This window comes from Paenibacillus sp. J22P169 (assembly GCF_059691995.1).
In genome coordinates, this window is the sequence record NZ_JCAUAO010000001.1 from 1,326,443 (window position 1) to 1,787,815 (window position 461,373).

The following is a 461,373-nucleotide window of genomic DNA, read 5'->3' on the forward strand; positions in this document are numbered from 1 at the left end:
CCACAATAGGCCGAGTCCTACAGGAATAACCCCAACATAGAACCCAATCAACGCATATTGCCAAAATAACTTCCCGTTGGGTTCAGGAGTTGCTGCCGCAGCTGCGACTTCACCCACGAAGATCAGACCATTGGAGGTGATAAATTTCACTTCATGCGGATCACCTTGAACCCAAGGATAAGGAATATGAACCATACCTCGTTCGAATCTTTTTAGCGTGTCGCTTGGTGTAAATGTGGCATTCCAAAAGGCGCCATCAACAACAACTTGCGCAATGGTGATCTCTTCTGGACCCGAGTTTAATACTTTTACTTGTATACCCTCATCATTTAAAGTGATCTTCTCAACATTTAAAACTTCGATTGGAGCAGCGGGCTCATTCTCAACTCCTGTACCTACTTTAACTATAGTTGTAATGATGGCTAATAACAAGATGAGTGGAAGAAGGCCCCACAGAACAGCTTTCCATTTCGATGATGAAGATTTCATATTGGTTTGATCATTGATGCTCATTATTTACGCCGCCTCCCTTCTCATTCAGCAATGAAGAATCCCATCCAACCCAGTTCTGCGAATTCGCTTTGATGTGCATGAAACATGTATCGTCCTGGTGAAGGAAAAACAATTTCTAGAATCCCGCGTTCGCCTTGACACTGCATTATGGTATCGGTATACGCAGGTCGAGCTTCAGGATCTGCTCCCGTTGCGTAATAATTGAAGAAATTCGCGTGCAAATGAAATGAATTAATTAAATCGAATTCCGTCAAATTGCTTAAATATATACGAACAAGCTCCCCAGCTTTCACTTTAATCGGTTCTTGCTGATAAGCAAACGCATAACCATTCACAGTGTAAATCTCGTTTTCCCCGTCGAGGTCCAGATCATAACCATTCATGAGCATGTTGAACTCTTTGGCTGCTGCTCTTGGCTTTTTCGGATCAATGATGAAATTCCCATAAAGCCCTTTGTGAATATGCCTTGCAAGTGGCGCAACATGGCAATGATAAACATGCATGCCAGCTGGTTTGGCTTCAAATTCATAAATAAATGAATCTCCTGAGAGAACAGCTTCCAGTCCGTCCATATTGGTCGGATGCATGCCATGGAAATGAATGGAGTGCGGATGCATCGTTCCATTCGTAAACTTCACACGGAGTACGTCCCCTTCTGTACAACGGATGGTTGGACCAGGGATCGTTCCATTGAATGTCCATCCGGGAAACTTGATTCCTTTGGCAATCTCGACATTGGCTTCAAAAGCTGAGATCTCATATTCTCTAAGCGTTCTACCGTCAGGCAGCTTACTTACTTTGCCGTAATCAAAAGCAGTAAGGGCATGCTGCGCTGCTTTAAACCCTTCCGTCACTTCTGTGCCTGGGACATAGCCATGCTTCATTCCTTCATGTAATTGTTCTTTCATGGCATGGTGAATATCATGCTTATCTTGTGCTAGTGCAACTGGTGGCTTGCCGAATAATGAGGAAGGATTTAACAACGCACTCCCTATAACAGCAAAGGCTCCTGTCGTTCCAAGCTTCAAGAGATTACGCCTAGATAGCTTTTTATCTGATTTCTGAAACATCGCTTTGACCTCCTATTTTAAATTGCTTGTTTACAATAGTTTTTACCTAGGGAAACTTTTTGGGTGAAAATAAAGTTTCCAGTGGGACAAAAAGTTTACCAAAGGAAACACCGTGTTTTAACTATATGCTGAAAGTTGGAGAATGTAAACCTATTTGTTAAAAAATTCTTTTCTTTTAATGAAGAACCTTTTCAAACAGCTGAATTGAACGACATTCAATAAAAAAAAGATGCTGTTCAGCATCTCTTTTTTGTTAATTCATAAGATTCAGTAAGCTTGTTTTTGGCCAATCAATGTACTCATCGCATGTTGATGTGGAATGCCTGACGAATGACAGTCAAATACGATTTCGGAACTTTCCTTAATCAGCCAATCCTGATAATGCGTCAATAATTCACCTGAATGCCACTTAAATGCATTGGGTTCATTTTCCGGAGGTGGCGCTATGAATGGTTTATGAACAAAAACGTTAAACACATGAAGTCCGTTGGTATTCGTGTATTTTTTGTAATTCTTAAAAATGTCATTGCGATATTCAGGCTTTATATAGTGCAACACACCGCTTGAAAATAGAATGTCATAGTGTGTATCCAACCGATAATCCTGAATATCGGCTTTCGTAGCTTTCACGGATACACCGACCTGATCCGCAAGCCTTTTCGTTTTTTCAATACCCGCATCCGAAATATCAATAGCTGTCACATCATACCCATTTCGCGCGAAGAAGACGGCATCTTTCCCCTCGCCGCAGCCCAAATCTAACAACTTCAAATGTTGAGTTGGGGGCATTAGACGTAGAACCTCATAGCACGCCGAGTTGGGCTCAAATCCCCAGTAATAGTCTGGCGTTCGGTACTCTTCCTCATAAATCGAAATAGGTTTATCTTGCGAAACGTAGCCTAACAGCTTGTCGATATTTATCCCTAATGCGGAAGACAAGCTAGGTAATATAGAGATGTCGGGCATCGTCTGCGCATTTTCCCATTTGGAAACCGCTTGGAAAGTAAGCCCGAGCCGTTGTGCAAGTTCTTCTTGCGTGAGCCCCTTTTCTTTGCGATATCTATTTATATTTCTTGCTAACGTGTCCTTCATCTGGATAACCCCCTCCTTCGTTACTCTTATTTTATGGATATCCGGAGTAACAAACAATAACCTGTCATTTGAACTTCAAGTTGGATTCAACCCACAGTTGAATAGAAAAAGCCGCTAAGCAGCGGATCCTGACGTGACAAGTGCTTCGACAAAACTAGCGTGAAACGCAACGACGTTTTGACAAATATTTTCACCAAAAGAATCTATAATAGAATTAGCCTTACAGAGTAAGTTCTCGCACATATGTGTAAACACTTAGGAGGATGATCGACATGGACGAGCAGTTTATTAAACGATTACACACGCTTAATCGCCGCGATTCATTAAGGTCTTTGCTGCTGATCGAAGGTGTTCGACTGACTCTCCGTCGCAAAAAGCAAGTCAGCTTATTTAAAAGGCTTTTTCAGCGCAAAAAACAAACCATCGTCGCAAAAGGTTGGAAATAGCATAATGAATGAAAATCATAGGGTCACTTCTCGCATAACGCAGCCTTTTATAGTAGAATGATGTCTCAGCTACATGAAATGGATACGGGGTGTTAGAATGGCCATTAGTTTTACGAAAACAATTGTTAGTCAGTTAAAGAAAGACATAGCTGATCTTGAAATCAGAAGTGTCAACGAGAAGAAAAAGAAAGAAAGAGCCCAAGCGAAGATAAAACAGGTTCAACGTGATATGAAATTAAGCCAGTCACACAATGATTTGAGCAGCAAAATGTCACGTGTGAATAAGCTAAACGAAGAAATCAAAACAAGCGAACGGCTACAAAAAGATTTAGCTAAGGAATTAGCTGCGAAGAATGCTTCGTTGAAGCTGAATCTCGCTAAAGAATCGAAACTAGATGAAGTCTAATCGGGCTCAACCATAAAACAAACACCGCCCTGTTGATCAGGTGCGGTGTTTTTGGGTATTCATTCTGATGAAATAATGTGAAGCTCGGGCATATACATTTTCATATGTTTGGTTATCATTTGGTAGTTAGAACCAGCTCTCGTGAGCTGATCATCTGTTAATTTATCCATTGAAATAATTTGAAATTGTTTACCTTTTTGACTATACGTGTACGTGGGGAGAAAGCTGGGATTGGTTAGCTCGATCTTCTTGACGTTATTTTTTGTTGTTTTCACGACTTCGATGGTCGCCATGCCACCTACTTGCTTATACAAATTGACTTGAGCAGATAGGAAGTTGCCCAGCGAATAGACCACAAAGGTTCGATGTCCATTCTTCCCTTCTACCCAGGCAGGTGGCTGCAGGACATGAGGATGATTCCCAATGATGATATCAACACCCATATCCGCTAGCTTATGCGCAAGATTGGTTTGATTCCTATCTGGCAGCCGCTGATATTCGTTCCCCCAATGTAGAGCTACGACAATGACATCTGACACTGGTTTCGCATGCTCCACATCATAACGAATTTGCAAATCATCGATCCGATTAACCAGAAAGGGTTTACCTATTGGCGTTGAAATCCCATTCGTCCCATAGGTGTAACTTAAGAAGGAGAACGTAATCTCATTTTTCGTAAGCGTCCTTAGGTTGTCGCGGTCATTTTGAGATTTAAATGCACCTGTATAAGGAATCCCAAGGGTGTCCCAGTAGGTGAGCGCACTTTGAATCACCTTTTCGCCTCGGTCCAGGGCATGATTATTGGCAATCGTAACAACGTCTACGCCTGCAAATTTCAGCGCATCACCTATTTCATGAGGGCTGTTAAAGGTGGGATAACTGGAAAGCCTCAGTTCCTTGCCGCCTATCATCGTTTCTTGATTAGCAACAAGGATATCCGGCGCTTGTAGCAGCTTCTTCACCTTTTCAAAAATAGGTTTAAAGTTATACGTCCCGTCCTTCTGCTTGGCGTCTAGATAAACCTTATCATGGATGAGGATATCTCCGACTGCACCTAGCGTAACTTTAGAGATGTGAGATTGTGTCTCTTTCTTCGCAGTAGAATGAAATTGCGGAATCGGAGGTGAGGCAGTCTGAACAAGAGGTGGATTCTGCTTGTCTTCCATACCTGTATCTTTTGGCGTCAACGAGCTGCCTACGCATCCGCTAGCCAATAATAGTGTTGAAACCATCGCTGCCATGCGCTTCGTCACGACAAACCAGCTCCTTAAGCGTCAAACCTTGTATTGCCCGTAGTATTCCCCCTTAGAAAATCTCTCATGAATGAGGATTTTTACCAATTGCTAACCTGATTAGATTTCATTTGGCGCTTGCAGCCCAATCAGCTTTAATCCATTTCGCAAAGTAGTTTGTACGCTAGTGACTAGTGCCAGACGTGCTTCGCGCAATTGTTTGTCCTCCACAAGAATGTAACTCGTGTGATAAAAGCGGTTGAACGCTTGCGCGAGATCAATGAGATAACGGGAGATGATCGAAGGCTCCAGCTTTACCATGGCTTGCTCAATTCGTTCTGTGAATAGATAGAGCATTTTAATAACCGCAACGGCTTCTTTATCTTGCAAAAACGTACCATCCAACTCAGAAGTTTGTATGCCATGACTATTCCCTTGTTGCGCTTTTTTCAACACACTGCATGTTCTTGCATACGTGTACTGGACATATGGCCCCGTTTCACCATCAAAGTTAAGTGCTTCTTCCCACGAAAAATCTATATCTTTGATTCGATTGGCGCTCAAATCGTTGAAAATGACGGCCCCAATCCCCACTTGCTCAGCAACAGCTTCTTTGTTCGGCAAACCTGGATTTCTCGCTTCGATGACATCCTTTATTTTCTGGACGGCTTGCTCCAACACTTTTTCTAATTTAATCACATTACCTTTACGTGTCGACAAGCCTCCCCCTTCAATACTCACACGACCAAATGCCACATGTTCCAGCTTGGAAGCCCACGCATAACCCATTAATTCAACGACCTTAAACCATTGCTGAAAATGAAGATTTTGAGCATAATCCGTCACATAAATTAATTTAGCAAAGTCATATTTCTCCGCTCTGTAAATGGCAGCTGTTAGATCGCGCGTGTGATACAGGGAGCTGCCATCCTTTTTCAGCATCAATGCTGGCGCCATGCCAAAGTCATCCAACCTGACTAACAAGGCACCCTCATCTTCTTCCAAAAGTTGCTTCTCTTTTAACGCCTGAATGACCGGTTCCATCTTATCATTGTAGAAACTTTCACCTTGATATGCGTCAAATTGAACGCCTAATAACTTATAGATCTTTTGAAATTCAGCGATGCTGATGTCAATGAACCACTGCCACAACGTAAGTGCTTCTTGATCACCTTGCTCCATTTTCGTAAACCAAGCACGTGCCTGATCTTCTAAAGTAGGATCCTTTTCAACTTCCTTATGGAATTTCACATAAAGATGGAGAAGCTCATCGATTGCTCCGTTATCTACTGCCTCCTTACTTCCCCATAGCTGGTAGGCGACAATCAGTTTCCCGAACTGTGTCCCCCAATCGCCTAAATGATTGATGCCTACACATGTGTAGCCAAGAAAGGAATGAATCTGATATAACGCATTTCCGATCACGGTGGATCTCAAATGACCAACATGAAATGGTTTCGCGATATTCGGAGAGGAGTAGTCAATCACAACCGTCTTGCCCTGCCCCAAATTCTGAGTCCCATATTGATTCCCAGCTTGACTAATGTGATAAATAAGGGATTCTGCCCAACGGTGCTTCTTCAGAAAAATATTCAAATACCCCGAAACGGCTTCCATATAGTCAATTTCCTCATCTTGCAGCAGCATCTTCAACTCATTAGCAATGTCTTTCGGTGGTTTGCTAAGCCCTTTGCTCAGTCGAAAACAGGGTAAAGATAGATCGCCTTTATCGGGATTCGTTGGGTACTCCATCAGCGCAGCAAGCTCCTGTGGTTCGAAACGACCAAGTAACGATGATATTTTTTCAGCAAAATGAAGCTTATAATTCAACATGTTTTCCACTCCTATCTTTTTCTGAACATATAAAAAGCCCCCGTCTCTATAAAAGAGACGAGAGCTGAAGATTCCCGCGGTACCACTCTAAGTGTTAAACCTATGATTTAACCCCTCTATTTCGTAACGGTCGACAGACCGGATTTGCCTACTAACGTTCAGCAAACCATTTCCTGGGTCCGTTTCACTCGTAACATCCGTACCGGCTTACACTGACCCGGCTCGCTGTGACTGTCTGTTAGGAATTACTGTCCCATTCATCAATATTTCGTTATGAATTTTTCAATATCTTACAAGGGATTTCGGGGAATGTCAAGCCCATCTTTCCTTTACAAGTCATTGCTTAAAGCTTGCACTCGTGGCTGTGAACGATTCGCTGACCACTCGCGATGGATGCTGCAGGCAGTATCTTCGGTGGCTCCTCCCCTGTTTCGACCATCCGTTCAATCAATCGTTTCCTTAAAACGGAGGATACTTCTTTGTGTGATTCATACCCTGCTAGATTAGTAAGCTCATGCGGATCTGCTAGCAAATCATACAGGAATTGTTCCACATAGACATCAGAGCCCGTATCACTTACAGGGTTTTTATCCGGTGCGTAGACACTATATTTCCACCGCTTCGTGCGAATAGCTCTTCCCACTTGAGTCTCACTGATTTGCACGAATACTTCCGTCGGCCAATTCGGTTTACCACCGTGCAACAATGGCAGGATAGATCTACCCTGCATATGCGCAGGGATAGGAATTCCCGCAGCATCCAACAAGGTTGGCGGAAGATCAATCAAGCTAACCATGGCTTGAATACGACCGCCTCCATCAAATCCAGGTCCGCTGAAAGCTGTCGGTACGCGAATAGAACTCTCATGACAGGAACGCTTATACTCATTGTTCCGTGTCTTGAAATGACAGGCATGGTCCGAGCTAAAAAGGATAACCGTATTCTCGCTTAAATCGAGACTCTTCAAGCTGTCTTGAAGCCTGCCAAGCGCTTCATCCAACCGGCGTACCATTCCGAAGTAGCCGCCTAAATGCTGAGCAGCTGAGCCCCCGAGCGCAGCTAAATCCGGAGGAATCCACCTTCCTGCATAGCGTTCTCGATATCCATCCGGTGCTGGATAGTCGTCGATATGATTTTGATGATGCGGCTCAATATAGGAAAGGAACATAAAGAACGGGTCTTCCTGATGACGATCAATGAATCGAATCGCAGCATCTGTTTGAGCATCTACACGATAGCCAGGAAGCTTAACAGCCTGATTATCATTGTCATACAAGACTGTATGATAGGAGTCCGAAGAAAACTCGAGCAGTTCAGCAGCAAGCCAGTGCGTATATCCGCCCCTCTTCGCCTCTGGTACAGGCTCCTCACCTGCCAAATGCCACTTTCCGATATAGGCAGTTTCATAGCCCGCATCTTTAAAATAATGGCCTAAAGTTCTAGCATCCTCTGGCAATGGATTGAAATTCGTGACGCAGCCCGTTGTGGTAGCATATTTCCCCGTCTGCAAACAAGAACGCGCTGGTCCGCATACTGGCTGGCAAGTAAATGAGTTATAGATATGTGTACCGAAGCTTGCCATTCTATCGAAGTTAGGCGTTAAATCTAATGGATTACCATGAACGCCTGTCGTATCCCAGCGCTGTTGATCTGTGAAAAAAACGATAACATTGGGCTGACCATTTCTCTTTTTGCTCATGACTACAATTTCACTCCCAACACAACATCATTTCAAAGGTTTGATTGAAATCGCCAGCACTATTTTCCTGACTTTTCTGCCTTCCACGTCTTATTTACTTCATCTTCAATGGCTTTTCCGCCTTGCTCGTAATACTTCTTCACGAATTCATCCCATGCTTCAACTGGCAATTGTCCAAGTATGATTTTCAACGCATATTCCGGCCAAAGCTTTGATTCCAAATCTGGATAATCAAACATGGTTGGCGTTGTTTTCCAGTACGCATTCTTCGTAATATATTGATTACTCACACTAATAGCCTTGCGCGCATCTTCAGATGGCACCCATCGACGGTCAACCACTTGAACAAATCGAACGGGATTACCTAATCCAAGCTTATATAAATCAAGAATGTTAGCCTTCTGTGTCAGAATGTTCGTTGCCTTGTCATACGTGTAATGCTCGCCTTCCTTCCCGTATGTGACGAGCGCAAAGCCACCATTATCACTTTGATCAGCTGACCAATCAATTAGTTTGACTAACCGATCCGGATCCTTCGCTTTCGCTGAGATCGAGCGTAAATCACCATAACCAGGAGCAGTCTCAGCCCCTCCGCGCAGACCTTTCGGCCCAGCAGGTGGTGGTAAAAAGCCAATTTTCCCCGCCGGATTTGTCTTTGCGAGAGCTGAGGCACGCGGCGTAGTAGGGTTAACATCTAATGCGCTGCCTAACCACACACCAACCTTGGAGTTGGCCACCTTTTCGTCCACTTGTTTCGCTTCATTTACAGGGAAATCCGGATCAATAATACCTTCTTTATACCAATCGCGCAGCACCTTCAAAGCTTCCTTGGTTTCAGGTAAAGTAAATCCCTTCTGCAGTTTGCCGTTCTTCTCCAACCAGAAGGTTGGTTGAATCCCGAAAGCGCCAAAGATATTGCTGAATATCTCCTGCCGGCCTGAAGTGTCTGTTTTCGCAATCGTGAGACCGACTGTATCCTTTTTGCCATTTTTATCGGGATCTCCATCCGTAAACGCTTTCAGGACAGTATGAAGCTCATCCAAATTATCCGGCATTTTCAAACCAACCGCATCTAGCCAATCCGTTCTGATATTGTATCCAACTACAGATGGCCCATTGAATGCCTCCGGACGATACCCCGGAAATATCGCCCAAATTTTCCCTTTATATCTGAGTGCCTCGAGTTCGCTTTGATTCTGAAGCTTTGTCAAATTAGGTGCGTTCTTCTTCAGCAGATCATCCAACGGAAGGATAAGCCCCTCATCTGCATATTTAATCATCGTTGGGATATCCACGGAGAAGTAATCTGGAAGATTATCGGATGCTGAGAGTACATTCAACTTCGTGAAATATTCGGCTCCACCAGAAATACTGATCTTATAATCAATATCCGTATTCCCTGCTTTTGCTGCAGCATCTAGAATCGTCTGTTTGTAGGGTCCTCCATCATCTGGATAACCCACAATATATGCCGCATTTCGGAACATATTGTAAGTAACAGGTCCTCCACTGGACTTCTTCCCTTCGGCGTCGTTCCCCGTTCCTGTGCAACCAGCGGCAATGAACACCATGCTTAGCGCGCAGGAACAACAGAGAACGGTACGTCCTATTTTTTTCGGTGACATAGAAACCCTCCTTTTTTATGATAAAGCTTATAACAACATGCTTCTTTCAAGCATGACATTATCCTTTGATAGAACCGATCATGACGCCTTGCACAAAGTACTTCTGTAGGAATGGATATACACACAATATAGGTAGAATCGTCGCCACAATTGTTGCACCAATGACAGATTCTGTTGATGTATTGGATATTTCACCTGTGAAACGCGCATAGTCCTGACCGCTTATCAAATCTCTCAGCAATAGTGATAAGGTGTAGCTTGCCCTCTCGTTGATATACAGCAGCGCCGTAAAAAACTCGTTCCACTGCGCCACGGCAATCCATAGTGATATCGTTGCGATAACTGGCATGGACAGTGGCAGAATGAGTCTCACAAAAATGTGCAACGGATTTGCACCATCCATCTCTGCTGATTCTTCAATCTCCAGCGGAATGGTCTGAAAGAAGCTCATCATGACGAGCGTATTATATGCAGAAATCATGCCTGGCAAGATCAACGACCATAGTGAATTTAATAACCCGAGCTGCTTAACAACCAGATAAGTAGGAATAACGCCTCCGCTAAACAGCATGGTAAATAAAATACCAAAAATCAGCCATTTCCTACCTGGTACAATAGACTTCGTTAACGGGTAAGCGGTTGAAGCAGTAAGCAATACACTTAGAATTGTACCGACAATTGTAACGAATGCTGTATTCAAATACGTGCGCCAAATCATGTTTGTACTCACAAGTGTTCGGTAAGAATCCAGCGTGAATTCCTGGGGCCAAAGAAATGCTCCCCCCTTCGTAACCTCATCCGCAGACGAAAAGGATAACGAGATTTCATACCATAACGGATACAAGGTGGCTAATGAAAACAGGAGTAATAATAAGCCGTTTAGAAGTTGAAAAGTCCCACCTTTTTTTATAAGCGAATGCATATTAATCCTCCTTTAGCCCGTTGTAGAATAGGTTAGTTAATTCCACGATTACCATAACCCCTCTTTTCCCAGTCGCTTCACAACCCAATTGGTAAAGATGATCATGAGGAGTCCTACTAGGGACTGGAACAGGCCAGCAGCGGCTGCCAAGGAGTAGCGTCCGTTACTGAAAGCGATCCGGTACACATAGGTGTCCAGAATATCGCCAACTCCAATGACCAGAGGTGTGAGTAAGATGTATACTTGGTCGAACCCCGCGCTTAAGATGAATCCCATTCTTAAGATCAACAGTAAAACGATCGTCTGAGAAATACCCGGAAGCGTTATATGTACGATTTGCTTGAAACGATTAGCACCGTCAATTTTGGCTGATTCATACAGTCCTGGATCAATGCCGATGATAGCCGCTAAATAAATCACAGTTCCCCAACCTGTTTCCTTCCACATTTGTGAAAGTACAAGCATGCTGCGGAAATGCTCGGGAACGACTAATGGCGATTGTTCAAATCCAAGTGCCGAAATCAGACCGCTTGAAGGAGATAGTACCGTAACAAGGATCCCGCCGATGACAATCCAAGAAACAAAATGAGGGAAATAGATGATTGTCTGAACACTTCTTTTAAATACAAGGTTTCTTACTTCATTGATCAGAATGGCTAGTACGATTGGCGCAGGAAAATTAAACGTAATTTTATAAAAGGAAATCAGAATGGTGTTTCTTAAAACTTGCCAGAAATCGGCCCGTTGAAACAGCATGTCGAACCATTTTAGACCTATCCATTCACTTCCCCAAATGCCTGTGGAAACCTTATAATCCTTGAATGCCATGATGACGCCGCCCATGGGAATGTACTTAAAAATAATGAAATACAAGATCCCCGGCATAAGAAGCAAATAATAATATTTGGTTTTATGAAATGTTTTTTTCCAAGATCTTCTTGTTGGTGTGGATGCCATTCTCCAGCCCTCGCTTCCCTGTATACGCTTCCATTATTAGCACGATGAACAAAAAAAAGAAACGGTCATCTTTTGCCGTTTCTGTATGATGTTTGAACCATCTATTCATTTGGTTCAGATAATAAACATGAAGTTCATAAACGTTTCATCATTTGATTCCGGTAGTCACCTGGTGTGGTTCCTGCATATTTTTTGAAATAACGAATAAAGCTGTGTGCATCATTATAGCCGATTAGTGTACTAATCTCCTGAAGGGATAATTTATTGTCTGCCAAATAAACTTTCCCTCTTTCCATGCGATATTCCGTTAAATATTCTAATGGAGACTTCCCTTTCTCGCTTTTAAAAATCCTGCTTAAATAACTGGGACTAATCTGTAAGTAATCAGCAATATCACTTATTGAGATGTTGTTCTGATAATTCACTTTGATATAATCAAGCGCACGTACGATATGAACGTTTCTATTCTCATCCATTCCTGTTTGTTGACTTTCAGCCAGTCTGCTAATGAAACTAATGAATAGTGTCTCTAACTCCTGTTTACTGTGAGCGTCATCTAATTGAAGCAAGGTTCCTTCTGGAGATTCATGAAAGTGCTCATCTTCTTGTCTTAATTCATGGACAATGACGCTTAACAGCATAATTAACATTTCCACTAGCTTATCGTGGGATGATTTAGTCGGATACACATAGGATTGGAATAGCTGCGCAACCACCTCACGTGCTTTCTTCTGATCTCCTGATCGTATACTTATCAATAGGAGATGTACGTACTGGGAAGGGTAGCCAACCGCATCTGTTTGCTTGAGATCTTCCATTATCACGACATCCACCTCATTAATAAGGGCATTGTAGCGTAAATTCTTGGCTGAAGTTCGTTTCAGACTCAATTCTTTCAATGAACTATGTAGAGAACCATATATAAATTGCAAATTAATATGAAGTTCTGATTGCGCAAGATCTATTAACGGGAAGCTGATCTGTTTGAGAACTTGACGGAATTCATTATCTATAATGGCATGGTTGGTATTCATAATAAAGCCAAAACTGTCACCATCCAGTATGGTCCCCGCAATGCCAAAATCAAGTGAGAACGCATTTTCAATCATCGAAAAAATAACTAACCTGATCTTATTTCTTTCCATCTCTGAATGTGAGCGCAAATCCATAATCACAGTCAAGTCCATGAAATGAGATCTACTGAAATCAATCCCTGTTTCTCTCATATATTCGGCCGACAAATCGTGATCCGTATGTATTAAACTGTTTAAAATCGCATTCACCCATCGCTCTCTAATGATCGGCTGATTCTGTTGCACGGCAGCACTAATCTGAGCATGTTCCGTTAGTATTTGATGGAGTGCGTTTTCCACATCATCGAAATCATTGCTTCTATCCGAAGATTCGATTGTTTTCAACCGATCCTTGATCGCAGAAACAATGCGTTTGTAGGGGATATACATCATTAAAGAAAGTAAGTAGGAGATGACTGTGAACACCAATGTTACGGTTACAATGACAAGCAGCACAGTTAGCAGTTTCTTGTTCATCAGCTTATTGTAATCTTCCATGGGGACCAGGCGAATAAAAGTCCAACCTAGCATGGGGGATTTCATTGAGCTCCATATATACTGGCTGCCATTTAATTGAACTTCTCTCCACGCTTGTGAATCAAGGTCACCATTTGCAACGTAGCTTTCTAGTTTCTTTGTCATCGAATTCGTACGAGGGTACACAATCCTTTGGGAACCATCCATAACGAGAATCGGTAGCTTCTCATTCTTTTGAATCATTTGTACTGTCTCAAAAAAAACATCTTTACGAATATTAAAAATGAAAATGCCTAGAGACTCTTTGGAGGCAGTTGGCACTCGTCTACTAAAGGTAATTACTTCTTCTCCTGATCGCAGAGAACGAATGGCATGCCACTGTGCTACATTCTCATTCGCTGAGGCCGCGTCTATAATGGCTTTATCATAGAAATCATTGATCGGATAAATACCTTCACCCGTCGTTAGGACTCTGCTATTAATCTTGGTATATAAATACACCGAGTGAAACAGCGTGTTAGACGAAATCGAAGTTTGCATCGTGTTCTGTAACAAAAGGTAATCGTAAGCATTGTAATGTGGATCTTTTAAGATTTGAGAAAGCTGAGGAATGAAAGAAAACTGAAGCGATGCGCGATCCATCTCCGAAGTTATGGCTTGAATCAGACTTGAATATGACTGCAAATTAGTCTGAGATTCTGACTTCAGACCTTCCTTGACTTGATCTGAGTAATAGTAAAAATACACACCACTTAAAATCACTGTAGGCACCAAAATAACAGCAATATAAGAAAACAGCAGCTTTTTGAAGTAAGACATTTGTCTGAAAAAGTTCAACTTACACTCCACCCCACCCTGTAAGCGGTTGCTATCATTCTCTTAGTTTACAATACTCGAGGTCATATTAGTGTCGGATTGTGGATGAAATGATATGGGAGCAGCTAATTAAATACGTATTCGCAACTTTCCATTTTTTGTATACGTCTAATCTTGAGGAATGAAACTAGTTCATGTAGGAGTGAAATTACATTGAAGAAAGTCACTTATCGTCTTATGGTTTGTCAATTAACAATTTTCACTTTATTAATAGGCTGTGATGGCAATGAATCGAATATGGCAAGTCCCACTGTTCCACCAACGGCAACAAGTGAAATCACACTTAAAGCAACTCCCCGCATCACCGAGTTACCCATTCCCACACAAGTACCATCCACACCACCATCAGCAATTGTAGGATTAGATGTAACCCCCTACCAAAATGATGTAGAAAAAAAGCACATGATAGCAACCATTCATCGTAATGTTCAAGCGATTAATGAACAAAATCGTGAACACTATTATGATACATTTGATGCCAACTCCCTAAAGAATGCAAAAGCAGGCTATGATTATTGGGTAGACATTCTGTCAGCAACCATTTTGAAATTAGAAAAGGTCGTGTTCGAATCGTTATATGAGAATCAAACGGAGGTATATGTGAATATCACCTATCAAAATAAAATGAATGGAACCCTAGTAACCACGACTTCTACGCAGATGTTTCATTTTATACGTACTTCAGGAGAGTGGAAGTTGGGCGCTCTAGATTGAAACGGCCCAATCATCTAATCGTTGACTGTTAACTGGCATCTCACCAGTCTTAAACCAATCCATCGCTTGTAAAACCAAGGGTGATGCATTATCCAGTGTAAAATCGCAAAGTGACATCCAACATGCCCCTAGCGAATCTTGTCCCTCAAATACATCAGGATTCGCAGATATGTCCCCCTCCATATACGTAACGGAAAAGAATATAGCTACATGATGGATGTGTGAAGTTCCCTTTTTAGGAAGATCAAATGGAACTACATAATCACAGACACCTAAATTCTTTTTAACAAGAACATCGATGCCAGCTTCTTCCTTGATTTCCCTACTTAGTGCCTCTAGGATCGTTTCATTAGGTTCGATTGTCCCTCCTGGAAGGTCAAATCTACCTGTATATGGACCGCCGGTTTTCTTAATCACGAGCAGATTGCCTTCTTGTATACAGATACCATAAACACCCAAGTGGCGATGCCACTTCTCATTCTTCTCCATATACCTCACACCCCTCTCAAGGAATCTCGTGATTACTTCTTCATATTTATTCCATTTCCTTTATACATGCAGAGCATAGCTCAGGTTCAAATTGCTCATACTATCGCGTAGGTGATGGTTAATGTTGGATAGCGAAAGAAATACACCACGATATCAAGTCATGGAGAAGCTGGGGGTCTGTCAGGACCTTCATCATCAAAACATTCAAATCTGCGGGTTACATCTAGAGATGTTCGCACTTTCCAGTTTGGTAGACATTGCGGGAACTCTTCGTCGTCTCATTCAAGTAGACCAAGAAGGGTTGTGTACATGGGAAGCTCTGCAGTTAAAGCTTGGCTCAGAGGAGGTTCTCCCGCATGAGGACACTGCCCAAGGTATTCTAGAAGGACGTACCCTTATTATGCTAAATGGGTCGGGAGCAGCTTGGATTCAATCGGAGCCACAGAAGCTTACTCGCTCGGTGAATACGCCGCAAAACCAGAATATTCTGGGATCCTCTCTTACAGGCTTTATCGAAGATCTCATGACCAATCTTGGTTTGATTCGCAATGAATTTCGATCTTCTTATCTGCAGCAAGCACATGTGACTGTTGGAACCATTCACAAGAAAAAAATGATTCTACTTTCCCTAGAAGGAACGGTGGATTCGGATACCTTCTTGGATGCTGAATCAGCAATTCGCGCTCATAGTAGCGATGAATTCACTTCCCTTAGACAAATTTCGAAGTGGCTTTGCAAACAGCCAGTATGGAGCCCTATCCCGTCATATATAAAAACGGAATCACCACATGAAACGGTTCACTACCTAAAGCAAGGAAGAGTTGTGCTTCTTATTGAAGGATATGCCGAAGCGATTGTTGTTCCCGTCCACCTCCCCGACTTATTTATGTCGGATACGGATCGAGATTATCCAATTGCAATCACCACTATGCTCGCTTTTTTTAGAATCCTTGGCGCGATTATTGCCATAATCGCCCCTGCCGCCTATGTTGCCTTGTTGTCTGTGAATCCAGATGTTATGAAACTTGAATTAATATACTCGCTTGCAAAAAGTCGTGTTGGCGTTCCTTATCCAACCATCACAGAAGCGCTGATTCTATTGTTCATTATTGATATGCTGCTCGAAGCCATTATCCGATTACCTAAGAGCATCGGGCCAGCAATGACGATGGTTGGTGGTATTATTCTCGGACAAGCGGTTGTCGAAGCAAACCTAGTAAGCAATTTGCTGATCATAGTGCTTGCAGCATCTACGATCGCTAATTTCACCATTATCGGCTATCCTTTCGCGTTAGCAGTTCGATTATGGCGATATCTCATGCTGTTTTTCGCCGCCTTATTTGGTCCCATGGGTATCGTATGTGGTTTATTTTTACTCCTCTCTCTGGTTGGCTCCTCGACTGTGTTGAGAAAGCCGTTCGTTTCCATGTCGCAAACGGAAGGTAGGAAGAGCACAGAATGAATCAAGGAATCAGTATCGCCGTGTTATACATCGTTCTTCAATACGGATTGCTTATGTTTATTTACCCCCAGAGCGTTATACAGTCCCAGGTATCCGGCCACTGGGTCATCGTTTTGCTCGGTTGGTTGCTTCAAGGCGGCTTGCTGCGCTTACTTATTGGTGGATTCCACAAGGGGAAAGAGAATCTTTTAACTCACTTCGTTCAAGCTGGGAAATGGTTCCGCTTCTTACTTGTTTGGCCACTTATCGCCGGTAATATTTGTGCCATTACGATCATTATTCGCGGGCAATCCCAAATCGTCAGCACGCTTTTCTTACCGGAGACTCCTCGATTGATCTTAATGGCATTACTTGTTGTTACAGCCATAAGCATTTCATATGCAGGACGTGATTCTCTCTTAAGACTCGCCTTACTTCTCGGGCTTTTCGGACTGCCGCTGCTTCTGTTATCACTTGCGGCTACATTTTCAAATGTAACCTTTCATTTGCTTTTACCTCTTCAACCTAAATTTACGTTTCTTTCTGATCCTGGAATCTTGCCCTTATTGTTTGTCTTCTCGCACGTGGTCGGTCTAATCGGTTTTTTTGGACCGCTTTCATTAGACGGAAGACGCTGGCTCTGGGGAGCATGGGCTTTCTCTTTACTTTTTTTTCTGCTTTACGTGTACCTCCCCCTTGGCGTCTTCGGTCGTGAGGTAGCGGTTCATCTGCGATTCCCTTTAATTACTGTCATGGATTCGGTAAGAGTTAATTGGTTTTTCTTCGATCGGATATCACTGCTATATATCATGGCTACCATGTTCAGCACCCTACTGAACATAAGCGGGCTTCTCTGGCTCTCCAGACAGCTTACAACTGGCTCATCGGTGGTCTCCAAAGTATTTACCAACCCTTTAATGACAGGATTGATTACGATCAGTATAGCTTTTTTCATTACGGATTGGGGGAAGCTGGAGAAGCTATTAGATTGGGGAGGCGTATACCGTCTTATCTTGATTACTGCTATTGCTCTGGTTGGAGCATTTTTGCGAGGTCGAATGAAGCTTGGGAGATGAATAGATTGCTTACGTTGCGTTGTAGGATATGGTTGGTTGCGGTTTGGATAGGCTGTGGATTGCTCCTTAGCGGTTGTTGGGACAGCCATGATATCAATCTTAGAGCAATGCCAGTTATTATGGGAGTTGCCAAAGGCCAAACCCATCGGTATGAAGTTACCCTTCAAATACCGATACCAGTTGAGAAAAATTTATCAATGAAAATCATCTCCCAAGAAGCTAATACGATTAGCGAAGCCGTTGACAACTTAAAAATAAGCATTGAGAACTTCGTTGATTTGTTGAACGTTGAAATGTTGGTATTCCAGCAATCACTAGCTGAAGAAGGCTTGGAAGCGGAACTGAATTACGCGATCCGTTCCAGAGACTTGTCTCCAAAAGCATTAATAGCGATCACTGATACCGATATGAAAGAGCTTTTGAGCAATACCAAAAACGCTGTAGTGAATGATGTTACAACGTTTTTTAAGTATTCCGATCGAAGAGCTGGCTGGAATCCCAAAACATCCATGACAAGTCTTTGGGAGACCTTTGCATCCACGAAGTCATATACGAAGGACGTCATCATACCCATTATTCGTCCTGGGGAAGAAACGGTGCTTTCCTTTAATGGATCTGCCCTGCTGCGTAAAGGAAAGATGATAGCACGGTTGAGTAAAGAAGATACACTGCTAATTAATATAGAGTCAAATAATTACCATGGAGCAGCAGTTGAGGTGTTAGATAATGCGAATATGATCTTGGAATCAGCTAGAATGCGATGGGATTCCAAGGTTACAAAGGACGGTCCTGTCCTTGAGGGCAAGCTATTTATTCAATCCTCACTGACAGAAACTAAGGGAAAGACCACAAAGAACGAGTTAATCTCGAAACTTCAATCTCATCTCACAGATCACCTTGATCAGTTAACGAAAAAACTGCAAAAGAACAACAGTGACCCCATTGGTTTAGGCAATTTTTTTAGAGGAAAGCTTCCCTATGACAATCTCGAACAGTGGCGCAGCGACTATTATCCAAATTTGAAGGTTAACTATCACGTGACCGTCATCGTAGACAGCATCGGGAATTTGGAATTAGAGGAATAAAGCTGAACTAAAGATCACCAATATAATAGGCAAACAATGTCTCAATCGGTTTAAAATACAAATGCCCATCCTCTTCCCACGGCTGAAAATGCAGATCCATTCGTGAATCGTTCCAATTCTCAGGTGTCCCCTTCGTTTTCAGTCGACCCGCTACCACAGGTTCCTCTATGACCTTTGGAAATTCCTGATATCCGAATAAAAGATTCTCATGCATCGCAATGATCTCATATTTGTCCCCGTGGAAAGCACGTTCTTCTTGGAGCTGATAATGATAATAAATGTAGCTGCTCATCATCTCAGGCTTCAAATGTGCGACTCTCCCCACCCGAGACACGACAGATTCTTTCCTCAGCCAGTGTTCATAGCTCGCAGGTTCGTTAAAGTGGAACACGTCGATCATGAATACCCACTTCCGAGGCTCCTCTTGTCCAGGCCAATCTATTAAAAAGGGGGCTGCGGCCCCTGCAATCTCTTCAGGTAAGACCTCTCGATTCACACACTCATAATACAGAAACACATGATTTCGCCAACTGAAGGCTGCGCAAGTCATGAGTTCTCCTTGCTTTACCAGCATCTCTGCTTGTTGGTTTAACATCAGAGCCTTCAGGCCCATTGCCTCTTGTCCTGCCTGCCATTCTGCCCGATACATCTTTCTTTTTATCAACTATGGCTCGCCTCTGCTTTCAGAAATAAGTGCTATAAATAAACAATTATATACAGATTAGCTTATGCCTTATAACCCTGCAACATCTGAAATGAAAATCGAGACGTATTTGAACGCAAAAAATAACTGTGCTAAAATTAGTACAGTTCTTACAAGGAGGTGAATGCACGTATCGGTACAAATATGATTACCTTCAATACATCTCTTAGGCTAATCGTTGCCCTAATAACTGCCCTTATAGGTGGATACATATTCAAACTCTTGCATATCCCCATCCCTTGGCTGCTCGGACCGATGATCGCTGTATTGATAGGTTCAAATGTGTTCAAAGATCGTTATGCATGGCCTACCCCAATTAGAAACGCAGGACTCATCATCGTGGGGTACACGATAGGTCTTTCAATGACGGCAACGGCTTTGCATGAAATGGCAATCCAGCTACCGTCCATGCTGTTCATGACACTTCTCCTCATGCTGCTTTGCGCCTTACTTGCCTACCTTGTATCGAAGATGTCCAGCATCAACTACAAAACAGCCCTTCTTGGAAGCATTCCTGGCGGACTTACCCAGATGGTCATCTTAGCTGAAGAGACTGAGGGCATTAATCTAACCATAGTGACCGTTTTACAAGTCATTCGTCTCATGATGATTGTGGTATGTGTACCTTTGCTAGTGTTTAGTCCGATCATGGGCAATCACAAAATAGTTGAAACCGTGATCCATAGCGTCACTACTTCAACTGCCAGCTGGGGGGCGCTGATGCCGAGTATCTTTATTTTCGCCGCGGTCAGTATCTTCTGTGCACTTCTAGGAAATAAAATTAATTTCCCAACCGCGTTCTTGCTTGGACCCGCTTTCAGTACAGCGATCCTTCAACTTATCGGACTTCATGGACCGGCACTGCCAACCAGTATCATCAATGCAGCCCAAATCATGATAGGCATCCATGTTGGGTTAATGTTAAAGCCAGCTCAATTAAATCATAAACTTCAAGTTATTTCGCTAGCTATTGGCAGCAGTGTAGTTCTTTTACTCGGATCATTTGGACTTAGTTATATCTTTATGAAGCTGCACGCCGTTTCCAAATCGACGGCCCTGCTTAGCCTAGCTCCAGGTGGCATGGATCAGATGGGAATCATCGCTCATGAAATTAATGCTAATTTATCTGTCGTTGTGGGCTATCAGTTATTTCGTACCTTTTTCATTTTCTTCGCTGTGCCACCGCTCTTGCGCATGATTTTCAAATACAGCGCGGCTAAAAGAGTGATCAGAAATAGCCCCTCCTAATGAAGGAGTGGGCTATTTTCATCCTTTTACACGATAGGCTTGCTCATGATACTCAGTTATGTACGTGAACAACTGCCTTCCATCTTGCTGTTGGAACTCCCCAAAGCTCAAGTACATAGCGCGATATGTCTCAGGAACCCAAATGTAGGTATGTACGTAATCAGTCAAAAGAAATCCAGCCTTTTGCCAGAATCGAATTCGCTCTGCATTCTCTGTGCTAGGTTCAGCCTCCACCTCAATGACGATGCCTCTACAGCCTGCGTTTTCTGCCCAATTTCGCACGTCACGCATACAGGCCAAACCTACACCTTGCCCACGCTGAGATTGGCTAACTGCGATATAGTCGATGATTAGCACTTGTGCCGCTTGATTCAAAGCAGTCAACGCCATGGCAATCACATTTGAACCCTCACGCCATGTGTGCAGCGTACAGATACCTCTTTCGAACATGCTGCGGATGAGAGCTCGATTTTTTCTGCCGTGTGCTGGAAAGGCTTCATTGTAAACATGCTCCGCTTTAAGCCATAGGTCTTCATTCCAAGAAGTCGTTATTTCATAAACCATCCTATTCGTACTCCCCTAAAGCAAAGTCCACAGCATTTTCAGCATGAATTTTCGTTGTATCAAATAAAGGAACCGATGCATCCTGTTGGGATATTAATAGCGTAATTTCTGTGCAGCCCAAAATAACGGCTTCTGCTCCATTGCGGACCAATTGATTGATGATGGCGATGTAGGATTGCTTTGAATCTTCCTTTAATAGACCAAGACACAATTCTTCATAAATGATATCGTGCACAATTTTCCTTGACGCCTCGTCTGGGACAATGACATCAAGTCCGTATTTTTCGATGAGTCTGCCTTTGTAAAAATCATGTTCCATTGTAAAAGCCGTGCCGAGTAAAGCGACTTTTTTAATCCCTGAAGCTACAATTTCATTGGCTGTTGCATCTGCGATATGCAGTAATGGGATTGAAACTGCCTCTTCCACTTCTCTGGCCATCTTGTGCATGGTATTCGTACAAATGACGATGCAATCCGAGCCGGCAGACTCTAGTTTCCGAGCAGAATCAACCATTATTTGCGTCGCTTCATCCCATTTCCCTTCATGTTGAAGCGTTTTGATCTCATGAAAATCAACCGAGTACATGAGACTTTTGGCGGAGTGATGTCCGCCTAATTTGTTCTTTACACATTGATTAATGATTTGGTAATAAAGCAAGGAAGATTCCCAGCTCATACCACCGATTAATCCAATTGTTTTCATACATAACCCCTCACTAATAACTATTTACTCTATAATAACAGAAACTTGATCTTGTGATAAATTCTCACGCTACATGCTTGATTATGCAACTTTTTCCTTTTTTTGGCGTTTAATTGAATGATCCTACTTTCCAAATGAAGGAGAATAATCCTCAATGAGACGCAAATCAATTGCAGGTCTAGCAGTGATTCTATGTGCAGCAATGTCTATCACTTCTCTCCCCCTTGCCAAAGTACACGCTAACGAACTACCTGTTGGAACGGTTGTCGGAAAAGTGCTCACAACAGATATTCGCGCATTCGTAAATGGTGGTGCCATCCGATCGATGAATATTGATGGCAAAACGGCTATTTACGTGGAAGATTTGCGCAGTCATGGCTTCCATATCGCTTGGGAGCCGAACAAGCGACAAGTCTCTATTTTCCCAGACAACAACGAATTGGAAACTACGAAGGACTATCCTGACCTCGGCTTTACTGGAGGATGGGTTGGTTCCAAAATTGCTGACGTGCTCTCAACCAATATTCATACTTTTGCTCTAGGAAAAGAGATTCCTTCCTACAATGTAGAAGGCAAAACAGCCGTGTTCCTGCAAGATCTTGCACCGCTGCTTGGCGGACTCGAATGGAACGAACAATTACACACCGCTTCCTTCCTAGCGGATACCAGCTTGATTACTGATCCGCAGGCCGCTCAAAGTGTCGAATACCCCTTACAGGTAGAACAAACATCTAGCATTCGTTTGTCCATTCAGTTTCAGGATGATGGACTTTTCGTAGGGGATAACCTCATTGGGTTCGCTCAAGACGGAAGAGCAATGCTCTCATTAACGAAAATGGCACAATTACTTAACTATCAGACGGAAACCAAAGATAATGGACATTATTTGTATGACAAAACTTACGGATTTCACATTTCTCCAAACCTCGATACAGTCAGTTTGTACTGGTTTAATGGCAAAACCAGCGAGGTAAAATTAACATTTCCAACCATAGAGCGTAATGGAGACCTCTTCGTGTCCGAGTATGATTTGAAGCAATTATTCGGATATTCTGGTATTTGGCATTCGGATACTAGACAACTGGACATTGATTATGCCCAATTCGATGTGAAGGATTTCGGCGTTTCCGCGCATTCGAACAATTATTGGTACGCGTTAAAGGGGCTGTTTTATGGATCAAGCACGATGGAAATGCCTAATCTTTCGATGTTCGTTACTAGGAACGGCACAAAGTTCGGTGGTAACTCTTCTACATCCTTAATGGATCAAACATCAGCAACAGGTTCACCGGTATACCAATTTTCATCCGCGGTGCAGCTTGACTTAGGTGACAATGACATCCAGATCGTGTATCACATCGGCAACCGAATTCTGTACAGTAACACGTTCGTCAATACCCTTACACCGATTCTGCTGAACCCCGTTATCAATTACAGTGATTTGTCGACTGGAATGGGCAGCTTCAGTTCGATCACCTTGGAGTCGCCAGAATCCGGCTTGGTTCGGACAGATAACGGCAAGGTAGAGCTAAGGGGGACTGTACTCAAAGCACAAGGAAACGGTCTACACGCCGTGATCGAAAAAGATGACAGTGGCAGCTGGATTGAACCGGAGACTGCGTCAATCCCTTTTGACGATGCGCAATTTACTGCCTCTCTACCTCTTCTTCATGGAACTGGGCGATATCGGGTTACACTTCGATCTGACTTGTCGATCCCTGCTCCACGTCAATTCAATCCTTACATCGATGTTGCCCGTTTTTATGTTGATTACAGAGAGAGCCTCCCTGGCATTCTCGGCATGCAAGACTCTGATGGCATTAGCTGGCGAGATGGGAAGATGCTGCAAACCTCGGATAAGGGTCTCTCCTGGGATGTCGTCATACCTGATGGCGTGGCTGAGAAGGATCGTTTGATCGCTGCTAATTTTGAAGTTCCTGCCTGGGGATATGCGGTCTATCTCACAGATGACCAACAACCAAGGCTCATTGCAACCCATCAATTGTATGACGGAGGTTGGGAAGCAGCAGCACTGCCAACGCTAGAGGCTTGGGAAACTTCTCCAGAAGTAGCGCCGTATGTGGCAAAGCTCTACTCTGACCCCGCTTATATTATGCTGACCTCTTCACCAGCAGCAGGTAAAAACTATAAATCACTGTACCGCACCGATGACCGTGGTAAAACTTGGATACGCGTAGGAAATCTGAACTCGGATATCGCGGGTTCCCCGACTGGTATCAGCTACCGTAAGGCGAAGGAGGGCTGGATGACCACAATAAATCATGGACAACAAGATATTCCGCTTTACCGCACACAGGATGGCGGCCAAACCTGGTCTCTTCAACATGTCGACATCCCGGCAGATCTGCAGAGCGGATATGTCAACGCCTATCCTCCCGCTTTCGATCAAGAAAGTGATTATCACGGCATTTTCATCGCCGAGTTCATACAGGGCAGTAAGAAGACGTATGTCTTCTATGAAACGAGAGATGCTGGCGAGACATGGACACCTCTCACTTATCGGTTAGATCATGTGCAAGACATTCCAGTGCTGCACTTCGATAACTTGCTGATGGGCAGAGCGATTTCTGAGGACGGCAAAACCATCTACACCATGGATACCTATAACCGTACAAACTGGCAAACGATCAAGCCTAATATTTCATTGCAAAATGCTACGCAATTTTACCTTCGCACGAATGGTTATGGTTGGGTACTTCTGAACGGAAGCGTCTTGATCACGAATGACGGTGGAAGAACATGGGATGAACCAGTACGCAAATAGTCAACTCGTTGAAACGACAAAGCTGCCGCTCTATAGTACTCTCCGCCATCCCCTTATCTAAATAAAAACAAGGAGCATCTGCAGCCGCAGATCAGCTCCTTCCTGTGGATGACACTAAAAAACAAACGTTGACCGCATTTTCTTCTCCATCATGGCTTTAATCTCATGTACCAGCTCAATTGAAGCTTCGATCTCAACTTTTCGCGTGGAGACACTCTCGACACTGCACCCGATGGGAATCCCTTTTTCCAGTCCAAATTCGAATAATTCCTCAAATATTTGCTTCGATACAGCTACCGATTTATCCAGGACATCATTGGAGTATTTCAAATCATTTTCCAACCATTTCGGAATGCTGATCCCTAGCCATTTCATAAATTCCAATGTTTTTGTGGATCCGCAAGGCGCAATATTCATCAATATCGGCACCATGTCTAGCTTGTTTTCTTTACAGTGATAATAATAATCGGATAAAAAGTTTTTAGACGCTTCGACATTATAGGTTGCCTGAGAAATGAAGAAGCGACTTCCGCTCGCTATTTTGCTGACCATTCTAAGATGCTCATCATCTTTTTTCATGTGTCTTTCTGGAATGACGACTGCACCTAAAGTAAGATTATTGTTCAGCTTCTGGCTTAACGCATAGGCTTCTGGCAGCCCCATAAGAACTTCTTGGTTACTAGAAGATGCCCCGACAAACACGGAAAACCGATCTTCTTCTTGGTCAGCCTTAAGCCAATCGGACAATTGTTCCTCTGTATATTTACCAACACATCGATAAATAATTTTCGGGACATTTAACTCTGATAAATATTCCTTACTGTACGTAGTCGGGTCAACCGTTTGCAAATAAGGAAAAGGCCGATCTTGATCAATCCGATCACTTTCTTCCTGCACATCATAAAGAATTAAACCATCTATTTGAAGCTTCTGAAGCCGCTCACATTGTTTTTGTGAAATTTCAGCCATTTTCTCTAGCGATTGTGTTTCTTTAGGCGGCGTCATCCCATAGGTAAGGATACCTGTTTCTCTTCTAATTATTTTGTCTTTTAACATATGTGTCACAACCTTATCTACCTAATTCCCGAAAAATGAAATCACAGTTAACTACTCGGTATTCTATAGTTCGACTCCAATTTGCGAATTCCTCTTCAAATCAAAATGATCATGAAAGGAACTTCCCTCTCATAAATGCCAAACTTGCCGCTAACTCCTTCTCTGGATCATGAACGGTACACTCTGCCGAAATCATTCCTCGATAGCCGGCTGCCTGCAAGGCTGTTACGAATTGATCATAAGGATACTGTCCTGTCCCAGGCGACAATCGTCCCGTATCAGCTAGATGGATATGTTGCAGCCAATCTTTATTTTCGATAAGGGTATGCAGGTGATCCTGTTCTTCATCCATATGGTAGAAATCTGCCAAAACCCGAATAGACGGATGATTAACCTGTTTGGCAAACATCACTGCCTCCGAAACCGTGTTTATGATGTTAGATTCCTTGCGATTCAAAGGCTCAATGGCCAACGAAACACCTGTATCTTGGAACTCATCTCCGATGAATGATAGCAGTTGTAGAAGCTGTTCCTCTGCGCGATTGCGATCCCAACCATCTGGAATATGCCGTGCCTTCCCACTTCCGAGGACTGCGGTCTTGGCTCCGATCTTATTTAAAGCGCTTGCAGCTTTATGAACATAACGTCGGATTCGTTCTTCATCTGCTTCCGGACCTACCACTTTCAGGTCTCCTGGAAAAAATATGCTAAAAGCTTGCACCGGCAGCGGCGTGTTCAGATACAAAGGAAGCTTAGCGGCGAAATCCGCCTCATCCTCTATATTTAATGATACGAGAGCACACTCTATATAGTCGAAGCCAATTCGTTGAAGTCTTTCCGCCTCTTGAATTCCACTGCACCATCCAAATGAGTACATGTCCATTCCTCCTATCGTTACTTACTACTCTACTATAACAAAAAATACTATCAATTGGATCATAAATATATCCAATTTGATAGCTATAATATGTGAATAGACATATTTGGACGAACAAAAATAAAGCTGCCTCGCGGCAGCCCGTTCGAAATACTAGAGATTTTGTATAGCTTATCGTGCATTCGAATCCGCTTGAGAAATACCCACAATGGTTCCACTCGGATCAGTAAAATAGGCAAGGTAGCCCATTCCAGGCATGCTCATTTTCGGAACGACAATGGTTCCTCCATTCGTAGTAACAGATGCTAGATAATCATCGATCGAAGTTACCTCGATAGAATTAATGGTTCGGTTCAAGCCATCAGGTGACTTCAATAATCCTCCATCAATACCTGGTACATCACTGTTTCCCGTCTTAATAAACCAATAATCTTGTGGCCCTGGAAACTTCATGAATTCCCAATTAAATGTTCGTGTATAGAACTCGATGAGTTGATTAGGATCTGCTGCTTGCATTTCGAATCGTAATATCCTGCTCATAACGGCACCTCCCTTTTTCTCATTTTAACAATTAGGTCGCTGCTGCGCAAAACCCATCCTGCACATGGAATAATTGAAGCTCGTCTGCTGAATTTTATCGCATAAATCCCACAGATTATCTAAGAGTCGCACTTCTATATTTCTCCTGATAAGCTCTCCGAATAGATCCTTTATTTCAAAACGATGGATAGGAACTTGTGATGTTTCACTCACATAGTACCCCGCACTAGCATCATGCATATAAAAATGGGACGAATCAAATTCATATAGATATAACGTGGTATGCTTCATAATTTCAAACCATTTGTGTTCAATCGCTACAACATGTTTCATTGAACTCGAGGAGACGTAATTCCTTTTATCTGCCTCCGTGGTTGCTTCATTACAATGATACGTCACTCTCGGACAATTTCGAGGCGTTAGGAAATTAGGCAAACATCTTTCGTTGATTGCCCAAACTAGTCCTCTTTCTTGATCCAGTTCTTTTCTAGTAGGAATTCTGGGGTGAAAAATAGCAATGTCTTTCTCTTCGCTCACATGAAATAGTTTCACTTTTGCTCCCTCCCCCATTTCATCATTCAATAAGTTGCTTTTCAGCCGCTTCGACTGTATGTTTCAGCAGGGTAGCTATTGTGACAGGACCGACCCCTGCAGGCACTGGTGTAATTGCAGAAGCATTTTCCATACAAGCCTCATAATCAACATCCCCGATATTACCTTCATTGTATCCTGCATCCAAAACGATGGCACCAGGTTTAATCCATTCCCCTTGCACAAATTTCGGTTTACCAACCGCCGCTACGACAATGTCACCTAATCGAACCATCTCTGCTACATTCGTCGTCTTCGAATGGCAGATGGTTACCGTTGCGTTCCGATTTAATAGCATCATGGAAACTGGCTTTCCGAGGATAGGACTTCTGCCTATTACCACAGCGTGTTTGCCCTCTATGGCGATGTGGTAATAGTCCATAATAGCGATTATAGCCGCTGGGGTACAGGAAGGAAATTCAGCAAAACCGAAGGCATTTTGAGCAAATCCTAACGTAGTTACACCATCCACATCTTTCTCAACATGAATGGCTTCAAATGCAGCCCTTTCATCTATGTGATGAGGGACAGGATGTTGTAACAAAATCCCATGGACATGCGGGTCTGCATTCAGTTTAAGAATCTCAGCAACCAAATCTTCTGTCGTTGTATGCGCGGGAAGCTCGATACGAATGGACTGAATACCCAGTCGCTTGCACGCATTCCCTTTCATCCTCACATAGGTAGCTGATGAGGGATCATCTCCAACTAAAATCGTCGCCAAGCAGGGGATGATCCCTTTCATGGATAATTTCTTTATTCTACTTCGCAGAGCCTCTTTCATGTCTGTTGCCACTCGATTACCATCCAAGATTAATGTTTCCGCGGTCATCTCATCATCCCTCTCAAGTTAAGAGCAAACATAAAGAGGTAAGGGGATTTCCCCTTACCTCTGCCCAGGCGTACGGCCATTATCGATGTACTCCCTCATGGTTACCCATGCTCCGCCAGTTACACATCGTTTAATTATAGTTGTATCATAGCAACGAATTCCATTATTTTCAATATCTTGGCCTGAGAAAATAACTATAAAGTTGCCGGCGACATGAAGAACGAATACCACATATTCGTCATGAATACATCAAGTACAACGAAATAGAACATTTCCAAACCAACATTCCGTTCGGACAGTCCTTTTCGCCATAAGCACGTCATCCCATAAGAAATCAAAGCAAAAATAACAAGTAGTAACAAGCAAGCCCATACCGATTGCAAGAAATCAGGCATCACTTGTAAAGCAATTGTCTTCCGATAATCTCCGATAAATATGGCTTTTACGATGAGATACATCGCGAGTGATATCCCAAAATGCCTCCTGGCGTGCTCATCGTAATGATATTGCCAGAATACACTGATCACGACTAAATATAGGCCAGGCAATAAGATCCATTTTAAACTTATTAGTGCCGTGAGAACGCCAATCCCCCAAAAAAGTGGTAGATTGCCTGCAGCCTCTTGTAAGTCCTCTACACGAATCTTGTTCATACTCTGCTGATAAGGAAGTTGATCAGTGGCGTAAAACACTCGAAATGATTCCGCATTCACAGCATCCAGCCAAACAGCTAATGAATTTCCTTTGATTGTCGCGAAGTTCGGATAGGAAGCGAAACCACCGAATTGGCTAATCCGAGTGGAGTCCACCATTTTACCATCCTTAAAGCCAACCTTGTACACCTCTTGACTCGTTTGGCGCCTATTCTTCTCATAAACAGACGATACCACTAGCGTTACTTCGCCAGAAGAAGCATGCGTGAACGAAGGATGCAGAATTGTATCCGAATCACTCTTTTTCGAGACGGGAAGATTGATGATGTCGTCTTGCACCTTATCCGGTTGATTCGAAGAGAATGTAAGTACGTGCAGCGTACTCTTCCCTGATTTACGTGAACTGGTCGTATACACCGTTATCAATGAAGAACCATCTACAGCCAGCGCTATATCATCTAAACTACTCGTTGCAAAATCGACATCCTTTATTTTGTTCTGCACAAGCGGCTTCCAAGTTCCGGCTGCAAGATTGGCATAATGAAAGGATTCATTGCCATCTTTACTGATTGCGTAGACTAGTGAAAGACTGCCAGACGCATCCAGATGACCTTGGATATGTTTAATATTCGCGATATCAAGCTGTGACCAACTTAGCTTTTCATTCGGATGAAATGCACTCACATAAAGCGTTGAATCATTGTAAGCCAGCAGGATGCTTTCCCCTTTTGAGCCAACAACCGCTTGCACGTCATTCAAATCGTTTACAAGCAGATTACTCTTTGGTGACCATGAACCATTCTTCCACTCACTCCCGAAAAGTTTATTACCATCGCCGATCCAGATGACATGATCTCTGTCAATCATCCTATAAGCATGGAGAGAACCTGTATCGGGTAAGGGACGAGTCTCTGAGCTATGTTGCCCCTCCTGATCAATCGTGACCATTTCGAGCGTTTTCCCTGCTAGATACGTAAAGCTGCTATCGCCAACCATTTGCACGGGTTCACCATACGTTGCTACCTGCGTTAATTCCGTTGCACGGCCGAAAGGCGCCGGATATGGCTTTACATTTTCATTCGCTAACATGAACGTTTGAATCAAACCGATGACGAGGATCGCCACTAGAAATGGCACATACGTAAATAGCTTCCATCTTGATTTCTTCACTTCTTACTTACCTCCAAAACTTTCCTACTACCCTATCGGAAATGATTTCTGGCGTTTAATTTTCCAATGTTCAATAAACGCGCAACCCAATCATAACATTGATTCAATTGCTCTTCACTAATAAAATCAGAACGGTGCTCAAACATGATCTTCACTTGATCATTCTGCTCGGCAATCAACTCGAGATATTCCTCAATCGGTGCCCAGCCGTCACGAGGATCCAGATCAGGCAGTACGGGATGACGAGAATTGGCAATCGTTTCATTCACTTGTACATTACTTAGATGGATCGAATAGGCAAAACGCGCGAATTTACGAATGACTTTTTTGGCATCAAAAAAAGGATCTATTTTTTCCTGCAAATACAGTCTCGCCGTGTCCAGACAGACTTTTATATGGGGATACTTCACCAATAGCTCCTCAAGAAAATCCGTCTCATAAATATATCGATTCAATGCATCAAATTCCAGGACCGGAATGAAGGCATACTCCTCGCATTTCTTTGTCAACCATTGAAAAAGCAGCTCTGTCCTATCCTTCAGTGTCTCAAAGTTAATCTCAATTTCATACATATACTCAGATTCATCTGAAAATCTCCAATTACGCCAATCCACCCTTTCGTCCAATATAACTGGCTTGGGATAGTGAAATAGGATATAAGCTGGACGCACGGATTTAAGATATTCTAGCTCGCTCTGAATCCAAGCATAGGCTGAATCGCTCATTTCAGGATTTGTAGCTAAGAACAAAGCATCTCTAGTTTTAGATAAATGAGGCCGTAAAGGAAAATGAATACCAATCTGGAAATTGTTTTGTTGCGAAGCTAGAATAAGCTTTTGCGTATCTTCCATAGCATCAAACAAGCAGGCTTCTATCCCGAAAAATCCATCACGGAAATCCCTTTTAAATTTATTCTCATCAAAACTCCCGTATTGACCAATCATGAATCGATTCATCCTAGACAGCTCCCTCGATTAATTGAGATCCCTCCCTCCTATTCTTCTATTTCAAAGATAGAATCCACAATGATCGGCAGGTTATCTCTAAGCGATACCGCTCCAAAGACCGATCTCGCATGTACGCCCTTTTCGCCAAATACGTCCAGCATCACATCCGAACATCCATTCAACACTTTGTGATGCTCCTCAAATTCGGGGACTGCATTTACAAAGCCTTGCAGTTTAACAACTTGTTTAATACGATCCAGAGAACCTACAGCAGACTGCAGAACAGCTAGGATTTCTATGCCTGTTAATCTAGCAAATTGATAACCTTCTTGGGTCGTATAGTCTTTCCCTAGTTTTCCATTCGGACTGCCAGTCGGACCTTTGCCCGAGACGAACAATAGACCGTTCACTTTCACATAATTGGCATATTTCGCTGCGGGTTCACTTGCCACCGGTAACACAATTCCTAAAGTAACTAATCTTTGAGCTATGGTTGATTCTGGCATATTGGATCCTCCTATGATGATCTAGAATCTATCAAACGTTTTACCGCTTCAACGATAAGTTCTGGTTCATGCTCTTGAATATAATGAGCACTTTCGTGGGCAATAATTAACTCACTTTGATGTGAGAGGGACAACATTTCTCCTTGTAATTCATGCCAAAGCCTTTGGGTGCTCGGGGTATAATGCACTTTTTTACCTGCTGATAGAATGGTTAAAGGAATTTCTCCGAGATGCTCGCTGTGTTTTATTTGAGCCAAACTTTCATTAAACTCTTCATATGTAGACTCTTTAGTAAACTGTTTCACATATACCTCTTGGAACTCTGTTGGCATGGTAGGAAGAAATCGCTGCCTATAATCCGCAGGCGTCGAATCTACCAAAATTAAACCCGTAACGTCACTAGGATTCAGGCTTGCAAATAGACGCATATTTACACCACCAAAAGAGTGCCCTACCAAAAGATAAGGAGGCTGCAAATTTGCATGATCCAAAAGTTGTTTAAGTTCAATAACCATTTGTCTGCTCGTCCTTGGATGAGGACTTTTCTCACTATTTCCTAGTCCAGCTCTGTCATATGTGATAACTTTCGTTATTGCAGCGATATCTAAAACTATATTACTCCAAACCTTGGAATCATCACCATACCCTGATTCTAGAATGACGCTAGCATAGGCGCTACTACTCCCAAGAGTTTGAAGGAATAATTTAAATCCACCGATATCTACAAGTGATTTTTCTTCGTTCATTTTAGAATTAGACATCATTCGTTTCCCCGATCACTTCAAAATCAAAACCCCATTGAATCTTTTGTAGTCCTCAAACACTTCAGTATGATGTCTTGCAAAGAATTCATTGGATGCTTCAGGTAACGCATGGATCGGGTAAAATTGTGCGTTTGTACTTTCATCTGTTTCTTTTTCAAGATTACCTGACCATTCATCAACACGAAATAAAAATTCAACCACTTGATAGTCATTTCCATATCTATCGGTATATCTTTGCTTCTCGGGGTTCGAATAAATGGCGATCATCGTAGCTCTTATAACATCCAGACCTGTCTCCTCTTTAACTTCTCGTACTAAACAATCATAGACAGACTCGTTAAGTTCCATGGCGCCAGCTGGCATTCCCCATTTGCCATCCCCTCTGCGCTTGATAAACAGTGCGTCCCCTTTTGCATCACATAGAATCGCTCGAATCGAGTTTGTAAGTAACATTTGTGTTCCGATTAGCTTCCTAATCTTACCCGTATAAGAATCCGCCCAACTCATGACGTTCGCCACCTCTCCTGGATGGGCCTCATGGCCCAGAACTCAAACTCTTTATTTGGTATTCGCCATTTGACTTTTGAAGCGTGACATACAGACCACGATTTATAATCCAACCATCCTCTGTCCGTTCGCCACCTCCAGCAAGGATGAATTCGATGGAAGCCGGTAGTATGTCGTAGGAGACAATAAAGTAGGTGTCTTCATCATTTTGCAAAATCTGAATGTCATCATGAATCCTATAGTTTAATATTCTTTTGGCCGCGGATACCGAACCATTCTTTTCTTGTTCTAATTTAGCTGCAAATAGCTTCTTTACGATCGGTTTCATTTCATTCTGTTGTTGGATACTCATCTCAAAACTTGGCGCATTTACAGCATAGGCAGAGCAACCTGACACACAACTTACACTCAGAAGTAAGATAAAAGTTTTCAACCACTTCATAGCATCACCTCTTCTAATGTATGGATCGTAGCATTCATACAACTAATTTATCCTTACGTACAATCCAGAATTTAACATTTCACATCATTAGACGACACCCAACTCAGATAAGTTTCATCAAAAACTCACTTATTTACAAGCATTCATCGGACTGGTTAGAATTACTGGCCCCAGCTTTCCGGTTTTCCCATTCGAAAGTCGAACTTCCATCGTACTTTTCGTTAGATCAGCTGTAATATCATCAATTCTTCCCGCCCAAGTCGGACCACCTTCCTGAGACGTAGGATAGAGCTTGAAGCGCCAACTAATCTCATTCAGAATAAAAGTAAATCCTTCATACCCATCATAATCTCCTAATGTAGATGGCACAGGTAAGTGATTCGCATGCATGCTGATACTGGTACGAGGAAAACTTGGCGTGAGTTTCACCTTGTAAACTAACGCCGCTCCTCTGGCATTTCCATTGTCTACAACGACAGGTTCAAGCACAGCGCTGCAAGGCATGAGTACTTCGGCTTTACTTTGTGCTGGACGAATCATTACGCTCCCTACAAGCAATACAACCACCATTAATTTCTTCACATGAATTCCTCCACAACTGTATTGTGGTTATTTTTCCCACTTCCCTGATTCCTATAACATTTGTTAAAAAAGCCACCTATAGGTGGCCATAATCTTTCTATTCGTAGCTATCTTTGAATAATTTGCTCGCGTCTTGGACCAACGGAAACGGTTGAAATCTTCACACCGATCGCGGATTCTACGAAAAGGATGTACTCAAGGGCTGCTGCTGGAAGATCCTCCATACGTTTAACCTGAGAGATATCGCTTTTCCAACCTGGTAACCGAGTCAAAACTGGTTTTGCTGACTCCATCACCGCGGTAACTGGAAACCGATCGACAATCGAACCATCTGCCAACTCGTATCCGACACAGACAGGAATTTCATCCAAGTAGCCTAATACGTCCAAATTAGTTAATGCAACACTCGTTGCTCCCTGTATCATACAGCCGTACCTCGTGGCCACCGCATCAAACCACCCCATTCGTCTAGGACGCTTGGTATTGACACCATATTCACCAGCATCGCCTCCACGACGACGTAATTCTTCAGCCTCGCTGCCTTCTAGCTCCGAGACGAAAGGTCCCGCTCCAACACAGCTAGAGTAGGCTTTCACAACCGCGAGAACATTCGAAATCGAACTGGCGGGTAGTCCTGCACCGACAGGAGCAAAGCCAGCAAGCGTGGAAGATGACGTCGAATAAGGATATATGCCATGATCTGGATCACGTAATGCGCCGAGCTGCCCCTCCACTAAGATCGATTCTCCATTTGCATTCGCATGCTGAAGTAGTGTTGTTGTATCACATACGTAAGGAGCAATTCGTTCAGCCTGCAACAAGAGCTGCTCCATAAGTTCGTCCGTCTGGATGGCTGGACGTCCATATAGATGCTTGAGTAACACATTTTTCGTTGTAAGCAAATGTTCCAATCGTGCTTGTAACCGAGTTTGATTGTATAAATCCGCAACCTGAATGCCGAGCTTCGCATATTTGTCCGCGTAAAATGGCGCGATCCCACGCTTGGTTGAACCATAACTACGCGCACCAAGCCGCTCCTCTTCGAGTTCATCTAAGTGTTGATGAACCGACAGTACTAATTGTGCTCGTTCAGAAATGGCCAATTTCGGGCGAGGTACATTTCTAGCTGCAAGCGTCTCTAATTCACCTAACAATATATCTGCATCAAGTGCCGTTCCTGGCCCAATCACGTTAGTTACATGCGAATAAAACACGCCAGAAGGAAGCATTCGCAAAGCGAATTTGCCGTAATCATTAATGATGGTATGCCCTGCATTGCTTCCCCCTTGGTACCGGACAACGAAGGATGATTGTGCAGCTAGAACATCCGTCATCTTCCCCTTTCCTTCGTCTCCCCAATTCGCACCAACAATCGCTGTTACTGTCAAATTCAACGCCTCCAATACTTGTTTTGCCTTACAAAGCTTATTATAATTGCCCTAACGGCATTAGAATAATTGATATAAGTTATATCAGATATAAGGTGAGGTAATATGCATGGATGTTAATCTAGAGTGGTATCGTGTCTTTTATTGGACCACCAAGACAGGCAGCTTATCGAAAGCAGCTGAAGAGCTTCACATCACCCAACCCGCGGTGAGTCACACAATTAAACAGCTTGAGAATGTGCTCGGTGGGCAGCTCTTTTTCCGTACGGCAAAGGGAGTCACGTTAACCGTTGAAGGTGAAGTGTTATTTCGATATGTCGAACAGGCTTTTAGCTTTATGAAAATCGGTGAAAAAGCCATCGCTGACATGCACAGCTTGCATAGCGGGGAAATCAACATTGGCGCAAGTGATACGCTTTGTAAATATTATCTCTTACCTTATCTCGAGGCTTTTCACGATCAGCATCCAGGGGTGAGAATCCGAGTTACGAACCGAACGACGCCTGAAACGTTGGCCTTGCTCAAAGAAGGCAAAATCGATTTTGGAATCGTCAGCCTACCAGCCTCGGACAAACAGATTGAGTTCCGGGAAAGCTCTCTGATTCAAGATTGTCTTGTTGGTGGCAAGGCTTTTGCACACCTTGCACGAGCTCCGTTATCGCTAGATGATTTACAGGCATACCCCCTGCTTTTATTGGAAAATGGCGCGAGTACCAGGCGCTATATCGATGACTTCGCTGCTTCTAAGGGAGTAACACTCGCGCCTGAGTTCGAGTTAGGCAGCATCGATCTTCTAGTTCAGTTTGCCAAACGAGGCTTCGGACTTGCTTTTGTAATCGGCAATTATGTCGCTGAGGAGCTCGCTTCAGGCGACTTAATCGAGATCCCTCTAACCCAGCCCATTCCTGCGCGCAAAATAGGGCTTGCAACACTCCGAAGAGTCCCACTCTCGGCGGCCTCAAAGTCATTCATGGCATTGTTGCCCTGAACGAAATAGTAAAAAGAGGCTATCCAGCTCAAGCAGATCATTCTACTTGTCGGATGCCTCTTTTTGATACCATGATGTTTAGAAAAATAACTGGATTTCATGTAGCTAAATTTACTCAATCCTTGCGAAAATCACAATTAACTGGATTTCATGCAGGTAATTTCAGCAGATTATCTCGATATCATCGATTCCAGCAAAATTAACTGTAGTAAATCCATCTAATGTACGTCTCAAGCAAATTTTCGTGAAATTAGCTGTAGTTTTTCCATTTAGTTGGTAATGTGCGTACTGACTGATTCCCGATTCTTTGAATGCTGTTTTTGGACCGCGCTTTCACGACTTATTGAACACTAAGTGCTTCAGTTTTTAATAACCAATTATCAACAGACTTTAATGGATAATACACGTTATTTCCAATTTTCACAAAAGGAAGTTGACTTGAAGATACGCCATTCACGAAGGGCTGAAATCCTATTTTATCTACTTCTGCCTCACTGATCCCTAAATATTTGGCAAGTTCAGAGCGGCTTAACAGTTGAGCCTGTGGTTTCGTTAGTGGAGCAGGTGTTGAAATAACAACGGGGTTGGAATTGTTAGGATTTGCTATCATCCAACATCCCGCCAAGATACAAACACCTAGAAAGGCAACAGAAAGTGCCATCAAATAGTTTTTCATAGAATCCTCCTTTCACCCATTTTCCAAATTTGGTCACGGTTAAGGGTCTCTTTAGTCATAAAACACCATATGCGATTTGTCCTCTTTGTAATAGGCTAGACGGTCCTCTAACGTCCCCGTATGGAATTCGAATTTATGCCCGTCTGGGTCCGTAAAATAAATAGATTTTTTATCTCGCTCATCTCTTGTTCGACCAGGAAGCAGGGATACCTTCAACTTGATAAGTTTTTCTTCTAAAGCATCCAAATCATGCTCATCTACCGTGAACGCAATATGCGTATACGAATACTGAATCTCCTCACGTGGGATATCCTTCTCTTGATTCAAAGCTAACCAGTTCCCGTTCAAGTCAAAGTAGGCTAAATTTCTTCCTTTTACCAAGAGCTTTGCATCAAAGACTTGTTGATAGAATTCAATCGATTTCTCTAAATCCGAGACTGAAAACAGCAAATGATTAATCGCTCCTATTTTCATGAAACGTTCTCCCTTCGCTTATTGATGACATCTCCTATCTTCTGTACCGGGACACTGAACAGGATGAGAACGGCCGCTAGACCATCCATCCAAGTCAACCGCTCTCCTAACAACAGCATAATAAACACAAGTGTGACAACCGGAGCAAAGAAGGTGAAGCTCGCGATTAGTGATGCTGACGAATACTTCAAAGCCCTGAAATACAGGAAGAATCCAAAAACAATATTGCTAAGACATAACCACAAAACGCCATAGAAATCCATCATTTGGAGCAGCTTTCCCTGTGAATAAACCAGCATTCCTCCAATGGCCAATAGCCAAGCTACTGATGTGATCACAAAGGTACTGATTAACATGTCTTTCTTATTTTTCTTCACAAGATTCGTAAACAATCCCCAGCTCACCGCTGCCATTATCGCCAGTAGATCGCCCTCTAGGTTTGTAAAACTGAAATTCGCGAAATCCCCCTTCGTTATCAATACGATAGTCCCCATAAACCCCATGAGGATAGAGAGGATTTTGTACCGATTTAGCTTCTCTTTATGGATCGGAATGGCAAATAGGACGATAAAAATGGGAAATAAATAGTTTAACATAGAGGCCTCAATCGCCGGTATGAGTTCTAGTGATTTTAGATAGAGAAAATCATATAAGAACGTAAATACGCCACAGGCAAGCACCAGCATCCACTCTGAAAACCTCCATGACTTGAAGATCCTCCCCCGCGCTTTGACGAATACAATACCTGCAAATATGACAACACCAATGCCGTACATATAAAATAAAACCTGATAACTGTCCATTCGATTTAAAACCAACCTACTAACGGCTGCAACCGAGCCCCAAATCAGCAATAAAAGAGGCATGAGCACAAAGGGATTCTGGGTGGCAGTTAATTTCTTATCATCTCTTAACAAAATAACTTACTCCTTAAGATCAACTATTTTCATGGGAAACTCTAATCTTACCTGATTTGAAAAAGGGAATACAAGTAAATATTAGGAGTCTCTCCTCATCTACTGTTGGTTCGTAAAAAAGAAGCTGCAGAGCAGCCTCTTAACAAATCATTTTTTTTATACGCCATCCGATATTAAGAACGGCAAATTCAACCGAGAAGGTACATCTTCAGGAAATGACGTGGCAATCAGTTGAATACAGTACGCATCCAGCTTAAAGATAAGTTCACCATTTGGCTTTCGTTCATATAGCGTACCATCTGCTTCCAGCCTATCTTGCACTTGCTTGATGTAAGCATCGTTGCTTACCCCAAAAGTGACAACCATCTCAGTAGGTTGCAAAGCTTTCATCGCAATTGGAATCCATTTGCGTTTCGTTGACGGAATCACAGCATGTGCGGTTCCACCAATCGCAAAGCTAAAGTTATCCATCACTTTATCCAACTTAAAATCAAAGAGACGTACGAACCTCTCCCTATATGCCTTAACCTCATCCACAGGAAAACCGATCTCGCGCAAGTATATGATTTTCAGATCTCCATAGGCCTGTAAGATACCTTCCTTGACATAGGAATGCGCAATAATTTCTAGTAAATTACCGTCCCCATCGCGAAAATATACATTCTTTCCCGTTTCAAAATGATCAATGATTCGGCCATCTGACCATTTTAAAAGAGTAACGCCCGATGCTCGAAGCTCGCTAACTACATCATCAAATTCCGAATACGGCACTTCGAAGGCGAAATGAACTGGATGCAAAGCAGATTCTATTTCTTTAAATGTTAATGTGAAAAAGTCGGTAGGCTGGAAACATATTCCATTCTCGGATTCCGAAATTACAGGGAATTTCAACTGGTCCTGATAAAATTGTTTCACGCCCTGCAGGGATACCGTAGGTAATTGGAGCCCAGCAAAATGAGTTATCATGGCTTGCCACTCCCTCTCTGGAGACTTTAACAAATGCCCTTACACTTAGTATACATTTATGTTTAGAAAGTACAAATCAGATATTTTTATACTCCCTTCATATTCCAATGATATTCCCCGAATACTCTCCTGCTACGCTAAAGTTATATTGGAACTACAGGAGGGATTCATATGCGTCTCGCGTTGTTTACCGACACTTTTGTTCCTCAAATGAACGGCGTTGCACTCACGCTTGGGAGGTTTACAGACTATTTGAATCGCCGTGGCGTCGAGCATCTTGTTTTTTCACCGAAGAGTACGGCTGACATGGTGTACTCGGATCCCATTCGACCCATTACAAGCATCCCTTTTTTTCTATATCCCGAATGCCGTTTGGCTTTACCCAGACTTGTTACTATACGCACAGAACTCGATCGTTTTCGCCCTGATTTACTTCATTTAGCAACCCCTTTTAACCTAGGATTATGCGGGCTGCACTATGCGCGCAAGCACCAAGTACCACACGTAGCTTCCTACCATACTCATTTTGATCGCTATCTTGCTTATTATCGAATGAAACCTGCTGTTCCCTTCTATTGGAGCTATATCAATTGGTTTCATCATTCGTGTGATGCGACCTTCGCCCCATCTCAGGATACGATCTCTACCTTGCAAGAACATGGCCTGGACCGCCTGTTGCTCTGGTCTCGCGGTGTAGACTGCTCGTTATATACGCCTGACAAGAAAAGTAATGACGTCCGTGAACGGTACGGTATTACAGCTCCTTATCTCTTTCTTTATGTTGGGCGCATTGCGCCAGAGAAAGACATCGACACCTTATCTGCCATCATGAAAGGCTTGCCCGATTCCATGAAAGCGCGTGTACACTGGCTCATCGTTGGAGACGGTCCTCAGCTTCAAGAGCTGCGTGAGCAAGCGCCTGCGAATGTGACGTTCGCTGGTTATAAGAATGGCGAAGAGCTTGCACAGATTTATGCATCTGCAGACCTTTTCGTCTTCCCTTCCAGTACCGAAACGTTTGGAAATGTTGTTCAAGAAGCCATGGCGTCTGGACTCCCTGTTGTTACTGCCAATAGCGGCGGTGTGCGAGAAATGGTGCTCCCTGGCGAAACTGGTGTATTATGTACACCCCGTCAGCCGCAATCTTTTATAAGAGAAATCTGTTCATTAGTGGATGACGAGGAACGCATGGGTAGATTCCGTCTTGAAGCCCGACAATTTGCTCTTGGTCGATCGTGGGACGCCATCTTCGACCAATTGCTTCATGATTATGAACAGATCATTGATTTTCGTCGTATCGGGAAGAAATCGGGATTTTACTCGGCATAAAAGGAGGACTTCACATGCGATTAACGATTGTCGGAACGGGTTACGTCGGTTTGGTTGCTGCGGTTTGCTTTGCGAAATTAGGTCATATTGTTACAGCGGTAGATCGGGAACAGGTGATCCAAGACTTACAAGTCAATAAGTTGAACATTTGGGAGACTGACTTACAAGAAATGCTTGTAACATGTCGCAACGAAGGCTATTTGTTCTTCGACACCAACCTTGCAAGAGCCACTAATGGAGCTGACGCTCTGATGATCGCTGTTGGAACCCCTGCTCGCGTCGATGGTCAGACTGATCTTAGTCAAGTGGAAGATGTGGTTGCACAATTGATACTATCTGGCGTATGCCCTCCTCTTGTGATTATGAAAAGTACGGTTCCTGTAGGCACCTGTGATGCGATTGAACAAATCTTAGTGGCTGCGGGTATCCAAACGGAAGTAGCATTTAACCCAGAATTTTTACGTCAAGGCAGTTCGATTCACGACTTTATGAATCCCGATCGAATCGTATTCGGTTGTCAATCACCTCAAGCAGAAGCGGCTCTCCGCCAACTATACAAAGCAGTTGATGCTCCTATTCAAATCTGTGATCGACGCAGCGCGGAGCTAATCAAATATGCATCCAATGCATTCCTTGCCATGAAAATTTCATTTGCCAATATGATTTCTGATGTATGTGAAGGATATAGCGCGGATATTCGCCAAGTTATGCAAGGCGTAGGTACGGATCGACGGATCGGTCCTCATTTTTTGCAAGCAGGTATTGGGTATGGCGGCTCTTGCTTCTCAAAAGATTTACAATCCCTGCTGACTTCCGGAAAAGCCATTGGGTGTTCGCTCCCCTTACTAGAAGCAACAGCACAAATCAATGCAGACCGAATTCCACAAATGCTTGATAGGCTCATTTCACTATGGGGTAATCCACGTGGGATGCGGTTAGGTGTGCTTGGTATCTCTTTCAAACCGAATACCAATGATGTGCGAGATGCGCCATTTCTTACATTGGTCCAGCTATGTCACCTCTACGGTATTGATATTCAGGCTTATGATCCAGTCGTTCAGCATGTTGCGATGCAAGGCGTTAAGGTGATGGATTCTGCTTATGAGGTATCGGCTGGTGCTGATGCCCTTATCATCCTGACAGAATGGCCGCAATTCTCGGAACTGGATTGGGTTCATATGGCTCAATTGATGCACCAGCGTATTATACTTGACGGCCGAAATGTCTTATCGGATCAGGTGATTGCTAGGTTGATGACGATAGATGATATTTGTTATGTGCCTGTTGGAAGATCTGTGGAACGAGTTAAGAAGGCTATTTCGACTAGCATGTAATAGATTAAATGTTCATGAAAAAACGGCAACCTTAGACGGAAATGACGTCCTTGGTTGCCGTTTTATCTTACAAATGTCAAAATCGCCGCCAAATTCGCCACTTCAGGAACTCGTTCTACAACCTAACTTTAAAGACAGCGATTTCCGGTGAACAAGCCACGCGAATTGGAAGCCGTGAAGTTCCTAGTCCGCGATGGATATAGAAGTGCTTGCGCTCATCCAGCTGTCTATGTCCAACATGATAGTCTTTATAAGCGCCAATCGTACGTCCAAGCAACCTGACTTGCCCCCCATGTGTGTGCCCGACGAGCAGTAAATCATATGGAACTTGGTTATCCAAAGCTGTTTTTATAATACTCGGAGAGTGTGCAAGCATGATAACAAAATCATATTTTTGTAATTCCTCATCACTTATGGTTAGGCGTTCCTTCCCGTTAATCGAGTTATCGAATCCGTAAACCAGCCACTTCTTTTCGCCCATGTCGATCGGGACTCCATCATTAGATAAAACAGCTATATGAGACTCTTGAATCATTCGAATAATATCCTCATACTCTTGATCCGAATAACGCTCATGATTACCCGGGACAAAAAATAATCGAGGGCACTCAATTCGACGAATGTCCAATAAGACCTTATTCAATTGCTCTTTCGTTGAAGCCAAATCCCCTGTGATCATCACAAGATCAGGTTTGACGTTATTCACCATTTCACTCAATGAGCCATTGATAAAATGGGTTTGCCCGTGCAGATCAGATATCTGAACAACGGTAAAGCTTTGCTCGGATTGATCGCCGATCTGTACGTGCGAGTATTTGACCCAGAAGGTGCTATATGCAATAAATAGTGCTCCAAGCACTACTAATACGACTATACCTGTCATCACCATAATCCAAAACAACCTCCATCCTGATGAATTCAGTTATGTGCTACACGTGCCAATATACATCTTTTTCTGCTCAAATGCCACTTTCACGAAATCGAAAAAGCAGCTTCAAGGAGCTGCTGCAAAAATAAAAGACCGCGCTATGCGCGATCCTCATTCATTTTCACTGTCTTCATCCAGCTTCGCTTGTAATAGTTGCTGCAACCATGACACATTATCACTCCAAAATTTCCCGTAGAAGTCAACAAAGTCTTGGATCTCCCTTAACGGAGCAGCATGCAGTCGGTAGCGCGTTTCCCGTCCTACTTTGCGATCGGTAACGAGTCCCGCCTCTCTAAGTATCGTCAAATGCTTGGAAACCGCCGTTCGCCCCATTTCAAAATGCAGCGTGATTTCGTGGAGAGGTAATTCCTCTGCCTCAGCTAATAGATGGATAAGCTTTCGCCGAGTTGGATCTGCTACCGCATCATACACATCTCGTATTGGATTCTTCTCGTTCAAAATCACCGCTCCAGACTCTTCACATGATAATAGGACACCTAATGATGTCTTATCATTGTGCGATGCAAGGCGGTGCCATGTCAAGTTTCTGCAGAAGTAAAAAGCCAGCCGCTCATGCAACTGGCTTCCTTCTATGATTTTATAAATACCGTCTTCACATCTGTGTAGAACTCAATAGCCGCCTGCCCTTGCTCCCGCGATCCAGAACTCGACATTTTCATACCGCCAAATGGGGCTTGCAGCTCTACGCCAGCACTCTCGGCATTGACACGAACAAGTCCTGCGTCGATATCATGCATGAAGGTTAGCATACGCGAGATATCTCTCGTGAAAATCGAAGCGCTAAGGCCGAACTTTACGTCGTTAGCAATTTGAATTGCTTCCTCGAAAGTATCCACTTTCATTAAGGCGAGAACAGGTCCGAATATTTCTTCCTGCGCGATGGTCATCGAGCTTGAAATATGTTCAAAGACCGTAGGCTCAATGTAGAAGCCTGCATCTAAGCCCTCACCTTCCACTTTACCTCCGCCACAGAGCAAGGTACCGCCATCTTCGATCCCTTTCGCGATATAGGATAGCACCGTATGATACTGCTTCTCGCTCGCACACGGCCCCATCCACGTGGATGGAACCATGCCTGGGCCTACCCGTATCTGCTGAATACGCTCCAACAACTTCAATTTAAATGCTTCATAAATCTCGCTTTGTACGATAACACGGCTAGTGGCCGTGCATTTCTGTCCGGTTGAGCGTAAGCCACCGCTAACTGTCGCCTCGACAGCGAGGTCTAGATCCGCATCTTTGACCACGATGATGGGGTTTTTACCTCCCATTTCTAGCTGATACTTCGCCCCTTTTGCAAGTGCGCTCTGGCCTACAAGCTTCCCGATACGATCGGATCCTGTAAAGGTAATACCGTGTATATCCGGATGATCTGCTATCGCTTGACCAATCACATCCCCTTGACCCGTCACCATATTAACAACTCCCGCTGGGACTCCTGCCTCTTGGAAGCATTCCATAATCAACGCAGCTGTGATGGCAGTTTCCTGAGCAGGCTTAAACACAACGGTATTGCCGAAGATTAAAGCAGGCGCAATTTTCCAGATTGGAATGGCTACAGGGAAATTCCATGGTGTAATCACGCCGACCACGCCCAACGGCACACGTGTTGTAAACATCAATGCAGCGCTGTCTGTAGATGGAATCACGTCACCGCTCTTCCGCATGCCTTCGCCTGCATAGTAGCGCAGAATAGCGACACCCCTTGCTGTTTCACCTTTGGCCTCAGGGAACGTTTTCCCCATTTCGCGGGTCATCATCTCCGCGATTTCATCCAATCGGCGTTCTAGCTTATCTGCAACCTTGTACAAGTAATCGCCACGAGCTGATCCCGATAATTTGCGCCAGCTCAGCTTCGCTGCTTTCGCCGCTTCCACAGCTTCATTCAAATCTGCGATAGATGATTTTTGCACATAACCCACGATTTCATGCCGGTTCGCTGGGTTGATACTCTCCTCCACCTCGCCGCTGCTTGCTCTTTGCCACTCACCATTGATCAAGTTCAGATACGTTTTAATTTCACTCATGTTAGTCTCTCCCGCCTCTAAACTCCGTTAATGCGGCCAATAGCGCCTTTACGTAGCCAATTGCATAGGCCCAACCGACCCAATTCATCTTCGATTCTGCACTTCGATGTGGTGCGCGATCCATTTCGAGCGAGGTAATATGGTCTGGATTAATACAGCCGTTATAGCCGACTTTATGAAGCTCCAGCAATATTTTGGCCATATTCATGTGTCCATCGTCTAGCATGGCCTCTTCAAATGCTCCTGCTGTCGCCAAACTCGCCCGCACATTGCGGAAATGAACAAGAAAGATTTTATCTTTACGGCCATACTGATAAATTTCATCAAGAACAAGCGGTGTTCCCCCAGCCTCTCCACGCGTACCTACGCAATAGACAAGACCTACATTTCTGCTAGGGAAGCTATCGATTACCCGATTCAAACCGAGCCCGCCAAAAGGCGTGTTATGATAAGGCGTGTCAGAAGGATGAACAGCCAACTTCATATCATACTCTTCAGCTAGCGGAACCAGCTTACTAAATACGAGATCAAAGCGCTTCCACCATGCGTTCAGCTGTTCTACCGTTGGAGGTTGTTTCTCCAAATGACGTTTCAACGATTCTCCGCGAACTAGTGCGCCACCGCGGTGAACAGCTGTGTATTCCTCCGCCATATAGGGAAACACATCGCCGGCAAAACGCTGGCGAACTAACGTTATCCCCGCCTCACCGAAGGTTTTAATCGCATTGCTGACGTTGTCTAATTGAATCTCAGAACCAGGCTCCTCCAGCATGAAGCTCGTTGACATGTCAGGCAGCGTCACCCGATTAATTTCCATCCCATGAGAGCGAACTCTGCGCTTTAATTGCAAAAGTTTGTCCAGATCCGGAAAGCCCTGCTCACGAACACCTGGAAAGGAACCTCCTTGCGTAAAATCGATACAATCAACGCCTAGCTGACACATTTGTCTCAAATCGCTATCGGATAATTCACATGTGGGAACTTGAATGGATACCTTCATCATGACATTTTCCTCCTATCCGTTATTGGCGATCGCGACCAGGTCTAAACTTCGTTTAATAATGGATTCCAATCTTACATAATGCTCACGCTCCACTTGAACTAGCGGTGTTCGAACTTCTAACCCGATTGGCAACCCTACAATGTTCATACCTGCTTTAATCAGCGAAACCGCATACCCTTTCCGCAATTGACGAATCCGATGGATCGGTAAAATCACTTCTTGATAGATGGAACTGACCATCGCCTTGTCTCCAGCAAGCAAACTGGTATAAAAAGCTCTCGATACCTGCGGAATATAATTCGAGATGGCGGAAGAGTACGATAGATAACCTAGTGCTGAGTAGGCTGGCATGGTTAATTCAGCCAACGGCATTCCATTCATCCATTGTAACCTTGAGCCGAGGGATTGTACGAATTCAATATTTAGCTCAAAATTGCCTAAACCATCCTTAAATCCAATGACATTAGGTAAGTTGGTTAACTTTTCTAACGTACTTAAGTTAAAAATCGCGTTATCACGCTGATAAATAATGACAGGTAATCCTGTGCTCTGAGCAAGCGTCTTATAATAGTTGTACAAGCCCTCCTGCTCGGGAATGATTAGATAAGGCGGAAGCAGCAATAACCCGTCTGCGCCAAGCTTTTCTGCCAGCTGGGCACGTTCCACCGCTTCTCTAATATTGCCTCCAGCACCTGCGAATACAGGGACTTTGCCAGCAGAAGTTGCTACACCAACAGTAACTAATTGGGCATATTCGCTGATATTCAATGACTGGTATTCTCCTGATCCCGCGCAAACGAACACAGAATCCAAACCATTGTCCACTAAAAATCGGACGTTCGCTTGAAAAGCTTTCTCATCTAGCTGCTCATTATTATCAAACGGTGTCACCGGAAAGCCCATAATTCCTGCGAGTGAAATATTCAAATCTTTCGCCATTGTTCACAGCCCCTTTGCAAATTCTTCCACGCCTATGAAAGTAATTATAAAAAATGAATGCGTTTCCGTCTTTATAAAAACAGGCCGCTTTTTTTCAAAAATTCCATGCTATAATAGTTTTCAGTCTACTTGAGAGGAGTCCCCATGCGTGCTAAGTCCATCCATTTATTCGCGCAGCAACCTGTACCTCAACCAAAATCTGGTTCAGCTGCAAGGTGCCTCCGCCTCCATCTTTGTTCATTATTGGGGAGCTAAGCCGCAGCATAAGGGCAATCGTCCGCATACGCATTCCTTTTTTGAAATTTGCTACGTCGTCGAAGGAGAAGGACATTACTTCCACGATGGGATTACCTATCCACTTCGACCTGGAACACTCTATTGCTCGAAGCCCGAGAGTCGTCATTCCATCCAAAGCGATGAAGGCATGTTGCTCTTATTTTTTGCACTCGAGCCGGTCGCATCCGAATCTAGCGAGGCATTTATGCAGGATTTCCGCCAGTTATGTGCATATCCGCATCTCTTCATCCCAAATGCTGAGGGCACAGCCCCCATGCTCATTTGGCAAGCCCTGCTCATCCAAGCTTCGGAGACAGGTGATCGCTATAAAGAAACGATTGAGCAATTAGCCTACACGTTGGTTATTAGTTGTATCTCCTTATTTCTGCAGCATTGCCGCTCAGGTGAAACTTCGTCGTCTACTGCTAATCTGGAGCTGCAAGGTACGCTTAAGAAGGTCAAAGCCTATATTCAGGATCATCTCTCTCATAAAATAGCGCTTAGTGACGTAGCACAGAGCCTCCATCTCTCAGAACGGCAGCTATCCCGTCTGATATCGGATGAATTGGGACAATCCTTCCCGTCTATCGTCAAAACGGAGAGAATCAAGCGAGCCGCCTATTTACTAGGCTACACGGATATCCCGTTGAAACAAATCGCTGAAGATACCGGATTCGAAAGCATCCACTATTTCACTCAGGTATTTACCCGAGAAATGGGAACGCCGCCCAGTCATTTCCGCAAAAATTGTTTAAACGCCGAAACCGTCGATGCCTGGATTCATACGTATTTGGCACAGGTTGCGACGCGGTATCAGAAGAAGACTGATCTCAGATATGAAACAGCGGCAGAAAAGACTTGAAAATAAAAGTCTTCGTCTGCCGCTGCTTTTCATTCTGCTATTTTGTTTTGATTAGATCCAAAAAGCTGCCCATCCTGATGCCGGATCCTTGGAGTGCAACTTTCACGTTGACTTCGATTTCCGCTTCGGAAAACTCATCATCCCAATGATCTTGGACTTTTTTAAAGCTCTTGTAATCCGTCTGCCGGAGAATTTCACCAAACCCGTAAATGTCGCTTTTGTATTGGCTCTGTACTTTCTTAATCGTTTTGAGGACTCTCCGTTGAATCTCTTGTTCGGAAAGCTTTTCTATTTTATTAAAATCCTCCGTATTGCCTGAAAATAAACCCTTGCATTGAATTGCGTCAAGCCTGCCAATCAAATCCAGATTTACAGATATCTCGGGTTTGTTTATATATTTGACATTGATTTCTTTCACTCGTTGCTGCACATACACATTAAAATACTGATTATTGCCACAGGAAATATCATAAGAGCTGCGGCGAAATTTCTTTTGCGTTAATAAATAATCTCTTGTTTCTTCTACACTCAAATGACCAGCTAATTTGGGCCCCTTAAAAATAGCAGTTCCCTTGAGATGAATATAGGTATTCAAGTCAAGTTTTTTGGCATAGTCCATCGACTTGCTTTCTTCGGAGGGATTTTTCACTTCCAATAAAGGAATGACAGGCTGATGGCCCGTTTCCGTGAGCAAACGGATTAATTCCTGCATTTGCAGCGGTTGAATACCTCCCCACTCATCCGAATACTGATCCATCTGGTCCCTGATTTTATAGGTGGGAATAGTCAGATCTGAAAACTCGGTCGTTAAGATTTCCTTCACAGTTCCTGTTTTCGCCGCGTAAATGTAAATAATATTCCGTATATCCTTATACCGCTCCAAAAAATCTAAGAAAACAAGATCACCTTTTTGAAGCAATGCCTCGTCAATGACGAGAAGCTGCATATGCTTAAAGTCCACATGTCTCGGCAGCCCCCGATTAATGCGCGTACTAACATCAGCAAGAGTGTTGAAATCCGTCTCGTAAAGAAAAGATTTAGATATGTTCATCCGTTTATTCTGGACAAATTCCGAGGTATTCGCGGCTTCAATATCCACGATGTAATTCTCTCCGGTTCCAGGAGAAATCCCCATACCTGTAACGATCAACTCATTCCCAAGCTCGATATAGTCCCAACAGCCGCTTAGGAGAACGCATGCCAGGATAACCAAGAGGCATTTAGAGCCTAGCCGTACCATCATGCTTATCCTCCTTTTCCCACATATAGGGTACGGAACGACCGCAGACTGGTCACATAACAAACCAAAGCAGCAATTCCTAAAAAGAGTCCGTAGACACCAAAGGCAGAAGCAAGAATAATAAACCCGTATCTAAGAACTCGGACAACAACCACCATTTCATCATAAGGGACCAGGTAGCTCGTGACGGCTGAAGTCGCCACGACGATGATAACAATGTTCGTAATCACACCAGCCTCGACAGCCGCTTGTCCAATAACGAGGGCACCAACGATCGTCAGCGCACTGCCGACGGCCCTTGGCATTCGTGTAGCCGCTTCCCTGATTAGCTCGAAAATAATTTCGACCATGATGAGTTCAAACACGGAGGGAAACGGAGCATCCGTCCGCTGTCCTGATAATGCCAAGGCGAGACTAATCGGCATAATTTCTGCATTGTAACTGGTTACTCCGATAAATGCCCCCGGCAGCAAAACAGATAACAGGAACGCAAAATAACGAAGCCCCAGAATGAAGTTGGCATAGATTGAAATCATGTACCTGTCTTCAGGAAAATGAAAAAAATCAACCAGCTTCGCAGGAACGACTATGGCATATGGTGAACCGTCCATTAACAGAACAATCCTGCCTTTAATTAAAAAGGCTGCGGCGGTATCAGGACGTTCCGAATTCAACGCCAACGGAAAAATTTGTAGTTTATTTTGTGGGTGCAGCTGCAGCATGAGCTGACTAATATCGAATGTGGAGTCAATTGCTATTCGATGTATTCTGTCCAAAACTTCCTTTAAGGCGAGCTCATTCGCTTTGCCATCCAAATAAGCAATTGAAACCCTTGGTTGATTTTCCGTGTCTAAGCGAATAGGAAGAAATTGTAAGCGCGGATCTCTGATTCTTCTCCTGATGAGACTGATATTCGTGTCTAACGACTCGACAAAGCCCTCTTTTGGACCAAATATGGTCGTCTGCGTTTTCGGTTCACTGATTTGCCTGATTTCCATTCCGCCAATTTGAATAGCAAGCGCTTGTGGTTCTCCTTCCACCAAGATGACGGCATTCCCGAGCAAAGCTTCTTTCACGATTTCGGTTACATTTTGTACGTATTTATAGGGCAAGCCTCCTACAGCAACTAAGCGAAAGGATTCCAAAATCTGATTTTCATCGTTTTCAAAATCCGTTTCGTTCATCGGCTGAATCAGCTCGGAGGTGATCTTGTCTGACGCTGCGAGGCTGCTGAAATAGACCAGCAACCCTTGCTTGGAGCCGAGTCTAATCGTATTGACCACGACATCTTCGGTTTTCCCTATATAAGCATTTATAATTTGCTCGGTTTGATGCCATTCAAGAGGCAACGGAATCTCGGCGCCATTCGGCAGCGAATCGTTCATGAAGTTTTCAACCTCCTTTGTCTTGCAAGCAGCGCTACATATAAGATTGCGGGTACCACGAACTGCAACGGGATATGCATGAAGATCGGAACTACCACGATGCCAATTTGCAAATGATCGGCTATATTTCTCGACATCAGTAGAGACATCGTATAGATGATGACAGCGAATGGCAGCGCCATTTGTTGAATCGAAAATTTAAATATGGTTTCGACTCCTCTTAAGGCTGCGTATAAAAAAATACTAACTTTCACTGTAATAGCAAGCAGCATAATAAATACAATCAAGATATCCACTCGCTCGAGAAACGTACTGATGGAAACGTTTCTAGCCGCACTGACCATTGGGAAATTCGTGCGCTGTTTGGTTGCAAGACCTAATGAAATAAGCTGGATAATGGAGGAGATAGCCAAGATGGCGCCACTCAAAATCGTGGCAGTGATACCGGCCTTTTTAGGGGATTTCATACTCGTGAGATAGGTACCGATTATTGCGATGAACACAATGGTTTCCCCAAAGGGAAATTCCAACGTTTGAAAGAAGACAGTATGAAGCACCGGCTTGACACCATCTCCCAAGATGGGTCTGAGGTGCCCCCATTCGTATTGGCCGGTAATAAAGATTAGGGCGATTACCAAAACGTATAAAACCATAAATGCCCAAATATAAACAGTGGTCAATCTAAAAATATTGACCACTCCAGTAACAGCTACATACAGCACAAGGAGCATGAAGGCAGCAGCTATGATTTCTTTCGGCGTTTCCAGCATGACCGCGTTAGAAATCAGCTCCGTAATGTCTCTGACATCGCGTGAAGAAATATAAACGAAGTAGATAATATACAGAAATACAAAGATTGACCCCATCCACTTGCCAAACCCTTGAATTAACAAATCAAACAGTCCTAATTGCGGAAATCGTTTTAATACATACAGATAGACCGTAAATATAATGGCCCCCAGGCATCCTGACAACAGTAAGGAAATCCAAGCATCCCGGCCTGATGATGTAGCTAGATTTAGCAAGATGGCACTACCTTGAAGGAACATAAATAAAGCTGCAAACAGCTGCTTTGAGGTCAGGTTCTCCATTCTCCGAAGTTCATCTCCTTGCCCGGAGGAATCAGTTGATTCACGATCGCTTTCTATATTTCCAATCAGCTCTCAATGCTGCAGCGAAGCCAATTAGGATTACGCATATAAGTTCTGGCCTATTATTTGCTGCGGGTACAAAATCGTTAAAGGCGAGTCCCAGCTTTTCTCCATATGAAATCATATTGAAACCTATTTGGAGAGCGATGCTGCATACGAAGACCAATACGAACAGCAAAGTTCTCATGTTAAGTCCCCTTTTTAGCAAAAATTTACTTCTATTATGCCACGAATTGGAAAATGTACTCTTCCCAGAGAAAAACAAAAAAGAGCAGCTATCTAACGCTGCTCATTCCATCGCCGCATTCCGAAGCACCATATGAATATGGTCCTCCCATTCGCCATGAATTTTCAAGTATTTGATTGCCAAGCCTTCCTCATAGAAGCCAAGCTTCTGAACGACCTTCATCGATGCCTGATTGCGTGGCATGATATTCGCTTCGATCCGATGAAGCTGCAGCTCTTCGAATGCATATGCAATTACGACTTCGAGCCCCTCCGTCATCAGTCCCTGATTGAGCAGCTCGCCATCCATCCGGTAGCCCAAATGACACGATTGGAAGGCGCCTCGTACAATATTACTAAGTGCTATGGAACCAATGATTCGTTGATCGAGCAGCATCCATACTTTGAATAGCTGCCCGTCCTCGAACAGCTTCTTTTCTCTCTCCAGCAATTCTGCGTGAAAGTCCGATGTGAAAAATAACTCATCCCGCACCATTTCCCATGGTTCTAAAAAGTCTCGATTACGACGAAAGTAATCGACGACTAACTCACATGATGCTGAGTCTAGCTGGACTAAGGACATGCGTTTCGTTCTGTGCATGACTTTCATATCTGTACTCCTCAAGCTATAAAGTCTAGTAATCTTAATGAATATGTGCGTATGGAGCCTTGTCCGATACAAGATTCAAACGGATGCCATGCTCTAGATACGCCTTCAATCCACACAAAACAATCGTAAATCCTTCAGATGCATCCAACGCTGCTTTAACCATGTCATCACCACTGCCCGTGAAACCTGTGTTCGTGATTGTCACGAAAGTTTCGTTATCGGCTTGTGAAGTAAACGTCCATTCGACCAAGGTGCCCCAATCAAGTAGAATTCGCTTGTTTACTTCGATTTCTTTGACCTCAACCTCGGCGCTTGCCCCATACATAGCCCAATCCCATTGCACACGAGTTCCTGCTTCTAATCTTCCACTACCTTGGGTAAACCAAAATTTCGATGTTATCTCAGGATCAATAAAAGCTTCAAACACCTCATGTGCTGGTTTTCGAATCAACATTTCTACTTTAACTACAGGAGCTTGAACTAACTCTACCATTACAATTCCTCCAATAACTTAGTTATATTTTAATTATCATAGCATAGGTTACGGTTCAACCAAAAACATAAACAAAACAAAAATAAAAGCAGTTCCCATAGAATCATTCTCTACGGAATCTGCTCCATAACGCCATATCCAATTAGCTATACAAAATGATGACCGCAGGACGAACAGAATTTCGTGTCTGCAACAACCACTTTGCCGCAAACGCATTCTTTTTCATTCCGTACCTCTGTAATCTTCTGTTCAATCTCGCTGATTTCTTGGTTAATCTGGGCGATGCCTTGGCAATAATCCTTCACATTCGCTTCCACCTGTGTGTAGTCACCAGATAGATACGACGTATAAACCGATTCGCCAATTAATTTATAAATTTTATCAATTTCTCTTTCTTTCAATGAAATGTGTGTTTTGAATTTCGTTATCTCAACTGTTTGCTGCGCTTTCCTAGCTGCTTCTGATGCCCCTTGCTTCACTTTATCAAAAAATGACATGCGACTCCCACTCCCCGGCGTTCTTAAATTCACGTACTAACGAATCATATGCGAAAATGTCGGAAAGTAATACAGATCAAGTCGTCCAGTCAGAGAGATATTCTTCACATAAAAAACCAGCAACCCACAGGCCGCTGGTTTTCACTATTGGTCTTCCCGTGGTTTTATTGAATGACTAACTGAGGCTTGTTAGAAGCATTCTCACTTGTATTTAACGTGGTATACTTCCCTGCGCTCTCTTGCAACTCGATGGATACAACTTTATCCCCTGCTACTTGAGTTTGCACATAGGACGTGATGTCGATTTCATAATAAGCATTGGTCGCATTCATCGCGATGCTTCCTGCTGCACTTCCGATCGCAGGCTTGTTGTTCCATATAAGCGTGCCTTCCGCCCAGCTATCCGTTGTTTGATAAGCTGTCACTGTCGTTGCGGCCGATGCACTGCCGTAAATTCGCAACTTTGCATTAGTAACGTTGGAGATGCTGCTCAGATCAAACTTCAAATATACATAACGGTTAGCACCTGAAGATGTTTTGAGGAACATCGTCGTATCATTGCCATAGTTCGTTGTGGCATTGCTTTCGTGCACATACGCATCGTCCGAGGGATTCAACGTAGCGGATGAGCTTCCGCTCAGCGTCGTCGCACTCGCCGTGTTACTTGCCGCAGATGCGTTGCCTGCTGCATCCTTCGCTCGAACATAGTAGCTATACGCCGTGCTAGCCGTTAAGCCTGTGTCCGTAGTTGACGTACCTGTCACCGTCTTCAAGAACGTCCCGCCCCGGTACACATCGTATCCAGTTACCCCGACGTTATCTGTAGATGCCGTCCAGCTTAAATTGATTTGCGAGCTGGATGCTGCCGTTGCCGTCATCCCTGCTGGCACCATTGGTGCTTGCGTATCTGTTGCTGCAAGTGTTGTCGCGCTAGCTGTGTTACTCGCTGCAGATGCGTTGCCCGCTGCATCCTTCGCCCTCACATAGTAGCTATACGCCGTGCTCGCTGTTAATCCTGTGTCCGTTGTTGATGTTCCCGTTACCGTCTTCAAGAACGTACCGCCCCGGTACACATCGTATCCGGTAACGCCGACGTTATCCGTGGATGCCGTCCAGCTCAAATTAATTTGCGTGCTGGATGCAGCCGTTGCTGTCATTCCTGTCGGCACCGTTGGCACTTGCGTATCGGACCCTCCGGTACACGAATTCGTTGCCGTGCCGCTTCCTAATAAGGAGCTGCCTGTAAAGCTTAAGCAAGCATATACCCCTTTATTGGGTGCTTGGGAGAAATCAACGGTCTCATTTTGCCCCCATGTAGGAATAAAAGTCCCTGTAGGCTTCTGCAAATGTGTCCACTGCGTGCCATCCCAACCTATTTGGTAAATCGTGTTCGCATTATTGTAAGGGGCAAATGGGACATAAGCGCCACCTTTGGTCGTCTGCTTTGACATCGTATTGTTGAAAAATACGTTCTGCTCACCCGTACCACCAGACCATTTGGATGCATGTGGTCCTGCACCATACCATATCGGATACCAAGTGCCCTCCAGCACATCCTGACCGCCCTCACCTTCACCCCATGAGCTATGCTCAAAAGGGATACTGATTGTATTTTGCTCGATCAGATTATGGCGCTCCCAGCCCCCGTGCAGGTTCATGTCAGCACTCAGTGCATTCCCTTGAATCACGTTGCCCGTCGCTGACCACTGCAAGGTTAAATGACGAACACGATCAATCGTGTTATTGGTGATTTTGGAATCGTACAATTTAGAACCGCGCACGTAACCATGCCCACCTTTTCCTTTGTTCCACGCACCAAAAATGATGTTATTCGTAATCTCCATATTTTTGGCGAATTCCGTCACAATCGGATGGGAACCGGTCATGTATGTTTGAATACCTTTGACCCAGCCATCTTGCGCAAATTTGAACAAAATGCCATGAACCGCATATTCCAGCGCCTCATTCTTATATTTGAGTCCCACTCCGCCTGGGTTGGTTACAGCGTCATAGTCATTGGCATTAATGAGTCCATTGTAAGGCGTATATGAAATATCTTGTGTAAAATAAAAGTCTTCGAAGCCCACGCCTTTCACAGCTGTGACCTTCATAACTTTACTGTAATACGTCGAATTGGAACCGCCAGGATCCGCAGGAAGCTGCCCGCTGTTACTGAAAGGAATATCAAACTCAAGCGGCTTATCAATGGTGATATTGTCACCACTGACACTTACGACCTTGAACATTTGCGTACGCATATGACCGTTGTAGCGATAAGCTTGTGGAGCCTGCATCTGATCATAAAAGGCAACCGTATTGGCGGCGCCGACATAAATCGTATCGCAGGCAGCGAATTGTGAGCCTTTGCCTGAGGCTACTTTCACAAGTGTAGTTCCTTTGGTACCGCCGCCTGCTGAAGCAACTCTCTCCCCAGTTAACCAGTGGAAGTTAATGCTTCCCTCGTAGGTCGTGTCTCCCGAGTCCTTGGCGCGATCTTCCACGCGGAAGGCTGCATATCCAGGCCACATTTTGCCATCGATGAGTGGAGCTCCTGGATTATCCGGATCTTCCGAGTACGTTGCAGCCGGCTTGAACACGATCTTCGTTCCCGTCGTCGGATTATTCCCTGCACCACGAATCGTGATAAAGCTGGCATCCACACGAATTTGCTTGTTGAGGTCAATTTGACCTGCAGGAAACTTCAGAATCGCCCGGTTGGTATCGCTTACAACACTGCCATTCACTTTTAATGTACCGCTGCGAATATCATCTATAACTTGCTGCAAAGCATTCGAATCGTCAATGCCATCGTTGGATGTAATGCCTTTCGTCGTTAAATCAATCAGTGTGCCACCTGTCGGCAGTGCCTGACCTCCTTTATACCCCGCTGTGGACCAGTTCGGTAAAGTCGGATCGACTGCGGCTATTGCTGGCGTGATTCCGATGGTTGCTGAGACTAGTAAAGAGGCTAGCGTTGAATGGAAGAGCAGCTTGCTTGACTTGGGTTTTCGCATGCTTGATTTCCTCCTATATGGACCGTTTCTTTAAAAGCGCAAAGTTGCATTCATCGTGACACCTGTTTACCTATGTAACCTTTCAATTTCCCTCCTTTACATGGATAAGCATCTATACTTTAAATGATTTTAGCCTACATCAAGCGTAGCATGTTTGTAAGCGCTGTTATAGGCGGTTATTGCTTATTTGTTGCACGCTATTGCTATTTTTATTGAGCGTTGGCGTCTCCGCGCTCGAGTTAGTCGGTTTCTTCGACTAACTCCTCTCACTTTGGGGCCTTGGCACTCGAGTTAGTCGATTTACTCGACTAACTCCTATCACTTTGGCGCCTTGGCACTCGAGTTAGTCGATTTACTCGACTAACTCCTTTCACTTTGGCGCCTTGGCACTCGAGTTAGTCGATTTATTCGACTAACTCCTTTCACTTTGGCGCCTTGGCACTCGAGTTAGTCGATTTACTCGACTAACTCCTTTCACTTTGGCGCCTTGGCGCTCGAGTTAGTCGATTTATTCGACTAACTCCCCTCACTTTGGCGCCTTGGTACTCGAGTTAGTCGATTTATTCGACTAACTCCTTTCCTTTTGCCCCGCGCATGCCACCGAAGCCCACAAAATCAAAAAAAGCGCACAAGGCGCGATTTCAAGTATTTTCGCTTTTTCTATTATTCCTAGTTAATTCAAATCCTTCGCCCTATGCGGTTTACTATAATGACTTACCCCGCCAGAGCCTACAAGAACTTTGCCGCCTTTATTGAAAATAATCAACTTTCGCAAGCCAGTAGTGAGCAAAACAATAATCTTTGCGTTATTTCTAGTTGCTGTATAGACCACATACCCACTGCTCGACACACTTGTTTTCCAATTGTTATCGAATTCCGAACGTGCAACACGATTCGAATACACTTGATTTTCCAACCTTGCCACTTGTGCTATTTTCATCACCATATCTCACCCTCTCTCTTTCTAGTATCCCTACTAGTTTATTCAATCGAGCTGAATTGGTATGGATACATTTCGAAGAAACAAGAAAAACCGCTCAAGGTTCATTCACCTTGAACGGTTCGGATATGGCGGTACTTTTCCCCTCGCGGAACTCGGAGGGGGTCCGATTCGTGATCGTTTTGAACACACGATTGAAGTGCCTAATATTCGTAAATCCAGTAGAATCCGAGATAACTTGAATCTTTTCATCGGAATAGAGCAGAAGTGATTTAGCTTTCTCAATCCGCTTCTCCGTCAGGAAGTCAATGAAGGACTGACCTTGCTTGCTTTTGAACAAGCTGCTGAGATAGGACGGGCTGAGATAGACGATTTCGGCCATCGTATTTAATGTGATCGATTCTGCATAATGCTCCTCCACGTAACGCACCACGATTTCGACGGGGCTGGTCACGATCTTTTTCTGACGATTCCTAATGCATACACTTAGATCGCCTAGCAGCTTCTGACAGCGCTCAATCAATTCTTTACTGGACGAATACGAGTAAATGTCCACCAATACCTGCTTCACATCCGTGTTCTGCAACCACATCTTCACAACGGCCAAATTCACCGCCAACTCGTAGAAATGCAGCAGCATTTTGCAAATTTGTTGGTGAATCATTTCTGGATCCTTCCACTCCTGACATAACTTCGTCACGTAGAGACTAGCTTGCTGTTGAACATTCGCTAAGTCCCCTTCTTGCACGAATTGATTCAAGGAATGCCAATCGGCGGCGTGCCAATCGTGCTTTTCCATCGTGATCTCCGCAACACTCTCGTTGGACAGCAACCGATCCCCGCCAATAACTAAACGGTATAACAGCGCTAAGCCAGCCTCTTTATAGGATTTGGAAACCGCTTCCAAGTCTTTGGCAGGACTGCCTAATCCGAAGGTAAGTGTAAAATTAGACTGCACCCGAATATCCTTCCGGATTCGATTTGTCAGCTTTTCTATATCTGAATTGATGGATGCAGCGCCATCATGATTAATCAGTGCGACAACTTCAGTGTCGTGGTGAATAAACACATATCCATTGAAGCTCTCATTGAGGCTCTCTTGAATAAACTGCTGAATGTATATCGAGAAAAGGGAAGGATTCAACTGATAATACCGCTCATCCGTCACTGAATCCCGATCCAATTTGGCAATTAAACAACTAATGTACATGTGTGGGAAATGAATACCTACATTCTCAAGCAGCTCAGCTTCACCATGATGAACATTCCCTGTCAGAAGTCCCGCAAGCACATGCTGCCGCATCTGATTCTGAACTTGTTGATCCATGCCGTGTGATTTATTAGGCCGTTTCTCTGTCAGCCACTCTTCCTGCAGCTTCTCGAGCAAAGCATATAACTCTTCCCGTTGAAAAGGTTTCATTAAATAATCTTTGGCACCTAATCGTAAGGATTCACGTGCATATTGAAAATCGTTATAACCACTCATCACCACACAAGAAATATGAGGATATCGCTCTTTCACAATATATTGAAGTTGAATGCCATCGATCCTTGGCATTTTGATATCAGTAATGATCAGGTCAGGCTGCAGCTCTTCGATCTTCTCCAAAGCCTCTGCACCATCCGTTGCCTCGTCAATTACATTCCACTCACTTTTCATGTCGGTAATCATCAACCGTATCCCTTTGCGGAAAATGGTTTCGTCGTCCACGATTAAGATACTAGGCATCCGTCTTCCTCCCTTCGTGATCAGCTTCGATGAGCGGTAAGGTTAATGAGATCTTCGTCCCCTGCTTGAGATCGCTCTCAATCGTCACGCCGTACTGATTCCCATAACGCAAGGCGATTCTTCGATGTACATTCATTAAACCTGTACCGCCTGTTCCTTCTTCCGTTGTCGTCATTTGAAACTTCCGATCCTTTAAGTTCTGCAATTGCACGGCACTCATCCCTGCGCCATCATCTTGAATTTGGATCAGCATCTGGTTATCCTGTTTCTTCCCAATCAAGCTAATGGTTCCGTAGCCATTGCCTTTATCAATGCCATGAACAATACTATTCTCAACGATCGGTTGTAAAATAAACCGAATCACCGAATAGCTCAACAACTCAGGTTCTATGCGAACGTGGAACTTGATTTTATCCTCAAAGCGAATTTGTTGAATCGCCATATAACCCGTCACATGCTCTAACTCTAGATGTAAAGGAACTTGGCTCTGATGACTATTAATGCTATAACGGAGCAGCTTGCTTAGATGGTTTGTCATTTTCACAACTTCTTTATTTCCTTGAATTTCCGCATACATACTAATTGAACCTAGCGTATTGTACAAAAAATGAGGGTTAATTTGACTCTGTAACGCTGAAATTTGTGCATTCTTCTCTCGTATCTCCGACTCGTACAGACGATACCCCAGATCACTGAGCTTCGATACCATGATATTAAAAGATTGACTTAACTGGCCAATTTCATCGCGACTATGAATCGGAATGGATACTGCAAGATCCCCTAATACAACCTTTTTCATGAGATTTCGTAATTCACTGATCGGATTGGTAATCCGAAGGGCAAATAAGGTGAAAATAATGATCGCCAGCAACAAACATACCGCACCAATTAAAATAATATAATTCCGCACATAAACCGTGTCCTGCAGCAAAATAGCCAGGGGTACCATTTCGATCATGGTCCAACCCGTTAATGGTGACGTATAGTACGAAACCAGCTCTGAATTATTATTTTGTTTATAGACTACAGTCCCCATACCTTTGAACTGCTTGATTTGATCCGCATCGGGGCCAGTCAACATGCTTTTATAAATCAGTGAACCTTCATTATCCACGATCATGATATTTTTCTTATCATTCGAAATGGCTTCAATTTTATTGCGAATAATATTTTTATCCACATCGAGAACGAGATAAGCAAGAACGGCTCCTGTATCCACACTCCGAATTTTCCTCGCAAAAGAATACACTTGATTCGTTGTTCCTAACCCCGTTTTGTCAAATGTCCCGAGATAAACGACTTTGCCTGTTTGGGAAACCTTGTCATACCAGATTTCATTCTTCACATCACGCATCGAATAATTAGCCTGCTCTTCCGACATGGCTGTATAAACGTTCCCACCTCTGGTGCGATATAAGGTCAATCCAGAAATGTCCACACGTCCATTGGCAAATACACGTTTCGCAAAATCCTCAATCGTTACACGATCGTTAAAAGAAAGATTCTGATTGGACTGCTCGCCAACCTCCAAATACTTCATGATCTGAGGCGATTGATAAGGCAAAAGAGTCAATAAATTGAGCTCATTCAAGTACGTATCAATATTGGCTGTTAGCTCCTTCACTACGTCCATCTGGTATTTCCCCGTATTTTTCTGAATCGAGGCCGAATAGCTCGTAAAGGTTAAATAGCTAGCAATCCCTAACGGTACCGCAATAAAAATTGCACTCATCACAATTAACTTCATAGCGATAGGCAAATCTTTCATCCCTTGCATCCTATTGCTGAGGCGTATTTTGCTGGATCTGAAGATTGGTATTAATGATCTTTTGCGCATTTTGCAGCACCTCTTGTGGCGTGATTTGTCCCGCCATCATCTTCTCGAACTCACGCACAAGCTCATCGTTGATCGAACCCTGCCGCGGTTGATTTGGGAAATATTTCACATCATCCGCTGCACTAGCATAATCCGGACGGTATTTCAGCTTTTGAAACTCTTCCGAAGCGACCGCTTTCTTCACCGCAGGGATATGCCCTGCCTTCGCCCAACTTGCGCCGTGAGCAGCTACCCAATTCGCAAATTTTATCGCCGCTACTTGCTTTTGCTTATCAGGCTTTTCATGAAACGGAAGTGAAAAAGTGTGAGAATCCCCCCACGCTGCCGGATGATCGTAGATTTGTGGGATTTTGGTCACCCCGAAGTGTAAATCTGCTGCTTTCTCAAACGTTCCCGTCCCCCATACCCCAGAAATCAACGTCGCTGCATTGCCCTTCGCGAAGCTTTGAATCTGATCATTAATATTGGGCAATATGAGCTTCTTCGTGTAGAGGGAATTGACGAATTCTAACGATTTCAGAGCAGAAGGATTGTCAATCGCAGCCGCTTTCCCATCATCTGTGTAGAACCTTCCGCCATCTTGTTTCATTTGATTATAAAAGGAGAACCATATCCAAAACGAGTCAATCCGTACATTGGGTTCGGCTAATGGTGTAATATTCGACGGTACACTAGCGCGTATTTTCTCCAAAAATGCTAAGTAACCCGCCTCGCCTTCCGCCATAATCGGTTTTTCTTTCTCGTCCAAGAGGCCCGCGAGCCTTAGCCAATCTTTGTTGTAGTACATGACTTCCAGGTGCGTATCTAGCGGGATACCCAGATGCTTATTGTCAGCTACGGTGCTTTGTAGAATCGTAGGGTTAAAATCGTCCCAATGGACGCCAGCTTCGATCGCCAGCGAATTCAAATCCGTCAGAAATCCCGCTGGCGCATACTGCGAATACTTCGCAGAGTGAACGATCGCGATATCTGGAGCCTCTTCTGTCACGATCGCCGTGGACAGCTTGGTATAGTAATCACCTGAGTTATTATTAATTTGCTCTATTTTCACATGATCTGTATTTTCATTGTTATATTGCTGAATCAACTCTGCCATAAACTGCCCATCCCCACCGCTAAACGGCGTCCAAAAGGTAATTCGCAGTTTACTTGTGGCAGGCTCATCGGTTGTCGTGTTCGTCTGCGAATCATCACAGCCTACCGTGCACAGACTCAACATGAGAAGAAAACATATCGATTTCGTAGCTTTCGTAACTGGTTGTTGTCTTCCGCTCAGATGAATCGCCTCCATGCCTTCAAACTATGCCTTCATTATACAAACATAAGTGGAGCCAAGCCAATGACCTATTTCTTTTAGTCATGGACATATTTTTGGATTTGTACACAAAAGAAGCCGAAACACCCGGAAAGGGTGGTTCAGCTTCTTGGTACACGTGGCGATTGCCGCCTCCTGCGTTCTGTAAGTCGATAAATTCGACTTACACGTGGCAATTGCGGCCTCTCGCGTTCTGTAAGTCGATAAAATCGACTTACACGTGGCAATTGCCGCCTCCCGCGTTCTGTAATTCTGTAAGTCGATAAAATCGACTTACACGTGGCAATTGCCGCCTCCCGCGTTCTGTAAGTCGATAGAATCGACTTACACGTGGCAATTGCCGCCTCTCGCGTTCTGTAAGTCGATAGAATCGACTTACACGTGGCGATTGCCGCCTCTCGCGTCTTGTAAGTCGATAGAATCGACTTACAAGACGCGGTTGCAGCCTACTCCCCGCCAGGCACCTGCACTGGCACACCCTCGGCAATCGGGCTGCCAAAATTCGGCGTACCATCCTTATTCCACTGGAATGGCTGCATACGTACATTCCGATTCCAGCCGGATCCCTGTGTTTTCGCCGCATGGTACACAATCCAGTCTTCTTTGCCATCCACTGACTTCGCAAATGAGTTATGACCGGGTCCAAAAACTTGATCTGTCTTGGAAAACACAGCCTTCTCACCTTTCTTCCAAGCGGCAGGATTGAGCACATCACTGCTCATTGTCGTACTCAGCATGCCTAGACAATAGTCATCGGTCCAGCTCCCGCTAGCCGAATAAATCACATGAATGCGATCCTCATGCAGCAAGACCTGCGGTCCTTCATTAATCGTAGGATGACCGACCAGCTCCCAATCGAAGGTTGGACGTGAGATTTCAACTGGCTTTCCACTAATCGTGAACGGATTGCTCATGGGCGCAATATAGAGATTCTGACTTACATTCACAGCTCCCTCCCATCCCGACCAAATGAAATAGAGCGATCCATCCTTCTTCTGCAGCGTAGTCCCGTCAATCGCCCAGCGGCCAGCTGTGTCCATCATCCCTTTATCAACGTAAGCACCGAGCGGATCATCCGTCACAGATTCTAACACAAACATACGATGATTCTCATTCTGGCCATCATCTGCGGCATAGTAGATGTACCATTTTCCAGCAATAAAATGTAATTCAGGCGCCCAATTATTGGACGTATTCGCACCTGTTACTGGCGGAAACCAGACGTCTTTGTACTCAGCATCTGCTAATCCCGTCAACGTCTTTGATTTCCACACGCGGATGGAATTTCCCGTTGTATGTGTGTAATAGTAGATTCCATCTTTGCTCGTCACCCAAGGATCCGCCCCATTATCAATAATTGGGTTGGTAAATGTTCTCGCTTCCTTCGCCTTAGAAACAGCGACTTCGGTTTCTTTCACGTTTGTCTCCACAGCTCCCTTCGTGCACCCTGCAAGTATCAAAAAACTCAAACATATAATGCTTAATTTCCGCATGGGAAAGCCTCACCTCTGCCTATTCGCATCTCATATCTGCCACTATTGCTTGACTCCTGTCGCGGTTATCGATTGAATGAATTGTCTTTGACCAATGAGGAAGATAATCAATGTCGGGATCGTAGATAACGTCGCAAGTGCCATTAATTTGCCATACGATTGTACGAAGCTGCCCGTCGCCATAACCGCCACGCCTGCAGTTAATGTGCGCATTTCAAGATCTGTTACCGTAAAGAATGGCCACACGTAATCATTGAATACACCCATAAAGGTGAAAATAGCTAACGTTGTTACAATAGAGATGGATGATGGCATCAAAACAGACGTAAATACCTGCCATTTATTGGCCCCGTCAATCCGGGCTGCTTCTATGATTTCATTTGGAAATGATTGGAAAAATTGAATTAACATAAACACGCCGAGCGCCCCACCTGAGTATGGCAAAATGAGAACATAATACGTATTAATCAGATTAAAATTACTGAAATTCAAGTATTGGGGAAGAAAGGAAATAATGCCCGGCACCATCATTGAACCAACAAATATGGCGAAAAGCGTTCTTTTAAAAGGAATATCTAACTTCGCTAACGCGTATGCAGCCATCGCATCCAGTAGAATTACAAGGAGTGTCGCAGCAAAACCCACGAAAAAGGAGTTAAACATCCAACGGAAAATCGGTACCTCCACATCACCGCCAACAAAAATGGTATGGAAATTATCCCACGTAAACTCTTGTGGAAATAAATGAAATACGGGTGCCATAACCTCTACATCGGTCTTGAACGAATTGGAAAACATCCATAACATCGGCAGAATGAAAATGATCCCCAGTATGGAAGCAAGCAGCACATAAAAGATTTTCAGTGATTTCAACGTCCTCTACTCCTTCCTGCTCGTGACTTTGAATTGAATAACAGACACAATCATGATCGTTAATCCCATCAGAATCGCCATCGCTGATGCGGATCCGATTTCTCTAGCTGTGTAGGCTGTTTGCAAAATCCCCATCAATAACACCTTCGTCTCATCCCCTGCATTACTCATCAGATTAGGCTGCGCGAAGATATTGTAAGAGGCAATTGTCGAGGTGATCAGCACAAAAATAAGGACCGGTCTAATGAATGGCAGTGTAATACTTTTCAGTCTATCCCAACCGTTGGCACCATCAATTTTGGCTGCTTCATAGAGATCCTCAGGTACACCATTGAGTGCATTCACGAAAATGATCATGTTGAAGCCGATCGTCCACCATAGTGTTGCGATAACTAGAGCAAACCACACGAAAGGCGTATCCAACAGCCATGGGACAGGATCGAACTCACGAATGCCTACTTTTGCAAGAAGAAGATTGATGAATCCGCCTGTGACGTCGAACATCCGCTTCCAAATTACCGCCATAACAGTTGCAGAAACGGCATAAGGAATGAAATAGATCGAACGGAAGAAGGATCGTAATTTCGCTGGAAGTGCATTCAGTAGTAAAGCAAATCCAAGTCCTACGATGACTAGAAAAGGAACAGAAAACACGACGAATTTCAAGGTAGCTTTCATTCCGATGAAAAATAAATCATTCTCTTGGGTGCCGTTCGTAAATATTTTCCGATAATTGTCGATGCCTACGAACGGATGCACAGGATCTAACAGGTTGTATTGCTTCAAGCTAATGATGAACCCATAAATGATGGGGATCAGCGTAAAGGCTAAGAAGGCAATAAGATAAGGTAATATGAATAAGCTTGATGTCAGCTTTGATTTCCAATGTGATGGGGTAGGCACCTGATTCCCTCCTCTTCTTTAAAAGGGAAGACGGGTACTGGGTACCCGCCTTTCCATGATGATGTGCTATGGTTACTTCTTCATGGCTGCTGTTGATTTGGCTGCTGCATCATCAAGCGCAGCTTTTGGATCTTTTTTGCCTTGAAGGGCGTTGGCAAGCTCGCTCCAGATACTGTCGGAAATTGGACCCCAATTTAATACTTTTGGTGCAAATTTCACATACTCAAATTCTTTCGCTACTTCGGTTTGTTGTTGTGTCATCGCTTGGAAAGCAGCACTGTCGCGAACTACTTTGGAAGCAACGGCTTGACCGGACTCTGCCCAGTCAATGGAGTTCGCATTTACATATTTCAAGAAATCACCAACACCTGCAAGAATTGCTGCATCTGTTGTTCCTTTTGGAATAACGAAGTTATGGGATCCGCCGAATACGGCTTGTTTGACTGTACCAAGCTGTGGAACCGGAGCTACACCATAGTTAATTTTCGCTTTATCGAAGGCATCCTTCGACCAAGGACCATTAAAGTGCATCGCACTTTTCCCTTGTTGGAACAGATTGAAATCGCCATCTGCCGCAACGGTTGGAGGTGAAACCTTCATCGTTGTTAGGCTTCTCATAAAAGTAACCGCTTCTACACCTGCAGGTGAGTTGTAGGCGATGTTGCCTTTATCGTCTAAGAAATCCCCGCCATTTTGGAATAAAATAGTTGGGAACAAGAAATTTTGGATCCAGAAGGTTGGCATTGCTGCCCCCCAAATTCCTTTGGATGGATCCGTCAGCTTTTGCGCAGCATCAACAAACTCTTGACGATTCGTTGGTACCTTCGTAATACCAGCAGCTTTAAACAAATCTTTGTTGTAGTACATGACTAGCGGATGAATATCAAGTGGAATGCTGTACCAGTTATTGTCCTTCGTCGAGTAATCCACGGTTGCTGGAGGAAAGTTACTTTTCTCAACGCCAACAGCTTTGGCAATGGCATCCAGAGGTTGCAACTGATCCTTTGCAATGTAGGTAGGTGTTTGATCAAGATGCATGATCGCCACATCAGGAACACCTTTCTTCGTCGCAATTGCTGTATCAAGCAGCTTGTAATAGTCACCATTGGGTTGAATCGTCATTTTTACCGTATATTTATCTTGCGATTTATTATAGTTATCCACGATTTTCTTCATAAATGGACCATCATTGCCTGAGAAAGGGTTCCAGAAGTTAACGGTTACTTTCTCTCCGCTCTTCGCTGGCTCAGGCGCTTTCGTTGCCGCTGCCGCTTGTGAAGCTGCTGGAGAAACCGCAGCCGGTGAAGTCTCTGCTGTTTTCGTTGAGGAACATCCCGCTAAAACCAAAGCCATTGACAAACTTGCTGCACCCATCATTTGTAAGCTTTTCATTTTTCCCATTGTTGTGATCTCCCTTCAATTTTAAACACACAATTTGTACTTGCTTAACTCGTTGAATTTGTGTCAAAATTGTAGTGAGCTGTGAATTTCTTCGAAATTCATTCTCACTACCGAGAGCGATTCTAAGGAGTTCCCACGCCAATGGACCTTAGATCGCTCTTTCCTTTGCTTTCCATCCCCGTACCTGTATCAATTGGATTTTACAATTGCCAACTCGAATGCTGCGCGCCTCCTTCACTCGCCTAAGTTAACCACAATTTAACTATAAAGTTTTCTAGAAAACGTTACCATGACGATATTCATGAACCATTGGACATATTTTCAGGTTTAAAGTAAGGAGTACTGATAACAAAAAACAGCGACCGACTAAGACTTGAACTTAAGTCTTTGTCGGTCGCTGTTTTATATCCAAGGCCAAGGTTATCTGTATAAATTATCCGTGGGACCTTGGAACGGTTACGGAAAAATTACTGCGATATATTTTATTTTCTAAAATATAGGGTACATAACATCTTTGACAGAATGGGCAATTGAGTAAACCAACATCAAAGTTATCGACTTGCTTTTCCGTATTAGTAATTGCCTTCCCTTGCTTGTTTATCGTAATAAGACGCACATCCTCGAATTTTAAATGATAGTATAAAAAACATTCATCAGATATATCCTGGCAAAATGTGCAGTCAGCATCTGTTAATTGATCAATATCTACTTCTCTCGGTAGATTAAAATCTACAAATATCTTTTCGAGTCCAAATGGAGCGGTTAATTCATTGTGTAAGTCCCCTTTACTCAGCTTTGAGGAGGATTGCTCCGTTACCAAATAAGAGTTGTAGCACGAAACACAAAGCAAATAAGAAACTTCTTCCTCTATATCTTCTATAATACATAATTCGTCTGACAGATTTAATTGATCATCTTCAATCGTATATACATTCATACTTTGCTTGGCCTTAAATAAGACTAAGTTTGTACCACACGCACACTTAGGTCTATTATCCTTCGATCCCTTTAACATGCCAACAAAGGCTTCAACAGTACCTTCAGCAGCTCTTTCAATTACTTTTTCTGCTACTTCAGTTATATATTTTGATAGTAATATTTCTAATAGGCTCAAATCAACAACCCCCTTTCTTGTTGAAATCCACCGATACATTTATCCTCAAATATCGTATTCAGGTTGCTATTAAGAAGTTCTATAGATTGAAACCATTAAAATCCCGAATATTGCACACGAAACATCATCCAGTATAAAATTATGTCTAGTAAAGGATGACAATTTGCAAATATCGGAGTATCGTTCAAAGGGAGTACTTGACTGCGGAAAGAGGAGTGTGCACGATGGGTTTTATGAAGAAATATGTCAGAAAGCACTGGAAACTATTTCTAGTCGCTGTTTTTTTCGTCATGCTGGAAGCGCTTGCGGATTTGCTTCAACCGACAATCATGTCCCATATTTTGGATGTAGGCGTTGCGGAGAAACGGCTTGATTATGTTCTTAAAATGGGTGGTGTCATGCTGATCATCACAGCATTCGGAGCCGTCGCAGCATCGATGCGAAATATTGTCGCCAGTCATGTTTCACAGAAATTCGGCACAGAGCTTAGAGCGGATTTATTTGAAAAAATCCAATCACTCTCTTTTACCAATATCGAGCGATTCGAACGCGCGTCCTTGATTACGCGACTAACGAATGATGTAACTCAAGTACAAAATTTTGTAAATGGTCTCATGCGTATCTTTGTAAAAGCTCCGCTACTCTGTATTGGAAGTCTAATCATGGCCGTGAGGCTCAATATGCATTTGGCTGTTGTCCTTCTTATCGTAGTCCCCATCGTTGGCCTGCTCGTCGCATTGAACTTGAAAGTGGGTTTCGCCCGTTTTGTCAACGTTCAGAAAGCGCTGGACGGCGTGAATCGCGTCATTAGGGAATATTTGTCCGGTGTTCGGGTGGTCAAAGCTTTTAATCGTTTCGACCACGAGGCCGATAAGTTTCAGAAGACCAATACCGAGTATCAGGACAAATCCATTCAAGTGACGAGACTGTTGGCCATCTTTAACCCCTCCATCCTGCTGACTGTTAATTTCGGAATTGTAGCAGTCCTTTGGCTAGGAGCCTGGCGAGTTAATCAACACCAGATGCAGGTTGGGCATATCGTGGCGTTCGTCAATTACATGACGCAAATTTTGTTTTCCCTGCTGACCATTTCAATGGTATTTAATATGTTCGTTCGGGCGAAAGCATCAGCCACTCGGATCGGTGAAATTTTCAGTCAGTTGAATGAAATGACTTGGGATGACAAAACAGAGCTTCCTGCTCATCGTCCAGGAGGCCGAATTGACTTTAAGAACGTTTCGTTTGCCTATGAAGGAGCTGCTGGAGAACCTATATTGAAAAATATCAACTTGACCTGCCTTCCGGGTGAAACGATCGGAATTATCGGCTCCACGGGATCAGGAAAAAGCAGCCTTGTGAGTCTCGTTCCCCGCTTCTATGATACAAGTTCGGGTTCGATCAGCGTGGATGGTGTAGACATCCGTCAGTTGGACCCTGCCAAGCTGCGAGATCGTATTGCCATTGTGCCGCAGAACACGATTCTATTCAGCGGCAGTATTGAAGACAATCTACGTTGGGGCCACGAGCATGCGTCTCGCGAAGAGATTGAACAAGCCGCAGCAATGGCACAAGCACATAGCTTCATTACTACGTTCCCAGAAGGCTATGAAACCCGGCTTGGCCAAAGAGGTGTGAATTTGTCTGGAGGCCAAAAACAACGACTATCGATTGCCCGTGCCCTCATTCGGAAGCCTGACATACTTATTCTCGATGATTGTACTAGCGCTCTAGACACTGCGACTGAAACAGAAATCAAAAAATCACTCAAGGCATTTGCCTCTGGTGTTACTTGTTTGATCATTGCACAGCGCATTACCTCCGTCATGGATGCGGATAAAATCGTCGTGATGGACGATGGTGAAATTGTAGGCATCGGCACACACGAGATGTTAATGGGAAGTTGCAGTGTCTATGTGGAAATATGTCAATCCCAATTCGGAAAGGAGCTGCCTCATCATGTCAAAGCCGAATGAAGGATCTCGTCAACAAGCACCTGACGTTCCGATGATCACCGGTCCCATTGGTCGCGGTGGGCGAGCTCCGGCTGTAAAGCCCAAAAATTTTAAAGGCACCCTGCTTCGGCTCTGGTCCTACTTAGGGGCAGAACGTAAATGGTTGACCATTGTCTTTCTTTTTATTTTAGCTGACTCTGTTTTGACCTTGGCAGGCCCTTATCTCATTGGTGTAGCCATTGATGCCATGGCTGGGGGGCAAGTAGATTACAGCGTCTTCGATGTGGTCATCATTGTTCTGATTAGCACTTACATTGCTGATGGCGGGCTTACTTTCTTGCAGAGCTGGGTCATGGCTGGTCTAGCACAACGTGTTGTAAAGAGACTCCGACAAACGATGTTTGCCAAGCTACAGAAGCTGCCCCTTTCATTTTTCGACGGACGCACACATGGAGATATCATGAGCCGACTGTCGAATGATATAGACAACGTAAGCAACTCGATCTCGCAATCAACCACACAGCTGATGACAGGCTCTATCGCTATTGTCGGTTCCTTAGTCATGATGCTGGTGCTAAGTCCCACTCTAACTCTTGCAAGTCTCATTACCGTTCCGCTCGTATTCGTATTGGCCAAAACCATAACGAAACGAACCAGCGTGCTATTCAAAGAGCAGCAGGCACAGCTTGGCAAGCTGAATGGTCATATTGAGGAAACGATTTCTGGACTTCTCGTTGTGAAAGCTTTCAATCGTGAGAAGAAAGCTGTCCATGAGTTCAATCATGTAAACGGCCGCTTATATGAGGTTGGCTTGAAAGCGCAAATCTGGTCCGGTTTTCTGATGCCTCTCCTTAGTGTCATCAATAATATCGGTTTCTCCTCCGTAGCAATCGTCGGTGGCGTGTTGGCCGTCAAAGGCCACATCACAGTCGGTGTTATTGCAAGCTTTTTGAGTTATTCGCGCCAATTCGTGAGGCCCCTTAATGAAATTGCGAACACCTATAACGTGCTGCAATCCGGTGTAGCAGGGGCTGAGCGTGCTTTTGAAGTGTTGGATGAAGTGGAAGAAGTGGAGGATGAACCAGGAGCGGTTGAGCTGGAGAAGCCCATTGGTCAAGTCACCTTTCAGGACGTGACCTTTGGATATAGACCGGATGTGCCGATTCTTAAACAGGTTAGCTTCGAAACCCCTGCAGGCAGCAGCCTAGCACTTGTCGGTCCCACTGGTGCTGGTAAGACGACAATCGTCAATCTGGTGACCCGTTTCTATGATGCGACTAGCGGCACGATCTTGATTGACGGAAGAGATATCAAATCATATACGCGCAACAGTCTTCGCCGCAGTTTCGGAATCGTGCTGCAGGATACGTACTTGTTCTCCGGTACGATTAAAGAGAACATCAAATACGGCAAGCCTGAAGCGACAGATGCGGAAGTGATGGCAGCGGCTAAACTCGCTAATGCTGATGCTTTCATCAGCCGGCTGCCCAAGCGTTACGAAACGCAGCTCTCCGAGAACGGTGGGAATTTAAGTCAGGGACAGCGCCAATTGCTTGCGATCGCACGAGTCATTCTAGCTGATCCCTCCATTCTCATTCTTGATGAGGCCACTAGCAGTATCGATACCCGGACAGAGCTACATATTCAAGAAGCCCTGCTCTCCATCATGAAGGGGCGAACAAGCTTCATCATTGCTCATCGTTTGAATACCATACGCAATGCAGATACAATCATGGTTATTCAGCGCGGTGAGATTGCCGAGCAAGGCGATCACAGTGAATTAATGAGTCAGCAGGGTACGTATCATCGGATGTTTTCCAATCAATTTGTAACTCATAGCAATGGCAATAATTCGGAATAAACGTACAGAGAACCCCGGCTTGCTTGGCAAGCCGGGGTTCTTATTTAATATATTTTTAGAACCATAAAATCCTCATCAAAATACTTCCCGTCATACTTCAATGCGTTATATTCCACACCATAAACCTCAAAACCAAGTGACTTGTACAGCTTCTTCGCTAAGTCATTATCAGACATAACAGCTAAATTTATTTGCTCGATGCCATCGCATGCTTTCGCCCTACGAATAAGTTCAAGCATTAGCAATTTCCCCAAACCTTGCCCTCGGTTTTCTGATGCCACGTACATCCCAAACACATTACCTTTGTGCGCAGTTTTTAGACCGCTCTCCCGTACAAAGGTTACGATTCCAACTAGTAAACCACTATCCTCAAAAGCCCCAAGAACAAATTTCTCCATCGTTGGTTTTATACGCTCGACTACCGTTTCCAACGAAAATTGAACTTCACGTTCATACGTCGATCCAAATGCCTCTGGGTTGTTTCGCAAGGCACGTAATCGTAATTCTTGATACAATTTAGCATCCTGTTCATCCAAAACTCGAATATGCAATGACTTCCCCTCCCACTCTGCCATTGTTACTAACTACACCATTTCGTTTACTACTTCTTCTCGTTCTGCATGGCACATCCATCCGCCAAAAAGTCCAGTCGTATAAAATCTAGTTATATTCGTAAATCCTGATTCTGTCAATAAATTTTCTATTTGATCTTCAGATAAGAATGAAAGTGTCATACGTACTTTATTCACCATTTCATTGACTGTGGTGGTTAGCCTTCCAGCATCTAACCAGAAGCTTTTCCAGACGTTTAATCTGTCTTGCAGCTCCGTACTATCAAGATCACCGAAAGCACTCACAAGAACAAATGGGGCTCCCGGCTTCAAGTGCTCTTTGATGGTTCTAAGCAGCTTCAGCTTCTCTTGAACATTATCAATAAAATGAAGAACCAAGATACAACTTGCTGCATCGAACTTCGAATCTGTATGTGGCAATTCATCAATCGTTCCATGTATCAAATTGACGCGGTTTTCCAATCCGAGTTCTAAACTTTTATGTTTTGCGATCTTAAGCATGTCTTCCGAAGTATCGACTCCGGTGAATGTCCATGTCGGGTTAGTCGGACCCCATGCGGTAAGTTCATTTCCTCCACCTGCACCGATCACTAGCAAGGATGCCTCTTTTCCGCCAAATTGAACTCGGTAATAGGATTGAATCAACCCGAACAACGCGTCATACGTAGGTATCGAGATTCTAGCGTTCGTATCGTAGACAAGCGCCTTTTCGGCGTTGTATGTAACTTCTTCTTTCATGTATACCCATCTCCGTTCTTCGATTACATATTCACTGCTAATTGGCTTTATGCCAATTCTCCATAAGGAGCTCATTGTTGATGCCCACACCAGCTAACGCACCTAAGGAAGCCGCAGTAATGACTTGATACATCTCCGACGCAGCATCTCCAGCACTATATACACCGGGAACACTCGTTTTGCCAAAATGATCAACAACGACACTTTCCGCTTCATTCATCTCACAACCTAAGGATTGAGGTAGATCTGATCCGATCACAAGTTTCGGACCAAAGAATATCCCCGTACAAGAAATTTGAGTCCCATCTTCTAACTCGACATGATGAACGATCCCTTCCTTCGATGCAATCGTTCGAATAGGTGAGTCAAATATAGAAACGTTATGTTGAGTGAGCTCCTCTTTATCGGCAGGTGTCATTTCATCAGGTCCATTGGTGCAAATGGTAAAATGGCTCGTCCAACCGGATATCATTTTGGCTAAGTGTAGCGCTTTCGCTCCATTCACAATTAACACTAATGACTGATCTCTTAGTTCCCATCCATCACAATACGGACAGACAAAGGCGCTCTTACCGTATACCTCGGTCAACCCGTTAATATCCAACGGCACGTCTTTTTTACCTATTGCAAAAAGCACCTTCTTGCTTTGATAACTCAAACCATGAGCAGTTTTAATGTGAAAATCCCCATCGCTGCCTTTAATCGTTATCGCCGTATCGGCAACAAAAGAGACAGATGGATAAACACTGATCTGGTCTTTCGCGATCTGACGGAACTCTTTTGGAGAAATACCATCTCGTGTAAGAAAACCGTGGGTTTCACGAGTTATCTGGTTACGCGGACGACCTTCATCTATAACAACCACATTTTTTCTTGCCCTGCCTAATACTAGAGCTGCATTGAGACCTGCTGGTCCTCCGCCGATAATCACACAATCGTACTTCATAACATGTTCCTCTCCCTCGTTTTTTATTAGAGACTTAATAGACTCTTAATATCTTTAATTAACTTAAAAAAAGGACGGATCCTACTCCGTCTTATGTGCATTCGCCAAGTCTGCTATTTTCTTACTAGCCAGATATTGCTCCAACTGTCGCTCAGCGTCCATCACAACCTGTTGAATCTGACATTCGCTTCCATGATTAAAGCTGCATTCGAACAAAGAAGCGGTACCTTCGATCGCACGTATAATATCGAGAAATGAAATGTCCTCTTGCTTATGCTTGAGCCGATATCCACCATTTGCACCTGGTGAAGACTGGATCAATCCAGCTTTGACAAGCTTCGTCATTAACTTAGATAGATAGGTCTGTGAAACACCTAACTTATCAGCGAGCAGTTGCACACCAACAGGTTTGTCAGGCGCTGAAGTTACCAGATAAAGCATGCCATGGAGGGCATAGTCGGTCGCCTGTGAATATTTCATCTCACACCTCCATTAGAGACTTTATGAGTCTATAATAGCGTTAATTCAATTGAATATCAAGTTTTTATTCTCGCTCGGTAGGCTATTGAACCTCTATAACAAAAAAATAAATGGAACTTCCTTGCCTCCAATTTGCGTAAATCCCGTAAATATACACACCTTTTTCTTTGGGTACTGTCAACAATTGACCCTTTAATTGGACAACATCAGATGTTCCTTTAGTACTAGTCCAGATATTTGCACCCAATGTATTCTTTTTAGGACTTTTTCTGAATTTGATAGTTATTTGGGATTCTGGTGGGACAACAACTGGTTTAAGGCCGGCATATTTAATAAGATCTTGTGGAGAAACCATATCCGCACACTTACCGCCAAAAAGTCCACTCCAACAGTAAGAACCTTGTGCGAATGCAATTTTTTTATCGCCTGCCGTAATGGTAGGTTTAGGTGGTTCGGATCTAAAGAGTTCAGAAAAAAAATAAGCTCCGATCAATAAAACAGCTGCCACGAAAATCAAGGTTAATCGTTTCTTCATACAACTTCCACCGAGAAAGTCTGCTTCCAGACGATCCGTTCACCGACACGAAGCACTGCGTTTAGCCGGTGAAGTCCAGGAAGCAAAGCACGAGAAGCATAAAGCCGGTACCACACAGTGACTACTTGCTCTTCAGATCCAACTCTCTCTTGCAGTGAATTCAAGCTATCGGAAGGCTCTTGGTCTACCTCTTCGATTGATAAAAGTGCAGGCATGCGCAAATTCCCTTTGGATATGCTCCATTGCTCGTATAGCCAAGCCTGCATTTCGAATTTCCTATCTGCAGTGACTTTAGTCGGGAACTTACCGAGTTCTACCGTGTAGTCTTTTTCTATGAGTGAGTAATAATCGGGATTTCGCCAACTCTCTTGCGATAATCCAAACAAGCTGCTCATATCTTGAAGGGTCAAGTACCACTCACCATCGGAATCTATAGGGGATTGCAATAGTTGTACGCTTCTTTCAAGGACATTATGCCAGTAGATCTTCGCTTCAGGCTGACCTGCCAGAAGTTCAAACTTATAGTCCCCTTTAGTGATGGAAAGCGAATGTATGATGTCATCTTGTTTCGACTGATAACGGAACGCATTTGCAAGCTGGATTGCTGAAAGAAAATCGGTGCCTTCATCTGTCCGGTAGCCGATTTTTTGCTGTCCGAACAACGTCAGATCCTGACCTTGAGGAATGATCGTCGCAAAGCCAAGATTCCGCTCATTATATGCGATTTGAAGAGTTGCTTCCGGGTCTAGAATCCTGTCGCCTTGCGAAATTGTGACCCAGACGTCACCATCCGCTGTATGAATTTTAACCCATTTATTACCTGACGGTTCATCCCAATAGGCAATAGCCGTTACAGACTGAGACTGCAGGTTGGGCTTTGGCTCAGAAAAATTCACTCCAGGATAGCGGAATGGCCCTTTTTCTTCATTCAGCCTGATTTTCCATTGCACTGGAACGGCGTTCTCGGGCTCCGCTCTGCGTTTATTTACCCAGCCCGTCGTTCCATCTGAAGTTCGGACATGATACCAAGTCCCGTTGAACGGATCCTGTATCGTTTCAAATGCGGTAACTGTAACGTCTTTCAATACGGCCACTTCTTGGTTATCCGTCGACCACACATCTGACAAGAGCGGGGTTTCCACCTTCAGATCGACCTTCTCGTTCGTATCCGAGATAATGGTCCCTACGCCCCGCACCCATCTGTCTCCGTCTGTCGTTCGCACAAGATAGCTGCGATCATAAACGGTCGTTAACTCGGCAATGACCTCGTAGTCACCATTCCTTAATCTACCTGCGGCAAGTTGATTGCTGCCTGTATGATCATTATCTTGGAGTGCCGTACCGACCTCAAGGTAGTAAGGCTCATCGTTATAGTGTGTACGTTGGGATTTCGGATGTACTGTGCTGATTCTATTGATTGGTATGTGGGCCCACAGATCGCCAAGCCATGTCGTGTGAATCTGTACCCAAGCTTTCCCGCTCCGGCTATCGCCAACGAACCATTTATCTTCCATGTTAACTACTTCCACTATTTGAGGAGACAATGAAGCAACTGATTCTACTTTATCATTTTGCCTTTGGAAGAGCGGCGTCTCCTCCGTTAGCATAATCGTTTCCGGCTGCGTAATGGCAATGTCCCACATGTAAGGACGCACCCAACGCGGTCCGTACATCGTATCGATTTGCCACTGGACGGCACTGCTAACCGACCAAGAAGCCTCTCCTTTTATTACATGTACTGTTTGAGGAGCAAAGACACCCTCATCTTTCTTTTGGGGATCATCCGGGTTCGCGTAATACGGCGTGTTTTTCAGAAGTTCGATAGAATCAGGGATTCTGAGACCTTCTGGGGATTGCAGCCCCGAGTATACAGTCCAATTAGCCATATTACTTAACGAGATTTCGGCTGCCTCAGACTTTTGTGTTATGGCTCCCCCCCACAATGCAGCAGCAAATGTAACTGTAGCTAATATGGTGATGGGGAGCTTTCTCTTATGCTTCATATCCAACACATCCTTAATGATAATCATGTTATAGTTACCTGAATTTTACAGCAAACTTCATCCTATAGTCCATAAAATAAAAAGGAGCAATATGCCGCGGCATATTGCTCCTTTTTTCTCTTCCTTCAAATTCCTCTGAACTGCGCTTCCGCATATGTATAGAAGGCCAATGCTTCTTCTCCACTGGAGAATCCGGCTTGCGCCATTTTATCGCTGCCTCCACCTTTGCCATTGAAACTTCCCAAATGGGCTTTGAAAAATGCTCCACAAGCTAACGAGTAATTCCCATTATGTGCAAATACAACTTTGTTCTCGGAAGTCGTCACAAACAAGATTGGCAAATCCGTTTTCGAAGCTAGTTTCGTTGCTAAACTTTGCATATCCTTTAAGGATTTATCTTCGAACTTGTGAGCAATAACTTCCTTACCTTCAGCTAAAAGCTCTTGAGCCACAAATTCATCAAGCTTCTCTTTAAGCTCATTTAGTTCCGTCTGAACCTGTTTGTTCTCTTGCTCCCACTTCTCGATACGGGCGATAATTTCATCTTTACCCGTGTTGAATTTGGCGGACAAGCTGCCTAGAATTCGGACATTCTCGTTAAATTCAGCCAACGCGCGGAAACCACATAGAAAATAAATACGTGTATTTCCCTTTTGTTTCTCTGTTTTTAACAGCTTGATCAACCCAATTGCCCCCGTTGAAGACACGTGAGTACCACCGCAAGCATTATACTCCACACCAGCCATCTCAACGATACGGATGTTCTTCGTCACCTTCGGCTGTTTGACAAGCGGCAGCTGCGCTAGCTCGTCAGGGCTAACGAAATAACTGGTAATCGCACGATTCTCGTAAATTTTACGGTTCACTTCCGTTTCAATCGCTGCCAACTTCATCGGCTCAAGGTCAAGCGTCTCCACATCGATCGTGCAGTAATCCGTCCCGAGATGAAAACTTACCGTATTGGCTTCATATAGCTCTCGACATACAGCCGAAAGCAGATGCTGTCCGCTATGCTGCTGCATATGGTCGAATCTGAGTTGCCAGTCTATTTTGCAATTCGCACTAGTTCCTTCTGGCATCCGATCTAGCTTATGTAGAACTTCGTCCTCTTCCAGAAGTACGTCCAAGACGGGAATCCCGTTAATTTCACCGGTATCACAGGGCTGTCCACCCCCATGCGGATAAAATCCAGTCTCCTCCAAGAGGACATAGAAGCCATCCTCCCGTTCGATCTTTGCGCTGATTGTTGTTTGCCATTCCTGCTGATAGGCAGACTCATAATATAGCTTTTTTGTCATGATGTTCGTTTTCCTCTCCGTCATTAAGCTTAAACGCATGGAACCATCGTTCCATAACGATATAGGTTTTGCCGCCTTTAGTAAAATTCGTATCGGTTTCAATAAGTCCAAACTTCTTATAATATGGCGCCTTTTCGACTCTCGCATTGCAAAAGATCCGTCTCACGCCGGCTTTCATCGCGTCTCCAAGCATAACATTCAGTAATAGCGTGCCATAGCCCTTCTTCTGCTGAGATAGCAAAGTAGCAAATTTACGAAACTGCGCTTCTTCGCCTTCTATAAAAAGAGATACCACCGAGACCAACTGATCCCCTACCATTAGTCCATAATGGATTCCCATATCATCGTCTTTAAGCTTGACGTAATCCAAGTCCTTGTCAGGCCACATGACCTGATGCCGGAGCTGCCAGGCGTCTTCTTTCGGTATTACTTTGATTTCCATTTTGTTCAACTCCATGCCTACTTTTAAATCTCAATATGCTCCGATACTCTCGCTTCCAGAATATCAATTAATTCTTCATCCATGAATTGATAATCATCGGGTATATCCAAATTAATAATCTGCTTATTCGCGATTTCCGTTTGAAATTTATCTTTTAATCTTCTCAAATGCTTTTTTTCCATCACAAATATTAAATCTGCCCAACCAATATGGCCTTCCGTCACTCGAATTCTTGCGCCTTCTTCTGTACCCGCGGATTTAACTACGTAATCATTACGCTTATCAAAAATGTTCTCAGCTGTTAAGCTTCTCCATTTGTTTTTACTACAAATAAATAAAATCTTCGTTTCAACCACTCCCGATTGGAAATCCGTTCTATTCTAAGGATAAATCTTCTCCCCATTTTCCAGCATCAAAATAAATTCCTTAATACGCTTCACACGTGTTTCTTGCTTCTTCGCTGTATGAATTCGGAACGTGATGGCATATTTGTTTTGCCGATCCAGTGTATCATAGAAAGCTTTCGCGTCGCTATTTCTCTCTAATTCCAAAGCAAAATCCTCTGGAATGGATGCATGACTTTGCGGTTCATAGGCTTTCTCCCACTGCCCATTCTTCTTGGCAACTTCAATTGCCTTCAAGCCAGACGGCTTCATTCTCCCGTTTGCAATCAGAAGCTCAGCCTTGTCTTTATTCACTTTGGACCAAATGCTTCTAACACCACGAGGCGTAAACCGTTGGAGCCATGACTGCTCGTCCGCTTTTTCTTTCTGACTATCAATCCAACCATAGCACAATGCACTCTCAAGCGCCTGATCGTAAGAAACAGATTTACTTCGAGCGCCCTTCTTCGCAATTTGCAATCGAATGCCAGATGAAGTGTTATGATGAAGCGCAAGCCAATTTTCAAAAGCAAGTTGATCCTCAAAGTGCATCTGCGGCAATTCGTTTTTAGTGTTCAATGTTTCGCCTCCGAATGACTGTGTCTAAATATTAAGCTTTCAATCTACAAATCTATACGCTTTCATTATACATTCGACTCGCTATAATCGCCTAGACATCCTAAGCTTTCTAACGCCATTTTCAAAATAACACGATTATTCTCATACCCATTCAGATAGTGTAAGTCCCAAGCTTCAGCTGCGTTATGCCACTGGACACCTCGGATTTCCTCAGTTTGAGCTTTAAGTTCTCCGCTAATCGCCTCAACCAGAAAGTAATGTGTTTCCTTCGCAACATGGCCGTGCTCCGAATGTTCGAACTGATAATAATTGATTGTCAGAGGCTGAATGATCTTCCCGACAATGTTGGTTTCTTCTCTTATTTCTCTAAGCGCAGCCTGCTCAATCGTCTCGCCAGCTTCCATTCTTCCCTTTGCAAAAGCCAGCTTGCGATACCGATCCACAATTAGCAAAATGTGAACCTCTTGTCCTATTTTACGGTAAACGACACCGCCTGCTGAAATTTCTTTCTTCGTCATTCGTTCCATCTACCCCCAGTCGAACAAACTCATCCCTTCCATTTTACAAATAGTACCAACAAAAAAGCAACCAAAGCGGTTAGCTTCGGTTGCTCGCAGTCGTTTATTTCGTTTCCTGCAGCCATAAAATGCTCGTCACACCGCGTGGATAATACTTGCTGCCCGTAATTTCACCGGAAATAATTTGATCACTCCAACTCCAAATGGACAAGGTCGGGTGCGTCAACCAAGCAACATGGGCTGCATCCGCTGCAGCACCTGTCTCCTCCCAAGCCAGATCAAGGATTTCACGTGCTACGAATTGGCACAAATATATTTTACTTAACCAGGAGTTATTACTCGTGGAGGAAAGCTTCCAGCCGCCATCAGCGAATAAGCAGGTTCCCTCTACAAGGACAACATCCAGATGCTTCTTCAAAGCTTCGATATAAAAGCCGTAACGACCCTTCACGTCAAGCGCTTCCTTATTGCCTGTGGAGTATGGGAATACCAAGCCTTCAATCGCAGGAATGATTTTGGAGTCATTGCCTTCGCCCACAACTGCTGGAATATATCCTTCTTCGGTGACGAATGACGTTACCGTTTGTGCGCATTTCAAAGCCTGCTCACTTGCGATAAGAGCCAGATCTTCTCGGCCATTTTGAGCAAAAATAGTTTCCATGGCCACGTAAGCTGCCCAACATTTGCCTGCCATATAAATATTGTTCCGCGATTGTCCCAAAGAGACGTCTAGGCTGTCGTAGGTCGTAATTTCGGCTCCACCCATGGTACGCGTGCTGTCTAATGACATAATACCATTTCGCAGCTCCGGATTCGGATGATCGCGATTGATCATGCTCGTCAAACATTTATCAAAAATCGCGAGATTCGCTTGCAGCCACGCCTGATCATCCGTATGCGCCACATAGGTTGCTCCGCATAATATCCAATTCACCAATTGCTCATGTGTCATATGAGAGAAACAGTCGTCCAAACCATATAGCTCATAAGAAGAGAAACTTGGACGTGACAGCGTGTTGGCTACTCCCATATCATGCGTAAACGAGATTCCACCCGGGTATTCCGTAGGGTCGCCTGGGAAGCAAACCTTATCTTCATAGCTATACCGTTTCACGAACATATCCAGCTCATTACGAACCGTCCAAGGATTCACAGCCAGCTCATAAAATAACTGATCAACTGTCAAATCGAACGTGTTCATCATCCGATATTCGCCTTCATTGACGATCCAGAATGGCTGATCATCCATATCCAGCAGCTGCGTGTTTCCATAGTAGCTGCGAATGGCATGCGCAAGCATAAATTTCTGATCCGCTGACAAACGAGAGTTTTCAATATTTGCATCTGCACTTTGAGCAAGTGCTGCTAGCTTGTCGAAATGGCCCAAAGCATAATCAGCAACGGCTTCAATATTCTGGAATAAACGTGCATACGTATACGATGCATCACGACCCGCTGTAACAATGCCAGAGCGATGGAAGCAAATTGCAAATTGGTAAGTACGCTTCTCACCAGCAGGCGTATCTGCGAACAAAGCACCTACCGTACCGAGGCCGAAGGTCAAGTTTTCTACAATTTTCATCCTCAAAATATCTTCGATACTAAAGTAGAGGCCTGAACGAACATCAGGATCTTTGGAAACTATCGCCGTAATTCGGCCCTGACCAACGCCTGCGGCGCCCTCCATCGTATCATCCAACCTGCGCATAGCACTGTATGGATCTGTCCCTTGATACCCAAAGAAAACTCTTCTAGATGACGTACCTTTGGTATTATCCACGGTAATTTTAGCTAGAACCGCAGGTACGAGAGATAAACGAAGCTCCTCATCACTTGCTGTTGTTGGATCAGGAACCGACTGTGTCGGGGAAATAAGGCTAAATTCCAAATCGCCGGCTTTCCACGTATCGGTACTAACATTGAAATCTCGGTGAATCTTCTCTTGTGCAAAGGGGAATACCGTTTTCTTTTTTTTCGGCTTCGGATCCGGATTCTCGATATCATAGCGTTGGGCTTCATCTTCAACCGAATATTCGAAGAAAGGCAATGCATCATACTTGCCGCCTTCAGCGGATTCAAGACCAATATATATATTTTGCTTAGGAGGACGCGCTTGTTCTAGATCGAAGCCTCCGCTTTTGCCCGGAAATCCAAGTGTAAAGCTTGCAAATGCGCCAACTGGCGAATGGTGTGCGTTGAAAAATTGATTCTTCATATCAGGATGATGCTCCTCTCAGTCATTTGCCCTTATTATACAATGATCAAAACCCTGAACCCATGGGCATTACGATCTTTCATTTGGACAAAAGAAACATTTGATTTCTACCCTAGTAAGATGAGATAGTTATTGTAACGAATGGACCATAACCTTTTCAAAGGAGCCTTATATATGGAAGTCTTGCAACAAGAGTCATTACCCAATGGTCTCGAAAATGTCGTACATGGCGGTATGCTGCCTGATGTGCAGGCATCTTTCCGGATTTTTGCCGCGCATATTCGCAAGGTTAACGCGCAATGGTCATTTCCTGAGCATCAACATCCGATGTTTGAGCTAAATCTCGTCGTAGACGGCTCTCAACGTATGCGAGTTGGAGACAAGCATTTTGTACAGAAGCAAGGTGACCTAGTTTGGATTCTTCCGAATGAAGTGCATGCAAGCTTAGGTGCTGTCGAGGGCAGTATGATGGAGTATGTGTGCGTGCATCTAGAGGTGACCGATCCTTGGTTTCGTCAGCAATTAAGTCAAATCGGACAAATTATTCACCCATCTGGCAGCAAAATGGAGAGCTTACTCCGCCCTATTCTTATGGATCTCGCACAAATAGCCAGAGAAAATACCTCCAGCGGACTGAGTCTAAAGCTTCAGACGATGCATGCTTCATTTCGTATTTTCACTGCGTTAAGCGAGGTGTTACTCGGCGAGGCAGTGATGTCTAACCAACACACGGGAGATGCTGGCTTAGCCTCACAGCTTGCAGCGTTAATCGAGCATCATGCTTCAACGACAATGAAAGGGCAGGAACCTTTCCGTATTACGCTCATTGCCAAGCAGCTCGGATATAGTCCCGCTCACTGCAATCGTGTTTTTCACAAAGCTTATGGTGTCTCGCCACGCCATTATTTAAGTACAGTCAAGCTCCGTCAAGCCAAGCTGATGCTCATGGACCCGACTCTTTCTATCGAGCATATAGCGGAACAGCTGGGTTACAAGGATTTGTCGCAATTTAGCAAACAATTCAAACGATGGACGAATTTATCCCCAACCGCCTACAGACATCTATCTTGGTGAAAATAGGTTGAGTAATTCTGAAGATACCATAAGCTTTTTACCGTTCTCCTGACCTATACTCATAGATATTTCTATGGAACTATCAGATAAGGAGCAATAGATATGCAATTAAACGGTTATAAATCCTTGTGGGAATGGAACGGGATCTGGGAGGGGAAATTAGCCCAAGTCGTTGAGGCAGGATATTGCGGTGTTGAATACACGCCTCCTTCAGACAGTAAGCATGATAAGCAGTTTCGAAAAGACTTAGATGACATGAACTTATCGTTTATAGCACAGGTGGTGACTCGAGGACCGAATCACCTGCAATCTTTCCGTGAACAGGCGCTTCGCGCAGCAGAATTGCGACCTGTTCTGATCAATTCGCACAGCGCAGCTGATCGAATGCCTGCCGACGAGCAGCTTCGCTTCTTCGAAGAAGCGCTGCGCGTGGAGGAAGAGATCGGGATTCCGATCGCGCACGAAACGCATCGGGGGCGGGCTTTTTTCACGCCGTGGCAAACGGCGGCCGTGTTGAAGCAGCTGCCAGAGCTCACAATCGGCGCCGATTTTAGCCATTGGTGCGCAGCCTGCGAGAGCATGCCGAGTCCGGAGGACGAGGACGTCAAGCTAAGCCTAGCGCGGGCGATCCACATTCATGGGCGCGTCGGGTACCCGGAAGGCCCGCAGGTGGCGGACCCCAGGGCACCTGAATTTGCCTGGCATGTGGAAGCCTTCATCAAATTATGGTTAACCATCTGTCAACACAGATTCGATGCCGGAGCGGATACTATGACCTTCACACCGGAATTCGGGCCTCCGCCGTATATGCAGGTGCTGCCTTTCACTAGACAACCGGTGACTGACTTGTGGGATGTGAATTTGTGGATGTTTCAGACATTTAAGAAGCGATTTGAAGCGATGTTTCAATAAGAAAAAGAAGCCTGGAACGTGGGAACACGTTGGGGCTTCCTTTTTTTGTTGTTTCAAGGGTTTGATGGGAACTATTTTAGATTGGCCTAGCCTCTAGGAAAATAAGAAACCAAATCGTCTACGGTTCCAATGATTTTATGCACCTCTGGCAACTGATAAAACGTACTCGTTTTTTCAGTATCATTTATCTCATCATTAGCTGAATACAAAACTATTGTCTTCATAGCGCCTAAAGCAAGTCCCAACTCGACATGGCTCCCTTTCCCTGCTGGCAGCATGATGATGAATAAGTCTGCATGCAACACAGCTTCTTTCTCTTTTTGACCGATATCCGCGAGTACTTGAAGGGTAGCGGTTCCTGAATGAACCGTCCAATCGTACGTTTGTATGAATCCCCGTGACTTCAACTGCTGTGCGACGTTTCGAACATTGTCGATGTTCTTGAAACTAGATGCGATGTAGAATTTCAATTGGATACCCTTCCTTCTTGTTAGGTAAACACCCCTAAATCACTCTAATTTGCGAATGAACCCTGTTTTCAAACCTTTGCTAAATCCGCTCTTTTCATAAAAATTGTGTATTTCTTCTCTCTTTGATCCTGTCATCAGCATAACCTTATAACAGTTATAGTCCGTAGCAATTTCAATAGCTTTATCCAATGCCATTCTGGCAAATCCATTATTTCTGTGTTGAGCATGTGTAACTACGTTCTCTATAAGTCCATATGGTCTTGCATTTCTAGTTAAATTTTTAATAATCGTCAACACGACCGAAGATACGATCACTCCATCTTTGGCTACAACAATGATTTTCATATAGTTGTCATTCAAGATTTCATGCCATAACTCTTCAAGTTGATTATCAAGAATGAGATCAGGATCATGTTCATGTAAATGCTTGTACAATTGTAAAAGCTCACTTAATTCATCACTGTGAATCAAACGGGTAATCACACTAGTCATATCAATTTGCTCCTTTTATTTACTTGTTCAGCTACGATCTTTAATTGCTTATTCCGAAATCTCAAAAATCTCATCATATAATTCTTTAAGACAACTCTTTCAACTACCCAACCGAGCCAACCCAAAGGGGCCTCAAAACTTAACGTATCCTTCATTAAAGTGCTATTTCCTAAATCAATAAACTCGTGTTCATGTCTCATACTTTTGAAAGTACCCTGCACCATTTCATCAACAAAATGATAGGGCCGAACGTAATTCGATATGAGTGAAGTGTGCTTTTGCCTAATAAGAAAGTGCCTCGCCTCAAAAGTGACCGTTTCCCCTCCGCCTATCATGCCTGAAGTAGTTCCAGCAATCGCTCGCTCCTTGGTGTGAGGCCAGACAGTCTGCGTATGTATCTCTATATTTCTAGCTAAATCAAAGACTATGTCAATCGTTGCTTCGATTTGGATTTCTGTGATCACTTTAATCACTGGATGCACCTCTGGATTCATTGGATTAGATATTTGCTGACATAATTCTTATTGGGTTTGGATCTGTGACTATGCTAAATAATTTATATAAATAATAAGAGTCAATAACCAGAAAACCATACGTTTCTTACGATAAGCCCACACATTTAATATACAAAATGCTATCGTGAGTAAAGATCCAATTACGAAGTAGATAACTATGAATGATTTTGTTGACTCAGCCATTTATTAATTCTGTTCACATCAATCTATTAGATGATTTCCAATTCGACATTCACAACCTATCTCCTTCGACAGATATAAAAAAACAGCCTCTCAAAACGGAGTCTGCCGCGATTCGCTATTGCATATTTTTAAAATTCTCCTCCCAAATAACTACTCCAGTAAGTTGCATTGTAGATAAAACTTGATGCACTCTTATATCTAGCATATTTCTTCCTCCCACTTTTTGATGGAACAGCCATTTTAATCGAATTATGTAGAAAGATATATGGTTCTATTGACACTACCACAATTATCCATTTTACTATAAACTTTACAATAGGACGACTTGTACAAGGCGGACACCTCTTATTGGAAAGGTGGAGCTGCGAACATGGATATATTTCAATCTCTTTCAATCATGTTTGCTTTTGGGTTATTTATACTCACATTGTTAACCTACATTGACAAGAGGAAATGATCTAGATTGGCACTAGGTTTGGTTTGAAACCATTCTGAATAATCCGCCAATTACAAGCCGCCGTCCAAGTCGGATCATCTCAATTGATCTGACTTTTTCTTTGCAGTAAAACAGTCATTTTATTGTCTTAATTAAAATTACAAACTGTATTATTCATACAACTTTATGCATGCAAAAAAGACACACATATCGTGTGCCTTGAATGTTTAGACGCATGTCCTAGTTACTTATAAACTCCTGAACCCACTCACCGTTATAATAGGCAACACCTATTTGTGTGAAGTTAGGGCTTAGAATATTTTGACGATGACCTGAACTGTTCATCCATGCTGTCATGACGGCTTCAGGCGTTTGTTGTCCCTTCGCGATGTTTTCACCCGCATAGGAATAGCTAATGCCGTAGGCGCGCATCATATCAAAAGGTGACCCGTAGGTTGGTGATGTATGATCGAAATAAGCGTTGTTGTACATATCCTTCGCTTTATCCAAAGCCATCGCGGTAAGTGCAGTATTACTTGCCAAAGGCTTCAGTCCAGCCTTCGTACGCTCCTGGTTAACTATGTTAACCACTTGATTAGCAAAGGTTGATTGCGTTGGCGCAGGCGTAACCGCTGGTTTGGCAGCAACATTGGTACTCGTTTTTCCAGGAATATTAAGCTTCATCCCAGACCAAATGATATTGGGACTGGCAACTTGCGGATTTGCCTTGATCAGCGAAGTTAGGCTAACGCCGTACTTCTTGGAGATTAACCACATGGTATCGTTGCCCGCTACCGTATGAGTTCCCGTTGCAGCAAATGCCGCATTCGCCCCCATAAGGACGCTCAAACCTAGTGCACCAGTAATTACTAGCTTTTTGTAACGTTTCAAAATAAACCTCTCCTTTTTGCGGCCTGCGAGGTTAGCTGTCGGATTCGGATCAAAGAGTAATCACCCGGCCGCGCGATCGCGGCTTCACCCCAAAGATTGGGTCCCCCGTGCTTCAAAAAAGCTTCGGCCTTCTAAGTTTTTGATCCAAAATGGATCTTTAAGATTGTATCATGTGAAATCAGTGAAAACATGACTCAAAATTTTCCATTTCGAAACTCATGAATCTCCATTATCCCATTTTTCCCATAATCTACTCGTATTTGGCTCCAGTTGTAGAACCGTCTGGATAGATAAAATAAGTATAAATTTGTCTATCGTTCCCTTGTGAATACCAAAGTTCAACCTTCTCAACTTTCCCTTCATCTGACCATGTTAAAACTAACTGTCCACCTATTTCCCCTTGCTCCATCCCTTTAATATCGATGTTTAGTCCTAAGTAGTGATAGTCCGCGATTGGTGAGATATCATAACGCCATACTGCTTGCTGCTTATCATCATTTGTTCGTTCCGCAGCAGGATTACCTAGCAGTTCTCTTACGTATTTTTGTTCATTCCCAACGTTTAATCGATATTGGATTTGCCATACTTTTTTAGCCGTATCGTCTGCAAAGCTTGCTGGTTCATTCATCAATGAAATAACATGATCACGTGAGTTATAAGAGACGCCTAAACCTAACTCCTCACCGATAAAGCGAATAGGAACGTACGCATGACCATCTACATTTAGGACGTTGTAGTCAGATGGTATTTCCTTGGTTTGCCCATTGAACTCAATTGTAGCGGGAAATAAGTAAGCTCGGATGCTATCCGAAGCAAACGCAGTTGTAGTTGCAGTTAAAGCAATTCCACAGGTCAGACCAAGCAAAAACTTTTTCATTCCGTCTCACTCCTCGTATTGCATGTTTTCTTTGCTCAAAATATCAGTTTAACTTCCAAATACAAATAACACGAATAGCAAACATTGGGAGAGAGGTTGGATATCGTTAATTCTCACAATCCCCCACTATCCGCTACCACAAAGCTAAAAGTCTCCCCAATCGCTGCATCCTTACAACCATCCAGCTTATATGCAACACCTCGTTCTACTTTCTCAGAAATAATACGGGTACATTCCGTTTTCAGTCGTTGTTTGCTGCCATGTTTGTCCTCTGAATTATCATAGCTATAAGAAATCTTATCTTTTTTATAAGCAAAATCATAATAAATCGGATCACCCTCAATGGTCATTTGCATGATTCGAATCTGACTCTCAGCATGCCCCTCCACGTTTTTTAAGAATTGACTGAAACGATCAAGATTAATGATTCTGCCATGGATATTAATGACGTCTCCTTTGGCGGTCCCTTTATCAATATCGTACTTCGAATCCGAGCATGAACTAAGCAACAAACAACTCCATACGAGCAACAATCGAACGCTCTTTACTTTCATATTTGTGTTCCCCCTAATCGCTCCATCTACATGTTTGACGCGAACGATACTGGAAATGTTTTGAAACAAAAAAAATAAGCTTGAAGTCTCAAGCTTGTCATATTTCAACTATGAACTTTGCCTACCGATAAAGCTTGATACTCCCAGAGCACATGCTGTACCTCCTGAAATCGACCCTCATGGCATTGGATAATGACGGCCAACTCGGGCAATCTTTCCTTTTTTCGAATAACGTGTTTCATTACCTTCACTTGTATCACGCGTGTCATACTATACCCAACAATGAACCCGCTTATAGCGGAAATAAGTCCCCAAATAATAGGCCCCCAATAGAGTGTGAAGCCAAAACTGATTCCCAAAACTGTGAAACAGGTGGACATGGCCATACCAACCTCGAATGCCAGCATTTTTTTATTCGGATTCGAATTGTAATTATGATCAGAGATCTCCCGATAGTTGTCCATCATCACGGTCATGATCTCTTGACGCGCTAGCCCCATTTTCTCCAGAACAGCCAGTGCTTCCTCTACCTCAATAGAATGCTCAAATGTACTAATGATCAACATGTGGGTCATTCTCCTTTTCAAACAGGGGTAATGGGAATGGTGGATACGTCTCTGTCAGAAATTGCTTCTGCTCGATTCGGAAAAGTCGATTATGATCATGTGCAGTCATATAGGCATCATACATGGCACCACAGATGACTGATGGCATAAATAAAAGCCAATGGGGGTTTAAAATGGCTGTCGATCGAGACAATTTACCTAATATCAAATAAAGCGTGGCTTCGTGTGATCGTGACATCGTCATATAAATAAACCACCAGAAGACCCCATAGAAGCCCAGCGCTAAACGGTTATTGTAAAGCTGTCCAAGCCCAGGAAAAATTAATGAACTAAATAGAGCTGCGCCAGGTCTCTTGAAACTTATATTCGAAATAGTCCATGGCTTCATCACATTGGAAGTAAGCCTTGCTCCTTCCAGCCTCGCTAGGTGATACTGCTTATTCGCATCAATAGCCTTGAGATAACTATCCCATATCGCAAATAAATAAACGATCGCATAAGCGAATGCCCATCTTGGTTCGATGACTTGAGTGGCCAACTCGAATTGTCCACTGAACGAATAGTAAATAGCTTCATTAATACGTGCAAGCGTATTGATAGCAACCTCCCAAGCTGACAGCACAAAGCCACGAAAAAACTGATGAAGTAAGAAATGACCGAAGCCTGGAAAAGAGGCAGACCACCATGCAATTATCTTTGGATCCTGCCAACGCAGGCTGCTTAAGCCATCCGGACTTAATAAGGCTTGCTGTCTACGTGGCGAATGTGCGTGTAGCGAGCTCAACTTCGATTCATTCTCCTTATCGATTGACGTTTTTGTTCGATCCAATGTTTTTTCAGTCTTGTAAATAAGAGAACAAACAGGGTCTGCACGACAAGGTAGATACAGAAAGAGTAGCTTAATTTCCAATGTCGATACTGGAACACATCGAAATAAACATTTAATGCCTCAAACGCCATTCCGATGAATGAACATAGCAGAATATAAATCGGAATCATGATACCACTGATACGGAATTTGTTGTAGTAATAGGCAAACAAATAGCCAGAAACTGGATATAGACACCATGTTAATACATCTGCGAAATCAAAATACGAGTAGATATTCGTATTATAGAAATCGAATGGTTTTACACCAATGCTTGTGTCTAACCCTTTTGCTGCATCAAGGCTGAACAGCATCATAATGAGACTAACGGATCTAGGCATTGTTCTTGGCAATATCCACATGAAACCGTAGATCAGTACAAGGCAAATCATCGTAAACATTGTATTCCTTTGAAACAATACATCAAGATGGTTCATAGGATATGCCATCTTTCCGCATGATACAACGATAAATAATGAGCGCAATTCCGGTAAAACCAAGCAACATCAGGCTTTCCAAGTAGGACCACTCCATTTTCCACGATGCTGAATATTGAACAATTCTCAAAGATTCTAAGTACATCTTCAACAGAATAAGCACGATTGAAAAAAAGAGAAATGAACTTAACTTATACCAGACTCCGCGCTTCGTCACCCACTGATCCATGGCCCAAACAACAATCATCGGTGTGATGATCTGGTGGTGTACGATACGCAAGAATACATCCGATAATAGAAGTGAAGGAATGATATACGGATAATTTATTGTGAAGATCATAAAGTAGACATCATGCATTAACACCACAATTAACCAGCTGAAAATGATTTCAAACAGGTGCATGCGTTTCTTCGTTACGAAGAATGTGATAATGGTCAGCATATAAAATGTAATTAATACAATATCCCCCATGGATGCAGCACCTTGGTTCCCTTCAACAACTGATGTTTTTAACAAATATGCCCAATTCAGGTCACATTTAATACCGATTTCCAAAAGCTTATCTTTAGCTCCCATTCTCGAAATAGTTTCCTATGCCCGAAATAAAAATAAGCATACCGCTAGGTATGCTTATTCAAGCCAAATGAGCTGCCACTCCGCGTTCGTGCTTAGCGATATCCCTCTGCATTCGCAGGTTTCCCTGCCTCCTGCACCTCGACTAGGTACCGCCAGCAGTCTGGCTGTGAGCCATCCACATCTTTAAATCCATACACTTGTGAGATGCTACCGCTAGACATCGAGTGGCCATTCCATCGGGCAACTTCCGGATCTGTAGCTAGTGCGGCCACAGCACGCCCTACAAAACGCGGCGATTCCGAGATGATGAAATGAGGTTCCTTCTCCGTCGCGTCACGCCAGTTTTCTTCCTTAACCTCGAAGTGCTCCAGCATGATTTCAGAACGCATCCAACCCGGTGTCACTGCAATTGCCGTGCAGCCATGTGGTGCAAGTTCATGAGATAATGACTTCGCCATTCGAATGACGGATGACTTGGCTAGATCATAGAAGAGTGATAAACGGTAGTTGGTATCGTTGTATTCTGCTGTGCCGTCTGTTATCTCAATGACGAGTCCATTCTTGTTCTGGATTAACAGGGATAGTGCAAAGTGACTCGTAATGATATGCGTGTCAATGGCAAGCCGAAGCATGCGAAACCCTTTGTCCAAAGAATGCTCCCACACAGGTACGTTCCACTCCGTCAAATATTCAGATCCCCACACATCATTAACCAGGATGTCCAGCCGTCCTTGTTCGCTCTCGATGCGTGCTATAAGTGCCTGAACCTGATCTCGATCTAGATGATCTACTTGAACCGCGATGCCTACACCACCCGCATTATTTACCAGTTCAGCCGTTTCTTCAATTGTTTCAGGTCGATTGTATTCAGAACGTTGCGTACGTGTCGTGCGTCCAGTCACATACACAGTGGCTCCAGCCGCTCCTAATTCGATCGCGATTCCTCTTCCTGCACCGCGTGTGGCACCTGCCACCAAAGCTACTTTTCCATGTAGAGATTTCATCATCAAGAATACTCCTTTTTATAATCTAACGACTACGATTAGTCATCATTATATTTCCAATTTGTCCTCTTACTGTTATACCATATTTACTCCGTTGCTTTCCCGTCTCATCCTACAAATCAAAACATGGTATACTAATCCACAATGATCAACTTCATTCGCAATCGGATGACTAGGAGTGATTAGCTATGTTGGTAAAAGAAATAAGAATTGCTTTAGGTACACAAAATCAAGCGAAAAGAGCTGCAGTTGTGCTAGCTTCTGGGATAGAACCGATCTGTCACTCGGTCCCTTCTGCTGTATCCGACCAGCCCCTGACAGAAAACGAAACCATCATCGGTGCCATTAATCGCGCGAAAAATGTGCTTGCAGCTGAGCCCGAAGCTGATATTGGTCTTGGTCTAGAAGGTGGACTTACTTTTGATGAGATTCATACAAAACAATGGTATCTCTTCTCTGTTTGTGCCGCTTGGGATGGGACGCAGCTTTTTGTCGGCAAAGGCCTATATTTCCCGATCCCCAATGAAATTGGAGAGAAATTAAAACAAGGCGGTACTGAGCTGCGGCACATTATCGATGAATTGAGCAGCACAGTCGGCAGCAATCACAAAGAAGGCGCTTATGGTTTATTTACGGAAGGACGAATAACTCGGAGTGAGGTTTTTCGGGATGCGGTTATCGCAGCGCTGACGCCATTCCAATCGCCTTTCTATAAGTAAATGATTGCATAATAGCCGCCATCAGACAAAAAGGGCACCACTGAAGTAGAAACTTCTGCTCGAGTGTGCCCTCTTTGGTTAGTGCTATTTCCCCTTATACATTGGTGCAATTCGATCAATGCGATTCGTCCAAATCCCGCCGGAATACAAAGCTGGAAGCCGCTCCAAATCAGCTGGCGTATCAAATCCCGTTGAGAACTCCGTCCCATTGCCTCCCACCACAATGACTCTAGTATCCACGTTATCCATTCGATTTAAAAATTTGTTCGGCCATCCCCATAATAGCGGAGCCAACTTTTCAGGTATATGAATCTGGATATGTTCACATGCAGATGGGGTAATACCTGTCCAGCCATAGGCAAGGTACGGGAGTAAGCAGCTTTTCATCGTATCTACCGAAATTACGCGCATCTCAGGCAGCTTTTCTTTCACAATAGCCACAGGTAAATTCCCGCCATAAATCGTCAATTGCTCTCTGCGTTCAGGTGATAAATTCGTCAACGTTTCAACCAATAAATCGCCTTCATGAGGATCATTCGTTTTAATATGGATGAGGAACATTTTGTCTGGAAACTGCGAGAATACCTCGGGTAGAGAAGGCATTAGTCCAACACCTTTGCCTCGAAAAGGGAACGTTTTCCCATTATCGGCCGTATAGCCGTATCCAATATCCACCTTTTTGAGCTCAGCCATTGTATAGTCCTTAGACTGTCCTTTGACGTTCGTCCGACAATCGAGCGTCCAATCATGGAAAACGGCGAATTGTTCATCTTTGGTCATATGGATATCAAATTCAACCTCATCGGCTCCAGCATCAAAAGCGGCTTGCATCGAAGGAATCGTATTCTCCAGATAGGGATGCTCAGGTTCAAAGATTCGTTCTGCTGTACAGGTATCGTTCTTCAGGTTCTCCGTGTGGAAGGTTTGTGACATCCCGCGATGCGCCATTAGAAATGGATCACCTTTTCGCTCTTTAGCAAGGAGTGAGGTGTTGTTTATATAGATGAATACAATCAAAATGAGTACCGTCCACATTATTTTACTTTTATAAAGTTTTCTCAATCGTTTCATAGGACCTCCGTTGTGATCGATGCAGAGTTGCGTGCACTCACTCCAGTTGTTCTGGCTGATTACCCAGACTATGGATCGTAAGCAGAGCACTTGTACGTTTCGCAATAAGCAATTCGACAGATTGTTCAAGATAAAATTGTTCATATTCTTTTGCTTTTACGCGCACTTTCAATAACTTCCCATTTGGTTTCCGAATATGTAGACGATATTCTTCCAGGAATTCCACTTTCGCTGTCATTTTCTCCGCGTCATCTTGTATCAAATCTATACAAATAATAACTGCTAGAATGAGGAACACACCAAGTCCAATACTGAAAAGAGAAACAATCATAACAGGAGCTTTAGCAGCAATATTGATAATTAGTTGCACAACAGACAAGAAGATCATCAAACTAATTACAATAACCTGTGATTTTAAAGATCTTTCGTAGAGCAACATCATCGCAATCCTCCCATGTCATTATAAAATTGGATGTCAATTATAGGGAACCATTACATTGTATTCGTGAAAGAGGCAACATTCCCTTGTTATGGGAATGCAAAAAAGAGCATCCACAGGGATGCTCCTTACTTTTTACAGATGATGACGAAATTTAACGGGCCTTTCTCTTCCGCTTATGAAAGACAAACCATGCCATTCCGATCGTTCCTGCCGCGAGTAATACACTAAACAACACAATGTAGCTCAAATGAAATAATGCCAAGTCATTTCCTCCTTTGTGAAATACACCCCATACTTTGTTTATTTAGTAAGATGGGTCATCCGAAGCTAAAATATGTAGATGGGCATATCATAGTTGTAGGAGGTGCTGCTACGTGGACAATACGCGTACATGTCGACTTATCCGTTCATCTCGAACCTATCATGGGAAACAAGGCTTTGATTATGCGGAGGCGATTTCCAAAGAAAGTGCTGATTCGCAAGGTATTTGTATGATGCTGCTAACCATTCTACCTGGGCAACGAGCAACAGCTCATCTTCATCAAAACCATGAAACCACCATTTACATGCTGGAAGGGAAATCCAATATGTGGTATGGCGAGAATTTGGAGCAGCATATGGAACTGGAACAAGGCGATTTCCTCTACATTCCAGCTGGAATGCCACATCTCCCCTATAATCCGAGTACTTCGGATTCTTGTACTTGTGTTCTTGCCCGCACCGACCCCAACGAACAAGAGAGCGTGCTTCTGCTGCCTGAGCTTGATGCGCTTTGGGACTCCAAGAAGAGCTAACAAAAAGAAAAACAGAGAATCCACTTAGGGTTCTCTGCTTCCATGCTTATATCTTTTTAACAAACTCCGATTTTAATTTCATCGCGCCGAAATCATCGATTTTACAATCAATATCGTGATCGCCTTCGACCAAGCGAATATTTTTCACTTTCGTACCCATTTTGATAACGGATGAAGTCCCTTTTACTTTTAAATCTTTGATCACCGTAACGGAATCACCATCATTCAGCACATTGCCGTTCGCGTCTTTCACTACTTTCTGATCTTCCCCGTTCACTTCCTCACCAGCTTGTGACCACTCATGCGCACACTCCGGACACACAAGAAGACTTCCATCTTCGTACGTATAAGCCGATTGGCACTTGGGGCAGTTAGGCAACTCTTCCATGCTGTCAATCCTCCATTCAATAGAGCTAATAGTGCCACATACGAGGCGAAATGACAAGCTGTGAAAGACTCGCTAATCGATTTGCCACCCCTTCTAAGACCACTATCTTCACCTAATATCCACCAATGGAAGAGTCTTTCTTCTTGCCTTCAGTGCCAAGTAACAAGCCGTCAAGATTGCACCCGCTGTTCCACAAATGATATCCGTCATCGTATCGAGCAAGCTGCCATTTTGCGAATTGAGTCCAAAAAGGTGATCCGTCGCGAACTCATAAATTTCCCATACGCCAGCCATCGCCACGGAGAAGAAGAAACAGAGCCACACTGCGACATGGGAGGAGAGCTCAGTCCCCTCTTGGTGATCGGCCGCTTTGCTATATACGAGTAAACCGATGAAACAGAGAATAACTCCCGAGAAGAGATGCTCCATTTTATCCAAATAGGGAATGACACCATAAAACCCGAATTCGTTGGCCACAAACATCGTGACGAAAATAAATAGTAGCACACAAAAACGCAACGAAGTAAACATCGTTGTTTTCGTCCATTTGACGACAAGCCGAATGAGCTGAAGTACAGCAACAATGAGCACCGCTTGGAACATTTTGGCCCCATTACCTCTTACCAGAAAATAAACAAAACAGCCGGCCGCGAGAACATACATCCCCAGTTCAAAGAGATCGTTCCACCGATCCTTGCCCTTCATCTGCTTCATCTCCCTATTCCATCATGATAAAAAGGAAGCACCTTTATCGGTAAATTTCAAATTACTTATTTATCCTATGCCTATATTGGAACGAAATGAATGTTGCTCGCTGAAAAAGAAAAATCCCGCCTGACCGCTTTACAGCGAGGGGCGGGTTCATTTCAGACTATTTTTTGTCTGCTAGCCACGTGGACAATGAACTGACTTCATCATCGGATAGCTTTCCTTTAAAAGCAGGCATGGCGCCCTTCCCGTTCCCAATAATCGCGGTGAGCTGTTCCTTCGAGTGCTTTCCGCCAACCTTCTGAAGATTCGGCCCGACTAAGCCCTCCAAATTCGCGCCATGACAGCTGACACAATTGGCCTTAAAGACCGTCTGTGCATCAGCTTTCGTTGTCGTTCCTGTACTTGCGGATGCTGTTGGCGCTGTTGTGCCTGCACTAGGGCTAGGTGTCGTTTCACTCTTTCCACAAGCCGATAAAGCCCCAGCTAGCAAGAGAGTCAGGACTACGATCTTTTTGTTCATGCGTATGCTTCTCCTCACATTCATTAGGTTCACATGCCGTGTTTTGAAATTGGATACCTACCTCTACATTGCCCCCGTTTCCATATTTTCATGCAAATCATGAATAGGAAATGCCTATACAGCTCAACATATCCATAACTACCCAGATGTACATAAAATTCCATGGAGGTATGACAAATTGGCTGACAAAAACACGCATACGCCGGATCATTCTCGTCGCCGTTTTCTCAAGTACACCGGTACTGCCATTGGTGGCGTCGTTGTTGGTGGCGTCATTGGAAGCGCAGTGTCAGGAGGCTTTAAGAAGGATGCTACCCAGACCTCTCCATCACCTACAGTAAGTCCTAAACCACAAGTCACGGCTGATTATAATCAAGCACCGATGTTCTTCAATCAAACCCAACTGCAAATTACCGAAGCGGCAGCTGAACGGATCTTTCCCAAAGACGACACTGGCCCAGGAGCAGCTGAGCTCGGCGTTGCCTTCTATATTGACCATCAGTTAGCCAGTCCATGGGGTGTAAATGCCCGTACCTATCGGATGGGACCGTTTGTTAAGGGTGAAGCTACCCAGGGAGATTACCTGAGTATTCAACGGCATGAGCTCATCACGATGGGTCTGAACAGTCTAGAAGAGACTGCAAAAACTAAACATACGAAGGGCTTCGTAGATATTAAGCCAGAGGAACAGGATGCCATTCTAACCTCCATGGAAAAAGGTGAAATCAGTGTTGTGAACGGGATTACGGGTAAAACCTTTTTTAACTTATTTCGCATACTCGTCATGGAAGGTGTCTATTCCGATCCGTTGTATGGCGGAAATAAGAATATGGCTGGTTGGAAAATGCGTAAATATCCAGGCAACCAGATGAGTTATACGAACATGATCGATAAAGATCAATTCGTTGCCATGGAGCCTCGCAGCTTACACGATCATTTCGTTCATTAAAGGGACAATTCTCACGAAGGAAGGAATACATGGATGGCTACTAAAATGCCGAAAGTCCCCGTTGTCATTGTAGGTATGGGATGGGTCGGGGGAATTATCGCCGCTGAATTAACGAAGCAAGGTGTTAAAGTTGTAGGCTTGGAGCGTGGGAAGCCGCGCAGTACCGCTGATTACTACATGGTGCATGATGAGCTGCGTTACGCCTCGCGCTATGATCTCATGCAGGATTTGTCCAAAGAAACGGTGACATTCCGAAATACGGAGAAAATGGCTGCTGTGCCTATGCGTGAGTATGGCTCCTTCCTGCTTGGGGAAGGTCTTGGCGGGGCGAGTGTGCATTGGAATGGACAAACGTTACGTTTTCTCCCGTACGACTTCGAGATTTACAGCAAAACAGTAGAACGCTACGGTAAGCAGAAAATCCCTGAAGGCATGACTATACAGGATTGGGGCATCACGTATGACACGCTTGAGCCCTATTTCGATAAATTCGAGAAATTAGCCGGTATTTCTGGTGAAGCTGAGCAAAATCCGTTGGTGGGCAAGCGTTCCGCTCCTTTCCCAACTAAACCGATGGTGAAAACACCGGTCCTGAAATTGTTCGAGGATGCGACTAAAAAGCTTGGGTATCACCCGTATATGATGCCTTCGGCTAACCTCTCGGAGCAGTATACGAACCCGGATGGCATTACCCGAGCCGCCTGTCAATATTGTGGCTATTGTGAGCGTTTTGGTTGTGAATACGGCGCAAAAGCAGATGTCATTGTGACAGCACTCCCCGTTGCGCAGAAATCTGGCAATTTCGAATTGCGCTCCTACTCCAATGTGATTCAAGTGCTAAATGACGGCAAAAAAGCAAGCGGCGTTGTTTACGTGAACACCGTTACGGGAGAGCAGTTCGAGCAACCCGCGGATGTCGTTATCATGGCCAGCTATGTATTTAATAACATCAAGCTGCTTCTCACATCCAAATTAGGTAAACCTTATGACCCGGCATCAGGTAAAGGTGTCATCGGTAAAAATTACTGTTACCAAACGAACGGCGGGAATGCGACAGGCTTCTTCGATGAAAAACAGTTCAATTTGTATGCGGGTGCAGGCTCCCTTGGTATGGAGATTCCAGATTTCAATGGTGATAATTTTGACCATACGAATCTGAATTTCATCCATGGCGCTGGCATTCGGATCTCACAAACCGGCCAACGACCAATTGCAACGAACTCGGTTCCCAAAGGTACACCAGCCTGGGGCAAAGACTTTAAGCAAAAATCGCTGAAATATGCGAACAGTGTCTTGTCCGTCTCCCCACAGGGCAGCAGTTTACCATGGAAACATCATTATGTGGATTTGGATCCGACCTATAAGGATGCCTACGGCCTCCCGCTACCTCGGATCACCTTCGATTTTGAAGAGCAGGATCGGCAAATGATCAAATTCGTTGCTGGTAAAGCGGCAGAGATTATGAAAGAGATGAACCCAACAACCATTGGTTCCTCGGATCAACTGGCTGCCTATAATATCGTTCCCTATCAATCAACCCACAACACAGGTGGTGTCATTATGGGAGCAGACCCGTCAACCTCAGCGGTAAACTCGTATTTGCAAATGTGGGATGCCGAAAATGTATTCGTGGTAGGTGCATCAGCGTTTGCACATAACAGTGGCTACAATCCAACAGGAACCGTCGGCGCCTTGGCTTACCGCGCTGTTGAAGGAATTGCGAAATACTTGAAACAAGGCGGAAGTGTCGTTTAATGTGAGTCGTCCATATATTCATGAAGGAGGTGGAATAGCATGGAGCAAGAAGATTGGATCTTACATTTGACGGAAGTTCGCAAGCGATTGCTCATCGTGTTCGCTTGGTTCATCGTCACTCTATGTGTCGGCTTATACCTCTCTTCCGACATTCTCTTGTACTTGAAATCACAGCCATTAATCGGAGAAATCAAGTGGAATGTGTTTTCGTTTACAGATGGGCTGATGATTTATATGAAATGTGCGTTTCTGTTCGCGGCTTTATTCACAGTCCCGGTCATTCTCTACCAGGCATGGGTTTTCGTGAAGCCAGGGCTTACCGAGAGTGAATCCAGGAACGCACTTCCCTACATACCTGTCGCCTTTGCGTTGTTTATCATTGGCGTTTCGTTCAGCTATTGGGTCGTATTCCCGATGATGATGCGTTTCATGATTCGGATGAACCAATCCATAGGCGCCGTCGAGACATATGGCATAGATCGATATTTTGCCTTCCTATTTCAAATTGTCATTCCGATGGCAATCGCATTCGAGCTGCCAGTAGTCCTCCTTTTCTTAACGAAGATCGGGCTGCTTACCCCTCAAATTTTGAAAATGTCCAGGAAATACGCCTATATCGCGCTTACCATCACAGGCTCCTGCATCTCACCACCGGATATGATTTCACACTTGTCCGTTACAATCCCGTTAATACTCTTATTTGAAATCAGTGTCTTGGTTTCCGGCTGGCAATGGCGAGCTATGCAACGCGTTGTGAAATTAAATCTAATCGAAGAATGACATGAAAAGAGGATGAACGCTATGTTCAACAATATTGGAGTTTCAGGATTAATCTTGATTCTGGCTATCGCTTTAATCGTCTTCGGACCTTCCAAGCTGCCACAGCTTGGACGCGCCTTTGGGGACACCCTGCGTGAATTTCGCAACTCAACTCGTAATATTATGGAAGATGGCGAACATGACCATTTGATCGAAAATGAGGGCAAGAAGCCGCCTCTATAAGTACTAGCAGGGCACAGAAAAAGGAGCCATTCACCAAAATGAATGTGCTCCTTTTTTCTTAACGTTCCTTATTCAAACTACAATAACTCCAACCATACTGCCGTTACATATTCCTTTACTTCCTGTGGAGCAATGCCACTAGCCCCCGTCTGCTCAGGTGGATACGGGAGATTAAACGCATCTGTCACATACGTGTAAGGTTCGATGGAGAAAGCATCTGTCCAATTCGGTTTAAAAAGAATCGTGAACGGAAACTTTGGATCCATTTGGTACGCGATCCGATATCCTGCTTCCTTCATAATGAAGTGGCACGTTCGATCATCCGCCAGCGTTACTAGGGAGCAACCGAGCTCAGGATAGTCAGCAAGAGCAATGCCGTCTGATAAGCTTTTACAGAAATCCGTCTCCGCAGGCGGTCCCTTAACGAAAGCCAAATTCGTAACCGGCCATTCCGCAATCGCAGGTACGGTTAAGACCGCTTCCTCCCCAGCGAACGTTGAGGCAAAATACGGATGCAGCCCGAGTGCAAACGGTGCGGTGTCATTCCCACTATTTTCAACAGTGATCTGCATGGTCAAACGTCCTTCAAATAACCGATGTGTAACTCGAAATCGTAAGGGATGTGGGAAATATTCCATGATTTCCGGTTGCTCAGCAAAGTCAAACTGACAAGTTACATAAGCACCTTGCTGATCTGCTGCACCCACCTCTACGATGTTCCACGCTTTATGCGAGATTTCGCCGTGCAAATGATGATGTGGCGGCTCATTCAGCGGGAGACTATAGGCCGTGCCTTGGAAAATAAATGTGCCATTCTTAATCCGGTTTGGAGGAAATAAGATTGGTGTACCGTACATCGTATGATTGCTTGAATGATCGATGAATGCCTGTAAGCTGCTCGGCGGCACAATGATCGGGATATCTTTGCACGTATACGAAAGAAGATTAGCGCCAAAATCAGGTGTTAATGTAGCTCTCTCATCTCTTTCAGAATCTATAAGCTCTAACAACGTGTAGCCCAACTCCTGAACTTGGTTCACAGCATAACGACTCATTGTGCAGCATCCCTTCATGCCAAATTAGAGGCTCTCCGCTATCAATATACTAGTTTCCGTATACTGATATTCACTGTCCGGCTTCTTTCCCGTAAAAATCAAATCGTACAAAATTCGTAGAGAACGATAGCCTTGCTGAATTGGATTTTGCATAATCGTAAAATCGATGATCCCTTCTCGCAGTCCCTGCTCGACTTCAGGCAATAAATCATTACACACGATGCGAAGTTGACCTTCTTTACCTGCTAGCTTAATCGCATCGATACAAGCTCCAGCATGACCAGTCGCCATGTAGATGCCATCCAAATCCGGATACATCTTCAGCGCATCATTCAACTTGAGAAATGTATCTTCGTAGCGATCGTAGCCTTCAATCACACCAACAACTTCGATTTGATTTTGGACTAATTTGTCCTTAAAGTGATGAACCCTTAGACGATGCGCATGGAATTTCATGTTGGCTACGACAACTAGCACCTTAGCTTTGCCCTTGAACATACGTGACATGAGACCAGCAGCTATCTCACCACTTTTCCCAAGATCCTGACCAACAAAACAGCTCCGTTTCGAGTTTTCAATATCTGAATTAAAAGTTACAACTGGAATGCCTTGCTCAACCGCCCTATCAATGCTTGCACGGTTCGCTTCAACATCGATATCCGAGAATAAAATGCCACTTGCGCCATTGGCAATCAGTGTTTGAATGGCCGTCGCACCGTCATCTGGCTGTTCATTATTAATATAGGCGTATTCTAAGCATACACCTAGCCCTTTTAATTCATCTTCAGCAGCATGAATGCCTTTGCGAATGTCATCAAAGAATGTGATTTCCTTGGGGGGCATCACAATACCAATTTGGATCGGTTTTCTATTAAAAGCAAGCGCTTTCGCTGCCACATTGGGTACATACTTCAGCTCATCTGCGATGGCAAGTACACGTTCCCTAATGGCTGGCTTAACGCCAGACCTACCGTTCAGCACGCGGTCTACAGTACCTCTGGAAACACCAGCTTGCTGTGCAATTTCCCTAATCGTAACGCTCATACTGATCTCCATTCGAAATGATTTGTGTGCGGGCACGTTATTAGTATGAGTGAAAATTTGACTGTGATCAAGTCCGCGGCGTTGTTTTTCAAAATGGCGAACTCAACTCACTTAGTTGATCTGGATGAACACCTTACCTGCTTCTACTTTGGTTGCGTACGTTTTCAGCTTAATACAGACGGGAACTCGCTTGGCTTCCCCCGTCGTGATATCGAAGCGTCCATTATGCTTCGGACATTCAATGAGATTCCCCATCACTAAACCTTTGGAAAGATGAATTTTCTCATGCGTGCAATAGCCGTCCGAAGCGTAAAATTGACCCTGTGCATTTCGATACATGGCGAATGTAGCATCACCGTGGTCAAAGCGTATTACATCCTCCACATCTAGTTCATCAATCGCACATACCTCAATCCATTCGCTCATCATGATGGTTGTCTCCTTACTTCTGCGTATTTTTCTTCCATGCCATTGCCAAAATAATAAGGTCTGGCGTTAACGGGCAGCGGCTTTACGACTACATAAGAAGGATCTTGCTTTTGTAAACGAAGCGCAATGACAACCTCTTTCAAAGCAGCCCATAAGCTCGAGCGAGGTGCAGGGCAATCATCCTTCATCTCTTGATGCAGCTTTGGCAACGCATGGTAGGGCACCATCGGAAACATGTGATGCTCTGTGTGATAATTCATGTTCCAATACAAAAAGCGAAAAATCGGATTCATCCGAACCGTACGTGTGTTCAATCGATGATCCAGTACATCCTCATATAATCCAAGATGCTGCGTCATCCCGAATAGAAGTACCATCAGATTGCCATAAAAAGAGGGCAAGAAAACAAACATCGCTGGGAGCAGGCTCCCCATGTACAGGCATGCACCCGCAACGGCAAGGATGATAAGCATGTAGATGCGTGCTTCGCGAAATACTTTTGAATACTCCGAAGCTGGAATATAGTCCATCTCAGCCGTTTCCAATTTGCCAATTGTATGCAGGGCAAATCGTTTGATTTCGATCGGTCCACCATACAAATGAAAAATTTGCATCAAGATGATTTTCCAAATGGGGGGGCGCTCCGTTAAAATCTCTGGATCCCGGCCAACAATAATCGTATCGGTATGATGCCGTGCATGGCTCCAACGCCAAGGTGTTGCCGAACGTAATACGAAGAACGAAGCGATCTGATAAACAACATCGTTCATCCAAGGGGTTTTAAATGCCGTCCCGTGACCACACTCGTGCCACCTTGAATCGCCAGGTGAAGCATAGTATACGCCATAAATGAAAAACGCCGGTACTGCCCACCACGTCCCCCAAGAATGGTAGGCCAAGTAACCAAAACCGAGTAACGCACCAAACCAAATAAGTGTGTCCCGGATCGCTGGCCCATCCTTTCTTTTCATGAGCTCTTTCATTTTCGCGCGCGGAATGGGACTAGCATACCACTCTGCACCAGCTAATCCGCGTTCTTGAGCTCTTTTGCTTTCTTGTCCAGTGATACTATAATCTCTCTTCTGAATAACAATTGCCATGGTAACTCCTCCTTTTTTCTTAATAAAATTATGAGGGCTACACTTCCGTGCTCGGGCACGGAAGTGGATAAAAAATAAAGACAATCTTCTTTCTTCGAATCGCCTTTTGTCATTTCATTATTTTTCGTGCTCGGGCACACTTTAATTCTAAAGCATCTTCCTAGCCATTTCAAGAAGAAAAAAGCCATGGATAGGAAAATTCCTCATCCACGGCTTAATCAAACGGATTTCTATTGTAAAAAGAATGCTATGCTATTACATACATCCAGGAAACATGCCCGTTGAAATCGCGATACGGTTCCAAGAATTAATCGTATTGATCGCCATAATTAACGTGACAAACTCACGCTCGTCGAAATGCTTACGTACGCGATCGAACAATTCTTGTGGTACACCAGAAGCAGAAATTGTGGTTACGGCTTCGGTTAGTTCCAAGACCGCTCTCTCCTTCTCGGTATAAAATGGCGCTTCACGCCATGCACTCAACAAGTAGATGCGCTGCTCTGTCTCCCCCATTTTACGAAGGTCACGCGTATGCATATCTAGGCAAAAAGCACAGCCATTAATTTGAGATGCTCTAATTTTAATAAACTCATACAGGACCTCATCTAATCCGCTTTCTTTCACAAATCCTTCAAGCTTCATCATCGTTTGATAAGCCGCAGGATTTACCTTACCGTGTTGAATTCGAACTTCCATTTGAAATCTCCTCCACATACTCTATTTGGTTTTCGCTTACTAAGACAAATGAGTATGTAGTTTTGTGACATTACAGCAGTGAATTTATTTGAGTTAATTTATCCGGATTACGAATCAGGTACATCTGGCTTGATTGATGTTGATTTCCAGCTAGCTCAAACAAAATAACCATCAGGATAGATTGATGCTTCATAAGCATCAACCCCATTTGACCATTAAAGGTCGTGGACAACCATTGTCCCGCCAATGATCCTTTGGCATGGATACCTTCGAAGAACGCGGCAATCCGCTGCTTCCCAAAGATCGGGTGAATAGCAGCACGAACTTTCCCTCCACCGTCTGAGATCATAACGGCATCTTCCATTAACAGTGTGACAAAATCCTGGAAGTCCCCCGTATCCACCGCGTGTAAGAACTTCTTAACCAATGGCTCTGTCTCACCTAACGAGATCTCATTTTCGTGGGTTGCCTCATTGATTTTACTCCTCGCGCGGCTGTATATTTTGCGACAGTTCGCTTCCGTTTTCTGGAGCATTTCAGCAACCTCATCATATTCGTAGCCGAGCACTTCTCTAAGCACGAATACTGCACGCTCTATCGCGGACAATTGTTGCAACAAGACTAGAAATGCATACGAAATCGTCTCATCTTGAACAAGACTTCCCATCGGATCTTCGCGAAATGAAGTCACTTGGGGCTCAGGAAGCCATGGGCCTATGTAAGTTTCCCTTTGCTTGCTTGCTGAGTTCAAGTAATTCAAGCAACGGTTCGTCACCATTTTAACCAAATATGCTTTCAAATTCGTTACATGCGAAGTGTCTGTTTTCTGCAGCGTGATAAACATGTCTTGCAGCATATCTTCCGCATCGGAAACCGTGCCTAACATACGATATGCGATAGAAAATAATAGCTTTTTATAGGTAACATAGACCGTTTCTAACTCCATCGGAGGAATCTCCTTTCCGTGTTTAGTGTAACGCTGGGTGCCTAGCACATACATACCACGAGCATATTCCCATCGAGGCCGAAACCACCTATTATTTTTTTCTTACGACATACGTAAGACAATCTGTCTTCAGTTGGATCTGTCTATCATTGCGCTCAATGTCAAAGGTTAAACTCTTTAATGTCGTTATTAACATGTCCCAACCTTCATACTGTTTGTCCAATAAATTATGTAAGTGTTCTGTCGAAAGATTGAGTTCGACAAGAGGAGTGAGTTCCTCTCCAGTTATTCTATCAATCTCTTGTATATTCGAGTTCACAATCAAACAATGAATCCCATTTACTTTCGTCCCATGGGCCATTCGCTCCAGAACACGTTCGAAGGATTTTACCGAATCAACATGCTCAAGCGACGATACAGCGACGATATAATCAAAGCTATCCGGCGCAATTACATATTCACCAATGTCGGAGAGTTGAGGTTCGATTTGACCATTTACACCGAATTGTTCACTATAAGCCACCAACTTGGTAAGCGCGGATTGCATGATGTCCACACAAACCACTTTACCTCCTCTAGGTTTTAACACTTCCGCTAATGGTATGCTATTACGTCCAACTCCGCAACCAAGATCCAAAACAGTTACTTCGTCATAAGTATCGAAATAAGTTAACGTATCCATAACCGTTTTTACAGGCTTCGATAGCCAGGATCCTTTTTCAAATAACTTATAATTCTCATAACATGCTTCATGATATTTTCTTTCTTCTTCCCGAATCTTCGCAATCCGCGAGTACTCAATCAACCAACAATCTCGCAGCTCTCCCTCGTGCATCTCATGTGCAATTAGTTCCTTCACTTTCTTAAACCCGCAACGTTCATAGCACCTGATTGCTCGGACATTCCATTGCTGTGGATCCATCACAACACGATCTGCCTGACGAACATCTATTAAATACGCCAGCATCAAAGTCACAAGCAGTTGCCCTATTCCTTGATTCCAAAACGCCGTTTCCCCAATAAATTGATCCGTTCCATAAATGATCTCCGTAGGCTCATCATCGTACCCGTATAGAATGCGCTCGTCCTCATCAATTTCATAAAATTGAATATAACCAATAGGCTTATTATGATACTCGATGAGACATCTGGTCGCCGAGTCTTCTTTATAGAAATGCGCATCTACCGCATCCCTATCATGGGGGCGATCTCGGCCTTCATAATAAGTTAATACCAAGGGATCATTCAGCCAGGCAACTAGTAGATTCTTGTCACTGGGTTCGATTTTTCGTACTGTCAGTGCATCTGTTTCGTAGATTATCATAGGATACCTTCTTTCCAATTCTTGCTATAGGCTTCTTCGACATCCTCACACACTAATCTTTTTTATTATCAAAAGGAACCTTGTTTTTTTGCACGATCGTGAGTTTTTGCAAACTATTGCGATACGAATAACAGGCGCCTATACTAAATGTGAACACAAGATGAATTGGAGGCCGTTATGAAAATTTATATCATTCGACATGCGGAACCGGACTACCCCAATAATACCATCACCCCGCCCGGACATCTCGAAGCCCAAGCCTTAGCTGCACGACTTCGTGGAACAAAAATTGATCGGATCTACCATTCCCCCTTAGGCAGAGCCATACATACGATGCAGTATACCGCGGATGCGATGGGTATTCAGCCCAACTTACTTCCTTGGACAGCTGAGCTCGATGGTTGGAATATTCAGCAGCCCACTGGCAAAGAGGTAGTCGCTTGGAACTCAGATAACTCGTGGATTCGTGAGCATCGCCCATATCCCTCCAGTGAGAATTGGCATCAGCTGCCACCGTTCGATACCCCAGCTTTTCATGACAAATATCAGGAAATACGTAACAATTCCGATCGTTTCTTTGAGGAAAATGGATATCAGCGCGAAGGAGGCCGCTATCGTATTGTTGAACCCAACAGGGACACAATCGCGGTGTTCTGCCATCTCGGCTTCGGCTTAGCTTGGTTATCTCATCTACTTGAACTACCTTTACCCATGGTCTGGGCAGGCTTCTGGATCGCACCAAGTTCGGTAACGACTGTTGTTATGGAAGAACGCGCACATGGCTGGGCTGTACCGCGATGCTATGGCGTAGGCGATGTAGGACATATCTATCAAGCAGGACTCCCTCTCAGCCGTGCTGGGCTGTTTGCTGACAACATTGACTGAAAACCACAAAGAGGCTGTTCTACAAGTAGATTTGTTGTGTCTACTTGTAGAATAGCCTCTTCATTGACAAGCACGCAAGCTCACCGAAGCAGAGATAGAAACAGAAGTAATTCGTTGCTGTTGCTTGCAGCTCATCGACGCCAAACAATCTCAATGTCCAACTCGTGCAGGAACTGACCACATGCGATCTCATATAAGTTATTCCCTAACAGTACTACCGACTGCTCATCCCCATTGACCAAGACACGCGTCGGTATAGTCTCCGAATGAAAAGCAAATCTCCCGCCTTCTCGGAGTCGAATGATGTCACTGTCTGCCTTCCTCCTCTGCTCGATAATCGCATGTGAGGAGGCATACTTATTGATTAGGCCCAATGGAGTTGCCTCACCTATAATTTCTACGAGTAGAAATAGCTTACACGCTTCTGGCTGGAGAACAAAAGTGAAACAATCGCCTGGTTCCAGTATCCTGCATTCTTGAGAGAAATGTTCAAAGAGAATAACTCGCTTATCTGAGAACGAAGGAATATCAGATGAGGATATCGTACCTTCTATCTCGATACCTTCTTCCCCAATATGAAAAGCTGCGACGATCCCGCCTTCTCCTGCATAATTCCATACCTTGAGCGGAATTGGCTCACATGTTGGATCCTTGGTCAAGCAATCTAACGTGGGAACTGCTGTTCGACCACAACGAATCAGCTTGCCATCGTTATAAATTAACGGTAATAGCTTCGTAGGATCAGTTTGCCCTAGTGGATCGCTGATATAAACAGGCCCGCCGTTAATAGCTCGAAGCACGGCATTCTGTTGATCGTCATGATTGATCGTCCAAAACATATCCCAATCTCCCCAATAAAAGGAACCATGATAATAGGAATTGTAGGCATTCTGTATCGCATGCTCCCGAAATCCATTTCGGCTTTTCGGCATAAAATCATCACTGTTGCGCGACACCGAAGATTTAGGACGATGCCAGATGTTCTCCGGTGCCATACCCATACAGTTAATCATCGTGCTATTGAAATGCAGTGCAACTGAGGCTTCTATGGCTTGATGAGCAGCCGAAGCGGAAGCGCCGACAGAACGTTCGAATTGCAGGAAGTTATTGATGGCCGCTTGGCTGTCAACTTTAACGAAATCAACGCCTTGGCGGCGGAGGTGTCCGTGCCAGGCATGCCAGAAGCCGAAACCCAGAGCCGGATCAGGATATGGAATAAGACTTCCATCTGCGGTCTTGTATAAGTATTTATCAAGTGACCTCGCTAGGTTACTTTCCGGATGGATTCCTCCCCAATACCCGACGATCGTATGCCAGACGCCAACCCATTTAACACCATGCTTCTCTTTTAACAGGGATACCGTATGTGCGAGTCCCTCAGGAAATTTGTCTTGATTGGCATCAAATGCCTGCAGCTTGCCATCCATTATTGTCGACCAGCCATCATCAATCATCATCCAACGAACAGGCAGACCTAGATCGTTGAACTCCTCCGCTTTTGCCAATACCCCTTGCTCATCCACTTTCTGATAAAAAGCATCCCAACTGCACCAGCCCAAATAATCCAGCACTTCTGGATATGTTTTGTGCTCACGCGGGAGGGACGGGTAGTCGAGCTCCTTTAGTGCTGCATCTGTCGTTCGATCTGCCAGCATGTACGGCTCACTGCCAACGCCTAACACGAACGCAAGGGCTTCCTCGCGCTGCAAGCCTCCTTGATAGGAAGACAGAATCATAGAGATGCCCTCTCCTTGGGTGCCTCCTCCTCCTTGAAGATCAGTTCGGTACACAGGTCCACACACTGGAAGTAATCGATAGTAAGCTAAATCAGACTGCCAAAGCAACGAAATCGTTTGAGCTGGCAGCTTAGCCAGATCGGAGTCAAAGTGAGGCCGCGTCCACCAGTCATTATGCTGGTAATTCGCCATTAAACTGGTAATCCCCGCAATCTCATCCACCATGATCTGGATACTCTCTTTAGATGAGAACGATTTCCTTCGCATAAATGAATGCTCACTATGAATCTGTCCCGTAACAAATCCTAGGACAACATCCTCGTAACACCGCAACGTTAATGACACATAAACTTCACTGCCATCTTCGAATTTCAATGTATATTCGTCATATGCCCCAAGCTTGTTAACACCACTGGTTGTATCACAGGCTTGATACGCAAGCCTCTTGGGCGCTTCACCTTCCAAAGACACCGTTATTCCAAAGCCTCTTAGTACTGGCTGGCCTGAATTCTCATCCAAACTTAGCGATGATGCGAGTAAAGTCGAATCCATATAGGTAAACATCGTTGTCCACTTCCCGATCGTTTAATTTACATAATTTACTAATTTTAATGCCCTGGTCTTGCTGTAAGAGCACCGTACGTTGTCAGTTCTCTCTACTGCCCTTCCTCCCATAGATCGTGAAATTAAATGGAGAGGCCGGCTCTCCGCCCGGTCCTGTATCTGAACCGGTGCCAGGTCCCGACCTCTCCAAAGTATCCCTTATTGCAAAATCGCTAAATCCGTTAATGCCATCATATCAGTGAGATTATCCCAAATAAAAGCTTTGAGTGAATACCCTTCTACCGATTCCGGCGTCGTGATCGACACCGTTAACGTATTATTGTCGTATTTGTTCAATACAAGCTCTTGAATCTTGGTTTCCACGATACCGGATGGAGCGATCAATGCGACAATTAACGTTGCATTCAGATGCTTCTCAGTCGAATTAATGATTCTGGATGATACCGTAATCGTGCCGGTCGTCATAGAGGTTAATACCTGACCATTGGCATCCGTGAACACCGGTGTCTCCACTGTCATCTTCGGTCCGACGATCAACTCAATCGAATTACTCTCGACGATGCGACCGTTATAGCTGAATTTGGCATGGAAATGAGTCACGCCATCGGAAATCCCGCTCACGACTCCACCGTTGATAGTTGCAATAGTCGGATCGTCAACGATATAAGACAGCTCCGTGGAATCCGTAGGTAATTCTACCATCTGCCCCTCGCTATCGGTGCCTGACACGGAAAATCTCGTGGTTTCACCTACGCGCAGCTGCAGCTTCGTAGTGAACAGCTGAATGCGAGCGATATCCTCCAAGCCGAAACCTTCCAGATAAACAAGCTTAATCGCATCCGCCACGACCTCGCCACTTGCTGCATCGCTCAGTTGAACATAGCCTGAAGTACCTGCACTGAAGCTATGGATGCCGAGCTGATTCCAGGTTCCGCCTCTTACCGGTCTTTGATCGGCCGTATAGGTTTTCGATCCTGTTGAAGAGGTGACCGTGTACTTTGCATTCCCTGCTCTCGATGAACCGCCGTCCGGCAGGTAGTAATACACCGCGTAAAAACCAGGGATCGTAACCTGCGGTGTCCATTTGACCGAGTTCGTTCCTGAGCCTGCTGCAATCTTCACAAAGTTGTTATTATAGGAATTGGTTCCTGTTGAAGCCGTCCATGTGCCGACCTTAACAGCCTGCGTATCGTCGACGATGATGGACTTCCGCGTTTTTACAGCAACACTTGCGCTTGGCTCGGACGGATTCCAATTCCTGTCTTTAGCTACCACGTAGAGATTGTAATCTGTATCTGGCGTGAGTCCTGTTACCGTAGCTTCATTGCTGGCGATCACGGAGGCAAGCAGCTGATTGTTCGCTGCGTTATAAATATCCGCATCCAATTCCACACCATTTTCGGAAGCTGCCCATGTCAAGGTAACAGTCGAGTCCTGGTAATCTTTCACAGCCAACGTAGTCGGTTTCACCGGAGCAATCGTGTCATTAATTGCGGTAGAAGAATCTTCGAACGCTCCTATATCCGGCAATCCTCTGTAAATCGGATTGTTCCAGAAGTCTCTTCCTCCGTTGTTAGCGACGACAGCGCCTGCGCCAATCAACGGTGAATCCGGCTTCAGTTTATAACCATCTACCGTGTTGTAACCGTCTACGCCTTTACCCGGATCTACGAAGCCAGGATCGCCGACGACGTTATTCTTTCCTTGTGTCGGTGCGGCTTTGCCATAGAAAGCGTTGGACAGGAATTTGGGTCCTGTCGGATACGTTTCTGTGACGGGAGACGGCCCAGTTACATAGAAAACGTTGTTCATATAGGTGGCATTCGGATTATTTTTCATTTGGAACCCTATGCCTAGATCATTATAGAAGACGTTGTTATAGTAGATTCCTGGGTCATTGATGTTCATCGTGTAGCTATGCCATCCGTCACGCTTATCGTTCTGACTGATGTTATAGCGTAGGATGTTGATACCGCCTTTCAACTGTCCCATATCCATGAAGAATCCGCCCGCATTGTCATGGGTGTAGTTGTATTGGAAAATATGATCGCCTCGCGTAGCCAGATCCGTGTCAAAAGCTGCGGAATCCGAGTCGGCCTTGATCTCCGCACGTGTACGCCCTACTTCGTTAAATTGCACGAGCGCCCGGTCGGTTCTCCAAACCCAAATACCAGCAATCCATTTAATACCAGGGGCATAGGCACCAGCATCCAAACTGATATTATGTTCGATCAACGGATTAACCGATACCCCTACAATGATGCCGTCTGCACCCGTATTTGATACTGTGTTACCTCTAATCGTGACATTTTTGTTAAAATACGCGACATCATTTGAGAATGCTGTAATATTAACCCCTATGACCGCTAGATCATGAATATAATTGTTTTCAAGCGTCAAACCGTCAATATACGCTTTGGGCTTACCCGTTTCAAATTCCCAAGCTTCGATTTGAATACCGGCGTTCGCATTTTTGTTAACTCCTTTATCCTTACCATCTGTGGTCGTGGTCGTCGCTTCGCCTGTCAAATTCATCCCTGTGACATCATGGATATCCATATTACGAATGGTAATATCATTCATAGGTCCATTATGAAATGACTTAATCCAGATCCCGCTTCTTCTGTAAAAACCCGTTTTGTAATCATCTGGGGCCGCTGGATTAAAGTTCGTTAACTCCAGATCCTGCAGCGTGATATACTGAATGTTTTCCAGATCAATTGCTGCATAAGCGGCATTAGCATTGATGATCGGCGTAGGACCATCCCCATATTTGCCTACAACAATCGGATTGCCCTCTGCCCCGGAGCTTTTCAGCTTCAAAGAGCCCGACCAGGAACCGCCAGATTTGAACAAAATATGATCGCCAGGTTGAAAATTGGTCTTGTTGTTCACTTTCGTTAAGCTTTTCCAAGCTGTCGCTTCACTCGTTCCGTTACTACTGTCATTTCCGTTTACGGCATCAATATAGTAGGTAACTCCGTCAGCATAGGCACGATTAACAGGACCGACAGCTCCCCATACGCTTAGCAGCATAATTGCAGCCAAGGCGATGGAAATCATCTGTACAACTTGACGTTTAAAATTCATGGTTACCCTCCTCATTGGCCGCCGATGTAAGACAATAAGCCATATTCCAAAATGTAGTCAATAGCCGCTCGCTTCGCCGCCGCATTGCCATCGAGATCCAGACGAAGCGTGATCGGCTCATCAAATGGAGTCACGCTAAGGTTCTGGCCAGATGGACTAGTCACGGTCAAAACGAAATTGTGATTTTCACTGCTTACTTTAGCAATACCTTGAAACTCAGGTGCAGCAAGTGGCGTGATGTTGAATGTCGCCACAGCATTCTTCCATTCTGATCCTGTTGTGAGTGCAGCTACTTGTTTGAACACTTCCGATGGGATGCTCACGTTTAGCTCATTCGACTTGATATCGATCTTTTTCTTTCCTTTGGCGCTAAAGTCTTCCGCTGGAATGCTAACCTGGAGCGCATTGGAAATAACGACGATACTCACATTTTCTTCTGAATATATCGTGTTAATAACCTGCAAGGTCAACGCAGATACAGCTCCTGCACTGAATTCGAAAGAGAACGTCGCGTTGCCTATAGGCAACGTCGCGAGGTACGTCTTTGATAATAAAACTCGGGTACCGTTCACTGTATAATCCGTTCCCGCAGCAAGCAGATAAGCTCCATTCTTGATCGCCGTCAGCGTATTCCCATTCAAGGTCATGTCAACGTTTACATCAGCTCGCTTGGAAACGTTCTTGTCAAACGAAGCCGTTATTGGCGAGATGGTCGAAATCCCATCACCAACCGTAAAGGCCGCTGTTTGCGGAACTTGGATACCTTGGCCGCCAACCTTAACCGTGTACGATCCTTTTTTATTCGCCAAACGGCTTAAATCGAACTGGAACGTAAAGTTACCCTCTTCATCGCTAACGGTTTGATCCAACGCAATCGTAGTTCCGGTTGCATTTTGCATCGCCAACGTCACAAATTTGTCCTGGAGATTAAACGTTTGTCCGCTCACTGTTACGAATTGCGCGCTCGGATCAACGATCGCCGCCAAATTCATCTCTGATGCTGGTGGTGACGATGGCTCAAAGGCAATCTTGCCAAAGTTTCCTCTTACCTTTTTGGCTTGCTCACCGTTAATCGTCCAGCCCCATTGTCCACGGCTTGCAAAGCCTCCATCGCTTAGGAAAGCGTTTAGAATGAACGGTTTGCCCGTCCACGGCTGAGACAAACCTAGTGCGTGCAGAGGTATGGCCGCTTCCATCGTATAACCTTTTCCATCTGTATCCTTCTTGAGCTCCATGAAGACAGACGGCTTGGAGTTTACACCATTAATGGCCATGTAGGATTGATAACCAAAATCGATACCACTTCCGAGTACCAGCTGAATATCTGTAGGCAGCATTGTACCCTTTTTGTCCGGATACAGGGAATAATCAAGATCCTCAGCGCCCATAAACAATTCCAGCACATCACCGTTCCAAATGCCGGTTCCAGTTTTGGTGTTGATCATCGGTGTTGGATCTTTGATTTTGGCTCCGAGATACAGCTTCCTCTCATCATATTTGAAATAAATATCCGCACTGTGCTTATCCCCGTTATTATCGGTTACGCCTGCAATGCGCAGCAGCTCGCTGCCAGCCCATTCACCAGTCGGATTTCCGTTCGTATCGGTGTCAACCACACCATCTAAGACGATTTCTCCTGAAGCCTGTTTAATCACAATATCGGTATCAATCGGAGCTACAGTAACTTCCGCCCCATAGCCGAAAGCCATCTTCGTCAAGTAAGGGAACCCATTTGCTATATTTCCGATAAGCTTCACTCTTACGAATTTCACTCCTGGCGGTAAATAATTCGCCTGCAGAACATCCGGAATGCTGTTATTGGCTAACGATCCGAAAGCAGGATGTTTATAAACACCGGCGATATTGTAAACCGTGAAATCGGTGCCATTGGTCGAAGTCCAGATCTCCATGGCTTGGCTGCTCGGCAGATTGCCGAAATAATAGCCTTCGACGTAAGCATTTTTGAAATCCTTACCAGCTGGGGCTGCATACGTCATCATCGAGGCAACCGTCGGATCCCTACGTTTAATATAAGAAGTTGTGCCGAAGGTTCGAATATCCGCTATATTCGTTGGATTGACCACTTGCAGATTGCTCGTATCACTCCCCGCTGTGTACATGGCGAAACTGGATGCATCATCAATCAGATAACCACCCAATGGCGCTGTCGTTGATAGGGAACTTTCGATGGTGATTTGATCAATTCTGAAGTCATTTGCTGTAGCTGTATCTCCATAAAATCCAGATTGTGGTAAAATGACGCGGAGATATTTGGTTCCTGGTGTAATTGGTTCAGCCGTCGAGTATGTCGCTTTCACATACTGAACACCGGATGTCATGAGTTCCGGACGAAGCTTGCGAAGTAGGGTCACTTTCTTACCGTTCTGGAAAGTACCTGTCTGGCTGTTGTACACCGCTTCATACACAGACAGTTCATTTTGAACCGTAAAGTTCAGCGTCCATTTGTTATAAGTGACTTCCATATCCAAGGACTTAAAGTCATTCGTACCGGCATAATATGAGAAATCGCCAGCCACGCCAACCGCACCGCCACTGTTAATGGTCGTTCCTTTGTAACTGAACACTTTTGAGAAATTAGTCAAATCATCAATAAACCGATTACTGCTGTCAAAAGTGATTGTATTGCCGATCACGGTTCCAGCCTGTGGGGATGTAGGCGGCTGCGATACATATACGCCAGTGCTTACGATATGCGAGCCTGTTGTCGTCCCCTGTTGCGCAACAGGTGTCACACCAAAAAATAAGAATTTGCCGATATCTTCCGCCACAATTGTATAGTCGGTATTCACTGCATTCGCTATAGCTGTTCTATCCGAACCATTCGCTTGTGTGCCTCGGTACCACTTGTAGATCGACGTTCCTTCAGGATCCGATTCAACATCGCTGAAGATATAATCGCCTGTTAACGTATTCCCAAGTGTAGGCGTGCCATACACATTTAATGTCACCACAGAGGGAGCTTGGTTTGTTGGAACCCCTCCAGTTTCTTTAACAATGACGATATCGTCCACGGCGGTTGTGCCTGCTCGATACCGGTACGAAGAGAACGCATACTGGGATACTTCAGTCGCAGTCGGCGTGTAAATTGAAATATTTGCAGCCGAAGTAATCGGTACACCATCAATCGCTACACTATATTTCTTGGCCACCATATCAACATCCACGTGAATGTTGTACCACTGATTCGCCACAATGCCGGACTTGACTGTGGTCTTATCAGTTGCACCTGTTGTTCTGCGCGAAATCGTGTTGTTGTAAAATAATAGCTCGACTACTTTCGCGCCACTCCCATCCTTCAGAGCAAAGAAGTAACCTTCGAAGTCTCCGTTAATTGTACTCGTCTTCGCACGCAAATCTGCGCTAATCGAAGTAGTTATGGGTGTAGCAAAGTTATATGTAGCTGTATTTGCAGTACCATTATTATTCTCTGTCGTAGACAAAGAGCGGTTTCCATAAGTATCTGAAATAACACTGACTACATTGGGACTTGCTGAGGCAACCCATCCCGCAGGAACTTGGCCAACAGTTGTACTTTCAAAGTTTTCCGATAAAACAGTTACAGTTGCGGCCTCGGCCTCTTGAGTTGATAAAGGAATCATGCTGAATAAGAGAGCTGCCAATGTAAGAATTGTTACTAGTTTTCTCATTCTGCCACCTCGTCATTATCTCGAATTTCCTTACTTATCGAGCAATACTTTAGCTGCAACGGACTTTACATTCTCGTCATTTACAATCAGCTCAGCATGACTTGCTTGATCTTGAAGGAACCGATCGAACGCCTGATCGCCTAGTTTTTGTGCAATCCCCTTCTTCACCTCATCCAGTGGAAGTAATGTATCAGCTTGTTTTTCCACACATTTTAGTAGGTTAAGTGTCTGCTTCTCCTCAATAACGCCGCTAATTTCATCCTTTTGCAGACCTTTCGCTGCTAAAGCGATGGCAGGACCTGACATTGCATCCAATCTGGCCGTGGTGGCGTCGAAAAATTGTTCCTTGCAGGTGTAGATAGCGGGCTGATTTTTACAATAAGAATCGGTTACTGCCGTGAAATCTTCCCCTGCTTCCAATTTCTTGTTGATACCCTTCATCAGAAGCTCAGCACTCGATTTGGATGTTCCTTCGTTCGTTAAAGTATAAGATATGGAAAGCATTTTCACCTTGCTCGAACCTGCTTTCACAAAATCCCGTTTGTTCTCATTATAATAAGCACTAATCTCTTCATCCTTGATTGCCGCACTGTTGTTCAGCTTACGCTTAAGGTCTTGAAGCAATTGTGACTGTCTCATCTCGTAATAAGCTTTTTCCTCAAGTCGTTTTGGACCATAGATTGGCTTGCCGCTTCCTGCATCCTTTGTTCTTCTTTCATTTTCGCTCCGCAGTTCTTCAAGAAAAGCCGTATAACTGGCATCTCGAAGCAGACCATGCTGAATGCCTAGCGATTGCTGAACCTTCAACATCGTCACTTTCTGTAGCACGTCTTTTGTTATTTTGTCCAAAGGAACTTCACCTTGAAAACTTGTTGTCCAAAACTTCGGACCATCTTCTGCGCCATATTTATGTTGAAAATAGGCAAGGAGCTTAGCGCGCTCCGCCAATAAAAAGACGGAAAATTCTTTGGCTTCAACAACCTCGCCGCCCACGGAAGCAACACTTGCAGCATCAGAACTGTCATCTCGATTAAGCGTGATGCTTCCAGATAGCAAAATGCCTGCCAGAACCAAGATAAAACACCATAAACCGATAGTCAGCTTGCTGTTCCTCGCCTTTTTCATATGTAATTTCTCACCTCCAAGTGAAATCGTTTTCAGATCACCCACATATTAACAGTTACGAATTAGCTCCGACTATATGGTTACATGACATTAACATCGAATTTGTAACCTATTCTACAAAGTCAGCAACGAACTACTTTAATTCAAAGTAAAACTCGAAGTGGTAACGATGCGAATGATTCTCATCATTTTGTTTAAGATTAAAATCTAACGCATAGAACATCACTTCCTTGCCAAAATGGTTCATAAAGTTCAACTGCTCCACCGACGGATCCAGGAAAGCTTCATCAAACTGAATGACTAACCTGTAACGACTGCCCTCCAGCTCAACACGCCCTTGCCCATTAATCTTAGGCTGCATGGCACAAATAAACCGTTCCTTCACCGAGTTCATGCCTTCTGCAAACTCGAATTGATCCTCCAATTGAAGTCTAGGAGGACTGCAATCCTTTTGCCACGTCCAACTGCGTTCAAATGCGTGTAAATTCGCTTGCCCATAGGTATCCTTCAGATCCAATTTAAAACGGTCACAAACGGGACCGATTTCCGCCTCAAGCACCTTGGCCTTGATCTCCTTGCCCGTGAGCTGAAGTTCATTATTGATCAGTGGAATGGAATGCCCTTGCGCGCCATTGCCGATAAACGTGTATCGAGCTGGACTAAAATACTGTTTGGTATAGAGACCGGCGCCCATATCGGCAAGAAACGTTTCATCCCCAGCAGTCAAAATAAAATGACCAATGTCATTATGATTATGCGGCTCATCATTGTAACCGCCTTTAGCAGCGAAACAGAAGCTGCCATTCTGTTGATGAACACGCGAAATGACCCACTGCGCATCCGGCAAATAATAAGAAGCTTCTTCCCAGTCCGTTCCTTTGAGGTTTGCGTCAAACCAAATCAATTTACGAAGTGCTGGTGCGAAGCGTCCGCAATGATCGTAAATCTGCTTGCCCTCGAAGCTGTATTCAGGGATATGCAGCTCAGGTACTCTTCTAGCCCATTCGTGTGTCAGCCCGATATTCACATCTGCTTCATCTTGCGAATCAGAGAAATTAACCGTCTTTTTCCCTGTCAGAAAACACTTTTGCTGAAATAAGGCAATTGCTTTCACTTTTGGGTGATTGAAAAGGTTGATGCCTCCAGCCGTCCTGCGTTCTATCAGATGTGCAGCATACGTATAGTATCCAAAGCCATAACTCCAATACATATAGCCTTCCAAACATGCGCCGTCATCTCCATAGCCTTCCAGGAAGAGATCAAGAATCGGGAGCGCTTTCTCCAATACCAAGGCAAGCTCCTGTGAATCTTCAATCAGATAAATCGCAGCTGCGGCAATCGAGCCAGCGCATACAGCCGCCCAATTATTGCGCACAGCTTCCCAAAAATAAGCGTTATGCAGATAGGGAATAAATACTCGGCGATACGTTTCTCTATAAATACGACCACGCACAGCCTCCGGCCACCACTCTCCCGTAAGTTGTAAAATTTCAGCTAACGTAAACGCTGTTTCCGCTGCGAAGAGATCGATTCCTAACGCGGGATCATGGTTACCAATATTGGGATCATGGACGGACTGCCGCATCGCTACGTTTCCAGGCAAGTTCTCAAAATGTGCGGGAACACACCAAGAAAACTCATTGCAGATGGCCCAAACGATGTCTAGCAACCCATCCCGATAATCTTCACGTTCTGGCCATAGCCAACTCAACAACCCTAAGGCGGCTAATCGTTGCCTCCGATGGAAATATACCGCCTCATACGATTTGCGGTTTCCATCCTCCCATATTCTACGGAAAAGCGACCAAGGCAGATCGGGGATCGGTGTCTGCAAAAATCGATCCCCTTCTGCGACTAATTGTTCCAGATATGGCAAATATGCAGCATCGGTAAGGATTCGCATGTGTACTTGTTCGCTGTCTTCATCGAACAACCATGAGCCCGAGCCCGTTCTGATAATACCCAAATGCTCGCGAATTTCATCAACATTCATGCAGATAACCTCTCTTCTTCCGGAAGCCGGATATTTCTCCCTGCGCCAAGCCCTGCCCATAAGAAAACGATGATAGCTACGAATAGCACACTTAGCGGCATACGCCAGCCTCCACTCAAATCATGCAGCCAGCCGAATAAAGCTGGTCCTGTACAAGCAAGCGTATACCCGATGGATTGCGCCATGCCGGATATTTCGGCTGCTTGACGCGTGCTGTTCGTTCGCAAATTAAAGAACATCATCGTAAGGCTAAAGGCGAATCCAGCCGCACTGCCGATTAGAGCGCCACCTAAGGCAAGCAGCACCGCATGATTCATAAATAAACAAATAACCCCGCCAATGGACATAGCCGCACTCGTCAACGCTAATACGCGTTGATTCTTTACCTTAACTGCGATCAAGGGTACAACGAAATTAAAAGGTAGCCCGGCAAATTGCATCAAGGCGACCATGACACCAGAGGTGCCTGCCCCGACTCCGCGTTCCGCTGCAATATCGGGCAGCCAAGCCATAACCACGTAGAAAAAGAATGATTGCAGACCCAAATACAACGTAATTTGCCAGGACAGTTTATATCGCCATAAGGATATACCTTTACCTTTTGAACTTTGATTAACGGCTTGCGTTGCATGCCGACGAGCTCGAATGCAATACATCCAATACAATGCGGTTATGATGGCAAGGAATCCCCACAAGGCCAACGTTTTCTCCCATCCCCAGCCTAAAGATCTGGCAATTGGGATACTTGTGGCCGAAGCAATGGATCCTGTTAGATTCATCGAGACTGTGTAAATGCCGGTCATAAATCCAAGTCGGTCTGGAAAATATCGATTAAGCAAGGATGGCAGCAAGACGTTGCCCACAGCGATGCCCATGCCAGCCATTGTTGTACCAACAAGCAATAGACTCACACCTGACCATGGTCGCAGCAAAAGGCCGGACGCCAGCAAGAATAATGCGGCCAAGACCACGCGTTCCAACCCAAAGCGATTGGCCAGTCGTGGCGACAAGATAGAGAAAGCTGCAAAAGCCATTAGAGGCAGCGTCGTTAGTGTGCCTGCCACAAGATGTGACAAGCTTAACTTTTGACTAATCGATTCCAGCAGCGGACTAATGGACGTTAATGGCGCCCGCAGATTAGATGCAATGAGTACAATGGCAATGACCATGGCTAGTTTATTTTTCTCAATTTTCCACATGCAGCTCACCCTTACTTAAATGGGAACGGCCCCGATTATCGGAGCCGTCCATGTATTCATTATTTTTTGTTAGCAGCAGCCCATGCTTCCAGCTGTGTTTGAACTTCTTTATTAATTTTGTCCATACCCGCTGCTTTCAGCTTCTCAACCATCTTAGGCAGGTATTCTACTGGGTCTAATGTACCTGTAATCAAACCAGGGTAGAACTCAGCTAAAGCATTGGTGTACGCACTGATTTCGTTTTTCACATTTTCATTGTTGAAAATAAAGCCAATGCCCTTCGCTTCTTCCGCGTCCGTATTAAACTTATTGTATTTATCCCATTTCTGCGGATCTTCGTTCGTCCAGAGGTAATCATTGAATTGATTGCCGAACATGTAAGGCGCTCCAAGAGAATAGCCGGAAGTTTGCGCTGTTATACCCTGTGGGAAGTCGATCGTATTCGCGTCTTTCTTCACAAAGTGCTTGCCTTCAATCCCGAATGCAATCATATTGAGCAGCGCTTTATCCGAATACAGCAGATTCAGGAACATCATGACACGCTCTGGATTTTTGGACGTGCGGGAAATCGACAACATATTTCCGAGTACACTGCCCGTCGTAATCAACGGCTTCGTAAACTCGACCTGCACCCATTTTTGACCACTCGCTTGTGACACTTCCAAATCTTTCCCCGGTTTCAATGTTTCAGGGAAAGCAAATACTTTACCTGAACGGTACGTACCTGCGAAATCGGTCAACGTAGCAGCGTCTTTGTTGATGTAGCCAGCTTTATACCATTTATTCGCCAGCTTCAGCATATCCATGTAGCGTGGATCGCTGTAAAGGTCAACTAGCTTCAGGTCTTTCGTGGAACGGTCCAGGACGCCAAGATTCGTTGCGCTGGAGCTTGCTCCGTAAAACATACCATCTTGCAAGGCGATGAATAGCGCATTGCCCTTGCTGCTTAAGAACGGAATCATCCCCGGCTCATTCTTCTTAATGACCTCGAAGAACGGCTCCATATCTTCTGGTTTTTTCACTGAAGCGAGATCGAACTTATACTTATCTACTAAATCTTTGCGCACCAGGAACCCTTTATTGGCGGCAAATTCTTTGTTGGTCGGCATTCCGTACGTGACGCCGTTGTACTTGATCCCGTTCATCACCTTAGGATTTACAATTTTCACTGCATCTTGCCCATATTTGGCTATCAAGTCATCAAGCGGAATGATCGATTTGTTTTGGATTTTGCCAACCCAGTTGTCCCATGACGTCGTCCACGTAATATCAAACACTTCGTTGGACGCGTATTTTAAATTCATTTTGTCCGCCCAACTGCCCCAATCAATGACCTGCATATCGAGCGTTACATTAATCTTGTCTTTCAAATACTTGCTGATCTCAGCGTTCACAAGCTCTTGATCTTTCTGTGGAACACCAGGCACGAACATCTTGATCGTGTACGGATCTAGCTTTGGTTGTGCTGCGGCCGAAGCCGTTGGAGTTGCGCTTGTAGCGGGTGCTGGGCTGTTGGTGCTTGACGGGTTTGAGGAGCAGGCGCTGAGCACAAGGCTTGCAGTTAGGGTGATCCCTACTGCAGCCCCAATTCTACTGCGAATCGATTTCATTTTTTAACCCTCCATTTAGTTCGTATTTATAAATTTGCTCTATGCTCGACCGGTGTGATAACCGGATGAAGCCTACCCTTTTACAGCGCCAACCGTTAAACCTTTTACGAAATATTTCTGGAAAAATGGATACGCCAGTACAATTGGCCCCATTCCGATTATTGCCATCGCCATCCGAGCCGTTTCACTCGGAAGTTTGGCAGTCTGATCGCCTACTCCGCTGTCCACAGCAATGGTAGTTAAATATTGCAAGTTTCGCAGCGCTTTATACATCAAATATTGAATGGAAACCAACTTATCCGAATTCAAAAACACCAAGGAGTTAAACCAATCGTTCCAGTAGCCTAACGTATAGAACAGACCGATGGTCGCCAGCACTGGCAGCGATAACGGCAGAACGATTTGTGTAAAAATCCGGATCTCGCCAGCTCCGTCAATCTTGGCTGACTCCAGGATGGATGGATGAATGCTGGTCGTAAAAAACGTCCTCATAATAATCACGTAGAAGGCACCTAGCAAATGATTCGGAACAATCAATGCCCAAATCGTGTCCCGCAAATCGATGAAGTTGGTGTACACGAGATACCAAGGTACCAACCCTCCGCCGAAAATCATCGTGAAGAAGACGAAAAAAGAGAAGAAATTTCGAAAAGCAAAATCTTGCCGGGATAACGGATACGCGACCAAAGCTGTTATCGTGAGCGCTATGATCGTTCCGAATACCGTCACGAAGATCGTAATCATGTACGAATTAAGGATCGGACCGATATCACGCATGAGATACTCATAGGCAGCCCAGCTGAATACGCGCGGGATGACATTATAGCCATACAGGTAAATCGTATCCTGATCCGTCAGCGAAACGCCCAACACAACGAGCACCGGAAAAATACAGGCAGCTGAGAACAGCAGGAAGAACAGATGCAAAATAATTTCAGTCGGTTTTTTAATGGAATTGATTTCGCGCTTCCGCCTTGTCAGCGAAAGTTTGCTACCCTGCGGGGGAGCTTGCGAGGCTACAGTCAACTTCTGAACAGATTCTTTCATTCCGGCTCCTCCTAGAACAATGCATTTTCTTTATCAATTTTACGCACCACGTAATTCGTGGTTAGCACTAGCACAAATCCTACGGAAGCTTGATATAAACCAGCTGCCGAGGACATCCCGATGTCTCCCAGCGTGAGAAGCGCGCGATACACATACGTATCAATAACCTGTGTGGCTGAGTAGAGCGCCCCCGAATCAAGAGGTACCTGATAGAATAAACCAAAATCCGCATTGAAAATTTTACCGACCTGCAATAGCATCAAGATAATGAGCACGGGACGAATGAGCGGAATCGTAATGCGTGTAATCTGCTGCCATTTGCTTGCACCATCGATATGCGCTGCTTCGTAGTACTCGTTATCGATACCGATGATCGCCGCCAAGTATACGATGCTGTAGTAGCCGACAGACTTCCATATATTCACAAGCGGGAGAATATACGGCCAGTACTTAACCTCGCTGTACCACGATACCGCAGGAAAACCGAGCGGTTCCAGCAGTATTTTGTTAACAAAGCCGTACTCACTGTTTAGCAAAGAATACACCAGATAGCTAACGACGATCATGGACAAGAAGTAAGGAAGAAACATGACGCTTTGATAAAATCGTACTGCGAGCCGCACTCTCATTTCATTCAGCGCAATGGCAAACCCAACCGGAATGACGAGATGGAGCAAAATAAACAACGCATTATACAGCACTGTGTTTCGCGTAATGATCCAAACTTCCTTCGTACTGAACAAAAACTTGAAGTTATCGAACCCAACCCAGTCGCTGCCGAGAATCCCTTTGGAGTAGTCGATGTGTTTAAAAGCAATTACGACACCGAACATGGGTATGTAGTTGTTTAAGATTAGATACAGGACGCCAGGCAGAAGCAACATAAGCAGCGCCTTGTCTTTCCTCACATTTCGCAAGAATCGTACGAACATGTTCTGTGACTTTAAATTAATGTTAGAGCCTTTCATCGGATGTCACACCTTTCACTTAATTCCTATACTCATAGTATACTGTCGTTTTACAACTCTCTCTATCGGGTAGCGTGACTCTAGTCTCGATTTTATGACTGCTTTGAACCAAACACATCTCACGAAAGCAAAAAAAGTCTGGCATCGTGCCAAACTTTCTATTAGATCTTACCTTATTTCATTTCGAGATTTTGGAATCGCTTACGGAATTCCACCGGCGAGATCCCTACCTTTTTCTTAAAAGCTTGCCCGAAGTGCGAGTAATTCTCATAGCCGATATCCTCGCAAATATCTAAAATTTTCATATTCGATTCGGTTAGAAGAATTTTCGCCCGATCCATCTTGGCGTTGATAATGAAATCAATTAAGGATTGACCCGTCTCCCGTTTAAATATGCGTGACAGATACGCTGAATTCAAGTAAATGTAAGCGGCAGCCTTCTCCCGAGTCACATCTTTCAGGTTGGATTTGATGAATTGCTTCGTCTTCTCAATGATCTGGGAGCTTTCATTTCGTTGCGAATCCAAATAACGTGAACCTGTATCAATTAATTTTTCCGCCCAAACTCTCAACTGGGAAATCGAGCGAATGGCCATCAGCTCCCCGCTTCGTTCACGAATTCCTGACCACTCTTTCACTGAAAACCCGTTCTTATGGGCGACGTGATAGATCATATAGACCAAAGCATGATATAGCGCACTCGCCGATTCGGTATCTGCTTGAGCTTCCTGCATCCCAGCAAATAATTGATCTAGTCGCTTTAAGAGCTCTGTTTTATTGCCTGTTTCAAAAAGAATGACCCAATCCGACCACGGAATAACAAACGGATGCTTGACTTTATTGCTCGCCCGTAACGACTGATTCAGCTGTTGAACAGACAGCGGGTTGGATAAATTCTCCTGCTCCATTTCGATTAAGCGGTGATACACCTCCGTAAGCTCTGGGAACGGTACGGAGTGACCGATATAACAGGATACCGTGCAATAAAAGTAACGACTACACGCGTCGGCAAACGTGCGGCATGCCTCAGCCAGCAGCTCCGGATTCGATGGCCGTTCGGGTGACTCGTATACAAGCGCAAAGAGAATCCCATTCTCATCTTTGATAATATCCCCAGCGAAGCCTCCAAGAAGGATCTCGGACGCTGCGTTGCGAATCGCATACTCCAACGTATCCTCATCACGTAAGCTGAATTCCTTATGCCATTGCTCAATACTGATGTGAATCGGCAAGATTTGCGAGTCTGTCGTTAAGGGTAAATTGACCGCTTGCAAATTGTTCGCCTCAGGAATCATTCTTCCTGACAACAGGTTCTGCCAATAGCGTTCAACGACAACCGACTTCTGGCGTTCCCACAAGGTACGATATTTCTTGCTCGTTTCCACCATTTGTGCAGCATTCTTATTTTCATTAATTTTGTCAAGTGCGCTATTCACTGTTGTGACCAGCTCTTCCGTTTTGACGGGCTTAAGCAAATATTCGAAGCTGCCTAATTGTACGGCTTTTTTGGCATAGGAGAATTCTGCATGTCCAGTTAGAAAAATCGTTTCCACCTCGGGGTAATGATCATTCACCCACGCAATAAGCTCCAATCCGCTCATACCTGGCATTTCAATATCGCAAATAATAAGATCGATGGAATGCGCTTTCAATATTTCCATAGCTTCTTTGCCGCCCATAGCCTGATAAACTTCTTCAAAACCAAGTGCAGCAAAATCGACAGACCTCATCATGGCACGCAGCACGTACACCTCATCATCGACGATCATCAACTTTGCCATTTTCCTCATCCTCCATTTCGTGAAATGCGCCAATTGCCGGAATAATCAGACGAACAATGGCGCCATTCGGCTCACCTAGCAAGAAGGTTACCTCCGCCTGATTGCCAAAAGCCATACGCATCCTCCGGTACACATTCCAAATGCCCATATGGGTTCCTGTTCCATCTCCAAACTTTTTCTGATTAAACGTTGACAAGACTTCAGGTGTGAAGCCTACTCCGTTATCGCGAATGAGAATTTCCAGACAGTTCGGATCTTCTTGGCAACTACCTGCGGAGATATCGATATGGAAAGGCTTGCTCCCCTCTTCCATCCCGTGAATAACCGCGTTCTCGACAAAGGGTTGGATCATCAAGGGAAGAATCATCGTACGAGAAAGCTGTTCGGGTAGATCAATGCTATACGTAATTTTCTCCGGAAAACGAAGCATTTGAATCTCCAGATAATTGCGGATATGCCGTACTTCTTCATCCATAGTGATCGTATCCCGATGCGATCTTGTTATAAATCGGAAATAATCAGCTAGATGCTCCGTCATCTTTTTGATCAGATCGTTCTCCCCCAGCGTAGAAAGACTGTTAATAATATTCAGGGAGTTTAGATAAAAGTGTGGATTGATCTGGGCTTGCAAATGTTTGAACTCAGATTGCTGGGCTTTCAACATTTCTTCGTACACGTTAATTTTGAGATGGCTAATTTGAGATACCATGTGATTAAAGGTTGTGATCAGAAAATTCAGTTCCTCTGTCTCCGCTTCCTTTAACCCGATTTCCATATCCCCTTTTACGACACGCCGCATGCCCATAATTAGTGAATTCATAGGACCGAACAGCATTTTACGCAAATAATGCGAGTAAAAGTAAAAGATAACAATAACACCAAGCGGAAAGAGATAGATAACCCCTTGAAAAAATGGCAGACGCTGCAGCAGCGATTTCTCTGGAATCATGGCCGCCATGCTAAGTGGTGCCTGTTGAAAGGGAGTACTGACAAGCAGGTAATCCTTGTGATCAGCTGGATTTTCAAAAACCTGAAAGGCACGCGGATTGCTTATCAGCTTTCGGTTAACCGCTGTCATCGTTTCTGGTGACATCACGGATTTGGTCAAAGGTTGTCCGGTCGGATCCAGCAGAATCGCCTCCCAGCGATCGCCATAATCCAATCCGCGAAGAGGTCGAATCAGATCCTCCAACAGGATGACAGCCCCGATATATACCCCATTACTCGCTTGCGCAACACGAACCAGATACCTTTTTTCCCAATACTGAAGGACAATCCAATTACTGAATGTTTGTCCGTTCACCTTCTCTTGCAAGTACGCGCCCAACATTTCTTTCAGATCGTTCGTGTCCGTGAACGAGGAACGAGAGAATATAAAATCCTCTTTTTCTACGGAATAAGCGAAGAATGAATGGAAATTCTCGAAAGCAGTGCTTCCCGAGGTAAGTTCATTATGGATTTTGATTTTAGCTAGCGTATAATTTCCGTTGGTTTCTGGCAGTGATGCCATATCCAGATAGGCAGATTTGGTATCGGATGTGACAATCTGTTGTAACAGATAGTGCGTGATTTCCTCTAGCGTGCGATCAATCTGTGTAATATGAACCGCGAGTACATTGCTGGTAGATTGCGACACTTCCTCTCGAACAATTTTGATGGCATAGTAGTTTTCATAATACAGAAACAGGACCAAAGGTGTAATAATGACTAAGAAGCTGCGAAGTAAACGGATACGAAGCGTCGGTTTTTTCATTTATTTTCCACCCATCATGAAAAATATGGATATAAAAATAAGGTACTCTGTCATGAGCACCTTATTACTTCGATATGATCATACCACGCACTTTGGGTTCATCGTCAAGTACTATTCCGCTATGCGCCAACGCATTCTTTAGCGAGCTTATCAGCACGTCTTTGACATACCACTTTTTTAAATCAAAAGGATTCTCCACGTCTACTACGATTCAAGCCCGTCTAAATGCGCAATACAATTGTATTGCAAGCATTCCCATTGGCTCTCATTGTGACGTATTTTCGTTACTGAAGTGTTATGCAAATGTTCCTCGATGTCCTCGTGTGGAATCAAATCCATTAAAGTCAGACTAAGTAAGGCACCATGACTGACGATTAACACCTTCTGATTCGGATGTCTCTCGATCACTTCTTGGATGAAACTCACGCCGCGAGCAGCAATTTCTTGCTCTGTTTCGACCCCTAAATCCAATTGGGACCAATCTTCCCCCCATTTTGCCACACGTTCTTCAAGTGTTGTTCCTTCGATCTGTCCACAATACATTTCCCGTAATCGCTGATCCGTTTTCACTTCCATTTGCTTCACATTACCAATATACGCCGCCGTTTCTCTAGCTCGACCCAAATCACTCGCGTAGATGTAATCCCATGCCTCATCCTTCATTCGTTGGGATAATAATTCGGCTTGCTTTCGCCCATATTCATTGAGTGGCACATCCGTTTGTCCCTGTATGCGTCGTTCCGTGTTCCAATCCGTTAAACCATGTCGTATGAGTCCAATCACCGTCATCCAATTTCATCCTCCAAATAGTAGATCTAATATTGTGCCTAATGAACCTGCTTTTTTATTATGTAACACATTCGGATCGTAAATTTCAACGAAGCCACAATGTAAACATGAGACAAATAAGAAATGATGATGCTGAATATCGAACATCTTGCTTAAGCCAGTCCCCGTCATTGCTACTTCTTGGATGCCACACGCCGTATGCTTACATTTGCTGCACTTGAACTGATGGGAGATCCGCTCTTCCAAACTCAGATCTGGCAGCCCCTCATGCTCGGAAATCTCCTGGACATCACTTAAATCCCCACTTATATCCCCAATATGATTCAAATGGTTCATCAAAACCTCCTGCTTGCAAGCAGGACATATGTCATCAACCAACTGCACATGTTCATGGCACCAAGGACATTCGATCATGATAAGTCTCCTTTCCAGTTCCTCTTCTTATATTCCATGCACAGCCAAATTTCCCTGCCACCTTGGAACATTGTCCTAACACATCCAACATTAACATGAAAAAGTACAGTTAATTCCACGATTTATCGGCTAAATTTCTAATTAGCTGGAAAAAATCCATCTAATTTCGTCCATCCTCGCCGATTCGACGAGAATCACCGAAAACAACTGGATTTTTTCCAGTTGTTTTCCAATCTATGCCGAAATGACAAAAAATAGCTGGATGTTTTCCAGCTATTTCTCATTTCGACCTATAGAAATTGTTCCACGCCCGTCTCCGCAGACCGGTAAACGGCTTCAAGCGCGGCGATCACACTTCGCGCATATCCGGGCGGACAGCTCGTTTCACTCTTCGCCTCAATCGCGAACAACAGATCCTTATACTGCAACTCGAATGGTTTATCCATGGGGGGCACGTCGACTTTTTCATAAGCGCCGCCGCGACTAATCCATAAGCTGTCACCGGTTACCAGTTTCAGCATCCCTGCCGTACCAATAATCTCCGTCTCATTCCGCGTTGCTCCCGGATAACCCGACTGAGCAATCGACGCTGGAAGCCCCGACTCTAACTCCAGATAGATCATGCCGCTTCCTTCTACATTGCCTCTTTTGCCATGATGACTTACCGAGGCACTCACTTTACGGACTGAACTCTCCATTAGCCATTGGATTTTATCGATGGAATGCGTACCCAAATTGGCAAGAATTCCGCCGCCTGATTTGTCTTTTTCCAGAAACCACTGTGGTCTCGTGTCTCGGAAATAATTCAAATGCCTGACATCATTAATCATGACAATCTCTCCGAGTTCGCCACTCTCAACGATCTGCTTTGCATAAATATTCTCCGCCATATAATGCTGCGTATGCCCAATTAAAATACGTATATCCGCCTTCGCTGCAGCTTCAATGATCTCATCACATTCGGCAACGGACAAAGCCATCGGCTTCTCCAGCATCAAGTGACAACCGTGTCCAGCTGCAAAAATAGCTGTTTCTCTATGTAGAAAATGCGGCAAAGCAATGACCACGACATCCGGTCGTTCCTGTCGAATAAGCTCTTGATAATCACTATACGCATGAATGCCATAGTTATCAGCAATGGCTTCTGCTTTCTCGAGTTGAATATCCGCGACAGCGCAAGCAATGAACCCATCTGTACTTCGAATCGCATCAAAATGCTGACCAGCAATGGCTCCTGCGCCTAGGACTGCTACCTTTAATTGAACTCTTTCCATCGTTGTATTCCTCTCCTTCAACTTCTACGCATACACATATGTTCTATAAGTTCACCGTAAGACCTGTTTCTCGACTCTCATTGGCAGCTTCCATAAATCGAATAATTTGTAATGTTTCTTCTCCGTTAATATCCGGAGCTCCCGTCACAAACATCGTCATAATCTTCTCCAAAAGACTCGCGTAATACGGTTTGGGATGTTTATTTACATCAATAAACTGCGTATGTGATTCATGATGGAGCAGTGCTCCAAATTGTGCGTTACCCTTTCGATTCCCACGAATCGTACCAATAACGCCATTATCCCATACGCCAGTAATCAGATCATGATCTTCTGTTGTTGCTGCTGTTACATGAAGGCAACCCTTGCCCAATGCTCGAAAGAGCATCTCAACCGTATGCACACCATACCAAAACAGCCCTGGCTGTGTTGGTTGTAAGGCCATTGGACCATAACAGTCCATGCCAATAATCGAGCTATTGTCCGATACATTCAAAGCATTCGTCAATTCCTCTGCGTATCTTAATGAGGAGCAGCTCATAAGTGGAATGTTATTTTGCTGAGCAATGGCTAAGATTTCACGCGCTTCATCTGAAGAAACGGTCATTGGCTTATCAATAAAAATAGGTTTACGATATGACGCAATACGACGAAACTGCTCCAAATGAATGCGGCCATCAACAGACGTCATCAATATGCCATCGCAATTCGCGGCTACTTCCTCTGGCGAGTCAACGATGTTCACACCTTTGTCGCGAAGCTGTGCCGTAAACCCCTCGATGCGGGAATAGCTCATCTCGAAATCTGGTGAACCACCTGGATAAGCAATCGTTACCTTTCCTCCTGCAACATGGAAAGGGTGATCGCTATCATTTAGCAACTGAGTAAATGTGGGTGCATGTGAGGAATCAATGCCAATTATACCGATGCGAAAAGTAGTATGATCCATAAATGAAACAACCTCCAAGCTAATTTAAATGATTTTGAATACGAATGTCCGATCCACTTGATTGAGAACCCTTCACTCTCATCATAATGATCCAACACCTAAGAGACAAGTCTTTTAATAGTCTATTTATATGTAAAGAAAAGCCCCACAATTGAAATAAGCCTCCTAATGAGGAGGCTACTCGTAAAGGTTGCTCTCTTGCTTCCGTCAACCTATAAACTGCGTGAGGACATAGTTAAATCGGTCCCTTTCCTCCCAGAAACCACCATGGCCACTGTAATGCAATGGAACTAGCTGAGAGTTCGGAATACGTTTATTCATCTCTACCGCTTGTGGATACGGGATTACCTTGTCGTGAATACCGTGAACGATCAACGTAGATACTTCAATTCGACTTAGGTCGGCTGCCACATTCTCATCTCTCAGCAATCGAATCACTGCCGCGGTTGACCAGCTAGCTGCTTCTAAGCCCATTTGAACAAACCAGTCCGAGAATCGCTCTGTTATATACTGAAAGAAGAACGTATCCGTTACAGTTTGCATCATATTTGCGCGATCATTGGCATTCTCATGCAAAAATTTTGCCGCAGTTTCGTTTGTAAACCCCGTAGGAGCAGCCGCATCGATCAACACAAGCTTCGCTACACCATGTCCCTGATGTCTGGTCATATATCGGATTGCGATTGCGCCGCCTGTCGAATGACCGGCTAGCGTGATCCCTTCTAGCTTCAAAGCTAGAATCACAGCATGCAAGTCATCAGCTAGTTGATCGAACGTATACCCATCCATCGGTCTATCCGATTTCCCGAAGCCTCTCCAATCCATACCAATACAGCGATACCCCAAACCAGGAAGTACATTAAATTGATACTCAAATTGTGTATGTGACAAAGGCCACCCATGAATAAATAGGATGGTCTTCGTCCCTTTTGGATTTATATCTTCGATAAACAATTTCACACCATTTGCCACTTGAACATAGTATCCCACGTTTGACGCCTCCGTTATGGAAATCACATCTGTCCAATACGATATTCATCTAGGCAAGTATCGGTGTCAATGAGTTCTTACGTCTTGGAATTACTCTTCTTTTTGATGGTTCGTATAGACACCAATTACAGAAAGAAGCGCAGCAACACCATTGGCAATGGCATTCGCTGTATCATCCGTAATCAAATCCATGCCAAATGCATCCAAAATTAATTTGGCCGCACCCAATAAACCTAATGCTAACGTGTAATAGTTGATTGTTTTCATATATCTCTCACCACCCATCTGATAGAGGATGCTATATGCTATGCGAGAGAGTACGAGCTTGCACTGTTCGAATTGAGGGTGCTAAAAGCACAAAAAAATGCCGCCATCCTCATCGGATGACAGCATTTCTTCCTCTTATTTCAGACCGCTAACTTCAGCTTTCACTTCATATTTCGAAGACACATAGGTCTCAGCCTTAGCTTCCGTCATGACTTGTGCATACATCACATCAGGTTTTGGCTCTAGTAACGAATACTTCACGATCGCTTGACCACCTGACTGGAACTCGATGCTGTCAATACTAACCCCATAACCAGGATTCGGTTTCATACCTCTGGAGAGTGTCACTTTGTTCACATCATCGTTCACTTTTTCAACGGATACTTTGACTTCTTCTACGATTGGTGGTTTCTGCACATGCGCCTCTAGCACACGAATGGCATTGTACAGCCAATTCGCGGCTTCTCCTCTTGTTAGCTCACTTTTGGGTTTGAAGTTGCCATTCCCATCCAGAGCTGTGATTTTGTAGAGCAGCAATCTTTGGATCGTACCCTGGTAATCCACGGAAAGCTGATCCTCGTCTTTGATTGGGATATACATTTTCACCAGTGGAAATTGTCCCTTGGTCTCAAGCGCTTTAACCAATAGATTCCCGAATTGTTCGCGTGTTATCGTGGCATTCGGATTCACATCCTTCGGGATGTCCAGATTGTGGTAATGCGCAATGATGAATGCATCGGCATACCAAGAATCATTCGGGATATTGGAATAACTATCGGAAGCCAAAGGTTTCTTAATGAATTTCATATTATCCAAGTTGAGGTTCAGACCTTTGACGATCATTTGGACACTTTGTGCATAACTTATTTTACCCCTTGGCACAAAATGCAGGTTATCAAAGCCACTGACGATACCTCTGTCTTTTAATGCCAGTACCGCGGTTGCTTGTCCCTCTTCTAAGTCTGTAAACGCATAGGCGGAACCGAAGGTCAACGTGCTGCCCAATAGGACAGATAAACTCAATGCTGCTATTTTTTTCATGCTCGTACTCCTCTCGTTATGTGGTTGGTATTTAGCACCATTTGATATGCTTACCTTCCTAACGCAGAGAGCAAATAGATTGTTGCAGCTACCTGCCAACTTTTATCACAAAGCGATTAGCAGATCACGTAAGGCAATAGCTTCCTCATGCTCAGGATGTAACGCAATTGTTCGCTCCGCGAATTGTTTTGCTGCGTCATCTTGTCCCAACTCGTAGTAACACACCGCCATCTCATAGAGAACTGTAGCATCATTTTCCAGCTTAGGCTGCGTACGTTCGAAGTAAGGGATCGCTTCCTGATACATATCCATTTGATATAACAGGATCGCACAGGCCAACGCAACATCCGTATTGCTATCCATTGGATAATAATGTGCCCACATACGTTCAATTCCTTGCTGAAGAGCTATCCATTCATGTTCTCCACATTCTGGAATTAAATCGATGAGGTGCTTAGTACTCGGCAGTAGAAACTGGGTATCATAGCCACTCAACCGCCACAGAGCCAAGAGTTGAGGCATTGATTTCTGCTCCAGCTGGTTATCGAAGGCTTCTTTTAGATTAAAAAAATCATCCGGCCCGAATCGTTCCACACATCTCTCATACGCTAATCGCGTTAAGCCATATTGAACGGGATTCGAAAGCTGAAGAATACAGCCAATGTTGAGATAGGTATACGGATGCTTCGTGAACAGTGACAAAGCTCCCTGAGCTTCACATACATAGCTGATCGCGTGGTAATTCGCTGTTAATGAAATACTGCCATGATGAATAAGCTTCGGCGGCTCATTATATTCCCAGCTTTCTAAGCGATGATCTCCTTTATCAGCCGTGAGCAGCAGGAAACCGTTGCGAGATAAGTCTTGTAATCGTGCTAAACACTGCAGGCCAACTTCAGGCATAAGAATGTGTGAATCCGATACGTGCCCACGATACACATCAAGCAGCTCACGGTAAGGATAAGCATCGTCATCATAAGCTTGCTCCCGTTGATAATGATAGCTCCCTACGACCTCTTTCAACTGCTCGGAAGCGCTCAGTTCATGAGCCCCCTCTGGAAATTGCAGCGATATCCGACAATCATACACCTGCTGATCTTCGATATAAATTAACTCTTGTGGCAGGCTATCGAAAAAGTAATTCGCCACAATCACAAGCGGTTGCTCCAAATCACCTGGACCCACCTGTTCACCCCTATGCTGAAGATGAATCTCCCTATCCTGAACTGCATCAAATTTAGCAAAATCAAGTAAACCTTGTTCCACAAACGGTGCTAAACCAGCATGTTGTCGCCAGAATGCAATATTCTTCTGTGCCAAATCGCTCATCACATATCGAAACGGTGGCAGTTGAATGCCTGCGGTTTGAATAAACTTCGTTAGCTCTTGAAGCACATAAAAAGCAAATTGACCCGAACCCGCTCCGAGCTCTAGTATCATCACACGCTCTGTAAGTTGTCCACTTCTAGCTCGATCCTGCAAGAACGCAAATATCATCTCGGCATACGAAATAGCCATGACCCGGTTGCTTGTTATGTATTGTGGCACATCGCCACTCTGCCATGCTGTTATGCCCTGTTCCTCATAGTAGGAACGCTGAAGCTCCCAGATGGGCGCTTCACTAAATCGGTACACTTTTGGCTCCATATACGTCATCCTTAGACCCAATTCCCTTCTCATTCAAATTCCAATCGCACATACGTCATCTGGGCATATAGTAATATATCACTACGCGAGAGGAAGACCACAATGACAAACCTGAACGAGTATTACCCCAATCCTGAGCTATCATGGCCAAACCCATATCAACCACCTTATGTTCCATCGAATTGGCCTTATATGCCTTCCCCATGGATTCAAGAAGAGGATTCCTACCGTGCCAAAGAGCAGCCACTAACGTTCGTACTTGTCCATGGCTCTTGGGCGGATACCAGCTTCTGGGCCGGCATTGCTTCTGAGTTAAGCAAAAAAGGTCATACCGTCTACGTCCCTGAATATCCAGGACATGGCGCTGACCCCAATAAAAATGTCACACATGCGATGATGTCCAAATCGATCGCCGATTTCATCATATCTCATAACTTGCATAATGTTATCTTAGTCGCACACAGCTTTGGAGGTACTTTGATTCAAAAAGTAGCGGAACTCGTTCCGGATCGCTTGAAGCGACTGGTTTTTCTGAATGCTTTCGTCCTCAAAGACGGCGGTATGGCCGCCGATGAGTTCCCTCCTCAGGTCACGGGGCAGTTTAAACAGCTCGTCGCAAGCTCCAAGAACAACACGCTCATGCTGCCATTTGAACTGTTTAGAGAAACATTTACAAATTTGGCTACCCTGGAGCAAGCCAAACGCATTTATAGTAAGGCATCACCAGAGCCCGCTGGACCCTTATTCGAGAAGTTAGATCTGAAGAAATTTTATAGCCTTCCTATTCCCAAAAGCTATGTTCACATTACGGAAGATAATGTGATTCCATTTGGCGATCCCAACTATGGTTGGCATCCACACATGTCAAGCAGACTCGGCATATTCCGCTTCCTACAAGTCCATGGTGACCATATGACGACTCCGCAATACGAGCCCAAGCTCATCGCACGTAAGCTATACGAAGCCGCCCGTGACTAGCTCGATTGTATTAGGAAGCGCAAGATGATGTACCTACCTTCGGATTGGCCTTCAGCCAATTCAACATATCATCGAGATTTCGCACAGGCACGATAGGAAGATCGCCTGCACCTTTTCTCGCATCTGCTTCATTGGAGATCGGGACAAAAAATACATCCGCATTCGTTCGACTTACCGTATAAGCTTTCTGAACGAGTCCACCGACTGGCCCGATGGAGCCGTCAGGTTCGATCGTCCCCGTCCCTGCAACGTGATGACCATAAGTAACACCGCACGGTGTCAGCTGGTCAATGAGTGTTAACGCAAGCATGGCCCCGTGGGACGGTCCACCCTCGTGCAGCAAGTAATTGTGATAGGTCACGAGATCAGGGATATCGTATCTGAGCTCGTTCGCGATCATGATTCCGATCGATGCCCGAGTCGGATCGTCAGCACTCGCACGAGTTGGAACCGTCAACGCGAGCTTTGCTTTATTACGTACCACAGACAGTTTGATAGATTCACCTGGTTTGATTCCACGCATCCGGTCTGTAAGCTCCTGGATCATCGTAATTGGATATCCATTCAATTCCGTAATCACATCGCTTGGTTGCAGCAATTCTGAGGCTTGTGAATTTTGCAAAACAGCCGTAATCCGTACTCCCTCCGAAATGATCCCCTTGCCTAAACCCACTTTCTGGAAAGCAATCGCACTACCCGCGGCGTTCGCATCTTCCTTCATGGTTCGTACTTCCTGATTATATTGACCTATCGACATCCCTAACGACTCAATCTTATCAAAGGTGTAGTCTTTAAAAAGCTTCGCATAGACCCAATCCATCGGGAAGGCCGGCCGCTCGAAAATAAGAACTCCCGAAATATCGCCATGCTTGGAGCCGCCTTCGGCATGCGCATATCGATTCATGTTAAGGGTGATGCCCGGATAGGTCACTAAGTATTGTGTTGGCCACAGCATCAGCAGCAAGAGACCAAGTGTCACACCAAGAACGATTATACTCTGGCGTGGCACCTTGCGTTTCTTCCTCTCATGCAGGATCATATCCGTTGTGACAAGCAGCAAGCTAAGAATCATGGCGGAAGCAGAAAATTCCAATTTTTTGGGCATAGTGATCACAATAACGATACTTATTAAACAAACCAAACTGATAAGGCCGCGAAATACCTTTAACCTCCGCGAATGTGACGCCTTTAAGTGCATGAGAGCAGCTATCATCCATAACAAAGGAACAAGTGCAATCGCATAGATCAGCAGATCGATGAGATCTATCCAATACAAGCGTGTCCCCCATCTGAGAGGATCTGGCAGCCAAACTAACTCCCCTAACAGAATTAACAGGAGGATTATCGCAATCCCCCAATAATACAGCTTGTGCCAAAGTGCCATTGCACACATCCTTTTTGCTATCAAAACTCGCGTTACAAGGCGATGCTTAACTGTTGGACAACCTCATCATACGAGAGCTTTCCGCCGAAAATATCAAGCGCACTACCAATCGTAATATCAAGCTTCCCTTGGGAAAGCTGTCTAAATAAGTCCAAATCCTCAAATGATCGCGCTCCGCCAGCATATGTTGTCGGAATGGTGACCCACTCGGCCAAGGAGCTTACGAGACTTTGTTGAATACCACTCTGCTTGCCTTCGACATCTACCGCATGAATGAGAAATTCATCACAATACTGCTCGAAGAACTGAATCGTCTCCTGATTCAATTCCACATCACTTAACTGTTTCCATTGATTGGTGGCCACATACCATTTCCCATCTTTTTCCTTGCAGCTCAAATCAATGACTAATTTCTCTTTACCGATAGCCGCTACAATGCGTTCCAAATTCTCCATATTCAGCTGTCCATCGCGGAAAATATAAGACGTCACGATCACGTGTGAGGCCCCTTGCTCCAGATAAAAGCTCGCATTCTCCGCCTGTATGCCTCCCCCGACTTGCAGGCCGCCAGGATAGGCTCCAAGCGCTCTCAGCGCTTCTTCCTTGTTCCCTTCGCCAAGCATGATAACATGCCCACCGGTTAACCGATCTTTTTTGAACATTTCCGCATAATACACGGCGTCATAGGATGACACGAAATTCTCAACAACAGGCTGCCCCTCGCCACCCAAGGTTTCACCGACAATTTGCTTAACTTTCCCATTATGTAGATCGATACATGGTCTAAATTTCATGACGTATGTTTCCCCTTTGATAGTCGTAGTACTTGAACGATTTTCCATCAGTATACAAAATAAACGGCTACTCCGTCCATCTTGGACGGGAGCGTTTATCTAGAAATATAGCCGAATTATGGTGTGAAACATATCTTGACTATTATTTACACAAAAAAAGCCCTCCAAGGAGGGCTCTCATGCACGGTTACTTCTTATCGAAGCCTTCTTCTTCCAAGTACTCTTGTACCTCTTCATACGTTTCAAAGGCACAATCGAGGTTTTCTCCCGCGTAGATATACCATAAATCTTCCACGAAAGTAACACTCAACGTGTTGCCATCTTCATCCACCCAAATCTCTTCTTGAGGGTCTTGAACTTCCTCGACCTTCGAAATCTTAGGACTACCGCTACGAGTTAAAGACTGAATCGACTTCGCGATGATCTCACGAAGCTCGTCTTCACTATAATCCCGAATATTAATTAATCCTTTGGCATCCACCGTACAACCTGGGATGTATTCGGCATACACAAATCCATTTCCATTCGGGTGAAGATGATAAAGAACAGTTGTCTTCTCATAGTCACTTTCTAGATAATGAAAATTAATTCGTCCCAGTGAAACATCCTTGCGCTGCAGCTCAGGGAAGGATGTTGCAATTGCTAACTTTTCGTCTAAACTAAGCATACTTGCCCCCGTAACTTAATCGATCACTTGAATTTTGAACACATTCTCCAACTTACCGTCCGCTCTCTTCTTCAGGGGCACTTTAATATCTCTCCCAAGCTCTTTGAAAAAAGTCTCAACATCACATTGTACATTGGAAAGAACTACTTTAAATGAACCATCTTGGACGATATTCTGATTTGCTTCAGCTGGCACCGTAATATCAACTGCGTACTTCTTCGTTAACGTGTTAATATAACGACTAAAAATTTCAATGAGCTCCTCATTATTGAAATTTTCGATTACCACTTTGCCCTTGTTTGTAAAATTTAAATGAACGTTCACCTTTAAATGTCCCCTTTTCCTGTACACCCTGTATTTGCTTGTGGGTAAAAGCCTACATCGAACGAATAATGCTTCACATCTATTTTACTTGTTTATAGGGGTATGAAGCAACACTAATGCCAAATTCATTTTCTGTACACAAAAAGAAGCAGGTATTTCCCTGCCTCTACGGGTATTGCTTCTATACTAATTATGCCACATTTACCTAATTTCTACGCATCATTGGCATTAAGCTTTTGAGGAATTCGTCTTATCCGCGTCTGAAGACGATTAATTGAGATGATTCGAAATTCGCCGAAGGTCAGGATACGCTGACGCACAGCTTCGGGAAAGGTTGGATGAAAAACTTCCAAACGATCGTCAAGCTCGTTATACCATGGTAATAAATTCATTTTGATGACGAGAACTCGCTCACTCACATCCCCACTCCACCTTTTCCGCGCAGGTCTACTACTTTATTCACGTCTAATTGGATTCACTTGCTCAATAAATATTTAGCATATAGCATCGGTGTCTCATAGGTGCGATAAAATGTCTTGTTCAATTTCAAATGCTTATATTGATATCGCTGATCTCGGCCATTGACTTCGATAAGCCAAATCGCACCTTCATGATCGATGCCGATATCCATACCCACATCCGAGATCGAGGGAATTTGCTGACCTAGGCTTTCTGCGATCTGCAAGGCTGCTTCTTCCACCTGCGCCCTTTTTAATTCGGGGTCAAAGCCATTACCATGAAACAACTTCTCACAAATCACAGCTTCGCCGCCCCTTGCCAAATTCGTGACATGGCGGCCATCCGCAGCAACCTTTCCAGCTATTCCTGTAACGATCCATTGTCCTTTATCACCACGTTGAACCGATACTCGTAAGTCATAAGGGCGCCCCTCATACATAGCAAGCGGAATCGCTTTTTGAATCAAATAGGATTGGCCGTTGACTTTCTCATGTATAAAAGCAATGGCTTGTAGTCCATCTAACTGTCTAGGCACTTGTTTCCCCCACCATACCTGCCATAGTTGATTATCAATCGTTGATATCTTAAGTACACCTTTCCCGACAGAACTATTCGTAGGTTTCACGAAAAAGGATTCATAGCGGTTCAAAGCTTTTTCCAGATTTTCTAGTGTATAACGCATCGCAGGAGGAAGAAATGCAGAGCTATGCGAACTCGCACGCAACATGCGATGAATCTGAAGCTTATCATGTCTATTTTGACCATTGAAAACTTGGCTGATCTTGGCTAATACCTTTAATTTCTTGAGTGATATCGGGGAGAGTGTCATCGCACGGTTATGAATGACCTTAGGGATGGGCAGGCGCTTCAACGTATACTTCTTATTTTCATAGCTCAAGCCCAGGGCTGACTTAGTATTTACGTGTTTTAAACACATGTAAAAAGGTGTCATTCCGAGTTCAACAGCAGCTTGATTATAATGTTCGATATGCTCATATCCCGTTTGCTTCCGAAGAATGCCGAGATAGGTTTTACGATCTAGAAGAATACCGATCACACTGCTCACAATTTCACCTCTCCCACTTAGGTTCATCCTACTAATGTATGCAGGATAGGCCTAAAGGGTCCAAATTCACTTATTGAAATCGTGACATTCCGCTTCATACATATGCAAGTTTGACTCATCGGAAGTGAAGTGCTACAATTCAAGCAAATTTGGAATCACATTGTCTTGTCTGGAGGGGATGTACTTGAACCCATTTACTCGCAGATGCTGTTGGACAATCCTGATCTGGCTGATTCTCGCACTATTCGTATTTCCATTAACACCTCCTATTTCCAACCATGCTACAGCCGATACCGATGTTCTAATTTCTGCCAATTCCACTCAGGTCTTGACGACTCAACAGCAACCGCCTTCTAAGGAAATTATCCATGTTTATGAGAATAAAATTCACCTGTTTGATCAGTTTAATAAGCACTATGAGATGACGGTTTTCGTCGTTTTCATCGTATTTCTCGCTAATCTAGTCTGGAAAAAGCTGAAAGTGATCCTACTTGCTTTCCTCAAGTTCACCTCACGTTATGCGGGCCTCATTCCTTCTTACTCATTAAAGTAACGAAATTGAATGATGAGGAAAAGAGGAAACTTTCATGGCTAATTCATTAACAGGAACTGAACAGGCACAAGCACAAGCACAATCGCAACACCGGAAGTTAACGAGAGTGAAATTCGCTCGCAGAATCCTTTTTATGATTATTGGGACGATCCTGGTCTCCATCGGATTAGAGATCTTCTTAGTACCTAATCATATTATTGATGGCGGAATCGTAGGTATTTCCATTATCCTATCTCATTTATCCGGTTTTCCCATTGGTATATTTCTTGTTGTTCTCAATCTCCCATTCGTCTTACTCGGGTATAAGCAAATCGGTAAAACGTTTGCCATTTCAACGACGTTCTCCGTCATACTGATGTCCATAGGCACCACGTTGCTGCATCCCGTCCAAGCGATCACGATTGATCCTTTGTTAGCCGCTGTTTTCGGCGGAATTATCCTCGGGGTTGGCGTGGGACTCGTGATTCGATCAGGAGGCTCACTGGACGGCACCGAAATTGTAGCCATTTTATTTAGTAAAAAAATGCCCTTCTCGGTAGGCGAAATTGTCATGTTCTTCAACTTTTTCATCCTTGCTAGTGCAGGCTTCGTCTTTGGTTGGGATCGTGCGATGTATTCACTGATTGCTTATTTTATTGCTTTTAAAATGATTGATATTACGATCGAGGGGCTTGATCAGTCCAAATCCGTTTGGATTATCAGCGATGAATACGAGAAAATCGGGGATTCGATTACGAATCGACTGGGTCGGGGAGTTACGTACCTCAAGGGCGAAGGAGCCTTCACAGGCGATGATAAAAAAGTCATCTTCAGCGTCATTACACGACTGGAAGAAGCAAAGCTTAAATCCATTGTCGACGATTTGGATCCGAAAGCGTTCCTTGCCATCGGGAATATCCACGATGTTAAGGGTGGACGGTTTAAGAAGAAGGATATTCATTAATCGGATCGGAACCCGAGAGCACTTACCTTCTATATCACATTCGGGCGCAGCTAGGCGTTTCGAATAACTGGATTCCTTACAGCTAATTCCACTCCAAACTTGCGCAAATGACAAATAACTGGATTTCATGCAGCTAATCCGTTCTGATTCGGTCGAAAACGTCGATTATGCAAAATTAGCTGTAGGATATCCATCTAAGTTGGATTTTCAGCAGAATGTAGTGAAATTAGCTGTAGGTTTTACAGTTAGTTGATTGTTGAGAGCATGAAGTAAGCTGCCTTCGAGGTTGTGCTCGACTGTACGCTTAGCTACTTTAACTGTCCTGCCACTTCAACTGACTGATCCTTTTACTTTAGACTGACCTGTTACACACAGAAAGCCTACAATCCTACACATGGTGTGGAATGTAGGCTTTTTACTTTGTATGCAGCTTACTCTGCTTAGCTCCAATAAGCGCGCAAATCAACCTTTTGGCCCAGCTTAGCGCTGTCCAATGCGCCCAATACCATCGCCATGCTCTTGATATTGTCGCGGCAATCGGTCTCCGCGCGGCGGCCTTCGGCCAGCGCCGCGAACATCTCGTCCAAGCAGCCGGCATGGCCGCTGCGTCCAGACCAGTTCACGTTCGCGTCCACGCGCGTGAACTCGCGAAGGAACTTGCCGTCTTGATCGCCGGCAGCCACAACCTCTGCGTACGGCGCACCCGCACCGTCCCACAGAGCGGTGCCCTGCTCGCCCGTCACGCGCCAATCCGCCTCCCAAGAGGTCGGCGCACCTTCCGCGCACCAGGAGCCGCGGTAGCAGAACACAGAGCCGTCTGACATCTCATAGATGCAGATCGCAGAGGCATTCCCGGCATACCAGGAGCCGGGCGGGTTAAATTCTTGGCAATACACCGAAACGGGGTCTGCCCCCGAAATAAACCGAGCCTGATCAAACGTATGGATCGCCATGTCTAGAATGAGCGGACTTTCCATCGCATCGCGAAAGCCGCCAAAATGCGGCCCAAGAAAGAAGTCCGCACCTATATAGCCAACACGACCAATCGTGCCGGATTGAATCAACTCGCGAAAGGCGCGAATATTCGCGTCATATCGACGATTTTGCATAACAGCAAGCGACTTCCCTGCTTCATCAGCAATTTGAATGAGCTCCCGAGCTTCATCCATGGTAGCCGCCATCGGTTTCTCTCCGAGCACATCACACCCCTGGCGAAGCGCTGTACTTCCGACTTGGAAGTGACTTGCTGGAATCGTAATATCCAGCACCAGATTGGCCCCATTGTCACGGATAGCTGCTTCAAGATCTGTATACACGCCGCAAGTCAGCCCATGACGTTCAGCCATTGCCTGCGCGAACTCCGCTTTAATATCAACAAGCGCGACGATCTCGCAAGTTTCTCTTTGCTTCATATTTTCAACCCACACATTCGCCATTCCGCCACAACCAACAACAACTACGCGATAGTTAATCTTACTCATGGTTCAGTGACCTCCAGCTGCCATTATTAAGCGTATCTCAACACCGATACTGCCTGCCATTCTTTTTCTTTTATCCATTTCTCACTTGATCCAATCATATCTTAAAAACGGTCCTAGATCTAAACTTGTAAGCGCATACGAACAAGCCGTTAACAAAACATTTGAAATAACCCATAAATAAAGTGCATGGCCTCTTCTTCATCCTTCCCTCTCGTAAGCAAACGCAGCGTAGTGCCTGCTTTGATCGGAACTAGCAGCATACCTAATACACTTTTCACATCAACCTTATGATGCTTATCATCAAACTGAAAGTCGAGTGTGATATCCGAAATAAAATGAGACGATTTCGTGGAAATACTAGATAAATCGCTTCGCTCTAAATCTTTTGCAACCATAAATTCATGTACACGCATGCCGCTCGACTTCCTTTCCAAGACATTTGGAGGTTTGTGATTTCTCATTATGTGTGGTATTATACAAAGATATTTCTGAAAAGTGAAGTGTTGAATATGCCATTTATTGATAGTTTACTAGATTCCCATAAAAAAACCAGCCCAATCCCCCGACCTTAGGTCGAGGGATTTTTTTTCCTTCGGGAAACACTTCTGTAGGAGGTCATCATTCATGCATAGTAACAACAAGTCATCGGTTTGGGCCATTTGGCTCTCACTCATCAGTAACATTTTATTAACAATTATCAAAATTATTATTGGTCTCATCTTTCACAGCGAGGTCCTACTGGCAGACGGTGTTCATAATGCTGGGGACATCATCGCAACCGTAGCCGCACTAAGTGCTATGCGGATTTCCAAGCTCCCCGCAGATGAAGATCATCCATACGGCCACGGTAAAGCCGAAGTACTTGGCTCGGGTTTCGTTGCTTTTATCCTCGTAACTGCAGCCCTATATATTGGGTACCACGCGGTTGCGGCGCTATTCCATGAACCGAGTGCGCCAAGTCTAATTGCCCTGATCGCTTCAGCTGTTTCCGTGGTATGGAAATATCTTCTTTATGTATACACAATGCGGATCGGACGCAATACGAACAGCAAGAGCTTGATTGCGACTGCACATGATCATATAGCTGATGTATATGCTTCGATTGCCGCAGTAGTCGGTATTGGCTTGGCGTTTGTCGGCAAAGCCTATGATATTCACTGGCTTGCGTACGGCGATGCAGCAGCCGGGGTTATTGTTTCCCTCTTGGTATTAAAGCTAGGTATTGAAATGGCCAAAGAATCCTTCGATATTCTCATGGAAAAAACCGTCGATCAACACATGCTTTCGCAATTTACTGCGTTGATCGAAGCGGTTCCTCAGGTTAAGCGTATTGATCGTGTTAGAGCGAGAGAGCATGGACACTATATTTTGGTCGATGCGCGTATCTCTGTTCCTGGCGAGCTAACGATTCAAGAAGGACACGACATCTCGCGTGCGATTAAGAAATCCATCATGGATCAACACAGCGACGTGGACGAAGTACTGATTCATTTGAATCCGTGGTACGAAAAATGATCCCGTTATTGCTTCGCTTCAATCTCTAAAGCGATTTGATCCCTAATCTCCTCCAGCGATCTTACACCAAGATCACCTTCTCCCCTTTTTCTAACGGAGACGCTGCTGGAGATTTTCTCATTTTCACCAAGGATCAGCATGTACATGACTTTTTCAAGCTGAGCTTCGCGGATTTTATATCCTAATTTTTCAACCCGCGCATCTATTTCCACCCGTATTCCCGCTTCCTCAAGTGATGCTTTCACTTGGAACGCATAGTCTAGATAGTGATCTGAAACCGGCAATAGTTTCACTTGAACGGGTGCTAACCACAACGGGAACGCTCCTGCAAAATGCTCTATCAAAATCCCAATAAAACGATCAATCGACCCATAAACAGCCCGATGTATGACTACTGGCCGGTGTTTGAGATTATCATCCCCGATGTACGTTAAATCGAATTTTTCAGGCATTTGGAAATCCAATTGGATCGTTCCGCACTGCCAGCTCCGTTTCAATGCATCTAGGATGTGAAAGTCGATTTTCGGCCCATAAAAAGCGCCATCCCCTTCATTAATGCGGTACTCAATCCCTCTATTATCCAATACATGCTGTAAAGATTTCTCCGCTTGATCCCAGAGTTCGCTCGACCCCATATAATCCTCCGGCCGTGTGGACAGCTCAATCCTATACGAGAAGCCAAACACGTGATATACGTGTGAGATGAGCTCAATGACACGCCCGATTTCATCCTCGATTTGTTCTGGCAAAACGAAGAGATGGGCATCATCTTGACAAAATGTACGCACTCTCATCATCCCGTTCAATGCCCCAGAAAATTCATGTCGGTGGACTTGACCAAATTCCGAAAGGCGAATCGGCAATTCCCGGTAGGAGTGCAAGCTATTTTTATAAATAAGCATGTGTCCTGGGCAATTCATCGGTTTAAGCGCGAACTTCGTCTCGTCTACATTCGTGAAATACATATTGTCTTTATAATGATCCCAGTGACCTGATTCTTCCCAAATGCGATTATTCATCATCAGAGGGGTACGTACTTCGTTATAATCTCTTCGACGCTGCAGCTCACGAGCGAAATTCTCAAGTTCATTCCGGAGGATCATCCCCTTCGGCAAATAGAACGGCATACCTGGCGCTTCTTCCGAGAACATAAAGAGTTCAAGCTCTTTCCCAAGTTTCCGATGGTCACGCTTCTTGGCTTCTTCGAGCATATGCAAATGGTCATCTAGCTGCGCCTTCTTTAGAAATGCTGTGCCATAGATCCGTTGCAGCATTTTGTTCTTGGCATCGCCACGCCAATACGCCCCTGCCACGTGGAGTAATTTGAAAGCCTTGATCCGTCCTGTTGAAGGGAGATGAGGGCCTCGGCATAGGTCGAAGAATTCCCCTTGATCGTAGATCGAAATCAAAACATCTTCAGGCAGATCACGGATCAGTTCCAGCTTATAGGATTCATCTGACTTCTCAAAAGTGTCCAGCGCTTCTTCCCGGCTTACCACTCGACGGACAATGGGGATGTTTTCCTGAATGATTGATTGCATCTCATCTTCGATGGCCCTTAGATCATCACTCGATAACGGTTTATCAATATCGATGTCATAATAAAAACCATCTTCAATGACGGGGCCAATTCCAAGCTTAATGTCCTGCATGCCATAGATACGTTTGAGCGCTTGCGCAAGTATATGAGCTGTGCTGTGTCGATAAACGGATAATCCTTCTTTACTTTCTAAAGTGACGATTTCAATGTGGCTATCCGCTGTAATCTGCTCTTGCAGATCGACCAATGTACCGTTCATTAAGCCAGCGATGGCCTGCTTCTTCAGACCCGCACTAATTGACTCAGCTACTTGTTCAATCGTCGTGCCTTGTACGTACCTCCTATTTGTGCCATCGGGTAAAATAACTTCAATTTCCATGCCTTCCATTCCTCCCTTTCCCTTTATTTGTGAACCAAGGATAAACGACTCCGTCGTCACTTAGTGACTAGCGAGTTAGTATAGGTTGATGCGAAGCAAAAGTATAAAACCTCATACTTCCAAATCAACGCAAAAAAACGCCTCTATCCCAGAAAGGGACGAGTGCGTTCAGCTCGTGGTTCCACCCTAATTCGACTTGCTTGTGCAAGTCCTTATTAGTATCCGGTATCGGGGATAAGACGGTGGCGCATACTTCCTTGGGGTTAACTCCATGGGTTCAACGTCACAGCTACAAAGGGGTAATTTTCAACCGGCAACAGGAGAAGATTTCAGCTAATACTTCTCTCTCTGGGCAGTTCGTGAAGAAAATCATGTCTTTGATCATAACTTTTTATGTGATTATGAAGTTCATAATACCTACACAGACAGGTCAAAGTCAAGGGGCATCTGTGGATAAAATAACTATAGCCATTCTCGCCTATACATACTTAACAACCGTAAACATACCGCCAGTAGGCTTCGTCATGTTGTTGATTCATTTGAATCCATGGTATGAGTAATAACTGTATTTTCTACAGCTAAACCTCGAAAAAATCCTCAGAAATTTCAAATAAATGGATTTCCTGACGTTAATTTGCCTCGATGATCTCGAAATCGTCGATTATGGCAAAATTAACTGTAGAAAATCCATCTAAATTATGTTTTCAGTCAAATATGGTGAAAATAACTGTACTTTTTCCAGTTAGCTGCCGTCGCCTATACATACTTAACAACCGTAAACATACCGCCAGTAGGCTTCGTCATGTTGTTTGACGTATGATGCGGCATATGACAATGAAGCGGCCAAACGCCAGGATTTTGCGCTGAAAATTCAATATCAATGGTGACACCGCTAGGCACAAGTATCGTATTCCGCAGCTCTCGATTGTAATGAGGTATGGTGTTCCCATCTGCTGCTGCGACCCAGAACTGATGACCGTGGAAATGAATAGGATGCGCGTTCATCCCGATATTGCCAAACCGAACGCGCATTTCCTCCCCATATCGAACGGGTAACGGGGTTGTATGTGGGAAGCATCGACCATTCATCGTAAAAAAATTAAAGGCATCCGACATGGTCTCCAATTCATAATGACCTGCCTTCACCACACCTTTTTCCATGCCTTTTAAGTGAAACTCCTGCAGCATAATGAAATAATCCCGCTGGGCACTGCATTCGTAGGGATCCTCAATGATAAAGCCTCCGCCTAAGCCCATCAATTCTTGAAACGCCGTGTCTACATGCGTGTGATACATATGCGTTCCAGGCGGATTCACAATTTGAAAATGATAATCATAATATTGGCCTTGCTCTATATAAGGTGAGGGCTCAACGGCTGGCACGCCGTCCATGCGATTCGGCACATCAAGCCCATGCCAGTGCACACTTGTGGCTTCCGGCAGCCGATTGTGTACGCGAATGGTTACCCAATCACCGGGAAACACGCGTATCGTCGGCCCCGGGATGCTGCCGTTGTATCCCCACCCTTTGAAGAAAACGCCTGGTAGAATTTCTTGTACAACCGGCTCAGCGACCAACTCAAAAAACTTCACACCTTGCAGTACGACATAGCTAAGATCTTGCAGATCCGGTGATACGACCATGGCATATCCCCCCGCTTCAACGCTCTATACTTCAATGTATGCGTCAAAGCTCGGGACTTACCTGCTACGTATTACTTTCCTTCGAAGTATCGAAGAAATGCGCCGTAGCCTTCCTTCTCCATATCTGCCAATGGAATAAAACGCAGGGATGCGGAATTGATGCAATACCGAAGACCATTCGGGCCAGGACCATCATTAAACACATGACCCAAATGTGAATCCGCTTCTGTGCTTCTTACTTCTGTACGGATCATGAAATGACTCGTGTCTGTTACTTCTTTCACATGACCCTCGAATAATGGCTTGGTGAAACTAGGCCAGCCGCAGCCAGAGTCGAATTTGTCGTAAGAGGTGAACAAAGGCTCGCCTGAAACGATATCGACATATAGACCTACCTCATGTGAATCGTGGAATTCATTTTCGAAAGGACGTTCTGTTGCATTATTTTGTGTAACCTCAAATTGCAAAGGTGTGAGTGCTTTCTTGCGTTCCTCTTTATCCTTCGCAGTGTTCCAGAACTTCGAAATATACGCATCGCGTCCAGAGCCTTTGCGGTACGCTTTGTATCGCAGCGGATTTTTATGGTGATAGTCCTGATGATACTCTTCCCCAGGGTAAAAGGCTTCGGCATCGATGCGCACGATTTCCGTTACGATTGGACGATCGAATCGGCCACTATCCTGTAGCGCTTGCTTGGACGCCTCAGCTTTGGCTAGCTGCTCATCGCTATGAGCAAAAATCGATGTCCGATAGGATGATCCACGATCATGGAATTGTCCTCCCGCATCCGTTGGATCAATTTGGCGCCAGTACGTATCTAATAGCTTTTCGTAGGGATATAGCGCAGGGTCAAAAGTAATTTGCACAGCTTCTGCATGACCCGTCGTCTCTGAGCACACTTCTTCATACGTCGGGTTGCTCGTGTGCCCACCTATATAACCGGAAACAACGGAAATAATACCTGGCAGTGACTCGAATGGTGTTACCATACACCAGAAGCATCCTCCCGCAAATGTCGCTTTATCTGAATGAACGCCTTGAATGTTATCTGTCATGTTTCAAACACCTCTTTCTCAAAGTATCCTCTTATCATACCAAATGTTTGTGGTAACACCAAAAACACCGTCCATCGAAATGAACGGTGCTCGTCTAAGTACTAGCGCTATGTATCCTACAAGTTGTTGAAAATGTCTGTAAGTACAGGCACGATTTGTGATTTACGGGAAACAACGCCTTTAAGTACCGCTTTGTTGTCAACAAGAGATACGTTGTAAGCTTTCTCAACAGCATCAGCTTTGCGTCCAAGAGCAAGACCTACGGAATCATTGTTCAAAATGTCTGTTACGACAAACAAGAACAAGTCTAGGTTTTTCTCAGCGATAATCGCTTGAAGTGCTGTTTCGATTTCAGCTTGTTGGGATAGTACATCGTTTACGTCAACCGCATTGACTTGTGCGATTTCGACTTTGTAGCTGCCCATTTGGAATTCTTTGGCATCCAAAGAAATTAATTGTGCAACGCTTTTGTCGCTTAGATCCGCTCCTGCTTTAAGCATGTTCAGACCATAAACTTCAGCGTCTACACCAGCGATTGCAGCTAGCTCACGCGCAGCAGCAACGTCTTGCTCTGTGCAAGTTGGGGATTTGAAAAGCAAGGAATCAGAAATGATAGCAGAAAGCATCAAACCAGCGATGTTAGCATCGATGGAAACACCGTTTTCTTTGTACAATTTATTTAGAATCGTTGCTGTGCAACCAACCGGCTCTGCACGGTAGTAAAGCGGATGGCTTGTTTCGAAGTTAGCAATACGGTGGTGGTCAATGACTTCCACTACGCGAACTTGATCGATATCGCTAGCACTTTGTTGGCGCTCAACATGGTCAACCAAGATTACATTTGCTGCTTCGTTCGCAACGGTTTGAACTTCACGTGGAGCTGCTACTTTGAAAGTATCAAGCGCGAACTGTGTTTCGCCGTTAATGGAACCAAGACGAACTGCTTCTACTTCTTGACCTAATTTAGTTTTCAGTGCAGCGTATGCAATTGCGGATGTGATTGAATCAGTGTCCGGATTTTTATGTCCGAAAATAAGTGTTTTTGACATTGTACGACTCCTTAAACGACATTTTTTGTGAGAGGTTATCATCTCTATATACGATTATACTCAAAATTCTGGGTCAATCCACTATTAAACTCGGAACCTGCCAAAATCCACTCAAAATGATTGGTAAATTGTCAAACTTAGTAGACTAACACAACTATCACAAGGCTAAAATGCATCTCGCCTACTGTGGCGTCGGCTCGGACAATTCCTGTACCCAATCTTCGAAAGGTTTTTGGCTGTCTACGACAATGCGATGCAGCTCCAACGGATGTTGCTCCGATGAGGCCCAGCCTGGGAGCGTCGTAAAGGCGTAGCGAAAGTGGGCCTTTCGCAGAATCCGTAATGTCGTGCGATTGTAATCGCCATACGGATAAGCAAACGTATCCGCTGGTTTACCCAGCTCTTGCTCTATAAGAGCGCGCGCTTGGAGAATCTCTTCGCGCTGTTCTTTCTTGCTGAGCTTAGGCAGATGAGGGTGCGTCACGGTGTGCGACGCAATATCCCACCCTGCCGCGCTCAGCTGTTTGACTTGTGGCCAGGTCAGGTAACCTGGCGTATCGATAAGGCCCGTCGACAAGTACAGCGTCGCCGGAAAGCCGTGCTTCTGGAGGATGGGCAACGCCACCTCCGCATTATTGGCATAGCCGTCATCGAACGTGAGCAGCACGGGGTGAGCCGGTGGCGGCAGCTTGTATGTGAGGACGCTGGCAAATTCATTCAGCGTCAACGGGGTGTAGTGATGCGCGGCCAAATAGTCCATTTGGCGCGCGAACGCATCGGGGTGGAGCACGTACGTGTTCCCCGGGGCCACCCCGATGCTGTGGTAGTTCAGCACGGGGATAGCGACCCCGTGCTTAGCCATCGCTGGCGAGGCCTGGGCTTGTGCTGGTGCTGCGGAGCTCGCCAGCACAAGGCACGCGAGCAGCATGGCTTGCATTGTGGAAACCGCGTGAGTGTAATTCCTCGCAGTCGTTGCTCGAATAGCACTCACTGTTTTCAGAGTGCACACTAACTTTTGCAATCGTGTTCGCATAGATCGCCTGCCTCTTATTGAACATACACGTCCAATGGTTGATCTCCTAAGGCTCCCCTATTCCCGCACCTCATATGCAAAAAATCCCAACTAATAGTTGTCTTAGTGAAACTAAAAAATCCTCCTTCTGAAACACATTTTAAGATTCGTCCTCACCAATCTACCATTTTTTTCATTAACTAGTAGTAGAGTTAGGAGGTGTTGAAAATGAAAGAGATGATTCAAAAAATTGTTTCCTATGAACCCTATTTCGAAGAATTGGTTACGGCTATGCAAGAATTATTTCATGAAGGCAATCTTGATTTAGAGGCTCAGGCGCGTCTACAACAACTTCTCCAAGGCGTACACCTTTAATAGGAATCGTGAAGAAATTATATGCCAATAGCATAAGGGGGTTATGATAATGAGTTTGATTGTAAGTCCACCAGTGGGACAGCGACTGAATCTTACTGATGATAGTTTCATTTCCGTACCGTTTGGTGGAGGCTTTACCTTCACCTTTTACGGTGTTGTTTATAACAGTGTTTTTGTTAATTCCAACGGTAACTTAACCTTTGGCGCAGGTGATATCGCATTCAATGAATCAGTTCCGGCTTTTATTGGAGGCAGGCCAAGAATTGCACCGCTCTGGGACGATCTTGACCCTGATCCATTCCCACCACTTAATCCATTTGCCGGTGGAGGCGCAGTTTTCGTGAGACAGGAACCCGACCGATTCGTTGTAACATGGTATAGTGTCCCTGAATTCGCAGCTGATAATACAAATACGATGCAAATCGTACTGTTTAACACCGGTGTAATCGGTTTCGCTTATGATCGCCTAGATTCCAATGATGGCTTAGTTGGTGTTGCAAGCGGAGCTGGAGGCCCCTCTAGTATCTTTCAATATAATGGTACGACAAACCCACCTGTATCGATTTTCAACGGTCCACAAGGTCAACTGGATTACACTCAGTTGTATTGGGAATTCGATGGAACTAATTATATTCTTGCTATCTTCGATAAAATGAAGGTGGAGGACGGGGAGCTGAAATTCGATAGTCCCAAGATCAAATTCGGAATTGAAGGTAAAATTAAACTTAATAGTAACAGCAATGGAATAGACCCTGTGAATGAGCATGTTGTCGTACAGGTCAATAGACAAACATTAGCCCTAATTCCACCCGGATCCTTTATCCAAAACGGAAATAAGTACGAGTACTCAAATGCGGAAACGAAGATTAAATTTAAAGTTTACGGTGATACTGTCAAATTTGAGATCAAGTTCCATCAGTTAGCAGTCATTGGTATTGATAATCCACTCCGAGTCGGACTTGCTATCGGTGGCGATTTCGGGTCAACCCTGATCCCTCTCTTCGGAGAAATTGATCTAGATAAATAAATCTAACTACCAGGGGTGTGACTACATAGATACACCCCTTCACCCCTTTACTTATTGGAACTACTTCCCGCTAGCTGAATCAACTTATTCACCGTTTCCCAATTTCGAGTGGTGGCAGCTACACCCAACTTCTTCTCAATAAAGTTGTTACTGAATTTGGAATCCCCATAGTTTTTACGAATGAGCAGATACACAGTTAAACCCTTAAGATGGTACTCGTCCACTTCACTCTGCGCGGCATCTAGCTTGGCAAGAGCTGCCTCTGTCGGGGCTGCAGCTAGAAATGTGACATACCTTTGCTCATTTTCATCCACATTAACAGTCGGGTATGGCGTGTCTTCAACGACCTCTTGCAGCTCAGCCGGGGTCCGAATAATGACAGGGATGTCGAACGTTAACTGTACTTTTAGCTCATGTACAATTCGATCACGAAGGGTGGCCGGGTCCACCTCTTCACTATCAAAAATCACATTCCCACTCTGGATATACGTACTTACATTCGTGAAATCCATTGATTCGAACAGCTGTCTAAGCCTGTCCATTTTAATAATTTTCTGACCACTTACATTAATTCCACGCAACATAGCGACGAACCGAGCCATTGCATACCCTCCTTTTCACTCGTTCTACTCACCAATTCCCCACAGCTTACCCTACTTCATTTACATGCAACCCACTCGTACGAGAAGCGATATACACAGCTACGCCATCCTCATCATTACTAACGACAATCTCATCCGCCATTAGCAAAATATCAGGATGTGCATTGGCCACAGCAACTTTATGGCCTGCTTCAAGGAACATGCCGGTGTCGTTCAGATTATCACCGAAAACCGTGACTTCCTCAGACGTACAGCCAACTAACGCTGCCCATAAACGCAAGCCCATCTGCTTATTGGCTTCTGGATGACTAAATTCAAGGAAGTAATGCCCCTCTATGTAGTTATCCTTCATCAAATGGATGTGAACCTCAGAACCCAACATTTCCTGAACAGCAGCCCTCAGAGGAAGCAGTTCTTCTAACAAACCGATATAAGTCAGAATAAGCGTACGCAAAGCTTCCGAACAGTGGAGCTCTTCCACCTCTTGAAATCTAGGATCATTCGGCCGACTAGCCAAGAATTGAAGATCCCCCTTGCGTTCCAACCGCTCATGTAGAACTCGCTCGTTATCCTGCTCATCTAGTGCGAACAGCAGTGGCGTGATGCCCAACGATTTACCCATTTTAATAATCGTATTACATCGCTCACTGTCCAACCAGCGTCCATCTAGCACTCGCTTCTGGATGGGATCAAACAACATCGCGCCATTATATAAAACGAGTGGATACCGCCACGGTATGTCCGAAACGACAGCTTGTGAGCTCTGATAGCTTCGTGCAGTCGCGTAACTAACAACAGCTCCCTGCTCAAGTGCTTGCGCAAGTACACTAACCGTATAGTCAGATGGCTTGGCATGAGATCGCAACAAGGTTCCGTCCAAATCCGTCAAAAAATAGTTTGTTTTCATGCGATTTTCTTCTCAAAGCATAGACTGCTCTTGCTTCCGATATACTCTCCAAAACAGGGAATCGAATAATATCCACATTTGGTATAAAACGCAACGGCTTCTGGCTGCGCTTCGCCAGCTTCTAGACGAATTGTATGATGCCCCAGTCGCAGCGCTTCATTTTCTAGAAAAGCAAGCAGTTTCGTCGCTATTCCTTGTTTGCGATAGGTCGCGTCAACGAAGAAACGCTTTAGCTCTGTACATTCCTGATTAATCGGACGTAAAGCACCACAACCGACCGGAATGTCATCCAATAGCGCAACAGCGAACGTAATCCGCTCAACAGAAGGATCATTAAAATCTACGAAATAAATATCCTCTATCGGGTATCTTGCCATTAAATCTTGATCCAACTTCGCTATTAAAGCATGTAAAATAGGGTCCGTATGTTGAACGAATTTGATCTCCAAGCTCATTCGGTGTCTCCTCCAAGTCCTTGTTTGTGTCAGTAGTCATTTTTATCCAAGCATTATAGCACAAACGAACAAAAATTTGCTCAATCCTCTCTTCCCCCTCATTTTCAATATCTTCCATTATGATTTATACTTAGGTCAATTACTTCAAAAGAGAAAGGATACGGATCACATGGCGCAGCAGCCTGCAGCGACGAATTATGAAATCGCACAAGTGTGTTTACTCGCTGGTAAAATCATGCTGGAAAACGGCGGCGAAACCTATCGGGTGGAAGATACGATGACCCATGTTGCCGAAGCCTTTGGTATTCCGAATTCCCATAGCTTTGTCACGCCTACGGGGATTATTTTCTCAATCGACGGGCCTGAACAGACGACTCGATTGATTCGCATCTCTTCGCGGTCAACCGACTTAAGGAAAGTAACTGTGGTCAACGCGATTTCTCGCCGGATCAGTCAAGGAGAGCTATCACCTTCAGCAGCGTATCAGGAGCTTGAAAACCTCAATTCGGATAAGCGAAGATACCCCACTTGGTTCCAAGCGTTAGCCGCAGCAATTGCTAGCGGTTGTTTTCTCATCATGTTTCAAGGCGAGTGGTCCGACTTCTTCCCTGCCTTCTTAGCGGGCGGAGCTGGTACGATAGGCTTAACTTATTTCCATCGTTTAGTTCCGATCAAATTCTTCGCTGAATTTCTCGCGTCCTTAATCATTGGACTTATTGCCTACTTAACGGTTAAGACCGGGCTTGGGCATAATATTGATAAAATTATTATTGGCTCCGTCATGCCGCTGGTGCCTGGACTCCTGATTACGAATGCCGTGCGCGATTTGATGGCAGGTCATTTCGTATCTGGCGTTTCGAAAGGTGCCGAAGCCTTCTTAACCGCCTTCGCCATTGGAGCAGGTATTGCCTTTGTATTAACATTTTATCCAGGGAAGGGGTACTAACATGGACATGTTAGAGCAGCTTGTCACAAGCTTCATATCGACTTCCGCTTTCGGCATCATTTTCAACGTACCTCGAAGAACGTTAGTACAGTGTGGTTTTGTGGGAATGATCGGTTGGATGCTCTATATCTCTTTTCAAAAAGCATTGTTAGATCCGATCCTAGCCACGCTTATTGCGTCCTTTGTTGTCACGATTATTAGTCAATTTTTCGCGAAAATATATAAAACACCTGTGATCGTTTTTAGTGTGTCGGGTATCATCCCACTTGTCCCAGGAGGACTAGCTTATGACGCGATGCGCAATGTTGTTCAAAATCACTATGATGTGGCTGTACAGCTGGCTGCGAAAGCTTTTCTGCTCTCTGGCGCAATCGCCATAGGTCTGGTATTTTCGGAAGTTATTAACGTACTTTTCAGACGTTCAAGAGCCTAACCTAGTCATACAACCAATAACACCTTGTTAGTCAATAGGTTTTACCTATAACTCTATGCCTTTTAACTCTTGGATTTTTTTCCAACTCCCCTTTACACTAGGGGTATAGAACAAATAAACCAAGGATAAGTAATGGAGTTGATGACAAATGAACGACAATGCCAACCATCACATTTTAACGAAATTCGATGAAATTGCCCAAAAGTACGACAGTCAGCGGAGAAAGTTGATTCCTTGCTTTGATGATTTTTACAATACGGCTGCTTCCTTAGTCCAATTGAGCCATGAAACGCCACGCATTCTTGATTTAGGCGCTGGCACAGGACTTTTCTCATCCTATATACAGCGAATGTATCCGCAAACGAGGTTAACCTTGATTGACCTGTCGACGGGTATGCTCGACATTGCCAAAGAAAGATTCGCAGACGCGGGAGTTGCTGAAGTGACTTACCTTGTCGGAGATTATTCGACCTTTGAGGATCCAGAGCCTTATGATGCGATCATCTCCTCCCTTTCGATTCATCATTTGGAGGACGATGCTAAACAAGCGCTATTTTCACGCATTTTCCAACTATTAAAGCCAAATGGCGTATTTGTTAATGCAGACCAAGTATTAGGCCAAACCCCATGCCTCGATAGCTTATACCGTTCAGATTGGGTGGCCAAGATTGAAGCAACAGATCTATCCCAAGAAGCGCTGCAAGCAGCCTACGAGAGGACCAAACTGGATCGAATGGCTCCGTTAGACACGCAGCTTGGTTGGCTTCGGGACTCCGGCTTCAAAGATGTGGATTGTGTCTACAAGTCCTATAATTTCGTCGTGATGTATGCGAGAAAGCCGTAACCCGCTTTAGGAGCGCATGTGCTTTTCTCGCTCTGTTTTACCAGATCATCGGTTTGGACACCATGAACCACATCATTGCAAGCGTAATGATCACATACAAGATTAAAGCTTTCCGGAGCTTATTGACGAGAAGATCACGATCTTCGTGAGGAGCTTTCAGCTGTCGTAGAAGTGGCGAAAATGCACGTGCGATGAAATAAAGCGAAGCTACCATGATCAATACCGTAGCGACAATCCAGGAGGTTTTCCAGCTCCAAGCCGTTATCCAAGTCAGCAGAATGCCTGTAGCAACCAGCACATGTCCTGCATGCTTCGTTAGACGTACTGTAATCCGAAACGGCTCTAGGTAATCAGGAAGCTGATCAAACGGGGCTCTACGGATAAGTGCAAGTAAAGGAAAAAGGACGAAATAAGGGCCGATGCTTAATACAACGCTAAAAATATGAATATATAGCATGACAATATACCAAGACAAATTAATCATCCATTCTATCGATAATGTGAATAAACCGTGTGAATCCTAGGATCCACACGGTTCTTTGTGTTATTCTGCTTTTTGAAATTCGTGTACCCATACTTTCATCTGTGGCAGCCAAGGCATACCAGGATGCATAGCAAGAATACTGTCGCGATACTCATCAACGGTCTCGTGACCTTCTTGTTTCGCATGCTCAGGTGTCAGATCGCCAAGCGCTTGTTGATACACGTTGGTTACCGTAAAAGCTGTGCCTTGCAAATCCATCGTTTCACCAATATCCGCATAACGTCCATTACGACGACAAGCTGTTTTTTGACCAGCAAGCACTTTGCTTACTTCTGCTTCTTTCGTTACAAGTCGATCGATGGAGCAGGTTTTTGGTGGTAAAGTTTCATTTACGTTCGTTTCACTCATGTTAGTTCCCTCCTTTTGCCAGTTTTTATTATAGCGAATCCCACCCACTTTGTCGAACTGAGACGTTTCTTGGTATCCATAAGCCGCTATTACTCACGCAAAGCCTCTTTAAGTTTCGTTGACATGCTCTCCATTGAACCCGACGCAGGCGGTTTAACGCCGCGAAGTCGCGCGATTTCCGCTTTCAATCGCTCATTTTCAAGCGTTAACGCCTCTACTTTTGCAATGATCTGCTCGCGATCCAAGTGATCCCACTTTCCCATTATCCATACACCTCCGACTATAAAAATACCCCCTCCTCGCAAGTCGATCATCCCATCGGATTCTCTCCATGCATCAAAGGGGGTGGTTCCTATCGCTTATTTCGTGATTTTGATCGTATATAATCGAGCTGTTTCTTCCCAAACTTCTCCTGGCTCTAAGGTAACAAGTCCGATTTGATCCGCAGGCAGATCCACATTCGGCGCATTGACCAAATTCATTTGCGGCTCTGGGCAGAAGAAGCCTTCTGTTTTGCCGTTGTTCCAGATCATCCACTGCTTATAAGAAGTCCCTACATCATAGACTAGTTTGATGCCTTCACGTGCATCTGTCAATGCCATGAAGTTTCGGCTATTTTGCGGAACACTTGTATAATGATTATCCATGCCTTCAAAGAATGGCGACAGACCGCCAACTTTCATCTTCTCTTCATCCGCGGTTAGCGCTTGATACTCGCCTGTTGGCAGCATACGCTCATTCAACGCCCAACGCTCGCCGATTGTCATTTGGAACGTATAATCGGAAGGCTGACTGTTGACAGCAAAAGGCGCATTAATCGTCGTATGGAAGGCTAACAAACACGGCATGGCTTCATTGCCTTCATTATGTACAGAAATAACTTGGTGCAAACCTTGCTCATTTAAGGTGTAAATCAAGCGGATTGTGAAATCAAAAGGTAAATACTTATATACGGAATGTCCTTCTCTAACTTGTAGAGCGAGCGAAACACGACTTTCATGACCGTCAGCACTGAAATTCTCTACAGCCCAAGGAATATCATGAACAAAGCCATGCAGATGATTGCCTGTTTTAGGTTCATTGACTGGGAATTGAAACACTTTCCCTTTCCAAGGAAATTTACCATCCTCATAACGATTGGGTGGGAACAAAACAGGGATCCCATGAATGATCGGGCGTTCTTTAAACGAGGCCATTTCATCCAAACTAGGCTCGCGCAAGAAGCGATACTCTTTTTCTATATCACGAAAAGCGACTAGATTTGCACCCACATCTGGCAAAACAACTGCTTCATAACGTCCAGCCTGCAGCCAAATCGCTTGTTCTCCGTTGTACGTTCCTTCATACGCTTTAGTAGACATCCTAATCGTTCTCCTCCTAAGTAACTAGCTACTTCTATCCAAAATGTGGACAGGCTTATTTGATTTTACTTTAGCCGATATTTCTTAAAGAAGTCAATGGACATAAAAAGCTTTTATATAGACAAATATGACATTCGGAATTCGATAGAAAAACCCGAGGCTGAGAGCCCCAGGTCCTAAAGACTTCCTGTTTATTAGCGTTTCCAAACCGCGTCATTCCAGCGAAGTTCATTGCGGAATTGCAACGGTGAAGTGTTTTTATTAATGATCACAACTTCAATACCAGCAAGCTCTGCCCAATCCACAAGCTGCTCTGTGCTCACCGTGTAAGAGAACACCGTGTGATGAGCGCCGCCAGCATAAATCCAAGCTTCTGCAGAATCGTTCAAGGAAGGCTGCGGCTTCCACAATACACGTGCAACTGGCAGTTTCGGCATCGATTGAACCGGTTGAACAGCATCCACTTCGTTAATCAACAAGCGGAAACGGTTCCCCATATCGATCAGTGAAGCATTCAATGCTGAGCCTGAAGCACCGTCGAAAACAAGACGCGCTGGATCCGCTTTGCCACCGATACCAAGCGGGTGAACTTCGATTTTCGGCCGAGTCGCCGCAATCGTTGGACAAATTTCAAGCATATGCGCGCCGAGCACAAGCTCGTTGCCTGGTTCCATATGATACGTGTAGTCCTCCATGAAGGACGTCCCTTTGTTGTTCGCGATGATTTTCATTACACGCAGCAATGCCGCTGTTTTCCAATCGCCTTCGCCGCCAAAGCCGTAGCCTTGCTCCATCAGACGTTGAACCGCAAGTCCTGGCAATTGTTTAAGGCCATGCAAATCCTCGAACGTCGTTGTAAATGCACCGAAGCCGCCTTCTTGCAGGAAGCCTTTCATCCCAAGCTCTATACGCGCTTGTTCGCGAATGGCTTCACGAATTGGACCTGCTGTACGCCCTTCAGGCGTTATATCGTAAACTTCATTGTATTCATCCATGAGTTGATCTACTTCAGCTTCAGAGATGTCCCCAACACGTTGTACAAGGTCACCTACACCGTACCCATTGATGGACCAGCCGAATTTAATTTGCGCTTCAACTTTATCACCTTCGGTTACGGCAACATGACGCATATTGTCACCAAAACGAGCAACCTTCAAGCTGCGCCCTTCAATGAAGGCCACCGATGTACGCATCCAACCTGCGATACGCTCAAGAACAGCTGGATCTTCCCAGTAACCAACAACCACTTTACGAGAAATCCCCATACGAGCTCCGATGAAACCATACTCACGGTCACCGTGAGCAGCTTGGTTCAAGTTCATGAAATCCATATCAATGGTTTCCCATGGGATATCACGGTTGAATTGTGTATGTAAATGAAGCAACGGCTTGCGGTACTCCGAAAGACCTGCAATCCACATTTTTGCTGGTGAGAACGTATGCATCCACGTGATAATTCCCGCACAGGAGTCATCGGCATTCGCATCTAGGCACAATCTACGAATCGCATCAGGCGTAGTTAGAACAGGTTTAAATACGAGTTTGCTTGGAATGCCTTCTGCACGATCAATACCAGCTGTGATCTGTTTGGAGTGTTCATCTACTTGAAGTAGAGTTTCAGGTCCGTACAAATGTTGACTACCCGTGACAAACCAAAATACTTTTTCAGAAAAAGGGTTCATGAGCTTAATGCCTCCTAGGATAATGAGATGATGAATAATATCAATTTACGTTCGTTGATTAACTAATAATTAATGACGTGCTTCCTCGCGAATCGAGCGAAGTCGTTTCATGACATCATTGTCACCGCGACCAAAATAGTCATGCAGCTTGCTATACTCTTGATATAGCTTCTCGTATACAGCCACATTCTCAGCAATCGGCTTGAACGTTTCTTTACGAACACGAGCCATTTGCTTCGCGGCATCCACGATGCTGTCATAACCACCTTTGTCTGCACCTGCTGCCACTGCTCCGAACATCGCAGCACCTAGCGCTGGGGTTTGTTTGGAATCGGCGATTTTAATTTCACGATTCGTTACATCTGCGTAAATTTGCATCAAGAGATGATTCTTCTGCGGCAATCCGCCACAAGCGTACAGCTCTTCAACTTCAACCCCGTTGCTGTGGAAAGCATCGACAATTTTACGTGTTCCGAAAGCGGTAGCTTCCAGCAGCGTGCGATAAATTTCTTCTGGCTTCGTAAGCAAGGAATAACCAAGAATAAGTCCATTTAACTCTGTATCTACAAGCACAGAGCGGTTACCGTTCCACCAATCCAAAGCGAGCAATCCTGTTTCGCCTGGTTTGTAAGCGGATGCACGACGCTCCAGCCATTCATGTACATGGATGCCTTCATCTGCAGCAGCTTTTTCCACATACGCAGGAACACCTTGCTCCACATACCATGCGAAAATATCGCCAACCGCTGATTGCCCTGCTTCATAACCTAAGTAGCCAGGAATGATGCCGTCTTCAACAACGCCGCACATGCCTTCTACTTCTTTCTCCTCTGTGCCAAGCAGCATGTGACAAATGGACGTCCCCATCGCCATCACTAGCTTGCCTGGTGTAACCACGCCAACGCCTGGTACCGCTGCATGCGCATCTACGTTACCAACAGCAATTGCTGTTCCAGCTACTAGACCCATGCGTTCTGCCATGTCAGCTGTCAGTTCTCCAGCTTTCGTGCCCAAGGCAACAACATCACCGCGAAGCTTCGTTTCTGTTACATTGACAAGACGCGGATCCAATGCTTTGAAGAAATCTTGGCTTGGATAACCATCTTGTTTATGCCAAATGGATTTGTAGCCAGCTGTACAGCTATTGCGTACGATCTCGGATTGACCTGTCATTTGGGAGACAACCCAATCTGTCGCTTCTAAGAAACGATCAGCTTGCTCATAAATGTCAGGCGCTTCATTCAAAATCTGCCATACCTTAGCGATCATCCATTCGGAAGATATTTTACCGCCATAACGAGGTAAGAAAGCTTCCCCTCTGCTCGCTGCAATCTCATTGATGAGCGTAGCTTCATCCTGTGCGGCATGATGCTTCCAGAGCTTTACCCAGCTATGTGGGTTCGAGGAAAGCGCTGGTTGGAAGCAAAGCGGTTGACCTTCTTTATCAATAGGAAGCATTGTGCATGCTGTGAAATCAATTCCCAAGCCGATGATGTCAGCTGGATCTACACCAGATGCACGTACAACTGCAGGAACAGATTGTGTTAGTACATCAAGATAATCTTGTGGATGTTGTAAGGCCCAATCGTACTCTAACTTCACACCGGACACCGGCAGTTTTTCATCAATAACATTGTGCGGATACGGCGTAACGTGATCTGCCACCTCTGTGCCATCACTCAAATCAACCAGAACCGCACGTCCTGATTCCGTACCATAGTCAACACCTATCGCATATTTCTTAGACATCGGGAACCTCCTTCAAAATTGTACCTTTTGCTTGTTACTAGTATAACACTTGTACGTACAAGTTGACTACCCCCCATTTTTCAGATTAAGAAATGCGAATTGTTGATTCCCGGATGATTAATTCTGGCTTGTACACTTTTCCTGTTTCACTGCCGCTAACACGCTTATTCTCGATCATATCAATAAGAATACCCGCTGCATCACTGCCTAGTTCGGTTTTGGGATGCGAAAGGGACGTCAACTTCACCTCTGTTGCCGTAGCCAGATTCGAGTCATCGAACCCGATCATCGAGATGTCTTGTGGCACCTGCAAGCCAAATGTACGTACAGCTTCAAGAAGGTGAATCGCAAGCTCATCATTGTAGCAAACGAAAGCAGTTGGACGATCTTCTACAGCACCGTGTTCAAGCATGGCAATCGCACTCTGATAAGGCTTTGTCCGCTTTTCTTCCGTCGTATAATGAATAACGAATTCTGGAAGCAGTGGGATCTGGTAATGTTGATGCGCTCGTATAAAACCTTTTAATCGATTCACCCCTTGTAAATCATCCGTTTTGAAAAAGCCCGCCAACCGCCGATGCCCAAGCTCAATCAAATGCTGTGCCGCCTTGAAGCCACCCTCTTCATCATCCACAATCAAAGAGGGACAGTTCATCTCAGGGTATCGCTCGTTGATCATAAGATAAGGGATATGCTGGTAATCCAAGGACAAATAATAACTAAGATTCGGATTGCCCTCTGCGCTCTTCGTTGGCTCAATAATAAGTCCACTCAGCGGCTGACTCATCATCATATTCAAACTCTCGCGTTCCTTCGCCTTGTCATTATCCGTTGAAGAAAGCAGCAATCTATAGCCTCTCGCCCGCAGTGCAGCCTCTGCCCCCCTAACAATATGGGGAAAAATATAATCTGAAATATAGGTCGTCAGGATACCTATGGTTTGTACGTCACGTGATTTTTGAGTTAGAGGCGTAGAGACGAAGGTCCCTTTGCCTTGCATCCGATAAAGCCAACCTTCCTTCTCCAGTTCTCCAAACGTCTGCCTTACCGTCTGCCGACTCATTTGAAACTGCTCGGCAATTTCATTTTCGGAAGGCATTTGATCATTAGGCTTGAGCCTTCCCGTATGTAACCAGGACAAAATTTCCTGTTTTAATTGTTGATATTTCGGTAATTGCTTTTCTTTCATACTTCACCTCAAGGCTTTGATTGTGAACGTATTATACCACCCGTTCAACTTGTATGTACATATTTGTATGTGAGGATGTTGATGCACGAAATGGCTGCTATTCGCCTAATTTGCTCATTAGCAGTCTAATTTTCGTATCTGTATCGGACCCAATCGACGGGGTATACACGCTGCATCTCAGATCCGTTCGCCCTTGCACCTGCAAAGTTGTTAGATCGAACAACATTTTCCCCACCTTAGCATGTCGAAATTCAATGAATACTTCAGGCGCGGTACTGACATCACTCTCATTCCAAAAAGCACGAAAATCCTTGCTCCGCTCACTCAATTCCTCAATAAATTCACTATACCAATTATCCCCCACGTATTGTCCATAATAGGAACGAAACATCGACAAGAAGCCTTTTGCAAAGTCGCTCCAGTTGACCGCCAGTGCTTTCAATTCTTTTCGTGTAAAAAGCAGCCAAATCATATTGCGCTCCCCCTCCGGAAGCTTAGCAAAATCGAGAAACACAGCCGCAGCCGCTTGATTCCAGCCAACGATATGGCATCTGCGATCGGACACAATGGTAGGACAATCATGAAGCTCCTTCAAAATCCGATTTAAAGCCGGACTGATCGTCGGTATTTGATTAACAAAGCTCGTTGGCGCTGGTTGCTCAAGGGCTAACATGAACAAATACTGCCGTTCATCCTCATTAAGTTGCAATGCTAATGCAATGCGATCCAGTACTTGTACGGACATTTTGATGTCTCGTCCCTGTTCCAGCCAGGTATACCAAGTCGTACTCACTCCCGCTAGCGTTGCGACCTCTTCTCGGCGCAAACCTGGCGTACGCCGCCTGCTTCCGCCTAGTAATCCAACTTCATGCGGCTGAATGCGTGACCGATGTGCCATTAGAAAGTTGGATAATTCCTGAAGCCTCTCCTTCGTGTTCATGCCAAGATTCCTCCTCAGCCTAGTATCATAGAAGCCATTATACCAGTATAAACGGTAACTTGTAATAGGATACATAGTATGACATTCTAAATAAAAAAGGAGGACGACGATATGAAACGTGTGGTTATTACAGGGATGGGAGTCATTACACCAATAGGAAATCAGGTAGAGACGTTTTGGGGGAATTTGACCAAGGGGCAATCTGGCATTTCTAAAATAGATCAGTTCGACACCTCGGATTACAAAACGAACTTTGCAGGCATTGTTCGGGATTTCGATGCCGAGGCTGCAGTTGGACGGCGTGAGGTACGCCGCATGGATCGGTACTGCCAGTTCGCGGTTGCTGCGGCCAAACAAGCCATTGATGATGCGGGGCTTGTCATTGATGCCTCCAACGAGGAGCGCGTTGGCGTCTATATCGGCTCTGGTATTGGCGGGATCCAAACGATCTTGGACAACTATCGAACGCTGTTGTCCAGAGGGCCAAGCCGTGTCAGTCCAACTGTTGTTCCGATGATGATTGCTAATATGGCGGCAGCACAAGTTAGCATCCTGTATGGTGCGAAAGGGCCTTCCTTGGCTCCTGTAACTGCCTGCGCTACGGGCAATAATGCGATTGGCGAGGCATTCAAGCTCATCCAGCGCGGAGGCGCAGATGCCGTTATTGCCGGAGGCGCCGAAGCGACGGTCACCGACCTCGCGCTCGCAGGCTTCGGCAATGCAACCGCGTTGTCGACGCGCTGTGACGCGCCGGAGCAGGCGAGCCGCCCGTTCGACGCGCAGCGCGACGGATTCGTCGCCGCCGAAGGCGCCGGCGTGCTTGTTCTAGAGTCGCTGGAGCATGCGGAGCGACGTGGGGCTCACATCCATGCCGAGATCGTCGGCTATGGATCAACCTCGGACGCCTACCACATCGTGGCGACCGATCCAGAAGGCTCGGGCGCCTACCGAGCCATGCGCGAAGCGCTGGTTGATGCGGGGATCGACGCGTCGGAGATCAGCACGATCAACGCACACGCGACGAGCACTGTCGCGGGTGATCTCTCCGAGACGCTGGCGATCAAACGTCTTCTTGGCCGCGGCGCATACGATGTGCCGATTAGCGCGAACAAGTCGATGATCGGTCATATGCTAGGCGCCGCCGGCGGTGTTGAAGCTGTCGCGCTGATCAAAACCTTGCAGGACGGCCTCATCCCTCCGACCATCAATTTGGACAATCCTGATCCACAGTGTGATCTTGATTATGTACCGCATGTGGCGAGGCGTGCGGTTCTACAGTACGGGTTATCAAGTTCATTTGGGTTTGGTGGGCATAATGCGGTGTTGATTTTGAAGCGGTTTGGATGAGACAACTCCCAATTATATACAAAAAAGCTGGCACCACTATACTCCTCACAAATTTAGCTTACTAACAAATTTCAAATAATGTCAGTTGTAAAATGATTCTATGAAATAGTATCGATCAATGATAGTTTCATCCACACAGGAAGCAGGTCAAAACTAACAAGAATTTGGCGAGTTTACAGCATGTAACTACTGTTTTGTCAGAACAGCAGCTTGAAAATAAAAAAACCGCGCTTGGATCGAGAGAACTCATCGATGTCGGTATCCGACTGTATCCGCGCGCGAACTGGAGTACGAGTTTTCGAGCTCGTTTGGGTTTGGCGGGCATAATGCGGTTTTGATTTTGAAGCGGTTTGGATGAGGGCACTTTCAATTCTTACCTAAATTGCTGGCACCACTATACTCCTCACGAATTTAGCTTACTAACAATTTTCAAATAATGTCAGTTGTAAAATGATTTTATGAAATAGTAACAATCAATGATAGTTCATCCTCATGGGAAGCTCGTTAAAACTAAGAAGAATTTGGCGAGTTTAGGCATGTAACTACTGTTTTGGCAGAATAGCAGCTTAATATTAAACAAAAAACCGTGCTAGGAAGCACGGTTTTTTAAGGTCGGCACTTCTCAAGCAAGGTTCTCTGCATAGATATGACGTAGGATATCACCACGACTAATAATGCCAACGAGAACTCCGTCACGTTCAACAGGCACTTTTTTTATCTGCTTATGAGCTAGGATCTCAGAGACTTCTTCGATGTCGGTATCCGACTGCACCTTAATCACTTTACGCTTGGCAATTTTCATGATGTTCACATGTCTTATGTGATCACAACGAAATCCAAAGGGTTCGCCATTTTCAAAATAATGTGTCATAAAGAAACCAGTATCGATTACTTTAAGTTTATGTTTGCCAATCATTCTGAGAATATCCCCATCACTTATAAAACCAATGATTTCATTGTAGTCGTTAACGATTGGCAAACCACTAATCCGATATTTGATTAACTTGTCAATAGCATCTCCAACCGAATCACTTTCCTTTAACTTATGAACAAGGCAAGTCATGATCGCTATTGCAGTTGATGCGATGTCCCCACATTTTTCGAGTCTATTTGAAAGAAGCATACCCGTCATCTACTTTAATGGTACTTCCATTGATCCCGCTTGCCGCGTCAGACGCGAGGAATAATACGGTATCGGCGATTTGATCTGCATTCAAAAATTCGCCGTGCATATGTTTTTGTGCGATCGGATCTTCCATACCTCGATCTTTTAAACCTTTAACAATATTCGTGTGGACAAATCCAGGAGCAACGCCAACAACTCGAATATTGTAAGGAGCTAGCTCGAGTGCTGCTACTTGGGACATCATAACAACGGCAGCTTTTGCAACGTTATACCCGAATGCATTCGTCGTAGCAAGAAACCCCATAACCGATGCTGTGTTGATAATGGTACCTCCATGACCAAGTTCTTGCATTTTCCGACCTGCTGCCAAAATCCCATAATAAACACCGTCTTGATTGATTCGAGTTACTTTATGATACAAGTCGGGCGTGTGCTGCAATAGTGGCGCAGCGGCTCCAATCCCTGCGTTATTAAACATCACATCAAGTCTTCCATACGTGGTTACGGCAAAATCGACCAGAGCTTCAACTTGTTCGAATTCGCCAACATCAGCCTTTTTAAAGGAAGCTGCTGCTCCCAAAGCCTTAATCATCTCAACCGTTTCTAAACCTGTTGTTTCGTTGTAGTCGGCTACCACAACTTTGGCACCCTCTTGTGCAAATTTCAGACAAGTTTCTCTGCCAATCCCGCTGCCACCACCAGTAATAATGGCTACTTTATTTTCGAGTCTCATTTGACATTACCTCCACATCAGATATTTTTTCATTCCAATCTATTAAGCGGTCATACCGCCGTCGATGACCATCTCTGTACCGGTGATAAAGCTGGATTCGTCGGAAGCAAGAAACACAACCAAATCAGCGACTTCTTCTGGTGTTCCGACTCTATTCAGTGGAATGCCTGCTGCCAGTTGCGTTGTTGTTACTTGTTTCCCAGAAGCGACCGCATCGCCCATTTGCGTTTGAATGACGCCAGGATGAATGGAGTTGACGCGTACTTGGTGCGTTGCAACTTCTTTTGCCAAGTCCTTTGACATAATACGAACTGCGCCTTTGCTCGCACCGTATAGGGTAGTATCCGCGCCTCCTTTAATGCCTGCAACCGATGAAGTGTTAATAATCGAGCCGGTCATTTGAGCAACCATCGTTGGCACCACATGCTTCATACCTAAAAACACGCCGATGACGTTAATTCCTAGTACGGTTTGCCATTCTTCTACCGCATAGTCAGTAACAGGTTTCGTGCTATAAATGCCGGCATTATTGAACAAAATATCAACAGTTCCGAATTTTCCAATTGTTGTGTTAACGACTACACTCCAGTCCGCTTCCTTTTGAACATCATGCTTTATAAAAACAACCTCTTCCGAGATCGCTTTGAATTCATCTAACGTCTGATTGCCGAGTTGCTCGTTGATATCGGTAAAGACGACTTTTGCGCCTTGTTCTAAAAACTTTTTGACGGTTGCCTTGCCAATTCCACTTGCTCCACCTGTCACGATTGCTGTTTTTCCTAGTAGTCTCATGATTCAAATCTCCTTTTAGTAATCATGTAGCAAGCCACAATATATGAACTAGAGAGTCATACATGCGCTGCAAAACTAGTATAACTTACGCATTAAAATAAATAAAATTAATGTTATTTACTTTATGATTAGTTATACTAATGTTATGAAGGAGCGAATTTATGAAATTAGAACAGATGCACTACATAATTGAAGTCGCAAAAACGAAATCCCTTACGATGGCTGCAAGCAATCTAAACGTAACACAATCTGCCGTTAGTCAGTCGATTGCTAGTTTGGAGTCGGAGCTTGGACTTCCGATTTTTAATCGTTCGCGTTCAGGTGTTGTGCCTACGAAAGAGGGCATGAGCATCATTCAAACTGCGTTGGAAGTCGTAACTAAACTGCAGGAAATGAAGGAAAGAGTATTGCGATTATCACAAATGATGCAAGCAGAATTGCGAGTAGCGTCCCTACCAGGGGTAATGAGCTCACTTGTGAGAACTGTTTCCAGCTTTAAAAATGATTACCCCGATGTGTCTTTCCGCATTATTGAGGGTTCTTCCGATATTATCTTGCAAGAAATTAGACAAAACAACATTGATTTAGGATTGGTCGGGCTAAGAGGTGAGTCATCAATTGAGGCAGGATTGAGCTTCGATTGTATTTGGAAGGGGAAAATCGTTGTCGGGGTTTGGAAGAACTCCCCGCTCGCTGCCAAAAAGAGAATCACGCCTGCTGACATGCAGAAATGCTCTTTCGCTTTGTATGATGAAGCCTATCTTCATGATTTTCTGCATGACTTTTCTGAACATTATGGTGCACTACCGATTTTATTTAGGAGCAATAATCCAAATGCGATAGCTACGGCTTTGAAAGAAAACCTAGCAGCAACAATTGGTTATGATTTTTCTTTTTTTGATAGTCCCTATGCCTTGAGTGGAAATCTGGTTATGCTCGAGATCGAGGATGTGGAGCAAGTGCCGATTCAACTAGGATGGGTACGTTCAGGGGTGGATAAAAATGCTCAAGTATCCAACCTATTTATTCAACGATTTTTACAGCATTTTCAAATTAAACGATAACGACAATAAGCCGCGCATACCAGCGCGGCGATGACTTAGCTAACCTTGGTGAGGTTCGTTTGAATTTACTTCGCCACAGCTTCCCGCGCCGCGTTTACAAGCAGATCAAACCACTCATCTTCCTCTAATAATTCCTCGACCGCCTCGATATCCTCTTCTTTGCCGGATTCGCGCAGAAAGTGAAGAGCATAGCTCCAGTCGTTTTTGCCTTTAGGGCTTTGAAGGGTGATTTCATACGGATGCTCATGGCCTTCGACTTTAAACTCAACATGTCCGAGGTAACCATCTTCTTTGCTGTGTTCCATACTTGCTTTCAAAATTTCAATCATGTTCAACATCCTTTTCAATTGTTTGCAGCCATGTCCAAATGGTGTGCATGGTTGTTTGTAAATTCGTTGCCTCTTGCCATATGTACGGAGGATGGTCTCGAAAATAATCCGCATGCCCGCCAATGATGGGGAGCATATGAAAATGGACAGGAGCATGTTTCATGCGATTCCATTTGCGCAGACCTAAGCCTATCCGACTCCACCCTCCCCAGGTGCCAAGACGTGGAACCAGATCTCGCGTTTGATTAAGCTGATTTGTCGCATGCACATACAGCACTTTGTGCTTTAATGATAACGGAATCGCACACTTCGGGGATCCAATTTGGATCACACCAAGGATGTCGCAGCCGCGACGTTCAAGCTCATTGGCTGCCAAGATAGAGGCTATGGCTCCAGCGCTATGGCCGATGAAAAGCAGCTTTTTTCCCTGCTCCATTGTAGATAAGACGAATTGCAGCAAGCTTTTACCGCCATGAACCGATTTCTTCCTATGGGCATTGTGCCACATATCACGTATGATTTCCTGCAACTGGCCTCGCTTCGAGCGATCCCAATCGCCATATGGAAAGTGAACATGAACACGCACATGTTTGCCAACTTGCTCATATCGCGAAGCAAGCTTAGCCGCAAAGTCATCTAGAAAATTAGACGCCGTTGCAAATCCAGCTGAAACATATATAACGATGCCTGCAGTATCAGCGTGAATACTCATGACTTGCTCCGTTCCCTTCTCGGATGAATGTGATTAGGTTCTAGGCTTCGCTCGATTCGTCGGAATCGCCGCCATGGGATCATCAGGCCAGTAATGCTTGGGATAGCGGCCTTTGAGATCTTTTTTTACTTCGAAGTATGCCTCTCGCCAAAAGCTCGCCAAATCCTTCGTCACCTGCATCGGCCGGTGTGCCGGCGATAACAAATGCAAGGTTAGAGGCACCCTTCCCTTGGCTATTCGTGGGGTATCTGCCAATCCAAACATCTCTTGCAAACGCACTGATAACGTTGGTGACTCCATATTACTATAGTCAACGGGGATGCGCGACCCACTCGGCACTTGAATGTGTGTAGGCGCCCATTCATCTAACGAACGGCGCTGCTCCCATGTTAGCATTTCCTCTAATAGGCTTGTCAAGTTAAGCCGGCTCAAGGCGCCTTTGCTTTTCACGCCATACAGATGTGGGCCAGCCCACTCTTCAAGGGTTTCAAGTAGTGTTTCGTCGCGAAGATCAGGCCAATTTTCCGTAAAACGGTGTAAAAAAATGCTGCGTTCCTGAAGCTGACGCGCTGATCGTGTCCAAGGCAGTACATCTAAGGATTCCGAACGTATCCCAGCAATCAAAGCTTGCAAGACCAGATCAGGATTAGGCTCCTGAAGCGGTTTATCTTTGAGTGTAAGCGCACCGAGCTGCCAGCGTTCTCTTGCTCTCACGGAACCAACTTCACTATCCCACTCTACAACCTGTTCCTTGCGGATGTGAGCTTCAAAAGCGGTGATCAGCTGCTCCTCCTCCAGAGGAGCAGCGAGATAGATCCGGCTCTCGATGCCGCTATCGTCCAGCTCCGCTGCGACGAGATACCGCTCATTCGAGAGCGGCTGCAGCTCCGGCAGCACGGCCCCGCGGCCGTTCGCTAGCGTAAACCGCCCCGCCGACCGCCGCTGTGCGACGCGGTCGGGGTAGGCGAAGGCGAGCAGTAACCCGCTCGCCTCTGCACGGCCCTCGCTCGGCTGCACGCCGAGCGACTGCATCAAGACCTTGGCCTCCGCCGCGATGCGGCGGCAAAGGCCAAGGTCCACACCCTCGCGCGCGTCGCCTCGCAGCGCGCGCCAGAGCACTTCGATGCGGCTGCGTACATCCGCATCTCTCTCTGCAGCGCGCATGAAATCGCGCTCGCTCAGCATGACCGCGAGCTCGCACGCCAGCGCGCCGAGCTCAAGCGGGATGGCTTGCAGCACCATGTGCGCAAGCCGCGGGTGCAAGCCTAACGCCGCGACACGCTTGCCGTGCGGCGTTAGGCTCCCGTTCTCGTGCAGCGCGCCTAGCTGCACGAGCAGTTCCCTCGCCTGCTGATACGCAGCAGCAGGCGGTGGGTCTAGCCAGACCAGCGCAGCGGGGTCTGGCGCGCCCCAGGCGGCAAGCTCCAGCGCCAGCGGGGCGAGATCAGCTTCGCGGATCTCGGGCGTAGAGCTCGGCGGGAGCTGCCGATGCTCGGTCTCGGTCCACAGGCGGTAACACACGCCTGGACCGAGACGCCCTGCCCGGCCTCTGCGCTGATCCGCAGAGGCGATCGACACCGGCACCGTCGTCAGACGGGTCATGCCGGTGCGGGTAGAGAAACGCGGCACACGCATGAGGCCGCAGTCAATCACAACCGTGATCCCTTCGACCGTCAAGCTGGTCTCCGCGATCGAGGTGGCGAGCACGACTTTGCGATGGCCTGGCGTACGGACGGCTGATAGCGCTTGGTCTTGTGCTTCTATAGAAAGATTCGCATACAAAGGTGCGATTTCTACTTCTTGACCTAATCGCAATCCGGCAAGTCCATTCGCAACACGATGAATTTCTGCTGCTCCTGGAAGGAAAACAAGCAAGCTTCCAGCATGCTCACGCAGCGCCTGCCCCACACTTGCTATTACCGCATTCTCTATTCTCCCTGAAACTTTTTGTTGAAGATAATACGTCTCAACTGGATAGGTTCGGCCTTCACTCTCAATAATCGGCGCATCATCCAATAATGCAGAAATCTCCTTTGCTTCCAAGGTTGCGGACATCAGTAGTATTCTTAAATCATCACGAATCAGCATTTGTGATTGACGAGACAACGCAAGTCCGATGTCTGCATGCAAGCTTCGCTCATGAAATTCATCAAATATGACGATGCCCACCCCATCCAGCGCAGGATCTTGCTGCAGCATGCGAGTCAGAACACCTTCAGTGATCACTTCAATCCGAGTCTTGGGTCCAACGCGAGTATCATTTTTCACACGATATCCTATTGTCTGACCGACTTCCTCACCTAACAGCCTCGACATGTAACGTGCTGCGGCGCGAGCTGCCAGTCTTCTAGGCTCCAACATGAGAATTTTTTGGCCTTGCAGCCATGCGGCCTCCAGAAGCGCTAATGGCACCTGCGTCGTTTTGCCCGCGCCAGGCTGAGCAACAACAATGGCGCAAGTTCGTTCTTGCAAAGTATTTATTAATTGCGGAATTACTGCGGTAATTGGTAACACATTCATGGGGTTCACTCCGAGCCTACCTTCTAATTAATGCGATGACATATTCATCCAATGATGGAATGATCACGATTTGTTCATCTGTTTTCTGTTTGGAAACCTGTTCCTTCGCTTTTCAATCGTGTATACTAGAAGACAATCTAGTCACTAAAGGAGAAGTTTAACATGAATGTACATGAAGCGATTTCCAAACATTCGAATGCACAGCATCTGCATCTCGTTCGATTTGCTGAGCTTGATGCGCAGCGAGAGCACGCCATTGACGCGGCTGTCGATTTGTGCAAACGCGGGCTGCCTTTTAACGTTGATGCGATCAACGCCATTACGGCCCAAATTATCGCCCATGCCCAAAAAGGTATTTCTCCACTCCGTTCCCTTGTAACTGAGGATATGGTCCGTGATTACGTAAACAAAGGGTAAGGAGATACATTTCCATGGGTGTACTAACTTTTATTTCAATGCTTATCATGGGATCCGCCTTCAGTGCTGGATTCTTGCTATTGTTTAAGCAAAAAATCGCATGGGGAATCACCTGCATTGGTCTCTCCATCGTGTGTTACATCGCATATGTGTACATTGCGAATGCTTATTTCGTTTAAAAAAGCTTCGCACTGCAAGAACCGAACAGTTCATCTGATTCGGTTCTTTTTCATTTACACGTCCTCATTTCCAACCTTGTTCCTCCAACTTCTGAAAAAGAAGTTCGAAATATGCCGCAGGATGAGGAACCACTGCGTTCAGCGAAATCGGCCATTCTAGATCTACGTATTCGCCGTTCACTCCCCTTTTAAAACCACTTGCTGCAATTTCTAACCGTTCACCGCTAATAAGTAGTTTAAAATCAGAAATGGTCACCGCAAATAGTCCGCTCACCTCATCTGGTTGCAGTACGTAGCTTTTCAACGCTTGATCGCAGCGATAGATGAATACATGGCAGAACTCACGATCCATAAGCTTGTCCGAAATCAGATCATCCTCCGCAAATACACCACAGGGGATTAAGTTCTCAAATGCGACGGTGAGTCCTAACTCTTCCTCCAGCTCCCGGGTCCCCTCTTCGACGGTTTCACCAGCAGCAAGATGTCCTGCACAAGAGATATCCAATAGATCTGGGAACAAATCTTTGTCAGGATGCCTTAACTGAAGCAGAAGCTTCGGCTCGTTCTCTTCCAAGCTGACAATCCAGCATTGGAAGGTCTGATGCCATAGCCCCTTGGCATGAACCTCAGAGCGAGGCGCCACGCCAAGCCAATTCTTTTTCGAATCAAACACATCAAAAAGCTCTTCCGACTTCTTCATTACACGTTCCCACTCCAATCAGGTTGTAACACTAAGGTGCCTATCTACGCGTTAGCTTCGTAACTTTCATCGCGTAAAGATCATCCTCTAGCACGGCCATCCGGTCTCTTACACCTTTTAGTGCGTCCTCGATGGCTTGATTATAAATCGGTGCCGCTAGCTGCTGAAGCATATAATCAATCAATTGCTCTGCTGCAATTTGACCAACCGTCACACCCAGCTCTATATCCAAGTGCTCCTGCAAATCGCTGATAAGCGCGTCTTTTTCTTCTTTGGGTAATTTTAAAACTTTCATAGGTACGCTCTCCTATTTCTCGAATACTTGAAAATCGATTTCTTGGAAAGAGCTCACTTCTTTTAACCAACGCTCAGCTACATATTGGGTATGTACAGGGTGAATATTATAGGCGTCATAAGCAGCTTGATTGGCAAAAACCATCGAAAACCCGTAGTCATAATCCGCTTTCGGGCTCACTTGACGGAGTACTTCAAATTGCTCAACACCAGGTATTGTCATCAACTCATCTGCACTGATCTTCAGGAAGTGCTCCGCGTTCAAGTTATCTTTACCAGTATGAAGCTTGAAAACCACCATATGTTTAATACTTGTCGCATTCATCTGAATTTCTCTCCTCTCCATGTCATCTTCGCTTATTATAGCGGATTTTGTTGTCAGGAACTATAAGGTCTCATCTTACTACCTCTTCATGCCTAAAAAGGGAATAAAATCCTTCTCGAAAGCGCATATTAACGAAGTACTGTAAATCAGAAGAGAAGGAAGTGCTCCAATGGAAAACAAGAAACATGAAGGCAACTATACGGGAACAGCGAATATGAATGCGGAGAATCAAGATATGGCTTTCGTTAATGATACGTTGGAAAACGCGCCAAGCACGAGTTCCATCAACCTGGCCAAGGACGATATTAGTGAAGACAATGAAGAAAATCAGCTGAACCAAAAATAGTCGGTTTCATACATATAGAGCAGTCATCTCGTTCCTTCCTAGGAGCCGGTGGCTGCTCTATTTTCGTTATTTTGACTTATTTACTGAGGTAATCGAACTTGGCATCTCCTACCGTGTGCGCTACTATAGACTAAGGAAAATGGATATGAGGAGGTTGTTACTTTGGAACAAGTGATCGTTATTGGTGCAGGACCTTGCGGGTTATCGGCAGCCGTTGCCTTAGAGCGCGCAGGTTTGTCACCTTTACTTATAGAGAAAAGCTGTATTGTGAATGCCATTTATTTATATCCTACATATTTGCAATTTTTCAGCACACCAGAGCTGCTTGAGATTGGCGGCTACTCATTTACAACTCCGCATGAGAAACCTTACCGTCAAGAGGCCTTGGTTTACTATCGTGAAGTCGCTCGCCGAGAAAAGCTGCGTATTCGTTCTTATGAGGAAGCGGTTCAAATTGAACAGGTTGAAGCTGGATTTAGGGTTCATACTTCCGATCAATTTGGCAACAAAGCCACTTACGATACGCTTAAGGTCGTTGTTGCTACAGGCTACTTCGATCATCCGAATATGCTGGGTATTCCTGGAGAGGAGCTTCCGAAAACGACTCACTATTACAAGGAAGCACATCCTTATGCTGGAGCCAAAGTCGCGATCATCGGCGGCAACAACTCAGCTGTCGATGCTGCCATGGATTTACTCCGAGTTGGTGCTGACGTGACTGTAGTCTATCGAGGGAAAGATTTCTCCGCCAATATTAAACCGTGGGTTCGTCCGTTATTTGAAAGTATGGTGAAAAAAGGGCGCATCCAAATGTGGTTCGACGCTCAGGTAGAACGAATTGACGAACAAGCTGTTCTCGTGCGAAAAGGAAGCGAACACGTCACTCTGGAGAATGACTTCGTTCTTGCCTTAACCGGCTTTCGGCCGGATCGGTTCCTGCTTACGGATATTGGTGTCCAGTTTCATGAAGAAACGAACGCCCCTTTGGTCAATCCTGATACGATGGAAACGAACATTCCCGGCTTATATGTGGCAGGTGTAGTCGCTTCTTCCAAATATGATGCAAACGAGATCTTCATCGAAACAGGCCGATTGCACGGACTTTCCATTACCAAACATATTGTTTCTGGCCAGAGCCACTAATCCTAGCGATTGGTGGTTCTTTCTTTTGTTAAATCTATGAAAATATTTCCTTTTTTCAAAGATTCCTCTTCCATTACGAACACTTGTTTGCTATAATGAAAACAAGAACAAATGTTCCAATTAGATGAGGAGGTTGTTAACATGATGAACCACAGTCACAATTTCCGTTTTATCGAGAGAGATTATTGGTACCAGAAGGCATTGTGTGACACTGACCATCTTCTGCCTGAACAGATCGATGCCTTGCTTGACGAAGCTCACTCCTATTATGCCGACTACACATTCAAGTTCTATGACGATGGGTCGGTGACAATCATAGATAACGACACGAACAACCGCATTAAACCTAAAGAACTTACAGGTGCTGTCTATGATTTCTACATCCGCAAGCGGATTTATATGATCAAAGCCAATTTAATTGAGAAACAACTCCAACATGCCAATTGAAGCACAATAAGGCCATCTGATTCGGACAATTCGTCCTTCAGATGGCCTTATGTTTACCTACACGCTATTCGTTATGATAACGGAAACAAGTTTGTGTGTGATCATTCACCATACCGACAGCCTGCATATAGGCATAACAAATCGTTGATCCCACGAATTTGAATCCACGCTTCTTTAAATCCTTACTCATACGATCAGAAATGACCGTTTTGGCAGGTAATTGACGACTGTCTTCCCATTGATTCTTAATCGGTTCTCCGCCTACGAAGCTCCAGATGTACGAATCGAACGTACCAAACTCTTGTTGTACCTTCAGAAAAGCCTTAGCATTTTGAACAACGGAAGCAATTTTCAAGCGATTGCGCACAATGCCAGGATTTTGGAGTAAATCCTGCAGCTGCGCTTCATCGTAGTTCACGATGACATGCGGATCAAACCCATCGAACGCTTCCCTGTAGTTGTCTCGCTTCTTCAAAATCGTATACCAGCTTAAACCAGCTTGAGCGCCTTCCAAATTCAGCATCTCAAACAAGACGCGATCATCATGTACGGGAACTCCCCACTCATGGTCATGGTAATCTTGATATAAAGGGTCTTCGTTGACCCAACCGCATCGGTTTGTCATGTTATTCTTTCACCTCATCCGAATATCGAACATGTGTTCTATTTCATTATAAAGCGAAGGCGAACACTTGTCCAGTTGGATTTCGTGAAGACCTCAAGACAACTGATAGAAACGGTGAGTGTTTTGAAATAGAACCTCTGCTGTTTCTGGCACAGCTTTTCCCTTTAACTCAGCAATTTGCTCAATGACGGCGTGAATCATACGGGGATGCGTTTCTGCACCTGCGAATGGCCCCTCAAACGGCCATGGCCCATCTGTTTCAACCATCATAAGCTCTAAAGGATAATCGCGAACAAGCTTGCGAATTTCTTCCTCATAGAGAACATCAGGTGTAATCGAAATCGAATAACCAGCCTCAATCATACGTTCAACCGTTTCTTCTGATCCCTTGAACCAATGGAAATGCGCCCTCTTAAGCTCATATTTCGCTAGCAGGTCACATGCGATCTCGGCATCTTCATATACCGCATGAAGCACAACAGGCTTGTCCCACTCGGCAGCAAGCCGCAAGAAACGCTCCAGCAGTTGAATATAGGGCGCTAAGTCAAACGCTTGGCCCGCTGCTTCCACTTCTTGTCGCGTGTAATAAGGCAGCCCAATTTCGCCAACCGCGATCATTTCACTTGCGTGCTCATTCATCCAACCAATTAATGCCTCCAACTGCGTTTCTGTGGGCAATTCCTGCTCTGGATGAAACCCATAAGCCGCAAATATGCGATCCTGGGCTAGTCGTTGCAATTGCTTCGTCGCTTTGCAGGAATCCAGATGTCTGGATACCGCGATCAATGCCTGCACCTGTGAAGCTTCCAAATCCGCAATAATCGCCTTTGCCGACGCTTCCGAATACAGATCAAGATGAATATGCGCATCAATGGCCAGCATAACTAGTTTTCTCCCGTCGCAATAGTCCTTGAATATGTTGTCTTAATGCTAGAAACGTTGGATCCTGTTGCACATCTTCACGTCGAGGTCTTGCAAATGGCACCTTCAGCTCTTCCAAGATCACAGCTGGCTTATTAGACAATACATAGATACGATCGGAAAGGAAGAGCGCTTCCTCAATACTATGTGTGACAAATAAGATGGATCGTTTGTTTTGCTCCCATATGTTAATCAACCACGCCTGCATATCCAGCCGCGTTAAGGCATCTAACGAGCCGAAAGGCTCATCTAAGCACATAAGCTCTTGTGGACTTAATAAGGCTCGTAGAAATGAAACCCGCTGCTGCATCCCGCCCGAAAGCACATGTGGGAGCTCTCTTTCATAACCGCCTAAGCCGACTTTGGGCAGCCATTCTCTCGCTTTGGCGATTGCCGTGTTGCGTGTCGCTCCTGCCACTTCGTTCCCAAGCGCCACATTTTCCTCAATGGAGCGCCACGGAAATAGAGCAGGTTGCTGCGGCATGTAGGAAATTAGCCCCTTTTTTCCTGTCACCTTCTCGCCATCCAGCCATACATCTCCAGCTGTCGGCTGAACGAGTCCGCCAATGATATGGAATAAGGTACTCTTACCACTGCCAGAGGGTCCGATAATGGAAACAAACTCCCCTTGCTCGACATGTAGATGAATATCTGCAAGTACGGAAACATTGCTTTTTTTACCTGTGAACGCATGGTGGATTCCTGTAAGCTTCAATTTACTCATAATGACTGCCCCTCCTCTCCTACGAACGTTTGACGTTCCAACGAATGACGAGCTTCTCAAGCCCTGCAATCAGCCAGAAAAAGAGTAAACTCAGGATCACAATGATCCCGATGGCAACAAACTCGCGATCTGCTCGAAATGCTGATTTTTGTAAGATCATATAATAGCCTAACCCTACATTTCCGCCTAGCCATTCAGCGATTACAGCGCCCATGACACTGTAGGTGGCTGATATTTTGAGTCCTGTAAACAGAAATGGCAGTGCATGAGGCAACTCTAATTTATAGAAAATTTGGCGTTTCGATGCACCAATCATTTGCATGTAGTTGTACATGCTGCGATCCGTCTGCATAAAGCCATCTAACGTGGACATCGTCACAGGGAAGAAACAAACAAGTGAAATCAGTATAAGTTTAGGTAAAAGGCCAAATCCAAATAAAATAATTAATAGCGGACCCAGTGCAATGACCGGGATATTTTGAGATAGGATAAGCAGCGGATAGAAACCCGCTTTAACGAATGGCAGCCTATGTAATACGCTAGCTACAAGCACACCCCCAAGAGCTCCCACACTAAAGCCAATGCACATCAAACGAACGGTAGCCCACATATGCATCCACACACGCGGCATATCTGTGGTACCGTCTCGCCATATTTTGAGCGGACTAGGAAGCAGCCAATCTGCAGTGCCTCCCCAGGTAACGGCAACCTGCCAAATAAACAACAGAAGGATGACTACCACAAGTGGCGGCCATCCTGCTTTGATCCAGCGATGGATGTTCATTATCTGTATTTCTCCGTTAGCTTGTCCATCGAGGCTCCCGACGGATTAAAGTAAATTTTCACCTGAGAAATGACGTTCGGGCTGCCCATGTCAATCATGGCCGTATTCATATCTTGGATAATCAACAAGAGTTGATCAAGTTCGCCTTCCATCGTCGTCTCCAGTGGGGATACGAAATATTTAACACCTGACTTCGCGATCACTTCAATCGCTCGGTCAACATAAGGAATGACGTCTTCGCCATTCACCGTTTTCGGAATAATTTGAATGCTGACAAGTGCATTAGCCATTATGAAATCCTCCTCTTTTCGAGCACGGAATTATTTCTTACTGTCAGGTAAAAATGTATTCGTAAATGCCGCGTCCACATCTAGCTTTTTCTCCAAAAGCTTGTGGTCCAGCATCCATGCAGCGTAATTTTCCCACACGGATTTCTTTTGCTCACCCCAACGTGCAGCATCGTCCTGATAGCGAGGGCTTAACCATTTTTGACTGGCAACAACTAGCTTAGGATCTAGATCAGGAACAGCTTTTAGCAAGATATTAGCCGCATCTTCCGGCTTCGATATGGCGAATTGATACCCTTTGGACGCTGCGGCAACGAAAGCTTTCACGATTTCCGGCTTCGATGAGATCATCTTCTCATTTGTCGCCAAAACCGGCGTATAGTAATCCAGTTTATCCGAATATTTGTTCAAATAAATCATGTTGAGCGGCTCACCACGTAGTTCTGCATCTACGCCCGTCCAAGCGTAATAAATCCAAGCAAAATCGATATCGCGTTTGACCGCTGTAAAATAGTCGGCATCACCGATATTGAGCATTTTCACCTTCGACGGATCTGCTTTCTCTGCTTGCATTAATGAATCAATCATCGCACTTTCAGCAGGGGCTCCCCAACCGCCGTACGATTTGTTCTCGAAATCTTTCGGTGTTTTGATATTCTTCGCAACCGGTGAAGCAAAGCCAGATGTATTATGTTGAATAACTGCTGCAATCGAGACTAACGGCACACCTTGAATACGGCCTTGCGTAATGCTTTCTTGATAGCTCACACCAAACTCTGCAGCGCCAGAAGCGATCATCGTATCTGCTCCGCCTTCACCTGGTGAAATAATCTGAACGTTCAGACCCTCTTGTTCAAAAAAACCTTGATCCTTTGCAACATACAAGCCTGTGTGATTTGTGTTCGGCGTCCAGTCTAGGACAACTTTCACATCGGTTAACTTTTTGGCTCCCTCTGTCGGTTGTCCCGATTTTCCTGTGTCGTTGCCGCAGCCTGCCATTAAGACTGTAAAACTAACGAGTACAAGCGGTGCTATTTTGTTCCATTTCATACTCTTCTTTCCCCTCTCCGCGTCTCTTGTTGCAACCATAAGAAAAAGCCCCCGATATTATCCGGGAGCGCCACGTGTAGAAAATGATATGTCCAAACGATATGACCGATGGATGTGCATTTATATGAGTTCTCTACGCTGGCATTACCCAGATCAGATAAACGGTTAGTGACAAAGACGGTCACAATCTCAGCCTGACTTCTCAAGCTCCCGTGGGTTCTTATTTGGTTAGTTTCTACCATACCGCATGTTTCGACAAAATGCAAACCTATACCTCACAAATGATCTCGAAGCTATCTGACAAGACTTAACTGCCAAGTTACGCCGAAGCGATCGCCTACCCAACCGAATCTTTCGCTAAAAGGGTAAGCATCTAAGCCCATATAGACTTTGCCGTCTTGCGATAACGATTCAAAGACACGATTAATTTCCTCGACCGTATCGCAAGTTACAAACAAGGATATCGAAGGTGTAAAGGTAAAAGCGTGCTTAACCGGACTGTCACTACACATAATTTGTTGCCCATGAATAGAGAAGGTCGCTTTCACAACACTTCCTTCAGGTCCAGGTCCTTCGGGACCATAGCGCTGAATACTAACGATCTCCGATTGATCAAATAGCGAGGTATAGAAATTCATTGCTTCCTCGGCCTTACCTTCAAACATTAAAAATGGCTTAACCTTTTGCTTCCCTTCGCTCACTACTTACAACCTCCTAGTGGATTAACCAATCTTTTAACTGCTGCCCTAGCTTCTTCGCATCTTCATAGCCAAGCTCATGTAATTTCTCCAGCTTGCGCGGGTCCTTCTCCATCCTTCCAACTTCCACTTTGGTTGATGGTCGTATGATGAACGCACTTCCATCTGCTTCCATGCGTTCAATCGTTTCTAACGTATTATTGTAAATCTCGCTTCGATTCACAAGCACATCCACTAAACCGTTATATTTGGGATAGAAGCTCTTCGCCAACCAGCGCTGCTTGAACGGACGTTTGCGGTAACCAAGCTCCTTAGTCAATACAATAATATGTTTTTTATTGCCGTCGGCAACCGATTTCTGAACGGGGATCGGATCGACCAATCCGCCATCAAATAAGGTTCTGCCTTCATAATGAATGGGTGTAGCTACAAATGGCAACGAACTAGAAGCTTGCACGATTGGCATCGTTTGCTGCTGCAGCTCATGCTTCGTGAAATAAATCGGCTCCCCTGTATGCGCATCTGTTGTGCCAATCGCAAACTGCTGTGAAGAGGCATAAAACGTGTCATAATCAAATGGCACTAGCCGGTTCGGCAGCTCATTAAAGATAAAATCCATACCAAATATGCTTTTGCTGCGCAATAAATTGCGATAGCTTAAATAACGGTGATCCGCGATATAGCCAATCGTTACTTTCTTATTACGACCAGGTTGTTTAGAAATATATGAAACGGCATTGCATGCCCCTGCTGAAACACCCACCACATAGGGGAAATATAAATCCTGCTCCATAAAGTATTCCAAGACTCCTGCGGTGTATACCCCTCGCATACCTCCGCCTTCCAGTACGAGTCCAATTCCTTCCATGGTGACACCTTCTTTCTGTCTGTCTCAAGCCCCTTTCTAGCATACAGGAATTGTAAATTAAAAGAAACGGGCTTCTTTCTTCGAAAATGAGACAAAGATGAAGATTTCCTTCTACTTTCTAAGACAAATTAGGGGAAATCCCAGTTCAACCGTATTTTTGCCGAAATTTAACGTGTACGTCAACTTTCCAGACCTTAATTCCTTGTATGTTCCTATAATTGCCAAAAACCCCTGTTCCTAAGAACAAGGGTTAGCCCGCATGAAAGAATTAAGATTTGTTCTTACTAATGTTATTTAAGCTTGGCGGAAATTCAGCCGCTTTTTGACTCTTTAGTGTCTGCGCCTCTTCCGTGAAATGCGCGGCATTTTGTTGATTATTTTTCTTATCAGGTCGATTACCTTTTGGCATTCCTTTCACCTCCATCATCTCAACCGTAGTATGAGAAGGTGATCCTTATCTTATGCCAGTCAGCTGAATTTCTTAAGGTGATTAACGATTTTCTTTATACATTTCTTTAATGGCGATAAATTCGTCCAGGTTACTTAGAAATAGATCAACAATAACAGGGTCAAAATGCTTTCCTCGTTCTAACTTCAATAAATCCAACACGCGATCTAATTCCCAAGCCTTCTTATATACACGATCGCTGCATAGTGCATCAAAAACATCAGCTAAAGCTGTAATGCGACCATACAGATGAATGTTTTCCCCACTTAATCCTTGTGGATAACCTGACCCATCGAATCGTTCATGATGCTGATGTGCAATAATCGCCGCGGCATGCAGCACTTTCTTATTCGAATGCTTGAGCATTTCATAGCCTAAATGAGAATGAGTTTTCATGATTTCAAATTCTTCGGTAGTTAATGAGCCCGGTTTATTAAGAATGGCATCTGGTATTCCCACTTTGCCTACATCATGCATAGGCGTTGCTAATCGAATGATTTCGGCTTCTTGCTCAGACAAGCCATACTTCAGTGCTAGTAAGCGCGAATATTCAGCGACTCTTTTCACATGATGACCGGTTTCCTGAGAGCGCGTCTCCGTGATCTCACCCATCGTATATATGATTTCCTGCTGCGTGCTCTCAAGCTCGTTATTCAGATAAATATTCTCGAAAGCAACTGACACGTTCGCGCAATAAATATCAACGAGGTAATGCTCCCATTCGCTAAGGGCATTAAACCCATTCATATAAATCACGTTTTCCATTCCCATCTTGCTCTGGAAATAGATGACGAATCGATCCGCAGCAAAGCTGCTCTTGCGGGTTTGAAAGGCCAGCTCAATTTCTTCAAGAACCTCCACAGGAACCACATCACGGGCTCTAGCATCTTGGTTCGCTGCATAATCTCCACTGGCTGCGAGAATATAAATATCCTCAATACCCTTCGTCACGGCGAAGCTGCAATGTATGGCATTCTTATGTAAATTAACAATGGAGGTCATTTGAGTCAGCACGCCAGATGCAAACTTCTTCATGGATTGTAACTCAAATAAAGTGGCCGATGACTTAATGATTTCCTCCAAGCCGATTCTGCTTTTCTCAATCGTTTTGATATCACGAAAAGAGCGAAGCGCTGTGACTACTGTGGTAAACAACTTCTGCGATGTCAGCTCTGTCTTTTCTTTATAATCATTGATGTCATAATCCATAATGACCGTTCGCTCTGGCGCTTGACCCGGCTGGCCTGTCCGCAAAATAATGCGTACGGCTTGATTGTTTAATTCTTCACGAATATATTTAACAATCTGCAAACCAGCGTCCTCGTATTCCATAACAACGTCTAACAATACAAGGGCCGTTTGCGGATGCTCTCTCAATAGTCGTTTGGCTTCCAACGCTGAGAATGCGCTATGAAACTCCAACTTCCTGCCTGCAAATTCAAAATCATGCAAGACCATTTTCGTTACTTGATGTATTTGCTTCTCGTCATCCACAATAAGTACAATCCACGGGTCTTGTTCCACAGTTCTTAGATGCGCTATTTCACCGTCTTCCTCTGCAGCAAAAAGAAGCTCATCCTGATCGACAGACTCCACTTCCTTTGTCATATCTCAGCTTCCTCCTCTTTGGGGATTGTAATCGTAAATAAGCTGCCTCGCCCCCGTACGCTTGAACAATGAATCGTTCCTTTTAAGGATTCTTTTACGAGATTATAAACGATATTCATTCCTAAACCTGTCCCACCTTGTCCGCGGCTTGTGGTGAAGAAAGGATCAAAAATATGATCCAGCACGTCCTCCGTCATTCCTTTGCCATCATCGGAGTAGGCAAGCAGAATATGATCGGGATAATCGAAAACACGGATACACAAGTTACCTTCATCCTCTGCATCGTAAGCATGATTCAGGGAATTCATGACTAAATTCGTAATGATTTGAGAAAGTGCACCTGGATACGTGTACAACTGAAGTCGATCATCGCAGATGACATCCAAATGAATATGTGTTTTCTTAAGTACTGGCTTCAAGCTTGCACTAATACCCTCTACATATTCTTTGAAAAGGAAGGTTCGCTTCATTTCCACACTTTGATCTACAGAAATTTGCTTAAAGCTTTTCACTAAAGAAGAAGCACGCTCCAAATTGGACTGCACCATCACATTCGTCTCATGGGCTATGGAAAGAAATTGCTCTAAATCGGATTTCTTCATCTTCCCTGATTCATACAACGATTGAAATTGCTTCGTTTTCTGATCCAAGTAACTTATGGCTGTTACACCAATGCCGATCGGCGTGTTGATTTCATGCGACACACCGGCAACTAAATTGCCTAGGGCTCCCATTTTCTCCGAATGAACCAGCTGATCTTGTGTAACCTGCAAGGTAGTCAGCGCCTGCTGCAGCTCCTGATAACGTTCGTCCAAATTACTTACCATATCATTGAAAGCTTCTGAAACCTCGGCAATTTCCGGTGATGCCTTGAATTGCAATTTGGGCAGTTCTCCACCCTGTTTAACGATGACAGCTGCCTCGCGTAACAAGCTTAATGGTCGAATAACAATGACACGAAGAATGAGCCACAATAACGCTGAGAGAATAACTGCGATGCAAAGTCCTACGATCAATATGAGCTTCGTTCTTTGTTTGAGCAGCAACTCTTCTTCCGAGGAGTCGAAAATAACCTCTACCGCTCCGACAACAGCGCCATCCTCCTGCAGAGGTGCGGTTAATCGTACGATTGGTTTATCACTCTCCGCCATCGGGATACGGTCTACGATCGTTCTGTCTTGGTTCGGAATCACGACTTTCGTTGCATTCAGAATCGTTCCTACTTCGCTTCGATCCGATGCGGCTAAGACTTTCCCTTGTTTATCATATAGCTTCATATCCAAGACTCGATTATTCTTGTACTGAATGTAATCGAAAATCTGCTGGATATCTGTAATGGACCTCGATTCTTCATACCGTCCGTTAATCGCAATCGTCATGCCGCTAATTTGGCTTACATACGCTTCACGGATCGATTGATTTAGACTGATGGTGTCAAACACCATCATCGTTGAAATCATGCCCGCCGTAACAGCTGTGACGAGGAAAACAATACGTTTCTGCAAGCTAAGTTTCTTTTGACGAGAAGACATCGACACACCTACTTCACATCGAACGTGACTGTTTTACTAACGTCGTATGGCGTGTGGTCGTTATTATGTAAAGAGACCTTCACTTCATGCGGCCCTTTGCTTAAATGATCCAATACCTTTTGCTTCGTTGTGACAACGATCTTCTCACCTTTGTCTAACGATATATGAACATGACCTTCACCTTGCACACGTTGTTGATCATAATGTTCCTTCGATAACTTCAGATCAGTTGTCAGATCCAAGGTTACGGTATCGTCTTTAACAACATATGAGACCTCTAACGTAGGTGTAAAAGTACTCGTTTTAGACGTTGTCGCTTTGGTTGTACTACAACCGGAAATTACGATTGTTAATGCCGCTAACATATAAAAGCTCTTTATTTTATTCATTTGTCATCCCCCATGAAGATGTTTTTTTGTCTAAACATGCCAAAAAAACTATCCTCTCTAGCTTAAGAATAATCAGTTAATTTGTCCACTTTTATTTTGGAAACATGTGTAAGATTGAGCAACATTCAGCTAATAGTTATTTTATTCAAAATTGTCTGACAATTAATGTCGAATCTTCATAATAACGCTCACATTTTGCGCTTACCCAGGAAATAATTTCATTTCCCGAATCCGAATTATTTCCCCAGTTTTGGTGCAATGTAGTAAAGTCGCTTTTCATAGCTTCTCCCTTGTCAATATGAACCCTAAGGAGGTCTCCCCCAATGACAGGAACCAATCAACATCAACAGCCGGTTCAGCACGCCATTGACGCCGCTGATCATGCTATTCTGCAAGCGCAAGACGCCCAGCATAAGCTGCAAGTCGCCATAACTGAAGCTAATCCTCACGCTATCCAATCCGCTCAAGCTGCACTTGTTCAAGCAGACCAACAGGTTTCGCAAGCACAAAGACAATTAGCGGAGTTTGCGAACGATCAGTTCGGACAGCAAATCAAGCAAACCTTCGAGCAATTGAATCAAGCCGCTCAGGATATCGAAGCGAATCAAGAAAAGTTTCATACACCTAAGCAGGTTCGATAACTGCTTTGCCTCCCAAAAGTGATCGATATTCGATCGCTTTTTCTTTTTAGGTACACATTATGTTAAACTACGTAGGAAGGTTTTCAAGTTATTTGGGGAGGCACTACATACATGCTCGTGATTGGAATTGCCGGAGGTACCGGTTCAGGTAAAACAACAGTAGCAAGATCGATTATTACAAAACTCGGATCCACGAATGTGACTCTAATTTCACAAGATAATTATTATCTTCATCATAGCGGTCTGACATTTGAAGAGCGGGAACGCATTAATTATGATCATCCTCGTGCTTTTGAAAATGCATTGCTCCTTCAGCATTTGAATATGTTGAAAAGCGGGCAGCCCGTCGACATTCCTGTCTACGATTTTTCTCAGCATGCTCGCTCGCAAGAAACGATCCGGATTGACGTTAAGCCGATTGTGTTGCTTGAAGGCATTCACGTTCTAACTGATGAAGAGCTGCGCGGCGCATTGAATATTAAGGTTTTTGTGGATACAGATCCAGACGTCCGCATCCTCCGTCGTTTATCTCGTGATATTAATGAACGAGGCCGTTCCTTACAATCCGTTTTTGACCAATATTTAACGACAGTTAAGCCAATGCATGATGCATTTATCGAGCCTTCGAAGAAGTACGCGGACATTATCATTCCTGAAGGCGGAGAAAATCAAATCGGGATTTCACTGCTAACCATTCTGACAGAACGCTATATGACCGATCAAGCCGCCAATTACGAAATTGGCTAGCATCTAAAAATACGAAGAGCCACCTTCCTCAACGAGGAAAGTGGCTCTTTCTCATTCCGTACGAGCTCGAAAAATGAAGCCCGAGATTCCAAACAACAAATAAACAAGGCCCAGAAAGTAGAAAATACTGTATACGCTCAAATAGTGAAGTGCCATCCCTCCTACTAAGGGGCCGATGATACTTCCTACACTATATTGAATCGAGGCAATGATATTGGCAGTTGGCAGCAAGTGCCGCGGTAGAATATCAGCCGCGTAAGCCAGTCCAAGCGAAAAAAAGGACCCTACCATACCACCTGCTACACCTAAACAAAGCCCAAGACCCCAAAGGTTTGTCCCAACGAAGGGCACGCAACTGAACGCCAAGGCCCCTACGATGGCTGTGCCCATCAGAATTGGCTTTCGCCCCACCCTATCACTCCATATCCCGAGGGGCAGCTGCATGATGAGACCACCGATACCCGTGACGGGGAGTAAAAGTCCAATGGTAGACTCCGAAATCCCTATTCGAAGACCATAGAGAGGGAAATTACTATTCATTGCTGCTTCCATATAGCCAAAGAGCAAGGAGGTAATAAGCGGAAACCATGCATATGAAATGACCGTTGTTGCTCGTTTATGGGCGGCTTCCGCTCTCTCTGCTCGCTCAGGCTTTTCATTCTTAAGCCTAGTTAGTAATAATAAGATAAGAAGAAAGAAGCAGCTTGTCACCATAAAAGGCACCCAAATGCCTGCTTTTAATAACGTGATGCCTAATGGCCCTAGACTAAAGCCAACCCCATAGGCCATTCCGTAAAGGGAGATATTGCGTCCGCGCTTTTCTTTGGGGCTGGAAGCAACGATCCAGAGTTGAGTGGCAAAATGTAAGGCACTATCGCCAATTCCTACTATAAGCCGCAGCACGAACCAAAAACCAACCTGCTGCCACACTGGGAATAAACAATTAGCAATAATAATCAAGCTCATTCCGATCATAATAACAGGCTTATAGCCATATCGTCGAACCGGCTTCTCGATGACGAACATCGTCGCGAATATCCCAATATATAAAGCTGCGGCATTTAAGCCGTTCGTATCCGTTGAAACACCGGAACGATCGAGTAGAATCGTGAGAAGTGGCAGGAGCATGCCTTGACTCATTCCCGCCACGATGATCACCATAATTAATGTCGTTAATTGATAATTAGACCGCAATAATTTAAGAGCCATTCCCGAAATCCACCGTTTCCCATCTCTCGGCATAGTCATTTAGCTTGCCATGAAGGGGCACACGGAACTGCGTAAATATGACGAGTCTTGCTTTTTTAATCCACTCCTTGAAGGACGGGTAGGTAACGAAGAGATTCGCATAACGATCACTCATACAAATAAAGTGAGGTCCAGGAGACTTCTCAGTCAGAAAACTTAACGATGTATCAAGCGGCGTGTACTTCTTACGCTTTCCTTCCCATTTGTCCAATTCCATTTGCAGGGTTGTATCTACATCCTCCATCAATTGTTCCAAATGCTTCACACGGGCATAGTAAGGCATTTCTGTTCGAATATCCATTCTGCGAAGCGTTTCCTCATGCTGTGGATAAAAGATTGCACGTACGAATTTTCTTTCTTCTGCCCAAGCGATACAATCGCTCATCTCGTGTGTTGTCCAGTCTTCGAACGTTTCGAAGACCAAGACTGTTCCCTTCTGAGATTCAGCCGGGGGTTCATACCCGAAGGGTACTTTGATCTGATCTCGTGCCATAGCTACCTCCTCTAGTTGTTCTTACATCTAGTTGATTTATCGAAATTCATACTCCTATAAGTAGTATACCCCTTCCATCTCCCTGAAGCCATGATCCCGATTGGATTACAGGAACGTGTTGCGTTATAATTTGGAGGTACGTATTTTTTATTAAGGGAGACCTACAGAATGAGAGATCCGAGACTTCAAACTTTTGCCCGAAACATTATTCGATATTCCGTGAGCCTGCAGCCCGGTGAGAACATATTGATTGAAATGATTGGTGTTAAAGATCCAGAACTTGCGAAATGCTTAATAGAGGAAGTTTATGCCGCTGGCGGAAATCCATTCATCGAATTGCGTGATCCTGCCATTACGCGTAGCTTGCAAATGAAAGGCACGCAAGCACAATTCAGCGCCTGGTCTGATATTGAGCTTGCTCGCATGAAACAAATGGATGCTTATGTGGCTGTTCGCAGCGGGGATAACATTACGGAATCCTCCGATGTGCCTGATGAGCAAATGAAGCTATTCCTGAAGTACTTCCAACGTCCAATCTTCGATGAGCGTATTAATAACACCAAATGGGTCGTTATGCGCTACCCGAATCCGTCTATGGCACAGCTAGCTGGTAAAAGCACAGAAGCATTTGAAGATTTCTACTTTAATGTTTGTAACCTGGATTACAGCAAAATGGCAAAAGCGATGGAATCGCTTGTTGATCTGATGAACAAGACGGATCGTGTCCGTTTGGTCGCGAAAGACACGGATCTCAGCTTCTCGATCAAAGGGATCGGAGCAGTTCCTTGTTCCGGACTTCGAAACATTCCAGATGGCGAGGTTTACACGGCCCCTGTGAAAGATACCGTAAATGGTGTTATCAGTTACAATACACCAACGATTTATTCCGGAACTTCCTTTGAGAACATTGTGCTGACCTTCGAAAATGGCCGTATCATTAAGGCAACTAGTAACGATACCAAGAAGTTGAATGAGATCCTGGATACGGATGACGGAGCTCGCTTTATCGGCGAATTCGCGATTGGTGTGAACCCCTACATTCAACATCCGATGAAAGATATCTTATTTGATGAGAAAATTGACGGCAGTATCCATTTCACGCCTGGTCAAGCTTATGAAACGGCAGACAACACCAACCGGTCCTCTGTTCACTGGGACATGGTTCTGATTCAACGTCCTGAGTACGGCGGCGGTGAAATTTATTTCGACGATGTGCTCATTCGTAAGGATGGCCGTTTCGTCATTCCTGAACTCGAAAAATTAAATCCAGAGAATTTAATGTAGTTAACTATACGTAGAACCTAAAAAAGCAGTTGAGACTTCCGAGAACATTATCTCGGTAAGCTTCAGCTGCTTTTTATCCTAACCAATGGAAAATAACGTCTTCTGCGGATTCGGAATGGTGAGGCATGCTTAGCGGAATAAGGCGTGAGGTTTGATTCACTTTACCAAGTAAATTGGGCGAATCTTCGTTTGATAGTATACGCACTTCGGCGCCTTTGGGTACGAATGGAAATACCTGCTGGATGTCCTCATTCGTTAATCGAATGCAACCCAAAGATTTATTTCCTCCTATTGAGCTCTCATCGTACGTGCCGTGTAAAGCGATTGCACCTAGCCCTAGGCCCGCTTCACCGTAGCTTTGACTTGTCTTCCCTTTAGGCTGCTGCACGCGGTCTACGACCCGAAAATCGCCATCTGGCGTGCTTCCATTTGAACCGAGTCCAATTTCTTTATCCCATAGTAAATAGGGGCCGCTAACGAGCTTCAAGTGATACTCCGCCTTATTCACTTCGAGATGGACGGGATCATAAGGAACTCCTGCTCCTTTTGCTGCATTCGCATAAAACATATGTGCAATATCTGCTGCCGTGGGGTCATATACCCATCCCCCATCCCCATCGTAACCTGCTTTGACCACATTCGAACCCGAAACCGCTTCAATTGGAATGAAGCTTAAATAATTATAGGGATAAGCCTGCAGAAGTTCATCTATTTGTACAGGAGCTTGTCCAGTATCCTTGCGATACGATTCCAAAGCAGTTCGAACTAAATTAGCACCAATCGCGCTAAGCGGTTGGTGCTCTTCAAATTCAGCGTTCAGAAACCGGATGTGAACCGTGTCGTCTGCCTCTGGTTGATAGGTTGCAATGACACTCGCACGCTTCATATCACCCTCATTGGTCAGCAGCATGGTTTTGCCTTTATCCCTGTTATCTTCAGTCACAATGCCATAAATCATAATCGTAGCATTCGGTATTTCCTTCGCTAAGACCAAGGCCTGAGCATGAAGCTTCTTCTCGATTTCAGCATGCGTTGCCTCTGGCGAGAGATAGAGGATAAAAGGCTTGTCCACCGTTTCGTAGGTCACTTGCGTACCTGCTCCCCAAATCTTCATTTTGCTAATCGTCCGAGAGATTGCCTGATTGCCTGCAAAAAATGAGACTAATATGACATTAAGAATCAGAAGTACAAGCAACAGCATTTTCATAAATGGCGGTAATAAGGGCTTTGGCTTCTCGGGCAAAGTCTGCTCTAGATTCGCAAGGTGAGATGCTTGCTGCTCATCAAGGAGGTGAATCGCACGATTCGCAGCAGAATAGAAAGGCGAGGGATAGGTTTTGAGCACTTCTTTATAATGAAATCTTGCTCTCTTCCAATTCCCTTTCTCACGAAATTTCTGCCCCAGATTGAAATGTGACTCCGGCGAATTCGCATCCAAATAACGAATAACCTTCTCATGATAAAGCGGATCAGCATGACTAATGAACAAATTCTTGTGCAAATGAACGAGGTGTTCATCGAGTTGATTACGGAATCGTTGGTTTCGTCGGATCATTTGGCTCCTCTCCGTTCATAAATTTAGCTTGTCTCACTTGATGACTGATACAATAAGTATCTCTGATACATAATGTATCATGCGTCAATTGGAAAGACAACCCTTTTTCCCACTGTATACTCAACATACGCCAACAAATCAAAAAGAACGCCCTCAGCCCCAATAGAGATGGCTGAGAACGTCCTATAATTCATGCTATTAACTACTTAATGCGCTACTGTATTATACGTCATAATCCATATCGAACCTGCTACGATGGTCACTAGAATTACAAGACCAAAGATAAGCGCCATAACATTCCACCGTGCATTCTCGCCTTCTTTGACATGCATGAAGAAGAACAACTGCACACCAAATTGCAAAACTGCCATTAGTAGAATTAAAACCAATGTGCCCGTTTTCCCAAGCATATGGTTCATTACAACAACAAGTGGAATGATGGTCAAGAGGATCGATAACGCAAAACCGATGATATACGATTTCAATGATCCATGAGACTCATGATTGTTATGAGATTCTGTATGTGGTTGGCTCACTTACATCACCCCCATGAGATAGACGACCGTAAATACGAAGATCCAAACGACGTCCAGAAAATGCCAATACAAGGAAATTACCGCTACTTTACGTTTCGTAACTGCTGTGATCCCGCGGCGCTTCAATTGAAGAATCAAACCAATCATCCAAATTAGACCAACGGATACGTGCAAACCGTGTGTTCCAACTAAGGTGAAGAAAGCAGATAGAAAAGCACTCGTGCTGATGGTTGCTCCTTCATGGTTAACCATGTTAATGAATTCCGCGAGCTCTAGACCAACAAAGGAAGCTCCTAATAACACGGTCACAATCAACCAACCGATCAATTGCTTCATATTACCTTTATGCATGCCAAGTACGGCTAAACCGCTTGTAAAACTGCTCGTAAGCAAGATGAAGGTTTCCGCAATGATTCCCGGCATTTTGAATAACTCTTCCGGTGTTGGTCCTCCATTCGTATTTTGGTGAAGGACCATATACGTCGCAAATAACGAGCCGAATAAAATACAGTCGGTGATTAGAAATATCCAAAACCCGAACGTTTTGAGAGATTCGTGATCATGCTCATGATCGTGTTCATGGTCATGACCAGCATGTGCAGCTGTGTGTGCCATTACACCTTCACTCCTTTCCAAGCGTCTTCCGTCTTCTTCACTTCATCCGCTGGAATATAGTAATCCGTATCATAGCTGAAGGAACGAGCAATCATACAGATGGCAACACCAATCATGGATGGAATTGCAAGCCACATCCAATCCCAGACGAATCCGAAGCCCGCAAAGAACCATAAAGCCGAAAAAATAAACGGAATTGCTGAGTTCTTAGGCATATGAATAGGCTCATAGGTGGTTGGCTTCACTTGTTTGGTAACTGTCCCTTGCTTCGCTTCCCACCAAGCATCAGCGACATCTGCTTTAGGCAGTACAGCAAAGTTGTAGAGTGGCGCTGGTGAAGCAATTGACCATTCAAGTGTACGTGCATCCCACGGATCGCCGGTAACATCCTGTTCTCTGAACTTAATGGAGTGAGCAATTTGCCACACTTGGAAAATGAACCCGAGACCCATTAAGAAACCGCCGACGGTCGAAACCATGTTAAGCGGGCCCCAGCCCATATCCCAGCTATACGTATAGGTCCGACGTGTCATTCCGTCTAAACCAAGGAAGTATTGCGGCATGAAACAAACATAGAAACCGATGTTCCACACCCAAAACGCCCATTTGCCCAGATGCTCATTAAGCTTAAATCCGAACATCTTCGGCCACCAGTAGTAGAGTCCTGCGAAATATCCGAACGCTACACCACCAATTAATACTTGATGGAAATGCGCAATTAGGAAGTAACTATTGTGGAACTGAAAATCTGCAGGTGCCACGGATAGTAAGACACCGGTCATACCCCCGACAACAAAACATGGAATAAAGGCAATCGTCCATAGCATCGGTGTCGTAAATCGAATTTTCCCCCGGAACATCGTGAAGAGCCAGTTAAATACTTTTGCCCCCGTTGGAATCGCAATTAGCATCGTACTTATCGCGAAGAAAGCATTCACATCCGCGCCGGAACCCATCGTGAAGAAATGATGCGCCCAGGTAAAGAAGGACAATAAGCTAATGATCAGCATCGCAAATACCATCGATTTATAGCCGAAAAGCTTTTTCTTGGAGAAGGTGGATACGATTTCGGAGAAAATTCCGAAGGCTGGAATCACCACAATGTAAACCTCAGGGTGTCCCCACATCCAAATTAAGTTGATATACATCATTGGATTCCCGCCGCCGTCCAATGTGAAGAAGTGCGCACCTAAGAAGCGGTCTAGGAATAGTAACGCTAGTGTAACCGTCAAGATCGGAAATGCAAAGATAATCATAATACAGCTTGAAAATACGGACCACGTGAACATCGGCATTTTCATCAGTTTCATACCTGGTGTACGCATCTTCAAGATGGTCACAATGAAGTTAATCCCTGTTGCTAAACTCCCGATACCTGAAATTTGAATGCCCCAAATATAGAAGTTCTCCCCCACACCTGGGCTATGCGACATCTCGGATAATGGTGGATAGCTTAACCAACCTGCGTCAGGTGACCCCCCAATTACGAAGGAAACGTTGAACAGCATGGCACCCCAGAAGAACATCCAGAAACTAAGTGAGTTCAAGAATGGGTATGCGACATCGCGTGCTCCGATCTGCAAAGGAACGACAATGTTAAATAAGCCAAACATGAGCGGCATCGCCATAAACAAAATCATAATAACGCCATGCGTTGTGAAAATCTGATTATAGTGATCTGGCTGTAGGAACTGGCTATCCGGAACTGCTAGCTGCAGCCTCATCAGAAGCGCGTCTACCCCTCCGCGGAATAACATCAATAACGAACAGATAATATACATGATCCCGATTCGCTTATGATCGACACTTGTCAACCATTCACGCCAAAGCCAACCCCATTTTCGGAAAAAGGTGAGTACGAATACCATGGCTACTAACGAGAGCCCGATACTAACCTGAGCTCCCAGAATCATTGGATCGCCCGTTACGAAAAACTCGGATGCAAAATCTTTTATTTTATCCAGCATGAGCAGATCTCCCTTTCATGAAACTTTGATCTATATCCAACTACTTCGACATATTCATCTGACTATGATCCATTTGCGTATGGTCCATGGAACTTTCTTTCTTGGTGTCCTTCGTATCCTTCGTCTCATGACCAGCCCCGTGTCCATTGTGTACGGACTGACCATTCGTATATTTGTTTACGATTTGTTCGAAAAGCCCATCCGGAATCGATGAGAAATATCTCACACCAGATTTACCCGGCATTGCTAATTCATCGTAACCTTCTTTGGTTAATTTCGTAGGCACTTTCTTCGTCTTCGCTATAAACGATTCAAAGTCTTCTTGCGAGGTTGCATTTACATCAAAGGTCATATCCGCGAAATGCTCCCCACTGAAATTCGCTCCCGTACCGAAGTAATGTCCGATCTCATCCGCTTGCAAATAGAGCGTCATCGCCATTCCTGACATTGTATAAATTTGCCCTCCCAGCTGTGGAATCCAGAAGGAATTCATTGGCGCGTCTGATGTGAGTTCAAACTTGATCGGTGTATCTTCGGGAATTTGTAAATAATTCACAGTGGCAATCCCTTGCTCTGGATAGGTAAACAGCCACTTCCAGTCGAGTGATGTCACTTGAATGGTTATAGGTGCTTTATCCGACTTCAATGGCTTTGAAGGCTCTAAAGCATACGTATACTTCAGAGTAACAACAGCCAACGTGACAATAATGATAATCGGCACAGCCCACCATACGATTTCGAGTGAAGTGCTGTGAGACCAATTGGGTTTATACGAGGCTTTATTACTTTTGCTATCGCGATATCGCCATACAATCCAAGCTGTTAGAGCAAGAACTGGAACGAGGATTACCCCGCATAATATGGTTGCAATCACAATTAAATCTCTTTGCTCAGCACCTACGGGTCCTTTAGGATCCAACACCATAGCTTGGCTGCAGCCAGAAAGTACTACGATGATGGCGACCATCATGAAGAGCATCCCTGCTTGTACAAGCTTTCTCTTCTTCATCCACTTAACCTCCCAATCAACAAATCCTATCTGTTATCAACATATCATCTTGTTCATCAAAGTTCACCATCGCAAAGTCAACTTAACAAATACGTCAACGGTTCGACGTAGTAATGTAAAACAAATGTCACAGAACGTTTGTTGACTCCGCTGGAAAAATATGAACAGCAAAAAGCCTTCCAAGTATTAGACTTGAAAGGCTTGCCTAGTATTCCACCGAACCCTCGTTCTCATTCACCTTTGGCAACATTGCGAGAATGAACCAAATGAATAGCTGTACGAATTACATAAATGTGGACACTACCCACCATGAACCCAATTCCCACCATTAATGTTGTATTGCGATCACTGAAGCTTTCTAAACTAAACAAGCTAAGTACTAAACCTATAGCAAGCAACGCCCACGCGGCAAAAGTCATCAATTTCACTAATGGCATTACATCTCGTTCAACACGCTCAACGGGATTAACGGATACGGCTCTATTTGACATTGTCATCACAACTCCTGACTTAAATGTAAGTGCTTTATAAATAGTATAACACAAAAATCTGATTTTGTTCATATTTTATTCACACGATGATCAAAATTTGGACAAAATTCCATCTGGAAATAACAGGACTAAACTTAATGTTGACATTAACTGTATTTTGTGATATAATAAAATATTTATTTGACACAATCGAATCCGATGGATATGATATTTCTATTCCTGTTCACACTTATCATTCCAAATCGGAGGGTTTTGCATGCAAATTTCAGAAGGACTTTATTCACTTGAATTGTCAGTTCCCGTCATGGGCCGAGTCAATGTCATACACCCAGCTTTATTCGTTGATGAGCAAGGAGCTATTCTCGTCGACACCGGCTACCCAGGCACAGTTCCACTCCTACATAAATCGATGGAAAACTTAGGTGTTGCTCCATCCACTTTGGACTCTATTATCATTACGCATCAGGATATTGATCATATCGGGGGCCTGCCCTCACTTCTCCAAGCCTCCACTCATCCCATAGAAGTATTCGCTTCTGAACTGGAGAAGCCTTATATACAAGGTGATAAAATGTTAATTAAAGTGACCCCAGCATCCATTGAACGTGCTTTGGCCAATTTACCCACGGACACAACACCAGAGAATCGTGATGCATTTCGACGTAACCTTGAGAACCCACCGAAGGCACAGGTTAACACCATTTTGGAAGATGGACAAGAGATCGACAGATGTGGCGGGATTGTTGTTATTATTACCCCTGGGCATACACCAGGTCATCTAAGTCTTTATCATAAAAAGAGCAAAACGTTGCTTGCCGCGGATTCCATGGTTGTGGTCGATGGCGTTCTTCAAGGCCCGATACCTGCCTATTGCTCTGATTATTCCTTGGCTCTTCAGTCTCTAAAAAAATATGCGCAATTCGACATCGCCAATGTACTTTGCTACCACGGTGGTCTCTACTCTGATAATGTGAACCAACGAATCGCTGAAATCGCAAGCTCCACAGAAGCTTAGTATACGAAAAAGGGCTGACCATCCGTAGAATATCTACAGATAGTCAGCCCTTGCTATTATGTAGGAACTACTTAAGAAGTGTATAGCTGCCGATAATGGGAAGAGGTTTGACTTGACCTTGCGCTGCCGCGACAATGCCCAGAACAGCCAAAATCACCAAAGCCAAGTTAGCAATCGGCTGAAGAAGCCAACCAATGAACGGGATTATGCCTAGCACGACGTTCACAATGACCCATGCCAAAAACAAAGTAAGTCCTTGATTGGCATGGTACCCTGCATACTTGGATTCCTTCGCCGCGATTAACGGGATGAAAAACAAAATGTACGCAAGAATAGCCATTCCCTTGTTACTTTGAATATCTGTGGAATCGTACATGGACAGCACCTCATCTTCTCAGAGTTTACTCTTCCATTATATTCAGAAACCAGCAGCTATTCGCCCGCCTCTTGGACAAAACTCAAATTATTTTCGGCCACACTATCTGTGTTTGGACAACTTTCAGTTTGGTGCGCCTTTGACAGCCTCCCAGTCCCGCAGCAATTGCTCTTCGCGCTCTGGCTTCAATCCTGCAAGTCTAGCCGCCTCTGGGTCACGACTTTGGTCCCAAGCTAGTGTATCTCTAGCTGTTTCTGCAAGAGGCCTTGTTTTTAAGCCCGATTGGAATGCTTTCGAGTTATTAAGCTGCAGCATACCGATCAAGCTGTCGCTAGGCAGCCAGAGCGGCAACTCCATCCACGGGCCCACTTCTTGTTCGACCAGGAACTCTTCCGTCACCCATGAAATCGTCGACTCGTTGTCATTAGTCCTACAAGCCTCCACGACCTCTTCCATCGTGTACTCATTTCCACTGGCGTGAAAAGTACCTGTTACTCCTTGTTCAATCAACTCCAATGTCCATACGGCAAGGTCACGCACATCTATGAACTGAAGCTTCCGTTCTTTCGGCAGCGGTACCAAGACATTACCGCCTCTCTGTATGCGAGCTGGCCAATATGTGAATCGATCTGATGCGTCATGTGGCCCAACGATGAGACCTGGCCGAATAATGAGTGCATCTTTAGGAAAAGCCCCTTGGACAACCTGTTCACATTCCGCTTTTAACGCCCCATAACGCTGCCCTGGATCTGCAGCATCCTCTACGCGCAACACAGCTGCGGATTCATCCAATTGAACCTGCTTTAAATTCGCATAAGCAGAAACGGTGGAAATAAACGTATAGTGCTTCGCATGATGTTTCAATATTTCGGTGGAGGCTGCTACTGATTCGGTCTGATAACCACTCGTATCAATTACCGCATCCCACACACCGTCACTCAGTTTTGCTAAATCGGTATTCCGATCTCCTAGAATGTTCCGAGCTTGTGGAAAGGCATCCGCATCATGAAGACCGCGGTGGAACAACGTCACTTCGTGTCCTTTCGCAAGCGCCGCTTCCGTCAGTGCTCTTCCTAGAAATTTGGTACCGCCAAGGATTAGAATCTTCATGTGAGTCCTCCCGTAGGATTAGAATGGTCGATCCCATCTAACAATTTTCTCGCCTTCTGTACCTTATTTTCCTCAACTGAACCCTTCACACTGCTATTTTCTCTTACAGCTGTACCTAGGTGAACACTTCGCACGCCACTAGCTAGAACGAATGAAGAAAGACTTTCAAGCGTAAGTCCACCGCCTGGCAAGATGTTCAAGTGGCTTCCAGTAGTCACGTCTATTAGCAGGCGAATCCGTTCGACAGCTTGGAGCGCGCTTGTGGCCCCTCCGGATGTGAGAACGGAATGAATTTGTTTATAAGACAGCAGCAATTGCAATGCTTCTTCTTGTTTCTTAATTTCATCAAAGGCACGATGAAAAGTAACAGGCAAGGAGGTAGCCGCCAAAAGCAATTCAAGATTATGGCGATCAATTTTCGATTCCGGCGTTAGTACGCCGAATACTAAAGCGCTGGCACCTGCTTGCTCGGCGCGTTGGATCGAGTCAAGCATGGATGCTATGTCATCCTCAGACATATGAAACGAGCGGGCATGCGGCCGAATCATGACATGTACAGGGATAGACACAGCGGAAGTTATCTGCTTCATAAGTTCTATCTCAGGTGTTAAACCGCCTTGCTGCAAATCCGCAACGAGTTCAATCCGATCTGCGCCGCCCGCTTCAGCTCGCAGGGCATCTTGCAGCGAAGTCGCAATAACTTCTAATAACATGGTTCGAACACCTTCCACTCAATTTAAAAATTGTATACTCTCACTCTATCATAGATTGTACAACACAAAAAACCCCATTAATCTATGCGATTAAGGAGTTGTGATTATCGTTAATGAAATGTGTGTAATCCTAGATATTCGAAGCTGTCTGCCATTGTTGTTGCTGCACTTCAACGAGCTCCAAATTGGCAAATGATCGACTAAGCTTCAACATTTTTTCCGTTGCTGCTAATTTCGGCAGTGGTGCACTCATAGGCTTGCCTTTGTAACATACGATAAACAACAATTTCATCACCTTCGCTTTCTTGGATTACAACGTTTAATTGGCTTTGCTACTATAATATTCGAAAGACCCCCTCAGATTTGAGGGGGTCTTTCGACATTTCGACAAATTTCGCTTAATGCACTTAGACTATTGCCAATTCAGATAACTTTGCTCGAACTTCTTCAACTAGTTGAACAGCATCTGCCTTGCGATTCACGACATCGACGCGATCCATTTCAACGATAAGAACTTCAGATGCATGATAATGATTCATGACCCAGTCATCATAACCTGACCAAAGTTGACGATAATAATCAACCAACGATTGATCCTGTTCAAAGCTGCGGCCGCGAAGTCCGATACGATGCATAACCGTTTCGAAGGAAGCTTTCAAATAAACCATCAGATCTGGCGCTTTCTTCGGAAGTTCTGCCAACTCTGACATCATGTTATCTGCCAAACCTTCGTATACATCGAATTCCAGTTGTGAAATACGCCCAAGTTCGCGATTCACCTTGGCAAAGTACCAATCCTCATAAATACTTCTATCCAGTACATTGCGATTATGTACTAATGCCTGTTTAATGGCCTTAAATCTCGTATTTAAAAAATGCAATTGCAGGAGAAAAGGATAACGATGTTTTTCGATTTCTTCCGGTGATGCTGTGTAAAAAAGCGGCAATATCGGATTATCATCGACACTCTCATAAAATACATTCGAATTTAGTTCTTGTCCAAGCAAAGTGGATACAGATGTCTTACCAAGACCGATCATTCCCCCAACCACAATCACTGCCATTGACCCCTTTCTCCTTCTACCCAATCATAATTTACCTACTGTCAATTCAGCAAAGCTTACCTATTATACAAGGAATTCAAACGGGAGGGAACCCTCTTTTTTTTCCTTTACCGTTCTTCCTCTTCTTCACGGGTAATTCGCTCAATGACGGCATATAAATCATCAGGTCGCAGCCCTTTTCAAACTGTTCACGCTCTTCCGGATTGTGTTCATAATCCCTCTCCAGCTGCTGTAGAACGAGACCGAGTACCTGGCTATGCAGAATTTCTGGCATCGACTGCTTATATTCTACCTATTTTAGGAAATCCTCTAAATAACGGGCATGTGAAGCCAGATGAATTTTGAGCTCTGAAGGTTGGTCTTAGAATAAAATCGAAACGCTTCAAAAAAATTAAATTCACAGTGTGATGATTTCATTTGCCATACTGTCCCTATTAATAAGTGACTTACAATCCTATCCATAAGACAGAGGTGTATCGATGATTTACGGAACCAAGCTACTAGATACGGATTCAGAATTATTTACTGCTGCCCTAACGAAAACGCCTGTTTATGTATGGTCACTCGATCAGCTAGGCGTTTATTACCCAGTAACTACAGGGATTATCGTCAAATACACGCCTGATCATGTGCAAGTTTACAATGAAAATAACACCACTGTTTCCACTTGGTATTCAAGAGAAACATCGGAATTTAGTATTGCTTATTAAACATGCGAAAACCGCCGTACCCGGATCCTACCGTCGGCGGTTTTCTGCATCAATGATTGTTAGGCTCAAGTCACCACATGATTATGCTCATTCGTAACCGTAGGCAAATAGACATCAATCGTTGTCCCATACCCCACTTGGCTCTGTATATCCATAGTTCCCTTGTGTGCTTCCACAATCTTGAAGCACATCATTAACCCTAAGCCAGTCCCCTTTTCCTTCGTCGTATAGAAGGGCTCTCCTAGCTGTTTCATTCGTTCCTCTGGTATCCCGCATCCATTATCTTGTGTCCGAACTCTGATCAGATCTTCCCCATGTAACGAAACAATCATTTTGATTTGTCCATCTTTTGGGATGGCCTCCATTGCATTTTTGATCAAATTAATGAATAGCTGCTTCAAATGCATCTCCGAACATATAATCTCAGGAATGTCTGATTGGAATTCCAACAACAGCTGTACGTTGCATAGGACTGCTTGCGTTTCCAGCAACGCAATGACGGATTGTAAAATAGTTCCTAGATTGCTTTTCTTATAGGTAATGGCTTCCGGCTTTGCGATAACAAGGAATTCACTTACAATGAAATTGATGCGATCCAATTCAGATAACATAATATCAAAATAATGCTTTTTGCCTTTCAAATCATGCTGAAGCAATTGTAAGAAGCCGCGGAGCGAGGTAAGCGGATTACGAATTTCATGCGCGAGTCCTGCCGCGAGCTGGCCAGCAACGGAAAGCTTGTCTGATTTCCGAAGAAATTCTTCTGTTTGTTTACGTTCAGTGATATCTCGAGTAATTCCAGCGAATCCGAAAATCTCACCTTTTTCGTTCTTGATCGGCGTTTTCGTAACGCTCACATGAATCAGTTGACCGTCTTTGCGAAGACGAACCGACTCTTTCCCTGATATCTGCTTCCCTAATCGAAGTTGGTCATACATTTCTTTGCGCTCATTTTCTAAATAAGCAGGATAAATTGGTAAAGTGCGATTCCTTAACTCCTCTTGACTCCAGCCAAAAATATGTTCATGCGCCGCATTGACAGAAATAACTCTCGCATTCAAATCCAGCACACAAATCGCGTCAGAAGTGTTATTAATAACAGACTCGAACAGCTCTTTCGTCTCTCGGAGTTCTATCTCCATCCGTTTACGTTCCGTTATATCCACACACGAGCCTATGACTTCAATCATGCGCTCATTCTCCATGATAGGTCGCAAGGAAGTGAGATACGTAATTCCCCGGAAGGTCGCCTCAAATATCACATTTTCTTCGCCGTTCCATGCACGATGGTAATAAGCCTCAATGGATGTAGCCAACATTGTTGGCCAAATATCATATAACGTGTTTCCCAAGATGTGAGATGGCTTATAGCCTAAACGATAGAGAAGCTCTCCATCACATAACGTATGGATGTAATTCCCATTTATTTTCCTGAACTTCAACGTCATTCCCTGTTGTCTTCTCACCGTGTCATGCAGATCTTGTTGTGCGATTCGCAGTGATTCTCGGTCACGGTTGAATTGTGTGATATCCTTTGCAATTAAATACACGCCATCCAATTTACCATTGACAATAATGGGTACATTTTTCACACCTAACTCAATTCTATCCCCATTCACTTGTTGAAACTTCAACATATAATTATCATTTTGCAAAAGGATACCTTCTGCCGTTACAATGTTTGTGTTATTTTGTTGAAACAAATGATGGATAAATTGGGACATCAGTTCATCTTTGGTGTAGCCTAGAATCCGCTCCATAGCTGGATTGACACCTTGAATGCGCCCATATATGTCACAGGTAAGAATACCTGCAGGATTATGTTCAATCAACGATTTATAACGTTGTTCGCTTTCAGCCAGCTTTCGTTCCATATCCGATTGTTGCGAGGAATCCTTAACTTGTACAATGAATGCTTCAGGACCGTTGTCTGAATCTCTTAAGACAGACATCCGCCAGTCCACACATAGTAATGTTAAATCCTTTTGTTTCACGCGGACACTCACTTGATACGCAGGGAACTCCCCACGCTGTAATTTCTCCATACTGTAATCTATGCGACCCTGTTGATCGGGTTCAAAGAATGTCTGTATATTCGTTGCAAGAAGCTCCGTCTCCGAATATCCAAGAATATCGCACAGGCTGCGGTTCACTCTCAACCACTGACCTTCACGCGAAATCAGAGCCATTCCCATTGTTGTGAATTCAAAAATCGCATCGAACGAAGGCTCCATTTCCGATCGCATATTCATATATATTCCCCCATGGTACATGCTTTGATGATGCCCATCACCGTTTGATAGATTCGACAAACCCCTTACTAATCCTGCCTTTAGACCCCTTTGCAATGAAATTGTTCACGAAATATGCCCTTACGTTTCATCCTTATGTTAGAATATAAGGGTTGTTAATCTGCATCTCATGTTATAGGAGGTTGCTCCCTTGCCAAATATTTGGACACATTTAATTTTCGGTCAAAAAGTTATGAACCAATTGGGTCATACATCGGTTCTGAACGATAAACAACAGCGGCATATTTTTTCTCTAGGCTGCCAGGGACCCGATTTTCTTTTCTACCACAACTTCCTACCTTGGAAAAGAGACAAGAAATTAAATGAACTCGGAAGTCTTATGCATAAGGAATCCTGCGGTCCCTTTTTACTCGATCTTATTCAACAAGTGCAAGGTAGAGGCCTATACAATCCTGCCGTTCTTTACGTTCTCGGATTTTTAACACACCATGTTTTAGATCGTAATTTACATCCATATGTATTCTATAAGTCAGGCTTCAAGAAATGGGACCACCAGCGCTTTGAAATCATCATGGATACCATCTACGCTAAGCATGAGCGGGATATTCTAACTTGGAAAACTCCGGTCTGGAAAGAAATATATGTAGGTGAAACGTTCCCACTTGGCGTTGTTCCTGCATTATCCGCTGCATCTGCAATTCATTACCCTGAAATTGCCTCTCAGATGGGCGAATCCGATTGGAATGAGGCTTATTATGATATGATTCGTGCACAACGATTATTTCATGATCCAAGCGGTATCAAGCGTATACTGACATTCGGTCAAATATCGCCTTTGGTATTTACGAAGAACCCAGCTCCGCTCGATTATTTTAATGATGCTAAGACGACTTGGAACTGTCCAACAGATCTTCATGAGACCTACACCTATAGTGTATGGGAGCTATTGGACATGGCAATGAACGACGCTATCGTAGTGCTGCAAGCAGCCATTCAAGTTTTGCAACGAGGTACGGAAGCAGATTATGACGCATTACGCGAAGTTCTCGGAAACCGCTCCTATGAAACGGGTAAGAATTGCGAGTTACGCTTGCCGATTACACATGTACAGCCCATTTTGTAGACAGACCTCTCATAATTTACAGAACTTAAACATAGTATTCGTTTCTGAACATTGGTTTGGGTCTATACAATGAAAAAAACCATGAATTTTGTCATTCATGGTCTTTATTATACTCATTATTAGGGATTTTCCAGTCGATTTCTGTCATTTCAAGTCGTTTCAAGGCAGTATTCACTTTGGAAAAAGGCTTGCTGCCGAAGAATCCGCGATACGCTGATAGCGGGCTTGGATGGGCAGACGTTATGACCACATGTCTCGTTGCGTCGATCAAAGCCGTCTTAGCCTGTGCATGGCTTCCCCATAATAGGAAAATGACTGGCTCCTCACGCGCACTTAACGCTCGAATGATCTGATCGGTGAACCGTTCCCACCCCTTACCCTTGTGGGAATTAGGCAGCGCCTCACGGACAGTTAAAACTGTATTTAACATAAGAACGCCTTGTTCTGCCCACGCCTTTAAATAACCATGATCCGGTATGGGGCATTCCAGATCTGACGCTAATTCTTTATACATATTTCGAAGCGAAGGCGGGATCACCGTCCCGGGTTTCACAGAAAAACTAAGACCATGCGCTTGCCCGCTGCCATGATAAGGATCTTGTCCAAGAATAATTACCTTGGTCTCCGCAAAGGAAGTCCACTCCAACGCACTAAACACCTCAGCCTCTGGCGGATAAATCGTGTGCTGAGCATACTCTTCCTCCAGAAACTGCTGTAATTCCTTATAGTAGGCAGCTTGAAACTCCTCTGCCAAAACCGTCAACCAATCATTCGATAACGCACTCACTTCGCAGTTCCCCTATCCGCTTATTCCGTGCCTAACGCACCTGTGGCGACATCCTTCAGCACGATCTTCCCGTCCGTCTCTGTGCCATCAGCCAGGACTAGCTTCAGTTTTGTCGTTTTGCCTTTTTGGACGAGCGCTTGCACCTGTGTATCCGTTAAGCTTCGTCCGAAGCTTTCCTTCCAGATCACGAAGCCGCAGCCTTCCTTATAATGCGAGCATCCATAGCCTTTGCGTCCCATAAAGAGAGAGCCTCCACAGCCTGGTCGCGGACAAGTGGCGATGAACGTACTCGATCCGTCGCCTGTCGATTTCGCAGCTGGCGCTTTCTTCTTGGCCGGAGCTTTTGCCGCCCCTTCCCCACGAGAAGACGACTTCGTTGAAGCTGCGCCTCGTTTACCAGTCGCCTCCGGAGCATTCTCTCCTTCGAAATCCGTTTTCGAAGCTCTAGCTTGCTTGCGTACCTTATCGACGATCAGTGTCGCGAACCTTTTCACGTTATGCATAAACTGCTCATCCGACGCCGTACCACGGGATATCTCATTCAATCTGCGCTCCCATTGCCCGGTCATCTCAGGGGATGTCAGCAGCTCGATGCCCGCTCCGCGAATCAATTCAACAACCATTCGGCCCTTCTGGGTTAGAATGATTTTCTTCCCTTGCATGTCGATGTAGCCAACCTTCTTCAATCGTTCGATGGTTGCTGCACGTGTTGCCGGAGTGCCCAGACCGGAGTCTTTCATCGCATCGCGAAGCTCTTCATCTTCAATCTGTTTCCCCGCACTCTCCATCGCCTTCAGTAAAGTACCTTCGTTAAAATGTTTAGGCGGCTGCGTGTCCTTTTCCTTCACAATCGCATCTGTACAAGTGACTTCACCGTTGGCATTTATCGAGAATGGCTCGTTGACTTCGACCTCTTCGTCTTCTTCCTCTTCCTTCTCTTTCCCTTTCGTCGCCTTCGCTTTTTCCTTCTTCTGATCGGCATAAATTACCTTCCAGCCTAACGACAATAGTTCTTTCACCGTCGTTTTGAAAAGCTCTTGCTCCACTTCTGTCATGACGGTATGAACCTTGTAGGCTGCAGGCGGGTAAAATTGAGATAGGAATCGTCTGACGATGAGATCGTATAATTTCTGCTCGTCTGGGCTTAGTCCGGATGCCTTCTTATTCGTAGGTAAAATAGCATGGTGATCCTCTACCTTGGTTGGATTACAAATAAATTTGTTATTAATATGAACCAGATTGCGATTAGCGCCTTGCACGAGTTCGTGATAAGCCGTTCCTTGTAACGCATTTAACGCCTTATGCATGTCTGGAATATTTTGCTCCGTGACATAGTTGGAATTCGTTCTTGGGTAAGAAATAACTTTATGCTTCTCATATAAGGCTTGCGCTGTATCCAAGGTTTTCTTGGCGGAGAAGGCATACTTCCCGTTCGCTTCACGTTGCAGCAAGGTCAAATCATACAATTTGAATGGGAATTCTTTCGTTTCTTTTACTTCATAGGATTGTATACGGGCTGGCTTCCCTTTCACTTTCGCAGCTAGTGCCTGCGCTTTCTCGCCATCCGTGAAGCGATCACCTTGCCACATACCACGATAAGCCGTTTCCTCCTGGGCAAAGTGACCCTCCAGCTCATAAAATTTAAGAGAAGAGAACGCCTCAATTTGCTTTTGCCGATCATAAATAAGTGCAAGAACCGGCGTTTGAACGCGTCCCACGGACAGCAACACATTATGCTTGGTCGTAAACGCGCGTGAACCATTCATACCGATCAACCAATCGGCTTCGCTGCGAGAGCGCGCGGCACGCGTCAAATTCTCGTATTCCGCGCCATCCTTTAAAGTGGCAAAGCCATTCCGAATGGTTTCCGAGGTAAGATCGGAAATCCACAGCCGCTTAACAGGCTGATTCAGCCCCAAATGACGTTGAATAAGAGAGAAAATGTGCTGTCCTTCTCGCCCTGCATCGCAGGCATTGACCAACTGATTACATTTCTTCGCTAACTCAGCGATCACTTTAAGTTGATCATAAGTACGCGGGTTAGGAATCAATTTGAACTCGGAAGGAATAATCGGAAGATGATTGATATTCCATTTTTTATATTTGTCATCATACTGATCAGGTTCAGCCAACTCAATCAAATGTCCGATTGCCCATGTGATGATATACTGCTCACCTTCAAGATGAGACCTCATATTTTTGGCTTTTGGTTCTATTGCGGCAGCTATGTTTCGCCCCATATCGGGTTTTTCCGCAATAATTAATGTCTTCAACCACAAATCGCTCCTAACCTAAGATTCCCGAAGCAGTGCTGGAAATCAGATTCTGTCGATTCAGTGTATCCCACTTTATAAACGCCTGCAATATCGATCGCGTGAAATATGACTTTTGGCACAAAAAAAAAAACCAAAAACCTCCAACACCACTTAAAGTGGAATTGAAGGTAAATTCAGATTTTCCAGTTAGACTAACTTGCCATTCCAATAATAACTATCTTCTCGGTATACCTTAAAAGCAATTTCTACCTCAGGTATCCCAAGTGACAAGATATGCTTCGTCAGGACCTCTGCATAGGCATCACGAATTTCTTGCCCGCGTTCGAACCAGCCTACCTCGATAAAGGGATAGGTTTCACAAATCTCGCCTTGAAAGATGGAGACGGTTGGCAGACATTCCAACATGAAGTTGTCTATTCCACAGGAACAGACATCAGCTAACTCCGCAATAAGCGCTGTGCTTATAGCTTGGATTTGCGGAACGCTGATCCCCCTTATAATCATATGCGGCATACGGGAAAGCTCCTTTTTCTGCTCATGCGGTTATGCTCTCATTAATTCCTTTATTGTCTGCAAGGAGACCCCTGTTTGATGGTAAATTTCAATAAGTGTCGCACGTGGATGCTTTCGAACAAAATCCTTCACTTTATTCGAATCGCTTAGAACTAGCAGCGAACAGCTTGTACATCTCGTTTCCCTTGTCGCGAGGAACACTTGCCCACATTTATCACAATTGCAAAGAGACATTCTTACACTCCCCTAGAAACGTTGAATGACCTGCTCTATATGCTCATTCGTAATGGCTGTTCAGTTTCTGGGGGTACATCAGAAATTAATTCTGAATTTCTACAATGTCGCCCACCCTGAGCTCACCTGGATGCTCGACATAGGCAACAATCCCTCTAGCTTGCTGTGCTCGTTGAATAAAAAGCTTCGTAAGCAGGGGATCGCCATAATGTTCCGCAATGACACGCCCCGGACCCGAACATGGCTCATTCTCCCCTTCACATACAAGCCCTCCGCCACTAGGGAGCATCATCCGGATTCCCATTGGCAGCTTAGTTAACTCAGGTACACCGCTAACGACGATATTCGCACCTAACCAGGCTGGTTGGATCTCCTTCACGCCAATCCGCTCAGCAATTCCCTGCAGTTCCTCTACCGAAACGATGCTAAGCTGACGGCGATTCATAATCTCTCGGCCACGCTTGTACATGGGTTGACGTACATCCGCTTTGGCAAAAATTCCGAAATGACGATCACCTTCTATGCCGCCAAATCGCAGCTCCACCTGCTCAATTTCTCTCGTTACGAATGTCGCAGGATCGTCTGCGATAAGAATCGCTTCAATTCGTGCATGAAGAGGCATCCCTATCACCTTCCTTTCATTTATAACCTGAAACGATTATGATTCCGACTTTGGCCAGTTAACGCCATCCTGCCAACCGAGCACAAAGGCTTCCCACCGTCTCTCCTCTGGAAAATCAATGAGATTGCCAAAGTGTCTCCCAATAGTAACATGCTGTGTTTGATGAGCTTTAAGCGCTGCAGCCTTCACAGTCCACAACGTCTCCGTATCAACAAGAATAGAAGGTTGATGTCCTTGGGTGCGCAGTAATGGAGAATAAGCATAATACAATTTCCTTACACTTGGACATGCTCCACTATGTACCGCTGCCGTTGTCGCCTTGGAAATAGCAATATGGTCACGATGACCATTACCGCCATCTTCGGCAAACGTATAAACAATCTCCACTTCATGACGCTGAATAAACGTGATAATCTGTTGCACTAATGTTTGAAAATCAACTTCATCTAACTGACCGTCTGGCCAGCCTAAGTGCTCAACCTTTGAAATCCCTAGGATTTCCGCTGCTACCTGCATCTCTTGCTCTCGTAATTCGGCTAATTCTTGCCGATTCTGCGCACGCTCTAACCCTTGTCTACCTGCATCACCACGCGTGGCAAGAAGCAAGAGAACCTCTTCTCCTTCGTCAGCTAGACGGCGAATGAGACATCCACTTAAGAATGTTTCATCATCGGGATGGGCATAAATAAACCCGTTTCGGGACCCCATTGCTCGTCCACCTCTCTTCTCCAATTATGCTAAAACAGCTTCAATATCTGTACCAATGTCCGCTGGTTCTGTACGCGCACTGTATTGTTTAACCACATTACCATTCGCGTCAACTAAGAATTTCACGAAATTCCATTCAATTTCGCCCGTACGGTAAGGTTCTGGGGTATGGCTAAGCAAGTACGTGTACAACGGATGCGCATGTTCACCTTTTACATCGATTTTATCAAATAACGGGAACGTCACTTTGTAGTTCAGCTCGCAAAACGCTTGGATCTCTTCATTCGTCCCAGGCTCTTGACCAGCGAATTGATTACAAGGAAAACCGAGTACGACCAAACCTTGATCTTGGTATTGCTCATAAAGCGCTTGAAGTCCCTTATAGTGCGGAGTAAGCCCGCAAGCACTTGCAACATTCACAATGAGAAGCGCCTTCCCTTTATATGCTGAAAGTGTTTGTGTTTCGCCTGTAATCGTTTTGACCTCGATATCATAAATCGACATGAATCTCTTCGCCTCCATCAATTAAAATGCATACCATCTGAGTATACCATTCCTTTCCACAGAAGCCCAAATGATACGACGAAGATTTTCCAGAATCGCTTTCTATCTCCAGTCAGGTGTGTTATAGTGTTTACCTGTTTATGATATATCCATAGACAACATCTGATCTTAGGAGGTAACTGATCTTGGACACAAAGACTCAAAGTGCCTATCAAGAAGAACTGCAAAGGCTCGAACAGACGAATAAGGAAATCGATAAACAACTGGAGCGCCTTAGAGCAACTCCGGTCTATTACGGTCCCGATTTAACTGAGCAGGCCCTTGAAGTTTTGCGTGAGAACGGCAGGCACAATTTATCCAAAGCCATTGATGAGCCCTATTTCGGCCGCCTGGACTTCGAAGAAACAGGCACTGGTTCACCTCTACCGCTCTACATCGGCAAAGCCGGCGTTGAAGACGAGCGAACAGGCCGACTTCTGGTCATTGATTGGCGCGCTCCAGTTGCAAGCCTATTCTATTCCTTCACAGGCGGCTTGGACGCCGCTTCATATGATTCGCCGGACGGTCTAATCAACGGCTTAGTCTATTTGAAGCGAAACCTAGTTGTGCGCAAGCAAATTCTCCAACGTGTTGTCGATACATACGATCGCAATGAAGACTCCCTCTCTGTCGGTGATGAGTTCTTGCTCTACCGATTAGGCGAAAATAAAGATAACAAGCTGCGCGATATCGTCTCCACAATTCAAGCGGAGCAAGATCGAATTATCCGTGCCGCAAAGAACACAGCACTCATTATTCAAGGGGTCGCAGGAAGCGGTAAAACAACCGTAGCTCTGCACCGCCTCGCATTCCTTCTCTATCAATACCGCGAACAGGTTCGGGCGGAACGTATGATTATTTTCGCGCCCAACTCGATGTTCTTGGACTATATTTCAGGCGTATTGCCTGAGCTCGGGGTCGGCAATATTCAACAGAGCACCTTTACAGATTGGGCACTTGATGTGCTCGATCATGAAGTGCAAATCGCAGACCAAGAACTTACGCTGCAGCGTTGGTTTGCTCTCGGAAGCAAGCGTCCTCCGGTTGATGACCAGGCACCAGGGCGTTTCAAGGGTGCCATCGCATTCAAACATTACTTGGATGATTGTCTGAACCGCCTTGAGACAACTTATGTTCCTACTGCGGATTTTTCGCCTTGGGATGGCGTCAAGCTGCCAATCTCCACCATTCGCGAATGGTTTTTCGTGGAGAACAAGCATTACCCCATGATCAAACGTCGTGAGCGCGTCGTTGCGCGGATCAAGAGGTGGATGGAGATCCAGCTTGAGAAGGTTTGGGAGCAAAGCTTGAAAAAAGAACTGAAGAAGAAGTCAGCTCAAAAGCTGCGCACTTATCTAACGGCTTGGCCTGAATATACGGCATTCACGTTCTATAAAATGCTGTTCACCGACAAAGGTCGACCAGACAGCTTACCCGCAGATCTGCTTCAGGACATACCGGAGTCCATCGTGACGGCATCTGCGAAGCTTTTCAAAAAGAAAGAAGTACAGCTCGAGGACCTCGCTCCTCTCCTTTACATTCATACACGACTTCATGGCATTTCATCGGATCGATTGTTCGATCATGTCGTTATTGATGAAGCGCAAGACTTCTCACCGTTCCAAGTCGCGGTGTTAGATGCGTACACACGTAATAGCTCATTCACGATTCTTGGTGACTTATCACAAGGCATTCATGCCTATCAAGGTATACAGGAATGGAAAGAATTTTCCAGCCTATTCCAAGAGGAAGAAACAGGGTATTTCGAACTGGAGCGAAGCTATCGTTCCACAATGGAAATCATCCAATTTGCGAATTCCGTCCTTCAGCGCGGCGTAAGTAACCCTCTGTTGGCTGTTCCCGTCTTCCGCAGCGGAAATAAAGTTCGTGTGCTGCAAACGTCTCTGAAAGAGCGACTGCCGTTGCTGCGGCAAGCCATCCAAATCTTGCAATCTGGCACCTCCAGCACCATCGCAGTCGTTGCCCGAACCGAGAAGCAAGCTCAAGAGCTGCATGAAGCTTTAACGCTTGATGGGATCGAGACGAATCTAATCACCTCCAAGCAACGTGTCTATCGCGGCGGAATTTCTGTGCTGCCCGTTTATTTGACCAAAGGTTTAGAGTTTGACGCAGTTCTCCTGATGGATGTTACAGCGGAACACTATGAATCGACGCTTATGGATGCCAAATTACTTTATGTCGGTTGCACACGTGCCCTTCATGAGCTCTGGCTACTAGTGACGGGGGATATGTCGCCGCTTGTAACCTTAGATCAAACGGAGATCATAACGACGCAGTTTCCGCAGTAAATACCAAAAAGACACCTACTTACCGATCCATTTCGATCGGGAAATAGGTGTCTTCTTCAATTCATTAATAGGCGACCAATACTCCGCCTTCACCTGCATAGGTGCCAATTACTGTCCCCATATTGGAGAACAGCACATTACGAAACGGATGCTTCTCCAAGAGCTGAGCCATGAACTCACGCGCCCTTGCTTCGCAGTTACTATGTGCGATCGCAATAACGTCCTTCTCGTAATCATGCTCTTTATCACCAAGAAATGAGATTAAGCGCTTCAAGGCTTGCTGTGAGCCGCGAATTTTCTCAACAACTTCAATCGCGCCCTCTTCACTAGCTTTCATGAGAAGCTTAATATTCAAGACCGAAGCCACTGCGCCTCGCACTCTATCGAGTCTCCCGCCTTTAATTACATTCTCTAGTGTATCTAAGAAAAAGAACGTCCCAGAGCTCGTTACGGATTGCTGAATGGCAGCTACAACATCTTCATAAGACATGCCATTGGCTACCAGCTGAGCTGCTTGATAGACAAGCACACCCAATCCAAGCGAAGTTGTTTTCGAATCGATCACTTCGATGCGGCCTGTAAAACCTTCTTCCTGCAGCATCTCTTTCGCCATAACCGCGTGATGGTACGTAGAGCTTAAAGCCGATGATAGACAAATCACAAGAATATCTTGATCCGGACCACCCTTCTGATACTCACTTAGGAAGTGCCCAGGTGATGGGCTTGAGGTCTTAGGCAACGCGCTCTCCCGCTTCATCCTTGCATAGAAATCGGCAAGATCCATATCTGTCGGCATGCATTCCTCGCCAAATTGAACAGATAGGGGAACGATCCCTACTCCTATTTCGTCTACAGTACTTCTAGGAAGGTCGCAGCTGCTGTCCGTGATAATCTTGATTGTCGTCATGGGTGTCCACTCATTTCTTATTTTTTGGCGAAAACAATACCTACCGTATGTGGTCCGCAGTGGCTCGAAACGACGCAACCGGTTTCCGTCAAAAATACGTTTTTCATCTTTGTGTGCATGAGTATTTGTTCTTTGACATAAGCAGCTTCTTCATGAGCCTGCGCATGCGTGATAAACATAAAATCCGTATCCATCTCATCTTTAAAAGCCAGCGCATTGTCCAAAAGTTGTTTAAGCGCTTTCTCGCGTCTACCTCTAACTTTGTCCGTTAATTGCATAGCACCATTGATGACTTGGACAATAGGTCTAATTTTCAAAAGACTACCGATAAAAGCCTGCACGCTCGAACATCTGCCACCTTTATGTAAATATTCCAAGGTATCAATAATGAAGGATACTTCCACTTTACCAATATACGATTCAACGATCGTTTGAATCTCAGATAGACTTCGCCCGTCTAGCGCAGCTTGTGCAGCCTTAACTACTAGTACGCCAATACCTGTCGATAGGTTTCGAGAATCGATCACCCTAATTCTACCATCCGGATAATTCGCTGCGGCAATCATTGCATTCTGGATCGTAGACGACAATTCAGAGGATAAGCCAATATAAACAATATCCTCACCTGCTTCAATAACTGGCGCAAAGGCGCGCTCAAAATCACCTGGCGAAGGTGCGGCAGTTTTGGGAAGCTTCCCTGTTTGCGTAACCAAGTCAAAGAGTTGATTGGCATTTATATGAACGCGATCTTTAAACGATTGTTCTTCAAAAATGACATATAAGGGAACTACCTCGATTTGGTAGCGTTGCAGAAGTTCATCATTTAAATCACACGTACTATCTGTAAAAATACGAACACGGGACATCCGATCCTACCACCTATCTACATGATACTTCTAAATTGATACAAACTATCTTTTGTCCATGTTTGTGAATAGTATAATAGAACTATACGGAAAGCTCAATCCTACAATTTTAGACATCTTTCGTCAAAATCCGTAAATCGTCATGCCGCCATCCACGAACAGCGTTTGTCCCGTGACGTAGTTAGCCGCATCGGAAGCCAAGAATACCGCAGGTCCGACTAGCTCCTCTAACTCACCAACACGACGCAGCGGCGTGCGCGCAATAATCTCCGCTAAATAATCCGGCTGATTCAAAATTTTCTCTGTCAGCGGCGTTTTGAAATACCAAGGTCCAATGCCATTTACTAGAATGCCATATTTCCCCCACTCGAGTGCAAGCACTTTGGTCATCTGGATCATCGCCGCTTTCGTTGCCGCATATACGACACCTGTTCGAAGCGCTACCTGACCTGCAACTGATGCAATATTGATGATTCGCCCGTATTCACGCTGCTGCATGTGGCGACCGACAATTTGTGAGCACAAAAACGCGGATTTCAAGTTCGTCTGCATGATTGTATCCCACTCTTCATCCGTCACAGCCAAAGCTTGACTACGAATGTTCATACCCGCATTATTGATGAGAATATCGATGCGATCTGTCTGGTTTATGATAGCCGCGACCGCCTCTTCAATTTGTTCACGATTCGTAACGTCCACGGTATACGGATAGGCCTGTCTACCTAAAGCGCGAATTTCCTTCGCGACGTTTTCAAGATCTGCAGCCGTTCTAGCGAAGAGAGCGACATCAGCACCCGCCTCTGCCAAGCCAATCGCAAGAGCTCGTCCAATACCTCTCCCGGCTCCGGTCACTAAGGCAACTTTATTATTCAGTTGAAATGAAGGTAAATACATCGTTTCATCGTCCAATCTATATAGGGAGTCTCCATTCGTACAAAGAAGGAAGTGTTCATTATGCAATATTCCATCAAGGAAGAGAAAGCGAATGCGTTCACGCATGGGATTGGCGTTATCCTTAGCATCGCAGCACTCGTTCTGCTCATCGTACAAGCTTGCGCGCACGGAAATGCCTGGCATATCGTAAGCTTCAGCATTTTCGGTGCAGCGCTAGTACTTCTGTATACGTGTTCCACACTGCTGCACAGTGTGACACAGACGAAAATAAAAGATATTTTCGAAGTCCTGGATCACTCCGCCATTTATGTATTAATCGCCGGAAGCTACACCCCCTATCTGCTCGTTACGTTACGAGGAACATTAGGGTGGTCATTTTTTGGCGTCATATGGGGCTTAGCCCTCATTGGCATCGTGTTGAAGTTATTTTTCGTAAAAAGATTCGTCCTTGTTTCAACCTTATGTTATATCATTATGGGTTGGTTGATCGCGATCGCGTTCAAGCCGCTCTACACGCAATTGCCGCTAGGCGGTATCGTATGGCTTGTTGTAGGCGGACTCTTTTACACACTGGGTTCGATATTCTATGTATGGAGGCGCATTCCCTATCACCATGCCATATGGCACCTATTCGTGCTGGCTGGCAGCGCCTGTCATTTCATTTCCGTTTTCGGGTATGTGAGATAGCTTCATTTAGATAAACAACTGCTGGAGTTGCTGCAAAGTTACGGTTACCTCTAGCTGGTTCGCTAGCTTCTCATAACCTAATTCATTAGGATGAATGGCATCCTCAGATAAAAAACGTGCCGCTTGACCGACAAAAGCATCATACACTTGCACGATTTGTATATGCGGCTGCTCTAGTTTCCGCAGAAATAGATTAAAACGCTGCACCCAATAGGCAGCATCCGGTATTTGCGGTAATGGATTATATAAACCAATTAAGGCCAGTAAGTACGGGGTTTGTATGCCTTGCCGCAGCTTTTCAATTTGCGTAATGAGTTTACGATAGTTGGACTCATACGTTTGTAACGCCGTTTTGAGTACCGTATTATCTCCGTCATAAAAGAAAGGAATTGCGGCTTGAATGAGATCGTTTCCGCCTGCAGTAATTGTAATGAGAGTCGCTTCTTTAATATCCTTCTGAAGCTGTAGATCAGACTCGATAGTCTCTAGCAACTGCGCTGTCGTGGCACCATTGGTGCCAGCATGACGTAAGGTAACAGGCACATTCAGCAGACATTCCAACCTTTGTCGATACACCGAAACGAAGCCTTGACCTTCCTCAGCACCATAACCAACGGTTAAAGAATCACCAAACGCCAAATATTGAATTCTTTTTTCCATCGCTATCCTCTCCCCTAAAGCATGACGTATATTACTATATGCGCCTCCGCCCAGTTTGGGAAGGGATACCTACAGGGGATCATTCGTCGTTTTTTTGGCGCTTACATGCTCATTCACATAATTTTCGATTTGCGCTTTCTCTGCATACGTGAATTGGAATTCACTATCACAGCCTTCATCATGCAGGACAATTTGTACAATTTCTCCATTGGTATTGCAAATCACAAGGATAGACGGAGCAATCAGCCCCTCAGGAAGCTCTTCCCCTTCTTCCAATTGGATACCTAAATAAACATCCTGCCACTGACCACGGCTCTCAGCTTCAAGAAAGCATAAGCTAAATCGGTGTTCCTCATGCTCTGCCCCATATTTCATCATTGTCGATCCCTCCACTTTCTCATCTACATAAATGATCCTGCTCGCAGCCATATGACGTTGCATTTGGTAGTTCTTGCTTCTATATACTACAATGGACTGAAGAACCATTCAACAAAGGAGCCAACTTCTCATGAAATCAACGATCGCTCAAACAATAGAAAGCAATGCAGCAAGATTCAAAGATATTTCCCGTTTTATCGGGGCAAACCCGGAACTTGGGCATGAAGAATTCCTTGCGTGTGCTCGTTTAACGGAGGAACTCGCCTACCATGGCTTTGCGGTCGAACGTGGTGTTCTAGATATTCCTACCGCTTTCATTGCAACGTACGACTCAGGCAAACCAGGACCCGTTGTTGCCTTCATGGCCGAGTACGACGCGCTCCCTGAACTCGGTCACGCTTGTGGACATCATCTCATCTGCATGATGAGCATCGGGGCTGCAATCGGCCTCAAAGCGGCCTTAGCAGAAACAGGCGGCAGCATCCGCGTCTACGGCACGCCTGCTGAAGAAACCAAAGGCGCCAAAGTTCCTATGGCAGCAGCGGGGCTTTTCCACGACGTCGATATCGCGCTCATGGCACATCCTTATTATGCTTATGAGAAATCAGGCGAATCACTGGCGATGGATGCCATCGAATATGAATTCTTCGGCCGCTCCGCACACGCCGCGGCACAACCATACGAAGGCATCAATGCGCTTGACGCAGTCTTGCAGCTATTCAACAGCATTAATGCGCTGCGCCAGCAGCTCAAGACAGATGCGCGCATTCACGGCATCATCAGTGAAGGCGGTAAAGCGCCTAACATCATTCCAGATTATGCTGTTGCTAGATTTTACGTCCGCTCAGCTACACGCACGTACACGAACGAGCTAGTCCAAAAAGTGCTTCACTGTGCTGAAGGTGCTGCTCTGCAAACCGGCTGTACGTTGAAAACTTCGTTCTACGAGTACTCGTATGATGAGCTGCGCACGAATGAAGCCTTGTCGGGCGTGTTCACTGATCAGTTGTTCGAGCTTGGAATCAACCCGAAGGAAATTGAAATCGGTAAAGATCACGGGTCCCTTGATCTCGGCAATGTCTCGACGCAATGCCCAACCATTCACCCTTTTGTGAAGGTAGTCAACGAGCGGCATTTGCTCCACACGAAAGAGTTCCGCGATCTTGCCATGACGGAGCCTGCACTAGACAGCATGCTATTCACGGCTAAAGCGCTAGCCTACACCGCTTATGAAGTACTTTCTAAGCCTGCCTTATTAGCTTCCATAAAAGAAGAATTTGCGGCAGCAAAATGACCGTGTTTCCGATCTTCCAGCTGTGCAAGAATGGTATAAAACATCACCATACCGATCACACCACTGAGTGCGATCAATGAAGCCATCAGCCAGGAAGACAGCATGCCGCCAAGGATAACCCCAAGACCGCCTAGAAACGTAGCTCCTCTATATACCATGCCGTATAGGGCCATATAGGAGCTGCGCGCATGGTCGGGTGCCAGGTTGCCGAGGTAGGCTTGCTTAATCGGGACATACATCAATTCACCTACAGTAGCAATCAACATGGAGAGCAAGAGTAAACCAGGTTGATTACTGTAGGCCAGATAACTATAGCCCGCAATATAGCAGGTATATCCAATAAAGAGTACTCTACGATCCGAGAATCTACGCATCAGTACCCCCATAAACACCGAGAGAACAACCACGAGCACGGTATTCTCCGTACGCATAAACCCTAGCATCTTGAAGCCATCAATCCGCCAAGCGTCGGTGAGCCAAGGTAGCAAAGGCGTATCTACCATCTCTTTCCCCAAGCGAACAGCCACGTAGTTACCCAGATGAAACTCCACCGAAACCAACAATAAAGAAGCAATTGTGAAAATCAGAAACGTCTTGTCACGAAGCACCATGCGGTAATTGGTCCAAATGGAAGGACGATTCCCCTTCGATTTATCGCTTTTCCCTATCATTTGTGGCTTATAATCATCCTGAATAAACAGATATGTAATGATACCGGTAATCAACCCTATCACGGACAAGGCAATAAACAATTCAAACAAATACGATTTAAATAAAAATGCACCAGCCATACCTGCGATAGCAAAGGATAAATTATTCATCCAGTACATAATGGCATACATGAATTTACGTTCCTCAGGTAGCGTTGCATCAAGTAGCATGGCCTCATTGGCGGGTCCATGAATCCCCCAGAATACGCTGACTATTATCATCAATATGAAAGTTGTGACAGGTGACTCAAACCACGGCGAATTCGCTGCTGCCATGAGTAGGAAACAGACCATCCAGCCAATTTCTGCGGCGAGCATAAGCTTCTTCCTGCCAAATCGATCCGAATAGTACCCGCCGATGATACCGGCAACGACGCCAGCGAGAATGCCAAGAATAACAACCAATCCGGCCAGTGTATCTCCTAATTTCCCAGAGAAGTAAATCGACATAAATGGCAGCACCATATTATTTGCCGTGCCAGATAGGAAAGATAGGCCAATTCTTAATTTTACATTGCGATGAAAATCTCGAAACCTCATGTGTCCCCTGCCTCCATCTCAAATTCACTTATTTACCTTTGTTCAATAAAAGGACGCAAGTCATGCTTATGGTTTCTCATTACTTCGCAAGAACAAGGCTACACCAACTAACAGCAAACAACCAGCCAACAGCTGCATCGTCGTGATCGTTTCACCTAACAAGAAATAGGCCAATATCGACGCACCCAGCGGCTCTCCTAGCACCGTCATCGATACGGAAGAAGCTTTCATATATTTCAGCAGCCAGTTAAACACATAGTGTCCGAATATCGTGGAAACGAAGGCTAAAAGAAAAAAGATCCCCCATTCCTTCATCGGATAGCCTGTGAATGCTTCACCCGAATAAACATTCGTTACGGTGAGTGTTAGCCCGGCAAATAAGAATACGAGAAAGCTATACACAAACGCAGAAATTCGCTCTCTCAAGCTTTTGCCAAGTAACATATGAAACGCAACAGCGATCGTTCCAATGAATGACAGCACATCGCCTTTCAATGCTTCTCCCGAGAATTGAAAATCGCCCCACCCGATGCAAATGGCTCCGACAATCGCGATACACATCGATATGATTGCAGTACGGTTTGTCCGAACGCCATAAAGCAGAAATGCTCCTACAAGTACAAAAATCGGTTCCAGGGTCAAAATCGCTGTCGAGCTAGCTACCGTTGTGAATCGCAGCGAATCCATCCAAAATAAAAAATGCAAACCAAGCGCAATACCAGATATGGCGGTGCGGAGCCAATCTCTCATCTTAATTCTCTGAAACTCTTTGCGAAACGTCCATAAAAAAGGCAGCATTAATACATTCGTCATAAATAGTCTGTACATGGCAATGACGGAGGCTGATGCGTCTGACCATTTTACAAATATAGAGGAAAAAGATATGGCAATAATACCGATTAAGAGAAAGATCGGGATGGGAATTTTCGTTTTATTCATCGCATTCATGTTATGTAACTCCTTAATTTAAAGTTTCCTTCTTGTTGTCGCCAAATAAGTATATAGGAGGATGTTCGGCTTGCCAATCTTTTTTAAACGACGTTCAATTAATCAATCGCATGAAAAAACCCTCCGATTCACCTACATCACGTAGATAAAACGAAGGGCTATATGCGTTACAGAATTAGTCCAATACCGCGGACATATGTTTGTTCGTCACGGACCAGTGGGATGTATTCCATATGGATTCTTTATTTTTGAAATAAAGAATTTGCGGGGATGCATGCTTGATACCGAGGTCCTCTGCGATTTGATTCGAAACCGGACGTGACTCAATCACCTTCACCAAGAAATAATCCACAGCCTCATTGTGTGTGCCAGATAAATATTGTTCATATTCATCAAGTGCGCTCGCACTTACCGGACAAGTTGTACTGTGCTTCAGAACGACAGCAGGCTTTTCGCTGGAACGATCAAGCACTTCCTGCCACTCGGATAACGTCGTTAACTCTTTCCATGCAGACATGTTTCACATCTCCTTTCTCTACTCTCTCCTCAAAATTATAAGGTAACGACATTGCTTATGCAACTTACACGCTTCTCGGAACTTTGACGTTCACTGCTAACCTAAGTTCAATACTAAGTTTAAAACTATTTGACCAGTTACCATCTGCATTTGGATGAAAATAGTTTATAAACTATCGGGGGGGGGCCCGACCGGATTGGGTAATGCGATGGGTAATAACTGGAAATTGTACATCTATTTTGAAGAAATTCCCCCGAGAACTCGATATAGATGGAAAATGTACAGGTAATTCTCTCGTAATTGCTCAAATCGGTAATAAAGCTAGAATTTAACTGTATGAAATCAAGCTATTACCCATTTGAACGGAAATATCCAAAAATTAACTACAGAAAATCCATCTATATCACGACAAGAACAGGCCTAAATAAATTCTCACATTAAGTTCCACCAATACAATCCGCGTCAGCATGGCTTTACACATAACAAAAAACCCTTAGCGCCTCACTGGCAACTTCGGGTTCTGTTAACTTAAGATCTCACTTGCAAGAACTGACGGAAAAGAAAGACAGCCTTCAGCTTCAAGAGATCATTTACTTTTTTGAAATCAACTTGCAGAAGATCACTAATTTTCTCCAAACGATACGTAACCGTATTCCGATGAATGAATAATTGCTTTGCCGCCTCACTGACTTGACCATCGTTTCGAATAAATACTTCAAGCGTACGAATCATTTCTTGTGAGTACTCCGGATCCTTTTCTAAGAGAGGGCGCAGGATCTTGGCACAGTAATCTTCCATCATCGGAGATGACAAGTGCTGGAAGAGATGAGCGAATTCGATCGTTTCATAATGCACTACGCGGTCCGGCAAACAGAGCTTCTCTGCCATCCGCCCAGTCTCACCACATTCCAGGTACGCTTCGCGAAGTGCTGTGGGTTTCACTTTCAGAGCAGATGTGTAAAACACTATGCCATCTTTATCAGATGCGTTGCCAGCTTCCCCGTCATATTTGCTTAAAAGCTGCGATAGCTCTTCTTCGGGAAAGCCATCCGCTTGTGTGGTGGAGTAAATCGAGAACATGTGATCCTTCAAAATAAAATGATGACCTCGCAAGTTGCTTGATTTTGAATGCGAGTCCATATATTGCTTTAATTCTTTGAGCTTTTCATTCGTAGGATCTGGAAGCAATGACTCCTTCTTGCTCTTCCCTATTACACACTGGTAAGCACCTGTAAAAATGAATAGGCCTCTCGCTTCCGCCTGCTCCATGAACTCCTCAAGCGACGTCCCTTTCTCCAAATAGCGGATCAGATTATTCTGCAAATCCCGCTCTGCTGAAGCTTCCACATGGGAACGGAACGTATAACTCATATGAAAGGTCAGAATATCTGCGGCTTGTTGGAACAAACCTTCCTCGACTGTTGCAAGCAAGACGACATCCGGAATAATTAACAAATGGCCTAATGGCTCATCATCTTGTTGTTGTAAACTAACGCGATACGCTCTATCTTTTCCTGCATACACCCAGCCTGATTTACGCTTTTTCGGCCAGTTTTGAGCAAGCTGATCTGAACTCCACGTACTTGTGTTATATAAAATTTGGCCTCTTGCTCCAACGACTGCTGTGGGATACCCTAGAATTTCGCTGACGAGTTGAAACATGGCCATCATATTATCTTGCTTCAACCCGAATTGCATCAGTTTCTTCTGCTTTTCGAGTACCGTCTGCAGCAATTCTGTATTCCGACGATATTCAGCGTTAAACAGCGCATTCATTTGATCTGAAAAAGTAAATTGAAAGGGCATTTCAATAATTGGAAAATGTAATCGATCCGCCTCATCCATGACGATTTGCGGCAGCTCCGTCCAAAATCTCCCGAGCTTAATCCCCAGACCTGCGGCTCCGCGGTCATTTAATTTGCGCAGGAGGTTCACGGTTTCTTGCGGGCTGTCTTTCATCGCGAATGCCGTAGTAAACAACATTTCACCTGATTTCGTCCAATCTGCTATATCAGGTGCGTCCATAACATTAACCGATTTAACAATTCGGGACTCACCTTGTTTCCCGGCGACTAGCTTCGCTTCTGTTAAAGGATAAATCGCCAACGCTTCACGAATGGTAAGATGCATCGTGCTTCCCCCCTATGCCTTTTAATCGATTATAGGATGACTAAATGGTAACAGTCAATGTTTTTACGTCACAAAACATGACATCGAATACAATTTTATGAAATTTTCATGAAAATTATCATTTTTATGTAATATTATATGACATCAAATATAGAAAAGAACCTCCATGACCACTATCCTCGTGGTAATGAAGGCTCCTTATGCTGAAGCTTTCGTCTAAATCACACGAAACGACCCTGTCGCAATCGTCCCCAAATTACCCTCGCTGTCCTCAACACGACCTTGTGCTGTAATCATTTTACGTGATTGATGGACAAGCTCCGCTGTCACAAGCAGTCTTCCAGCATAGAGGGGCGACACAAAATGAACATTCAAGTTTGTTGTCACAACCTTCTCTTCTGGCCTCGCTATCATCGCAATAATTCCCATAGCTGTATCCAACAACGAAGATGTGACGCCGCCATGAACCATCCCTATCGGATTCAAATGATGCGGTTTCGCATCCAAAGCGATCGTTATGACGCCGTCCTTCAGATCTACAAATTCACAACCCAGATAGCCCCAGAAGGTGGGCTCCGCTGCTGCGGCGAGCTGCTGCAATCTTCTTATTATACGATCATTTCCATCATCCATTGGACTCCCTCCTTCTTTGTAAGGGCTGCCCCTACGCATGATAGCAAAGCTATTTTACTGCTTCACTTCTTCCTCTAGTAATTGCCGCCGGAGCACTTTGCCAATCATCGTTTTCGGCAAAGACTGCCGAAATTCTACTTTACGAGGTACTTTATATGCAGCCAATCGTTCTCTGCACCAAACATCGAGCTCTTTCTCCGTGAGCGTCATCCCTTCTCTCAGTACGATAAACGCTTTCACGGTTTCCCCTCGGTATTCGTCCGGAACGCCCGCTACAGCCGCTTCTAGAATCGCTGGATGCTCATAGAGAACTTCTTCAATATCGCGCGGATAAATATTAAAGCCACCTGCAATGATTAAATCCTTCTTCCGGTCAACGATCGAGAAGAAACCATCCTCATCCATGCGCCCCATGTCCCCGGTGTATAGCCAGCCATCTTTGATCGTCTTAGCCGTTTCTTGCTCACGCTTCCAATAGCCCTTCATAATTTGAGGGCCTTTGATAATAATTTCTCCGATTTCACCTATCGGCATTTCTTCGCCAGAGTCAGAATCCACTACTTTCGTAACTGTATCTGGAAAAGGAACGCCAATGGACCCTATTTTACGAAATCCCCAAATGGGATTGGAATGCGTGACGGGAGAAGCCTCTGTCAGGCCATAGCCTTCAATTAATCTACCTCCGGTCAATGCTTCAAATCGCTCTTGAACCTCCAAAGGCAGTGGCGCTGAACCGCTTACACAAACATTAATTGAAGAAATATCAACTTCCTTCACCCGTTTATGATTGATTAACGCTACATACATGGTAGGCGCACCTGGAAAAATGGTAGGTTTTAATTTGTGAATCGTATCTAAAATCATATCAATATCGAATTTTGGGATGAGGATTAACATCCCTGCCCGAAACATAGCTTGATTCAGCAAAACAGTCAAACCAAAGACATGAAAGCAAGGAATGGCCCCTAAGAAACGATCTCCGCCAGGCTGTACTTGATAGCACCAATGACTCGTCTGATACGTATTGGCGATTAAGTTAGTGTGTGTCAGCATGACACCCTTAGACAGACCCGTTGTTCCCCCCGTGTATTGGAGCAATGCGATATCTTCATCGGCATTGACATCCACACAAATCGGCGAAGCAGAAGCAGCGCGAAGTAATTTCTTAAATGCATAAACACCATCACCATAGGTGACATCTAGCTTGGCGCCATCCTTTTTCATTTTAATCGGATATAACAGATTCTTTGGAAATGGTAAATAGTCCTTAATCGACGTCACGATCACATTGCGAAGAAATGTCCTTGATTTCGCTTTCTGGACGCGATCGAACAACAGATCCAACGTCACAATGACGACAGCTTCTGAATCAGAGAGCTGATGAATCAGCTCTCTCTCCACATAGAGCGGATTCGTCATCACGACAATCCCGCCCATCATCAAAGTTCCGAAGTACGCAATGATGGCGGACGGACAATTCGGCAGCATAATCGATACCCGTTCCCCTGGACGCACCCCAAGATCCATTAACACGTGAGCAAATTGATAAGACGCATGAAGCAATTCGCGATACGTTAGCTTTTTACCCAAGAAATACAAGGCAGGCCGTTCGGGAAATTGATTTGCAGAATCAACCAACAGACGTGCTAGATTATGTTTCGGGTACTCGTAAGTCGGCGCCACTTCCGATGGATAATGACGCAGCCAAGGCTTTGTCTCCCTCATACAAAACCATCCCCTTCAGGTTCTTGACACCCCAGACTCATCCGATGAACTTCTCACCCTGAATTACACGTGCGGCGATGTCGCGCTTCAACCCCACAGTATTGACACTGCTGCGTCTAGACAGTTTCTTGAGTATGGAAAGTTGAGTCCGAAGCACATCTCCTTCTTCCATCGTACTGAGCGCTTCTTTCGCATATGCCTCAATTTTGTCAAAAGCCTCATGAATAAATACCGTCGTAAGCTGAATGGCATTGGTCGCCTTCGTTTCACCAAGCTTGTGAATGAGCTTTTGGGTCCGTAATAGCCCGCTTTCCGCTGCAAAAATTTGAATCATGATATCCGCAAGGTTACTCAAAACTTCCTGATTTTTCTCAAGCGCCATGCCATATTTCTGAACGGCAAGCCCGCCAACCATGAGGAAGACCTTTTTGGCCATCGCCACCAAATGAGCTTCTTCCGCCAAAGTGCCTTCAAATGTTTGGCCTGGCATATAGGCAAGCAATTCACCTTGCAGTTCTTGCGCCTTTTGTAGCAAAGGTAGTTCACCTTTCATCGCTTTCTTCACCAATGTACCTGGAATAAGCAAACGATTAATTTCATTCGTTCCTTCGAAAATACGATTAATCCGCGAGTCGCGATAAATCCGTTCTACTTTATATTCTTGAATGAAGCCGTAACCACCGTGAATTTGTAATCCTTCATCCGCAACAAAGTCTAAAACTTCCGAAGCAAATACCTTATTGATCGAGCACTCTAGCGCATATTCAGAAATACCTTTCGCCGAAATCTTGCCTGCCTCTGGACTCGAATGGTCAATATCCTTAAGGATCGTATCGAATAAACCTGTCGTCCTGTACACCATACTCTCTAGGATATACGTTTGAATATTCATCTCTGCCAGTTTTTTGCCAATTAGTGGGAATCGCGAAATCGGGGTCTGGAATTGCTGCCGCGTATTCGCATATTTCACTGCAAGCTCAATGGTTTCTTTGGATGCACCTAGACAACCCACAGCCAATTTGTAACGACCGATGTTCAGAATATTAAAAGCGATGAGATGGCCTTTGCCGATTTCTCCGAGCAGGTTTTCTACAGGCACTTTCACATCTTCGAAAAATAAGGGACGCGTAGATGAGCCTTTAATCCCCATTTTCTTTTCTTCAGGTCCCATCGTAAAGCCAGGATCACCCTTTTCTACGATAAATGCCGTGAAGTCCGTTCCATTAATCTTCGCATAGACGATGAAAATATCTGCGAAGCCGGCGTTGGTAATATACAGCTTGGAGCCGTTTAAGAGGTAGTGCTTTCCGTCTTCGGAAAGGCGAGCCGTTGTTTTGGCGCCAAGCGCATCCGATCCAGAAGTCGGCTCTGTTAAGCAATAGGCAGCAATTTTCGCCCCAGTCGCTAAATCAGGCAGATACTTTTTCTTCTGCTCCGGTGTACCGAAGAACACAATGGGCAGCGTTCCAATGCCGACATGTGCGCCAATGGATAAGGCAAACGATGAGGCACGCGCTAAGTTCTCGCTTATGATCGTGGAACTAACTTTATCCAACCCAAGTCCGCCATAGATTTCTGGCACATCCGCCCCCAGCAACCCAAGGTCACCTGCACTGCGCATGAGCTTAACGGTCAAATCATAATCCAGCTTTTCTAGATGCTCATCATTTGGCATGACTTCCCCATTCACGTAGTCACGCGTTGTTTCCGCAATCATGCGATGCTCTTCCGTGAAATCCTCCGGTGTTACGATAGAATGAAAATCAAGATCCAATATCACAAAGCTTCCGCCAACGACTTTGTTCGTCATGAGTCAACTCTCCTTTAAATGTGGATGCTGAAAATGAAATTGATGATAGCTACAATGAATGATTCCTATTCCGCTGCATGAACTTGAAAAACACCAGCCGCTCCCATTCCGCCGCCGATACACATCGACACAACTCCATACCCACCGCCTCGGCGCTGCAGTTCATAAATTAAACTCGTTGAAAGCTTTGCACCTGTACAGCCAAGTGGATGACCCAGTGCAATCGCTCCCCCATTTACATTGACCTTCTCCTCATCAATTCCCAGTTCGCGAACGATATGAACGCACTGCGAAGCGAAAGCTTCATTAATCTCAAAGAGATCGACTTGATCTTGGGAAATACCAGCCATCTTCAACGCCTTCGGGATCGCTTTGACGGGGCCAACGCCCATGATTTCCGGCTCCACACCGGAAAGCGCGAAGGACAGGAACGTCGCCATCGGCTTCAGACCGAGCGCTTCCGCGCGCTCACGGCTCATCAGCACGGCCGCCGCTGCGCCGTCCGACGTCTGTGACGCGTTGCCCGCCGTCACAGAACCCCCCAAGCTGAACGCAGGCTTCAGCTTGCCTAAGGTCTCCACGGATGTATCAGGGCGAACGCCCTCATCCGTGGCAAACACGTACTCACGAACGTAGGCTTTGCCTCGTTCGTCTACGCCCTTCACGCTCGTGCTCACCGGCACGATCTCATCGGTGAAGCGGCCGGCTGCGATGGCCGCCGCTGCCTTCTGATGGCTGCGCGTTGCGAAGCCATCCTGCGCTTCGCGCGAGATGCCGAAGCGCGTTGCGACGGCTTCGGCCGTATGCCCCATGCCCATGTAGACCTCGGGCATGGTCTCGACCAGCCGCGGATGCGGCGAGAGCTTGAAGCCCGTCATCGGGACGTGGCTCATGCTCTCAACGCCTCCGGCGATGATCACCTCGGCGTGGCCGAGCATGATGCGCTCCGCCGCATAAGCGATGGCTTGCAAGCCGGAGGAACAGAAGCGATTGACCGTGATCGCCGGCACGGTCACGGGAAAGCCCGCATACAGCGACATCGTGCGGGCGAAGTTCAGCCCTTGCTCGCCTTCGGGCATCGCACACCCGATAATGATGTCCTCGACATCCCCTTTGTGGAGTCCGGGTACGCGCCGTACCGCCTCTTCGAGTACGGCTTTGCCTAGATCTTCCGCGCGTGTTTGCGCGAAACTCCCTTTTTTCGCCCGCCCAACAGCGGTGCGTGTTATAGAAACAATGACGGCTTCCTTCATCGAACTCACCTCATTAGAATAATTGGGTATAAATCCCATACAACACATCAGAATATCCGTATATTTATCTGGAAAGCTTGCGCTTCTACCGTCTCTCCTAGCTCAACACTGCCAACAAGCTAGTTCCTCAAAGCCTTACCCTTCGAGAGCATAAACTGCATCCGCTGCTGCGTCTTGAGCTCACCGCATAGACTCAAGAAAGCCTCGCGTTCCAAATCCAGCATGTATTGCTCCGATACTAGCGTCCCAGCAGGTACATTGCCTCCCGCCAATACATGTGCAAGTTTATTCGCGATCAGCTGGTCATGCGCACTGATGTACCCGCCTTGGCGCATGGTGTAGGCGCCGACCTGCATTACCGCCTTTCCGTTCTCGCCCACGACACGGATTTTCTCTTGCGCTGGCGGTGTATAGCCAGACGCATCCATCCGAAGCACCGCTTGCTTCGCCTCATAAATCCGATGATCTGTTTTGACCACAACGGAATCTTGCGCTCGCATATAGCCGAGACGTTTCGTATCATGGCCGCTTGTGGATACCTTCGCCATAGCCACCGTCTCAAACGCTGCATTGATCCACGGCTGCAGATCAACCTCCGGATCTCTCACTTGCTGACTGGCCAGCAGCGCCAGCTCTTTGCAGCCGCCTCCGGCTGGAATAAGCCCAACACCCGTCTCAACGAGTCCATAATACGTTTCGGCCGAGAAAATCGTCTGGTCCGCCGGCATACAGGCCTCTACGCCACCACCGAGCGTCATTTTATGCGGAGCAGCGACGACCGGTTTATCCAGTCTTTTCAGCTTCAACATCGCGTTCTGGAATAACCGAATGATGCCATCCACTTCATCCCACTCGCCGTCCTGCGCTTCCATCAATAGCAGCATCAGATTTGCGCCAACGCAGAAGTTTTTACCTTCATTGGCCACAACAAGTCCCCTATAATTACTACGTACCTCATCAACACTCTGCTGAATCATCGTGAGAATATCCGCCCCAATGGCATTGTTCGGTGAATTGAACTCCAAGCAAGCTACGTCATCGCCGATATCAATTAAACTTGCACCGCTATTCGAGCGGATGACTTTGTTTTGCTGCTTGAGCGCCGCAAGCGAAATGATCTCAGGTTTGGACTCTACCTCGCCGAGCTCCTGATTTAATATGGCAAAGATTCGACCCTCTTTGCGCTCATAGAAGCTGTCATGCCCGGCTGCAATCCACGATTTTACCCATTCAGGCACCGTGCTGCCTTCTGCTTCCATGCGTTCTACCGAACGTTTCAAGCCAATCGCATCCCACGTCTCAAAAGGTCCCAACTCCCAGTTAAAGCCCCACTTGAGTGCATTATCAATGTCGACAATGTTGTCTGCGATTTCATCTCGTTTCTCAGCCGCATATAGAAGAACAGGCTTCAAAATGTTCCACGCCAGCTCCGAGTACCGATCCTTCGCACCCAACAAGGCTTTAATCTTAGCGACAGTCCCCTTCGCTTGTTTCGAAGCTTCTAAGGATGCTGAGTTGATTTTACGACCTGCCGAGTATTCCATTGTCTCTAAATTCAATGCTTGAATTTCCTTGCTTTCAGCCGTTTTCACTTTCTTATAAAAACCTTGACCTTGCTTCTCGCCGATCCACCCTTTGGCTACCATCTCTTTCAAAATAGCAGGCGTATCGAAGACATCCTTCTCAATTGGATCCGTCACAAGATCAAACACATTGTTCGCCACATGTACAAACGTATCGAGACCAACGAGATCCAGTGTGCGGAAGGTCGCGCTTTTCGGCCGCCCCATGGCAGGTCCTGTAACCGCATCTACCTCTTCAACCGTATAGCCTTTGGACAGCATTTCTCTTAAAGTAATCAACAAACCGTAAGTACCAATCCGATTACTTATAAAATTAGGTGTATCTTTCGCTTGCACAACGCCTTTTCCAAGCTTTTTCTCACAAAAATCACTCATAAACGATATGATTGCAGGATCCGTCTGTTCATTCGGAATAATTTCCAGTAATTTCATATAGCGCGGAGGATTAAAGAAATGAGTCCCTAGGAAATGTTTCTTGAATGCAGCTCCAGCGTTCTCCACCATGGCATTGATGGAAATCCCTGACGTATTCGACGAAACGATCGTACCAGGCTTCCACACCTTTTCAATCCGAGAAATCAGCTCTTGTTTGGCCTGCAAATTTTCGATAATGACTTCAACAATCCAATCTACTTGGCTCAATTTCGCCCAATCGTCCTCGATATTCCCCGGAGTGATACGCGAGGCAAAAGCTTCGCTATACAAGGGTGCTGGGTTTGTTTTCGCAAGCTTCTCTAAGGCACTCACTGCAAAGCGATTCCGCACTTTAGGATGATCGAGCGTAAGACCTGCTGCTTCCTCTTGTGGCGTTAGCTGCTCTGGTACACGATCAAGCAACAAAACAGGAATACCTACATTGGCTAAATGCGCAGCAATACCGGAACCCATTACACCCGAACCGATTACCGCTGCCGTACGAATAGTTGTCATGAGATCATCTCCTAAAAGTTTTTCGATAGACCAAACACCGATTGTGCAAGAATTTCCGCGATATCTCGCGCTTTTACCTGATCCTCTACTTCTTTCAGCTTCGTGCCATCCTCCACCATCGTCAAACAATACGGACACGCCGAGGAGATCACCGTTGGCTTGACGCTCAGCAGCTGCTCCGTACGCGCCACATTCACACGTGTACCCGCTGTTTCCTCCATCCACATCATACCTCCGCCCGCTCCACAGCACATGCTGTTCTCACGAGATCGCGCTTGTTCCACAAGTTCCACGCCTGGAATCGCCCGCAACACATTACGGGGCTCCTCATACACCTCGTTATAACGACCTAAGTAACAAGAATCGTGGTACGTTATGCGTTCATTGACCTCGTATTGCGGAGTCAAGCGTCCCTCTTTTACCCACAAATCCAACAATTCTGTATGATGAAATACCTCGGCGGTTAAGCCAAATTCCGGATACTCATTTTTGAACGTGTGGTACGTGTGCGGGCATGTCGTAACGATCTTTGTGACTTTATACTTTTGAAAAGTAGCGATATTGTCCGCACATAGCTGTTGGAACAAGAATTCATTCCCCATCCGACGCGGCGTGTCTCCCGAATTTTTCTCCTCGTTTCCTAATATGGCAAAAGAGATACCAGCCTCCTTCATTAATTTCACGAATGCATGCGTTATTTTGCGGCTGCGATTATCATAGGCACCCATTGATCCTAAGAAGAACAGATACTCAAATGTCGGATTTTCCTTGACCGTTCGCACCTCAAGAGCATCTTCTGGGTCAACCTCTTTGACCCATTTCACACGATCATTGCGGGAGATTCCCCACGGATTACCTTGTCTTTCGATATTTTGGAGCGCGCGCTGACCGTCATGCGGCATACTGCCTTGCGTCAGCACCAAGTGCCTGCGCATATCAATGATTTTATCCACATGCTCATTCGCTACTGGACATTGATCTTCACAGTTCCTACAGGTTGTACAAGCCCACAGCTCTTCCTCGGTGATCACACCGCCGATGAGTTCAACCTCAAGTGCATTCCCCTGCGATTCCGGCGCGAACACCATGGCAGGCACCCAAGGCGACTTCGAGGTTATGGCTGCGCCTTTCTCCGTCAAATGATCGCGCAGCTTCGTTATGAGATGCATCGGGGATAGCAGCTTACCTGTCGTATTAGCGGGACACACGCTCGTACAACGACCACATTCTACACAGGAGTAGAGATCCAGCATTTGCTTTTGCGTAAATTCCTCAATCTTGCCAACACCGAATGTCTCCGCATCTTCATCCTCCAAATTCAAGGACGCGAGCTTACCCGTCGGCTCCGTACGCCGAAGAAGTATGTTGATCGGAGCGGTAATAATGTGAAAATGCTTGGACTGCGGCACATAAATAAGAAAAGATAACAGAATCAGGAGATGCATCCACCAGCCTATATAGAATCCAACCGTTGCCGCTGAAGGTGTCATTCCTTCGAATAATGCTGCCCAAACCGATGTCAGAGGAGCGAAGCCTGAAGCTGGGAGACCCTCGCGTACACGTTCAAACCCACCGCTTATGACGACTGACAACATCAGGAACATGATAAAAAACACGACTATACTTGGCTTCCAGCCTCGCTTAAGGCGTTTAAGCTTTTCGATATAGCGCCGATAGGTCGCGTAGCCCATGGCCAACACGATCAACCCAACCGTTACTTCCTGCATGAGGGTGAAGTAGTCATAACCAGGGATAGGTAACCCTCGGTCAATTAATCCTTTTAAAATAAGGTCCAAGGCACCTAGCTGTAGAATAATGAAGCCATAAAAAATCACGATATGCATAATGCCGCTCTTTTTATCCTTCAATAACTTCGTCTGGCCAAACACTTGAACCGCAAACCCCTTGAGCCTTAAGCTAGCTTCCTTCTTTAAATCCACCGATTTCCCCAACTGGATATATAAATATCGGTGATACACAACCCGGCCGAACCCGTAGAGTGCCAAACCCGTAACCGCCAGAAAAAGGAGAAACTGAATCAGCGTACCGGTCATGTTGGACCCTCCTTTATTTAATTTGTTAACATGCTTTGGAACGTCGTTCCCTTATATCTCCACATTTTTTGTTAACGCTTACATTCATGAATCGCAAAAAAGCAAATTCCATTAGTCCCTTTTTAGATAAGAGTAGAAACCTGCTTCATTGTGAAGAGTAAGCCGACAAACCTCCCTACATGCTTGGTTAAGCGGAATAAGTCGTTGACAAGGCGTACTGCGTATTTTATGATGAAATTACGAAAATGAATGAGTATTCATTCACCGATATTTGTATTCTAACACCGAGGTGATCTCCTTGACAAGTGGCAAAAAACCAGACAAGTATTATGCGATTCTCGAAGGAGCTATGAAAGTATTTGCGGAAAACGGGTTTCATAAATCCCAAGTATCGCGCATTGCCAAAGAAGCCGGCGTCGCGGATGGCACCATTTATCTCTACTTCAAAAAGAAGGAGGATATCTTAACTAGTCTTTTTCAAGAGAAATTAGGCGAACTCGTTGAGAAATTCAACCTCGCTGTCCGTGAAAGCACGAGCGCGAAGGATGCGTTGCGCAAAATCTGTGAGATCCATTTTAGCGAGCTGGAAAACAACATTCATATGGCCTACCTCACACAAATTGAGCTTCGTCAAAGTGATTTGGAGCTTCGTAAAGAGATTGGTCTTGCCCTTAAGAGATATATTATCCTCATCGAAAATATATTAGAAAAAGGAAAGCACGACGGCAGCTTCCGATCCGATTTAGACGTTAAATTGGTAAGACTCCTCATTTTTGGAGGTATGGATGAAGTCGTTACCTCTTGGTTGATTTCTGGTCAGAAATATTCGTTAACCGCACAGGTTAGCCCTACGCTTGATTTTTTCTTGAGAGGCATTGAGACGTGAATATGGCTTCAAAGACCACCATTTAAAGTTCTTATTTCATGTATATTCAGGAGGGAGCTTGGCTATGGACATTTTTGTATTATTGAAGCAAACGTTTGATACAGAGGAGAAAATCGTCTTGCAAAATGGCGTCGTTCAAGAGGATGGCGCGAAGTTCGTTATTAATCCGTACGACGAATATGCCGTCGAGCAAGCCATTCAGCTTCGCGATGAACATGGCGGTAAAGTGACACTTCTATCGATCGGACCTGATCGCACGGCAGAAGCGCTTCGAACAGCCCTCGCGATGGGTGCTGACGAGGCTGTCTTGATTACCGATGACCGAATTTTGGGCGATGAATTTGAAATTGCTGAGATTTTGGCAGCGTATTTGCGAGACCAATCGGTCGACCTCTTGCTTGGCGGAAACTTCTCTGTCGATAACGGTGCAGGCCAAGTTGCGATACGTCTGGCTAATCTGCTTGGATTGCCTCATGTTGCTTCGATTACCAAGCTGGAAATTACAGGTGAAAAAGCGCTTGTTCACCGCGATGCCGAAGGCGATATCGAAGTGATCGAGGTGCCACTCCCTGCTCTATTTACAGCTCAACAAGGCTTGAATGAACCCAGATACCCCTCACTTCCTGGCATTATGAAAGCAAAAAAGAAACCTTTCCAGCATTTAACCCTTGATGATATTTCTGGCGCGGATGCCATTATTGCCAAAACGACACGACTGGCCTTATCCTTGCCGCCTGAACGCAAAGCGGGCCGCATTCTCAAAGGCGAGCTTACCCACCAAGTAACTGAACTCGTTCAAGCACTGCGTAACGAATCCAAAGTGATCTAACTATACCCATTAAGTGACTAGGGAGGCTATATCGATGGCTAAACAATTTCTTGTAGTTGCAGAAGCTCGCAGTGGCAAGCTTCGTCAAGTATCCTTTGAAGCCTTACGTTCAGCGCAGCTATCTGCTGCTGATGGTGATACCCTTGCTGCAGTTTTGCTCGGGGGTGCTGGCACGAAAGAATTAGCGGGTGAGCTGGCAGCTTATGGCGCAGGCACCGTCTATGTTGTTGAGCATTCGCAGCTAGAGAGCTACAGCTCGGAGTCGTATCTAAGTGCATTGCTGGCCGTGACCGCTGTTGCAGAGCCCAATGCACTGTATTTCGGCCACACGGCTATGGGCCGCGATCTCGCACCTTTGGCCGCGGCATCACTGTCCGCAGGCCAAATCTCCGACGTTACCGCCATCGAACGCAATGGCGATAACGTATGGTTCACGCGACCGCTTTACGCGGGCAAAGCCGTGGAAAAGAAAGCGTTTACCGACCCGGCTGCACCATGGGTCGTCACGGTAAGACCGAACAACATCGCGGCTGCCTCGCCTGACGCTTCGCGTCAAGCTGCAATCATCGATGTTGCCTACCCTGCTCCCTCCCTGCGCAGCATCATCCGGGAGGTCGTGAAAAAAACGTCCGGCGCCATCGACTTGGCTGAAGCCAAGATCGTCGTCTCCGGCGGTCGGGGCGTGCGCAGCGCCGATGGGTTCCAGCCGCTCGAAGAGCTGGCTGCCGTCTTAGGCGGCGCTGTTGGAGCTTCCCGCGGAGCCTGCGACGCGGGGTACTGCGAGTACGCGATGCAGATCGGCCAGACCGGCAAGGTCGTGACGCCGGAAATTTACATCGCGTGTGGCATTAGCGGCGCCATTCAACATTTGGCGGGGATGAGCTCTTCGCGCGTCATCATCGCCATCAACAAGGATGCGGAGGCGCCGATCTTTAAAGTCGCCGACTACGGCATCGTCGGCGATCTGTTCGAGGTCGTGCCGCTGCTGACCGAGGAGTTTAAGAAGCTGCTGGCATAAAGCAGCAGCCGAAAGCAGCCCCTTTCCGCGAAGCGAAGGGGCTGGTTTTTTATAAAGAATTACTTCCTCAAATTTCGTCGAACGAAGTAAAGTGTCGCCCCTATTACAGCGATTCCAATTATTGCTACCCAGATAATAATATAGGGATGTAACCGATTCAGATCACCTTCGATATTAACTTGTTTTATTGGAATTTTACCCTCACCTAGTACCGCTAAATCCTCTTGTGCTTGATCTAAAACAACCGTCCGATCGCAAATGATAGTGACAAGTAACTCTTTGCCTCCATACATGCTAGATGGCCCAGCATACACCAAATACTCCTTGCCCTTCTCGAAATTAAATCCACAATCCCCGCCACCGCTTCCCGTGTGAATAATGATTTGAGATTCTGATCCACCTTTCCATGTGAGGCTTACATCGAACAGCGCAGCTTTCGTCATACTACCGTTCAAGTTTTTTTCCTCTTTCACTTCAAGGACACGACCAGCAAAAACGGCTTCCGAACGGCTAAATTGGGCTTCAACAGTTTGTGGGCGAGCACATGAACAAGCATACGCATTCGAAGGAATGAAGATCGACATGATATTTAAACCTACGAAAATCATCAAAATCAAACTAACTATTTTCCTCACCACAACTCCCCCTTCTAACTCCGACAATAAAAAACAACTCACACAGCTCATAAACGTTCCAGAGTTCCCAAATGTTTCAAGCTATATTCGCCAACATGTTGCCAGCCAGCTTCATGAAGCCCTCACCTTTCTAACTTTGCCACTTGAACTTCACCCTGCCATCCCCTATACTTTTTCTACCAACAACGCATTCTTTACAATTAAGGAGTACTGCCCATGTCATTATCACCCAAAGAAATCGTCCTACAATTCTTCCAGCTTGTTCGTTCTGGGCAGCAGCCCGACGCCGCTCACGACCTCATGGCCGATCAGGTTCTAGCTCATCAAATGACAGCCGAAAATGAAACTACTGTTCATCGGACACCAGCTAATTACGCTGATCATGTCCGAGAGATGCTTGACGCATACGGCACATTTCAACTGGAAATGCAAGAATTCCTCACACAGGAGGATCGTGTGTATGTTCGTTGGAAGCAAACCGGCACCCATATTGGTGAGGTCGACGGCTACCCACCGACTGGTAAAACAATCATCGAAATTGCCAGCGCCGTATATCGCGTAGAGAATGGTAGAATCGTAGAATACTGGATTCAGATCGATCGCGAAGGTATCCGTGCTCAGCTCGAACGAAACGCACAGTTGACGTAGTCCTCTCTTCTATTCACCCATCAACTCCAAAAAAGCTGCTCCCTACTAGCCACTAGGCCCGAAGGAACAGCTTTTTGCATCTCGTTTTGCATCTCGTTTTGCATCTCTTACGGCTACTTGTTACTCCCAATCCAACTATCCAACCTAGCAGCAATATCCGCCATAACCTCACCACGGTTAATTTCATTCAACATTTCATGTCGGCCACCTGGATACAACTTATAGCTGATATCCTGAATCCCCAGCTTCTCGTAGGACTTAATCAGCCTGCGCACACCTTTTCCTTGTCCGCCGACAGGATCTTCCTCACCCGAGAAAATATAAATCGGGATATCCTTTCGAATACGACTCACATGTTGGAGTTGATGTATTTCCTTCAAGCCTTTGAAGAAATCTCTAAAATACCCCGAAGTAAAGATACCGCCACAGTAAGGATCCTTCATATAGGCATCAACTTCTTGTTCGTCTCGACTCAACCAATCAAACGCCGTACGATTCGGCTTAAATCTAGCGTTAAAGTTGCCGAAAGAAAGCGCGGTCAGCATCAAACTCCGAAAATGATCGCCCCGGATAGCGGCTTCCAACGTCGCAATGGCAATCCCAACCTCGAGCGCCGCGCCTTCTTTGCCATTAGAGCCAGACAATAGAATACCCTGCACATGATCAGGATACCGCTCCAAATGAGAAACCATATAGTACTGTGTTAAAAATGACCCCATACTATGCCCCAGCATAAATAATGGCAAGAAAGCCCGCTCTTGATTAAACCGATCTCCCTGTTCATTATCAAGTCTAGTTTCGACTGCATTATCTTCATATCGCTTACGAATTTGCAACGTAATCTGACCCATGACTTCGGCCATGGCATGAAAGCTATCCTTGCCAAACTTGCCCACAGCGTCCAACGAGCCTGCTGTTTGCCCGTGACCCAAATGATCATTCGCAAACACCGCATAACCGTTCTTGGTTAAAACCTCAGCTAAACGCTCATATCTGGCAGCCGTTTCTGCCATTCCATGGGCAATTTGCACGATTCCCTTCATTTCCACGTCTTCCGATGGAAGCCACTCGTACACATAGTGTTTGATTCCCTGCGCATCTTCCCAAATAAAATGCCCTTTACGCATAAGACTCCCCTTCCAAATTCCGCTTCTTCACATCTTTAGTATACGTCTTCTGACGAATGAAAACAGCCCCCATTCCAAAGGCATGGGAGGCTGCTGTATGAGTACGGTATGATAGCTATACTTTGCTTTTGGACTTCGTTGATTTCACGGCTTGCAATGAGGCTTGAGCATGTGAGATGGTAGCCGTTGTCTCAAATCTTTTTCTCTCTGTCTTATCAATCTGTGTAATCTTGCCATCATGGACAACAATTTGCACCGATCCATATTCCAGTCCTTCTAAAATTTGCTTAATTCGCTCAACCCAAACTTCATCTAGTTCCAGTGGTTTCGCCATTCTCATGCCTCCAAATCATTCATTTAAATTGTCCAATCATTCCACTCTTTGTTGCGTTTATACGTATAATTCAGCCAATCACCCGTTTTCTCCAGCAATTCTGTCGTTGAGGGGGTTGTCGAATACGTATGATTTGCTTGATACACGAGTTCCAAATCACATTGACCTTCTTTACGCAGCCAGAACATCTTCTGATATAACGGCGCATAATCGACGGGTATCGTTTCATCCGCAGTTCCATGGACAACAAATACATCGCCAGTAAATTTACGTAATTGTTCAAACGGTTGATGCTGTGATAAAGATTCGAAGAATCGACTTGTTAGTTTATATCCATGATGATCGATCGTACCGCCTTGAGGCAGCTTCTCGTATTCATTCTTGCCGACGATTCGCATAATATCGTTGTGTGGATGGGCAACAGCTGACCAAAGGACTAGCGTCTTTACACGATGATCCTTAGCTGCTGTAAGTACTGCCGCGGCTCCGCCTAAGCTATGTCCAAGTAGAATAACTCTGCTCAGATCCACACAATCTATAGAAACACCATAATCAATCACTCGGCGAGTCTGCTCGATAAGGACATCTAGCCCACCTGATCCATAATCCCCCGTACTTTCACCGCATCCGCCATAATCAAAACGAAGTACAAAATAACCTTGCGCACTAAAAGAACGAGCCGCCTTAACAAAAAGCCGGTCCACACCGATTCGACTCCCTATAAATCCGTGACAAATGATGATTAAGGGCCAACGTTGACAATCGGCTTGAACCGCTGTGGGTTGCTGTGTAGGGTAATGTAACGTTGCGGCTAATTCGACATCGTCGCTTTGAATCGTGATGGCATGCTCCATGCTGGTAACTCCCTTTCGTTACTCATATTATTCTTATGCATTTACTCGGAATTAGAATGTAAACTCATCTTAACATGGCAAAATATTGGTGTCAATGCATAATTCACATAATTATCCAAGCATTTTTTTGAATAGAACCTGTTCTTTTGTACTTCTCACAAGTGGCCATTTCTAAATTCATTTATCTTTACTATTATATGCAAAAATAAAAACTTGACATCACATATTTTTTCCAAAATTACTTATTGACAGAATAATCCTGGCGCTGTTATAGTCATTTTTATAAAACCAAGTAAGTTGGTATGTTTTATGAGAATAGGCGGTGTTCCATGCGTAACAAGGTTTTCAAGGCGACGGTTCGATCCGTGCTGATAGGCTATTTAATTGTGTTTCTTCTTATCCCTATTGCTTCCATTTACTTCAAAGGATTTTCGTTAGGCTGGGAGCCTTTTTGGAAAGAAGTCACTGGACCTTTAGCATGGAAATCGATTGTATTAACAGTAAAGTTAAGCATTATCGCAACGGTCATTCAAGCAGTGGTAGGAACAATCATCGCGTATGTCCTTGTCCGGTATCGATTTCGTGGACAGAGCATTCTTAACAGCATGGTTGATCTCCCCTTCTCACTTCCTACCTCCGTCGCAGGCTTAATGTTTCTCACCCTACTAGGACCACAAAGTCCACTAGGAGCTTGGCTTGACTCTGTTGGGATTAAACTTCTTTATAATCAAACCGCAATCGTTATTGGTCTCGTGTTCGTTACCTTTCCCTTCGTTGTTCGAACGGTTCAACCACTATTGGAGCAGATTGATCCAGCAGAAGAACAAGCAAGCTTTACGCTAGGAGCTAACAGATTTTATACCTTTTACAGAATCGTGTTACCAGCTCTTCTACCCGGTACGATTGCCGGCAGCATGCTTGCGTTTTCCCGGTCATTGGCTGAGTTTGGTGCTATCTCCCTGATCTCAGGCAACTTACCTGGCAAAACAATGGTCGCTTCGGTCTATATATATGGTGAAACTCAGAACTACAACCCAGAAGGTGCAGCTGCCATCTCGCTTGTCCTCCTGACACTCTCCGTCCTGATATTATGGGTTATCCATGTATGGACTCGCGGAAAGGGGCGGCTAGCATGAGAAGATTATTGATCGGTATTTCTTTTTTGGTTATATTCCTACTAATCATATTGCCTTTCTTAGGTATTACTTTTGGAGCGTTTGAGGATGGTCCTCGCGCCTTCCTTGATGCAATTGTTCGACCAGAGGCTCTACATGCTATGAAAATATCCTTAATTATTGTCACCATCGTTACTGTACTTAATGCCATAATCGGAATTTATATTTCATTAGAAATTGTAAGAGGCTCATGGATTTCCCGCCATCTGAAACCGATAATTAATGCCCTGATCGACCTGCCATTTGCGGTATCACCTGTCATTGTAGGCTTAATGGTCATCTTGATTTTCGGACCCAACACAGCGCTAGGTACTTTCCTTGAAGATCATAATATGAAAATTGTCTATGCGATTCCAGGGATGGTTATTGCCACGATGTTTATCACATTTCCTCTCATGGTGCGTGAAGTAGTTCCCTTACTTGAAGAGATCGGCACACAGTCCGAAGAAGCTTCAGCAACCTTAGGCGCCGGACCGTGGCGCACTTTCTTCCAGGTGACCTGGCCGAGTATTCGCTGGGGTGTCGTGTATGGGTTGATTTTGACCATTGCTCGGTCGCTCGGTGAATTCGGATCTATCCTGGTTGTCTCTGGCAACATTATCAATCAAACACAAACGGCGACCACACTCGTTTATCAAGACGCTGAGCAGTTCCAACTGGTAGCAGCTAATAGCGTGGCATTCGTATTAGGTCTTGTTTCCATCACGATTTTGTTAGCGTTAGAGTGGCTGAAACGAAGAAGTGAAGCAACAAGAAACCATGGAGGAGGATCCCCACATGCACATTGAAGTAACCAATTTAAATAAACATTACGGCGAATTTCATGCGATCAAAGATGTCAATTTCAAAATTAAAGAAGGGCATCTTGTCGGATTGATTGGACCTAGCGGTGGCGGTAAAACCTCCATCCTGCGGATGTTGTCCGGACTTGAAAGTCCAACTGGCGGCGATATCTATTTCGATGGCATGCTAGCCACACACCTCCCTGTTCAAGAAAGAGGTATTGGCTTCGTTTTTCAAAGCTATGCCCTCTTCAAGCATATGACCGTGTTTGACAACGTCGCTTATGGGTTGAAGGTGCTCAAGAAATCGAAGGCTGAGATTCAGGATCGTGTAACTTATCTATTGAACTTAATGGGGCTCGCAGGCCATGAGCGAAAATATCCGCACCAACTATCCGGTGGCCAACGCCAACGCGTTGCTTTCGCTAGAGCTTTAGCGCCTGAACCGCGCCTGCTCCTACTCGACGAGCCTTTCGCCGCGATCGATGCCAAAATTCGTAAAGAGCTTCGCGTTTGGCTGCGAAATCTGATCAGTGAATTCAAAGTAACAACCCTTTTCGTTACGCATGATCAGGATGAGGCGATTGAGGTTGCCGATGAGATCATTTTGGTCCAAGGCGGCAAAATCGAACAACAAGGAAGTCCTTGGGAAATTTACACAAAGCCTGCTTCATCATTCGCTGCATCTTTCATTGGAGAATCGAATGTTCTTCCCACCTATTCGCCGCTTGTCGGATTCCCAACACTTGCAGAGCTTCAACAAGATGGCAAATGGCTTCCTGATGTGAACGTGCTTATACGACCTGAGAATATCGAAGTTCGTCCGCATAACGTCAATCATTTGGCTACAGCTGGTGAAAAAGGCAAAGTAACGCATGTTCACTTCCGCGGGGATTCCTGGTATTTGGAAATGGATACAGGACAATTCAAGCTTTTTGCCTATCAGCCAGTGAAAGAACGCATTTATCAAGTTGGCGATGAAGTCAATATCCTAATTCACCAGATTTCCGTATTCACGCAATCAGGAACAACCTGGATTGATAATCAGGCGAAACAAGATCCGCAGCCTGTCTTCATATGATTTTTCAAAAATAAGCTTTAGAAAAGAAGGGGAGTTGTTAACCATGAAAAATGTTAAAACGCTTGGACTCGTTACTGCAGCTTTATTCACAGCAAGTATTACCCTTACAGCGTGCGGATCAGGCACGACGAAAACCGCTAGCACAAGTGCGCCGACCGCGGCAGCAACATCAGCTGCAACAACTGCTGCTAGTACTACACCCAAAGCCGATGGCGGTAAAGTCACCATTACTGTCGGTGCTTACTCCATTTTGAAGGATTCCTTTGAAGTGATTCTGCCTAAATTCAAAGAAGAATATAAGAAGAAAACCGGTACTACAGTTGAATTCCAAGAATCCTATGTCGCATCCGGTTCACAAGCTACAGCCATCATTCAAGGCTTCGAAGCCGATATCGCTCCTCTTTCTCTCGAAGGCGATATTCAAAAAATCGTGGAAAAAGGTTTAATCACAAATGACTGGAAAAACAATCCTTACAAAGGATTCGTAACAACTTCCATTGCAGCTATTGGTGTACGTGAAGGGAATCCGAAAGGAATTAAAGACTGGTCAGATTTGACGAAACCAGGTGTTGAAGTCCTCATCCCGAATCCGAGCACATCTGGCGGCGCCAAATGGGACATCAATGCTGTCTATGGAGCTGGTCTTAAAATTTCCGAAGCCGCTGGCAAACAAGATCCTGCAGTAGCTAAAGACCTCGTAGCTAAAATTTATAAAAACATTAAAGTACTCGATAAGAGTGGCGCCGACTCCCTAGCTACCTTCGATAAAGGTGTGGGTGATGCCATCATCACTTATGAGAATGAACTTATTGCTCGTGTTCAATCTGGCAAGAAATATGTAGAAGTGATACCACAATACACAACTTCCATCGAGAATCCAGTTGCAATTATTGATAAATATGTCGATAAGCATGGAAATCGCGAAGCTGTTCAAGCGTTCTACAACTACTTGTTCTCTGCTGATGCTCAGAAAGTGTTTGCTGACAAAGGCTTCCGCTCAGTGCTTCCTGAAGTCGCTAAACAATATGAGAAAAATTACACAACTCCAACTGGTCTTTTCAATATCGAATACCTTGGTGGTTGGGATAAAGTGAACAAAGAACTTTACGGTAAAGGCGCAATTTGGGAAACCATTCTTGCTGAAGGCGGAGCTAAGTAATCGTTCATACGAAATAACCCCAGAGCCTAAGCGCTCTGGGGTTTACGTTGTTTTATGGAGAAGATGTATCACCTCGTCACTCTGTTTCAGTGTCATTCCTTAACCTGCTCCGGATATTTGATCCGCTTCAATTCCGCCACGATAATGATCGTAATGATCACTAACATAAACCAAGAACTAATTTTACCCCAATGAACAATTCGCCAAGAAATTTCTTGATCTGGGTAGCGCCAAGCGCCAAGGAAGGTCGAAATATTTTCTGCCAGCCAAATAAACAAAGCAACCAACATGAAGGAAAGGATCGTATGCATGCGATAGGTTTGGGTCGTGACTGTGAACCGAATATGTGACTTGTAAAACAGAATCACGATCAAGGCAATCAGAATCCATCTGATATCGTACGCAAAATGATGGGTAAAGAAATTGGCATAGATACTTATCGACATCAGGATTGCGATGGAAGTTCTAGGCCAATGGATCAGATGTAAATCAAATCGTTTCCATGCCTGACATACATAACTTGAGACACTGGCATACATGAAGCCGCTATATAACGGGACGCCAGCTATTTTCGTCCAGCCTTCCTCTGGATAGGACCACGAACCCATGTGCACTTTATACAACTCAAGCCCTAGTCCAATGATGTGAAACACCGTGATAACCTTGAGTTCATCTACACTTTCTAACTTCGTCCACACCAAGACAACTTGTGCCAGGATGCACACGAGTAAAATGAAATCATAGCGATGTAGGAATGGCATCGGCAGGACTTTGGATACCGCCAGCGTCAAAAATATGACAACCGGAAAAATGCAGCATAACGCTTGTTTCCAACCGAATATGAAAAAATCCTTCACATGTTCTCTTTTCATCACTTCTCCTGTGACTTATTAGATTTCATATATTTGACCTCAGCAAGATTTACATTAACCAAAGCTTCATCCACGATCGAATCATCTTGTTTGTTCATCTTTTGCCGCCAAATTTCATTCCCTCTGAACCATTTGTCATCCTTTTGATAAAATTCATGATTCTTCTCTTTCACACGATAGTTGAATGTTAGTTCCGAATCACTGTTTATCGCGCCCTCTAAGTACTCTTCCGTGACCTCAAGATTAAATTGAAACCGATTTGTAGTCGGATTATAAAATTGCAAATCCACGTAATTATAGAACACACTCGTCCCCGTCCCAAATGGTATCACTCTGCGGTCGTCCGGAAAAAGATCAAAACTATGATGGTGTCTCTCCTTAATCTCAAGCGGTGTATGTAAAGCCAACCAATACAGCATATTCGCTAGCTGACATAGCCCTCCCCCTGTACCTACACGTACTTCGCCATGCGATAACATGAGTCCTTCTATATAGCCTTTTTCTTTGCTTGTCACCCCGATAAGCTTCCAGAATGAAAACGTTTCACCAGGATGAATGACGATCCCATCCACATGCTTCAAAGCGATCTTCAAATTCACAATTTTATTTTCCTGCAAAATAGGATCCGTGTCTCCGAGCACGCGGCGTAAAATCGACTTATGCTTCTTCACTAAATAATTAAGCTTCTGATTGCTGCTACCATTTGCATATTTGATCCGAGGATTCAAATTGGTGATATGCCTTTTTAACATAAGCTGCTTAACGCGGAGCCCATATAAGAAAGGAAATCGCTTACCTATTCGTTGTTTCATCGTTACAAGATCCACCAGCGATTCATCCTTATCTGTGAAAATGTCATGGAGGAGGGAATTCCTCTATCATTTGACTTCATAACCAATCAAAAAGTTGAGGTGTAGGCAAAGTTTTCGAGAAAGCTGCCTCAGCTTTTGTTTGTTCTCCTTCAAACGCTGTAAGATCAGCTATAGATCTTCTACACGCCAGAGTCTCTTAACACCATTGAATACCTGCTCATTAAATTCCATCAAATAGATATCAGGCATCGAAGTTGACTCCCAGAACTTATAATCAATGCTAGGATCATAATAATTCATAATCAGGGTCATGATGTCACCATGCGTACCAACAACCACTTTCAATCCTTTACACTCCGTCAAAATATGCATGAAGATGCTGATAGCTCTCTCTTGTGCCCCTTTACTTGACTCGCCCCCTGCAAAAGAAAACTGAAAATCTTCATATACTTTAAGCTTTGCTGATTTAAAGTCCATCGGATGAAAATTACCTATTTCTCGTTCTTTCAAATCTTCATAGATACGAATTTCTTTCGTACTGGCCGCAGCTCTAATTGTTTGAATAGCCCTCTCATAAGGACTCGATAGGAATACATCAATTGCTTCATTTTCCAAGATTGATTTGATCGTACATGCATCCAATTCTCCCTTATCTGAAAGCCCCCTCTCCCTTTCCATATCAACAATATAAGGAGATTCTGCGTGTCTTACAAAGTATATGTATGTTTTCATTCTAATTCCCTTCTGATAAAAATCATACTGAAATAGCCATCATCTTTCACTACTATTCAATAGCTAACCAATTATTCCTTCCTTTTCCAAATGAAAAAAGCAGCCCCCATTTGGGAACTGCTAGCATGATTGATCTGATTGAAGTCTTATAATCGCGTTTCTTTGCGTAGCTTGCGGGCAGTAAAACGCGCTTCCGCAGATTCGAACAATCGTTTCTCTTCGTCTGACTCTGCAATAATGCCAGGAACGGGACAAGGCTGCCCCTGCTCATCTAATGCGACAAAAGTAAGGAACGATGTGGCTGTGCGTTTCTTTTCGCCGGTTAGTAAGTTCTCCGACTCAATCTTCACATAGACCTCCATTGAACTGCGATGCGTCCACGTTACGAATGCTTCTAATTGAATGGCTTCACCAAGCTTCACTGGGGCAAAGAAATCCAGGCTGTCACTCGATGCGGTTACCACGCTCTTACGACAATGGCGCATGGACGCGATCGTTGCAACTTTATCTATATACTGCATAACACGACCGCCAAACACGGTGTTATGGTAGTTCGTGTCCGCCGGTAAAATAATTTCTGTCAACACGGTTCGAGACAGTCTTGCTGCTTTAGGTTCCATAGTGCTTGCCTCCGGATGATGACCTCAGACAGGGTACTGCTACTGTGCAGTCATACTTGTTTTAGTTGTAATTCAAAGTTAGTTTACTAGCTGCTTCTTTAGCAAGGCTGCGCGCCTCTTCGACCGTTTGCCCAGAGCTCAGAGCAACTGCCATACGGCGGCCTACTTTGGTTTCTGGCTTGCCAAACACCCTAACCTGCGTATTCGGTACGGATAACGCCTCGTCAATACCACTGATAGTATATTCAACTTGCTCGCGGTCTGCCTTTAGCGTGTAGCTTGCGCCAGGTGTTAAAAGTCGAACTCCTGTAATCGGGAATCCAAGAATGGCTCTCGCATGCAGGGCAAACTCGCTAAGATCCTGAGTAGCCATCGTAACCATCCCTGTGTCATGAGGACGCGGGGATACTTCGCTGAAGTACACGCCATCTGCCGTTAGGAATAACTCAACGCCATACAGCCCATGACCACCGAGCGCATCTGTAATGGTCTTTGCCATTTGCTGAGCATCGATAATTTGCTGCTCCGACATTGTATGCGGCTGCCAGGATTCGATGTAATCGCCATCTTTTTGAATATGACCGATTGGCTCGCAGTAGGTTGTCCCAGATACGGAACGAACTGTCAACAACGTAATTTCGGATTCAAAATGGATAAATTCTTCAACGATAACTCTAGCGTTTTTGGCACGTCCGCCTTCCATCGCAATGTTCCACGAAGCTTCCACGCCCTCAGGCGTACGACATACACTTTGTCCTTTGCCTGAAGAGCTCATGATCGGTTTGATCACACAAGGTGTCCCAATCACCGCTACAGCTGCATGCAATTCTTCAAGGCTGTTAGCAAATTCATATTTGGCTGTGCGTAAGCCCAATGTTTCGGAAGCCAATCGACGAATCCCTTCTCTATCCATCGTCAAACGGGACGCAGTCGCTGTTGGGATAACACGGTAGCCTTCCTTTTCTAGGTCGACTAGAACCGAAGTCGCAATCGCTTCAATTTCTGGCACGATAAGATCAGGGCGTTCTTTTTCGATAATCGCACGCAGTTGCTCGCCATCCAGCATGGAAATAACATGACTACGATGTGCTACCTGCATAGCTGGCGCATTCGCATAGCGATCAACAGCAATCGTCTCAATTCCAAGACGTTGCGCTTCAATGATAACTTCTTTACCTAGCTCACCTGAGCCAAGCAGCATGATTTTTTTGGATTTGTTCGATAATGGTGCTCCGTACATGAGATGAATGCCTCCTAAAAGTATAATGAGTTCAAAAATAATGACAATTGCATATGTAATTCATCCGATAATTGTCGGAGTTTGGCGGAATTTACCTAGATTGACCCTGATCTATTGTACTGGATTTTGAGGGTAAAAGAAAGATGAGATCTTTAGATTTAAACTGCTGGAACTTACGCAAGGCTACTCGTTGCATGTGCTCAGCGAGGACAGAAAATATGAATAAATGGAAATCATACAGCTAATTTTCGTCATTCGGATAATTACAAGCGAATACATGGATATTCTCCAGTTAGTTTCAGGATTTATGGGAGAAACCGCAAAATCCTCGCAAATAACTGGAGTTTATGTGGTTAACGGCTGATTTTTGAAGTAACCGGTTAAAATAGCTGGATTTTTTCCAGGAAAAAGATCAAGTGCTAATCGATTTCAGCAACAGCTTGCGTAATATTGGTACAAGCTGCTCATGCAGCTCCTCGACGTTCGGTACAACTATGCTGCTTCGTCCATACATATTGCGCATGGCATTCCGCTGTGTTTCGTGCACGGTTCCGTTAGCCAGAAACACGCTGATCACCTCGACACCCAGGCGTCTAGCTTGCAGGACGGCTTCATGCGTGTCCAGAATGCCGACATCGTTGTAGTTGGCTGCGGAAGGCTCCCCATCCGAGAACACGAGGAGGATGCGCTGCCGCTCTGTGCGTCGCAGCAGCCGCTTTGTCATCTCGCGAATAGCGAAGCCATCGCGATTGTCCTGCTGCGGCTCCAGTTGCATCAGAGCCGCACCGCTAGTGGCCGCGAGGCAGGAGCCGAAGTCCACCGCAACCTGGAACAGGTTCGGTGCCTCCTGCTCCGTTACGCGGTCTGCGTCCTCCCAGAATCCCACAATTTCATGCGGGATTCGCAGATCTCTCAAGGTCTCGTGAAATAGCACGAGACCTAGCTTGGTTTCGTCCATTTTGTCATACATGGACGCCGAGCAGTCGACCAGCAGCGCGAACGCTGCGTCGAGTTGGGGTACCGGCGCGCGCTTCTTGTAGAAGAGGCGCGGCAGCTCTTGCGTGACGGCTCGCGTAAGCCGCTTGTCGAGCCGCCCAAACAGACGATCGCCGCGCGGGGCGATCCGCTTCTGCTCCAGCGTGCGCCGTATCGCACGCTGCAACGGCTTCGCGAGCGGCGCTGCGCGCTCGCTCAAGCGCCTGAACCCGTCCTCCTGCGCAGCAGTAGGACGTTCAGGCAAGAGCCAGGTCGCCGTCGCATACGCGGCGACCTCGGCCTCCCCGTGCCCCGCGGACGCGGGCACGGAAGCCCCTTGGCGCCGCTCAGCGGCGGCGCCGGTGCGCTGGGCGCGCTGCGAGCGCCCCTGGGTGATGGCGAGCGCCTGGTCGGCGGCATCGCCCTCACGGGGCGCAGAGCCCTGCGCGGCTGTGCGTGAGCCGCGCTCCAGCTCGAACCGCAGCAGCCCCGGGCTGCGGTCGCTGCTCTCGCGATGCCAAGTCGGCATCCGCTCTTGGCCGGGCAATTGACGCTCCCCCTCTTGCTCGGGGAGCACATCATCATTCGCGAGCCGCTTCGCGCGCTTTAGCTCGCCTTTATAATTCGCAGGCAAGGGATCCGCGATGCCACTTCCCTGCTGCGTCCAGAAATACGAAGTCACCGCATCGCGTTCCAGCCACTCGGACAGCATGTTGTGCATCCGTTCACACAAAGCCGCAACATCAGCCGTATGCGCTGCCTCTTCCACTTGCTCTAGCAAATCGTAAAGCCCGGCTAGACGGCCTGCTAACTCACTTCCGAGCGAGTATGAGGGCTGCTCACTCAGCCACGGCTTTCCAGTAAACCAACCATAGACGAATAACAGTACAGCATCTGACAACTCGCTCTTACTCATATGCGTTCGAAGTTTATGATGGAAATATCCACCTAAGATGCGATGACGATGCGCGAACACAGCTCTCGTACCCGCACGCTGACTGCGGCAGATCCGCTCTAAGCGCATATCTTCACAAAGTGAAAATAAACTATTGGCCAGTTTGGGGAGCCTGGCATTTGAACAATAGTGGAGATATGAGGTGACAGCCTCATACCCCGTAAACCATGCACTGCCAAGACAACGCAGATACACATCGCTTTTCATACCTGCTGTTTTATCGAGCAGCGGATAATCCCACCAAAATTGACTCACCGTCATATGCGTAGCTGCTTCATCATAATGCGCATGATACGCTGCTTCAACTTCAAGCTTCCCACGTTTCGTAAATAAACGTGCCAAATCCACCAGTTGCATATGCAGCATGGCGTCGATTTTATCATCCAAACGGCTTAAGCTTCCTACGAACATTGCGTTACAATAACGTTTCGGCCGTATTCAATACAGCTGCACGTTCCCTTTCATCCTCTAACTTATCTGCGATCGCGCGCGTGACTGCTCTCATAGGAGGAATATAGGCCGCCAAATCACACGCATCTAACAAGGCTCGGATGGATCCCGCTTCATCGGGCAGCTGGCCCATCTCAATTAAGGAAAGTAGATCAGCAGAGAGCTGCACGAAGGTGCGGATAAGCTTCTCATCCCGTAACAAAGAACGACTTTTTAATAACTGGAACAATAGTTCACCTTGCAGATAGGGAACATCTATCGTAACAAACCGATTTTTCAGAGCTTCATTTAAAGGCACCGTACCAATATAGCCCTCGTTAATCGCAGCAACGACTCTAAAATTCGGATGCGCTGTAATCACTTCGCCCGTAAATGGGTTTGTAATGGCTCTACGGTGATCCAATACGCCATTAATTAAGGGCAGGGTCTCTGGCTTGGCCATATTGATCTCATCAATATAGAGCAAATGTCCCTTCGACATTGCTTTCATAATCGGACCAGGGATAAACGCAATTCGAGATCTGCCCTGCTCATCATGCGTTAATGTTTTAAAGCCTAGCAAAGCCTCCGCATCCAAATCTGTGGAACAATTGACACTGTGCATCGGTAAGTTGAACACGGATGAAACATGCTCAGCTAGTTTCGTTTTACCCGAGCCTGTCGGCCCCTTCAACAGCACATTCTTACCTAAGAAGAGTGAAAGAATAGCATCCGTAAGCAGCTCCTCTGTAGGTGCTTCATACGCAGGGATGCCAATCAACTTAATATCCTCATCTGTATGTACAATCCGCTTATACTCATCCAACTTTGTATGAACTTCATGTGGTAACGCATCTATCTTCCAAACATCCGTCATCATCGCTTTAGTGGTCCCTTCCTGATTGCATTATTCTCTAACTATCATCAGGAAAACGCGAATTGTCAAGCTTCTCCAGTTAGCCAAGGCTCCTCAATGACAGCATGTGCGTAGAAAGAAATTGCTTCTCCACAGGAAGGGCAGCTCGGTTTAGACGGAAATTCGTTGTATAGCTGAGCCAAACTATAGGCCGTTTCATAATTGATAGCGACCATGACATCCTCTTTATGTACATATTCGCAAATTCGTGAGCTGCAGTAGGCACGGACCTTATATTTGTTGCTCATTTGCTGCTATTAAACGTATATTGCACCATAGTGTTGAACTCATAAAGGTACGTATCCATACGTTTATTTTTTTGCTGCTGCATGTCATAGTACATCATCCGATTTACGAAAAGCACATTAGAGGATATGTAAATCTTCGAATCGGGATAAATACGCGTTAACACGTGCCGAATCGCATTTATGCTCTCCGTAGACAGTGGTTTAGCTGTCACCCAATCCATTTGGGCACCCACACCTGAACCGAACAACCCCGCTTCTGTCGCTGGATCATTATACTTGCTTAATTGCTTTGCACTCTCATTTGCCCGCTTATCTTGCAGCTCCCCCAGATCCACAGCTACATAAATATTCGCATCCGTCATCGCAATAGAAGCTCCGCCTAGATGAGTCTCTTGCATCACTTGATCTGCTAATTCTCGGTTCATGGAGAGATACGTATTCTGATGTTGTGGGTTCTCATCTTTGCGCAGTTGACCTTGTGCAGATTGTTGAGCTTTCGTGCCACTTGTTGCGTCCAATGTACTCTTCTTTAGCTTGGAACTGCTGGAATCTGATAAACCAACACTTTGAATCGACACGGATGCCTGTTCTAATTTGTTTGAATGTGTTGCTGAACACCCAATCAATCCGACGAATGCAGCCGTCATGATGACTGACATTTTCACAGCTTTCATCGTCATTCCCCCTATTTCTCTGTATGTACTAGTTACTTGGGAGTCCATCTGCTTCCTTTGTATACGCAATTAGCGCAATTTCGTACCCTAATTCCTCTTTCATGCGAGATTCAAGATTGCGTAGTTCTTGCATTAATTCCTCATGAATATCTAAATTTGCAAAATGATACGATGCCATTCCCATCTGAATATGTCCCCCTTTCTGTTCATCCATTGACACTAGTGTTAATATGGACCAATTGCCTTATTTTTACTAAACATAAGGTCAAAGATCTTTACTCTTACTTCCTGATGACACCATTAAAAACATTCCTATTTGCAGTATTATCCATTTCGCATAAAAAAAACTCCACAAAGCTGCAGTTTCGCAGTTTTTATGGAGTAGGTATCCTTAATTGGTTTATTTATGCGCATAAAACCTTCTTGTTTTATTCGTTTTTCTTTCGTGTCTCATCCATTTCTTCTAACAGCTTACGAACAGCTTCCGGATCAACGTTCCCCTGATCGTGAAAAGCTCGAAGTTTTTTAAGCAGATCTGCAGCGACGGCCTCATCCTCGGTTTGCTCAGCTTCATGAGAAGGATCAAACCAGATGTAGAAGCCCTCTGGACCATTCCGTAAAAAGGCAGCTTTCCAATGTTCAGGGTAGGCATAGCCTTGCTCCCCAAAAATCATGCCTAGCACATCATCGCTCTCAATAGGCATCAAATAGTGAAAAGACTCAGGCTCTCCCGTATTCGTGAAATCTCGATGCATATATGCGTAATGCAAATAATGTTCGCCTGTCTCAGAATCCTTGGATACTTCGTACAGATCTAACTCGGTTTGCAACAGTTCCTTCACGGAGATTATACGCGTTGCAATCGTTTCAGCTGAAATTTTCTGTTGCTGTGTTAATGATGCTTCCAAATAACTCTCCTCCTATCTCCAAGCGATTACCATGCAGGTGAATGGAGCCTACGAATCCGATCTTCGTGAGGATTCCACTAAAGAATCACGCAGCGAGCGCTTCGGCAGTTTCCATTTGTAGTTAACTGAGAACATGCGCAAAATGATGATAAGAGCAAAAAGAATCGCTAACTGCCACGTGCCCTGTGACCAACCAAGCCCCACTAACGCGCCTGCGAGCATACCCCATACCGCATAAATTTCATCTTTGAGCACCAACGGTTTCCGACCTGCCAGTACATCACGGACCATACCTCCGCCAATCCCTGTTAGGACCGCCGCGACGATGATGGCACTTAAGGGGTGCCCCATATTCGTCGCATAGAGAGCCCCTTGGATAGCGAACGCCGCTAGGCCAATCGCATCGAAGAAGGCTTCCCAAGTTTTCCACATTCGAATATATTTTACTGGCATCAGGAAAACAACCGTCATAGCAAACAAGGCGATCTGAAAGTACATCCCTTGCTCCCATAGGAGCACGATCGGTTTACCTATGAGTAGGTTACGGATGATTCCTCCACCAAACGCTGTCACAAGCCCAAGTACATAAACACCTAGAATATCATATTCCTCTTCCATCGCGACGATCGCACCACTTACTGCGAATGCGATTGTTCCGATGATACTAAATAACTCCCAGTTCACTTCTTGCAGCCCCTGTCTACTCGATGTCCCAGTTCAATTTCACTTCATCGCCTGTTTGCGACGAACGGTAAATCGCATCTAGGATCAAATTATTCGTGTAGCCTGTCATAACAGAAGTTATCGGCTGAGAGCCGCTCGCGATGCTGGATAAGAAATGCTGTACCATACGCGCTCGCGGATCATCATTCGCCGCTGGAGCTGAAAGCTCTGTTTCTACGATTCGATCGAATTTCTCAGCAAAAAGCTTTCCTTTCGCGCCTTTCAAATACGCGCCGCCTTCAGAGCCAAGCAATTGTACAACAGGCAAATTGTCCGTTTCCAGAAGTCCAGCCCAGCTGACATCTAAAGAAAGTGTTGCCCCATTTTCAAACTTGATCAACGCAGTAGCTAAATCCTCGACATCAAATGTACCTTCCCAATTCGGAGCCCCCCATGTACCAATCCCTTGCTTACGTGGTCCGAACTCTGCATAAGTTGATCCATAAACGGAAACCGGTTTGGGATTCCCCATCAAATATAGAGTTAAATCTAACATATGTACACCAAGATCGATAAGAGGACCGCCGCCTGATTTATCCATTTGGGTAAACCATGTTCCCCAGCCAGGTATACCTTTACGTCTCAGATAGCTCGCTTTCGCATGATAAATGTGTCCAAGTGCACCTTTTTCCACCTGCTCCTTCACCGCAATCGACGACGCTTCCCAACGCATTTGATGCGGAATCATGAGAATTTTCCCTGCTTTGCGTTCAGCTTCAACAATTTGACGAGCTGACGCTAAATCAATCGCCATCGGCTTCTCAAGCATGACATGTTTACCCGCTTCTAACGCTTGTACCGCAAGTGGTGCATGCCACTCATTAGATACAGCAATAACGACCGCATCTATAGAAGGGTCTGCCAACAATTTATCTGAATTTGCATAAACCTGCTCAATGTTATGTTCTTTCGCTCTTGTTTCAGCAAGCGGCAAATAAGCGTCCGTAACCCCTGCAAGCTGTGCCCCAGCTATGTTTTTAAATGTTCCCATATGAACATTTCCGATGTTTCCGGCTCCAATAATCCCTATACGTGTTGGTTTTGCTTCTGTCATTTCTATGACCCTCCAGAACCTGTTAGAATGCAATCTTGTCTATTATAAATGTGGTTAACCTTCCCCGCAACAACAAATCTGCCCCTTTAAAATTTATCTTAGCGGAACTAGCCCTGTAGCGCTATTATTCACATATAATAAATTGCTAAAACTTTTTTAATAGTTGAACGCGAACATATTTAACATTTGAAATGTATCCTAAAGACATGAGGAAGCAGAAGTAATCGTGTAAAGGAGGACTTGAACATGCAAGCAAACACAATCCGATTCAAGAATAAATCGATCCCTGTGATGAATTTTACTCATAAACGTTCCCAGATGGAGCTTCTTTCAAGTAAATTGAAGGAATATGAACTTCATTTTGAATTTCGCAGAAAATTAAAAATGATCTCGATGATCGAGATCATTGGTGATGTAGCTATTTTTAAATACAATGATGGCACCAAGTTGTACCTAGAAGTTTCCTAATTGGACGGTGGAAAGTATTCTTTATTCAGCTGATCAAGCTCCTGCAGAGAGCGTCGGGCCCACGCTTCCATGTCCGACAGCTTATCAATCTGAGCCAATAGCGCTCTCTTCAGAGACACTTGGTAATCTGGCACCTCACCCGCATAAGGACGAATCGTTGCAATCGGCATTAACGCAATCTCTTGATGGGATAATGCCCTTCTTTGATGAAAAAAAGCTACACTTGGATCCATCGGATTATGTAAATCTCCTTGTGTTGGGTGATCCTTAACAGCAAGAATACGCACAGCCGCCTTCATGCTGGAGCTCAACTCAACAACTTCACCGAAATAAACCCCTGTTTTATACTCTGCAATAACGCGATCTCCGATTTGAAAACTCATCGTATACTCAACTCCTATTCTTGTTCTACTAATGGCATTAGCCTGCGATATAGCTCATCCACAGATTGCATTCGATATATCATTTGTTTCTCTTTCCCTGGTTCAATAATGACAACACACGGGACGCTAGCGATTTGCCATTCTTGACTGACTTGAGGCAGAAAATTTATATTGCATTTCACAAGCGGCAAGCTAGGCTTCATCGCTAGAATAATATCCAGCATCCGTTCTGTTACTTTGCATGTACCACATAACGGTGTGTACATAAAGACCGCAAATGATTTTTCCTCATCTTGATTTACTTTGATTAACAATTCTTGCTGCGATAATTCTTGCATGGCTTACAATGCCCCTCTTCCGTCCAACCATACCAAGCTTTCGAAGGCATAGTCGATTAAATCAGAAAAGTCATCGAGGTGGCTCTCATCAATTTTACGACCAAAGGATAACGTTATCAGATTGCGGTACTCCTCTGGCTGTTCACCATATAAATACGAAACTTGCTGCGTAATACGCGGACGTTGCTCCCAAATGGCGTTCAATTGTGCTTCAATCATTGGGCAATCTAATTCGGGGTCGCCCACATGCGTGTGAAGCTTTATTAATAGTGTACATCCTGGCTTAGCCGTAGGATTTTCTAGAATCTCAGCTGCCAAGTCACTCAAATGCACATGCAAGTAAATTTCTGCTTGACTAGGCAGCCCTAATTTTCTAGCAAATTCTATTGCAAATGTGCGAGACATCGAGGACAAGTCAATCAAATCTTCTCTTCGTGTTATGATGATTTTACCTTCCAAATCCAAATCGTAGACGGCTCCTTCGAGCACAACTTTGATATTGTCATAGATCGTTGGATCAAACATCCCCACACACCTTCTTTCATCTTTTCTTTGATTCGATTATACTATGGATATACCATGTAAAGAAGGTGTTCTTATGTCAGACAAGCCTCAAGCTGGGCAGGCCGACCAGGTCGAGCCACAAGGAGTCAAAAAAGTCAGCTTAGCCGACGCGATCAAAGCCAAACTAGCTCAGAAACAAGCGGATCAAGCCGCAGCGCGTGCTAACCCGAAAGCAGCTGGAAATAGCAATCAAACTGCGAAAAGCCAAATGACCAAAAAAGTAAATAATCAACGCCGTCGTACTGGCGGCAGCTAGACAACACACCGTGTAGCTAAAAGCGCCCTGAGAGAAACACTTCAGGGCGCTTTTTTCTTTTACACTTGTTTACTTTTATTTATGCGTATTGAATTTCACGTTGTTTCTTCACATCTTCGCTTTCCAAGTACTCATCGTACGTCAGCATTTTGTCGATCATACCTTTCGGTGTCAACTCCATGACGCGATTCGCAATCGTTTGAATGAACTGATGGTCATGAGAGACGAATAGCATCGTGCAGTCAGAATCAACAAGGCCATTGTTTAGCGCAGTAATGGATTCCAAATCCAAGTGGTTCGTTGGCTCATCAAGAATAAGCACGTTCGCTCCACTCAACATCATTTTGGAGAACATACAGCGCACTTTTTCTCCCCCGGAAAGGACATTCGCTTTTTTGAGTGCTTCTTCACCGGAGAACAACATGCGTCCCAAGAATCCACGTAGGAAAGACTCATCCGGATCTTTGGAGTATTGGCGCAGCCAATCCACTAGCGTGAGTTCGGAGTTGAAGTAGTCTTGGCTGTCTTTTGGGAAATAAGCCTGCGATGTCGTTACCCCCCATGAGAACGTACCACTATCTGCTTCCATTTCGCCCATCAAAATTTTAAATAGCGTCGTTTTTGCAATCCCGTCTGGTCCTACGAAAGCAACTTTATCCCCTTTGTTCAGGGTAAATGTCACATTGTTCAGTACTTTAACACCATCAATCGTTTTGGAGATACCTTCAACTGCAAGCAATTGCTTACCAGCTTCACGCTCACCTTTGAAGTGAATGAACGGATATTTACGGCTGGATGGACGAATATCTTCAAGCGTAAGCTTCTCCAATTGCTTTTTACGGGAAGTCGCTTGCTTGGATTTGGACGCATTCGCACTAAAGCGCGCGATAAAGGCTTCCAACTCTTTGCGTTTCTCTTCGGTTTTCTTGTTTGCATCACGTGCCAAACGAAGCGCTAGTTGGCTGGACTCGTACCACCAGTCGTAGTTACCAACGTACATTTGGATTTTACCAAAGTCGATATCGGCGATATGGGTACATACTTGGTTCAAGAAGTGACGGTCATGTGATACAACGATAACAGTGCCTTCGAAACGGGACAAGAAGTGCTCTAGCCATTTAATCGACTCCAAGTTCAAATGGTTGGTAGGCTCATCGAGTAACAGAATGTTCGGGTTACCGAATAGCGCTTGTGCCAAGAGCACGCGAACTTTTTCGTTACCGTCAAGATCCTTCATTTTCGTATCATGTAAGGATGTTGGGATCCCAAGACCGATTAGAAGCTCAGCTGCGTCGGATTCTGCTTGCCAGCCGTCAAGATCCTGGAATTCGCCTTCAAGCTCAGCCGCTCTCATGCCATCTTCTTCGGAGAAATCCGCTTTGGCATACAAAGCATCCTTCTCTTCCATGATTTTATATAAGCGGGAGTGACCCATAACCACGGTTTTCAAAACTTCGATTTCATCAAACTCGTAATGGTTCTGCTTAAGGACAGCCATACGCTCGCCTGGAGTAATGCTGACTTCACCTGTGTTCGGCTCGATCTCCCCAGAAAGAATTTTAAGGAAAGTGGATTTACCTGCACCGTTCGCTCCGATCAAGCCGTAGCAATTTCCTGGTGTGAATTTAATATTGGCGTCTTCGAATAGGGCTCTCTTGCCGTAACGAAGCGTCACGTTATTTACATTAATCATGGGGTCTATATACCTACCTTTATTGTATTTTCTTATAATAAATGTTCAAAAAGCCGGTTTTTCAGCACCGAGAAGGTTGCGAGAACCTGAAGAATGAGGAGCGGAATGTAGGCAAACCTACATGAGCACCGGACTTCAAAGGTGAACGCAAGATTCGATGTCGATTAGACTTCTTGGCTTGCTTCGTGATCAAAAGACGACTTTTTGAACTACCTCTACTATCATAACTTATTTTGTTCTATTTGTTCTACTAACTCTGATAAATAAGTCCATCTTTCCATAGCAGCCTCGAGCTCTGCAGCGGTTTGTTGTTCTTGCTCATACAAATCGCGAGCGAGATCAAAGTTGCTGCCAGAGGCTTCGATTTGCTTCTTCAAGCTATCCGCTTTCTCCTCTAACGTAGCAATCGTGTTCTCAATTTCGTCCCATTCCTTCTGTTCTTTAAAAGAAAGCTTCTTGGGGAGATTCGCTGCTGGGGCTGCGTTTGAAGGGTTTGCAGCAGGACTGCTGTTCGTCGACTTCGCGCTCGCTTGGCGAATGATTTCTTTCCTCGCTTGCTCAGCTTCTTCTTGCTCACGCTTATCTTCCAAGTAATCCGAATACGTACCAATGAAGGGTTCGATTCCGCCATTACCGTCGAATGCAAATAAATGCGTCACTGTTCGATCCAAAAAGTATCGATCATGAGAAACCGTAATAACAGCCCCAGAGAATTGATCCAGATAATCTTCCAGTATCGTCAATGTTTGGATGTCCAAGTCATTGGTCGGCTCATCGAGCAGCAAAACATTTGGTTCCCCCATTAGGGTGCGTAACAAATAAAGTCTACGACGTTCTCCACCTGAAAGCTTGCCAATTGGCGACCATTGCAGGTTAGGGGAGAACATGAAGCGCTCTAGCATCTGTGCGGCCGAAATGGTTTCACCATCCGACGTGCGAATCTGCTCTGCGGCTTCTTTGATGTATTCGATCACACGCATTTTTTCGTCCATTTCGACGTTCTCTTGCGTGTAGTACGCCAATTTCACCGTTGTACCGGTCTCAATCGTTCCGCTGTCGGGCTGTATGCGCCCGGCTAGCATATTGAGCAGCGTCGACTTGCCGCTGCCGTTCGGTCCGATGATGCCGAGACGGTCCTTCGGCATCACAATGTAGCTGAAGCCGCTGAGCAGCTGCTTCCCGCCTGGGAAAGACTTGGAGATGTCGTCCAGCTCCATCACCTTTTTTCCAAGGCGGCTGCCCGCCAGCGCCATGTCGAGCTTGTCAGCGGGACCGTCCACCTTGCGGTCCCGAAGATCCTCGGCGCGGTTGATACGCGCCTTCTGTTTCGTCGTGCGCGCCTTCGCGCCGCGACGGAGCCAGGCCAGCTCGCGGCGGAGGAGATTCTGCCGCTTATCTTCACTAGCGGCTTCGGAATCCATCCGCTCCGCCTTTTTCTCGAGGAACCACTCGTAGTTCCCCTCGTAGCTGTAGATCTTGCCCCGGTCCAGCTCCAATATGCGGGTGGTGACCCGCTCTAGGAAATACCGGTCATGGGTAACGAGCAGCAAGGCGCCGCGCCATTTGCTGAGGAATTCCTCGAGCCAGATGGCCGTCTCGTTATCAATATGGTTCGTCGGCTCATCTAGAATGAGCAGATCGGCGGGCTGAATGAGAACGCGCGCCATCGCGACGCGTTTGCGCTGACCGCCGGACAGCAGGCCGACGGCTTTGTCGAACTCGCTGATGCCGAGCTTCGTCAGCACGGTTTTGGCTAAGGTGCTGGCTTCCCAGGCACCTTGCTCATCCATGCGCGACTGTGCGCTGTATAGTCGCGCTTGCTTCTTCTCATTGGATGCGTCCAGCTCCAACTCAGCCAGAGCCAGCTCATAGTCGCGCAGCGTCTTCATGAGCGGCGAATCGCCGTGGAATACTTGCTCAAGCACCGTGGAGTTCGGATCGAACTCCGGGTTTTGCGGCAAGTATTCCACGCGGAAATGGTTCGCGTGCACAAGCTTGCCGCGATCCGGGGTTTCCAGACCCGCTAGCAGCTTCAGCAGCGTGGACTTGCCTGTGCCGTTCACGCCGATGAGGCCGATGCGCTGTTTCTCGTTCAGGGTGAACGAGATATCATCGAAGAGCACCTTGTCGCCGTAGGTTTTGGTTATATCGACTGCGCTTAGAATATTCATCCTTGCACCGGCTCCATGATGTAGGCGGCAAGAAGAGCTGCTGTGTTTACTACAGCATCCATATGCGTACGCTCCATGCTATGTGACGCATGAACACCAGGCCCTATTAGCGCTGCACGAATGTCGCGGCCGCCTCTGAGCGCCGCCGATGCATCAGACCCGTAGCGCGGATAAATGTCCACGGCATAGCCGATTTCCAGCTTCTCGGCATGCTCAATCATTTTCGACGTCATCGCATAGTCGTAAGGACCTGACGAATCCTTCGCACAGATCGAAACATCGCGCTCACTGCCGCTCAAATCATCACCAAGCGCACCCATATCAACTGCGATAAAGTCTGTAATATCTTCCGGAATAAAGGCAGAGCCATGACCAACCTCTTCATAATTGGAGAAGAATAGCTTGATCGTGTAAAACGGCTGAATGTCTTGTTCTTTCATCAATTTGAGAAGACCAAACAAAGAAGCCACACTTGCTTTATCATCTAGATGACGCGATTTCACATATCCATTATCCTTCACCTGTACACGCGGATCGAACGAAATGTAGTCACCAACGCGAATGCCAAGTGCTTGCACATCTTTCTTGGAGGTAACAAGCTCATCAATACGAACTTCCATATTCGCTTCATCGCGCTTGTACTCTCTCGCGTCCTCGTACACATGCACGGATGGTCTAGATGTAAGAATCGTACCATCATAAACACGCTCATCACGTGTGTGAATTTGTACATATTCATTCTCGATTGCACCCATCATAAATCCGCCAAGCGAAGTAATTTTCAATGTGCCGTTCTCTTTAATAGAACGAACCATGGCACCTAGCGTATCCACATGTGCAGATATGCCAATTACACGATCTGAACTCGCACCAGGAACGGTAACAATACCACAGCCTTTATTCGTATAAGAAAGCTCAAAGCCAAGCTTACTCACTTCTAGCTCTACTTTTTGCATAATGTGATGTGTGTACCCTGTTGGACTAGGAGTCCGCAGCAGCATTTCAAGAACTTCCGTCATATAAGCTCTATTTAATTTGGACTTCAACTCGGATTCCTCCTTTTTTCATACGTAAATATGTATTGCGCTAAACACACAAAAAACAGTGCAGCCTCAGAACATTTGCTAGTGCCTGACAACGTCAAGAACGAGCCTCTTCTAAGGATACTACACTGTTCTCCTATGTTTTTCAAACGTGAGTTAGCTTACAAAATCAACACAGATGGACGTTCCATCAAGAACTGTTTTCATATGAGCTTTGACTTCTTCGTGCACGGGGTGAGTATCGTAAGTCTTCAAATCGTCTAGTGAATCAAATTTCGTAATGAGTGCGATATCGTAAGAACGCTCTAAATGCAGAATGTCTGTCCCAACCTCAATGTGTCGTAATACCGGGATTTTACCTTCCATATTCGTAAGAACGGCTTTGGTTACTTCCACGGCTTCAGGACTGCGATCTTTGAGCTTAAAAAACACTACATGCGTTAACATAGTTATCTCCTCCGATTTGATTATTTGGTTAACTCGTTACCTTGGCAGACCATTCTTCAACATCCCACACACGTGTTACCCAACCTTCATAGAATTCCGGCTCATGGCAGACGAGAAGTACGGTACCCTTATACTCTTTCAAAGCACGTTGGAGCTCTTCTTTGGCTACGACATCCAAATGGTTCGTAGGCTCATCGAATAACAACCAGTTGCTTTCTTGCATGAGCAGCTTACACAAACGAACCTTCGCTTGCTCCCCACCACTCAGCATGCTCATCGCACGGGTGATGTGCTCATTCTTAAGCCCAACTCGGGCAAGCGCTCCTCTGACTTCGTTCTGTGTCATCGAAGAGAAGGAATTCCATACATCATCAATCGGTGTCATGCTTGGCGCTTTGACCTCTTGCTCAAAGTATGCAGGACTCAAATAATCACCGCGATATGTTTTACCGTTGAAAGGCTCGATTTTCCCAAGAATCGTCTTCAATAGTGTGGATTTACCGACCCCATTGCAGCCAACGATGGCAATTTTCTCACCGCGTTCAATCGTCACATTCATCTTTGGAAGTAAGGCACGATCATAGCCGATTTCCAAATCTTGCGCTTCAAATACTACTCTACCACTTGAACGAGATTCTTTGAATACGAATGTAGGCTTCATCGCCGTTTCCGGACGTTCAATGCGGTCAATTCGATCCAACTGCTTCTCCCGGCTCTTCGCACGAGTTGAAGTTGACGCTCGTGCCTTGTTGCGCGCAATGAAATCTTCTTGCTTCTTGATGTACTCCTGCTGCTTCTCGTAGGCGTCAATGTGCTGCGCTTTGTTCATTTCTGCCATGTCAAGGAATTTCTCATAGTTTGCTGTGTATCTCGTCAATTTGGAAAATTCCAAATGATAGACAACATTTACGACTTCATTCATAAATTCCGTATCATGTGAAATTAACATGAACGCATATGGATAATCCTTCAAGTACATTTTCAACCACTCGATGTGTTCCACATCCAAATAGTTGGTAGGCTCATCGAGTAATAGGACAGTCGGTTTTTCTAATAGCAGCTTAGCAAGAAGAACTTTCGTTCTTTGTCCACCACTTAGCGATGTAACATCCCGATCTAAACCAATTGCGTTCAATCCAAGCCCATTACCCATCTCTTCGATTTTAACATCGAGCAGATAGAAATCACCAATTTCCAAACGCTCTTGAATTTCGCCCATTTCCTCTAGTAAAACCTCAAGTTCTTCTGGCGTGGCATCTCCCATTTTATCGGTAATAGCCATCATTCTTTTTTCTTCTTCATACAAAGGCAGGAACGCATCACGCAAAATATCACGGATTGTTCTACCCGCGGCTAGTACGGAGTGCTGGTCCAAATATCCATAGTGGACTCTCGGTGTCCATTCTACTTTTCCTGTATCCTTCAAAAGCTTGCCTGTTAATATATTCATCAACGTGGATTTCCCCACGCCATTTGCTCCTACGATACCAACGCGTTCACCAGCGAGTAAGCGGAAAGATACATTTTTAAATAATGTCCGATCGCCAAAGCTATGGCTTAAATCTTCAATTGTTAAAAGACTCATTTTGTAAAACCAAACCCCTGTCTAGTTCTAAGATAATCACGTATTTTTCTCGCGACTTCTTATTATACCACTGCTCATGGCAGACAGGAAGTAGAACTATTTGTATTAAAGTCGAAAAGTCATTTCTTGGCGAATAATTCGCAGAATGTCCCCATCTTTTAGTGGATAGGCTTGATACGTGATCAAGGGTTGATCATTCAAATACGTCCCGTTGGTAGAGCCTGCATCTCGAAGGTGATATCCCAGGCTCGTTTGGACAATTTCCGCATGGATTCTAGAAACACCCGCGATTTCGAGCAAATAATCAACCTTGCTAGTTGAATCTCCTCGGCCAATTGTAAAGACTTCACTGCTGATAGGAACAATTTCACTACCACCATCAAATTGATGTTCCAACCGCGGCCCTCGTTGTATAGGCTTTGAAGTTTTCCCAAGGAACACCGTGGCATTCGATTGTGAAGGATGTAATTGGGAGGTATGTAACGGAAGATTTTGATAGTAATGGTCCATATCCATTGAAGCCGACGCGCTAGGTAGTACTTCACGCAAATTAGCAGAAACGGTACTTGGGTTGCTGTTTGCGTTGGGAGTTTCTTTCTTTAGTTGATTGCCTAGTCTGTGTAACGCTGGACGGCCAAAACAAATCAGAACAAAGCCCATATCTCCCAGCAACAAGGTGATTCCAGCCAGTAGCTGCAGTGAGCTTGTTGAGGGTGATGCCAAATAGGATTGCCAAAGAAAAGCTACAAGGACAACTATAAGCGCTATTGTCACCCATCTTGCTCGCTGATCAAGGGGAGTGAAGGTTAGCGGGAATACACGAATAGGTGATTCTAGATTGGATTGACTTTTGTGCCCATCCATTTCCTTTCGATCAAGATTAGCCAATTGGGGAATGGTAATTGGTACAGGAATCTCTTCTTCCCGCTTCCAATGAGCTTTAGGCAATCCTGTATCTTTTATTGAAAATTCAATAGATTCTGATTGCGCAGAAGTTACATTTACAGCAGGTCGTATTAAAAAGGGTTCGTCCATTAACGTAAGCAAAGCTTCCTTATACCCGAGTATGCTATTTGTAACTAAATGCGTGGAAATCCAGACTTGCAGTTGCTCTTGTTCTTCCTCACAGACATGAATGATAAGCTTTCTGAGAAGCGAACCGATTGCTGGACAGATATCACCATCAGTATGCTGCATGTCGATAGGAACATAGGTCAGGTAAACATCTGAGTAGTCCTGTCCGACGAAAATCAAATTATCTTTCAGAACGAAATTCATTTCGCACAACATATAATTTTTGCACTCATCGAGTGTAGATATGATGGCGTACATCAACTTGGCAAGCTGATGGATCGAAAACGTCTCCACCTTCAATACATGCGATAACATACGTTTCGAAGACAATTTATATTGAAGTTGAATCGTGGAATCTACTTCATGAATGTCCAGCGGCAGCAGCTTTGGGACTTCATTAGCTTCTAACATGCGTACTTGCAAGGTAGATAGTTCACTCGCTACTAACCCCTCTTCCTTGAACAACACCATTTGATGTCCATGACGATAAACAAACTCATACCGAAGCCCAAATACTTCTTGCATCAGATAATCACCTCATCTCAAAGCAGAGAATAATAACACGTGACAGTCACAGCCGGAAACACAGCGTACATAAAGGGGAATTTAATGTTTTTCTGTTGCTTAAGCTCCCATAAAGTTTCGAGTTTCTGGTGAGCAAAAATAGAAATAAGCCAACTAATTATCTTATGCCCAGTAGCTCTCATTTTTTTCTGAATAAGCACAAGGAAAAGTCCAATTATACCGGCACATAATATTGCATAGATAACTGTTTGTATAACAAAAATAACACCCATCATGGCCCCGATAGCAGCAAAAAGCTTGACATCTCCTGCTCCCAAAGCGCCTAGAAGATACAACACAAGTAGAACTAGAAATCCTGTACCTGCACCAATGATGGAAAAAAGTAAACCATCCCAACCTTGCGACAACGTGTGGAACAATATCCCGAATAAGGTTCCACACATCGTCAATTCATTTGGCAGCTTGGAATAACGAACATCAATAGCAAAGGCAATCGTGATAAATATAAAAAATAGGCCATAAAGCCATATCATGATGATACTCCTCTCATCCGTTTAAGCGTTCAAGCCCCTATCCAAGCTCGCTCATAGGCTCTTTTTTTCAATACAATAGTGTGGCTTATAAAAGGAAGGGGCAGCTTATAGATCAATTGTGCTTCGAATCCAATGAATGCCTCCCCCGCCTGATCCATACTCGGCAGCGTCAGCGAGGTGACTTTAAAGTTGCTCTTGTCCACAATAGCTGCATCACAAAACGCAAACACAACGGGTGTAAATATCATGAGCATTCGCGGTTTCACTTGTGATTCATAGAGACCATTCATTTCATCTTGAGCTTTGCCCTCCCAGAACTCCCGTTTCTCTTTCTCCCAACGCACGAGTTCCACTAGGAAATCAGGAATATAGGCCGCATACGTATTGGCAAAATCCTCCGAGTTCGTTACACGGCTTCGCGCCGATTGGACTTGATCCACAACAGCATTCAGCATATCCGCGGCATGGCTTTGATCATATTTCATTTGAGCTTCTTGAACTAGAACTCGCACGGGATATAACTGACCGGCAATGGACTTCGTCGCCTCGGAAACACCTGATTGCAAAGCCATTTCAACACTAGCTATTTGAATGAAAAGTACAAGACCTATTACAAAAGCTAGAAACAATGGCAGCACGAGCGAAGCCTCCAATACGATGCCGCCTTCCTGTTCCTTATGCAGTTTTAGAAGCAATCCGAGGTCTCCTTCCTCAATACGAAACTACAGCTGTTCGATTTATTTGACATTGCGATCCAACTACTTTACATCCTAAAAGTCCTGTCCCATCCAATAATTTCATCACTTGTGGTATAAACCATAGTCGTATTTCACTAGTCGCATTCGCTTGCAAATAGGATGTTTGTTGAATGAGCTCTTTGCCTGTTTCTAATTCAAGAAGCGCTTGCATTCTAGACATCAGCTTCGAATTATTGCTATGGAGCATGAGAAATACCCGCAAATAGTCTTTGTAGGTTAATTTGAGAACAGAAGTTGAAAGTTTAGATGAAAGTTCAACTGCATCACCATTCACCAGCGCGTTCATGTCGACTAATGCCTCCGCTGCACCCTGGGCTGCCGCAGCTAATAGGACGAGTAATGGGGAACCTATGTTTAAAAGTTCCTTCTTCGGATCTAATAAACCTTCGACGGTACGAATCGCTAATCGTAATGAAAACATTTCTGCATAGGCCGACGACATATTAGCAGCACATGAGGAAAAGCCGTACAACAGATACTCAACCTCTTGGTTTCTTAACACGTGAGACCCAGGATCTACGAGCTCATTAGACAATTTTGGTCGTCCATTTAAATCTTTCTCTAGACCGTAGGTTCGGTAGTTAAACTTGGTAAGAGCATACTCATTCACATAAAGCTCATCCCGCAGAACCTCAGTTGCTTGATTTATGGCTCCCAGCATGTCCAATGCCCTTAAGCTAGCAGGCTCGGCTTTATCCAGTTCATAAGAAACTTCATTTCCTATTGTTGTATCTTGCGCATTCACTTGTCGATATTTCTGATAGAAGCCTGATTCGCCCTGGAGCTTGCTATATTGCGCGTCATCTCCAGTCGTTGAATTCGTTAGACTACACCCACCAATAGCTTGTTTGGCCTGATCCAATATATCTTGGATGGTATTCTTATGAGATTGCTTATTCCTGTTGGATGCCTCGTTTTTACTCATTCTGGCAGTCTCTAGCACCTTTTGATCGTGATAAAAATCATTTGCAACTTCCCAATACGCATTATTAGCTTGATTAACCTCACTTGTATTCGCTGAAGTATACAGAACGACACTTTCAACAGATGCCTGGAATGCTGAAAATAACGCGGTGATCTGTGCGATCGATGTTTGATAGTGATAAAAATAATCATCCCCAATAAGGGAAACATGTTGAAAAACTTCACTCACTCCTTGAGTGCTATTAGATGAAGTAGAGATTCCTGTTAGCATTGAACGAATATCGTCATTCTTCTGCTTCGATAAGCGTAATTTAGGTTCAATTCCCTGCTGTAATTGCTTAAGCACACTTTCGTTCGAGGCTACCTCAAGCTTCGTACTGATTACAAGTGCCGTGTAGGTCATGATTAGTTGAAGCAAATCATCCAACTCATGGAGCTTCTGTGAAAGCGTACTGACTTGTTCCTCAAGTGTGCTTTTAGCAATAATCAGTGTTTGAATACTGGATGCCGCCTCAGGACCAGCTGCTACCAAGCCAGCCAATGAAAGATCCATATTCCTTATGGTATTCGTAAGAGATTGCATTTCCTCATGTACTTGATTGATTTCACCTCGAACCTCATCAACTGTATGGATGCCGATTTGACCTGCTAAATCATCTAATTTCGCAATTCTAGCCCAATAGTAGTTATGAAAGGAGGATGTTTTGGCATATAGCTCTTCTGCACTCTCCCAAGCATCGTCTAGCGCGGATTCCCGCTGTTCAATCATCTTCTCGAGCTCTGCCGCTTCTTTCGCAAATTGCGATCCCATCTGAAAAGGCGCACTGATGTTACTTTTTTTAAATTTATCTGCGATTTCAAGGGTATATTCAATCGGAGCTTTTAATTTCATATCTTCGATAAGTTGTCCCTTAAATATGACATGACTCGCAAGCGAATAAACGGGAGTAATTTGCATGGATTCGTTTACAACTCGGGTATCTATAAAGTGAAACGTACGTGTCGAGACGCTGCCTGATAAGTTTCTGGCAAATACATCACTAAACAATTTCACTGAAGCCTCCTGGGAGAGGCCCATGCCATAAAGTCCTCTCTTCTGCAGATCGGCATCAAATGCGGACATTACGGATCTTGTAGCAGCCTGTATAGCAGATTCTGTTTCTTTCTCCGCTACTTTGATTCGGGAAAAATCGATAAGCACAGCTTGAAATATGAAAATCGGCACGATTATGAGTATCAAATACACGGATACCGCGCCGTTTTCTGCATTAAATAATCTCTTCAAGTGCTCCCCTCTTTCTAGTTGTGAATAACGACTACGATTCCTTTACGTTCGAGTTCTTTGCGAAAAGCGTCCGAAGGCATCCCTTTGCCACTGGAATCCTTCTTAAAGAAGTGCCAAACAATACCTTTTACAGATGGATCATGCTGGAGCAATTCAACATCCTTCGGCAGTTGCTCGGTTCGAAGCTGAGTTTCCGTCAGACTATAGAAGGCTTGATGTCCAATACCTCGTGCATCAAGCGCATCAATTTTTCTGCTTTTACCGGATACCGTCGTCCGTACGACCTCCGTACCTCCCACTAATGATCGGAGGTAAGAGGACGCCTGACGTTCGGATTCAATTGTGATGCCTGGACCAGACAAATTACTCTTCACAGGATCTATCAGTGCTGCCTTCGCTTTCTCGGGAGAGATTCTTCCTACTAGCGTTGGTATATAAGTGCGAGTCAGATCTGTGGATCGGATCAGCTCTACAGAATCAACAACATGGGCAACAGCCTTCCCAACTGTTTGAGTCGTATTTCCCCATCGCCGTAGTACACTAGGCATGAGAAAGGACTTGTTCACAGCCACCTCGACTTGATGATCTAGTAGATAATTGGTATACGTTGCTGTACCTGTAACTCCGGCAGGGAGCAAAGCAGCAGCTCTTGCCAGCTTTTTCTCCACGAGTCCATTTATCTTTTTGACGGGGAGTGTAATTGTTGCCCCTCCACTCCCTTGTAGTAAGCCGAATAAATCACTTAAATGATCCTGCGTGAGGCGCCAGTACAAACCGTCCGTATTCTCTGGATTAAAGCTGCCAGTCGTCACATCTTTATGGCTGTTATGCCAAGTGAAAGCTAGCTTTTCTGCAGCTGATCGCGCTAATTGCGCCATGTATACATGTTGATAGGCGTACATCCCAACAAATAATAATGCCACTGTGCACATTAGAATGGCAGGGAAAACGAGTGATGCCTCTAAAGTGAAGGTGCCCAGTTCATCTCTAGTGAAACGCTGGATCCGACTATGGCGCACAGCTCGTAGTTGGGCTAGGCGCACAAGGAACAACCGCGCTATTATCCTTGAGGTCGGAGTTCGCATCGCCGATCAGCTTCTGAAACCATGATACAATCCACTTTCTAAAAATGATCGCAATTGCAACGAGCACAGCAACAATTAATAAAATCTCTAACGTACCCAGTCCATCTTCCTCTTTCCACACACATATTAAGCACTTAGCTATCATTCTCATATCAACATCCCTCTCTTATTGATTCATCATCAGCAATGCAGGTGAGGCAACGATAACCATCACCACAACAAAAATTAACACCATCGGAAAAACTAATTTGGAAGATGCTTCTTCTCCTAATGATCTCGATACACTTTTCCTACGCTGCCATAGCTCAAGTGAAAGTGATTGCAGTGCGACGACAAAGTCATTCCCGCCTCTTTTATAGTTCAGACCAAGTGATGATGTAAATAAAGACACTTCATGTAACGCACATCGTTTACTGAAATCCTCCAGCACTTTTGTAAAGGAAATGTTCATTTCAAGTTCATGTACAGCTACTATAAGCTCTTTGAATAGAGGTGAACTGGACATGTGTGGTTTGGTCTGTACACACCGTATCCACGCACGATTGACGGTTTCACCAGCGTTTACTAAAAGCACAATTGTACTCAAAAATTCAGGCAGCTCAAGGATCATCTGTTGCTGTTTTTTTCGAATCTTGGTATCTAAATCTCGAACCATCATCATTGGTGTACCTAGTGCAGCAACAACACCAAAAGCCAGTAAGGTGCTATCTCCCCCAGCCAAAATTGCTAGACATGTTGCGATGACTAGACACAGGGTGCCAGCAGAAATCAGTTCTGACATAAACCATTTACTGACTTGTGATGACAAACTCCTCCCGAACAGAGTCAAACATTTATGATGTATTTTCGAGGTGAACCCGGGGAATCGCTCCATTAATTGGAGCTTGTCAATCAAGTAGCAGCTGTACGGAAAAAGCATTTTTAACCGAAATGGGTACGTTTGTAGTTGAAGCTGGGACCTGTATTTTCTAACGCCAATCACTTGTAGTGTCAGACAAAAGATTATTAAAACCAACCCTAGAAGCCACATCCACATGCTACACCTTAATATTCATTATTTTTTGAGTGAGTACGTAACAGGCACCTAGTAAAAATAAACTGACGGTCATGATAAGGATCCCGCTCCCTCTATACAATGGAACCATGTAATCTGGCGAAGAAATTGCCAATACAGCAACAATTAGGATAGGGGCAATGACAAGTATTCTCGATTCAAAACGCTTTTGCGCGATCATGACCGAGATGTCTTGCTTTATTTCCAGCTTTTCAGAAATGACTGTAGCTGTTCGTCTCATCACCTCAACTAAATTGCCTCCTGTACGCTTACAGGTCAGAAACACATCAGTGAAACTCTGAATGTCCTCCAGATGACTTCGATCTGCAAAATGTTTAAGCGCCGCCTCAATCGGCTCACCATTGTCAACTTTCCGGCAAATCATGCCGAACTCAACAACAATCAGACATGCAGGATCAGGATATAGCAGCTTCAAATCCTCCAAGGCCTCTCGGAATGCCGACTCAATGGATTTTCCTACATTCATGGAAGAAGAAAGACAACTGAGCGCTTGCTTAAATTGCACATACAGCATATTTTTGCGTTTTTGGATTAATTGCTGCCGTCGAAAGCGAGGAAACAGAAAGCCCGCGGATGCTAAAGCAGTTGCGAGGAAGAGTTGTTGATAGAAGATATAACCAATCAGGAATGCCGGTAAGGCTAGCATCAAAATAGCTGCTAATCTTTCTTTCGAGGACAATTGATACTGGTTGTAATCGATGTAAGAAACAATGGGAAGGATGGGAGCTAGCTTGTGTTCAGGGGACATTCCACTTAACTTGGGAGGGGATTTGCGGTGATCCAGATAAAGCAGTAACATCCAGCTTCCACCGCCAATGAGAAGCAATAGTAACCACACCATCATACCGTTACTTCCCCGACTGGATTGCGTACAAACCAATTCGGCAGCTGCTTTCCTGCCATTTGAAGCTTGTGCATATTCACAAGTGCTTTCCCCGTATACCGGAGTACACCAAGAATTTTACCATCTGCAGTCTCTCCGCTCTCTTCGAAGAGAAAAAGCGGCTGAAGTTCGACCTCCCCACCCCTCAAACCAACCACTTGATGGATCTCTGTCACCTTCCTTGAACGATCTCGCATACGGGAGATATGAATGATTACATCAATAGCTGAGGCAATCTGTTTGCGAATGACTTCAACGGGAAGCGGTGCGGCACTAAGTACCATCGTCTCCAGCCTACTCAGCATATCTTCTGAAGTGTTCGCATGACCGGTACTTAAGGAACCATCATGTCCCGTATTCATGGCGGTAAGCATATCTAACGCCTCGGCGCCTCGCACCTCGCCAACAATAATGCGATTGGGACGCATCCGCAAAGAGGATCGAATCAATTCTCGCATCGTAATCGCACCTTTACCTTCGGTATTTGCATTTCTCGTTTCCATTCGTACTAAGTTAGGTACAGATTGGATCTGAAGCTCAGCTGAATCTTCAATGGTAATTACCCGTTCATGGACAGGAATCGAAGCACTCAACGCGTTGAGAAACGTCGTTTTTCCTGACCCTGTTCCGCCTCCTATGAATAAATTAAATCCCGCTTCCACCATCATCCGCAGCATGTCTGCCGCTTCTTCGGAAATACTCCCCATTTGAATCAAATCGGTCATCTCCATAGGCTTGGCAGGGAATTTACGGATCGTTAAGGTTGGTCCACTAAGTGAGGCTGGCGGAAGCACAATATTTACTCGTGAGCCATCTTTCAACCGTGCATCGACAATAGGCGTGGCTTGATTGACAATCCGATTCACTTTGGACACAATCATTTGAATAAGATCCTCCAGCTTCTCTTCACTTTCTAGTTCATAGGGGTAGCGCTCAACCGAGCCCATTTGTTCAAAGAAAATACAGGTGTGACCATTGACCATAATCTCTGTCACCGTTGGGTCATCAATGAGCGGTTGAAGAATATCTAGACCTCGAAAGCTATCATAAATGCGTTTGACACCGACTTTCATTTCACTCGAAGTCCATCCAAGTGTCCTCGCAGCTCGAAAAACCGTTTCCTCAATATGCCCTCTTAACTGTTCGTCGCTAACATCATGTGAAAGGTCGATACTCTCTTTAATCTCCTGCTTTAATTGGTTAAACAGCCCTTGATGCAAGGTAACTATCAGCTCCTTTCGGATGAGTTTCTACGTTCACCTTGAAGATCGCTTTCAGCATGGCATACACTTGTTCAGAGTAAATATCCGATTGCCATACTTGCTCTGCCGTACCCACCGCCTTCCATGTAGGAATATAGGGAAGTTTAAACGATATATGTTTACCTAGAAATTCGAAAGAATTAGTTGAAATGCCCCTATAGTTCGACATTACAAAATGGATATGGGAATACGTGCTCATTTGCTTAAATAGCGATTTTGTTTTGAAGGCATCATTCCAATCATCTCGGATGAGCCAAATGATCGCATCGCTAAGTTCTAAGCTTTTGACGATTCTCGGATGAACAGATGCTTCGAGATCGACGATGACTGTATCGTACGCTGACAAGTCGACGATGGCCGTAAAGAGTTGTTTCACATCATCACCACTCATCTCTTGCATCTCTCTCATTTGCTCGTGAGGTGTCAAATAATCAAACCCACGAGTAGCATCATGAGATTTTAGGAGCGCCAGCTTGGGCCCTAACGAATCAGGCGAGACTTTCAAATAATAAAGGAGCTGTGATAATCGTCCCGATTCTCCCCCTTGAAGCCACTGTGAAGCTGCACATATGGTCTCCAAACTCAGATATAGAACTCGTTCCCCACGAAATGCAAGTTGCTTCGCCATATGTACAGCTGTTGTTGATTTGCTACTGTTACCACTACTGCTGTAAATGGATATCACACGTGTTCGGTTAAGACTTGGTGGATGAAGTTCTCTTGGAAAGCCCTCTACATACATGGCTTGAATACGTGTAATGAGCTGGTGGAGGGGTTGAAATCGGAATAAGAATGGGAGCACGGATTCTGGCGAATCCGAGTTTGCGATATGTTGACTCAAAAACATCTTCATTAACGATGTTCGATGATGCTGAAATAGCGGATAATAAACCTCAGATAACAATAAGATCCCTTTGATGTTTGGATCCTCGCACACCTGACGCAGAAGCTCAACTTGGGAGAAGAGCCTCACTTGCACACGCTCCGCGAACTCCGTTGCACGAACGAAAATGGCTAATCGCTCGGCATAAACCATGTCGTCATCAAGCACATAAAGTTGAAGTTTACTCATTTGTCTGCTTCTCCTCCTTCTTACTGTTCACTAGTCAGCGAACTTCGCATATAGACCGCTGCCCATCAGTACACAGCTCATAACTGCTAATACGATCGCTATGCGCTTTGACGTTTCTGATCTCATACCGCCCCTCCTTCTATCTCGGAATAGCAAAAAAGCACGCGCCGACGATAGAGAATAATTCTCTACAATCAGCGGTGCTTCCGCTTGTCAGATTTTCACTTACCCAAATTGTACCACATTTACCTAATAAATCAATCCCCTCATTCCCAAGGGTACTTCATCGTGAAGAAGCTAGCTAGCTTCTTACTCTCAACTCGACGAATACGTCTCATCTCAGCGCGATGCGGCGCAGATTCGTGCAGCTTCTTTTCTTCTTCTGTTTCCGGGATGACATCCGGTACTTCCACAGGCACCTTATTTTCATCCAAGGCAACAAAAGTTAGGAAAGAAGTCGCAGCAATTTTTCTAGCGCCTGATTTCAGATCCTCGGTTACTACCTTTACGAAAACCTCCATCGAGCTTTTGCCTGTCCAAGTCACGAATGACTCTAAACATACGGAATCCGACGTGTGGATCGGTGACAGAAAGTCAACTGAATCCGTTGATGCCGTCACGACCGATCTCCGACAATGCTTATGTGCCGCAATGGAAGCAATGTCATCAATATAGGACATCAATTTCCCGCCAAAAAGTGTATTATGATTGTTTACATCGGTTGGAAAAATGCGCGATGTTTTGAAACATCTAGATTCTCTAGAATAGCGCTGCTCCATATCTGTTTCCCCCTTGTTTCCTCCTACAAAATATGACTCATCATATCATACTTTTGGCTAGATTTGGTTATAACTTCTCCCACGCGAGTAATATAGTAATACAAGCTTTATCACAATAAGGAGGTGTTTACATGTGTTTACGTTTATCTTCGTGTTCTTAATTACGTATGCACTTTTCTCGATTTCCGGCGTGTTATTCCCTGCCGATCTGTCCTATTATGCCACTCTGAAAAAACCAAACTGGAACCCGCCTGCTAAGCTTTTTGGTATCGCATGGGCAATCTTATATGCCTTCATTTCGGCATCAGTCGCTATTGTTTACACAAAAACCGATGGCTTTCAAGAAGCGGCAAATTCGTATGTCTTGATTTTAACTTTGAATTACATTACGAACCAAGCCTTCACCTATTTCGAATTCAAATTAAAAAATTTGCGCCTCGCTTTCTTTGATACAACGCTTGTGGCGATTACAACTTTCATGTTGATAAATGAAACCATTCCTTATTCCAAACTTGCCGCTTGGCTACTGGTTCCCTATTTATTATGGTCATGCTTCGCTACCTTACTAGCATGGACGATTTATCTGTTAAATAAAAGCTCTAGCCGCGCTTATTAATACGGGAAAATATCGATTCTTTGGGTGATCGGGCGAGTTTTCTAAGTCTTTCACTGGGGAGAATTTCGCTGAGGAATGGTTTTAATGCTTCATAACAAACGTTCCGGTATTGCGGTTGATCTTGAATGCAATTCCCTCTCCAAACTGCTTGCATCACTTCGGCTCTAGGTAATTGGGGAATCACACATAGCGGTAAAGCCGGGAGTGAGTCTTGCCACTCTTTTTGAATACGCGGAGGCAACGCCTCATTGGCAAAATAATGCACCATTTTACCTCGCTGCCTATAGGCTTCGAACTGCTCCATCCATTTCCGCGATCTAGGGCGATCACACTTCCCAGGCGAGCTATCCACTACGACGATAATGTCATCTGCACTATAACATAACTCCTGAACAGAAGGATGATCCCACTGAGTCGATACGTCCCATAGGACGATCGGCTTTTTGATCATGTGTAGAAGCTTAAATGCATGGGATGCTTGCCATGTGCCTTGATATCCATCAGGGTGAATGGGGACCCAAGTGGTAAAACCGTTGTTCCAAGCTGTTGAGTAAGAGGAAGATGGGTCTAGAATGTGATCGGATGGAAAAATGTAAGGGTTCGGTGCATTCTGATCACCGTAAAGCAACATATACAAATCAGGTTCTATCGTCGGATGCTCGACAAGCGCGTTGGGGATTTGGAGAGCATGTAAGATTCTAGCTAGTGTTATTGCTGTGAATGTTGCTCCTACACCTGCGAATAATCCGCCAATCACAATGAGTTTCTCGGTCATATTTGGGAGTGATGTACTTGGAGTGACTGTATCTGTAACACGTAGATTGGCTTCGGGAGAAATTGAACGTAGTCGATGCTTCACTTCCAAGGCGGTTTGGCAACGATGTTGAGGCTGATCTTGAAGAAGAACATGAAGCGTAGTTCGTAAGACCTCGGGGATCTCCTCTTTGCGCAGCTCCAAAGGCTTGGCTTGACTGTACGCATAATGACCACCTGACAATAAGTAATACATCATTGAACCTAATGTAAATAGATCAGTTCGGGCATCCGTTTGTTGCCCCAAGTATTGTTCAGGTGCAGCGAATCCAATCGTCCCCATTTGCATCGTATCGGATGATTGTCCTTGTTTAAATTGTCTTGCCACACCGAAATCAATTAATCGAACTTGATTGTGTTGGTTAATCATAACGTTGGAAGGTTTGAGATCGCGGTAGATGATTGGCCGAGGCTGGAACGTATGTAAATAGTGGAAAATATCAAGCAACTGAAAAGCAATTTGAACAATTTGCGCAATCGGCATTTCTCGATGACACTTCTCGAATAAATCCTGCAGCGTTGGCCCCTCGATATAATCCATAATTAGGTAGCCTTTCCCATCTTCCGTCACAAAAAAATCAATGAGCTGTGGGAGTTGCGCGTGCTGCAGCTTAGCCAGCATCTCTGCCTCCTCCATGAAGGAAGGTTCATCCAAATCTGCGCTCAAGATCTCCTTCACTGCCCAGCGTTTCCCTTTGAGCTTCAAATCCTCTGCGAGAAATACTTGACTCATGCCCCCTTGTCCTAGCTTACTCAAGAGCCGGTATCTCCCTCCAACAATTGACTCTTGCCACTGTGGCTGTGGTTTTTGCTTCACAATAAGTAATAACCCTCCTCTTAAATTCAAGTCATAATGCTCTTGATTATAAGGGAGGGTTATTGGAAAATCTAGCTATTTTTGATGGACTTTATATTTTTTGTAGATAAAGCGTTAGTTCTTCCCGATTGTGAAACAGCTGTTTCGCTTTCAATAGGAAGAGTGAGTCTTCGAAGATACGCAGGACATCGCGAACTGTTTGGAACGGTTTCTTATGCATGAGCTTCACTGTGATGATGGCCGTCCCCCCACTTTGTAACGAGAAAAGCAAATCTGCTACAAGGCGTCCCATCTGCCGAGGGTCCCAGCTCATATCACAAACAAGTAAATCAAATTCACTATCACGAAGCTTCACGTCACTTGCATTTTTCTTCAGGAATGTCAGTAATGGATTGCCAAGCAGACGTGGATTCATCGCAGCGGGGTCAATTGCTGTAACTTTCAAGCCGCGTTCTAGCAGCAACGATGTCCATCCGCCAGGTGCAGCCCCTATATCAATCGCTTTACGCGCAACACTGAAATCAATTCCGAAACGCTGCTCTGCTTCCAATAGCTTAAATTTGGCACGTGATATTTGATCCTCTTCTTTCATGAAGCGGATTGCACCGCCTGACCAGTCTGATAAGTTTTCCTGTGGCTTGGATATACCAATGTATAGCTTTTTTGCGCTGATATACACCGAAATAATGTGGTCCGCGTAACGGACAACGGGTTCGCCTCCACATTCCGAAACAAGAATCTCATCAATGGCAGCCTTAATGGCGAATGGTGCAAATGGAACATCTGCCCGCTCTTCTTTACGAATTTGGGTAGTTATTTTCTCACCGAACCCAAACAAGCCAGCAGCAAATGCCTCACGAAGCCAAGCCGTTAAATGCGCGATATCAGCATCCGTGCGGCTAAGCTCCCATTCTTGATGTACAGGTTGAACATGTCGTAGAAAGATCGGTTCATTCTCCAGCAAGGTTGGGATGACATCTTCCGTATCATCAGGAACCTGGAAAGAGAACACTTCCGTTGGAACCAACAACGTAAATTTAGTGAGTGGAAACAACTTCCGTAGCTCATCTTGCGCATATTGTGCGAACCCGTGATTCGAGGTTCCAATATAGGTTGTTAATTGTGTCATAGCCGCATCCTTTAAGTAATATCTACATTCATTTTTTATTCCGCAATAAGCTTACTTGTCTTCAACAACCTTGATCCACGGGCGATCTTGGAACCAGTCCAAAGACACATGAATACCAAATGCCTTATGAATATTCTCGGGGGTCAATACATCTTCTTTACGTCCTGAAGCAATTAATTCACCTTGCTCAATTATAGCCACATGCGTAAATAAAGGCATGATTTCTTCAATGTGATGGGTGACATACACTACGGTTACGTCTTGTTGACTGAGCTCATTGACATCGGATAGGAACCGCTCTCTCTCAAATAAATCCAAGCCAGCCGCAGGTTCATCCATAACGAGGATCGATGGCTTGCTCATTAATGAGCGCGCAAGCATGACCTTTTTACGCTCCCCTTGTGAAAGACTTCCCAAAGGTTGGTCGGCCAGATGTGGAATACGAACTCGCGTGAGCATGTCGAGTGCACGGTCTTTCACTTCCTGTGGAATCTCTTGATAAAATCGAAGATAAGCATATTCGCCTGTTGCAACAACCTCAAGTACAGGATCAATCAAGCTCAATTTTTCAAAAAGCGATTGGGAAATATAGCCGATTTTCTTACGGACTTCCCTTACGTCACATTGCCCGTACCGATTACCAAGCACATCTACAGTGCCACGGCTAGGGAATTCGTAGCCGTTCATCATTTCAAGCAGTGTCGTTTTACCTGAGCCATTTCGGCCCAGCAATACCCAGTGTTCACCGGATTCGATATGTACATTCACATCGTTTAAAATATGGCGTTCTCCACGTATAAAATGAATACCAGATAAATGGATCATAAGTTCGTTTCCTTTCACATTACGGTTTACTAGGATAAGTTCCTTGTGCAACCCCCAGCAAGACTTCATCTGGCATCCGATGCGCATAAAGCTCCATGCTTTCCGGCTTGGCAGCATAAAGCATTTGGTACATCTGTGTGCATGCTGAAGGACTGGAGGTATGAATATACATCTTGCTTGGAAATTTACGCTGCTGAATCAACCAAATGACAACATCCATGCCTGTCTGCTTCGACAGCCAACCCAAATCATGATCCAGGGATAGGATACCAACCTCACATTCCTGAAGCAACGTGATACATTCTTTGGCATCTTTGGCTAAGACAAATCCTCGGGGACAAGGACGCGAATCATCTAAGTATACATGAATCATCCTCACATTTCCTTTCCAGCAACGAATTTATGAGCGCAATCTCTTCCCGATGCGAGCCGTCAGGCCCCGTACCTGTTTCGAGAACAATCGGAATGTCCTGTAAAAAGGGGGATTCTAATAGACTTCGGAAATTCGCAATACCAATATGGCCCGAGCCAATGTTGGCATGCCGATCACGGCGTGATCCTAACGGATATACGGAATCATTCAGATGAACAGCCTTCAAATGAGGCAGATAATCCAGTTGATTTCCCTTCGATTCCAGCTCAAGCCAATCAGAGCCTTGCCACAGTCGGCTTGCAAAAGCATGACAAGTATCTAAGCAAAAGCCGATCTTCTCGGGTGAATCACACAGCTTTCGAACCTGCGCCATTTCTTCCATGGTCAAACCTAATTGAGCCCCTTCTCCCGCTTGATTTTCAAGCAAAATGAAAGAAGCTCCCGTATAACCATCCGTAGCACTATTCAAACATTGTATTATATTTTTGTAGCCTTGTAACGGGTCTTTTCCCGTATATTTCCCAAAATGCACCACAAGTCCAACAGAACCGCAGGCATTTGTAATGTCCAAACCATTTTTCAATAAATTAACCATGATTTCGCGTTCAGGTTCATCTGCAGCAGGATTTAGCGCATAAGGTGCATGCCCGATCGACAGAATACCATGCTCCTTGCATAATTGCGCGCATGCGCTCGCATCTTTATGATTAACAACTTTCGTAGCTAAACTACGAGGGTTCATCGGAAAATATTGAAAAGCATTTGCACCAATGGAAAGGGCCGTCTTGGCTGCATTGAGATAGCCGCCTCGCGTACGTACATGAGCGCCAATAAACATATTCCATCCGACCTTTCACTTTTGGCAATTGCCACAATAGAAGCATTTACGACTTGAAACCTCCGTTAGCACGATAAGACTCCCACATCGAAAACAGGACTCATCCTTGCGATCATAGACACGACATCTCGGATTATATTGACCGGTTAAGCGATCACCTACGAATAAAGGTTCCTCCATGTAGCCACCCACTTGAATCGCTTCGCGAAGCAGTGTTTGCATAGCATGGAATAGCTGGGATTGCTCAATATCGCTAAGTGAATGCACTTTCCGTAAAGGGAGGAGGCCCGCTTCAAAGCATATTTCATCCGAGTAACAATTCCCGATACCTGAAAGAAAGGTCTGATCGACAAAGGTTACTTTGAGATTTCCCCTCTTTGGCTTCAGAACGTTACGAAATTGCACGATGTTTAATTCGAGTGGCTCTGGCCCTAGCTTTTGCAAGATTGTATTGATTTCCTTTGATGTATGAAGATGCAAATAACCTAATCGCAAACCGATAAAGGATAAGCTTTTACCCCCTAAGTGAATTTCCACTTGTATCGTTCGATCCGGCTTCTCCTCTTGCGTCCCAAAGAACATCCATCCGCCCAGCATGAGGTGCAACAGTAGAATTTCACCAGATGCTAAATGAAACAGCAAGTGCTTCGCTCTGCGCTCGATCCGAACTATCCGATTACCGATCAGCTTTGCAGCCATTTCTTCGGGGTCTATATTCAAAGATTTCGGACGTGTCACATCGACGCCTGTTATCGGTACACCTATGATCAATCGCGACAATTGTTGTCGATATGTTTCCATTTCCGGAAGCTCAGGCACGAGAATCGCTCCTTGCCATTTTTATACCTTGTATAACCAAATGGCGGATTGCGTAAACACGTTATGAAAGGTTAATTGGATGAAATGCACCTAAAAAACTTTAAATTAAGCCTTCGCTGACGTAAGCGGGTTTAGGTGTTTTTTTACTTCTTTTCGTCCCAATAACACCTTGAACACTCAAACTTGTTTCTCTTTTTCGCATCTTCATCTTCAAACGAGCAATTCGCTTTTCCCATGCTTCTTCAATTTCATTGATCTTGCGATCACCCCGATGAAGCGCACGTCGCCTCCAGAGTCTGGCCCAAGCTTCCTCTGCATAAAAAACCGCTTGCCCCAAGTCCTTCTCACGATGCTCATAGTACATCGCAAGCTCCAAATACGGCTCTAGCTGCAAGGAAATACTTGCAGGCTTAAGCAAAATAGCCTGTTTCCAGAGCTCGATTGCACGGGAATATTGACCAATTTTCTTATAATAACCGGCCAATTGAAGCAGCGTCGTTTCTTGCTCAGCGGACTGAGGAGTAGCCGTACAACTCGTCATTAATTTGTGGAAGAGAACTTCCAAATATCGCTCCGCCTTGGCAGGCCTTGCCATCTTGTCGAGCCATAGACCCGTCCGGAAGAGTTCTTCGGGGTCAAGATTGAGATTGGAATCGAGATCGACGTCAAAATCAAAATCAAGAACGTTGCGTGAGACGATGTCATTATCTGGTATGGAAAGAATATCCTCATCGGGGCGCAACAGCTTGCCAAAATGTATCGTCAAAGCAGCCAATGTCACGATATCATGCTCATTGTGTATAAATACACCCTGAAGGACCGCAGGGTCCTTCTCCGCTAAATATTGGAAGTACAGGGCAGGCGCCATTGATCCCGGCACATCATCAATTCGTTCAAAGCCAAGTCGGCTCTCCTCTACTTTGCTCAACCGGCAGGAGGGAAGCGTGTTGCGCCATAGACTTCGTGACGGATATAGAAGATCAAGCTGCAGCAGCTCAGAGTCATCCAAAGTGAGACGATTCAAAACGAAACGATTTTTGAGAATCGGCCAATCAAACGTACGGCCGTTATAGGAGACGATATGTGTATATCGTCCTAACAGTTCTTGTAAGTACACCAGCATCGCATGCTCCTCTGCTGGGTTGCGAATCATGAGCTGTTCAACGGTGAACAGCTCGCCAGTATAGTAGCCGATGCCGACCATGAACGGCACGTTACCAGCACCGACGCCGAGTCCGGTTGTCTCGGTATCGAAGAAGAGCAACTCTTCGAGCCGGACGACGGCGTCTCGCTCGTGAAAGCAGGACAGCTGCGCAGCAACATCGGCGAGCTCACGCAGCCGATACTTGCCGTGCACGCTGTCCGCGCCGTACTCGCGGCGCCGCATGACGAACGAGCCCGCGGGGCTCGTCGCAATATGGGCGCCGAGCTGCGCCCACTCGCCCCCTGCCTCCGGCGGGGGCGGCGGTGTTACCCCAGCCGCCGCGGGTCCCCGCAGGCGGCCGAGCCTTTCGCGGAGCCCGCTCATCGGGCACCGCCATCTAGCTCTGCGAGCAGCTCCAGCGCGAGCTTCTTGCCCAGCAAGCCGACCTCTTCGATCGGCCCGACACAGGCAGGGCAGCCGCTGATGCAGCCACAACTCTGAATCAGGCTGCGCGCCTGATCCATCAGCTGTCCGTGGACCTCGTACAGCCGATCACTAAGACCTACGCCGCCTGGATAGCGGTCGTAGAAAAACACCGTCGGCAGCTTGCTATGCACCGCCTTCACTTGCGGAACGACCCGAATGTCCATCGGGTCGCACATCAAATACAGCGGCGCCAGATGCGCCAAGACGTTGGCAATGCCAAGCAGCGCATGCTGCATGTCATTAGCAGAGCGTCCTGCCGCCATCGCCTCGTCGAAAGTGAACCAATAGGAGCTCGTATGCAGCTCCTCTTCTGGCAGCCGGATCGGCCCAGAACCGATATTTTCATGCGTGCGCAGACGGATTTTTTTGAAAATCGTTGGCTGCGCATTCACTGTAACCTCGCCGAGCTGACGCAATAATCCGCCAACCCGCCCCTCCCGATTCACATGCAGTACTTTCAGCTGAACGGCCATACTGGCATCGGTAAAGTAATCCACATTCACCTGTCGCACGAATGCTTTCTTCTCTTCATAATCCAACTTTTCCACTTGGAATTGGATACCTTCATGGATATATATAGCCTCTTCATGGATCAAAGTGGGCGCACTAAACCGATCACACTCGCCTATGACACGATGGCCATTCGTCATATCAATAATGACAAAATTCTCTTGAGCTGCTGAACGCAAGGAGATGTTATGTGCTGGGAATGATTGCTCCATCCAATACCAGCGATCATTGACTTGGTGCAGCACTTGCTCCTCTGTTAAATACTCTAACACATCCGTGAGCGACTCCTCACCGAACTTCTCATTCGCTTCGAATGGCAGCTCATAGGCTGCACACTTCACATGATCCACGAGGATGATCAGATTATCCGGATGAATGCGCGCCTGCTCAGGCGGGCGCTCAAAGAAATACCGCGGATTCTGGATCAAGTACTGATCCAATGGATTGCTGCTCGCGACGAGAATCGTCAGCGAGGTCTCCTGCCGCCGTCCGGCACGCCCGGACTGCTGCCAAGTGCTGGCTATCGTGCCTGGATAGCCATTAAGCACGCACGCTTGCAGCTGGCCGATATCGATGCCCAGCTCCAGCGCATTTGTGCTCACAACGCCGCGGATTTCCCCGCTGCGTAAGCCTCTTTCGATCTCCCTGCGCAGCTTAGGGAGATAGCCGCCGCGGTAGCCGCGTATCGACTTGCTGCCCAGCTCATGACTCACGAGCTCCTGCAGATAGGTCAGCAAGATCTCCACGCGAACGCGGCTCCGAGCAAAGACAATCGTCTGAATCCCACTTCGCAGCAGCTTACCTGCAAGCTTGCGCGTTTCTAAGACTGAGCTTTTACGTATCCCTAATTGTTGATTCACTACTGGTGGGTTATAGAATACAAAATGCTTCTCCCCTGCCGGTGCGCCATTATTATCAATCAATGTCACCGTTTCACCAATCAAACGTTCAGCATGCTCCTTCGGGTTATCAATCGTAGCCGAAGCACAAATAAATTGCGGATTAGAACCATAAAAGCGACAAATACGCTTCAATCTTCGAATGACATTGGCAACATGACTACCAAAAACCCCTCGGTATGAATGCACTTCATCAATCACGATATAGTTCAAGTTTTCGAACAGTTTCACCCATTTGGTGTGATGCGGAAGGATAGCCGAATGGAGCATGTCGGGATTGGTAACTACAATATGTCCCGCATTGCGTATCGCTTGCCGGACTGTAGGCGGTGTATCACCGTCATACGTATGTGTTTTGATATCCACGTCCATAAATGTAATCATTTCCTGCAGTTCTGCTACCTGATCTTGTGCCAGCGCTTTTGTAGGAAATAAATAGAGCGCTCGTGAAGCATCGTTCTCCAAAATCTTCTGTAGAACCGGAAGATTGTAACAGAGTGTCTTTCCGGATGCCGTCGGTGTGACTGTAACAACGTGATTGCCAGCAGTCACTTGGCGGAATGATTCCGCTTGGTGTGTATACAATTGCTCAATGTTCTTATGTTGAAGGGCAACACAAATACCCTCATGCAATCCTTCTGGAAAATCAGCCAGCTTCGGATCTCGTGGGGGTATCGTGTGCCAATAGGTGACTTGTTCCATGATTTCAGGCGATTTGCGCAGCCCGTCAATCATCTCTATCATTGAAGAAACCTTACCTGTTAAAGGATTCATAAACCGAATCTCCTTACCCATTTCGTTTCTTCCATTTTACAGAATATACGTTCGTATGTCTACATTAAATCAGCTGAATCATCATAATCGTATCGAATGCCATCATGATCATCACTCGTTATTTGAGCTGTGACTGACAGCGCTTGGTTTACACTCTCTTGCATTTTAAACAAAACTTCCTGATAGTCTCTAGAATGGTGCTCTTCTCTATCATGTTTCATGGCAGTTCTTAAGGCTCTTTCAATGATAATGACATCATGACTTGTGAAATTCACGGCTTCTCGCACCTCTTCTTGGTCCATCATTTTCATAACAACTAGCTTTGCCAAATTGCGCCAACGACATACAATGCTAAGAAAAATAAAGGAATTCGTAAACTGTAAGCAAATCAGGTAAAATTAGGATGAAAACCAATAAAAGGAGGAATCATTAATGTCCGCATCCTTACCAAATGAAATTGAAGCGCATCGCCAACCGGATCATGAAATCAATCCTCAGTTTCTTGAGCGTTGGTCCCCTCGTTCCTTCTCGGATCAAGAAGTATCAGAAGACGTATTATTAAGCCTTTTTGAAGCCGCACGGTGGGCACCATCTGGAAGCAATAATCAGCCATGGCGCTTTATTGTTGCCCGTACACCCGAACAGCTAGCTAAATTCCATACTTTCATAAATCCTTCTAATCGGGTATGGTGTGAGAAAGCTCCCGTTCTTACACTCGTCATCTCATACACCAAAACGCCAAGAGGAACAGATAACCCTAGTCATGCCTTCGATGCAGGTACTGCTTGGGGATATTTAGCGCTTGAAGCAAATAATCAAGGGCTTATTGCACATGCAATGGGCGGATTCGAACGCGATAAAGCCCGTGAATTACTCCAAATTCCGGCTGATTACGAGCTACATGCTGTTGTAGCCATCGGATATCGCGGTCCTGCCCAAGCCCTTCCTGAAAATCTGCAAGAACGCGAAGTCCCATCTGGCAGACGTGAAATCAAAGAGCTTATTTACGCAGGACAATTCGAGTAATTGTCGTTATTCACAAATAATAAGAACACTTCAGCACTGCTTTGAACAACAAGTAGACTGGAGTGTTCTTTTTCATCTTTAGCGAAAATAATCACTTAAACGTATGGCGGGTCCCAAGCTTTTTTGTCCATGCCTATCCGATCACTGACCACTTTCATATCCCGATCCAGTTGAACATCTACACCGAATTTTAGCTTACGTTGGTGCCAGAAGCGCATATCGCGCCACTGAACCTCATAACCGCCGTTCTTCTCCTTCCAACACACATAAATGTGCTGTGCAAAATGCAAAAATGCGCGAACACCATCTGTCGACATGGATGCTTTCACGATCGGATGTGATTCCTGCCGATTGTAATTCTTCCTGCTATATTGCTCGAGCACATGCACTTGGCCATATCGAAGTTCACCCAGATAGAAGCTTGTGTCACTTTCAACGACAAACTGCCAATAAAACCAGCTTAAACTCGGCACAAGATGGCAATTACCTGTAGGAAGCTTCAGCTCGTTTCGTACAAGTTTCATAAGATTGTTGCGTTGTGAAGATTGAATTCCTATATAGATGATTGTTGCAGCAAAAATAAGAGCATACATCTCCCCGATATGACTTCCAGATTTCCCATGCCACACTACAAACCAGAGGAGAGCACCTCCAGAGTGAATCACAAACAACAAAGGATCATAGAGACAAAGCGTATCCAGATGCACCCATTTTTTCGTAAAAGGCCGTAAACATTGCACACCATACACATTTAGCACATCAAGTCCCACATGGCAGACAACTGCTAAGAACGTCCACAGGAACAAGCTTATAAAGTGTTCCCAAACACCAAAAACCGCCGCTAGAGGCAAACTTATGACAAGCGGCCAAATCAGCAGTGCAGGTAAAGAATGTGTTACTCCCCGATGAATTCGGACATAACTAGCGTAACCACGTAGTCTTGCAAACGTATCTAAATCTGGCGCATGTGAACCTACTAACGTCCCGACGAGAATAGCATGGCTCAATGCTGGCTGCTGTGTAACCGCCGTTTCTAAACAAGCCAATCCAGCGAGGCTAACCCCAAACAATAAGTGGCTTCCAGTATCCATTTATCGATTCCCCCGTCCTTATGTCTTATATTGTTGCTGCACGTTTTCCCAACGTTCATGAACGTTAAACCAATAGAACCAAGAAGCAGGCTGTTCGCGAATAACCCGCTCTATGAAGCTATTCAGCACTAGATTAGCTTGTGCTCTAGCTGCTCCATTTGAAATGGCGTCTTGCATGTGTAAGAGAATAGGCTCTTCGACCACCAGCTGATGCTTAAAACCTTGAGAACGGAACCCATAGAAAGGTACAATTGGAACTTGTTGCTCCAACGCGAGCATAGCAGTACCTTCAGGAGTCCGAGTAACCCTGCCAAAAAGCTTCGACAACGGGAATGACGGTCGCCAGAAATCTCCCAGAAGAAAAACAACGCCTCCAGATTGAATATGCCTTTTTAAGGTACGATACAATTCCAGTGCTGGAACACTATCGTAATCCAAACCTTTACACCCTAAAGCGGCAAATTTGGCATATAAGGGCTTTAATTCAGCACTTCCAGCTGTAGCTACTGTGAGACAATCGAACTTTTTAGTGAAATACCAATAATAGTTAAAAAAGTTGCCCACATGAGGGGTGTAGATAATAAAACCTTTCCCATTAGCTAGCTGCTGCGCGTTCTTTAAATGTTCCTCGCCCTGTAATTCGAATTCTTGCTCATGCAATCGATTGGATTGGAATAAAATTTCAAACAACGAGAATACAACATTTCGTACATATTGCTTCGTAAGTGAACTCAGCCTCCGTTTCGACATCGGCCCTAAGACATCTATCAGATTATGTTTTACACGCTTGAGAACCCCGTTACGAGAGGCTATATACCACAATGCAGCTATTCCATTACACAGAAGTGACATCATCCACAATGGGAGAATGGGGAGCATATTCCCCAATCGAATTCGATTTCCATTCTCTGAGGTAAGCTTAGCTATCCAGTCATACAAGACAAGCCCACCTCATCTCACGCTTCATGTAGAAAATGACGTTTGTACCGACGCGATACCTTATCTTTTTGTAAAATAATGAAAAAATCAACCGATCCAAACAGCTCGTCAAATGCTGGTTCTCCGCCAATTTCAGCCCCTAACCATTGATAGCCTTTCATCAAAGGGGGCAGTTTGCGAAACATTTCTTTCTCATTATTCGTGGGTTCAATTTGCGCGAGCCCAGAAATCCGATGTGTATCCAAGGGCTTAATCCCAAATCGGTCAGTCAACATCTGCTTTTGCCTAAGCATCATACAAATCTCATTTAATTCCTCTATATTTGAAATGTGAACACTTGCACACCCAATTAAATGCGTGAAATTGCGTCCGCTAATATAATCAGCAATCCCTTCCCACAGCATTTGAATGGCTCTACCACCGCGATAAGCAGGTGCAATGCAGCTGCGCCCCAGCTCCAAAGATTGTTTTTTCAAATCCGAGAAGGCGCTTAAATCAAATTCTGTTTCCGAGTAAAATCCAATCCCCTCACTTGCACGGTCACCAGGAAGAAGTCGATAAGTACCGATGACTTGATCAGTTTCAAGATCTTTGACAATAAGGTGATCACAATAAGAATCATAAATATCCGTTTCCAGCTTTTGTTCATTCATTAAACGTAGATTTTTCTCTTCCTCCACGAAGATCTGATATCGTAGTTGCATAGCTTGCTCAATTTCTTCTGCTCGATTTGCAAGTTTCACCATCAGCTTTGCAGGTTGTGGCGCCGTTAATAGAGGTACTCCATTCATTCTTCCTCACGCCTTTCAACTAAGAGTTTACAATTTCATATTAACAGTGCTTTATTTTCTGTTGATTTACTGACTGTAAAGAATTTGTAATCACGGTGACATTTACCATGAAAACGAGAAAAAAAACACAATCGCCCAAGGGCGTATTGTGTTTTTCGGATTCATTCATTTACTCATTCATCATTCATAAATTGCAAATAAATTAACAACCGTTTCAGCATGACTGCCGCTTGTGCTCTTGTGGCGTAGGCATTTGGATTTAGCTGTGTTTCCGTGACACCTTGAATCAATCCCCGTTGTAAGGTAAACGCCATCGCATTCCTTGCCCAGTTGTCGATGGTATGTTGGTCCGTAAATGGATTCAGAATCGTATCTTGCGCATAGCTTTCTTGCTGGTCACCCGTGATTTGAACCGTACGATCGATCATCGCCGCCATCTGCTCACGTGTCACCTGCTGGAGAGGTCGAAAGGTCCCATCATCATATCCCTCGATTAAACCTGCACTAGCCGCTGTTTTAACCATTTGAGCGTACCAGTCTGTCTCGTTGATATCCTGAAATTGTAAGGCTCCAGTAGCCGAATTATTTACTCGCATACCCAGGGCACGAATGAGCAATGTGGCAAATTCAGCTCGGGAAATTTCCTTCTCTGGTGCGAAGTTTCGTTCATCAATCCCCGTAATGATGTTTTTGGAGGCAAGTTTTTCTACGTCCACTCTGGCCCAGTGCGACCCCATATCTTCAAAATGCTTATCTTTTTGGAGGATCGTATATAACCCTCCATACTGGTCTTTTATGACCATCTTCCATACATTACCCACACCAATTAATAGTGAAGGAACGAAGGCAATCTTTCCAGATTCAACATCTAACCGGACTGCAGTCACATTGGATGTGTACGAGGCGCCAGGAAGCGAGATTGATCTCTCCACGTGCATGTTTTCATAGGATGGTATCGTAACGCCACCTGCTTGAATGTCGAATTCGATTGGATTGGTTACTAGCAAAGTAGCTTGTTCTGAGATTGCTTGTTCCTTCAGCGTTTCCGCAAGTTGACCTGCTTCATGTCGGATGATCACTGAGAATAAACCATTCGCTCCTTCGGCTTTACTTACATGATTCTTGAAAAGAAGAAGCGGAATTGTAAACTGAATAGTATTCATATCCAGATGGAGACTACCATTCACCCCCATTTCATTCAATTCGTTAAACAAACTGGATGAGAATTCGACTACGGTCGTATCATGATCATCTTGAATTTGCATTGATAATAATGTAGCTGTCCCATTATTTAGTGCGGAGATTGCGTCACCCAGTTCAGCATCATTAGCTCGGATTCTTGAGAGCATTCTGCCATCAGGAGCAGTTTCACGGACCCGCTCACTCGTAAGAAGGAGCGTCGAAGAACCTGTTAACTTCGGACCTCCTGTTAACGTGTAATTTACACTTGGTCCAGAAGTAGACCAATTATTGGCTAAATCTCCTGCCTCCACATTAATGCTCATGTTTGTACCCGCAGTTAAGCCTGATAATTGAGTCGTAAGCACACTTCCGCTCACCGAAGTTATCAACTCAGAGTCCATATAAATCCGATAAGATGTGACGCCAACATTATCCATGGCTGCCGACCAGGTTATTGTGACAGAAGTTGCCGAACTTGGTGATACAATAACATTGGAACCATAGTTCCATGTTGGAGCTATGATGTCTTTAAATGCTACGGTGACGTAAACCGTTGTAGAAATGCCACTATATGTCGCGGTGATGATTGCACTCCCTGCACTCACAGCTGTGAGATAGCCGCTGCTACTAATCGTGACGACAGATGTATTGGAACTTGTGAAGCTTGTATTCGAGGTTACTTCAGTCGCATTATATTGCGAATCATAAGCATGAATGGTGAGATATTGTGTCTCACTTACTTCCAAGAATATGGAGCTTTCATCTGCTTCAATCCGGCTAACAGCTGCTGTCACATGGACGCTCGCTGATGCTGTGAAATTTCCATAATAAGCGGTAATCGTCGAAACTCCCGATGAAATACCTGTGACTACGCCACTTGAATTCACAGTTGCGACTGCAGGATTTGAGCTTGTGAAAGTCAGACCATTTGTCAACGTTTGTGTGCTGCTATCATTCTTATATCCAATCACATAAGGAGACCGTGTTGCGCCAATTTGAATCGAATACGAATAGGAATCCAATGCAATACGATTCAAGTTCAACACTGTTGAAGCTACCATAATGTTGGCTGAAGTCGTCCGACCGTTGTAGGTAACCGTCAAAGTTGTTGTGCCAGCGGCTACCCCCGTTATGACTCCGTTCGCATTGACAGTTGCCACAGCCGTATTTGCAATTCTATAGGTGGCTCCAGACTGAATACTGCTCGTATGCCCATTCGCATAGACCCCTGTCAAATAACTGGATTGGGTCTCACCAGGCTGCAACTGATAATCTTCTTCATCCAAATACACCCGAGTTAACGTCTGTGCATTAGGAGTGTCGCCCACTCCGCCATCAGGTCCGTAGATTTGAAACTCAGCGACACTTGCATACCCTCCGGAACCTACACGTGTTGTCGTTAACCGAAAATATCGTGCCGTGACATTCCCTTCATCCACATATCGCGGGTCAGCCAAATACGTATTTCCCGTGTGATCCGTAAAGGTATACCAGATTAGGCCGTCTACTGAAAAATCAATTTTGTAACCATATACATCTTGGGAATTTGTATACGTCGTCTCAAATCGCTGTACATTACTTAGCCTACCTAAATCCACGACAAGCCATTGCGGCAATGAAGTACTGCTTGGTGCCCAACTGGATAACAATTGACCATCCACAGCCTTATCAGAGCCCCAAGTGCCAGAAAAACTAGTAAAAGCAGCCGTAGTCTTATTTTGTGAAAGAAGCGTCAGATCCTCGTCCGTTGAATACACGCGAAAATCAAACACGCTGGCTTGATCTCCTGGCAAGCCAACGCCCAATACTTGTAATCTGACGAATCTTGCAAGAACATCTCCACTGTCCGAATAAAAGGGAAAATTGATTGCTGCATTCGTGGAACGATCTGCAAAAACGCTCCAATTGATGCCGTCGATCGAGGATTCAATCTTGTACGCATAGGAACTATTGACATGTTCAAACACCGTTTCAACCCGTGAAACATGTACATTTTGTGCAAGATCTACTGTTAACCATTGTGGAAGTTGTGAATTGCTTGCTACCCATTTCGTATTGATGAATCCGTCCACTGCTTGAGTAGCGCTATATGTAGCTCCTGTAACTGTTGATGCCACAGCAGATTTACCTTGAGAAACCGGTATTTCAGAGGCATACGCATCCCTTGATATACATAATATTCCAAATAAAACACTTAGAAAAATAAATACGGAAATATGGTATACAGTCCATCTGTAAACCGGATACGTCATGTCCACCTCCAATTATTAAGCGGTTACAATTATTTTATCAGAAGCCCCAGCATCGCGTATAGGACTTATAGGCTAATTCTCTAATTATTCTGAATCTTTGTACGATTTTCTGATTTCCTTAATCATAATGAAAAAGATCGAGGATATAAAGATAGAAAGCAGCACTTCACCGAGTGTAATTTCCATACCTTCACCTCGATTTCCATTGGTTTTGTTTAGTGTATGAGGTTAACGCAGAAAATTGACGCTCGACAACAAAAATAAGCTTCTCCCGGTGTAAACTCCGGAAGAAGCTTATTTAATTTAAACTTTGCGTGGTACTTCAAAGCACCAGAAATCCTTCGCCAAGTGACTGTTGGCGTGAATTTGCTGCGCTTCATTGAGAAGTAATTGGATGCTCTCTCCTTGATAGCGAGAACTAAGATGCGTCATAATCAGCGCATTTGCTCCAGCCTCCTGCGCGGTTCTTGCTGCATCGGTTGAGGTCGCATGATCAAAGGCATAGGCAAGATCTTGCTTATCCATCGCGAACGTCGCTTCATGCACAAGAACATCAGCGCCGCGCGCTAACCTTTTAGCTCCCTCACAATAGCGTGTATCCCCTAGAATGACGATTACGCGACCAGGAACGGGAGAGCCTAAGAAATCTTGCCCATGGATGGTCCGACCATCCTCAAGCTGCACGGAAAGGCCTTGCTTTAATTGACCATAGACTGGACCTGCCGGTACGCCAAGCTCTTGGAGTTTCTCACTCAATAACTTGCCAGGTTGATCTTTCTCTACGATTCGAAAACCGAAACATTCAATGCGGTGCTCTAAACGAGCTGTTTCAACCAGAAAGCTTTCGTCTTCGAAAATAATGCCCTCATCTTCCAGCTCAACAAGCTGAAGGGTATAAGTTAGGTGAGCTCCGCTAACCTCAAGTGCCGTATCAACAAATTTCTTAAGTCCACGTGGACCATACAGCGTTAATGGCGTATCTCCTCCCAAATAGGAGCGACTAGTCAATAACCCGGGAAGCCCATACAGGTGATCGCCATGCAAATGGGTGATGAAAATTTTCTCCGTTCTCCCGAGTTTCACAGGAGAGTTCAATATCTGCTGCTGCGTACCTTCCCCACAATCAACCAGCCAATACGTTCCCCGCTCATCCAATAAATTTAAGGCGATTGAGGTTACATTACGCTGCTTGGAAGGCATCCCAGCCCCTGTTCCTAGAAAATACAAATCCACAAGCCAAACCCCATTCTGTTTCAATATCACTTCGGTAAAACCGAAAGCGAGGATGCCGCGGAACCTGATCGTTCGCGCTGGCTACCTCGCTCTCTCCTGCTTATCCTACGTTAAAATAACGTGCTTCTTTATGTGCAAATACAATCGCGGATACGGAAGCTTCCGGCTCCATCATGAACGACTCTGTCAGCTCAACGCCGATATCCTCTGGCTTCAGCAAATTAAACAGCTTCGCTTGATCATCGAGATTAGGGCATGCTGGGTAACCGAATGAGAAGCGTTGTCCGATATATTTAGCCCCAAATCGTTCTTGCATCGTCATATCCACCCTATCCGCAATACCGATGACATCACGCATAATGTGATGAACACGTTCAGCAAAGCCTTCCGCTACTTCCAGAGCTGTGGCTTGCAAGGCATGGGATTTCAAATAATCCCCTTTATCACGCCATTCCTTCGCCAACTCATTAATATCATGACCAGCTGTCACGAGTAAGAAACCTACATAATCCATTTCTCCGCTTTCGACAGATTTCAAATAATCGGCCAAGCAGAGATACGGCTCTTTATCTTGACGAGGGAATGTAAACGTCTCGAGCACCTTGCTAGTATCTGACGGATCATAAACGATTACATCATTCCCATTTGACTGCGCTGGGAAGAAACGATACATACCGTGGGCCTTAATGATCCCATTATGCTGTGCAGCATGGAGGATCGAGTCCACCGTGTCTTTCAATTGCAACGCTTTGGTATCCTTATCACTCAATAGCTGCTCTACTTTACCCTTCAAACCAAGGTGATGACCTAACAGCATTTGCATGTTCACATAGGGCATCAAATGACTGATCGGGTAGTCACGTAAGATATGACGATCCGTATCCTGAGGCACCTGAACGGGAAGATCTTTGGAGACAGCCGATGAACTCACGCGTGTAAGCTGCGGCATTTTCTCTTCTTTTTTCCCTGTATCCATAACATCCGATTCCAGGCTTTCACGAAGCTCTTGAATCAACCGCTTGCGCTGCTCAGGATCACTCAAACGATTGGCAATATCCAGACCATCCATTGCATCCTTCGCATAGAGAACAACACCTTCATACTCCGGTTGAATCCGAGTTTTGGTGAATTTACGCGTGAGCGCAGCACCTCCAACGAGAATCGGCACGTCCACGCCCGCTGTGCGTAAATCCTGCGCGGTAATAACCATTTGTTGCGCTGATTTCACAAGTAAGCCTGACAATCCGATCGCATCTGCTTGCTCTCTGCGGTATGCTTCAATGATTTGTTCTGGCGGTACCTTAATCCCAAGGTTCACAATCTTATAGCCATTATTGGAGAGGATGATTTCGACGAGATTTTTACCAATATCGTGTACGTCACCTTTGACCGTTGCCAAAATAATTTTACCCTTGACTGCAGTCTCCGATTTCTCCATGAACGGCTCTAGATAGTTAACAGATGCTTTCATGACCTCAGCGCTTTGAAGCACCTCAGCAACGATAAGTTCATTACCATTGAAAAGACGTCCAACTTCCTCCATCCCCTTCATGAGCGGCCCATTGATGACCTCTAGCGGTGAATAGGTTTGAAGTGCAATCTCCAAATCTGGGATCAAGCCTTCCTTCGTGCCTTCAACAACATAGGAGCCAAGTCTCTCCTCCAGAGATAGATTTGAAATTTTCTCTTTCTTTTCGACCTTTTTTTCACGGAAATGGGCGACAAAATTCGCCAAAGTCTCATCATTCGTATTATAAATGAGTTCTTCTGCTAGTTGACGCTCAGTCTCCGGAATCGACGCATACCGCTCTAGCTTTTCCGTATTTACGATGGCATAATCAAGTCCAGCTTTCGTACAGTGGTATAAATAGACAGAATTGAGAACTTCACGACCCGCATCCGGTAAACCGAATGAGATGTTACTGAGTCCGAGAATTGTTTTAGCCAGTGGATACTTCTCTTTAATCAGCTTAATCCCTTCGATTGTTTCCACGGCGGAACCAATATACTGAGGATCTCCTGAGCCGACAGGGAACATATTCGGATCAAAAATGATATCCTCTGGATTCATGCCGTACTTTCCAGTTAGAAGCTCATACGAACGTGTTGCCACTTCGATTTTCGCTTGACGCGATACCGCCTGGCCACGCTCATCAATCAGAATACAAACGACCGATGCTCCGTAGCGATGAATCAAAGGTAAAATCCCTTCAAACTTCGACTCCCCATCTTCGAGGTTAATCGAGTTGATAATCGCTTTACCTTGTGAATACTTGAGTCCAAGCTCGATAATGTGATCATACGTCGAGTCAATCATCAATGGGACTTTGACCTTTTTCACAACTTCTTGCATGAATTCTTCTACTGCGTAGGCTTCGTCAATATCCGTGTCCTGTAGATTGATGTCGATAACATGTGCGCCGTTCTTCACTTGATTACGGGCAATTTCAGAGCCCTCTTCAAATTTCCCTTCTTTGATCAGGCGCTTAAACTTTCTGGAACCGGAAATATTCGTCCGTTCACCAACCATGATTGGTCTGTTCTCTGGCTCAATGTAAACAGTCTCAATACCTGAAATCGCAGGGGGATGGGAGCCATATTCCGATCTTGGCTTAAAATTCGCTAACGTTTCTGCCATGGCACGAATGTGCTCAGGCGTCGTTCCGCAGCAGCCTCCGGCAATATTGATCCAGCCTTGCTCTGCAAATCCAGCCATCTTCTTCGCCAAAGATTCTGGGGATTCATGGTAGTGCCCATTCTCATCCGGCAAGCCTGCATTCGGATAACAGCTGATCGCTGTATCCGCAATACCGGATAGGGTACGGATGTGATCTCTCATAAATTCTGGTCCCGTTGCACAGTTCAAGCCCATCGAGATCGGCTTCAAATGCTCAAGTGAGATATAAAAGGATTCGATATTTTGTCCGGCTAGCGTTGTGCCCATAGGCTCAATCGTTCCAGATATCATAATGGGAAGCTCTACGCCTAATGTTTCAAATGCTCTGCGAATCCCAATACTGCCCGCTTTTACATTCAGTGTATCTTGGGAAGTCTCAAGCAGCATGGCATCAACGCCCGCTTCTACAAGGGCAAGTGCCTGCTGGTAGTAGCTTTCTTCCAGCTGTTCGAAAGTCACGCCACCTGTTACGGATAAGGTTTTCGTTGTTGGGCCCATGGCACCTACAACGTACCTCGGCCATTCTGGTGTTGAATATTTCTCAGCAGCAGCAATCGCTAATTTAGCAGCGGCGATATTTAACTCCCGATGACGATCCTGCAAGTCATACTCCGCCAAGACGACACTCGTCGTTCCGAACGTATTCGTTTCTATCATATCAGCGCCAGCGGCGAAATAAGCTTCATGAATTTTTTGAATCACATCTGGACGCGTAACACATAGAATTTCATTACATCCATCCAGATCATCACTTCCAAAATCTTCAGCAGTCAAATTCTCTTGCTGAATCATCGTACCCATGGCACCATCTAGGATCATAATCTTCTTCTTAAGCTGTTCTTGAATCGGTGGTTTCTTCATGGCAAGACTCCCTTTCAACTTTTCCTAAACCTAAATAAAAAAAAACGACAAATTATGTTAAGATTTAGTGTAACAGAATACGGCTTCTATGAAAAGATTTTGAATTATCACAAATTCCAATGGGGTTTATCGGAAATACTTATTTCCTTCCATCGACAGTTAGCTTGATATCCACTATAATATGTATATATTTATTGTAGAAAGAGGGATGTAACGTGGCACAAATTAGAATTCGCAATACAAATGAACGTATCGAGGGCGAAACAGAAGTCAAAGCCTTCTTGGATAGCCAACAAGTTGTGTATGAGCACTGGGACGCAAACAAGCTTCCTGTCGCATTGCGCGAGAAATTCATCCTTAGCGATGAAGAGAAAGCAGAAATCATTTCCACTTATGAAGCAGAAATCAAAGATCTAGCTGCTAGACGCGGTTATGAAATTTGGGATGTCATTTCCCTTTCAGATGTAACTCCGAATATCGAAGAGCTTCTAAAGAAGTTCGAACAAGTGCATACGCACACTGAAGATGAGATTCGTGCAATCGTTTCTGGTAAAGGGATTTTCATCATCAAATCCGAAGAACTTGGTTATTTCGATGTTGAACTTGAGCCAGGAGATGTCATCTCCGTTCCAGAGAACACGAATCACTTCTTCACTCTGATGGAAAACCGTGAGATCGTAGCTGTTCGCCTTTTCATCGAAAAAGATGGTTGGATTGCTCACAACATCGATGATCCTGACTTTATCAAAGCTTAATAGCCACATATGAAAAAGCCCATCAGCCTATCAGACCGCGAAGTCTTGAATAGCTGTTGGGCTTTCTTTCTATTGTACTAACCGTTCGTAATAATCGGTAAAATTTCTTGAAGACGCGTTACTTCATAAGCAGGGACGATTTCTTCGCCACTTTGAAGCCCGTGATGATTAATCCAAATGTTACGCATCCCAATGCTTCCCGACCCCAAAATATCTGTCGTTAGCTTGTCCCCTATCATGATCCCTTCCTCAGCATCAATCTCAAGCAGACCCAGTGCATATTTGAAAATTGCTGCAGCTGGCTTCCCTTGTCCAAATTCACCTGAAATAACAATGTGATCGAAGTAAGGAGCAATGGCAGGAACGCCTGCTAATTTCTCTTTTTGCAAATCTGGTGAACCGTTTGTTAATAGAAGAAGTTTGTAATTGCCTTTCAAGGCATCTAACACACGGAAGGTTTCTTCATATACATAAGGACGACTGCGACGTTCAGCGGCAAATAATTCACCTAGCTTGTACCCAAGCTCACGATCTTCAATTCCAAGCGCTGCAAGCCCTCTAGTCCAAGATTCTGTGCGATAGCCAGGTGCTAGCTTCTCTAATTTGCGGAAGTTTTCGTCCTCACCTTGTGTGAAGTTAGCCCATAGCCCTTCAAATGGGTTAATCCCAATCATTTTGGTAAATGGGAACGTCTCGAAGGATTCGTATAAACTTCTCGCTTCTTTACGAACAGATGCTTCTAATTCCTCCGGATTCACGTTAACTTGCTTCGCCGCTGCTGCACAGGTTGCTGCAAACGCTTCTTCTACACTTCGGTCATCCCATAACAGGGTATCATCCAAATCAAAAAGCACAGCTTTCAACGTCATCATTCATTTCCCCTTTGAATGTAGTATCTATGAGTAGGCTTAATTCTCTTCGTCAGTAAACTTAATGGAATCCAGTTGGACTTTCAGGTTACCTCTGAATGCATCAATATATTTCTTTCTCAACTCGTTGCGCTCATCCAGCTCTGCATCTGTTAAGCCAACTGTCTTCGCTTTGCGAGCTAATTCATTGATACGCTCAATCGTTTTATCCATGCTGTCACTCATTGTAATCCTCCCAGTCAAAATTTCAATATGAGTACTACTTTGCCATCAGAGATTGTGATTGTCAAGGATACATCGTAAAGAGCCATGGACACTAATGTGTCTATGGCTCGAACATTCATCTATATAGGTAGCTAGAAATGTACTCATTAAGGAAGTAATAGAACTTGTCCCTCTTGCAAAGAACTGCTCGACAAATGATTAAATGCTTTCAACTTCTCGATGTAAGAACGTGTGTTCTCTCCAGGCTTTTTGTGAGAATCTGCTATTTCCCATAGTGTATCACCGCTTTGAATGACAATCTTCTCGTGTTGGATAGTTTGCGCCGATGGTTGAACGGATGCTGTTGGTGTAGACATTGTAACAGTACTATCACCTGCATAGGCTTGTACGATCGCACCGAACGAAAATACAGTTCCAAGTATTACTGCTATCAGCAAGAAACGAAGTAGTAGTTTCGCATGACCCCGTTTAGTCGTCATCCCTTTGGATGCTTGAGCAGTACCTTGAAGTGTTGTTCTTGCGTTAGATTGCGAATAAGCCATATACATAAAATCATCCCCCAAACGTTTGTTCTGATATTAGAATAACACGAACACATGTTTGAGTCAACCATTTCTCGAACTTATGTTTGTACGAACTCGGGTTCTATGTTATACTTTGGGTAATGATTCCCAGTATTGGAGTGATATCTTATGAGTAAAATTTCGCAGCGTCAACAAGCAATAATGGAATTCATTAAGAACGAAGTGAAAGATAAGGGCTACCCGCCTTCCGTTAGAGAAATCGGCGAAGCTGTTGGACTAGCATCCAGTTCCACTGTACATGGGCATTTGGAGCGTCTTGAGAAAAAAGGCATGATTCGTCGAGATCCTACTAAACCGCGTGCAATCGAAATCCTAGGGCTTGATGGTGCAGAATCCCAATTCGCAGTCTCCGTCGCTCGTGTTCCCCTCATTGGTAAAGTAACAGCTGGTGTTCCGATTACAGCTACTGAGAATATCGAAGACTATTTCCCACTTCCTTCAAGCATGGTTGGCGATAACAATGTGTTCATGCTTAGCATTATGGGTGACAGTATGATTGAAGCTGGTATTCATAATGGCGATTATGTCATTGTTAAACAACAACAAACAGCGAACAACGGTGATATCGTCGTCGCGATGACGGAAGATGATGAAGCTACTGTTAAGCGTTTCTACAAGGAGAAGGATCATATTCGCCTTCAACCGGAGAACTCTGCCCTACAACCCATTCTATTGAAGAATGTGACAATTCTCGGTCGTGTCATTGGCTTGTTCCGGGATATGTAAGAACACGGAAACATCAAAAAAAGCAAGGACTCAAAGTGTTCAAACACTTGAGTTCCTTGCTTTTTAGCTTTAAAACGCTAATACCCAGTTTCCCGCACGAAAGATTGGCTCGATCGTCCCATCGGCTAGTTCCCCATCAATCTCAAGCTCCGCAGACCCAATCATGAAATCCACATGTATCAACGAGCTATTCCCTCCACGAGCTTTCAATTCCGCATTGGACAGCGTAGTACCTTCCTTCAAATTGATCGGATAGCAACTACCTAATGCCAAATGGCAAGAAGCATTCTCGTCAATGCCTGTGTTATAGAAAATACGGTTGATATTGGAAATCGGAGAATCAAACGGCACAAGTGCTACTTCTCCTAAATATCGTGCACCTTCATCCATATCCAATAGGCGTGCCAAATGGTCATAACCCACCTCTGCCTGGAAGTCTACAACCTTTCCAGCTTCGAACGTAAATGAAAACCGATCCACCAACGCCCCATTGATATTTAACGGCATCGTACTCGCCACCGTACCACTAACACCTGTTCGGTTCGGAATGGTAAACACTTCTTCTGTCGGCATATTAGCTACATAACGGATGCCTCGAGCGTTCTCATTATCCCCGCCCAGCCAAATATGTCCTTCAGGCAACTCAACACGTAGATCCGTTCCCGTCGCTCTATAGCGCAGCGCTTTATAGCTTCTTTCATTCAACAAGCTATGCGTAGCCTTCAATGTATCCAAATGTGCCTGCCATGCCGCAACGGGATCTTCTTCATAAACACGATTGAATGTGAAAATAGCATCCCACATCGCTGGAATTCGTTGCTCTTCTGGTAGATCCGCATACACCATATTCGCCCAAGCTTCTGTAGGAGCTTTAATTAAACACCAGCTGAACTCACCCGTTCTAACATAGTGTTGATATTTTGCTCTCGCCGTTGATGCCGCTTTCGATGCCCGCGAAATTAAACTAGCATCAATACCATCGTACAGATTCGGATTCGGCACCTTAATGTTCAACAACGCTCCGCCATTCTCCACAAAACGTTCTAACATCGTCGTGTACCACTCTGGGTAATAGTCCATCGACTCATCTTGCGCATGATCAAATTTACTGCGTGTAACGACATCATCTTGCCAGTGCACGTGCACATAATTCGCACCTGCTTCATAAGCCTTCTGCACGATAAGCCTTGTTAAGTCAAGGGTCTCAATTGGCGCTTCCACCAACAAATCCTGACCTTTATTCAAATTGACCCCAATTCGAATCACTAACTCTGCATACTTTTCTAAATTACTATTGAAATTGTCCATAGTTCAATTCGTCTCCTTCGCGTTAAAAAGCCCATCAACTCACATAATTGAGATTGATAAGCTTAAAGTAGTATCTAGTTGTCAAGTAAAACCCATCTCTATGATACCGTACCCCATGAGGGATTGGCAATGATAGGCTGCTCCATAAGAGAAAAACCCTCAACGCCAAGAGCGTCAAGGGTTTCGTTAATTCTAGTACAGAGACAGATACTGATCTCTTTCCCATTGGTGAACTTGTGTGCGGTACATGTCCCACTCAATTTCTTTCAACTCATAGAAATGAGCTAGAGCATGTTCCCCAAGTGTATCGCAAACAACATCATCACGAAGCAACTCGTCTAGTGCTTGTTTCAAGTTAAGAGGTAAGCTAGGAATACCTTCGGCTTCACGCTCTTCTTCTGTCATCACATAGATGTTGCGATCTGTTGGCGGAGGAAGTTGCATTTTGTTCTTAATGCCATCCAAACCAGCCGCAAGCATAACAGCAAGTGCAAGGTACGGATTTGCCGCTGGATCCGGGTTACGAACTTCAACACGTGTACTTAGTCCACGGGAAGCTGGGATCCGAATCATTGGGCTACGGTTACTTGCAGACCAAGCTACATAGCAAGGTGCTTCGTAACCAGGAACTAGACGTTTATAAGAGTTAACGGTTGGATTCGTAATCGCTGCAAAAGAACGCGCATGACGAAGTACGCCCGCCATATATTGTCTTGCCACTGTGCTCAAGCCTAATTTGTCGCTTTCATCGTAGAACGCATTCGTGTCACCCTTGAACAAGGATTGGTGACAGTGCATACCCGATCCGTTCATACCGAACAACGGCTTCGGCATAAACGTTGCGTGCAAGCCATGCTGTCTAGCTACTGTTTTGACAACAAGTTTAAATGTTTGAATTTGATCAGCTGCTTTGATCGCATCTGCGTATTTAAAGTCGATTTCGTGTTGGCCTGGAGCTACTTCATGGTGAGAAGCTTCAATCTCAAAGCCCATCTCTTCCAATGTAAGTACGATATCACGACGACAGTTTTCCCCAAGATCCATAGGTGCCAAATCGAAGTAACCACCTTGGTCGTTCAACTCGGTAGTTGGGTTACCTTTTTCATCGGTTTTGAACAGGAAGAATTCCGGTTCTGGTCCAACGTTCATAGCTGAGTAGCCCATTTCTTCTGCTTGCTTCAACGCGTTTTTCAAAATAGCGCGCGGATCCCCAGGGAATGGCGTGCCATCTGGCATATAAATGTCGCAGATTAAACGAGCGACTTTGCTTTCCGTTACCCATGGGAAAATAACCCATGTATCTAGATCAGGATATAAATACATATCCGATTCTTCAATTCGCACATAACCTTCGATGGAAGATCCGTCAAACATCATTTTGTTATCAAGCGCTTTCTCAAGTTGGCTTAGAGGAATTTCTACGTTCTTTATACTTCCCATCAAGTCTGTGAATTGCAAACGGATGAAACGAACGTTTTCTGCTTTGGCGATGCGAAGAATATCTTCTTTGGAATAGTTAATGTTATAACTCACGTGTGCATTCTCCTCTCAAATGTTAAGCGATTGGACAAACGATTTTATTTGTAAAATCTGGATAACTGTCCTTGAATCAAAGAAACTTGATCTGGACGTTTCCCCCCGCCAATCAATTGCTGCTTCAGCATTTTGTGCAATTGAGAGTCGGTTAATTCTTTCCGTTTCACTTCGGTGTGCTCGTTAAGGATGGTTGCATCCTCAGAATCCTTATCCACAGGGATAAGAACCTGCTTGATACCCGCAATATTGACACCTTTTTCAATTAAATCTTTAATTTCAAGAAGACGTTCCACGTCATTAAACGAATAGAGCCGTTGATTACCAGCTGTACGTGCCGGGATGATCAGTTCATGCTGCTCATAGTATCGAATTTGTCTTGCTGTTAAATCAGTCAGCTTCATGACGATTCCGATAGGGAATAACGCCATATTTCTACGTATCTCATCACTCATGCTAATCACTCCTGGTCAGTAAGTACCTCACTCTTATTGTACCTTCCTAACAAAAACGTGTCAAGGAGTGTCAGGTTTGTTCACAGTTTAATTTTTCACAGTAATCCCTTATCTTCCATATGTTGGATCGCCGTTAGTACACCTAACTTGCAATGTGAGTAGGTCAAGCCGCCTTGCATATACGCGATAAAAGGTTCACGAATTGGGGCATCCGCAGACAGCTCTAAGCTGCCTCCTTGAATGAACGTGCCCGCAGCCATAATGACAGGATGCTCGTATCCAGGCATGTCCCAAGGCTCTGGTACGACATGCGAATCGACAGCAGACGCCTTTTGTATGCCCTGCACAAACGTAATCAAATGCTCCGCCGACGTGAAGCGGATCGCTTGAATCAAGTCCGTCCGCTGCGCGTCCCAGCGCGGATGGCTGACAAAGCCAAGGTCTTCGAATATCGCTGCCGCGAAGACTGAGCCCTTGACTGCTTGCCCCACCAAATGCGGGGCAAGGAATAGCCCTTGAAACATCGCTCGCGTCGCGCCGAGCATGGCTCCGACCTCGCCCCCAATACCGGGGGCGGTCAGTCTGTACGCGGCGAGCTCCACGAGGTCGCGTCGCCCGGCGATATAGCCGCCCGAAGGGGCGATGCCGCCGCCGGGGTTCTTGATCAACGAACCGGCCATCAGATCGACGCCAACCTGCGTCGGCTCCTGCGGCTCGGTGAATTCGCCGTAGCAATTGTCTACAAAGACAATTAGCTCCGGGTTGATCTCTTTCACAAATCGGACCATCTCGCCGATTTGCTCTACTGTGAACGACGGCCGCCAGGAGTAGCCGCGTGAACGTTGGATGCCGATCACCTTCGTGTTCGGCTGAATGGCTGCCGTGATTGCCGGCCAATCCGGCGAGCCATCCTCCAAAAGCGCGACTTCACTGTAGCCGATGCCGAAGTCTTGCAGCGAGCCCGTGCCGTCGCCAGGCTTGCCAATGACCTTATGCAACGTATCATAGGGCTTACCCGTGATGTAAAGGAGATGTTCGCCAGGGCGCAGCACACCAAACAAAGCCGTTCCGATGGTATGCGTCCCCGAAACGAAATGCGGGCGAACAAGCGCTGCTTCTGCTCCCATGGCATCCGCATAGACAAGATCCAGCACTTCTCTGCCGCGATCATTATACCCGTACCCTGTTGAGGAAGCAAAATGATAATCGCTTACTTTATGTTTTTGGAAGGCTTCAATAACCTTCCATTGATTAAGATCAATGGTTTTCTCGATTTGCCGATAAGCCCTCTCTACACGTTGCTCAGCTTTTTCCATTCTCGCTATGACTTTTTCCCCGAAACGCATCTTAGTTGTTCTCTCCCTCGTTCTCATCCTGCTCTGACTTCTTCACTAACGATTGATCGTAATCAACCAGTAAATAAGCCTGTTTCACATAATCATCCTTGTTCACGCGGACCTTGAAGATCATGTCTTCCCCATCTACATCCGTCTCTAGCACCTCACCAATACGATACATGAGGGCAATGACGTCCCCTTTATTGGCTGGAATACGGAACTCCTTGCTATCGCCCATTAGCTTATCTTCGATCGTAATACGAAGACGTTCTAGATCCTCCGGCGTATAGGCACTCACTTTCATGAACTCGCCTTCCGCTGAGAGCATTTCGCGATCCGCTTGTGAACACAGATCAATTTTATTGAACACCGTTATTTGTTCCTTCTGATGGGCTCCAAGCTGTTCTAATACTTCACCAACAACACGCATCTGCTCGTTGCGCATATCGGTTGAGCTGTCCACCACATGCAAGATCAAATCCGCCTCATTCGCCTCTTCGAGCGTAGCACGGAACGAAGCGACAAGATCATGCGGTAGATTTTGGATAAAACCAACTGTATCCGTCAAAACGATCTCTTTGCCGTTTGGCAATATCATCGTGCGCGAAGTCGGATCCAAGGTTGCAAATAGTTGATCCTCAATATAGACATCCGCCTGTGTTAATTGTTTCAATAACGTAGACTTCCCTGCGTTGGTATAACCAACTAATGCGACTTGGAATACGCCGCTTTTCTTACGACGTTCCCGATGCAGTGTGCGGTGACGAACAACTTCCTCCAGCTGCGCCTTCAGTTCGTCAATGCGCCCACGGATATGCCGGCGATCGGTTTCCAGCTTCGATTCCCCTGGTCCTCTTGTTCCAATCCCGCCTCCAAGACGAGACAGGTTTTTGCCTTGACCAGAAAGCCTTGGTAACAAGTAGCTTAGCTGCGCTAATTCAACCTGAATAATACCTTCACGAGTCTTGGCGCGCTGAGCAAAGATATCCAAAATCAGTTGCGTACGATCAATAATTTTCACATCGAGCACCGCTTCCAAATTACGAACCTGTGCACCCGACAGCTCCTGATCAAAGATTGCTGTATTCCCTCCAAGCTCCTCCAACATCAGCTTTAATTCTTCGACTTTCCCTTTCCCAATAAACCACTTGGTGTCCTTGGCTTCTTTGTTCTGTGTCATCGTTTCCAATACCTGAACACCAGCAGTTTCCGCCAGCTTCACAAGCTCTTGCAACGAATATTCAGCCAGTAGCTCATTTTTCTTCTGCTTCTGTGTAATCAAACTGACGAGCACCGCTCTGTCATCGATTTCTTTTTCTACCATATGTGAAGTTGTTTTCATAGTCGTCTCCTTTACTTCCCGCAAAATGCTTAAAATGACTGAAATAAGGCCAAATTGGCCTATTCCTTCATCATTGTGGAGGAAATGATTAGGAAAGTCAATTTGATGCACAGGAAAATTCGATTATAACGGACTTCCTCCTAATTAACCGATCCATAAATTGGTATTGCCATAAAACCGCAAGAAAAAACCATCTAACCTTCTTAGTTAAATGGTTCAATCATGATCATTTAAATTTCACATCTTCTGGGCGGATCGACATCAGTTCAATTTTGGATGGTGCATTCACATATTGACTTAGCAATCGCACGGCTTGATGTCGCATCGCTTTCTCCAAAATGTTTCTAACATACCTCGCATTGCTGAATGCACGCCAGGTCATCGCTTTCTCCTCAGAAAGATGCTGTTTCAGCTTCGCAAGGGTTTGTGGCAGCAGAACATACTCCCGCTCCTTTGCCATCAGCTCTGTAATTTGGATCAGTTGATCAATGGGATAATCCTCGAACTCAATTTGAATTGGAAAGCGAGATGGCAGCCCCGGATTTGTAGCTAGGAATTGCTCCATCTCTTCGCTATAACCGGCTAGAATAAGGATAAACTCATTTTTCTTATCTTCCATTCCCTTTACCAGCGCATCAATCGATTCCTTCCCAAAATCCTTTTCTCCACCTCGTGCCAAGCTATACGCCTCATCAATAAATAGGACGCCACCCATCGCTTTCTTCATTAATTCACGTGTTTTCAGTGCGGTGTGCCCAATGTATTCTCCCACAAGGTCTGCACGCTCTACCTCGATGAAATGCCCCTTACTCAGCACGCCCATCGCATGAAACATCCGTCCCAGCAGTCTTGCAACGGTCGTTTTCCCTGTCCCAGGGCTGCCTTTGAAAATCATATGGTACACATGAGCATTGCTCATAAGTCCAGCTTCAGCGCGAAATTGGGAAATCTGGAGGAGCGCATAAATTTCATGCACCAGCTCTTTGACATTTTCTAAGCCTATGAGTTGATTCAGCTCTTTGAAAATATCCGATAGCGGACCTTCCATTGGCGTCCTTTTACCAGAGATCATGGGCTCGGCGTCAGCAAGGGGTGAAGCGCCTGAGTGCCCGCCTAATCCCTCAACTGTACGCCGCTGACTGCCAGGTTCCGGCTGCCGTAGAACGATGTTGATTTGTCTGGATGGCAAGCTTCTACCACTCATGAGGATCACCTCGTTTAGATGATGGTTTATTAGTTCGTATCCACCATCCTACGCTTGTAAACGCCATTTTAGACCGTAGCCATCATAGTTATACGAGCTTAGCGGCTATTTGCTCCTGCTAAATTCATGCTAACATAAGCAATGCCACGAATGTGTCCTCATCCAAAGCGCCGAAGTAGCGTTGCAATTCCACATCAGCCAAGCGTTCACGTACAGCTTTCTCCTCATATCGCGTACCAGCGAGCTTCTCTTCAAGCTCAGCGACATCATGTGCACCGAAGAAATCACCAAATATTTTTACATGCTGAATATGACCCTCTTCAATGGCAAGGCGAACATCGATTCTACCAATGCCTTCAATCCTTTTCGCATGCTGGACCGTACTTTTGGGTGATTTGCCATAATTCCAATCCCAGTTCTGATACCGTTCTTCGGATATCTGATGAATCTGAGTCCAATCTTCCTCTGTGAGCTTGTAGGTTGGCACATCCGCTTCATTCACACCGAAAATAGAAGTAAGCAGCTTCACACGGAATTCCTCCATCGTCAGGGGCTCTTTCAGAAATTCAACGATATTCGCAACCCGACTGCGTATGGATTTAATCCCTTTTGATTGAATTTTATCCGGATCAACGCGAAGTGCTGAAACGACATTCTCCATTTCCGAATCGAATAGAAGCGTGCCATGACTAAACATTCTTCCCTTCGTTGAAAATTGCGCATTTCCAGAAATTTTGCGTTCACCAACTTGAATATCATTGCGGCCTGTTAATTCCGCTTGAATGCCAAGTGCATGCAGCGCTTCAACAACAGGGGCGGTAAACTTTTGAAAATTGTGAAAAGAATTGCCGTCATCTTGCGTAATGAAGCTGAAATTTAAGTTCCCCAGATCATGATATACCGCGCCTCCGCCAGATAAACGACGAACGACGTGCAAGTTATTCACTTTCACATATTCAGGATTAATTTCTTCCAGTGTATTTTGATTTTTGCCGATAATGATCGATGGTTCGTTAATGTAAAAAAGGAGATAGCTTTCTCCAGGTGGCAGCTGTCGTAAGGCGAATTCTTCTATTGCCAAATTAATCCTTGGATCCGTAATTCCTTCATTATCTATAAAAAGCATAGGTATTCTCCTTTATTTTATTCATTTATATTTGTCATTAGGGTCCGGTTTAAGGTTTGCATCCCAAGTGATGCATAGAAGCGCATCGCACGCTCATTAAATTCCCAGACATTTAACTCGAGTGATGCAGCTTCGCGTTCTCGCGCCCATTGAACAGCAGCATAATAGAGCTTCTTGCCAATGCCTTGCCGTTGATGTGTGGAGGCTACTGCAAGTTCATTTAAGTATGCATATTTGCGTGGAACTAGCGCTTCATAATTGGGACTGATCTTCATCTCTAGCATAGCCACCCCGACCACTTCAGTCTCAAGCTCCGCCACAATAATTTCTTTGTCCATCTTCTCCGAAAAGCTTCTATACCATCCCATCGCTACGACATGATCAAGTCGGGCAAATCGATCTGGCAAAGCCTCCGCATGCTCTTCTTGACCTTCGCGAATGATGGTATTCACAGCTTCGTAGTCCTCCAATGTGGCCGATCGCAATCGTAGTTCCATCATCGTCTACCTCCATACAATCAAATGAAACCAAAGTGCGCAACATTTTCATCACAAAATTATTGAATTTTTATACATATAAATGTATATTTATGTAATACTTTTTATAAGATGGAGGCACCCATTCATGCAAACAGAACGCGAATTTTTCGAATTACTGGATCGTATAGCAGCGAATACTTGGCCAGCAGCTGACAACACCATGGTTGATCATTGGCTCGTAAGAGTTTCACAAGGTGTAACCAAACGGGCAAACAGCGTCTTTGCTATCGGTTCTTACCCTAATGAAGAAAATTGGCTTTCGCATGTTGAACAATTTTACCACAGTCACGGGTTACCTGCTATTTTCCACATTAGTCATGCCTCTCCCGAGCATTTGGATTGCTTGTTACACGAACAAGGTTACGAGTTGGATACCCCCTGTGTCATGATGACAGCAGATAGTCAACACGTAACTTCACAAGCTCTTACACGTCTACATCAGCATTATCCCATTGCTTTATCGCTTGACGTAGATATTTCATCATCCATAACAGAAGACTGGCTGGACGCGTTCCTCATCCTAGAGAAATATCCAGAGGAACGTCGGAGTTTCTATCAAGGATTAGGTGAACGCATGCCCTCTCCGAAAGCTTTCATTGCACTGAAGCATCAGGGGCAGATCGTCGCACTTGGCACAGCCATCGTGGAGGGCAATTGGGCTGGCTTCGTCAATGTCATTGTTGATGAAGAGCACCGCGGTAATGGCTTCGGGTACGCGATGCTGCATGCCTTGACAGCATGGAGCATCACGCAAGGTGCGACCCAGCAATATTTGCAAGTTATCGCCGATAACGTGCCCGCGATCTCCTTATATGAGAAGCTTGGATTTCAAACAAAATATGGCTATCATTACCGTGTGAAGTATGATTTGGGTGCTCTTGTATCATCCTAACAAAGAATTTCGTTGGATGAAAGGAGCCGATTACATGACTGCCACGAAAGAAAAACCTGTATTCCCGCCGCAGCATCAGAACCATCAACCCGGCATCGAATCAGAGATGAAGCCACTTCCCGAATTTGAGAAAGCAAGTTATAAGCCTGCTGCTAAGCTCAAAGATAAAGTCGCCATTATCACCGGAGGTGATAGCGGCATCGGACGCGCCATTGCCGTTGCTTACGCCAAAGAGGGAGCCGACGTGGTCATTGTCTACTTAAATGAACATAAGGATGCAGAGGAAACTCATCGGCATGTTGAGCAAACTGGCCGCAAATGTTTACATGTCGCGGGAGATATTGGTGATGAGAACTTCTGCAAGCAGCTCATTGCGCAAGTCATTAAAGAGTTCGGCAAGCTCGACATTTTGGTGAATAATGCTGCCGAGCAGCATCCCCAGAAAAGCATTACTGACATTACATCAGCTCAGCTGGAACGTACGTTTCGAACGAATATTTTCTCTTACTTCTATATGACACAAGCCGCGCTTCCTCATTTGAAGCCAGGCAGTGCCATTATTAACACCGCCTCGATTACCGCATATCACGGTCACGAGCAATTAATTGATTATTCATCAACGAAAGGTGCCATTGTCACCTTCACCCGCTCACTCTCCCTTCAGTTGAACGCAAAGGGAATTCGTGTAAATGGGGTTGCTCCCGGGCCAATTTGGACACCTCTTATCCCATCCACGTTCACAGCTCAGGAAGTCGAGGTGTTCGGCTCTACGACGCCAATGAAACGAGCAGGTCAGCCTAGTGAATTGGCCCCAAGCTATGTGTTCTTAGCTAGTGAGGACTCTTCCTATATGGCTGGTCAAATTCTACACATCAACGGAGGCGCCATCGTGAATGGCTAGATGAGAAAAAGCATGACAGTCAGCGGATCCCCCGCCTCACTGTCATGCTTTCTTTATTTTAACCCGAGTTTCAGTTGCAATTTGGTCAAGTACCAATTCGTGTATGCCAGTGTTTCTCGTGTATCATGATATGGCATGAAGAGTACCTCTGATTGGGTCGTAGAAATAAGCGGGTCTACATAGCCAATCGTTTCAGCAATATCTAGGGAACGAGAACCATGAAACTTATGGGTGATAATAATTGAGCTCACAAGCGACTTCTCGTCCATGATTTGCTTGCTGAACAATAAATTCTCATACGTGCTCGTCGCCTTGGTCTCAAGGAATATGCTGCCCTTCGGCAGTCCATTTTTCACCAAATAATCTCGCATACCCTCGGCTTCTGTCAATACAGAGCCATTATGATCCAATCCACCGGTAACAATAAGTTGCTTGAAACGTCCCTGCTTGTACAATTCTACTGCAAGGTCCAGCCGCTCTTGAAGACCTGGACTTGGAATATCCTTGCGCAGCGAAGCACCTAGTACAATGCCTACATCAACTTGCTTAGGCAAGGTCTGGTGAGGGCCAACCTGTACTTTCCACTGAATAAAAACAATCCAGCTCACCAGCAATGTAAAGGCTATTAAAGTGAATTGAAATACCCTTACAAATAAGCGGTAGAACTTGGATGGTTTTTTACCATTAGCCGTATTGGCCTTCCTCTTCGTTGGCGCGGGTGAGATGGCGCGTTGTTTCTTGTTCATGCTAGGCTTTGCCGTCATCCATCCTACTCCTTATCCAAAAATGCACTTACTTGCCGAAATAAGGCCGGCGCATCCTCGCTCAAACAGATCAAATGATCCGATTTGGCGTGCCAGTGAAGCTCCCTCTGCCCTCTCAGCTTGCTATAAATATATCGTGCACTTTGCGGATGGATCACTTGATCTCTCTCCGATTGCGCGATAAGTGTCGGTTTATTCACTTGACTCAGCTCCGGCTTCAGATGTCGGACAAGCCTCGTAAATTGCCAGGTCGCCACGAGTGGTGTTGATTTCCCCTTAATTAAACTGATTTTCCGTTGATACTTCCACTCATCACGAAGGACGTTCAGCAACCTGCCTGGGCTAACATAGATGACGGCTGTGTTTAACAATATAAGTTTACGTACAGGGTAGCGAACCGATAAATAAGCAGCTAGAAGACCTCCCATTGAAAATCCAACCATATCAAAGGAGCCATAGGTTTCTGTCATTCTTGCCGCATGCCATTCGGCTGCCTGCACCCAATCTTCCCAACGCGAAGCGTGAAGCTGATGACGGGTTTCTCCATTCCATGGTAGGATCGGCACCTCACATAGCTGACCACGCTCTCGTAAATGCCGAGCTAACGGCTCAACCTCATAAGGCCCACCTGTAAATCCATGGAACAATAGGCACGGTTGTTTCATGAGATCCACTCCTATCCAGCATGAAAGCGTTCTTTATGTTAGTTTATTTTTCTTTGATCAAAATGGTGTTAATCGTAACTTTTTCTTTTGGTTTACTTGGGGAAGAATCGCCGCCATTCGGATCTCTTTCCACTGGTGTTTCCGCGATTTTCGCAATAGTAGCCATACCGTCAGCAGTTACTTTTCCAAAAATAGAGTAATTCGGCATCTTATTCAAGGATGCGCAATCCGCACCCGAACAGATGAAAAATTGACTGCCATTCGTATTCGGACCTGAATTGGCCATCGCCACGGTACCTGGTTCGTAGGTATGAGTTGTCTTGAGCTCATCAGCAAATTTGTAACCAGGACCACCTCTGCCTGTTCCTTGCGGATCTCCAGTTTGAATCATGAAGGTTTTGATGATACGGTGAAAAGTCACGTTATTATAAAAGCCCTCTTTGGACAAAAAGACGAAGTTGTTTACTGTTTTTGGCGCTTCTTTGGCATAGAGATCAATAGTGAACGTCCCTTTGGACGTTGTTACTTCAGCCTGATACGTTTTGTTCGTATCAATGATCATATCGGGAGCCTTGCTCCACTGTTTGGCTGCAGAAGTCGCCGGAGTTGCTGTTGCAGCAGCGGCTGGTGATGTCGTGCTTGTACTAGGCGTTGCTGTACCGCCAGTCGTTTCCGTTGGTTTGTTACCGCATGCGGAAGCGATAAGTGTTAATGTAAGCAATGAAGCGGTGAGCAGCATTTTGGGTTTTAGTGATTTGATTGCTAAGTTCATTAATCGATTCCTCCATCATTCTTAGGTTTGTAGGGAAACTATGACTGGGCTTGGCCCAGTTAGGCATGTGCTGCAACGCCACTAAGAGGCATTACAGCACATGTTCGTGAATCGATTTAAGTGCCACTCTTCGGTTTATCGTCAACCGGCTTGTTCGGCGGAGACGGAGACGGCGTTGGGCTAGGCTTAGGACTCAAAGATGGACTCGGAGTTGGGCTAGGTTCCGTTCCTGTACCCGGTTTAACTGTCGCCCCAGGTGATACCGTTGGAACTGGCTTCCCACTTGGTGAAGGGGAAGGATTGTTCCCATTACCAGGTGATGGTGATGGAGACACCGATGGCGATGGGGATGGACTACCGCCATTAGGGAGCGAATCATCCTTCGGAATTTCGATCGTAACGACGTTAGACTTCGCACCTGATGTATTCGAATCCGTTTCCATCGGCACTACATAGTATTGATACGTTTCCCCACTGTTAATCGTCGTGTCTTCGATTTGAGATTTAGGTGTTTGTACAATCATCTTGGCCTCAGGCTCTGTCGAGGCTTTACGGTACAATTGATAACTAACTTTATCCCCTAAAGACGTCCACGCTATTTTCACTTGTTTCGTTTCAGGGACATAAATGGCTGTTACATCCGCAATACCACTTGGCGGTTCCTTCAAATCATCTACATTTGCAGGTTTAGTGAAGTTTGTGACCGTCTTGCCTTCTAACGATTTCGACATAACTTCTTTGAAAATAGCTGCTGTGCTGCCGCTGCCAACCGTCACATAATGTTTGGAATCGACTTTATCGAAGCCTTCCCACACGGCAGCAGTCCATTCAGGCGTATAACCAACGAACCACACATCACGATCGTACTGTTCGATGCCCTTAATATCAAGTCCCGTTGAACCCGTTTTACCGGCTACTGGACGGTTAAATTTTGCTTTTACACCCGTACCGCCTGTCTCTACAACTCCTTGAAGCAACAGGGTCATATAGTAAGAAGTGCTCGGCTGCATAACTTGTTTCTTCTCAGGCTTGTATGCTGCAACTTCTTTGCCTTGAGCGTCTGTAATGCGCAAAATCGCATGTGTTTTATTTTGCGCACCTTGATTCGCAAAAGCTGTATATGCTCTAGCCATTTGCAATGGCGATACACCGTCAGTGAGACCGCCTAGCGCAACAGCTAAATTCTGATCCTTCTGAGGATTTAAGGTGGTACCTAGCTTATTAGCAAATGCAGTTCCCGTCCCAACACCCATTTTACTTAATAACCACACAGGCGCCAAATTGTAGGATTTCTTAACGGCTTCAAACATCGTCACTTGCCCATGTGTCTGGCGATCATAGTTTTGTGGTGTATACGAACCGAAAGAAGTTTGCGTATCATCTAATAAAGAATAGGGTGTATATTTCCCGCTATCTAATGCAGGCGCGTAAACAGCAATCGGTTTAAATGACGACCCTGGCTGTCTTTTGGAATACACACGACTGAACCCTTTGGTTTTATAATCCCGGCCGCCAATTAATCCCATAATACCACCAGTTTTATTATCCAAAATAACCATGGAGCTCTGAATTTTCTGACCATCTGCTGCATCTTTTTGGAAGAAACTCGGATTCGCATAGGTTTGCTCAATGGTTTTCTGAGCTTTGATATTCATTGTTGTGTAAATTCGGTAACCTTTGGTCAAAAGCTCATCTTCTTCGATGCCGTACATGTCTTCCGCTTCATTCACGACATAATCCACGAACGAAGCATATTCTTTGGTACCTGCACTCGCAGAAGCAGGAGGCGCATAATCGACAGCAACGGCTTTGGCACGCTCAGCCTCCGTAATATAACCCTGATCCGTCATGAGTCTTAGAACAACGGCTCGACGTTCTTTCGATAAATCAGGATGTGTTAATGGCGAGTAGCGAGAAGGCGCTTTAGGTAAAGCGGCAAGAGTCGCCATTTCCCATACTTCCAAATCGTTCAAATTCGATTTGCCAAAGTAGACCTTGGCTGCTGCTTTAATCCCGTAAGCGTTACTTCCGAAGAAAATACGATTCAAATATTTTTCTAGAATCTCATCCTTCGTAAAACGCTCATCAAGTGCAAACGCGATCGACATCTCCGTACCTTTTCGGAATGCGGTCTTCTCTGAGCTTAGGAATACGTTTTTGGCCAGCTGCTGCGTGATCGTACTTCCGCCCTCAACTGCACTCATATGGATGATATCCGTTACTAGCGCACGACCGATTGCCCGTAAATCAACACCGGAATGCTCATTGAAGCGACGATCCTCTGTGGCGATAAAAGCCTGCTTCAGCCGCTCAGGAACGTCTTTGATATTGACGCTTTCCCGATTTTCACCGCGATAAATTTTCGATATTTCAGTGGCAGGTTTGTCTTTCCCATCCTTATCCTTACCTTCCTCTTGCGCATAAATAAGGGTCGACTCTGTCGTTGAAACAATTTTATCAATATTGGCATCTAAGATTTTGAAGCCGCTCATGATGACAATAATATAAATCCCTGTTGCACAGATAACAGCGATAATCGCAGCAATGATGGAGCCCATAATGAGCTTACGTGCATTGAACCGCTTCTTCTTCTTGGAGCCCTTATTATTGCTCTGTTTGGACTCCCTTGGCTTGGTTTGCGGCGTGGATGGATTTCTCGTAGGTTTATCCATATTCACCAACTCCCTTACGTTTCGTTTCTCTCTAGATAGAAGATAGAAGATGGAACTGAAATAAACGACTATACCGACCATTTAGGTCAAGTAGGTTTATCCAAAAATTTAGTCGACTTATCAAGTCCAACGAAAAATCTCCTAAATTCCAACAAAAGAACAACCTTTATACAAGGTTGCTCCCAAAAGTTTCTATTCGGTTAGACGTTTCAGTCCATTAAAAAGTTGCAAATTGAAGCGATATACAGATTATTCCGTTGCTTCTGCAGCCGCCATTAACGAGACAGCACGCTGTGGTGTGAAGGTAGAGATGGCATGCTTGTACACCATTTGTTGACGGCCTTCACTGTCAATGATGATGGTGAAGTTATCAAATGCACGAATAAGTCCTCTAATTTGAAAGCCATTCGTTAGATAAACGGTAACGGGAATGCTTTCTTTACGCAGCTGATTTAGAAAATTGTCCTGAATATTAATGGATCGGTTCATCAGTATGTCCCCCTTAATGGAATGAAACTTTCGCCTAAACGGCGCTATTTTCTAATGGTGATATTTGTTAATTATATTCTATTTTATGTACAAACTTTCCTGCTAGTATATCACTAATCATTTCGAAATGGGCAGAAAAATTTGCTGTATCCGTCACATCAACCCAATCAATGTCCTTCATATGCCGAAACCAAGACAATTGACGTTTCGCAAATCGACGTGTATCCCGTTTAAGCAGGGTCACGGCCGCCTCGAAACTGAGCTCATGTTCCAGATAGCTAACGATTTCTTTGTAGCCAAGAGCTTGCATCGAAATGGCTGTCTTTGGGGTGCCAGCGGCTAGAAGCGCTTGTACCTCTTCGACCAGTCCCTCTTGAATCATCGCATCGATGCGTTCTTCAATCCGCTGGTAGAGCAGCGCCCGATCCATCGTTAGCCCAATAATACATAGTTCGTAAGGAGATTCTTTTTTCTGGGAGGCCAAATGAGCGGTCATCGTTTCACCAGAGATATGGAAAATCTCAAGTGCACGAATAACGCGCCTGCGGTCGTTCGCATGCAATCGGTCGGCGCTTTCAGGATCGATTTCCCGCAGCTTGCCATGCAGGGCCTCTTCCCCGTGGGTATTCGCGAATTCTTCCTGCGCCTGCCGGAATTCCTCATCCATGCTGACATCGGTAAATTGATAATCGTAGCAAACCGATTCGATATATAAGCCTGTGCCACCTACGATAAAAGGCAGCTTGCCTCGCGAATGGATGTCATGGATTAATCCCTTTACCCGCTCTTGAAACTCGGCCGCAGAAAACGAATACGAAGGATCATGAATATCAATCAAATGATGCGGTACGACCTGCTGCTCCGCCTCGCTCGCTTTGGCGGTTCCGATGTCCATGCCACGATAAACCTGCATCGAATCACCAGAAATAATTTCACAATTGAAGCGCTGCGCAATTTCCAAGCTGAGCTTGGTCTTGCCGACTGCGGTGGGACCAAGTAGCACGAGTAATTTCGGCTTGGCTGATGGGGCTAACACAATCGAATCACTCCATACGTTGTTTTCGTTGTTGATCGTAACACATGCTCGAACCCGAGTCGGGCAAACTCCGAACTTTCTCTGTTTTCCTTAAGCACAATACTTTTGCGCGCAACGCGTCTTGCTTCTTCGATCGAAGCCAAACTGACAGCTTCATCGTTCGCACGATGCCGAAGTGGGGAAATCGCATGCGATTCCTCAATCGGACTGCGAAACATGGGATCAAAATACACGACATCCACACTCTGCGCCTCTAACTGCTGTAAATAAGGAAGATGGTGTGTTCGCTTAACCTCAATGCGTCTCATTGCAGTATTCAGCTCCGGTATTTCCGACTGATACTGTGCCAAGCCTTCTTGGATGAGCATTGCCGGTATCTCTTCACTTTCCAGAGCAGTAACTCGTCCTTCCATCCCAACGACGTAGGAGAAGACGATCGCATCTGACGCCAGTCCCGCTGTACAATCTACGATACGGTCTCCGGGACCTGCTCCTGATGCCTCAATGAGTAAGTCAGGCTCGCCTCGCTGCATCCGTTTGACACGTACAAGGGACATGCTAGGATGGAAAAAAGTTGCAGGGTGGTCTTCTTCATAGTACCTGATCTCTTCTCTTGTCACAAGCAGAACGGAACTATCCTTATAATTTCTCCTAAGAAGTTCCAAAGAATACTTCTTCCGAGGCACAATTCGGCCGCCATACAAAGCTGATAAACGTGCGGCCTCCGCTACCAATTCGGCAGACGGATTATACGAAGTTGTCACTAGCACTGGGTTACATCACTCGCTTAAACATTTTTTCTAACTCATAGGTTGTAAAGCTAACTACGATCGGTCGCCCATGAGGGCATGTGTACGGGTTCCTGCAGCCGGCAAGTCGATCAATTAACGTCTCCATCTCAACCATGCTAAGACCTTGATTAGCCTTAATTGAAGCCTTACAGGAGCACATGATCGCAGCCTTCTCGCGCAGCTTGGCAATATCTAAGGCTTTACGGTCCGAAATGATGAGTTCGCACATTTCCTCGACAATGCCCTTCTCTTCCCCGGACGGAAACCAATGTGGATGCGCACGTACAAGAAACGTGTTGCCGCCAAAGGCTTCCATGTATACTCCAACTTGCTCAAACAAGGCAAGCTTATCCGAAATGACGCCCGCCTCAGACGGGGTAAATTCCAAAGTAATCGGAACGAGCAATTCTTGGCTCGCCTCAGCAGGATTGCCAAAACGCTCATAAAAATATTCATAATTGATACGCTCATGTGCCGCATGTTGATCAATGAGGTACAAGCCCGTTTCATTCTGCGCAATCAAATAGGTGCCATGCATTTGCCCAATCGGGTCCAATCTTGGGAATGTTGGAAGCTTAGGTGCATCGCTATCCTCATTTGAAGGCATCAAATCCATAAACGCCTCATTCGTGCGTCGTTGCTGTTGAATGGAGGTATTTCGAAATGGAGCATCACTTACAGGTGTGTAACCCGTATTGGTGCCTTGCGATCGTTTTGTTGCAACGCCTGCATTTGCTGGCGAACTGCTGCTTGGATTTGACACGGCTGGTGCCTGTTGCTGCAAGGGTGACGTCAAAGTAGATGGCATTGGCTGCCGATAAGCTGGTGCTGCTTCTTTGATCTGCGGTGACGTCCACTGGTTGTCAGGTTTAATCACAGGGCTTGATTCTTTGAAGCCATTCTTATCCTCAGAATCAGTTTCCTTATGATCCTTAAAAAACTCCGCATCCAGATCCATCGATGAGCTCCGGGTTTCTTTGGGAGGCTCCACGGTACGTGTGAGCTCCAATTGTTCCTGGACGTAAGCGCCTTTCGGCGCGGATGCCGCCTTGACTCCCGTAGGAATCAGCACTTGTCTGCCGAACAGCCGCTTCACTTCGGCTTCGATCAAAGCCGTTAGCTCCGCTTCCTTACTGAAGCGGACTTCCAGCTTGGATGGATGCACGTTGACATCCACAAGGGCAGGATCCATCCCAATGTGCAGCGCAGCAACGGGGAAGCGGTTGATCGGCAGCAGGGTATGATATCCCTGCAGCAGCGCTTGATTCAATGCGAAGTTGCGCACATACCGACCATTGACAATGGTCGATATGCCGCCGCGATTCGCGCGAGTCATTTCGGGCTTGGCGACAAAGCCCGAAATCGTATAATCCAAGCTTTCTACTTGGAGTGGAAGCATTTGTTTGGCAATAGCCGTTCCATAGATACCGGCAATGACTTGGAGCAGGTCCCCGTTGCCTAGCGTTTGGAGCAACACGTTTCCGTTATGCTTTAACGTGAATGCGATCCCCGGGTGCGCCAGAGAAAGTCGATATAAATAATCAGAGATGTGGCCGAGCTCCGTCTGAATCGTTTTCATATATTTCAATCGAGCCGGTGTGTTATAAAATAAATCACGCACCGTCACTTCCGTACCACGGGACGCTGCTGTTTCTTCCACACTGCGGATCGTGCCGCCTTCGATCGTGATTTTGCGTCCTAGTCCATCACTAGTCGCACTAGTCACACACTCGAGTCTGGAGACAGAAGCGATACTTGGCAAGGCCTCACCTCGGAAGCCCAGCGTGCGGATAGAAAACAGATCCTTGCTTGTTGCTATTTTACTCGTAGCATGCCGCTGAAAAGCTAATTCACAGTCCTCCAGCGCCATGCCTGAGCCATTATCAGACACCCGGATTAAGGCCAAGCCACCTTCTTCAATCGTGACATCAACACGGGTACTCCCCGCATCAACCGAGTTTTCAACCAGCTCTTTCACGACCGATGAAGGCCGCTCCACCACTTCACCTGCTGCAATTTGGTTCGCAATATGCTCGCTTAAGAGCTGAATTTTGCCCATCGATTACTTCCCCTTTGTACCCTGAATTGAAACTGTATCCCCTTGCTCATTCACCTTTAATTGCGGGAAATAATCTTGGAATACATCGACATTCACATAGCTAAATCCATCTTCAATCACTAGGTTATCCTTTTCTATAGCAAAAGCATGAGTTCCTTGATCATCGGTAATATCAACAGTCCGTTTGGTTTCATTCCAAGTAATCTTAGCCCCGATCAGTGCCGCCAGTCCTCGAGCAGAAGCAAACAGATGCCCATTATCACGGAAACTGCCGAAGCCATAGCCCGTATCAACCCCATTATACGTGACACCACGCTTGGTAAACGTCACATTGACATCAGAGATACCTGTTTCATGCAACGCAGTAATAAGCTGAGCCGCAACTCCATCTACCTTGATGTCCGGCGTAATGCCGACCTTGTTAACTTTTCGTTTATTCGGCGTCAAGTATTCTTGCACGGTTAACTTCAATACGCTTTTATCCGTGATATCAAAAAGCTGCTGCACACTGCCTTTACCGTAGGTTTGCATACCAATCACTTTAGCAACATTGTAGTCCTGCAGAGCCCCAGACAGTACTTCAGACGCGCTGGCGCTATTCTCATTGGCCAGAATATAAACAGGGATCGCTAGAGGTGTTCCGTCTTGTATCAAAACAGGCTCGTCCACGCTATTACGGTCTTTCGTATGAATAAGGACGCCATCCTTCACAAAATGCTTCGCAATATGTTGAGCAGTTTCCAAATAACCACCGGGATTATCACGAACATCCAAAATCAATGATTTCAATCCATGCTCTTGCAGTGCAGCAATTTGTTGATCAAACTCTTCATCTGCGTCGCTGGAAAAGTCTAATATCTGTAAATAACCAACACCATTTGCAAAGCTGCTGCTATATACTTCTGGTGAATTGACTGCAGCGCGAGTAAGTTCAAAGGTCATTTCTTGCTCGCCTCGCAGCACAGTAACTTTTACTTTCGTCCCAACTGCGCCGATGATTTTGCTGCGAACCTCTTCAATAGATGTCGTTGAAGCGGGGATACCGTCCACAAAGCGAATGTAATCATCTTTTTTCAGACCTCCAGCTTCCGCTGGTGAGCCTGGAATTGTTTTGGACACATACACGCCTTTATCATCTAGGCCAATCACACAGCCAACACCGACAAAGCTATTTTCAAGATAATCCGAAAAATCTGTATATTGCTCTGGTGTAAAGAGCGTTGTGTAAGGGTCTTTGAGTCCCTCTATCATTTGTTCAATGCTCTGATTGGCAAGTGCTTCGTAGGTAACTCCGCTTACATGGTTCTCGGCAATCGTTTTACGAACCAGCGCCGTCTGTGCATCCTCTTGTGCCATTGCACTCACTGGCATCGCTAGGGTCACAGCTGACACTAGGGCTAATGATACCTTCAAAGCTTTACTTCGCATGGGTATTATGCGCATCTTCATGTCTCCGTTCAAGTGAGGTCTGTTAGTGAAAAATTCATATATAAAAGCTTGAATTATTGCAGCTTTTGTTTCCATTCATATACTAAATTAAGCGCCTGAAGCGGCGTCATATTGATGAGGTCAATCCCCTTCAACTGGTCAAGCACCAGTTGCGATTTGCCGTCATGCTTCTTCTTGACGGCAACTTCCGCTGGACTGTCCTCCTCGAAGAGGGACAGCTGCCGAATCGGGGCCGCCACGGGTTCAACCGTGGCCACTTGTGCCTGCGGCGCAGCTGCCGCCGCGCGCTCTTCAAAGCCATTCAGCAGCGCATACGAGCGCTGAATGATTGCATCTGGCAGCCCGGCGATTTCGGCACAGTAGATGCCGTAACTCGTGCTGGCTGCCCCAGGGATGAGCTTGCGCAGGAAGGTCACCTGCCTGCCGCTCTCTTTCACGGCCATGCAGTGATTGCGCAGATGCACAAGGCTCTCTTCCAAATGGGCGAGCTCATGGAAATGCGTCGACACAAGCGTCTTACAGCCGATACGATCGTGCAGGAATTCTATGACGGCCTGAGCGATCGCCATGCCTTCACCTGTCGAGGTACCGCGTCCCAGCTCATCAATGATGACAAGGCTGCGACTCGTCGCCTTCTCCGTCATGACCTGGATGTCCATCATCTCGACCATGAACGTACTCTGCCCTCCGATGAGATCATCGGCAGCGCCGATCCGCGTGAAGATCCGGTCTGTGACCGGAATACGCGCGGAGCTGGCAGGCACGAAACAACCGATCTGCGCCATGAGGCAGATTACGGCCACTTGCCGCATATACGTACTCTTACCGGCCATGTTCGGCCCGGTAATGAGCAGGATGCGGCCCTGCTCTTGGAGCAGGCTCGTCCCGTTCGCGATGAACGAGCCGTCCTGGATGACAGCCTCCACCACAGGGTGTCGGCCGTCTACGATTTCAAGATCGAAGCCTTCGCCGATCTCCGGCTTGCGGAAGTGATGCGCCGCACTGACCGTCGCCAGCGATTGGTACACATCGGCGGTGGCAATCACCTCCGCCAGCTTTTGCAATCTGGAGATATGCTTCGAGATCCGGTCGCGCAGCTCCGTGAACAGCTCATACTCCAGATCAATCATTTTATCCTGCGCTTCCAGAATGAGCGCTTCTTTCTCTTTGAGCTCCGGCGTGACATAACGCTCTGCGTTCGCAAGCGTCTGTTTACGCTCGTAGCGACCTTCCTGCAGGGCGGACATATTCGCCTTCGTGACCTCGATAAAGTAACCGAACACTTTGTTATAGCCGATTTTGAGCGACTTAATGCCCGTCGCTTCGCGTTCTTGACGCTCCAGCTCGGCAATCCATTGTTTGCCGTTCTTGCTAGCCTCACGAAGTTGATCTAGGTATGGCTGATAGCCTTCGCGAATCATTCCTCCGTCACGAATCGAAACTGGAGGCTCGTCCTCAATCGCATTGGCAATCCAGGACATGACATCATCACAAACGTCCATATTTTCAACGAGCTTCCGCAGCGTTTCGGATCCAGATGTAGCACAGAGCTGCTGGAGCATCGGAACTTGCTGTAAGGAGTGCTTCAGTGCGATCATATCGCGAGCATTGGCATTCCCATAAGATATGCGGGCAACCAAACGCTCTAAATCATAGACTTCCTTCAGTGCTTGTTTCACGTCTTCACGGACAATCAATTGATTGTAGAGGAGATTGACGGCTTCTAATCTTTCTTCGATACGAGCCACGTTCATCAGCGGCTTCTCGATCCAGCGGCGCAGCATACGTGCACCCATTGCGGTTACCGTTTTGTCCAATAACCACAATAAAGAACCTTTTTTGGCGCGTTCACGAACCGTCTCAACGAGCTCTAAGTTGCGACGAGTAAACGGGTCCATCGTCATAAATTGATCAGGTTCATAGATGCGAATGTGCTTCACGTGCGTGAGCGCTCTTTTTTGTGTTTCTTTCAAATAGGCCAGCAAGGAAGCGACGCCTTGTCGGCTGATGCTGGATAAGTTCGATAACGCGGCATCTTCTGCGAAATGCTCATCAAGCAGTGTCTCATCCGCTTTGGTCCACTCCGTCAGCACCATGTTACGGCCCCATGCTGCACCCGATTCTCGAATCGTGGTCAGCAAAGCTTGATTCGTTACAATTTCGGATGGATTATACACATTCAACTCATCCACCACTAGCTCCCAAGAATCAGGAAGTTGTGTCGTATAGAGCTCACCTGTTGAAATATCACAGGCTGTAAACGCGTAACCATTGGCTTGGTTGACCAAGGATACGATGTAATTGTTAACGGATTCGCCTAGGAGCTTACTATCCATCACTGTTCCTGGCGTAACAATCCGCACGATTTCTCGGCGTACAACGCCTTTGGCCTCTGCGGGATCTTCCACTTGCTCACAGATCGCGACTTTGAATCCCTTCTCAATTAAACGGGACATATAGTTGTCCGCTGCATGATGTGGAACGCCACACATCGGTATTTTCTCTTCTCCGCCACCTTCACGGCCTGTTAACGTAATTTCTAGTTCACGCGATGCATTAATCGCATCTTCAAAAAACATCTCATAAAAATCGCCCAAACGAAAAAACAAGAAAGCATCTGGAACCTGCGCCTTCACGGCTAAGTACTGCTGAATCATCGGCGTATATGTAGCCAACTTGTGTTCCCCCAACCTATTCCATAGTAAATGGTAACTCTTTGAAACTATCATTCTTATTTTCAACCATACACAGCTTAGTAGAAATCATTCTGCTTGCAGCAGGTAAATAACCTCCAGCAAGCAGAATAACGGGATTCGTGTACAGCCTTCACATGCCACTCATTTTCATAACATCCAACAACTAACAATCTTCTATTTCATCTATCACTCTATGATGCGACAGATAATCTATTATAACATGATTCCTTCCTCAAAAGCTTCTTTACGCACCCCGGGTGCAATTTTCCAAGCGATCCGAATGTCCGCCATTTCGCCCCATGGCTGCATGGAAGTGACCTGCAATCGAAGTCCTTCGAGCATTCCAGCATAGACCTCATAACCCTTGAGTTGCTCCAAGTCTTTCCACAGCTTCGCAACCTCATCTTGAAGCCTGCGCTTATCACCATTGTAATAGGCAGCTTGGATATCGGGTTCTTGAAGAGGCCTCCGCGGCAATCTCCAGTAATTATTGACGATCAATGCTGCAAGTGCGAATACACCTCGGGTGATAACGGGAGAAGCCAACCAGCTTGGCAGCGTACGGTACTCGAAACCACCATGAGACTTCTTGCGGAAGTCACCTAGATAGCCATACCGCGGACGCCGACCGCGCGTCGATTCGTCCTCAATCAGGATCAGCGGTAATGCGAGATAATTATCCAGCGCCCGCAGCAAGTGCCCATTCATCCAGCAACGGCTAAAATGCAGGTGACCACCTAGCGGGTAGCCTCGCACGGGCATGCCGCCTGAACACCAGGCTAGGCTTTGATCTGTGATCTTCCGTGCGGCAAGACCCATGGTCACACGCACATTCTTTACAAGCTGCAGCGGGTCAACGCTAGGCTGCGGGCGCAGCTCAGCTAGTGGCAGAATCACGCGATGCCCGCTCAGCACGATGGCGTCGCTGCCTACAGCGCCTTCCCGGGTTAGGAAGCGGTCGGCGAAGACGACTTTGCCCTGCGGGTTCACGAGCAGGAACTCAGGATCACAGCCGAGCATCGCTCGCTCTTGACGTTCCAGCTCTTTCGCGAGTGATTGATCATACTGATCAATCGCTTGTGCGAAGAGCTGTGCCAGTCTCCCATTAAGCTTCGGAACGGGATCGACATCCAGCACGAGCGTATGCCCGGTTGGTGTGATCCCAATCGTGACGAGGCCATAGTCTAAGCCAAGGGCGTAGATCGCTTTAACGGACTCGCGACTCGCCCTCCGTCCATGGAAGTTGATTTGTCCAGGCCCCACTTCTATGTAGGCAGCATTCACACCCAAATGACGCTGCTTTTGTAAGGACTTCTCCGAAAGCAGGACCGTCTCCTTTTTCTCATAAATGAGAAGTGTTTGGAGATGAAAGACAGCCACTTTATATTTAAGCGTAAATGTCTCTGGTTCTCTTTTCCCCCGCGCTATGGGGGCTTGAGATGTCATTGTTTTCATTCCGTGAAGCTGCAGCAGTTCTTCCCGCTTCTTACGATTCTGAGCTCGCATGATCGCTTTAATGGGCTGCAGCCCAGGTTGCTGCGGGTATTCATCATGCGCTGTTCCCCAATGAATAATCATTCGCCCCTGCCAGTTCTCGGGGAGCCTGCTCCCACTCGGAATGCGGATGCGTTCTGCCAGCTCAAGTGCGTCTTTCTCCTGTGCGTGCAGTAAGAAGGTTTCCAATGTAACACCCCCTCGTATCACTCATACTACTTCTGACGCCATGCATACACGAATGCCCAAATGTGCGAATACAACAAAAAAGAGGGCAAATGCCCTCTGCCGAACCTCTTTAGCCCGCATATAATGGCGTATAAGATTCCTTAATCCAGTTCATCCTCGAGCAGATCGGCGTCCAGATCCTCAAAATCACCATCGCCACTGTCATCGAAATCCACATGTTTGTCGTCGAAGTCATTGCAGCCGTTGGTGCAAACGACTACACAGACTTTCGTTTCGGCAACGAGCTCTACCTGGAACTCACGTTCCACCCGAATGATGACGCTGCTGCCACTTGAAGAGATGCTGGCCTCAACGCAATTCGGCTCCTGCGTCGCGACAGCTGATACTTCGGCTGTCGTCGGCTTATGTTTTTTGTCCAAGTAACTTAGTCCAACGATTTCTACATACGATACGGTTTCTTTTGCTACGTCTGTTTTGGTGTTACGATCGTAAGAATACCAGATGTTGATATCGTAAGTACCAACTACCTCTACGCCCTCTCCAGAATGGACAGCCTCGAATTGGTTATTAATAATCCAAGCGCCCAAAATACTGGTTGGAGAATAAGGCGGAGTCACGGTATGACTTACATGAGAAAATTTGCGACCTTTACCGCAGACAGCCTTTGTAATGATCTCTCTGCATTGCAAATCTTTATCTAATGACATCCTTTCAACCTCCTCCATACAATCATTCATTACAAGTGTATGCAGGACAGTAGTCTAGAGTGACAATTATTTTATATTATTTTTGAGATTCAAAAATACTTATATCTGTCAGAGTCAACCCGCTTCAGGGCGGTGTTTTTTTTGCTTTTTGGCTATAGCTAAATAGTGCATTAACTCTCTGTTAAGCTGTAAAATCGCTGATCTCACTTCGAATTCTTCTCGACTCTCAGGCAAAGGCATTCCCTTGTAACGGGCATTCAGCTCTTGTAATTCTTTCTCTGCTTCCCCTGTATAATAGTCTTCCTTCACAGATTGGCTAATATCTTCGAAGATCGCAGCAACCAACTCTCCTTGTGGAAGGGTCTGATACACGCCGGCGACGAGATCAATCATCCGATGTATCGATTCCAGCTGCTCACCTCTCATGTAGAAATACACACGCCAATAAGGATCCCAGCCAAACAGCAAGGTATTTTCCATCGAACGCTTTGCCAAGCTAGCTCCACGATCAATTTCCTCACTGACCTCCAGCAGTTCCTTGCCATCCCAAATCACTGTATTATCCCGAAGATGCTTGGCAATGTTGACAAAAATGTCGGAAAATAATCCCTCAACTTTTTGTTTATGCGCGTTAAGTGAGCTGTCTGCCTTCGGCATGTAAGCAATATTGATGATGGTTGCTGATCCTAATCCAATGACCAACAAAATCAGCTCGTTGAGCACGGTTGGCCAATCCGCAGATTCATACGCAAATAGATGCAGCATCACGACGGCTCCTGTGACAGCCCCCTCCGTAATTCGCAGCCGAACAAGTACTGGAAACACGATCAGAATAAATAAGCTAACGACCCAAATATGAAATCCGAGTAAATTAAATAAGACCGAACCGATGAGAAGCGCAAGCATGGAAGCCGCTATTCGGTGAAGGGCGCTCTGAATGCCTTTCTTCTTCGTCACTTCAATGCCCAGAATGGCAAGAAGTCCCGCTGCCCCTGGCGTATGAACCCCTAATATATACGCCAGATACATCGCGATTATGACGGCAACAGCTGTTTTGAGCACACGAAAGCCCATAGTGTCTTCACCTCTTTACAGGTTATTCTATGGGCTCATTATTTCATTTTGAGATTGTTGTGGCAAGCCTCTCTCTATTACCGATGCTTCGTTAGTTTCTTCTCTAGGTTGGCTACAAGCTGGTACATCACCGTAGCGACTAAGGCAATAACGAATAGTGTGGATATCACTAAGGTGAAGTTAAAGACTTGAAAGCCATATATGATTAAGTATCCCAGCCCCTTCTGAGACACTAGAAATTCGCCGACGATGACGCCGATCCAAGCTAAGCCTACATTGACTTTCAGCGTAGAAACAATAGTTGGAAACGAAGATGGCAGAATGGCTTTGAGAAATACTTTACGCTGATTGCCACCGAATAGTTTCACGACCTTGATGTAGTTATGATCCACTTCCTTGAAGCTGCCATAGACAACAAGGGTCGTAATAATAACCGTAATTGAAAGTGTTGTTGCAATAATTGAAAGCAAGCCAGGCCCAAAGCCTACAATAAATAAAGGCCCTAGTGCTACCTTCGGCATACTATTCAGCACCACAATGTAAGGATCCAGCACGCGCGACAGAAAAGGAGACCACCAAATGACTACAGCTAAAGCTGTTCCGAAAATGGTTCCCAAGAAAAATCCAATAATCGTCTCTTCGACTGTTACCACCACATGAGGAAGAAGGCTCCCGTCAAGCAACTTCTCCCACAGCAGATGGAATACCTTAGTTGGGTAGCTAAAAAGCAGTACATCGATCCATTTCAACCGTGAAGCAAGCTCCCACAAGGATAAAAATAGGAGCAAGATAGCTAATTGAAAAATGCGGACCCACTTCGTTTCTTTCTTCTTCGCTCTCAGAAAACGCTGATGAACGTCTTGCTTTAATTTATCATTCGGTTGGTCAATTAGGATGCGCTGCTCATCTTGATTATTCATGCTGCACACCCCCAAACTCTTGCCAAATTTGCCGAAATAGGACATGAAATTCAGGTAATTCTCTCGCTTCAAAAGGTACGGCAGCCCGAACCGCGTCTGGCATTAGGAAGGTTCTCCGAATACGTCCTGGATTCGGAGCCAACACAATAATGCGGTCACTCATGGCAATCGCTTCTGATATATCATGGGTGACCAATATCGCTGTTTTCTTCTTGGCACGCAGCGTCTCTACAACCAAATCTTCCAGCTGCAGTTTCGTCTGATAGTCCAGTGCCGAGAAAGGCTCATCTAATAGCAGCAACTCCGGTTCCGTTGCCAAGGTTCGGACGAGCGCGACGCGTTGCCGCATACCACCTGAAAGCTGATTTGGATAATAATCTTTGAATCCAAGCAGACCCATTTCCTCCAATAAGTGAAGCGCCCCCTGCTTCTTCTCTTTCGTCAGCGAGCCTGCGATTTCCAAACCCATACACGCATTAGCCTCAATCGTCCGCCAAGGAAATAAGTAGTCCTGCTGTAGCATATAGCCTACTTTAGCCGATGGCCCCTGCACATGATGACCTGCTACTGTGACTTGGCCTGAGGTCGGAGGAAGGAGTCCCGCAATGATGGATAAGAGCGTTGTTTTGCCACAACCGCTAGGACCAATCAAACTGACAAACTCCCCTTTCGCAATGTCGAACGAAATTCCTTGAAGGGCAAGCGTGGCCCGTTCTTCTGTAACGTAAACCTGCGTGACATCTCCAACCTGCACAGCTGTGTCCATGGTGCCTAACCTCCTCTTGTCTCCATCCTGAGGGGACTCCTGTTTCCACTGATATTATTTCTTCACGTTAGTTTTGGCTTTTTCCGCAAAGGAATTATTCACGAGCTTGCTCCATGCCACTTTCTCTTTCAGCTCTCCTGCTGATGTCATGACATCGAGCAAATTGTTCCATTCTTGTTCATCTACAATGCCATCCGTAGCGAAGGAGCCTTGATCTTTATAGCGTTTCACAACATTTTTGACAATTGCAACATCGATATCTTTAAAATAAGGCAATACCGCTTCTGTAATCTCATCCACGCTTTTCGCGGCAACCCACAGCTGTGCCCGTTGAATGGCATTCGTGAACTTCTGAATGGTAGCTGGGTTGGCTTTGATGAAGCTTTGCTTCGACATGAACACGGTATACGGCAGATGTCCGCTCTCTACACCGAAGGATGCAAGCACATACCCCTTGCCTTCTTTCTCAATGATCGACGCTTGTGGCTCGAAAAGCTGTACATACTCCCCTGTTCCTGAAGCATAGGCTGAAACAATATTGGCAAAATCAATGTTTTGGATTAGCTGCAAATCCTTTTGCGGGTCGATGTTGTGCTTCTTCAACGTGAATTCGCCTGCCATTTGCGGCATTCCGCCTTTACGTTGACCAAGGAATACCTTCCCTTTGAGGGCATTCCAATCCAACTTATCCACTTTGTTGCGAGCAACCAGGAAAGTTCCGTCTGTTTGGGTAAGCTGCGCAAAGTTGATCACTGGATCATCCGAACCTTGCTGAGAAACATAAATGGATGTTTCCGAACCCACAAGGGCGACATCAATGGCATTCGAGAGCAGTGCGGTCATTGTTTTGTCTCCGCCTGGTGTTGTTGTCAGTTCAACATCGAGCCCTTCATCTTTGAAAAACCCCTGCGATAACGCGACATATTGCGGCGCATAGAACAAGGAACGCGTCACCTCACCAATACGCACTTTCGTTGTTTCTTCCGTCTTGGTTCCACACGCAGAAGCAATTAAGCTTAAGAGCAGAACGACGGATAGTGTGAATCCCCATCTTTTTCGATTGTTCATAAGACGTCCCTCCGATTCGAATTGTAATGTATCGTATGCAAGAGCCCAGACGTCGGTTAACGGTTCTTACAGAAAAGCAGATGGAGTCGATAAAATTTGGGATTTATGCGGTAGCAGCTGTTTCGTTTGTGATCGTGCACAAAGACAAGTAAGTTGAGCGGAGCATGGTGCGAGGAGCAAACACACTTTGGTTCGGGGCTAGGGTACGAGCCACTTGCGAACCGAATCGGCGAAAATGGCGACTTCTCTGCGGGCAAAAGTGCAAATGTGCAACCTTTTGATGCTTTTCGAGGAGCAAATAAGAAATAAGTGCGAAAGTGCAACTATTTGTCTATATGTATCTCCAAAAGGAATGAAATCACGAAAATAAGTGCCTATTTGCATCAATTTTGCTCAAACGTTCTAATGTTGCTACTAAAAGATGCCTATTTGCAACTTTGATGCGGAGGTTAGCGAAAGCTTCGTGGCGGGTGGGAAGTTAATCGCGAGAGGGAAAGTAAATCATGGGATATATGGTTGATCGAAGGAGGAACTGTTGGTGGTGGGATATATAGTTGATCGAGGGAGGAACTGTTGGTGGTGCGATAGTTGTTAGTTGGCGGGACTGATGAGGGGGGAGATTGTGGATTGGGTGTGAGACATGTAATTTTGTGCGAAGGGTAGCTGATTAGTTGCGAGTCAATTCATTGTCGTCGGGGGGAATGACAGTTTGGGAGATGGCCGACAAGTAGCAACACGAAAAAACAGCTTTTCACAACGAAACAAATCGTCGTGAAAAGCTGTTTCACTCACAATTTACAGCTCATTACCTGCTAAATACCGTAAACTTCCGAATACTTGTCTTCCAAGTACGCTACCAAGTACTCCGGATTTAGCGGCTCGCCAGTGACTTGCTGGATGATTTCGTTCGGTGTCAGCAATTTACCGTGCTGGTACACTTTCTCCGTCAACCACTCTTTAATCGGCGCTAGGTTGCCTTCAGCAATTAAGCTATCGAAGTTCGGCAGCTCTTTGCGAAGCGTGTTCGTGAATTGCGCCGCGTACATGTTCCCAAGCGCATACGACGGGAAATAACCGAACGCACCGCCGGACCAATGCACATCCTGAAGGACTCCTTCTCCATCATTCGGTGGTGTAACACCCAAATACTCCTCGTATTTGGCATTCCACGCCGCAGGCAAATCCGCTACGGCAATCGTGCCGTTGAATAACCCTTTTTCGAGTTCATAACGAATCATGATATGTAGGTTGTACGTAAGCTCATCGGCTTCAATTCGGATCAGGGATGGCTCAATATGGTTAATCGCCCGGTAGAAATCCTCTACGCTGACATCATCAATTTGCCCGCTAAACGTTGTCTGAAGCTCGCTGTAGTAGCGATCCCAGAACTGTTTGCTGCGGCCGATGACATTTTCCCAGAAGCGGGACTGCGACTCGTGAATCCCCATGGAGGTACCCGAGCAGAGATTAGTTCCTACGAGGTCTGTAGAAATATTTTGCTCATACAGTGCATGTCCGCCTTCATGAATCGTTCCGAACAGTGCCGAGGTGATATCATTAGGCAAATAGCGCGTCGTAATACGCACATCCCCCGGGTTCAGTGCCGTAGCGAAAGGATGCACAGTTTCATCCAAGCGACCTGCTTCAAAGTCATACTGCATTTGTTTCAAAATGGAAAGCGAGAATTGCTTTTGCTTGCCGATATCAAATTGTTGATCTAAGAATGCACGATTCGGCTGATTCGCCGAAGCCGCAATCCTCTGAAGCAGTGGAACTGCTTTTTCCCTCAGAGTACCGAATACTTCATCCAACTTATCAACTGTCATCCCTGGCTCATACATATCCAGCAATGTGTTATATTTATGCCCTTCATAACCCCACAGCTCAATAAACTCCTGCGTTGCCGCAACGATTTTCTCCAAAAACGGCTGAAAAGACGCCCAATCCGAATTATGCTTCGCACCTTCCCATGCGGATTCCGCTTGCGAAGTTAATACGACATAGGATTGATATTTGTCAGCAGGTATTTTTTTACTGCGATCGTATTCTTTTTTGCATTCCTGCACCATTTTGCGAGAAATAGGATCTAATTGCTCCAGCTCAGCTGGCTGCATGAAGAAATCGACATAGCTGCCCATCTCATCTGATGTGGACATTCGAAATACTTCGGTGGAGAGCTCACCGACAACTTCTGAACGCGTCTCAATTCCTTTTTTAGGAGCACCCGTCCGCATGTCCCAATAAATCAATGAGATTGCCTCTTCGTACTGCTTCATTTTACGAACATAAGCTTTGAACGATTCCAACTTGGCATTAACAACACCAACACTCATGTGCTCATCTCCTCCCAAATGTTTCAATATTTATCATACTTCCAATGAGGGACAGAATCAAATATCGAGCTAAGTGTGGTAGAATTAGGACAAGCCTTGATTTTGTCAGGCTGTTTTGTGCAACTATGTGAGGAGATGACCTTATGAACGTTACATTTACCGATACAGCAAGACAACGTTTAACACCATATTTGGAGCAAAATAACACCTTATTGAAGCTCGTTTTTGATACCGAGGGCTGTGGTTGTTCCGTGAATGGCGTACCTACCCTGTGGTTGGTTACTACGGCAAATGCCGAGGATGTCTCAGCTGTGACGGACACTTTTCCGTTGATTTATAAAGCGAAGGATGAGATCTTTTTCGAGGAGAACATGAAAATCGACTTCCATGTAGCAAATAAATCCTATATACTGAAGAGTAATAATCAAATTTATAATGCGGGTATGAGCTTAGTCGATAAACGATAAAGCTGCACAAACATAGACATGCAGCGCATCAACTTACTTGGAGGGAATACCATGTCTTTAATCAATGAGATTTTAAGCTACAACAAAGATTTCGTAGAAACCAAGCAGTATCAAGAGTTTCTGACGACGAAATTTCCAGACAAACGAATGGTTGTCGTCACGTGTATGGATACACGGTTGGTTGAATTGCTTCCAAAGGCCATGAATCTTCATAACGGGGATGCTAAAATTATTAAAAATGCCGGCGCCATCGTCTCTCACCCCTTCGGTAGTCTTATGCGCAGTATTATTGTCGCTGTCTATCAGCTGGATGCTGACGAAGTTTTCGTCATTGGTCACTATGATTGCGGCATGACAGGTCTTAACTCGGAAACAGTCATTGCCAACGCAAAAAGTAGAGGCATCTCCGATGATGTCATTGAAACATTGGGACATGCTGGCATTGATCTAAAACGCTGGCTCACTGGTTTCGAGCATGTGCGCGAGGGCATCGAGAAAAGCGTGAATATTATTCGGAATCATCCATTATTACCTAAAAATTTACCCGTACACGGCCTGATTATCGACCCAGAAACAGGTCGCTTAGATCTTGTAGATGCGGCCTATCCCCCATCACCAGAGTTGTTGTAACACACTAAAAAGAGTAGATCCAGTTACGTACTGGACCTACTCTTTTTTCATTTCAACCGATTATGGTGTAATCGTTCTGATCAAGCGTTTGGCTTCCCCATTCGGAGTGGCAATAACTTCGTAAATGTTAAACACCGAATTTGAGGTTATTTGCTCAGATCTCACATTCGTAAATTCGAGGAACTGAACGCCAGACATAATTTTTTGCTGACCTGTGAAGGTCATTGCTTTGGAGCTCAACAGGCGTCCTTCTGTATCTACTACCTCAAACAACAGCGAGGAGAAATTCGCATCTGTGATCACTTGTGCTTGTCGCTCCACATCCAGATCTAACCGCAAGCGGTAACCATAAGACCCGTCTTTGCTATACGTAGTGCTAAGTGAATAATCGTCAAAGTTGATCGTAAATGGATACACGGAAATAGGTCCAGTTGCTGGAACAGGCTGCACTTCCGTTTTGAATGAACCAACCGCCAAACGAGTAGAATCATACAGATTCAGCGCAAGTTTATCTGCATCCTCATTATCAGGCACCATGTAAGAGTAGTTCAGAACATAGCTTGTGTTTGGTGCGATGTTTTTCGCCACATTGGTTTGACGAACACCTGCATAGGTGTAGCCATCTTCATTCGTCAGGTCGGTTTGGAAATCCGGCAAAGCCAATGTCGATGTTCCTTTATTCGTCAATTTATATTTCGCAACGACGGTCTTGTAACCAAAGTCTGAGTTCACACTCATACCAAATTCAACTAGCGACATATCCATGTTAGAATCGAAGCTATTTGAGGATGTTAGCTTAAAGGCATCACCGATCTTATAAGCTTGTGCTGCAGCATAGGATGTGGCTTCACCAGCAACGCCAGCACCAGCAAGTGATGTAATTGAAACCGGCAGAGATGTCACTTGTTTCGAACTGTCCGTATTGCCTGCACCACCTGTACCACCTGCATTACCAGTACCAGTTGTTGGTGTTGTTGTCGAAACCGCCGCACTTTGTTTCTCTAACACGACCAACTGTAACGCTTCTGCACTTAGCGAAGCAGGTACAACGCCTTGGAAATGGAAGGTTGTTGACTCATTTGGCGATAAGTAAGCGGTACGTACCGCGTTATCACTCGAAGTCACGCCTACATTACCACGTATGGCCTGGAACTCAGCAGTCAAGTTAGGAATCGTAATGATTCCTTCGCCTTCGTTCGTCAAGGTCACATTCGCTTGCACATGCAGCCCATCCGATTGTTGAACGGCAGATGCCCATGAGGTTGAAATACCAAGACCATTCAAATCCTCATTCGCTTCTAAATTCGGGTAAGCCCCTTTGTCGCCAATGCGACCTACAGAGAAGGTTTTCGCTGCATTCAATGTACCGAGGACCGTTGTTTTCACTTTGCCTTTAGGCGAGAACAGCAAGGAAAATTTATTCGTATCCAGCAAAGCTGGTACGGCAGCTTGTAATTTCACTGTCACAGGCTGCTCAGGAAGCAACGACCCGACGCTTCCAACAAATTGTGCACCATAGGTCAACCCTTTGCTGTCTTGGAAGTTGAGTTCAAGTCCTTCTGGCAGCTTCACGCTCGAACTGCTTTCATTCGCCAGGGTAAGATCTGTGTACACCATCCATACGCCATCTTTATAAACTTTGTAGCTTTGTCCTAGTTTAGCGGTAACTAATACTTCTTCAACTAGCGTAGTGTCAATCTCTTTTAAATTAATCACTGCCTGCTGTTCCAGCGTTTGACCTGTTTCAACCATCGCAGATTCGACGGAAAGCGCACCGATATCTGATGTCGAGTTATTATTCCATCGGAAAATATCAACCTTCAAATCGGAAGGCGTCAGATTGTTCGGAATTTCTGACGTAAATTTAAACGTCCCCGTCTCTCCTGCCTTCACACGTGCAACAACCTTCTCATTAAGCTTGGCTGTATAGGTAATGCCATTCGCATCAATGACTTTTACACCATAATTATTGAAATCGACTATCGAGTTACTATGATTGTTCAAGCCTAATGAGAAGCGAAGCGAACCATCCTCGGCTCCCACCGCTAACGATACTTTGTCCAAAGTAAAATAGACGGAATCACTGAGAAATACTCCTTCCTTGCCAGCGAAAGCTGAGGTTGCTAGAGGAAGTGTTAAGAAGCTTGCAGCGGTTAGCAATAAAGCCGAACGGCTGAGCAGTCGTTTCATCTTACGTTGTTGGATCACAGGGAGTCCTCCTTGTAGTTATATTTAGTCAGAACGCAATGCGTCAATCGGACGCAGTTTGGATGCTTTGTTAGCCGGATATAAACCGAAAACCACACCGACCAATACAGAGAATAAGAAGGAATAAAGGCCTACATCAAATGAAAGACTGGTTGACTGCTTCGGGCTAAAATAAGGTAAGGCATACGAGAAACCAATACCGATGAGAAGGCCGATTAAACCGCCCATTCCACTGATCACGACTGCTTCCACCAAGAATTGCAGCAAAATATTTCGACGCTTAGCGCCAATCGATTTGCGAATCCCGATCTCACGCGTTCGCTCACTTACCGTTACTAGCATAATATTCATGATCCCAATTCCTCCAACGAGCAAAGAAATCAAGGCAACCGCCACTAATTGATTCGTAAGTGTGTTGGTTGCTTCAGTCCGTGCCTTCAGCAGCTCGTCCTGATTCGTTAATACAAAGCCGGTATCGCTTTTGAACTTATACGTCAGGTACTGCTTCATGGTCTCCTGAGCTGCATAAATATCGTCTTTCGTAGGTGCTTCGACATACGTTGTACGAATCTGTCCCAGCTTGAATTGACGTCTAGCAGATTCTAATGGCACGATGACAGAGCTATCTACAGAAGCTCCCCCAATATTAGAACCCTTTTCTTTGAGTGTCCCAATGACGTTAAACACAACACCATCAATGTTGATGTTTTCGCCAACTGGATCTAGTGTCCCAAAGAATTTTTTCGTCACTTCACTGCCCAAAATAGCGACATTTGAACGAAACTCAAGATCTGTCGGTGACAAATTACGACCTTTATCAATTTTTGCTTTGATAATGTCGAAATAGCGGTCATTCGTTCCGAGCACATTATATTTTTCCTGCGTTCGATCATATTTGACATTGGAACCATTCTTCGACATCGTCGGCGCGATGGATTTGAATTCCGGGAAATTCTCGAAATTCATTAGATCATCGTAGCTCAACTGCGTCGCACGTCCGTTCCCCGTCGCCGTAACAACGAGCAAATTCGTCCCCATGTTCTCGTATTGTTTCGCAATGGCTTCCGAAGTTCCTTGCCCGATGGAAACGAGTGTAACGACAGAGCTTACACCGATAATAACGCCAAGCATGGTCAGAAATGTACGCAGCGGACTCGAAATGATCGTCCGAAGCGACATTCGGATCAGTTCACTTACCTTCATACGCTCACCTCTTGCTGCAACAGCGCCTTCTTCGTGTCATTTCGATAGTCATTGACAATGATTCCGTCGCGAAGGGCAACGACACGCTTCGCATTATCAGCGATATGATGATCATGCGTAATAAGTACAATAGTATTGCCTTGTGCATTGAGTTGAAGAATAAGCTCTAGCACTTCCTCACCTGTTCGTGAGTCTAAAGCTCCCGTCGGCTCATCCGCTAGAATCAGTGAAGGCGAGATCGCCAGTGCACGCGCAATGGCTACCCGCTGCTGCTGACCGCCTGACAGCTCGCTTGGCCGGTGATGGCCACGTTCGCCCATGCCAAGCATTTTCAACATCGCATTCGCCCGTTCCTTGCGCTCTTTCTTAGAAATACCTGCGTAGATCATTGGAAGCTCTACGTTTTCCATTGCCGTTAATCGTGGAAGCAGATTGAATTGCTGGAATATAAAGCCGATCTTCTGATTTCTAAGCTCGGCCAGCTCATTATCACTCATGCGCTCCGTTACGACACCATCCAATGTGTAGCTGCCTGAAGTCGGTACATCCAATAAGCCGATCGTATTCATCAGGGTTGATTTGCCGGATCCACTAGGGCCGATAATGGCAACGAAATCACCATCGGCAACAGTTAACGATATGTTACGCAGAATGGGAAGATCTTCCTCACCGCGCCTATAGGTTTTCGTTATATCTTTCAGTTCAATGATATTCATCCCGCAACAGCTCCTTTCCGGCCAGCATTATCTGTTACCGCCACCACCAGCATTACCGCCAACTTGGGTACGCTGTGCAGCTCCGCCGCCGGCATTACCACCACCGCCTGCTCCGCCTGCACCACCTTGTTGGAAGCCACCAGCACCGCCACCGCCAAAACCGCCTGCTCCGCCGGCACCGCCGCCTTGCTGGAATTGCTGTCTTAAGCGATTAATCTCGTCTTGACTTAAATTTTGCTGTCTTCTCACAGCAGCAGGCAATACGACTTTATCGCCTTCTTTAAGACCTTCCGTGATCTCAATTTGCGTTGTGGAGCGAATACCAATTTTCACTTCATGTTCTGCTTCATTGGTTCCATCCGCTTTCTTCACCGTTACAACACGTTTACCACGTTGCAGTTGAAGCGCTTCTGGCGGGATATAAAGGACATCTTTCTTATCCTGGATCAAAATTTCTCCGGTTGCCGTCATACCATATTTCAACAGATTATCTTTATTCTCTGTGGCCAGGATAACATCATAGAATGTTACTCCGTTCGTTGTTGTACCTACCGTAGAAACTTGTGTCACTTCTGCCGGGAAATTGCGTCCAGGGAAAGAGTCAACCTTAATTTCGGCTTTCATACCTACTTTAATATTTGGCAAATCTAGCTCATCCACTTGTACGGGAAGCTGCATTTTGGCAAAACTTGCTACAGTACCAAACTGAGTACCACTTTGCACTCTTGTTCCCGGTCGGAAGTTGCTAAGAATATCTACTTTTTTATTCACGAAATCGGTTGAGAATACGCCATCGAAAGGAGCAAGAATTTTCAAGGCAGTTACGCGATCTTGTGCCGCATCAACCTTCAACTTCTGACGCTCAAGGGCAGCTTGCGCCGTCGTGATATCATCGTCTAAGGTATCATTCAGGAAGGAGGCAAGCAGATCACCTTGGTGTACAATTACACCTGTTTTGAAAGGCAATGTGGAGATACTGCCCGTCGTTCCTGCAAGAACTGTAGCAACCTGCACGTACTGAAGTGCTGCTTTCCCTTGCGAATCAACCGCACGTCCGCCAATCGTCGCAGATCCCATTGCATTCAAACCTGCATCCATGGAATTGTCATTCTTAATTTGAATATCAATATCGACAAGCTTACCGCCCTTACCATCCGATTTCGGATCTTTGGAAATGGCAGCTATTGTTCCTGTTTTGGTGATCATGAAGCCATCAACCGTTATGTCTATGGTATCGCCTTTATGTAGTTGTGCAGCATCCTCCACAAAAAATGGCAAGGTAACGGTTAGCGTACTCGCATCGCCAATCGTAGCGATTTTCGTCGATTTATTAATCGTTGCGCCAACATCAATATTGGCGTACGTTAATTTCCCGCTTATAGGTGCAGTAACCCCAGTTATTCCTCTTTGTTGCTCCTTCGTTTTCAAATCTTTCTCCAATTGCTCATAAGTCGTTTTGGCATCTTGAAGATCGTTTTCCAAGTTTGAGCTTGTCAGCTCGATCAGAACATCTCCCGCTTTAACCGTTTGATTACGAGTCAGGTTAATCGATTTTATGAGAGCATTTTCTGTAGACGAAATCGTTTGGGTATCCTTCGGCTCAAATTGCGCTGTTCCCGAAACAGATGAGCGAATGTTCCCTTTTTTCACATCGACCGTAACTTCTTTCGCTTCTGCTGATTTCGTTTTCTTTCCTTTCGTTAGATACGCATAGGAACCACCAGCACAAACGAGGATTGCCACAATCACGATGAACCATTTACTGCGAAAAAATTTCATTCTGATACTTCCCCCTTAGCATTTGTACGCTTGTACGTAACCTTACGACTTCGAAACCAGTAATTCGATTAATTGCTGTTCTACGCTCCTCCCCAAACCACGTGAATCCAGAGATGAGGTATCACTGTAAACATGCTCTGAGACACCAGCTTCAACCTGCTGCTCGGTCTTCCTCCTCTTTTCGAAAGCGTTTACATATCGCTCCCTCTCCGCCGCCGTTAACGCTTCCTTATGAGTTCTCATTCGTTCTGCGATACGCTGCTTCAATTGTTTCGATTGTTCATCCAGATAAGCTTTCTGCTCTTTTGTTAACACTTGGATGACTGCTTTGCGCTCGGATTCGTCAATGCTTCCTTCTTCTTCGCTTTTGCGAACAATGGGCAAAATGGCTCGAGATTGCTCTGCAGTTAATGCTAATAACGGTTGTCGATCCATCACGATTAACCCTTGGAATAGCATAACTAGCCGCTGTTCTGTTACATTCTGTACATCTTCAGCTAATGGGAGCTCTTGCGAGACTTGGGCGGAAGCAGGCATTGACGGGATCACTGTTACAGAGGTTCCAGCTTGTCCAATACGCTGTCCGGTACAACCGACTAACAAGAAGGTCGTGAGGATTACACACAGCAAACTATTGCGTGCACTGCTGCTCAACCAACATACACCTCCACAAAAAAACCTATCCATCAGCAACAGGATAGGCGAAAAATGTGTATGAAGTATGATAAAATTGTGACGAATTTGTGAACAAACTAAACTTTTCTCGGAAACACGATCCGGAACTCCGTACCTTCGCCAATTCGGGAACGCGCGCTAATCGTGCCATTCATCCCCGTGACGAGATGCTTCACAATCGTGAGTCCAAGACCGGTCCCCGAAATCCCGTCCGCTTTGGACGTTCTAGCTTCATCAGCCTTATAGAACCGATCCCAAATGCGAGATAATTCGGAATCCGTCATTCCTGTCCCCGTATCTCGAATATACAAATGGGCTTCTTTCTCATGCTCTTCTAAGGCTACTGTCAACGTTCCCCCTTCTGGGGTGAATTTCAACGAATTATACATGAGATTATGGATGATTTGGGCAAAGCGATCCGGGTCTAATTGTACGAAACATTCTTCCTCATTCTCTTCGGGCAGTATGAGATGTAACGAAATGTGCTTCTCTTTAATCGTAGGCTTCAAGAGCTCCAGTGAATCCTCCACTAATTCGATCATATTGACGGGACGTAACCGAAATACATCCACCCCATTTTGAATCTGAGCAAGGTCCAGAAGATCCGTTACCAGACGTTGCAAACGCTGCACCTCTTGATCACAAATGGTTAAGTAATGCGGGAATTTCTCTTGTGGAATAATATGATCATTCATCGCAATGATGAAACCACGCAACGTTGTCAACGGGGATCTGAGCTCATGAGAGACATTGGCTAGAAATTCTTGCCTCGTCTCTTCCCACTCCTCTAATTTCTCCACCATAAAGTTAAAGCTTCTAGCCAGCTGTCCGACTTCATCCTGCGAATTGACGGGAACACGTGTCTTGAAATCCCCATGTGCTAACTCTAACGCGGCACGATTCATTTGTTGCAGCGGCCCTGCGAGCTTACGGGAAACAACGAACAGGATAAAGCCAACTGCGATGAGAGAAAACAGCAAAGGTAACCAGAGGTTCAGACGCACCGCAGATATGACCTCACGAATATCACCTGCCGGGAAATGAAGAATAATAACCATTGGCTGTTCGTTCAATTGATAGGGAGCGTAAAAAGCGAATAAATTTCGCTTCCCTTCCGGTGTTTCCAGACTGATCATGCTGTGCCCTGTATGGCCATGCAAGCCGTCAATAAACAAAGTATCCAACTGCTTCGGAATTGCTCTTCCTTCACTATCCGATGAACCGTTGGCTATGTTGCCTTTCTCATCTACGAGCCAGACTTGTCCGTTAATACTTCTAGCCAGAATCCGAACCGTATATTTCAGCTCACGGGTAGAAATTGTGCCATCCTGAACCGAATCCAATAATCGGATAATTTCCGTATTTCTTTTTTCAAGAAGCTCAATTTTATCCTTATAAAAGAGATCTGTGAAATAGTAATTCCAAAAAATGAAAAGGCCAACAAAGAAAAGCACACAGGTCGCGAGAAATGAGAGGAAAATTTTTATATATAAGCTATTGTATTTCCCCAACACCCAACGCTTAAGCATGCTGGACAACCTCAAACGAATACCCTATCCCCCAAAGGGTCTGGATATTCCAGGTCTCATGCTGACCTAACTTCTTCCGCAGGTTTTTCACATGCGCATCCACGGTGCGTGTGCCCCCCGTAAAATCAAAATTCCACACATACCCAAGCAAATCCTCACGTGTAAATACGCGTCCGGGGTTGCTCATTAAGAAAAACAAAAGTTCAATCTCCTTAGGGGTTAATTCGATACGATTGCCTCCAACCGTCACGCGATATTGCTCCAAGTCGATCATGATATTGCCCATTTCCAACCATTTACGTGGAGAGCTTTGCGGCCCAGACATTTCGGCAGGCACTTGCAAAGTCCTACGGAGCACAGCTTTAATACGCGCAATGAGCTCATTCGGATCAAACGGTTTCACTAAATAATCGTCTACCCCCAAATTAAAGCCTCTCAGCTTGTCCAAGGACTCGCCTTTCGCAGTTAAGAAAATAATCGGCGTGTGATTATAAGGAGCATCCATTCTTCGAATTTGCTCACAGAGTTCATAGCCAGATATATCTGGAAGCATGATGTCAAGCAGCACCAAGCTTGGTCTTTCACTCATGATGGTTTTAAGCACGGTTCCGCCGCGAAACAACTGAATCGCTTCAAAATTTGAGTGCTCCAAATATAGCCTGACAACCTCAGAAATATTAGGTTCATCTTCAACGACTAGAATTTTGCCTTCTGAACTCATTCCATGCCACCTAATTCCTTTCGAATGATTTGTTGTCTCGCTCTTTCTTCAATCACTTCAGACCGATCTCTTCGCGTATGCTTATGAATGATCATCTCATCCGACATCCGGCTTGGCGCTTGCCAGCTCCACCCTTTGTGCTCACATAATTCCAAACACAAGTCCAACAGCTCAGGATCTGAAATAGGCAAATTCATATCTACAAATTGATAATTCTCATTTCCGATCGCCTGCCATGCTTGCGCAATTCTTGCTTGCAACTCCACATCGTCTAGTCCCAACGTGCGTACATCCTCAGCCTGCAGGTTATTCGCAGCACTTTGCAGCATTTTCACAGCGCCTGCGTAATTACCTCTACGACTGTGGTACATCCCCACAGCAATTTGAATAAGTCCCACATACGTTAATCTCGCAGGATCTTTGGGATGCTCCTTCCAGTATTCTTCCATGACTTCATGACATTCGAAATAATCCCGCTCTCCGTGAAAATAACATAAATAATCGGTGTATGCCTCTGGATATTGCGTCATTTGAATTCCCCTCACCTTTAAGTTCATCACGGTTAAACCATTCTCTCCATATGTTACTAAAAAGTCAGGTCATCGTCCAACTTCACGCCATTATCCATGAACTTCCACCCTATCGAAAGCGCAACCAATCTACCCTATCTTGCGTCCAATATAGTAGCTTACTAGAAAGAGGCGGAATGAATGAAAATAGGAAAATGGTTACTTAGCGGCACGTTACTTCTCACACTGACTGTGCCTTCAACAGTTCTCGCAGCAAGCAATGGTCCATCCAGTATAGACAAAACGACGAAATACCGCGTCTACCAGTACAATCAGGTGCTCATGGAATTCGCAACATATACGCAAGCAGAAGCGTATGCCAAGTGGTTTTCGAACAGTCACGTAGAAGAAATCGGCACGCGTACTTGGGTTTGGAGCAATCTCCCTCGTTATCAGGTCTATCAGCAAGATATTACCCTGCCAGAATGGCAATTCGCCACACTGAATGAGGCCATCGCCGAAGCTAAGAAATGGACGAACGCAAGTGTAAGGGATTTGCAGTCCACAGGCTGGGTGTGGAACAATTATGCCCGTTACCAACTCTATCAAAATGAAATTTCACTAGATTCTTGGAAGTTTACAAGTCTGACAGACGCCATCTCCGAAGCCAAAAAATGGGGTGGCGCTCATATTATCGATTTGAACTCGAATCAGTGGGTGTGGGATAACATCCCGCAAGCCGAAAAAACGGCAAACAGCGCTGGCAGCGTGGTATACAACGTCTATCAAGGAACATTTTCAGCACCTAATTGGGGATTTGCCTCTTTAGAAGATGCGATACACGAAGCGCTTAATTGGGGGAACTCCACGGTCGTCAATATCAACACCAAAAAAACAGTCTACAGCAATCTTAAAATTTATAAAGTATTTCAAAATGACGCCTTGCTGCAGGAATTCACTTCCATCGACGACGCCATCAATTATGCAAAGCTATGGGGACACAGCGCCATTTACCGAGAAGGTCGTAAGATTTGGAACAACTACGCGTCTTATCAAGTGTTTCAAAGCTCCAACCTGATTGGCGAGTTCAAAACTTTACCGGAAGCCTTATCGTATGGCAAACAGTACAGTAATGCTTCGATTCAAACCTTGGAGCATCGTACACTATGGGATAATTTCAAAAAGCTTCAAGTATGGGGTTGGAACGGCAGCTCTGGCGCAGAGACGATTAAAGCTCATGTAGCTAACACAATTGGTCTTGATGTAGATTCTCCTTCTTATTTCGAGTTGGCCGATAGCGCAGGCAATCTGAAGGATACGTCGAATGCTGACACTGTCAAATGGCTGCAAAAAAACGGCTATACCGTGTATCCATTAGTTAGCAATCAGTTCAGCTCCACCTTAACTACGCAATTTCTGACAAACAGCGCGGCTCAGGACAAGTTTATTACAGCTTTGGTCAATCGCTCCGTACAGTTGGGGGTTCCAGGAATCAATGTGGATTTCGAAAGCTTAGCAGGTTCGGATCGAAATGCATTCACAGCTTTTGTTGCAAAATTGACCTCCGCTGCACATGCCAAAGGATTAATTATCTCTATTGATCTGCCACGCGGCAGTGTGAAATGGAATCATCTTTCCGCATTTGATCACGAGAAGCTAGGCGCTATCGTCGATTACATGGTCATCATGGCCTACGATCAGTATTGGAAAGGAAGCACATCGCCTGGATCCGTTGCAGGTATCCCTTGGGCTGATGGCGGGATTCAAGAGTTCCTGTCGTACGGTATTCCACGTGATAAAATCATTTTAGGTATCCCGTATTATGTACGTGAATGGCAGTTGGATGCCAAAGGTGCCTTAGTCGGTAATCGCACCGTTCTCATGAAGGACATTCCTGCTTTAATGGCTTCCAAATCGACCACCCAAACGTGGGACAGCGAATTCGGACAATACCGTGTCGAGTACAAAGAGAATAGCTTCACTTACGTGCTCTGGCTGGAAAATCAAGCGACCGTCACGGCTCGTATGGACATCGCCAAAAAGTACGACATCGCAGGTGTTGCTGCTTGGCGTCTAGGCTATGATTCAGCTGATTTATGGCAGGCTGTTTTGCAAAAGAAGTAAGTTATATGACAAATAAACCTGAGCTGAGGATTTCGTCCTTGTCTCAGGTTTTTTATTGATAAGTCCCGACTTGATCTAGATGAGCCCCAACTGGCTGAAAGTCGTTTCCGTGCCGCAATCGGCGCAGTACTTGGCATCCGCCTTATTAACCTTATAGCACCCCTTGTGCATGAGGGATTTCTCTTTCGTACATTTGTTCTTGAGCGGCGCACCGCAACGTATGCAGTACCTGTCTTCTTTCACCGCAACGTACTTGCACCTGACACAGGTTTGTAACTCATTTTTGGCTGGTGTTGCCATACGTTCATCCCCTTGAAGTTCCTTTATGCGATACTTCAAGTATATTCGAGCTCCTGCTCTCCGTGTTCCTCTACAATTCCCCGGAGAAAAGTTCCTTTCCAGAAGTATTTTTAACGCTATGTATAAAAAGAGGTCCCTTTCGCCCACCCTATGAGGTAGGGGAGGTGAAAGGGACATGGCAAAAGATGTAATGTGTGAAGTGAATTCCTGCAAATACTGGGCCAATGAGAACAAATGCAAAGCTAGCTCGATTTCGATCGTGAGCCACCACGGTAGTGATCAAGCGCGCAATTCGGAAGAAACCGATTGTAAAACATTTGAATCCAAGGTTTAGTACATTGATCACACGAAACAAGCTTAACTGACAATGGATAACGAGAATGGTAAGTGAGTTTGAGAAGAGGCCTTCTGGGGCCTCTTTTTATGTTTCTACATCTATTGTAACCAATAATGATAATTATTATCAGTCATTCGAGGAGAGATTTTCGAGTGAGGTGATATTCTCGGATGAAGAGAGATTTATAAGCTCCTCACTAGCTTGTGTTGGTGCTTGGCACGCAAAGTTCTGGCATACGTATGCCGTAGCTCGCCCGCCTAGCGGCACCTTGTCTTGCACCAGCGGAATCAGCTGGCGTACCTCCTCGCCTGCCGCTCCCGGCGGGTGAAGGATCAGCAGCGCATTCGGCAGGTATTGCCGCTGCACCGTGCGCAGCATATGCTGTGTCTCGGGTTTCGCCGGGTCGCCGGCGATCACGATTTCGCTGGCTTCGCCGTAAGCGAAATCAAGCGCGGCCAGCGTCAGCGCGTGGCCCGGCGGGTACTTACTGACAGCTCCAGCGAATGCCTGGAGCTGCTCATCGGCAGCCTGAGATAGCTTCGCGTCGTAGGTCAGCCTGGACAGCCGCAGCATATTGAGCGCGGCTGCTCCGTTCCCCGACGGCATTGCGCCGTCGTAGATCTCTTTGGGGCGGGTGAGCAGCTGCTCGGCATCGCTGCCGTAGAAGAAGAGCCCGCCCTTCTCTTCGTCGCCGAAGAGACGAAGCATCTCTGCGTTCAGCTGGACCGCTTCACGGAGAAAGCGCAGCTCGAACGTTGACTCGTACAGCTCGATCAGGCCCCAAACGAGGAACGCGTAGTCGTCCACGTAGCCCAGAATTGCCGCTTCGCCATCGCGATAGCGAGCGAGCAAGCGCCCATCTTCGCGGCGCAGCTCGCGAAGCAGGAAATCCGCGGCCTTCGTAGCGGCGTCCGCGAATGAAGGCTTGTCCAAGGCGCGCGCAGCCTTGGACAGCGCAGCGATCATCAGACCGTTCCACGAGGTCAGAATTTTATCATCCTTGCCCGGATGGATTCGCTTTTCGCGATGAGCGAAAAGCTTGACGCGGGCAGCCTCCAAACGCTGCTTAAGCTCATCCAGCGGGATTCGCTTTCGCCTCGCCCAAGACGCCAGTGTCGTGTCGAGTAGATTCGGGATATTTTCCCCCTCAAAATTCCCCGACTCCGTTAGACCGTAGATCTCGCTAAAGAGATCTCCCTCATCAATCCCCAATACGTCTTCAACTTCGTCCATTGTCCAGACGTAGAACTTGCCTTCCTTGCCTTCTGAATCGGCATCTTCTGCAGAATAGAAAGCGCCACTTTTGTCCGTCATGTCACGAAGAACATATGTGATGATTTGTTCTGCGACCTCGGCATATTGAACTTTTCCAGTCACTTGATAAGCTTCACTATATGTCATCACCAATAGAGCGTTATCATACAACATTTTCTCAAAATGCGGCACTAACCACTCGGCATCCACAGAATATCTCGCGAAACCGAAGCCGATGTGATCATACATTCCCCCACGGTGCATAGCATCTAGCGTTTTTTCAACCATTTCAAGCGCTCGCTTATTCCCCGTTTTCTTATAATAACGTAATAAGAATGACAAGTTATGAGAAGTTGGAAATTTAGGAAATGTACCAAATCCACCATTATCAGCATCAAAATTAGCTTCGTACAAGCGAAAAGCCTCATGGAGTGTGTCCTCTGAGATTGCACCGCCTATCTGATGTTCTAGCAATCGGCTCGTCGTATCTGTAATCACTTGATCACCAAGCTCGCGAACTCGCTCAGGGTCCTCTCTCCACTTACCTGCAAGCTGTGCGATGATCTCAACCAACCCTGCTCGATTAAATTTACGGCTCCGCGGAAAATAAGTCCCTGCAAAGAACGGCTTCTTCTCTGGTGTAAGGAACACGGTCAACGGCCATCCACCCTGCCCCGTCATCGCTTGACATACCGCCAAATAGAGATGATCGATATCGGGGCGTTCTTCACGGTCTACTTTAATAGAGATGAAATCTTTGTTCAACATATCGGCTATGACTTGATCTTCGAAAGATTCGTGTGCCATGACATGACACCAATGACAAGTCGACATATACCCAACTACGAATACCCAATAGATAAAAAGATAGGCTTGTTTTCGCGTTTCGCTTTATCAAAAGCCTCATCTGACCAAGGGAACCAGTCGATCGGGTTGTAGGCATGCTGCAACAAATACGGCGACTTCTCCTTGGCTAATCTATTGGGTTTGTTGTTCGTTGTCATAGGGGCACCACCTCCTTGTTTATTATCATACGATTTATCTTACATAGCATAAGAGGAACAAGTTTCCATTAATAAACCCTCTCGGTCACAACGAGATGCCGGGTGTAATTATCAACTCCGTTCACATTTAAAATAATGGCAAGATGTGTCGGTACACAAGTAATGAAAAAAATAGTAAGGTTACATAGCGTTCTACTAAAGTTCTTCTATGAACGGAAGTGAATAAGAATGAGATGGAAAAAAACAAAATATAAAACTATTAACTCAGATAGATATGTACCGGTCATTCATAAATTCTTCATTAGCCATATATTTGCAATCTTATGGGCGTTGCTTTCTATTTATTTGTCTCGAAGATGGATAGTGGATTTGGGGGGAATTATTACGCTGCCTGGGGCATTGTTGGCTATTACAGGCATAGCATACATTCCGGGGTATTTAAACACATTTATGGTTGTTAGTTTGATTTTAGACAAACAACCAAAATTCAAAGAAAAGAATCCAAAAACGGCATTAACAATTTTGATTGCTGCATGGAATGAAGAAAAAGGCATAAAGGATACATTGCTTCAGGTGGCAAGACAAGACTATGAAGGCGAAATAAAAGTCATCTTAGCCAATAATAATTCAACAGACAAAACTGTAGAAGTAGCCCAAACAATAGCATTAGAAAATAACATTCAGTTGATAGTGGTAAACGAGAGTGTGCCCGGAAAAAGTCACGCCCTAAATACAGGCTTGAACTTTGTAGAGACTGAATATTTAATTACATTGGATGCCGATACGTTGATGCATAAGTCAGCATTAAAGTATCTTATGGGTCGAATGTTATCTGCTCCATCTGATGTGTGTTCTGTGGCGGGTGCAGTACTAGTCAGAAACAGCCGCGAGAACATTTGGGCAAAAATTCAAGAGTGGGACTACTTTTTAGCTATTGCTTCGGTAAAACGACTACAGGGTATGTATCAGCAAACCCTAGTTGCTCAAGGTGCATTCAGCATGTATAGGACAGAAACGGTAAGACAGATGGGTGGATGGTCAGACTCGATTGGTGAAGATATTGTTTTAACATGGCTCTTTTTAAAGAATGGATATTGTGTACTTTTTGAACCTCTAGCTGTTGCGTTTACATCAGTCCCGACGAGCTTTGTTCATTTTGCTAGACAGAGAAGCCGCTGGGCAAGAGGTATGATTGAAGGACTAAAGGCTGTAAAACCGTGGGAACAACCTAAAATATATGCAAAGTACCTTACCGGCATAAATCTAATTATGCCTTATATAGATGCAGCCTATGCGCTAATATGGCTGCCAGGACTCATTCTTTCTTTCTTTGGAGTGTTTTGGATTGTGGGACCGTTGACCATACTGGTGCTTCCGGTTACCATTATTAGTTATTTTACGTTGTATAGGTATCAAAAATATGTATTTCGCTCATTGGAGTTAAAGGTAAGGAAGAATAAGCTAGGATTTATTATATTTGTATTGGGTTACCAAATATTTATGAGTCCCGTATCATTGTGGGGGTATCTACAAGAGTTATTCAAATTGAAGCGAGTTTGGAAATAGTAATGAAAACCCTTGTTTTATCTGGATATTCTAGAGACGTGGCAACAATGACAAGTCGACATATACCCAACTACGAATACCCGACAGATAAAAAGATAGGCTTGTTTTCGCGTTTCGCTTTATCAAAAGCCTCATCTGACCAAGGGAACCAGTCGATCGGGTTGTAGGCATGCTGAAACAAATACGGCGACTTCTCCTTGGCTAATCTATTGGGTTTGTTGTTCGTTGTCATAGGGGCACCACCTCCTTGTATTCATGATTTTAGTTAAGATACCACTCATTCTAGCATACCTCCAATGAAAGAAAAATCCCATTCAGGCTCTCTACATTTTTCGTAGTTATAATGGTTGCAAGCCTCCAAATCAAATAACAAAAAAAGCCATCCCAAAAGGTTCGCTAACCTTTCTAAGACAGCTTTTTCATGTTGGCCCCCACTATTTTAAGTAGCTTTCAAATTGCCCGTATTTCGAATCGACGTCGAAACTTGCAAATCGATTTTCAAATTTGTGAAATACTCGGTGTGCCATACTTCCAGTTGTGAGCGAGTTAATTCATTCCGGAAATGTTGTCCTACTCCCAGGACATCTGCTCCGCCTAGCTTAATTTTTTCAAATAAATGTTCGAATCGTTCCAGAACCAGCTTGTTCAGATCTGATTTGATGGAATCTAATGAAGGATTCCCTTTCGTATCCAATAAGATTACTTTTAAGCTTAGCCTACTTTTCAACATAGGTTGGTTGTTGACGAAGGAACTCCGATGGATCAGATGGTTACTTACAATTTGAACTGTCCCCTTACCCATCACTTCGATTTTCCCCTGCGTTTGCTTTCCATTAAACACATTGATAAGTAAGGTTTCTTCATTATTGAGTCGTCCCACCATTTTACCATTCTTCATGATGGCTGAGCCTGTGCTTTCAATCACCGTTGAATTTCCTGATTTAATAATGGGTATGACCACATCGTTGGTAAAAGAGTGGATGCTCCTAAATATTTTCCACGTTTGCGTATAAGCAATTTCAGGGCTCAACCCACTATTTCGTTGAAAAAAGTCATAAATCAGGGTCCCATCATATGAATTTTTATCCATTTTTCGGAAAAAGCGATCTGGCGATTCATCACAAATGACGAACAGTGTTTTTGGGGAGACATGCCGCGAACGAATTAGGCTTGCAACACCGTCATTCAAACCATGTTTGGCAAACTCTTTATCGACAATAATAATTTTCAAATGGAGCAGATCAATTTCGCTCTCCATATTCATGCTAATTCGATCAATGATTTCGTTGATCGTGTCACCACTATCCGAAACGACTTGTACCGCATCAGTTTCACTTACTTTTGGAATGTCGAGAAACACCGTATATTTCCCTTGATCGAAAGAAACCCCCATAGCGATCGGTAAAGAGCGATGATTAATGTCCTTGTTGTCCCAACAGCCGCTGAGAATAAAAAGTAAGAGTGTTGCAACGATCCATTTCAGCATATTCTTCACTTCAACTCTCTTTGACTTGTTTTTGATGCCGATACCCTAGTATGAAAATGACAGTCGGAACAACTATTGAAACATACAATCGGAGAAATGAATTCCACTGCAGCAGCGTTTCAACATGAACCCAATCAGGTATGAACAAGCATATGATAAGCACGACAATTGCAATGGCAGCAACTAGATACTGATTTTTCATTTTTTTTAGACGACACCGGATTAAGCATGCGATTTGCCATAGGGTCATTGCGATAAAAAGAAGGACAAACGCGATTTGACTTAGTAGAAAAAAAATCGTAATCCGATCAAACATGAGCCAGTTAATTTCTATCGTATCAATCGTGAAAATAAAGGGGAATGAAAGCTGTCTAGCGGTTTCTTCCCCTAATGTCATGATAGGAATATACACCGAGAGAAGGAAGAAGATGAAGAGGACAAAGCTGCTTAGATAAATAGTTTTGGGTTTATACGTGATATAGGAGGGAATAAAGCCCAGAAATAAAAAGCCTCCCGCGAATGCAAACAAGCTTTGATAATACGAAAAGTTGGTTAGAAATGCGAATAGTCTGGAACGATCCTTGGGGATCAGTGGGAGTGCATAATTCAGATCGATGTTTTGAAAAGTTGACACCATTACAAAAAGCATGGGAGGGAGAAATAAGACAGCTAATAAAAGCCCTGCTCTTAATAGTGCTCTTACTCCACCATGGACGACCATAAATACCGGAATCCCTAGCAACAAACACATAAGAATCCAGAGTGGTGTGTCGGCTAGAAAAACAATTGAAATAATTTCAGCATACGCCCTAACTGTAATCACTATCACCAATGAAAGATATAGAAAAATAGGAAGTAACATTAACCATACAATTACTTTATTTTTGTTGATCAGTACTTGAAGGATATTCTGATTCCCAAAATAACTAAGCCCCTTCAAATAAGTAAATATGACGGTAAAATGGATTAAATAACCTAAGCCTACAGGTATCCAATATGCTTCACGTGTACTCGCTAAGATATCCGTCGGATACATAAAGAAGATCAACCCTAAATGGGTTATGATGTATATGACTGCAACTTGTACGTTTCTAATCATGTCATTCACCTTCTGGATTTTTCAATTGCAAATACGGAACTCCAAGTGATTTGACGCCTGCCAAATAGGAGCAGATAATGACGATCCCGAATAAAAGACCAAGGACACCAAAGATTGCGGAAAGGATCAATAAGACATATTTAAACAATCGTATCGTGAGCGCATTTTGATAACCGACGACGGTCGCACTTGAAATGGTCGTAGCAGCCAATACAATGATGAGTAAACTGCTCACTAATTTCGCCGATACGACGGCCTGTCCTAGCACGATCCCCCCTACCATAGTTATTGTAGGTCCTATACTCGGAGGAAGTCGGACGATAGCTTCTAATGTCAATTCCAAGACAAACAATAACAACAAGGTCTCTACGATCGCAGGGTAAGGAACATCTATTCTACTCTTCGCGATTGAGTGCGCCAGTTCAAACCTCAACACATCCGGATTCACGGAAACTAATGCCACATACAAACCTGGGATAATAAGCGTTATCAACGCACCTATAATACGAATGAAGCTGAGGGCCGCAGCAAACACATGCGGATGATTGGCATCATCTGCTGTCACGAACAAATCCGAAACAAGACTGGGCAGTACTAAAGCGAAAGGCAAACGTTCGATGAAAAGAACTGCTTTACCGTTTTTCAAAGCTCGTGCTGCACTCTGTGGCAGTTCCGTTGTATTGTAACGGGTTACCAATGTAAGGTTTGAAAACCCAAACATTTTCGATAGTTCTTGCACATTGCTTACATCCATATGCAAATTCGTTTCGATCGCGTTGATGATAGAACTTAGAAGTGTAGGATCAATCTTCGTATTCAAATAGGACAATACCACGCAATTTTTGGATACTTCCCCGAATCTATACGTCGCAATCTGCAAATCGCTTGAATTTATATGCTTCCGAAGCAGGCCGACATTGATCTCAATATCTTCGTTAAAAGCGCTGCTTGCCCCCCTAACCACATTTTCAGTTAATGGTACAGTTACTGAACGGTTGAGCGGTTGTGCAACTGGGATGATGCTAATATAAGTGCCAGATGGCTCATGAATGGCAATGAGCATGCCATCTAATATTTCTGAGATGATCTCGTCCAGTGTGCAGTCGGATACATCGTGACCAAGCCCTCTCAGCCTGTCTTGTGCGGTGTGATCTAAACCATCTGCTTTATGTAGCTGTTCGCGCACCATGGTAAGAGATCTCGGGAAATTAATAAGCGTCCTTAATCCTAGAAGGATAATAGGTTCACTGCCTACCCATAGTTGGCGCGAAATATATTGCTTGTCTTGTTCAAAATGATATTTCAGGCTCGTCACAATTGACAATGCGTATCCTCCGTCCCGCTTCTATTGTTTCAAAGCATATCTCAGGTAGTATTCGCTTTCTTCTCTTTTGTTAATCATTTCAATTTACTTAATAAAATGGAACAAACTAAAAAAAAGGTACAGCTCCCTGTATGAGAGAACTGTACCTTTTTTATGGGTAGGGTATTCTATTCCCTTTATGTGATCAGATTAGTAATTGTTCGTAGTGAAATCATAGCGTGTTTGGTAAAATGGAAACGAATCCGACAAGTAGCCATTTTCGACAATTTGAATCATGTTCGTTTCAAGTGCTGTCTTTTTTTCCGAGATACCGAAGCAAGTTCCAAAGATGCAGCACCCTTTTGATCCGTATCCTGCAGATTCGTATAAATGCCATACTTACCAGTAAGCTTGTCTTGGATAAATCCAGTTAAGAATGCTAAAAAGACTACACGCTACATCGAGGTGGAATCCGTCAACTAGATCTGATAATTTCGTACACAAATGTGGATACGTTTAGTTAAAGTCTATCATATGAGACTTGACGATCAAAAGGTAAATCCTCCCTTAATTAAGAATAATGTCGTAAAAATAAGAAGGATGTCATGAACTTTTCAAATTTAACGGAAGCATTAGAACCAGCCAATCTCGTAAGTTGTCTAATAAGTCAACGGGGGCAACTCCTATTTGAACAATACAGAGAACCACAATTCGCCGATACCATAGCTAAAATCAATTCTTGCACCAAAAGCATTCTATCTGCACTTTGTTGCATTGCCATGGATAAGGGGTTATTACCAGATCCATCTACACCTGCTTCTGTATTTTTTCCACAGCTAGCGAGCGATCATCAATCACAGAAATCTGAAATCACGTTGCTTCATCTATTAACGATGACTTCTGGCATCAATTGGACTGAATTTGGCGGTCAGAATTCTTTTCCTCGTATGACGAGGACACCACATTGGGTAAATTTCGTGTTAGATCAATCCATATCCGATTTGCCTGGTACGAAAATGACCTATAATTCAGGAGGTTCGCAATTATTATCGTCTATTCTCGTCCAAGTAACAGGCATGTCAGTGGCTCGCTTTGCTGAGTTACATTTATTCGAACCACTTGGCATTGAGTCCTATTCATGGGAACAAGACCCGCAAGGTATTCATACGGGCGGCTTCGGACTTTCACTTCGCCCTTTAGATATGCTCAAATTCGGTCAACTATACGTACAGCAAGGAAAATGGGGTAATCATCAGATTATTTCCCAAGCGCTTGTCAATCGTTCGACTGAGCCTGCCATTCGTGCAGAAGCACCCCGTCGCGGCAGCTATGCCTGGCACTGGTGGACAGATACCTACCCTGATCCAATGGATAACGGGTCAACATCACCTACACTCGACTACTTCAACGCCTATGGATTCGGAGGACAAGGCATCTATATCCTGCCTAGTCTTGAAACTGTCGTTGTGTTAACCCATGATCAACGGAAGAAGAGTAAGATCCCCTTGCATGTGTTCCGGACATCCATAGCACCTCACTTGTTGAACTAGTTTAATAAGAAATTTGAACGGTTTTTTGCAATATAGTTCCTAAGCGACTTATTAATTTCGCGAGAATTTGTGGCGAGGTTGGAATGGCTGATTTTGGGGGAGTGCTGGATTGGTTTGATAAAGAGTTCGCAGAGGGTGATGAGATTAACTAGGATTCCTGTGCATGGGAAAATATCTGTAAATTGTACAGCTAATCTGGAGAAATGTACCCAAAATTTCAATATAGATGGAAAAAATGAAGTTATTTATCCATCATATGCTCATTTAGTCAAAAAACATTGAAAATAACTGGATAAAATCCATTTATTTTCAATTTATAAGGAAATCCCCAACAATTAACTGGACAAAATACATCAATTTCAATTGAGATTCAAAAAATAACCCCAATTCTATTCAGTACTTTGTATCATGAGTACCGCTCCTCAAACGCAAAAAAGGGTTTGGAGCAGTCATACCTGCATCCAACCCCTTTAATCATCAAGTAAATATCATATTTTTCCCATAAAAAATCTCATCCATTTCCCACTTCACGCTTTTCTCGATTTCCAGCTGCTCTTCCATACTGAGTGTATCCTTCGTGTATCCAAATAAATAATTGTTTAGATCAAACTCACGTAGCTTGCATTTCGTATGGAAAATATTTTCTTGATACACGTTCACATCAATCATCTGATATAAGTCTTGAATTTCCTCGGGGATATAATTTTGTATGGAGCTGATTTCATGATCGATGAACAGCTTGTGCCCGCTGATATCACGCGTGAACCCACGGACCCTGTAATCCATTGTCAAAATATCGTTATCGAAAGAGTGGATAAGAAAATTTAACGCCTTAAGCGGCGAAATTTCTCCACACGTAGAGACATCGATATCTGCGCGGAACGTACTGATTCCTTCATCCGGGTGATATTCGGGATACGTATGCACCGTGATATGACTCGTATTGAGATGCATAACTACCGCGTCAGGCAGCGGACCTGGCGATTCTTCGAACGATTCATTTGGCTCCTGCTCGATAGGACCTTCAGACACCAGCATCGTTACGCTAGCTCCTTGTGGGACATAATCCTGCTTAGCAATATTCAAGACGTGCGCCCCAATAATGTCGGCAACTGATTTTAATAATGCTGTCAAACGATCCGCATTATATTGCTTATCTATATAAGCTATGTAGGCTTCGCGCTCTTCTCTCGTTTTGGTGAAACAGATATCATACATATTAAAACTGAGCGATTTGGTTAAATTATTAAAGCCATGCAGCGTTATCATCTGCTCTGATGTTAATTTCAAGTAAGTTCCCCCTATGTGTCATGCCATAAACAGCTAATCTTAGGATGGTATGTAGGTGGCCTTTCTATCCATATTTACACCTTAAATCATGCAATAATCATGCTCTCAAATCTTCCCAAGGCCGCACTAGCACACGCCATTCCTCCGGAATAAATTGATTATTGTTCACATAGATCGCTAGCAAACAGCTCGTAACTTCTTGAACCTTGTCTGCAATCAGTACCTCTTTTATTTCAGAAGGTTTGGTAGGAACCAGACTATTCATTGTCCGCTTGAACTCATGCAAAGGAAGAAACATAGCCTCACTTTTCTTATACGAACAGTTCGCCGGGAATCGCGGCGAGCTGCCGGAGTCATATTTGGATAACTTTGTCGACATGACATGTTTGGATAATAACGCCTTCGCATCGAATTTCAACACGGCAAACCCCTCTTTAGGTTCCCTACGCGCATAGGTATCCATCATTTTCTGACAATCCCTAAGGGTGGGCCAAAAAAATACGTGCCGATCTAGACTTGCGCGAAATTGTTCCTGCGTCGTAGAGGGGTCAATCATCATGTCTGGAATCCTAAGATGTACATTCATCGTCATTTCAAAAGTATCTATATTCACTTTGCAAGCCTCTGATCGGCGCTCACCTGTGGAATTGGGATTGATGTGATGACTGGACCATAAAGCATCGAAATGTGCAATCGCCGGCAAATTACTTACTCGTGTGAAATGGTACAGAAATTTTCTACCTTTGGCTTTGGTGATATCCGCTATAAGTGATTCTGTCATATAGGTCCCCTCCCATTAATCCCCTTATATTCTCCTCTTAAGTAGAGTGACCTATTCGAACAATTGGGTTCAAAAAAAGGCTGCGCACGTTAAACGAGCACAACCTTGTTCTCTATCATTTTACGTATAGTTGATGATATTAGCTACAATAATAAATACCGCTCCAATAATTAACCACATACACATGAGTGGCCAGAAGAAACGCACCCATTTCTGATACGATATCCCTGATACAGCCAAACTACCCATTAAAGCAGATGAAGTCGGGAGAATCATATTCGAAATGCCATCTCCTAATTGGAAAGCAAGAACTGAAGTTTGTCTGGTGATTCCAAGCAAATCGGATAAAGGGGACATAATCGGCATGGTGGTGACAGCCATTCCTGTTCCTGAAGTGATGAACACGTTCATCACGTTTTGAAATGCGTACATACCCAGCACTTGAATGGAAGCAGGCAAATCTCCAACGAGAATGGATAACCCACTCACAATGCTGTCGATGACATTTCCTTGCTCAAGCACGACCATGATGCCTCTGGCAATCCCGATAATAAATGCGCCATAGGTGATTGCACTTGCCCCTTTGACAAACTCGCTGGCGATCCGGCTTGGTCCGTAGCCAGAGCAGAACCCGGAAACGATACCCATTGTCAAGAATAGCGCACCCAGCTCCTCCATCCACCAGCCTTTTTTGGAAACTCCCCAAATGACGAGGCCAAACCCTATAATAACCGCAGCAATGGTCAAATAGTGCTTAAGTTGCATCGTCGGCAACTTAGATAAATCGACTTTTTCACCTGCCGCTGATTGTTCAAGATCATACACAATCCCTTTCGATGGGTCCTTTCTAACTTTGCCTGCGTAACGAATCAAATACAAGCTCGTCACTGTAATTAAGCAAACCAATAGTATAACCCGCAGCCATGCGCCTGAAAACATCGGTACTTGCGCAATGGCTTGCGCCAATCCTACATTAAAGGGATTCAGAATCCCTGCCGTGAAGCCGCAAGAAGCACCTAATGAAATCATAGCTGTACCTGTCAGAGCATCAAACCCAAGGGCCCGTGCGATCGCAATCCCGATCGGTACAAACACCATCACTTCCGTAGACATCCCCATCGTAAAACCACCAACGGAGAATAACATCAGGAAGATTGGAATGACCCATCTGCCTTTATTGGCAAACGTCTTTGCCACTCTGGACGTGACAGCTTCAATTGTGCCAGTAGAAGTTATAATTTGAAAAGCTCCGCCGATGATGAAAATAAAGAAGACGACATCTGCGGACGCAACCAGCCCATGTACAATTGCTTTCGGTATTTCAATGAAACTAACAGGGTTTGAAGCTACCTCATGATAAGAACCAGGCACAAGAAGTGACTTTCCGGTCACACTGTCTTTCACGCGTTCAAATTTCCCTGAAGGTATGGTATAGGTTAACGCAGCAGCTACGAATACCAGAATAATAAGAATGACGAATGTATGCGGCATTTTGAAATAATGGCGCAAGCCCTTTTTGGATGATGAATTCGTTTTTACTGTGCTATCCATGTCCATTGCCTCCATCTCTATTGCTTTTCCACTGTGTAAATTCACTGCGAACGCGCTCAAACGCTGCTTTATCGACACATAATTCATAAGCAGTCATGGCAAGTGCCTTCGCCGCTAGGTTCAGTTCAATCATGCCTGCTTCTGAACCAGCCAATTCAGCAAATTCGGGTGTATGTGTTGTTGCATCTCCAAGACGGATATAAGGGTGAATGGCTGCTGTTACTTGGCTGACGTTGCCAATGTCGGAGGAGCCAACTCCTCCTTTTAGAGGCGGTTCAGACACTTCAACGCCCATTTCCTCTAAATTACGTTGAAAAAGCTGAGCTAGCGCTTTATTATTGTTCCGCTCCGCATAAATGAGACCTTCTGCAATCTCAACAGTCGCGCCTACACCCTCAGCTGCTGATCGAACGGCCCGGTATACCTTTTCTCGCACACCCGCAAGTTCCTCTACCGTAGCAGCTCTCAGAATAAATACCGCCTCGCACAGCTCGGGAACGACATTAGGCGCATCCCCGCCTTTTGTAATGATCCCGTGAATCCTTACATCCTCTTTCACAAATTGCCGTATCGAATTGATTGCTACAAAGGCATTAATAAGCGCATCAAGCGCACTTATGCCTCTCTCAGGCGCAGATGAAGCATGAGCTTGCTTACCGTGAAACGTAAACGTTGCATCAACACAAGCAAGTGCACCTCTTAAAACCATCGTTTTGTTCTGCGGATGGCACATCATAACGGCGTCGATGTCATCAAAGACACCATCCTCACACATGATGATTTTGCCTCCGCCTTCTTCCTCAGCAGGCGTTCCTAACACAACGATTTTGCCAGGCAGTTCCGGGTAGGCATCCTTTAAGGCGAGCGCAGCTCCCACGGCAGCCGTGCCAATTAGATTATGACCACAGGCATGCCCGATGACGGGAAGTGCATCATACTCGGCTAATAATGCGATCGTAGGTCCACCTGCCTGTCCTTCCCACGTTGCCCGGAATGAAGTTGGAAGCCCGGCAATCCCTTGCTCAACGGTGAATCCCGCTTCAATTAAAGGCTCAGTCAACCAACCTTGCGCTTGATGCTCATGGAAGCTGAGCTCCGGATTTGCATGGATATGCATCGCAATACGACGTAATTGTTCATCACGGCTATCCACGGCTTGTTCGATTAATCTCTTCGTAGGACTTAAAAATTCACTCAAATAACTCTCCTCCAGTCATTCTCTCATCGTTGTTTGTTATTTCTATTTCAAAGGAATTAGTGAATATTTATGTAACTTTATGAATATTTTATCGACCTGTTGCAGAGTTGTACAATCAATAGTTTTTGTGTGGAACCCATAAAATATTTTATGGCTTTACGCAATGAAATGAAAAAGACACCGCCAATAAGCGGTGTAATCAAAAGATTTTTAACTCACATATGCTGGTTTTTCATAAATTGCACATAACGATCAACGATCGCAAGGTCTAAAGAGGTTTCCCTGTATAACATCCACGTATTCCGCTTGATGGGCTCGCCACTTTTTCGAACCAAAGAAATTGAATGCAGTTCATCTTGTGGTGAAACAAAAACACCAGGCACGATCGAGTATCCAAGTCCCTGCTTGACCATTTCTTTGCAGGTTTCGTATGTGTCTACTCGCATTGTCACTGTGGGCGGCGAATCGTACCATTCATGCCACCACGCCTGAATCGTTTCACTGAAAGGTGAATGCGTCTGACTCATCGCATGATTCCTTGGCTCATGATAGAGAATATGCGGCAACTCCGGAAGTCGCTCCACATCTATTTCTTCTTTGGAAATGATGTAAATATGCTCATCGTGCAGAAGACTCTTCGCATCAAACCAGGGATATTCTCCCCGGATGATGCCCACATGGATCGCTTCTTGATGAAGCAAATCCAGAATCTCAGGACTTAACGCGGATGTGACATGGATTTGTATGTCCGGGTAATCGTCCTTAAATTTTTTGAGTAAGGGAGGGAGCTTGTACAGACCAAAATAACTGGCAACACCTAATCGAAGCGTGCCTTTCAGCTCATTTCGCATTCCCGTAATGTAATCCTTCAATTTATTTAAATCTAGAAGCGTCTTTCTCGCGAAATCCACCAAATAGTTTCCTTCTGGCGTGAGACGAGCCCCCTTGCTAGATTTAGCAATAATGGGAACACCGTATTCTTTCTCCATCTGTTGGATCCTGTAGGTTAGCGCAGGTTGCGTAATATAGAGCCTTTCTGCAGCCTTCGTCAAACTTTGTTCTTCAGCCAAATACTGCAGCATGATACAATCTTTCTCGTTCAAGAAAATCCCCGCTTTCCATTGAATGCCTTCATTATAGCGCTAGCTTCCATTTATAACAAAAAAAGCGAAGCCCCATTTACGGAACATCGCTTCTTGCTTTTAGATCCTATGAGCGTAAACGCAGCATCTCTTTTGAATCATCATTTTGCAAGTAATCCTTATACGTCTCTCGCCAGTAGGCTTCCTCCAGTTCTTGAAAGGACAACTCCAAACTCATGGATTTGCCAAGTTGAAAAGCGTGATAGCGATAGGCATTGAAAAAATTTCTTTCCGCAGTACTAATTGCACTTCCTTTATAGATAGCAGAGTGTTGCGCAAATCCCATACCAACAATTATAGCAATTCCTGCTGCTACAAATCGAGATATCAGGTAAGAAGCGACTCCTGCCCATCCTGTCGTTACGAGTCCAATCGCAGCTGCAATCATCGTGGGGAGGAAGAGACCATAAATACGGGAAAATAGCGCTCCAAGCTGAATGAATGGAAACCATACGATTCCCTTATTCGTTAAGAGGATGCCAATGGTCATTGCAAACAATGTACAAATGGCAATATTCGAAGGGCTTAATTGCAGCGCAAAGCACACGTTACCTGTGACAAAACCTAATGATGAGGTCATTACACTAATAGACTCTGTGGTTTTTAGAATGCTTTTCGGTTTAATTTCCGGATACAATCTTGCCATAAGACCAAAGCTTGTTGGAACATCCAGACTTATTTTGAGCCCTTTGGGCGTGTAAATAGCCATATCATGTCCCTCCTCTCCGCCACCATGCATTAAGCTCTCTTCTTCCTCGTAACGACATCGAAAATAACGGCAATGGCCAGTACCGCACCACGAATCATGTATTGATACGAAATGCCAATCCCCATGAGATTCATCCCACTCGATAAGGAAGCCATAACAATCGCTCCGATAATGGAACCTGTTACCTTTCCAACACCGCCTGCTGCAGAAACGCCACCAACATAGGCCGCTGCTATCGCATCAAGCTCGAATAATGTTCCCGCTGTCGTCGTTGCGGATTGCAATCGTGCCGTGAAGAGAATACCAGATAGAGCGGATAGCATGCCCATTGATCCAAAAACAATATAAGTGATCTTTTTCACACTAATCCCGCTCAAATTTGCTGCCTCTGGATTGCTGCCAACTGCATAAATATGTCTGCCTAACACCGTTGAGGTTGTCAAAAAGTGATACACAGCAACCACAATCATGACCACGATGACCGTCCAGGAAAAGCCGTTATACCCGGCTAGAATCCATGTAATATACGCGATGATCGCCGAAACGAAAATGACTTTCACGGTGAAAATATTGGCAGAAACCACTTCGAAATTATACTTCAGCTTGTTATTTCGCTTTGAAAATTCACTGTAAATGTAAAGAATGATCATGACAGCGCCTAAAATCAAGGAGAGGAGATTCAATCCACCTACCTTCGTAATGGCGGGGATAAAGCCGTTCCCAATGGCATTGAAGTTCTCATCTTTAATAATAATCGTACCCGTTTTCTCGGTTACACGCAGCAGCGCTCCTCTGAAAATTAGCATCCCTGCAAGTGAGGCAACAAAGGACGGAATACCGAATTGTGCAACCAACAATCCATTAAATAACCCAACGATAATTCCGAGTACTAGAATAATTGGAATCGTAATATAGAAGGGAACTCCTGCTTGTGAAAGGAGCACGGCAGCAATAGCACCTAGGAAACCTGCGGCAAATCCAACGGATAAATCAATATGTCGGATTACAATGACAAGTGTCATCCCAACGGCTAGAACCGCTATATAGCCTGTAGCATCAATCAGATTACTTATATTTCGTGATGACATGAACAATCCATCCGTCATGATGGAGAACGTCAGCATGATGATGAATAGGGCAATATACATCCCGTATTCTCGAATATTCACTTTGATTAGCGATTTGGCTTCACTATAAAATTGCACTGGTCTTCCTCCTATTGCGTCGCAAGCTTCATAATCATTTCTTGATCCGCATCCTCGATGGATAGCTCGCCTTTTATTTTACCTTCAGCCATGACATATACACGATCACTCATCCCCAAGACTTCACTAAGCTCCGACGAGATCATAATAATGCTCATTCCTCCGCTGATCAGCTTGTTCATAATCGTATAAATTTCGTATTTGGCCCCGACATCAATGCCGCGTGTAGGTTCATCTAAAATGAGCAGTTTCGGATTCACAAATAACCATTTGCCAATTGATACTTTCTGTTGATTTCCCCCGCTCAAATTACCAACAATTTGTTCAACGGAAGGCGCCTTAATGTTCATTGACTGCTTATAATGATTGGAAATCTTTACTTCTTCGTTATTGTTGATGATGCCATTCTCAGAGATCTCATCCAAGTTGGCAACGGAAATGTTTTGCTTAATATCTTGAATGAGGAATAGTCCGTCCCCTTTGCGATCCTCCGTTACATACGCAATGCCTGCTTGGATGGCATCCTTTGGATGGTGAAATGTCTGTTTAACACCTTCCATAAGAAGATCTCCGCGGAGCTTATACGCTTTCGGATTGCCAAAAATACTTTGCGCCAGCTCCGTTCGACCTGAACCCATCAAACCAGCAATACCGACAATTTCACCCTTTTTAATATGCAAATTCACATCTTTCACAACGTCACGACCCAACTGCGGATCATACGCCGTCCAGTTTTGGATCTCGAGAATGTTCGTACCGATCGACTTCGTCATTCTTTTCGGGTAAATATCATCGATCTCACGACCTACCATGTTTTTGATGATGACACTTTCCGAAATCTCACCTTTTGCAGCGTCCAATGTACAAATCGTTCTACCATCTCGTAAAACAGTGATATGATCGGCAATCGCCGTCACTTCTTTGAGCTTATGCGAAATCATAATGCTCGTAATGCCTTGCTTTTTCAGCTCTCGCAGCAGCTCAAGCAAGTTCTCGCTTTCTTTCTCATTGAGCGCAGCTGTCGGTTCATCGAGAATGAGCAGCTTCACATCCTTGCTTAACGCTTTGGCGATTTCAACGAGCTGTTGCTTCCCAACGCCCAAATCCTTCACGAGAACTTCTGGGTTCACATCCAGCTTCACTTTCTGAAGCATCTGTTTGGCTTGACGAATCGTCTGATTCCAATCAACCATCATACCTTTTCTCACTTCGTTGCCTGCATAAATGTTCTCATACACCGTAAGGTCCGGGAATAGCGCTAACTCTTGATAAATAATAGCGATACCCGTCTTCACACTGTCGCTGATTTTCGAGAATTGCTGAACCTTGCCCTCAAAAACAATATCTCCCGTGTAAGTGCCATGAGGGTAAACACCGCTAAGCACCTTCATTAAGGTCGATTTGCCTGCGCCATTTTCACCTACCAAGCAATGAATTTCGCCCGTATTTACTTTAAAATTAACGTTCGCAAGTGCCTTCACACCCGTGAATTCCTTGGAAATGTTGTTCATCTCTAATATATATTTACTCATTATCAAGCGCTCCTTAGCCGAACGACTCTTGGAATAGAGGAATAGTGATAGACGTATCTATCACTATTCCGTCCAAGCTATGTGATCTTACACTTACAAGCCTTTGAAATCGGATGCTTGGTAGTAGGCCGAATCAACGAGTGCTGATTTTACGTTCGCTTTATCAACAACGATAACATTCGTTTGTTTTGCTTTGACGTCAATTTTGCCATTGTTATAAGATCCTGTAGTTTCAGGTGTTTTGCCATCCAGGATTGCAACAGCCATTCCCATCGCATCTTTAACAAGTGTACGAACATCTTTGAACACGGTCATGGATTGTTTTCCGTCGATCACGTATTGAATGGAAGCTTTCTCTGCGTCTTGACCCGTAACTAGGAACTTCGTTACAGCTTTATCTGAAGCAAATACATCCGCGATGGAGCGAGCTGTTCCATCATTTGGAGCTAGAATGGCAACATCGCCCTTCATGTCTGCTGCAGCCGCTGTCAAATGTGTTTGAGCTTTGTTCTTCGCTTCGTTTGCATCCCAGTTCGTCGTCACTTGACCAATAATTTTACTCATTTGTTCACGAGTTAATTTAGCAGTACCTTTCAAAGCGACAGCTTCACTGGAGTTAGCAATTTTGAATGTGCCATCCGCAATTTTCGGTTGAAGAACTTGCCATGCACCTTCGAAGAACAAGAAAGCATTATTGTCAGATGCAGCACCTGCATACAGATACAGGGGTTGACCTGGTTTCGCTTTATCAACAAGGTATTGCGCTTGTGCTTTACCTACAGCAATACTGTCGAAAGTTACGTAGTAGTTAACAGCGTCTGTTTTTGTAATCAAGCGATCATAGGAAATGACTTGGATACCGGCTTTTTTAGCGGATTCCACTGCAGCAGCTGCAGCATCACCGTCTTGTGGACAAATGATCAATACTTTGATTCCTTTTGCGATCAAAGCATCAACGTTTTCCTTTTCTTTCGCTGAGGAACCTTGGCTGAATAAGATTTCAGTTGTATATTTCGAACCTTTCAATGCGTCTTTGAAGCGTTGCTCATCTTGAACCCATCTTGGCTCGTCTTTGGTAGGCAATACAATCCCAACACTGACTTTCGAACTGGAGTTCCCACATGCTGCAACCATCACGGCTAGAAACATAACCACTAACATAAGAGAAATCGCTTTCACACTTCGTTTCATTTGTAATACCCCTCTCATTTGTTTTGGCTGTGCGCCAACTACAAACTGAGTATATCACCGGGATTTTCCAATGTAACCGCTTTATATTAGCACTTTTTTTAACCTTGCTATACTATTTTGTCATTTGCCCATGATTCACATTTTTATAAACGTCTTCTCTCAGGTGGAAGCCATCTGCAATAATCGTGGCATCCATATTCGATTGATCAACAGCAATGGGGTCGAGCAAAATGGACGGGACGTCAATTTTCTTATTGTTTACTTTTTTATCCGCATGGACGTTTTCACCCTTCGCCATCTTCACAGCAAGCTCAGCTGCGGTTTCAGCAAGCTTCTTAATGGGCTTATAGACGGTCATTGTTTGCGTACCTTCGACGATTCGCTGCGCAGCTGCCAGCTCAGCGTCTTGTCCCGACACGGGAATAAGACCTGCCATCTTCTGTGCTGATAACGCCTGGATAACACCGCCTGCTGTGGCGTCATTCGCGGCAACAACCGCATCCACTTTATTCTGATTAGCTAGCAAAGCCCGCTCCATGTTCGCCAAAGCATTCGCAGGCTTCCATTCTTTCGTCGCTTGATCAAAAACGATGTTAATATCTCCCTTCTCGACGAGCGGCTTCAGAATGTTCATCTGACCTTTTTTGAACATATGCGCATTATTGTCCGTATCCGCACCTTCAATGAGAACATAGTTCCCCTTTGGAGCCTTTTTAACAATTGCCTTTGCCTGTAACTCGCCAGCTTTCTCATTATCGAAGGATATATATAAATCAACATCCGAATTGACGATTAATCGGTCATAGGAGATGACCTTGATGCCCGACTTGTGTGCTTTCTCAACGATCGCTGCCGACACTTCTGCGTTGTGCGGGACAATAACAAGGACATCAACACCACGGGATATCAAATTCTCAGCTTGAGCAAGCTGCAAAGCATCGTCACCGTTAGCGGCTTGAACCTCGATAAGAGCACCGAGCTTCTCTACGGCAGCTTTGAACAGATCACGATCCTTTTGCCATCGTTCTTCCAGCAACGTATCGATCGATAGACCAACGACCACTTTCTGATCCGTCTGGACGATCCGATTGGGGCTTGGCTTACTATCGATTTGCGGGCTAGCTTTATCCGTTGGTGGACTACTAGCTCCGATGAACGAGCAAGCCGTTAGCCCCACGGCCATGATGGCGGTTATGCCAACCATTCCGCTCTTCTTTATGACATTTTTCAGCGCAAACCCCTCCTTTAAGTTTAAGTTGTCGTAATAACCTCGCGTCGAGTGCATAGTCTTAGCTGTGCTTTTTGTTCGTCGGTCGAATCAGCATTTTCCGATAATCCGTCGGCGAATGCCCAACTAATTTTTTAAACACTCGGCTGAAATAATTCGGATCATTATAACCCACTTCAAAGGTGATTTCTTTGAGACTTTTATCCGTTTCCTGCATGAATTGTTTGGCCATTTCAATCCGATATTCCGTTAGAAAGTCAATATAATTCATGCCAAAATGCTCCTTAAATAGCTTGCTAACATAGAACGGATTCCGATCCACGGTGGCAGCAATCCGTTCCAAGGACAAGTCTTCATGTGCATGCTTCTGGATATACAGCTTCATCGTTTGGAGTAAATCTGTCTCGACAACTTCTCCAACCTGAACTAAATTATGAATCAACAATCGGGATTCCGCTTTTAGTTGCAAATAGCTTGTTGTTGAATAGGGAAAATAAGGCGTATTGACCTCCATCCCCATTTCCTGCAACACTCGCGTCACAATGATTAACACTTCAAATATTCGTTGCTGCGACATTCCCACGCCTTGCCCGATACCTTCAAAAACATCAATCATTCTAGCAATCTGATCTCCTGCTGCTTCTAAATTGCCGCGTCTCATCTCTTCGAGCACGGTTTTCTCCATCTCAAGAGTACGGGTACCAATCGCCTGGATATCTTCCTGCGTTAGATTCTCATACAAACAATAACGTGCTGGCAGCGTCGCATCCATAGAAGCCAATAAAGCCTCATGATAGGATTTGCGCATATCCCGTATGTCCTTGCATACGCCACCAATTCCGATAAAAAGACGAAAACCGCTCTTCATATCCAATGCTTGGATCCATTTTTTAGCGACGTTAATGGCCTGTGCCCGATACGAGAATTCGCCGTCCATAAATACAATAACAGGAACTTGATTGCCTGACATTTTCCCTAGCCAGATCGGATTTGAGACCTCGGGAAGCTGCTCGTTTAATTGCATATATACCATATCCAATTCACGCATTTGCGCAGTTTCCTCAGATACTAGCGAGAATTGCAAGGTCATCACGAAGCCGTCTCGCCCCGTAGGTAGCCCGACTAGGTCGATCATTTCAATAAGTGAAGCAGATTGCACATAATCAAATAATAACTGCTCTACGATATCTGCTTCCACCAGTGGGGTCATCTTAAGCAACCGTGCTTGCTCTAAGTTTCTACTCGCTAACTCACGCTGCAACATTATGATCTCATTGGCTACTCGGCCAATCGTCTCCAGGACAACAGAGATTCGGCTTGGTTTCAGCATGTAGTCAAACACGCCTAATTTAATCGCCTGTTGGGCAAATTCAAACGTATCAAACGCGGTGACTACAATAAACTTGACCGTTTTGTTAGTCTCCCTAATCTTCTCTATGGCTTGAAGTCCATTAATGCCTGGCATTTTAATATCCATCGTAATGAGATCTGGTTGTAAGCGCTCTGCGGCTTCAATGGCTTCCCTGCCATTCGCTGCCTGTCCCACGACCTCCACGTCTGGAGAGCCCTCTTCTATAATTCTTTGCAGCGCAACCCGCTCAATTGGTTCATCATCCACGATCAACAAACGAATCATACCACTTGCCCCCTCGGCAGCTTCAATGTAATACAAGTGCCAGCTCCTAGATGGGATTCTATCTCTATGATCTCTTCAACCCCATAAAACAGCTGTAAGCGATGAATCACATTCCATATGCCTATCCCTGTAGAATGGCCTTTATATACGGAATTTTCAGTATGTGACAACAATCTATTTAACTGCTCTTCATCCATGCCTTGTCCTGTATCCTGTACCTGAACAAGGATGTGTTTCTCTTCCTGCTTTACGCGAATGGTTAACGTGCCACCCTCTTCAGCCGGTTCAATCGCATAAATAAACGCATTCTCTGCAAGCGGTTGCAAAATAAGAATAGGAAGCTCAATTCCCAGTGCCTCCTCATCAATTTCGCGCACGACACGCAAACGATCGCCGAAGCGAGCCTTTTGAATCGTTAAATACTCCTCTAGCACCTCGAGCTCATCCTTTAATGACACACGGCTATCCAGCTTACGGAGATTATATCTAAGCATACCGGCGACAGAGCTAATTAATTCGCTTGTTTTACCCGCACCAGCCAAATAAGCCTCCTTAGACAGCATATTTAACGTATTAAAAAGAAAATGAGGATTGATTTGACTTTGTAAACTCTTCAACTCACTTTCCTTCAACATAAGCTTATGTCGATGAAGATCGTATTCCAATTGTGCCTTACTCTGAATATCATCGATAAAATGACCGATTTTCAGTCTCATACTGTCCAACGTTTTGGCCAAGAAGGCCATTTCATCGTTATTGCCCAAATCAATCGGATTTTTGAAATTCCCCCGAGACAATTCACGCGCTGACAGTGTTAATTTCAACAAGGGCTGTGTGACACTATCGACAAATCGATACGAAAAGAGCAGCAACAGCAAGGAAACCAGCGCCAAAGTCCAGAGACCCATTTTCTTTATATTTTCACTACGCTTAATAATTTTTCTGTAAAAGGCATCATACGTGTTCTGCTCACCGCTTATTAACGTTAGTGTCGTTTCTGAAATATATTTAGAAATGTTGGACGCCTCGTCAAATTGCTTGGCCGCATTCTCTTCGTCGTTATCCTTCTGAAAACGAACAGCTAAATCCATCGCTTCCGATTGACTTTCCAGCATGTTCTGCAAATTGTCGAGCAGCATCGTGTTACTCGAATTTCGCAGCCAATTCATCTCGGATTTTGTTCGCAACAAGCTGCTGTTATCCGTTACATATTGATTCAGGCTTTCCAACGTAGGAGCCATACGGTATTTATTCAAGGTTGTTAGGGATTGCTGGCTTAATTGCGAAGCTTGATTCATTTGCATGTAACGCTGTAGAATCTCGTTGTACTTCTCCACTGTTCGCTGATTATAAATGCTCATGGAGAGCCAAATAATCGCCATAATGACCCAGATCAGGATCGACAACATCATCATTTTACTTCGAATGGTTTTCAAGGGCTTTCTCCTCTTCTCCAGATGAAGTCACCACACTGATTGGCGTGAAGTAGCTGTTTTCGAGCGGCAGCTGTGTAGCATCTAACCAACGTTTCATCAAATTGACGCTCAAAATCCCCATTTCCTCATAATGCTGTGAGAGCCCAGCTTTCACCTGGCCATTCTTTATCAGCATCACCGTTTGCGGAGAGTCATCGAATAGGAAAATCGGATATTCTTTGGTTCGCGAGCGGGAATGCGCCGCTTGAACGATACTCTCTCCCGATTCTGTCGACAGACCAATGAAAGCGGTCACATTTGGATAGTGATTCAAAATATCGTTCGTTTGCATTTTCGGTTGCGACATTTCTGGATCATTCGCTGCAGTAACAACCTTCAAACCGTCGTATTTTTTAAATACTTCGTTCAGACCTTTTAATCGGAGATCATCCGTTGATGGCGATGACAAGTTCTTAATCACACCGACTACCCCTTTACCATTCAGTTGGGTTGCGATGTACTCTCCCATAATAATCCCTTCTTGATAATGATCGGATCCAATATACGACTTGCGCAAACTGCTTGGCGCGTCGGAATTTATCGTAATGATCGGAATCCCTTTCTCCGTCGCTTTCTTCACCATAAGATCAAAATCTGGATGATCCACACCTTCCACGACAATCCCACTCGCCTTGGAAGCGATTGCAATATCAATCTGCTTAATTAATCCTTCCAAATTCGATCGGTAGACTCCCCAGAAATCGATTTTGATATGGTGTTCTTCAGCAGCCTCATGTGCCCCTTTTTGAATGGCATTCATCATAAAGCTACCCTGCTCTTGTGAGATGATCACGATGCGTTCTTCATGCTCATGCACCATGGGTTCCCCTGCACTACTAGACATACTCAAATCGCTTTGATAAATCTTGAGCATATAGTATAAAGAAAATGACAGCGTAACAAAACTACTGGCAATGATCGCAATCAAAATCAATTTTTTCATACATTCACCCACAGACTCTTCCAATTTCCAGTAATTCTATCATGATTTCAGGGATTCGAATAGAATCAAAAATAAAATCCAACAACGATTACGTTGCTGGATGTATGATTTGTGCAAATTGTTGCAGAAATCGTTCATGGTTGAAAGCCAAATGTTCATTCCAAGGTGATTCCCACCCCGCATAACCAGGTGTCAGATGGACCTGCCCTTTCTTCACAGCCTTTAAACCTCGCCAGTCTACATGACTAGATTGATTTGCCCAAGTCGCTTGCGAAGTTGGATCCTTACAGACGTTCACAATCACATGGTCAGCCTCAAATTCGGCCAACTCAGACAATTGCACGGAATCAGTCGTCCATCCGTGGTATCTGAAATGACTAACTCCATGCTACACAGGTTTCTCCTTGCAGCCAATGCTTCTTAATCGATTATACGAAGCACAATCCGCCCGCGTCCGTGCCCAGTCTGGCTCTTCTCATGTGCTTGACGAACATCTCCCATGGCGAAGCATTGTTCAATATGGAAGGTAAGCTTCCCTTCTTCGATGTGCTCAGCAATAGCAGCCAAATCCTCTTTCGTAGCGATGCCTGGACGAATCAACGTGATGCCATGTTGTTTCGCCTGCTCCATCGGCGGTTGACCTGCGATCGATGCCAATCGTCCACCTCGCTTCATGACAGACCATGTACGCGCCAGAGTCTCTCCGCCTACGGTATCAAGTACGAAATCGACATCGTTCACGATCTCTTCAAAACGTTCAGACGTATAATCAATTACTTTGTCTGCCCCTAACGAGGCCACATAGGCCCGATTCGCCGGCCCCGCTGTTGCAATGACCTCTGCTCCTCGCCATTTCGCGAATTGAACTGCGAACAAGCCAACGCCTCCCGCGGCGCCGTGAATCAGTACACGCTCGTTCGGCTTCACTTGCCCTTCCGAGACAATGGCACGCCACGCTGTGGTGGCTCCTCCGGACAACGATGCGGCTTCTTCGTAAGTAATCGAAGCTGGCTTAAGCGCAATCTCATCCTCAGAAGCTGTCGTATACTCCGCGTAAGTTCCCTTCGTACTGCGCCCAAAAACAGATTGTCCAATCTGCCAAGTGGACACCCCTTCTCCAACAGCCTCTACGATGCCTGAAAAAGCCGTTCCCGGAATGTGCGGAAATTGAATCGGCATCGGGAACAACCCCCTGCGTATTTTCCAATCAACAGGAAGAACGCCAGCTGCATGAATGCGCACAAGTACTTCTCCCGCTTGTGGCTGCGGAACGGGGATCTGCTCCACTTGCAGAACCTCGGCTTCACCAAAGGTATGATAACGAACAGCCTGCATTTGTCTAGCGGCCACTTTAACATCACTGTTTTCAGTCATTTGGGTTCCCTCCTCTTTTCTGCTCATGTATGATATATTTAATGTGTATACTCAGTAATTCGATTTATACTGAGTATACTCAGCACTTTCTCGACTGTCAAGGAGGACTATGAAGCCTAAGCCAACCCCATCCAATACACCAGATCAACTGACAGATTTAATGGATTCCAGCCGTGCTCAATCCACACCAACTGCAGGGGACGTCTTGCAACTTTTAATACGTACAACCCATCGTTTGCATACACAATTTGAGGAGCACTTATCGCTGCTAGGGATCCCTGCTTATTTAACGGGGCCACGCGTTCGGGTACTCATTGCGATTGAAGAAGAAGGAAGCATACGGATGTCAGATCTCGCGTCCAAATTAGGCATCAAAGCACGCACTGTCACCCAATTCGTTGATGCGCTTGAACAAGAGTCACTTCTCACCCGATCAACGGATCCAGATGACCGTCGAGCAACCTTCCTCCAGTTAACGGAAGTAGCACCTCCCTTGATTGCAAAAGCTCGCGCCGCGATGAGCCAAGCGTCAGATCAGGTCCTTCACGCATTAACGCCAGAAGGACGAAATCAACTCCAGACCTTATTGTTAAGCATGTAGGGCTGGTGGATTTTCAAAGTGACCAGTGGTAGAATATAGGGGATTGTCCAATTTCACACTAAGAGGAGAATGGTAATGTCAATCAATGCTTATTTAAATTTCCAAGGTAACACTCGCGAAGTTGTGAATTTCTATGCAGAAGCATTTAATCTGCCATCTCCAAAAATCATAACATTTGGCGATATGCCAGAACATCCTGATTACAAGCTTCCTGAAGAAGCCAAAAATGGCGTTATGCATACGCGTCTGGATATTAACGGAAGTACGCTAATGTTCTCCGACGTGTTCCCTGGTATGCCATACACTGTAGGAAACAACATCAGTCTTTCTTTCGTTAGTGCAAACGCCGAAGAAATCCAAAATGTTTTCCATAAGCTAAAAGAAGGCGGAAAAATCGGCATGGAGCTTCAAGCGACTGATTGGAGTAAAATGTATGGTCAAGTTGAGGACAAGTTCGGTATTCTCTGGCAGTTTAATCTTGACAGTGGCGAAGGTTTCTAATTTGCCGGTTTTCTCATCCTTTAAAGTAAAGCCGCTGGTTCCCACCAGCGGCTTTTTGCTGCGCAATCCTATAAAAATGATTTAACTATACTAGAAAGCTTGCTATGATGAGAGAAGTGTTTTCTTGCTTTCTAACAGACTACGATCGCTAGCGAAAGGATGAGAATATGCGGCGATTTCCTATCATTACATGCCTATCTGTCTTTATCCTCCTTGGGGCTGATTCTCCTGCGGACCCCCCAAGTGTAGATATCGAAGTGGTGCAATTTCATTCGCAAATGGCACCAAATATGAAACCTATCGATGCCATCTTTCATGGCGCTGACCAATTTGAGATCGCTTGGAGATTGCAAGAGCCATCTCCTCAACAACTATTTTTTGCAGGCGACAACACCGCCTATTATCAATCCAATGGTCAGTGGAAATCAGTCCTTCCAAGCGGTGAACGGCTGCCAGTCAAGCTCAGCGCTAAACTCCCCGAGCCCGTCAATACGCCAATTTCACCCAAGTTGAAAGTAACGGAAAGCAGTTTGAGCCTGCTCGAAGATCAGAAAGCTAGTTGGACCTATACCTTTCCAGACACTATTCAGCTTCGTCCAAGTACACTTCAATTTGATGCAGCTGACCATATCTATTTTCATGATAACAGCGGTGGTTGGTATTCACTTGACCATGACGGGAATTTGCGCTACAAGCTGACTCTGCAAGATCAGGACATCCAGCTAACATGCAAAGCTTCGCCGGCAGGTGATGCCTTGTGTTCTTCGCCTCATCTCGGTATCTTTGCCATACAAGAGAAAACAAACGCCCCTCGCCTCATCATCGATGGCAAAGAGCGTTTTTTCACACAAGAACCTCAAATTATGAACGGCTTCACCTTCGTTCCGCTTCGCGCTATATTCGAAGCCTTGCAATCGAAAGTTGACTGGAATGCGGAGACACAGACAGTAACCGCAACGAAAGGAAAACAGACGGTTAAGCTGACGCTTAATAGCGAGATAGCTCAATTGAATGGTAAGAACACTCAGCTTGATGCGGCACCGATCCTTTATCAAGAAAGTACGTTCGTCCCCCTTCGCTTCGTTGGAGAAGCGCTGGGAGCAACCGTCATTTGGGAGAATGCGACTCGCACCATTCAGATCATAAGCAAATAAGATGCTTATGCCAGAGATGGTTACCATTATTGAGCATAGTCCCCTGTATAATTGATAAGGGATACATCCTGGACGCCTTCGATGCGAGAAAACTCATTTACAAAAGCCGTATTATCATCTCGAAGGCGCATCTCCAAGGTCAGCTCTGTGAAGTTTTTGCGGACCGTTTTCGATTTCACGCTATAGTTCATTTGTCTTAACCTTATGCGCAGCTCACCTATGGCATCGTCCGTATGACGAATGATCAATAGGTAGGGCTGTTCTCTTATTTTACGCCTAGACAAAAATAAAAGAGCTGCCCCAATGGCAAGAGAACCAAGTAATGAGACGGGGTAAAGCTTTGCACCAGTCGCAATACCCACCGAAATCGCCCAGAACATGTACACGATATCCAGCGGATCTTTCACCGCTGTTCGGAAACGTACAATGCTGAGCGCACCGACCATGCCAAGTGATAGGACAATGTTTGTGCTGATTGTCATGATAATCAGTGTCGTAATCATACTCATCAGTACAAAAGTAACGTTGTAGTTATAACTATAAACAACGCCGCGAAATGTTTTACGATAAATATAGTAAATGAACATGCCGATTCCGAATGAGACAGCAAGTCCCAAGAGTATATCGATATATGAAATATTACGGAATGCTTCTAAATGAAGGATGCTTTTTTTGACGACATCTTGAAAATTGAGCGAATCTCCCATCTTGTCTCCCCTTACTCTTTGAACAGTTATGGTCTAAAATGCCGATAGCCCACCTCGCGGCAGATCACATACTTTGAAATACTGGAACGATTATGTGAATCCGGTCTGACGATGAGTCGAATCGCTTCTGGGAGAAAGTCATTATACTTGATCTCCATTATTGTTTTGGTTGAATCGAGTGCTTCCGTCAGAGCCAAATTGGGTTCGAACAAATCATGTGAATTAATACCTGAGGACAACATTTTATCGAATGTGATACGGACATCACCTAGTTCATACACATAGGCCTCCCGTATATAATCAACAATGGCTGCCGGCTTGTACCCGCCCTGCAGCGCTTTGTAGAAATCCTTTAACAGCAGATGGTTATGCTCTAACAGGAAGGAGAAATCTCCCTTGAATAACCGATCGTATTCGTCGCGACTCAACTGAGCAGCTTCTTTGCACACATAATCACCATATTTGCTTTTTCGTTCCAACTTAATCGTCCGGTCGCTGCCATTATAAATACGAATACGGAATTTTTGCCGACCGAAGATACCATTCACTTTATCATAAAGGGAATGATCCTGCGGACCGTCGAAATATAAGCTGCGAATACCGTATCCGTCCTTGTCATCGGAATTTCCGTCCAATTGAAGCATGGCGGCAAGACGTTGTCGCAGCGTAACGTATTCATACGGGTGAATATAGTATTTCAGCTCATGACGCAGTTTTTTCCCAAGAAACTCCATGTTTATTTCACCTCAATCGCTTTGACTCCGTAGTAGGGCTTGTCATCTGTTTCGTATATATCAAAAGCGATTTGCTGATGCCCCTTCGCATCTTGAACGGTCACCTTCCAGAAATATTCCCCAGGCTTTATGTTATTTAATTCTACACTTGTATCCTTCAAATTTTTCCGTTGTTCCACAACGTCTGTGAACGCCGGATCTTTAGCCAATGTCCATTCGTAGGTTAGATCGTCCCCTTGCAAGTCAAACGATGGATCCCATTCTAACCGGTACTTCCCATTCTCATGAAGTAGATCGGACAAATAAAACGGCTTCGGCTTTTCTACATCCTGTTTAAACCGTTCAATTGAACGAAGCGGAACTCCCTCAATCTTCTTGAATTCCTCATCCAATTTATTAAGCTGAATTGGAAGAAAGTTGATATCAGGCGCCTTTTTCATGAAAGGTTCGACAACTCCCCGATAAGACTGCAAACGTTTGGCAACTGTATCATTGTTGATCGATAAATAGATCTCGTCGATTTTATCCTTCAACAACTGGACATTCTTTTCGCTGCGAAAAAAACGGTTGTGAAGCATACTTCCCCAATACGTGCTGATCCCATCATTGTAAGGGCTAATACTGCCCAAGCTGCGTTGAAGCTCCCAACCACCATCATAGTCCCAAGGAAGAAAGTACCATTTATTCGAATTCAAAGGGGAATACAAGTAGAAATTATGCGCGTCCGTATCCATATTGTCCATCAAAATATTGGAAGCAAGAAACGTAAGGTAATTGTCTAAATCAAAATGTTTGGCAACTACATCGTCAATAGGCATTGAGATATTGTTCACATCATCGAGCATCGCCAGAAGTTTGTCATGATCCTCATACCCATTTATTTCTAATCGGGTTTCAAAAGTCGATTTGTTGTACATCGGGTCGGACATGGACTTAAGCTCATCCGGATAGCGGAAAAACTCGAACATTTCAGCCTTGTAAAGTTGCCCGTTCGGGTCCAGCCAGTGACTTTTCAGAAACTTTTCGTTCGGTTGCTCAATATGGGTGAACAAACCATTATCCTCGAAACCCTTTCCCTCCCCGTTTCCTTCGGACAAATCCTTAATGTACAAATGTACGAATTGCGTCCTGAGGCTGGTAAAGTTGGGAAGCGTCTCAAAAATATCAAAGCTTAATTTGTTGCGGATTCTCGCATTATCAGAAATGTGTTTATTCAGGTTAAGCGTCCGCTGATCATGCCACAAACCGGCTTGATCCTCCAAGCGGATTTTATAGGAGCGCTGTGCTGCATAGCGCGCGGTGTTCCCGCGCAAACTGATTTTCCCGTTACTTTCTGTGCTCGCGTAACCGAACATGCCGGACTTCGGACCGCTCCCATCAGGTGCACCTTCCTGTACAATGACCTTAAGATCGCCCTCATCCATCCGGCTACTGATCCGATTCATCGCATACCATGTGAGCGGATTCTCTTTACCGCGCTTATCGGGTAGGATCGTTAAGTAAATCGTATCAATTGACGTATCCTTATCCTGCTCGTATATCCGCTTATCTTCTACCAACTTATCATTGGCAATGATCGGGCTCGTACCAGAAAGTGTAGCTTGCCCGACAGTGTTAGATTCCTTCACTTGTTCATCGGTACAGGCTGTAAGGAACACAGCTGCTGTAAGCAACATCGTAGTCATGATAAATTTGGTTCTAACGCGTCGCCAGAATGGCAACTTTTTTTGAACAGTAACCGTAATCGGTTGAGCACAAAACGTATAGTAATCTATATTTCTTACATACATAATGAGACGGGCTAAAGCACAAAGAAGTGTGACGAAGGCTGCTATAAAAATGCCTAGACCGTGATATTCCGCGTTCATTGACCAGTATGTGAATCCTGCATTCAATACCACAAACAAACTGCTGACAGCAAGAACACCTCTCCGATCGTCAAAATACAGCATGATGAGCATAATAATAAAAGACATGATGAACACAAAGTAACCTAGGACGAGAATGTTGAATGTGTAGAGCTGTGTAATTGAAAAACCAAACATTGGCAACAGCTTAATGCCCAGAGCAAGAGAAACGACTGTAAACAGAAGCTGCACCTCCATCATAAAACTGACCTCTTGCATCAAAGTTCGCTGCATGTCCCATTTGGCACGTGTAATCTCCTGCAGCGTTCCCCCATTCAAAATTTTATCGTAGTATCCTCGGAATTTATCATAAAAGGTTGTCTCCACCGAGACAACAAACGTAACAAGTGTAGGTACGACCGTTATGTATGCGTAAAAAACGGGTAGATCATAGAACGGAGAAATCAGATAGCGCCCTCCGATTTGTTCCTGGTTGGGACTGAACCAGTAGACAAAGCTATGTACATAAACACCTGAGTAAAAAAAAGTACCAATGAAAAATAAGGACGGATATTTACGGAAATATTTGAAAAAATCGAAATAAACTAGACTGGATTTCCTCGGGAACTTCTGCTCAAAATGGTAGGCGGTCAAGAGTAAAATAATCATGAAACCGATATCCATCATGGTAAGTACGGCAGCAGCACTTTTATATGGTGTGTACTTCAGAAGCAGCCATGAGCCTGCTATAGCAACGACGACACCGTAACAGAAGTTGCGAACAATTCTTTTGTAATCCTTCAATGCTGATAAATGTACGGATTGCAGCCAAATGACAATTAATTCAGTGAAGAACAAATAGGCAGCAGCTTTATACCCGAATCCTACCGTCACTTTTCGTAAAAATAACCAAGCAACGAGCGAAGCTATCGGTAAGGCTACAGCAATCGCACCATAGTAGGAAGAGAGGAGATGTTCATACTTTTTTAGATAAATCATATCCGAAATGAACCTGGTCACGATCATGGATAACCCACCCGTAATGAGCACAGAGAAAATAAAACAGTATACAACTGTCGCAAGAAAAAGCTGCCGTTCCAAGTAAGGTGAATCTGCGGCTATCATGAACCTCTGCATAAATACAATCGTACTCATGCACAGGATCATCGGCCCCACCGTCGTCATCGATGAATAGGCATAAGCTCTAAAGCTGTTTAATAGCCCCTGCCCACCGAATAGTCGCCTCAGCTCGAATCCTATCCCCGCCATGTATGCACCTCCTGATACGAGTTATACAGACTTTGATACCCTTCAATAAACTGCTTCCTCGTATAATATTTCCCAGCCCGCTCCAATCCGTTTCTCCCCATCTCTTCTCGCAGCTTTTTATTCTTGCAGAGCTTGATGAGCGCTGTGGCCATCTGGTCATAATGCATCACGGGAACGATCATGCCGCATGGTCCAATATCGTCTTCCCTGCCATGAAGCAGTTCACGACAACTTCCTACATCCGTGGCGACAAATGGCTTGCCGCTTGCCATTCCTTCTAGAATCGCCAGTGGCATGCCTTCACTTACACTAGAGAGCACTAAGATATCCATGCGACCTAAATATTCTTTAATCCGTACTTCCCCTGTAAAAATGACATCTTCCACTTGCAATGTATCTACCAGTTGGTGGCACTCTATGAGATATTCTTCATCCTCTTCGGAAGGTCCCATAATATATAACTCCGCGTACGGCACTTCCCGCTTCACAAGCGCAAAGCTTTGAATCATCGTTTTGATATCTTTGATCGGCACCACACGCACGATAGCGCCTATGCGAACAATAGCATCCTCTGGACGCGCCTCTTGTACCACTTCTTCGTAGTCTGCAAGATTGACCCCATTAGGGATAATTTTAATTTTCTCTGGGCTGCAGCCTAACTCAATTTCAATTTCTCGATTTCGATTAAACAAAGTAATAACCTCGTCAGCGCTGCCATATGCACACTCGGACAATCGGTAGAAATACTCGATCCATAGATCCTTAAAATACCCTTTTACCCAACCAGCCTTAATAATTTCTTCTTCACGCTCTCGTGAGTAGATCCCGTGCTCCGTTACCAAGAAGGGTTTATTGTAAAGATATTTAGCCAACGCACCAATCACTCCCGCATAGCCTGTGGAGACACTGTGATATAAGTCTGCCTTGGGAATTTCATGACGGATGGACAAAAATAACGGCAGCACCATGGAACGGACTGTCCAAAACATTTCCGTAAATGGAATTTGAGGATACCGCTCTTTGCATAAGGCTACCAACAAATCAAAGTAATCTTTGCTCATCAGAAAATCAGCCGCTACACGAAATTGCTTCGTTCGCAGCAAATGAAAGATTTCTCCCCATTCCACATGACCTTTCCCACCAAGCAAGGATTGAAACGACTCCTGCTGACTGTCTGTCAAACGAAACCGATGACCCCATTCACCTGATTCGCGCATATACGCATCAAGAAATATTTCTTTCACCTCGACTACATTGGAGGGCAGCTTATATTTGAATTGCCCTCGCTGCTTTTCGAAGGCTCCGATGGTAAATATGACAAATTCGTGTTCCGGAATATTTGTTATCAAAGAATGAATCCAACTTGAAACCCCTCCGGTCACGTATGGATAGGAGCCTTCGGCGATGATACAAATGCGCATATTCTTCATCCACCCAATTCAATATCAAATTCATTTTTAGTAACTGTGATTAAATATGTATTGGTATCGATTTTTTCTACTTTGCATCCATGAAGCTTACCTATTTTATTTTCCATCCTTGCGATAAAGAAAGCTCTGTCATGGAACGATGTAATCTTGCCATGCATCACATTCCCTTCCATACTTAAAACTACCTGACTCGCAAGTTCTTGCTCCATATCAAAGGCAGCTTCTGCTGACGTCATCGCCCTTAGCCATGGGTAAGCTTGATGGATGCGTTCAAACCTATCGGAAATAGTTTTGTACATCTGTTCCCAAGTCAAGCCACCGCTGCGATCCTCTGAAATCAAGTCATCAGGGTGGATAAAATGAGAGAATATCCCGTGTGCCGTTATGGCATTAGCTGTTATCCACCTTTGGTAGTTATCCTCCGAATAATCGGAAGTCACACGGGGCATTTCCAATATTCCGTCATCCGCTATGGAGTACTCCTGTACATAAGCAATATTTTTATCGTCCTCAGGATATAACGAAGAGATGACCGCAAGTGTCGGCCAGTACTTTTTGATTGCTTCTCTTCCTTCCGGACTAAGCACATTTGACGGAGGGACATAGGAAACCATGTCATAACTGGGAAAAGCATCTTTAGCAAAATTTACAGCTTCCGAGGTAGCTTTCGCCATATCATCGATATTGCCCCATGGCTTGTATTCGAACTCATCTGCGACTTCTTGACTTGTCGTTAAGGATTGATGATTATACCCATGCAGTCCGATCTCTCCGCCACTCTTTAGTACCTCTCGTCCATACGAGATGAGCCCCTTTAAATCTCTATCCGTCGGAGATTCAAAAGGCGGCTTGACTCTATCCTGGTAGGATTCAATCAGAACAGCTGTATATTTGACATCACTCTTCTTCGCTAACGCCAACATATCCGGCCACCAAATATCTTTATAGAAAGAGGGCGTCGTTTTGTGATATTCATTATAAATGATAGGATATATTTCTGTAGGAATCGGTGCTGGAAAGTCATCGAGATAGACAATTTTTGAATTAAAAATCGGATAAATAAACACAGGCTCCAGCATACTGAGGGCTCCGGCAATCAATCCCCGATTCAACTTCTCTTGTAGAATCGTTCCGTTAAATACCATGAACTTGCCCTGCCCGAACTGATAATCCCATAGAAGAGGCGCGCCGTCTGCGGTTTTTGCCAAAACCCTACTCTTCTCGTCAAGTTCAACCTCCAAGATTGAATTCATCATGAAATGCTCGTTAATCCGTAGATTCTCCTCACCTATCAATACATTAGACGTCAGATGAATGCCCTGTGCATTAAGAAGATTACCTGCATTCACAATGCCCATCTTGCGATAAAGCCGATAAAATGCATCTCCCTTCGTTGGAGTCGTCTCCTGAAATACATATCCCCCTTTATCTATATATTGGATCAGTTGTTCGAGATTTCCGATCAACCCCATGTCCTCTACTGTCGATACGACAACCTGGCATTCACTTACCTGGAATGCTCCGCCTCGGACATCGAACAACTTTGCTGGCTTTTTCATATAGCCCAACACCCGCTCTGTTTGGGTCTTAAGTTTCTCACTGAAATCATCCGTACTATCGAATACAACGCAATAGGGTTTGCCTGAGGGCTGCACTTGCGCGATAGCCGTTTTCAACCCTTTCAAGTTACCGTTAGCTGTACTGTTGCGATTGAACTGAAGAATGTATTTAGAATTTGTAACTTGCACAGCGATAGCCAGGAACAAAATTCCAATAAGAATGATATAAACGTTACGTTTGAGTCCGATTTTATTCATCCGTCTGCTCCTCTGACCAAAACCTCACGATAGTTAAAGCCTGATTCGATAATCGTATGGGAGATTTTTTTAATTGTATCAGCGTCGACTTCAAGTGCTCGATTGCACGCATCGTAAAGTATACTTTCATTAAACTGAGGTAGGCATCCTCATACAACGGAAATTGTTTTAAATACAGCAACGCCGTTTGTTCCGCTTCCGCATACTCTTCCAAATCAAGCTCAGTTTTAATCTTGTCGACATAGGCTTCCGCTAAATCTGGGGATTGTTCAATTAATAATTTCAACACGTTCGTGTAAGTGTAACTATATTTAATTCTTGTACGCTCATCAAGAAAACCACTACGCAAATAGGACTTTAATATCTCGGAGTAAGAAAGCAGAACATGAGCGTCCCCCTTATTTTCCTCAAACTTAACAGCCAGTTCTTGCAGATTTAGCGTTATTTTGCGCTTCATTTCCATAATCGCGCTAACTGCATAATGCGAAGTTTCTGTGTCTTCGTTGCTGACAGCCATCTGAAGAACTTCCAAATAGTCCAAAGAATCCTGTTTCAGCAAATCAATCATCACCCGGCGTCTCGTGGATATATCGTTGACAAGCAGTGCTTCCTCCAGTGGGACTACATTCATTTCCTTTTCCGTTTCCAATTTGCTTACAACATCAGGTTGATTGGATTTTTCGACAAGAATATCGGCGAACAACTCCTGCCTAGCTCGTTCATGACGTGCATCATTACGTTTATGCCATCGCTTGGAGCGAAAGGCAGGAAGGAGAAATCCGACTACAGGGAATCCGACAGCAAGCACAATACGAACCCAGGCTTCGTTCTTGTCATGCCGATGTCGGAAGCCGATGCATGCTATGCACAGTGCGATGTAAACAAGTAGTACCCACTCAAGCATAGCTAAACTCCTCATCTACCATTCGCATAAATATGTCATTTTGCTCAAAACGGTTTAAGACGAAAGCGGCTTCCTTCTGACTGGAATTGGAGAGAAGTACGAGAAGCTTTCCGTCCATGCTCATTCCCAAATAATCAGTTTCCCGCAAGAATTTTGAAACCTTCTGTGGCGTTATATCCGAAACCTCAAATGATTCGATTGGCGTAAGCAGCACGTACTCGACGCCATGCTTCGCATTAGCCATTTGTTTACTAGCTAAAATATCGGCAAAAACCTCCGGTTTTAATATCGGTGTTCCATCCATATATCTCTGAATGGCCGTAGCTTCCACATACGAAAGTGCTCTTGATAGGGAAGAAGATATTAGATCCACCATAATCTTAAAAAGATTTTGATGATACAACGTAAAATGATCGAACTTCATTGTATAAACAGAAATGACAGCAACGACTTTGCCATGATTGTAGACAGGAGCGGCAAGAAGAGGAATGCCCCCTTTTAAATCTTTGTTAACAAAAAGCTTCTTCTCATGAAGGAGCTTTTGGATATAAGGAAATTCCTCCACCTTCATTGACTTGCTTACATCAAATTGCGTGCCGCTCGACCTAGCTAATAGTCGAAGATAACTGCCGTATTTATTAACCGTATAGATCGTAACCGTCTGCGATTTCATGACGGATTCCACGACACTAACTGTTGAAGTAAAGATTTTTTCCGGCTCCAGACTTTCCAGCTCTTTAATAACGGAATGAATTTTGCCAAAGCTGTCTCCGTTGTTCATAATTTGCTGCTGAAGCTCCTCTTTAACTTGACGAGTCTCCTTATATACCTCCGTTAAGAAGTCGTGTTTCTCTGACAACGTTAAAAGCTCTTGTTTCTTTGATTCAAACATCGTGTTTTTCCGTTCTACGGCATACCCGACGACTAATCCGATAAACAAATAAATGGCAATATGAAAGAAGAAGTCAGGTTCGTAAAATAGAGAAAGTAATTCCCGGCCCATGCTGAGTTGATCAAAAATATAAAGAGTAGTTGACAATCCGACAGCAAGCATAGATTGCCTATTGCCATAAAGGATACCAAGCAAAATAATATAAATAATTTTGATATCGATAAAATCAGATAAGCTGTCTTCTAGCAGCAGGCTGATCCATGCTGTAAATCCAAAGGCCAGCGCATTCTCTGCATAAGGTACTAGCATACGAATGACTTTGCCCAGTCTTGAAGGAGAACTTTGCTGCTTTTTCTTGACCCGTAACTGTTCTTTCAAATTATGCGTTTGAATGAACCAATCGTACGTCTTCGCAAGCCCCTGCTGAAAAGAATACTTGGGCACCCAGTCTAAATCGTTAGCTATACGTCTATTGTCCAGCTTGGAACGATATATATCCCCTTGACGCTGGTCTAAGTGTATGAGCGCCACCGTTCCATGCAAACCTTGCAAAGCGCTAATCAGTTCGTTAATCGAATTTTCTGTATTCGTGGATAAATTATAGACGCCGCACAAGTTGGAATAAGACGAACGATAAATAGCGTCTGCCACATCTTCCACGTAGATGAAGTCCCTTTGCTGCCCGCCATCTCCATAAACAGCGAGTTCCTTTCCGTTTATCACTCTTTCCATAAATATGGAAATAACACCACCTTCGCCGACACTGCCTTGGCGTGGCCCGTATACGTTTGAAAAACGGAAACAAAGCGTTTCCAGACCGAACAATTCCTTCCATTTACTACAATACGTTTCACCTATCCATTTATTAATTCCATAAGGAGAAATAGGATCACAGACCGCGGTTTCAGTTAGAGGGATTTCTTCATTGTTTCCATAAACGGCAGCAGAAGAAGCGAAAATAAATTTATGAACATTATACTTCTGAGATAATGAAAGCATGTTGGACAAACCGAGGACATTGGACTTCGAATCCAATCGAGGGTCTTCAACCGAAGTCTTCACACTCACTTGAGCCGCGAGATGAACGACAGTATCAAAGCGGTTGCTGCGAAAAATCTCCTCGCATTTCCGATCCTCCACTGATAATACATAGCCCTTATGTTTAAAGTCCACATTTTGCTTATTGCCAGTAGACAGATTATCTATGATATAAACTTCATAACCTTCTTTATAGAAGCGTTCTGCGACAAAAGACCCAATAAATCCATATCCTCCTGTAATTAACACCTTCATACTGAGTTCCTCCAGGATAGAGTATTAATGATTTCCAAATTATCTGTATTTCGGTTCAATAAAAAAGCCTCATTATAGTACTTATAGCATATTTTTTCACTATTTAATAGCAAAATGTTGCAGAATTCTACCTATATCTAGTTCTTTTGAACTATATTTCGATGGATATTCACATAATCTGCTAATAACTATCTTGTAACGGCAGAACCTGTCTGATATTATTTCAAAGAAAGGTCATGAAGGAGGTATATCTCTTGAATTTCCGTCGTCCTCATGTACTTATTGCTATTATTCTTATTTTGGGGATAATGGGCGAATTAGGCTACAAGAGACTTATGGCAACTGAAGTTGTAAATCGAATTTCCTATTACCCCGCAGAAACGGATCAAGTTCTGAACAACCCGTATATGGGATTAGTCACAGATGCAAGATATAATGAATCGAAGCAGCCCTTTCGGCTTGCTTATGCCAATTTGACATGGGCCGATCTGGAACCTGAAAAGGGGAAGTATGACTTTGAAGCCATCGAGAACAAATTCAACTTTGCATTGTGGAAAGCAAATGGCGTATCTCTTATTCTCCGAGTGATTCTCGATACTCCGAGTGATACAACCCATAAAGATATTCCTGACTGGTTATATAAAGAAATCAGCGAAAAAGGGGTTTGGTATGATACGGACTATGGGAAGGGATTTAGTCCCGACTATAATGATCTTGTTCTAATCGAAAATCACGAACGTCTGATTCGAACATTGGGTAACCGCTACAATAATGATCCTCAAATCGCCTTTATTGCACTGGGCAGTGTAGGACATTGGGGCGAGTGGCATACCATGAATGATGGAGACCAGCCGATTGAATTTCCCAAAGAATATGTTACCGATCAATATGTCGAGCATTATTTGCGGTATTTCAAACAAAAACGATTGCTGATGAGAAGACCTCATGAAATCGCTTTGAACAATGGTCTTGGTTTATTTAATGATACTTTCGGTTCACACAACGCAACGATTGACGAATTCCTCAAATGGTATACCCAAGGCTATAAGTCTTGGCTTACTCAAAATGATCAGCCAGCCATGCCGGATTTCTGGAAATCGGCGCCAAGCGGTGGAGAGTTTTCGTCTGATGGAAATTATTTAAATGACGCTCATATCGAGGAAACCTTAGTACAATCAAAGCTGACGCATGTGAGTTGGCTTGGTCCCAATGCCCCTACTCAAGAACCTCTCGGCGGTGCGCTTCAACCAAATATTGATCGATTACTGAAAACCATAGGATATCGATTTGTCATCGCCAAAGAGTCCCATGAGAGGGAGATCCGGGCAGGAAGATCGCTGCATGTAAAACTTAGCATGATTAATCGGGGCGTAGCACCCTTTTACTTTCCATGGCCCTTCGAATACTCACTATCGAATGAACAAGGAGATATTGTAGCCCGCATGCGAACAAATTTGGATATCCGCGAATGGCTTCCCGGGGAAAGGGAAGTATCCGCCACATTGCCAATACCAGCCAACCTTCCACCTGGCAACTACAACATCAATGCTGCAATACTCAACCCACAAACAAGCAAACCGGAAGTGGACTTCGCGAATGATGGCAGAAGAAGTGACGGTCGTTATACACTTGGAACCGTGAAGATCGTGAATTAACAAAATGAAAGAAGGCCCATGCAAATCGCATGGACCTTCTTTCATTTTCGATTAGCTTTAGCTTATAAAATCGGTGATATCAATTTCGAAATCGACTCTAGAAACCGGATGCGCAATGAGCGTTTCTCATACTCCTCCAACGTCAGCTCCATACACCCCTCCATATCCATCCAGAAGGTATTCTCCAGCTTGGTTGCCGTCTCCTCATGGAACATCAACGCATTCGTCTCAAAATTAAGACGCAAGCTGCGAATATCGAAATTCGCTGTACCCACAGACGCTACTTTACCATCCACGATAATCGTTTTGGCATGCAGAAAGCCGTAATCATACAGATAACATTTCACACCGGCGCGGAGCAGCTCACCTACATAATATAACGAAGCCCAATGCACGAATAAATGATCAGCCTTCTCCGGAATCATAATCCGCACATCAATTCCCGAAAGTGCAGCAATTCGCAGCGCATTCAGCATACTTTCTTCGGGAATAAAATAAGGCGTTTGCAGCAAGATACGGCTTTTGGCCATATGAATCAGCTTAAGAAACGTGTACACAAAGTGCGGCCAAGTCTCATTCGGACCGCTTGCAACGATTTGCATGGGGACCTTCCCTTTAACAGCATCGTCCAAAATTGCAGGGAAATAAGTTGCATCCACCTCCAACGAATCAGCCGATGCCAGGTTCCAATCAAGAATAAATCGGGATTGTAACCCACGTACGACACTTCCAGTCAGTCGAAGATGCGTATCTCGCCAGTACCCAAACTTTGGATTTAATCCAAGGTATTCATTTCCGATATTAAATCCGCCAATGTAGCCGATCTGACCATCAATAATCACAAGCTTGCGATGATTTCGATAATTGACACGATAATTCAGGAAAGGAATTCGCGAAGGAAAGAACGCCGCTTTTTGTCCACCTGCCTGTTGAAAATCCGTGAAAAATGAATCCTTCAACGTACGCGAACCGATATCATCGTATAAAAAGCGTACTGTCACACCTTGCGCTGCTTTTCGCGTTAGCACTTCCATGATTCGCTGACCTAAGGAATCGTTTTTCACAATATAATATTGCATATGAATATGATACTTTGCCGCCTCAAGTCGGCTAATCAAATCATTAAACTTCTCGACTCCGTCTGTGAAAATATGTACGTCGTTGTCTTGCGACAAAAATGAATCATTCGTAGATACATTCAAGTAAATCAAATAGCGATACTCGGCTACCATGGGATCGATATAGGGAAACGTCCCCTCCGTTAACTGCTGCCGTTGCTCGCCAATCACTGACTGCATGCGTTCCTGCATGCGCTTATTCCATTTGTACAGCTTTCTGCGACTCAAATTCTGACCCAACATTACATACAAAAGGAAACCGAGAATAGGAATGAACAATAGCACCATTAACCAAGACCAGGTGGCAGCCACATTACGACGCTCTAAGAATACCACCGTGAGAGCTAGCAAAATATTTACGACGAACAGTACGGTCAAAACATGTGAAATCCAATCCACGCCCACAAGCTCTCCACTCCAACCTCTAAAAATCTACTAACGCCTATTATACCTGAATTTTCTAAATAACGAAAAAGACCCCCTCATTCTTTCGAATCAGGAGGCCCATCTCTTTATCCTTACGAGATCATTTCTTTGTAAAGTGCGATATATTGCTGAGCAGATCTGCGCCAACTATAATCGCATTTCTTCATATTCTGCTGAATCTTCATCCAACTGTCACGATCATTCTTATAAAAGAAAACCGCTCGCCTAATGATATGCAGCATATCATGAGCGTTATAGTGCGTGAAGGAGAAGCCTGTGCCTTCCCCGGTAAACTCATTATACGGCTGCACCGTATCTTTCAGACCGCCGGTTTCTCGCACGATCGGCACAGAACGATAGCGAAGTGCAATCAATTGCCCGATGCCGCATGGTTCGAATTGGGATGGCATCAAGAAGAGATCCGATGCCGCATAAAACTGATGAGCTAACGCCTCATCGAAGTAAATATGCGCAGACACTTTGGTGGGATGTGTCAATGCCGCATCTCGAAACATTTGCTCGTAAACAGGCTCGCCAGTTCCAAGAACAACAAGCTGAATGTTGAGCGCTAGAATCTCGCGCAGCACGTGCTGAATGAGATCTAAGCCCTTCTGCTGCACTAATCGAGTCACTAACACGATCATCGGGATGTCACCATCCACAGGCAGTCCTAGACGCTCCTGAAGCGCAAGTTTATTCTGCACTTTCTTCGGCAAAGAATCTCGGTAATTCACAGCTAGATTCTTATCTGTCATCGGATCGAAGACGTCGTAATCAATCCCATTCACGATGCCAGTTAACTGATCTTTACGATGACGAAGCAGGCTGTCCAGAAATTCGCCGTAATACGGCGTTTGAATTTCCTCTGCATAGGTCTCACTCACCGTTGTGATTTGATCTGAGTACAATAGCCCACCCTTTAGGAAGCTAGCGCCACCATGAAGCTCTAGTGCGGTTCCAGAGAAATGGTCATCTGACAAGCCGAACAAATCTTTGAACACCTCTTGGCCATACACACCTTGATACTTCAAGTTATGTACAGTCGTCATGGTTTTGATCTGGCTAAAGAAAGGCAAATGCTGATAATGAGCTTTCAACAAAACAGGAATCATGCCCGCTTGCCAATCATGACAATGAATGACATCCGGCTGAAAATCCAGATAAGGCAGCGCCTCAATTACGCCTCGACAGAAGAATCCAAACCGCTCCGCTTCATCCCCAAACCCATAGATGCCAGAACGCTTGTAATAAAATTCATTATCCACGAAATAAAAGGTGACCCCTTCATGTTCAAGCCTATCAATTCCGATATATTGCTTGCGCCAGCCTAACTGCACCTCGAATGTTGTAACATGAGACATTTTATCTCTAAATTTAGCAGGAATATCCCCGTATTTGGGCAAAATGACCCGCACATCAAGACCTTGATGTGTCAGCTCCTTAGGTAAGGAGCCTATCACATCCGCTAATCCACCTGTCTTTATAAAAGGCACGGCCTCCGAAGCCGCGAACAGTATTCTCATCTTGCCACTCCTCCAACTTTGGTGGAACCAGAACTTATCTTCCTGATCAACAATTAGATGACTTTGGTTTTCGCTGCAATGAATGGTGCCTTATTGTCACCCGTTAACACGCGGCCGCGGCTAATGAAAACATCCTTATCCAGAATCGCATTCTCGATAATTACGTTTTCCTCAATCTCGCAGTTTTGCAAGATGATACTGTTTTTCACATAAGCGCCTTTACGGATTTTCACGCCGCGGAACAAGATACTGTTCTCCACTTTTCCTTCGATTTGGCAGCCATTCGCGATAAGCGCGTTCTTGGCGGAAGCGGAGTCCCAATACTTGGCAGGCGGCTCATCCTTAACCTTGGTATAAATAAGGTTCTTCTGGAAGAAAAGTTCACGCCAAATCGCTGGGTTCAGCAGCTGCATGCTGTGCTTGTAATAGCCTTGGATGGAGTTCACAATGCCCAGATGCCCTTCAAATTTATAGCCATATACACTTAGCTTATCAATATTTTTCATAATGCCATCGCGTACCAAATGATCATAACCCTGCGCTAGACAGGATTCCACCATATCCAAGAGCAACGCCTTGCTCATGATATACATTTCCATGGAGATATTGTTCGTCCGCAAGCGGCCCGTATGATCTTCCATCAATGTGACTTGGCCAGTGTCTTTCACAGCCATGCGTCGGAATTTACCATGAACCTCTTCATCCGTCTGCTTATAAATTACAGTGATATCAGCCTGCATATCTTCATGGTAACGAACGGCATCGCGCAGATCTAGATTGCACACCATGTGACTGCGGGAAATAATGACGAACTCTTCTTTACCACGGTAGAAATAGTCACGATGGCTATAGAATTGATACAAATCACCGCGAGAAATCCCTGTCGGTTCATCAAGAACAGACGGTAGGACGAATAGTCCTCCACGCTTACGATCCAAATCCCATTCTTTCCCAGATCCGAGATGATCCATCAGCGAACGATATTTGTGTTGTGTGAATACAGCTACATTGTCAATCCCAGAATTCACCATATTGGAAAGTGCAAAATCGATTAACCGATAACGTCCGCCGAACGGCACAGATGCCGGGCAGCGGAAATAGGTCAGTTCCTCCAAATCATCCGGTTCATTGACTAAATTAATGACTCCCATCACGTGTTTCATCTGACATCATCCCTTCTGATTAGCGTAGCCTGTTACCCGTTCGTTACCGCCAATAAGTACAATTTCTCCGTTACCATCCACAACTGCGCCGTCTTCCACAACCGTATTTTCACCGATAATTGCTTTGATAATGGTCACGTTGTTACCAATTTTGGCATTTGGCATAATGACTGAATCCTTAATGTGGCTTCCTTCACCAACCTGAACACCGAAGAACAGTACAGAATGATCAACATCTCCGAAAATCGCGCAGCCTTCATTAACCAAAGAACGTTTAATATTCGCTGTAGGTGCTACGTATTGAGCAGGTTGATACGGATTCTGAGAATACACACGCCAGTCTTTATCATTTAATTTCAGCTCATTATTGTCGTCCAACAGGTCCATATTCGCTTCCCATAGACTATCAATGGTACCGACATCCTTCCAATAACCTTCGAACGGATAAGCAAGCATTCTTGCTTCATCTTTCAACATCATTGGAATGATATCTTTTCCAAAATCTTTACTGGAATCTGGGTTGGCTTCATCCTCGATCAAATAGGATTTCAAGACTTTCCAGTTGAAAATGTATATGCCCATCGAAGCAAGGTTGCTGTTGGCTTCCTTCGGCTTCTCAGCGAATTCCGTGATCTCTTGCTTATCGTTTACGCTCATGATGCCGAAGCGGCTTGTTTCTTCCCATTTCACTTCGATAACAGCGATCGTAGCGTCCGCTTTTTTCTCTTTGTGATAGGAAAGCATGAGATCGTAATCCATTTTATAAATATGGTCACCCGAGATGACCAAGACGTATTCTGGATCATATTGCTCAATAAAGCCGATATTGCGATAAATCGCATTTGCAGTCCCTTTGTACCAGTCGCCGCCTTTTTGCTCCATGAACGGTGGCAGCACCGTAACACCACCATATTTGCGGTCAAGATCCCAAGAGCTTCCAATACCGATGTACGTATTAAGCACGAGAGGCTGATACTGCGTAAGTACACCTACGGTATCAATCCCTGAATTCGTACAATTGCTGAGAGTAAAATCAATGATGCGATATTTGCCGCCAAAGTGTACAGCTGGCTTAGCTAAATTGTTCGTCAGTACGCCTAATCTTCGCCCTTCTCCTCCAGCGAGGAGCATAGCAACACATTCTTTACTGCGCATATTTGATTTCCCCCTTCAACTTCATCATTCTCTGATTGGAATTCACTCACACACTTGATATAAACAGCCGCAAGCGGCGGAATACATAGAGATAAACTATACGGCCTACCATGCATGGAACTAGCTCTGCTTGTAATCGGCAGCGTATTCCCTTGACCGGAACCGCCAAATTCAGACGCATCACTATTAAAAACAACTTCGTATAAACCTAATTTTGGAACGCCGATTCGATAATCCGGATGAACAACAGGTGTGAAATTACACACAAGAATGAGTTCATCCTCCGGCGCATTCCCTTTTCGCATATAGGTGACAACACTTTGGCTCTCGTCATGGGGATTAATCCATGCAAAGCCTTCTGGATCATGATCCAGCTGCCATAGGGCTGGTTCCTTCAAATAAAACTGATTGAGCGACTTCACGTAATGGTGCATCTGCTCATGCTTCTCATAGCCATCTAACAAAAACCAATCCAGCTCTTCAAGATCCTTCCATTCGTCGAATTGACCGAATTCACTTCCCATGAAGAGCAGCTTTTTCCCTGGATGCCCCGACATATAGCCATATAACACCCGCAGATTGGCGAATTTCTGCCAATAGTCTCCTGGCATCTTATGCAAGAGTGAGCGTTTACCATGCACAACCTCATCATGAGATAGTGGAAGTACATAATTTTCGCTCCAAGCATACATGAACGAGAACGTGATCAGCTTGTGATTGGCTCTACGGTGGATGGGATCCAGCTTCATATACTTCAGCATATCGTTCATCCAGCCCATATTCCACTTGTAGTTAAATCCAAGTCCACCTTCGTGAACAGGAGCTGTCACTAGCGGCCAATCGGTTGAGTCTTCTGCCATCATCAGCGCATCAGGGAAATAAGAGAAAACGACTTGATTCAGCTTGCGAATGAACGCAACTGCCTCTAGATTCTCGTCACCGCCATGTTGATTTCGAATCGGAGCTTCATCCCATCTGCCGAAATTAAGATGCAGCATGGAAGCAACTGCATCCACACGTATGCCATCTATATGATACATATCCATCCAAAATACGGCATTTGAGATTAAGAAGCTCTGAACCTCCGGTCTGCCAAAATCGAAGGTGAGTGTCCCCCACTCGAGCTTTTCCGCTTTGCGAGGGTCTTCATATTCATACAGAGGCTTGCCATCAAACTGGCGGAGTCCATGACTGTCCTTGCAGAAATGTCCGGGTACCCAGTCCATAATAACGCCGATGCCTTTTTGATGACAGCGATCAACGAATCGCATGAACTCCTTCGGTGATCCGTGACGACTTGTAACGGAATAATACCCCGTTGCTTGGTACCCCCAAGAACGATCAAAGGGATGTTCCGCCAACGGCATAACTTCGATGTGCGTGTAGCCCATTTCAACCGCATAATCGACTAATTCACTCGTTAATTGTTCGTACGTATACTGCTCTTCGCTTAGGCGGTCTTTTTTACGCCAGGTGCCTAGATGCACCTCGTAAATAGAAAGCGGCTTGTTATACGCTGGTGCTTCTTTCTTCTGCTGCTGCCAGGCTTGATCCTGCCAGTCATAACCACCCAAATCAGCAACCCTCGAGGCTGTGCCGGGCCTTAATTCAGAATGGAAGGCATAGGGATCAGCTTTTAGCAAAATCTGTCCCGACTGACTATGAATTTCGTACTTGTAATAGTCACCTTCACGCGCTTCTGGTATAAAGATCATCCAGAGGCCTAACGAACTGATCTTCTCCATGTGATGCTCGCCGGATTGCCAATCATTGAAATCTCCAAGTACATACACGGTTTTTGCATGTGGTGCCCATACGGCGAATCGAACACCTTCATGCCCTTTTTCATTGCTAACATGTGCCCCTAAGATACGATAACTGTGGAAAAGGGATCCTTCATGAAGCAGAAACAAATCCTCGGAGCTGGGTATACCAACATTTGCTCCCACATTATCCCCCCCTATTTCGACATGTCCTTACTCTAAGATGCGTGTTGCAAATCCTCGCTACCTCTACAAATACAACAAACAGGTAATGAATTCCTTCAATTCAAGCCGAATAAAAAAAAGGAAATCTCTCAACCTTCGGTGAATTATTGGTATGACAAGAAATGAAAGGTGGATCACACATAATGAAAGATAAAGTAAAAGGACTTATCGTTGGTTTAACTATTGGTTCTGTTTTAAGTGGAACAGTAGCCTTTGCAGCAGGAACTCAGATTGAAGTCGCTTTCCGTAATCTGACGTATATGTTTGATGGTGTCGAAAAAACGCCAACTGATGCCAAAGGTTTTATTTATGAAGGAACAACCTATGTACCACTGCGCTTCATGAGCGACTCCCTTGGCAAGAAAGTCACATGGGATGACGAGACAAGTACAATTTGGGTCGGAACGAATCCGAATCAAGTGGTTGCGACATATAAAGGCGGGACAGTGACGAAACGTGAGTTCGATTCGTTCTTTAATCTCAAAGCCTTGTTCAATAGTGCGCATGCTTCCTCCAAGGATAATCTGGACTACCAAACAAGTGTACTTAAGGAATTGGTGACCAATCGAATTCTGTACAGCCGTTCATCAGAAGCAGATCAATCTGCTGCGAAGACAAGTGCTGGTGCACAAGTAGCTGCTTGGAAGCAACAATTTGGTGAAGATAAATTTAAAGCGGACTTGAAAACGGTGAATGCTACTGAAAATGATATCCAATATTATCTCGTTGGCAGTATGACTGCGAATAACTTCGTGAAATCTAGTATTACAGACGCACAGTTGAAAGCGCAGTATGATGCGACACTTGCTGCGAATAAAGATGCTTTTACTATTGCTTCTGTACGTCATATTTTGATCGGACTTACAGACCCAGAAGGGAAAGCCATTCGTACCAAAGCAGAAGCACTTACGCTTGCCAAAGATGTTCAAACGAAGCTCAAATTTGGCGGAGACTTCGCTGCGCTTGCTAAGCAATACTCCGATGATCCAGGATCGAAGGATAATGGCGGGCTATACGCTGATGCGGATGTTAGCCAATGGGTAGAAGGTTTCAAAAACGCAGCCATCTCACAAACCGTTGGTTCAATCGGTGATCCTGTTGAAACTGAGTACGGCTATCATGTGATTAAAGTAGAATCCCGCTCCGTAAAACCACTGGATGCCGTGAAAGAGACTTTGCGTGCTTCCCTTGAACAAGCGCAATATCAACAATTTGCGGAAAAAGAACTACCTGGTTTGATTGAAAAGATCGATTTAGGTCAATAAATGGTGTACAATGGATGTTTAGTCAAGTCTACAAGTTGAAGGATGGATTACAGCATGTTTTATGCAAAAGATTGGGTCGATTATGAATTACTCGATACTGGCGGCGGCGAAAAGCTTGAACGCTGGGGTACGATTGTACTTCGCAGACCCGACCCGCAAATTATTTGGCCACTAGAGAAAGAAACACCAGCTTGGCGTCAAGCTGATGCTCATTATCACCGCAGTTCCAGCGGTGGCGGCCAATGGCAGCAGAACGCAGAGCTCCCAGAGCGCTGGACGATCACTTACGATCAGAAACTGACCTTTTATATTAAGCCAACTAGCTTTAAGCATACGGGTCTGTTCCCTGAGCAAGCGGTCAATTGGAAATGGATGATGGACAAGATTAAGGGTGCTGGTCGTCCTATTAAAGTGCTTAACCTCTTCGCTTATACAGGCGGTGCAACTCTTGCTTGTGCCCACGCTGGCGCTGAGGTGTGCCATGTGGATGCTTCTAAAGGGGTTGTCCAATGGGCGAAAGAGAATTTACATCTAAGCGGAATGGGTTCCCGACCTGTTCGATTCATTACGGATGATGTTTTCAAATTCGTTCAGAGAGAACAGCGCCGCGGCAGCAAGTACGATGCCATCATTATGGATCCACCTTCCTACGGACGCGGACCTAACGGTGAAACCTGGAAATTGGAAGATGACCTCTTCCCATTCATCCAGACTTGCCAATCCATTTTGACGGACAACCCGTTGTTCTTGTTGATCAATTCCTATACGACAGGCATCTCGGCTACTGTGCTTCAGAACATTTTGACGATGGCGATGAAAGCCAAGCATGGCGGAACGATCTCCAGCGGTGAAATCGGTCTTCCGATCACCCATTCCGGTCTTATGCTCCCTTGCGGTATTCTAGGACGCTGGGAGGCGTAATCAGTGGCAGGATTCCAAGAGGGTTACGACGCATCGCAAATACCGATTATCTTCGAAGACAACCACATTCTCGTGGTTGAGAAGCCCGTCAACATGCCTACGCAGGAAGACGAGTCTCGTGATCTCGACTTGCTGAACGCCTTGAAGGCGGATCTCAAGGAGCGGTACAACAAGCCCGGCAATGTGTATCTTGGGCTTGTTCATCGCTTGGATCGTCCCGTTGGCGGCGTGATGGTCTTCGCCAAAACGTCAAAAGCCGCGTCCCGACTTTCGGACGCGGTACGAACAAGGAAGCTCGACAAGACGTACGTCGCTGTCGTGCACGGTAAACCCTCCCAGCCAGCCGCTACGCTGCGCCACTGGCTGTGGAAGGATACGCGGACGAATACCGTCAGCGTGGTCAAGGCAGGCCAGCAGGACGCCAAGGAGGCGGTGCTGGACTATAAGCTGCTCGGCAGCCAAGACGGGCTCAGCTTGATCCAGATCAAGCTGCACACCGGGCGGCCGCATCAGATCCGCGTGCAGCTGGCTGCCATTGGCTGCACGCTGTACGGGGACCAGCGCTACGGGAGCGCTGTGAACAAACCAGGCCAACAGCTCGCGCTGTGGGCGACGGCACTTGCGTTTGAGCATCCTGTGCTCAAAGAGCAGATGCATTTCCGGGCGCTGCCACCGGTGCAGCGGCCTTGGAACGAATTTACCATCCCCGAGCTATGAGGGGATGAGGGAGATCTCCCCGTTTAGTTCGCAACCTTGCCCAATAAATAAATAAGCAATTTCTGATTATGAGCGGAAACGCGATTCAGGTACGAATCCAATAGTTGTTCACGGATTCCACGACCTCTCTCGCTTTCCGCTTTTCCTTTGTCCGTTACATGAATCCAGACGATCCGACGATCCTTCTCATCACGTACACGAATAATTAACTCCGCTTTCTCCATCCGGTCTAATAAGGTTGTTACGGCTGCGGGTGTCGTGGATAAGTATTCAATTAGATCCGAAGGCTTCATTCGTTCATGGACTAGGAGCAATTCAAGTACATTCAACTGTCCTTCCGTAATCGTAGGGGCTAATCCTACCTCCATCTGATTTTTCAATTCCTTCGATAATTTTAGCCATAGCTTTCCGAATTCATCGGAATACATCCTCATCAACTCGCTTCCATTTTCACCTATTTACAGCAAGTATAGCACGCCTTTTCACCAGTTTAAAGATTAATGCCATTAATATTTTCTTACAAAAATTGCAAATTCAGTGGACATGCTGAGGTTTGCTGATACCTGTTGTCGAGCCTTCACAAAGTTTGTCTACTCGTGTGTAGAATGACAAGCGAATCGACTTCTTTTAACAAGTTGCCCATTGCCTACATATACTGATCGAAGGTGTCATGCACCCTTGTAGACAACAGCGAGTCCCTTTACTTTCGGAGAAACTTGACATGCAAGGCTGTTAACTTACTTTCAAGGAGTGATTGGATTGGAAGATTGGAAAGTGGAGCTAGGCAAAAAAGCGCTGGAAGCCGGCATGCTGAAAGACCCACAGTGGCTGGATCGATTAGATGAACCGATGCCCCTGTGGGTCTTATTAGAGTTAGCTTTTACACTGATTGAAAGACTGGATCCCCCAACAATTAGTTACGATTGAGGAAAACGTAAAATCTCAACAATCGATTCTGTTTTCGTCACTGGAATGAGCGACTTGCCTTGCGCTTTGCGATCTTCTAATGGAGCAGTTTCCGTTGAGAAGCGCAGCTTCTCGCCATTACTCATTACAGCCGTAATCAAGTAATCCATTTTCACAATGAACGTCCGGATTAAGGCAGATCCGTTAGGTCTGACACGCTTACCTTCCTTGAATTCGAAGGTAGTGATCCCCTTCCCGCCGCGACCTTGAATTGGATAATCCACAACGAGAGATCGCTTAGCATACCCGAGGTCCGAGATGACCAGTACTTCCCCTTCATCCCCATAAATCCACTCGGCGGACACGACTTCATCGTCTTCCTTGAGCTGGATGCCGCGCACACCCGCGGCCGCACGGCCCATCGGGTTTACTTCTTCCTCACGGAATCGGATACTCATGCCCTGCTTCGTGACTAGAAGAATTTCCTTCGTATTGTCACTCAGATGAACTTGCAGCACTTCATCTTGTTCACCAAGCTTACACGCAACAATCGCGTTGGAGCGGTTCGTCATATACTCTTTAAGCTCTGTACGTTTGACTTGACCTTTCCGTGTAACGAACACGAGTGACTTCGTCGGATCCTCAAAGCCCTTGACTGGAATGACATTCACGATGCGATCTTCCTTTGCAATCGGGATGACATTCACAATCGCTGTACCGTTCTCTTTCCACTTGTACTCCGGAACTTGATGGACAGGCAATAAGTAGTATTGCCCCTTCTTCGTGAAGATCAGTAAGCTCTCGATCGTGTTTACATCCAGCAAGAAACGAAGGTAATCGCCTTCTTTCATGCCTGTATTCTCAAGCTCCCCACCTGAGCGCGTGAAGGATAGTTTGCTGGTACGCTTCAAGTAGCCTTCATTGGACAAGGTGACAAGCACATCTTCAGCCGTTACAAGAACTTCAAGATTTACTTTCAGTTCTTCAACTTCTCCTTGAATCTCGGATCGGCGTTCAATACCATATTTCTTGCGGATCTCGCCCATCTCATCTTTAATAACGCCTAGAAGCTTCTTCAAGCTGCCGAGAATTCCGCGCAAGTACGCAATCGTTTTCTCAACATCCTTCAATTCCTTCTCCAGCGTTGTTATTTCCAAATTCGTTAAACGGTATAATTGCAGGACGAGGATGGCATCAGCTTGTCGTTCCGAAAAATGAAACTTCTCAACGAGATTATTTTGGGCGTCCTGCCGATTTTTCGATGCTTTAATCGTCGCAATGACCTCATCCAAAATGTTCAGTGCTTTCACAAGCCCTTCAAGGACATGTGCCCGATCTTCCGCTTTCTCCAACTCGTATTGCGAGCGGAACGTAACAACCTCTTTCTGATGCCCGATGTACGCTTCCAAAATCTCACGGATACCGAGCTGACGCGGTGCTTTGTTCACAATCGCAACCATGTTGAAGTTATACGTAACTTGCAGATCTGTTTTCTTCAGCAAATAGGCCAAAATCCCTTGTGCATCCGCTTCCTTCTTGAGCTCGATCACGATACGAAGCCCATTCCGACCGCTTTCATCCCGCACTTCAGCGATGCCCTCGATTTTTTTCTCCAGACGGATATTCTCCATCGCAGTGACCAACCGAGATTTAACCACTTGATAAGGGATTTCTGTAATCACAATTTGCTGTCTGCCGCCGCGCATTTCTTCGATCGCGGTTTTGGAACGGATATAGATACGGCCTTTACCTGTCCGATAAGCTTCACGAATACCTTCTTCGCCCATGATGATCCCTGAGGTTGGGAAATCCGGACCTTTAACAATAGACATTAATTCGTCAACCGTAATCTCAGGTTTATCGATCATAGCGGTACAAGCGTCGATGATTTCACGCAGATTATGAGGCGGAATTTCCGTCGCAAAGCCTGCTGAGATCCCACTTACACCGTTTACAAGCAAATTCGGATAACGTGCTGGCAATACAACCGGTTCTTTGGTTGAGTTATCAAAGTTATCCTTGAACATCACCGTGCGTTTTTCAATATCACGAAGAAGTTCCATCGCGATTTCTGATAAACGTGCTTCGGTATAACGCATTGCTGCTGGTGGGTCATCGTCTAAGGAACCCCAGTTCCCGTGACCATCCACGAGGGTATGTCCCATTTTCCAGGGTTGTGCCATACGAACCATACCGTCATAAATCGATGCATCACCATGGGGATGATAGTTACCCATGACATCCCCAACGGTCTTAGCTGACTTCCGATAAGGTTTATCTGGTGTGTTGCCGGAGTCATACATCGCATACAATACACGGCGTTGAACAGGCTTCAAGCCGTCTCTAACGTCGGGGATTGCGCGATCCTGAATAATATATTTGGAATACCGACCGAAGCGATCGCCAACGATTTCCTCTAGAAAGGCTGGTAAAAACTCTTCTATAATGCTCACTTTCTCGTCACCACTCTTTTTGGAAATATAACAATTTATATGTTTCACATGATAAGTCGTCTATATTTATAGATAAACGCTTTCGTCCTTAGAGGACGACGTAGCCGTTTATTTCATCTACTCAACATATTCAGTAAAATCAACGTTTTCGATAATCCATCTCTTACGTGGATCTACTTTATCACCCATCAATGTTGTCACACGTCGTTCTGCTTTGGCCGCATCTTCAATCTGAACTTGAAGCAGCGTCCGGCTTTCCGGATTCATTGTCGTTTCCCATAGCTGATCGGGATTCATCTCGCCAAGTCCTTTATAGCGCTGAAGCTCTGTATTTTTACCGAGTTCTTTGACCACCTTCTGCAGCTGATCATCCGTCCAAGCGTATTTATGACCACCATTTTTACCTTTTCTCGTCACTTTATACAGAGGAGGTTGCGCAATATACACTTTGCCCGCATCAATCAACGGCTTCATGTACCGGTAGAAGAAGGTTAACAGCAATACCTGAATATGTGCGCCATCGGTATCGGCATCGGTCATCAGAATAATTTTGCCGTAATTCGTCTCTTCCGCTTCAAACTCAGAGCCTACACCTGCGCCAATCGCAGCGATAATGGCCTTATACTCTTCATTTTTCAAAATATCCAGCAGCTTAGCTTTCTCAGGATTCATTGGCTTACCTTTGAGTGGCAAAATCGCTTGATGTTTCGAATCTCGTCCTTGCTTCGCTGAACCACCAGCGGAATCACCTTCTACGATAAACAACTCATTCCGTTGCAAATCCTTCGACTGTGCAGGTGTTAGCTTCCCATTCAGGTTTGAGCTCTCGCTCTTTCCTTTCTTGCCGCTGCGAATTTCTTCACGAGCTTTACGCGCTGCTTCTCTCGCTCTCGATGCTTGTACAGCCTTCTTCAGCATCATTTGCGCGATTTGTGGATTTTCTTCAAGGAAAACCGTCATTTTGTCGGAAACAACGGCGTCCACAGCACTACGTGCTATAGCACTTCCCAATTGGTCCTTGGTTTGACCTACGAATTCGACATCGCCCATTTTGATATTGATAACGACCATCATACCTTCTCTGAGATCCGTACCGTCGAGGTTTTTATCCTTTTCCTTGAGAATGCCCCCTTTACGGGCATATTCATTCATGACTCGCGTATATGCTGTCTTGAAACCCGTCTCATGTGTTCCGCCGCCGCGGGTAGGAATCGAGTTCACGAACGAAGCGATCGTCTCTGTATAGCCATCATTGTATTGCAGAGCAACTTCAACTTCAATTTCGTCCTTCTCTGAGGCAAAATGAATCACAGGATGCAGCACGGTCTTCTCTTCATTCAGGAAGGCAACAAACTGGCTCGCTCCGCCTTCGTACTGAAACGAATCGACTTTATCCGTGCGTTCGTCCTTCAGGTTTACTTGAAGTCCGGAATTGAGGAATGCAATTTCCTGCAACCGCTCAGCTAGCGTATCGTAATTGATCGTCGTACCGCCTTGGAAGACGCGTTTATCTGGTTTAAACGTAACTTTCGTTCCTGTACGATTGGTATTGCCGATAACCTCAAGGCCCGTGACGGGTTCACCAACGTGTTCGATCCCTTTATCATCCACCCAGTATTCAAAGCGCATCTTGTGCACTTTGCCATCTCGGTTAATCTCAACTTCCAGCCACTCTGAAAGCGCGTTAGTTACTGAAGCACCAACACCATGCAAACCTCCAGATTTCTTATAGCCTGAACCGCCGAATTTACCGCCCGCGTGGAGGATGGTAAATACGACTTGCGGCGTAGGAACACCTGTCTTATGCATACCAGTCGGGATACCGCGTCCATTATCCTGAACGGTAACCGATTGATCTTTATGTATCGTGACATTAATTTTGGAACAATGCTTTGCCAGATGCTCATCGACTGCATTATCTACGATTTCCCAGATCAGATGATGAAGACCTGAAGAACTGGTACTGCCAATATACATCCCTGGTCTTTTACGAACGGCAACAAGCCCTTCCAGGACTTGAATATCATCTGCTTCGTAATCCGTCACGGGTGTTGGGGCTTTCCCTTTCGCAAATTCTAGCTGCTCAGCCATTGGAGCCCTCCTTTATCTCTAATAAATCTAATTTAGAATATCTTTGCGTGAAAACACCGTAAATGAAACGATTAACGCTGCCACGGTCCAAACACTTAAAACACTAAGGGAAAACCCTAAATCCATACCTTGAATGGGTGGTATTCCTCCAGTCAAATACTTCGTCAGGTCCAAATTGACCATAAACAAATATTTAGCCGTTTCCCAAGAGGACACCATGTTCGAGAGAATGGTTCCTGATATTAATACGGCAAGCATGACCCCCATACCTGCTGCGGTTGATCGAATTAGTACAGAAAGCATGAGCGACATAATCGCTACGACAATGGCTGTAAACCATACTAAACCGAATTCCATCAAGAGGAAGAACCATTGGTCCACGGCTCTTACACGACTGAAATCGACATCAGCGCCTGTCAATTGAATGCCTGTGAAGATCGGCATATTCCAACCGTTATAGCCGAAAACAACACCTGAAATCAAGTAACAGATCAATCCGGTCGACAAAACAGTCAGTGAAGTAAAGAAGACAACGGTAATTAATTTACTCAATAGGATTTTCCAACGCCTGACCGGTCTTGTCAACAATAATTTAATAGTCCCCGTAGAATGCTCGGATGATACGATATCTGCTGAAATGACCATAATAATCAACGGAATAAATAAACCTACTGCATTTTTCACAAATTCACGTGTAAATGTAACCGCATTCGGGGAGCTTGGATTCACGTCTTGCTCCAGATAATAATTCGCAATTTGAATTTGAACGCGAAGCTGCTGCTTCCACTCATCTGGTGTTCGTGCCGAACTGAGACGTTTTTCCCAATCCGTCACTTTTTGCCGCTGATCCGCCTTCCAATCCGATGTTCCAAATTGCTTCTGTGTATGTTGAGCAACTCGCATTTGAGCATAAGTGAACATGGGAATTAAAGCAAGAAGAATAAGTAGAATGACGTAAAATCGCTTTTTCTTAATCATTTTGATCATTTCATTTTTAACTAAAGCATATAGTCCTGTCAATTCAATCACCCTCTTTTACTCTATTCGTTCCCCTTCAGTCAAACGCAAGAACAGATCTTCGAGTGTTGGATTTTTGATTTCTACCGCGTATAGGCTAATTCCTTCTTGGATAAGGCGTTGACTTAGCTTTGGAATGTTTTCTTGATCCATCTGTGTTGAAATCTGCTTCGCTGTTGTTGGTAAGTTGGTAAGGTTATCCGACTCCACTTCTATCGCAGAAAGCACGAAATCTGACGATTGAAGTATGCGCTTTGCTTCATCAACTGGAGAAACGGTCCATACCACCCTGCCACCTTGAGCAATTAGCTCATCTACTGCACCAACTTGAATTACTTCGCCATGACTAATAATGGCTACACGATGACACATTTGCTGAAGTTCGCTAAGTAAGTGACTGGAGACGAACAAGCTAAGTCCATCCGCAGCTAATCGTTGAATAAACTCCCTCATTTCTTTAATTCCCTGAGGATCCAGTCCGTTCGTGGGCTCGTCCAAAATCAGCAGACTTGGTCGCCCTAGAAGTGCCTGAGCAATCCCTAAACGTTGGCGCATCCCTAGCGAGTAGGTACGTACTTTATCATGGATACGCCCATCCATCGAAACAATTTCTACGACTTCTCTTATCCGATTCTCATCCACATCCGGCAACATACGGGCAAAATGCTCGAGATTTTCCCAGCCTGTTAGATAGGAATACAGTTCAGGATTTTCAACGATACAGCCCACTTTTCTCATGGCTTCGTTATGTTCTTTGTGAACATCAAAACCGCAAATGTGAATGGTCCCTTCCGTAGGTCGGATTAAATCCACGAGCATGCGAATTGTCGTTGTTTTACCTGACCCATTGGGGCCAAGGAATCCAAAGATTTCACCAGCGTATACATCAAAGGAAATACCCTTGATAATCTCTTTGTTTTTGATGCTTTTTTTTAGATTATTAACGGATAGAACGATCTTAGGCGTTGCTGCTATAGCCATTTTCCATACGCTCCCTATTTTAAAATTTGGACAATCCGATCCGCAATTCGTTCATACCCATCCCCATTTGGATGAAAATGATCGGCAGATGATAAATATTTGATCAAATTTTGCTCAAATAGGTCGTAGGTAGGAACGATGAGCATCTGTGGATATTGATTGGTTAGCTTAAACACGCCATTATTCCAGCGCTGTACGGTTAAGGAACCTTCTCTTGTCGGATCAAGATCTAGAAAAGGGTGATATAAACCGATATATAATAGCGTTGCTTTCGGGTTCGCTTTGTTGATGGTCGAGATGATCTTCTCCATTTTGGAGAGTGCAGGGTCTACCCGCTTCTCTGCTGCCTCAGGATTAAATTCGGTTTGGTTAGTTCCTTTGAAAAGCCCATCCCCTCCTGCAAAAATATCATTTCCCCCGATGGTAAGCAAAATGATATCTGCTTGCGCAAGCGCATCTTGTGTTTTTTTCTGAGCTAAATCCGTGAGAAGTTGATCACTTTTGTAGCCAGGAATTGCGAGGTTATTAAGCACAAAGACGGGTTTACCGCTTTCTTTTTCAAGTTTTTCACGGACTCGTCCGACGTAGCCTTTGCCTGTATTATCGCCGGTTCCTGCTGTGAGCGAATCCCCTAACGCGACAATTTGCAGCTTATTGTTACTTTCGATGATGGATGGTTTCGTTGGTGCTGGAGTGGCAAGTTGCAAATCTCCAGATGCCTTAGGAAACCATATCTGATTCGCCGCGTAAGCAAAGCCAACAGCGAAAACAATGGTAGAAATTGACGCGGTTAAACCAATGGCACCCCAAATGAAGCGAGATGATTTCATTGCTGTCCCCTCCTGCGAATATTTGGCATATTTCCAATTTAAGAGTATAGCTTCTCGTCAAAATTTGCAAACATTGTAGAGATTAGGCGAGTTTATGAGATGCGACTGTATCTTTAGTCGCATCTGTGAGGGTGTGTGGTGATAAGCAGCCTCCATGTAGCACACCTCTCGTTATATGGAGTTAGTCGGTTTCATCGACTAACTCCATGCTAAACACCTCTAATTCCCTCAAGTTAGTCGATTTTTTCGACTAACTCCATACTGCACACGTCTGATTCCCTTGAGCTAGTCGATTTTGTCGACTAACTCCATCCAGCACACGTCTATATCCCTCGAGTTAGTCGGTTTCATCGACTAACTCCCTGTAGCAAACCTCTGATTCCCTCGAGTTAGTCGATTTTATCGACTAACTCCCCGCTAGACACCTCTATCTCCCCCGAGTTAGTCGATTACCGCGCAAAAAAGCAGCCCGCCCCTACTCAATATCAAGCTGCTCATCAATGTGAATGATAACAATTCTCAATGTCTATCTGGAATTTCCATAACATAAATAAAAGCTGCCTAACCACACTCTTGTGGTTAAGCAGCTCTCTTCCCTTATGCTTACACAGCATCCTGCAAAAACTTATATTGAGCTTGAATCAACCCATAGTAAATTTTTTGTTCCTTCATCAGCTCATCATGATTACCGATCTCCATCATGCGCCCGTGATCCAATACGACGATTTTGTCTGCATTGCGAATCGTTGAAAGACGATGCGCAACAATAAAGGACGTACGACCCGCCAGAAGTGTCTTAAGTGCCTCTTGGATTTTCAACTCCGTATCTGTGTCGATACTTGCTGTTGCTTCATCCAGAATGAGTACACGCGGATTAGCAAGAAGCGCTCTTGCGAAGGAAATCAACTGGCGCTGCCCCATCGATAGGACGTTACCGCGTTCTTGCACCTCTGTGTCGTATCCATTAGGCAGCAGAGCAATAAAATCATGCGCATGAACAGCTTTCGCAACCTGCTCGATCTCATCATCGGTTGCATCTAATCGACCGAAACGAATGTTATCACGAATCGAGCCCGAGAAAATAAAGGTATCTTGGAGCACGACACCAATTTGAGAGCGAAGACTTTGGATCGTGACTTCACGAATGTTCTGACCATCGATCTCAATACGCCCTTCATTAGGGTCATAAAAGCGACAAAGTAAATTCATGATCGTACTCTTACCTGATCCGGTATGACCAACCAGCGCGATAGATTGTCCAGCCGTTACATCCAAATTAATCCGATTCAATGCTGGACGTCCAGGCTCATACTCGAATACAAGATCTTTGAACTTCACATTACCTTGTACGGTAGGCAAATCCTTCGCACCTTCGATTTCAGCCACCGTCGGCTTCTCATCGATAAATTCAAAAATCCGCTCCGCTGAAGCCATCGCAATCAAAAGCTGCGAGTACATTTGCCCCAAGCGTGTAATCGGCTCCCAGAAATACCCGATGTAAGTCGCAAAGGCAACTAGTAAACCAACGCTGATTTCTTCGGTTTGAATCAAATGTGCACCTAACCAGAACAAAATAAAATAACCAATCGCACCTGTAATTTCAATGAGTGGACCAAAGGATTGATTCAGCATGGAAGCACGGTTCCAAGACAACCGATTGGTCATATTCATTTTCGAGAAAAACTGAATGTTCTCTTTTTCTTGCGTGTATGCCTGCGTGACTTTAATTCCTTGAATACACTCATTCAGATGGGCATTCAATCGGGATTGCTTCATTGTCACGTCTTGCCAAGAGCGGCGGATTTTGGTCCGAAGCTTCGTCGATATGATAAACATAATTGGAACTGTTACAATGATCGACGCACCTAATTTGAAATTAAACGATAACAAAATAATGATGATACCAACCAGTTGTACAACGTCGATCAATAAATTGACGACACCATTCGTAAATAAATCTTGCAATGAATTGACATAGTTTGTCACACGAACAAGTACAGAACCCGCTGGTCTTGTATCGAAGAATCGGAATGAGAGCTTCTGAATATGACTGAAAAGGTCATGACGCAGATCGTATATGACACGTTGCCCGATCATGTTCGTATATTTGATACGGAATGTATTGGCAAGCCATTGAATTAGATAAACGCCCAGCATAATGCCAACAATTAGAAAGAGCAGGTTCTTATCTTTAGGTATAATGGCATTGTCAATCGCTTTACTGATGAGAAGTGGCACTGTCAATTTCGTAATCGCACCCAATAACATCATAGCAATGATAATAGGCAGCATTTGTTTACGATACGGCTTCATATAACTAAACAAGCGTTTTAATTGGCCCCAGTCAAAAGGCTTTTCGATCAGTTCATCATCTTGATAAACGAAGCGATGTCCTGTTTGAGAATCTGGATTGGGTGAAGCTGCCTCAGCTTGCTTCGATGGAGTACTCAATTTGCCAACCTTCTTTCTGGCGTAGAGGAATGGGTTATTGGATTTACTTCGGAAACTTCTGTTTCTACAGAAGTCCCCTCTTCTCGGGCAACAGCTGCTTGGTTCTGTGCAGTTTGGTTTTGTGGACCGTCCGCATACTGAATGTCATACGTTTGACGGTATAAGCCTTCTTGCTGTAAAAGCTCTTGATGCGTTCCTCTTTGAATAATTCGCCCTTTATCTAGCACAATGATTTCATCCGCATGTTTCAACGAAGAGATCCGGTGAGCGATGATGAAAGTTGTACGACCCGCCATTACTTCGCCAAAACCTGCTTGAATCTCGTGCTCGGTCTCCATATCAACCGCACTTGTCGCATCGTCTAACACGAGTATTTTCGGATCTTTAATCAAAGCTCTAGCGATCGCAATCCGTTGTTTCTGCCCCCCCGAAAGTCCGAGTCCACGTTCGCCAACCAAGGTGTCATAGCCTTGAGGCAGCTCCGAGATGAAATCATGCGCTTTAGCTAGCTTAGCAGCCCGGATAATCTCTTCCATCGTCACATTTTTGCGTCCGTATGCGATATTATTTCGAATCGTGGAAGAAAATAGAAACGTTTCTTGGAAAACCGTTGAAATTTGGCTGCGGTAGCTTTCAAGCTGCAAGGAACGAATATCCTTCCCATCCAGCATAACCTTGCCTTCTTTCACGTTATAAGCTCTCATTAGCAGCGAAATCACGGTAGTCTTCCCAGAGCCTGTGCTTCCTAATAGCCCAATAACGGAGCCTGGAGGCGCATCCAAGGTGAAATCATAGAGTGCCGGTTGTTTCTCAGGATAAGCGAAAGTCACATGATCGAATCGCACATGCCCATCAACCTTGGTTAAGGCTGCAGCGTTTTCGTTATCTTTGACATGCATGTATTGATGTAGAACTTCTAGAATTTTTTCACCAGAAGCTTTCGTTTGCGTAAAGTTATTAATGTGAAAACCAAGTCCCCACATCGGCCCTATTATGTACCAAATGAGACTAAAGCAGGCTACCAATTCACCTAGTGAAATCGCCCCGTCAATGACCATGTATCCGCCAGCCCCGAGTAAAATAACGACACTCAAGTTCGCTAGAATCTCCATGATGGGAAAATACTTCGCCCAAATCCCTGACGATCCAATATTCATAGCCTTGTAATCTTCATTGCGCGCTGCAAACTTGGCAACCTCATGGGGTTCGCGAGCAAAAGATTTAACCGTCCGCACACCTGTAATATTTTCTTGAACAGCCGTCGTCATCGTGCTTAGAGATTGACGCACCATCCGGAAAGCCGGGTGAATTTTGCCTTCAAAGCGAACTGCCGTAAATGCCAGAAAAGGCATCGTGATCATCGTTAGTAAGGCTAACTTCCAACTGATGGAGAACATCATGGCCATACCAAAAACGAGCATCAACAACACATTCAGCATCTGAGCGAAGCCAAAACCAATAAATTGGCGAATCCCTTCCAGATCGGCTGTCAACCTGGACATCAGATCTCCTGTTCTAGCTTGATCGTAGTACTGAAAAGATAAATATTGCAGCTTGTGGTAAAGCGCATTCCGTAAGTGGAATGCAACACGGTTTCCTAAGCGACCCCCGCACAAACCATGTAGAAACTGGAACATCCCTTTCATAGAAACGACAACAACAACGATGAGTGCCAGCCGCGGCACAAGGTCAAATTGCTTCTGAGTGATGACTTCGTCAATCAAATACCGAAGCAAATTGGGGTACACCAAGCCGAGCGCGGTAGCGATTGCAAGACATGCAATGGCTCCAAAAAACAGTTTTTTCTCTGGCCAAAAATATGGCTTCAGTTGCCTGAATACATCCACTTTGGGCCCTCCTTAAAAGGATAGATTTGAAACACATGTAAGTGTGAACACTTTATGAATCTTAACACCATCACTATATGTGAGCAATTCGAGGATACTCGGATTTAAACGCTTAAATAGGCATAAATTCACAAAAACGTGTAGTAATCCCCCCTATTCTTTTAAATCATCGGGATAACCGCCAATGAAAGCCTTTACATGAACAATCCAAAAAAAGGGGCAACTAAGTTCCAAAGAACCTAGTCACCCTTTTGTTTAACAGCTAAACAAATGCCTTCAACTGATGCTGTTTAGATATGAGTTCATCCAAATCAATCTTCATTTGAAGTGCATCGCGTAGCCCTTCTGCATGCTCTTTGACCTGTTGCTCCATGATCGATTTCTGAGCAATTAACCAATTTTCCAATTGGATGCCGTAAGCTTGTTCTAGTTCACTAGTTTGTCCTTCAATGAACGCGACAACCGGCGCATTGATCCGATTCTCCAATTCGGCTTTCAGCTTGCTCTTACCATCACCCTCGAAGAATTGCTTCGCATTCTTGAAATAACTCTGAAGCAGCTTCAAGCTCACTTCCGAAGCTTCAAGCTTCGTTGTTACCTCAGGCGTCACAAACGTATTGGACTCATAAGCAGCCTTTTCAAAGCCTTCTAGAAGCAAAGTCAGCTCCTCGCCCCAGCGATTCATCCGCTTGGTACTGATGAGATTCATGCGATTTTCTACACGAAGCGTAGTCGCCAATACTTCTTGCGATAAATCATGCCCAATCATACGCAACAGCTCATTCCAAGCGAATTGCAGTGCGGCTTTAGGATCTTTGGCCTCATCACGGAATGTTGAAGGATTGAAAGCAAAATTATATAGTTCTCCGAACCGATACATCGTGCGTTGTTTGACGTAGTACATTAGCTCTTGAATTTCTTTTTTCAATTCCTTCAGTTCAGCGTCATACCGGGTATCATCAAGCAAATCTAAGCCCTGCTGCTCCGACTCATCCAGCATGATCAACTGCAGCCTGCGCTCTTCCTCACCGGATTGTGCCCGCTCCAACCACTTCTGCATGGTACCGATGGCGCGATGCAGCTCCAAATTAGCCGAGTGAATAGCTACATCACTGAGCTCATTCAAGGTAAACTGGACAAACTGCTGCTCAAAGGGTTGAATGCCCGATTGAGCGACTAAGCTATCGTTGCCATTGATTTTGCCTTCTGCCGCCAAATAACTGGAAATCGGATAAATCCGTGGATGACGAATGCCGTGCTGCACTAAATTCGTTTCCACGTGCTTCACGACGCCTGCCAGCTCCTCAGAGCTTGCCGCCAAATCAGCTGCATTGACGATGAAAAACATTTTATCCATTTCAAAACTATCCTTAACGCGGCCTAGCTGAAGCAGAAACTCGCGATCTGCCTGTGAAAAAGCATGGTTATAATACGTGACGAATAGGATAGCATCTGCATTTTTAATATAGTTAAAAGCAACACCAGTATGGCGGGCATTAATTGAATCCGCTCCAGGTGTGTCTACGAAAATGATGCCTTGATCCGTCAGAGGATTCGAATAATATAATTCAATAAATTCTACAAAACAGGACTTGTGTTCTTCCGCTACATAACTGGAGAATTCATCCTTTGTGATTCGGAGTTCAGTGCCCAATTGACCTGAGGCTGCTTCCCAGCCTTTTTCTACGGCTTTCAGGAAAGAGAAATGCGGTTTTCCTTTGGCCGTCACATCAGCAGGTGATAGCTGACCAATCCGCTTCAGCGCGGAAGTCATATCCGTTGCCTCAACACCAAGGATTTGAAGAGAGTACAGCACATCCTCAAGGATGGCATCTGCCTTCTTCATCTTGACCTTGGCTGTGCCATGCGGCCAGCCTTCCGTCGGCGGCATGATCTTGTTAATCGCCGCCGTCGTCGGGTTTGGCGACACCGGCAACACTCGCTCGCCAATCAACGCATTGGCGAATGATGACTTGCCGGCGCTGAACGCGCCGAACAGCGCAATCGTGAACGTCCGCTGCCGCAGACGTTCCGCTTTCTCGCGCATGGAGCGCGCGAGCGACCTCATCGACGGCAGTCCGTCGATGAGACTTGAGGCCGCCAGTAAGTCGGCGGCCTTGCGCTCCATGCGCCTACCGTGTTCACCTGTGGTGAACGCTGATGACGGCGTTGGCACTGCAGCTGCTTCATCAGCATCATCAGCAGCTGTCAAGCCCGCAGCCGCCGTTACTACCGCGGCGGCTTGCAAGATCGTATCCATAGAGGTCACGTGCAGGTTAGCCCCGCTCAGCGGGGCTGCTGCCGGCTCCTCCAGGGCCGTGTACTGCTGCGCATCCGGCAGCGCCGGCGCAGACGGTCTTTCCCAGCTGGCCATGCGCAGCAGCTGGGTCTCTGCCGCCGCCTCGGCTTCCTCGAGGCGAGCGAGCTCGCGGCAGGCGCTCAGCCGGCCGCTCAGGGCTTCCAGCTCAGCCGCTAGCGCAGCGGCGGCTGCAAGGGAGCCATCGCGGACCGAGGCCGCGATGATGTCTATCACCGCAAACGCCAGTTTGCGGTACTGCAGCTTCAACTCGCCAGCTAGCTGCTTCATATAGTTCAGCGTATACTCGCCGCCAAACGTCGCTCCTGTATTCACCTGGGACGCGATCAACGCGCCAGTCACTTCAACCTTCAACGCCTCAATCTGAGCAATTAACGCAGCATCATGTTGACCTTGCTCGCTCGCTGCCTTTTTGAGGGCATCTCGCAAGTGCCAGTCGAGTTGGGCTTCCACTTGCTCTGCCAAATCTCCCTGAAACGCTGCCAGCCGTTTCTCTTGCTCTGCAGCGGTCTGTGCTGCACGAGAGAAGAATCCAACCTTAAATCCTGGCTTACGGCTCTCTAGATAGGCATGTGCGTAATCACGAGTTAGGGAAGGCGTGATATTGGCGTTCTCAATGATTGCCCCAACTTCTTTACGAAGCAAGGTAGTCAATGTTTCAGGCAAGCTTTTTAATGTGGTTAGCTCATCTTGCTTGGCTGCAGCCAACTTTTGAACTTCCTCCACATCGCCTTCTTCATTCATCGTTTCCAGTAACTCCGCCTTCTGCGGTTCGTGTTGCTCAGCCAACCATTTGCTATGCTCAGCTGCCAGATAGCGTGCAGAAGCATCAATACTATAGCTGCGCAAAGTATCTCCACGCTCAATAAGACCTCTCAGCAGCCATAGCAGCTTGGCGTACTCATTATGCGGATGAGTTGGCTCCTTCATCGTAACGAACAGCAAATCATCAGGCTCAATGCCCCAATTTAAGAAAGCTTGCTTCGTTCCCGATTTATACTGTTCAAAAGGAAGCTCCCACTCCTTATGTTTATCAATCATATTAACAACTAGATAGAGTGGTTTTCCCCACTCCTTCATTTTTTTCGTAAAAGCTAAATTCACTTCTGACTGCACATGGTTGTAATCCATGACATAGAAGACCACATCAGCTAAATGTAAAGCGGATTCAGTCGATTGATGATGCGCATCATCCGTGGAATCAATACCCGGGGTATCTAACAAAGCTGTATCTTCACCTAGAAATGGAATTGGGTATGTGATTTCAACTGTTTCAATATCGGTCCCATTCACACAGTAAGCCTCGAGCTCACTGAGCGGAATTGTTGTCGTCTCCCCTAATGGATTGACTTTACCCTCATGGCTGCGATGCGTCACATGCGCACCAGGTTGGCCATTGCGAATACTCACAATATTAGCACTCGTTGGAATCGGACTTGACGGTAACAAAGCATGGGCACATAGCTGATTAATCAGTGTTGATTTGCCTGCAGAGAAATGTCCGCAGAACGCAATATTCATCCGTCCACTATCAAGCTTGTCCAGCAATTGCCCCATTTTCGCTGCATTATCTTGATCCCCCGCATGCCCAAGCACCTGCTGCATCTTCTTAAGCGCATCCGGCATGACCGTGATGCTTCTAGCTACCAATTGCGTCATTCGTTCATTCCGCTCCTCTATGATTGATCTTTTTTATCCCACTCAGCTCTACAGAAAAAAAATCTCCCAAAGGGAGATTCTGGACTTACGTGAGGGCGATTTTTTCTTTTTCCGGTAGGAAAATTTCAAAAACGTCACGATGCTGAAGAATCGTAATATCCGAATCCTTCACTTTCATCACAACAACCTCGGATTTTGTTTTCATTTTGTCTATGTAATTCTGAGGAACCTCACCGGATTCACTGACAGTTACACCTTCAATGACTTTTTCCTCATTATCGGCTAACGGTGTGTTGATAACTTGCTCATAAATATCGGAGAACAATTCGAAGCTATTAGTATATACGGCGATGCATTTCATTTCAATCCCATCCTTTGTCTGCATTTCATTTGTTTGTAATAGTTTTCCTTGTTGGCTGTGGTTTCATACGTTTCTTCCCCTCGCGGCATTTATCCAATAGTGGACAGAGCGTGCAATTGGGGTTCTGTGCCTTACAGTGATATCGACCAAAGAATATCAATCGATGATGTGTTTGCGTCCATTCGTCTCGAGGTACTTTTTTCATTAGCTTCTTTTCAACTTCAAGTACGGAATCATCCCAGCCGACAAGTCCTAATCGCTTAGAGACTCGTTCTACATGCGTGTCAACCGCAATTGCCGGTACGCCGAAAGCGTTCGATACGACGACATTTGCCGTCTTACGCCCAACGCCAGGCAATTCAACCAATTGCTCATGCTTCTCAGGAATTTCACCACCGAACTTGTCCAGTAGCAACTGACACAGCTTATGAATATGACTAGCCTTGTTACGAAATAGTCCAATTCGCCGAATATCTTGCTCCAATTCCTCTAACGGAACAGCCAAATAGTCTTCAGGACGTTTGTACTTCGCAAACAAGTCTTTGGTAACCTTATTCACGGTTTCATCCGTACACTGAGCTGATAACAAAACAGCAATCGTTAATTCAAATGGATTACTGTGGTTCAACTCACAATGAGCATCCGGATATAGTTCACCGATGGTATCCAGAATATGTCTTACTGACTTCTGTGTCATAGCTGATCTTCCTTAGGGTCGTAATATTCTCCAGTTTAGCGAATTGTTAGGGCAGAATCAATCCTTGAAAGCGTCAAAATGCGAACATTTTCTAAAAAATAAACATTTTTTTTTGAAAATCATAAAAAAACCGCCTGTTAGAGAAGAATTGCTTCTCTTATACAGACGGATTTACGCTAATTTTTGTTCAACGAATTACTTTTCAATCTCAACAACTTTATTGTCGAGGATGTAAAGAGTCAACTGATCTCCAGTAACGAAGGAGGATGGCAACACAATCGAGGAACTAGTGTGCATGTAAGCTCTTGGGAACAGATTATAGGCAGTTTGCTCGCCCGCGCCAGCAGCTTTGACATTCACTTGGTTCAACGTAGGACTATATTGATCAAATTCACGTTTAGAAGCGATAGCAACTTGAATAATTAGTTTGTCATTGACGTCCTTCATTAATTGAACACGATCCCCTACTTTAATCGAGGAGAAGCTCCAATCCATGCCGCCATTGATTTTCACACTGTAATTGCTGCCAGCGTTAACAACTTGACTTTTACCTGTAAAATCTTGAACCGTCAAACTTGAACTTGCTGCGTTCACCGCTGTTACTTTACCACGAATCGGTGTTACTAACTCGGCCTTCGTAATCGCAAGACCTTTGAATGACAATTTCACATAGTCGTCAATAGCAAGGTCAGCGAATGCAGCACTAGTGCCATCTGCTCTCACGAGCGGAACCCCATCTAAAGGAATATTAACGTTCGTATTGGAGTCATCCAAGAACGTAGCTTGTTTTAGGTTCGTATTGGTTAAAAGGGTTTTAAACACCTTTGTGTTACTTGTGATAATTTTCGTTACTGTCGTCTGATCAAAGCTAAGAAGAAGACTAATTTTATCTCCAATTTTCAAATCAGAAAGCGTACTGTTTGGCTTATTGGCAAGTTCAACAATTGGTGTAAAATTCAGCTTAAATGTCAAGTTTTGTCCACTGTCTGTTTTCAATGTTACAACGTTAGTCGTTAAATTCAATTGTGTTAACACGCCATCCAATTGAGAAGACATTTGAATGCTCAAAACCTTTTTATTAGATACAAGAACATCGACATATTTACCTGGGGTAAAAATACTACTAAATGAGCTAAACGGCAGTTTGTTGCCAGCATACATGATTGATATTCCATCATTTAATATATAGGCATTTGGGTTTCCTGCGTTATCTGTAACGGTTAAAATTTTAGATGAGTCCTTGTAATCAATGATTTTCGCAAAATAAATATTCTCAATGGAACGATTCGTTACCGTAATCGTTGTCACCTTATTGTTCAGTACATCTAGCTTCAATTGATCCCCAGCAACCAGATCATAAATACTCGCATTGGCTAAACCATTAATAACAACACGCGTGTTACTACTTAACTCATAGGCGTCTACCGTTTTACCCGATGTTTTATTAATTAGAATCGTAGATTGATCGTCCGTAAATTGTTTGAACGTCCCTTCCACACTCGTGCCAACATCTGCTTGCTTTTTAACAATAATCTTAACAATTTCGCTATTCTTAACGGTATATTCTATCGTATCACCAGCATGAATCGCATCCACATTAATTAACGTGTTATCGGCCAGCGTGGCAATCAAATTACTTGAAAAACCAAATGTCTCTGTCTCTCCAGAGGCAGACTCGACCAACGTTAATTGCATAGCATCTTTATTCAACGTTTGAATATCACCGGTCGCTGTTTTGTTCACGGGAATTTGTTTGACAACGATTGACGTATATTTGTCGCTGTCTACAAGCTGGCTTTTACGTATTTGGATCGTGCTTCCTGCTACAATCTCACCTAAGCTAAGCCCTCGTCCATTGATATCTGTTACGGCAACATCTGACGCTAAATCGTAGCTTTCAAAATCGTCTAGCGTCGCTTTCATCGATGTCAGATTAAGCTTCAGCAATTGACCTTCATGAACGTCCATGTGCAGCTCATCACTTAGAATCTCAACATAATACGCTGTACCATTTACTTGAACAATCGATATTTCGTATGTTTCTTGCAATTCTTTTGGTGAAATAGCAACATCATCTTGGTTCCCGAAAAATACGGTATTGGGTGAAAGCTTGTATGTACTTGTATTCCCGTCTTTATCCATAAGACCAATGCTGCCGCTTGTTAGACTCGTCATATAGCCCTTCTTCGCGCGTTCAGGCAAATTCGTCAAATTCTGTTGAGAACGACTTAAGAAGGCAGCCATTTGAGCACGTGTTACTGCACCTTTTGGTTGAAAAGATCCATCTTCAAACCCATCGACTATTTTTAAAGCTACTGCTGCATTCACAAATCCTAACGTACTACTGCTGATCTTCGTGTTATCTGTAAACGCAGTTGCTTTCGTAGCTAAGCTTTCTGCCAACGAAGCTTTTCCGATAGCGCGAATAACGACTTCAGCTACCCATTCTCTCGTCGCTTTTTGTTGTCCCCAATTGCCGACCAGCTTCGTACCTTGCGTTCTTACTTTTTCTTGCTCTGTTGAAATCAAGCCCTTTTGTAGTGCTAGCGCCACATAGCTACGAGCATATTTATCAACTAACATGAAATCAGGAAATACCGTTTCAGACGCCAAATTATCGGCATCAGCTTGCAAACCCATCATTCTTGTAGCCATAATCAATACATCTTGTTGGGAAACTGAAGTTTCCGGTGAGTAAATACCATCCGCAACGCCCTCAATAACGCCTTCCAAGGCTAGCTTGGAAATGTGGCGAATCCCCCAGTAATCACTGCTCACATCATTAAAAGATAGTCGTACATTCGTGTTAGATGTTGTTGTTGAAGTTGGTGCATTCACGGGTGCTGCAAGGACTGGCGTACCTGCTAGACTTGTGATGATCATAGAGCTTACGATAGCACTCGCCAATTTCTTATTTTTCATGTTCGATGTAACTCCTCTACAATTCCTATTTAGTTAGGTCGTTTAATCGGGTAAGGAAGCTCCAGATGTCCCATTAGACTGTCTACTTGCTTACCGTCTTTAAGTACATACAAGGTTTTTACTTCTGGAAATTGGAACACTGTTTTCTTTAATGCTTGGACAAATAATTCTTCGCCAGGCGCACCCATTTGCGTTTTGGGTCCGAATGCTATATCCAGCTTCATCTCACCTTTGGCAGCATCGAACTTCACATTCTTGAATTTCAAGTCATCAAATAACGAGATCGCTTTCGGATCATCATTCTTCTGTAGTGCTTTCAATGCTGCCTCATAGGCGTCAGAATCCTTCTCCACACTGACAGTTACTACCTTTTCAACAAGCTTCATCTCATCTTGGTCACTGTAATAGGCCTTTACCTGGAGTTGCTTAAGTGGTGCAGGTGTCGGCTTAGGTGTGGCTGTTGGTGTAGAAATTGTTGCAATTGGTGTAGCCGTAGCTTGCGGTGCCGACGTAGCGGCTCCTGATAATTGACTTTTCTGGCCACAGGCCGTGATAGACAACGTGATGGCACTTACAAGGAGCGCTCCTTGAACTAGGCGACTTGTTTTGTTCATCTTATTCACTCCTTAGCGTTATGCCTAGACATGCTAGCCTAGTTTTTCCCGCTTCATATTCTCGCAGCTTATTTAAGGTTCAAATACTCCTTGATGGCAGCAACAAGAGAAGCAGCTAATTTGTCCTGGAATGCTTCTTTGTACATAGCGGATTCGTCATTTTTATTGGACAAGTAACCAACTTCAAGCAATACTGCAGGCATGCTGGTTTTGGTGATAACACGGAAATCAGCCTGACGAACCTTACGATCAGCAAATCCAGTAGCTGGAACGGCGTACTTATGAATAACACTGGCGAAATCTAAGCTTTCTGGTCTGTTATAGTAGGTTTCTGTTCCTGACACTGTTGCTTTGGCGCTATTCCCATGGATCGATAAGAATAGGTCCGCTGAGATATCATTGGCAAAAGAAACGCGATCATCTAATGGAATGAATGTATCATCCGAACGGGTCATCAGAACGTGAATTCGGTCATCTTTCGCTAACAGCGCATTTACCTTCTTCGCTGTAGCAAGTGTAAATTCCTTCTCGTGCTTACCTGTAATGGAAAGTGCACCCGGATCGTTATCCCCATGACCAGCATCGATGACCACGGTTAACTTCCTCTCACCAATCGCAGCTTTCCACTGATTAGGTGACTTTGTGGTTATCGTTTGGTAGTCTGCCGGGCCGTTCAAATCCAGAATAATTCTGACAGTAGCCGGATTATCATTATAATTAGAGAACCGAACTTTGGACACAAGAGGCTGCTTGGACGGCAATTCTCCTGAATTTTTAACTAACATCTTCTGTAGCGACTCATCCAACGTGGTCTTCGGGAAATCGAACACAAGACGTGAAGGATTCGATAAAGTTAACACTTTCGGACTTAAGCTTCCATCCTTTGCAACGACCGTTAAGTCTGTTTCTGACAAAGTAATGGACGTGATCACATGAACTGAAGGGTCTGGTATCGTACTTCCGTTTCCGTTTCCAGTTCCTGTTGTTGGCTTGGTTCCTGGAGGCTTCGTCTCTGGATTAGAGGTGTTTTCACCCGGATCAACTACATCAATGGGTCCCGTTACAGGCTTTGAATCGGAATCATCTTTTTTGAACATATGAACAGACGATGTAGGGCCATCCCATTTAAACTCAATTCCTAATATTTCACCTATGAATCGCAGTGGAAGCATGGTAGAGCCATTTTCAATCTTCGGACCCACTTCTAAGGTCTCTTTCTTCCCATTAATAAGCGCAGTTACATTGTTAATCACGAGTTGGATATTGATTTTGTCTTTCACAATGGTTACCTTACTGGTTGCCTCGTCCCAGCTCACTTGAGCACCAATTTGTTCAACAATAATCCTTACAGGAACAATTGTATTATCATTCACAATACGGGGCTGAGCCCCCTGGACATCCAACAGCTTCTCATTCATAAATAGCTTTATCGGCTTAGGAGCTTCAGCACCGAGGGCAGTTGTTGGCAGCAGCAACAGACAAGCGAGTAAAAACAAACAAATTGCAGGAAATTTCATTATTCACCTCTATGTAATGTCGGAATTGGGGGATGTCACTACGAAGTTATTTAGCCAACTCTATCATTCTATCAACTTCCTTGTTATTATAGCAAAATTAACCTATACCTGACAGCGAAACCTCCTTTTCTTCGACAATCTAGTAATCTATTAGACGTAACAAACTGCCAAAAGTTGCAAGATTGCTCAAGAAAATATGCAAATTATAGCAAAAAAAAGGCGTATCCCCTATAAGGGATACGCCTTTTAGTCCATGCTTATTTGTAAGCTAAACGCTTTTGGTGTGCTTGCTCATACGCAGTGATTTTCGCTTCATGTTGAAGCGTCAAACCGATGTCATCCAAGCCTTGCAGCAAGAATTGACGACGGTGCTCATCCAATTCGAATTGGATTTCAAGACCGTACTCATCAGTCAATTTATTATTTTCAAGATCAACATTCAGCTTGTAACCTTCATGTTTCGCTGTACGTTGGAACAAATCTTCAACTTGTTCTTCCGACAACTTGATCGGTAGAATGCTGTTTTTGAAACAGTTATTGTAGAAAATGTCCGCATAAGAAGGTGCGATGATAACGCGGAATCCAAAATCTTGAATCGCCCAAGGTGCGTGCTCACGGGATGAACCGCAACCGAAGTTCGCTCTGGAAATTAGAACGGAAGCTCCTTGATAACGCTCTTGATTCAGTGGGAAATTCTCGATCACGTTTCCTGCTTCGTCCCATCTCCACTCGAAGAAAAGGAATTGTCCGAAACCAGAACGCTCAATACGTTTTAGAAATTGCTTAGGGATAATTGCATCTGTATCTACGTTTACACGATCAACAGGGCCTACTAGACCTGTATGTTGTTTGAAAGCTTCCATGTTCTCATTCTCCTTAAAGTTTTGCTATAGCAAAACTAGCATCTTAAGCATTGCTTTATATAGCCGAAATTATGCTTGTTGGTATTCTTTAATTTCCCAATCACGAACGTCGTAGAAATGACCTTTGATTGCTGCAGCAACAGCCATAGCTGGGGATACAAGGTGTGTACGTCCGCCGCGGCCTTGACGACCTTCGAAGTTACGGTTGGATGTGGATGCACAACGTTGTCCTGGTTGAAGTACGTCTGGGTTCATCGCCAAACACATACTACAGCCTGCATCGCGCCATTCGAATCCAGCATCGGAGAAGATTTTGTCCAAACCTTCTTTCTCAGCTTGAATTTTAACACGACCTGAACCTGGAACTACGATTGCTGTTACACTTGGATCTACTGAATAACCTTGTGCAATCTTAGCTGCTGCACGAAGATCTTCGATACGTCCATTTGTACAAGAACCAATGAAGACATAATCAACTTTCAGATCCGTCATCGGCGTTCCTGGTGTTAAATCCATATATTCAAGCGCTTTTTCAGCAGCTTTACGTTCATTTTCTGTTTCAAAGCTTTGTGGATCTGGAACCAAGGAAGTAACGCTTGTTCCCATACCAGGGCTCGTACCCCAGGTTACTTGCGGAATCAACGTATCTGCGTCGAATTCCAATACCCAATCATACGTAGCGCCTTCATCTGTCACAAGGTTGGCCCATTCAGCAACGGCTTCTTCGAAATCAGCACCTTGAGGGACATATTCACGACCACGCAGGTAGTTAAATGTTGTCGCATCCGGAGCAATTAGACCTGCACGAGCGCCGCCTTCGATGGACATATTACAAACGGTCATACGCTCTTCCATGGAAAGACCACGAATCGCTTCGCCCGTATATTCAATTACATAACCTGTTGCAAAATCCGTTCCGTACTTCGCAATGACGCCAAGGATTAAATCTTTTGCTGTTACTCCTGGCTTCAAGTTGCCGTTGATACGAACTTCTAGGGATTTCGCTCTGGATTGTTGCAAGGTTTGTGTCGCCATAACGTGCTCAACTTCACTTGTTCCGATACCGAATGCAAGTGCGCCGAAAGCACCGTGTGTAGAAGTATGGCTGTCTCCGCATACGATCGTTTTACCTGGGTGTGTAAGACCAAGCTCTGGACCCATAACGTGGACAACACCTTGATCAAGACTGTCTAGGTCAAAAAGTGTAACGCCGAAATCGCGGCAGTTTTGTGAAAGTGTATCGATTTGTTGCTTCGAAATTGGATCCGTAATATTGAAACGATCTTTGGTTGGTACGTTGTGATCCATTGTTGCGAAAGTTAAGTCAGGACGACGAACTTTACGACCGGACAAACGAAGTCCTTCAAAAGCTTGCGGTGAAGTTACTTCATGCACTAGATGCAAATCAATATAAATAACACTAGGCTTGCCATCTTCCTGGTTAATAACGTGATTATCCCAAATCTTCTCAAACATTGTCTTTTTACTCATATCCAGTCACCTCTTGTCATTATCCGCATTAGTTTGCTAATGTCTTACCCTCATATAGTACTTTAGCACGGATTGCCTCATAGTTCCAAGATATAATAACTATAAGCTTGATAGATTGTTCCTATGAAGAAGTAATTGTTGACATATCCAGTGATAATGATTATCATTCTCCTAGTGAAGTCGAATTGGCCATCGATACTTCAACTTAATTACATACATTCAGGGGGATTACTGTGCGAAACTTTATTAAACCAGTTACTTTTATACTTTCACTCATGTTACTTTTCATCACCGCAGCTTGCGGAACAACGAACTCATCGTCTTCTACGACGTCACCTAGCCCAGCTGCTACTACACAACCATCAGCAACACCTGCCGCAGACGCAGTGAAAACAATTACACATCCATTAGGAACAACTACAATCAAAGGTACACCGAAACGCATTGTCACATTAGAATGGGCTTATACCGAGGATGTTCTTGCTCTAGGAATTCAACCTGTTGGTCAGGCTGATACGAAAGGCTACAACACTTGGGTCAATGTGAAGCCTGCACTTGATGCTTCTGTTGTTGATGTTGGTACTCGCCAAGAGCCTAACTTAGAGACGATTACAGGCTTGAAGCCAGATCTTATTATTACAAGCACATTGCGTTCGAGTAAGAATTATGAGGCTCTTTCCAAAATCGCCCCAACGATCGTATTTGAATCCTATCCAGCTGAAGGAAAAGGCGATCAATATGAAGGAATGCTAACAACATTCAAGACAATTGCAGATGTAACTGGTAAGAAAGCTGAAGGCGACAAAGTCCTAGCTGATCTTGACAAAGCTTTTGCGGATACAAAAACGAAATTAGCAACTGCGAAAAAAGATGGCGCCGAGTTTGCTTTAACACAAGCATTCAGCAACCAAAACAATGCGGATCTTCGCATGTTTACAGATAACTCCATGGTCGTTCAAATTTTACAACGCATTGGTTTGAAAAATGTATTTAAGTCCAGTAAGTTTGAGCTTTATGGATTCTCTACAGCTTCTGTAGAAGCGTTACCTGCTGTTCAAAATGCGAACTTCTTCTACATTGTTCAAGACACGGATAACGTATTTGAGAAACAATTAAAAGACAATGCTGTTTGGAAAGGTCTTGCCTTTGTAAAAGAAAACAAAACATTCAAGTTGCCAGGCAACACATGGACTTTCGGTGGTCCTTTATCAGCTAAAGTATTTGCTGAGCTTGCGGCTTCTGCCTTGACGAAATGATCCAACCTGCGATGAAATCGAAAAACACCCTTTTCGCTTATATCGAGTGGAAATCAATCCTTGTGTTTGGTGGCGGGCTGATTGCGCTCTGCCTCCTCCTTTTCCTTAACTTAACACAAGGAGAAGCTAACATAACTGTTCACACGGTCATCCAAGCTTTGATATCTCCACAAGATACCCCCGACCATTCCATGGTGCGGGGGCTTCGCATGCCGCGCGCAGTCATGGGCATGCTTGCCGGAGCTGCACTAGCTGTAGCTGGTGCATTACTCCAAACAGTTACACGTAACCCACTCGCCTCTGCTTCAACATTAGGCTTGAATGCGGGAGCCTATTTCATCATCGTATTGGCGGCTGTCTTTTTCCCGACACTGAAGTCCGACCACGCACTACTTCTTGCGTTATTAGGGGCTTGTGGCGCAGCGGTCATGGCCTATTTCATGTCTGGCGGACGTAAAAGCTCCCCTCTACGGATGGCGCTTGCCGGAATGATTGTAACGCTTGTTCTCTCGGCGTTCACAAGCGGTCTGCAAATCATGTATGAGAATGAAACGAATGGCTTATTCATGTGGGGATCAGGTGCGCTAGGGCAGAACGATTGGCAAGGCGTCCAATATGCGCTCCCGTGGATCTGCATTGGACTCATCGTAGCCTTTCTATTCAGTCAAAAGCTGGATATGCTCGCATTAAGTGAAGAAACAGCTATTTCGTTAGGTGAAAATGTAAATGTGGTTCGGCTAGTGGCCCTTGCAGCTGCCATTCTACTTGCCGGCGTTACAGTAAGCGTGGTAGGACCCATTGGTTTTATTGGTCTCATCGCACCTCATCTAGTTCGTTTGATAGGTTTACAGCGTCATCGATTTTTGATACCGGGTAGTGCACTATGGGGGGCAGTCGTCTTACTTAGTGCAGATATGATTGCCAAAATGTTTCGAAGTACACTTGGAGAACTTCCTGCGGGTTCCGTCACAGCTTTGCTCGGCGCTCCTTGGTTAATCTGGCTGGCGATACGCGGCTCTAGAATGAAAGGATCAGCTGAAAGCAGCTCAATGAGTGTCGGTTATGTTGGCACGAAAATTCCTTATCCAATACTAGTTATCGTATCTACTGCAGCGCTAATATTCTTGTTACTCTACGGATTAGCTGCTGGAGCACTACGAATTCCAATATCCGAGGTTATTGCCGTAGTAACCGGGCATGGCGAAGAGATGTCACGCAATGTTATTTTGAATCTGCGTCTGCCTCGGATTCTCGTCGCAGCGCTTGCTGGCGCCTCCTTAGCGATCGCCGGCTCTATGATGCAAGGAGCTGTTCGCAACCCGCTAGCGGACCCTTCCGTTGTCGGCGTTACTTCTGGTGCAGGCATGGGCGCCCTACTGGTTCTAACCATTTGGCCCACAGCACCTGGCACATGGGTACCAATTGGCGCCATCGTCGGCGCACTCCTCTCGGCAGGCAGTGTGTATGCCCTCGCATGGAAAAAGGGACTAAATCCCGTCGTACTCATTCTCGTAGGGATCGCCGTTTCGGCACTTGGCTCAGCTGTCATCCAATTCCTTGTCATTCAATCGAAATTAGGGGCTGCTCCTGCACTTACTTGGCTGGCTGGCAGTACCTACTCTAGAGGATGGAAGGAATGCATCCAGCTGCTGATTACCACAGCTATCTTAATGCCAAGTGCATGGCTGCTAGGTCGACGCGTCGATCTATTGGCTTTTGGTGACCATGTGTCCGTTGGACTAGGTCTTAAGTTACAGAAAACTCGCCTGATCACGGCGACAATTGGTGTAGTAGTAGCCGCGATAGCTGTAGCTGCTGTCGGTACAGTAAGTTTCATTGGTTTACTTGCCCCACATGCTGTTCGTCTCTTCTTGGGACAACATCACCAAAAGTCTGTCGTGCTTTCCGCCATACTTGGCGCCATTCTCCTTACAGGCGCTGATATCATCGGCAAAATAATTCTCATTCCCAAAGAGATTCCATCAGGAATCGTAGTTGCTATTATTGGCGCTCCGTATTTATTATTCTTGATGTATCGAAGCACCGTTCGCAGATAACCATTAATACCCAAAAATAACCATAAAGGGCAATGAAACTGGATGAAACCAGTCTTCACTGCCCTTTATGGTTATTTATTCCTATATCCAGCTTGTTTCGGCCCAAAAAGCTTGATATGATAACATTCAGGCCATGAAAAAGGAGACACTTCTTCGGATGGAATTACGTCAATTACAATATGCAATCCAGATCGCTATAGAACGCAATTTCTCACGTGCAGCTGAGAAGCTCCATATTGCCCAACCTTCCTTAAGCCAGCAATTATCCAAGCTTGAGAAGGAGCTTGGTGTGCTTTTGTTCCAACGCAGCACGAATTCTGTTGAGTTGACCCATGCGGGATCCCTCTTCGTCGAGAAGTCACAAAAAATACTCGATATGATCGAAGGACTCAAGAAGGAAATGGAAGATATTTCCCAAATGAAAAAAGGCCGTCTTGTAATCGGCAGTATGCCAATTACGGGATCAACTATTTTACCCTTCGTAGTACCTGTATTTCAAGCGGCTTATCCGGATATTGAATTATCGCTAGTCGAAGAAACTTCATCCAACCTTGAGACCTTAACAGTGAATGGTCAAACGGATATTTCTCTTCTATCCTTACCTTTGCGTGAAGAATCTCTCGTGTATGAGACTTTGTTAGAGGAAGAAATCATCCTAGCGGTTCCGCCGCTGCATCCCTTAGCATCCAGTAAGGAACCTATACGAATTTCACAACTAGAAAAGGAAGCGTTCATCGCCTTAAAAAAAGGACAAGGCTTCCGCAAGCTTACCCTTGATCTGTGCCAGGAAGCTGGCATCACACCGAATATTGTTTTTGAATCGAGTAATATGGAAACCGTGCAATCGCTCGTTGCTGCTGGCATGGGGATCGCTTTCGTACCCTACTTGATCTCGAAAAGAAGCTTACATGAACTTTCTCCTGTTAACGTTTCCTTAGAAGGCAGACCTACCCGTAAGCTTGTGATTGCTTATCGCAAAGGTCGCTATATTTCCAAAGCAGCGGAGGCTTTTATCTCCACAATGAAAGAGGTTATGCAAACGATTCGTTAGCATAACCTACTAAGTCAAAAGGAGTGGTCCCTTTGAGTAGAAATTTAATTATTTTCTTATGTATCGCTAGCCTAATGGATGCCGGATTAACGGACATGGGTCTTCGGTTGCAATTAATTGGCGAAGCGAATCCGATTATGGCATTTTTGTATGAGCACAGCTATTTTGCTTTTTACGGCATTAAAATTATTCTCCCCCTCTCCCTTTTCTTTCTCGCAGCAAAAGTAGGCAAACGACTGCTCATCAACAATTTGTTCCGCGTCTCTACCGTTATTTATTTGGGTATTCTCCTCTTGCATGCTTACTGGATCTCTGCTTCATTTTCTCAAAGCTTAAATATCTGAATCGTACGCTGCAATTGCGTGACCATGCGAAGCATTTGCTCAGACTGAATTACAACAGCCTTAACAGAACGCGTTTGTTGTACCATGGACGTGGATACCTGCTCAGTGCCTGCGGCTGATTGCTGCGTAATCGCTGAAATATTTTCCATTGTGCCCGTAATGAACTGTGCTGCATTCAACATCTTCTGACTTTCTCCCGTAAATTCACTCATCCGTTGCGTAATGAATTGAATACTTTCAACCATCTCACCGAATATTTTTTCCGTCGCTTCAATGGACTCTGTCTGCCTGCGAGCAATTTCCTCATTGATCTGAATATTCTTCTGAGCCATTTTAATACTATTCTCAATGTTATGTACCATATGGAATACGCTTTTTGCCGACTTCGATGACTCTTCAGCTAGTTTGCGCACCTCTTGCGCTACAACAGAGAACCCTCTTCCATGCTCGCCAGCACGCGCTGCTTCAATGGAAGCATTTAAGGACAGCAAATTGGTCTGTTCGGCAATTTCCGAAATTGTACGTGTGATGGAGGAAATACCAGCGGCTTCCTTCACTAGATCATCGATAGTCCCCGATACATTACTAGTTGCAAGTACAATGTGAGATACGCTCTCGGATTGACTTTCAACGGCACGCATCCCTTTTTTCACGAGTTCAAGAGTTTGTCCGCAACGATTATTCATTTCGTGTGTGGAGTCTACGTAATCCGTAATTTTGGTTTCGATTTCCTTTACGACGGAAAAGCTTTTAAATACTCCAGATGAGATCTCATTAGCTCCCTCAGCAAGTGAAGTAACGGAGCCTGTAGCTTCTACAATCATCGTGTTAATACCTTCGTTTTTGTGGTAAATATCACGGCTTGAGTCCGCTACATGCTTCGAAATAGAGGCCGTTTCATTCAGAAGCTCCTTCAATTTCACGATCATCGCATTAAACGATCTACCCATATCACCTAGCGCATCCTTCGAGGAAGCATCAACGGTTTGCGTGAAGTCGCCCTTAGCAATATTCATAGCAACACGTGTTACATTATCGATAGGCTCTGTTAATGCTTTTTCCAGGAAACGCACATAAGGAAAACTGAATACCATTAGAATAAGTGACGAAGATAGAGCAAAGATCACTGATACATCCGCCGTTAACATAAGAATTAGGATAATAATCGTGTAAAAGACAACAACAGTATAGTAACCGAGTTGAAGCTTAGCACGAAACGATTGCGATAGAAACCAGTTCATAGGAATTCGACCTCTCTTTTACGAAATGTAGTTTTACTGCCAAAGGATGAGGTCCATGTACCACGTCATCAATGGGTCTCCGAAGCAAAAACAGATGAAACCAGCGACAGCGATGAAAGGACCATAGGGGATGGGTGAACGCCGATCCAGTTTGCCTGAGGCGATTAGAGCCACACCGATAACGCTGCCGAGCAGCGCCGACAGAAAAATGCATAACAGCACAAGCTTGATTCCCATGACGAGTCCTACTAAAGCCATCAATCGAATATCCCCAAAACCCATTGCTGGCTTCCCCATCCAAGTTGCGGCAAGTGAAACAAGGAGCAGTGCGCCCCCTCCAATCACGAATCCCAATGCATAATGCCATATCGGCAGGGGGTGCACGAACAATCGCAAACCCGTGAATAGAAGCATGGCTGGATAAATGATTTTATTGGGCAGCAGCATGTAGGCCAAATCACTCACAGTAAGGATGAGAAGCACAGATACAAGCGGGTATGCAATCCAAAGTTCTTCAGTGCTGACCAATGATGGAAGCGAGGCAAATAAGACACCTCCTGCCAACTCTCCAACGATATACACAGGGGATATGGATGATCCGCATGTGTGACATTTCCCTCTTCGGATGAACCATCCCAAGATCGGAATCAAATCGATCGCGTTAAGCTGACGTCCACAACTTCCACAGCTAGATCGTGGTACAACGACGGATACACCTTTCGGTACCCGAAGCCCCACGACATTAAAGAATGAACCGAACAAAGCACCCACTATGACCAATAGAATTGTGTAACTCCATGCTTCCCACCCCATCGACTAATCCCCCTCTAGATGTCTAACCTTCATAAATCTCGTTTTAGAAATCTGCTTTCTTTGCATATTCGCGATTGCTCACGGGTGCTGTCCCCAATTGAACCTGTAACCAGGCAGCTAATTGATTAAAGCTCTCTATGGTAACCGTAATGGATTGCTTTTGCCCACTTGCCGTTGTCATATCAATCTCAATTTTATTCTCCGCTTCTGTACAAACAACCAAGTATTGCGACATTTCGCCGTTCAAATCCTCGCTCCAATTACACATAACACTGCTTGTGAAATTTTTCATTGGTCCATTCCCCCTGAATAAATTAATGATCTTTCCGCCATTCACAGCTTTGAAGCCAATTTTATTCACGTCAGCCACTTCTTGAGACTTAGAAGGTTGGCTTACGGGAACTTCCTCTTTGAATACTGGAACTTCTACGACTTGGTCTCTCACTTCAATGACGGAGTCTAAGGATTCCATCTCCATCGTTAATTCATTGAGGTCATCTATGCTAAGCTCAATGGACCTTGATTCTGGGTCTTCAACAATCTCTTCATCACCTTGCTCTGCGACTACGATACTCTCCGTTGATGAAGGTTCTTCGTGTACCATTACGGTTGCTTCTTCCTCTTGCTCCAGCTTCCATTCTTGCTCCAAATCACCTTGCATCGCGGCCGCAAGCTTTTCCATCTCTAGGAGACGATCCTCCTCTTCAGATAGCTGTGATTTTGCCATGATCTCATCCATTTGTATGGGATCAGTTGAGTCCATCACAACTTTAGACTCCTCGACTTCAGCAAAAGCGAGCAGAACTTCCAGCGCATTGACGACCTGAGCCGGCTTTGCGGTAACCTTCCTTTCCTCCATCGCCTGATGCTTGATTTGAGGTTCTGGTTGTTCTGGTTCTGGCTCTGGCTCAACACTGCTTTGTTGGAGCTCTACGACTTCAGGAATATGCTCTTCCTCGTGAACTAACTTACTTACGAATTCCTGATTGGATTCAGAGCTTGCAGCAACTTCATACAAAATCTCCTCATCTTGTTTCGTAACTAGTAACTCCTCCGGCTCAGAATACGCTTGATCTACAGCCTTCAAACTCTCTGCTTGCACGGTTGTACCTTCGGCTAAGTTAGCCTGCAATGCCAACTCTTCTTTCTCTACAATCGCCTCTACAACTTCGATTTCTGCGACAACGACTTCCGTGCGCTGCATATCTTGCGGGATTAAATGACCTATGACACGGGGAACACCATATTTTCGAACAATTTCATTCACGCGATTAGGTTTAAAAGGTTTCATGACATACCCATTTGCCCCTGCCTTCAGGGCATCTGAGATGAGATCCTGCTGACTCATAGCCGAACAAATGAGAACGACTGCTGATGGATTGAGTTTACGAATTTCCTTCATCGCTTCAATTCCATCCATCTCGGGCATTGTAATGTCCATGAGAACAATATCAGGCTGAAGTTCCTCATACTTCTGTACAGCCTGTCTACCATTCTCTGCTTCCCCGACCACCTCATGACCGTATTGCTTCAAAATATCAGTCAACATTTTCCGCATAAATTTCGTATCGTCAACGACTAGGATTTGGAATGACATTGAAGGTACCTCCTTCCAGAATGGTTAATCTGTAGTTACTTGATGTTATTTAACATTTTTAACGAACACGTTGAAATGGTCTGTCGTTGGGATACCTTCTGGCGGATTATCATAAAGATCGTCATCATAAAAAATCTGCAGCCGGGACTCTTTCTTCTCATCGAATTGTAGCTCAGGGACATTTGTCCAGTTAGGCGTCCCCTTATATGACTTTATTGAGCTTCCACCAGCAACCAAGTCGCCTCTAACTGCATTGAGCTCAACTCCACGAACGCCTCCGTGTATACCGCCTGTCAAATTCAGCTTTGACATGACGCCATATAAGCGAATGCCATTCTTCGTATAAAAGAATGCGCGTACTTTATCCTCAACACTGTTACTTCCTGCTTTGGAGTTATTACCTAGCACGATTTCACCTGAAGCAACGAGAACTAACGGATTCGTTTCGCTCTCTCCTGCTACTACTTTGTTAATGGACGTCAGTTCGTTCAACTCCACATTGCCATCTACATATACAGTACCGTGAAGCGTGATTTCTCCAATGATTCTCAAATCACCTTTGATGTACATACTACCTCGCGGAAAATTAAAGCCGCTATTCATCGTGACATTGCCATCCACAGCAACAAATTCACCTGATTTTAACGAAATCTTTCCTCTTAGATCGGCAGCAACTAAGTTAGGATCCAAGGACCTCACATAGAGGGAGCCATTCGCTAATGTAAGCTCCGAATCGTTATTCTCCATGGTGAAAACCCCATTGTTGACGAACAAATCCACCTTCGTCTCTGGCGTTGCACCGATCTTTCCTTCCACCTTACCTTGTACGGAAAGCCATTGATCATTTTTTAAAATACTTTCTGCAAAATCTCCAAACAGTGGCGTCGTTTCTAGCAAGTCCGTAGGATCCGGTGCTTTATACCCTCCTAATGCGGCTAACTTAGCTTCCAAATCAATTTGCGTTTTGTTCACTACATACCCTTCCACATCAACTTCCACATCAGCATCCAGCGTTGGATCTTCTAACGGAAACTTTTGTGGAGCGAAATAGGAAGGGAGAACAATGTCACTTGTTACTGACGGCGGGAACTCATTCACACCATCCGAATGAACAAAATTATACTTCCCAGGCGGGTTCGTATCGCCATCTCCATTCACTCGAATGAATCCTCGAATGGCAGGCAGGCCCGTCTGTATGCCGAATTTACTTCGGACTGTGCCACTTGTTGTCCCTGAAAACAGCGCTTCATCCCTTATCTGTAAATGGTTGGCAACATAGATGTCACCGACGATAGAAGGAGTGCCATTCAGAATCAAATCCCCTCCTGAAGAGACGGGATAACGAAATACGGGATTGATCGTACTCACATAAACCGTCATCTCTTTGGTCACGATTTTCTCAGGTTTGCCTTCTATGATTCCTCGCGACCGTATCCAAAACTTACGTACATACGGAAAATCAGGATTGGTCAGAGGTTTGATAGTCGATCCTTCTGGGTTACTGGTTGTCTCCGCCGAGAGAATATCGACCTGATACTTCCCTTTTTTGGCAGTAATAACTTCACCATTACCGTCCTTCTGATTCTTACCCACGCCCACATCTTTATCAATAAATGGAAGTATCAGTGACAATTGATTCTGTACATTCCGCACACTACTTCGGTAGTTAGTTCCCCCTATGGTTTCCCCATTGGCAACCGCTCTGCGAATTTGTGCGAGTGTATCATCCAACCCTTTCTGCGCTATCGCTTCAGCTTGAATACCGGACTCTGTAGTCGCCGCTTGTATCGCTCCACCTCGCAGTACGCTCATCAGAATGAGGCCCATCATGGTCATTAATACAACAGCTAGTAAGGCGATGACAAGTGCCGAGCCCTCCTCATTATGCATCCTCGGTTGGAGGCCAATGTTGTCTTCGTTCACGGAGTTCAAAATATTCCTCCTCCAATCCGTTACTTTTAATCATTGCGGAAAAGTGGGATTTGCGAATCAATAACTAGCTTTGGGCTATCAGCCGACTTATACTGAACCGCATTACTTCTGGCATATTCGAGCGTTACTTGAACGCGGTCATGATACTGACTCGCTTCACTTATGCTACCCTCACTGATTGTAAATTTACTTCCCAGTTGGAACTCTTTGACAACTACATTGGTTCCTGCTGGTCTAACTTCAATTTTCCCTCCGCCTATAGGATCCGCCTTTACTTCCATTTCAAAGAGATCAATATAAACCTTTGGATCATTGTTTTTCTTTGCATAACGAATGATCTTCTTATCCGTCCCTTCGTCCTGAACGTAAATCGCTTCTTTCAGTTCCGAAATAATCTGACTGTATAACCCGTCTCCTTGATTTCGCATTTGGGTTTCCATCGTGACTCGTTTATACATCGATACGCCCATTAGCATAAAAGAGTACAGGATGGAGGCTACCATGCCGAAGATCAGCAAGGCAGCCAAAAGCTCAATCAAGGTCATCCCTTTCTCATTGCGCTGCATGTGGTGCTACCACCTTTTGATAAGATACGTATCGAGTGTCGTTGATAATTTTGCTGACGGCTCTTCAAGAGACTCATCTCCCGACCAATACACAGTCACGAACATTTGAGCCAAATAGTCGTCCGAATCATTGCGAAACGGATCGGCAGCCTCCCAGCGAGAATAGCTCTTATCTAACTCAACCAAATAGCGATACGTCGTGCCATTAATCTCAGTCGAGTTCAATTTGTCTTTCATCAGCTCAGATCCATTACTTGATAAGTCACCTGAAAATTTAGGATTGTTCGTCAGCTGGGAAACAATGGTATTATCATAACCTGATTTGAAGAAATCTCGCAGCTCAGCTGCTTTCAATCGAGCTAAGTTGGCACCAATAATTTTGCGGCTCTCTTGAGCCGATTTATCAACAGCTGAAGTGAAATAGCCCATCAGCGTGACGCTGATAATCGACATAATCGTCACAGCAATTAAGATTTCCACGAGTGACATACCGTCTTCGTTAGGTTGGGCTTGCTTCAAACGTTCATTGCGGCGCACCGTAAGTCCTCCTCACTACTTCACCGATTTCGCCAGTCTAGTTGTTGTTTTGTTCAGTATCGAATTGAACCACCAATGGTTGTTGAATGATTTCGACATTGGAACTGTCAACAAGTTTTAGGAAGACATAATATGTTCCGGAAGTCGTGCTCGTTTTGGTTGTAACCGTCAAGCGCTTCGATGCCAATGGCTTCCATTCACTTTTCTCCGGTGTTGCCGGTGTTGCCGAGGTCTCCTTGATCTTGATCGCGTAATACATGGCTTTCAATGTGAACCCGTGTTCTACGTGACTACCAAAAGTACGATCAGTAACAGGATACTTCTCATCCACCACAGCCACACTTACCGGTTTATCTGAAATATCACCAGCATTATAATTCATGCCCTTGAGCGTAGCCGTTGGACCTGGATTAACCACGAAATATTCAGGCGTTTGCGCAGTTGAAGTGGTGCCGCCTATGGATGTTGCTTCAAAATGAATTTGATGCCAGCCCTGGCGTTGCTCGATCGTACCCATGCCTGTTACATCGCTTAATCTAAACGCATAGGTGTTGCCATTCTTAGTCATCTTAGGTGAACTTGATGAAATAGAAAGTGACTTATTATCGAACCAGACCTTCACACCAGTCACAGGACTTAGATCATCGGTTGCCGTAATATAAATGATGCCGTCGGCCTCAGTGTCGGTTGGATTTTTGATATCTTTGCTCCAGCTAATCATGGGCCCTGTGCTGTCTAAGGAGACATTCCCAGTCGCTACCGCCCCTGAAATTGGAATCGCTGCACTTCCGCTGATCGCATTGGTGAAGGCGCGTGTTTTGAAATTCACGCTATTGCCATCAGGAATAACGACACCGCTCGCATTTTGAGATTGCCAATTTCCGTTATCAACGGAAATTTCATAACCCGCAATATAGGCCCCTTGGAAATCATCATTGGCATATATAGTTGAACTCGGAAGATGTGATTTAGCACCCGATACAGAACGAAGTTTACCTGGTCCGGCATGCCAGCCATTTTCAGTAATCAGTTTCCCTGCCCCGTCTATGAGTTCATACGATACTGGCGCTGTTGGCTTCAAATCAATTTCCTCGGTCGTTCCATCCTTGTAACTAATTCGAACCATCGAATGATCTGGATCTATGAAGTGAATATCCGTAATTGCTGAATTCTTATTCTTAATCGTCCATTGTTTCTGTTTATCACTAGCACGCAAACGTTGTAACTCTCCCGCACTATTCCCGATATACACATTGCCATATTTATCAACTACACGAACACTTACGGACAGCTGTGTATCGAAATTGATGTTGAACTGTCGGTTCGCGTTACAAGCATCTTTGTACGTTACTTTGGCATCTTGCAGTGGATAGTCTCCGGCCGCCGTGTCAGGAATCAATTTAATAGCTAGATCAATCTTGTCTTGGTTCGGGCTAAAAGGAAAATTAATATCACCTATGTTGACCACAACTTCGTGTGTTGCAGCTTCATACTTTACATTTGAATCATTCTCATCAGGTGCCAAGATGAAGCCAGCTGGAATCGGTTGTCGTAGCTGTACATTTTTGAGCTGAGCCGGCGCTTCGATTGTATTAGCAATGTTATCAAATATCTCGGAAAGTTGGCTTGCAGAACTTGCTTCATAAGCGTTTCCACCTGTCTTGGTAGCAATATAATTCAATAGGTCCAAATCGATCTCTTCAGAACCAGGCGTAGCCAAAGCTATCGTAAATACTTTTATCCCAAGACCTGCTAAGACATCAGCATCTGCTTTTGCAGCGTTTTTGGCACCTGAATCACTCGTTATCAGCCTATTGCCGTTGTTTTCATCGGTCCATACCGTTGCTTTACCATCTGTTAGCAAAATAATTTGTTTTACAGGCTTCGTTCCTGTCGGAGTTAGCATCGTCTTCGCTTTGGCGAGTCCATCATCAATATTCGTGCTGCCTCCAGAACTTAATTTGTTAATTTCGGTCTGCACTTTTGCATAATCCGTTGATAAATCAAGTACTTTTGACGCATCGGAGCTAAATTTAATGAGTCCAAGGCGGTCCCCCATGTTCACCGCTTTAAATTTATCCGTTAACGTTGTCGATGCAGTTTTCAAAATATTAAGACGAATAGGCGTCCTGCTATCATCTTTGTCCATATGGTAGGCCATACTGCCAGAAACGTCGGCGACGAAGGCAATATCTACTGCAGCGCGCGTTTGAGTTACGGTATGTGTACCACTCGGGTCTAGCGTGTAATTAATTGTGACTACTTGATTGCGCTCTACGTTCGTAACAGGAACATTTCCTACACCGCTTATCGCTAAGCAACCGTTGTCAACCTCTGTCCCATAAACGGTATTCGATCCTACTATGGAAGGGAGCATGCTCGTGAGCAGCATCCCTGCCAACATGATTGCACTTTTCTTTTTTACTTTTTGATACCAATGCATGGATTGAACTCCTTTCTACACCAAATGTATGATTCTCGAGATAACCTTGAATGCTTCAGCACGAGTTAGTGATCCTCGCGGTCTAAACGATCCATCTTCATAACCGCCAACGATTCCAGCTTGTATAACATGTTGTAGAGATTCTTTATTAAGATCTGTTAAGTTACCGATATCCGTGAAGTCACCAGTGCCCGCTCCACCTTTTACCGCATACTTCTGTAAAATACGATCAACAAGCCCGACCATTTCAATCCGTGTAATCGGTAAATCCGGTGAAAAATTCAGATCCACAGGTCTTAGATCAAGTAAACCCATTGTTTGTGCAGAAGCTACCATCCCGGTTGACCAATGCTTCGCCATATCCTCGTACCCCACAACAGGTGTTTGAACAGGTTCAATTCCCAGTGCTTTAACAACAAGCGTTACAAACTCCGCCTTCGAAAGCGTTCGATTCGGACGAATCGTATGATCTTCATAGCCATCAATAATCGATTTCTGCATGAGATCAAGAATATCTTCCTTCGCCCAATGGGTTTCAGCGTCAGTAGGAACTGAGTTTACTTTCGTTTGTTTCCATGTTCGCAGCGTGGGTACAGCCTCAGGAATATCAACCGATTTCTTAACTGAACCGAGTGTCGGTGCGACCGCGCGATTAGGATCTTGAAAAGCTATACCATACACGTTTATTAAACCATCTGAACTGACCTTCGCACTTCCATTCTGAGCTACTTCCGCGTCCGTAGGGATGTTAGCCCATGGAACCTTGCCTACATAAGCTTTGACACGATAGAACTCTTGGGAGGCGCTTTCAAAGTACGAACGTATCGACTCTTCGACGTCAGTGGCATGAAAATCAAGTTTACCTGACGAATCGATACCGATTTCATCCCAGAATACGAGCAAATCATTGTAGTCGCGGGCGATTGCCCCTGTCCATATTTTCACATTTACTCCTGATGCATTTACGTTAGTAACGACAGCAAAAGGTTCCTTAGAAACAATCATCCCTACCTGCCAACCTGTAGGAGGTGCCAGCTTCATAGTTTCGTATTTCTGATTCCGCGCTTCATAATCAAGTCCCTGTACTTCTGCGAATGGGTTACTTACTTGGATTGTTGCTGCCGTGTTAACGGATGCTTCGCTTGCAAGAACCGCAGACGGTGACATGATAGATAAGACAAGCAGTGCAGTAACGAGTGCATGTTTATTTTTTTTCATTTAATCTTCTCCTATGCTCATTTCATATTCTTTGATCGCATCTCGATGAATGATGCCTTCGTCGACTAGCTGCTTCAGACTGGAAACCATCGTTTGCATACCGATTTGTCGATTCGTTTGAATGACAGATTTAATTTGATAAATCTTTTCTTGCCGAATTAAGTTGGCTACCGCAGGGGTATTAATTAATATTTCCAGCGCCATCGCTCTTCCTCGTCCGTCCATTCGCGGAACGAGACGTTGGGATAAGACACTAATCAGTACGGATGCGAGCTGTACGCGAATTTGTCTTTGTTGCTCTGTTGGAAAAACATCGATAATCCGATCGACGGTTTGAGGTGCATCTGGGGTATGTAGTGTCGCGAGGACAAGGTGACCAGTTTCTGCAGCTGTAATAGCAGTCTTAATGGTTTCTAAGTCCCGCATCTCACCGACAAGAATGACGTCTGGATCTTGACGAAGTGCAGCACGCAAACCATTGGAGAACGTTAACGTATCGATACCAATCTCACGCTGTGCGACTAGACAATTCTTACTTGGGTGAATGTACTCAATCGGATCTTCTAGGGTAATGATATGTTTCTTTTGCGTTTCATTGATAAAATCGATGATGGAAGCAAGTGTCGTTGACTTCCCGCTTCCTGTAGGACCTGTTACTAGCACTAAGCCTTGATGCTTATGTGCAAATTGCTGAACCAAATCCGGCAAATTTAAGCTAAAAAGGGAAGGCACTGTCGTCGATAAAACACGAAACACCATGTTGATACATCGTTTTTGCTTGAACACATTGCCCCGATAACGCGAAAGACCCGGAAGCTCGAACGAAAAATCAACTTCCCCCTTTTTGGATAAGGTTTCATATTGCTCTTTTGTCAAAATTTCTTTCGCCATTCGATGTGTATCTTCAGGCGAAAGCACAGAGTCAACCACCTTCATCAACTTCCCATGTAGCCGCATAAGTGGTTCTGTGCTTGCATTGATGTGCAAGTCAGAAGCCTTCGATTCGTAAGAAACACGCAGCAGATCTTTTAGTGATAAGATGTCAGACGTAGTTGGTGATATCATACTCATCGTATTTCCCCCTATATGGTCATGGTTTTCATTAATAGACTGGATTGGACTTTCCAGCAGGTTTACTATAAGGAACTGGAAGAGGTTCTTTGAAAAACTTCTGTAAACCAGGTGCATAATACGAAACTAAGGAAACATTAACCGTAATTTCACGTTTCAATGCATTCAACTTAACAGGCGCTCCACCTTTCACTGCAAAAGTCAACTTGTCTACTTGCATCAAGCGATTGGTCGTTTGCAATTCTTCCAGAAACTGGTGAATTTGCTGATAGTCTCCTTTAGCCGTTGTGTTGAGCTTAATTGGTATGGCTAATGATAACGATTGTGTAACAGCCGGTGTGACGGTTGTGCTGCCTTTCACGGGCGCTGGACTGCTCTGAGGCGAGCTTGCAGCAACATTAGTCGGTGGGTCTGCCACCTTGCCAATTTCGAAATTATAGCTGGCTAATGACATTTTCGTGATAACCTCCAACATACGAACATCACGAATGAGTCCTTCGACATCAGGCACTTCAGGAACACGGCTGCGCGTTTTCGATAGACTTACTTGCTCGGCAGCACCTACTGCGCTCCCCCCAGATGCCCGTTTATTCAAGGCGTCCAACTCTTGTTTTTTCTGGATCAAAAGATGCGCTTTGGTCGCCTTTTCACTTTGAAGAGGTTGTAGGAAGTTGATATACACCATCACGAGTGCCAACGCTAGGATGAAGCCCACGATGATTTGATTTCTAGTGCTACTCAGCATGCTCATTCGTTAGATCAACCTTTCTTGTTGGCATCAGCCTTGTACTGTAGCTCGAATGATGCTTGAATGACAGGCAGTGGTGGGATCGTAACCGCCGGTGAATTTTTATCCTCTGGCGCTGAAGCCACTTTATTCATCCCGCTTGTAGAAATTAATGTAAACGAGCTTGAAGTTTTCGTCGCCTGCATGAACGTGATGACATCTTCACTAGAAGCAAAATTCCCCGTCACCTTAAGTTTGTTGCTATCTCCAAATGAGAGAGCCGTTAGATTTGAGTTAAGCGGCATTAATGCTGATAGCTTATCTAATACATCAGTCACTAAAGGCTTACTCGCGATGAGTTGCTTCGGTATCGCAATGTAATCGGCAACAGCTCCAGCAGATGGGGAATTGGCAAGCTTCGATTGACCTTCCTTAATTTGAAGATTGACTTGTTCTAATGCCGTATTCGTCTTCTTAATGTCTGACTTCGCGCTCGTGTACATCCATCCCATACCGCCAACAACCAGTACGACAGCAGTCAAGAAGACATATCGGAGAAGTGGACTTGTACCTGCTTGTTCTTCGTGCCGCATTTGCAGCAAGTTAATTTCGATGGACTGTAGCTTCTGTACGCCTGCACTCATCGTCCTTAAGCCCCTTTCATCGCCAGTCCAACTGGAACCGCGTAAGCTTGACATGTTGTATCTTCATCTTTGAGAATGGCTGGCAATGGAAACGAGGTAATCTCACCTGTGAAAGCACTTTCTAGATGCTCAGGGAGTGCTGTAATCCATTCATGATCGCCTACGAGATATACAAGCTCGACATGCTTTTGATCCGTGGAAACGGTATATTGGAAATAATTCAAGACGCGACCAAGCTCCATAGATAGATTACGCGCATAAGCCGCAAGCTGATCCGTACCTGTATCTAGGAAGAAACTTGTATTAATTTGAATGGAGCGGAAAAATACAGGTATGCCGTCCACGAATATGCTGACATCCGCATGATCTGGCTCGACATGCAACAGCATGAATCGATCCTTCATCGCGGTGCCGGTTAACCGTGTATGACGTACCAACATACGGTGTAAAGCTAGCGGCGCCAAATCTACGGACACAGGTACTAACCCTGACTGCTTCACAACGTGCGCATAGCTCTCAACCACTTCTCCTGGTGTTGCAAAAATAAGCACTTCCTCTTGTGCAGAGGCTTTGGATGACTTCGTAGCACCCTCCACAGAAGCAGCCGCTTCATCTTTTGGTGCGCCTAAGCGAACAAAATCAAAAACAGGATTTTTGAACGGCAATTGTTGTCCGCCATGCAATTCGACGTCGATCATATTACGTAATGCTTTATCTTTTAAGGCCGAAAAGACTGATTTACGCAGTACCACATTAGATAGCGGTACTGTCACATTGATATGAGCACCTTGTAACCCTATTTGCTTCACTAAGGTTGAGATGCGCGCAATGACCGAGTCTTCGTCCACGAATTTTCCGTGTTTAATACTGCCTCTATCCAGCGCAATGGAATGACGCTGTGTCAGGGTAACCTGTCCATTCACGTTCATAATTTCAACCAACTTCGCTTCTGTATCCGAAATTTGCATGCCGTATGTGTACTTGCTCGTTTTCTTTGCGAACATTGCGGAAACTCCTCTCGGTTATGCATGACTATAAATGGGCGCGCCGCCTGAGGCGGCGCGCTTGTGGTTGGGGTATTAAGGTAATTCTAGTGGTTCAGTGTCAATTTTCTCTTCTGCCAGAGCGTCCATATAAGGCACAGCCGCTGTTTGTGTACCTACTAAAGTTACTTTATAACTAAATACGCCATCCTTATTTGTAATTTCTACTGAAGAGCCATCAATTCCACCTGTACTTGGAGCAGTGAAAGTACCAGCGTCATAAGTTTCTCCTTTATTGGATGGATCTTGTGGGACGGACTGTAAATAACCTAAAGATTTCATCTTCTCCATGTTAATAACCGTTGGTGCAGTTGTGCTAACATTGACACCTTCACCAGAAATGTAGAGTCTTGCAGCGTCTACTAGCATATGAGCATTAGAACGATGAGCGCTTTGTTTAGATTTTTCAATAATTGTGGAGATTGAAGGAATTGCGATTGCAGCAATAATAGCAATAATAACGATTACAGCTAGCAACTCGATTAGCGTCAAACCTTTTTCATTTTTCATTGCATCTCTGAAAGACATTTTAGGAGCTTTAAATCCTTCAATTTGTTTGTTTTCCATTACCAATGCGTTCATTTCATTCCCACCTCTAGGTTTATTTTGGTTATGTACGTGCTCTTGCCAATCTGGTGTTACATTATGTTGTACTGCTAGTAAAGCCGCCGACATGTTTGTCTATCACCTCCCTTCAAGCTAATTTGAATTTAGCCTAAGAAATTGTCGTACATTTTGAACATCGGACTCATGATGGCTGCTACAATCACACCGACTATGCTGGATATAAACAGCAGCATCAGAGGTTCAATTACCGCCTTCAATCGATCTACACTTTGATCTACATCGGCTTCAAAAAAATCTGCGATTTTCGCAAGCATGTTATCGACTTGCCCGGTTTCCTCTCCAATCATCAGCATTTGAACGACCATTTTTGGGAAAATGCCGCTTTTCTGAATAGGCTCGGAAAGCATCTTACCTTGCTGCAAGCTATCTTTCGCTTCTACCAGCACCTTGGCAATGACGCGATTGCCAACCACCTTTGCAGTAACGTCCAGTGCCTGAAGGACAGGCACCGCACTGACAAATAGTGAGGACATCGTACGTGTCATTCGTGCTACTGCTGCCTTCTTGAGAATAATACCAAATACTGGGATTTTAAATTTAATCGTATCGACCCAATACTTCCCCTCTTCACTCGATGTAAAGCTACGGTATAAGACAATCAATCCAATAAGTCCAGCCAAAAACATCCACCAATAATTCACAATGGCATCACTGGAACTCATTACAAATCGCGTTATCAAAGGCAATTCGGAGCCCTGATCCAGAAACATGGATGCGAAGGTTGGGACGATTTTCAGCAGAAGGAAAATGACGACGACGATAGCGATCACCAGAACAACGATTGGATACGTCATTGCTGATTTGACCTTTTGAATCGTTTTATGCTCCTTCTCATAGTGTTCTGCCATTCGTTCCAAAACTTCGTCTAAATTACCGCCTGTTTCACCCGAAGCCATCATATTGACGAACATGTCAGGAAATACCTTCGGATGCTCACCCATACCTTTAGATAAAGGGTGCCCATTACGTATTTGCTCTGAAATGTCGCCTAAAGCGGTTTTCAAATATTTGGAGGTTGTTTGATCTTCCAGAATCGAAACCGCTTGATCGATTTGAATACCAGCTCGGATCAAAGTAGCAAATTGTCGACAGAAGATTACGAAGTCCTCGAGCTTGACCGCGCGTCCTATGTGGATCTCCAGATCCATCGCCGTCTTCCGCTGCTCTTGGATGCTGCGAATGGTAATCCCGCGTCCTCGCAATTCCGTAATCGCCAGCTGCTTGTTCTGGGCTTTCACCATCCCTTTCAGCTTCTTGCCGCTTTCATTGACGGCTTCATACGTAAAGTTCGCCAAGTTATTTGTTCACCTCATTCCTAGCCTATTTCAGATCAGCTGCTATTCGTCTGCCACGGCTTTTAACACTTCTTCAATCGTGGTATGACCTTGGCGAATCTTAAGCAACCCATCATAGAGCATATTTTTAAAACCATGCTTAACCAGGTGTTGCTCTAACTCACTAACCGGGCGATTCTGTACAATCAGGCTGCGAAGCGGTTCATCGACAACGAGCAATTCATGTACGGCTATTCGACCTCTATAGCCAGTTTTATTGCAGGTTCCGCAGCCCTTTCCCCTTGTAACCATCACTGGCTTATCTGTTGCCCTTGGGGAAGTCAGAGGAACTACAACACCTGTCCCCGTACCTGCCAACTGCTGCTCATTGCCATGTAAGAGACCATGCGTTTCCAGCAGCTTCATTTCATCCTCACGAGCCGGTACCTGTGCGGCACATTCCTTACATACGCGTCGTACTAAACGCTGGGCAACGATACAGGATAATGAAGAAGCGATGAGGTAGGAATCAATGCCCATATCCACAAGACGGCTGATCGTACTTACCGCACTGTTCGTATGGATCGTGCTTAATACCAAGTGACCAGTGAGTGAAGCACGCACCGCAATTTCTGCTGTTTCCGCATCCCGGACCTCCCCGACCATAACAATGTTCGGATCTTGTCGAAGGATGGATCGCAAACCAGAAGCAAAGGTTAGACCAATCTGCGAGTTTACTTGCACTTGCGTAACACCATTCATGCGATACTCGACTGGATCTTCAACTGTAATGATTTTGACATCATCACTATTTAATTGTCCGAGGGCTGAATATAAGGTCGACGTTTTCCCGCTTCCTGTAGGTCCCGAGATCAACATAATCCCATTCGGCTTCTGGATCATTTTGTCGAATTTCACCAAATTCGCTTCACTAAGTCCCAAATCGGCAATTTTCTTAACTCCTGCAGATTGATCTAAGATCCGCAGAACGATACTTTCCCCATGAACCGTTGGCAATGTCGAAACCCGGATATCTATCCTGCGGTTATCCACTTGCATCTGAATACGACCATCCTGAGGTAGTCTTCTTTCGGCAATGTTCAACTTCGCAATGATCTTCAATCTCGCCGTCAACACACCTTGCATATGCTTCGGCAGCGCTTTCTCCGTTCGAAGAACACCATCAATCCGGTACTTCACGATCAGCTGTTTCTCTTGTGGATCAACATGAATATCGGACGCCCTCTGCTGCACAGCGGATTGAATGATTTGATTGACCAGTTTGACAATCGGAGAGCCTTGATCATTCGCTTCTGTTTCTTCATCTTTGATCTCAATTTTATCTAAGTCGACCATCAGCTCATCGACAGATTCTTTCATACCATAATTTTTGGTGATCGCTTGCTCGACTTCGGAACGAATGGCTATGACAGGCTGCACACTCATGTTCGTCGCCATTCGAATTTCTTCAATGGCACCATAGTTTAACGGATCAACCATCGCCACTTTAATTTTGCCATTCTTACGTTCAATTGGAATGACACAGTGCTTACGAGCAAGCGTTTCTGGAATTAGCTGCACAGTTTGCATATCCAACTGCGTCTCAAACATGTTGACGACTGGAAACCCTAACTGAAACTCCAGCACTTCAACCAGCTGTCTTTCTGTGATCAACCCTTTATCAATGAGAATCTCACCGATTTTCTTCCGAGTGTGCACTTGCTGCTTCAACCCTTGTTCGAGCTGATCCTCTGTGATGAGTCCGTTCATGACAAATAGTTCACCTATGCGCATTGGGGGGTCCTCCCTTCTGTTGATAGAGTACGTGACGGATCTGTGCAACCTAACTTAGTGATTTACGGTGATTTTATTTCTTCGGCCGTTGGCGCCTTTGCAATGACAATGGGATGTGGTGAATAAAAATCTTTATATATCAGCTCGTTCTTGCCATCACTCTTCTCATCCGTGAACACCTTGACCAGAAGTCCTGATAGACCTTCACTGCGTTTAGCATCACCTTGACCTGCCAGCGTAAAATCGGTCACAAAAATGCTTTCCGGTGCGAATACTTCTTTAGTAACCGAAATTTTAGGAGCTTTCCAATCCGCTTTCGGCTTCCCATTAATCGTCACGACAGGCGTTTCACCGTTGTAAATCACGCCTACTGTAATCGGAACACCTAACGAATTATAGAAAGTTAAATCTTTCTGTTCACCCTGAAAATCAACATCAAATCCAGCAGCTGTATATGTCGGATTGTCCTGATGCGCATAACGTTCACCGACTTGCATTCCGGCACGCAGTGCAGCTTCATACAATAAAGAGGCTACATGCGATAACTCATCTGCTTTCTTCTCAGGTACCTTGCCTTTGCTTGCCTCGGTCAACCAGGCTTGAAAGGAAAATAGCTTCCCTGGCTCAAGTTTGATCAATCCAGCCTGCTCTAGCCATGCTTTCACATTCGCATTCACAGCCACAATACTTTGCGCTTGCGATATCACCTGTAAACCTGTCGTAGAAGGCTTATCCGTTGATGATGCTGATGATGTTGCTGGAGTTGCCGCTGCAGCTAGTGTACCTGCAGGTGTAGCTGTCGGCGACGCTGAGGACGTTGAATTTACCGATGCCGTCGGTTTAACCGATGGCTTCGCGCTTTCTTTTTCCGCCCCAGCAGCTAATGCAATGCCTTTTGTTGAAGCGTTGTCCGTGGTCTTCCAGAACATTAAGCTTTCTAATTTGTGCTCTGAATTCCACTCGATGAATCCTGCCGCCGATAATCCATATACACTTCCAGAACCGACGACGCCTAGAAGAAGAATCCATTTAATAGGCTGCAGGATCAAGGCCTTTCTTCTTTGTCTCATAGCCTACCGTCCCTCAAAGCTCGACATTTTCCCTCCCGTTTCGGTGGGATGCCTCAAATATAGACGGTAATTTCTTTAGAGCAAATCATACATATTTATTAATTCAAATGACCTAATGCATGAACTATAATTCTTAAGCCACGCTAGGCGTTATTGGGCCATTTTATAGGGATTTCATGCTAGTTAACGGTATCGACAGGATACTGAAGTCGGGATTTCACACCAGAAGTCCTTCTTAGGAAGCGGTTTCATATAGTTCTTTCGAAACGCCTCTTGGCGTTGTAATTTACGATACTTATATATAACACTTGCATATGTATCTAATTGATCGTGCTTTTTCAGCAATTTCCTTGAAAAATGGGTCTTCCACGTATGTCCCGCAACAAGTATTTCACGCTTCAACGATTTTAATTGTCGCCATTTCTAAGCTATTAGGGACTATATAGACTGACTCCTCATTGAAAACTCAAGTTAACACGGGCTACTTCCCGTCTTTTCACGCCGATTTCTCAGCTGCATACAAGAACTCAGATCGAAGAGCATACAAAAAAAGCCCCTATCCCACTTACATCGTGTGAGATAGAAGCTTTTTTCTACAAATTGAACCATTTCTCAGCTTAATACGTCAAAATTAATATATAGCTTATGTAAGTAACAACGTTCTCATAAATCCTTATGTAGTGCATATGTATACCTACTTACAAAAAAGATTAAATTGCGCCAAGCACACTTAGAATTAAAGATGCTTTGGAATTAACTTTCAGCTTGCGATTGATCTTCGTAACATAGACGCGCACAGTATTTTCGCTAATTCCCAAGACCTTGCCAATTTGCTTGTAATCGTAATCCAGCAGCCAATACGTCGCGACTTCCTTCTCACGAAGCGTCAGTTTGAAGGCCTTCAATCGTTCTTCCAGCATTTCCTCAACGAACCAAGTTTTACTCTGCAGCTCCGTCTTTCTTAACTCATATTCAAGCAGAAGAGCAATGGATTTGATGCATGGATACATGAAAGGTGCCGATATGTACTGAAAGGCTGTCAAAACTAAGTACCCTATGATTTGATTATCTGCTGTTTGTATCGGAACACACATCGTCACCCAGTTGTGCATCGTATCCAGATAATGATCCTCACCACTAATCCAAACCGGACGCTGAAGGTCAATAGCTGCCGACACCGCATTAGTCCCCGCACTAGACAGTGATAACGAAGAGCCAATGCCGATATTGTTTAAATTCGCGGCTTGCAGGATGGATCGTTCGTCCCCATTAATTGTTAATATGACCCCATGATTATCCGTTACCATCAATAAATTTGGAAAGTAGAAGGTGTTCGTCTTCAGATGTGCTTGCCGAAGGATGACGTCCATGAGTACTTGGTTTTTAGCTAATAGCCGTTCCATCATCTTGCCTTGCACGCGAAACCTCACGCGCGTCGAATCTCTCTGAACGCCATTAAGAAATGATTTCTCGTGTAGCTTAGCTATCTCCGCTTGTGAGATGCCGACTCTCTCTGTGAATTCATGCATTTGCGTCTCTTCAGCTAATCCTTTCATCAATTCCACTGCCTTTCCCCTATGTAACCTAGTAATGAAATAGCATCCATGCTGTGAGTAGAATTGAATTAATTGTCGTATATCGCCGTTTCTGTTTTCACTACCTTTACAAAATTATGTATTTTTCGCGCATGTGTCACTAACTATAAGGCTCAAAACGAATGCTTGAAATAGTGCAAAGGTAGTAATTCTAAGAAGATAGTATACTTGCACTACATAAAGACAGCGTTTGCAAATTTAACTCCATGAATAAGGATTTCAGGCATGTGCCATTCGTAGGATATATACGAAAAAAGTGTCCCCTTTTTAGCATCTAGGGCAACACTCTAAGAAAATCGTCTCATCTAAGTACACAACGAATATAATTATGACAGTTATACTAACATGAAAATTTACAAATACTTTCAGACTAATGATTTATTAGTAATTAAAGCCATTCAATCTGACGAAAACACGACATGGTATGGTCCATTTAGTAACAGGGACACTGCAGTGGAAGTTACGATGTGTGGTCGATTGGTGATTGCTGTACCTTTAAATCAACCTTCTTTAGATGTAACTTTCGATTTGGAATGGTTCATGAACCATTTTTGAATAAAATTAGGTTGTTGGATACGGCAATTATGAAAGGCTGCAATTTTCCATTCGCCTTTTTCCTTCACCACAACGTTCGTATTGATGGAATCTCGATTTTTAGGCGCCTTCTTCTGCCAACGCAGCTTAATCGCCCCTACGGCATGTGCAATAGCCATTTCTGGTGTCACGAATCGAATTTGTAGAGAACCACCTTCAACCATGCTTGATCCACGCAAAATACCATCAAACAGCTCTTGATGAATATCTCCTATCGCTTGTCGCCCCTTCAAATGCTGCCCATTAAACGTCACATAGTCTGCATCTTCTGTAAAGCATGCCCCAAATGCCTGGCCATCATGGTCATTCCATGCTTTGCTTAATGCTGTGAATATGGTAAGGATTTCTTTCTGGTCTTGCTCATTCACCAGTTGCATCATCTTATTTCATCCTCTCACTCTCCGTCGATTTCCTTATCTCCTATTGTGTCAGAATCGATATACGCAAGCCATACCGCTAGAGTAGGAATAAATCCCCGTCTCCGGACTGATTTCCACGCTAATTTCTTACATTTAACCCTAACCTTTTGAAACGCCGAGGCATATTATATAAAAAAAACTTATCCGTCCCCCAATTAATATTGATAAAGAGATAAGAATGCCTAGGAGGCGAGATGCCAATGACGCTCATCAGAGCAATTGAACAGACATTCTGTAAGTTGCATGCACCAACACTGGAACAATTGAAAGAGGCACTTCAATCGATAGAGAGACACCTAAGCTTCGTTCCAGATTTCAAAACCGAGCCTAATCAACTACCTTATGGTAGAAATGTGGTGTTTAGCTCACCCGAACTGGAAGTCATAGTCATTCACATTCCCGCTTCCCGCTCAACAGCCATCCATAACCATGGCTTGTCCATTGGCGCGGCTTATCTTGTCTCAGGTTCCTTAGTTAATTCATCCTTTGCTTTAGACACGGAAGGGTACCCGATTGCTCAGAAGGATGATTTCATACAAGCTGGCGAGTATTTCGTAGCACCAGCCGAGCAAATCCACCAGTTAAGCAATCCATTTCATGAACCGGCCATTTCCCTTCATGTGTATACGCCGCCGTTACGTGAAGTTCAACGATACTTACCCTATAGCGAAGTCTTAGATTATGTCATCTAACGAAAAACCCCTTGCAAGCTTACGTCATATGACGTGCTTACAAGGGGTTTTCTATGCCTATCTAATCCCAATTAGAATTGTAGGGAGTTCTCGATAAATGCTTTCAATTCGGAAATCGGCATGCGCGTTTGTTCCATGGTATCACGATCACGAACCGTTACTTGACCATCAGTCTCGGATTCGAAATCGTATGTGATACAGAATGGCGTGCCAATCTCATCGTGACGACGGTATCTTTTACCAATCGAACCTGTGTCATCATAGTCCACCATGAAATGCTTCGCCAGATCTGCGAAAACAGCCTGCGCTCCTTCACTTAGTTTCTTGGAAAGTGGGAAAATCGCTGCTTTCATTGGTGCCAATGCGGGGTGGAAGTGAAGAACCGTACGGCTGTCGTCACCATCAAGCTTTTGTTCTTCGAACGCATCAATCAGAAGCGCCAACGTTACACGGTCTGCACCAAGGGAAGGCTCGATACAATAAGGCACATAACGCTCATTCGTTTCTTGATCGATATAGTTGAAATCTTCACCGGAATGCGCCATGTGCTGCTTCAAATCGTAGTCCGTACGATCCGCGATACCCCAAAGCTCGCCCCAGCCAAACGGGAATTTGTATTCGATATCCGTTGTTGCATTACTGTAGTGGGACAACTCGTCGTCATTGTGATCACGAAGACGCAGATTATCAGCTTTCGCACCAAGGGAAAGCAACCAGTTATGGCAGAAGCTTCTCCAGTACTCGAACCATTTCAAATCTTCACCTGGCTTACAGAAGAATTCAAGCTCCATTTGTTCGAATTCACGGGTACGGAACGTAAAGTTACCTGGCGTGATTTCATTACGGAAGCTTTTACCGATTTGACCGATACCAAATGGCAGCTTTTTACGCATTGTACGCTGCGCGTTTTTGAAGTTTACGAAGATCCCTTGCGCTGTTTCTGGACGTAGATAAACAACGTTTGAGCTTGCTTCTGTTACACCTTGGAACGTTTTGAACATCAAGTTGAACTGACGGATATCTGTGAAGTCTTTGCTTCCGCAATCTGGACATACGATGTTATGCTCCACGATCAGCTTCATCATGTCATCAAATGTCATCCCATCGACGATGATTTCGATATCTTTCTCAGCCAGCTTGTTTTCGATCAATTTATCCGCACGATGACGTGCTTTACAGCTTTTGCAATCGATCATTGGATCGTTGAAGTTTCCTACGTGACCAGATGCCACCCATGCTTGCGGATTCATCAAGATTGCTGCGTCTAACCCTACGTTATACGGGGATTCTTGAATGAATTTTTTCCACCATGCACGTTTAATGTTGTTCTTCAATTCAACACCTAGTGGACCATAATCCCACGTATTTGCCAAACCGCCATAAATTTCTGAACCAGGAAAAACAAATCCTCTGTGCTTCGCTAATGCGACAACTTGCTCCATTGTTACACTCATTGTTCAATCGCTCCTTAAGCTTCTAGTTAGTGGGCCATCACCCAATGATGACCTTCCGGATCTGAGCAGACATCAAAAAAGCTCAACATCCAAAGGCATCAAATAATGCCTAGGGACGAGAGCTTCAGCACCCGCGGTTCCACCCTAGTTGATACACCTCGAAGAGCATGCATCCCCTTTATCGTATTGGCTCCGGATAGCCTTTTCCTTGAGCTTCATGCTGGGCTTACACCATTCCCCAACTCGCTGAATATGAAGTAGTTCAAGTACTATTCATCCTTCACAGCCACAATTGATCATTCAATTGGTTTTAGTTTACAAAATATCGCTGCAAAAATCAACTTCCCTAATATAAATGGGGCCTGCGATCTTCAAAAACGGGTATTTTGCCCCGTACTCGCACAACTTCTTCTAAATCAATCGTCGCTCGGAGAATCGCTTCACTCTCGTCACCTTCAACGAGCACCTCACCCCATGGGTCGATGACCATCGAGTGTCCGAAGAAATGCGTAGTACCGCTCGTCCCTACACGATTGCAGGAAACCACGTACATTTGATTCTCAATCGCACGAGCCATGAGAAGGGTACGCCAATGGTGCAGCCTTGGATGCGGCCATTCCGCTGGAACGAATAGAATTCGCGCGCCGTCTAATGCCAGTTTGCGAGAAAGCTCAGGAAAACGAATATCATAACAAATCATCGCCCCAGCAGGTACACCCTCAAGCTCAAATAATCCAAGTTGCTCCCCGCTGTGCAAAAATTTCTCTTCATCCATGAGTCGGAACAGATGAATTTTGGAATATTCCGCGATCTCGTTGCCTTCACGATCCCACGCATAGATGGTATTGAGCACACGATTTTCTTTTTTATCCGCAATCGATCCACCAATAATATTCACGTGATGTGTACGAGCAAAACTGCTCAAGAACGCTTTCGTTCTCTCACCATTGCTATCTGCCAGCTCATGAATTTCAGTTAAAGCATAGCCTGTGTTCCACATTTCGGGAAAAATAAGGACATCGGGCTTCTGTGATGCTTCAACCGCTTCCAAAAGAAGCTTCTCTAAATGAGCAAAGTTCGCATCTGGATTCCCAATTGTAATATCCATTTGAATGAGAGCAACATTAAGTAATTGTGAAGACATGTTGAAAAACTCCTTCCAGTCCAAAAAAATGCTGTATGTGTACATACTAGTCGAAAAGTGAGCTTAACTCAACATACACTTGGCATCCAAATCGGACTCACCTACACCGTTGGTTTAAAAAGCTTAGACTGACCTCTAGCGATGCTTAGCGTTTGCCAATCCTGAGAAGCCCAATGCTTACACAACAGAACAATTTGCCCAACATGATAACCATAGTGCGAAACTTGGCGCTGAATAGCCTGTAATACGGTATGACTTTCTCCTCGAATACGCACCTGTGCAAGCACATCCTCTGGTGTCAGCGAGCGTAGCGTTGCAAACAGCACTTGCCAACCTTCTTCCCATAAGGCAAGCAATGCATCTCGGGAAAGACTATCCCCTTCAAACTCGCCATCGCGATCACGGTTCTCTTTTTCCCCATCTGTGGTTAAGAAATCGGTCCAACGGGACAACATATTCCCATGCATGTGTTTGATAAGTACCTCTAACGAATTCGACTCTTCATCTAAAGTCTGATAAAAGAATGACTCATCCGTTTGGGCAAAAGCTTTATCCCCTAACTTCTTCATACTTTGAAAAGCACGTATCGATTCCTGTAGAAAAACATCTGCGATTTGGGCATGATCTGTCATCTGCATTCATCTCCTTCGTATCTCGTTGCCTCCATCATATGACAATGGCAAAATGAAGTACAATCGATTATCTTCATCGACTATGAAAAAAAGATTAATCATGTTACATTTAGGGTATAGTTTAAAATCCCGACCTCCGGAGTGTGAATTAAACCGTGACAAACGTATCTTCAACAACTTCTCGCTTTGCCATACAACCTGCTGAAAGAATGAAGGGGCTCCCTACACAATTTTTTGCAACGCTCGTAGGTAAAGCGAACGCCCAAATTGCCGCTGGCCATGACGTCATTAATTTGGGCCAAGGGAATCCTGACCGCCCTACCCCTCCACATATTGTGACATCCATACAAGAAGCATCGGCTAATCCTTTGTATCACAAATATCCGCCATTTAGCGGTTTTCCGTTCTTGAAGCAAGCGATCGCGCAGCGTTATAAGGAAGATCATAACGTTGATCTCGATCCGGATACCGAAGTTGCCATTCTGTTCGGTGGTAAAACAGGTCTGATTGAAATCGCCCAATGTTTATTGAATCCAGGCGATGTCTGCCTAGTTCCTGATCCCGGCTACCCTGATTATTGGTCGGGCGTTGCGCTGGCAGGTGCAGAGATGGCATTCATGCCGCTGCGGGAAGAAAACAACTTCCTGCCTGATTATGCTCAGCTGAAACAGTCCGACTTGGATCGCGCCAAGCTGATGTTCATTAATTATCCGAACAACCCGACCGGTGCTACCGCTCCCGCTTCTTTCTATGAAGAAACAGTTGCTTTCGCGGAGAAAAATGGTGTCGTTGTAGCCAGTGATTTCGCCTATGGGGCCATTGGCTTTGATGGTCAGAAGCCAATCTCTTTCTTACAAACCCCGGGTGCCAAGGAAGTAGGCATTGAGTTCTATACCTTGTCCAAAACGTACAACATGGCAGGCTGGCGTGTCGGCTTTGCCCTTGGCAACAAAGAAGTCATTCGCCTCATTAACTTGATGCAGGATCACTATTATTGCTCCTTGTTCGGAGGCATTCAAGTGGCGGCGGCTACCGCATTAACTGCCTCTCAAGACTGCGTAACTGAACTGCGTGATGTGTATGAAAGCCGTCGCAATGCGCTCTACTCAGCTCTTGCCAGCATTGGCTGGAACGCAAAGCCATCGCAAGGCTCGTTCTTCTCTTGGCTGCCAGTACCGAAGGGCCATTCGTCCCAGAGTCTTGCTGATCTCCTTTTAGAGGAAGCGAAAGTTGTCGTGGCACCAGGTGTGGGCTTCGGCACACACGGTGAAGGCTATGTCAGACTTGGGCTTCTATCTTCAGAAGAGCGCTTAGAAGAAGCCGTGCAGCGAATCGGGAAGTTGAATCTTTTTGGGTAGACCAGATGGGTAGTCCAAATGTGAGAAATGAATAGGAATCAAGGCTTTTAGTTCTTTACAAAGTCTTGCGTACCATGCTATTCTAGATAGAATTAAAATTCCAAACAGCAACGTTATGATGGGAATAGTACGAATCGTGCCGCACGTAACCAGGGAGTAAGCTCCACCGACTGAGAGAGCTTGCCGTGAACCGAATCCGAACCCGCCCCTGAACCGTCAACGATGAGTTGAACAGTGCCCTACTGTTATACAGGGATTCTAGAGTTGAGCGCTTTGTATTTGACATGCGCTAATCTAAGGTGGTACCGCGGAAGCAACAGACTTTCGTCCTTATGTTTGAGGACGGGAGTCTTTTTTTTGTATCTACATAGTAGGAAACCGAAGGATGGGATGAATATGACTCAGCGAATCGTCGTCAAAATTGGCAGCTCCTCATTAACTTCCGATACGGGCGGCCTGAATCCGGATAAAATACGTTTCTTTGCGTCAGAACTTGCGCAATTGCAGCGCAGCGGCAGCCAAGTGCTGCTAGTGACCTCAGGCGCAGTGGCCGCAGGCTTCACATCCCTTGGCTACCGCACACGGCCCAAGGTGCTGCACGAGAAGCAGGCTGCCGCAGCCGTCGGCCAAGCGCTCTTAATGCAGGCGTACCATGAAGCGTTTGCGTCCCACGGCGTGAGCGTGGCGCAAATCCTGCTAACGAGGTACGACTTCTCCAACCGCAAGCGCGTGCAGAACGCGATGATGACGATTGACGAGCTCCTGCAGCGCGGCGTCGTACCGATTATTAACGAGAATGACACCGTCTCGGTGGATGAATTGAAATTCGGCGACAATGATACGTTGTCGGCGTTGGTAGGCAATTTGGTCAAAGCGAACAAATTGATCATCATTACGGATATGGACGGCCTGTACACGGACGATCCTCGTAAGAACGCGAACGCACAGCGTATCGATCGCGTAGATGCCATCAGCGATGAGCTGTTCAGCTTCGCTGGAGGCTCTGGGAGCGCGGTCGGCACCGGCGGTATGCGCTCCAAGGTCGAGGCCGCCCGCATCGCTATGCGCGGGGGCGTGCCAGTCTTCATCGGGCGCGTACTCGAGCCCGATGATCTGAACCTTGCCGTGAACGGCAACGGCAAGGGCACGTACTTTGACACGGCGCTGAACAATCTGCCGGTCAAGAAGCAGTGGGTCGGCTTCCACTCGCTGCCCCAAGGGCAAATCATCGTTGATCAGGGGGCCAAGGCAGCCCTGATCAACGGCGGAAAGAGCCTGCTCCCCGCTGGCATCACGGCAGCAGTTGGCGACTTCCACCCCGGCGACGTCGTCGAGGTGATATGCAGTGAAGGCGCGCTGCTGGGCCGCGGCGTTGTCAATTATGCGGCTTGGCAAGTGCAAGCCGCGGCAGGCTTATCCACGGATGAAGTCCAGAAACGTGTCGAAGTGTCACGCATTGAAGTCATTCACCGTGATGAATGGGTGCCTTTGACCTAACCTTAGATATAGAAAGCGAGGATCTCCCTTACTCATGAGACAACAACGATTGCTAAACCCAACATTACGAGATGTACCGGGAGATGCCGAAGCAGCTAGTCACCGACTCATGCTGCGAGCAGGACTCATTCGCCAGTTATCCAGCGGTATTTATTCCTATTTACCATTGGGTCTTAAGGCCCTTCAACATATTCAAACGATCGTGCGGGAAGAGATGGACCGCGCAGGTGCGCAAGAGATGCTCATGCCTGCTCTCCATCCTGCCGAATTATGGAAAGCCTCTGGACGCTGGGATGTTTATGGTCCCGAATTGATGCGGCTTGAAGACCGCAATGGTCGCGAGTTCGCCCTAGGTGCCACGCATGAGGAAGTTATTACGACACTTGTTAAGGATGAAATTCATTCTTATAAGAAACTCCCTGTTACGTTATATCAAATCCAAACCAAATATCGCGATGAACGTAGACCACGATTTGGCCTGCTGCGTGGTCGTGAGTTCTTGATGAAGGATGCCTACTCCTTCGATCGCTCCGCAAGTGGTCTCGATGCCAGCTATCAAGCGATGTTTGACGCTTATGTCAACATTTTTACACGTTGCGGTCTACAATTCCGAGCTGTTGAAGCGGATTCCGGCGCGATTGGCGGTACGGATACGCATGAATTCATGGCTTTGGCGGATGTTGGCGAGGATACGATTGTACATTGTCCTTCCTGTCAGTATGCGGCAAATTTGGAGAAGGCGACTGGGATCATTACTAACGCAGGAGCATCATCTACCGACATGCCAAATGCACAACCAACGAAAGTGCATACACCTGGTGTAACGAGCATTAAACAATTAAGCCAATTCCTGCACATAGAACCACAGCAAATTATTAAATCAGTTGCCTTACAAGCAGATGGATCGCCCGCTATTGTTCTTATTAGAGGTGATCTCGAAATCAATGAAATCAAGCTGAAGCATGTTTTTGGTGTTCAAGACATTACCCTGCTGTCCGAAGCCGAAATCACTACGCTTGGTTCAATAGCCGGATTTATTGGGCCGATTGGTCTTTCAACCGTCAGATTGATTGCTGATACATCGATTCAAGGTTTAAAGAACGCGGTTGTTGGAGCCAATGAAGCGGATTATCATCTTACTAATGTGGACGTTCAACGAGATTTGATTGATCTCACCTATGCGGAAGTTCGCAACGTCGGCCAAGGTGAAAGCTGTATCCACTGCGGACATGAGCTTGCTTTTGCCAAAGGGATTGAAGTCGGTCACGTATTTAAGCTCGGCACCAAATATAGCGAATCCCTCGGCGCTTCCTTCACCGATGAGAATGGACTCTCCGAGCCGATGATCATGGGCTGCTATGGGATCGGCGTATCACGCGTGTTGGCTGCCGTCATTGAGCAGCATCAGGATGAGCAAGGAATTATTTGGCCTAACGCTATTGCCCCATTTGCGATTCATCTGTTGACCGTTCAAATGAAAGATGAAGCGCAATTGAGATTATCCGAAGAGCTGTATCAAACCTTAACTCGCGCAGGCTACTCTGTCCTTTGGGATGATCGTGAGGAACGCCCTGGCGTGAAATTCAATGATGCCGATTTACTCGGCTTCCCATTACGCATTACCGTAGGTAAGAAAGCTGGCGAACGAATCGTCGAATGTAAAGAACGCCGTAACGGCACTGCTTATGAGCTGAGTGTCGATCCATTGTTAACGCATTGCCAATCCTTTTTCAACTAGGAGGTTCTCCCATGAGTGAAGTTATTAACAAATCCAAGCTTGCCAAACAAGCCGCCCAAGCAATGGGCAATCTCACAACCGAGCAAAAGAATGCAGCCTTACTGCTTATGGCAGATGCCCTAATTACGGAGCAACAAGCGATAATTGAAGCCAATAGCAAGGATTTGCAGCGTGGCAAAGAGCTAGGTACCAACGCTTCCCTGCTTGATCGTCTGGCTCTGAACGAAACGCGCATTGCGGCTATGGCGGAAGGCCTTCGTCAAATCGCAGAGCTGCCTGATCCGATCGGGGATACGCTAGAGTCCTTTGACCGCCCGAATGGTCTGCGGATTCGCA

At 44.9% G+C, this 461,373-nt stretch carries 432 protein-coding genes, 4 pseudogenes, 2 riboswitches and 1 other annotated feature (2 of these 439 only partly in view); of the genes and pseudogenes, 90 read left to right on the forward strand and 346 right to left on the reverse strand.

All coding sequences use genetic code 11. The features are described 5' to 3' along the window. From AC58QG_RS06185 to AC58QG_RS06195, 3 genes are all read right to left on the reverse strand, one after another. On the reverse strand, positions 1-513 hold the beginning of the coding sequence (locus tag AC58QG_RS06185; protein WP_497361222.1) for a ZIP family metal transporter. The gene continues 696 nt to the left of window position 1, outside the view; only the first 513 of its 1,209 coding nucleotides appear in the window; it begins with the start codon at positions 511-513; the stop codon falls past the left edge of the window. 20 nt (positions 514-533) lie between these two features. Next, on the reverse strand, positions 534-1,583 hold the full coding sequence (locus AC58QG_RS06190) for a multicopper oxidase domain-containing protein (RefSeq protein WP_497361223.1): 1,050 nt from the start codon (positions 1,581-1,583) through the stop codon (positions 534-536). 267 nt (positions 1,584-1,850) lie between these two features. Beyond that, a complete protein-coding gene (locus tag AC58QG_RS06195; RefSeq protein ID WP_497361224.1) occupies positions 1,851-2,675 on the reverse strand; it encodes a helix-turn-helix domain-containing protein in 825 nt (274 codons plus the stop codon). Between the two features lie 272 nt (positions 2,676-2,947). Here AC58QG_RS06195 and AC58QG_RS06200 point away from each other — a divergent pair, with 272 nt between their 5' ends. Both AC58QG_RS06200 and AC58QG_RS06205 read left to right on the forward strand, forming a co-directional pair. Further along, positions 2,948-3,121 (forward strand): hypothetical protein, encoded by a 174-nt coding sequence (locus AC58QG_RS06200; protein ID WP_497361225.1) that lies wholly within the window; start codon positions 2,948-2,950, stop codon positions 3,119-3,121. Between the two features lie 73 nt (positions 3,122-3,194). Then, the gene (locus AC58QG_RS06205; protein ID WP_497361226.1) at positions 3,195-3,527 is read left to right on the forward strand and encodes a hypothetical protein; all 333 of its coding nucleotides are present in this window, start codon (positions 3,195-3,197) and stop codon (positions 3,525-3,527) included. Positions 3,528-3,586: 59 nt separating this feature from the next. Here AC58QG_RS06205 and AC58QG_RS06210 read toward each other — a convergent pair whose 3' ends face one another. The 7 genes from AC58QG_RS06210 to AC58QG_RS06240 form a co-directional block, all read right to left on the reverse strand. Then, positions 3,587-4,780: a CapA family protein gene (locus AC58QG_RS06210; protein ID WP_497361227.1), complete on the reverse strand. Its 1,194-nt coding sequence runs from the start codon at positions 4,778-4,780 to the stop codon at positions 3,587-3,589. A gap of 99 nt (positions 4,781-4,879) precedes the next feature. Continuing rightward, positions 4,880-6,589 carry an arginine--tRNA ligase gene (argS, locus tag AC58QG_RS06215; RefSeq protein ID WP_497362794.1) on the reverse strand — a complete coding sequence of 570 codons (1,710 nt, stop codon included), beginning with the start codon at positions 6,587-6,589 and terminating at the stop codon, positions 4,880-4,882. A gap of 53 nt (positions 6,590-6,642) precedes the next feature. Continuing rightward, positions 6,643-6,862, reverse strand: a binding site (T-box leader). 73 nt (positions 6,863-6,935) lie between these two features. Further along, on the reverse strand, positions 6,936-8,291 hold the full coding sequence (locus AC58QG_RS06220) for a sulfatase family protein (protein WP_497361228.1): 1,356 nt from the start codon (positions 8,289-8,291) through the stop codon (positions 6,936-6,938). Positions 8,292-8,350: 59 nt separating this feature from the next. Next, on the reverse strand, positions 8,351-9,916 hold the full coding sequence (locus tag AC58QG_RS06225) for a type 2 periplasmic-binding domain-containing protein (RefSeq protein WP_497361229.1): 1,566 nt from the start codon (positions 9,914-9,916) through the stop codon (positions 8,351-8,353). A gap of 58 nt (positions 9,917-9,974) precedes the next feature. Continuing rightward, positions 9,975-10,838, reverse strand: coding sequence for a carbohydrate ABC transporter permease (locus AC58QG_RS06230; RefSeq protein WP_497361230.1), 864 nt, complete (start codon positions 10,836-10,838; stop codon positions 9,975-9,977). A 48-nt stretch (positions 10,839-10,886) separates the two neighbouring features. Next, complete coding sequence (locus AC58QG_RS06235) at positions 10,887-11,795, reverse strand: ABC transporter permease (RefSeq protein WP_497361231.1); 909 nt, start codon at positions 11,793-11,795, stop codon at positions 10,887-10,889. Positions 11,796-11,929: 134 nt separating this feature from the next. Continuing rightward, a complete protein-coding gene (locus AC58QG_RS06240) occupies positions 11,930-14,182 on the reverse strand; it encodes a helix-turn-helix domain-containing protein (RefSeq protein WP_497361232.1) in 2,253 nt (750 codons plus the stop codon). A 192-nt stretch (positions 14,183-14,374) separates the two neighbouring features. On the opposite strand from AC58QG_RS06240, the gene AC58QG_RS06245 reads away from it, so the two are divergent. After that, on the forward strand, positions 14,375-14,935 hold the full coding sequence (locus AC58QG_RS06245) for a hypothetical protein (protein ID WP_497361233.1): 561 nt from the start codon (positions 14,375-14,377) through the stop codon (positions 14,933-14,935). Here the strand turns inward: AC58QG_RS06245 and AC58QG_RS06250 are convergent. Next, positions 14,927-15,424, reverse strand: coding sequence for an NUDIX hydrolase (locus tag AC58QG_RS06250; RefSeq protein ID WP_497361234.1), 498 nt, complete (start codon positions 15,422-15,424; stop codon positions 14,927-14,929). The genes AC58QG_RS06245 and AC58QG_RS06250 overlap by 9 nt on opposite strands. Positions 15,425-15,545: 121 nt before the next feature. Between AC58QG_RS06250 and AC58QG_RS06255 the strand changes: the two genes are divergently transcribed. The 3 genes from AC58QG_RS06255 to AC58QG_RS06265 are packed head-to-tail and all read left to right on the forward strand — an operon-like array spanning position 15,546 to position 19,026. Then, positions 15,546-16,886, forward strand: a complete 1,341-nt coding sequence (locus tag AC58QG_RS06255; protein WP_497361235.1) for a spore germination protein — start codon at positions 15,546-15,548, stop codon at positions 16,884-16,886. Continuing rightward, complete coding sequence (locus AC58QG_RS06260) at positions 16,883-17,941, forward strand: GerAB/ArcD/ProY family transporter (protein ID WP_497361236.1); 1,059 nt, start codon at positions 16,883-16,885, stop codon at positions 17,939-17,941. Before AC58QG_RS06255 ends, AC58QG_RS06260 begins: the two co-directional genes overlap by 4 nt. After that, positions 17,938-19,026 carry a Ger(x)C family spore germination protein gene (locus AC58QG_RS06265; protein ID WP_497361237.1) on the forward strand — a complete coding sequence of 363 codons (1,089 nt, stop codon included), beginning with the start codon at positions 17,938-17,940 and terminating at the stop codon, positions 19,024-19,026. Before AC58QG_RS06260 ends, AC58QG_RS06265 begins: the two co-directional genes overlap by 4 nt. Before the next feature lie 7 nt (positions 19,027-19,033). Here AC58QG_RS06265 and AC58QG_RS06270 read toward each other — a convergent pair whose 3' ends face one another. After that, the gene (locus AC58QG_RS06270; protein ID WP_497361238.1) at positions 19,034-19,690 is read right to left on the reverse strand and encodes a hypothetical protein; all 657 of its coding nucleotides are present in this window, start codon (positions 19,688-19,690) and stop codon (positions 19,034-19,036) included. A 261-nt stretch (positions 19,691-19,951) separates the two neighbouring features. Between AC58QG_RS06270 and AC58QG_RS06275 the strand changes: the two genes are divergently transcribed. Beyond that, a complete protein-coding gene (locus AC58QG_RS06275) occupies positions 19,952-20,977 on the forward strand; it encodes an AbrB family transcriptional regulator (RefSeq protein WP_497361239.1) in 1,026 nt (341 codons plus the stop codon). Positions 20,978-20,995: 18 nt separating this feature from the next. Here AC58QG_RS06275 and AC58QG_RS06280 read toward each other — a convergent pair whose 3' ends face one another. Continuing rightward, positions 20,996-21,541 (reverse strand): GNAT family N-acetyltransferase, encoded by a 546-nt coding sequence (locus AC58QG_RS06280; protein ID WP_497361240.1) that lies wholly within the window; start codon positions 21,539-21,541, stop codon positions 20,996-20,998. A gap of 1 nt (position 21,542) precedes the next feature. Further along, positions 21,543-22,244, reverse strand: coding sequence for an aspartate/glutamate racemase family protein (locus AC58QG_RS06285; protein ID WP_497361241.1), 702 nt, complete (start codon positions 22,242-22,244; stop codon positions 21,543-21,545). Between the two features lie 154 nt (positions 22,245-22,398). On the opposite strand from AC58QG_RS06285, the gene AC58QG_RS06290 reads away from it, so the two are divergent. Then, complete coding sequence (locus AC58QG_RS06290; RefSeq protein WP_497361242.1) at positions 22,399-25,029, forward strand: WD40/YVTN/BNR-like repeat-containing protein; 2,631 nt, start codon at positions 22,399-22,401, stop codon at positions 25,027-25,029. A gap of 114 nt (positions 25,030-25,143) precedes the next feature. On the opposite strand, the gene AC58QG_RS06295 is transcribed toward AC58QG_RS06290, so the two are convergent. From AC58QG_RS06295 to AC58QG_RS06355, 13 genes are all read right to left on the reverse strand, one after another. After that, on the reverse strand, positions 25,144-26,085 hold the full coding sequence (locus AC58QG_RS06295) for a methylenetetrahydrofolate reductase (RefSeq protein WP_497361243.1): 942 nt from the start codon (positions 26,083-26,085) through the stop codon (positions 25,144-25,146). Between the two features lie 109 nt (positions 26,086-26,194). Further along, complete coding sequence (locus tag AC58QG_RS06300; protein WP_497361244.1) at positions 26,195-26,962, reverse strand: sugar phosphate isomerase/epimerase family protein; 768 nt, start codon at positions 26,960-26,962, stop codon at positions 26,195-26,197. A gap of 171 nt (positions 26,963-27,133) precedes the next feature. After that, positions 27,134-27,502 (reverse strand): VOC family protein, encoded by a 369-nt coding sequence (locus tag AC58QG_RS06305; protein ID WP_497361245.1) that lies wholly within the window; start codon positions 27,500-27,502, stop codon positions 27,134-27,136. 24 nt (positions 27,503-27,526) lie between these two features. Then, positions 27,527-28,054, reverse strand: a complete 528-nt coding sequence (locus AC58QG_RS06310; RefSeq protein ID WP_497361246.1) for a DUF6886 family protein — start codon at positions 28,052-28,054, stop codon at positions 27,527-27,529. 22 nt (positions 28,055-28,076) lie between these two features. Beyond that, the gene (locus AC58QG_RS06315) at positions 28,077-28,925 is read right to left on the reverse strand and encodes a bifunctional 5,10-methylenetetrahydrofolate dehydrogenase/5,10-methenyltetrahydrofolate cyclohydrolase (RefSeq protein WP_497361247.1); all 849 of its coding nucleotides are present in this window, start codon (positions 28,923-28,925) and stop codon (positions 28,077-28,079) included. A gap of 55 nt (positions 28,926-28,980) precedes the next feature. Then, a riboswitch (ZMP/ZTP riboswitch) is annotated at positions 28,981-29,058 on the reverse strand. Positions 29,059-29,119: 61 nt separating this feature from the next. Next, complete coding sequence (locus AC58QG_RS06320) at positions 29,120-30,748, reverse strand: hypothetical protein (protein WP_497361248.1); 1,629 nt, start codon at positions 30,746-30,748, stop codon at positions 29,120-29,122. 32 nt (positions 30,749-30,780) lie between these two features. Continuing rightward, on the reverse strand, positions 30,781-31,704 hold the full coding sequence (locus AC58QG_RS06325) for a sugar phosphate isomerase/epimerase (protein ID WP_497361249.1): 924 nt from the start codon (positions 31,702-31,704) through the stop codon (positions 30,781-30,783). 38 nt (positions 31,705-31,742) lie between these two features. Beyond that, entirely contained in the window at positions 31,743-32,201 is a 459-nt protein-coding gene (locus AC58QG_RS06330; RefSeq protein ID WP_497361250.1) for a RidA family protein, read from the reverse strand. Positions 32,202-32,212: 11 nt separating this feature from the next. Further along, positions 32,213-32,947, reverse strand: a complete 735-nt coding sequence (locus AC58QG_RS06335) for an alpha/beta fold hydrolase (RefSeq protein ID WP_497361251.1) — start codon at positions 32,945-32,947, stop codon at positions 32,213-32,215. Positions 32,948-32,977: 30 nt separating this feature from the next. Further along, positions 32,978-33,472 carry an NUDIX domain-containing protein gene (locus AC58QG_RS06340; protein WP_497361252.1) on the reverse strand — a complete coding sequence of 165 codons (495 nt, stop codon included), beginning with the start codon at positions 33,470-33,472 and terminating at the stop codon, positions 32,978-32,980. Positions 33,473-33,500: 28 nt separating this feature from the next. Continuing rightward, positions 33,501-33,914, reverse strand: a complete 414-nt coding sequence (locus AC58QG_RS06345) for a hypothetical protein (RefSeq protein ID WP_497361253.1) — start codon at positions 33,912-33,914, stop codon at positions 33,501-33,503. A 129-nt stretch (positions 33,915-34,043) separates the two neighbouring features. Next, positions 34,044-34,496: a YoqH family protein gene (locus tag AC58QG_RS06350; protein ID WP_497361254.1), complete on the reverse strand. Its 453-nt coding sequence runs from the start codon at positions 34,494-34,496 to the stop codon at positions 34,044-34,046. Between the two features lie 107 nt (positions 34,497-34,603). Then, a complete protein-coding gene (locus AC58QG_RS06355; protein WP_497361255.1) occupies positions 34,604-35,884 on the reverse strand; it encodes an adenylosuccinate synthase in 1,281 nt (426 codons plus the stop codon). 109 nt (positions 35,885-35,993) lie between these two features. On the opposite strand from AC58QG_RS06355, the gene AC58QG_RS06360 reads away from it, so the two are divergent. Further along, positions 35,994-36,872 (forward strand): LysR family transcriptional regulator, encoded by an 879-nt coding sequence (locus tag AC58QG_RS06360; RefSeq protein WP_497361256.1) that lies wholly within the window; start codon positions 35,994-35,996, stop codon positions 36,870-36,872. A gap of 340 nt (positions 36,873-37,212) precedes the next feature. Here AC58QG_RS06360 and AC58QG_RS06365 read toward each other — a convergent pair whose 3' ends face one another. From AC58QG_RS06365 to AC58QG_RS06380, 4 genes are all read right to left on the reverse strand, one after another. Next, positions 37,213-37,548 (reverse strand): helix-turn-helix domain-containing protein, encoded by a 336-nt coding sequence (locus tag AC58QG_RS06365; RefSeq protein WP_497361257.1) that lies wholly within the window; start codon positions 37,546-37,548, stop codon positions 37,213-37,215. 51 nt (positions 37,549-37,599) lie between these two features. After that, positions 37,600-38,022: a metallothiol transferase FosB gene (gene fosB, locus AC58QG_RS06370; RefSeq protein WP_497361258.1), complete on the reverse strand. Its 423-nt coding sequence runs from the start codon at positions 38,020-38,022 to the stop codon at positions 37,600-37,602. Further along, the gene (locus AC58QG_RS06375) at positions 38,019-38,939 is read right to left on the reverse strand and encodes a DMT family transporter (RefSeq protein WP_497361259.1); all 921 of its coding nucleotides are present in this window, start codon (positions 38,937-38,939) and stop codon (positions 38,019-38,021) included. The genes fosB and AC58QG_RS06375 overlap by 4 nt, the downstream gene beginning before the upstream one ends. Positions 38,940-39,095: 156 nt before the next feature. Then, positions 39,096-39,905 carry a VOC family protein gene (locus AC58QG_RS06380; protein ID WP_497361260.1) on the reverse strand — a complete coding sequence of 270 codons (810 nt, stop codon included), beginning with the start codon at positions 39,903-39,905 and terminating at the stop codon, positions 39,096-39,098. A 171-nt stretch (positions 39,906-40,076) separates the two neighbouring features. On the opposite strand from AC58QG_RS06380, the gene AC58QG_RS06385 reads away from it, so the two are divergent. Beyond that, positions 40,077-41,234: a glycosyltransferase family 4 protein gene (locus AC58QG_RS06385; protein WP_497361261.1), complete on the forward strand. Its 1,158-nt coding sequence runs from the start codon at positions 40,077-40,079 to the stop codon at positions 41,232-41,234. Positions 41,235-41,248: 14 nt separating this feature from the next. Beyond that, entirely contained in the window at positions 41,249-42,568 is a 1,320-nt protein-coding gene (locus tag AC58QG_RS06390) for a UDP-glucose dehydrogenase family protein (protein ID WP_497361262.1), read from the forward strand. 115 nt (positions 42,569-42,683) lie between these two features. On the opposite strand, the gene AC58QG_RS06395 is transcribed toward AC58QG_RS06390, so the two are convergent. The 5 genes from AC58QG_RS06395 to kdgD all read right to left on the reverse strand — a co-directional run bounded on the left by AC58QG_RS06395 (position 42,684) and on the right by kdgD (position 47,486). Beyond that, positions 42,684-43,457 (reverse strand): metallophosphoesterase, encoded by a 774-nt coding sequence (locus AC58QG_RS06395; RefSeq protein WP_497361263.1) that lies wholly within the window; start codon positions 43,455-43,457, stop codon positions 42,684-42,686. Between the two features lie 150 nt (positions 43,458-43,607). Further along, the gene (locus AC58QG_RS06400) at positions 43,608-43,955 is read right to left on the reverse strand and encodes an ArsR/SmtB family transcription factor (protein ID WP_497361264.1); all 348 of its coding nucleotides are present in this window, start codon (positions 43,953-43,955) and stop codon (positions 43,608-43,610) included. Positions 43,956-44,086: 131 nt separating this feature from the next. Continuing rightward, positions 44,087-45,544 (reverse strand): alpha-ketoglutaric semialdehyde dehydrogenase GucD, encoded by a 1,458-nt coding sequence (gene gucD, locus AC58QG_RS06405; protein WP_497361265.1) that lies wholly within the window; start codon positions 45,542-45,544, stop codon positions 44,087-44,089. Between the two features lies 1 nt (position 45,545). Then, on the reverse strand, positions 45,546-46,547 hold the full coding sequence (locus AC58QG_RS06410) for a mannonate dehydratase (protein ID WP_497361266.1): 1,002 nt from the start codon (positions 46,545-46,547) through the stop codon (positions 45,546-45,548). Positions 46,548-46,559: 12 nt separating this feature from the next. After that, the gene (gene kdgD, locus AC58QG_RS06415) at positions 46,560-47,486 is read right to left on the reverse strand and encodes a 5-dehydro-4-deoxyglucarate dehydratase (RefSeq protein ID WP_497361267.1); all 927 of its coding nucleotides are present in this window, start codon (positions 47,484-47,486) and stop codon (positions 46,560-46,562) included. A 148-nt stretch (positions 47,487-47,634) separates the two neighbouring features. On the opposite strand from kdgD, the gene AC58QG_RS06420 reads away from it, so the two are divergent. Beyond that, entirely contained in the window at positions 47,635-48,624 is a 990-nt protein-coding gene (locus tag AC58QG_RS06420; RefSeq protein WP_497361268.1) for a helix-turn-helix domain-containing protein, read from the forward strand. 37 nt (positions 48,625-48,661) lie between these two features. Here AC58QG_RS06420 and AC58QG_RS06425 read toward each other — a convergent pair whose 3' ends face one another. From AC58QG_RS06425 to AC58QG_RS06500, 16 genes are all read right to left on the reverse strand, one after another. Next, complete coding sequence (locus AC58QG_RS06425; protein ID WP_497361269.1) at positions 48,662-49,867, reverse strand: Ger(x)C family spore germination protein; 1,206 nt, start codon at positions 49,865-49,867, stop codon at positions 48,662-48,664. 2 nt (positions 49,868-49,869) lie between these two features. Beyond that, positions 49,870-51,249 (reverse strand): spore germination protein, encoded by a 1,380-nt coding sequence (locus AC58QG_RS06430; protein ID WP_497361270.1) that lies wholly within the window; start codon positions 51,247-51,249, stop codon positions 49,870-49,872. Continuing rightward, on the reverse strand, positions 51,246-52,340 hold the full coding sequence (locus AC58QG_RS06435; RefSeq protein ID WP_497361271.1) for a GerAB/ArcD/ProY family transporter: 1,095 nt from the start codon (positions 52,338-52,340) through the stop codon (positions 51,246-51,248). Before AC58QG_RS06435 ends, AC58QG_RS06430 begins: the two co-directional genes overlap by 4 nt. 349 nt (positions 52,341-52,689) lie before the next feature. Continuing rightward, a complete protein-coding gene (locus AC58QG_RS06440; protein WP_497361272.1) occupies positions 52,690-53,235 on the reverse strand; it encodes a GNAT family N-acetyltransferase in 546 nt (181 codons plus the stop codon). Between the two features lie 34 nt (positions 53,236-53,269). Beyond that, on the reverse strand, positions 53,270-53,728 hold the full coding sequence (locus AC58QG_RS06445) for an SRPBCC family protein (protein WP_497361273.1): 459 nt from the start codon (positions 53,726-53,728) through the stop codon (positions 53,270-53,272). A 146-nt stretch (positions 53,729-53,874) separates the two neighbouring features. Next, positions 53,875-54,225: a zinc ribbon domain-containing protein gene (locus AC58QG_RS06450; protein ID WP_497361274.1), complete on the reverse strand. Its 351-nt coding sequence runs from the start codon at positions 54,223-54,225 to the stop codon at positions 53,875-53,877. Between the two features lie 164 nt (positions 54,226-54,389). Further along, the gene (locus AC58QG_RS06455; RefSeq protein ID WP_497361275.1) at positions 54,390-57,239 is read right to left on the reverse strand and encodes a CBM96 family carbohydrate-binding protein; all 2,850 of its coding nucleotides are present in this window, start codon (positions 57,237-57,239) and stop codon (positions 54,390-54,392) included. 673 nt (positions 57,240-57,912) lie between these two features. After that, a complete protein-coding gene (locus AC58QG_RS06460; protein ID WP_497362795.1) occupies positions 57,913-58,179 on the reverse strand; it encodes a hypothetical protein in 267 nt (88 codons plus the stop codon). 97 nt (positions 58,180-58,276) lie between these two features. Further along, on the reverse strand, positions 58,277-59,908 hold the full coding sequence (locus AC58QG_RS06465) for a response regulator (protein ID WP_497361276.1): 1,632 nt from the start codon (positions 59,906-59,908) through the stop codon (positions 58,277-58,279). After that, the gene (locus tag AC58QG_RS06470; protein ID WP_497361277.1) at positions 59,901-61,676 is read right to left on the reverse strand and encodes a cache domain-containing sensor histidine kinase; all 1,776 of its coding nucleotides are present in this window, start codon (positions 61,674-61,676) and stop codon (positions 59,901-59,903) included. Before AC58QG_RS06470 ends, AC58QG_RS06465 begins: the two co-directional genes overlap by 8 nt. Positions 61,677-61,686: 10 nt before the next feature. Beyond that, positions 61,687-62,964, reverse strand: a complete 1,278-nt coding sequence (locus AC58QG_RS06475; protein ID WP_497361278.1) for an ABC transporter substrate-binding protein — start codon at positions 62,962-62,964, stop codon at positions 61,687-61,689. Positions 62,965-63,506: 542 nt separating this feature from the next. Next, positions 63,507-64,478, reverse strand: a complete 972-nt coding sequence (locus AC58QG_RS06480; protein WP_497361279.1) for a glycoside hydrolase family 43 protein — start codon at positions 64,476-64,478, stop codon at positions 63,507-63,509. Positions 64,479-64,595: 117 nt separating this feature from the next. Next, positions 64,596-65,426 carry a carbohydrate ABC transporter permease gene (locus AC58QG_RS06485; protein ID WP_497361280.1) on the reverse strand — a complete coding sequence of 277 codons (831 nt, stop codon included), beginning with the start codon at positions 65,424-65,426 and terminating at the stop codon, positions 64,596-64,598. A gap of 6 nt (positions 65,427-65,432) precedes the next feature. Further along, positions 65,433-66,329 (reverse strand): carbohydrate ABC transporter permease, encoded by an 897-nt coding sequence (locus AC58QG_RS06490; protein ID WP_497361281.1) that lies wholly within the window; start codon positions 66,327-66,329, stop codon positions 65,433-65,435. A 72-nt stretch (positions 66,330-66,401) separates the two neighbouring features. Then, positions 66,402-67,730, reverse strand: coding sequence for an ABC transporter substrate-binding protein (locus AC58QG_RS06495; protein ID WP_497361282.1), 1,329 nt, complete (start codon positions 67,728-67,730; stop codon positions 66,402-66,404). Positions 67,731-68,163: 433 nt separating this feature from the next. Then, on the reverse strand, positions 68,164-68,844 hold the full coding sequence (locus tag AC58QG_RS06500; protein ID WP_497361283.1) for a hypothetical protein: 681 nt from the start codon (positions 68,842-68,844) through the stop codon (positions 68,164-68,166). A 224-nt stretch (positions 68,845-69,068) separates the two neighbouring features. Here AC58QG_RS06500 and AC58QG_RS06505 point away from each other — a divergent pair, with 224 nt between their 5' ends. Beyond that, on the forward strand, positions 69,069-70,817 hold the full coding sequence (locus AC58QG_RS06505; protein ID WP_497361284.1) for an ABC transporter ATP-binding protein: 1,749 nt from the start codon (positions 69,069-69,071) through the stop codon (positions 70,815-70,817). A gap of 31 nt (positions 70,818-70,848) precedes the next feature. Continuing rightward, positions 70,849-72,657 (forward strand): ABC transporter ATP-binding protein, encoded by a 1,809-nt coding sequence (locus tag AC58QG_RS06510; RefSeq protein WP_497362796.1) that lies wholly within the window; start codon positions 70,849-70,851, stop codon positions 72,655-72,657. 44 nt (positions 72,658-72,701) lie between these two features. Here the strand turns inward: AC58QG_RS06510 and AC58QG_RS06515 are convergent, their stop codons facing one another. The 12 genes from AC58QG_RS06515 to AC58QG_RS06570 form a co-directional block, all read right to left on the reverse strand. Further along, on the reverse strand, positions 72,702-73,208 hold the full coding sequence (locus AC58QG_RS06515; protein WP_497361285.1) for a GNAT family N-acetyltransferase: 507 nt from the start codon (positions 73,206-73,208) through the stop codon (positions 72,702-72,704). Between the two features lie 33 nt (positions 73,209-73,241). Continuing rightward, the gene (locus AC58QG_RS06520; protein WP_497361286.1) at positions 73,242-73,967 is read right to left on the reverse strand and encodes a class I SAM-dependent methyltransferase; all 726 of its coding nucleotides are present in this window, start codon (positions 73,965-73,967) and stop codon (positions 73,242-73,244) included. Between the two features lie 37 nt (positions 73,968-74,004). Next, complete coding sequence (locus tag AC58QG_RS06525) at positions 74,005-74,913, reverse strand: NAD(P)/FAD-dependent oxidoreductase (protein WP_497361287.1); 909 nt, start codon at positions 74,911-74,913, stop codon at positions 74,005-74,007. Between the two features lie 81 nt (positions 74,914-74,994). Continuing rightward, positions 74,995-75,393, reverse strand: a complete 399-nt coding sequence (locus tag AC58QG_RS06530) for an RrF2 family transcriptional regulator (RefSeq protein WP_497361288.1) — start codon at positions 75,391-75,393, stop codon at positions 74,995-74,997. A gap of 82 nt (positions 75,394-75,475) precedes the next feature. Then, a complete protein-coding gene (locus AC58QG_RS06535; protein ID WP_497361289.1) occupies positions 75,476-75,928 on the reverse strand; it encodes a hypothetical protein in 453 nt (150 codons plus the stop codon). Next, complete coding sequence (locus tag AC58QG_RS06540; RefSeq protein ID WP_497361290.1) at positions 75,925-77,931, reverse strand: GW dipeptide domain-containing protein; 2,007 nt, start codon at positions 77,929-77,931, stop codon at positions 75,925-75,927. Before AC58QG_RS06540 ends, AC58QG_RS06535 begins: the two co-directional genes overlap by 4 nt. A 125-nt stretch (positions 77,932-78,056) precedes the next feature. Next, entirely contained in the window at positions 78,057-79,229 is a 1,173-nt protein-coding gene (locus tag AC58QG_RS06545; RefSeq protein WP_497361291.1) for an alanyl-tRNA editing protein, read from the reverse strand. Beyond that, positions 79,207-79,671 (reverse strand): GNAT family N-acetyltransferase, encoded by a 465-nt coding sequence (locus tag AC58QG_RS06550; RefSeq protein WP_497362797.1) that lies wholly within the window; start codon positions 79,669-79,671, stop codon positions 79,207-79,209. The genes AC58QG_RS06545 and AC58QG_RS06550 overlap by 23 nt, the downstream gene beginning before the upstream one ends. Positions 79,672-79,694: 23 nt before the next feature. Further along, positions 79,695-80,027, reverse strand: coding sequence for a low molecular weight protein tyrosine phosphatase family protein (locus AC58QG_RS06555; RefSeq protein ID WP_497361292.1), 333 nt, complete (start codon positions 80,025-80,027; stop codon positions 79,695-79,697). Between the two features lie 24 nt (positions 80,028-80,051). Beyond that, entirely contained in the window at positions 80,052-80,633 is a 582-nt protein-coding gene (locus AC58QG_RS06560; protein WP_497361293.1) for a YdeI/OmpD-associated family protein, read from the reverse strand. 65 nt (positions 80,634-80,698) lie between these two features. Then, the gene (locus AC58QG_RS06565) at positions 80,699-81,151 is read right to left on the reverse strand and encodes an NUDIX hydrolase (RefSeq protein WP_497361294.1); all 453 of its coding nucleotides are present in this window, start codon (positions 81,149-81,151) and stop codon (positions 80,699-80,701) included. Positions 81,152-81,254: 103 nt separating this feature from the next. Continuing rightward, the gene (locus AC58QG_RS06570) at positions 81,255-83,366 is read right to left on the reverse strand and encodes a glycoside hydrolase family 52 protein (protein WP_497361295.1); all 2,112 of its coding nucleotides are present in this window, start codon (positions 83,364-83,366) and stop codon (positions 81,255-81,257) included. Between the two features lie 174 nt (positions 83,367-83,540). Here AC58QG_RS06570 and AC58QG_RS06575 point away from each other — a divergent pair, with 174 nt between their 5' ends. Together AC58QG_RS06575 and AC58QG_RS06580 are read left to right on the forward strand one after the other, a co-directional pair. Next, positions 83,541-84,440, forward strand: a complete 900-nt coding sequence (locus AC58QG_RS06575; RefSeq protein ID WP_497361296.1) for a helix-turn-helix transcriptional regulator — start codon at positions 83,541-83,543, stop codon at positions 84,438-84,440. A gap of 102 nt (positions 84,441-84,542) precedes the next feature. Further along, complete coding sequence (locus AC58QG_RS06580; RefSeq protein WP_497361297.1) at positions 84,543-85,352, forward strand: sugar phosphate isomerase/epimerase family protein; 810 nt, start codon at positions 84,543-84,545, stop codon at positions 85,350-85,352. Between the two features lie 86 nt (positions 85,353-85,438). Here AC58QG_RS06580 and AC58QG_RS06585 read toward each other — a convergent pair whose 3' ends face one another. Genes AC58QG_RS06585 through AC58QG_RS06595 form a run of 3 tightly spaced genes read right to left on the reverse strand, consistent with a single transcriptional unit; the run spans position 85,439 to position 86,787 of the window. After that, positions 85,439-85,822 (reverse strand): group-specific protein, encoded by a 384-nt coding sequence (locus AC58QG_RS06585; protein WP_497361298.1) that lies wholly within the window; start codon positions 85,820-85,822, stop codon positions 85,439-85,441. Between the two features lie 39 nt (positions 85,823-85,861). Then, on the reverse strand, positions 85,862-86,314 hold the full coding sequence (locus AC58QG_RS06590) for a GNAT family N-acetyltransferase (protein WP_497361299.1): 453 nt from the start codon (positions 86,312-86,314) through the stop codon (positions 85,862-85,864). Then, positions 86,311-86,787, reverse strand: coding sequence for an SRPBCC family protein (locus AC58QG_RS06595; RefSeq protein ID WP_497361300.1), 477 nt, complete (start codon positions 86,785-86,787; stop codon positions 86,311-86,313). The genes AC58QG_RS06590 and AC58QG_RS06595 overlap by 4 nt, the downstream gene beginning before the upstream one ends. A 595-nt stretch (positions 86,788-87,382) precedes the next feature. Between AC58QG_RS06595 and AC58QG_RS06600 the strand changes: the two genes are divergently transcribed. Next, positions 87,383-87,469, forward strand: a complete 87-nt coding sequence (locus AC58QG_RS06600) for a putative holin-like toxin (RefSeq protein WP_379304201.1) — start codon at positions 87,383-87,385, stop codon at positions 87,467-87,469. 219 nt (positions 87,470-87,688) lie between these two features. Here AC58QG_RS06600 and AC58QG_RS06605 read toward each other — a convergent pair whose 3' ends face one another. The 8 genes from AC58QG_RS06605 to AC58QG_RS06640 form a co-directional block, all read right to left on the reverse strand. After that, complete coding sequence (locus AC58QG_RS06605; RefSeq protein ID WP_497361301.1) at positions 87,689-88,339, reverse strand: CAP domain-containing protein; 651 nt, start codon at positions 88,337-88,339, stop codon at positions 87,689-87,691. Positions 88,340-88,344: 5 nt separating this feature from the next. Then, positions 88,345-88,478: riboswitch (cyclic di-AMP (ydaO/yuaA leader) on the reverse strand. A gap of 111 nt (positions 88,479-88,589) precedes the next feature. After that, positions 88,590-89,216 (reverse strand): stalk domain-containing protein, encoded by a 627-nt coding sequence (locus AC58QG_RS06610; RefSeq protein ID WP_497361302.1) that lies wholly within the window; start codon positions 89,214-89,216, stop codon positions 88,590-88,592. 113 nt (positions 89,217-89,329) lie between these two features. Next, positions 89,330-89,770 (reverse strand): DUF4362 domain-containing protein, encoded by a 441-nt coding sequence (locus AC58QG_RS06615; RefSeq protein WP_497361303.1) that lies wholly within the window; start codon positions 89,768-89,770, stop codon positions 89,330-89,332. 104 nt (positions 89,771-89,874) lie between these two features. Beyond that, complete coding sequence (locus AC58QG_RS06620; RefSeq protein ID WP_497361304.1) at positions 89,875-90,336, reverse strand: hypothetical protein; 462 nt, start codon at positions 90,334-90,336, stop codon at positions 89,875-89,877. After that, on the reverse strand, positions 90,323-91,120 hold the full coding sequence (locus tag AC58QG_RS06625; RefSeq protein WP_497361305.1) for a hypothetical protein: 798 nt from the start codon (positions 91,118-91,120) through the stop codon (positions 90,323-90,325). Before AC58QG_RS06625 ends, AC58QG_RS06620 begins: the two co-directional genes overlap by 14 nt. Next, positions 91,117-91,641: a hypothetical protein gene (locus tag AC58QG_RS06630; protein WP_497361306.1), complete on the reverse strand. Its 525-nt coding sequence runs from the start codon at positions 91,639-91,641 to the stop codon at positions 91,117-91,119. Before AC58QG_RS06630 ends, AC58QG_RS06625 begins: the two co-directional genes overlap by 4 nt. Further along, positions 91,628-92,218 (reverse strand): hypothetical protein, encoded by a 591-nt coding sequence (locus tag AC58QG_RS06635; RefSeq protein WP_497361307.1) that lies wholly within the window; start codon positions 92,216-92,218, stop codon positions 91,628-91,630. The genes AC58QG_RS06630 and AC58QG_RS06635 overlap by 14 nt, the downstream gene beginning before the upstream one ends. A 92-nt stretch (positions 92,219-92,310) precedes the next feature. Next, positions 92,311-93,222: an SDR family oxidoreductase gene (locus AC58QG_RS06640; RefSeq protein WP_497362798.1), complete on the reverse strand. Its 912-nt coding sequence runs from the start codon at positions 93,220-93,222 to the stop codon at positions 92,311-92,313. A 188-nt stretch (positions 93,223-93,410) separates the two neighbouring features. Here AC58QG_RS06640 and AC58QG_RS06645 point away from each other — a divergent pair, with 188 nt between their 5' ends. Beyond that, positions 93,411-93,941: a DUF84 family protein gene (locus AC58QG_RS06645; RefSeq protein ID WP_497361308.1), complete on the forward strand. Its 531-nt coding sequence runs from the start codon at positions 93,411-93,413 to the stop codon at positions 93,939-93,941. Positions 93,942-94,025: 84 nt separating this feature from the next. Here the strand turns inward: AC58QG_RS06645 and AC58QG_RS06650 are convergent, their stop codons facing one another. Next, a complete protein-coding gene (locus AC58QG_RS06650) occupies positions 94,026-95,012 on the reverse strand; it encodes a glycerophosphodiester phosphodiesterase family protein (RefSeq protein WP_497361309.1) in 987 nt (328 codons plus the stop codon). A 37-nt stretch (positions 95,013-95,049) separates the two neighbouring features. Next, complete coding sequence (locus AC58QG_RS06655; protein ID WP_497361310.1) at positions 95,050-95,454, reverse strand: hypothetical protein; 405 nt, start codon at positions 95,452-95,454, stop codon at positions 95,050-95,052. 374 nt (positions 95,455-95,828) lie between these two features. On the opposite strand from AC58QG_RS06655, the gene AC58QG_RS06660 reads away from it, so the two are divergent. After that, the gene (locus AC58QG_RS06660) at positions 95,829-96,248 is read left to right on the forward strand and encodes a cupin domain-containing protein (RefSeq protein ID WP_497361311.1); all 420 of its coding nucleotides are present in this window, start codon (positions 95,829-95,831) and stop codon (positions 96,246-96,248) included. Positions 96,249-96,294: 46 nt separating this feature from the next. Here the strand turns inward: AC58QG_RS06660 and AC58QG_RS06665 are convergent, their stop codons facing one another. The 3 genes from AC58QG_RS06665 to AC58QG_RS06675 form a co-directional block, all read right to left on the reverse strand. Next, complete coding sequence (locus tag AC58QG_RS06665; RefSeq protein ID WP_497361312.1) at positions 96,295-96,636, reverse strand: zinc ribbon domain-containing protein YjdM; 342 nt, start codon at positions 96,634-96,636, stop codon at positions 96,295-96,297. Positions 96,637-96,744: 108 nt separating this feature from the next. Then, positions 96,745-97,350: a DUF2238 domain-containing protein gene (locus tag AC58QG_RS06670; protein WP_497361313.1), complete on the reverse strand. Its 606-nt coding sequence runs from the start codon at positions 97,348-97,350 to the stop codon at positions 96,745-96,747. Positions 97,351-97,507: 157 nt separating this feature from the next. Continuing rightward, positions 97,508-97,867, reverse strand: coding sequence for a c-type cytochrome (locus tag AC58QG_RS06675; RefSeq protein ID WP_497361314.1), 360 nt, complete (start codon positions 97,865-97,867; stop codon positions 97,508-97,510). Between the two features lie 178 nt (positions 97,868-98,045). On the opposite strand from AC58QG_RS06675, the gene AC58QG_RS06680 reads away from it, so the two are divergent. Genes AC58QG_RS06680 through tatA form a run of 4 tightly spaced genes read left to right on the forward strand, consistent with a single transcriptional unit; the run spans position 98,046 to position 101,573 of the window. Next, positions 98,046-98,816 (forward strand): gluconate 2-dehydrogenase subunit 3 family protein, encoded by a 771-nt coding sequence (locus AC58QG_RS06680; RefSeq protein WP_497361315.1) that lies wholly within the window; start codon positions 98,046-98,048, stop codon positions 98,814-98,816. A gap of 33 nt (positions 98,817-98,849) precedes the next feature. Then, positions 98,850-100,571, forward strand: coding sequence for a GMC family oxidoreductase (locus AC58QG_RS06685; RefSeq protein ID WP_497361316.1), 1,722 nt, complete (start codon positions 98,850-98,852; stop codon positions 100,569-100,571). Positions 100,572-100,610: 39 nt separating this feature from the next. Continuing rightward, a complete protein-coding gene (tatC, locus tag AC58QG_RS06690) occupies positions 100,611-101,351 on the forward strand; it encodes a twin-arginine translocase subunit TatC (protein WP_497361317.1) in 741 nt (246 codons plus the stop codon). Between the two features lie 21 nt (positions 101,352-101,372). Next, entirely contained in the window at positions 101,373-101,573 is a 201-nt protein-coding gene (tatA, locus tag AC58QG_RS06695) for a twin-arginine translocase TatA/TatE family subunit (protein WP_028555878.1), read from the forward strand. A gap of 77 nt (positions 101,574-101,650) precedes the next feature. Here the strand turns inward: tatA and AC58QG_RS06700 are convergent, their stop codons facing one another. The 8 genes and pseudogenes from AC58QG_RS06700 to AC58QG_RS06735 all read right to left on the reverse strand — a co-directional run. Then, entirely contained in the window at positions 101,651-102,628 is a 978-nt protein-coding gene (locus AC58QG_RS06700; protein ID WP_497361318.1) for an aldose 1-epimerase, read from the reverse strand. A gap of 24 nt (positions 102,629-102,652) precedes the next feature. Further along, positions 102,653-103,672 carry a LacI family DNA-binding transcriptional regulator gene (locus tag AC58QG_RS06705; RefSeq protein WP_497361319.1) on the reverse strand — a complete coding sequence of 340 codons (1,020 nt, stop codon included), beginning with the start codon at positions 103,670-103,672 and terminating at the stop codon, positions 102,653-102,655. Between the two features lie 111 nt (positions 103,673-103,783). Then, complete coding sequence (locus AC58QG_RS06710; protein WP_497361320.1) at positions 103,784-104,101, reverse strand: MocE family 2Fe-2S type ferredoxin; 318 nt, start codon at positions 104,099-104,101, stop codon at positions 103,784-103,786. After that, complete coding sequence (locus AC58QG_RS06715; protein WP_497361321.1) at positions 104,098-105,201, reverse strand: fatty acid desaturase family protein; 1,104 nt, start codon at positions 105,199-105,201, stop codon at positions 104,098-104,100. Before AC58QG_RS06715 ends, AC58QG_RS06710 begins: the two co-directional genes overlap by 4 nt. Before the next feature lie 255 nt (positions 105,202-105,456). Beyond that, complete coding sequence (locus AC58QG_RS06720; protein WP_497361322.1) at positions 105,457-105,900, reverse strand: carboxymuconolactone decarboxylase family protein; 444 nt, start codon at positions 105,898-105,900, stop codon at positions 105,457-105,459. Between the two features lie 70 nt (positions 105,901-105,970). Then, on the reverse strand, positions 105,971-106,846 hold the full coding sequence (locus AC58QG_RS06725; RefSeq protein ID WP_497361323.1) for an RNA polymerase sigma-70 factor: 876 nt from the start codon (positions 106,844-106,846) through the stop codon (positions 105,971-105,973). 91 nt (positions 106,847-106,937) lie between these two features. After that, positions 106,938-107,681 (reverse strand): class I SAM-dependent methyltransferase, encoded by a 744-nt coding sequence (locus tag AC58QG_RS06730; protein ID WP_497362799.1) that lies wholly within the window; start codon positions 107,679-107,681, stop codon positions 106,938-106,940. A 27-nt stretch (positions 107,682-107,708) separates the two neighbouring features. Next, positions 107,709-108,170 (reverse strand): annotated as a pseudogene (locus AC58QG_RS06735) (GNAT family N-acetyltransferase); the annotation flags it as partial. Positions 108,171-108,347: 177 nt separating this feature from the next. Between AC58QG_RS06735 and AC58QG_RS06740 the strand changes: the two are divergent. Beyond that, positions 108,348-109,055, forward strand: coding sequence for a histidine phosphatase family protein (locus AC58QG_RS06740; protein ID WP_497361324.1), 708 nt, complete (start codon positions 108,348-108,350; stop codon positions 109,053-109,055). Between the two features lie 131 nt (positions 109,056-109,186). On the opposite strand, the gene AC58QG_RS06745 is transcribed toward AC58QG_RS06740, so the two are convergent. The 19 genes from AC58QG_RS06745 to AC58QG_RS06835 form a co-directional block, all read right to left on the reverse strand. Further along, positions 109,187-111,355 (reverse strand): Sip1-related alpha-galactosidase, encoded by a 2,169-nt coding sequence (locus AC58QG_RS06745; protein ID WP_497361325.1) that lies wholly within the window; start codon positions 111,353-111,355, stop codon positions 109,187-109,189. Positions 111,356-111,553: 198 nt separating this feature from the next. Then, complete coding sequence (locus AC58QG_RS06750) at positions 111,554-114,445, reverse strand: golvesin C-terminal-like domain-containing protein (RefSeq protein ID WP_497361326.1); 2,892 nt, start codon at positions 114,443-114,445, stop codon at positions 111,554-111,556. A gap of 11 nt (positions 114,446-114,456) precedes the next feature. Further along, positions 114,457-118,113, reverse strand: coding sequence for a X2-like carbohydrate binding domain-containing protein (locus AC58QG_RS06755; RefSeq protein WP_497361327.1), 3,657 nt, complete (start codon positions 118,111-118,113; stop codon positions 114,457-114,459). A gap of 30 nt (positions 118,114-118,143) precedes the next feature. Beyond that, the gene (locus AC58QG_RS06760) at positions 118,144-119,283 is read right to left on the reverse strand and encodes a peptidyl-prolyl cis-trans isomerase (protein WP_497361328.1); all 1,140 of its coding nucleotides are present in this window, start codon (positions 119,281-119,283) and stop codon (positions 118,144-118,146) included. A gap of 88 nt (positions 119,284-119,371) precedes the next feature. Further along, complete coding sequence (locus AC58QG_RS06765; protein ID WP_497361329.1) at positions 119,372-121,231, reverse strand: hypothetical protein; 1,860 nt, start codon at positions 121,229-121,231, stop codon at positions 119,372-119,374. Further along, complete coding sequence (locus AC58QG_RS06770; RefSeq protein ID WP_497361330.1) at positions 121,228-122,430, reverse strand: CynX/NimT family MFS transporter; 1,203 nt, start codon at positions 122,428-122,430, stop codon at positions 121,228-121,230. The genes AC58QG_RS06765 and AC58QG_RS06770 overlap by 4 nt, the downstream gene beginning before the upstream one ends. A 59-nt stretch (positions 122,431-122,489) precedes the next feature. Beyond that, the gene (locus tag AC58QG_RS06775) at positions 122,490-124,040 is read right to left on the reverse strand and encodes an ABC transporter substrate-binding protein (protein ID WP_497361331.1); all 1,551 of its coding nucleotides are present in this window, start codon (positions 124,038-124,040) and stop codon (positions 122,490-122,492) included. Positions 124,041-124,112: 72 nt separating this feature from the next. Continuing rightward, positions 124,113-125,087, reverse strand: coding sequence for a carbohydrate ABC transporter permease (locus AC58QG_RS06780; protein WP_497361332.1), 975 nt, complete (start codon positions 125,085-125,087; stop codon positions 124,113-124,115). 11 nt (positions 125,088-125,098) lie between these two features. Beyond that, positions 125,099-126,055 carry an ABC transporter permease gene (locus AC58QG_RS06785; RefSeq protein WP_497361333.1) on the reverse strand — a complete coding sequence of 319 codons (957 nt, stop codon included), beginning with the start codon at positions 126,053-126,055 and terminating at the stop codon, positions 125,099-125,101. A 173-nt stretch (positions 126,056-126,228) separates the two neighbouring features. Beyond that, positions 126,229-127,836, reverse strand: coding sequence for a response regulator transcription factor (locus AC58QG_RS06790; protein WP_497361334.1), 1,608 nt, complete (start codon positions 127,834-127,836; stop codon positions 126,229-126,231). Next, positions 127,811-129,589, reverse strand: a complete 1,779-nt coding sequence (locus tag AC58QG_RS06795; RefSeq protein ID WP_497361335.1) for a sensor histidine kinase — start codon at positions 129,587-129,589, stop codon at positions 127,811-127,813. Before AC58QG_RS06795 ends, AC58QG_RS06790 begins: the two co-directional genes overlap by 26 nt. A 204-nt stretch (positions 129,590-129,793) precedes the next feature. Then, on the reverse strand, positions 129,794-130,378 hold the full coding sequence (locus tag AC58QG_RS06800) for a histidine phosphatase family protein (protein WP_497361336.1): 585 nt from the start codon (positions 130,376-130,378) through the stop codon (positions 129,794-129,796). Positions 130,379-130,384: 6 nt separating this feature from the next. Continuing rightward, positions 130,385-130,630: a zinc ribbon domain-containing protein gene (locus AC58QG_RS06805; RefSeq protein WP_497362800.1), complete on the reverse strand. Its 246-nt coding sequence runs from the start codon at positions 130,628-130,630 to the stop codon at positions 130,385-130,387. Positions 130,631-131,082: 452 nt separating this feature from the next. Further along, a complete protein-coding gene (locus tag AC58QG_RS06810; RefSeq protein WP_497361337.1) occupies positions 131,083-132,066 on the reverse strand; it encodes a Gfo/Idh/MocA family protein in 984 nt (327 codons plus the stop codon). A gap of 43 nt (positions 132,067-132,109) precedes the next feature. Beyond that, positions 132,110-133,015 (reverse strand): Gfo/Idh/MocA family protein, encoded by a 906-nt coding sequence (locus AC58QG_RS06815; RefSeq protein ID WP_497361338.1) that lies wholly within the window; start codon positions 133,013-133,015, stop codon positions 132,110-132,112. A 207-nt stretch (positions 133,016-133,222) separates the two neighbouring features. Beyond that, positions 133,223-134,005, reverse strand: a complete 783-nt coding sequence (locus AC58QG_RS06820; RefSeq protein WP_497361339.1) for an alpha/beta fold hydrolase — start codon at positions 134,003-134,005, stop codon at positions 133,223-133,225. Between the two features lie 90 nt (positions 134,006-134,095). Next, on the reverse strand, positions 134,096-134,272 hold the full coding sequence (locus AC58QG_RS06825; protein WP_477592786.1) for a hypothetical protein: 177 nt from the start codon (positions 134,270-134,272) through the stop codon (positions 134,096-134,098). A 135-nt stretch (positions 134,273-134,407) separates the two neighbouring features. Then, a complete protein-coding gene (locus AC58QG_RS06830; protein ID WP_497361340.1) occupies positions 134,408-135,313 on the reverse strand; it encodes an S-layer homology domain-containing protein in 906 nt (301 codons plus the stop codon). A 105-nt stretch (positions 135,314-135,418) separates the two neighbouring features. Further along, entirely contained in the window at positions 135,419-136,960 is a 1,542-nt protein-coding gene (locus AC58QG_RS06835) for a tetratricopeptide repeat protein (protein ID WP_497361341.1), read from the reverse strand. Between the two features lie 102 nt (positions 136,961-137,062). Here AC58QG_RS06835 and AC58QG_RS06840 point away from each other — a divergent pair, with 102 nt between their 5' ends. After that, a complete protein-coding gene (locus AC58QG_RS06840) occupies positions 137,063-137,938 on the forward strand; it encodes an alpha/beta hydrolase (RefSeq protein WP_497361342.1) in 876 nt (291 codons plus the stop codon). Between the two features lie 10 nt (positions 137,939-137,948). Here AC58QG_RS06840 and AC58QG_RS06845 read toward each other — a convergent pair whose 3' ends face one another. The 6 genes from AC58QG_RS06845 to AC58QG_RS06870 form a co-directional block, all read right to left on the reverse strand. Beyond that, positions 137,949-139,322: a PDZ domain-containing protein gene (locus tag AC58QG_RS06845; protein ID WP_497361343.1), complete on the reverse strand. Its 1,374-nt coding sequence runs from the start codon at positions 139,320-139,322 to the stop codon at positions 137,949-137,951. Positions 139,323-139,354: 32 nt separating this feature from the next. Further along, positions 139,355-140,116, reverse strand: coding sequence for a phosphoribosylformimino-5-aminoimidazole carboxamide ribotide isomerase (hisA, locus tag AC58QG_RS06850; protein ID WP_497361344.1), 762 nt, complete (start codon positions 140,114-140,116; stop codon positions 139,355-139,357). A gap of 187 nt (positions 140,117-140,303) precedes the next feature. Then, on the reverse strand, positions 140,304-140,783 hold the full coding sequence (locus tag AC58QG_RS06855; protein ID WP_436236800.1) for a hypothetical protein: 480 nt from the start codon (positions 140,781-140,783) through the stop codon (positions 140,304-140,306). 15 nt (positions 140,784-140,798) lie between these two features. Further along, positions 140,799-141,107: a hypothetical protein gene (locus AC58QG_RS06860; protein ID WP_056621264.1), complete on the reverse strand. Its 309-nt coding sequence runs from the start codon at positions 141,105-141,107 to the stop codon at positions 140,799-140,801. 212 nt (positions 141,108-141,319) lie between these two features. Next, positions 141,320-141,526, reverse strand: coding sequence for a hypothetical protein (locus AC58QG_RS06865; RefSeq protein WP_497361345.1), 207 nt, complete (start codon positions 141,524-141,526; stop codon positions 141,320-141,322). 56 nt (positions 141,527-141,582) lie between these two features. After that, a complete protein-coding gene (locus AC58QG_RS06870; protein WP_497361346.1) occupies positions 141,583-142,632 on the reverse strand; it encodes a YheC/YheD family endospore coat-associated protein in 1,050 nt (349 codons plus the stop codon). Between the two features lie 184 nt (positions 142,633-142,816). Here AC58QG_RS06870 and AC58QG_RS06875 point away from each other — a divergent pair, with 184 nt between their 5' ends. Together AC58QG_RS06875 and AC58QG_RS06880 are read left to right on the forward strand one after the other, a co-directional pair. Next, complete coding sequence (locus AC58QG_RS06875) at positions 142,817-143,185, forward strand: hypothetical protein (protein ID WP_497361347.1); 369 nt, start codon at positions 142,817-142,819, stop codon at positions 143,183-143,185. A gap of 133 nt (positions 143,186-143,318) precedes the next feature. Continuing rightward, a complete protein-coding gene (locus AC58QG_RS06880; protein WP_497362801.1) occupies positions 143,319-144,128 on the forward strand; it encodes a YitT family protein in 810 nt (269 codons plus the stop codon). Positions 144,129-144,568: 440 nt separating this feature from the next. On the opposite strand, the gene AC58QG_RS06885 is transcribed toward AC58QG_RS06880, so the two are convergent. Beyond that, positions 144,569-145,609, reverse strand: coding sequence for a Gfo/Idh/MocA family protein (locus AC58QG_RS06885; protein ID WP_497361348.1), 1,041 nt, complete (start codon positions 145,607-145,609; stop codon positions 144,569-144,571). Positions 145,610-145,758: 149 nt separating this feature from the next. Then, positions 145,759-146,022, reverse strand: coding sequence for an HPr family phosphocarrier protein (locus AC58QG_RS06890; protein ID WP_497361349.1), 264 nt, complete (start codon positions 146,020-146,022; stop codon positions 145,759-145,761). 211 nt (positions 146,023-146,233) lie between these two features. On the opposite strand from AC58QG_RS06890, the gene AC58QG_RS06895 reads away from it, so the two are divergent. After that, a complete protein-coding gene (locus tag AC58QG_RS06895; protein WP_497361350.1) occupies positions 146,234-147,124 on the forward strand; it encodes a cation diffusion facilitator family transporter in 891 nt (296 codons plus the stop codon). 5 nt (positions 147,125-147,129) lie between these two features. On the opposite strand, the gene thrS is transcribed toward AC58QG_RS06895, so the two are convergent. Continuing rightward, positions 147,130-149,043 carry a threonine--tRNA ligase gene (thrS, locus tag AC58QG_RS06900; RefSeq protein WP_497361351.1) on the reverse strand — a complete coding sequence of 638 codons (1,914 nt, stop codon included), beginning with the start codon at positions 149,041-149,043 and terminating at the stop codon, positions 147,130-147,132. 359 nt (positions 149,044-149,402) lie between these two features. Between thrS and AC58QG_RS06905 the strand changes: the two genes are divergently transcribed. Beyond that, the gene (locus AC58QG_RS06905; RefSeq protein ID WP_497361352.1) at positions 149,403-149,603 is read left to right on the forward strand and encodes a hypothetical protein; all 201 of its coding nucleotides are present in this window, start codon (positions 149,403-149,405) and stop codon (positions 149,601-149,603) included. Positions 149,604-149,799: 196 nt separating this feature from the next. On the opposite strand, the gene AC58QG_RS06910 is transcribed toward AC58QG_RS06905, so the two are convergent. The 4 genes from AC58QG_RS06910 to AC58QG_RS06925 all read right to left on the reverse strand — a co-directional run bounded on the left by AC58QG_RS06910 (position 149,800) and on the right by AC58QG_RS06925 (position 153,824). After that, positions 149,800-150,687: a multicopper oxidase family protein gene (locus tag AC58QG_RS06910; RefSeq protein ID WP_497361353.1), complete on the reverse strand. Its 888-nt coding sequence runs from the start codon at positions 150,685-150,687 to the stop codon at positions 149,800-149,802. Between the two features lie 71 nt (positions 150,688-150,758). Next, on the reverse strand, positions 150,759-151,742 hold the full coding sequence (msrB, locus tag AC58QG_RS06915) for a peptide-methionine (R)-S-oxide reductase MsrB (RefSeq protein ID WP_497361354.1): 984 nt from the start codon (positions 151,740-151,742) through the stop codon (positions 150,759-150,761). 116 nt (positions 151,743-151,858) lie between these two features. Continuing rightward, positions 151,859-152,791: a manganese-dependent inorganic pyrophosphatase gene (locus AC58QG_RS06920; protein WP_497361355.1), complete on the reverse strand. Its 933-nt coding sequence runs from the start codon at positions 152,789-152,791 to the stop codon at positions 151,859-151,861. Positions 152,792-152,972: 181 nt separating this feature from the next. Beyond that, the gene (locus AC58QG_RS06925) at positions 152,973-153,824 is read right to left on the reverse strand and encodes a polysaccharide deacetylase family protein (protein ID WP_497361356.1); all 852 of its coding nucleotides are present in this window, start codon (positions 153,822-153,824) and stop codon (positions 152,973-152,975) included. A 207-nt stretch (positions 153,825-154,031) separates the two neighbouring features. On the opposite strand from AC58QG_RS06925, the gene AC58QG_RS06930 reads away from it, so the two are divergent. Together AC58QG_RS06930 and AC58QG_RS06935 are read left to right on the forward strand one after the other, a co-directional pair. Continuing rightward, the gene (locus tag AC58QG_RS06930) at positions 154,032-154,178 is read left to right on the forward strand and encodes a hypothetical protein (RefSeq protein WP_497361357.1); all 147 of its coding nucleotides are present in this window, start codon (positions 154,032-154,034) and stop codon (positions 154,176-154,178) included. Positions 154,179-154,227: 49 nt separating this feature from the next. Next, positions 154,228-155,205 carry an NIDO-like domain-containing protein gene (locus AC58QG_RS06935; RefSeq protein WP_497361358.1) on the forward strand — a complete coding sequence of 326 codons (978 nt, stop codon included), beginning with the start codon at positions 154,228-154,230 and terminating at the stop codon, positions 155,203-155,205. A 47-nt stretch (positions 155,206-155,252) separates the two neighbouring features. On the opposite strand, the gene AC58QG_RS06940 is transcribed toward AC58QG_RS06935, so the two are convergent. From AC58QG_RS06940 to AC58QG_RS06950, 3 genes are read right to left on the reverse strand one after another with little or no spacing between them, the layout of a single operon-like run. Then, positions 155,253-155,807, reverse strand: a complete 555-nt coding sequence (locus AC58QG_RS06940; protein ID WP_497361359.1) for a DUF1697 domain-containing protein — start codon at positions 155,805-155,807, stop codon at positions 155,253-155,255. A 46-nt stretch (positions 155,808-155,853) separates the two neighbouring features. Further along, positions 155,854-156,714, reverse strand: a complete 861-nt coding sequence (locus AC58QG_RS06945; protein WP_497361360.1) for an HAD-IIB family hydrolase — start codon at positions 156,712-156,714, stop codon at positions 155,854-155,856. Then, a complete protein-coding gene (locus AC58QG_RS06950; protein WP_497361361.1) occupies positions 156,711-157,169 on the reverse strand; it encodes a GNAT family N-acetyltransferase in 459 nt (152 codons plus the stop codon). Before AC58QG_RS06950 ends, AC58QG_RS06945 begins: the two co-directional genes overlap by 4 nt. A gap of 169 nt (positions 157,170-157,338) precedes the next feature. Here AC58QG_RS06950 and AC58QG_RS06955 point away from each other — a divergent pair, with 169 nt between their 5' ends. The 3 genes from AC58QG_RS06955 (at position 157,339) to AC58QG_RS06965 (ending at position 159,392) form a co-directional block, all read left to right on the forward strand. Continuing rightward, positions 157,339-158,115 (forward strand): threonine/serine exporter family protein, encoded by a 777-nt coding sequence (locus AC58QG_RS06955; protein ID WP_497361362.1) that lies wholly within the window; start codon positions 157,339-157,341, stop codon positions 158,113-158,115. 1 nt (position 158,116) lies between these two features. Continuing rightward, positions 158,117-158,548 carry a threonine/serine exporter family protein gene (locus AC58QG_RS06960; RefSeq protein ID WP_497361363.1) on the forward strand — a complete coding sequence of 144 codons (432 nt, stop codon included), beginning with the start codon at positions 158,117-158,119 and terminating at the stop codon, positions 158,546-158,548. A 148-nt stretch (positions 158,549-158,696) separates the two neighbouring features. Then, positions 158,697-159,392: a class I SAM-dependent methyltransferase gene (locus AC58QG_RS06965; RefSeq protein WP_497361364.1), complete on the forward strand. Its 696-nt coding sequence runs from the start codon at positions 158,697-158,699 to the stop codon at positions 159,390-159,392. 37 nt (positions 159,393-159,429) lie between these two features. On the opposite strand, the gene AC58QG_RS06970 is transcribed toward AC58QG_RS06965, so the two are convergent. From AC58QG_RS06970 to AC58QG_RS07005, 8 genes are all read right to left on the reverse strand, one after another. Beyond that, complete coding sequence (locus AC58QG_RS06970) at positions 159,430-159,876, reverse strand: hypothetical protein (RefSeq protein WP_497361365.1); 447 nt, start codon at positions 159,874-159,876, stop codon at positions 159,430-159,432. 60 nt (positions 159,877-159,936) lie between these two features. Beyond that, positions 159,937-160,284, reverse strand: coding sequence for an ASCH domain-containing protein (locus AC58QG_RS06975; protein WP_497361366.1), 348 nt, complete (start codon positions 160,282-160,284; stop codon positions 159,937-159,939). Positions 160,285-160,373: 89 nt separating this feature from the next. After that, positions 160,374-160,547, reverse strand: coding sequence for a hypothetical protein (locus tag AC58QG_RS06980; protein ID WP_497361367.1), 174 nt, complete (start codon positions 160,545-160,547; stop codon positions 160,374-160,376). Between the two features lie 96 nt (positions 160,548-160,643). Continuing rightward, positions 160,644-161,645 (reverse strand): aldose 1-epimerase, encoded by a 1,002-nt coding sequence (locus AC58QG_RS06985; RefSeq protein WP_497361368.1) that lies wholly within the window; start codon positions 161,643-161,645, stop codon positions 160,644-160,646. Positions 161,646-161,839: 194 nt separating this feature from the next. After that, on the reverse strand, positions 161,840-163,327 hold the full coding sequence (gene araA / locus AC58QG_RS06990; RefSeq protein ID WP_497361369.1) for an L-arabinose isomerase: 1,488 nt from the start codon (positions 163,325-163,327) through the stop codon (positions 161,840-161,842). Between the two features lie 69 nt (positions 163,328-163,396). After that, positions 163,397-165,076: a ribulokinase gene (locus tag AC58QG_RS06995; protein WP_497361370.1), complete on the reverse strand. Its 1,680-nt coding sequence runs from the start codon at positions 165,074-165,076 to the stop codon at positions 163,397-163,399. An 85-nt stretch (positions 165,077-165,161) separates the two neighbouring features. Next, on the reverse strand, positions 165,162-166,265 hold the full coding sequence (locus AC58QG_RS07000; protein WP_497361371.1) for a GntR family transcriptional regulator: 1,104 nt from the start codon (positions 166,263-166,265) through the stop codon (positions 165,162-165,164). Between the two features lie 97 nt (positions 166,266-166,362). Next, the gene (locus tag AC58QG_RS07005) at positions 166,363-167,205 is read right to left on the reverse strand and encodes a helix-turn-helix transcriptional regulator (protein WP_497361372.1); all 843 of its coding nucleotides are present in this window, start codon (positions 167,203-167,205) and stop codon (positions 166,363-166,365) included. A gap of 111 nt (positions 167,206-167,316) precedes the next feature. Between AC58QG_RS07005 and fabF the strand changes: the two genes are divergently transcribed. Beyond that, positions 167,317-168,552, forward strand: a complete 1,236-nt coding sequence (gene fabF, locus AC58QG_RS07010) for a beta-ketoacyl-ACP synthase II (protein ID WP_497361373.1) — start codon at positions 167,317-167,319, stop codon at positions 168,550-168,552. 622 nt (positions 168,553-169,174) lie between these two features. On the opposite strand, the gene AC58QG_RS07015 is transcribed toward fabF, so the two are convergent. From AC58QG_RS07015 to AC58QG_RS07025, 3 genes are read right to left on the reverse strand one after another with little or no spacing between them, the layout of a single operon-like run. Next, a complete protein-coding gene (locus AC58QG_RS07015; RefSeq protein WP_497361374.1) occupies positions 169,175-169,684 on the reverse strand; it encodes a CBS domain-containing protein in 510 nt (169 codons plus the stop codon). Beyond that, complete coding sequence (locus tag AC58QG_RS07020) at positions 169,659-170,411, reverse strand: SDR family NAD(P)-dependent oxidoreductase (protein ID WP_497361375.1); 753 nt, start codon at positions 170,409-170,411, stop codon at positions 169,659-169,661. The genes AC58QG_RS07015 and AC58QG_RS07020 overlap by 26 nt, the downstream gene beginning before the upstream one ends. A 42-nt stretch (positions 170,412-170,453) precedes the next feature. Further along, on the reverse strand, positions 170,454-171,203 hold the full coding sequence (locus AC58QG_RS07025) for an SDR family NAD(P)-dependent oxidoreductase (RefSeq protein ID WP_497361376.1): 750 nt from the start codon (positions 171,201-171,203) through the stop codon (positions 170,454-170,456). 161 nt (positions 171,204-171,364) lie between these two features. On the opposite strand from AC58QG_RS07025, the gene AC58QG_RS07030 reads away from it, so the two are divergent. Then, positions 171,365-172,267, forward strand: a complete 903-nt coding sequence (locus AC58QG_RS07030; RefSeq protein ID WP_497361377.1) for a LysR family transcriptional regulator — start codon at positions 171,365-171,367, stop codon at positions 172,265-172,267. Between the two features lie 65 nt (positions 172,268-172,332). On the opposite strand, the gene AC58QG_RS07035 is transcribed toward AC58QG_RS07030, so the two are convergent. Genes AC58QG_RS07035 through hrpB form a run of 3 tightly spaced genes read right to left on the reverse strand, consistent with a single transcriptional unit; the run spans position 172,333 to position 175,828 of the window. Beyond that, positions 172,333-172,596, reverse strand: coding sequence for a hypothetical protein (locus tag AC58QG_RS07035; protein ID WP_497361378.1), 264 nt, complete (start codon positions 172,594-172,596; stop codon positions 172,333-172,335). Then, positions 172,589-173,308 (reverse strand): lipase family protein, encoded by a 720-nt coding sequence (locus AC58QG_RS07040; RefSeq protein WP_497361379.1) that lies wholly within the window; start codon positions 173,306-173,308, stop codon positions 172,589-172,591. The genes AC58QG_RS07035 and AC58QG_RS07040 overlap by 8 nt, the downstream gene beginning before the upstream one ends. Before the next feature lie 33 nt (positions 173,309-173,341). After that, positions 173,342-175,828 carry an ATP-dependent helicase HrpB gene (hrpB, locus tag AC58QG_RS07045; RefSeq protein WP_497361380.1) on the reverse strand — a complete coding sequence of 829 codons (2,487 nt, stop codon included), beginning with the start codon at positions 175,826-175,828 and terminating at the stop codon, positions 173,342-173,344. Between the two features lie 162 nt (positions 175,829-175,990). On the opposite strand from hrpB, the gene AC58QG_RS07050 reads away from it, so the two are divergent. Further along, positions 175,991-176,245, forward strand: a complete 255-nt coding sequence (locus AC58QG_RS07050; RefSeq protein WP_497361381.1) for a YpbS family protein — start codon at positions 175,991-175,993, stop codon at positions 176,243-176,245. Positions 176,246-176,259: 14 nt separating this feature from the next. Beyond that, positions 176,260-176,424: a hypothetical protein gene (locus tag AC58QG_RS07055; RefSeq protein ID WP_477592817.1), complete on the forward strand. Its 165-nt coding sequence runs from the start codon at positions 176,260-176,262 to the stop codon at positions 176,422-176,424. A 64-nt stretch (positions 176,425-176,488) separates the two neighbouring features. Here AC58QG_RS07055 and AC58QG_RS07060 read toward each other — a convergent pair whose 3' ends face one another. From AC58QG_RS07060 to AC58QG_RS07070, 3 genes are read right to left on the reverse strand one after another with little or no spacing between them, the layout of a single operon-like run. Further along, positions 176,489-177,124 (reverse strand): NUDIX hydrolase, encoded by a 636-nt coding sequence (locus AC58QG_RS07060; protein ID WP_497361382.1) that lies wholly within the window; start codon positions 177,122-177,124, stop codon positions 176,489-176,491. Between the two features lie 40 nt (positions 177,125-177,164). Then, positions 177,165-177,419 carry a DUF2164 domain-containing protein gene (locus AC58QG_RS07065; RefSeq protein WP_497361383.1) on the reverse strand — a complete coding sequence of 85 codons (255 nt, stop codon included), beginning with the start codon at positions 177,417-177,419 and terminating at the stop codon, positions 177,165-177,167. Positions 177,420-177,431: 12 nt separating this feature from the next. Continuing rightward, positions 177,432-177,743 carry a Dabb family protein gene (locus AC58QG_RS07070; RefSeq protein WP_497361384.1) on the reverse strand — a complete coding sequence of 104 codons (312 nt, stop codon included), beginning with the start codon at positions 177,741-177,743 and terminating at the stop codon, positions 177,432-177,434. Between the two features lie 169 nt (positions 177,744-177,912). Here AC58QG_RS07070 and AC58QG_RS07075 point away from each other — a divergent pair, with 169 nt between their 5' ends. The 3 genes from AC58QG_RS07075 (at position 177,913) to AC58QG_RS07085 (ending at position 179,679) form a co-directional block, all read left to right on the forward strand. Beyond that, positions 177,913-178,089 (forward strand): hypothetical protein, encoded by a 177-nt coding sequence (locus AC58QG_RS07075; protein WP_497361385.1) that lies wholly within the window; start codon positions 177,913-177,915, stop codon positions 178,087-178,089. Positions 178,090-178,251: 162 nt separating this feature from the next. Continuing rightward, complete coding sequence (locus tag AC58QG_RS07080; RefSeq protein ID WP_497361386.1) at positions 178,252-179,232, forward strand: YpdA family putative bacillithiol disulfide reductase; 981 nt, start codon at positions 178,252-178,254, stop codon at positions 179,230-179,232. 141 nt (positions 179,233-179,373) lie between these two features. After that, positions 179,374-179,679 carry a hypothetical protein gene (locus tag AC58QG_RS07085; RefSeq protein WP_497361388.1) on the forward strand — a complete coding sequence of 102 codons (306 nt, stop codon included), beginning with the start codon at positions 179,374-179,376 and terminating at the stop codon, positions 179,677-179,679. 64 nt (positions 179,680-179,743) lie between these two features. Here the strand turns inward: AC58QG_RS07085 and AC58QG_RS07090 are convergent, their stop codons facing one another. The 12 genes from AC58QG_RS07090 to AC58QG_RS07145 all read right to left on the reverse strand — a co-directional run bounded on the left by AC58QG_RS07090 (position 179,744) and on the right by AC58QG_RS07145 (position 189,613). Then, entirely contained in the window at positions 179,744-180,304 is a 561-nt protein-coding gene (locus AC58QG_RS07090; protein WP_497361389.1) for a DNA-3-methyladenine glycosylase I, read from the reverse strand. Positions 180,305-180,397: 93 nt separating this feature from the next. Further along, positions 180,398-181,186 carry a TatD family hydrolase gene (locus AC58QG_RS07095; RefSeq protein WP_497361390.1) on the reverse strand — a complete coding sequence of 263 codons (789 nt, stop codon included), beginning with the start codon at positions 181,184-181,186 and terminating at the stop codon, positions 180,398-180,400. Beyond that, a complete protein-coding gene (locus tag AC58QG_RS07100; protein ID WP_497361391.1) occupies positions 181,173-181,949 on the reverse strand; it encodes an ABC transporter ATP-binding protein in 777 nt (258 codons plus the stop codon). The genes AC58QG_RS07095 and AC58QG_RS07100 overlap by 14 nt, the downstream gene beginning before the upstream one ends. A gap of 19 nt (positions 181,950-181,968) precedes the next feature. Then, entirely contained in the window at positions 181,969-182,733 is a 765-nt protein-coding gene (locus AC58QG_RS07105) for an ABC transporter permease (RefSeq protein ID WP_497361392.1), read from the reverse strand. Further along, positions 182,733-183,023 (reverse strand): thiamine-binding protein, encoded by a 291-nt coding sequence (locus AC58QG_RS07110; protein ID WP_056621187.1) that lies wholly within the window; start codon positions 183,021-183,023, stop codon positions 182,733-182,735. Before AC58QG_RS07110 ends, AC58QG_RS07105 begins: the two co-directional genes overlap by 1 nt. A gap of 30 nt (positions 183,024-183,053) precedes the next feature. Next, a complete protein-coding gene (locus AC58QG_RS07115) occupies positions 183,054-184,070 on the reverse strand; it encodes an ABC transporter substrate-binding protein (RefSeq protein ID WP_497361393.1) in 1,017 nt (338 codons plus the stop codon). A gap of 293 nt (positions 184,071-184,363) precedes the next feature. Then, positions 184,364-184,771, reverse strand: a complete 408-nt coding sequence (locus AC58QG_RS07120; protein ID WP_497361394.1) for a VOC family protein — start codon at positions 184,769-184,771, stop codon at positions 184,364-184,366. Positions 184,772-184,784: 13 nt separating this feature from the next. After that, positions 184,785-185,636, reverse strand: coding sequence for a patatin-like phospholipase family protein (locus tag AC58QG_RS07125; protein WP_497361395.1), 852 nt, complete (start codon positions 185,634-185,636; stop codon positions 184,785-184,787). Positions 185,637-185,904: 268 nt separating this feature from the next. Beyond that, positions 185,905-186,045: a hypothetical protein gene (locus AC58QG_RS07130; protein WP_497361396.1), complete on the reverse strand. Its 141-nt coding sequence runs from the start codon at positions 186,043-186,045 to the stop codon at positions 185,905-185,907. 81 nt (positions 186,046-186,126) lie between these two features. After that, positions 186,127-187,692 (reverse strand): DUF3369 domain-containing protein, encoded by a 1,566-nt coding sequence (locus AC58QG_RS07135; protein ID WP_497361397.1) that lies wholly within the window; start codon positions 187,690-187,692, stop codon positions 186,127-186,129. Then, positions 187,689-189,224, reverse strand: coding sequence for a sensor histidine kinase (locus AC58QG_RS07140; RefSeq protein ID WP_497361398.1), 1,536 nt, complete (start codon positions 189,222-189,224; stop codon positions 187,689-187,691). The genes AC58QG_RS07135 and AC58QG_RS07140 overlap by 4 nt, the downstream gene beginning before the upstream one ends. An 8-nt stretch (positions 189,225-189,232) precedes the next feature. Next, positions 189,233-189,613, reverse strand: a complete 381-nt coding sequence (locus AC58QG_RS07145) for a hypothetical protein (RefSeq protein ID WP_497361399.1) — start codon at positions 189,611-189,613, stop codon at positions 189,233-189,235. Positions 189,614-189,936: 323 nt separating this feature from the next. Here AC58QG_RS07145 and AC58QG_RS07150 point away from each other — a divergent pair, with 323 nt between their 5' ends. Together AC58QG_RS07150 and udk are read left to right on the forward strand one after the other, a co-directional pair. Continuing rightward, positions 189,937-190,254 carry a hypothetical protein gene (locus tag AC58QG_RS07150; protein ID WP_497361400.1) on the forward strand — a complete coding sequence of 106 codons (318 nt, stop codon included), beginning with the start codon at positions 189,937-189,939 and terminating at the stop codon, positions 190,252-190,254. 111 nt (positions 190,255-190,365) lie between these two features. Next, positions 190,366-191,001: a uridine kinase gene (udk, locus tag AC58QG_RS07155; protein ID WP_497361401.1), complete on the forward strand. Its 636-nt coding sequence runs from the start codon at positions 190,366-190,368 to the stop codon at positions 190,999-191,001. Positions 191,002-191,052: 51 nt separating this feature from the next. Here the strand turns inward: udk and AC58QG_RS07160 are convergent, their stop codons facing one another. Further along, positions 191,053-192,210 (reverse strand): MFS transporter, encoded by a 1,158-nt coding sequence (locus AC58QG_RS07160; RefSeq protein ID WP_497361402.1) that lies wholly within the window; start codon positions 192,208-192,210, stop codon positions 191,053-191,055. Next, positions 192,200-192,742, reverse strand: a complete 543-nt coding sequence (locus tag AC58QG_RS07165) for a hypothetical protein (RefSeq protein WP_497361403.1) — start codon at positions 192,740-192,742, stop codon at positions 192,200-192,202. Before AC58QG_RS07165 ends, AC58QG_RS07160 begins: the two co-directional genes overlap by 11 nt. Before the next feature lie 168 nt (positions 192,743-192,910). Here AC58QG_RS07165 and AC58QG_RS07170 point away from each other — a divergent pair, with 168 nt between their 5' ends. Continuing rightward, the gene (locus tag AC58QG_RS07170) at positions 192,911-194,026 is read left to right on the forward strand and encodes an aminopeptidase (protein ID WP_497361404.1); all 1,116 of its coding nucleotides are present in this window, start codon (positions 192,911-192,913) and stop codon (positions 194,024-194,026) included. Positions 194,027-194,099: 73 nt separating this feature from the next. Here AC58QG_RS07170 and AC58QG_RS07175 read toward each other — a convergent pair whose 3' ends face one another. The 6 genes from AC58QG_RS07175 to AC58QG_RS07200 all read right to left on the reverse strand — a co-directional run bounded on the left by AC58QG_RS07175 (position 194,100) and on the right by AC58QG_RS07200 (position 200,199). Continuing rightward, positions 194,100-195,581, reverse strand: coding sequence for a L,D-transpeptidase family protein (locus AC58QG_RS07175; protein WP_497361405.1), 1,482 nt, complete (start codon positions 195,579-195,581; stop codon positions 194,100-194,102). Between the two features lie 206 nt (positions 195,582-195,787). After that, positions 195,788-196,117 (reverse strand): cytochrome o ubiquinol oxidase subunit IV, encoded by a 330-nt coding sequence (gene cyoD / locus AC58QG_RS07180; protein ID WP_497361406.1) that lies wholly within the window; start codon positions 196,115-196,117, stop codon positions 195,788-195,790. Beyond that, the gene (gene cyoC, locus AC58QG_RS07185) at positions 196,118-196,732 is read right to left on the reverse strand and encodes a cytochrome o ubiquinol oxidase subunit III (RefSeq protein WP_497361407.1); all 615 of its coding nucleotides are present in this window, start codon (positions 196,730-196,732) and stop codon (positions 196,118-196,120) included. Then, positions 196,732-198,699, reverse strand: a complete 1,968-nt coding sequence (locus tag AC58QG_RS07190; protein WP_497361408.1) for a cbb3-type cytochrome c oxidase subunit I — start codon at positions 198,697-198,699, stop codon at positions 196,732-196,734. The genes cyoC and AC58QG_RS07190 overlap by 1 nt, the downstream gene beginning before the upstream one ends. 40 nt (positions 198,700-198,739) lie before the next feature. After that, positions 198,740-199,708, reverse strand: coding sequence for a ubiquinol oxidase subunit II (gene cyoA, locus AC58QG_RS07195; RefSeq protein WP_497361409.1), 969 nt, complete (start codon positions 199,706-199,708; stop codon positions 198,740-198,742). Positions 199,709-199,938: 230 nt separating this feature from the next. After that, a complete protein-coding gene (locus tag AC58QG_RS07200; protein WP_497361410.1) occupies positions 199,939-200,199 on the reverse strand; it encodes a hypothetical protein in 261 nt (86 codons plus the stop codon). 256 nt (positions 200,200-200,455) lie between these two features. Between AC58QG_RS07200 and AC58QG_RS07205 the strand changes: the two genes are divergently transcribed. Next, positions 200,456-201,214, forward strand: a complete 759-nt coding sequence (locus tag AC58QG_RS07205; protein ID WP_497361411.1) for an MBL fold metallo-hydrolase — start codon at positions 200,456-200,458, stop codon at positions 201,212-201,214. 67 nt (positions 201,215-201,281) lie between these two features. On the opposite strand, the gene AC58QG_RS07210 is transcribed toward AC58QG_RS07205, so the two are convergent. The 6 genes and pseudogenes from AC58QG_RS07210 to AC58QG_RS07235 all read right to left on the reverse strand — a co-directional run. Beyond that, positions 201,282-201,590, reverse strand: coding sequence for a DUF4870 domain-containing protein (locus AC58QG_RS07210; protein ID WP_497361412.1), 309 nt, complete (start codon positions 201,588-201,590; stop codon positions 201,282-201,284). A gap of 123 nt (positions 201,591-201,713) precedes the next feature. Next, on the reverse strand, positions 201,714-202,700 hold the full coding sequence (locus AC58QG_RS07215) for an NAD-dependent epimerase/dehydratase family protein (protein WP_497361413.1): 987 nt from the start codon (positions 202,698-202,700) through the stop codon (positions 201,714-201,716). Then, positions 202,697-203,413 carry a copper homeostasis protein CutC gene (locus AC58QG_RS07220; protein WP_497361414.1) on the reverse strand — a complete coding sequence of 239 codons (717 nt, stop codon included), beginning with the start codon at positions 203,411-203,413 and terminating at the stop codon, positions 202,697-202,699. Before AC58QG_RS07220 ends, AC58QG_RS07215 begins: the two co-directional genes overlap by 4 nt. A gap of 130 nt (positions 203,414-203,543) precedes the next feature. Next, positions 203,544-203,705, reverse strand: a complete 162-nt coding sequence (locus AC58QG_RS07225) for a hypothetical protein (protein WP_497266304.1) — start codon at positions 203,703-203,705, stop codon at positions 203,544-203,546. Positions 203,706-203,820: 115 nt separating this feature from the next. After that, positions 203,821-204,477: a deoxynucleoside kinase gene (locus AC58QG_RS07230; RefSeq protein WP_497361415.1), complete on the reverse strand. Its 657-nt coding sequence runs from the start codon at positions 204,475-204,477 to the stop codon at positions 203,821-203,823. Between the two features lie 76 nt (positions 204,478-204,553). Then, positions 204,554-204,757, reverse strand: a pseudogene (locus AC58QG_RS07235) (hypothetical protein); the annotation flags it as partial. 199 nt (positions 204,758-204,956) lie between these two features. Here AC58QG_RS07235 and AC58QG_RS07240 point away from each other — a divergent pair. Then, the gene (locus tag AC58QG_RS07240) at positions 204,957-205,187 is read left to right on the forward strand and encodes a hypothetical protein (protein ID WP_497361416.1); all 231 of its coding nucleotides are present in this window, start codon (positions 204,957-204,959) and stop codon (positions 205,185-205,187) included. Positions 205,188-205,252: 65 nt separating this feature from the next. On the opposite strand, the gene AC58QG_RS07245 is transcribed toward AC58QG_RS07240, so the two are convergent. Next, the gene (locus AC58QG_RS07245) at positions 205,253-207,439 is read right to left on the reverse strand and encodes a PAS domain S-box protein (RefSeq protein WP_497361417.1); all 2,187 of its coding nucleotides are present in this window, start codon (positions 207,437-207,439) and stop codon (positions 205,253-205,255) included. A 190-nt stretch (positions 207,440-207,629) separates the two neighbouring features. Between AC58QG_RS07245 and AC58QG_RS07250 the strand changes: the two genes are divergently transcribed. Further along, on the forward strand, positions 207,630-208,562 hold the full coding sequence (locus tag AC58QG_RS07250) for a zinc dependent phospholipase C family protein (protein WP_497361418.1): 933 nt from the start codon (positions 207,630-207,632) through the stop codon (positions 208,560-208,562). A 91-nt stretch (positions 208,563-208,653) separates the two neighbouring features. Here AC58QG_RS07250 and AC58QG_RS07255 read toward each other — a convergent pair whose 3' ends face one another. The 6 genes from AC58QG_RS07255 to AC58QG_RS07280 form a co-directional block, all read right to left on the reverse strand. Further along, positions 208,654-209,349, reverse strand: a complete 696-nt coding sequence (locus AC58QG_RS07255; protein ID WP_497361419.1) for a uracil-DNA glycosylase — start codon at positions 209,347-209,349, stop codon at positions 208,654-208,656. A gap of 20 nt (positions 209,350-209,369) precedes the next feature. Then, the gene (locus AC58QG_RS07260; RefSeq protein WP_497361420.1) at positions 209,370-211,622 is read right to left on the reverse strand and encodes a type IA DNA topoisomerase; all 2,253 of its coding nucleotides are present in this window, start codon (positions 211,620-211,622) and stop codon (positions 209,370-209,372) included. Between the two features lie 189 nt (positions 211,623-211,811). After that, positions 211,812-212,138, reverse strand: coding sequence for a DUF1904 family protein (locus AC58QG_RS07265; protein ID WP_497361421.1), 327 nt, complete (start codon positions 212,136-212,138; stop codon positions 211,812-211,814). A 319-nt stretch (positions 212,139-212,457) separates the two neighbouring features. Continuing rightward, the gene (locus AC58QG_RS07270) at positions 212,458-212,994 is read right to left on the reverse strand and encodes an MOSC domain-containing protein (protein WP_497361422.1); all 537 of its coding nucleotides are present in this window, start codon (positions 212,992-212,994) and stop codon (positions 212,458-212,460) included. 36 nt (positions 212,995-213,030) lie between these two features. Next, positions 213,031-213,702 (reverse strand): PIG-L deacetylase family protein, encoded by a 672-nt coding sequence (locus tag AC58QG_RS07275; protein ID WP_497361423.1) that lies wholly within the window; start codon positions 213,700-213,702, stop codon positions 213,031-213,033. Positions 213,703-213,726: 24 nt separating this feature from the next. Beyond that, a complete protein-coding gene (locus tag AC58QG_RS07280; RefSeq protein ID WP_497361424.1) occupies positions 213,727-214,206 on the reverse strand; it encodes a glutathione peroxidase in 480 nt (159 codons plus the stop codon). Positions 214,207-214,391: 185 nt separating this feature from the next. On the opposite strand from AC58QG_RS07280, the gene AC58QG_RS07285 reads away from it, so the two are divergent. Next, positions 214,392-216,554, forward strand: a complete 2,163-nt coding sequence (locus AC58QG_RS07285; protein ID WP_497361425.1) for a HelD family protein — start codon at positions 214,392-214,394, stop codon at positions 216,552-216,554. A gap of 64 nt (positions 216,555-216,618) precedes the next feature. On the opposite strand, the gene AC58QG_RS07290 is transcribed toward AC58QG_RS07285, so the two are convergent. The 3 genes from AC58QG_RS07290 to AC58QG_RS07300 form a co-directional block, all read right to left on the reverse strand. Then, complete coding sequence (locus tag AC58QG_RS07290) at positions 216,619-217,461, reverse strand: DegV family protein (RefSeq protein ID WP_497361426.1); 843 nt, start codon at positions 217,459-217,461, stop codon at positions 216,619-216,621. A gap of 17 nt (positions 217,462-217,478) precedes the next feature. After that, the gene (locus AC58QG_RS07295) at positions 217,479-218,327 is read right to left on the reverse strand and encodes a DegV family protein (RefSeq protein WP_497361427.1); all 849 of its coding nucleotides are present in this window, start codon (positions 218,325-218,327) and stop codon (positions 217,479-217,481) included. Between the two features lie 123 nt (positions 218,328-218,450). Continuing rightward, positions 218,451-219,221, reverse strand: coding sequence for an SDR family NAD(P)-dependent oxidoreductase (locus AC58QG_RS07300; protein ID WP_497361428.1), 771 nt, complete (start codon positions 219,219-219,221; stop codon positions 218,451-218,453). Between the two features lie 60 nt (positions 219,222-219,281). Here AC58QG_RS07300 and trhA point away from each other — a divergent pair, with 60 nt between their 5' ends. Beyond that, positions 219,282-219,908: a PAQR family membrane homeostasis protein TrhA gene (gene trhA, locus AC58QG_RS07305; protein WP_497361429.1), complete on the forward strand. Its 627-nt coding sequence runs from the start codon at positions 219,282-219,284 to the stop codon at positions 219,906-219,908. A gap of 6 nt (positions 219,909-219,914) precedes the next feature. Here the strand turns inward: trhA and AC58QG_RS07310 are convergent, their stop codons facing one another. Both AC58QG_RS07310 and AC58QG_RS07315 read right to left on the reverse strand, forming a co-directional pair. Beyond that, positions 219,915-220,568 (reverse strand): GDSL-type esterase/lipase family protein, encoded by a 654-nt coding sequence (locus tag AC58QG_RS07310; RefSeq protein ID WP_497361430.1) that lies wholly within the window; start codon positions 220,566-220,568, stop codon positions 219,915-219,917. Positions 220,569-220,637: 69 nt separating this feature from the next. Then, positions 220,638-220,946, reverse strand: a complete 309-nt coding sequence (locus AC58QG_RS07315) for a hypothetical protein (RefSeq protein WP_497361431.1) — start codon at positions 220,944-220,946, stop codon at positions 220,638-220,640. 130 nt (positions 220,947-221,076) lie between these two features. On the opposite strand from AC58QG_RS07315, the gene AC58QG_RS07320 reads away from it, so the two are divergent. Further along, complete coding sequence (locus tag AC58QG_RS07320; RefSeq protein WP_497361432.1) at positions 221,077-222,240, forward strand: M20 family metallopeptidase; 1,164 nt, start codon at positions 221,077-221,079, stop codon at positions 222,238-222,240. On the opposite strand, the gene AC58QG_RS07325 is transcribed toward AC58QG_RS07320, so the two are convergent. From AC58QG_RS07325 to AC58QG_RS07370, 10 genes are all read right to left on the reverse strand, one after another. Beyond that, a complete protein-coding gene (locus AC58QG_RS07325; RefSeq protein ID WP_497361433.1) occupies positions 222,174-223,490 on the reverse strand; it encodes an MDR family MFS transporter in 1,317 nt (438 codons plus the stop codon). The two genes, AC58QG_RS07320 and AC58QG_RS07325, sit on opposite strands and share 67 nt — an antisense overlap. 66 nt (positions 223,491-223,556) lie before the next feature. After that, positions 223,557-224,438 (reverse strand): DMT family transporter, encoded by an 882-nt coding sequence (locus tag AC58QG_RS07330; RefSeq protein WP_497361434.1) that lies wholly within the window; start codon positions 224,436-224,438, stop codon positions 223,557-223,559. Between the two features lie 175 nt (positions 224,439-224,613). Next, on the reverse strand, positions 224,614-224,955 hold the full coding sequence (gene ytxJ / locus AC58QG_RS07335) for a bacillithiol system redox-active protein YtxJ (RefSeq protein ID WP_497361435.1): 342 nt from the start codon (positions 224,953-224,955) through the stop codon (positions 224,614-224,616). 528 nt (positions 224,956-225,483) lie between these two features. Further along, positions 225,484-227,085: a PucR family transcriptional regulator gene (locus tag AC58QG_RS07340; RefSeq protein ID WP_497361436.1), complete on the reverse strand. Its 1,602-nt coding sequence runs from the start codon at positions 227,083-227,085 to the stop codon at positions 225,484-225,486. Positions 227,086-227,301: 216 nt separating this feature from the next. Beyond that, on the reverse strand, positions 227,302-227,718 hold the full coding sequence (locus tag AC58QG_RS07345; protein ID WP_497361437.1) for a PaaI family thioesterase: 417 nt from the start codon (positions 227,716-227,718) through the stop codon (positions 227,302-227,304). Positions 227,719-227,772: 54 nt separating this feature from the next. Continuing rightward, on the reverse strand, positions 227,773-229,443 hold the full coding sequence (locus AC58QG_RS07350; protein ID WP_497361438.1) for a long-chain-fatty-acid--CoA ligase: 1,671 nt from the start codon (positions 229,441-229,443) through the stop codon (positions 227,773-227,775). 37 nt (positions 229,444-229,480) lie between these two features. Beyond that, on the reverse strand, positions 229,481-231,253 hold the full coding sequence (locus AC58QG_RS07355; RefSeq protein ID WP_497361439.1) for an acyl-CoA dehydrogenase FadE: 1,773 nt from the start codon (positions 231,251-231,253) through the stop codon (positions 229,481-229,483). A gap of 65 nt (positions 231,254-231,318) precedes the next feature. Beyond that, a complete protein-coding gene (locus AC58QG_RS07360) occupies positions 231,319-232,506 on the reverse strand; it encodes an acetyl-CoA C-acyltransferase (RefSeq protein WP_497361440.1) in 1,188 nt (395 codons plus the stop codon). Positions 232,507-232,625: 119 nt separating this feature from the next. After that, on the reverse strand, positions 232,626-235,019 hold the full coding sequence (locus tag AC58QG_RS07365) for a 3-hydroxyacyl-CoA dehydrogenase/enoyl-CoA hydratase family protein (RefSeq protein WP_497361441.1): 2,394 nt from the start codon (positions 235,017-235,019) through the stop codon (positions 232,626-232,628). Positions 235,020-235,030: 11 nt separating this feature from the next. Then, positions 235,031-237,073, reverse strand: coding sequence for a (Fe-S)-binding protein (locus AC58QG_RS07370; protein WP_497361442.1), 2,043 nt, complete (start codon positions 237,071-237,073; stop codon positions 235,031-235,033). A 298-nt stretch (positions 237,074-237,371) separates the two neighbouring features. Here AC58QG_RS07370 and fadR point away from each other — a divergent pair, with 298 nt between their 5' ends. From fadR to AC58QG_RS07385, 3 genes are all read left to right on the forward strand, one after another. Then, on the forward strand, positions 237,372-237,959 hold the full coding sequence (gene fadR, locus AC58QG_RS07375) for a fatty acid metabolism transcriptional regulator FadR (protein WP_497361443.1): 588 nt from the start codon (positions 237,372-237,374) through the stop codon (positions 237,957-237,959). A gap of 64 nt (positions 237,960-238,023) precedes the next feature. Beyond that, positions 238,024-238,788: an electron transfer flavoprotein subunit beta/FixA family protein gene (locus tag AC58QG_RS07380; protein WP_497361444.1), complete on the forward strand. Its 765-nt coding sequence runs from the start codon at positions 238,024-238,026 to the stop codon at positions 238,786-238,788. A 34-nt stretch (positions 238,789-238,822) separates the two neighbouring features. Beyond that, complete coding sequence (locus tag AC58QG_RS07385; protein ID WP_497361445.1) at positions 238,823-239,806, forward strand: electron transfer flavoprotein subunit alpha/FixB family protein; 984 nt, start codon at positions 238,823-238,825, stop codon at positions 239,804-239,806. Positions 239,807-239,865: 59 nt separating this feature from the next. Here AC58QG_RS07385 and AC58QG_RS07390 read toward each other — a convergent pair whose 3' ends face one another. Then, positions 239,866-240,441, reverse strand: coding sequence for a hypothetical protein (locus AC58QG_RS07390; protein ID WP_497361446.1), 576 nt, complete (start codon positions 240,439-240,441; stop codon positions 239,866-239,868). A gap of 216 nt (positions 240,442-240,657) precedes the next feature. Between AC58QG_RS07390 and AC58QG_RS07395 the strand changes: the two genes are divergently transcribed. Then, positions 240,658-241,089 (forward strand): ester cyclase, encoded by a 432-nt coding sequence (locus AC58QG_RS07395; protein WP_497361447.1) that lies wholly within the window; start codon positions 240,658-240,660, stop codon positions 241,087-241,089. Between the two features lie 113 nt (positions 241,090-241,202). Here the strand turns inward: AC58QG_RS07395 and AC58QG_RS07400 are convergent, their stop codons facing one another. The 3 genes from AC58QG_RS07400 to AC58QG_RS07410 all read right to left on the reverse strand — a co-directional run bounded on the left by AC58QG_RS07400 (position 241,203) and on the right by AC58QG_RS07410 (position 243,404). Next, a complete protein-coding gene (locus AC58QG_RS07400; RefSeq protein ID WP_497361448.1) occupies positions 241,203-242,216 on the reverse strand; it encodes an alpha/beta fold hydrolase in 1,014 nt (337 codons plus the stop codon). 115 nt (positions 242,217-242,331) lie between these two features. After that, the gene (locus AC58QG_RS07405) at positions 242,332-242,550 is read right to left on the reverse strand and encodes a YezD family protein (RefSeq protein WP_497361449.1); all 219 of its coding nucleotides are present in this window, start codon (positions 242,548-242,550) and stop codon (positions 242,332-242,334) included. Positions 242,551-242,573: 23 nt separating this feature from the next. Further along, on the reverse strand, positions 242,574-243,404 hold the full coding sequence (locus AC58QG_RS07410; protein WP_497361450.1) for an alpha/beta hydrolase family protein: 831 nt from the start codon (positions 243,402-243,404) through the stop codon (positions 242,574-242,576). A 329-nt stretch (positions 243,405-243,733) separates the two neighbouring features. Here AC58QG_RS07410 and cysT point away from each other — a divergent pair, with 329 nt between their 5' ends. From cysT to AC58QG_RS07430, 4 genes are read left to right on the forward strand one after another with little or no spacing between them, the layout of a single operon-like run. Then, a complete protein-coding gene (cysT, locus tag AC58QG_RS07415) occupies positions 243,734-244,540 on the forward strand; it encodes a sulfate ABC transporter permease subunit CysT (protein ID WP_497361451.1) in 807 nt (268 codons plus the stop codon). After that, on the forward strand, positions 244,537-245,367 hold the full coding sequence (locus AC58QG_RS07420; RefSeq protein ID WP_497361452.1) for a sulfate ABC transporter permease: 831 nt from the start codon (positions 244,537-244,539) through the stop codon (positions 245,365-245,367). Before cysT ends, AC58QG_RS07420 begins: the two co-directional genes overlap by 4 nt. Continuing rightward, positions 245,357-246,442, forward strand: coding sequence for an ABC transporter ATP-binding protein (locus AC58QG_RS07425; RefSeq protein WP_497361453.1), 1,086 nt, complete (start codon positions 245,357-245,359; stop codon positions 246,440-246,442). Before AC58QG_RS07420 ends, AC58QG_RS07425 begins: the two co-directional genes overlap by 11 nt. Before the next feature lie 43 nt (positions 246,443-246,485). After that, complete coding sequence (locus tag AC58QG_RS07430; protein WP_497361454.1) at positions 246,486-247,601, forward strand: sulfate ABC transporter substrate-binding protein; 1,116 nt, start codon at positions 246,486-246,488, stop codon at positions 247,599-247,601. 92 nt (positions 247,602-247,693) lie between these two features. Here AC58QG_RS07430 and AC58QG_RS07435 read toward each other — a convergent pair whose 3' ends face one another. The 13 genes from AC58QG_RS07435 to AC58QG_RS07495 all read right to left on the reverse strand — a co-directional run bounded on the left by AC58QG_RS07435 (position 247,694) and on the right by AC58QG_RS07495 (position 258,759). Then, on the reverse strand, positions 247,694-248,473 hold the full coding sequence (locus AC58QG_RS07435; RefSeq protein ID WP_497361455.1) for a DUF817 domain-containing protein: 780 nt from the start codon (positions 248,471-248,473) through the stop codon (positions 247,694-247,696). Further along, positions 248,473-249,285: a VanW family protein gene (locus AC58QG_RS07440; protein WP_497361456.1), complete on the reverse strand. Its 813-nt coding sequence runs from the start codon at positions 249,283-249,285 to the stop codon at positions 248,473-248,475. The genes AC58QG_RS07435 and AC58QG_RS07440 overlap by 1 nt, the downstream gene beginning before the upstream one ends. 168 nt (positions 249,286-249,453) lie before the next feature. After that, positions 249,454-250,017, reverse strand: a complete 564-nt coding sequence (locus AC58QG_RS07445) for a histidine phosphatase family protein (protein WP_497361457.1) — start codon at positions 250,015-250,017, stop codon at positions 249,454-249,456. Positions 250,018-250,163: 146 nt separating this feature from the next. Beyond that, a complete protein-coding gene (locus tag AC58QG_RS07450; RefSeq protein ID WP_497361458.1) occupies positions 250,164-250,637 on the reverse strand; it encodes an acyl-CoA thioesterase in 474 nt (157 codons plus the stop codon). 61 nt (positions 250,638-250,698) lie between these two features. Then, positions 250,699-251,877, reverse strand: coding sequence for a formate-dependent phosphoribosylglycinamide formyltransferase (purT, locus tag AC58QG_RS07455; RefSeq protein WP_497361459.1), 1,179 nt, complete (start codon positions 251,875-251,877; stop codon positions 250,699-250,701). A 412-nt stretch (positions 251,878-252,289) separates the two neighbouring features. Then, positions 252,290-254,218 carry a nitric oxide reductase activation protein NorD gene (locus AC58QG_RS07460; RefSeq protein ID WP_497361460.1) on the reverse strand — a complete coding sequence of 643 codons (1,929 nt, stop codon included), beginning with the start codon at positions 254,216-254,218 and terminating at the stop codon, positions 252,290-252,292. A gap of 4 nt (positions 254,219-254,222) precedes the next feature. After that, positions 254,223-255,113, reverse strand: coding sequence for an ATP-binding protein (locus AC58QG_RS07465; RefSeq protein ID WP_497362802.1), 891 nt, complete (start codon positions 255,111-255,113; stop codon positions 254,223-254,225). Between the two features lie 65 nt (positions 255,114-255,178). Further along, on the reverse strand, positions 255,179-255,328 hold the full coding sequence (locus tag AC58QG_RS07470) for a hypothetical protein (RefSeq protein ID WP_497361461.1): 150 nt from the start codon (positions 255,326-255,328) through the stop codon (positions 255,179-255,181). Positions 255,329-255,396: 68 nt separating this feature from the next. Next, positions 255,397-256,074: a hypothetical protein gene (locus AC58QG_RS07475; protein WP_497361462.1), complete on the reverse strand. Its 678-nt coding sequence runs from the start codon at positions 256,072-256,074 to the stop codon at positions 255,397-255,399. 28 nt (positions 256,075-256,102) lie between these two features. Next, the gene (locus AC58QG_RS07480; RefSeq protein WP_497281759.1) at positions 256,103-256,258 is read right to left on the reverse strand and encodes a hypothetical protein; all 156 of its coding nucleotides are present in this window, start codon (positions 256,256-256,258) and stop codon (positions 256,103-256,105) included. A gap of 244 nt (positions 256,259-256,502) precedes the next feature. Further along, positions 256,503-256,982: a hypothetical protein gene (locus AC58QG_RS07485; protein ID WP_497361463.1), complete on the reverse strand. Its 480-nt coding sequence runs from the start codon at positions 256,980-256,982 to the stop codon at positions 256,503-256,505. Between the two features lie 48 nt (positions 256,983-257,030). After that, positions 257,031-257,666 (reverse strand): trimeric intracellular cation channel family protein, encoded by a 636-nt coding sequence (locus tag AC58QG_RS07490; RefSeq protein ID WP_497361464.1) that lies wholly within the window; start codon positions 257,664-257,666, stop codon positions 257,031-257,033. 16 nt (positions 257,667-257,682) lie between these two features. Continuing rightward, entirely contained in the window at positions 257,683-258,759 is a 1,077-nt protein-coding gene (locus AC58QG_RS07495) for a Gfo/Idh/MocA family protein (protein ID WP_497361465.1), read from the reverse strand. A 246-nt stretch (positions 258,760-259,005) separates the two neighbouring features. Between AC58QG_RS07495 and AC58QG_RS07500 the strand changes: the two genes are divergently transcribed. After that, on the forward strand, positions 259,006-259,227 hold the full coding sequence (locus AC58QG_RS07500) for a hypothetical protein (RefSeq protein WP_497254660.1): 222 nt from the start codon (positions 259,006-259,008) through the stop codon (positions 259,225-259,227). Here the strand turns inward: AC58QG_RS07500 and kapB are convergent. From kapB to AC58QG_RS07515, 3 genes are read right to left on the reverse strand one after another with little or no spacing between them, the layout of a single operon-like run. Continuing rightward, on the reverse strand, positions 259,224-259,610 hold the full coding sequence (gene kapB / locus AC58QG_RS07505) for a kinase-associated lipoprotein KapB (protein ID WP_497361466.1): 387 nt from the start codon (positions 259,608-259,610) through the stop codon (positions 259,224-259,226). The genes AC58QG_RS07500 and kapB overlap by 4 nt on opposite strands. 14 nt (positions 259,611-259,624) lie before the next feature. Beyond that, positions 259,625-259,948 (reverse strand): thioredoxin family protein, encoded by a 324-nt coding sequence (locus AC58QG_RS07510; protein WP_497361467.1) that lies wholly within the window; start codon positions 259,946-259,948, stop codon positions 259,625-259,627. 3 nt (positions 259,949-259,951) lie between these two features. Further along, the gene (locus AC58QG_RS07515; RefSeq protein WP_497361468.1) at positions 259,952-260,473 is read right to left on the reverse strand and encodes a hypothetical protein; all 522 of its coding nucleotides are present in this window, start codon (positions 260,471-260,473) and stop codon (positions 259,952-259,954) included. A gap of 73 nt (positions 260,474-260,546) precedes the next feature. On the opposite strand from AC58QG_RS07515, the gene AC58QG_RS07520 reads away from it, so the two are divergent. Next, complete coding sequence (locus tag AC58QG_RS07520) at positions 260,547-260,768, forward strand: hypothetical protein (RefSeq protein ID WP_497361469.1); 222 nt, start codon at positions 260,547-260,549, stop codon at positions 260,766-260,768. Between the two features lie 79 nt (positions 260,769-260,847). Here AC58QG_RS07520 and AC58QG_RS07525 read toward each other — a convergent pair whose 3' ends face one another. The 16 genes from AC58QG_RS07525 to AC58QG_RS07600 all read right to left on the reverse strand — a co-directional run bounded on the left by AC58QG_RS07525 (position 260,848) and on the right by AC58QG_RS07600 (position 278,962). Next, on the reverse strand, positions 260,848-262,461 hold the full coding sequence (locus tag AC58QG_RS07525) for an ABC-F family ATP-binding cassette domain-containing protein (protein ID WP_497361470.1): 1,614 nt from the start codon (positions 262,459-262,461) through the stop codon (positions 260,848-260,850). Positions 262,462-262,682: 221 nt separating this feature from the next. Beyond that, positions 262,683-264,632 carry an ABC-F family ATP-binding cassette domain-containing protein gene (locus tag AC58QG_RS07530; protein ID WP_497361471.1) on the reverse strand — a complete coding sequence of 650 codons (1,950 nt, stop codon included), beginning with the start codon at positions 264,630-264,632 and terminating at the stop codon, positions 262,683-262,685. Further along, positions 264,629-265,678: a M42 family metallopeptidase gene (locus tag AC58QG_RS07535; RefSeq protein ID WP_497361472.1), complete on the reverse strand. Its 1,050-nt coding sequence runs from the start codon at positions 265,676-265,678 to the stop codon at positions 264,629-264,631. Before AC58QG_RS07535 ends, AC58QG_RS07530 begins: the two co-directional genes overlap by 4 nt. A 153-nt stretch (positions 265,679-265,831) precedes the next feature. Beyond that, the gene (locus tag AC58QG_RS07540; protein WP_497361473.1) at positions 265,832-266,122 is read right to left on the reverse strand and encodes a Dabb family protein; all 291 of its coding nucleotides are present in this window, start codon (positions 266,120-266,122) and stop codon (positions 265,832-265,834) included. 28 nt (positions 266,123-266,150) lie between these two features. After that, positions 266,151-267,707, reverse strand: coding sequence for an ABC-F family ATP-binding cassette domain-containing protein (locus tag AC58QG_RS07545; RefSeq protein WP_497361474.1), 1,557 nt, complete (start codon positions 267,705-267,707; stop codon positions 266,151-266,153). Positions 267,708-267,812: 105 nt separating this feature from the next. After that, the gene (locus tag AC58QG_RS07550) at positions 267,813-269,306 is read right to left on the reverse strand and encodes a DUF6382 domain-containing protein (protein WP_497361475.1); all 1,494 of its coding nucleotides are present in this window, start codon (positions 269,304-269,306) and stop codon (positions 267,813-267,815) included. Between the two features lie 17 nt (positions 269,307-269,323). Further along, positions 269,324-269,839, reverse strand: coding sequence for an A24 family peptidase (locus AC58QG_RS07555; protein WP_497361476.1), 516 nt, complete (start codon positions 269,837-269,839; stop codon positions 269,324-269,326). 29 nt (positions 269,840-269,868) lie between these two features. Continuing rightward, entirely contained in the window at positions 269,869-270,534 is a 666-nt protein-coding gene (locus AC58QG_RS07560; RefSeq protein ID WP_497361477.1) for a TadE/TadG family type IV pilus assembly protein, read from the reverse strand. Between the two features lie 16 nt (positions 270,535-270,550). Next, on the reverse strand, positions 270,551-272,806 hold the full coding sequence (locus tag AC58QG_RS07565; protein WP_497361478.1) for a hypothetical protein: 2,256 nt from the start codon (positions 272,804-272,806) through the stop codon (positions 270,551-270,553). A 14-nt stretch (positions 272,807-272,820) separates the two neighbouring features. Further along, the gene (locus AC58QG_RS07570) at positions 272,821-273,825 is read right to left on the reverse strand and encodes a TadE/TadG family type IV pilus assembly protein (protein ID WP_497361479.1); all 1,005 of its coding nucleotides are present in this window, start codon (positions 273,823-273,825) and stop codon (positions 272,821-272,823) included. Next, positions 273,815-274,042 carry a Flp1 family type IVb pilin gene (locus tag AC58QG_RS07575; protein ID WP_497361480.1) on the reverse strand — a complete coding sequence of 76 codons (228 nt, stop codon included), beginning with the start codon at positions 274,040-274,042 and terminating at the stop codon, positions 273,815-273,817. The genes AC58QG_RS07570 and AC58QG_RS07575 overlap by 11 nt, the downstream gene beginning before the upstream one ends. A 15-nt stretch (positions 274,043-274,057) precedes the next feature. Next, complete coding sequence (locus tag AC58QG_RS07580) at positions 274,058-274,672, reverse strand: type II secretion system F family protein (RefSeq protein ID WP_497361481.1); 615 nt, start codon at positions 274,670-274,672, stop codon at positions 274,058-274,060. Positions 274,673-274,928: 256 nt separating this feature from the next. Then, positions 274,929-275,810, reverse strand: a complete 882-nt coding sequence (locus tag AC58QG_RS07585) for a type II secretion system F family protein (RefSeq protein ID WP_497361482.1) — start codon at positions 275,808-275,810, stop codon at positions 274,929-274,931. Then, positions 275,807-277,069: a TadA family conjugal transfer-associated ATPase gene (locus AC58QG_RS07590; RefSeq protein ID WP_497361483.1), complete on the reverse strand. Its 1,263-nt coding sequence runs from the start codon at positions 277,067-277,069 to the stop codon at positions 275,807-275,809. The genes AC58QG_RS07585 and AC58QG_RS07590 overlap by 4 nt, the downstream gene beginning before the upstream one ends. After that, positions 277,050-278,183, reverse strand: coding sequence for a P-loop NTPase family protein (locus AC58QG_RS07595; protein ID WP_497361484.1), 1,134 nt, complete (start codon positions 278,181-278,183; stop codon positions 277,050-277,052). Before AC58QG_RS07595 ends, AC58QG_RS07590 begins: the two co-directional genes overlap by 20 nt. 266 nt (positions 278,184-278,449) lie before the next feature. Continuing rightward, positions 278,450-278,962 carry an acyl-CoA thioesterase gene (locus tag AC58QG_RS07600; protein WP_497254694.1) on the reverse strand — a complete coding sequence of 171 codons (513 nt, stop codon included), beginning with the start codon at positions 278,960-278,962 and terminating at the stop codon, positions 278,450-278,452. A gap of 133 nt (positions 278,963-279,095) precedes the next feature. On the opposite strand from AC58QG_RS07600, the gene AC58QG_RS07605 reads away from it, so the two are divergent. After that, positions 279,096-279,578, forward strand: a complete 483-nt coding sequence (locus tag AC58QG_RS07605; RefSeq protein WP_497361485.1) for a TspO/MBR family protein — start codon at positions 279,096-279,098, stop codon at positions 279,576-279,578. Here the strand turns inward: AC58QG_RS07605 and AC58QG_RS07610 are convergent. From AC58QG_RS07610 to AC58QG_RS07650, 9 genes are all read right to left on the reverse strand, one after another. Beyond that, a complete protein-coding gene (locus AC58QG_RS07610; RefSeq protein ID WP_497361486.1) occupies positions 279,562-281,148 on the reverse strand; it encodes a serine/threonine protein kinase in 1,587 nt (528 codons plus the stop codon). The genes AC58QG_RS07605 and AC58QG_RS07610 overlap by 17 nt on opposite strands. A gap of 151 nt (positions 281,149-281,299) precedes the next feature. Next, entirely contained in the window at positions 281,300-282,337 is a 1,038-nt protein-coding gene (locus AC58QG_RS07615; RefSeq protein WP_497361487.1) for an SAM-dependent methyltransferase, read from the reverse strand. Positions 282,338-282,388: 51 nt separating this feature from the next. After that, entirely contained in the window at positions 282,389-283,162 is a 774-nt protein-coding gene (locus tag AC58QG_RS07620; RefSeq protein WP_497362803.1) for an ABC transporter ATP-binding protein, read from the reverse strand. Positions 283,163-283,181: 19 nt separating this feature from the next. Further along, the gene (locus AC58QG_RS07625; protein WP_497361488.1) at positions 283,182-283,535 is read right to left on the reverse strand and encodes a cyclic-phosphate processing receiver domain-containing protein; all 354 of its coding nucleotides are present in this window, start codon (positions 283,533-283,535) and stop codon (positions 283,182-283,184) included. Continuing rightward, a complete protein-coding gene (locus AC58QG_RS07630; protein ID WP_497361489.1) occupies positions 283,513-284,373 on the reverse strand; it encodes a deoxyribonuclease IV in 861 nt (286 codons plus the stop codon). Before AC58QG_RS07630 ends, AC58QG_RS07625 begins: the two co-directional genes overlap by 23 nt. Positions 284,374-284,388: 15 nt before the next feature. Next, positions 284,389-285,192: an Fpg/Nei family DNA glycosylase gene (locus AC58QG_RS07635; RefSeq protein ID WP_497361490.1), complete on the reverse strand. Its 804-nt coding sequence runs from the start codon at positions 285,190-285,192 to the stop codon at positions 284,389-284,391. Positions 285,193-285,292: 100 nt separating this feature from the next. Then, positions 285,293-286,720 (reverse strand): ribonuclease H-like domain-containing protein, encoded by a 1,428-nt coding sequence (locus tag AC58QG_RS07640; RefSeq protein ID WP_497361491.1) that lies wholly within the window; start codon positions 286,718-286,720, stop codon positions 285,293-285,295. Beyond that, entirely contained in the window at positions 286,717-289,005 is a 2,289-nt protein-coding gene (locus AC58QG_RS07645; protein WP_497361492.1) for a DEAD/DEAH box helicase, read from the reverse strand. Before AC58QG_RS07645 ends, AC58QG_RS07640 begins: the two co-directional genes overlap by 4 nt. A 59-nt stretch (positions 289,006-289,064) precedes the next feature. Then, a complete protein-coding gene (locus AC58QG_RS07650; RefSeq protein WP_497361493.1) occupies positions 289,065-289,334 on the reverse strand; it encodes a hypothetical protein in 270 nt (89 codons plus the stop codon). Positions 289,335-289,437: 103 nt separating this feature from the next. On the opposite strand from AC58QG_RS07650, the gene AC58QG_RS07655 reads away from it, so the two are divergent. After that, positions 289,438-290,031, forward strand: a complete 594-nt coding sequence (locus AC58QG_RS07655; RefSeq protein ID WP_497361494.1) for a nitroreductase family protein — start codon at positions 289,438-289,440, stop codon at positions 290,029-290,031. A 95-nt stretch (positions 290,032-290,126) separates the two neighbouring features. Here AC58QG_RS07655 and AC58QG_RS07660 read toward each other — a convergent pair whose 3' ends face one another. The 6 genes from AC58QG_RS07660 to metH all read right to left on the reverse strand — a co-directional run bounded on the left by AC58QG_RS07660 (position 290,127) and on the right by metH (position 301,057). After that, entirely contained in the window at positions 290,127-291,122 is a 996-nt protein-coding gene (locus AC58QG_RS07660) for a metal-dependent hydrolase (protein ID WP_497361495.1), read from the reverse strand. Positions 291,123-291,140: 18 nt separating this feature from the next. Continuing rightward, positions 291,141-292,061: a lysophospholipid acyltransferase family protein gene (locus AC58QG_RS07665; RefSeq protein ID WP_497361496.1), complete on the reverse strand. Its 921-nt coding sequence runs from the start codon at positions 292,059-292,061 to the stop codon at positions 291,141-291,143. Positions 292,062-292,078: 17 nt separating this feature from the next. Beyond that, positions 292,079-292,852 carry a GNAT family N-acetyltransferase gene (locus AC58QG_RS07670; protein ID WP_497361497.1) on the reverse strand — a complete coding sequence of 258 codons (774 nt, stop codon included), beginning with the start codon at positions 292,850-292,852 and terminating at the stop codon, positions 292,079-292,081. Between the two features lie 173 nt (positions 292,853-293,025). Beyond that, on the reverse strand, positions 293,026-296,286 hold the full coding sequence (locus tag AC58QG_RS07675; protein WP_497361498.1) for an S-layer homology domain-containing protein: 3,261 nt from the start codon (positions 296,284-296,286) through the stop codon (positions 293,026-293,028). A 303-nt stretch (positions 296,287-296,589) separates the two neighbouring features. Continuing rightward, positions 296,590-297,519, reverse strand: coding sequence for a ribonuclease Z (rnz, locus tag AC58QG_RS07680; RefSeq protein ID WP_497361499.1), 930 nt, complete (start codon positions 297,517-297,519; stop codon positions 296,590-296,592). Between the two features lie 100 nt (positions 297,520-297,619). Continuing rightward, positions 297,620-301,057: a methionine synthase gene (gene metH, locus AC58QG_RS07685; RefSeq protein ID WP_497361500.1), complete on the reverse strand. Its 3,438-nt coding sequence runs from the start codon at positions 301,055-301,057 to the stop codon at positions 297,620-297,622. Between the two features lie 215 nt (positions 301,058-301,272). On the opposite strand from metH, the gene AC58QG_RS07690 reads away from it, so the two are divergent. Continuing rightward, positions 301,273-301,812 carry a 1,2-dihydroxy-3-keto-5-methylthiopentene dioxygenase gene (locus AC58QG_RS07690; protein ID WP_497361501.1) on the forward strand — a complete coding sequence of 180 codons (540 nt, stop codon included), beginning with the start codon at positions 301,273-301,275 and terminating at the stop codon, positions 301,810-301,812. 77 nt (positions 301,813-301,889) lie between these two features. Here AC58QG_RS07690 and AC58QG_RS07695 read toward each other — a convergent pair whose 3' ends face one another. The 3 genes from AC58QG_RS07695 to AC58QG_RS07705 all read right to left on the reverse strand — a co-directional run bounded on the left by AC58QG_RS07695 (position 301,890) and on the right by AC58QG_RS07705 (position 303,454). Continuing rightward, entirely contained in the window at positions 301,890-302,681 is a 792-nt protein-coding gene (locus tag AC58QG_RS07695; protein WP_497362804.1) for an HAD family hydrolase, read from the reverse strand. 39 nt (positions 302,682-302,720) lie between these two features. After that, positions 302,721-302,906: a DUF896 domain-containing protein gene (locus tag AC58QG_RS07700; protein ID WP_497281850.1), complete on the reverse strand. Its 186-nt coding sequence runs from the start codon at positions 302,904-302,906 to the stop codon at positions 302,721-302,723. Between the two features lie 146 nt (positions 302,907-303,052). After that, positions 303,053-303,454 carry a LysM peptidoglycan-binding domain-containing protein gene (locus AC58QG_RS07705; protein WP_497361502.1) on the reverse strand — a complete coding sequence of 134 codons (402 nt, stop codon included), beginning with the start codon at positions 303,452-303,454 and terminating at the stop codon, positions 303,053-303,055. A gap of 144 nt (positions 303,455-303,598) precedes the next feature. Here AC58QG_RS07705 and lexA point away from each other — a divergent pair, with 144 nt between their 5' ends. After that, complete coding sequence (lexA, locus tag AC58QG_RS07710; RefSeq protein WP_477591376.1) at positions 303,599-304,216, forward strand: transcriptional repressor LexA; 618 nt, start codon at positions 303,599-303,601, stop codon at positions 304,214-304,216. Between the two features lie 69 nt (positions 304,217-304,285). Here lexA and AC58QG_RS07715 read toward each other — a convergent pair whose 3' ends face one another. The 8 genes from AC58QG_RS07715 to AC58QG_RS07750 all read right to left on the reverse strand — a co-directional run bounded on the left by AC58QG_RS07715 (position 304,286) and on the right by AC58QG_RS07750 (position 313,021). Beyond that, on the reverse strand, positions 304,286-305,524 hold the full coding sequence (locus tag AC58QG_RS07715) for an aminopeptidase (RefSeq protein ID WP_497361503.1): 1,239 nt from the start codon (positions 305,522-305,524) through the stop codon (positions 304,286-304,288). Positions 305,525-305,716: 192 nt separating this feature from the next. Further along, a complete protein-coding gene (glnA, locus tag AC58QG_RS07720; RefSeq protein ID WP_497362805.1) occupies positions 305,717-307,045 on the reverse strand; it encodes a type I glutamate--ammonia ligase in 1,329 nt (442 codons plus the stop codon). A gap of 56 nt (positions 307,046-307,101) precedes the next feature. After that, entirely contained in the window at positions 307,102-307,512 is a 411-nt protein-coding gene (locus tag AC58QG_RS07725; protein ID WP_047676992.1) for a MerR family transcriptional regulator, read from the reverse strand. Between the two features lie 95 nt (positions 307,513-307,607). Then, on the reverse strand, positions 307,608-308,828 hold the full coding sequence (locus AC58QG_RS07730; protein WP_497362806.1) for a methionine gamma-lyase family protein: 1,221 nt from the start codon (positions 308,826-308,828) through the stop codon (positions 307,608-307,610). Between the two features lie 31 nt (positions 308,829-308,859). Beyond that, positions 308,860-310,191: a GTPase HflX gene (hflX, locus tag AC58QG_RS07735; RefSeq protein WP_497361504.1), complete on the reverse strand. Its 1,332-nt coding sequence runs from the start codon at positions 310,189-310,191 to the stop codon at positions 308,860-308,862. A 226-nt stretch (positions 310,192-310,417) separates the two neighbouring features. Continuing rightward, a complete protein-coding gene (locus AC58QG_RS07740) occupies positions 310,418-311,395 on the reverse strand; it encodes an AAA family ATPase (protein ID WP_497361505.1) in 978 nt (325 codons plus the stop codon). Positions 311,396-311,519: 124 nt separating this feature from the next. Next, complete coding sequence (gene lplA, locus AC58QG_RS07745; protein ID WP_497361506.1) at positions 311,520-312,521, reverse strand: lipoate--protein ligase; 1,002 nt, start codon at positions 312,519-312,521, stop codon at positions 311,520-311,522. A 17-nt stretch (positions 312,522-312,538) separates the two neighbouring features. Further along, positions 312,539-313,021 (reverse strand): GNAT family N-acetyltransferase, encoded by a 483-nt coding sequence (locus AC58QG_RS07750; RefSeq protein ID WP_497361507.1) that lies wholly within the window; start codon positions 313,019-313,021, stop codon positions 312,539-312,541. 124 nt (positions 313,022-313,145) lie between these two features. Here AC58QG_RS07750 and AC58QG_RS07755 point away from each other — a divergent pair, with 124 nt between their 5' ends. Together AC58QG_RS07755 and AC58QG_RS07760 are read left to right on the forward strand one after the other, a co-directional pair. Next, a complete protein-coding gene (locus AC58QG_RS07755) occupies positions 313,146-313,952 on the forward strand; it encodes a GNAT family N-acetyltransferase (protein WP_497361508.1) in 807 nt (268 codons plus the stop codon). Between the two features lie 34 nt (positions 313,953-313,986). Then, the gene (locus AC58QG_RS07760; RefSeq protein WP_497361509.1) at positions 313,987-314,853 is read left to right on the forward strand and encodes an SDR family oxidoreductase; all 867 of its coding nucleotides are present in this window, start codon (positions 313,987-313,989) and stop codon (positions 314,851-314,853) included. 53 nt (positions 314,854-314,906) lie between these two features. Here the strand turns inward: AC58QG_RS07760 and AC58QG_RS07765 are convergent, their stop codons facing one another. The 16 genes from AC58QG_RS07765 to AC58QG_RS07840 all read right to left on the reverse strand — a co-directional run bounded on the left by AC58QG_RS07765 (position 314,907) and on the right by AC58QG_RS07840 (position 334,464). After that, positions 314,907-315,617, reverse strand: a complete 711-nt coding sequence (locus AC58QG_RS07765) for a YdcF family protein (protein ID WP_497361510.1) — start codon at positions 315,615-315,617, stop codon at positions 314,907-314,909. 5 nt (positions 315,618-315,622) lie between these two features. Beyond that, the gene (locus tag AC58QG_RS07770) at positions 315,623-316,282 is read right to left on the reverse strand and encodes an alpha/beta hydrolase (protein ID WP_497361511.1); all 660 of its coding nucleotides are present in this window, start codon (positions 316,280-316,282) and stop codon (positions 315,623-315,625) included. Positions 316,283-316,325: 43 nt separating this feature from the next. Next, complete coding sequence (locus AC58QG_RS07775; protein WP_497361512.1) at positions 316,326-317,054, reverse strand: peptidylprolyl isomerase; 729 nt, start codon at positions 317,052-317,054, stop codon at positions 316,326-316,328. A 116-nt stretch (positions 317,055-317,170) separates the two neighbouring features. After that, entirely contained in the window at positions 317,171-319,726 is a 2,556-nt protein-coding gene (locus AC58QG_RS07780; protein WP_497361513.1) for a transglycosylase domain-containing protein, read from the reverse strand. A gap of 249 nt (positions 319,727-319,975) precedes the next feature. Beyond that, complete coding sequence (hfq, locus tag AC58QG_RS07785) at positions 319,976-320,215, reverse strand: RNA chaperone Hfq (RefSeq protein ID WP_056620871.1); 240 nt, start codon at positions 320,213-320,215, stop codon at positions 319,976-319,978. Positions 320,216-320,282: 67 nt separating this feature from the next. Next, entirely contained in the window at positions 320,283-321,251 is a 969-nt protein-coding gene (gene miaA / locus AC58QG_RS07790; protein ID WP_497361514.1) for a tRNA (adenosine(37)-N6)-dimethylallyltransferase MiaA, read from the reverse strand. Beyond that, entirely contained in the window at positions 321,245-322,015 is a 771-nt protein-coding gene (locus tag AC58QG_RS07795; RefSeq protein WP_497361515.1) for a class I SAM-dependent methyltransferase, read from the reverse strand. The genes miaA and AC58QG_RS07795 overlap by 7 nt, the downstream gene beginning before the upstream one ends. Positions 322,016-322,025: 10 nt before the next feature. Beyond that, a complete protein-coding gene (gene mutL / locus AC58QG_RS07800) occupies positions 322,026-324,101 on the reverse strand; it encodes a DNA mismatch repair endonuclease MutL (protein ID WP_497361516.1) in 2,076 nt (691 codons plus the stop codon). A 3-nt stretch (positions 324,102-324,104) separates the two neighbouring features. Next, positions 324,105-325,529, reverse strand: coding sequence for a S41 family peptidase (locus tag AC58QG_RS07805; RefSeq protein WP_497361517.1), 1,425 nt, complete (start codon positions 325,527-325,529; stop codon positions 324,105-324,107). Between the two features lie 74 nt (positions 325,530-325,603). Beyond that, entirely contained in the window at positions 325,604-328,225 is a 2,622-nt protein-coding gene (gene mutS / locus AC58QG_RS07810) for a DNA mismatch repair protein MutS (protein WP_497361518.1), read from the reverse strand. Positions 328,226-328,459: 234 nt separating this feature from the next. After that, a complete protein-coding gene (locus AC58QG_RS07815) occupies positions 328,460-329,929 on the reverse strand; it encodes a putative amidoligase domain-containing protein (RefSeq protein WP_497361519.1) in 1,470 nt (489 codons plus the stop codon). A gap of 140 nt (positions 329,930-330,069) precedes the next feature. Then, complete coding sequence (cotE, locus tag AC58QG_RS07820; RefSeq protein WP_497361520.1) at positions 330,070-330,636, reverse strand: outer spore coat protein CotE; 567 nt, start codon at positions 330,634-330,636, stop codon at positions 330,070-330,072. Between the two features lie 114 nt (positions 330,637-330,750). Further along, entirely contained in the window at positions 330,751-331,710 is a 960-nt protein-coding gene (locus tag AC58QG_RS07825) for an aromatic acid exporter family protein (protein ID WP_497361521.1), read from the reverse strand. Positions 331,711-331,787: 77 nt separating this feature from the next. Beyond that, positions 331,788-332,630 (reverse strand): ABC transporter permease, encoded by an 843-nt coding sequence (locus AC58QG_RS07830; protein WP_497361522.1) that lies wholly within the window; start codon positions 332,628-332,630, stop codon positions 331,788-331,790. Beyond that, the gene (locus AC58QG_RS07835; protein WP_497361523.1) at positions 332,623-333,396 is read right to left on the reverse strand and encodes an ABC transporter ATP-binding protein; all 774 of its coding nucleotides are present in this window, start codon (positions 333,394-333,396) and stop codon (positions 332,623-332,625) included. The genes AC58QG_RS07830 and AC58QG_RS07835 overlap by 8 nt, the downstream gene beginning before the upstream one ends. Before the next feature lie 54 nt (positions 333,397-333,450). Beyond that, on the reverse strand, positions 333,451-334,464 hold the full coding sequence (locus tag AC58QG_RS07840; protein WP_497361524.1) for an ABC transporter substrate-binding protein: 1,014 nt from the start codon (positions 334,462-334,464) through the stop codon (positions 333,451-333,453). A gap of 153 nt (positions 334,465-334,617) precedes the next feature. On the opposite strand from AC58QG_RS07840, the gene AC58QG_RS07845 reads away from it, so the two are divergent. Further along, entirely contained in the window at positions 334,618-334,773 is a 156-nt protein-coding gene (locus AC58QG_RS07845) for a hypothetical protein (protein ID WP_497361525.1), read from the forward strand. A gap of 503 nt (positions 334,774-335,276) precedes the next feature. On the opposite strand, the gene AC58QG_RS07850 is transcribed toward AC58QG_RS07845, so the two are convergent. Continuing rightward, positions 335,277-336,797: a carboxypeptidase M32 gene (locus tag AC58QG_RS07850; protein ID WP_497361526.1), complete on the reverse strand. Its 1,521-nt coding sequence runs from the start codon at positions 336,795-336,797 to the stop codon at positions 335,277-335,279. A 143-nt stretch (positions 336,798-336,940) separates the two neighbouring features. On the opposite strand from AC58QG_RS07850, the gene AC58QG_RS07855 reads away from it, so the two are divergent. Continuing rightward, positions 336,941-337,264: an iron-sulfur cluster biosynthesis family protein gene (locus AC58QG_RS07855; protein WP_497361527.1), complete on the forward strand. Its 324-nt coding sequence runs from the start codon at positions 336,941-336,943 to the stop codon at positions 337,262-337,264. A gap of 51 nt (positions 337,265-337,315) precedes the next feature. After that, positions 337,316-337,894 (forward strand): beta-class carbonic anhydrase, encoded by a 579-nt coding sequence (locus AC58QG_RS07860; RefSeq protein WP_497361528.1) that lies wholly within the window; start codon positions 337,316-337,318, stop codon positions 337,892-337,894. 60 nt (positions 337,895-337,954) lie between these two features. On the opposite strand, the gene AC58QG_RS07865 is transcribed toward AC58QG_RS07860, so the two are convergent. The 8 genes from AC58QG_RS07865 to AC58QG_RS07900 all read right to left on the reverse strand — a co-directional run bounded on the left by AC58QG_RS07865 (position 337,955) and on the right by AC58QG_RS07900 (position 347,255). Then, positions 337,955-340,102, reverse strand: a complete 2,148-nt coding sequence (locus tag AC58QG_RS07865; protein WP_497361529.1) for a hypothetical protein — start codon at positions 340,100-340,102, stop codon at positions 337,955-337,957. Between the two features lie 24 nt (positions 340,103-340,126). Next, the gene (locus tag AC58QG_RS07870; protein WP_497361530.1) at positions 340,127-341,305 is read right to left on the reverse strand and encodes an ABC transporter permease; all 1,179 of its coding nucleotides are present in this window, start codon (positions 341,303-341,305) and stop codon (positions 340,127-340,129) included. Beyond that, on the reverse strand, positions 341,302-342,021 hold the full coding sequence (locus AC58QG_RS07875; protein WP_497361531.1) for an ABC transporter ATP-binding protein: 720 nt from the start codon (positions 342,019-342,021) through the stop codon (positions 341,302-341,304). The genes AC58QG_RS07870 and AC58QG_RS07875 overlap by 4 nt, the downstream gene beginning before the upstream one ends. Before the next feature lie 27 nt (positions 342,022-342,048). Continuing rightward, the gene (locus AC58QG_RS07880; RefSeq protein ID WP_497361532.1) at positions 342,049-343,800 is read right to left on the reverse strand and encodes an efflux RND transporter periplasmic adaptor subunit; all 1,752 of its coding nucleotides are present in this window, start codon (positions 343,798-343,800) and stop codon (positions 342,049-342,051) included. Between the two features lie 42 nt (positions 343,801-343,842). Next, a complete protein-coding gene (locus tag AC58QG_RS07885; protein WP_497361533.1) occupies positions 343,843-344,454 on the reverse strand; it encodes a hypothetical protein in 612 nt (203 codons plus the stop codon). 98 nt (positions 344,455-344,552) lie between these two features. Next, positions 344,553-346,004, reverse strand: coding sequence for a sensor histidine kinase (locus AC58QG_RS07890; protein ID WP_497361534.1), 1,452 nt, complete (start codon positions 346,002-346,004; stop codon positions 344,553-344,555). After that, complete coding sequence (locus AC58QG_RS07895; protein WP_497361535.1) at positions 345,997-346,725, reverse strand: response regulator transcription factor; 729 nt, start codon at positions 346,723-346,725, stop codon at positions 345,997-345,999. Before AC58QG_RS07895 ends, AC58QG_RS07890 begins: the two co-directional genes overlap by 8 nt. Then, the gene (locus AC58QG_RS07900; protein WP_497361536.1) at positions 346,722-347,255 is read right to left on the reverse strand and encodes a DUF309 domain-containing protein; all 534 of its coding nucleotides are present in this window, start codon (positions 347,253-347,255) and stop codon (positions 346,722-346,724) included. Before AC58QG_RS07900 ends, AC58QG_RS07895 begins: the two co-directional genes overlap by 4 nt. Before the next feature lie 180 nt (positions 347,256-347,435). On the opposite strand from AC58QG_RS07900, the gene AC58QG_RS07905 reads away from it, so the two are divergent. Then, the gene (locus tag AC58QG_RS07905) at positions 347,436-349,358 is read left to right on the forward strand and encodes a glycosyl hydrolase family 18 protein (protein ID WP_497361537.1); all 1,923 of its coding nucleotides are present in this window, start codon (positions 347,436-347,438) and stop codon (positions 349,356-349,358) included. A gap of 75 nt (positions 349,359-349,433) precedes the next feature. Here the strand turns inward: AC58QG_RS07905 and AC58QG_RS07910 are convergent, their stop codons facing one another. Beyond that, positions 349,434-349,697: a hypothetical protein gene (locus AC58QG_RS07910; protein WP_497361538.1), complete on the reverse strand. Its 264-nt coding sequence runs from the start codon at positions 349,695-349,697 to the stop codon at positions 349,434-349,436. A gap of 136 nt (positions 349,698-349,833) precedes the next feature. Here AC58QG_RS07910 and AC58QG_RS07915 point away from each other — a divergent pair, with 136 nt between their 5' ends. Beyond that, positions 349,834-349,992, forward strand: coding sequence for a DUF1540 domain-containing protein (locus tag AC58QG_RS07915; protein WP_082593545.1), 159 nt, complete (start codon positions 349,834-349,836; stop codon positions 349,990-349,992). 129 nt (positions 349,993-350,121) lie between these two features. Here AC58QG_RS07915 and AC58QG_RS07920 read toward each other — a convergent pair whose 3' ends face one another. Both AC58QG_RS07920 and AC58QG_RS07925 read right to left on the reverse strand, forming a co-directional pair. After that, positions 350,122-352,056, reverse strand: coding sequence for a thioredoxin domain-containing protein (locus AC58QG_RS07920; protein WP_497361539.1), 1,935 nt, complete (start codon positions 352,054-352,056; stop codon positions 350,122-350,124). Positions 352,057-352,091: 35 nt separating this feature from the next. Then, on the reverse strand, positions 352,092-352,253 hold the full coding sequence (locus AC58QG_RS07925) for a DUF255 domain-containing protein (RefSeq protein WP_497361540.1): 162 nt from the start codon (positions 352,251-352,253) through the stop codon (positions 352,092-352,094). Positions 352,254-352,481: 228 nt separating this feature from the next. On the opposite strand from AC58QG_RS07925, the gene AC58QG_RS07930 reads away from it, so the two are divergent. Beyond that, positions 352,482-353,819: a glycosyltransferase family 2 protein gene (locus AC58QG_RS07930; RefSeq protein ID WP_497361541.1), complete on the forward strand. Its 1,338-nt coding sequence runs from the start codon at positions 352,482-352,484 to the stop codon at positions 353,817-353,819. A 76-nt stretch (positions 353,820-353,895) separates the two neighbouring features. Here the strand turns inward: AC58QG_RS07930 and AC58QG_RS07935 are convergent. From AC58QG_RS07935 to AC58QG_RS07950, 4 genes and pseudogenes are all read right to left on the reverse strand, one after another. Next, positions 353,896-354,051: pseudogene (locus AC58QG_RS07935) on the reverse strand (DUF255 domain-containing protein); the annotation flags it as partial. A gap of 207 nt (positions 354,052-354,258) precedes the next feature. Further along, a complete protein-coding gene (locus AC58QG_RS07940; protein ID WP_497361542.1) occupies positions 354,259-355,305 on the reverse strand; it encodes a Ger(x)C family spore germination protein in 1,047 nt (348 codons plus the stop codon). 10 nt (positions 355,306-355,315) lie between these two features. Next, positions 355,316-356,404 carry a GerAB/ArcD/ProY family transporter gene (locus tag AC58QG_RS07945; RefSeq protein ID WP_497361543.1) on the reverse strand — a complete coding sequence of 363 codons (1,089 nt, stop codon included), beginning with the start codon at positions 356,402-356,404 and terminating at the stop codon, positions 355,316-355,318. Position 356,405: 1 nt separating this feature from the next. Further along, entirely contained in the window at positions 356,406-357,719 is a 1,314-nt protein-coding gene (locus tag AC58QG_RS07950; RefSeq protein ID WP_497362807.1) for a spore germination protein, read from the reverse strand. A 593-nt stretch (positions 357,720-358,312) separates the two neighbouring features. Here AC58QG_RS07950 and AC58QG_RS07955 point away from each other — a divergent pair. Then, positions 358,313-359,257: a serine hydrolase domain-containing protein gene (locus AC58QG_RS07955; RefSeq protein ID WP_497361544.1), complete on the forward strand. Its 945-nt coding sequence runs from the start codon at positions 358,313-358,315 to the stop codon at positions 359,255-359,257. A 477-nt stretch (positions 359,258-359,734) separates the two neighbouring features. Here AC58QG_RS07955 and speD read toward each other — a convergent pair whose 3' ends face one another. From speD to AC58QG_RS08030, 15 genes are all read right to left on the reverse strand, one after another. Next, positions 359,735-360,547: an adenosylmethionine decarboxylase gene (gene speD / locus AC58QG_RS07960; RefSeq protein WP_497361545.1), complete on the reverse strand. Its 813-nt coding sequence runs from the start codon at positions 360,545-360,547 to the stop codon at positions 359,735-359,737. A gap of 97 nt (positions 360,548-360,644) precedes the next feature. Next, positions 360,645-361,328, reverse strand: coding sequence for a DUF7002 family protein (locus AC58QG_RS07965; protein WP_497361546.1), 684 nt, complete (start codon positions 361,326-361,328; stop codon positions 360,645-360,647). Positions 361,329-361,448: 120 nt separating this feature from the next. Next, positions 361,449-362,879: a YfcC family protein gene (locus tag AC58QG_RS07970; protein WP_497361547.1), complete on the reverse strand. Its 1,431-nt coding sequence runs from the start codon at positions 362,877-362,879 to the stop codon at positions 361,449-361,451. Then, entirely contained in the window at positions 362,872-364,077 is a 1,206-nt protein-coding gene (locus AC58QG_RS07975; RefSeq protein ID WP_497361548.1) for a M20 family metallopeptidase, read from the reverse strand. Before AC58QG_RS07975 ends, AC58QG_RS07970 begins: the two co-directional genes overlap by 8 nt. A 215-nt stretch (positions 364,078-364,292) precedes the next feature. After that, positions 364,293-365,180 carry a LysR family transcriptional regulator gene (locus tag AC58QG_RS07980; RefSeq protein WP_497361549.1) on the reverse strand — a complete coding sequence of 296 codons (888 nt, stop codon included), beginning with the start codon at positions 365,178-365,180 and terminating at the stop codon, positions 364,293-364,295. A 106-nt stretch (positions 365,181-365,286) separates the two neighbouring features. Next, on the reverse strand, positions 365,287-365,928 hold the full coding sequence (locus AC58QG_RS07985; protein WP_497361550.1) for a hypothetical protein: 642 nt from the start codon (positions 365,926-365,928) through the stop codon (positions 365,287-365,289). 29 nt (positions 365,929-365,957) lie between these two features. Continuing rightward, positions 365,958-367,133 (reverse strand): sugar ABC transporter permease, encoded by a 1,176-nt coding sequence (locus tag AC58QG_RS07990; protein ID WP_497361551.1) that lies wholly within the window; start codon positions 367,131-367,133, stop codon positions 365,958-365,960. An 11-nt stretch (positions 367,134-367,144) separates the two neighbouring features. Then, on the reverse strand, positions 367,145-368,665 hold the full coding sequence (locus AC58QG_RS07995) for an ATP-binding cassette domain-containing protein (RefSeq protein ID WP_497361552.1): 1,521 nt from the start codon (positions 368,663-368,665) through the stop codon (positions 367,145-367,147). 93 nt (positions 368,666-368,758) lie between these two features. Continuing rightward, entirely contained in the window at positions 368,759-369,856 is a 1,098-nt protein-coding gene (locus tag AC58QG_RS08000) for a sugar ABC transporter substrate-binding protein (protein ID WP_497361553.1), read from the reverse strand. Positions 369,857-369,968: 112 nt separating this feature from the next. Then, positions 369,969-371,141, reverse strand: coding sequence for a D-xylose ABC transporter substrate-binding protein (gene xylF, locus AC58QG_RS08005; RefSeq protein ID WP_497361554.1), 1,173 nt, complete (start codon positions 371,139-371,141; stop codon positions 369,969-369,971). Positions 371,142-371,145: 4 nt separating this feature from the next. After that, a complete protein-coding gene (locus AC58QG_RS08010) occupies positions 371,146-372,756 on the reverse strand; it encodes a response regulator (protein WP_497361555.1) in 1,611 nt (536 codons plus the stop codon). After that, complete coding sequence (locus AC58QG_RS08015) at positions 372,717-374,156, reverse strand: sensor histidine kinase (RefSeq protein ID WP_497361556.1); 1,440 nt, start codon at positions 374,154-374,156, stop codon at positions 372,717-372,719. The genes AC58QG_RS08010 and AC58QG_RS08015 overlap by 40 nt, the downstream gene beginning before the upstream one ends. Continuing rightward, complete coding sequence (locus tag AC58QG_RS08020) at positions 374,137-375,138, reverse strand: sugar ABC transporter substrate-binding protein (RefSeq protein WP_497361557.1); 1,002 nt, start codon at positions 375,136-375,138, stop codon at positions 374,137-374,139. Before AC58QG_RS08020 ends, AC58QG_RS08015 begins: the two co-directional genes overlap by 20 nt. A gap of 88 nt (positions 375,139-375,226) precedes the next feature. Continuing rightward, entirely contained in the window at positions 375,227-375,481 is a 255-nt protein-coding gene (locus AC58QG_RS08025; protein WP_497361558.1) for a hypothetical protein, read from the reverse strand. A gap of 77 nt (positions 375,482-375,558) precedes the next feature. Continuing rightward, positions 375,559-376,512 carry an NADP-dependent oxidoreductase gene (locus tag AC58QG_RS08030; RefSeq protein WP_497361559.1) on the reverse strand — a complete coding sequence of 318 codons (954 nt, stop codon included), beginning with the start codon at positions 376,510-376,512 and terminating at the stop codon, positions 375,559-375,561. A gap of 109 nt (positions 376,513-376,621) precedes the next feature. Between AC58QG_RS08030 and AC58QG_RS08035 the strand changes: the two genes are divergently transcribed. The 3 genes from AC58QG_RS08035 (at position 376,622) to AC58QG_RS08045 (ending at position 378,768) form a co-directional block, all read left to right on the forward strand. Further along, a complete protein-coding gene (locus tag AC58QG_RS08035) occupies positions 376,622-377,113 on the forward strand; it encodes a MarR family winged helix-turn-helix transcriptional regulator (RefSeq protein WP_497361560.1) in 492 nt (163 codons plus the stop codon). Between the two features lie 75 nt (positions 377,114-377,188). Continuing rightward, positions 377,189-377,614, forward strand: coding sequence for a VOC family protein (locus tag AC58QG_RS08040; protein WP_497361561.1), 426 nt, complete (start codon positions 377,189-377,191; stop codon positions 377,612-377,614). Between the two features lie 167 nt (positions 377,615-377,781). Continuing rightward, positions 377,782-378,768, forward strand: a complete 987-nt coding sequence (locus AC58QG_RS08045; RefSeq protein ID WP_497361562.1) for a copper amine oxidase N-terminal domain-containing protein — start codon at positions 377,782-377,784, stop codon at positions 378,766-378,768. Positions 378,769-378,794: 26 nt separating this feature from the next. Here AC58QG_RS08045 and AC58QG_RS08050 read toward each other — a convergent pair whose 3' ends face one another. The 7 genes from AC58QG_RS08050 to AC58QG_RS08080 are packed head-to-tail and all read right to left on the reverse strand — an operon-like array spanning position 378,795 to position 389,661. Beyond that, entirely contained in the window at positions 378,795-379,475 is a 681-nt protein-coding gene (locus tag AC58QG_RS08050; protein WP_497361563.1) for a DUF4956 domain-containing protein, read from the reverse strand. Positions 379,476-379,501: 26 nt separating this feature from the next. Beyond that, positions 379,502-380,209 (reverse strand): polyphosphate polymerase domain-containing protein, encoded by a 708-nt coding sequence (locus AC58QG_RS08055; protein WP_497361564.1) that lies wholly within the window; start codon positions 380,207-380,209, stop codon positions 379,502-379,504. A gap of 2 nt (positions 380,210-380,211) precedes the next feature. Beyond that, on the reverse strand, positions 380,212-383,325 hold the full coding sequence (pelG, locus tag AC58QG_RS08060; RefSeq protein WP_497361565.1) for an exopolysaccharide Pel transporter PelG: 3,114 nt from the start codon (positions 383,323-383,325) through the stop codon (positions 380,212-380,214). Further along, a complete protein-coding gene (gene pelF / locus AC58QG_RS08065) occupies positions 383,313-384,755 on the reverse strand; it encodes a GT4 family glycosyltransferase PelF (RefSeq protein WP_497361566.1) in 1,443 nt (480 codons plus the stop codon). The genes pelG and pelF overlap by 13 nt, the downstream gene beginning before the upstream one ends. Then, positions 384,752-386,572 carry a DUF2194 domain-containing protein gene (locus AC58QG_RS08070; RefSeq protein ID WP_497361567.1) on the reverse strand — a complete coding sequence of 607 codons (1,821 nt, stop codon included), beginning with the start codon at positions 386,570-386,572 and terminating at the stop codon, positions 384,752-384,754. The genes pelF and AC58QG_RS08070 overlap by 4 nt, the downstream gene beginning before the upstream one ends. Continuing rightward, positions 386,565-387,476, reverse strand: coding sequence for a hypothetical protein (locus AC58QG_RS08075; RefSeq protein ID WP_497361568.1), 912 nt, complete (start codon positions 387,474-387,476; stop codon positions 386,565-386,567). The genes AC58QG_RS08070 and AC58QG_RS08075 overlap by 8 nt, the downstream gene beginning before the upstream one ends. Continuing rightward, on the reverse strand, positions 387,469-389,661 hold the full coding sequence (locus AC58QG_RS08080; RefSeq protein ID WP_497361569.1) for an NAD-dependent epimerase/dehydratase family protein: 2,193 nt from the start codon (positions 389,659-389,661) through the stop codon (positions 387,469-387,471). The genes AC58QG_RS08075 and AC58QG_RS08080 overlap by 8 nt, the downstream gene beginning before the upstream one ends. Positions 389,662-389,915: 254 nt before the next feature. Here AC58QG_RS08080 and AC58QG_RS08085 point away from each other — a divergent pair, with 254 nt between their 5' ends. Next, positions 389,916-391,316, forward strand: coding sequence for a DUF4832 domain-containing protein (locus AC58QG_RS08085; RefSeq protein WP_497361570.1), 1,401 nt, complete (start codon positions 389,916-389,918; stop codon positions 391,314-391,316). A gap of 62 nt (positions 391,317-391,378) precedes the next feature. On the opposite strand, the gene cls is transcribed toward AC58QG_RS08085, so the two are convergent. The 5 genes from cls to glgB all read right to left on the reverse strand — a co-directional run bounded on the left by cls (position 391,379) and on the right by glgB (position 398,650). Then, positions 391,379-392,833, reverse strand: a complete 1,455-nt coding sequence (gene cls, locus AC58QG_RS08090; RefSeq protein WP_497361571.1) for a cardiolipin synthase — start codon at positions 392,831-392,833, stop codon at positions 391,379-391,381. A 119-nt stretch (positions 392,834-392,952) separates the two neighbouring features. After that, the gene (gene glgA, locus AC58QG_RS08095) at positions 392,953-394,383 is read right to left on the reverse strand and encodes a glycogen synthase GlgA (protein WP_497361572.1); all 1,431 of its coding nucleotides are present in this window, start codon (positions 394,381-394,383) and stop codon (positions 392,953-392,955) included. A gap of 53 nt (positions 394,384-394,436) precedes the next feature. Continuing rightward, positions 394,437-395,546, reverse strand: a complete 1,110-nt coding sequence (gene glgD, locus AC58QG_RS08100) for a glucose-1-phosphate adenylyltransferase subunit GlgD (RefSeq protein WP_497361573.1) — start codon at positions 395,544-395,546, stop codon at positions 394,437-394,439. 6 nt (positions 395,547-395,552) lie between these two features. Further along, positions 395,553-396,701: a glucose-1-phosphate adenylyltransferase gene (locus tag AC58QG_RS08105; protein ID WP_497361574.1), complete on the reverse strand. Its 1,149-nt coding sequence runs from the start codon at positions 396,699-396,701 to the stop codon at positions 395,553-395,555. Next, on the reverse strand, positions 396,644-398,650 hold the full coding sequence (gene glgB / locus AC58QG_RS08110; RefSeq protein ID WP_497361575.1) for a 1,4-alpha-glucan branching protein GlgB: 2,007 nt from the start codon (positions 398,648-398,650) through the stop codon (positions 396,644-396,646). The genes AC58QG_RS08105 and glgB overlap by 58 nt, the downstream gene beginning before the upstream one ends. 182 nt (positions 398,651-398,832) lie before the next feature. On the opposite strand from glgB, the gene AC58QG_RS08115 reads away from it, so the two are divergent. Genes AC58QG_RS08115 through AC58QG_RS08125 form a run of 3 tightly spaced genes read left to right on the forward strand, consistent with a single transcriptional unit; the run spans position 398,833 to position 401,592 of the window. Then, positions 398,833-399,954: a peptidylprolyl isomerase gene (locus tag AC58QG_RS08115; RefSeq protein WP_497361576.1), complete on the forward strand. Its 1,122-nt coding sequence runs from the start codon at positions 398,833-398,835 to the stop codon at positions 399,952-399,954. Positions 399,955-400,008: 54 nt separating this feature from the next. After that, positions 400,009-400,875: a class I SAM-dependent methyltransferase gene (locus AC58QG_RS08120; protein ID WP_497361577.1), complete on the forward strand. Its 867-nt coding sequence runs from the start codon at positions 400,009-400,011 to the stop codon at positions 400,873-400,875. Positions 400,876-400,878: 3 nt separating this feature from the next. Then, positions 400,879-401,592 (forward strand): RluA family pseudouridine synthase, encoded by a 714-nt coding sequence (locus AC58QG_RS08125; protein ID WP_497361578.1) that lies wholly within the window; start codon positions 400,879-400,881, stop codon positions 401,590-401,592. 23 nt (positions 401,593-401,615) lie between these two features. On the opposite strand, the gene AC58QG_RS08130 is transcribed toward AC58QG_RS08125, so the two are convergent. Next, positions 401,616-402,020: a MarR family winged helix-turn-helix transcriptional regulator gene (locus AC58QG_RS08130; protein WP_497362808.1), complete on the reverse strand. Its 405-nt coding sequence runs from the start codon at positions 402,018-402,020 to the stop codon at positions 401,616-401,618. 331 nt (positions 402,021-402,351) lie between these two features. On the opposite strand from AC58QG_RS08130, the gene AC58QG_RS08135 reads away from it, so the two are divergent. Next, positions 402,352-402,519, forward strand: a complete 168-nt coding sequence (locus AC58QG_RS08135) for a hypothetical protein (RefSeq protein ID WP_497282793.1) — start codon at positions 402,352-402,354, stop codon at positions 402,517-402,519. Here AC58QG_RS08135 and gyrA read toward each other — a convergent pair. The 15 genes from gyrA to leuC form a co-directional block, all read right to left on the reverse strand. Beyond that, a complete protein-coding gene (gyrA, locus tag AC58QG_RS08140) occupies positions 402,510-404,951 on the reverse strand; it encodes a DNA gyrase subunit A (RefSeq protein WP_497361579.1) in 2,442 nt (813 codons plus the stop codon). The genes AC58QG_RS08135 and gyrA overlap by 10 nt on opposite strands. A 117-nt stretch (positions 404,952-405,068) precedes the next feature. Continuing rightward, positions 405,069-407,042, reverse strand: coding sequence for a DNA topoisomerase IV subunit B (gene parE, locus AC58QG_RS08145; protein ID WP_497361580.1), 1,974 nt, complete (start codon positions 407,040-407,042; stop codon positions 405,069-405,071). A gap of 27 nt (positions 407,043-407,069) precedes the next feature. Further along, on the reverse strand, positions 407,070-408,062 hold the full coding sequence (locus AC58QG_RS08150) for a DUF2705 family protein (protein ID WP_497361581.1): 993 nt from the start codon (positions 408,060-408,062) through the stop codon (positions 407,070-407,072). A 15-nt stretch (positions 408,063-408,077) separates the two neighbouring features. Further along, complete coding sequence (locus AC58QG_RS08155; RefSeq protein ID WP_497361582.1) at positions 408,078-409,040, reverse strand: ABC transporter ATP-binding protein; 963 nt, start codon at positions 409,038-409,040, stop codon at positions 408,078-408,080. 14 nt (positions 409,041-409,054) lie between these two features. Further along, entirely contained in the window at positions 409,055-409,870 is an 816-nt protein-coding gene (locus tag AC58QG_RS08160; protein ID WP_497361583.1) for a GDSL-type esterase/lipase family protein, read from the reverse strand. Positions 409,871-410,473: 603 nt separating this feature from the next. Further along, positions 410,474-412,321: an ABC transporter ATP-binding protein gene (locus tag AC58QG_RS08165; protein ID WP_497361584.1), complete on the reverse strand. Its 1,848-nt coding sequence runs from the start codon at positions 412,319-412,321 to the stop codon at positions 410,474-410,476. Further along, the gene (locus AC58QG_RS08170; protein ID WP_497361585.1) at positions 412,318-414,168 is read right to left on the reverse strand and encodes an ABC transporter ATP-binding protein; all 1,851 of its coding nucleotides are present in this window, start codon (positions 414,166-414,168) and stop codon (positions 412,318-412,320) included. Before AC58QG_RS08170 ends, AC58QG_RS08165 begins: the two co-directional genes overlap by 4 nt. Before the next feature lie 262 nt (positions 414,169-414,430). Further along, entirely contained in the window at positions 414,431-418,144 is a 3,714-nt protein-coding gene (locus AC58QG_RS08175; protein ID WP_497361586.1) for a dynamin family protein, read from the reverse strand. Positions 418,145-418,229: 85 nt separating this feature from the next. After that, complete coding sequence (locus AC58QG_RS08180; RefSeq protein ID WP_028554377.1) at positions 418,230-418,505, reverse strand: hypothetical protein; 276 nt, start codon at positions 418,503-418,505, stop codon at positions 418,230-418,232. Between the two features lie 25 nt (positions 418,506-418,530). After that, a complete protein-coding gene (gene nth, locus AC58QG_RS08185; protein ID WP_497361587.1) occupies positions 418,531-419,202 on the reverse strand; it encodes an endonuclease III in 672 nt (223 codons plus the stop codon). A gap of 195 nt (positions 419,203-419,397) precedes the next feature. After that, positions 419,398-422,124: an S-layer homology domain-containing protein gene (locus AC58QG_RS08190; protein ID WP_497361588.1), complete on the reverse strand. Its 2,727-nt coding sequence runs from the start codon at positions 422,122-422,124 to the stop codon at positions 419,398-419,400. Between the two features lie 29 nt (positions 422,125-422,153). After that, the gene (locus tag AC58QG_RS08195) at positions 422,154-422,738 is read right to left on the reverse strand and encodes a GerMN domain-containing protein (RefSeq protein WP_497361589.1); all 585 of its coding nucleotides are present in this window, start codon (positions 422,736-422,738) and stop codon (positions 422,154-422,156) included. A gap of 68 nt (positions 422,739-422,806) precedes the next feature. Next, complete coding sequence (locus tag AC58QG_RS08200) at positions 422,807-424,255, reverse strand: N-acetylmuramoyl-L-alanine amidase family protein (RefSeq protein WP_497361590.1); 1,449 nt, start codon at positions 424,253-424,255, stop codon at positions 422,807-422,809. 257 nt (positions 424,256-424,512) lie between these two features. Continuing rightward, entirely contained in the window at positions 424,513-425,118 is a 606-nt protein-coding gene (gene leuD / locus AC58QG_RS08205) for a 3-isopropylmalate dehydratase small subunit (protein ID WP_497361591.1), read from the reverse strand. Positions 425,119-425,187: 69 nt separating this feature from the next. Then, entirely contained in the window at positions 425,188-426,609 is a 1,422-nt protein-coding gene (gene leuC / locus AC58QG_RS08210) for a 3-isopropylmalate dehydratase large subunit (RefSeq protein WP_497361592.1), read from the reverse strand. Positions 426,610-426,842: 233 nt separating this feature from the next. Here leuC and AC58QG_RS08215 point away from each other — a divergent pair, with 233 nt between their 5' ends. The 4 genes from AC58QG_RS08215 (at position 426,843) to AC58QG_RS08230 (ending at position 431,317) form a co-directional block, all read left to right on the forward strand. After that, entirely contained in the window at positions 426,843-427,865 is a 1,023-nt protein-coding gene (locus AC58QG_RS08215; protein ID WP_497361593.1) for an ABC transporter substrate-binding protein, read from the forward strand. 11 nt (positions 427,866-427,876) lie between these two features. Then, positions 427,877-429,922 (forward strand): Fe(3+)-hydroxamate ABC transporter permease FhuB, encoded by a 2,046-nt coding sequence (fhuB, locus tag AC58QG_RS08220; RefSeq protein WP_497361594.1) that lies wholly within the window; start codon positions 427,877-427,879, stop codon positions 429,920-429,922. 157 nt (positions 429,923-430,079) lie between these two features. After that, complete coding sequence (locus AC58QG_RS08225; RefSeq protein ID WP_497361595.1) at positions 430,080-430,973, forward strand: LysR family transcriptional regulator; 894 nt, start codon at positions 430,080-430,082, stop codon at positions 430,971-430,973. Positions 430,974-431,005: 32 nt separating this feature from the next. Next, on the forward strand, positions 431,006-431,317 hold the full coding sequence (locus AC58QG_RS08230) for a DUF5658 family protein (RefSeq protein ID WP_497361596.1): 312 nt from the start codon (positions 431,006-431,008) through the stop codon (positions 431,315-431,317). On the opposite strand, the gene AC58QG_RS08235 is transcribed toward AC58QG_RS08230, so the two are convergent. The 18 genes and pseudogenes from AC58QG_RS08235 to AC58QG_RS08320 all read right to left on the reverse strand — a co-directional run bounded on the left by AC58QG_RS08235 (position 431,299) and on the right by AC58QG_RS08320 (position 452,483). Beyond that, positions 431,299-432,558, reverse strand: coding sequence for a methyl-accepting chemotaxis protein (locus AC58QG_RS08235; protein ID WP_497361597.1), 1,260 nt, complete (start codon positions 432,556-432,558; stop codon positions 431,299-431,301). The two genes, AC58QG_RS08230 and AC58QG_RS08235, sit on opposite strands and share 19 nt — an antisense overlap. A 33-nt stretch (positions 432,559-432,591) precedes the next feature. Next, the gene (locus AC58QG_RS08240; RefSeq protein WP_497361598.1) at positions 432,592-433,371 is read right to left on the reverse strand and encodes a prepilin peptidase; all 780 of its coding nucleotides are present in this window, start codon (positions 433,369-433,371) and stop codon (positions 432,592-432,594) included. Between the two features lie 1,246 nt (positions 433,372-434,617). Then, a pseudogene (locus tag AC58QG_RS08245) lies at positions 434,618-434,968 on the reverse strand (response regulator); the annotation flags it as partial. Positions 434,969-435,013: 45 nt separating this feature from the next. Continuing rightward, positions 435,014-436,900 (reverse strand): hypothetical protein, encoded by a 1,887-nt coding sequence (locus AC58QG_RS08250; protein ID WP_497361599.1) that lies wholly within the window; start codon positions 436,898-436,900, stop codon positions 435,014-435,016. 26 nt (positions 436,901-436,926) lie between these two features. Then, entirely contained in the window at positions 436,927-437,466 is a 540-nt protein-coding gene (locus AC58QG_RS08255) for a prepilin-type N-terminal cleavage/methylation domain-containing protein (RefSeq protein WP_497361600.1), read from the reverse strand. Between the two features lie 6 nt (positions 437,467-437,472). Further along, a complete protein-coding gene (locus AC58QG_RS08260; RefSeq protein ID WP_497361601.1) occupies positions 437,473-438,003 on the reverse strand; it encodes a type IV pilus modification PilV family protein in 531 nt (176 codons plus the stop codon). 37 nt (positions 438,004-438,040) lie between these two features. Next, positions 438,041-440,446 carry a vWA domain-containing protein gene (locus AC58QG_RS08265; protein WP_497361602.1) on the reverse strand — a complete coding sequence of 802 codons (2,406 nt, stop codon included), beginning with the start codon at positions 440,444-440,446 and terminating at the stop codon, positions 438,041-438,043. Positions 440,447-440,461: 15 nt separating this feature from the next. Next, entirely contained in the window at positions 440,462-441,664 is a 1,203-nt protein-coding gene (locus tag AC58QG_RS08270; protein ID WP_497361603.1) for an S-layer homology domain-containing protein, read from the reverse strand. Next, the gene (locus AC58QG_RS08275) at positions 441,665-442,735 is read right to left on the reverse strand and encodes a type IV pilus twitching motility protein PilT (RefSeq protein ID WP_497361604.1); all 1,071 of its coding nucleotides are present in this window, start codon (positions 442,733-442,735) and stop codon (positions 441,665-441,667) included. A gap of 31 nt (positions 442,736-442,766) precedes the next feature. Then, positions 442,767-443,480 (reverse strand): hypothetical protein, encoded by a 714-nt coding sequence (locus AC58QG_RS08280; RefSeq protein ID WP_497361605.1) that lies wholly within the window; start codon positions 443,478-443,480, stop codon positions 442,767-442,769. 14 nt (positions 443,481-443,494) lie between these two features. Then, positions 443,495-444,106: a PilN domain-containing protein gene (locus AC58QG_RS08285; RefSeq protein ID WP_497361606.1), complete on the reverse strand. Its 612-nt coding sequence runs from the start codon at positions 444,104-444,106 to the stop codon at positions 443,495-443,497. Between the two features lie 5 nt (positions 444,107-444,111). Continuing rightward, positions 444,112-445,110: a type IV pilus biogenesis protein PilM gene (gene pilM / locus AC58QG_RS08290; RefSeq protein WP_497361607.1), complete on the reverse strand. Its 999-nt coding sequence runs from the start codon at positions 445,108-445,110 to the stop codon at positions 444,112-444,114. Between the two features lie 75 nt (positions 445,111-445,185). After that, positions 445,186-445,824 carry a prepilin-type N-terminal cleavage/methylation domain-containing protein gene (locus AC58QG_RS08295; RefSeq protein WP_497361608.1) on the reverse strand — a complete coding sequence of 213 codons (639 nt, stop codon included), beginning with the start codon at positions 445,822-445,824 and terminating at the stop codon, positions 445,186-445,188. Positions 445,825-445,859: 35 nt separating this feature from the next. Then, positions 445,860-447,071 carry a type II secretion system F family protein gene (locus AC58QG_RS08300; RefSeq protein WP_497361609.1) on the reverse strand — a complete coding sequence of 404 codons (1,212 nt, stop codon included), beginning with the start codon at positions 447,069-447,071 and terminating at the stop codon, positions 445,860-445,862. Between the two features lie 42 nt (positions 447,072-447,113). Next, positions 447,114-448,844 (reverse strand): GspE/PulE family protein, encoded by a 1,731-nt coding sequence (locus tag AC58QG_RS08305; protein ID WP_497361610.1) that lies wholly within the window; start codon positions 448,842-448,844, stop codon positions 447,114-447,116. A gap of 62 nt (positions 448,845-448,906) precedes the next feature. Beyond that, positions 448,907-449,914, reverse strand: coding sequence for a VanW family protein (locus AC58QG_RS08310; RefSeq protein ID WP_497361611.1), 1,008 nt, complete (start codon positions 449,912-449,914; stop codon positions 448,907-448,909). A 710-nt stretch (positions 449,915-450,624) separates the two neighbouring features. Continuing rightward, complete coding sequence (locus AC58QG_RS08315; RefSeq protein ID WP_497361612.1) at positions 450,625-451,470, reverse strand: helix-turn-helix transcriptional regulator; 846 nt, start codon at positions 451,468-451,470, stop codon at positions 450,625-450,627. Between the two features lie 539 nt (positions 451,471-452,009). Beyond that, the gene (locus AC58QG_RS08320) at positions 452,010-452,483 is read right to left on the reverse strand and encodes an SgcJ/EcaC family oxidoreductase (protein ID WP_497361613.1); all 474 of its coding nucleotides are present in this window, start codon (positions 452,481-452,483) and stop codon (positions 452,010-452,012) included. Between the two features lie 239 nt (positions 452,484-452,722). On the opposite strand from AC58QG_RS08320, the gene AC58QG_RS08325 reads away from it, so the two are divergent. Continuing rightward, positions 452,723-453,214, forward strand: coding sequence for a cysteine dioxygenase (locus AC58QG_RS08325; RefSeq protein ID WP_497361614.1), 492 nt, complete (start codon positions 452,723-452,725; stop codon positions 453,212-453,214). Between the two features lie 71 nt (positions 453,215-453,285). Here AC58QG_RS08325 and AC58QG_RS08330 read toward each other — a convergent pair whose 3' ends face one another. From AC58QG_RS08330 to AC58QG_RS08340, 3 genes are all read right to left on the reverse strand, one after another. Further along, positions 453,286-454,668 (reverse strand): glycine--tRNA ligase, encoded by a 1,383-nt coding sequence (locus AC58QG_RS08330; RefSeq protein WP_497361615.1) that lies wholly within the window; start codon positions 454,666-454,668, stop codon positions 453,286-453,288. 346 nt (positions 454,669-455,014) lie between these two features. Further along, complete coding sequence (locus AC58QG_RS08335) at positions 455,015-455,812, reverse strand: carbon-nitrogen family hydrolase (protein WP_497361616.1); 798 nt, start codon at positions 455,810-455,812, stop codon at positions 455,015-455,017. 101 nt (positions 455,813-455,913) lie between these two features. After that, positions 455,914-456,444 carry a DUF1572 family protein gene (locus AC58QG_RS08340; protein ID WP_497361617.1) on the reverse strand — a complete coding sequence of 177 codons (531 nt, stop codon included), beginning with the start codon at positions 456,442-456,444 and terminating at the stop codon, positions 455,914-455,916. Between the two features lie 155 nt (positions 456,445-456,599). On the opposite strand from AC58QG_RS08340, the gene AC58QG_RS08345 reads away from it, so the two are divergent. From AC58QG_RS08345 to AC58QG_RS08360, 4 genes are all read left to right on the forward strand, one after another. Then, the gene (locus AC58QG_RS08345) at positions 456,600-457,802 is read left to right on the forward strand and encodes a pyridoxal phosphate-dependent aminotransferase (protein WP_497361618.1); all 1,203 of its coding nucleotides are present in this window, start codon (positions 456,600-456,602) and stop codon (positions 457,800-457,802) included. A gap of 396 nt (positions 457,803-458,198) precedes the next feature. Next, positions 458,199-459,299 (forward strand): glutamate 5-kinase, encoded by a 1,101-nt coding sequence (gene proB / locus AC58QG_RS08350; protein ID WP_497361619.1) that lies wholly within the window; start codon positions 458,199-458,201, stop codon positions 459,297-459,299. Positions 459,300-459,333: 34 nt separating this feature from the next. After that, positions 459,334-461,037: a proline--tRNA ligase gene (locus AC58QG_RS08355; protein WP_497361620.1), complete on the forward strand. Its 1,704-nt coding sequence runs from the start codon at positions 459,334-459,336 to the stop codon at positions 461,035-461,037. An 11-nt stretch (positions 461,038-461,048) separates the two neighbouring features. After that, a protein-coding gene (locus tag AC58QG_RS08360) for a glutamate-5-semialdehyde dehydrogenase (RefSeq protein ID WP_497361621.1) crosses the window boundary here: on the forward strand, positions 461,049-461,373 show its start. The gene runs 923 nt beyond the window's last position; only the first 325 of its 1,248 coding nucleotides appear in the window; it begins with the start codon at positions 461,049-461,051; its stop codon lies beyond the right edge, outside the window.

What these genes read in the sequence shown, in the direction of transcription:
- AC58QG_RS07405 (WP_497361449.1), bottom strand. Translation starts at nt 242,550, where the DNA reads ATGGCGAAACCACTGGAACTAGATGAAGTTTGGGTTGAGCGAATTAAG.
- pilM (WP_497361607.1), bottom strand. Translation starts at nt 445,110, where the DNA reads ATGTTCGCAAAGAAAACGAGCAAGTACACATACGGCATGCAAATTTCG.
- AC58QG_RS07220 (WP_497361414.1), bottom strand. Translation starts at nt 203,413, where the DNA reads ATGTTATTAGAAGTTATTGCGACTTCGCTGCAAGATGCCCTGCGAGCT.
- AC58QG_RS08325 (WP_497361614.1), top strand. Translation starts at nt 452,723, where the DNA reads ATGACGCTCATCAGAGCAATTGAACAGACATTCTGTAAGTTGCATGCA.
- AC58QG_RS07880 (WP_497361532.1), bottom strand. Translation starts at nt 343,800, where the DNA reads ATGAAATTTTTTCGCAGTAAATGGTTCATCGTGATTGTGGCAATCCTC.
- AC58QG_RS06600 (WP_379304201.1), top strand. Translation starts at nt 87,383, where the DNA reads ATGGATATATTTCAATCTCTTTCAATCATGTTTGCTTTTGGGTTATTT.
- AC58QG_RS08320 (WP_497361613.1), bottom strand. Translation starts at nt 452,483, where the DNA reads ATGATGCAACTGGTGAATGAGCAAGACCAGAAAGAAATCCTTACCATA.
- AC58QG_RS07995 (WP_497361552.1), bottom strand. Translation starts at nt 368,665, where the DNA reads ATGAGTAAATATATATTAGAGATGAACAACATTTCCAAGGAATTCACG.
- AC58QG_RS07940 (WP_497361542.1), bottom strand. Translation starts at nt 355,305, where the DNA reads ATGCTGAAATGGATCGTTGCAACACTCTTACTTTTTATTCTCAGCGGC.
- AC58QG_RS06640 (WP_497362798.1), bottom strand. Translation starts at nt 93,222, where the DNA reads ATGAAATCTCTACATGGAAAAGTAGCTTTGGTGGCAGGTGCCACACGC.
- AC58QG_RS07290 (WP_497361426.1), bottom strand. Translation starts at nt 217,461, where the DNA reads ATGACGACAATCAAGATTATCACGGACAGCAGCTGCGACCTTCCTAGA.
- AC58QG_RS06510 (WP_497362796.1), top strand. Translation starts at nt 70,849, where the DNA reads ATGATCACCGGTCCCATTGGTCGCGGTGGGCGAGCTCCGGCTGTAAAG.
- AC58QG_RS07540 (WP_497361473.1), bottom strand. Translation starts at nt 266,122, where the DNA reads ATGTTAACGCATGTAGTGTTTTTTAAGCTCAAAGATCGCAGTCCTGAA.
- AC58QG_RS07150 (WP_497361400.1), top strand. Translation starts at nt 189,937, where the DNA reads ATGACAGGAACCAATCAACATCAACAGCCGGTTCAGCACGCCATTGAC.
- AC58QG_RS06715 (WP_497361321.1), bottom strand. Translation starts at nt 105,201, where the DNA reads ATGGCAATTGTTATTCAGAAGAGAGATTATAGTATCACTGGACAAGAA.
- AC58QG_RS07330 (WP_497361434.1), bottom strand. Translation starts at nt 224,438, where the DNA reads ATGAATGCGATGAATAAAACGAAAATTCCCATCCCGATCTTTCTCTTA.
- AC58QG_RS06895 (WP_497361350.1), top strand. Translation starts at nt 146,234, where the DNA reads ATGCATAGTAACAACAAGTCATCGGTTTGGGCCATTTGGCTCTCACTC.
- AC58QG_RS06190 (WP_497361223.1), bottom strand. Translation starts at nt 1,583, where the DNA reads ATGTTTCAGAAATCAGATAAAAAGCTATCTAGGCGTAATCTCTTGAAG.
- AC58QG_RS07310 (WP_497361430.1), bottom strand. Translation starts at nt 220,568, where the DNA reads ATGGAAAAAAGAATTCAATATTTGGCGTTTGGTGATTCTTTAACCGTT.
- AC58QG_RS06685 (WP_497361316.1), top strand. Translation starts at nt 98,850, where the DNA reads ATGGCTACTAAAATGCCGAAAGTCCCCGTTGTCATTGTAGGTATGGGA.
- AC58QG_RS07495 (WP_497361465.1), bottom strand. Translation starts at nt 258,759, where the DNA reads ATGACAGAAGCAAAACCAACACGTATAGGGATTATTGGAGCCGGAAAC.
- AC58QG_RS08160 (WP_497361583.1), bottom strand. Translation starts at nt 409,870, where the DNA reads ATGAAATCATCTCGCTTCATTTGGGGTGCCATTGGTTTAACCGCGTCA.
- AC58QG_RS07065 (WP_497361383.1), bottom strand. Translation starts at nt 177,419, where the DNA reads ATGAAAGTTTTAAAATTACCCAAAGAAGAAAAAGACGCGCTTATCAGC.
- hfq (WP_056620871.1), bottom strand. Translation starts at nt 320,215, where the DNA reads ATGAACCGATCCATTAATATTCAGGACAATTTTCTAAATCAGCTGCGT.
- AC58QG_RS07595 (WP_497361484.1), bottom strand. Translation starts at nt 278,183, where the DNA reads ATGAGTAAACTTCAACTTTATGTGCTTGATGACGACATGGTTTATGCC.
- AC58QG_RS06960 (WP_497361363.1), top strand. Translation starts at nt 158,117, where the DNA reads ATGGACATGTTAGAGCAGCTTGTCACAAGCTTCATATCGACTTCCGCT.
- AC58QG_RS07870 (WP_497361530.1), bottom strand. Translation starts at nt 341,305, where the DNA reads ATGAAGGTAAGTGAACTGATCCGAATGTCGCTTCGGACGATCATTTCG.
- AC58QG_RS07550 (WP_497361475.1), bottom strand. Translation starts at nt 269,306, where the DNA reads ATGCAAGAAGTATTTGGGCTTCGGTATGAGTTTGTTTATCGTCATGGA.
- AC58QG_RS06535 (WP_497361289.1), bottom strand. Translation starts at nt 75,928, where the DNA reads ATGAAGAAACGATTAACCTTGATTTTCGTGGCAGCTGTTTTATTGATC.
- AC58QG_RS07165 (WP_497361403.1), bottom strand. Translation starts at nt 192,742, where the DNA reads ATGGCACGAGATCAGATCAAAGTACCCTTCGGGTATGAACCCCCGGCT.
- fhuB (WP_497361594.1), top strand. Translation starts at nt 427,877, where the DNA reads ATGAAATCGAAAAACACCCTTTTCGCTTATATCGAGTGGAAATCAATC.
- lplA (WP_497361506.1), bottom strand. Translation starts at nt 312,521, where the DNA reads ATGCTTTTTATAGATAATGAAGGAATTACGGATCCAAGGATTAATTTG.
- araA (WP_497361369.1), bottom strand. Translation starts at nt 163,327, where the DNA reads ATGAACCCTTTTTCTGAAAAAGTATTTTGGTTTGTCACGGGTAGTCAA.
- AC58QG_RS07440 (WP_497361456.1), bottom strand. Translation starts at nt 249,285, where the DNA reads ATGAAACAACGAATAGGTAAGCGATTTCCTTTCTTATATGGGCTCCGC.
- AC58QG_RS06645 (WP_497361308.1), top strand. Translation starts at nt 93,411, where the DNA reads ATGTTGGTAAAAGAAATAAGAATTGCTTTAGGTACACAAAATCAAGCG.
- AC58QG_RS06345 (WP_497361253.1), bottom strand. Translation starts at nt 33,914, where the DNA reads ATGAAGTGGTTGAAAACTTTTATCTTACTTCTGAGTGTAAGTTGTGTG.
- AC58QG_RS06650 (WP_497361309.1), bottom strand. Translation starts at nt 95,012, where the DNA reads ATGAAACGATTGAGAAAACTTTATAAAAGTAAAATAATGTGGACGGTA.
- AC58QG_RS06710 (WP_497361320.1), bottom strand. Translation starts at nt 104,101, where the DNA reads ATGATGAGCGAATGGATTGAGGTATGTGCGATTGATGAACTAGATGTG.
- AC58QG_RS06665 (WP_497361312.1), bottom strand. Translation starts at nt 96,636, where the DNA reads ATGGAAGAGTTGCCTAACTGCCCCAAGTGCCAATCGGCTTATACGTAC.
- AC58QG_RS08330 (WP_497361615.1), bottom strand. Translation starts at nt 454,668, where the DNA reads ATGAGTGTAACAATGGAGCAAGTTGTCGCATTAGCGAAGCACAGAGGA.
- AC58QG_RS07450 (WP_497361458.1), bottom strand. Translation starts at nt 250,637, where the DNA reads ATGGAACCTAAAGCAGCAAGACTGTCTCGAACCGTGTTGACAGAAATT.
- AC58QG_RS06425 (WP_497361269.1), bottom strand. Translation starts at nt 49,867, where the DNA reads ATGATGGTACGGCTAGGCTCTAAATGCCTCTTGGTTATCCTGGCATGC.
- AC58QG_RS08225 (WP_497361595.1), top strand. Translation starts at nt 430,080, where the DNA reads ATGGAATTACGTCAATTACAATATGCAATCCAGATCGCTATAGAACGC.
- AC58QG_RS06825 (WP_477592786.1), bottom strand. Translation starts at nt 134,272, where the DNA reads ATGAAAACAATCAACTATTACACGTTAGCATTAGGTTTATTGGGTGCG.
- AC58QG_RS06385 (WP_497361261.1), top strand. Translation starts at nt 40,077, where the DNA reads ATGCGTCTCGCGTTGTTTACCGACACTTTTGTTCCTCAAATGAACGGC.
- thrS (WP_497361351.1), bottom strand. Translation starts at nt 149,043, where the DNA reads ATGGAAATTGAAGTTATTTTACCCGATGGCACAAATAGGAGGTACGTA.
- AC58QG_RS06265 (WP_497361237.1), top strand. Translation starts at nt 17,938, where the DNA reads ATGAATAGATTGCTTACGTTGCGTTGTAGGATATGGTTGGTTGCGGTT.
- AC58QG_RS07945 (WP_497361543.1), bottom strand. Translation starts at nt 356,404, where the DNA reads ATGATTAGAAACGTACAAGTTGCAGTCATATACATCATAACCCATTTA.
- AC58QG_RS06770 (WP_497361330.1), bottom strand. Translation starts at nt 122,430, where the DNA reads ATGTGGAAAATTGAGAAAAATAAACTAGCCATGGTCATTGCCATTGTA.
- AC58QG_RS06505 (WP_497361284.1), top strand. Translation starts at nt 69,069, where the DNA reads ATGGGTTTTATGAAGAAATATGTCAGAAAGCACTGGAAACTATTTCTA.
- AC58QG_RS07895 (WP_497361535.1), bottom strand. Translation starts at nt 346,725, where the DNA reads ATGAGTTCAGAAGGCAAAATTCTAGTCGTTGAAGATGAACCTAATATT.
- AC58QG_RS07615 (WP_497361487.1), bottom strand. Translation starts at nt 282,337, where the DNA reads ATGACACAATTAACAACCTATATTGGAACCTCGAATCACGGGTTCGCA.
- AC58QG_RS07850 (WP_497361526.1), bottom strand. Translation starts at nt 336,797, where the DNA reads ATGAGTGTTGGTGTTGTTAATGCCAAGTTGGAATCGTTCAAAGCTTAT.
- AC58QG_RS06955 (WP_497361362.1), top strand. Translation starts at nt 157,339, where the DNA reads ATGGCGCAGCAGCCTGCAGCGACGAATTATGAAATCGCACAAGTGTGT.
- AC58QG_RS06200 (WP_497361225.1), top strand. Translation starts at nt 2,948, where the DNA reads ATGGACGAGCAGTTTATTAAACGATTACACACGCTTAATCGCCGCGAT.
- udk (WP_497361401.1), top strand. Translation starts at nt 190,366, where the DNA reads ATGCTCGTGATTGGAATTGCCGGAGGTACCGGTTCAGGTAAAACAACA.
- AC58QG_RS07905 (WP_497361537.1), top strand. Translation starts at nt 347,436, where the DNA reads ATGAAAATAGGAAAATGGTTACTTAGCGGCACGTTACTTCTCACACTG.
- AC58QG_RS07060 (WP_497361382.1), bottom strand. Translation starts at nt 177,124, where the DNA reads ATGAAGAAGTCGGAAGAGCTTTTTGATGTGTTTGATTCGAAAAAGAAT.
- AC58QG_RS07955 (WP_497361544.1), top strand. Translation starts at nt 358,313, where the DNA reads ATGAACTTTTCAAATTTAACGGAAGCATTAGAACCAGCCAATCTCGTA.
- AC58QG_RS07515 (WP_497361468.1), bottom strand. Translation starts at nt 260,473, where the DNA reads ATGTTTGATCCAACGATCTATGACAATATCAAAGTTGTGCTCGAAGGA.
- AC58QG_RS06335 (WP_497361251.1), bottom strand. Translation starts at nt 32,947, where the DNA reads ATGAACGAAGAAAAATCACTTGTAGATATCGGTGGATTTAAATTATTC.
- AC58QG_RS07545 (WP_497361474.1), bottom strand. Translation starts at nt 267,707, where the DNA reads ATGAGTCTTTTAACAATTGAAGATTTAAGCCATAGCTTTGGCGATCGG.
- AC58QG_RS07875 (WP_497361531.1), bottom strand. Translation starts at nt 342,021, where the DNA reads ATGAATATCATTGAACTGAAAGATATAACGAAAACCTATAGGCGCGGT.
- AC58QG_RS07705 (WP_497361502.1), bottom strand. Translation starts at nt 303,454, where the DNA reads ATGTATATGGCTTATTCGCAATCTAACGCAAGAACAACACTTCAAGGT.
- AC58QG_RS07575 (WP_497361480.1), bottom strand. Translation starts at nt 274,042, where the DNA reads ATGAGAATGATAGCTAAGTGCTTAATATGTGTGTGGAAAGAGGAAGAT.
- AC58QG_RS06675 (WP_497361314.1), bottom strand. Translation starts at nt 97,867, where the DNA reads ATGAACAAAAAGATCGTAGTCCTGACTCTCTTGCTAGCTGGGGCTTTA.
- AC58QG_RS07015 (WP_497361374.1), bottom strand. Translation starts at nt 169,684, where the DNA reads ATGACGGGTATGCTTCTTTCAAATAGACTCGAAAAATGTGGGGACATC.
- AC58QG_RS07530 (WP_497361471.1), bottom strand. Translation starts at nt 264,632, where the DNA reads ATGAATATTCTAAGCGCAGTCGATATAACCAAAACCTACGGCGACAAG.
- AC58QG_RS07125 (WP_497361395.1), bottom strand. Translation starts at nt 185,636, where the DNA reads ATGGAAGGAATTGGACTCGTACTGGAAGGCGGAGGTATGCGAGGGGTA.
- AC58QG_RS07640 (WP_497361491.1), bottom strand. Translation starts at nt 286,720, where the DNA reads ATGAGCGGGCTCCGCGAAAGGCTCGGCCGCCTGCGGGGACCCGCGGCG.
- AC58QG_RS07175 (WP_497361405.1), bottom strand. Translation starts at nt 195,581, where the DNA reads ATGATCCGACGAAACCAACGATTCCGTAATCAACTCGATGAACACCTC.
- AC58QG_RS06520 (WP_497361286.1), bottom strand. Translation starts at nt 73,967, where the DNA reads ATGAAAGAAGAAGTTACATACAACGCCGAAAAGGCGCTTGTCTACGAT.
- AC58QG_RS08295 (WP_497361608.1), bottom strand. Translation starts at nt 445,824, where the DNA reads ATGTCGGCGGCTTTACTAGCAGTACAACATAATGTAACACCAGATTGG.
- AC58QG_RS07340 (WP_497361436.1), bottom strand. Translation starts at nt 227,085, where the DNA reads ATGCATCTTACCATTCGTGAAGCGTTGGCGATTTATCCTTTAACAGAA.
- AC58QG_RS06790 (WP_497361334.1), bottom strand. Translation starts at nt 127,836, where the DNA reads ATGGCAAAGTTGATGATCGTCGATGATGAGGTGTACGTGCTGCGTGCC.
- AC58QG_RS06580 (WP_497361297.1), top strand. Translation starts at nt 84,543, where the DNA reads ATGCAATTAAACGGTTATAAATCCTTGTGGGAATGGAACGGGATCTGG.
- AC58QG_RS06830 (WP_497361340.1), bottom strand. Translation starts at nt 135,313, where the DNA reads ATGAAAAAAATAGCAGCATTGAGTTTATCTGTCCTATTGGGCAGCACG.
- AC58QG_RS07520 (WP_497361469.1), top strand. Translation starts at nt 260,547, where the DNA reads ATGTCAGACAAGCCTCAAGCTGGGCAGGCCGACCAGGTCGAGCCACAA.
- nth (WP_497361587.1), bottom strand. Translation starts at nt 419,202, where the DNA reads ATGACACAGAAGTCAGTAAGACATATTCTGGATACCATCGGTGAACTA.
- AC58QG_RS07445 (WP_497361457.1), bottom strand. Translation starts at nt 250,017, where the DNA reads ATGAAAACATACATATACTTTGTAAGACACGCAGAATCTCCTTATATT.
- AC58QG_RS06410 (WP_497361266.1), bottom strand. Translation starts at nt 46,547, where the DNA reads ATGATGAAGGTATCCATTCAAGTTCCCACATGTGAATTATCCGATAGC.
- AC58QG_RS07760 (WP_497361509.1), top strand. Translation starts at nt 313,987, where the DNA reads ATGACTGCCACGAAAGAAAAACCTGTATTCCCGCCGCAGCATCAGAAC.
- AC58QG_RS07300 (WP_497361428.1), bottom strand. Translation starts at nt 219,221, where the DNA reads ATGTATTTACCTTCATTTCAACTGAATAATAAAGTTGCCTTAGTGACC.
- AC58QG_RS07755 (WP_497361508.1), top strand. Translation starts at nt 313,146, where the DNA reads ATGCAAACAGAACGCGAATTTTTCGAATTACTGGATCGTATAGCAGCG.
- AC58QG_RS08280 (WP_497361605.1), bottom strand. Translation starts at nt 443,480, where the DNA reads ATGCTGAGTAGCACTAGAAATCAAATCATCGTGGGCTTCATCCTAGCG.
- AC58QG_RS06220 (WP_497361228.1), bottom strand. Translation starts at nt 8,291, where the DNA reads ATGAGCAAAAAGAGAAATGGTCAGCCCAATGTTATCGTTTTTTTCACA.
- AC58QG_RS06380 (WP_497361260.1), bottom strand. Translation starts at nt 39,905, where the DNA reads ATGATAACTCATTTTGCTGGGCTCCAATTACCTACGGTATCCCTGCAG.
- AC58QG_RS07380 (WP_497361444.1), top strand. Translation starts at nt 238,024, where the DNA reads ATGGACATTTTTGTATTATTGAAGCAAACGTTTGATACAGAGGAGAAA.
- AC58QG_RS07465 (WP_497362802.1), bottom strand. Translation starts at nt 255,113, where the DNA reads ATGACGGATGTTTGGAAGATAGATGCGTTACCACATGAAGTTCATACA.
- AC58QG_RS07130 (WP_497361396.1), bottom strand. Translation starts at nt 186,045, where the DNA reads ATGCCAAAAGGTAATCGACCTGATAAGAAAAATAATCAACAAAATGCC.
- AC58QG_RS06565 (WP_497361294.1), bottom strand. Translation starts at nt 81,151, where the DNA reads ATGACGAAGAAAGAAATTTCAGCAGGCGGTGTCGTTTACCGTAAAATA.
- AC58QG_RS06950 (WP_497361361.1), bottom strand. Translation starts at nt 157,169, where the DNA reads ATGAGCTTGGAGATCAAATTCGTTCAACATACGGACCCTATTTTACAT.
- AC58QG_RS08190 (WP_497361588.1), bottom strand. Translation starts at nt 422,124, where the DNA reads ATGAAAAATAAGAAATTGGCGAGTGCTATCGTAAGCTCTATGATCATC.
- AC58QG_RS08355 (WP_497361620.1), top strand. Translation starts at nt 459,334, where the DNA reads ATGAGACAACAACGATTGCTAAACCCAACATTACGAGATGTACCGGGA.
- AC58QG_RS07715 (WP_497361503.1), bottom strand. Translation starts at nt 305,524, where the DNA reads ATGGACAATTTCAATAGTAATTTAGAAAAGTATGCAGAGTTAGTGATT.
- AC58QG_RS08340 (WP_497361617.1), bottom strand. Translation starts at nt 456,444, where the DNA reads ATGACAGATCATGCCCAAATCGCAGATGTTTTTCTACAGGAATCGATA.
- AC58QG_RS06435 (WP_497361271.1), bottom strand. Translation starts at nt 52,340, where the DNA reads ATGGAGAACCTGACCTCAAAGCAGCTGTTTGCAGCTTTATTTATGTTC.
- AC58QG_RS06620 (WP_497361304.1), bottom strand. Translation starts at nt 90,336, where the DNA reads ATGTTGATCATTAGTACATTTGAGCATTCTATTGAGGTAGAGGAAGCA.
- AC58QG_RS07075 (WP_497361385.1), top strand. Translation starts at nt 177,913, where the DNA reads ATGGAAAACAAGAAACATGAAGGCAACTATACGGGAACAGCGAATATG.
- AC58QG_RS06885 (WP_497361348.1), bottom strand. Translation starts at nt 145,609, where the DNA reads ATGAGTAAGATTAACTATCGCGTAGTTGTTGTTGGTTGTGGCGGAATG.
- AC58QG_RS07215 (WP_497361413.1), bottom strand. Translation starts at nt 202,700, where the DNA reads ATGAAGATTCTAATCCTTGGCGGTACCAAATTTCTAGGAAGAGCACTG.
- AC58QG_RS07365 (WP_497361441.1), bottom strand. Translation starts at nt 235,019, where the DNA reads ATGACAACTATTCGTACGGCAGCGGTAATCGGTTCGGGTGTAATGGGT.
- AC58QG_RS06545 (WP_497361291.1), bottom strand. Translation starts at nt 79,229, where the DNA reads ATGACAAAAAAGCTATATTATGAGTCTGCCTATCAGCAGGAATGGCAA.
- AC58QG_RS07110 (WP_056621187.1), bottom strand. Translation starts at nt 183,023, where the DNA reads ATGGCTAATGCACTTGTCAGCATTCAAATTATTCCGAAAACGGTGAAT.
- AC58QG_RS07930 (WP_497361541.1), top strand. Translation starts at nt 352,482, where the DNA reads ATGAGATGGAAAAAAACAAAATATAAAACTATTAACTCAGATAGATAT.
- AC58QG_RS07025 (WP_497361376.1), bottom strand. Translation starts at nt 171,203, where the DNA reads ATGAGACTACTAGGAAAAACAGCAATCGTGACAGGTGGAGCAAGTGGA.
- hisA (WP_497361344.1), bottom strand. Translation starts at nt 140,116, where the DNA reads ATGAAATTTAGACCATGTATCGATCTACATAATGGGAAAGTTAAGCAA.
- AC58QG_RS07645 (WP_497361492.1), bottom strand. Translation starts at nt 289,005, where the DNA reads ATGAATCCTTTAACAGGTAAGGTTTCTTCAATGATAGAGATGATTGAC.
- AC58QG_RS07970 (WP_497361547.1), bottom strand. Translation starts at nt 362,879, where the DNA reads ATGGATAGCACAGTAAAAACGAATTCATCATCCAAAAAGGGCTTGCGC.
- hflX (WP_497361504.1), bottom strand. Translation starts at nt 310,191, where the DNA reads ATGAAAACAACTTCACATATGGTAGAAAAAGAAATCGATGACAGAGCG.
- AC58QG_RS07460 (WP_497361460.1), bottom strand. Translation starts at nt 254,218, where the DNA reads ATGTTCGTAGGAAGCTTAAGCCGTTTGGATGATAAAATCGACGCCATG.
- AC58QG_RS07030 (WP_497361377.1), top strand. Translation starts at nt 171,365, where the DNA reads ATGAAATTAGAACAGATGCACTACATAATTGAAGTCGCAAAAACGAAA.
- AC58QG_RS06250 (WP_497361234.1), bottom strand. Translation starts at nt 15,424, where the DNA reads ATGGAGAAGAATGAGAAGTGGCATCGCCACTTGGGTGTTTATGGTATC.
- AC58QG_RS07835 (WP_497361523.1), bottom strand. Translation starts at nt 333,396, where the DNA reads ATGGACACAGCTGTGCAGGTTGGAGATGTCACGCAGGTTTACGTTACA.
- AC58QG_RS07915 (WP_082593545.1), top strand. Translation starts at nt 349,834, where the DNA reads ATGGCAAAAGATGTAATGTGTGAAGTGAATTCCTGCAAATACTGGGCC.
- AC58QG_RS08105 (WP_497361574.1), bottom strand. Translation starts at nt 396,701, where the DNA reads ATGCGCAGTAAAGAATGTGTTGCTATGCTCCTCGCTGGAGGAGAAGGG.
- AC58QG_RS07420 (WP_497361452.1), top strand. Translation starts at nt 244,537, where the DNA reads ATGAGAAGATTATTGATCGGTATTTCTTTTTTGGTTATATTCCTACTA.
- AC58QG_RS07500 (WP_497254660.1), top strand. Translation starts at nt 259,006, where the DNA reads ATGCAAGCAAACACAATCCGATTCAAGAATAAATCGATCCCTGTGATG.
- AC58QG_RS08045 (WP_497361562.1), top strand. Translation starts at nt 377,782, where the DNA reads ATGCGGCGATTTCCTATCATTACATGCCTATCTGTCTTTATCCTCCTT.
- AC58QG_RS06840 (WP_497361342.1), top strand. Translation starts at nt 137,063, where the DNA reads ATGACAAACCTGAACGAGTATTACCCCAATCCTGAGCTATCATGGCCA.
- AC58QG_RS08035 (WP_497361560.1), top strand. Translation starts at nt 376,622, where the DNA reads ATGAAGCCTAAGCCAACCCCATCCAATACACCAGATCAACTGACAGAT.
- AC58QG_RS08055 (WP_497361564.1), bottom strand. Translation starts at nt 380,209, where the DNA reads ATGGAGTTTCTTGGGAAAAAACTGCGTCATGAGCTGAAATACTATATT.
- AC58QG_RS08130 (WP_497362808.1), bottom strand. Translation starts at nt 402,020, where the DNA reads ATGTATTCCGATGAATTCGGAAAGCTATGGCTAAAATTATCGAAGGAA.
- AC58QG_RS06925 (WP_497361356.1), bottom strand. Translation starts at nt 153,824, where the DNA reads ATGCGAACACGATTGCAAAAGTTAGTGTGCACTCTGAAAACAGTGAGT.
- fosB (WP_497361258.1), bottom strand. Translation starts at nt 38,022, where the DNA reads ATGAAAATAGGAGCGATTAATCATTTGCTGTTTTCAGTCTCGGATTTA.
- proB (WP_497361619.1), top strand. Translation starts at nt 458,199, where the DNA reads ATGACTCAGCGAATCGTCGTCAAAATTGGCAGCTCCTCATTAACTTCC.
- AC58QG_RS07855 (WP_497361527.1), top strand. Translation starts at nt 336,941, where the DNA reads ATGAACGTTACATTTACCGATACAGCAAGACAACGTTTAACACCATAT.
- AC58QG_RS06730 (WP_497362799.1), bottom strand. Translation starts at nt 107,681, where the DNA reads ATGCACGAGGGAGAGCTGCGAGATTGTTGGTTGATTGAGTACTCGCGG.
- fabF (WP_497361373.1), top strand. Translation starts at nt 167,317, where the DNA reads ATGAAACGTGTGGTTATTACAGGGATGGGAGTCATTACACCAATAGGA.
- AC58QG_RS07925 (WP_497361540.1), bottom strand. Translation starts at nt 352,253, where the DNA reads ATGACAACGAACAACAAACCCAATAGATTAGCCAAGGAGAAGTCGCCG.
- AC58QG_RS07315 (WP_497361431.1), bottom strand. Translation starts at nt 220,946, where the DNA reads ATGATGAAATATGGGGCAGAGCATGAGGAACACCGATTTAGCTTATGC.
- AC58QG_RS06910 (WP_497361353.1), bottom strand. Translation starts at nt 150,687, where the DNA reads ATGGTCGTATCACCGGATCTGCAAGATCTTAGCTATGTCGTACTGCAA.
- AC58QG_RS07400 (WP_497361448.1), bottom strand. Translation starts at nt 242,216, where the DNA reads ATGCGTAAAGGGCATTTTATTTGGGAAGATGCGCAGGGAATCAAACAC.
- AC58QG_RS08040 (WP_497361561.1), top strand. Translation starts at nt 377,189, where the DNA reads ATGTCAATCAATGCTTATTTAAATTTCCAAGGTAACACTCGCGAAGTT.
- AC58QG_RS07385 (WP_497361445.1), top strand. Translation starts at nt 238,823, where the DNA reads ATGGCTAAACAATTTCTTGTAGTTGCAGAAGCTCGCAGTGGCAAGCTT.
- AC58QG_RS07740 (WP_497361505.1), bottom strand. Translation starts at nt 311,395, where the DNA reads ATGAGTGGTAGAAGCTTGCCATCCAGACAAATCAACATCGTTCTACGG.
- AC58QG_RS07005 (WP_497361372.1), bottom strand. Translation starts at nt 167,205, where the DNA reads ATGAACACGAAGGAGAGGCTTCAGGAATTATCCAACTTTCTAATGGCA.
- AC58QG_RS06530 (WP_497361288.1), bottom strand. Translation starts at nt 75,393, where the DNA reads ATGAAATATTCACAGGCGACCGACTATGCCCTCCATGGCATGCTTTAT.
- AC58QG_RS06235 (WP_497361231.1), bottom strand. Translation starts at nt 11,795, where the DNA reads ATGGCATCCACACCAACAAGAAGATCTTGGAAAAAAACATTTCATAAA.
- AC58QG_RS07280 (WP_497361424.1), bottom strand. Translation starts at nt 214,206, where the DNA reads ATGTCGATTTATGATATCGAGGTCAAAACGATTACAGGCGAAACACAA.
- AC58QG_RS06195 (WP_497361224.1), bottom strand. Translation starts at nt 2,675, where the DNA reads ATGAAGGACACGTTAGCAAGAAATATAAATAGATATCGCAAAGAAAAG.
- cotE (WP_497361520.1), bottom strand. Translation starts at nt 330,636, where the DNA reads ATGTCATTAGATAAAGATTTGCAATGCAGAGAGATCATTACAAAGGCT.
- leuD (WP_497361591.1), bottom strand. Translation starts at nt 425,118, where the DNA reads ATGGAAGCTTTCAAACAACATACAGGTCTAGTAGGCCCTGTTGATCGT.
- AC58QG_RS07395 (WP_497361447.1), top strand. Translation starts at nt 240,658, where the DNA reads ATGTCATTATCACCCAAAGAAATCGTCCTACAATTCTTCCAGCTTGTT.
- AC58QG_RS07090 (WP_497361389.1), bottom strand. Translation starts at nt 180,304, where the DNA reads ATGACAAACCGATGCGGTTGGGTCAACGAAGACCCTTTATATCAAGAT.
- pelG (WP_497361565.1), bottom strand. Translation starts at nt 383,325, where the DNA reads ATGGCGGGGATAGGATTCGAGCTGAGGCGACTATTCGGTGGGCAGGGG.
- AC58QG_RS07055 (WP_477592817.1), top strand. Translation starts at nt 176,260, where the DNA reads ATGGGTGTACTAACTTTTATTTCAATGCTTATCATGGGATCCGCCTTC.
- AC58QG_RS06475 (WP_497361278.1), bottom strand. Translation starts at nt 62,964, where the DNA reads ATGTTGAGTCTGTGCACGGTAGGCTGTGATGATTCGCAGACGAACACG.
- AC58QG_RS06725 (WP_497361323.1), bottom strand. Translation starts at nt 106,846, where the DNA reads ATGGAGTTAGAAACGGTCTATGTTACCTATAAAAAGCTATTATTTTCT.
- parE (WP_497361580.1), bottom strand. Translation starts at nt 407,042, where the DNA reads ATGGCTGAGCAGCTAGAATTTGCGAAAGGGAAAGCCCCAACACCCGTG.
- AC58QG_RS07135 (WP_497361397.1), bottom strand. Translation starts at nt 187,692, where the DNA reads ATGACAAAGGAAGTGGAGTCTGTCGATCAGGATGAGCTTCTTTTTGCT.
- AC58QG_RS07750 (WP_497361507.1), bottom strand. Translation starts at nt 313,021, where the DNA reads ATGATGGAACTACGATTGCGATCGGCCACATTGGAGGACTACGAAGCT.
- AC58QG_RS08235 (WP_497361597.1), bottom strand. Translation starts at nt 432,558, where the DNA reads ATGAACTGGTTTCTATCGCAATCGTTTCGTGCTAAGCTTCAACTCGGT.
- AC58QG_RS07270 (WP_497361422.1), bottom strand. Translation starts at nt 212,994, where the DNA reads ATGCCTCTTCATGCACGAATTGAAGCGATTCTTATCGCAGACGATCCT.
- AC58QG_RS07695 (WP_497362804.1), bottom strand. Translation starts at nt 302,681, where the DNA reads ATGACGTTGAAAGCTGTGCTTTTTGATTTGGATGATACCCTGTTATGG.
- glgD (WP_497361573.1), bottom strand. Translation starts at nt 395,546, where the DNA reads ATGAAACACGTGATGGGAGTCATTAATTTAGTCAATGAACCGGATGAT.
- AC58QG_RS08265 (WP_497361602.1), bottom strand. Translation starts at nt 440,446, where the DNA reads ATGCATTGGTATCAAAAAGTAAAAAAGAAAAGTGCAATCATGTTGGCA.
- AC58QG_RS06570 (WP_497361295.1), bottom strand. Translation starts at nt 83,366, where the DNA reads ATGAAGAATCAATTTTTCAACGCACACCATTCGCCAGTTGGCGCATTT.
- AC58QG_RS06995 (WP_497361370.1), bottom strand. Translation starts at nt 165,076, where the DNA reads ATGTCTAAGAAATATGCGATAGGTGTTGACTATGGTACGGAATCAGGA.
- AC58QG_RS06465 (WP_497361276.1), bottom strand. Translation starts at nt 59,908, where the DNA reads ATGCCTAGTATCTTAATCGTGGACGACGAAACCATTTTCCGCAAAGGG.
- purT (WP_497361459.1), bottom strand. Translation starts at nt 251,877, where the DNA reads ATGTACGGAGCACCATTATCGAACAAATCCAAAAAAATCATGCTGCTT.
- cyoC (WP_497361407.1), bottom strand. Translation starts at nt 196,732, where the DNA reads ATGGCACACACAGCTGCACATGCTGGTCATGACCATGAACACGATCAT.
- AC58QG_RS06980 (WP_497361367.1), bottom strand. Translation starts at nt 160,547, where the DNA reads ATGGGAAAGTGGGATCACTTGGATCGCGAGCAGATCATTGCAAAAGTA.
- AC58QG_RS07265 (WP_497361421.1), bottom strand. Translation starts at nt 212,138, where the DNA reads ATGCCGCATATGATTATAAGGGGGATCAGCGTTCCGCAAATCCAAGCT.
- tatC (WP_497361317.1), top strand. Translation starts at nt 100,611, where the DNA reads ATGGAGCAAGAAGATTGGATCTTACATTTGACGGAAGTTCGCAAGCGA.
- AC58QG_RS06780 (WP_497361332.1), bottom strand. Translation starts at nt 125,087, where the DNA reads ATGAAAGAATCTGTTCAGAAGTTGACTGTAGCCTCGCAAGCTCCCCCG.
- AC58QG_RS06590 (WP_497361299.1), bottom strand. Translation starts at nt 86,314, where the DNA reads ATGACTAGTGTGATTACCCGTTTGATTCACAGTGATGAATTAAGTGAG.
- glgA (WP_497361572.1), bottom strand. Translation starts at nt 394,383, where the DNA reads ATGAGAATACTGTTCGCGGCTTCGGAGGCCGTGCCTTTTATAAAGACA.
- AC58QG_RS08310 (WP_497361611.1), bottom strand. Translation starts at nt 449,914, where the DNA reads ATGAGACAAAGAAGAAAGGCCTTGATCCTGCAGCCTATTAAATGGATT.
- AC58QG_RS07225 (WP_497266304.1), bottom strand. Translation starts at nt 203,705, where the DNA reads ATGAAATTGTTGTTTATCGTATGTTACAAAGGCAAGCCTATGAGTGCA.
- AC58QG_RS07200 (WP_497361410.1), bottom strand. Translation starts at nt 200,199, where the DNA reads ATGTCAAATAGAGCCGTATCCGTTAATCCCGTTGAGCGTGTTGAACGA.
- AC58QG_RS06460 (WP_497362795.1), bottom strand. Translation starts at nt 58,179, where the DNA reads ATGAAAATAGCACAAGTGGCAAGGTTGGAAAATCAAGTGTATTCGAAT.
- AC58QG_RS06365 (WP_497361257.1), bottom strand. Translation starts at nt 37,548, where the DNA reads ATGAAAAACTATTTGATGGCACTTTCTGTTGCCTTTCTAGGTGTTTGT.
- AC58QG_RS06740 (WP_497361324.1), top strand. Translation starts at nt 108,348, where the DNA reads ATGAAAATTTATATCATTCGACATGCGGAACCGGACTACCCCAATAAT.
- AC58QG_RS06395 (WP_497361263.1), bottom strand. Translation starts at nt 43,457, where the DNA reads ATGGTGATGACAGGTATAGTCGTATTAGTAGTGCTTGGAGCACTATTT.
- AC58QG_RS08020 (WP_497361557.1), bottom strand. Translation starts at nt 375,138, where the DNA reads ATGAAAAAATTGATTTTGATTGCGATCATTGCCAGTAGTTTTGTTACG.
- AC58QG_RS06340 (WP_497361252.1), bottom strand. Translation starts at nt 33,472, where the DNA reads ATGAGTTGGGCGGATTCTTATACGGGTAAGATTAGGAAGCTAATCGGA.
- AC58QG_RS06495 (WP_497361282.1), bottom strand. Translation starts at nt 67,730, where the DNA reads ATGGGAAAAATGAAAAGCTTACAAATGATGGGTGCAGCAAGTTTGTCA.
- AC58QG_RS07425 (WP_497361453.1), top strand. Translation starts at nt 245,357, where the DNA reads ATGCACATTGAAGTAACCAATTTAAATAAACATTACGGCGAATTTCAT.
- AC58QG_RS07325 (WP_497361433.1), bottom strand. Translation starts at nt 223,490, where the DNA reads ATGAGGTTTCGAGATTTTCATCGCAATGTAAAATTAAGAATTGGCCTA.
- AC58QG_RS08115 (WP_497361576.1), top strand. Translation starts at nt 398,833, where the DNA reads ATGAAAGATAAAGTAAAAGGACTTATCGTTGGTTTAACTATTGGTTCT.
- AC58QG_RS07890 (WP_497361534.1), bottom strand. Translation starts at nt 346,004, where the DNA reads ATGCTTAAGCGTTGGGTGTTGGGGAAATACAATAGCTTATATATAAAA.
- AC58QG_RS07630 (WP_497361489.1), bottom strand. Translation starts at nt 284,373, where the DNA reads ATGTTTATTGGCGCTCATGTACGTACGCGAGGCGGCTATCTCAATGCA.
- AC58QG_RS06975 (WP_497361366.1), bottom strand. Translation starts at nt 160,284, where the DNA reads ATGAGTGAAACGAACGTAAATGAAACTTTACCACCAAAAACCTGCTCC.
- AC58QG_RS07095 (WP_497361390.1), bottom strand. Translation starts at nt 181,186, where the DNA reads ATGCTGGCCATTGATGCGCATATTCATCTTGATCTGTATTCGGAAGCG.
- AC58QG_RS07660 (WP_497361495.1), bottom strand. Translation starts at nt 291,122, where the DNA reads ATGGATACTGGAAGCCACTTATTGTTTGGGGTTAGCCTCGCTGGATTG.
- AC58QG_RS07580 (WP_497361481.1), bottom strand. Translation starts at nt 274,672, where the DNA reads ATGTCAGAACTGATTTCTGCTGGCACCCTGTGTCTAGTCATCGCAACA.
- AC58QG_RS06700 (WP_497361318.1), bottom strand. Translation starts at nt 102,628, where the DNA reads ATGAGTCGTTATGCTGTGAACCAAGTTCAGGAGTTGGGCTACACGTTG.
- AC58QG_RS07145 (WP_497361399.1), bottom strand. Translation starts at nt 189,613, where the DNA reads ATGAATAAAATAAAGAGCTTTTATATGTTAGCGGCATTAACAATCGTA.
- AC58QG_RS08255 (WP_497361600.1), bottom strand. Translation starts at nt 437,466, where the DNA reads ATGCAGCGCAATGAGAAAGGGATGACCTTGATTGAGCTTTTGGCTGCC.
- AC58QG_RS06390 (WP_497361262.1), top strand. Translation starts at nt 41,249, where the DNA reads ATGCGATTAACGATTGTCGGAACGGGTTACGTCGGTTTGGTTGCTGCG.
- xylF (WP_497361554.1), bottom strand. Translation starts at nt 371,141, where the DNA reads ATGCACTCGACGCGAGGTTATTACGACAACTTAAACTTAAAGGAGGGG.
- AC58QG_RS08180 (WP_028554377.1), bottom strand. Translation starts at nt 418,505, where the DNA reads ATGAAATGCATCGCCGTATATACTAATAGCTTCGAATTGTTCTCCGAT.
- AC58QG_RS07620 (WP_497362803.1), bottom strand. Translation starts at nt 283,162, where the DNA reads ATGATCCATTTATCTGGTATTCATTTTATACGTGGAGAACGCCATATT.
- AC58QG_RS06930 (WP_497361357.1), top strand. Translation starts at nt 154,032, where the DNA reads ATGAAAGAGATGATTCAAAAAATTGTTTCCTATGAACCCTATTTCGAA.
- AC58QG_RS08200 (WP_497361590.1), bottom strand. Translation starts at nt 424,255, where the DNA reads ATGAAATTTCCTGCAATTTGTTTGTTTTTACTCGCTTGTCTGTTGCTG.
- AC58QG_RS06305 (WP_497361245.1), bottom strand. Translation starts at nt 27,502, where the DNA reads ATGAGCAGGATATTACGATTCGAAATGCAAGCAGCAGATCCTAATCAA.
- gucD (WP_497361265.1), bottom strand. Translation starts at nt 45,544, where the DNA reads ATGAGTGAAATTAAAACGTATCTGAACTTGATCAATGGTGAGTGGCAA.
- AC58QG_RS06890 (WP_497361349.1), bottom strand. Translation starts at nt 146,022, where the DNA reads ATGCGTGTACATGAATTTATGGTTGCAAAAGATTTAGAGCGAAGCGAT.
- AC58QG_RS06470 (WP_497361277.1), bottom strand. Translation starts at nt 61,676, where the DNA reads ATGAAAGATTTGCCTATCGCTATGAAGTTAATTGTGATGAGTGCAATT.
- AC58QG_RS06445 (WP_497361273.1), bottom strand. Translation starts at nt 53,728, where the DNA reads ATGGTAGAGTTAGTTCAAGCTCCTGTAGTTAAAGTAGAAATGTTGATT.
- AC58QG_RS07510 (WP_497361467.1), bottom strand. Translation starts at nt 259,948, where the DNA reads ATGCAAGAATTATCGCAGCAAGAATTGTTAATCAAAGTAAATCAAGAT.
- AC58QG_RS06260 (WP_497361236.1), top strand. Translation starts at nt 16,883, where the DNA reads ATGAATCAAGGAATCAGTATCGCCGTGTTATACATCGTTCTTCAATAC.
- AC58QG_RS07140 (WP_497361398.1), bottom strand. Translation starts at nt 189,224, where the DNA reads ATGTCTTCTCGTCAAAAGAAACTTAGCTTGCAGAAACGTATTGTTTTC.
- AC58QG_RS07040 (WP_497361379.1), bottom strand. Translation starts at nt 173,308, where the DNA reads ATGAGTATTCACGCTGATACTGCAGGCATCGTTATATATGTTTCAGCT.
- AC58QG_RS07525 (WP_497361470.1), bottom strand. Translation starts at nt 262,461, where the DNA reads ATGATTAATGTAAATAACGTGACGCTTCGTTACGGCAAGAGAGCCCTA.
- AC58QG_RS08305 (WP_497361610.1), bottom strand. Translation starts at nt 448,844, where the DNA reads ATGCGCATAGGTGAACTATTTGTCATGAACGGACTCATCACAGAGGAT.
- cyoA (WP_497361409.1), bottom strand. Translation starts at nt 199,708, where the DNA reads ATGAAGAAGAGAAAGCTTGTACAAGCAGGGATGCTCTTCATGATGGTC.
- AC58QG_RS08070 (WP_497361567.1), bottom strand. Translation starts at nt 386,572, where the DNA reads ATGAATAAAATCGGACTCAAACGTAACGTTTATATCATTCTTATTGGA.
- AC58QG_RS07585 (WP_497361482.1), bottom strand. Translation starts at nt 275,810, where the DNA reads ATGATGGTGTGGTTACTATTGCTTCTCATTGGCGGTGGAAGCTGGATG.
- AC58QG_RS06935 (WP_497361358.1), top strand. Translation starts at nt 154,228, where the DNA reads ATGAGTTTGATTGTAAGTCCACCAGTGGGACAGCGACTGAATCTTACT.
- AC58QG_RS07770 (WP_497361511.1), bottom strand. Translation starts at nt 316,282, where the DNA reads ATGAAACAACCGTGCCTATTGTTCCATGGATTTACAGGTGGGCCTTAT.
- AC58QG_RS08120 (WP_497361577.1), top strand. Translation starts at nt 400,009, where the DNA reads ATGTTTTATGCAAAAGATTGGGTCGATTATGAATTACTCGATACTGGC.
- AC58QG_RS06985 (WP_497361368.1), bottom strand. Translation starts at nt 161,645, where the DNA reads ATGTCTACTAAAGCGTATGAAGGAACGTACAACGGAGAACAAGCGATT.
- AC58QG_RS06330 (WP_497361250.1), bottom strand. Translation starts at nt 32,201, where the DNA reads ATGCCAGAATCAACCATAGCTCAAAGATTAGTTACTTTAGGAATTGTG.
- AC58QG_RS07670 (WP_497361497.1), bottom strand. Translation starts at nt 292,852, where the DNA reads ATGAATGGAGTACCTCTATTAACGGCGCCACAACCTGCAAAGCTGATG.
- AC58QG_RS07100 (WP_497361391.1), bottom strand. Translation starts at nt 181,949, where the DNA reads ATGAGTAAATTGAAGCTTACAGGAATCCACCATGCGTTCACAGGTAAA.
- AC58QG_RS08275 (WP_497361604.1), bottom strand. Translation starts at nt 442,735, where the DNA reads ATGAGTATGATATCACCAACTACGTCTGACATCTTATCACTAAAAGAT.
- AC58QG_RS06795 (WP_497361335.1), bottom strand. Translation starts at nt 129,589, where the DNA reads ATGAAAAAACCGACGCTTCGTATCCGTTTACTTCGCAGCTTCTTAGTC.
- AC58QG_RS07900 (WP_497361536.1), bottom strand. Translation starts at nt 347,255, where the DNA reads ATGACGCAATATCCAGAGGCATACACCGATTATTTATGTTATTTTCAC.
- AC58QG_RS07860 (WP_497361528.1), top strand. Translation starts at nt 337,316, where the DNA reads ATGTCTTTAATCAATGAGATTTTAAGCTACAACAAAGATTTCGTAGAA.
- AC58QG_RS06835 (WP_497361341.1), bottom strand. Translation starts at nt 136,960, where the DNA reads ATGGAGCCAAAAGTGTACCGATTTAGTGAAGCGCCCATCTGGGAGCTT.
- AC58QG_RS07730 (WP_497362806.1), bottom strand. Translation starts at nt 308,828, where the DNA reads ATGGAAAAAGCTGAGCAACGTGTAGAGAGGGCTTATCGGCAAATCGAG.
- AC58QG_RS07230 (WP_497361415.1), bottom strand. Translation starts at nt 204,477, where the DNA reads ATGGCAGTGATTGTGGTTGGGGGAATGATCGGTCTTGGTAAGACATCT.
- AC58QG_RS07345 (WP_497361437.1), bottom strand. Translation starts at nt 227,718, where the DNA reads ATGGATGATGGAAATGATCGTATAATAAGAAGATTGCAGCAGCTCGCC.
- AC58QG_RS08335 (WP_497361616.1), bottom strand. Translation starts at nt 455,812, where the DNA reads ATGTCTTCACAATTACTTAATGTTGCTCTCATTCAAATGGATATTACA.
- AC58QG_RS07480 (WP_497281759.1), bottom strand. Translation starts at nt 256,258, where the DNA reads ATGGGAATGGCATCGTATCATTTTGCAAATTTAGATATTCATGAGGAA.
- AC58QG_RS06720 (WP_497361322.1), bottom strand. Translation starts at nt 105,900, where the DNA reads ATGGAAGTTCGAATTCAACACGGTAAGGTAAATCCTGCGGCTTATCAA.
- AC58QG_RS06810 (WP_497361337.1), bottom strand. Translation starts at nt 132,066, where the DNA reads ATGGAAAGAGTTCAATTAAAGGTAGCAGTCCTAGGCGCAGGAGCCATT.
- AC58QG_RS08270 (WP_497361603.1), bottom strand. Translation starts at nt 441,664, where the DNA reads ATGAAAAAAAATAAACATGCACTCGTTACTGCACTGCTTGTCTTATCT.
- AC58QG_RS07475 (WP_497361462.1), bottom strand. Translation starts at nt 256,074, where the DNA reads ATGAAAGCTGTGAAAATGTCAGTCATCATGACGGCTGCATTCGTCGGA.
- AC58QG_RS06670 (WP_497361313.1), bottom strand. Translation starts at nt 97,350, where the DNA reads ATGAAGCAGATGAAGGGCAAGGATCGGTGGAACGATCTCTTTGAACTG.
- AC58QG_RS07050 (WP_497361381.1), top strand. Translation starts at nt 175,991, where the DNA reads ATGAATGTACATGAAGCGATTTCCAAACATTCGAATGCACAGCATCTG.
- trhA (WP_497361429.1), top strand. Translation starts at nt 219,282, where the DNA reads ATGCAATATTCCATCAAGGAAGAGAAAGCGAATGCGTTCACGCATGGG.
- AC58QG_RS07240 (WP_497361416.1), top strand. Translation starts at nt 204,957, where the DNA reads ATGATTTACGGAACCAAGCTACTAGATACGGATTCAGAATTATTTACT.
- AC58QG_RS08155 (WP_497361582.1), bottom strand. Translation starts at nt 409,040, where the DNA reads ATGGCTATAGCAGCAACGCCTAAGATCGTTCTATCCGTTAATAATCTA.
- AC58QG_RS06450 (WP_497361274.1), bottom strand. Translation starts at nt 54,225, where the DNA reads ATGTCATTTTTTGATAAAGTGAAGCAAGGGGCATCAGAAGCAGCTAGG.
- AC58QG_RS08000 (WP_497361553.1), bottom strand. Translation starts at nt 369,856, where the DNA reads ATGAAACGAAGTGTGAAAGCGATTTCTCTTATGTTAGTGGTTATGTTT.
- msrB (WP_497361354.1), bottom strand. Translation starts at nt 151,742, where the DNA reads ATGACAGATAACATTCAAGGCGTTCATTCAGATAAAGCGACATTTGCG.
- AC58QG_RS08175 (WP_497361586.1), bottom strand. Translation starts at nt 418,144, where the DNA reads ATGACGCAATTGGTAGCTAGAAGCATCACGGTCATGCCGGATGCGCTT.
- AC58QG_RS06965 (WP_497361364.1), top strand. Translation starts at nt 158,697, where the DNA reads ATGAACGACAATGCCAACCATCACATTTTAACGAAATTCGATGAAATT.
- AC58QG_RS06705 (WP_497361319.1), bottom strand. Translation starts at nt 103,672, where the DNA reads ATGAGCGTTACGATTAGGGAAATTGCACAGCAAGCTGGTGTTTCCAGA.
- AC58QG_RS06280 (WP_497361240.1), bottom strand. Translation starts at nt 21,541, where the DNA reads ATGGTTTATGAAATAACGACTTCTTGGAATGAAGACCTATGGCTTAAA.
- kdgD (WP_497361267.1), bottom strand. Translation starts at nt 47,486, where the DNA reads ATGGCGAAAGATTTGAATATTTCACTCGCAGGAATTATGGGCTTTCCG.
- AC58QG_RS06225 (WP_497361229.1), bottom strand. Translation starts at nt 9,916, where the DNA reads ATGTCACCGAAAAAAATAGGACGTACCGTTCTCTGTTGTTCCTGCGCG.
- AC58QG_RS07430 (WP_497361454.1), top strand. Translation starts at nt 246,486, where the DNA reads ATGAAAAATGTTAAAACGCTTGGACTCGTTACTGCAGCTTTATTCACA.
- AC58QG_RS06775 (WP_497361331.1), bottom strand. Translation starts at nt 124,040, where the DNA reads ATGAAATCGATTCGCAGTAGAATTGGGGCTGCAGTAGGGATCACCCTA.
- AC58QG_RS06325 (WP_497361249.1), bottom strand. Translation starts at nt 31,704, where the DNA reads ATGAATCGATTCATGATTGGTCAATACGGGAGTTTTGATGAGAATAAA.
- AC58QG_RS07600 (WP_497254694.1), bottom strand. Translation starts at nt 278,962, where the DNA reads ATGGAGCAGCGCTATTCTAGAGAATCTAGATGTTTCAAAACATCGCGC.
- AC58QG_RS07985 (WP_497361550.1), bottom strand. Translation starts at nt 365,928, where the DNA reads ATGGCTATTTACACGCCCAAAGGGCTCAAAATAAGTCTGGATGTTCCA.
- AC58QG_RS07370 (WP_497361442.1), bottom strand. Translation starts at nt 237,073, where the DNA reads ATGACCGGTACGCTGATTCAGTTTCTCCTTTTTCTGGCGGTTACGGGT.
- AC58QG_RS06615 (WP_497361303.1), bottom strand. Translation starts at nt 89,770, where the DNA reads ATGAAAGTAAAGAGCGTTCGATTGTTGCTCGTATGGAGTTGTTTGTTG.
- lexA (WP_477591376.1), top strand. Translation starts at nt 303,599, where the DNA reads ATGAGTAAAATTTCGCAGCGTCAACAAGCAATAATGGAATTCATTAAG.
- AC58QG_RS08080 (WP_497361569.1), bottom strand. Translation starts at nt 389,661, where the DNA reads ATGAAGGTGTTAATTACAGGAGGATATGGATTTATTGGGTCTTTTGTC.
- AC58QG_RS06655 (WP_497361310.1), bottom strand. Translation starts at nt 95,454, where the DNA reads ATGATGTTGCTCTACGAAAGATCTTTAAAATCACAGGTTATTGTAATT.
- AC58QG_RS07675 (WP_497361498.1), bottom strand. Translation starts at nt 296,286, where the DNA reads ATGACGTATCCGGTTTACAGATGGACTGTATACCATATTTCCGTATTT.
- AC58QG_RS07190 (WP_497361408.1), bottom strand. Translation starts at nt 198,699, where the DNA reads ATGCTGGATAAAATAAAAGATTTTGCATCCGAGTTTTTCGTAACGGGC.
- AC58QG_RS08050 (WP_497361563.1), bottom strand. Translation starts at nt 379,475, where the DNA reads ATGGGAGATTCGCTCAATTTTCAAGATGTCGTCAAAAAAAGCATCCTT.
- mutL (WP_497361516.1), bottom strand. Translation starts at nt 324,101, where the DNA reads ATGGGCAAAATTCAGCTCTTAAGCGAGCATATTGCGAACCAAATTGCA.
- AC58QG_RS08075 (WP_497361568.1), bottom strand. Translation starts at nt 387,476, where the DNA reads ATGCTTGAGTGGGTACTACTTGTTTACATCGCACTGTGCATAGCATGC.
- AC58QG_RS07700 (WP_497281850.1), bottom strand. Translation starts at nt 302,906, where the DNA reads ATGAGTGACAGCATGGATAAAACGATTGAGCGTATCAATGAATTAGCT.
- AC58QG_RS06765 (WP_497361329.1), bottom strand. Translation starts at nt 121,231, where the DNA reads ATGAATGTTGATGAAATTCGCGAGCATTTGGGTATTATCAGAACGGGC.
- AC58QG_RS06575 (WP_497361296.1), top strand. Translation starts at nt 83,541, where the DNA reads ATGGAAGTCTTGCAACAAGAGTCATTACCCAATGGTCTCGAAAATGTC.
- AC58QG_RS06855 (WP_436236800.1), bottom strand. Translation starts at nt 140,783, where the DNA reads ATGCTTAGTTTAGACGAAAAGTTAGCAATTGCAACATCCTTCCCTGAG.
- AC58QG_RS08195 (WP_497361589.1), bottom strand. Translation starts at nt 422,738, where the DNA reads ATGAACAAAACAAGTCGCCTAGTTCAAGGAGCGCTCCTTGTAAGTGCC.
- AC58QG_RS06455 (WP_497361275.1), bottom strand. Translation starts at nt 57,239, where the DNA reads ATGCGAAAACCCAAGTCAAGCAAGCTGCTCTTCCATTCAACGCTAGCC.
- AC58QG_RS06785 (WP_497361333.1), bottom strand. Translation starts at nt 126,055, where the DNA reads ATGAAAGGCTCTAACATTAATTTAAAGTCACAGAACATGTTCGTACGA.
- AC58QG_RS07275 (WP_497361423.1), bottom strand. Translation starts at nt 213,702, where the DNA reads ATGGGGTCCCGAAACGGGTTTATTTATGCCCATCCCGATGATGAAACA.
- AC58QG_RS07170 (WP_497361404.1), top strand. Translation starts at nt 192,911, where the DNA reads ATGAGAGATCCGAGACTTCAAACTTTTGCCCGAAACATTATTCGATAT.
- AC58QG_RS07805 (WP_497361517.1), bottom strand. Translation starts at nt 325,529, where the DNA reads ATGCGAAGTAAAGCTTTGAAGGTATCATTAGCCCTAGTGTCAGCTGTG.
- AC58QG_RS07295 (WP_497361427.1), bottom strand. Translation starts at nt 218,327, where the DNA reads ATGTCCCGTGTTCGTATTTTTACAGATAGTACGTGTGATTTAAATGAT.
- AC58QG_RS06970 (WP_497361365.1), bottom strand. Translation starts at nt 159,876, where the DNA reads ATGATTAATTTGTCTTGGTATATTGTCATGCTATATATTCATATTTTT.
- AC58QG_RS07020 (WP_497361375.1), bottom strand. Translation starts at nt 170,411, where the DNA reads ATGAGACTCGAAAATAAAGTAGCCATTATTACTGGTGGTGGCAGCGGG.
- AC58QG_RS06610 (WP_497361302.1), bottom strand. Translation starts at nt 89,216, where the DNA reads ATGAAAAAGTTTTTGCTTGGTCTGACCTGTGGAATTGCTTTAACTGCA.
- AC58QG_RS08240 (WP_497361598.1), bottom strand. Translation starts at nt 433,371, where the DNA reads ATGGGGTGGGAAGCATGGAGTTACACAATTCTATTGGTCATAGTGGGT.
- AC58QG_RS07210 (WP_497361412.1), bottom strand. Translation starts at nt 201,590, where the DNA reads ATGTACGATTCCACAGATATTCAAAGTAACAAGGGAATGGCTATTCTT.
- AC58QG_RS06285 (WP_497361241.1), bottom strand. Translation starts at nt 22,244, where the DNA reads ATGAAAACAATTGGATTAATCGGTGGTATGAGCTGGGAATCTTCCTTG.
- AC58QG_RS06360 (WP_497361256.1), top strand. Translation starts at nt 35,994, where the DNA reads ATGGATGTTAATCTAGAGTGGTATCGTGTCTTTTATTGGACCACCAAG.
- AC58QG_RS06295 (WP_497361243.1), bottom strand. Translation starts at nt 26,085, where the DNA reads ATGTTAAAAGACAAAATAATTAGAAGAGAAACAGGTATCCTTACCTAT.
- AC58QG_RS07840 (WP_497361524.1), bottom strand. Translation starts at nt 334,464, where the DNA reads ATGAACAATCGAAAAAGATGGGGATTCACACTATCCGTCGTTCTGCTC.
- AC58QG_RS07320 (WP_497361432.1), top strand. Translation starts at nt 221,077, where the DNA reads ATGAAATCAACGATCGCTCAAACAATAGAAAGCAATGCAGCAAGATTC.
- AC58QG_RS07625 (WP_497361488.1), bottom strand. Translation starts at nt 283,535, where the DNA reads ATGATTCATGTATACTTAGATGATTCGCGTCCTTGTCCCCGAGGATTT.
- AC58QG_RS06920 (WP_497361355.1), bottom strand. Translation starts at nt 152,791, where the DNA reads ATGTCAAAAACACTTATTTTCGGACATAAAAATCCGGACACTGATTCA.
- AC58QG_RS06750 (WP_497361326.1), bottom strand. Translation starts at nt 114,445, where the DNA reads ATGAATTTTAAACGTCAAGTTGTACAGATGATTTCCATCGCCTTGGCT.
- AC58QG_RS07355 (WP_497361439.1), bottom strand. Translation starts at nt 231,253, where the DNA reads ATGACGAACAAAGTCGTTGGCGGAAGCTTTGTGATATTGGATCTTGAT.
- AC58QG_RS06230 (WP_497361230.1), bottom strand. Translation starts at nt 10,838, where the DNA reads ATGCATTCGCTTATAAAAAAAGGTGGGACTTTTCAACTTCTAAACGGC.
- AC58QG_RS08030 (WP_497361559.1), bottom strand. Translation starts at nt 376,512, where the DNA reads ATGACTGAAAACAGTGATGTTAAAGTGGCCGCTAGACAAATGCAGGCT.
- AC58QG_RS07070 (WP_497361384.1), bottom strand. Translation starts at nt 177,743, where the DNA reads ATGAATGCGACAAGTATTAAACATATGGTGGTTTTCAAGCTTCATACT.
- AC58QG_RS07830 (WP_497361522.1), bottom strand. Translation starts at nt 332,630, where the DNA reads ATGAATAATCAAGATGAGCAGCGCATCCTAATTGACCAACCGAATGAT.
- AC58QG_RS08315 (WP_497361612.1), bottom strand. Translation starts at nt 451,470, where the DNA reads ATGAAAGGATTAGCTGAAGAGACGCAAATGCATGAATTCACAGAGAGA.
- tatA (WP_028555878.1), top strand. Translation starts at nt 101,373, where the DNA reads ATGTTCAACAATATTGGAGTTTCAGGATTAATCTTGATTCTGGCTATC.
- AC58QG_RS06255 (WP_497361235.1), top strand. Translation starts at nt 15,546, where the DNA reads ATGTTGGATAGCGAAAGAAATACACCACGATATCAAGTCATGGAGAAG.
- AC58QG_RS06290 (WP_497361242.1), top strand. Translation starts at nt 22,399, where the DNA reads ATGAGACGCAAATCAATTGCAGGTCTAGCAGTGATTCTATGTGCAGCA.
- hrpB (WP_497361380.1), bottom strand. Translation starts at nt 175,828, where the DNA reads ATGAATGTGTTACCAATTACCGCAGTAATTCCGCAATTAATAAATACT.
- AC58QG_RS06635 (WP_497361307.1), bottom strand. Translation starts at nt 92,218, where the DNA reads ATGGGAGCTAAAGATAAGCTTTTGGAAATCGGTATTAAATGTGACCTG.
- AC58QG_RS07350 (WP_497361438.1), bottom strand. Translation starts at nt 229,443, where the DNA reads ATGAGGGAGACAAAGCCTTGGCTGCGTCATTATCCATCGGAAGTGGCG.
- AC58QG_RS06755 (WP_497361327.1), bottom strand. Translation starts at nt 118,113, where the DNA reads ATGAGAAAACTAGTAACAATTCTTACATTGGCAGCTCTCTTATTCAGC.
- metH (WP_497361500.1), bottom strand. Translation starts at nt 301,057, where the DNA reads ATGAAGAAACCACCGATTCAAGAACAGCTTAAGAAGAAGATTATGATC.
- AC58QG_RS06430 (WP_497361270.1), bottom strand. Translation starts at nt 51,249, where the DNA reads ATGAACGATTCGCTGCCGAATGGCGCCGAGATTCCGTTGCCTCTTGAA.
- AC58QG_RS06550 (WP_497362797.1), bottom strand. Translation starts at nt 79,671, where the DNA reads ATGGAAATCAAAGTAATACCGAAAGAAGACGCCTGGCAGCTCCGGCAT.
- AC58QG_RS07205 (WP_497361411.1), top strand. Translation starts at nt 200,456, where the DNA reads ATGCAAATTTCAGAAGGACTTTATTCACTTGAATTGTCAGTTCCCGTC.
- AC58QG_RS07160 (WP_497361402.1), bottom strand. Translation starts at nt 192,210, where the DNA reads ATGGCTCTTAAATTATTGCGGTCTAATTATCAATTAACGACATTAATT.
- ytxJ (WP_497361435.1), bottom strand. Translation starts at nt 224,955, where the DNA reads ATGTCTGCATGGAAAGAGTTAACGACGTTATCCGAGTGGCAGGAAGTG.
- AC58QG_RS06205 (WP_497361226.1), top strand. Translation starts at nt 3,195, where the DNA reads ATGAAATGGATACGGGGTGTTAGAATGGCCATTAGTTTTACGAAAACA.
- AC58QG_RS07085 (WP_497361388.1), top strand. Translation starts at nt 179,374, where the DNA reads ATGATGAACCACAGTCACAATTTCCGTTTTATCGAGAGAGATTATTGG.
- kapB (WP_497361466.1), bottom strand. Translation starts at nt 259,610, where the DNA reads ATGAGTTTTCAAATCGGAGATCGCGTTATTGCAGAGTATAAAACAGGG.
- AC58QG_RS07105 (WP_497361392.1), bottom strand. Translation starts at nt 182,733, where the DNA reads ATGAACATCCATCGCTGGATCAAAGCAGGATGGCCGCCACTTGTGGTA.
- leuC (WP_497361592.1), bottom strand. Translation starts at nt 426,609, where the DNA reads ATGAGTAAAAAGACAATGTTTGAGAAGATTTGGGATAATCACGTTATT.
- AC58QG_RS07655 (WP_497361494.1), top strand. Translation starts at nt 289,438, where the DNA reads ATGTCCGCATCCTTACCAAATGAAATTGAAGCGCATCGCCAACCGGAT.
- AC58QG_RS07115 (WP_497361393.1), bottom strand. Translation starts at nt 184,070, where the DNA reads ATGAAATGGAACAAAATAGCACCGCTTGTACTCGTTAGTTTTACAGTC.
- pelF (WP_497361566.1), bottom strand. Translation starts at nt 384,755, where the DNA reads ATGAAGAATATGCGCATTTGTATCATCGCCGAAGGCTCCTATCCATAC.
- AC58QG_RS06440 (WP_497361272.1), bottom strand. Translation starts at nt 53,235, where the DNA reads ATGAAAGTCATGCACAGAACGAAACGCATGTCCTTAGTCCAGCTAGAC.
- AC58QG_RS08285 (WP_497361606.1), bottom strand. Translation starts at nt 444,106, where the DNA reads ATGAGTGCAGGCGTACAGAAGCTACAGTCCATCGAAATTAACTTGCTG.
- AC58QG_RS07965 (WP_497361546.1), bottom strand. Translation starts at nt 361,328, where the DNA reads ATGACAGAATCACTTATAGCGGATATCACCAAAGCCAAAGGTAGAAAA.
- cysT (WP_497361451.1), top strand. Translation starts at nt 243,734, where the DNA reads ATGCGTAACAAGGTTTTCAAGGCGACGGTTCGATCCGTGCTGATAGGC.
- AC58QG_RS07410 (WP_497361450.1), bottom strand. Translation starts at nt 243,404, where the DNA reads ATGGAGCATGCCATCACGATTCAAAGCGACGATGTCGAATTAGCCGCA.
- AC58QG_RS07035 (WP_497361378.1), bottom strand. Translation starts at nt 172,596, where the DNA reads ATGATTGAAATTTTGAAAGCAAGTATGGAACACAGCAAAGAAGATGGT.
- AC58QG_RS07775 (WP_497361512.1), bottom strand. Translation starts at nt 317,054, where the DNA reads ATGAACTTAGCAATCAAATCACTAAAACCCAAAATGCTGCTCACCGCT.
- AC58QG_RS06630 (WP_497361306.1), bottom strand. Translation starts at nt 91,641, where the DNA reads ATGAACCATCTTGATGTATTGTTTCAAAGGAATACAATGTTTACGATG.
- AC58QG_RS07725 (WP_047676992.1), bottom strand. Translation starts at nt 307,512, where the DNA reads ATGAGTGATGAGATACGTAGAAATATGGCGTTATTCCCTATCGGAATC.
- AC58QG_RS07360 (WP_497361440.1), bottom strand. Translation starts at nt 232,506, where the DNA reads ATGAAGGAAGCCGTCATTGTTTCTATAACACGCACCGCTGTTGGGCGG.
- AC58QG_RS07000 (WP_497361371.1), bottom strand. Translation starts at nt 166,265, where the DNA reads ATGAAAGAAAAGCAATTACCGAAATATCAACAATTAAAACAGGAAATT.
- AC58QG_RS07435 (WP_497361455.1), bottom strand. Translation starts at nt 248,473, where the DNA reads ATGAAAAGAGAACATGTGAAGGATTTTTTCATATTCGGTTGGAAACAA.
- AC58QG_RS06300 (WP_497361244.1), bottom strand. Translation starts at nt 26,962, where the DNA reads ATGTACTCATTTGGATGGTGCAGTGGAATTCAAGAGGCGGAAAGACTT.
- AC58QG_RS07555 (WP_497361476.1), bottom strand. Translation starts at nt 269,839, where the DNA reads ATGATATGGCTTTATGGCCTATTTTTTATATTTATCACGATTGCCTTT.
- AC58QG_RS06800 (WP_497361336.1), bottom strand. Translation starts at nt 130,378, where the DNA reads ATGACGGTGATTGGACTCATACGACATGGTTTAACGGATTGGAACACG.
- AC58QG_RS06745 (WP_497361325.1), bottom strand. Translation starts at nt 111,355, where the DNA reads ATGTTTACCTATATGGATTCGACTTTACTCGCATCATCGCTAAGTTTG.
- AC58QG_RS06880 (WP_497362801.1), top strand. Translation starts at nt 143,319, where the DNA reads ATGATTATTGGGACGATCCTGGTCTCCATCGGATTAGAGATCTTCTTA.
- AC58QG_RS07780 (WP_497361513.1), bottom strand. Translation starts at nt 319,726, where the DNA reads ATGGATAAACCTACGAGAAATCCATCCACGCCGCAAACCAAGCCAAGG.
- AC58QG_RS06540 (WP_497361290.1), bottom strand. Translation starts at nt 77,931, where the DNA reads ATGAAGCATAAGAGAAAGCTCCCCATCACCATATTAGCTACAGTTACA.
- AC58QG_RS07245 (WP_497361417.1), bottom strand. Translation starts at nt 207,439, where the DNA reads ATGAATATGCGATCGGAAATGGAGCCTTCGTTCGATGCGATTTTTGAA.
- AC58QG_RS07765 (WP_497361510.1), bottom strand. Translation starts at nt 315,617, where the DNA reads ATGACGGCAAAGCCTAGCATGAACAAGAAACAACGCGCCATCTCACCC.
- AC58QG_RS06815 (WP_497361338.1), bottom strand. Translation starts at nt 133,015, where the DNA reads ATGGATCATACTACTTTTCGCATCGGTATAATTGGCATTGATTCCTCA.
- AC58QG_RS06315 (WP_497361247.1), bottom strand. Translation starts at nt 28,925, where the DNA reads ATGACCGCGGAAACATTAATCTTGGATGGTAATCGAGTGGCAACAGAC.
- AC58QG_RS07470 (WP_497361461.1), bottom strand. Translation starts at nt 255,328, where the DNA reads ATGGTCGCTATCAATTATGAAACGGCCTATAGTTTGGCTCAGCTATAC.
- AC58QG_RS06945 (WP_497361360.1), bottom strand. Translation starts at nt 156,714, where the DNA reads ATGAAAACAAACTATTTTTTGACGGATTTGGACGGAACCTTGTTGCGA.
- AC58QG_RS06940 (WP_497361359.1), bottom strand. Translation starts at nt 155,807, where the DNA reads ATGGCTCGGTTCGTCGCTATGTTGCGTGGAATTAATGTAAGTGGTCAG.
- AC58QG_RS07825 (WP_497361521.1), bottom strand. Translation starts at nt 331,710, where the DNA reads ATGGGCTTTCGTGTGCTCAAAACAGCTGTTGCCGTCATAATCGCGATG.
- AC58QG_RS06845 (WP_497361343.1), bottom strand. Translation starts at nt 139,322, where the DNA reads ATGGCACTTTGGCACAAGCTGTATTATTGGGGGATTGCGATAATCCTC.
- AC58QG_RS07920 (WP_497361539.1), bottom strand. Translation starts at nt 352,056, where the DNA reads ATGGCACACGAATCTTTCGAAGATCAAGTCATAGCCGATATGTTGAAC.
- AC58QG_RS06525 (WP_497361287.1), bottom strand. Translation starts at nt 74,913, where the DNA reads ATGAAGTACGATTGTGTGATTATCGGCGGAGGACCAGCAGGTCTCAAT.